The organism is Paraburkholderia caledonica NBRC 102488, assembly GCF_000685095.1.
In the GTDB taxonomy this organism is placed as follows: Bacteria; Pseudomonadota; Gammaproteobacteria; order Burkholderiales; family Burkholderiaceae; genus Paraburkholderia; species Paraburkholderia caledonica.
The window spans coordinates 342,391-803,763 of sequence record NZ_BAYE01000001.1; the positions used below are offsets into that span (position 1 = coordinate 342,391).

Annotated in this window: 388 protein-coding genes, 4 tRNA genes, 1 other RNA gene, 4 pseudogenes and 2 riboswitches (2 of these 399 cut by a window edge); of the genes and pseudogenes, 188 read left to right on the forward strand and 209 right to left on the reverse strand. The window is 62.6% G+C overall.

What is annotated here, in order from left to right; translation table 11 throughout:
* The 8 genes from hscA to BCA01S_RS01665 form a co-directional block, all read right to left on the reverse strand.
* Window positions 1-485: the 5' end (the start) of a Fe-S protein assembly chaperone HscA gene (gene hscA / locus BCA01S_RS01630; RefSeq protein ID WP_027775427.1), read on the reverse strand. 1,387 nt of this gene lie to the left of the window's left edge; 485 of the gene's 1,872 nt are visible here — the first part of the coding sequence; its start codon is at window positions 483-485; the stop codon falls past the left edge of the window.
* A gap of 104 nt (window positions 486-589) precedes the next feature.
* On the reverse strand, window positions 590-1,129 hold the full coding sequence (gene hscB, locus BCA01S_RS01635; RefSeq protein ID WP_027775428.1) for a Fe-S protein assembly co-chaperone HscB: 540 nt from the start codon (window positions 1,127-1,129) through the stop codon (window positions 590-592).
* A 149-nt stretch (window positions 1,130-1,278) separates the two neighbouring features.
* The gene (iscA, locus tag BCA01S_RS01640; RefSeq protein ID WP_020065506.1) at window positions 1,279-1,602 is read right to left on the reverse strand and encodes an iron-sulfur cluster assembly protein IscA; all 324 of its coding nucleotides are present in this window, start codon (window positions 1,600-1,602) and stop codon (window positions 1,279-1,281) included.
* A 130-nt stretch (window positions 1,603-1,732) separates the two neighbouring features.
* A complete protein-coding gene (iscU, locus tag BCA01S_RS01645) occupies window positions 1,733-2,146 on the reverse strand; it encodes a Fe-S cluster assembly scaffold IscU (RefSeq protein WP_027775429.1) in 414 nt (137 codons plus the stop codon).
* Between the two features lie 71 nt (window positions 2,147-2,217).
* Entirely contained in the window at window positions 2,218-3,441 is a 1,224-nt protein-coding gene (locus BCA01S_RS01650) for an IscS subfamily cysteine desulfurase (protein WP_027775430.1), read from the reverse strand.
* 72 nt (window positions 3,442-3,513) lie between these two features.
* Window positions 3,514-4,044, reverse strand: a complete 531-nt coding sequence (gene iscR / locus BCA01S_RS01655) for a Fe-S cluster assembly transcriptional regulator IscR (protein ID WP_006051269.1) — start codon at window positions 4,042-4,044, stop codon at window positions 3,514-3,516.
* Window positions 4,045-4,178: 134 nt separating this feature from the next.
* The gene (locus BCA01S_RS01660) at window positions 4,179-4,676 is read right to left on the reverse strand and encodes a low molecular weight protein-tyrosine-phosphatase (RefSeq protein ID WP_027775431.1); all 498 of its coding nucleotides are present in this window, start codon (window positions 4,674-4,676) and stop codon (window positions 4,179-4,181) included.
* Window positions 4,677-4,872: 196 nt separating this feature from the next.
* Window positions 4,873-5,112 (reverse strand): hypothetical protein, encoded by a 240-nt coding sequence (locus tag BCA01S_RS01665; RefSeq protein WP_027775432.1) that lies wholly within the window; start codon window positions 5,110-5,112, stop codon window positions 4,873-4,875.
* Between the two features lie 267 nt (window positions 5,113-5,379).
* Here BCA01S_RS01665 and BCA01S_RS01670 point away from each other — a divergent pair, with 267 nt between their 5' ends.
* Window positions 5,380-5,895, forward strand: coding sequence for a hypothetical protein (locus tag BCA01S_RS01670; protein ID WP_027775433.1), 516 nt, complete (start codon window positions 5,380-5,382; stop codon window positions 5,893-5,895).
* A 199-nt stretch (window positions 5,896-6,094) separates the two neighbouring features.
* Here BCA01S_RS01670 and BCA01S_RS01675 read toward each other — a convergent pair whose 3' ends face one another.
* Both BCA01S_RS01675 and BCA01S_RS01680 read right to left on the reverse strand, forming a co-directional pair.
* The gene (locus BCA01S_RS01675; protein ID WP_027775434.1) at window positions 6,095-7,510 is read right to left on the reverse strand and encodes a LutB/LldF family L-lactate oxidation iron-sulfur protein; all 1,416 of its coding nucleotides are present in this window, start codon (window positions 7,508-7,510) and stop codon (window positions 6,095-6,097) included.
* A gap of 10 nt (window positions 7,511-7,520) precedes the next feature.
* Entirely contained in the window at window positions 7,521-8,243 is a 723-nt protein-coding gene (locus BCA01S_RS01680) for a (Fe-S)-binding protein (RefSeq protein ID WP_027775435.1), read from the reverse strand.
* Between the two features lie 179 nt (window positions 8,244-8,422).
* Between BCA01S_RS01680 and BCA01S_RS01685 the strand changes: the two genes are divergently transcribed.
* On the forward strand, window positions 8,423-9,235 hold the full coding sequence (locus BCA01S_RS01685; RefSeq protein WP_027775436.1) for an IclR family transcriptional regulator: 813 nt from the start codon (window positions 8,423-8,425) through the stop codon (window positions 9,233-9,235).
* A gap of 96 nt (window positions 9,236-9,331) precedes the next feature.
* On the opposite strand, the gene pbpG is transcribed toward BCA01S_RS01685, so the two are convergent.
* Window positions 9,332-10,513 carry a D-alanyl-D-alanine endopeptidase gene (pbpG, locus tag BCA01S_RS01690; protein WP_027775437.1) on the reverse strand — a complete coding sequence of 394 codons (1,182 nt, stop codon included), beginning with the start codon at window positions 10,511-10,513 and terminating at the stop codon, window positions 9,332-9,334.
* A 772-nt stretch (window positions 10,514-11,285) separates the two neighbouring features.
* On the opposite strand from pbpG, the gene BCA01S_RS01695 reads away from it, so the two are divergent.
* Window positions 11,286-11,858 (forward strand): phasin family protein, encoded by a 573-nt coding sequence (locus BCA01S_RS01695; RefSeq protein WP_020065495.1) that lies wholly within the window; start codon window positions 11,286-11,288, stop codon window positions 11,856-11,858.
* A gap of 339 nt (window positions 11,859-12,197) precedes the next feature.
* On the opposite strand, the gene lpdA is transcribed toward BCA01S_RS01695, so the two are convergent.
* From lpdA to aceE, 3 genes are all read right to left on the reverse strand, one after another.
* Window positions 12,198-13,991 (reverse strand): dihydrolipoyl dehydrogenase, encoded by a 1,794-nt coding sequence (gene lpdA / locus BCA01S_RS01700; protein ID WP_027775438.1) that lies wholly within the window; start codon window positions 13,989-13,991, stop codon window positions 12,198-12,200.
* 210 nt (window positions 13,992-14,201) lie between these two features.
* Complete coding sequence (aceF, locus tag BCA01S_RS01705; RefSeq protein ID WP_027775439.1) at window positions 14,202-15,860, reverse strand: dihydrolipoyllysine-residue acetyltransferase; 1,659 nt, start codon at window positions 15,858-15,860, stop codon at window positions 14,202-14,204.
* 85 nt (window positions 15,861-15,945) lie between these two features.
* Window positions 15,946-18,654, reverse strand: a complete 2,709-nt coding sequence (gene aceE / locus BCA01S_RS01710; RefSeq protein ID WP_027775440.1) for a pyruvate dehydrogenase (acetyl-transferring), homodimeric type — start codon at window positions 18,652-18,654, stop codon at window positions 15,946-15,948.
* A 275-nt stretch (window positions 18,655-18,929) separates the two neighbouring features.
* Between aceE and fixL the strand changes: the two genes are divergently transcribed.
* The 3 genes from fixL to folD all read left to right on the forward strand — a co-directional run bounded on the left by fixL (window position 18,930) and on the right by folD (window position 23,322).
* Window positions 18,930-21,446, forward strand: a complete 2,517-nt coding sequence (fixL, locus tag BCA01S_RS01715; protein ID WP_042317774.1) for an oxygen sensor histidine kinase FixL — start codon at window positions 18,930-18,932, stop codon at window positions 21,444-21,446.
* Window positions 21,443-22,090 (forward strand): oxygen response regulator transcription factor FixJ, encoded by a 648-nt coding sequence (fixJ, locus tag BCA01S_RS01720; protein WP_020065489.1) that lies wholly within the window; start codon window positions 21,443-21,445, stop codon window positions 22,088-22,090. Before fixL ends, fixJ begins: the two co-directional genes overlap by 4 nt.
* Before the next feature lie 371 nt (window positions 22,091-22,461).
* The gene (gene folD / locus BCA01S_RS01725; RefSeq protein WP_027775442.1) at window positions 22,462-23,322 is read left to right on the forward strand and encodes a bifunctional methylenetetrahydrofolate dehydrogenase/methenyltetrahydrofolate cyclohydrolase FolD; all 861 of its coding nucleotides are present in this window, start codon (window positions 22,462-22,464) and stop codon (window positions 23,320-23,322) included.
* Between the two features lie 336 nt (window positions 23,323-23,658).
* Here folD and BCA01S_RS01730 read toward each other — a convergent pair whose 3' ends face one another.
* Window positions 23,659-24,801, reverse strand: coding sequence for an acyltransferase family protein (locus tag BCA01S_RS01730; protein ID WP_027775443.1), 1,143 nt, complete (start codon window positions 24,799-24,801; stop codon window positions 23,659-23,661).
* Between the two features lie 269 nt (window positions 24,802-25,070).
* Here BCA01S_RS01730 and BCA01S_RS01735 point away from each other — a divergent pair, with 269 nt between their 5' ends.
* A complete protein-coding gene (locus tag BCA01S_RS01735) occupies window positions 25,071-27,179 on the forward strand; it encodes a M3 family metallopeptidase (protein ID WP_027775444.1) in 2,109 nt (702 codons plus the stop codon).
* Between the two features lie 114 nt (window positions 27,180-27,293).
* On the opposite strand, the gene BCA01S_RS01740 is transcribed toward BCA01S_RS01735, so the two are convergent.
* Entirely contained in the window at window positions 27,294-28,586 is a 1,293-nt protein-coding gene (locus BCA01S_RS01740; protein WP_027775445.1) for an amidohydrolase family protein, read from the reverse strand.
* A gap of 222 nt (window positions 28,587-28,808) precedes the next feature.
* On the opposite strand from BCA01S_RS01740, the gene BCA01S_RS01745 reads away from it, so the two are divergent.
* Window positions 28,809-29,507: an aspartate/glutamate racemase family protein gene (locus tag BCA01S_RS01745; RefSeq protein WP_027775446.1), complete on the forward strand. Its 699-nt coding sequence runs from the start codon at window positions 28,809-28,811 to the stop codon at window positions 29,505-29,507.
* A gap of 106 nt (window positions 29,508-29,613) precedes the next feature.
* Here BCA01S_RS01745 and BCA01S_RS01750 read toward each other — a convergent pair.
* Together BCA01S_RS01750 and BCA01S_RS01755 are read right to left on the reverse strand one after the other, a co-directional pair.
* Window positions 29,614-29,690, reverse strand: a tRNA-Met gene (locus BCA01S_RS01750).
* Window positions 29,691-29,803: 113 nt separating this feature from the next.
* The gene (locus tag BCA01S_RS01755) at window positions 29,804-30,091 is read right to left on the reverse strand and encodes a hypothetical protein (RefSeq protein WP_020065482.1); all 288 of its coding nucleotides are present in this window, start codon (window positions 30,089-30,091) and stop codon (window positions 29,804-29,806) included.
* Window positions 30,092-30,282: 191 nt separating this feature from the next.
* Here BCA01S_RS01755 and xth point away from each other — a divergent pair, with 191 nt between their 5' ends.
* Window positions 30,283-31,059 carry an exodeoxyribonuclease III gene (xth, locus tag BCA01S_RS01760; protein WP_027775447.1) on the forward strand — a complete coding sequence of 259 codons (777 nt, stop codon included), beginning with the start codon at window positions 30,283-30,285 and terminating at the stop codon, window positions 31,057-31,059.
* Between the two features lie 95 nt (window positions 31,060-31,154).
* Here the strand turns inward: xth and BCA01S_RS01765 are convergent, their stop codons facing one another.
* The 4 genes from BCA01S_RS01765 to glnA form a co-directional block, all read right to left on the reverse strand.
* Window positions 31,155-33,317 carry a prolyl oligopeptidase family serine peptidase gene (locus BCA01S_RS01765; protein ID WP_027775448.1) on the reverse strand — a complete coding sequence of 721 codons (2,163 nt, stop codon included), beginning with the start codon at window positions 33,315-33,317 and terminating at the stop codon, window positions 31,155-31,157.
* Window positions 33,318-33,498: 181 nt separating this feature from the next.
* Window positions 33,499-35,013: a nitrogen regulation protein NR(I) gene (gene ntrC, locus BCA01S_RS01770; protein ID WP_027775449.1), complete on the reverse strand. Its 1,515-nt coding sequence runs from the start codon at window positions 35,011-35,013 to the stop codon at window positions 33,499-33,501.
* Between the two features lie 48 nt (window positions 35,014-35,061).
* Window positions 35,062-36,204 (reverse strand): nitrogen regulation protein NR(II), encoded by a 1,143-nt coding sequence (glnL, locus tag BCA01S_RS01775; RefSeq protein ID WP_020065478.1) that lies wholly within the window; start codon window positions 36,202-36,204, stop codon window positions 35,062-35,064.
* A gap of 143 nt (window positions 36,205-36,347) precedes the next feature.
* The gene (glnA, locus tag BCA01S_RS01780; RefSeq protein WP_027775450.1) at window positions 36,348-37,763 is read right to left on the reverse strand and encodes a type I glutamate--ammonia ligase; all 1,416 of its coding nucleotides are present in this window, start codon (window positions 37,761-37,763) and stop codon (window positions 36,348-36,350) included.
* Window positions 37,764-38,201: 438 nt separating this feature from the next.
* On the opposite strand from glnA, the gene BCA01S_RS01785 reads away from it, so the two are divergent.
* A complete protein-coding gene (locus BCA01S_RS01785; protein ID WP_027775451.1) occupies window positions 38,202-38,666 on the forward strand; it encodes a rhodanese-like domain-containing protein in 465 nt (154 codons plus the stop codon).
* Window positions 38,667-38,754: 88 nt separating this feature from the next.
* Here BCA01S_RS01785 and BCA01S_RS01790 read toward each other — a convergent pair whose 3' ends face one another.
* The 4 genes and pseudogenes from BCA01S_RS01790 to BCA01S_RS01805 all read right to left on the reverse strand — a co-directional run bounded on the left by BCA01S_RS01790 (window position 38,755) and on the right by BCA01S_RS01805 (window position 42,271).
* Complete coding sequence (locus BCA01S_RS01790; protein ID WP_020065475.1) at window positions 38,755-39,585, reverse strand: competence/damage-inducible protein A; 831 nt, start codon at window positions 39,583-39,585, stop codon at window positions 38,755-38,757.
* A 92-nt stretch (window positions 39,586-39,677) separates the two neighbouring features.
* Window positions 39,678-40,043, reverse strand: a pseudogene (locus BCA01S_RS34315) (EI24 domain-containing protein); the annotation flags it as partial.
* A gap of 149 nt (window positions 40,044-40,192) precedes the next feature.
* Entirely contained in the window at window positions 40,193-41,188 is a 996-nt protein-coding gene (locus BCA01S_RS01800; RefSeq protein ID WP_020065473.1) for a sterol desaturase family protein, read from the reverse strand.
* Window positions 41,189-41,251: 63 nt separating this feature from the next.
* Window positions 41,252-42,271 (reverse strand): YVTN family beta-propeller repeat protein, encoded by a 1,020-nt coding sequence (locus BCA01S_RS01805; RefSeq protein WP_027775452.1) that lies wholly within the window; start codon window positions 42,269-42,271, stop codon window positions 41,252-41,254.
* A 574-nt stretch (window positions 42,272-42,845) separates the two neighbouring features.
* On the opposite strand from BCA01S_RS01805, the gene BCA01S_RS01810 reads away from it, so the two are divergent.
* A complete protein-coding gene (locus tag BCA01S_RS01810; RefSeq protein ID WP_027775453.1) occupies window positions 42,846-45,713 on the forward strand; it encodes a YadA-like family protein in 2,868 nt (955 codons plus the stop codon).
* Window positions 45,714-46,115: 402 nt separating this feature from the next.
* Here the strand turns inward: BCA01S_RS01810 and hrpA are convergent, their stop codons facing one another.
* Window positions 46,116-50,510 (reverse strand): ATP-dependent RNA helicase HrpA, encoded by a 4,395-nt coding sequence (gene hrpA, locus BCA01S_RS01820; RefSeq protein WP_027775454.1) that lies wholly within the window; start codon window positions 50,508-50,510, stop codon window positions 46,116-46,118.
* Window positions 50,511-50,533: 23 nt separating this feature from the next.
* On the opposite strand from hrpA, the gene argA reads away from it, so the two are divergent.
* The 3 genes from argA to proP all read left to right on the forward strand — a co-directional run bounded on the left by argA (window position 50,534) and on the right by proP (window position 54,523).
* Window positions 50,534-51,922 carry an amino-acid N-acetyltransferase gene (gene argA, locus BCA01S_RS01825; protein ID WP_020065469.1) on the forward strand — a complete coding sequence of 463 codons (1,389 nt, stop codon included), beginning with the start codon at window positions 50,534-50,536 and terminating at the stop codon, window positions 51,920-51,922.
* A gap of 113 nt (window positions 51,923-52,035) precedes the next feature.
* Window positions 52,036-52,311 (forward strand): oxidative damage protection protein, encoded by a 276-nt coding sequence (locus BCA01S_RS01830; protein ID WP_027775455.1) that lies wholly within the window; start codon window positions 52,036-52,038, stop codon window positions 52,309-52,311.
* Between the two features lie 742 nt (window positions 52,312-53,053).
* Window positions 53,054-54,523, forward strand: coding sequence for a glycine betaine/L-proline transporter ProP (gene proP, locus BCA01S_RS01840; RefSeq protein ID WP_027775456.1), 1,470 nt, complete (start codon window positions 53,054-53,056; stop codon window positions 54,521-54,523).
* Window positions 54,524-54,688: 165 nt separating this feature from the next.
* Here the strand turns inward: proP and BCA01S_RS01845 are convergent, their stop codons facing one another.
* From BCA01S_RS01845 to BCA01S_RS01860, 4 genes are all read right to left on the reverse strand, one after another.
* Window positions 54,689-55,177 (reverse strand): metallophosphoesterase family protein, encoded by a 489-nt coding sequence (locus BCA01S_RS01845; protein WP_027775457.1) that lies wholly within the window; start codon window positions 55,175-55,177, stop codon window positions 54,689-54,691.
* 90 nt (window positions 55,178-55,267) lie between these two features.
* Window positions 55,268-55,843 (reverse strand): TMEM175 family protein, encoded by a 576-nt coding sequence (locus BCA01S_RS01850; RefSeq protein WP_027775458.1) that lies wholly within the window; start codon window positions 55,841-55,843, stop codon window positions 55,268-55,270.
* Between the two features lie 85 nt (window positions 55,844-55,928).
* Window positions 55,929-57,329 carry an FAD-containing oxidoreductase gene (locus BCA01S_RS01855; RefSeq protein ID WP_027775459.1) on the reverse strand — a complete coding sequence of 467 codons (1,401 nt, stop codon included), beginning with the start codon at window positions 57,327-57,329 and terminating at the stop codon, window positions 55,929-55,931.
* Window positions 57,330-57,455: 126 nt separating this feature from the next.
* The gene (locus BCA01S_RS01860; protein WP_027775460.1) at window positions 57,456-59,753 is read right to left on the reverse strand and encodes a putative bifunctional diguanylate cyclase/phosphodiesterase; all 2,298 of its coding nucleotides are present in this window, start codon (window positions 59,751-59,753) and stop codon (window positions 57,456-57,458) included.
* A 250-nt stretch (window positions 59,754-60,003) separates the two neighbouring features.
* Here BCA01S_RS01860 and BCA01S_RS01865 point away from each other — a divergent pair, with 250 nt between their 5' ends.
* Complete coding sequence (locus BCA01S_RS01865; protein ID WP_027775461.1) at window positions 60,004-60,597, forward strand: lysozyme inhibitor LprI family protein; 594 nt, start codon at window positions 60,004-60,006, stop codon at window positions 60,595-60,597.
* Here BCA01S_RS01865 and BCA01S_RS01870 read toward each other — a convergent pair.
* The 4 genes from BCA01S_RS01870 to BCA01S_RS01885 all read right to left on the reverse strand — a co-directional run bounded on the left by BCA01S_RS01870 (window position 60,594) and on the right by BCA01S_RS01885 (window position 64,355).
* Entirely contained in the window at window positions 60,594-61,124 is a 531-nt protein-coding gene (locus BCA01S_RS01870) for a nucleoside deaminase (RefSeq protein WP_156955021.1), read from the reverse strand. The two genes, BCA01S_RS01865 and BCA01S_RS01870, sit on opposite strands and share 4 nt — an antisense overlap.
* A gap of 82 nt (window positions 61,125-61,206) precedes the next feature.
* Window positions 61,207-62,349, reverse strand: a complete 1,143-nt coding sequence (locus tag BCA01S_RS01875; protein ID WP_027775463.1) for a BMP family ABC transporter substrate-binding protein — start codon at window positions 62,347-62,349, stop codon at window positions 61,207-61,209.
* A 157-nt stretch (window positions 62,350-62,506) separates the two neighbouring features.
* The gene (locus tag BCA01S_RS01880; RefSeq protein WP_027775464.1) at window positions 62,507-62,860 is read right to left on the reverse strand and encodes an ArsR family transcriptional regulator; all 354 of its coding nucleotides are present in this window, start codon (window positions 62,858-62,860) and stop codon (window positions 62,507-62,509) included.
* A 61-nt stretch (window positions 62,861-62,921) separates the two neighbouring features.
* Complete coding sequence (locus tag BCA01S_RS01885; RefSeq protein ID WP_027775465.1) at window positions 62,922-64,355, reverse strand: aminotransferase-like domain-containing protein; 1,434 nt, start codon at window positions 64,353-64,355, stop codon at window positions 62,922-62,924.
* A 167-nt stretch (window positions 64,356-64,522) separates the two neighbouring features.
* Between BCA01S_RS01885 and BCA01S_RS01890 the strand changes: the two genes are divergently transcribed.
* Window positions 64,523-66,871, forward strand: a complete 2,349-nt coding sequence (locus BCA01S_RS01890; RefSeq protein WP_027775466.1) for an FdhF/YdeP family oxidoreductase — start codon at window positions 64,523-64,525, stop codon at window positions 66,869-66,871.
* 50 nt (window positions 66,872-66,921) lie between these two features.
* Here BCA01S_RS01890 and BCA01S_RS01895 read toward each other — a convergent pair whose 3' ends face one another.
* The 6 genes from BCA01S_RS01895 to BCA01S_RS01935 all read right to left on the reverse strand — a co-directional run bounded on the left by BCA01S_RS01895 (window position 66,922) and on the right by BCA01S_RS01935 (window position 73,943).
* On the reverse strand, window positions 66,922-67,425 hold the full coding sequence (locus tag BCA01S_RS01895) for a M48 metallopeptidase family protein (protein ID WP_027775467.1): 504 nt from the start codon (window positions 67,423-67,425) through the stop codon (window positions 66,922-66,924).
* 79 nt (window positions 67,426-67,504) lie between these two features.
* Entirely contained in the window at window positions 67,505-68,803 is a 1,299-nt protein-coding gene (locus BCA01S_RS01900) for an L-fuconate dehydratase (RefSeq protein ID WP_027775468.1), read from the reverse strand.
* 42 nt (window positions 68,804-68,845) lie between these two features.
* Window positions 68,846-69,787, reverse strand: coding sequence for an ABC transporter substrate-binding protein (locus BCA01S_RS01905; RefSeq protein WP_027775469.1), 942 nt, complete (start codon window positions 69,785-69,787; stop codon window positions 68,846-68,848).
* 89 nt (window positions 69,788-69,876) lie between these two features.
* Window positions 69,877-70,902 (reverse strand): ABC transporter permease, encoded by a 1,026-nt coding sequence (locus tag BCA01S_RS01910; protein WP_027775470.1) that lies wholly within the window; start codon window positions 70,900-70,902, stop codon window positions 69,877-69,879.
* Window positions 70,903-70,918: 16 nt separating this feature from the next.
* Window positions 70,919-72,430: a sugar ABC transporter ATP-binding protein gene (locus BCA01S_RS01915; protein WP_027775471.1), complete on the reverse strand. Its 1,512-nt coding sequence runs from the start codon at window positions 72,428-72,430 to the stop codon at window positions 70,919-70,921.
* A 1,428-nt stretch (window positions 72,431-73,858) separates the two neighbouring features.
* Window positions 73,859-73,943, reverse strand: a tRNA-Leu gene (locus BCA01S_RS01935).
* A 227-nt stretch (window positions 73,944-74,170) separates the two neighbouring features.
* Between BCA01S_RS01935 and BCA01S_RS01940 the strand changes: the two genes are divergently transcribed.
* Genes BCA01S_RS01940 through BCA01S_RS01965 form a run of 6 tightly spaced genes read left to right on the forward strand, consistent with a single transcriptional unit; the run spans window position 74,171 to window position 80,099 of the window.
* Window positions 74,171-75,238, forward strand: coding sequence for a LacI family DNA-binding transcriptional regulator (locus tag BCA01S_RS01940; protein ID WP_027775472.1), 1,068 nt, complete (start codon window positions 74,171-74,173; stop codon window positions 75,236-75,238).
* Between the two features lie 47 nt (window positions 75,239-75,285).
* The gene (locus tag BCA01S_RS01945) at window positions 75,286-76,365 is read left to right on the forward strand and encodes an ABC transporter substrate-binding protein (RefSeq protein WP_027775473.1); all 1,080 of its coding nucleotides are present in this window, start codon (window positions 75,286-75,288) and stop codon (window positions 76,363-76,365) included.
* On the forward strand, window positions 76,362-77,186 hold the full coding sequence (locus tag BCA01S_RS01950) for an ABC transporter permease (protein WP_027775474.1): 825 nt from the start codon (window positions 76,362-76,364) through the stop codon (window positions 77,184-77,186). The genes BCA01S_RS01945 and BCA01S_RS01950 overlap by 4 nt, the downstream gene beginning before the upstream one ends.
* Window positions 77,187-77,235: 49 nt before the next feature.
* Window positions 77,236-78,141, forward strand: coding sequence for an ABC transporter permease (locus BCA01S_RS01955; protein ID WP_027775475.1), 906 nt, complete (start codon window positions 77,236-77,238; stop codon window positions 78,139-78,141).
* On the forward strand, window positions 78,138-79,226 hold the full coding sequence (locus tag BCA01S_RS01960) for an ABC transporter ATP-binding protein (protein WP_027775476.1): 1,089 nt from the start codon (window positions 78,138-78,140) through the stop codon (window positions 79,224-79,226). The genes BCA01S_RS01955 and BCA01S_RS01960 overlap by 4 nt, the downstream gene beginning before the upstream one ends.
* A 45-nt stretch (window positions 79,227-79,271) precedes the next feature.
* Window positions 79,272-80,099, forward strand: a complete 828-nt coding sequence (locus BCA01S_RS01965; protein WP_027775477.1) for a phosphodiesterase — start codon at window positions 79,272-79,274, stop codon at window positions 80,097-80,099.
* A 22-nt stretch (window positions 80,100-80,121) separates the two neighbouring features.
* On the opposite strand, the gene BCA01S_RS01970 is transcribed toward BCA01S_RS01965, so the two are convergent.
* Window positions 80,122-80,619 carry a DUF2569 domain-containing protein gene (locus BCA01S_RS01970; protein WP_027775478.1) on the reverse strand — a complete coding sequence of 166 codons (498 nt, stop codon included), beginning with the start codon at window positions 80,617-80,619 and terminating at the stop codon, window positions 80,122-80,124.
* A gap of 185 nt (window positions 80,620-80,804) precedes the next feature.
* Here BCA01S_RS01970 and BCA01S_RS01975 point away from each other — a divergent pair, with 185 nt between their 5' ends.
* Window positions 80,805-82,007 (forward strand): MFS transporter, encoded by a 1,203-nt coding sequence (locus BCA01S_RS01975; protein WP_027775479.1) that lies wholly within the window; start codon window positions 80,805-80,807, stop codon window positions 82,005-82,007.
* 13 nt (window positions 82,008-82,020) lie between these two features.
* Here the strand turns inward: BCA01S_RS01975 and BCA01S_RS01980 are convergent, their stop codons facing one another.
* The 5 genes from BCA01S_RS01980 to BCA01S_RS36820 all read right to left on the reverse strand — a co-directional run bounded on the left by BCA01S_RS01980 (window position 82,021) and on the right by BCA01S_RS36820 (window position 84,324).
* Complete coding sequence (locus tag BCA01S_RS01980; protein ID WP_027775480.1) at window positions 82,021-82,449, reverse strand: response regulator; 429 nt, start codon at window positions 82,447-82,449, stop codon at window positions 82,021-82,023.
* Between the two features lie 20 nt (window positions 82,450-82,469).
* On the reverse strand, window positions 82,470-83,102 hold the full coding sequence (locus BCA01S_RS01985; RefSeq protein WP_013338705.1) for a response regulator: 633 nt from the start codon (window positions 83,100-83,102) through the stop codon (window positions 82,470-82,472).
* A 118-nt stretch (window positions 83,103-83,220) separates the two neighbouring features.
* The gene (locus BCA01S_RS01990) at window positions 83,221-83,793 is read right to left on the reverse strand and encodes a ferritin-like domain-containing protein (RefSeq protein WP_027775481.1); all 573 of its coding nucleotides are present in this window, start codon (window positions 83,791-83,793) and stop codon (window positions 83,221-83,223) included.
* Between the two features lie 83 nt (window positions 83,794-83,876).
* The gene (locus BCA01S_RS36815; protein WP_006052455.1) at window positions 83,877-84,038 is read right to left on the reverse strand and encodes a DUF1328 domain-containing protein; all 162 of its coding nucleotides are present in this window, start codon (window positions 84,036-84,038) and stop codon (window positions 83,877-83,879) included.
* 109 nt (window positions 84,039-84,147) lie between these two features.
* Window positions 84,148-84,324 (reverse strand): DUF1328 domain-containing protein, encoded by a 177-nt coding sequence (locus BCA01S_RS36820; RefSeq protein WP_020065435.1) that lies wholly within the window; start codon window positions 84,322-84,324, stop codon window positions 84,148-84,150.
* 240 nt (window positions 84,325-84,564) lie between these two features.
* On the opposite strand from BCA01S_RS36820, the gene BCA01S_RS02005 reads away from it, so the two are divergent.
* Together BCA01S_RS02005 and BCA01S_RS02010 are read left to right on the forward strand one after the other, a co-directional pair.
* Window positions 84,565-86,106 (forward strand): sensor histidine kinase, encoded by a 1,542-nt coding sequence (locus BCA01S_RS02005; RefSeq protein ID WP_027775482.1) that lies wholly within the window; start codon window positions 84,565-84,567, stop codon window positions 86,104-86,106.
* A gap of 228 nt (window positions 86,107-86,334) precedes the next feature.
* Window positions 86,335-86,469, forward strand: a complete 135-nt coding sequence (locus tag BCA01S_RS02010; RefSeq protein ID WP_020065433.1) for an entericidin A/B family lipoprotein — start codon at window positions 86,335-86,337, stop codon at window positions 86,467-86,469.
* A gap of 250 nt (window positions 86,470-86,719) precedes the next feature.
* Here BCA01S_RS02010 and BCA01S_RS02015 read toward each other — a convergent pair whose 3' ends face one another.
* Window positions 86,720-87,514 carry a DUF4397 domain-containing protein gene (locus BCA01S_RS02015; RefSeq protein WP_027775483.1) on the reverse strand — a complete coding sequence of 265 codons (795 nt, stop codon included), beginning with the start codon at window positions 87,512-87,514 and terminating at the stop codon, window positions 86,720-86,722.
* Between the two features lie 360 nt (window positions 87,515-87,874).
* Here BCA01S_RS02015 and BCA01S_RS02020 point away from each other — a divergent pair, with 360 nt between their 5' ends.
* Window positions 87,875-89,908 carry an NADPH-dependent 2,4-dienoyl-CoA reductase gene (locus tag BCA01S_RS02020; protein WP_027775484.1) on the forward strand — a complete coding sequence of 678 codons (2,034 nt, stop codon included), beginning with the start codon at window positions 87,875-87,877 and terminating at the stop codon, window positions 89,906-89,908.
* Between the two features lie 70 nt (window positions 89,909-89,978).
* On the opposite strand, the gene BCA01S_RS02025 is transcribed toward BCA01S_RS02020, so the two are convergent.
* From BCA01S_RS02025 to BCA01S_RS02045, 5 genes are all read right to left on the reverse strand, one after another.
* Entirely contained in the window at window positions 89,979-90,908 is a 930-nt protein-coding gene (locus BCA01S_RS02025) for an EamA family transporter (protein ID WP_027775485.1), read from the reverse strand.
* Window positions 90,909-91,331: 423 nt separating this feature from the next.
* On the reverse strand, window positions 91,332-91,562 hold the full coding sequence (locus tag BCA01S_RS02030; protein ID WP_027775486.1) for a pentapeptide MXKDX repeat protein: 231 nt from the start codon (window positions 91,560-91,562) through the stop codon (window positions 91,332-91,334).
* Window positions 91,563-91,661: 99 nt separating this feature from the next.
* Window positions 91,662-92,453 carry a molybdopterin-dependent oxidoreductase gene (locus BCA01S_RS02035; protein ID WP_042317781.1) on the reverse strand — a complete coding sequence of 264 codons (792 nt, stop codon included), beginning with the start codon at window positions 92,451-92,453 and terminating at the stop codon, window positions 91,662-91,664.
* 32 nt (window positions 92,454-92,485) lie between these two features.
* On the reverse strand, window positions 92,486-93,124 hold the full coding sequence (locus BCA01S_RS02040) for a cytochrome b/b6 domain-containing protein (RefSeq protein WP_027775488.1): 639 nt from the start codon (window positions 93,122-93,124) through the stop codon (window positions 92,486-92,488).
* 26 nt (window positions 93,125-93,150) lie between these two features.
* Complete coding sequence (locus BCA01S_RS02045) at window positions 93,151-94,005, reverse strand: DUF1223 domain-containing protein (RefSeq protein WP_062860189.1); 855 nt, start codon at window positions 94,003-94,005, stop codon at window positions 93,151-93,153.
* 555 nt (window positions 94,006-94,560) lie between these two features.
* Between BCA01S_RS02045 and BCA01S_RS02050 the strand changes: the two genes are divergently transcribed.
* From BCA01S_RS02050 to BCA01S_RS02080, 6 genes are all read left to right on the forward strand, one after another.
* Window positions 94,561-94,980 (forward strand): GreA/GreB family elongation factor, encoded by a 420-nt coding sequence (locus BCA01S_RS02050; RefSeq protein ID WP_020065425.1) that lies wholly within the window; start codon window positions 94,561-94,563, stop codon window positions 94,978-94,980.
* Between the two features lie 239 nt (window positions 94,981-95,219).
* A riboswitch (TPP riboswitch) is annotated at window positions 95,220-95,338 on the forward strand.
* 91 nt (window positions 95,339-95,429) lie between these two features.
* Window positions 95,430-97,361, forward strand: a complete 1,932-nt coding sequence (thiC, locus tag BCA01S_RS02055; protein WP_027775490.1) for a phosphomethylpyrimidine synthase ThiC — start codon at window positions 95,430-95,432, stop codon at window positions 97,359-97,361.
* 265 nt (window positions 97,362-97,626) lie between these two features.
* Entirely contained in the window at window positions 97,627-97,839 is a 213-nt protein-coding gene (locus BCA01S_RS02065; protein WP_020065423.1) for a YMGG-like glycine zipper-containing protein, read from the forward strand.
* Between the two features lie 220 nt (window positions 97,840-98,059).
* Window positions 98,060-98,602, forward strand: coding sequence for a hypothetical protein (locus tag BCA01S_RS02070; protein ID WP_027775491.1), 543 nt, complete (start codon window positions 98,060-98,062; stop codon window positions 98,600-98,602).
* A 252-nt stretch (window positions 98,603-98,854) separates the two neighbouring features.
* Window positions 98,855-100,453 (forward strand): L-lactate permease, encoded by a 1,599-nt coding sequence (locus BCA01S_RS02075; RefSeq protein ID WP_027775492.1) that lies wholly within the window; start codon window positions 98,855-98,857, stop codon window positions 100,451-100,453.
* A gap of 246 nt (window positions 100,454-100,699) precedes the next feature.
* A complete protein-coding gene (locus BCA01S_RS02080; RefSeq protein WP_042317863.1) occupies window positions 100,700-101,626 on the forward strand; it encodes a DMT family transporter in 927 nt (308 codons plus the stop codon).
* Window positions 101,627-101,743: 117 nt separating this feature from the next.
* Here the strand turns inward: BCA01S_RS02080 and bamC are convergent, their stop codons facing one another.
* Window positions 101,744-102,976, reverse strand: coding sequence for an NlpB/DapX family lipoprotein (gene bamC, locus BCA01S_RS02085; RefSeq protein ID WP_027775494.1), 1,233 nt, complete (start codon window positions 102,974-102,976; stop codon window positions 101,744-101,746).
* 343 nt (window positions 102,977-103,319) lie between these two features.
* Between bamC and BCA01S_RS02090 the strand changes: the two genes are divergently transcribed.
* The 3 genes from BCA01S_RS02090 (at window position 103,320) to BCA01S_RS02105 (ending at window position 107,337) form a co-directional block, all read left to right on the forward strand.
* Complete coding sequence (locus BCA01S_RS02090; RefSeq protein WP_027775495.1) at window positions 103,320-103,781, forward strand: DUF2844 domain-containing protein; 462 nt, start codon at window positions 103,320-103,322, stop codon at window positions 103,779-103,781.
* 282 nt (window positions 103,782-104,063) lie between these two features.
* Window positions 104,064-105,326 (forward strand): DUF3443 domain-containing protein, encoded by a 1,263-nt coding sequence (locus BCA01S_RS02100; RefSeq protein ID WP_027775496.1) that lies wholly within the window; start codon window positions 104,064-104,066, stop codon window positions 105,324-105,326.
* Between the two features lie 142 nt (window positions 105,327-105,468).
* Window positions 105,469-107,337, forward strand: a complete 1,869-nt coding sequence (locus tag BCA01S_RS02105; protein ID WP_027775497.1) for a hypothetical protein — start codon at window positions 105,469-105,471, stop codon at window positions 107,335-107,337.
* A gap of 62 nt (window positions 107,338-107,399) precedes the next feature.
* Here BCA01S_RS02105 and BCA01S_RS02110 read toward each other — a convergent pair whose 3' ends face one another.
* Window positions 107,400-107,906, reverse strand: coding sequence for a hypothetical protein (locus tag BCA01S_RS02110; protein WP_027775498.1), 507 nt, complete (start codon window positions 107,904-107,906; stop codon window positions 107,400-107,402).
* A gap of 302 nt (window positions 107,907-108,208) precedes the next feature.
* Between BCA01S_RS02110 and leuA the strand changes: the two genes are divergently transcribed.
* Window positions 108,209-109,927, forward strand: a complete 1,719-nt coding sequence (gene leuA, locus BCA01S_RS02115; RefSeq protein WP_027775499.1) for a 2-isopropylmalate synthase — start codon at window positions 108,209-108,211, stop codon at window positions 109,925-109,927.
* A 126-nt stretch (window positions 109,928-110,053) separates the two neighbouring features.
* Here leuA and BCA01S_RS02120 read toward each other — a convergent pair whose 3' ends face one another.
* From BCA01S_RS02120 to BCA01S_RS02155, 8 genes are all read right to left on the reverse strand, one after another.
* The gene (locus BCA01S_RS02120; RefSeq protein WP_027775500.1) at window positions 110,054-110,821 is read right to left on the reverse strand and encodes an amino acid ABC transporter ATP-binding protein; all 768 of its coding nucleotides are present in this window, start codon (window positions 110,819-110,821) and stop codon (window positions 110,054-110,056) included.
* Window positions 110,821-111,498, reverse strand: coding sequence for an amino acid ABC transporter permease (locus BCA01S_RS02125; protein WP_020065411.1), 678 nt, complete (start codon window positions 111,496-111,498; stop codon window positions 110,821-110,823). The genes BCA01S_RS02120 and BCA01S_RS02125 overlap by 1 nt, the downstream gene beginning before the upstream one ends.
* A 22-nt stretch (window positions 111,499-111,520) precedes the next feature.
* Complete coding sequence (locus tag BCA01S_RS02130; RefSeq protein ID WP_027775501.1) at window positions 111,521-112,303, reverse strand: amino acid ABC transporter substrate-binding protein; 783 nt, start codon at window positions 112,301-112,303, stop codon at window positions 111,521-111,523.
* Window positions 112,304-112,653: 350 nt separating this feature from the next.
* Window positions 112,654-114,105: a dihydropyrimidinase gene (gene hydA / locus BCA01S_RS02135; protein ID WP_027775502.1), complete on the reverse strand. Its 1,452-nt coding sequence runs from the start codon at window positions 114,103-114,105 to the stop codon at window positions 112,654-112,656.
* 52 nt (window positions 114,106-114,157) lie between these two features.
* Entirely contained in the window at window positions 114,158-115,669 is a 1,512-nt protein-coding gene (locus BCA01S_RS02140) for an NCS1 family nucleobase:cation symporter-1 (RefSeq protein ID WP_020065408.1), read from the reverse strand.
* 138 nt (window positions 115,670-115,807) lie between these two features.
* On the reverse strand, window positions 115,808-117,136 hold the full coding sequence (gene preA / locus BCA01S_RS02145) for an NAD-dependent dihydropyrimidine dehydrogenase subunit PreA (protein ID WP_027775503.1): 1,329 nt from the start codon (window positions 117,134-117,136) through the stop codon (window positions 115,808-115,810).
* 60 nt (window positions 117,137-117,196) lie between these two features.
* A complete protein-coding gene (locus BCA01S_RS02150; protein ID WP_027775504.1) occupies window positions 117,197-118,546 on the reverse strand; it encodes an NAD(P)-dependent oxidoreductase in 1,350 nt (449 codons plus the stop codon).
* 166 nt (window positions 118,547-118,712) lie between these two features.
* Window positions 118,713-119,993: a Zn-dependent hydrolase gene (locus BCA01S_RS02155; RefSeq protein ID WP_027775505.1), complete on the reverse strand. Its 1,281-nt coding sequence runs from the start codon at window positions 119,991-119,993 to the stop codon at window positions 118,713-118,715.
* Window positions 119,994-120,295: 302 nt separating this feature from the next.
* Between BCA01S_RS02155 and BCA01S_RS02160 the strand changes: the two genes are divergently transcribed.
* A complete protein-coding gene (locus tag BCA01S_RS02160) occupies window positions 120,296-121,036 on the forward strand; it encodes a TetR/AcrR family transcriptional regulator (RefSeq protein ID WP_084166719.1) in 741 nt (246 codons plus the stop codon).
* A gap of 33 nt (window positions 121,037-121,069) precedes the next feature.
* Here the strand turns inward: BCA01S_RS02160 and boxA are convergent, their stop codons facing one another.
* The 4 genes from boxA to BCA01S_RS02180 form a co-directional block, all read right to left on the reverse strand.
* Entirely contained in the window at window positions 121,070-122,311 is a 1,242-nt protein-coding gene (gene boxA / locus BCA01S_RS02165; RefSeq protein ID WP_027775507.1) for a benzoyl-CoA 2,3-epoxidase subunit BoxA, read from the reverse strand.
* An 87-nt stretch (window positions 122,312-122,398) separates the two neighbouring features.
* Window positions 122,399-123,826, reverse strand: coding sequence for a benzoyl-CoA 2,3-epoxidase subunit BoxB (gene boxB, locus BCA01S_RS02170; RefSeq protein WP_020065402.1), 1,428 nt, complete (start codon window positions 123,824-123,826; stop codon window positions 122,399-122,401).
* 67 nt (window positions 123,827-123,893) lie between these two features.
* Complete coding sequence (boxC, locus tag BCA01S_RS02175; RefSeq protein ID WP_027775508.1) at window positions 123,894-125,564, reverse strand: 2,3-epoxybenzoyl-CoA dihydrolase; 1,671 nt, start codon at window positions 125,562-125,564, stop codon at window positions 123,894-123,896.
* Between the two features lie 113 nt (window positions 125,565-125,677).
* Window positions 125,678-126,673: a helix-turn-helix transcriptional regulator gene (locus BCA01S_RS02180; RefSeq protein ID WP_027775509.1), complete on the reverse strand. Its 996-nt coding sequence runs from the start codon at window positions 126,671-126,673 to the stop codon at window positions 125,678-125,680.
* A 180-nt stretch (window positions 126,674-126,853) separates the two neighbouring features.
* Here BCA01S_RS02180 and BCA01S_RS02185 point away from each other — a divergent pair, with 180 nt between their 5' ends.
* From BCA01S_RS02185 to BCA01S_RS02215, 7 genes are all read left to right on the forward strand, one after another.
* A complete protein-coding gene (locus tag BCA01S_RS02185) occupies window positions 126,854-127,321 on the forward strand; it encodes a DUF4863 family protein (RefSeq protein WP_027775510.1) in 468 nt (155 codons plus the stop codon).
* A gap of 8 nt (window positions 127,322-127,329) precedes the next feature.
* Entirely contained in the window at window positions 127,330-128,925 is a 1,596-nt protein-coding gene (locus BCA01S_RS02190) for a 3,4-dehydroadipyl-CoA semialdehyde dehydrogenase (RefSeq protein ID WP_027775511.1), read from the forward strand.
* A gap of 114 nt (window positions 128,926-129,039) precedes the next feature.
* Entirely contained in the window at window positions 129,040-130,644 is a 1,605-nt protein-coding gene (locus tag BCA01S_RS02195) for a benzoate-CoA ligase family protein (RefSeq protein WP_027775512.1), read from the forward strand.
* A gap of 8 nt (window positions 130,645-130,652) precedes the next feature.
* The gene (locus BCA01S_RS02200; protein WP_027775513.1) at window positions 130,653-131,507 is read left to right on the forward strand and encodes an alpha/beta fold hydrolase; all 855 of its coding nucleotides are present in this window, start codon (window positions 130,653-130,655) and stop codon (window positions 131,505-131,507) included.
* Between the two features lie 178 nt (window positions 131,508-131,685).
* On the forward strand, window positions 131,686-132,009 hold the full coding sequence (locus tag BCA01S_RS02205; protein WP_027775514.1) for a hypothetical protein: 324 nt from the start codon (window positions 131,686-131,688) through the stop codon (window positions 132,007-132,009).
* Between the two features lie 78 nt (window positions 132,010-132,087).
* Window positions 132,088-134,199 (forward strand): phosphocholine-specific phospholipase C, encoded by a 2,112-nt coding sequence (locus BCA01S_RS02210; RefSeq protein ID WP_027775515.1) that lies wholly within the window; start codon window positions 132,088-132,090, stop codon window positions 134,197-134,199.
* 250 nt (window positions 134,200-134,449) lie between these two features.
* Window positions 134,450-136,249: a methyl-accepting chemotaxis protein gene (locus BCA01S_RS02215; protein WP_027775516.1), complete on the forward strand. Its 1,800-nt coding sequence runs from the start codon at window positions 134,450-134,452 to the stop codon at window positions 136,247-136,249.
* A 28-nt stretch (window positions 136,250-136,277) separates the two neighbouring features.
* On the opposite strand, the gene BCA01S_RS02220 is transcribed toward BCA01S_RS02215, so the two are convergent.
* From BCA01S_RS02220 to BCA01S_RS02230, 3 genes are all read right to left on the reverse strand, one after another.
* Window positions 136,278-136,658, reverse strand: coding sequence for a DUF5594 family protein (locus tag BCA01S_RS02220; RefSeq protein WP_027775517.1), 381 nt, complete (start codon window positions 136,656-136,658; stop codon window positions 136,278-136,280).
* Window positions 136,659-136,742: 84 nt separating this feature from the next.
* On the reverse strand, window positions 136,743-136,931 hold the full coding sequence (locus tag BCA01S_RS02225) for a hypothetical protein (RefSeq protein WP_027775518.1): 189 nt from the start codon (window positions 136,929-136,931) through the stop codon (window positions 136,743-136,745).
* A gap of 144 nt (window positions 136,932-137,075) precedes the next feature.
* Complete coding sequence (locus BCA01S_RS02230; RefSeq protein WP_027775519.1) at window positions 137,076-137,984, reverse strand: LysR family transcriptional regulator; 909 nt, start codon at window positions 137,982-137,984, stop codon at window positions 137,076-137,078.
* 146 nt (window positions 137,985-138,130) lie between these two features.
* Between BCA01S_RS02230 and BCA01S_RS02235 the strand changes: the two genes are divergently transcribed.
* The 3 genes from BCA01S_RS02235 to BCA01S_RS02245 are packed head-to-tail and all read left to right on the forward strand — an operon-like array spanning window position 138,131 to window position 142,652.
* The gene (locus BCA01S_RS02235) at window positions 138,131-140,251 is read left to right on the forward strand and encodes a 3-hydroxyacyl-CoA dehydrogenase NAD-binding domain-containing protein (RefSeq protein WP_027775520.1); all 2,121 of its coding nucleotides are present in this window, start codon (window positions 138,131-138,133) and stop codon (window positions 140,249-140,251) included.
* 49 nt (window positions 140,252-140,300) lie between these two features.
* Window positions 140,301-141,509: an acyl-CoA dehydrogenase family protein gene (locus BCA01S_RS02240; protein WP_027775521.1), complete on the forward strand. Its 1,209-nt coding sequence runs from the start codon at window positions 140,301-140,303 to the stop codon at window positions 141,507-141,509.
* Between the two features lie 12 nt (window positions 141,510-141,521).
* Window positions 141,522-142,652, forward strand: coding sequence for an acyl-CoA dehydrogenase family protein (locus BCA01S_RS02245; RefSeq protein ID WP_027775522.1), 1,131 nt, complete (start codon window positions 141,522-141,524; stop codon window positions 142,650-142,652).
* Window positions 142,653-142,938: 286 nt separating this feature from the next.
* Here the strand turns inward: BCA01S_RS02245 and BCA01S_RS02250 are convergent, their stop codons facing one another.
* The 4 genes from BCA01S_RS02250 to BCA01S_RS02265 form a co-directional block, all read right to left on the reverse strand.
* Window positions 142,939-143,877 (reverse strand): aldo/keto reductase, encoded by a 939-nt coding sequence (locus BCA01S_RS02250; RefSeq protein WP_027775523.1) that lies wholly within the window; start codon window positions 143,875-143,877, stop codon window positions 142,939-142,941.
* A gap of 216 nt (window positions 143,878-144,093) precedes the next feature.
* Window positions 144,094-144,393: an ArsR/SmtB family transcription factor gene (locus tag BCA01S_RS02255; protein ID WP_027775524.1), complete on the reverse strand. Its 300-nt coding sequence runs from the start codon at window positions 144,391-144,393 to the stop codon at window positions 144,094-144,096.
* 34 nt (window positions 144,394-144,427) lie between these two features.
* Window positions 144,428-146,293, reverse strand: a complete 1,866-nt coding sequence (gene ilvB / locus BCA01S_RS02260; protein ID WP_027775525.1) for a biosynthetic-type acetolactate synthase large subunit — start codon at window positions 146,291-146,293, stop codon at window positions 144,428-144,430.
* Window positions 146,294-146,515: 222 nt separating this feature from the next.
* Window positions 146,516-147,094, reverse strand: coding sequence for an AraC family transcriptional regulator (locus BCA01S_RS02265; protein ID WP_027775526.1), 579 nt, complete (start codon window positions 147,092-147,094; stop codon window positions 146,516-146,518).
* A 337-nt stretch (window positions 147,095-147,431) separates the two neighbouring features.
* On the opposite strand from BCA01S_RS02265, the gene BCA01S_RS34325 reads away from it, so the two are divergent.
* Both BCA01S_RS34325 and mug read left to right on the forward strand, forming a co-directional pair.
* Window positions 147,432-148,457: a GlxA family transcriptional regulator gene (locus BCA01S_RS34325; protein ID WP_042317786.1), complete on the forward strand. Its 1,026-nt coding sequence runs from the start codon at window positions 147,432-147,434 to the stop codon at window positions 148,455-148,457.
* 35 nt (window positions 148,458-148,492) lie between these two features.
* Entirely contained in the window at window positions 148,493-148,984 is a 492-nt protein-coding gene (gene mug, locus BCA01S_RS02275; RefSeq protein ID WP_084166743.1) for a G/U mismatch-specific DNA glycosylase, read from the forward strand.
* Here the strand turns inward: mug and BCA01S_RS02280 are convergent.
* The gene (locus BCA01S_RS02280; RefSeq protein WP_027775528.1) at window positions 148,957-149,877 is read right to left on the reverse strand and encodes a LysR family transcriptional regulator; all 921 of its coding nucleotides are present in this window, start codon (window positions 149,875-149,877) and stop codon (window positions 148,957-148,959) included. The two genes, mug and BCA01S_RS02280, sit on opposite strands and share 28 nt — an antisense overlap.
* Window positions 149,878-150,249: 372 nt before the next feature.
* Between BCA01S_RS02280 and BCA01S_RS02290 the strand changes: the two genes are divergently transcribed.
* Window positions 150,250-150,924: an antibiotic biosynthesis monooxygenase family protein gene (locus BCA01S_RS02290; RefSeq protein WP_027775529.1), complete on the forward strand. Its 675-nt coding sequence runs from the start codon at window positions 150,250-150,252 to the stop codon at window positions 150,922-150,924.
* 62 nt (window positions 150,925-150,986) lie between these two features.
* Here BCA01S_RS02290 and BCA01S_RS02295 read toward each other — a convergent pair whose 3' ends face one another.
* Window positions 150,987-151,187: a hypothetical protein gene (locus BCA01S_RS02295; RefSeq protein ID WP_027775530.1), complete on the reverse strand. Its 201-nt coding sequence runs from the start codon at window positions 151,185-151,187 to the stop codon at window positions 150,987-150,989.
* Between the two features lie 507 nt (window positions 151,188-151,694).
* Between BCA01S_RS02295 and BCA01S_RS02300 the strand changes: the two genes are divergently transcribed.
* From BCA01S_RS02300 to BCA01S_RS02310, 3 genes are read left to right on the forward strand one after another with little or no spacing between them, the layout of a single operon-like run.
* A complete protein-coding gene (locus BCA01S_RS02300; RefSeq protein ID WP_027775531.1) occupies window positions 151,695-153,323 on the forward strand; it encodes an MFS transporter in 1,629 nt (542 codons plus the stop codon).
* Window positions 153,324-153,334: 11 nt separating this feature from the next.
* On the forward strand, window positions 153,335-154,411 hold the full coding sequence (locus BCA01S_RS02305) for an HlyD family secretion protein (protein WP_027775532.1): 1,077 nt from the start codon (window positions 153,335-153,337) through the stop codon (window positions 154,409-154,411).
* A complete protein-coding gene (locus BCA01S_RS02310; protein WP_027775533.1) occupies window positions 154,408-155,946 on the forward strand; it encodes an efflux transporter outer membrane subunit in 1,539 nt (512 codons plus the stop codon). Before BCA01S_RS02305 ends, BCA01S_RS02310 begins: the two co-directional genes overlap by 4 nt.
* 514 nt (window positions 155,947-156,460) lie before the next feature.
* Here BCA01S_RS02310 and BCA01S_RS02320 read toward each other — a convergent pair.
* Complete coding sequence (locus tag BCA01S_RS02320; RefSeq protein ID WP_027775534.1) at window positions 156,461-157,264, reverse strand: transglutaminase-like domain-containing protein; 804 nt, start codon at window positions 157,262-157,264, stop codon at window positions 156,461-156,463.
* 800 nt (window positions 157,265-158,064) lie between these two features.
* Between BCA01S_RS02320 and BCA01S_RS02325 the strand changes: the two genes are divergently transcribed.
* Window positions 158,065-159,801, forward strand: a complete 1,737-nt coding sequence (locus BCA01S_RS02325; protein WP_027775535.1) for a SulP family inorganic anion transporter — start codon at window positions 158,065-158,067, stop codon at window positions 159,799-159,801.
* 36 nt (window positions 159,802-159,837) lie between these two features.
* Here the strand turns inward: BCA01S_RS02325 and BCA01S_RS38865 are convergent, their stop codons facing one another.
* Window positions 159,838-160,500 (reverse strand): hypothetical protein, encoded by a 663-nt coding sequence (locus BCA01S_RS38865; protein WP_244145921.1) that lies wholly within the window; start codon window positions 160,498-160,500, stop codon window positions 159,838-159,840.
* Window positions 160,501-161,062: 562 nt separating this feature from the next.
* Between BCA01S_RS38865 and BCA01S_RS02335 the strand changes: the two genes are divergently transcribed.
* Window positions 161,063-162,130, forward strand: coding sequence for a transporter (locus tag BCA01S_RS02335; RefSeq protein WP_244145920.1), 1,068 nt, complete (start codon window positions 161,063-161,065; stop codon window positions 162,128-162,130).
* Between the two features lie 238 nt (window positions 162,131-162,368).
* Entirely contained in the window at window positions 162,369-162,722 is a 354-nt protein-coding gene (locus BCA01S_RS02340; RefSeq protein WP_027775538.1) for a BON domain-containing protein, read from the forward strand.
* A 24-nt stretch (window positions 162,723-162,746) separates the two neighbouring features.
* Here BCA01S_RS02340 and BCA01S_RS02345 read toward each other — a convergent pair whose 3' ends face one another.
* The 3 genes from BCA01S_RS02345 to BCA01S_RS34330 form a co-directional block, all read right to left on the reverse strand.
* Window positions 162,747-163,586 carry a class II glutamine amidotransferase gene (locus BCA01S_RS02345; RefSeq protein WP_027775539.1) on the reverse strand — a complete coding sequence of 280 codons (840 nt, stop codon included), beginning with the start codon at window positions 163,584-163,586 and terminating at the stop codon, window positions 162,747-162,749.
* 86 nt (window positions 163,587-163,672) lie between these two features.
* Window positions 163,673-164,137: a DUF4126 family protein gene (locus BCA01S_RS02350; protein ID WP_027775540.1), complete on the reverse strand. Its 465-nt coding sequence runs from the start codon at window positions 164,135-164,137 to the stop codon at window positions 163,673-163,675.
* Window positions 164,138-164,304: 167 nt separating this feature from the next.
* Window positions 164,305-164,523 (reverse strand): DUF2964 family protein, encoded by a 219-nt coding sequence (locus tag BCA01S_RS34330; protein ID WP_042317790.1) that lies wholly within the window; start codon window positions 164,521-164,523, stop codon window positions 164,305-164,307.
* 347 nt (window positions 164,524-164,870) lie between these two features.
* Here BCA01S_RS34330 and BCA01S_RS02360 point away from each other — a divergent pair, with 347 nt between their 5' ends.
* Both BCA01S_RS02360 and BCA01S_RS02365 read left to right on the forward strand, forming a co-directional pair.
* A complete protein-coding gene (locus BCA01S_RS02360) occupies window positions 164,871-166,187 on the forward strand; it encodes a DUF2254 domain-containing protein (RefSeq protein ID WP_027775541.1) in 1,317 nt (438 codons plus the stop codon).
* Between the two features lie 22 nt (window positions 166,188-166,209).
* Window positions 166,210-166,887 (forward strand): carbonic anhydrase, encoded by a 678-nt coding sequence (locus BCA01S_RS02365; protein ID WP_027775542.1) that lies wholly within the window; start codon window positions 166,210-166,212, stop codon window positions 166,885-166,887.
* Between the two features lie 153 nt (window positions 166,888-167,040).
* Here the strand turns inward: BCA01S_RS02365 and BCA01S_RS34335 are convergent.
* Window positions 167,041-167,397, reverse strand: a pseudogene (locus BCA01S_RS34335) (methyl-accepting chemotaxis protein); the annotation flags it as partial.
* Between the two features lie 13 nt (window positions 167,398-167,410).
* On the opposite strand from BCA01S_RS34335, the gene BCA01S_RS34340 reads away from it, so the two are divergent.
* The 3 genes from BCA01S_RS34340 (at window position 167,411) to BCA01S_RS02390 (ending at window position 171,206) form a co-directional block, all read left to right on the forward strand.
* Window positions 167,411-167,704 carry a GAF domain-containing protein gene (locus BCA01S_RS34340; protein WP_027775544.1) on the forward strand — a complete coding sequence of 98 codons (294 nt, stop codon included), beginning with the start codon at window positions 167,411-167,413 and terminating at the stop codon, window positions 167,702-167,704.
* Between the two features lie 435 nt (window positions 167,705-168,139).
* Complete coding sequence (locus BCA01S_RS02385) at window positions 168,140-169,867, forward strand: methanol/ethanol family PQQ-dependent dehydrogenase (RefSeq protein WP_027775545.1); 1,728 nt, start codon at window positions 168,140-168,142, stop codon at window positions 169,865-169,867.
* A gap of 88 nt (window positions 169,868-169,955) precedes the next feature.
* Window positions 169,956-171,206, forward strand: a complete 1,251-nt coding sequence (locus BCA01S_RS02390) for a c-type cytochrome (RefSeq protein ID WP_027775546.1) — start codon at window positions 169,956-169,958, stop codon at window positions 171,204-171,206.
* Between the two features lie 141 nt (window positions 171,207-171,347).
* Here the strand turns inward: BCA01S_RS02390 and pqqD are convergent, their stop codons facing one another.
* From pqqD to BCA01S_RS02425, 6 genes are all read right to left on the reverse strand, one after another.
* Complete coding sequence (gene pqqD, locus BCA01S_RS02395; protein ID WP_027775547.1) at window positions 171,348-171,629, reverse strand: pyrroloquinoline quinone biosynthesis peptide chaperone PqqD; 282 nt, start codon at window positions 171,627-171,629, stop codon at window positions 171,348-171,350.
* Between the two features lie 139 nt (window positions 171,630-171,768).
* Window positions 171,769-171,843, reverse strand: coding sequence for a pyrroloquinoline quinone precursor peptide PqqA (gene pqqA / locus BCA01S_RS34345; protein WP_033379411.1), 75 nt, complete (start codon window positions 171,841-171,843; stop codon window positions 171,769-171,771).
* 279 nt (window positions 171,844-172,122) lie between these two features.
* A complete protein-coding gene (locus BCA01S_RS02410; protein WP_027775549.1) occupies window positions 172,123-174,096 on the reverse strand; it encodes a sigma-54-dependent Fis family transcriptional regulator in 1,974 nt (657 codons plus the stop codon).
* 126 nt (window positions 174,097-174,222) lie between these two features.
* Entirely contained in the window at window positions 174,223-175,917 is a 1,695-nt protein-coding gene (locus tag BCA01S_RS02415; RefSeq protein ID WP_027775550.1) for a putative bifunctional diguanylate cyclase/phosphodiesterase, read from the reverse strand.
* Window positions 175,918-175,966: 49 nt separating this feature from the next.
* Window positions 175,967-176,467 carry a free L-methionine (R)-S-oxide reductase MsrC gene (locus BCA01S_RS02420; protein ID WP_027775551.1) on the reverse strand — a complete coding sequence of 167 codons (501 nt, stop codon included), beginning with the start codon at window positions 176,465-176,467 and terminating at the stop codon, window positions 175,967-175,969.
* 87 nt (window positions 176,468-176,554) lie between these two features.
* Window positions 176,555-176,980, reverse strand: coding sequence for a TOBE domain-containing protein (locus BCA01S_RS02425; protein WP_027775552.1), 426 nt, complete (start codon window positions 176,978-176,980; stop codon window positions 176,555-176,557).
* A gap of 118 nt (window positions 176,981-177,098) precedes the next feature.
* Here BCA01S_RS02425 and BCA01S_RS02430 point away from each other — a divergent pair, with 118 nt between their 5' ends.
* Window positions 177,099-178,814, forward strand: a complete 1,716-nt coding sequence (locus tag BCA01S_RS02430; protein WP_027775553.1) for an SH3 domain-containing C40 family peptidase — start codon at window positions 177,099-177,101, stop codon at window positions 178,812-178,814.
* Window positions 178,815-179,034: 220 nt separating this feature from the next.
* Window positions 179,035-179,499 carry a VOC family protein gene (locus tag BCA01S_RS02435; protein WP_020065348.1) on the forward strand — a complete coding sequence of 155 codons (465 nt, stop codon included), beginning with the start codon at window positions 179,035-179,037 and terminating at the stop codon, window positions 179,497-179,499.
* Window positions 179,500-179,772: 273 nt separating this feature from the next.
* On the opposite strand, the gene BCA01S_RS02440 is transcribed toward BCA01S_RS02435, so the two are convergent.
* The 6 genes from BCA01S_RS02440 to msbA all read right to left on the reverse strand — a co-directional run bounded on the left by BCA01S_RS02440 (window position 179,773) and on the right by msbA (window position 187,917).
* Window positions 179,773-180,696 carry a recombination-associated protein RdgC gene (locus BCA01S_RS02440; protein ID WP_027775554.1) on the reverse strand — a complete coding sequence of 308 codons (924 nt, stop codon included), beginning with the start codon at window positions 180,694-180,696 and terminating at the stop codon, window positions 179,773-179,775.
* A gap of 140 nt (window positions 180,697-180,836) precedes the next feature.
* Window positions 180,837-182,072 (reverse strand): glycosyltransferase, encoded by a 1,236-nt coding sequence (locus tag BCA01S_RS02445; protein ID WP_027775555.1) that lies wholly within the window; start codon window positions 182,070-182,072, stop codon window positions 180,837-180,839.
* On the reverse strand, window positions 182,072-183,427 hold the full coding sequence (locus BCA01S_RS02450; protein WP_027775556.1) for an O-antigen ligase family protein: 1,356 nt from the start codon (window positions 183,425-183,427) through the stop codon (window positions 182,072-182,074). The genes BCA01S_RS02445 and BCA01S_RS02450 overlap by 1 nt, the downstream gene beginning before the upstream one ends.
* Window positions 183,427-184,554, reverse strand: coding sequence for a glycosyltransferase family 9 protein (locus BCA01S_RS02455; RefSeq protein ID WP_027775557.1), 1,128 nt, complete (start codon window positions 184,552-184,554; stop codon window positions 183,427-183,429). Before BCA01S_RS02455 ends, BCA01S_RS02450 begins: the two co-directional genes overlap by 1 nt.
* Before the next feature lie 362 nt (window positions 184,555-184,916).
* Window positions 184,917-185,993, reverse strand: a complete 1,077-nt coding sequence (locus tag BCA01S_RS02460; RefSeq protein WP_027775558.1) for a glycosyltransferase family 4 protein — start codon at window positions 185,991-185,993, stop codon at window positions 184,917-184,919.
* A 130-nt stretch (window positions 185,994-186,123) separates the two neighbouring features.
* The gene (gene msbA / locus BCA01S_RS02465) at window positions 186,124-187,917 is read right to left on the reverse strand and encodes a lipid A export permease/ATP-binding protein MsbA (protein ID WP_027775559.1); all 1,794 of its coding nucleotides are present in this window, start codon (window positions 187,915-187,917) and stop codon (window positions 186,124-186,126) included.
* Window positions 187,918-188,166: 249 nt separating this feature from the next.
* Here msbA and BCA01S_RS02470 point away from each other — a divergent pair, with 249 nt between their 5' ends.
* Entirely contained in the window at window positions 188,167-188,931 is a 765-nt protein-coding gene (locus BCA01S_RS02470; protein WP_027775560.1) for a glycosyltransferase family 2 protein, read from the forward strand.
* A 55-nt stretch (window positions 188,932-188,986) separates the two neighbouring features.
* Here the strand turns inward: BCA01S_RS02470 and dnaE are convergent, their stop codons facing one another.
* Window positions 188,987-192,577, reverse strand: coding sequence for a DNA polymerase III subunit alpha (dnaE, locus tag BCA01S_RS02475; RefSeq protein WP_027775561.1), 3,591 nt, complete (start codon window positions 192,575-192,577; stop codon window positions 188,987-188,989).
* 375 nt (window positions 192,578-192,952) lie between these two features.
* On the opposite strand from dnaE, the gene BCA01S_RS02480 reads away from it, so the two are divergent.
* Window positions 192,953-193,816, forward strand: a complete 864-nt coding sequence (locus BCA01S_RS02480) for a sulfurtransferase (RefSeq protein WP_027775562.1) — start codon at window positions 192,953-192,955, stop codon at window positions 193,814-193,816.
* A 20-nt stretch (window positions 193,817-193,836) separates the two neighbouring features.
* Window positions 193,837-194,733: a tRNA glutamyl-Q(34) synthetase GluQRS gene (gene gluQRS, locus BCA01S_RS02485; protein WP_027775563.1), complete on the forward strand. Its 897-nt coding sequence runs from the start codon at window positions 193,837-193,839 to the stop codon at window positions 194,731-194,733.
* Window positions 194,734-194,863: 130 nt separating this feature from the next.
* On the opposite strand, the gene BCA01S_RS02490 is transcribed toward gluQRS, so the two are convergent.
* The 6 genes from BCA01S_RS02490 to purT all read right to left on the reverse strand — a co-directional run bounded on the left by BCA01S_RS02490 (window position 194,864) and on the right by purT (window position 202,024).
* Window positions 194,864-196,324: a DEAD/DEAH box helicase gene (locus tag BCA01S_RS02490; protein WP_027775564.1), complete on the reverse strand. Its 1,461-nt coding sequence runs from the start codon at window positions 196,322-196,324 to the stop codon at window positions 194,864-194,866.
* Between the two features lie 342 nt (window positions 196,325-196,666).
* Window positions 196,667-198,103 carry an aldehyde dehydrogenase family protein gene (locus tag BCA01S_RS02495; protein WP_027775565.1) on the reverse strand — a complete coding sequence of 479 codons (1,437 nt, stop codon included), beginning with the start codon at window positions 198,101-198,103 and terminating at the stop codon, window positions 196,667-196,669.
* A 60-nt stretch (window positions 198,104-198,163) separates the two neighbouring features.
* A complete protein-coding gene (locus BCA01S_RS02500; RefSeq protein WP_027775566.1) occupies window positions 198,164-199,816 on the reverse strand; it encodes an acetolactate synthase large subunit in 1,653 nt (550 codons plus the stop codon).
* Window positions 199,817-200,086: 270 nt separating this feature from the next.
* Window positions 200,087-200,443 carry an MliC family protein gene (locus tag BCA01S_RS02505; protein WP_027775567.1) on the reverse strand — a complete coding sequence of 119 codons (357 nt, stop codon included), beginning with the start codon at window positions 200,441-200,443 and terminating at the stop codon, window positions 200,087-200,089.
* A gap of 22 nt (window positions 200,444-200,465) precedes the next feature.
* Window positions 200,466-200,693, reverse strand: coding sequence for a DUF6726 family protein (locus tag BCA01S_RS02510; protein WP_042317874.1), 228 nt, complete (start codon window positions 200,691-200,693; stop codon window positions 200,466-200,468).
* Between the two features lie 107 nt (window positions 200,694-200,800).
* Window positions 200,801-202,024, reverse strand: a complete 1,224-nt coding sequence (gene purT / locus BCA01S_RS02515) for a formate-dependent phosphoribosylglycinamide formyltransferase (RefSeq protein ID WP_027775569.1) — start codon at window positions 202,022-202,024, stop codon at window positions 200,801-200,803.
* Between the two features lie 240 nt (window positions 202,025-202,264).
* Here purT and BCA01S_RS02520 point away from each other — a divergent pair, with 240 nt between their 5' ends.
* Window positions 202,265-202,804: an META domain-containing protein gene (locus BCA01S_RS02520; RefSeq protein ID WP_027775570.1), complete on the forward strand. Its 540-nt coding sequence runs from the start codon at window positions 202,265-202,267 to the stop codon at window positions 202,802-202,804.
* 153 nt (window positions 202,805-202,957) lie between these two features.
* Entirely contained in the window at window positions 202,958-206,962 is a 4,005-nt protein-coding gene (locus BCA01S_RS02525) for an FtsK/SpoIIIE family DNA translocase (RefSeq protein ID WP_027775571.1), read from the forward strand.
* Between the two features lie 186 nt (window positions 206,963-207,148).
* On the opposite strand, the gene BCA01S_RS02530 is transcribed toward BCA01S_RS02525, so the two are convergent.
* A complete protein-coding gene (locus BCA01S_RS02530) occupies window positions 207,149-208,453 on the reverse strand; it encodes a lactonase family protein (RefSeq protein ID WP_027775572.1) in 1,305 nt (434 codons plus the stop codon).
* 277 nt (window positions 208,454-208,730) lie between these two features.
* On the opposite strand from BCA01S_RS02530, the gene BCA01S_RS36825 reads away from it, so the two are divergent.
* Complete coding sequence (locus BCA01S_RS36825; protein ID WP_084166727.1) at window positions 208,731-208,883, forward strand: DUF3096 domain-containing protein; 153 nt, start codon at window positions 208,731-208,733, stop codon at window positions 208,881-208,883.
* 257 nt (window positions 208,884-209,140) lie between these two features.
* Here BCA01S_RS36825 and BCA01S_RS02540 read toward each other — a convergent pair whose 3' ends face one another.
* Window positions 209,141-209,386: a hypothetical protein gene (locus tag BCA01S_RS02540; protein ID WP_006048362.1), complete on the reverse strand. Its 246-nt coding sequence runs from the start codon at window positions 209,384-209,386 to the stop codon at window positions 209,141-209,143.
* A gap of 237 nt (window positions 209,387-209,623) precedes the next feature.
* Here BCA01S_RS02540 and BCA01S_RS02545 point away from each other — a divergent pair, with 237 nt between their 5' ends.
* Together BCA01S_RS02545 and BCA01S_RS02550 are read left to right on the forward strand one after the other, a co-directional pair.
* Entirely contained in the window at window positions 209,624-211,504 is a 1,881-nt protein-coding gene (locus tag BCA01S_RS02545; protein ID WP_027775573.1) for a glycoside hydrolase family 15 protein, read from the forward strand.
* A gap of 181 nt (window positions 211,505-211,685) precedes the next feature.
* Window positions 211,686-212,963 (forward strand): polyhydroxyalkanoate depolymerase, encoded by a 1,278-nt coding sequence (locus tag BCA01S_RS02550; RefSeq protein WP_027775574.1) that lies wholly within the window; start codon window positions 211,686-211,688, stop codon window positions 212,961-212,963.
* Between the two features lie 208 nt (window positions 212,964-213,171).
* Here the strand turns inward: BCA01S_RS02550 and BCA01S_RS02555 are convergent, their stop codons facing one another.
* Window positions 213,172-213,804, reverse strand: a complete 633-nt coding sequence (locus tag BCA01S_RS02555; protein WP_020065324.1) for a TetR/AcrR family transcriptional regulator — start codon at window positions 213,802-213,804, stop codon at window positions 213,172-213,174.
* A 234-nt stretch (window positions 213,805-214,038) separates the two neighbouring features.
* Between BCA01S_RS02555 and rsxB the strand changes: the two genes are divergently transcribed.
* From rsxB to BCA01S_RS02570, 3 genes are all read left to right on the forward strand, one after another.
* Window positions 214,039-214,959 (forward strand): electron transport complex subunit RsxB, encoded by a 921-nt coding sequence (gene rsxB / locus BCA01S_RS02560; protein ID WP_042317875.1) that lies wholly within the window; start codon window positions 214,039-214,041, stop codon window positions 214,957-214,959.
* Between the two features lie 19 nt (window positions 214,960-214,978).
* On the forward strand, window positions 214,979-215,623 hold the full coding sequence (gene nth / locus BCA01S_RS02565; RefSeq protein ID WP_027775576.1) for an endonuclease III: 645 nt from the start codon (window positions 214,979-214,981) through the stop codon (window positions 215,621-215,623).
* 193 nt (window positions 215,624-215,816) lie between these two features.
* Window positions 215,817-216,251 carry a DUF1841 family protein gene (locus BCA01S_RS02570; protein WP_027775577.1) on the forward strand — a complete coding sequence of 145 codons (435 nt, stop codon included), beginning with the start codon at window positions 215,817-215,819 and terminating at the stop codon, window positions 216,249-216,251.
* A 176-nt stretch (window positions 216,252-216,427) separates the two neighbouring features.
* Here BCA01S_RS02570 and BCA01S_RS02575 read toward each other — a convergent pair whose 3' ends face one another.
* Window positions 216,428-216,811, reverse strand: a complete 384-nt coding sequence (locus BCA01S_RS02575) for a c-type cytochrome (protein ID WP_027775578.1) — start codon at window positions 216,809-216,811, stop codon at window positions 216,428-216,430.
* A gap of 58 nt (window positions 216,812-216,869) precedes the next feature.
* Window positions 216,870-217,238, reverse strand: coding sequence for a c-type cytochrome (locus tag BCA01S_RS02580; RefSeq protein WP_013338619.1), 369 nt, complete (start codon window positions 217,236-217,238; stop codon window positions 216,870-216,872).
* 265 nt (window positions 217,239-217,503) lie between these two features.
* Here BCA01S_RS02580 and BCA01S_RS02585 point away from each other — a divergent pair, with 265 nt between their 5' ends.
* From BCA01S_RS02585 to BCA01S_RS02610, 5 genes are all read left to right on the forward strand, one after another.
* Window positions 217,504-218,346 carry an AAA family ATPase gene (locus BCA01S_RS02585; protein WP_027775579.1) on the forward strand — a complete coding sequence of 281 codons (843 nt, stop codon included), beginning with the start codon at window positions 217,504-217,506 and terminating at the stop codon, window positions 218,344-218,346.
* 36 nt (window positions 218,347-218,382) lie between these two features.
* Window positions 218,383-219,558, forward strand: a complete 1,176-nt coding sequence (locus tag BCA01S_RS02590) for a vWA domain-containing protein (RefSeq protein WP_027775580.1) — start codon at window positions 218,383-218,385, stop codon at window positions 219,556-219,558.
* Window positions 219,559-219,597: 39 nt separating this feature from the next.
* Complete coding sequence (locus tag BCA01S_RS02595) at window positions 219,598-220,818, forward strand: benzoate/H(+) symporter BenE family transporter (protein WP_027775581.1); 1,221 nt, start codon at window positions 219,598-219,600, stop codon at window positions 220,816-220,818.
* Window positions 220,819-221,112: 294 nt separating this feature from the next.
* Window positions 221,113-222,066, forward strand: coding sequence for a transaldolase (gene tal / locus BCA01S_RS02605; protein WP_027775582.1), 954 nt, complete (start codon window positions 221,113-221,115; stop codon window positions 222,064-222,066).
* Window positions 222,067-222,373: 307 nt separating this feature from the next.
* Window positions 222,374-222,790, forward strand: coding sequence for a VOC family protein (locus BCA01S_RS02610; protein ID WP_027775583.1), 417 nt, complete (start codon window positions 222,374-222,376; stop codon window positions 222,788-222,790).
* A 233-nt stretch (window positions 222,791-223,023) separates the two neighbouring features.
* Here BCA01S_RS02610 and BCA01S_RS02615 read toward each other — a convergent pair whose 3' ends face one another.
* From BCA01S_RS02615 to BCA01S_RS02640, 6 genes are all read right to left on the reverse strand, one after another.
* Window positions 223,024-224,208 carry an FUSC family protein gene (locus tag BCA01S_RS02615; protein WP_027775584.1) on the reverse strand — a complete coding sequence of 395 codons (1,185 nt, stop codon included), beginning with the start codon at window positions 224,206-224,208 and terminating at the stop codon, window positions 223,024-223,026.
* A 161-nt stretch (window positions 224,209-224,369) separates the two neighbouring features.
* Complete coding sequence (gene mctP, locus BCA01S_RS02620) at window positions 224,370-225,920, reverse strand: monocarboxylate uptake permease MctP (protein WP_027775585.1); 1,551 nt, start codon at window positions 225,918-225,920, stop codon at window positions 224,370-224,372.
* Window positions 225,917-226,159 carry a DUF3311 domain-containing protein gene (locus BCA01S_RS02625; RefSeq protein WP_027775586.1) on the reverse strand — a complete coding sequence of 81 codons (243 nt, stop codon included), beginning with the start codon at window positions 226,157-226,159 and terminating at the stop codon, window positions 225,917-225,919. The genes mctP and BCA01S_RS02625 overlap by 4 nt, the downstream gene beginning before the upstream one ends.
* Window positions 226,160-226,591: 432 nt before the next feature.
* Entirely contained in the window at window positions 226,592-227,503 is a 912-nt protein-coding gene (locus tag BCA01S_RS02630) for a class I SAM-dependent methyltransferase (RefSeq protein WP_027775587.1), read from the reverse strand.
* A complete protein-coding gene (locus tag BCA01S_RS02635; RefSeq protein WP_027775588.1) occupies window positions 227,500-227,973 on the reverse strand; it encodes a DNA-deoxyinosine glycosylase in 474 nt (157 codons plus the stop codon). Before BCA01S_RS02635 ends, BCA01S_RS02630 begins: the two co-directional genes overlap by 4 nt.
* Window positions 227,973-228,683 (reverse strand): chorismate--pyruvate lyase family protein, encoded by a 711-nt coding sequence (locus BCA01S_RS02640; RefSeq protein ID WP_027775589.1) that lies wholly within the window; start codon window positions 228,681-228,683, stop codon window positions 227,973-227,975. The genes BCA01S_RS02635 and BCA01S_RS02640 overlap by 1 nt, the downstream gene beginning before the upstream one ends.
* Window positions 228,684-228,921: 238 nt before the next feature.
* Between BCA01S_RS02640 and BCA01S_RS02645 the strand changes: the two genes are divergently transcribed.
* Window positions 228,922-229,428 (forward strand): OmpA family protein, encoded by a 507-nt coding sequence (locus BCA01S_RS02645; protein ID WP_027775590.1) that lies wholly within the window; start codon window positions 228,922-228,924, stop codon window positions 229,426-229,428.
* Between the two features lie 102 nt (window positions 229,429-229,530).
* Here the strand turns inward: BCA01S_RS02645 and BCA01S_RS34355 are convergent, their stop codons facing one another.
* On the reverse strand, window positions 229,531-231,270 hold the full coding sequence (locus BCA01S_RS34355; RefSeq protein ID WP_042317800.1) for a tetratricopeptide repeat protein: 1,740 nt from the start codon (window positions 231,268-231,270) through the stop codon (window positions 229,531-229,533).
* Window positions 231,270-233,162, reverse strand: coding sequence for a tetratricopeptide repeat protein (locus BCA01S_RS02655; RefSeq protein WP_027775591.1), 1,893 nt, complete (start codon window positions 233,160-233,162; stop codon window positions 231,270-231,272). The genes BCA01S_RS34355 and BCA01S_RS02655 overlap by 1 nt, the downstream gene beginning before the upstream one ends.
* Before the next feature lie 276 nt (window positions 233,163-233,438).
* On the opposite strand from BCA01S_RS02655, the gene BCA01S_RS02660 reads away from it, so the two are divergent.
* Window positions 233,439-233,708: a hypothetical protein gene (locus BCA01S_RS02660; protein WP_027775592.1), complete on the forward strand. Its 270-nt coding sequence runs from the start codon at window positions 233,439-233,441 to the stop codon at window positions 233,706-233,708.
* A 138-nt stretch (window positions 233,709-233,846) separates the two neighbouring features.
* Here BCA01S_RS02660 and htpG read toward each other — a convergent pair whose 3' ends face one another.
* Both htpG and BCA01S_RS02670 read right to left on the reverse strand, forming a co-directional pair.
* A complete protein-coding gene (gene htpG, locus BCA01S_RS02665; RefSeq protein WP_027775593.1) occupies window positions 233,847-235,745 on the reverse strand; it encodes a molecular chaperone HtpG in 1,899 nt (632 codons plus the stop codon).
* A 149-nt stretch (window positions 235,746-235,894) separates the two neighbouring features.
* Window positions 235,895-237,346, reverse strand: coding sequence for an aminotransferase-like domain-containing protein (locus BCA01S_RS02670; RefSeq protein WP_027775594.1), 1,452 nt, complete (start codon window positions 237,344-237,346; stop codon window positions 235,895-235,897).
* Window positions 237,347-237,776: 430 nt separating this feature from the next.
* Here BCA01S_RS02670 and BCA01S_RS02675 point away from each other — a divergent pair, with 430 nt between their 5' ends.
* The 6 genes from BCA01S_RS02675 (at window position 237,777) to BCA01S_RS02700 (ending at window position 245,688) form a co-directional block, all read left to right on the forward strand.
* Window positions 237,777-238,481 carry a VOC family protein gene (locus BCA01S_RS02675; protein ID WP_027775595.1) on the forward strand — a complete coding sequence of 235 codons (705 nt, stop codon included), beginning with the start codon at window positions 237,777-237,779 and terminating at the stop codon, window positions 238,479-238,481.
* 75 nt (window positions 238,482-238,556) lie between these two features.
* On the forward strand, window positions 238,557-239,753 hold the full coding sequence (locus BCA01S_RS02680; protein WP_027775596.1) for an aminotransferase-like domain-containing protein: 1,197 nt from the start codon (window positions 238,557-238,559) through the stop codon (window positions 239,751-239,753).
* A gap of 54 nt (window positions 239,754-239,807) precedes the next feature.
* Window positions 239,808-240,272, forward strand: coding sequence for a RidA family protein (locus BCA01S_RS02685; RefSeq protein WP_027775597.1), 465 nt, complete (start codon window positions 239,808-239,810; stop codon window positions 240,270-240,272).
* Window positions 240,273-240,438: 166 nt separating this feature from the next.
* Window positions 240,439-241,341, forward strand: coding sequence for a PhzF family phenazine biosynthesis protein (locus BCA01S_RS02690; protein WP_027775598.1), 903 nt, complete (start codon window positions 240,439-240,441; stop codon window positions 241,339-241,341).
* Between the two features lie 587 nt (window positions 241,342-241,928).
* Complete coding sequence (locus BCA01S_RS02695) at window positions 241,929-244,280, forward strand: bifunctional diguanylate cyclase/phosphodiesterase (RefSeq protein WP_027775599.1); 2,352 nt, start codon at window positions 241,929-241,931, stop codon at window positions 244,278-244,280.
* Between the two features lie 199 nt (window positions 244,281-244,479).
* Window positions 244,480-245,688 carry a chromate transporter gene (locus tag BCA01S_RS02700; RefSeq protein WP_027775600.1) on the forward strand — a complete coding sequence of 403 codons (1,209 nt, stop codon included), beginning with the start codon at window positions 244,480-244,482 and terminating at the stop codon, window positions 245,686-245,688.
* Window positions 245,689-245,772: 84 nt separating this feature from the next.
* Here BCA01S_RS02700 and BCA01S_RS02705 read toward each other — a convergent pair whose 3' ends face one another.
* From BCA01S_RS02705 to BCA01S_RS02730, 5 genes are all read right to left on the reverse strand, one after another.
* Entirely contained in the window at window positions 245,773-246,231 is a 459-nt protein-coding gene (locus BCA01S_RS02705) for a CopD family protein (protein WP_020065296.1), read from the reverse strand.
* Between the two features lie 330 nt (window positions 246,232-246,561).
* A complete protein-coding gene (gene parC, locus BCA01S_RS02715) occupies window positions 246,562-248,886 on the reverse strand; it encodes a DNA topoisomerase IV subunit A (RefSeq protein WP_027775601.1) in 2,325 nt (774 codons plus the stop codon).
* Between the two features lie 69 nt (window positions 248,887-248,955).
* On the reverse strand, window positions 248,956-250,941 hold the full coding sequence (locus BCA01S_RS02720; RefSeq protein WP_020065293.1) for a DNA topoisomerase IV subunit B: 1,986 nt from the start codon (window positions 250,939-250,941) through the stop codon (window positions 248,956-248,958).
* Between the two features lie 407 nt (window positions 250,942-251,348).
* Window positions 251,349-253,298: an ATP-binding cassette domain-containing protein gene (locus tag BCA01S_RS02725; protein ID WP_027775602.1), complete on the reverse strand. Its 1,950-nt coding sequence runs from the start codon at window positions 253,296-253,298 to the stop codon at window positions 251,349-251,351.
* A gap of 139 nt (window positions 253,299-253,437) precedes the next feature.
* Window positions 253,438-253,839, reverse strand: coding sequence for a DUF4399 domain-containing protein (locus BCA01S_RS02730; protein WP_027775603.1), 402 nt, complete (start codon window positions 253,837-253,839; stop codon window positions 253,438-253,440).
* Between the two features lie 216 nt (window positions 253,840-254,055).
* On the opposite strand from BCA01S_RS02730, the gene BCA01S_RS02735 reads away from it, so the two are divergent.
* Both BCA01S_RS02735 and BCA01S_RS02740 read left to right on the forward strand, forming a co-directional pair.
* Window positions 254,056-254,247 carry a rubredoxin gene (locus BCA01S_RS02735; protein ID WP_027775604.1) on the forward strand — a complete coding sequence of 64 codons (192 nt, stop codon included), beginning with the start codon at window positions 254,056-254,058 and terminating at the stop codon, window positions 254,245-254,247.
* Window positions 254,248-254,613: 366 nt separating this feature from the next.
* Window positions 254,614-254,688: transfer RNA gene (locus tag BCA01S_RS02740), tRNA-Arg, on the forward strand.
* Between the two features lie 58 nt (window positions 254,689-254,746).
* Here the strand turns inward: BCA01S_RS02740 and BCA01S_RS34360 are convergent.
* The 4 genes from BCA01S_RS34360 to BCA01S_RS02760 all read right to left on the reverse strand — a co-directional run bounded on the left by BCA01S_RS34360 (window position 254,747) and on the right by BCA01S_RS02760 (window position 257,411).
* Entirely contained in the window at window positions 254,747-255,745 is a 999-nt protein-coding gene (locus BCA01S_RS34360; RefSeq protein WP_084166729.1) for an acyltransferase family protein, read from the reverse strand.
* A 164-nt stretch (window positions 255,746-255,909) separates the two neighbouring features.
* Window positions 255,910-256,614 carry a glutathione binding-like protein gene (locus BCA01S_RS02750; RefSeq protein WP_027775605.1) on the reverse strand — a complete coding sequence of 235 codons (705 nt, stop codon included), beginning with the start codon at window positions 256,612-256,614 and terminating at the stop codon, window positions 255,910-255,912.
* Between the two features lie 159 nt (window positions 256,615-256,773).
* Window positions 256,774-256,995 (reverse strand): hypothetical protein, encoded by a 222-nt coding sequence (locus tag BCA01S_RS02755; RefSeq protein WP_027775606.1) that lies wholly within the window; start codon window positions 256,993-256,995, stop codon window positions 256,774-256,776.
* 224 nt (window positions 256,996-257,219) lie between these two features.
* Window positions 257,220-257,411 carry a CsbD family protein gene (locus BCA01S_RS02760; protein ID WP_020065286.1) on the reverse strand — a complete coding sequence of 64 codons (192 nt, stop codon included), beginning with the start codon at window positions 257,409-257,411 and terminating at the stop codon, window positions 257,220-257,222.
* A 202-nt stretch (window positions 257,412-257,613) separates the two neighbouring features.
* On the opposite strand from BCA01S_RS02760, the gene BCA01S_RS02765 reads away from it, so the two are divergent.
* Both BCA01S_RS02765 and dcm read left to right on the forward strand, forming a co-directional pair.
* Window positions 257,614-257,943 carry a hypothetical protein gene (locus BCA01S_RS02765; protein ID WP_027775607.1) on the forward strand — a complete coding sequence of 110 codons (330 nt, stop codon included), beginning with the start codon at window positions 257,614-257,616 and terminating at the stop codon, window positions 257,941-257,943.
* Window positions 257,944-258,244: 301 nt separating this feature from the next.
* Window positions 258,245-259,552, forward strand: a complete 1,308-nt coding sequence (gene dcm, locus BCA01S_RS34365; protein ID WP_042317804.1) for a DNA (cytosine-5-)-methyltransferase — start codon at window positions 258,245-258,247, stop codon at window positions 259,550-259,552.
* Here dcm and BCA01S_RS34370 read toward each other — a convergent pair.
* Window positions 259,522-260,130, reverse strand: coding sequence for an alpha/beta hydrolase (locus tag BCA01S_RS34370; protein WP_425175846.1), 609 nt, complete (start codon window positions 260,128-260,130; stop codon window positions 259,522-259,524). The genes dcm and BCA01S_RS34370 overlap by 31 nt on opposite strands.
* Between BCA01S_RS34370 and BCA01S_RS37815 the strand changes: the two are divergent.
* The 4 genes and pseudogenes from BCA01S_RS37815 to BCA01S_RS02790 all read left to right on the forward strand — a co-directional run.
* Window positions 260,090-260,230 (forward strand): annotated as a pseudogene (locus BCA01S_RS37815) (IS256 family transposase); the annotation flags it as partial. The gene BCA01S_RS34370 and the pseudogene BCA01S_RS37815 sit on opposite strands and share 41 nt — an antisense overlap.
* Before the next feature lie 327 nt (window positions 260,231-260,557).
* Window positions 260,558-261,004, forward strand: a complete 447-nt coding sequence (locus tag BCA01S_RS02780) for a very short patch repair endonuclease (protein ID WP_027775608.1) — start codon at window positions 260,558-260,560, stop codon at window positions 261,002-261,004.
* A 159-nt stretch (window positions 261,005-261,163) separates the two neighbouring features.
* Complete coding sequence (locus BCA01S_RS02785; protein WP_027775609.1) at window positions 261,164-261,667, forward strand: YbhB/YbcL family Raf kinase inhibitor-like protein; 504 nt, start codon at window positions 261,164-261,166, stop codon at window positions 261,665-261,667.
* 178 nt (window positions 261,668-261,845) lie between these two features.
* Complete coding sequence (locus BCA01S_RS02790; protein ID WP_084166733.1) at window positions 261,846-263,294, forward strand: MFS transporter; 1,449 nt, start codon at window positions 261,846-261,848, stop codon at window positions 263,292-263,294.
* Window positions 263,295-263,435: 141 nt separating this feature from the next.
* Here BCA01S_RS02790 and otsA read toward each other — a convergent pair whose 3' ends face one another.
* The 6 genes from otsA to BCA01S_RS02815 form a co-directional block, all read right to left on the reverse strand.
* On the reverse strand, window positions 263,436-264,863 hold the full coding sequence (otsA, locus tag BCA01S_RS02795; RefSeq protein ID WP_020065274.1) for an alpha,alpha-trehalose-phosphate synthase (UDP-forming): 1,428 nt from the start codon (window positions 264,861-264,863) through the stop codon (window positions 263,436-263,438).
* Window positions 264,864-265,088: 225 nt separating this feature from the next.
* Window positions 265,089-265,364 carry a hypothetical protein gene (locus BCA01S_RS38870; RefSeq protein ID WP_084166735.1) on the reverse strand — a complete coding sequence of 92 codons (276 nt, stop codon included), beginning with the start codon at window positions 265,362-265,364 and terminating at the stop codon, window positions 265,089-265,091.
* 153 nt (window positions 265,365-265,517) lie between these two features.
* On the reverse strand, window positions 265,518-265,745 hold the full coding sequence (locus BCA01S_RS02800; protein ID WP_027775611.1) for a hypothetical protein: 228 nt from the start codon (window positions 265,743-265,745) through the stop codon (window positions 265,518-265,520).
* A gap of 90 nt (window positions 265,746-265,835) precedes the next feature.
* Complete coding sequence (locus tag BCA01S_RS02805) at window positions 265,836-267,236, reverse strand: sigma-54-dependent transcriptional regulator (protein ID WP_027775612.1); 1,401 nt, start codon at window positions 267,234-267,236, stop codon at window positions 265,836-265,838.
* A 297-nt stretch (window positions 267,237-267,533) separates the two neighbouring features.
* Complete coding sequence (locus BCA01S_RS02810; protein ID WP_027775613.1) at window positions 267,534-267,794, reverse strand: hypothetical protein; 261 nt, start codon at window positions 267,792-267,794, stop codon at window positions 267,534-267,536.
* Window positions 267,795-268,029: 235 nt separating this feature from the next.
* Window positions 268,030-268,347, reverse strand: coding sequence for an ElaB/YgaM/YqjD family protein (locus tag BCA01S_RS02815; RefSeq protein WP_020065268.1), 318 nt, complete (start codon window positions 268,345-268,347; stop codon window positions 268,030-268,032).
* Window positions 268,348-268,656: 309 nt separating this feature from the next.
* On the opposite strand from BCA01S_RS02815, the gene BCA01S_RS02820 reads away from it, so the two are divergent.
* From BCA01S_RS02820 to BCA01S_RS02830, 3 genes are all read left to right on the forward strand, one after another.
* Entirely contained in the window at window positions 268,657-269,715 is a 1,059-nt protein-coding gene (locus BCA01S_RS02820) for a sigma-54 interaction domain-containing protein (protein ID WP_027775614.1), read from the forward strand.
* Between the two features lie 239 nt (window positions 269,716-269,954).
* Window positions 269,955-270,557 carry a hypothetical protein gene (locus BCA01S_RS02825; RefSeq protein WP_027775615.1) on the forward strand — a complete coding sequence of 201 codons (603 nt, stop codon included), beginning with the start codon at window positions 269,955-269,957 and terminating at the stop codon, window positions 270,555-270,557.
* A complete protein-coding gene (locus tag BCA01S_RS02830) occupies window positions 270,554-271,096 on the forward strand; it encodes a hypothetical protein (RefSeq protein ID WP_027775616.1) in 543 nt (180 codons plus the stop codon). Before BCA01S_RS02825 ends, BCA01S_RS02830 begins: the two co-directional genes overlap by 4 nt.
* A 104-nt stretch (window positions 271,097-271,200) precedes the next feature.
* Here the strand turns inward: BCA01S_RS02830 and BCA01S_RS02835 are convergent, their stop codons facing one another.
* Window positions 271,201-272,547 carry an ABC transporter ATP-binding protein gene (locus BCA01S_RS02835; protein WP_013338552.1) on the reverse strand — a complete coding sequence of 449 codons (1,347 nt, stop codon included), beginning with the start codon at window positions 272,545-272,547 and terminating at the stop codon, window positions 271,201-271,203.
* 93 nt (window positions 272,548-272,640) lie between these two features.
* Window positions 272,641-274,392 carry an ABC transporter permease gene (locus BCA01S_RS02840; RefSeq protein ID WP_027775617.1) on the reverse strand — a complete coding sequence of 584 codons (1,752 nt, stop codon included), beginning with the start codon at window positions 274,390-274,392 and terminating at the stop codon, window positions 272,641-272,643.
* 753 nt (window positions 274,393-275,145) lie between these two features.
* Between BCA01S_RS02840 and BCA01S_RS02845 the strand changes: the two genes are divergently transcribed.
* Together BCA01S_RS02845 and BCA01S_RS02850 are read left to right on the forward strand one after the other, a co-directional pair.
* Window positions 275,146-276,831, forward strand: a complete 1,686-nt coding sequence (locus BCA01S_RS02845; protein ID WP_027775618.1) for a sensor domain-containing diguanylate cyclase — start codon at window positions 275,146-275,148, stop codon at window positions 276,829-276,831.
* A gap of 113 nt (window positions 276,832-276,944) precedes the next feature.
* Entirely contained in the window at window positions 276,945-277,211 is a 267-nt protein-coding gene (locus BCA01S_RS02850) for a double-stranded DNA-specific endonuclease (RefSeq protein WP_020065259.1), read from the forward strand.
* Between the two features lie 156 nt (window positions 277,212-277,367).
* Here BCA01S_RS02850 and BCA01S_RS02855 read toward each other — a convergent pair whose 3' ends face one another.
* Together BCA01S_RS02855 and BCA01S_RS02860 are read right to left on the reverse strand one after the other, a co-directional pair.
* Window positions 277,368-278,684 carry an ATP-binding protein gene (locus tag BCA01S_RS02855; RefSeq protein WP_027775619.1) on the reverse strand — a complete coding sequence of 439 codons (1,317 nt, stop codon included), beginning with the start codon at window positions 278,682-278,684 and terminating at the stop codon, window positions 277,368-277,370.
* Window positions 278,668-279,393 carry a response regulator gene (locus BCA01S_RS02860; RefSeq protein WP_013338547.1) on the reverse strand — a complete coding sequence of 242 codons (726 nt, stop codon included), beginning with the start codon at window positions 279,391-279,393 and terminating at the stop codon, window positions 278,668-278,670. The genes BCA01S_RS02855 and BCA01S_RS02860 overlap by 17 nt, the downstream gene beginning before the upstream one ends.
* Window positions 279,394-279,613: 220 nt before the next feature.
* Here BCA01S_RS02860 and BCA01S_RS02865 point away from each other — a divergent pair, with 220 nt between their 5' ends.
* Window positions 279,614-280,150 carry a Spy/CpxP family protein refolding chaperone gene (locus tag BCA01S_RS02865; RefSeq protein ID WP_027775620.1) on the forward strand — a complete coding sequence of 179 codons (537 nt, stop codon included), beginning with the start codon at window positions 279,614-279,616 and terminating at the stop codon, window positions 280,148-280,150.
* 222 nt (window positions 280,151-280,372) lie between these two features.
* Here BCA01S_RS02865 and BCA01S_RS02870 read toward each other — a convergent pair whose 3' ends face one another.
* Window positions 280,373-281,083 (reverse strand): pirin family protein, encoded by a 711-nt coding sequence (locus BCA01S_RS02870; RefSeq protein WP_027775621.1) that lies wholly within the window; start codon window positions 281,081-281,083, stop codon window positions 280,373-280,375.
* Window positions 281,084-281,484: 401 nt separating this feature from the next.
* Between BCA01S_RS02870 and BCA01S_RS02875 the strand changes: the two genes are divergently transcribed.
* The 5 genes from BCA01S_RS02875 (at window position 281,485) to BCA01S_RS02900 (ending at window position 286,529) form a co-directional block, all read left to right on the forward strand.
* Window positions 281,485-282,261, forward strand: a complete 777-nt coding sequence (locus BCA01S_RS02875) for an ABC transporter substrate-binding protein (protein WP_027775622.1) — start codon at window positions 281,485-281,487, stop codon at window positions 282,259-282,261.
* Window positions 282,262-282,569: 308 nt separating this feature from the next.
* Window positions 282,570-283,259, forward strand: a complete 690-nt coding sequence (locus BCA01S_RS02885; protein WP_020065253.1) for an ABC transporter permease — start codon at window positions 282,570-282,572, stop codon at window positions 283,257-283,259.
* The gene (locus BCA01S_RS02890) at window positions 283,256-283,969 is read left to right on the forward strand and encodes an ABC transporter permease (RefSeq protein WP_020065252.1); all 714 of its coding nucleotides are present in this window, start codon (window positions 283,256-283,258) and stop codon (window positions 283,967-283,969) included. Before BCA01S_RS02885 ends, BCA01S_RS02890 begins: the two co-directional genes overlap by 4 nt.
* Window positions 283,970-284,011: 42 nt before the next feature.
* Window positions 284,012-284,791: an ABC transporter ATP-binding protein gene (locus tag BCA01S_RS02895; protein ID WP_020065251.1), complete on the forward strand. Its 780-nt coding sequence runs from the start codon at window positions 284,012-284,014 to the stop codon at window positions 284,789-284,791.
* 616 nt (window positions 284,792-285,407) lie between these two features.
* Entirely contained in the window at window positions 285,408-286,529 is a 1,122-nt protein-coding gene (locus BCA01S_RS02900; RefSeq protein ID WP_027775623.1) for a porin, read from the forward strand.
* 210 nt (window positions 286,530-286,739) lie between these two features.
* On the opposite strand, the gene glnK is transcribed toward BCA01S_RS02900, so the two are convergent.
* On the reverse strand, window positions 286,740-287,078 hold the full coding sequence (glnK, locus tag BCA01S_RS02905; RefSeq protein WP_006048444.1) for a P-II family nitrogen regulator: 339 nt from the start codon (window positions 287,076-287,078) through the stop codon (window positions 286,740-286,742).
* A gap of 146 nt (window positions 287,079-287,224) precedes the next feature.
* Window positions 287,225-288,946 carry an NAD+ synthase gene (locus BCA01S_RS02915; protein ID WP_027775624.1) on the reverse strand — a complete coding sequence of 574 codons (1,722 nt, stop codon included), beginning with the start codon at window positions 288,944-288,946 and terminating at the stop codon, window positions 287,225-287,227.
* Window positions 288,947-289,102: 156 nt separating this feature from the next.
* Between BCA01S_RS02915 and BCA01S_RS02920 the strand changes: the two genes are divergently transcribed.
* Together BCA01S_RS02920 and BCA01S_RS02925 are read left to right on the forward strand one after the other, a co-directional pair.
* Window positions 289,103-290,272: a GNAT family N-acetyltransferase gene (locus BCA01S_RS02920; protein WP_027775625.1), complete on the forward strand. Its 1,170-nt coding sequence runs from the start codon at window positions 289,103-289,105 to the stop codon at window positions 290,270-290,272.
* Between the two features lie 9 nt (window positions 290,273-290,281).
* On the forward strand, window positions 290,282-290,608 hold the full coding sequence (locus tag BCA01S_RS02925; protein ID WP_027775626.1) for a GIY-YIG nuclease family protein: 327 nt from the start codon (window positions 290,282-290,284) through the stop codon (window positions 290,606-290,608).
* Window positions 290,609-290,620: 12 nt separating this feature from the next.
* Here the strand turns inward: BCA01S_RS02925 and BCA01S_RS02930 are convergent, their stop codons facing one another.
* Window positions 290,621-292,729, reverse strand: coding sequence for an FUSC family protein (locus BCA01S_RS02930; RefSeq protein WP_027775627.1), 2,109 nt, complete (start codon window positions 292,727-292,729; stop codon window positions 290,621-290,623).
* A gap of 332 nt (window positions 292,730-293,061) precedes the next feature.
* A complete protein-coding gene (ppa, locus tag BCA01S_RS02940) occupies window positions 293,062-293,589 on the reverse strand; it encodes an inorganic diphosphatase (RefSeq protein ID WP_027775628.1) in 528 nt (175 codons plus the stop codon).
* A gap of 277 nt (window positions 293,590-293,866) precedes the next feature.
* Between ppa and BCA01S_RS02945 the strand changes: the two genes are divergently transcribed.
* The 5 genes from BCA01S_RS02945 (at window position 293,867) to BCA01S_RS02965 (ending at window position 301,423) form a co-directional block, all read left to right on the forward strand.
* Window positions 293,867-295,306, forward strand: coding sequence for an aldehyde dehydrogenase family protein (locus BCA01S_RS02945; protein WP_027775629.1), 1,440 nt, complete (start codon window positions 293,867-293,869; stop codon window positions 295,304-295,306).
* 50 nt (window positions 295,307-295,356) lie between these two features.
* On the forward strand, window positions 295,357-296,115 hold the full coding sequence (locus BCA01S_RS02950) for an SDR family oxidoreductase (protein ID WP_027775630.1): 759 nt from the start codon (window positions 295,357-295,359) through the stop codon (window positions 296,113-296,115).
* A gap of 222 nt (window positions 296,116-296,337) precedes the next feature.
* Window positions 296,338-297,657 carry an MFS transporter gene (locus BCA01S_RS02955; protein WP_027775631.1) on the forward strand — a complete coding sequence of 440 codons (1,320 nt, stop codon included), beginning with the start codon at window positions 296,338-296,340 and terminating at the stop codon, window positions 297,655-297,657.
* A gap of 1,016 nt (window positions 297,658-298,673) precedes the next feature.
* Window positions 298,674-299,696 (forward strand): LLM class flavin-dependent oxidoreductase, encoded by a 1,023-nt coding sequence (locus BCA01S_RS02960; RefSeq protein WP_027775632.1) that lies wholly within the window; start codon window positions 298,674-298,676, stop codon window positions 299,694-299,696.
* A gap of 110 nt (window positions 299,697-299,806) precedes the next feature.
* Window positions 299,807-301,423, forward strand: a complete 1,617-nt coding sequence (locus tag BCA01S_RS02965; RefSeq protein ID WP_027775633.1) for an MFS transporter — start codon at window positions 299,807-299,809, stop codon at window positions 301,421-301,423.
* 60 nt (window positions 301,424-301,483) lie between these two features.
* On the opposite strand, the gene BCA01S_RS02970 is transcribed toward BCA01S_RS02965, so the two are convergent.
* The 4 genes from BCA01S_RS02970 to BCA01S_RS02985 all read right to left on the reverse strand — a co-directional run bounded on the left by BCA01S_RS02970 (window position 301,484) and on the right by BCA01S_RS02985 (window position 303,507).
* A complete protein-coding gene (locus tag BCA01S_RS02970; protein ID WP_027775634.1) occupies window positions 301,484-302,200 on the reverse strand; it encodes an O-methyltransferase in 717 nt (238 codons plus the stop codon).
* Window positions 302,201-302,304: 104 nt separating this feature from the next.
* Window positions 302,305-302,601 (reverse strand): 4Fe-4S binding protein, encoded by a 297-nt coding sequence (locus tag BCA01S_RS02975; RefSeq protein ID WP_027775635.1) that lies wholly within the window; start codon window positions 302,599-302,601, stop codon window positions 302,305-302,307.
* A 3-nt stretch (window positions 302,602-302,604) separates the two neighbouring features.
* Window positions 302,605-302,913, reverse strand: a complete 309-nt coding sequence (locus tag BCA01S_RS02980; protein ID WP_027775636.1) for a hypothetical protein — start codon at window positions 302,911-302,913, stop codon at window positions 302,605-302,607.
* 12 nt (window positions 302,914-302,925) lie between these two features.
* On the reverse strand, window positions 302,926-303,507 hold the full coding sequence (locus BCA01S_RS02985) for an RNA polymerase sigma factor (RefSeq protein WP_027775637.1): 582 nt from the start codon (window positions 303,505-303,507) through the stop codon (window positions 302,926-302,928).
* Between the two features lie 218 nt (window positions 303,508-303,725).
* Between BCA01S_RS02985 and BCA01S_RS02995 the strand changes: the two genes are divergently transcribed.
* Window positions 303,726-303,983: a hypothetical protein gene (locus tag BCA01S_RS02995; RefSeq protein WP_027775639.1), complete on the forward strand. Its 258-nt coding sequence runs from the start codon at window positions 303,726-303,728 to the stop codon at window positions 303,981-303,983.
* A 200-nt stretch (window positions 303,984-304,183) separates the two neighbouring features.
* Here the strand turns inward: BCA01S_RS02995 and BCA01S_RS03000 are convergent, their stop codons facing one another.
* Genes BCA01S_RS03000 through hemC form a run of 3 tightly spaced genes read right to left on the reverse strand, consistent with a single transcriptional unit; the run spans window position 304,184 to window position 308,432 of the window.
* Complete coding sequence (locus BCA01S_RS03000) at window positions 304,184-305,374, reverse strand: heme biosynthesis protein HemY (RefSeq protein WP_020065227.1); 1,191 nt, start codon at window positions 305,372-305,374, stop codon at window positions 304,184-304,186.
* Between the two features lie 2 nt (window positions 305,375-305,376).
* Window positions 305,377-307,395 (reverse strand): fused uroporphyrinogen-III synthase HemD/membrane protein HemX, encoded by a 2,019-nt coding sequence (gene hemDX, locus BCA01S_RS03005; protein WP_042317813.1) that lies wholly within the window; start codon window positions 307,393-307,395, stop codon window positions 305,377-305,379.
* Window positions 307,395-308,432 carry a hydroxymethylbilane synthase gene (gene hemC / locus BCA01S_RS03010; protein ID WP_027775641.1) on the reverse strand — a complete coding sequence of 346 codons (1,038 nt, stop codon included), beginning with the start codon at window positions 308,430-308,432 and terminating at the stop codon, window positions 307,395-307,397. Before hemC ends, hemDX begins: the two co-directional genes overlap by 1 nt.
* 422 nt (window positions 308,433-308,854) lie before the next feature.
* Here hemC and ppc point away from each other — a divergent pair, with 422 nt between their 5' ends.
* Complete coding sequence (ppc, locus tag BCA01S_RS03020; protein ID WP_027775642.1) at window positions 308,855-312,076, forward strand: phosphoenolpyruvate carboxylase; 3,222 nt, start codon at window positions 308,855-308,857, stop codon at window positions 312,074-312,076.
* 56 nt (window positions 312,077-312,132) lie between these two features.
* Here the strand turns inward: ppc and BCA01S_RS03025 are convergent, their stop codons facing one another.
* On the reverse strand, window positions 312,133-312,885 hold the full coding sequence (locus tag BCA01S_RS03025) for a class I SAM-dependent methyltransferase (protein ID WP_027775643.1): 753 nt from the start codon (window positions 312,883-312,885) through the stop codon (window positions 312,133-312,135).
* A 173-nt stretch (window positions 312,886-313,058) separates the two neighbouring features.
* Here BCA01S_RS03025 and BCA01S_RS03030 point away from each other — a divergent pair, with 173 nt between their 5' ends.
* The 5 genes from BCA01S_RS03030 to BCA01S_RS03055 all read left to right on the forward strand — a co-directional run bounded on the left by BCA01S_RS03030 (window position 313,059) and on the right by BCA01S_RS03055 (window position 318,308).
* A complete protein-coding gene (locus BCA01S_RS03030) occupies window positions 313,059-313,883 on the forward strand; it encodes a helix-turn-helix transcriptional regulator (protein WP_027775644.1) in 825 nt (274 codons plus the stop codon).
* Between the two features lie 247 nt (window positions 313,884-314,130).
* Window positions 314,131-315,537 (forward strand): argininosuccinate lyase, encoded by a 1,407-nt coding sequence (gene argH, locus BCA01S_RS03035; RefSeq protein WP_027775645.1) that lies wholly within the window; start codon window positions 314,131-314,133, stop codon window positions 315,535-315,537.
* A gap of 187 nt (window positions 315,538-315,724) precedes the next feature.
* Window positions 315,725-316,261, forward strand: a complete 537-nt coding sequence (locus BCA01S_RS03040) for an energy transducer TonB family protein (protein WP_027775646.1) — start codon at window positions 315,725-315,727, stop codon at window positions 316,259-316,261.
* A gap of 408 nt (window positions 316,262-316,669) precedes the next feature.
* Window positions 316,670-317,977, forward strand: coding sequence for an MFS transporter (locus BCA01S_RS03050; RefSeq protein WP_020065218.1), 1,308 nt, complete (start codon window positions 316,670-316,672; stop codon window positions 317,975-317,977).
* Between the two features lie 151 nt (window positions 317,978-318,128).
* Window positions 318,129-318,308, forward strand: coding sequence for a hypothetical protein (locus BCA01S_RS03055; RefSeq protein ID WP_027775648.1), 180 nt, complete (start codon window positions 318,129-318,131; stop codon window positions 318,306-318,308).
* A 44-nt stretch (window positions 318,309-318,352) separates the two neighbouring features.
* On the opposite strand, the gene BCA01S_RS38395 is transcribed toward BCA01S_RS03055, so the two are convergent.
* Window positions 318,353-318,490: a hypothetical protein gene (locus BCA01S_RS38395; protein WP_164701812.1), complete on the reverse strand. Its 138-nt coding sequence runs from the start codon at window positions 318,488-318,490 to the stop codon at window positions 318,353-318,355.
* A gap of 552 nt (window positions 318,491-319,042) precedes the next feature.
* Window positions 319,043-320,044 carry a lipopolysaccharide heptosyltransferase I gene (gene waaC / locus BCA01S_RS03070; RefSeq protein ID WP_027775649.1) on the reverse strand — a complete coding sequence of 334 codons (1,002 nt, stop codon included), beginning with the start codon at window positions 320,042-320,044 and terminating at the stop codon, window positions 319,043-319,045.
* 209 nt (window positions 320,045-320,253) lie between these two features.
* Between waaC (BCA01S_RS03070) and BCA01S_RS03075 the strand changes: the two genes are divergently transcribed.
* A complete protein-coding gene (locus BCA01S_RS03075; RefSeq protein WP_027775650.1) occupies window positions 320,254-321,771 on the forward strand; it encodes a chloride channel protein in 1,518 nt (505 codons plus the stop codon).
* 74 nt (window positions 321,772-321,845) lie between these two features.
* On the opposite strand, the gene minE is transcribed toward BCA01S_RS03075, so the two are convergent.
* The 8 genes from minE to BCA01S_RS03115 form a co-directional block, all read right to left on the reverse strand.
* Window positions 321,846-322,103: a cell division topological specificity factor MinE gene (gene minE, locus BCA01S_RS03080; protein ID WP_020065213.1), complete on the reverse strand. Its 258-nt coding sequence runs from the start codon at window positions 322,101-322,103 to the stop codon at window positions 321,846-321,848.
* 14 nt (window positions 322,104-322,117) lie between these two features.
* A complete protein-coding gene (gene minD, locus BCA01S_RS03085; protein ID WP_007175863.1) occupies window positions 322,118-322,933 on the reverse strand; it encodes a septum site-determining protein MinD in 816 nt (271 codons plus the stop codon).
* Between the two features lie 102 nt (window positions 322,934-323,035).
* On the reverse strand, window positions 323,036-323,872 hold the full coding sequence (gene minC / locus BCA01S_RS03090) for a septum site-determining protein MinC (RefSeq protein ID WP_027775651.1): 837 nt from the start codon (window positions 323,870-323,872) through the stop codon (window positions 323,036-323,038).
* 240 nt (window positions 323,873-324,112) lie between these two features.
* Entirely contained in the window at window positions 324,113-324,646 is a 534-nt protein-coding gene (locus BCA01S_RS03095; protein ID WP_027775652.1) for a GNAT family N-acetyltransferase, read from the reverse strand.
* A gap of 187 nt (window positions 324,647-324,833) precedes the next feature.
* Complete coding sequence (gene map, locus BCA01S_RS03100) at window positions 324,834-325,619, reverse strand: type I methionyl aminopeptidase (RefSeq protein ID WP_027775653.1); 786 nt, start codon at window positions 325,617-325,619, stop codon at window positions 324,834-324,836.
* Window positions 325,620-325,837: 218 nt separating this feature from the next.
* Window positions 325,838-325,927 (reverse strand) — tRNA-Ser (locus tag BCA01S_RS03105).
* 168 nt (window positions 325,928-326,095) lie between these two features.
* Entirely contained in the window at window positions 326,096-327,391 is a 1,296-nt protein-coding gene (serS, locus tag BCA01S_RS03110) for a serine--tRNA ligase (RefSeq protein WP_027775654.1), read from the reverse strand.
* Between the two features lie 63 nt (window positions 327,392-327,454).
* Window positions 327,455-328,768: a replication-associated recombination protein A gene (locus BCA01S_RS03115; protein WP_027775655.1), complete on the reverse strand. Its 1,314-nt coding sequence runs from the start codon at window positions 328,766-328,768 to the stop codon at window positions 327,455-327,457.
* Between the two features lie 246 nt (window positions 328,769-329,014).
* Between BCA01S_RS03115 and cytX the strand changes: the two genes are divergently transcribed.
* Window positions 329,015-330,331 (forward strand): putative hydroxymethylpyrimidine transporter CytX, encoded by a 1,317-nt coding sequence (gene cytX, locus BCA01S_RS03120; RefSeq protein ID WP_027775656.1) that lies wholly within the window; start codon window positions 329,015-329,017, stop codon window positions 330,329-330,331.
* Between the two features lie 92 nt (window positions 330,332-330,423).
* On the opposite strand, the gene speB is transcribed toward cytX, so the two are convergent.
* Window positions 330,424-331,413, reverse strand: coding sequence for an agmatinase (speB, locus tag BCA01S_RS03125; protein ID WP_027775657.1), 990 nt, complete (start codon window positions 331,411-331,413; stop codon window positions 330,424-330,426).
* A 196-nt stretch (window positions 331,414-331,609) separates the two neighbouring features.
* Between speB and BCA01S_RS03130 the strand changes: the two genes are divergently transcribed.
* The gene (locus BCA01S_RS03130) at window positions 331,610-332,521 is read left to right on the forward strand and encodes a LysR family transcriptional regulator (RefSeq protein WP_027775658.1); all 912 of its coding nucleotides are present in this window, start codon (window positions 331,610-331,612) and stop codon (window positions 332,519-332,521) included.
* Between the two features lie 83 nt (window positions 332,522-332,604).
* Here the strand turns inward: BCA01S_RS03130 and lolA are convergent, their stop codons facing one another.
* Both lolA and BCA01S_RS03140 read right to left on the reverse strand, forming a co-directional pair.
* Window positions 332,605-333,333: an outer membrane lipoprotein chaperone LolA gene (gene lolA / locus BCA01S_RS03135; RefSeq protein WP_027775659.1), complete on the reverse strand. Its 729-nt coding sequence runs from the start codon at window positions 333,331-333,333 to the stop codon at window positions 332,605-332,607.
* Window positions 333,334-333,778: 445 nt separating this feature from the next.
* Complete coding sequence (locus BCA01S_RS03140; protein ID WP_027775660.1) at window positions 333,779-336,094, reverse strand: DNA translocase FtsK; 2,316 nt, start codon at window positions 336,092-336,094, stop codon at window positions 333,779-333,781.
* 354 nt (window positions 336,095-336,448) lie between these two features.
* Between BCA01S_RS03140 and trxB the strand changes: the two genes are divergently transcribed.
* From trxB to BCA01S_RS03160, 4 genes are all read left to right on the forward strand, one after another.
* The gene (trxB, locus tag BCA01S_RS03145; RefSeq protein ID WP_020065201.1) at window positions 336,449-337,450 is read left to right on the forward strand and encodes a thioredoxin-disulfide reductase; all 1,002 of its coding nucleotides are present in this window, start codon (window positions 336,449-336,451) and stop codon (window positions 337,448-337,450) included.
* Window positions 337,451-337,632: 182 nt separating this feature from the next.
* Window positions 337,633-338,406, forward strand: a complete 774-nt coding sequence (locus tag BCA01S_RS03150; protein ID WP_027775661.1) for a Smr/MutS family protein — start codon at window positions 337,633-337,635, stop codon at window positions 338,404-338,406.
* Window positions 338,406-339,026 carry a trimeric intracellular cation channel family protein gene (locus BCA01S_RS03155; protein WP_027775662.1) on the forward strand — a complete coding sequence of 207 codons (621 nt, stop codon included), beginning with the start codon at window positions 338,406-338,408 and terminating at the stop codon, window positions 339,024-339,026. The genes BCA01S_RS03150 and BCA01S_RS03155 overlap by 1 nt, the downstream gene beginning before the upstream one ends.
* Before the next feature lie 194 nt (window positions 339,027-339,220).
* Window positions 339,221-340,138 (forward strand): LysR family transcriptional regulator, encoded by a 918-nt coding sequence (locus BCA01S_RS03160; protein ID WP_027775663.1) that lies wholly within the window; start codon window positions 339,221-339,223, stop codon window positions 340,136-340,138.
* A gap of 82 nt (window positions 340,139-340,220) precedes the next feature.
* Here BCA01S_RS03160 and BCA01S_RS03165 read toward each other — a convergent pair whose 3' ends face one another.
* The 4 genes from BCA01S_RS03165 to BCA01S_RS03180 all read right to left on the reverse strand — a co-directional run bounded on the left by BCA01S_RS03165 (window position 340,221) and on the right by BCA01S_RS03180 (window position 344,728).
* Complete coding sequence (locus BCA01S_RS03165; RefSeq protein WP_020065197.1) at window positions 340,221-341,336, reverse strand: ABC transporter ATP-binding protein; 1,116 nt, start codon at window positions 341,334-341,336, stop codon at window positions 340,221-340,223.
* 113 nt (window positions 341,337-341,449) lie between these two features.
* Window positions 341,450-342,307, reverse strand: coding sequence for a carbohydrate ABC transporter permease (locus BCA01S_RS03170; RefSeq protein ID WP_027775664.1), 858 nt, complete (start codon window positions 342,305-342,307; stop codon window positions 341,450-341,452).
* On the reverse strand, window positions 342,297-343,235 hold the full coding sequence (locus BCA01S_RS03175) for a carbohydrate ABC transporter permease (protein WP_027775665.1): 939 nt from the start codon (window positions 343,233-343,235) through the stop codon (window positions 342,297-342,299). The genes BCA01S_RS03170 and BCA01S_RS03175 overlap by 11 nt, the downstream gene beginning before the upstream one ends.
* A gap of 245 nt (window positions 343,236-343,480) precedes the next feature.
* Window positions 343,481-344,728, reverse strand: coding sequence for an ABC transporter substrate-binding protein (locus BCA01S_RS03180; protein WP_020065193.1), 1,248 nt, complete (start codon window positions 344,726-344,728; stop codon window positions 343,481-343,483).
* A gap of 550 nt (window positions 344,729-345,278) precedes the next feature.
* Between BCA01S_RS03180 and zwf the strand changes: the two genes are divergently transcribed.
* From zwf to BCA01S_RS03200, 4 genes are all read left to right on the forward strand, one after another.
* Window positions 345,279-346,742 (forward strand): glucose-6-phosphate dehydrogenase, encoded by a 1,464-nt coding sequence (zwf, locus tag BCA01S_RS03185; RefSeq protein WP_027775666.1) that lies wholly within the window; start codon window positions 345,279-345,281, stop codon window positions 346,740-346,742.
* 49 nt (window positions 346,743-346,791) lie between these two features.
* Entirely contained in the window at window positions 346,792-347,538 is a 747-nt protein-coding gene (gene pgl, locus BCA01S_RS03190; protein WP_027775667.1) for a 6-phosphogluconolactonase, read from the forward strand.
* On the forward strand, window positions 347,516-349,432 hold the full coding sequence (locus BCA01S_RS03195; protein WP_027775668.1) for a bifunctional transcriptional regulator/glucokinase: 1,917 nt from the start codon (window positions 347,516-347,518) through the stop codon (window positions 349,430-349,432). Before pgl ends, BCA01S_RS03195 begins: the two co-directional genes overlap by 23 nt.
* 171 nt (window positions 349,433-349,603) lie before the next feature.
* Window positions 349,604-350,530, forward strand: coding sequence for a bestrophin family protein (locus tag BCA01S_RS03200; protein ID WP_027775669.1), 927 nt, complete (start codon window positions 349,604-349,606; stop codon window positions 350,528-350,530).
* Between the two features lie 36 nt (window positions 350,531-350,566).
* On the opposite strand, the gene BCA01S_RS03205 is transcribed toward BCA01S_RS03200, so the two are convergent.
* The 5 genes from BCA01S_RS03205 to apbC form a co-directional block, all read right to left on the reverse strand.
* On the reverse strand, window positions 350,567-351,247 hold the full coding sequence (locus tag BCA01S_RS03205; protein ID WP_244145918.1) for a lysozyme inhibitor LprI family protein: 681 nt from the start codon (window positions 351,245-351,247) through the stop codon (window positions 350,567-350,569).
* Between the two features lie 92 nt (window positions 351,248-351,339).
* On the reverse strand, window positions 351,340-353,625 hold the full coding sequence (locus tag BCA01S_RS03210) for an arginine/lysine/ornithine decarboxylase (protein ID WP_020065187.1): 2,286 nt from the start codon (window positions 353,623-353,625) through the stop codon (window positions 351,340-351,342).
* Window positions 353,626-353,712: 87 nt separating this feature from the next.
* Window positions 353,713-354,282 carry a dCTP deaminase gene (dcd, locus tag BCA01S_RS03215; RefSeq protein WP_006048517.1) on the reverse strand — a complete coding sequence of 190 codons (570 nt, stop codon included), beginning with the start codon at window positions 354,280-354,282 and terminating at the stop codon, window positions 353,713-353,715.
* Between the two features lie 331 nt (window positions 354,283-354,613).
* Window positions 354,614-355,147, reverse strand: a complete 534-nt coding sequence (locus BCA01S_RS03220; RefSeq protein ID WP_020065186.1) for a superoxide dismutase family protein — start codon at window positions 355,145-355,147, stop codon at window positions 354,614-354,616.
* Window positions 355,148-355,277: 130 nt separating this feature from the next.
* Complete coding sequence (gene apbC, locus BCA01S_RS03225) at window positions 355,278-356,366, reverse strand: iron-sulfur cluster carrier protein ApbC (RefSeq protein ID WP_027775671.1); 1,089 nt, start codon at window positions 356,364-356,366, stop codon at window positions 355,278-355,280.
* A gap of 399 nt (window positions 356,367-356,765) precedes the next feature.
* Here apbC and BCA01S_RS03230 point away from each other — a divergent pair, with 399 nt between their 5' ends.
* Complete coding sequence (locus BCA01S_RS03230) at window positions 356,766-357,419, forward strand: YiaD family glycine zipper/OmpA-like lipoprotein (protein WP_027775672.1); 654 nt, start codon at window positions 356,766-356,768, stop codon at window positions 357,417-357,419.
* A gap of 395 nt (window positions 357,420-357,814) precedes the next feature.
* Window positions 357,815-359,953, forward strand: a complete 2,139-nt coding sequence (gene metG / locus BCA01S_RS03235; protein ID WP_027775673.1) for a methionine--tRNA ligase — start codon at window positions 357,815-357,817, stop codon at window positions 359,951-359,953.
* A gap of 150 nt (window positions 359,954-360,103) precedes the next feature.
* Here the strand turns inward: metG and BCA01S_RS03240 are convergent, their stop codons facing one another.
* On the reverse strand, window positions 360,104-364,441 hold the full coding sequence (locus BCA01S_RS03240; RefSeq protein ID WP_027775674.1) for a translocation/assembly module TamB domain-containing protein: 4,338 nt from the start codon (window positions 364,439-364,441) through the stop codon (window positions 360,104-360,106).
* 28 nt (window positions 364,442-364,469) lie between these two features.
* The gene (locus BCA01S_RS03245) at window positions 364,470-366,317 is read right to left on the reverse strand and encodes an autotransporter assembly complex protein TamA (protein WP_027775675.1); all 1,848 of its coding nucleotides are present in this window, start codon (window positions 366,315-366,317) and stop codon (window positions 364,470-364,472) included.
* 350 nt (window positions 366,318-366,667) lie between these two features.
* On the opposite strand from BCA01S_RS03245, the gene BCA01S_RS03255 reads away from it, so the two are divergent.
* The 4 genes from BCA01S_RS03255 (at window position 366,668) to panD (ending at window position 369,189) form a co-directional block, all read left to right on the forward strand.
* Window positions 366,668-366,853 carry a DUF3460 family protein gene (locus BCA01S_RS03255; protein ID WP_007175923.1) on the forward strand — a complete coding sequence of 62 codons (186 nt, stop codon included), beginning with the start codon at window positions 366,668-366,670 and terminating at the stop codon, window positions 366,851-366,853.
* A gap of 17 nt (window positions 366,854-366,870) precedes the next feature.
* Complete coding sequence (locus BCA01S_RS03260) at window positions 366,871-367,746, forward strand: segregation and condensation protein A (protein ID WP_027775677.1); 876 nt, start codon at window positions 366,871-366,873, stop codon at window positions 367,744-367,746.
* 206 nt (window positions 367,747-367,952) lie between these two features.
* Complete coding sequence (gene panC / locus BCA01S_RS03265) at window positions 367,953-368,786, forward strand: pantoate--beta-alanine ligase (RefSeq protein ID WP_027775678.1); 834 nt, start codon at window positions 367,953-367,955, stop codon at window positions 368,784-368,786.
* Between the two features lie 16 nt (window positions 368,787-368,802).
* Window positions 368,803-369,189 (forward strand): aspartate 1-decarboxylase, encoded by a 387-nt coding sequence (gene panD, locus BCA01S_RS03270; RefSeq protein ID WP_027775679.1) that lies wholly within the window; start codon window positions 368,803-368,805, stop codon window positions 369,187-369,189.
* Between the two features lie 221 nt (window positions 369,190-369,410).
* On the opposite strand, the gene BCA01S_RS03275 is transcribed toward panD, so the two are convergent.
* Complete coding sequence (locus BCA01S_RS03275) at window positions 369,411-370,049, reverse strand: ParA family protein (RefSeq protein ID WP_027775680.1); 639 nt, start codon at window positions 370,047-370,049, stop codon at window positions 369,411-369,413.
* 234 nt (window positions 370,050-370,283) lie between these two features.
* Between BCA01S_RS03275 and BCA01S_RS03280 the strand changes: the two genes are divergently transcribed.
* Window positions 370,284-370,703 carry a PaaI family thioesterase gene (locus BCA01S_RS03280; RefSeq protein WP_027775681.1) on the forward strand — a complete coding sequence of 140 codons (420 nt, stop codon included), beginning with the start codon at window positions 370,284-370,286 and terminating at the stop codon, window positions 370,701-370,703.
* A gap of 96 nt (window positions 370,704-370,799) precedes the next feature.
* On the opposite strand, the gene BCA01S_RS03285 is transcribed toward BCA01S_RS03280, so the two are convergent.
* A complete protein-coding gene (locus BCA01S_RS03285) occupies window positions 370,800-372,260 on the reverse strand; it encodes a cobyric acid synthase (protein WP_174447002.1) in 1,461 nt (486 codons plus the stop codon).
* A 344-nt stretch (window positions 372,261-372,604) separates the two neighbouring features.
* On the opposite strand from BCA01S_RS03285, the gene cobU reads away from it, so the two are divergent.
* The 4 genes from cobU to BCA01S_RS03305 all read left to right on the forward strand — a co-directional run bounded on the left by cobU (window position 372,605) and on the right by BCA01S_RS03305 (window position 376,201).
* Entirely contained in the window at window positions 372,605-373,159 is a 555-nt protein-coding gene (gene cobU / locus BCA01S_RS03290) for a bifunctional adenosylcobinamide kinase/adenosylcobinamide-phosphate guanylyltransferase (RefSeq protein WP_027775683.1), read from the forward strand.
* A complete protein-coding gene (gene cbiB, locus BCA01S_RS03295; protein WP_027775684.1) occupies window positions 373,159-374,094 on the forward strand; it encodes an adenosylcobinamide-phosphate synthase CbiB in 936 nt (311 codons plus the stop codon). The genes cobU and cbiB overlap by 1 nt, the downstream gene beginning before the upstream one ends.
* Window positions 374,087-375,190 (forward strand): threonine-phosphate decarboxylase CobD, encoded by a 1,104-nt coding sequence (gene cobD, locus BCA01S_RS03300; protein WP_027775685.1) that lies wholly within the window; start codon window positions 374,087-374,089, stop codon window positions 375,188-375,190. Before cbiB ends, cobD begins: the two co-directional genes overlap by 8 nt.
* Window positions 375,191-375,280: 90 nt before the next feature.
* Complete coding sequence (locus tag BCA01S_RS03305) at window positions 375,281-376,201, forward strand: cobalamin-binding protein (protein ID WP_027775686.1); 921 nt, start codon at window positions 375,281-375,283, stop codon at window positions 376,199-376,201.
* Between the two features lie 46 nt (window positions 376,202-376,247).
* On the opposite strand, the gene cobC is transcribed toward BCA01S_RS03305, so the two are convergent.
* The 6 genes from cobC to BCA01S_RS03335 are packed head-to-tail and all read right to left on the reverse strand — an operon-like array spanning window position 376,248 to window position 382,607.
* Complete coding sequence (gene cobC / locus BCA01S_RS03310) at window positions 376,248-376,838, reverse strand: alpha-ribazole phosphatase (protein WP_027775687.1); 591 nt, start codon at window positions 376,836-376,838, stop codon at window positions 376,248-376,250.
* The gene (locus tag BCA01S_RS03315) at window positions 376,823-377,608 is read right to left on the reverse strand and encodes an adenosylcobinamide-GDP ribazoletransferase (protein ID WP_027775688.1); all 786 of its coding nucleotides are present in this window, start codon (window positions 377,606-377,608) and stop codon (window positions 376,823-376,825) included. The genes cobC and BCA01S_RS03315 overlap by 16 nt, the downstream gene beginning before the upstream one ends.
* Before the next feature lie 46 nt (window positions 377,609-377,654).
* A complete protein-coding gene (gene cobT / locus BCA01S_RS03320) occupies window positions 377,655-378,716 on the reverse strand; it encodes a nicotinate-nucleotide--dimethylbenzimidazole phosphoribosyltransferase (RefSeq protein WP_027775689.1) in 1,062 nt (353 codons plus the stop codon).
* A 37-nt stretch (window positions 378,717-378,753) separates the two neighbouring features.
* Window positions 378,754-379,593 carry an ABC transporter ATP-binding protein gene (locus BCA01S_RS03325; RefSeq protein ID WP_027775690.1) on the reverse strand — a complete coding sequence of 280 codons (840 nt, stop codon included), beginning with the start codon at window positions 379,591-379,593 and terminating at the stop codon, window positions 378,754-378,756.
* Window positions 379,590-380,648, reverse strand: coding sequence for a FecCD family ABC transporter permease (locus tag BCA01S_RS03330; protein ID WP_027775691.1), 1,059 nt, complete (start codon window positions 380,646-380,648; stop codon window positions 379,590-379,592). The genes BCA01S_RS03325 and BCA01S_RS03330 overlap by 4 nt, the downstream gene beginning before the upstream one ends.
* Before the next feature lie 24 nt (window positions 380,649-380,672).
* The gene (locus BCA01S_RS03335; protein ID WP_027775692.1) at window positions 380,673-382,607 is read right to left on the reverse strand and encodes a TonB-dependent receptor domain-containing protein; all 1,935 of its coding nucleotides are present in this window, start codon (window positions 382,605-382,607) and stop codon (window positions 380,673-380,675) included.
* Between the two features lie 92 nt (window positions 382,608-382,699).
* A riboswitch (cobalamin riboswitch) is annotated at window positions 382,700-382,980 on the reverse strand.
* A gap of 217 nt (window positions 382,981-383,197) precedes the next feature.
* Here BCA01S_RS03335 and BCA01S_RS03340 point away from each other — a divergent pair.
* The 5 genes from BCA01S_RS03340 (at window position 383,198) to BCA01S_RS03355 (ending at window position 385,682) form a co-directional block, all read left to right on the forward strand.
* Window positions 383,198-383,554, forward strand: a complete 357-nt coding sequence (locus tag BCA01S_RS03340) for an ATPase (RefSeq protein ID WP_027775693.1) — start codon at window positions 383,198-383,200, stop codon at window positions 383,552-383,554.
* Complete coding sequence (locus tag BCA01S_RS03345; protein ID WP_020065163.1) at window positions 383,551-383,865, forward strand: cell division protein ZapA; 315 nt, start codon at window positions 383,551-383,553, stop codon at window positions 383,863-383,865. The genes BCA01S_RS03340 and BCA01S_RS03345 overlap by 4 nt, the downstream gene beginning before the upstream one ends.
* Window positions 383,866-384,027: 162 nt before the next feature.
* Window positions 384,028-384,209, forward strand: a non-coding RNA gene (gene ssrS, locus BCA01S_RS36700) — 6S RNA.
* 82 nt (window positions 384,210-384,291) lie between these two features.
* Window positions 384,292-384,750 carry an EVE domain-containing protein gene (locus BCA01S_RS03350; protein WP_027775694.1) on the forward strand — a complete coding sequence of 153 codons (459 nt, stop codon included), beginning with the start codon at window positions 384,292-384,294 and terminating at the stop codon, window positions 384,748-384,750.
* Between the two features lie 203 nt (window positions 384,751-384,953).
* A complete protein-coding gene (locus BCA01S_RS03355) occupies window positions 384,954-385,682 on the forward strand; it encodes an SIMPL domain-containing protein (protein ID WP_027775695.1) in 729 nt (242 codons plus the stop codon).
* A gap of 91 nt (window positions 385,683-385,773) precedes the next feature.
* Here the strand turns inward: BCA01S_RS03355 and lgt are convergent, their stop codons facing one another.
* Complete coding sequence (gene lgt, locus BCA01S_RS03360; protein WP_027775696.1) at window positions 385,774-386,673, reverse strand: prolipoprotein diacylglyceryl transferase; 900 nt, start codon at window positions 386,671-386,673, stop codon at window positions 385,774-385,776.
* Window positions 386,674-386,786: 113 nt separating this feature from the next.
* A complete protein-coding gene (locus tag BCA01S_RS03365) occupies window positions 386,787-387,767 on the reverse strand; it encodes a LysR family transcriptional regulator (protein ID WP_027775697.1) in 981 nt (326 codons plus the stop codon).
* A gap of 131 nt (window positions 387,768-387,898) precedes the next feature.
* Between BCA01S_RS03365 and ilvD the strand changes: the two genes are divergently transcribed.
* Window positions 387,899-389,572, forward strand: coding sequence for a dihydroxy-acid dehydratase (ilvD, locus tag BCA01S_RS03370; RefSeq protein WP_027775698.1), 1,674 nt, complete (start codon window positions 387,899-387,901; stop codon window positions 389,570-389,572).
* Window positions 389,573-389,727: 155 nt separating this feature from the next.
* Window positions 389,728-390,069, forward strand: coding sequence for a c-type cytochrome (locus BCA01S_RS03375; RefSeq protein WP_027775699.1), 342 nt, complete (start codon window positions 389,728-389,730; stop codon window positions 390,067-390,069).
* A gap of 78 nt (window positions 390,070-390,147) precedes the next feature.
* Here BCA01S_RS03375 and BCA01S_RS03380 read toward each other — a convergent pair whose 3' ends face one another.
* The 3 genes from BCA01S_RS03380 to BCA01S_RS03390 all read right to left on the reverse strand — a co-directional run bounded on the left by BCA01S_RS03380 (window position 390,148) and on the right by BCA01S_RS03390 (window position 392,953).
* The gene (locus BCA01S_RS03380) at window positions 390,148-390,849 is read right to left on the reverse strand and encodes a DUF2486 family protein (protein WP_027775700.1); all 702 of its coding nucleotides are present in this window, start codon (window positions 390,847-390,849) and stop codon (window positions 390,148-390,150) included.
* A gap of 90 nt (window positions 390,850-390,939) precedes the next feature.
* Entirely contained in the window at window positions 390,940-391,356 is a 417-nt protein-coding gene (locus BCA01S_RS03385) for a DNA polymerase III subunit chi (protein WP_020065155.1), read from the reverse strand.
* Window positions 391,357-391,426: 70 nt separating this feature from the next.
* Window positions 391,427-392,953 carry a leucyl aminopeptidase gene (locus BCA01S_RS03390; protein WP_027775701.1) on the reverse strand — a complete coding sequence of 509 codons (1,527 nt, stop codon included), beginning with the start codon at window positions 392,951-392,953 and terminating at the stop codon, window positions 391,427-391,429.
* A 137-nt stretch (window positions 392,954-393,090) separates the two neighbouring features.
* Here BCA01S_RS03390 and lptF point away from each other — a divergent pair, with 137 nt between their 5' ends.
* From lptF to BCA01S_RS03405, 3 genes are read left to right on the forward strand one after another with little or no spacing between them, the layout of a single operon-like run.
* Window positions 393,091-394,188, forward strand: a complete 1,098-nt coding sequence (gene lptF, locus BCA01S_RS03395; protein ID WP_027775702.1) for an LPS export ABC transporter permease LptF — start codon at window positions 393,091-393,093, stop codon at window positions 394,186-394,188.
* Between the two features lie 3 nt (window positions 394,189-394,191).
* On the forward strand, window positions 394,192-395,340 hold the full coding sequence (gene lptG, locus BCA01S_RS03400) for an LPS export ABC transporter permease LptG (protein ID WP_027775703.1): 1,149 nt from the start codon (window positions 394,192-394,194) through the stop codon (window positions 395,338-395,340).
* Window positions 395,341-395,351: 11 nt separating this feature from the next.
* A complete protein-coding gene (locus tag BCA01S_RS03405) occupies window positions 395,352-395,732 on the forward strand; it encodes a sirohydrochlorin chelatase (RefSeq protein ID WP_027775704.1) in 381 nt (126 codons plus the stop codon).
* A gap of 89 nt (window positions 395,733-395,821) precedes the next feature.
* Here the strand turns inward: BCA01S_RS03405 and cobA are convergent, their stop codons facing one another.
* The 6 genes from cobA to BCA01S_RS03435 form a co-directional block, all read right to left on the reverse strand.
* Window positions 395,822-396,577, reverse strand: a complete 756-nt coding sequence (gene cobA, locus BCA01S_RS03410) for a uroporphyrinogen-III C-methyltransferase (protein WP_027775705.1) — start codon at window positions 396,575-396,577, stop codon at window positions 395,822-395,824.
* Between the two features lie 52 nt (window positions 396,578-396,629).
* Window positions 396,630-397,946 (reverse strand): sulfate adenylyltransferase subunit 1, encoded by a 1,317-nt coding sequence (locus BCA01S_RS03415; RefSeq protein ID WP_027775706.1) that lies wholly within the window; start codon window positions 397,944-397,946, stop codon window positions 396,630-396,632.
* A 17-nt stretch (window positions 397,947-397,963) separates the two neighbouring features.
* Complete coding sequence (cysD, locus tag BCA01S_RS03420) at window positions 397,964-398,926, reverse strand: sulfate adenylyltransferase subunit CysD (protein WP_027775707.1); 963 nt, start codon at window positions 398,924-398,926, stop codon at window positions 397,964-397,966.
* A gap of 124 nt (window positions 398,927-399,050) precedes the next feature.
* Window positions 399,051-399,803: a phosphoadenylyl-sulfate reductase gene (locus BCA01S_RS03425; protein WP_027775708.1), complete on the reverse strand. Its 753-nt coding sequence runs from the start codon at window positions 399,801-399,803 to the stop codon at window positions 399,051-399,053.
* Window positions 399,800-400,348 carry a DUF934 domain-containing protein gene (locus BCA01S_RS03430; protein WP_027775709.1) on the reverse strand — a complete coding sequence of 183 codons (549 nt, stop codon included), beginning with the start codon at window positions 400,346-400,348 and terminating at the stop codon, window positions 399,800-399,802. The genes BCA01S_RS03425 and BCA01S_RS03430 overlap by 4 nt, the downstream gene beginning before the upstream one ends.
* A 22-nt stretch (window positions 400,349-400,370) precedes the next feature.
* Window positions 400,371-402,050, reverse strand: coding sequence for a nitrite/sulfite reductase (locus BCA01S_RS03435; RefSeq protein ID WP_027775710.1), 1,680 nt, complete (start codon window positions 402,048-402,050; stop codon window positions 400,371-400,373).
* Between the two features lie 228 nt (window positions 402,051-402,278).
* On the opposite strand from BCA01S_RS03435, the gene BCA01S_RS03440 reads away from it, so the two are divergent.
* The 5 genes from BCA01S_RS03440 to BCA01S_RS03460 all read left to right on the forward strand — a co-directional run bounded on the left by BCA01S_RS03440 (window position 402,279) and on the right by BCA01S_RS03460 (window position 409,384).
* Complete coding sequence (locus tag BCA01S_RS03440) at window positions 402,279-403,220, forward strand: CysB family HTH-type transcriptional regulator (protein ID WP_027775711.1); 942 nt, start codon at window positions 402,279-402,281, stop codon at window positions 403,218-403,220.
* A 42-nt stretch (window positions 403,221-403,262) separates the two neighbouring features.
* Complete coding sequence (locus BCA01S_RS03445; protein WP_027775712.1) at window positions 403,263-404,423, forward strand: ABC transporter substrate-binding protein; 1,161 nt, start codon at window positions 403,263-403,265, stop codon at window positions 404,421-404,423.
* A gap of 222 nt (window positions 404,424-404,645) precedes the next feature.
* Window positions 404,646-405,851 (forward strand): efflux RND transporter periplasmic adaptor subunit, encoded by a 1,206-nt coding sequence (locus BCA01S_RS34375; protein ID WP_042317825.1) that lies wholly within the window; start codon window positions 404,646-404,648, stop codon window positions 405,849-405,851.
* A 15-nt stretch (window positions 405,852-405,866) separates the two neighbouring features.
* Window positions 405,867-409,061, forward strand: coding sequence for an efflux RND transporter permease subunit (locus BCA01S_RS34380; RefSeq protein WP_042317827.1), 3,195 nt, complete (start codon window positions 405,867-405,869; stop codon window positions 409,059-409,061).
* Window positions 409,062-409,123: 62 nt separating this feature from the next.
* Window positions 409,124-409,384: a hypothetical protein gene (locus BCA01S_RS03460; protein ID WP_027775713.1), complete on the forward strand. Its 261-nt coding sequence runs from the start codon at window positions 409,124-409,126 to the stop codon at window positions 409,382-409,384.
* A 30-nt stretch (window positions 409,385-409,414) separates the two neighbouring features.
* On the opposite strand, the gene BCA01S_RS03465 is transcribed toward BCA01S_RS03460, so the two are convergent.
* From BCA01S_RS03465 to BCA01S_RS03490, 6 genes are all read right to left on the reverse strand, one after another.
* A complete protein-coding gene (locus BCA01S_RS03465) occupies window positions 409,415-410,566 on the reverse strand; it encodes a Gfo/Idh/MocA family protein (protein ID WP_027775714.1) in 1,152 nt (383 codons plus the stop codon).
* Between the two features lie 50 nt (window positions 410,567-410,616).
* On the reverse strand, window positions 410,617-411,666 hold the full coding sequence (locus tag BCA01S_RS03470; protein WP_027775715.1) for a sugar phosphate isomerase/epimerase family protein: 1,050 nt from the start codon (window positions 411,664-411,666) through the stop codon (window positions 410,617-410,619).
* 68 nt (window positions 411,667-411,734) lie between these two features.
* Window positions 411,735-412,697: a substrate-binding domain-containing protein gene (locus BCA01S_RS03475; protein WP_027775716.1), complete on the reverse strand. Its 963-nt coding sequence runs from the start codon at window positions 412,695-412,697 to the stop codon at window positions 411,735-411,737.
* A 74-nt stretch (window positions 412,698-412,771) separates the two neighbouring features.
* The gene (locus BCA01S_RS03480) at window positions 412,772-413,785 is read right to left on the reverse strand and encodes an ABC transporter permease (protein WP_027775717.1); all 1,014 of its coding nucleotides are present in this window, start codon (window positions 413,783-413,785) and stop codon (window positions 412,772-412,774) included.
* Complete coding sequence (locus BCA01S_RS03485) at window positions 413,766-415,253, reverse strand: sugar ABC transporter ATP-binding protein (RefSeq protein ID WP_027775718.1); 1,488 nt, start codon at window positions 415,251-415,253, stop codon at window positions 413,766-413,768. The genes BCA01S_RS03480 and BCA01S_RS03485 overlap by 20 nt, the downstream gene beginning before the upstream one ends.
* A 3-nt stretch (window positions 415,254-415,256) precedes the next feature.
* Window positions 415,257-416,345 carry a LacI family DNA-binding transcriptional regulator gene (locus tag BCA01S_RS03490; RefSeq protein WP_027775719.1) on the reverse strand — a complete coding sequence of 363 codons (1,089 nt, stop codon included), beginning with the start codon at window positions 416,343-416,345 and terminating at the stop codon, window positions 415,257-415,259.
* 369 nt (window positions 416,346-416,714) lie between these two features.
* Here BCA01S_RS03490 and BCA01S_RS03505 point away from each other — a divergent pair, with 369 nt between their 5' ends.
* The 4 genes from BCA01S_RS03505 (at window position 416,715) to BCA01S_RS03520 (ending at window position 421,538) form a co-directional block, all read left to right on the forward strand.
* On the forward strand, window positions 416,715-417,368 hold the full coding sequence (locus BCA01S_RS03505; protein WP_027775720.1) for a protein-L-isoaspartate O-methyltransferase family protein: 654 nt from the start codon (window positions 416,715-416,717) through the stop codon (window positions 417,366-417,368).
* Window positions 417,369-417,427: 59 nt separating this feature from the next.
* Entirely contained in the window at window positions 417,428-417,751 is a 324-nt protein-coding gene (locus tag BCA01S_RS03510) for a rhodanese-like domain-containing protein (RefSeq protein WP_027775721.1), read from the forward strand.
* Window positions 417,752-417,762: 11 nt separating this feature from the next.
* Window positions 417,763-419,313 (forward strand): TolC family outer membrane protein, encoded by a 1,551-nt coding sequence (locus BCA01S_RS03515; RefSeq protein ID WP_027775722.1) that lies wholly within the window; start codon window positions 417,763-417,765, stop codon window positions 419,311-419,313.
* A gap of 269 nt (window positions 419,314-419,582) precedes the next feature.
* A complete protein-coding gene (locus BCA01S_RS03520) occupies window positions 419,583-421,538 on the forward strand; it encodes an acid phosphatase (RefSeq protein ID WP_027775723.1) in 1,956 nt (651 codons plus the stop codon).
* 73 nt (window positions 421,539-421,611) lie between these two features.
* Here the strand turns inward: BCA01S_RS03520 and BCA01S_RS03525 are convergent, their stop codons facing one another.
* The gene (locus BCA01S_RS03525; protein ID WP_027775724.1) at window positions 421,612-422,448 is read right to left on the reverse strand and encodes an alpha/beta fold hydrolase; all 837 of its coding nucleotides are present in this window, start codon (window positions 422,446-422,448) and stop codon (window positions 421,612-421,614) included.
* Window positions 422,449-422,763: 315 nt separating this feature from the next.
* Between BCA01S_RS03525 and BCA01S_RS03530 the strand changes: the two genes are divergently transcribed.
* From BCA01S_RS03530 to BCA01S_RS03540, 3 genes are all read left to right on the forward strand, one after another.
* Window positions 422,764-423,249: a DUF2844 domain-containing protein gene (locus tag BCA01S_RS03530; protein WP_027775725.1), complete on the forward strand. Its 486-nt coding sequence runs from the start codon at window positions 422,764-422,766 to the stop codon at window positions 423,247-423,249.
* 26 nt (window positions 423,250-423,275) lie between these two features.
* Window positions 423,276-424,592, forward strand: coding sequence for a DUF3443 domain-containing protein (locus BCA01S_RS03535; RefSeq protein ID WP_027775726.1), 1,317 nt, complete (start codon window positions 423,276-423,278; stop codon window positions 424,590-424,592).
* A gap of 141 nt (window positions 424,593-424,733) precedes the next feature.
* Window positions 424,734-425,186 carry a DUF2844 domain-containing protein gene (locus BCA01S_RS03540; protein WP_027775727.1) on the forward strand — a complete coding sequence of 151 codons (453 nt, stop codon included), beginning with the start codon at window positions 424,734-424,736 and terminating at the stop codon, window positions 425,184-425,186.
* A 279-nt stretch (window positions 425,187-425,465) separates the two neighbouring features.
* On the opposite strand, the gene BCA01S_RS38875 is transcribed toward BCA01S_RS03540, so the two are convergent.
* Entirely contained in the window at window positions 425,466-425,624 is a 159-nt protein-coding gene (locus BCA01S_RS38875) for a hypothetical protein (protein WP_174446996.1), read from the reverse strand.
* Window positions 425,625-425,671: 47 nt separating this feature from the next.
* Between BCA01S_RS38875 and BCA01S_RS03550 the strand changes: the two are divergent.
* Window positions 425,672-426,778 (forward strand): annotated as a pseudogene (locus tag BCA01S_RS03550) (DUF3443 domain-containing protein); the annotation flags it as partial.
* 155 nt (window positions 426,779-426,933) lie between these two features.
* Here BCA01S_RS03550 and aptA read toward each other — a convergent pair.
* A complete protein-coding gene (gene aptA / locus BCA01S_RS03555; RefSeq protein ID WP_027775730.1) occupies window positions 426,934-428,265 on the reverse strand; it encodes an omega-aminotransferase AptA in 1,332 nt (443 codons plus the stop codon).
* A 405-nt stretch (window positions 428,266-428,670) separates the two neighbouring features.
* Between aptA and urtA the strand changes: the two genes are divergently transcribed.
* From urtA to ureG, 13 genes are all read left to right on the forward strand, one after another.
* The gene (urtA, locus tag BCA01S_RS03560) at window positions 428,671-429,969 is read left to right on the forward strand and encodes an urea ABC transporter substrate-binding protein (RefSeq protein WP_027775731.1); all 1,299 of its coding nucleotides are present in this window, start codon (window positions 428,671-428,673) and stop codon (window positions 429,967-429,969) included.
* A 337-nt stretch (window positions 429,970-430,306) separates the two neighbouring features.
* A complete protein-coding gene (gene urtB, locus BCA01S_RS03565) occupies window positions 430,307-431,962 on the forward strand; it encodes an urea ABC transporter permease subunit UrtB (RefSeq protein WP_084166744.1) in 1,656 nt (551 codons plus the stop codon).
* Between the two features lies 1 nt (window position 431,963).
* Window positions 431,964-433,169, forward strand: coding sequence for an urea ABC transporter permease subunit UrtC (gene urtC / locus BCA01S_RS03570; RefSeq protein ID WP_027775733.1), 1,206 nt, complete (start codon window positions 431,964-431,966; stop codon window positions 433,167-433,169).
* The gene (urtD, locus tag BCA01S_RS03575) at window positions 433,166-434,029 is read left to right on the forward strand and encodes an urea ABC transporter ATP-binding protein UrtD (RefSeq protein WP_027775734.1); all 864 of its coding nucleotides are present in this window, start codon (window positions 433,166-433,168) and stop codon (window positions 434,027-434,029) included. Before urtC ends, urtD begins: the two co-directional genes overlap by 4 nt.
* A 31-nt stretch (window positions 434,030-434,060) precedes the next feature.
* Window positions 434,061-434,753: an urea ABC transporter ATP-binding subunit UrtE gene (gene urtE / locus BCA01S_RS03580; RefSeq protein WP_027775735.1), complete on the forward strand. Its 693-nt coding sequence runs from the start codon at window positions 434,061-434,063 to the stop codon at window positions 434,751-434,753.
* Window positions 434,754-434,865: 112 nt separating this feature from the next.
* The gene (locus BCA01S_RS03585) at window positions 434,866-435,759 is read left to right on the forward strand and encodes an urease accessory protein UreD (protein WP_027775736.1); all 894 of its coding nucleotides are present in this window, start codon (window positions 434,866-434,868) and stop codon (window positions 435,757-435,759) included.
* A gap of 259 nt (window positions 435,760-436,018) precedes the next feature.
* Window positions 436,019-436,822 (forward strand): transporter substrate-binding domain-containing protein, encoded by an 804-nt coding sequence (locus BCA01S_RS03590; protein WP_027775737.1) that lies wholly within the window; start codon window positions 436,019-436,021, stop codon window positions 436,820-436,822.
* 133 nt (window positions 436,823-436,955) lie between these two features.
* A complete protein-coding gene (locus tag BCA01S_RS03595; protein ID WP_027775738.1) occupies window positions 436,956-437,258 on the forward strand; it encodes an urease subunit gamma in 303 nt (100 codons plus the stop codon).
* Between the two features lie 36 nt (window positions 437,259-437,294).
* Complete coding sequence (locus BCA01S_RS03600) at window positions 437,295-437,600, forward strand: urease subunit beta (RefSeq protein WP_027775739.1); 306 nt, start codon at window positions 437,295-437,297, stop codon at window positions 437,598-437,600.
* A gap of 55 nt (window positions 437,601-437,655) precedes the next feature.
* A complete protein-coding gene (gene ureC / locus BCA01S_RS03605; RefSeq protein WP_027775740.1) occupies window positions 437,656-439,362 on the forward strand; it encodes an urease subunit alpha in 1,707 nt (568 codons plus the stop codon).
* A 2-nt stretch (window positions 439,363-439,364) separates the two neighbouring features.
* Window positions 439,365-440,003 (forward strand): urease accessory protein UreE, encoded by a 639-nt coding sequence (gene ureE / locus BCA01S_RS03610; protein ID WP_027775741.1) that lies wholly within the window; start codon window positions 439,365-439,367, stop codon window positions 440,001-440,003.
* The gene (locus BCA01S_RS03615; RefSeq protein ID WP_027775742.1) at window positions 439,990-440,670 is read left to right on the forward strand and encodes an urease accessory protein UreF; all 681 of its coding nucleotides are present in this window, start codon (window positions 439,990-439,992) and stop codon (window positions 440,668-440,670) included. Before ureE ends, BCA01S_RS03615 begins: the two co-directional genes overlap by 14 nt.
* 11 nt (window positions 440,671-440,681) lie before the next feature.
* On the forward strand, window positions 440,682-441,335 hold the full coding sequence (ureG, locus tag BCA01S_RS03620) for an urease accessory protein UreG (RefSeq protein WP_027775743.1): 654 nt from the start codon (window positions 440,682-440,684) through the stop codon (window positions 441,333-441,335).
* Between the two features lie 32 nt (window positions 441,336-441,367).
* Here the strand turns inward: ureG and waaA are convergent, their stop codons facing one another.
* The 4 genes from waaA to BCA01S_RS03640 all read right to left on the reverse strand — a co-directional run bounded on the left by waaA (window position 441,368) and on the right by BCA01S_RS03640 (window position 446,393).
* Window positions 441,368-442,675: a lipid IV(A) 3-deoxy-D-manno-octulosonic acid transferase gene (gene waaA, locus BCA01S_RS03625; RefSeq protein WP_027775744.1), complete on the reverse strand. Its 1,308-nt coding sequence runs from the start codon at window positions 442,673-442,675 to the stop codon at window positions 441,368-441,370.
* A 139-nt stretch (window positions 442,676-442,814) separates the two neighbouring features.
* Window positions 442,815-443,699 (reverse strand): Kdo hydroxylase KdoO, encoded by an 885-nt coding sequence (gene kdoO / locus BCA01S_RS03630; RefSeq protein WP_020065109.1) that lies wholly within the window; start codon window positions 443,697-443,699, stop codon window positions 442,815-442,817.
* A gap of 49 nt (window positions 443,700-443,748) precedes the next feature.
* Window positions 443,749-444,750, reverse strand: a complete 1,002-nt coding sequence (gene waaC / locus BCA01S_RS03635; protein ID WP_020065108.1) for a lipopolysaccharide heptosyltransferase I — start codon at window positions 444,748-444,750, stop codon at window positions 443,749-443,751.
* A 248-nt stretch (window positions 444,751-444,998) separates the two neighbouring features.
* Entirely contained in the window at window positions 444,999-446,393 is a 1,395-nt protein-coding gene (locus BCA01S_RS03640; RefSeq protein ID WP_027775745.1) for a phosphomannomutase/phosphoglucomutase, read from the reverse strand.
* 260 nt (window positions 446,394-446,653) lie between these two features.
* On the opposite strand from BCA01S_RS03640, the gene BCA01S_RS03645 reads away from it, so the two are divergent.
* From BCA01S_RS03645 to galE, 4 genes are read left to right on the forward strand one after another with little or no spacing between them, the layout of a single operon-like run.
* Window positions 446,654-447,916, forward strand: a complete 1,263-nt coding sequence (locus BCA01S_RS03645) for an oligosaccharide flippase family protein (RefSeq protein WP_027775746.1) — start codon at window positions 446,654-446,656, stop codon at window positions 447,914-447,916.
* Window positions 447,913-448,746 carry a glycosyltransferase gene (locus BCA01S_RS03650; protein ID WP_027775747.1) on the forward strand — a complete coding sequence of 278 codons (834 nt, stop codon included), beginning with the start codon at window positions 447,913-447,915 and terminating at the stop codon, window positions 448,744-448,746. The genes BCA01S_RS03645 and BCA01S_RS03650 overlap by 4 nt, the downstream gene beginning before the upstream one ends.
* A gap of 53 nt (window positions 448,747-448,799) precedes the next feature.
* A complete protein-coding gene (locus tag BCA01S_RS03655; protein ID WP_027775748.1) occupies window positions 448,800-449,948 on the forward strand; it encodes a glycosyltransferase family 4 protein in 1,149 nt (382 codons plus the stop codon).
* A gap of 12 nt (window positions 449,949-449,960) precedes the next feature.
* The gene (galE, locus tag BCA01S_RS03660) at window positions 449,961-450,983 is read left to right on the forward strand and encodes a UDP-glucose 4-epimerase GalE (RefSeq protein ID WP_027775749.1); all 1,023 of its coding nucleotides are present in this window, start codon (window positions 449,961-449,963) and stop codon (window positions 450,981-450,983) included.
* Between the two features lie 369 nt (window positions 450,984-451,352).
* Here the strand turns inward: galE and BCA01S_RS03665 are convergent, their stop codons facing one another.
* The 3 genes from BCA01S_RS03665 to BCA01S_RS03680 all read right to left on the reverse strand — a co-directional run bounded on the left by BCA01S_RS03665 (window position 451,353) and on the right by BCA01S_RS03680 (window position 454,105).
* A complete protein-coding gene (locus BCA01S_RS03665; protein ID WP_027775750.1) occupies window positions 451,353-451,859 on the reverse strand; it encodes an RES family NAD+ phosphorylase in 507 nt (168 codons plus the stop codon).
* Entirely contained in the window at window positions 451,856-452,428 is a 573-nt protein-coding gene (locus BCA01S_RS34385; protein WP_244145917.1) for an Xre family toxin-antitoxin system antitoxin, read from the reverse strand. The genes BCA01S_RS03665 and BCA01S_RS34385 overlap by 4 nt, the downstream gene beginning before the upstream one ends.
* Window positions 452,429-453,202: 774 nt before the next feature.
* Window positions 453,203-454,105, reverse strand: coding sequence for a LysR family transcriptional regulator (locus BCA01S_RS03680; RefSeq protein WP_027775751.1), 903 nt, complete (start codon window positions 454,103-454,105; stop codon window positions 453,203-453,205).
* 114 nt (window positions 454,106-454,219) lie between these two features.
* Between BCA01S_RS03680 and BCA01S_RS03685 the strand changes: the two genes are divergently transcribed.
* From BCA01S_RS03685 to BCA01S_RS03705, 5 genes are all read left to right on the forward strand, one after another.
* Window positions 454,220-455,098 carry an alpha/beta fold hydrolase gene (locus BCA01S_RS03685; protein WP_027775752.1) on the forward strand — a complete coding sequence of 293 codons (879 nt, stop codon included), beginning with the start codon at window positions 454,220-454,222 and terminating at the stop codon, window positions 455,096-455,098.
* A 4-nt stretch (window positions 455,099-455,102) separates the two neighbouring features.
* The gene (gene leuC / locus BCA01S_RS03690) at window positions 455,103-456,521 is read left to right on the forward strand and encodes a 3-isopropylmalate dehydratase large subunit (RefSeq protein ID WP_027775753.1); all 1,419 of its coding nucleotides are present in this window, start codon (window positions 455,103-455,105) and stop codon (window positions 456,519-456,521) included.
* Window positions 456,518-457,132, forward strand: a complete 615-nt coding sequence (gene leuD, locus BCA01S_RS03695; protein ID WP_027775754.1) for a 3-isopropylmalate dehydratase small subunit — start codon at window positions 456,518-456,520, stop codon at window positions 457,130-457,132. Before leuC ends, leuD begins: the two co-directional genes overlap by 4 nt.
* Window positions 457,133-457,241: 109 nt before the next feature.
* Window positions 457,242-458,579: a dicarboxylate/amino acid:cation symporter gene (locus tag BCA01S_RS03700; RefSeq protein ID WP_027775755.1), complete on the forward strand. Its 1,338-nt coding sequence runs from the start codon at window positions 457,242-457,244 to the stop codon at window positions 458,577-458,579.
* A 520-nt stretch (window positions 458,580-459,099) separates the two neighbouring features.
* Window positions 459,100-459,708: a TetR/AcrR family transcriptional regulator gene (locus BCA01S_RS03705; protein ID WP_042317837.1), complete on the forward strand. Its 609-nt coding sequence runs from the start codon at window positions 459,100-459,102 to the stop codon at window positions 459,706-459,708.
* Window positions 459,709-460,128: 420 nt separating this feature from the next.
* On the opposite strand, the gene BCA01S_RS34390 is transcribed toward BCA01S_RS03705, so the two are convergent.
* A complete protein-coding gene (locus BCA01S_RS34390) occupies window positions 460,129-460,938 on the reverse strand; it encodes a LysR family transcriptional regulator (RefSeq protein ID WP_208459213.1) in 810 nt (269 codons plus the stop codon).
* A 390-nt stretch (window positions 460,939-461,328) separates the two neighbouring features.
* Here BCA01S_RS34390 and BCA01S_RS38780 point away from each other — a divergent pair, with 390 nt between their 5' ends.
* Window positions 461,329-461,373: the beginning of an SDR family NAD(P)-dependent oxidoreductase gene (locus tag BCA01S_RS38780; RefSeq protein WP_063831969.1), read on the forward strand. It continues 645 nt past the right edge of the window; 45 of the gene's 690 nt are visible here — the first part of the coding sequence; its start codon is at window positions 461,329-461,331; the stop codon falls past the right edge of the window.

Sequence of the window (461,373 nt, forward strand, 5' to 3'; positions counted from 1 at the left end):
GCTTCGTCGAAGTAAGCGGGTACCGTGATCACTGCGCCGACCAGCTCGTCGCCAAGCGTGTCTTCGGCGCGCTGGCGCAGCGTCGCGAGAATCTCCGCCGATACCTCGACCGGGCTCTTCACACCGTCGACGGTACGGATCTGCACCATGCCGGGCGCGTCGATGAAATCGTAGGGCGCGTTTTCGGCACCCTCCACTTCCGCCTTGCCGCGTCCCATGAAACGCTTGACGGAGACGATCGTGTTCCGCGGATCGGTCGCCGCCTCGGCCTTGGCCGCGCGGCCGATGCGGCGGCCGCCCTTTTCCAGGTAGCGCACGACCGAGGGCAGCAGCACGTGGCCGTCTTCGTCGGGCAGCACGTCGGGCACACCGCTGCGCACGGCGGCGACGAGAGAATTGGTCGTGCCGAGGTCGATACCGACCGCCAGACGCCGCTGATGAGGCGCCGGCGCCATGCCGGGTTCGGAGATTTGCAGTAAGGCCATCTGGATCTTCTCGGAGCCGTCAGACTCCGTCCTGAAATTGCGTTGCTGGATGTAATGCCAATGCCGCTTTGCATCGCTGCGAGGCGACGCTGCAAACGAGCCGCCTAGTCCTCGAGCCGCTCGATCTGCGTGCCGATTTCCGCGGCCACGCGTTCGATAAACATCAACTGCCGCACCGCTTCGCCCGCCGCCTGATTCACGCCGCTGTCGAGCAATGCGCCGAGCTTCTCGAAACGGATGCGCTCTTCGTCGCGCAATTGCGTGAGCAACGCGTCGAGCGCGTCGACGTTCTTTGCGGCGGCGGCGTCTTCAATGCCTTCGCGCCACTCCATCTGCTGCATCAGAAACGCCGGCTCCATGGCGGTGTTGTCGTGCGCGCCGACGTCGATGCCCCGCAGATGCAACAGGTAGGTCGCGCGCTTTAACGGATCGCGAAGCGTTTGATACGCCTCGTTCGTGCGCGTGGCCCATTGCATCGCGATGCGCTTCTGTGCGTCGCCGGCCGCCGCGAAGCGGTCCGGATGCACTTGCGCCTGCACCGTGCGATACGCGTGATCGAGCGCAGCCGGATCGAGCGCGAATTGCGCAGGAAGACCAAACAGGTCGAAGTGGCTATCGTTCAGCGAGACGTTCAGCGAAACCATCGGATCAAAAAATTCCGTCGAGAAAAGTGCATTGGAGCGGAGATCGGGCGCATAGCCGGCTCAACCGGGCTGCCTCACGCGAAATCGCGGAGCAAACTAAAAAGGCGGCCCGCGCCGCCTTTGGTCCGCTGCACGCGGAAGTTTTCGAGTTACACGCGGAACGACTCGCCGCAGCCGCACTCGTCTTTCACATTCGGGTTATTGAACTTGAAGCCTTCGTTCAGCCCTTCGCGCGCAAAATCGAGTTCGGTTCCGTCGATATATGCAAGGCTTTTCGGGTCGACAATGATCTTCACGCCGTTGCACTCGAACACCTCGTCTTCGGGCGCGAGTTCGTCCACATACTCGAGCTTGTAAGCCAAGCCGGAGCAACCGGTGGTGCGCACGCCGAGACGCAGGCCCACGCCTTTACCGCGACGGGTCAAATACTTCTGGACGTGCTGTGCTGCCTTCTGGGTCAACGTAATTGCCATAGCGTTTCTCATTGCGCGGTGCGTGCCGACGCACCGCTACCCTGCCTGCATCAAATGTCGCTCATGCCTGACGGCGCGTGTCGTCGCGCCGCCCGCTTCCTGTTACCCGGTCGTTCCCGAACCAGAAGCATCAAGCGTGTTGCTTGTCGCTTTCTTCGACCGCTGCGCCGTGACGTTGCTTGTAGTCGGCGACCGCAGCCTTGATCGCGTCTTCCGCGAGAATCGAGCAGTGGATCTTTACCGGCGGCAACGCGAGTTCTTCCGCGATCTGCGTGTTCTTGATCGACATAGCCTGATCGAGCGTCTTGCCCTTCACCCATTCGGTGACGAGCGAACTCGATGCGATCGCCGAACCGCAGCCGTACGTCTTGAACTTCGCGTCTTCGATGATGCCGTCCGCGCCCACGCGGATCTGCAGCTTCATCACGTCGCCGCAAGCAGGCGCGCCGACCATGCCGGTGCCGACTGCGTCGTCGTCCTTCGCAAACGAGCCGACGTTGCGCGGGTTTTCGTAGTGATCCAGAACCTTGTCGCTATAAGCCATGATTACACTCCTTAATTCGTTTCAATCTGCCAATCGGATAACAGCGCGATCAATTTCGACCAGCCGGCGCGTCAGTGCGCCGCCCACTGGATGGTCGAAATGTCGATGCCGTCCTGATGCATTTCCCACAGCGGCGACAGATCGCGCAGCTTCGAAATTTTCGTCTTCAGCAGATTGATCACGTAGTCGACGTCCTGCTCGGTCGTGAAGCGGCCCACCGTGAAGCGGATCGAGCTGTGCGCGAGTTCGTCGTTACGGCCGAGCGCGCGCAGCACATACGACGGTTCCAGCGAAGCCGACGTACACGCCGAGCCCGACGACACCGCCACGTCCTTCACCGCCATGATCAGCGATTCGCCTTCGACGAAATTGAAGCTGATGTTCAGGTTGTGCGGCACACGCTTTTCCATGTCGCCGTTCACATACACTTCTTCGATTTCCGACAGGCCGCGCAGCAAGCGGTCGCGCAGCATGCGAATGCGCTCGTTTTCCGTTGCGATTTCTTCCCGCGCGAGTCGGAACGCTTCGCCCATGCCGACGATCTGGTGAGTTGCCAGCGTGCCCGAACGCATGCCGCGCTCGTGACCGCCGCCGTGCATTTGCGCTTCAATACGCACACGCGGTTTGCGGCGCACGTACAACGCGCCGATGCCCTTCGGGCCATAAGTCTTGTGCGCCGAGAACGACATGAGGTCGACCTTCAGCTTTTGCAGATCGATCTCGATCTTGCCGGTGGCTTGCGCCGCGTCCACGTGAAAAATGATGCCTTTTTCACGGGTGATCTCGCCGATTGCCTCGATGTCCTGAATCACGCCGATCTCGTTGTTCACGGACATGATCGACACGAGAATCGTGTCCGGGCGAATCGCCGCCTTGAACTTTTCGAGGTCGATCAGACCGTCGTCCTTCACATCCAGATACGTAACTTCGAAGCCTTCACGCTCAAGTTCGCGGCAGGTGTCGAGCACGGCCTTGTGCTCGGTCTTCACCGTGATGATGTGCTTGCCTTTGCTCTTGTAGAAGTGCGCTGCACCCTTGATCGCGAGGTTGTCCGACTCGGTTGCGCCCGAGGTCCAGATGATTTCGCGCGGGTCTGCGTTGACCAGCGCCGCGACGTTCTCGCGCGCTTCTTCGACTGCGCGCTCCGCCGTCCAGCCATACGAGTGGCTGCGCGATGCGGGGTTACCGAACTGCTCGCGCAGATACGGAATCATCTTGTCCACCACGCGCGGGTCGACCGGGGTCGTGGCGCTGTAGTCCATGTAAATGGGCAGGTGGGGAATGTCGTTGTTCATCTATCGCTCCGGGGACGTCGTGTGCTCTGGCTTCTGAATTCGCTATGGGCTGCGGTGATGTCGTGCCGCGCCTCAGGAACCGGCCATGTTGAAAACGGAATTGGGCCCTTTCGGCGCCACGCGGACCGGCTCGACCGCCGGCGCCTCGCTGCGCCTGTCGCGCAGGACGGCCGGGGCGCCTTCGCGCGAACGCTGCTGATCGACCAGATCTTTCAGGGAGACCGAATCCAGGTACTCGACCATTTTCTGGTTCAGCGTGGACCACAGCTCGTGGGTCATGCAGTGACCGTCGTGCTGTTTCGTGCCCTCGCACGAGCCCTTGCCGCCGCATTGCGTGGCGTCGAGCGGCTCGTCCACCGCGATGATGATGTCGGCCACGGTCACGTCTTCAGCACGGCGGGCAAGGTTATAGCCGCCGCCCGGTCCGCGCACGGACTCGACGATTTCATGACGACGCAGCTTGCCAAAGAGCTGCTCGAGGTATGACAGGGAGATATGCTGGCGCTGGCTGATACCCGCAAGCGTCACCGGGCCCTGCTCCTGGCGCAACGCCAGGTCAATCATCGCCGTGACGGCGAAACGGCCTTTCGTGGTGAGTCTCATATGTATGGGGAACCGCTATTCTCGACAAGTTTTGTCAAGTATAAATACATGAGCGATTTAGTCAAGTATCCCTATCGCAATTTGGGTCATTCGCTTAATTGTCAGCGCGCCTTTAGCCAACCGCCGACCGCGGTCTAACCGATCAATTGGGGACGCAGCGCCGCGATAAGGCCTCGGCATGCTGCCTCGCATTGATCGAGAACCTGCTCGAAGCCTTCTGCTCCGCCGAAATACGGATCGACAACCTCGCGTGAGCCGCCCCAGCGTGCGTCGGTTTCAGGCACGAACTCCATCAGCAGACGAATCTTGTCGCGTTGATCCGGCGGGCAGACCTGGCGCAGCGCGGCCACGTTCTTGTCGTCCATCGCGATCAGCAGATCGAAGCGATCAAAGTCGATCCCGGCGATCTGCCGGCCGCGCAACGCGGCGAGATCGTAGCCCCGGCCACGCGCCGCGTGCTGCGCGCGCTCGTCCGGTGGCTGGCCGATGTGCCAATCGCCTGTTCCCGCCGAGTCGATCAGGAGGCGTTCGCCAAGCTTCGCCTCTTCGACGAGACGGCGCATCACGCCCTCTGCGGTGGGCGAACGACAGATGTTGCCGAGACAGACAAAGCAGATAGACACAGTTTTCATCAGCGGCTTCTTCTGACGCTTCACAGCGCACTAGTAGTACAACTCCGCGGCAACGGCACCGGCCCGCAAAACGTCGTCCACGCGGGCTTAGCAGATGAAACGCGACGCCTACCGCACGGTGCGGCGATTATACAAAGCCCCGCCGAATCTCGCCCGCCGCCTAACGCTCGATCCGGCCGACCGGTCGCTCGCTAGTTCAGGAGGCCTGTGGCCGCGGCAACGCCGTCACGGCGCGCAACGGCTTGGCCGGCAACGAGGATGTGTCGTCGATCATGCCGTACGAGACGGCGCGTGCGAGTTCCGCGGTCAGCCGGTCGGCGGCAAGGGGCGCCTGTGAACCACGCGAAGCCATGTCACCGCAAATTTGCAAATACGCTACCCCCGCCAGCGCGAGGACGATTGCGAGAGGCCAATACACCGCTATTGTCTTTTTCATGATGTCGTTCTTCCGAAGTGGCTCGCGAGTTCAATGCTCACTATGCCCATCACGAATCCTATAGAAAGAGGCAATCGAGAAAAACCCGCCTCTGCGCGATACAGCGTTGCGTGTAATGGAACAGTGCAGCGACGTGACTGCCGGCAGCGCCATGTCTGGTCGTGCCTGGCACGGAACTTAACTCCTTACAAAAGCATACAAAGCGAGCGAGACAGACGGTCATAATTGCGGTCTCATAGACATGAAACCTCTTGGCTCGGACTTGAAATGAAACGCTTTGCACCCCTCGGCGCTGTCGCCGTTGCCGCCCTTCTGGGCGGCTGCGCCGTGTATCCGGACGGCACTCCGATGTACAGCAACGGCTACAGCACCTACGACGGTTACGACGGCTACGGCGCGCCTGTCCCGCCACAGACCAACGTCTACATGGGATACAGCAACTACTACGGCCCGGGTTATTACGACGGCCCCGGGCGCTACTACGGGCCGGGACCGCGATATCGCGGCTATCCGGGACGTCCATACCACGACGGCGACAACGGCAATCACGGCGGCAACGGTGGATGGCACGGGCAGCCTGGCGGCGGATCGCCGCCGCAAGGGGCGGCCGCCGGTCCGCGCGGACCGAGTGGGTCGAATGCGCCGCGGCCCGCCGCCGCGCCCCCGCCGCCAGCACCGACGCAACAGGCAGGAGGCGGAGGTGGAGGCGGCCATGGCAACGGCGGCGGAGCGGTGCCGGGAGGAGTTCCGAGTCACCGGTCGAGCGGGATGACAGAGCACTAAATGGCGTTTGAGCGCCCCCGGCGATGTGCAAGAAGCACGTACAGCGTACTTGTCAGGGGCCTCCGTGCACGGTGATTCGCTGCCGCGCAGTTGACGCAGGCCTGCGGGAACGCGCACCTCGCTGACTCAGTAACTACTGCCACGATGGCTGCGCCCCGTTATCCGCGTTACAGCGGGACGCGAAGCGCGCTCACCGGAATTAGCCGATATGACTGCGCTGCGCGGCGTACAACTCCCTGAACGTGCGGCCCACGGGCGCAGGCATATCACGGGTGTCGGTCCAGCCGGCGCCGGCTAGCGGCAACTTTGCGATCGACCGATTGCTTCCGCCGAGGCGCTCCAGCACGCGCACGGCGAGCTTCGTGACAAGCGCATACATTCCGGGATGCAGCGCCATAAAGCCCCACACGGCCATGCCCGCGCGCTCCTTCCACGGACGCAGGTGCCGCTCCACCTGCTTTTCCCGCAGCTTTCGCAGCAGATCGGACAAAGGAATGCCGACCGGGCACACGCTATTGCACTCGCCACACAGGGTGGCGGCCTGCGGCAGATCCAGTGCCTTGTCGAGACCGACGTAACTCGGCGTCAGGACCGAGCCCATGGGTCCCGGATACACCCAGCCGTACGCGTGTCCGCCCACTTTCTGATACACCGGACAATGGTTCATGCACGCGCCGCAGCGAATGCAGCGAAGCATCTCCTGAAAATCGCCGCCGATCAGCCCCGTGCGCCCGCCGTCGACGAGCACTACATACATGTGCTCCGGCCCGTCCTGATCGCCCTCGCCTCGCGGTCCGGTCAGGAGGGAAAAGTAATTCGACGTGGTCTGACCGGTTGCAGAGCGCGGCAGCAGACGCATGGCCGTGGCGAGGTCTTCGAGTGTGGGCAATACCTTCTCGATGCCGGTTACGGCCACATGCACGCGCGGCATGACGGTGCACATGCCTTCGTTCCCCTCGTTCGTAACGAGCACGACCGAGCCGGTTTCCGCGATCACGAAGTTGCCGCCCGTCACGCCCATGTCCGCGCTCAGGAAGTGCGGACGTAGCACCTGTCGTGCTTCGAGCGTCATGTCGGGAATTTCGGTGAGGCGCGGCCGGCCATGTGTTTTGGCGAAGAGGTCGGCGATCTCGTCTTTATCCTTATGCACGACCGGCGCGATGATGTGGCTCGGTGGCTCATTGCCGTTGATCTGGAGAATGTATTCGCCGAGATCGGTTTCAATGGACTGCACGCCCATTTGTCCGAGCACTTCGTTCAGGCGCATTTCTTCGGTGACCATCGACTTCGTCTTGATCACCTTTTTCACATCGTGCCGGCGTGCAATGTCGCCGACGAGCCTCGCCGCCTCCTGAGTGGTCTCCGCGAAGAGCACCTTGACGCCCCGCCGGGTCGCCTCGCGCTCGAAGGTTTCCAGCCACACGTCGAGGTTTTCGAGCGCGCGATTGCGACGTTCCTTGAGCGCCGCGCGCGTGGCGGCGAAGTCGATTGCCGTCATCGCGACGGCGCGGGCGGAAACGAACTTGGTGGACAACTTGGTCAGGTTCTGCTGCAACCGCTGGTCCGCGAGTTTCTGACCGGCGCGCGCCTTGAACTGCATGGACTGGACTTGCATGGCGATCCCCTTAAACGTCCCCGGCCAGCACTTGCGCGATGTGCAGCACGCGCGTCGCGGTATCGCCGGTGCGCCGCAAACGCCCTTCAATATTGAGCATGCAGCCCAGGTCGCCTAGCACGACCGTGCCCGCACCGCTGTCGCGGATATTCGCGCATTTTTCGTCGACGATTGCCGTGGAAATGTCGCCGTACTTGACCGCAAACGTGCCGCCGAAGCCGCAGCAGTGCTCGCAGCCCTTCATTTCCGTCACCGCCACGCCCGCTTGTGCGAGAAGTTCTCGCGGCTGCGCCTTGACGCCAAGCTCGCGGAGCCCGGAGCACGAGTCGTGATAGGTAACCGGCCCTCCGAACTCGCCCGGTTGCAATTGCACGTGGGCGACATTCACGAGGAAATCGGTGAGTTCGAAGACCTTGGCGCGCACCCGGCCGAAGCGGTTCATCAGCTCGGGATCGTCGGCGAAGAGGTCGCCGTAATGCGTGCGGATCATGCCGCCGCACGAGCCCGAGGGCACCACCACATAATCGAACTGTTCGAACTCCCGCAAGGTCTTTTCGGCGAGATCGCGGGCAATACGGCGCTCGCCCGAGTTGTACGCGGGCTGCCCGCAGCATGTCTGCGCCGGTGGGACTACTACTTCAAAACCGGCGCCCTCGATCAGCTTGATTACCGAAAAACCGATTTCGGGCCGCATCAGGTCGATGAGGCAGGTGACGAACAATCCGACTCGCATGAGCCCTCCTCCCGGAAAACGTCCCTGATTATCCGCTGTTTGGCGGACAATACCAACGCTCGGAAGGTATGGGACGAAGGCCTCGCCGAATTCGAACAGGTCTTCCAAGTGCGTTCGCTTTTTTCACGATACGAGATACAATCAATTTCCGCTGTTTGACGCGTCAACTGATTCTTCTTATGAGCGACACGAACCCGGATCCCAAAACTTCGATCCAGGTGATCGAACGCATGATGCGCCTGCTCGACGCACTCGCCGCGCATAGCGACCCGGTCAGCCTGAAAGAACTCGCCATCCGCACGCAGCTGCATCCGTCCACCGCGCATCGCATCCTGAACGACATGGTGATGTGCCGGCTGGTCGACCGGTCCGATCCTGGCACTTACCGGCTCGGCATGCGCCTGCTCGAACTGGGCAACCTGGTGAAAGCGCGCCTGTCGGTGCGAGACGCGGCGCTCACGCCGATGCGCGAACTGCATCGCGAGACGGGCCAGACGGTTAACCTGTCGGTGCGTCAGGGCGACGAGATCGTCTACATCGAGCGCGCGTATTCGGAGCGTTCCGGTATGCAGGTGGTGCGGGCCATTGGCGGACGCGCGCCACTGCATCTCACCTCGGTGGGCAAACTTTTTCTCGCCGCCGACGAATCCACACGCGTGCGCGCCTACGCGACACGCACGGGCCTGTCCGGTCACACGCAGAACAGCATCACCGATCTCGCCAAGCTGGAGCGCGAACTGTCGCACGTACGCCAGCAGGCTTGCGCGCGCGATAACGAAGAACTCGAACTCGGCGTGCGCTGCATCGCGGCGGGTATCTACGACGATACCGGCAAGCTCGTCGCCGGCTTGTCGTTATCCGCACCGGCCGACCGCCTGCAGGATTCCTGGCTCGGCCAACTCAGCCAGACGGCGCTCGTGATTTCCGAGGCGCTCGGGTATCGGCCACAAGCTTCACAAGGTCATAACCACCATCCGGGCTCCCACGCGTAAGGCGAAAACCGTCCGCCGAATGAGAAAAGCCCCGCAGCAGTGCGGGGCTTTTTAACTTGAGGCGGCTGGCCGGCCAGCCGGCCGTGCGCAAACAGCTCAGGTGCCGGGGCCGCCGGCGTCTGCGCTCGTGATACGCGCCTGGTCGCCGCCGTTGTCGAGCCACGTGCGCAGCCGCGTCGCATCGGCGAAACGCGAATACTTGCCCGACGAATCGAGCAACACCAGTACCATCGGACGGCCATGAATGTTGGCTTGCATCACGAGGCATTCGCCTGCTTCGTTGATGAAACCCGTCTTCTGGAGACCGATGTCCCAGGTCGGGTTACGCACGAGTGCGTTAGTGCTGTTGTAGGCCAGCGTCCGCTTGCCCGTGTAGACCTCATAACTATGATCCGTTGAGAACCTGCGGATCAGCGGATATTGATATGCCGCGTTGACCATCTTCACGAGATCGCGCGCGCTCGACACGTTCTGGCTCGTCAAACCCGTTGGATTCTCGAAGTGCGTGTCGGTCATGCCGAGTTGCCGCGCCTTTGCGTTCATGGCCGCGAGAAACGCCGGGCGGCCGCCTGGGAAGTAGCGCGAAAGCGCTGCAGCCGCGCGGTTTTCCGACGCCATCAGCGCGATGTGCAGCATGTCTTCACGCGACAGCACCGAGCCCACGGACAGGCGCGAGCCAGTGTTCTTCTCGTAATCGCGGTCTTCGTCCGTGACTTCGAGTTGATCGGTCATCGGTTCTTTCGAATCGAGCACGACCATGGCGGTCATCAGCTTGGTGATGGACGCAATCGGCACCACGGCGCGCGAATTCTTGTCGAAGAGCGGCTCGCCCGTGTTCTGATCGACCACGTACGCGACGCTCGAGCGCAGCATCAGCGCGTCCGGCGTTTCGTGCAGCCCGAATGCCTGGCCGACGGTCGGCTGCCGCGGCTCATACGCGACGCGCCGCACTACCGAGCGATGACGTCCGTTCGACGTATAAGTCACACGCTTGCGCTTGACGCTCGCGCGGGGCGCGTCGTCGTCGACGGCTGCGGTCTTCGCCACCGCGTCTTTGCCCGCTTTAGCCGCCTTGCTGGACACCTTGGCGGTGGCGGCCGGCCTGGTCGCGGCTTTTGCGTGTTTCGAGGTTTTTGCAGATGCAGCAGGCGTAGCGGCGAAAGTGCTCACCGGGGCGCCAAGCGCGGCCGCGAGGACCATGGAGGCGGCCACCGACAGCGCGGTGCTGCGCGCCGCGCCGTGGATCACTTTCAGCGACGAAAACATGTCGGTTTTCATGGGTGTTCTATAAGGAGCGGCGAGAGATTTCCGCAAGTGTAGTAAAACAACGAAAATTTAGCAATTTGAAGCACTTATGGGCGCTCCTTAAACCGGCTTGTAAGCTCCGATCGCAAAAATACAAATAAGTGCCGCGCCTCGATCGAAAAAAGCGATCGGGACACCGAGTCCCGCCGTCGCCGTTCCGCTCAAAAAGGGCGTGATCCTCCAAGCATAACGGCAATTTCGAGACAACCTTGATGAGGGGAAACACGAGCGCCGCATAGACAGCGCCGCAACGCCTCGCGCGACGCTTGGATTGCGTGGCGCCTGCGCGCTGTTAAATGCCCGCTGCAAATGGAAAGACGCGCATTCGACCAGCATCAACGATTAACGTTCCGTGACACTTTATGGTTTACATCGATTCGCTTGTGCGGCGATCTTTTGTTAAATGACAACTCTGCGCCCTTCCCGCTTTGCGGCGCACAACCAGCGTGTAGAACCGGGCACTTTCCGGAACTAACTACCGAAAAATCGCCGCACCAGCTCAGTGCAACGGTCAATTCGACCGCGTCACGCGCTTGTCATGCCCAGTGCATAAGCTATTGTTTTCTAAGTGGTTTCTTAAAATTGTGCGATGCACAAAAACCGCTTGACATTCGGTGGCGGCATCTTAAAATAGAACCCATTGCTGCGATGCACAATTCATCGCGGTCCGGGCAGACGAATCTGTGCGTCTCGCCACCACCCAATGCGGTCTGCAAAGATGGGCCGCGATCCAGGAGCGTAAACCATGACTCTGCTGACCCCCGAGCAATTCGCTGCAGCCCAGAAAGCCAATTTCGAAACGCTGTTCGGCCTGACGACCAAGGCATTCGAAGGCGTCGAAAAACTGGTTGAACTGAACCTGCAAGTCGTGAAATCGACGCTCGCGGAAAGCCAGGAAAATGCCCAACGCGCGCTGTCCGTCAAAGACGCGCAAGAACTGCTGGCACTGCAAGCAAGCCTCGCACAGCCGGTCGCTGAAAAGGCGCTGTCGTATGGCCGTCACGTGTACGAAATCGTCTCGGCAACGCAAGGCGAGTTCGCCCGCGTAGCCGAAGCGCAATTCGAAGAGCAGAACCGCAAGGTTCAGTCGCTCGTCGAAAACGTCGCGCGGAATGCACCGGCCGGTTCGGAAACCGCCGTCGCCGTGATCAAGTCGGCCATTACCGCCGCCAACACCACGTACGAAACGGTTCACAAGGCCACCAAACAGGCTGTCGAAATCGCCGAAAGCAACTTCAACGCAGCCGCTACGGCCGCGTCGAAGGCAGCTTCGCAAGCCGCAGCGCAAGCATCGCGCTCGGCCAAGAAGCCGGTCTAACGTTCAGGCCTCGCTCTTCGGGCTTGCCCGGGAGCGTGACTTGAAGGCGTCATTTGCGCCGGCCCAGCTCACCGCTGCGCCGGCGCTTCTGCAAGCAACAGCGTCGTGCCGTTGCCGCTCACACGGTTTCAATTGGCCGAACGCTCCGATACGTTGATTGACGTATCGTTTGCCCGGCGAAGCGCCGGGATTTTTTTGCGCGGCGTCACCACCTCGCTGGGGTGCGATCCGGCAGCAAACCTATCCCGCTCGCTGTCCCAAATGAAAACGGCGCGCCCCGCAAAGGGCGCGCCGTTTTTTGTTGGCACGATCCGCACGAATGCGGATGTACCGTGCGCATTACTTCTTTTTCTGCGGCGGCAAGTCCGTACACACGCCTTCGTAGAGTTCGGCGGCCATGCCAATCGATTCGCCGAGCGTCGGATGCGGGTGAATGGTCTTGCCAATGTCGGTGGCATCCGCGCCCATTTCGATCGCGAGGCACACCTCGCTGATCAGGTCGCCTGCATTCAGACCGACAATTCCGCCGCCGATCACGCGATGCGTTTCCTCGTCGAACAGCAGCTTCGTAAAGCCCTCGTCGCGTCCGTTGGCAATCGCGCGGCCTGAAGCGGCCCACGGGAACACTGCCTTGCCGTACTTGACGCCTTCGGCCTTCAACTGGTCTTCCGTCTTGCCGGCCCACGCGACTTCCGGGTCGGTGTAAGCGACCGAAGGAATCTGCAGCGCGTCGAAATATGCCTTCTCGCCGTGAGCCGCTTCGGCAGCAACGTGGCCTTCGTGCACGGCTTTATGCGCGAGCATCGGCTGGCCGACGATATCGCCGATCGCGAAGATGTGCGGCACGTTCGTGCGCATCTGCTTGTCGACGTCGATGAAACCGCGGTCCGTCACCGCCACGCCCGCCTTGTCCGCGCCGATCTTCTTGCCATTCGGCGAGCGGCCGACTGCCACCAGCACCAGGTCGTAGCGTTGTGCTTCGGCCGGGGCCTTCTCGCCTTCGAACGACACGTAGATGCCGTCGTCTTTGGCCTCTGCGGCGGTGGTCTTGGTCTTCAGCATGACGTTCGCGAAACGCTTGCTGTTGTACTTCTCCCAGACCTTGACGAGATCGCGGTCGGCGCCTGCCATCAGACCGTCGAGCATTTCGACGACGTCGATCTTCGCGCCGAGCGTGGCGTACACCGTCGCCATTTCCAGGCCGATGATGCCGCCGCCGATCACCAGCATCCGCTGCGGAATCTGGCGCAGTTCGAGCGCGCCGGTCGAATCCACCACGCGCGGATCTTCCGGAATAAACGGCAGCTTCACCGCTTCCGAGCCAGCAGCGATGATCGCCTGCTTGAACTTCACGACCTTCTTGCCGCCTTCGGTCTGCACTTCCATGTGATTCGGATCGACGAAAGAGCCGGTCCCGGTGACGACTTCGACCTTGCGCATCTTGGCCATGCCAGCAAGGCCGCCCGTCAACTTTTTGACGACGCCCGACTTGAAGTCGCGCAGCTTGTCCAGATCGATCTGCGGCTTTGCGAACGTGATGCCATGAGCGCCGAGCGCTTCGGCTTCGTCGATCACGAGCGCGGTGTGCAGCAGCGCTTTGGACGGAATACAGCCGACGTTCAGACAGACGCCGCCAAGCGTTGCGTAGCGCTCGACGAGCACCGTCTTCATGCCGAGGTCGGCCGACCGGAACGCGGCGGAATAGCCGCCAGGGCCCGAGCCGAGCACGAGCATGTCGCATTCGATGTCCGCGCTGCCGGAGAAGCTGCCGGCTTGCGGCGCGGGCGCGGCGGCTTGAGGCTTCGCCGCATCGGCCTGAGGTTTCGCTTCAGCCGGCGCTTTCTCGGGTTCCTTGGCCGGAGCCTTAGGCGCATCTTTCGCGGGCGCCGCGTCCGCCGACGTTTCGACGAGCGCGATGATCGTGCCTTGCGAAACTTTGTCGCCGGCCTTGACGCGAACTTCCTTGACGGTGCCGGCTGTATCGCTCGGCACTTCAATGGAAGCCTTGTCGGACTCGAGCGTCATCAGCGCCTGTTCGTTCTCGATGACGTCGCCAGGTTTGATGTTGACTTCGATGACATCGACGTCTTTGAAGTCACCGATATCCGGCACTTTTACTTCGACGAGACTCATAGTGTCCCCTTCTCTTATTGACTGTGATGAACGAGGAACCTGCGCCGTCAGGCCAAAAACGCGCCATTCTTTTGCCGGCTTTTCTCTGGAATACCGGGAAAAGCAGGCGCCGCCCCGCACAGGGGCGACGCTATTGCGCCGACGCGAAAGCAGGTTCTACAGGGGAGACGCGGATCAAAGAAAAAACCAGCGCCCCGCGCAACACCACAATCAAAGAATCACACGCCGGAAATCGGCAAGAAGCGCCCCAAGATACGCATTGAAGCGCGCAGCTTCGGCCCCATCGATCACGCGGTGGTCGTAAGACAGCGACAGCGGCAGCATCAGCTTAGGTACAAACTGCTTGCCGTCCCACACCGGCTTCATCGCGCCACGCGACAAGCCGAGAATCGCAACTTCGGGCGCATTGATGATCGGTGTGAAGTTTGTGCCGCCAATACCGCCCAGCGACGAGATCGAGAAGCACCCGCCTTGCATCTGGTCCGGCTTCAGCTTGCCTTCGCGCGCCGCCTTCGACAGGTCGGTCATTTCCTTCGCAATTTCGACGAGACCCTTCTTGTCCGCGTCGCGAATCACCGGAACCACGAGACCGTTCGGCGTATCGGCGGCAAAACCCACGTGGTAGTACTGCTTGAACACGAGGTTGTCGCCGTCGAGGCTCGCGTTGAACGTCGGGAATTTCTTCAGGGCCGACACGACGGCCTTGATCACGAACGCCAGCATCGTGATCTTCACGCCGGCCTTTTCGTTTTCCTTGTTCAACTGCACGCGCAGCGCTTCCAGTTCGGTGATGTCCGCTTCGTCGTTGTTCGTGACGTGCGGAATCATGACCCAGTTGCGATGCAGGTTCGCACCGGAAATCTTCTTGATGCGCGAGAGCGGCTTCGGGTCGACCGGACCGAACTTCGTGAAGTCGATCTTCGGCCACGGCAACAGATTCAGCTCGCCGCCGCCGGCCGCCGCGGGCGCGGCTGCGCCGGCCGGCGCTGCGCGCTGCCCCGTCATCACGCCCTTGATGAACGCAGTCACGTCAGCTTGCGTAATGCGGCCTTTCGGACCGGTGCCCTGCACCTGCGCCACATCCACACCGAGTTCGCGCGCGAACTTGCGCACCGACGGCGAAGCGTGGCTCGGATGCCGTGCGCCGCCCTCGCCGGCCGGAATCACCGGCGCTTGCGCGAGTGCGGACGGCGAAGCCGGAGCGGGCGAAGGCGTAACCGGCGCGTCCGACGGCTTTTCGGTTTGCTGCTTCGGTGCTGCCGCGGGTGCCGGAGCTGGTGCCGCGGCGGCGCCTTCGGCTTCCACCACGACGATGACCGAGCCTTCGGAGACGGTATCGCCGACCTTGACCTTCACTTCCTTGACGACGCCCGCGGCCGAGCTGGGCACGTCCATCGTCGCCTTGTCGGATTCGAGCGTGACGAGCGACTGCTCTTTCTCGACGCGATCGCCGACCTTCACCGCGACTTCGATCACGGGAATGTCTTTGTAGTCGCCGATATCGGGAACCTTGACATCCTGCAGGCCGCCGCCGGTTGCAGCGGGCGCCGCAGCCGGTGCAGGTGCGGGCGCAGGCGCAGCAGCGGGGGCAGGCGCAGCAGCGGGTGCCGGAGCAGCCGCGCCACCTTCGGCGCCATCCAGCACGACGATCAGCGAACCTTCCGACACGCTGTCGCCGACCTTGACCTTCACTTCCTTGACGACGCCGGCGGCCGAACTCGGCACGTCCATGGTCGCCTTGTCGGACTCCAGCGTGACGAGCGATTGCTCTTTTTCGACGGTATCACCCGCCTTGACCAGCACCTCGATCACAGGAATGTCCTTGTAATCGCCGATGTCCGGCACCTTGACTTCGATCGCTTGACTCATTGTTAGTGTCTCCTGGGCCGCGCACGCGCCTGTCCCTGACGATCAGGAACAGGCGCGCGCGCCGTGGCACACGGGGAATGATGCCTTAGACGGTCATCGGGTTGGGTTTGGCGGGATCAAGGTTGTACTTCTTGAGCGCCTCGGCGACGACCTTGCGTTCGATCGTGCCCTCGTCTGCCAGTGCGTTCAACGCGGCCACCGTGACCCAGTAGCGGTCGACTTCGAAGAAGTGGCGCAGCTTTTCGCGCGTGTCCGAACGGCCGTAACCGTCCGTGCCCAGCACGACGAACCGTTGCGGCACGAATGCGCGAATCTGCTCGGTCAGCGCGCGCACGTAGTCGGTGGAGGCAATCACCGGGCCAGGCGCGTCCTTCAGGAGCTTCTCGACGTGTGAAACTTTCTTCTCTTCGGTCGGATGCAGCAGGTTCCAGCGCTGCACTTCGTGGCCTTCGCGCGCGAGTTCGGTGAAGCTCGGCACGCTCCACAGATCGGCGGCGACGCCCCAGTCGTTCTTCAGCAGGTCGGCGGCGGCGATCACTTCGTTGAAGATCGTCCCCGCGCCCATCAGCTGCACGCGCGGCGCGCTCTTGTCGAACCCGCTGTCCGCTTCGGCCTTGCGGAACGCGTACATGCCCTTGATGATGTCGGCCGCTACGCTCTCGCCCTGCGGGATCGCCGGGTGCTCGTAGTTCTCGTTCATCACCGTGATGTAGTAGTACACGTCTTCCTGATCAGCGACCATGCGGCGCAGGCCGTCCTGCATGATGACCGCGAGCTCGTAACCGAACGTCGGGTCGTAGCTGATGCAGTTCGGCACAGAAGCGGCCCACAGCAGCGAGTGGCCGTCTTCGTGTTGCAGACCTTCGCCGTTCAGCGTCGTGCGGCCCGCGGTTCCGCCCAGCAGGAAGCCGCGCGAGCGCATGTCGCCCGCGGCCCATGCCAGATCGCCGATGCGCTGGAAGCCGAACATCGAATAGAAGATGTAGAACGGGATCATGATCTCGCCGTGCGTCGAGTACGACGTCGCGGCAGCGATCCAGTCCGACATGCCGCCGGCTTCGTTGATGCCTTCCTGCAAGATCTGACCGGTTTCCGACTCGCGGTAGAACATCAGCTGGTCGGAATCTTCCGGAATGTACTTCTGGCCGTCCTGATTCCAGATACCGATCTGACGGAACAGGCCTTCCATACCGAACGTACGCGACTCGTCGGGCACGATCGGCACGATGCGTTTGCCGAGCGCCTTGTCCTTCAGCAGGATGTTGAGAATGCGCACGAACGCCATGGTCGTGGAAATCTCACGGCCTTCGCCCGTGCCCTTCAGCAGCGGCTCGAACGCCGACAGGTCCGGCACCGGCAGCGACTCGGCCTTCTGACGGCGCGCCGGCAGATAACCGCCAAGTTCCTGGCGGCGGGCGCGCATGTACTCGAGTTCCTTCGAACCTTCCTCGAACTTGAGGTACGGAACGTTCACGAGGTCTTCGTCGGCGATCGGCAGACGGAACTGGTCGCGGAATTTCTTCAGCTGCTCCACCTGCATTTTCTTCTGCTGGTGGGTGATGTTCATGGCCTGGCCGGCTTCGCCCATGCCGTAGCCCTTGATCGTCTTCGCAAGAATGACGGTCGGCTGGCCTTTGGTCTGGGTGGCTTCGGAAAACGCCGCGTAAATCTTGTGGGGGTCGTGGCCGCCGCGGTTCAGATTCCACACGTCTTCGTCCGACCAGTCGGCGACCAGCGCCTTCAGTTCCGGCGTATTGAAGAAGTGCTCGCGGACGAACGCGCCCGACTCCGACTTGTACGTTTGATATTCGCCGTCCACGACTTCCATCATGCGACGCATCAGCGCGCCCGACTTGTCGCGCTGGAATAGTGCGTCCCAACGGCTGCCCCACACGACCTTGATGACGTTCCAGCCCGCGCCGCGGAATTCGCTTTCCAGTTCCTGGATGATCTTGCCGTTACCGCGCACCGGACCGTCGAGGCGTTGCAAGTTACAGTTGATCACGAACACGAGGTTGTCGAGCCGTTCGCGGCCGGCCATGCCGATCGCGCCGAGCGATTCCGGTTCGTCCGTTTCGCCGTCGCCGAGGAAAGCCCACACCTTGCGGCCTTCGGTCTTAGCGATGCCGCGCGCCTGCATGTACTTCATGAAGCGCGCCTGGTAGATCGCCATGATCGGGCCAAGGCCCATCGAAACGGTCGGGAATTGCCAGAAGTCCGGCATCAGCCACGGGTGCGGATACGACGAGATACCCTCGCCACCCACTTCCTGGCGGAAGTTGTCGAGCTGTTGTTCGGTCAGACGGCCGAGCAGGAACGCGCGCGAGTACACACCCGGCGACGAGTGGCCCTGCACGAACACGAGATCGCCGCCGTGTTCGGGGGACGGCGCGTGCCAGAAATGGTTGAAGCCGACGTCATACAGCGTGGCCGCCGACGCGAACGACGCGATGTGGCCGCCGACATTGGTGTCCTTGCCGGCGCGCAGCACCATGGCAATGGCGTTCCAGCGCGTGTACGAACGGATGCGGTGTTCGATGTCCTGGTCGCCGGGAATCTTCGCCTGACGCGTGACCGGAATCGTGTTGATGTACGGGGTGTTGGCCGAGAACGGCAGATGTTCGCCATGCACGCGGGCAAACTCGATCTGCTTCTCGATCAGGTAGTGGGCACGGTCGGGCCCAACAGCAGAAATCACGCCATCCAGCGCTTCAAGCCATTCGCCGGTTTCCTGGGGATCGTCGTCTTTCTCAGCGGCGACATATTTCATGACTTCGTCGGGTACAGCGGACATGCTCGTCTCCTGGATATAGAGGAACGCTCTTTGGACAGACGACGCGGACGAAGCACGGCCGCGGCAGCTTCGGCCGATTGTAATAAGGGTCCCGACGTCCACGCAACAAAATTTTCGAATTACGAGATCGGTTCTCATAATGCGAAAAATTGTTGCGGCGCAACCTGATTTGACTGCCTTTTGACGGATACGCGAGCTAGTGTGCGCCGATTAACGGCACTTTCCGTGATTTTTTGCGCCATTTGGGAAGTACGCGCTGCGCTACAATGCCACGCATGTTGACCGAACGGCTTTTCGCTCGCTCGGCGCGCACCTCCGGTTCGCCGGCGGATTCGACGCCGTCCTCCCGCTGGCACCATGGACCATGGTGGTCGAATTCCTATTTGCTGACGCCGCTCCTGTCGATCCTGGTTTTCCTGGTCGTCATGAGCCTGATTCTGTGGAGCCTCAACCGGCGCGAGCAGCAACAACAGGAAGACACGCTTTACCGTAACGTCGCATGGGCCCAGCAGCAGATCCGCCTGTCCATGACCGGCGCGCAAGAACAGATCCAGGCTCTCGCGCGCGACCTCGTGGCGGGCCATGCCGATCCGCAGTCGTTCCAGGTGTCCACCACGGACATCATGCAGGGGCATCCCGAGATCCTCTACATGAACTGGTACACGAGCCAGCAACAACCGCGCTGGCCCAGCACGGCGCTGCCGGTATTCGGCCAGCGGCTCGCGAAGCCGAACGACACCCAGATGGACGAGGCAGTGAAAGCGGCCTTTACCGAGGCGCGCAGCACGCGCCGCCAGGTCTACTCGCCGCTCATCTACGACGACCTCGGCAACGGCTACATCACGTTGCAAACACCGGTCTATCGCGATCGCGAATTTCTCGGCTCGATTGCCGCCGTGTTTTCTGTCGAAGGCATTCTGAAGCACGACATCCCGCCCGAGCTGTCGGCCAAGTACAAGATTTCGATCATCGACGCGAACAACCGCGAGCTGACCACCACGTCCACGCGCCCGCGCCTGCCGCGCGACATGTTCTACGACTTGCCGCTCGACCCGCCGGGCCAGGGTGTCTCGGTGCGCGTCTATGCGTTCCCGCAAATGACCAATTTCACCAACAACACACTCGTGTGGCTGGTGGCGGGTCTGTCGTGTTTCGTGCTGTGGAGTCTGTGGAGCTTGTGGAAACACACGCGGCAGCGTTTCGAGGCGCAACAGGCGCTTTACGCCGAAGCGTTTTTCCGTCGTGCGATGGAAAATTCCGTGCTGATCGGCATGCGGGTGCTCGACATGCATGGCCGCATCACACACGTGAATCCGGCGTTTTGCCGCATGACCGGCTGGGACGAAAGCGACCTGGTGGGCAAGACCGCGCCGTTCGCCTACTGGCCGCGCGACGCTTATCCGGAGATGCAGCGTCAACTCGACATGACGCTGCGCGGCAAGGCGCCCTCGTCGGGCTTCGAATTGCGCGTGCGCCGCAAAGACGGCTCCACGTTCCACGCGCGCCTCTACGTATCGCCGCTCATCGACAGCTCCGGCCGCCAGACCGGCTGGATGTCGTCGATGACCGACATCACCGAACCCAAGCGCGCGCGTGAGGAACTTGCCGCCGCACACGAGCGCTTCACGACCGTGCTGGAGAGCCTCGACGCCGCCGTCTCGGTGCTCGCCGCCGATGAAGCCGAACTGCTGTTCGCGAACCGCTACTACCGGCACCTGTTCGGGATCCGCCCGGACGGCCACCTGGAATTGGCGGGCGGCGGGTTCGATAGCGCACAGGCGTCGTCGGATTCGATCGATATGGTGGATACCTACGCCGGACTGCCCGCCGCCGCGTTGACGGAGAGCACGGCCGACGCGCAGGAAATCTACGTGCAAAGCATCCAGAAATGGTTCGAAGTGCGCCGCCAGTACATTCAATGGGTGGACGGGCACCTTGCGCAGATGCAGATCGCAACCGACATCACCACGCGCAAGCAGGCGCAGGAACTGTCGCGCCAGCAAGACGAAAAACTGCAGTTCACGAGCCGGCTGATGACCATGGGCGAAATGGCCTCGTCGCTCGCGCACGAACTGAATCAGCCGCTCGCCGCGATCAATAACTATTGCTCGGGAACCGTTGCACTGGTTAAATCCGGTCGGACGACGCCGGACAACCTGCTGCCCGTGCTCGAAAAGACTGCCCAGCAGGCGGTGCGCGCCGGCATGATCATCAAGCGGATTCGCGAGTTCGTGAAACGCAGCGAGCCCAAGCGTCAGGCTACGCGCGTGGCGGACATCGTCGCAGACGCGGTGGGCCTCGCGGAGATCGAGGTGCGCAAGCGGCGCATTCGCATCGTCACCGACATGCGCTCGCGGTTGCCCGTCATTTACGTCGACCCCGTGCTGATCGAGCAGGTGCTGGTCAACCTGCTCAAGAACGGCGCCGAGGCGATGGCCGAAGCGCGGCCGAATGCGGTCGATCCGGTGATCCGCGTGGTCGTGCGGCTGGAAAGCGGCTTTGTCTGCATCAGCGTCGTCGACCAGGGTCCGGGCGTCGACGAAGCAACGGCCGAGCGGCTGTTCGAACCGTTTTACAGCACCAAGTCCGACGGTATGGGCATGGGGCTGAACATTTGCCGTTCGATTATCGAATCGCACCGCGGCCGTCTGTGGGTGGTCAACAACGTCGAATCAGACGGCCACATCACGGGCGCCACGTTCCATTGCAGTCTGCCTATTGGAGAGCCCGACGGCCCGAGCAACGGCGGGTCAGAGGCGCCGACACCACAAACCGTTACGGGAGAGCTATGAACAGCCCAGTCACCACACAGGAAACTGTCTTTGTCGTCGACGACGACGAGGCCGTGCGAGATTCGCTGCGCTGGCTGCTGGAGGCAAACGGCTACCGCGTGCAGTGCTTTTCCAGCGCCGAGCAGTTCATCGACGCGTGGCAGCCGCATCAGCATCCGGGCCAGATAGCCTGCCTGATTCTCGATGTGCGGATGTCCGGCATGAGCGGACTGGAACTGCAGGAGCGTCTGATCGCCGACAATGCGTCGCTGCCGATCATCTTCGTGACGGGTCATGGCGATGTGCCGATGGCGGTGTCCACGATGAAAAAAGGCGCGATGGACTTCATCGAAAAGCCGTTCGACGAAGCCGAGTTGCGCAAGCTCGTCGAGCGCATGCTCGACAAGGCGCGCAGCGAAAGCACGAGCGTGCAGCAGCAGCGCGCGGCCGCCGAGCGTCTCGGCAAGCTCACCGCCCGCGAACATCAGGTACTCGAGCGGATCATTGCCGGCCGCCTGAACAAGCAGATCGCCGACGACCTCGGCATCAGCATCAAGACGGTCGAAGCGCACCGCGCGAACATCATGGAAAAGCTCAACGTCAACACGGTCGCCGACCTGTTGCGGCTCGCGTTGTCCAACAAGCCGCAGCAAGCGGCACAATAAGCGCCGGCGGCGTGCTTCAGGCGCGCCTTCTGGCGCGCTTCACGCGAACTGAGAGGCCGTCGCTCCCGTCGGCTCACACGGCCCGCACGGCCCAAGCGGCCCAAGCGGCCCAAGCGGCCCAAGCGGCCGGACTACCCAGTCCGGCCTTTCGCCGGTTCTTCCTCGCCACTTCTTCGTCAAGGCAAGCGCTCGCGTCGATGGGACGTCATCGGCATGACCGCGCACGCCGGTATAATGACGGACTTTGCAGCGGCGCCTAGCTCCGATCGGCGTCACGTGCTTTTCATGCGCCGACCCGTTCCCGCTGAAAAACGCCACGGTGCGCGGCACGCGCGCTGCTCCGCTTTCCATACTGCCCCTCTCGACCGACCATGACTGCCAAACTGATCGACGGCCTCGCCCTTTCCAAGACCCTGCGCGCCGACGTGGCCGCGCGCGCCGCCGCCCTCACCGCTCGCGGCCATCAGCCGGGGCTTGCCGTCGTGCTGGTCGGCGACAATCCGGCAAGCGAAGTCTATGTGCGCAACAAGGTCAAGGCGTGCCACGACAACGGTCTCGGCTCATCGCTCGACCGCTATCCGGCCGATCTGCCGGAAGCCGAACTGCTCGAACGTATCGACGAACTGAACCGCGATCCGCGCATTCACGGCATTCTCGTGCAGCTTCCGCTGCCGCCGCATATCGATAGCCACAAGGTGATCGAGGCGATCGCGCCCGAGAAAGACGTGGACGGTTTCCACGTCGCCAACGCCGGCGCATTGCTGACCGGGCAGCCGCTGTTTCGCCCGTGCACGCCGTACGGCGTGATGAAGATGTTTGCCGCTTACGACATCCCGCTTCAGGGCGCGAACGCGGTGGTGATAGGACGCTCGAACATTGTCGGCAAGCCCATGGCGCTGTTGCTGCTCGAAGCGGGCGCCACGGTCACGATCTGTCACAGCAAAACGCGCGATCTGGCCGCGCATACGCGCAACGCCGACATCGTGGTGGCCGCCACCGGCCTGCGCAACATTCTCACCGCCGACATGGTGAAGCCGGGCGCGGCCGTGATCGACGTCGGCATGAATCGCGACGAAGCCGGCAAGCTGTGCGGCGACGTGGATTTTGCGGGCGTCAAGGAAGTGGCCGGCTACCTCACGCCGGTGCCGGGCGGCGTCGGCCCTATGACAATTACCATGTTACTCGTCAACACAATCGAAGCCGCGGAACGTGAGGCCGCGCTGCACGCTTGAGGTAAAAAAGAAAGCGCTGAGCGTTGCCCTGCCCCGCGCTTTCAACTCGCTTCGTACCCCGCTCGGAGTCTGGCTCTCGCATCACTTCGAGCCGACCTCCTGCCTCGCTTCTTGCCTCGCTTTCAGACTCATTTACTGCCTCAAACTCAAAACCACCCTCGCGTCGCTTCCAGCCGACGTCTCGTCATCTCCTCGCCCTGCTCCCCGCCCCGCTCATCTCGCACGTCTGTCTCACACGCATCGCATCCCACGGCGTTGCCGTCGCAGATGACACAACCCGTCACTCCGAGCGTGGATTGACCGCCCCACACGTTCATCACACATTCACCATACGTTCTAGCGCACAGCCTGCTCGCTCACCGGCACGCTGTCGGGACGCGGCGCCTGCCGGCGCGCGAGGCGCCCACGGCACCACATCAGCACCGGCCGCTCGACGCAGTGCCAGGACAAAGCCGCGCATAGCAGGATAAACGGCGCGGCGACCAGCACCGCCGTCACATGGCTCAACTGCGGAGCGATATTCGCGACGCATTGCTGCACCATGAAGCCATACAGGTAAATGCCGTACGAGTAGTCATGACGCGGCACGAACCGCCGCAACAGCGGCGTCGTCCCGATCCACAGCACGCCGTACACAAAAGCCAGATAGAACAGCGGCTGCGCGCCGGCCGTGTCCCGGAACACGAGGAACACCATGGTGAATGCGAGCGCTGTCAGACCGTCGATACCGATCCGCTCGCGCAAGCCATATAGCAGCATGCCAAGCATGAAGAACGGCTCCGGCCAGAACGAATAGCCGCCGGGCGTCTCGGTGAAGTCGCGCAGACCAATCTGTACGAGCGGCAGCGAATGCGGCGTCAGATGTGGCGGCAAATGCACGCGCAGCACGAAAGCGGCAATGCCGAGCGCCGCCGCGAGCGCGGCGCCGCGCGCGCTCGACAGCAACCCGAGCAAGCCGGTTGCGAGCACGATCAGGTAGCAGCGTACTTCGAGCGGCAGCGTCCACAACGGGCCGCACACATCGACGGGAAAGCGGTTGTGTTCGAACACGCCCGGCAGCGCCCAGCCGGTTTTCATCACGATGGTCGAGAAGTTGTCCAGATTCGCCCACGTCATGCCCGAACTGAAGTACTCACGCAGCGGCAGGGTCGTGAAAAGCGGTCCGACGATGAAGACCGTAACGAGCGATCCAAGCGCGACGGCCGGCCACAGGCGGGCAATCCGCAGCACGGCGAAGCGCGGCACCGAGCGTTGGCGGTCGAAGCTGGCGGTCACCAGCATGCCGCTCAGCAAAAAAAACGCGTACACGCCGAGCGCGCCGAAACCGTCGAAACCCAGCGCGTTTTCGACCCAGTCGGTCGTGCCGTCCGGTAACTGCAGCAGATACGAATGGCCATACACCACGGCCACGGCGGCCAGCAGCCGCACGAGGTCGAAATTGTTGCCTTTGCGCGATAAAGCGTGCGAAAGCGGGGTCATCGGTACCTCTCCTGCTGAAAAGCGTCGCAACGCGATAGACACGTCAGGATGCGGCGCGGCACCATTTAGCACCGTTCGTTTTCGCACAAAAGCGCTACGGGCGGCCACATCTGCTAATTTGTGTGCCGGCGATTGGAATCGGCGCGCCCCGCCCCAATAATGCTGATGTGCGGTGTAATGAGCCGCCATGAGCCGTCGCAGCACGCACGCGGCTCAAGCACCGATTAAAGTACCGATTACCCGTTCACCCGCGTCAGACAGGAAGCCTCATGTCCACTACCGTCTCGAATCACGACAATCCGCTCCTCGATTTCTCCGACCTGCCGCGCTTTGGCGACATCCGCCCCGAACACGTCACGCCCGCACTCGACGTGCTGCTCGCCGATGCGGCCGCCGCCGTCGAGCGCGCCGCCCAGCCGATCACGCCCGCTTCGTGGGCCGATGTCGTCGAGCCCGTCGAGCGCGCGACCGAACCGCTGTCGCGCGCCTGGAGCGTCGTGGGTCATCTGAACGCCGTCGCCGACACGCCCGAGTTGCGCGCCGTGTATGGCGAAAATCTGCCGCGCGTGACCGAGTTCTGGTCGAGCGTCGGTCAGAATCTCGCGCTCTACGAGAAGTACAAGACGCTGAGCGCAAGCGATGAGTTCGCCTCGCTGACGAGCGAACGCAAGAAAATTCTTGGCAACGCGTTGCGCGACTTCCGTTTGTCCGGCGCGGAATTGCCTGAAGACCAGAAGCCGCATTTCGCCGAGTTGCAGGAACGTCAGGCAGCGTTGTCGAAAGCGTTTTCGGACCACGTGCTCGATGCGACCAACGCCTACGCGTATTTCGTCGAAGCCGGCAACGAGGCGGAACTGGCCGGCCTGCCGGAAGACGTGATCGAGGCCGCAAAGGAAGCAGCCGAGCGCGAAGGCAAGACCGGCTACAAGTTCACGCTGCATTTTCCGTCGTACTTCCCGGTCATGCAGTACTCGGAAAACCGTCCGATGCGCGAAGCCATGTACCGCGCGTATGTGACGCGCGCATCCGAACTGGGCCCGCAATACGGCAAGGGCAAGCCCGAATGGGACAACACGTCGGTGCTCGCCGACCAGTTGAAGCTGCGTGCCGAAGAAGCGCATATGCTCGGCTACAAGAATTTCGCCGAGGTATCGCTCGCGCCCAAAATGGCCGAATCGCCGGAACAGGTCATGGCTTTTCTCGAAGACCTCGCCACGCGCGCGCGCCCGCATGCGGAGCAGGACTGGAAGGAGTTGCGCGAATTCGCTTCGAGCGAACTCGGCTTGAGCGATCTGCAACCGTGGGACATGACGTTCGCCGCCGAACGTCTGCGTCAGAAGCGCTATTCGTTCTCGGAGAACGAAGTCAAACAGTATTTCCCTGAAGACGCCGTGTTCAAAGGCCTGTTCAAGGTGACGGAAACGCTCTTCGGCGTGCGCATCCGTCGCGACGAAGCAGCCGTCTGGCATCCGGACGTGCGCTTTTTCCGCGTCGAGAACCAGGACGGCGGCCTCGTCGCGCAGTTCTATCTCGACCTGTATGCGCGCGAAGGCAAACGCGGCGGCGCCTGGATGGACGACGCGCGCGGCCGTCACAAGCATACGCATGGCGGCGTGCAAACGCCGGTTGCTTATCTGACCTGCAACTTCTCGGCGCCGGTTGGCGGCAAGCCGGCCTGCTTCACGCACGACGAAGTCATCACGCTTTTCCACGAGTTTGGGCATGGCCTGCATCACATGCTTACGCGTGTGGACGAACTCGGCGTTTCTGGCATCAACGGCGTGGAATGGGACGCGGTCGAACTGCCGTCGCAATTCATGGAAAACTTCTGCTGGGAGTGGGATGTGCTCTCGGACATGACTTCGCACGTCGAAACCGCGCAGCCGCTGCCGCGTGAACTGTTCGACAAGATGCTGGCCGCGAAGAATTTCCAGAGCGGACTCGGCACGTTGCGCCAGATCGTGTTTTCCATGTTCGACATGCAGTTGCATACCGGCTTCGACGCAGCAGGCACGAAGAACGCGACCGAACTTGCAAGCGAGATCAACGAGCGCTTCCATGTCGTGCCGCAGGCGGCGTTCTCGCGTTGGCCGAACACGTTCAGCCATATTTTTGCCGGCGGTTATGCGGCGGGGTACTACAGCTACAAGTGGGCTGAAGTGCTGTCCGCCGACGCCTACGCGGCATTCGAGGAAGCGGCGCAGGCCGCGAGCGGCAGCGTGCTCGACCAGACAACCGGCATGCGTTACCGCAAGGAGATTCTCGAAGTGGGCGGCAGCCGTCCGGCGATGGAATCGTTCAAGGCGTTCCGCGGACGTGAGCCGAACATCGACGCCTTGTTGCGACACAACGGCATGACGCCCGCCGCGGCGCATTGAAACGCCGCGCGATGCGCGGAGGAAACCCTCGGCGCATCGATCAGTGCCGATGTAAAGAAGCCGGTGTTCCGCGTAAGCGGACGCCGGCTTTTCTTTAGCTGAAACCTGCCGCGCTCAACCGCGATGCAGCTTGAAATCCACCTCTGAGGGACGCCCTTCGAGCGACAGCGCCGCGCGCGCAGCCGGCGCACGGCTCACCAGCTTGCCGCGGCTTATCACCGCCAGTCGCGCCGCGCGCAAACGGATCGCTTCGACGGGATCGCGCGCGTCGAGTAGCACGAGATTGGCCGCGCAGCCGGGCGCGACGCCATAGCCTTCCAGACCGAGAATGCGCGCTGCGTTCACCGTGACCGCGTCGAAACACGCGTGCATGCCTTCGACGCCCGTCATCTGCGCGACGTGCAAGCCCATGTGCGCGACTTCGAGCATGTCGCCCGAGCCCAGGCTGTACCACGGATCCATCACGCAATCGTGGCCGAAGGCGACGTTGATACCCGCCGCCATCATCTCCGGCACGCGCGTCATGCCGCGCCGCTTGGGATACGTGTCGCTGCGTCCCTGTAACGTGATGTTGATGAGCGGATTCGCGATGGCTGCCACGCCCGATTCGCGCATGAGCGGCAAGAGCTTGCTCACATAGTAGTTGTCCATTGAATGCATCGACGTCAGATGCGAGCCGGTGACGCGCCCATGCAAGCCGAGACGCTGCGTCTCGGCCGCGAGCGTTTCGATGTGGCGCGACATGGGGTCGTCCGATTCATCGCAATGCATGTCGACGCGCAGGCCCTGCTCCGCCGCATACTCGCACAGCATGCGCACCGACTGCGCGCCGTCGGCCATGGTGCGTTCGAAATGCGGAATGCCGCCGACCACGTCGACGCCCATTGCGATCGACCTCTTCAGGTTCTCGAAAGCGCCTGGGCTGCGCAGCACGCCGTCTTGAGGAAATGCGACCAGCTGCAGATCGAGATATGGCGCGACGCGACGCTTCACTTCGACGAGCGCCTCGACAGCGAGAAGACGCGGATCGCATACATCGACGTGACTGCGGATTGCGAGCAGCCCGCGCGCGACCGCCCAGTCGCAGTACTGCATCGCGCGTTCGATCAACGCGTCCTGCGTAAGATGCGGCTTGAGTTCGCCCCACAACGCAATGCCTTCGAGAAGCGTGCCCGACGCGTTCACCCGCGGCAAGCCGTACGAGAGCGTCGCGTCCATATGGAAATGCGGATCGACGAACGGCGGCGTGACGAGCGAGCCGGCGGCGTCGATCTCCTCGCGCGCGGCGGCGGCGAGATTCGGTTCCACGGCAACGATGCGCCCCGCTTCAATGCCGATGTCGAGCGGCTGCCCGGCTTGCGGCGCGATGCTTTGCGGCAGCATCGCGTGGCGGATGATCAGATCCATCTCTCCCTCCGTTTATGTGTGTCCGTGCGCTGTGGCTGATGACGATTCTATCGGCGCCAGAAAGTATGCGCAGGTTCTATCCGGCGTCTTGTCTAGCGTTTTGCCTGCCGTTTTATCCACTTGCCGTACCGGCGAGTGCCGCGAAATCCGTACCGGCTGCGTGCATCGCGGCGCACCTATACTCAGCTTAGTCATCAAGACGCAATGATTGGGAGCATGCAGATGAAGACGATAGGTGTGATTGGCGGAATGAGCTGGGAGTCGTCCGCCGAGTATTACAGACTGCTCAACCGTCACGCGAAGGCGCGCCTGGGCGGGCATCACAACGCGCGCAGCCTGATGCTGACCGTGGACTTTGCGCCGATCGAAGCAGATCAGCGCGCGGGCGACTGGAGCGCGCTCGGCGAGCGGATGGCCGAAGCGGCGCGTCAACTGGAACGCGGCGGCGCCGAGCTGGTGATGCTCGCCACCAACACGATGCATCGCGTGTATGAATCGATCGAACGGGCGATCAACGTACCGTTTCTGCATATCGCCGATCCGACCGGGGCCGCGTTGCGCGCAGCGGGCGTCGAGCGCGTCGGCTTGCTCGGCACGCGCTATACGATGGAGCAGACGTTTTACACAGGCCGACTGCACGAGCGCTATGGACTCGAGACTTTGGTGCCCGAAGAAGCAGAACGCGCGGACATACACCGCATCATTTACGACGAACTGTGTCACGGCAACGTGAACAGCGAATCGCGCGCGGTGTATCAGAACGTGATCGAATCGCTAGCTTCGCGCGGTGCGCAAGCGGTGATTCTCGGATGCACCGAAATTACGTTGCTGATCAAGCCGGAAGATTCTGTTCTGCCCGTTTTCGATACCACGGCGTTGCATGCGCAAGCGGCGGTTGAGTGGGCAATTGGCACGCCGTAGTGACGGACGACGCGCGATTGCATTTCATTGCAATCGCAGCGCGACAATTGCGGTGCTACAAGTTAAAAAGCCCGCTGGTTTGCGCCAGCGGGCTCTCAACAATGCTTGGTTGCGGGGACAGGATTTGAACCTGTGACCTTCGGGTTATGAGCCCGACGAGCTGCCAGACTGCTCCACCCCGCGTCAGAGAAAAAGGATTGTATAGAGATGTTCGCTATACGTCAAACGATCCCGCAACAATCGCATGATTCATTAGAGCGAAGCACGAACGAAAGCGTAGAAGGAGCACCTGTAGCTCACAGATCCAGCACAGTCGCGCCCTCGATCTTGCCGTCGATAATATCCGCTCCGTACTGGCTCGCGCTGCGTTTGGCCACGCCGAAATCGGAGAACGTTGCAGGCAGCACGAGACGAAACACGCGACTTGCCTTCGACCCGCTGATCGCACCGGGACGACACACGCGCACCGCGACGTCATAGCCTTCCGCGTGCCGCTTGTGACCGTCGAACTTGTCGAACGCCCGCGAAAAAACCAGCGGATGCACTTCGAAGTCCTTATAAAGATCAGGATAAAGTTGAGCCATGATGCCCTCCGCTGCACGCCAGTGCCTGAGTAAGTCAAACTGTGAGTGTGATCCCCACTATACGCCGCGCGTGTCGCGCATCGGCTTTTTATTTTGGTTCGCTGCGCGTGGTCCGAGCCGCGCGAAAATCGTTTTGCCCCGTATGCGCTGGTAAGCTACGGCTCCTGCGCCATTCAGCTTGAGAATCTCCCGTGAAAATCGCCACCTGGAACGTCAACTCCCTCAAAGTCCGCCAACAGCATGTGATCGACTGGCTGGAAACCAGCGGCACCGACGTGCTGTGCCTTCAGGAACTGAAGCTTCCCGACGAGAAGTTCCCGCGCGCCGAACTCGAAGAGAAAGGCTACCGCAGCTGGTTCGCGGGCCAGAAGACGTACAACGGGGTCGGCATCCTCGTGCGCCAAGGTCTGAACGTGGACGAAAGCAGCATCGTGCGAAATATTCCCGGCTTTGAGGACTTGCAGCAGCGCGTGGTCGCAGCGACCGTCGAGGGCGTGCGTATCATTTCTGCGTACTTCCCGAACGGCCAGGCGCCCGGCACCGACAAATTCGCGTACAAGCTCCGCTGGCTCGCCGCGCTGCACAACTGGATCGCAAGCGAAATGGCGCTGTATCCGAAGCTCGCGCTGCTCGGCGACTACAACATCGCACCGGACGACCGCGACGTGCACGATCCCAAAGCGTGGGAAGGTCAAAACCTCGTGTCGCCGGAAGAACGCGCCGAGTTCGTGCGGCTGATCGAGCTGGGTCTCGTCGACGCATTCCGTCAGTTCGAACAGCCCGAAAAAATCTATTCGTGGTGGGACTACCGGATGATGTCGTTTCGTCGCAACGCGGGCCTGCGCATCGACCATATCCTGCTTTCAAAGCCGCTCTCTGAAGCCTGCACGTCATGCGAAGTGGACAAGGTGCCGCGCAAGTGGGACCAGCCGTCGGACCATGCACCGGTCGTCGCGCAGATCGGCTGACGAACACGGGGCAAGATCCGACCGGGTCTGGCAACGTCAAACCCGGCTGCAAGACAGGCTCTCACGACGGCTCTCCCTAAGCCTCTCACGAAGCCTCAAGCGGAAGCGCTCAGCGTTCGCCATAGAAACTCGAAAACCATCGCATCGTGCTCGGCCTGCTCCAGTTCATCGGAGCCGCCGTGTCCTCCGTCCGTGTTTTCGCGGTACCACACGTTGTCGACGCCGAGCGCCTGCATGCGCGCGGCCATCTTGCGCGCATGACCGGGATGCACGCGATCGTCGGCGGTAGATGTCGTGAACAGGACCGGCGGATACTTCACGCCGGCCGACACGTTGTGATAAGGCGAGTACGCGGCGAGCGCGCGCGCGTCGTCGGGATCGTCGGGATCGCCGTATTCGTCGATCCATGACGCGCCCGCATGCAGCAGGTGATAGCGGCTCATATCGAGCAGCGGCACTTCACAGATCACCGCGCCGAAGAGTTCGGGGCGCTGGACCATGCACGCCGCCACTAGCAGGCCTCCGTTGCTGCCGCCCTGAATGCCGAGTTGCGCGGCGCTCGTCACGCCGCTCGCGACGAGCGCTTGCGCCACCGCAATGAAGTCGTCGAACGCACGCTGCCGCTCCTCGCCTTGCGCCGCCGTGTGCCAGCGAGTACCGAACTCGCCGCCGCCGCGAATGTGCGCGACCACGTACACGCCGCCACGTTCCAGCCAGCCGATGCCCTGCCCCGTCAGATAACTCGGCAGCAATGGAATCGCGAAACCGCCGTAGCCGGTCAGCAGGCAGGCCCGCGAGGATTGCGAGGCTGGCTGCTCTTTTGCCGGGTCGATGCATTGCTGATCCCGCTCGGTCCGCGGTCCGACCACCGTGTACAGTACCCGCGTGCCGTCCGCGGAGACCGCATGCCCGCGCGTCACCATGAAGCGCGTCGCGTCGAACTGCGTCGGCCAGCGCTCGAGCAGTTCCCACTCACTGAGATTGTCGTGGGCAAGATCGGCGAGCCAGTACGCGGGGGGCTGCAGATAGTCATCGGTATCGACGAACACCTCGTCGTTCAGCGTCGACTCCACCGGCGAGACGTCGGCTTGCCCGTCCGGGTGCGATGGAAAGACGCGCCGCTGCCACTGCCATGTCTGATCGGCGGCCTGCGACGTGGTGAACAACAAGGTCTTGTTCTGCACGTCTTCGAGATACGAGACGATGAGCTGGTTGCGCGTATGCGTCCATTCGCACGCGGAGGTCTGCGCAGTCGGCATGAAGAGCGGCGTCACGTCACGCTCGCCGCGCAGGAACGCGGTTTCGCGAATCGCCAGCAACGCCCCGCCCGGATAGACGACGCCACTGCAGTGCCAGTCGAGGCGCGGTTCGAGCAACAGCCAGCCCTGCCAGCCGCTCACTGCCACGTGCGACGGCACATCATAAGGACGCCAGGCGTCGGCGGGAGCGTGAGCGCCATCGACGCCGCTCGCGTCGTCCAGGTAGTACGTGTGCGAATCGAAGAAATCGACGCTACTCACCACCGTGTGCCGCTTTTCCACCGGATCGTAGTGCCCTTCCACGCCGATATCGCTAAACGCACCCTTGAACACGACAGGTGCATCGGCGAGCGCCGTGCCGCGCGTCCAGCGCCGCACTTCGCGCGGATAGCCCGAGCGCGTCAGGCTCTTGCGACCATTGTCCCAACCCACGTAAAGCGTGTTGCGGTCGATCCAGGATGCGGTGTGCTTGCCGGCCTTCGGGATCGCGAATCCGTCGTCGACAAAGCGCCGCGTGTCGATGTCGAACTCGCGAACTACCAGCGCGTCCGAGCCGCCCGGCGACATCGCGATCAGCGCGCGATCGCCGTCGGGATAGAGAATGTCGAACTCCGAGCACACCCACGGCGTTCCTTCTGCTTCGCCGAGCGCATCGAAGTCGATCAGATTCTCCCATTCGGGTTTGCCGCCGCGCCATGCGGCCCAGGTTGTGCGCCGCCAGATGCCTTTGGGATTGCGCTCGTCCTGCCACAGGTCGTACGCCCACTCTTTCCAGCGATCGGGAATCACCGGACGTTCGCGCGGCAAATAGGCATCGGCGAGACGTTGCCTGAGCGTTTCGAATGGCGCGCCACTGCACCATGCGGCGCGCGTGCGGGCATTTTGCCTGTCGACCCACGCGAGCGCTTCAGGGTCATCGAGCGCTTCGAGCCAGAGAAACGGATCGGGAGAAAGCGGCCAGGAAAAGGAACTGGGAGAAACGGAAGAAGCAGAAGGCATCGTGGGCTGTCGAAGGAAAACAGCGTTGATTATGCCTTGCGACCGCGCAGGCCCGCTTCAACGGCTCCTGCGACGCGCGATGCGGGGCTACCGGGCGCAACTTCACGCGACCGGCCAAGGCGGGCGCCGTGCGCGTCACACCCTGAGCCGCCGCGCTCCGGTCAGTGGGAATGAACCAGCGTCAAGGCTCGAGATTGAGTTCCTGAATCTTGCGCGTGATCGTATTGCGCCCGATGCCGAGACGCTCCGCCGCCTCGACCTTGCGTCCGCGCGTAAAGTCGAGCGCCTCGCGGATCACCGCGGCTTCGAAGCGACGCGCGAGTTCGTCCATCACATCGGCGGAGTTCTCGCGCAAGAGGCGTGCGACTTCCGTGCGCAGACCGCCTTCCCACGCGCTGACGGGCGTGGCGACCGGCATGCTGGCAGCCGCCGCGGAATGCGTGACCGGATTCATGCCGTTAATCGGCGCAGTACCTGTAAGGCTTGCGTCCGACGCGCCGAGCGCGGCGCCACCGCCGGCAAGCTCGGTTGCACCGGCCTGCGCGGGACCGAGATCGGGCGGCAAGTCCTTGATCTCGATGGTCTGCGCGGGCGCCATCACCGTCAACCAGTTGGCGAGGTTTTCCAACTGCCGCACGTTGCCGGGAAACGGCAGCGACGCCAGATAGGCGAGCGCCTCTTCAGACACCCGCTTGGACTCGACGCCAAGATCGCGCGCGCTTTTTTGCAGGAAGTGCCGCGTGAGCAAAGGAATGTCTTCGCTGCGCTCGCGCAATGCGGGCAAACGCAAGCGGATCACGTTGAGACGGTGATACAGATCCTCGCGGAACAAGCCCTGACGCACGCGCGATTCCAGATTCTGATGCGTCGCCGCGATCACGCGCACATTGGCGCGCAGCGGGTTGTGTCCGCCGACACGGTAGAACTGTCCATCCGACAGCACACGCAACAGACGCGTCTGCAAATCGAATGGCATGTCGCCGATTTCGTCCAGGAAGAGCGTGCCGTTCTCGGCCTGTTCGAAGCGGCCCTGGCGCATTGCCTGCGCGCCGGTGAACGCGCCTCGCTCGTGGCCGAATAGTTCGGATTCCAACAGATCCTTTGGAATCGCGGCGGTGTTGAGCGCAATGAAGGGACCGTTCGCGCGTGGGCTATGTCGGTGCAGCGCACGCGCGACCAGTTCCTTTCCGGTGCCCGATTCGCCGGTAATGAGCACGGTTGCCGCGGAATGGGACAAACGTCCGATCGCGCGAAACATGTCCTGCATCGCCGGTGCCTGGCCGAGCATTTCCGGTGCATCTGCAACGCGGTCGTCCCACGTCTGTTCGCCGCGCATGCTCTCGTCCACGGCGCGGCGGATCAGCTCGACGGCCTTGTCGACGTCGAACGGCTTCGCGAGATATTCGAACGCGCCGCCCTGGAATGCGGCCACCGCGCTGTCGAGGTCGGAGAACGCCGTCATGATGATGACGGGCAAGCCCGGCACCTTGTCACGCACGGTTTGCAGCAATTCGAGGCCGGAGCCTCCGGGCATCCTGATGTCCGACACCAGCACCTGCGGGCTGTCGTGATCGAGCGCCGCCGACGCCTCGCGCACATTCGCGAAGCTGCGAGTCGCCAAGTTTTCGCGAGCGAGGGCTTTTTCAAGCACCCAGCGAATCGATTGATCGTCGTCTACTATCCAGATCGGCTTCATATAGGTCTGTCAGAAGTCTTGAGATGCCTGCAGTGTGCAGATGCGGTGTTAGCAGTCGAGCGGCAGCAGAATCTGAAACTCGGTGTGGCCAGGCCGGCTTTCCACTTCGATCAAACCGTCGTGTTGTTGCACGAACGTCTGCGCGAGCGTCAGACCGAGACCGCTGCCATCCTCGCGCCCCGATACGAGCGGATAGAAGATGCGGTCACGGATTTCCTCGGGAATGCCGGGGCCGTTGTCGATGATATGCAAGTCCAGTGCCAGCTTACATAAGCGTTTCGACACCGTAATCTTGCGTGCGATGCGCGTGCGCAATTCGATGCGCGCGTCGCCTTGCGAAATGCGTTCGCGCAAAGCTTCGGCCGCGTTACGCACGATGTTCAGCAGCGCCTGGATCAATTGCTCCTTGTCGCCGCGCAGGTCCGGCACGCTCACGTCGTAATCGCGCTCGATCGTGAGCCCGCGCGGGAACTCCGCAAGAATCACCTGACGCACGCGCTCGCACACTTCGTGAATATTCACGTCGCCGACGATATGCGGATGACGGTGCGGCTCAAGCAACCGGTCCACGAGCGTCTGCAAGCGGTCCGATTCCTTGATGATGACCTGCGTGTACTCGCGCAACTCGTCGCGCTGACGCTCGCCGAGTTCGAATTCGAGCAATTGCGCTGCGCCGCGAATGCCGCCGAGCGGATTCTTGATTTCGTGCGCGAGATTGCGGATCAGCTGTTTATTGACCGCCGTCAGGTCGTTGATGCGCTCTTCGCGGTCGGTGCGCAAATGCCGCTCGTTTTCGAACAGTTCGAGCAACACGTAGTCTTGCGCGCTTTCAAGGAAGCCGACGATCGCGTGCACATGCAGCGGCTCGTGACCGGGCCGCTCGAGCACGGCATCCAGATGCGTCGCGTGGAAACGGTTCGCGGCGATCGAGGTGATGGTGGCGACCAGCTCGTCCGCGTTCGAGAAAATGTCCGGCCACGCCATCTGCGTCAACTGCTTGCGCGAAAGCTCGAGCATCGACTCGGCCGACGGATTCGCAAACGCGACGCGCAGCGTGCGCTTCTCGAGTATCAGCACGACGGTGGGCAGTGCCTCGAAGCCCTGCAGCAAACCGGAAGCGACGAGCTGCGCGTCATCCGACAGCGTCTGCTCGTGCCCTTTGCGCGCCTTGATCAGATTTTTCAGAACCATCTTGCAGTCTGGCCGATAGGAGATGGTGGCAAATCACTGCGGCCGGTCCAACGAAAAAGGGACGGCGCCGCCGTCCCTTCGTGACCGATCGCGAGCGTCGGACAAAGCGCTTCGCCGTTCGAAGGGCGAAGCGCCATTGCCGCTTACAGCGAGTAGTACATTTCGAACTCGATCGGGTGCACCGACTGACGATAACGTTGCAGCTCGTTCGTCTTCAGTTCGATGTACGCATCGAGCATCGAATCCGTGAACACGCCACCGCGCGTCAGGAATTCGCGGTCGCCGTCCAGCGCGTCCAGAGCCTGATCGAGGCCGGCGCACACGGTCGGGATCTTTGCATCCTCTTCCGGCGGCAGGTCGTACAGGTTCTTGTCGGCAGCCTCGCCCGGATGAATCTTGTTCTGTACGCCGTCCAGACCCGCCATCATCAGCGCGGAGAAGCACAGGTACGGATTCGCCATCGGATCGGGGAAGCGCGTTTCGATACGGCGGCCCTTCGGGTTCGACACGTGCGGAATACGGATCGACGCCGAACGGTTGCGAGCCGAGTAAGCCAGCTTCACCGGTGCTTCGAAGTGCGGCACGAGACGCTTGTACGAGTTCGTCGACGGGTTCGTGATCGCGTTCAGCGCGCGAGCATGCTTGATGATGCCGCCGATGTAGAACAGCGCGAATTCCGACAGACCTGCGTAGCCGTTGCCCGCGAACAGGTTTTGGCCGTCCTTCCAGATCGACTGGTGAACGTGCATGCCCGAACCGTTATCGCCGACGATCGGCTTCGGCATGAACGTTGCCGTCTTGCCGTACGTGTGCGCGACGTTCTGGATGATGTACTTCATCTGCTGCAGCCAGTCGGCGCGTTGCACGAGCGTCGAGAACTTGGTGCCGATTTCGTTCTGGCCCTGGCCCGCGACTTCGTGATGATGCACTTCGACCGGAATGCCGATCTGTTCGAGCAGCAGACACATTTCCGAACGGATATCCTGGAACGTGTCGACCGGAGCGACCGGGAAGTAGCCGCCCTTCGTGCCCGGACGGTGGCCGGTGTTGCCGCCTTCGAATTCCTTCGACGACGACCACGGTGCTTCTTCCGAGCCGATCTTGACAAAGCAGCCCGACTGATCCGTGTTCCACTGAACCGAGTCGAAAATGAAGAATTCCGGTTCCGGACCGAAGAAGGCCGTGTCGCCCAGGCCCGAGCTCTTCAGATAGGCTTCAGCGCGCTTGGCGAGCGAGCGCGGGTCGCGCTCGTAGCCCTTGCCGTCCGCCGGTTCGACGACGTCGCAGGTCAGCACGAGCGTGGACTCTTCGTAGAACGGGTCGATGAAGGCCGTGTTCGCGTCCGGGATCAGCAACATATCCGATGCTTCGATGCCCTTCCAACCGGCAATCGACGAACCGTCAAACGCATGGCCGCTTTCGAACTTGTCTTCATCGAATGCCGACACCGGCACCGAAACGTGTTGCTCTTTGCCGCGCGTGTCGGTGAAACGGAAGTCGACAAACTTGACGTCTTCGTCTTTGACGAGTTGAACGACGTCGGCCACGGATTTGCTCATAACCTATCTCCTGATTAACGAATTCGGCGGATTTCAGCCGCCGCCCAATCTAGCTGACCCGTCCCGGCACGTCCACCCCTCAATGATGAAGAGTAAAACTCGAAATTCGCCGCGGCAGATCGATCGGGACGGTTAAAGCAGCAACTGTGCCATGTATGCGCCAACAAGGCGCGAACGCACGCAGTGCGCGCGTTTCCGGGGAATTCGCGCACCGCATGACATGCGCGCCTGAGTTCGCGCCTCGGCGTCAAGCACCGTATTGGGGCAATTTTCGCTGAGCGTTATTCGCGCCGGCTTATTTTAGTGCATTGACAGGAGTTTGCACCAAGTATGGGCGCAGAAATCCGCCACATGATGCCGTGACCGACGCAGCGTCTGGACCCCACGCCACGCCTTGGGGCCGCGATAGAATGGTCTTTTGGTCAAGGAGACTGACTCATGAGCACACTAGAACAGCTGTACTCACAAGCGGACAAACGCCGCACCGAAAACCAGTTGCCGTACGCAGGCGCGCTCTCGCCTGCCGAGGCGTTCGAACTGCTCCAGCTCGATCCGCGCACGCGTCTCGTGGATGTGCGCACCCGCGCGGAACTCGACTGGGTCGGCCGGCCGGTGATCGGCGACGGGCAGTATGCGCATGTCGAATGGACGCGTTATCCGGGCGCAGTGCCGAATCAGGAGTTCCTGCATCAGTTGAGCAACGTTGCGTCGCCGGATACGCCAGTGCTTTTTCTGTGCCGCAGCGCCGCGCGTTCGAAGCTCGCTGCGATCGCGGCCGCGCAGGCTGGCTTCACCAAGGCTTATGACCTGCTGGAAGGCTTCGAAGGCGACAAGGACGGCCAGGGGCACCGCAAGACCGTCTCGGGCTGGTGTTTTCGCGGGTTGCCGTGGATCGGCGCTTAAGGCGGACTGCATGAGGGCGATTGCATACCGCCCAATGCGAATCCGCGCGGCAAGCGCGGTCGCAGATCCCGGAGCGCACAGGCGAAGCTCAGGCGCGGGGCTTCGCCGCTGCCGCCTCGTGCTCGACGATGTCACCGCCCAGCAGGTGTACGCCTTCTCGCAGCTTCACGAACGCCGCTGCAACCGCCTCCGGTTCGCCCTTCACGCCAAGGTCGATGTGATGACGCGCATAAACACCCCCGCGCTCGGCGTCGCCGACACTCGGCAGACTGAACACGCGCACGCCAGGAAAATCGTGTTCGATCTTTTCCATTAGCGGCGTTACGCGCGACTCGGGTAGCTCGAACACCAGCAGGGACTTTTCCGCGTGCGGCATGGCGTGATGCAGATGCGCGTAGTGGGTGTCCAGCACCCATTCGATCATCGGCCAGGCCATGACCGGGAAGCCCGGCACGAAATAGTGTTCGCGGATCGAGAAGCCCGGAATCTTGTTGTAGCCGTTCGGAATAATCTCCGCGCCTTGCGGATACGTGCCCATATTCAGACGATGCAGATTCTCGGGCGAGTTCAGGTCGAGCGGCGTCGCTGCTGTGGCCGGGTACATGTCGCGAATGCGCTCCTGAATCAGCTTCTGCGCTTGCGGATGCAATTCCAGCGGCACGCCGAGCGCAGCGGCCGCGCATTGACGCGTATGGTCGTCCGGTGTCGCGCCGATACCGCCCGTGGAAAACACGATATCGCCGGAGTCGAAAGTGCGCCGCAACGTCGCGGTAATGCGTTGCGGGTCGTCGCCGATATACTCCGCCCAGCCAAGCGACAAGCCACGCGCGCCCAGCAGTTCGATGACTTTCGGCAAATGCTTGTCGACGCGCCTGCCCGACAGAATTTCATCGCCGATGATGATGACGCCAAATGCCATTGCCGCCTCTTTGGTTATGTCGTTTGTTGATCAATAAGGAACCGGCGCAGTCTGCCGGAGGCCCCCTGCCTCGTCCGCGCGCATGCGTTGCTCATTTCGAGGCTTGGGAACTGGCGAGTCGACAGGAAGCGGATCACGGCCGGCATCGACAGCGTGGCGATCAGCAGCAATACCGTGACGACGATCAGCGGGATCGTCATGGCAATCACGAGGAACGGCGCGATGGCCGCATGCAGTCCGGAAAAGCCAAGCGAGTCGAACAGATGGTAGAGCGTGACGGTAAACGACCAGCTTTCAAGCCAGCCGCGCGTCGCGCCGATCAGCGTCTGCCACGAGAACCACAGGATCACGCCCCACCCGACTGTTGCCGCGAGAAACGGCAGGAAGGTCAGCCAGAGCATGCGCGGGTGGAGCGCGCTTGCGAGCGCGCGCCCGAACGAGCGCAACAGATCATTCATGCGAGCCAGTGCCGGTGAATGCAACGATGAAATGGAGGAAGCGGCGCGCGGTCACCGAATGCGGACCGTGAGCGCGAACGTGGACAGCATAAACCACGTGACGCGCCGCCGGGGAAACCAGCGGCGTGGGGAGAAACGAACCGTCAGGCTCAGACCGCGGTCGCACCGCCCTGATTGCGCCGCCGCGCCGACAGGCGCCGGCCGATGCGCGCGAAGGCGAGCCAGTGCTGCGCCCAGAAACCTTCGCCGTAGACGCGGCCCTGGAGTTGGTCGCTGATTCCGGTCGGCTCCATCTCGCGGCTCCACGACACGCTCCGGAACAGCATGTCCCACCACGGAAACAGCACGCCGAAGTTGCAGCCGTATTTCAGACCTTCGTGACCGTAGCCAATGGCATGATGGCGTCGATGGAATGTCGGGCTGACCAGCAGACGCTCTCCGAGCCAGCCGAAGTACAGGCGAATGTTGGCGTGCTGGACGCTTTGCGCGAGATTCGTGATGGCGACCAGCACGACGAATTGCGACGGCGGCACGCCGATCACGAGCGCGATCACCGCGAAGAACGACGCCTGCAGCAGGTCGTCGAGCAGATGGTTGCGGTCGTCGGCCCACAGCGACATTTGCTGCTGACTGTGATGCACCGCATGCAACTCCCACCAGACGCCAACGCGGTGCTGCCAGCGGTGATACCAGTAACCCGCGAAATCGAGCACCAGAAGGTACATGACAAAAGTGACGAGCGGCTGCGTAGTCACGCCGGGCCACAAATTGTCGAACTCGATATTCGAGATGTCATGCAGGCGCAACCACGCCTGCACATGGTCGAAAAACGGCTGCAGCGCAAAAAAGAAGAACAGGTTGAGAATGCCCAGCTTGGCGATCCACGTGTAGATCACGTCGACGCGCACCGCCTTGCGATTCTCCCATTGCTCGACCGGACGCAGCGCTTCCAGCGGTCGCAAGATCGCGTACATGGCCAGCACTTCGAGGACGCCCACGATCACCCAATACAGGCTGTCATACGTGTCCTCGTCATAGTCCATCAGATTGAAGTGGAACAGCAGCGGCTGCACCACGTCGACGTACAGCAACGTCTGCAACGCGGAGACGAAGCTGTCGAGAGAAGACGAAATCAGATGGAACATGGCGCTGGTCGGGTTACTTCGATCGTTGCGGCTCGCTCAAAAGCGGCTTGGATAGCAGCATTATCACGCGCCATTCGGCGCCGTGACCGGCGCACGATTAAAGAAATAGATGCCATGCGGCGAACGGCCCACCGCAATGGTCTGAATCAGCTTGCGCGTGTTCAGGTCGATGACGCCGACGTGCTTCGCGAAGCGGAACGTTACCCACAGATACCGTTTGTCGGCGGAAAGTTCCATGTCGTCCGGACCCGGCAACAAACCGGTAATGTCGCCGACATTGGTGAGCGAATCTTCGTCGATGATGCTGATCGTGCTTGCCACCCGGTTGGACACCGCGACGTGCTTGCCGTCGGCGAGCGAGCGGAAGTTGTGCGCGCCGTTGCCCGTGTGAATGGTCTTCACGATCTTCTGCGTGTGCCAGTCGACCACGGCCACGTAGTCGGCGCCGGTCATGCCGACGAGCAGATACTTTTCGCCCGGCGTCATCCAGAGACCGGCCGGGACCTTGCCAACCTTCATTTTCCACTTCACGGTTTGCGTGGCCAGGTCGATCGCGGCGAGTTCGCCGGAGACCTGCAGCGTGACAAACACCGTTTTGCTGTCGTTCGTGAACGCCATGTGGCTCGGCATGACCGCGAGCGGCAGGCGCGACGCGAGCGTCATCTGGTTCTTCTGGCCGTCGTAGTGATAGATATCGAGCCGGTCGAGGCGCAAACCGGTGGTGACCAGCCACTTGCGATCAGGCGAAAAGCCGATCTGGTACGGGTCTTCGATGTTTTCGACCCAGCGTTGCACCTGCCCCGATTTGGGGTCGACGAACATCAGGTTGTTCGACACCGAGTTCGCTACGATCAGCGACGAGTTGTCCGGCGTCGCCATCAGGTGATGGGGTTCCTTGCCGGTCGGTACTGTGCCGACAACCTGGCGAGTCGTCTCGTCGATAAGGCTCAGCGTGGCTTCGGCGGAATTCAGCACGATCACGTTGTTGGCATGGGCCGCCGGAGAAAAAATGCCTGCGGCGGCTACGAGAGCCATGCCCGCGGCGAACGTGGCTGTCACGCCAGAAAGAAAAAATTTACGCATGAAAACTCACTTCGGAGAACGACCGTCATTGTAGAACGTTTGCCCGGGCGTGCGGTTGACGCAGATCGGGTCGTCGCCTACGAAAATGAAGGGCCTGATGGGACGCTTGCTGAACGCTTGGATCTGCTTCCTGATACGCCGACGGTGCGAGAAACGTCAGCCTCGTTTGTGCGCGAAAGCGATAAGACAATCCACACCCCGCATTATTTAAAATCTGAATAATCACGACTATTCTCAATTCCGCCTCGCTTTTTTAACAGATTAATTGATCGATTTAAGACCACTGAATTTGTTTGCTTATTTTCGGATTTCGCTTATTTGCGCCGTTCGCAGCCCGCTCCGACAATCTCGCGTGCTCATCGTCCAACCCTCAATCCCGTGGACGTTTCGAGTGTGACGCAGATAATCCGGGCGTGGGCAACCACACGAAAGCAACAGCCAGATAATGGCAGCAAGCAGGCTTGCGTTAATAGCCGATATTTTCTGCATGCGGCCTGATAAATGGACGATGACGCCCTCTCCGATTATCTCGTCCACTCCGGCCACGACACAACAGCGCGGAGTCTCAAGACAAGTGAACAAAATCCATCAATCAATCTGGTGCGAAGCGACGGCAACATGGGTAGCAACGCCGGAAACGTCAACGGCGAAGACCAAGCGCGGTTCTACGCGCACGAAGCTTGTCGTACTGGCGGTTGTCGCGGCGGCTGCGGCATTGGGCGGGGCGAACGCAATGGCGGCTGGCGCCAATTCCACGGCGGGTCCTGGGGCAATCGCCGCCGGAGACAACTCCGTGGCGTTCGGACTGAACGCGGGCGCATCGGGTACGAGTTCCATTGCGGAAGGTGCGGGTTCCGCCGCAGCGGGAGACAACTCGATCGCAGTGGGCTTGACGGCAACAGCCTCCGGGTTAAATTCAATCGCACAAGGTGCGGGTTCCAATGCTTCAGCCGACGGTTCGACAGCCTTGGGCATGAGTGCGCTTGCACAGGGCTACCGGTCGATCGCAACCGGAACTGGCGCCGTGGCGTCGGGCGCCGATTCGGTCGCAACAGGGACCGGAGCCGTTGCCGCTCGTGCCCGCGCGGTTGCCACGGGAGTGCTGGCAAGTGCAAACGGCATCGATTCGATCGCCGCCGGGTCAGGAGCGCGCGCAGACAAGGATGGCAGCGCCGCCTTCGGCAGCGGCGCAACCGCGACCGGAACGCAGTCGACCGCCCTTGGCTACGGCGCGGCGTCCAGCGCGATCGGCAGTGTCGCACTGGGCTATGCGGCCACGGCGTCGGGCAACAACGCGTTTGCCGGTGGCCCCTCGGCTACTGCCGCAAGCGGGAACTCCACGGCGCTCGGCTATGCGGCCTCCGTTACAGGCTTGAACTCGGTCGCGATCGGTTACGGCGCCGCAGCCTCCACTGACAACAGCGTCGCGCTCGGCGCTCAATCCGCGACGGGAGCGGACCTCAGCAAACCCGGATATATACCCGCTGGGGGCGATCCTACGACGATTGCGGCTACGGTCGCAAAGGGCGAAGTATCAATCGGCTCTCAAGACAACGAGCGCCGCCTGACGCATGTCGCGGCCGGAGCGGACGCAACCGACGCCGTCAACGTCAGCCAGTTGCAAGCCGCTACTGCCAGCGCGTCGCGCTACTTCAAGGCAAACGGCAACGGCTGGAACGACGGGACCGACGACGCATCGGCGACCGGGGCCAATGCGGTCGCCATCGGCAGTTCGGCACTCGCCGCGGGCGATGCAAGCTTGGCCGTCGGCACGAGTTCACAGGCACAGGGCGGCTACAGTACCGCCGTTGGAGGCTTTTCTAGCGCGTCAGGCGACGGTTCGACTGCCCTCGGCTATGAGGCAAGCGCTGTCGCCGCTAACTCCGTAGCGCTCGGTTATCAGGCAAGCGCGGTCGCCGCCAACTCTGTCGCGCTAGGCTATCAGGCAAACGCTGTCGCGGCCGACTCGGTCGCGCTCGGTCAAGGTTCCATTGCCGATCGAGCAGGAACGGTCTCGGTCGGCTCGGCCGGCAACGAACGCCAGATCACCAACGTCGCTGCTGGCACCGAGGCAACCGACGCCGTCAACCTGAGCCAGTTACAGACGGTCAGTGCGAACGCGGCGCGCTACTTCAAGGCGAACGGCCTGAACGACGGCACCGACGACGCATCGGCGACCGGGGCCAATGCGGTCGCCATCGGCAGCTCGGCACTTGCCGCCGGCGATGCAAGCTTTGCCGCCGGCACGAGTGCCCGGGCACAGGGCGTCTACAGCACCGCCGTTGGAGGCTTTGCCAGTGCTTCAGGCGACGGCTCGACTGCCCTCGGCTATCAGGCAAGCGCAGCGGGGCTCAACTCCCTTGCCCTCGGCTATCAGGCAAGCGCGGCGGCTTCCAACTCCGTCGCGCTCGGATATCAGGCAAGCGCCGTCGTCGCGAACTCCGTAGCGCTCGGCCAGGGCTCCGTCGCCGATCGCGCGGGAACGGTCTCGGTCGGCTCGGCCGGCAACCAACGGCAGATCACGAACGTCGCAGCCGGCACAGCCGATACCGACGCCGTCAACGTCGCACAGTTGAAAGCCGTTAGCGACCAGGGCGCCGCCAACGCCGCGAAGCTCGACGGTGCAGTGATGTACGACCGGGACGCCAATGGCAACGTCGACAAAAACAGCGTCACGCTGGGTGGCGATGCAGCCAGCGGCGGCACCGCCATCCATAACGTCGCGGCAGGCGTCGACGCTTCCGATGCCGTCAACGTCGGTCAACTGAACGCAGCGATCACCGGCGCCGTCAACCACGCCGTGGTCAACGCAGCGAATCCGTTCTTCAGCGGCGAAGGCAATCGCGACACCGAAGGTGCCGTGTCGTCGGGCGTGCATTCAGTCGCAGGCGGCGCGAACGCGCAGGCCACCGGCGTGAACGCCAGCGCAATCGGCGCGAATTCCATCGCAAGCGGCAACAACGCGACTGCACTCGGCGCGGCTGCCACTGCTAGCGGCACGAATTCCGTCGCCTTGGGCCAAGGCTCGGTCGCGGATCGCGCAAATACGGTGTCCGTCGGCGCCGCGGGTCAGGAGCGCCAGATCACCAATGTCGCAGCCGGGGTGCAAGGCACAGACGCAGTCAACGTCAATCAGTTGCAGCAGAGCGCGAGCGGCGCGGTCGGCGAGGCGCGCAGCTACACCGACGACCAGATCCGCTCGGCCCGACGCGACTCGTACGGCGGCACCGCATCGGCTTTAGCTATGGTCGGTCTGCCTCAAGCTGTGCTGCCCGGTCACGGCATGGTCGCGATGGCCGGCGGCACCTATGGCGGCCAGTCAGCGCTTGCCATCGGCGTGTCGCAGTTGTCGGAGACGGGCAAGTGGGTCTACAAGCTGCAAGGCAGTACCGACTCGCGCGGCCAGTTTGGCGCATCAGTCGGCGCGGGTATGCACTGGTAAGCGAGTGCTGCCGGACTGGCGCGTTGGCGTCCAGTCCGGCACTGCGCCGTGCATCACGGTGCTAAACGTGGAGTCAGCAGGTCGGCGCTGGTCCGGCGCCGGACTGCACACGTTCGCGCGTGACACCCGTCTTCCATAAGGAACGGGTATCACGCGCCTTTTTTGTTCAGCGCGGTTGAAGGCGTGGAAAGCGCAGGAAGCGCACGAAGCGTTTGGGGCGCTTAAAGCGTTCGTGGCGTTCGTGGCGTTTGAGGCGCACGAAGCGCTTGAGGCGTTCGAACCGTTCGAACCGTTGTAAGCCCAGACCCGCAGCAAAGCACGTCTCGCGACAACCAGGCAAACCGGCATGCTCAGTGGACCCAACGCCCAAGCCACAGCCCACGCATTCGCAACCTGCACGACTCACCGCTGCATCGAATCCCACACCTTGTAAAGCCGCTTGACCGACACAGGCATCGGCGTGCGCAGTTCCTGGGCGAACAGCGAAACGCGCAGCTCTTCGAGCAGCCAGCGGAACTCGGACAGACGCGCATCGGGCACGCCGCCGCGCTGCGCGACCGCTCGCTGATAATTCTGCAGCAGTGGCTGGAATTCCGCGAATTGCCGTGCGTCGCGCGCGGGATCAGCCTTCAATTTGTCGATCCGCAACGCGATACCCTTCAGATAACGCGGAAAATGCGTGAGCTGCGAGTACGGGGTGTCCACCACGAATCGCTTGCCGATCAGAGCGTCGAGCTGATTCTGCATGTCGGCGTGCGCAGCCGTGAACGACTTCGCCTGCACCAGCTTCTTCAGTACCGACGCGTATTCGCCAAGAATCTGTCCAACCAGCCGCGCAATCTCCTGCGCCAGCAACGTCAGGCGGCTACGTCCTTCATCGCGGCGCGTATGGAAACTGACGTCGTCGTCGGGCAGCGAGTCCTGCAGGCAGGCGCGATCGAGCGCAGTGTCGATCAGCTGATCGCGCAACTCCTCCTGTGTACCGCGCGTCATGAACTGCATCGCCATTTCGCGCAAGCCCGGCAGATTTTTCTCCAGGTACTTGATCGGCTCCTTCAACTGCAAAGCGAATAGCCGACGCAGGCCCGCCCGATGAATACGCGCGGCCTCATCCGGCGAATCGAACACCTCGACGTCGCAATGCGTGCCGCGATCCACGAGAGCCGGATAGCCGAATAATGTCTGCCCGCCGCGACGGATTTCCAGCAACTCCGGCAGCTTTCCGAAATTCCACGTGGTGAGGTTTTCGTACAGCGCCGTGCCACCCGCGCCACCTTGCGACGGCGTCTGCGGCGCCGGCGCAGCCGCGCTCTTCCCTCGCTGTGCCGGACCACTGGACGCAGGCGCCGTCCGCGCCGTTCCTGCCCCGTCCGCCCGCGAACCGGCCGCGTCGGCCAACGCCGCGCCTGCCGCGCTCGATGCGATCTTCTGGAAGTGCTGCTGGGCCTGGCCGCCCAGTTCCGCCCGTAGCTGCGACAGATTGCGCCCCATCGCGAGTTGCCGCCCGTGTTCGTCCACGACCTTGAAGTTCATGAACAGATGCGGCGGCAATGTCTCAAGCTTGAAGTCCGACTGTTTCAGCATGAGTTGCTTCTGCTCGCGAATATCGGCGATCAGCGCTTCGAGCAAACCGCCAGCACCAAAACGCGGCGCCCCATGCCGGTCGACGAAACCGGCCGCATATTCCGGCAGCGGCACGCAGTGACGCCGGAGCTTCTGCGGCAGCGACTTGAGCAGCAGTTGCGTCTTCTCCTTCAGCATGCCGGGTACGAGCCATTCGCAGCGCCGCGCGTCGACCTGATTGAGTGCATAGAGCGGCACGGCGAGCGTGACGCCGTCGCGCGGAGAACCCGGCTCGAAGTGATAGGTGAGCGCCATTTCGACGCCCGCCATCGTCATCCGTTTCGGGAACAGATCGGTCGTCACGCCGGCAGCTTCGTGCCGCATCAGGTCGTCGCGCGACAGATACAGCAGGCGCAGCTTGTCCTCGGGCTGACCGCTTTTCTTCAGTTCATCGCGATACCAGCGCTCGAACGACGCGCCGGTGTAGATCCCCTTGGGCAGCGCCTGATCGTAGAACGCAAAAATCAGTTCGTCGTCGACGAGCACATCCTGACGGCGCGACTTGTGTTCCAGTTGCTCGATGTCGGCCAGCAGCTTGCGGTTGTGCGCGAAAAATCCGAGCTTGGTGTCGAACTCACCTTCGACGAGCGCGCCGCGAATGAACAGTTCGCGCGCCCGCGCAGGGTCCTGTTTGCCGAAGCTCACGCGCCGCCGGTGATAGATCGGCAGCCCGTACAGAACCGCGCGCTCGAAGGCCGAAACCTGCGCCGCGCGCTTCTCCCAATGCGGTTCTGACAGCGACTTCTTCAGCAAATGCGAGCCGATTTTTTCGATCCATTCAGGCTCGATCTTCGCAATGCAGCGGGCGTACAAACGGCTCGTCTCGACGAGTTCCGCGGCCATGACCCACTTGCCCGCTTTCTTGACGAGCGCGGAGCCCGGCCACAGATAGAACTTGATGCCGCGTGCGCCGAGGTAGTAGGGCTCATCGTCGGCTTTCAGTCCGATGTTGCCCAGGAGGCCTGTCAGCAGCGCGAGATGGATCTGCTCGAAAGTCGCTTCTGCTTCGTTCAGACGCCAGCCGTGTTCACGCACCACCGTCAGCAGTTGCGAATGCACGTCACGCCATTCGCGCAGACGCAATTGCGACAGGAAATTCTTCCGGCATTCCTCGTGCAACTGCTTGTTCGACTTCTTGTGCGCGATCGCTTCTTCGAACCAGTTCCAGATTTTCAGCCACTGCAGGAATTCCGAGCGTTCGTCGGCAAACCGGCGATGCGCCTGGTCGGCCTGTTCCTGCGCCTCGATCGGCCGGTCACGCGGATCTTGCACCGACAACGCGCTCGCGATGATCAACACTTCCTTCAGCGATTGCTGATCGCGCGCGGCGAGAATCATCCGGCCGACGCGCGGATCGAGCGGCAGACGCGCGAGTTCGCGGCCGAGCGGCGTCAGCTGATTGTCGTCGTCGACGGCGCCGAGTTCGTTCAGCAGCTGATAGCCGTCGGCGATCGCGCGGCCCGGCGGCGGTTCGATGAACGGGAACGTCTCGATCGCCGTCAGATGCAGCGACTTCATGCGCAGAATTACCGACGCGAGCGACGAACGCAGAATCTCCGGATCGGTGAAGCGCACGCGGCTCTGGTAATCGCTCTCGTCATACAGGCGAATGCAGATGCCGTCGGCCACCCGGCCGCAGCGCCCTGCCCGTTGATTCGCGGCGGCCTGCGAGATCGACTCGACCTGCAACTGCTCGACCTTGTTGCGATACGAATAGCGCTTCACGCGCGCAAGTCCCGTATCGACCACGTAGCGAATGCCCGGCACCGTGAGCGACGTCTCCGCCACGTTCGTCGCAAGGACGATGCGCCGTGCGTTGGAGGTGCGGAACACGCGTTCCTGATCGGCGGCCGAGAGCCGCGCGAACAGCGGCAGGATTTCCGTATGCGGCGGATGATGCTTGCGCAGCGCCTCTGCGGCGTCGCGGATTTCACGCTCGCCAGGCAGAAACACCAGCACGTCGCCGGGGCCTTCGCGGCACAGTTCGTCGACGGCATCGACGATCGCTTCCATCAGATCGCGGTCGCGCTCCTTGCCGGTCTCTCGCGGAGTCTTCGCACGTTCACGCGACGCCGAGCCGCCCGATGTGCCTGACGTACCCTGCGCCGCCTTCACGGCGGGGCTGTCCTCCTCTATTGGACGGTAGCGCACCTCGACGGGATAAAGCCGCCCGCTCACTTCGATTACCGGCGCGGGCTTTTCCTCGCTGCCGAAGTGGCGCGCGAACCGGTCGGCGTCGATCGTCGCCGACGTCACGATCACCTTCAGATCGGGACGCTTGACCAGAATTTCCTTCAGGTAGCCGAGCAGAAAGTCGATGTTCAGACTGCGCTCATGCGCTTCGTCGATGATCAGCGTGTCGTACGCTTTGAGCAGCGGATCAGTCTGCGTTTCGGCGAGGAGAATACCGTCCGTCATCAGCTTGACGGATGCACCCGGCGACAGGTTGTCGGTGAAACGCACCTTGTAGCCGACCACTTCGCCAAAGGGCGTACCAAGCTCCTCAGCGATGCGCCGGCCCGTCGCCGAAGCGGCAATGCGGCGCGGCTGTGTGTGGCCGAGCAAGCCCGAGCCGCCCGCGCCGAGGCCGCGCCCTAGCGCAAGGCAGATTTTCGGCAACTGCGTGGTCTTGCCCGAGCCGGTTTCGCCTGACACGATTACCACCTGATTTTCGGCGATCGCCTTGGCGATTTCGTCGCGGCGGCCCGAGACCGGTAGCGCTTCGGGGAAGGTGATCGGCGGAACCGGATTCGGCTGCACCACGCGCGCCTCACGTGGGGCGCGCGGTTCACGGGGCGGTTGCTGGCGCGATGGCTTTCCAGCCTCTGGCTGCCTGCCCTGCCCGCGCTGGTCGCGTTGCCCGCTCTGCCCGCGTTGTTCGCCGCGTTGTTTGCGTTGTTCGCCCCGTTCACGCGATTCAGGTGCGTCGCGCGTCTCGCCCGGCGGCTCCGCGCGCTCGACATCCTTCGACGTGTGCGACGCATTCTGCCGGTTGGAAGACGCCTGCGCGCGTTCGCCGGCGCGATGCGGCTCGCGCGCCTTTCGAGGCGCGTCCGGGTTGCTTTGCTTCGCGTCCTTTTCGGGGCGGCGCTGCGCGTCGCCGGAGTTCGCCTGATCGGCGGCCGGCGCCGCATTCTCGTTCGCCGCGGCGGGACTTTTGGGTACATTCGACATGGGGGCGCATTATAATCCCCGGCATGAATTCCCAAACCGACCTCGTCCCCGCGCCCGCGAGCGTTCCGGCCCCCGCCGGAGCAACGGAAAACCTCGCACAGCACGCGCAATTCGTCGACTGGATGCGCTCAGTCGCCCCTTATATCCACGCGTTCCGGAATAAGACGTTTGTTGTCGGTTTCGGCGGCGAAGTGGTGCATCAGGGGCTCCTGAATGCGCTCGTGTCCGACATAGCGCTGCTGCAGGCCATGGGCATCCAGATCGTTCTCGTGCACGGCTCCCGGCCGCAGGTCGAAGAGCAGATGAGTCTGCACGGCGTCGAGTCCGAGTTTTCGCACGGCATGCGCATTACCGACGCCCGCGCGCTCGAATCCGCGAAAGAAGCCGCCGGCGAAGTGCGTCTGGATATCGAGGCCGCCATCAGCCAGGGCTTGCCGAACACGCCCATGGCGCACGCGCACATCAGCGTGGTCTCGGGCAATTTCGTGACGGCGCGCCCAGTCGGCATTCTGGACGGCGTGGACTTCGCGCACACAGGCGTGGTGCGCAAGATCGACGCGGATTCGATCCGTCATTCGCTTGCAAGCCGCAAGCTGGTGCTGTTGTCGCCGCTCGGCTTTTCGCCCACCGGCGAGGCATTCAACCTCGCAATGGAAGACGTCGCCTCTGCTGCCGCCATCGCCTTGCGCGCCGACAAGATCGTGTTCCTGACCGAAACGCCCGGCCTCATGCAGGCCGGCGAAGACGGCACCGAACTGATCCGCGAACTGTCGCTCGACGACGCGTACAAGCTGCACGAAAGCGGCGAAGTCACCGGCGACGCGGGCTTCTATCTGAAGCATTCGATCCGCGCGTGCCGCGGCGGCGTGGCGCGGGCGCACATCATCCCTTACGCGCTCGACGGCAGTCTGCTGCTCGAACTGTTCCTGCACGACGGCGTGGGCACGATGATCTCGTACGAGAATCTCGAAAGTCTGCGCGAAGCCACGCCGGACGACGTCGGCGGCATTCTCGCGCTGATCGAGCCGCTCGAATCGGACGGCACGCTGGTGCGGCGCGGCCGCCATCAGATCGAGCGCGACATCGACCATTTCTCGGTGATCGAGCACGATGGCGTGCTGTTCGGCTGCGCGGCGTTGTATCCGTACACGCAGGAGCGCATCGGCGAAATGGCTTGCCTCACAGTCGCGCCCGAAGCGCAGGGCACCGGCGACGGCGAGCGCCTGCTCAAGCGCATCGAGCAACGCGCGCGGGCCCGCGGGCTCACGCGCATTTTCGTGCTCACCACACGCACCGAGCACTGGTTCCTCAAGCGCGGCTTCGTCAAGGTCACGGTCGACGACCTGCCCGAAGACCGCCGCCGACTGTACAACTGGCAGCGCAAATCGCTCGTGCTGATGAAACAGCTCTGAGCGGCCCCATATAAAGCGACCGCCCGTCCTCGTATCGATTACGGTAATTATTTTTTATGGGACTGGAGTAAGTGCCGAAGCATTCACTCCGGTCGACACAGGAGAAGCACAGCATGACTCGTATGGTTCAATGCGCGAAGCTCGGCAAGGAAGCCGAAGGCCTCGATTTCCCGCCGCTGCCGGGCGAACTCGGCAAGCGGATCTACGAAAGCATTTCCAAGGAAGCGTGGCAAGCCTGGTTGAAGCAGCAAACCATGCTGATCAACGAAAACCGTCTGAACATGGCCGATCCGCGCGCGCGACAGTATCTGATGAAGCAGACCGAAAAGTTCTTCTTCGGCGAAGGCGCGGATACGGCGCAAGGTTACGTGCCGCCGCCGGCTGAGTAAGCGCGAATCGAGTGCTCCGCACTCGCAGCAGTAGCGACGAGATCCGCGCCACGTGCGCGGATTTTTTTCGCCCCTCGCCTGCCGCGCAAACTCTCCAAACGGTACATTCGGTGCTCTTCCGGACGTCTTTTCGAGACTGTCTCGATCGCCGGAATCTCCCGCCCCGCAAGGGATCGAGCGCCGTCGCCAGACCGCGGGTGCGAAACCGGGTTTGCACGATCCTCTGTCATCGTGCTAACATGTGCGTCGTTCCAACAGCAATTCACCTACATTCGCGTTCTCTGACCTTGCGACCCGCCATGTGCCTGCACTGCGTGAGTCCATCGCGATGGAACAGTTTTTATACAAGAAGGCTTGTCGGTCGTATCGCGGTTTGAAGTCGCCCTTCGGTTATCCAAAGGGCCATTCAGGCGGCGAATAAAGCACCGGCCTTTTTCGTTTCAAGCCTTCCAGTGGCGTAGGTCCGGCCTCCAGCCGTCTGCGTCCTCATGCATCTGCCCCCCCTCCACGGCCACGCAGGTGCAACAGTCAACACAATTTAATCGAGTGTTTTTTCGCGACCTGGCTCGCGAGGCACGGGCGTTTGCTGCTATTGCCGCGCTTTCGCGTTTCTTTTCCGACGCGCGCCCACTCTTTCGCCCTCGCGGCGCAAGAACGCCATCGCCCCGTTTGCGAAACTGCACTTCCCAGCAACCGTGGCGGAACGCATCATGAGTTTCGTCGCAGTCATCGGAGTTTTACCTTGACCGCTTCCAGCAACGGCTTCTGGCGACATCACAAACAAGAACAGCGCCTTTCTCTCGACGACATCACGGTCGTCGATAACTCGCTCCTCAAGCGTGCCGTCGGCGCCATGGCGCTCGGCAACGCAATGGAATGGTTCGACTTCGGCGTGTACAGCTACATCGCTGTCACGCTCGGCAAAGTGTTCTTCCCGTCGTCGAGCCCTTCCGCCCAGTTGATCGCCACGTTCGGCACGTTTGCCGCCGCATTTCTCGTGCGCCCGGTCGGCGGCATGGTGTTCGGGCCGCTCGGCGACCGCATCGGCCGACAGCGCGTACTCGCAATGACCATGATCATGATGGCGATCGGCACGTTCGCGATCGGGCTGATCCCGAGTTATGGCTCGATCGGCATCCTCGCGCCGGCGCTGCTGCTCGTAGCGCGTCTGGTGCAAGGCTTTTCGACCGGCGGCGAATACGGCGGGGCAGCCACCTTCATCGCCGAATTTTCGACGGACAAGCGGCGCGGCTTCATGGGCAGCTTCCTTGAGTTCGGTACGCTGATCGGCTACGTGCTCGGCGCAGGCACGGTTGCGGTGCTGACCGCGACGCTGTCGAACGACGCGCTGCTGTCGTGGGGCTGGCGTGTGCCGTTCCTGATCGCCGGTCCGCTGGGCCTGGTGGGTCTTTATATCCGGATGAAGCTCGAAGAAACGCCCGCGTTCAAGAAGCAGGCCGAGCAACGCGAAGCCGAAGACAAGGCGCTGCCGAAGCAGTCGCTGCGCAATCTGCTCATGCAGCAATGGAAGCCGCTGCTGCTGTGCGTCGGGCTCGTGCTGATCTTCAACGTGACCGACTACATGGCGCTCTCGTACCTGCCGAGCTACCTGTCGGCCACCCTGCACTTCAACGAATCGCACGGTCTTTTCATCGTGCTGCTCGTGATGGTACTGATGATGCCGATGACGCTCGCAGCCGGCCGTCTGTCCGACACGATCGGCCGTAAGCCGGTGATGCTGTTCGGCTGCGTGGGTCTGTTCGCGCTGTCGATCCCTGCGCTGCTGCTGATCCGCATGGGCACGCTGGTGCCCGTGTTCGGCGGCCTGATGATTCTCGGCGTGCTGCTGTCGTGCTTCACGGGCGTGATGCCGTCGGCACTGCCGGCGCTGTTCCCGACTAAGATCCGATACGGCGCGCTGGCCATTGGCTTCAATATTTCGGTGTCGCTGTTCGGCGGTACGACGCCGTTGGTGACCGCATGGCTCGTCGACCGCACCGGCAATCTGATGATGCCTGCGTACTACCTGATGGGCGCGTCGCTAATCGGTATCGTCTCCGTGATGGCGCTCCGCGAAACCGCCCGCAAGCCGCTGCTCGGCTCGGGCCCTTGCGTGGCGACGCGCGCCGAAGCACATGCAGTACTGCGTGGCGAACGTGAAGCCGAAGAGATGGACGAACGCTACGCAGCCACTGCTACGGCGCGTGCGTGATTGCCTGCGGCGCGGTGATACGGCGCGACTGCTTTGGGCGTCGCCGCTAACCGCGTTATCAGGCTTGATTGCGGCAATCGCGCTAGCGAAGCCGACTTACCGCGCGGCATTCCAGTTACATCGAAAGTAGGCGCACGACGGGCCGGCACATTTGCCGGCCCGTTTTCATTTCAGCAGCAGATCGAATCTCGCCTGCGCGCGCGATCCTTCGACCGTCAGAATGCCCGCCGACACCGGCAGCTTGAAGCGTCGCGGCCCCGCACTGCCGGGGTTGATGAACAGCACGCCGTCGCGCTCGGTGATCGACGGCTTATGCGAATGGCCAGTCACCACCACGCCGATACCGTCGTTGCGCGGATCGGCTGGCACGTCGGCGATGTCATGCACGACAAGAATCGCGACCTGCTGCACGTTGAGCGTCGCATGCGTAGGCAGCGACGCGGCCCACTCGCCGGTGTCGTTATTGCCGCGCACGACGGTGAGCGGCGCGATCTGACGGAGCGCCTCGAGCACGGCCTCGCTACAGATGTCGCCCGCGTGGATGATGGCGTCGCAGCCCGCGAGATATTCGAGCGCTTCGGGACGCACGAGATTGTGCGTGTCGGAGATGAGGCCGATGCAGCTCGACGGCGCGCGGCGAGTAGATGAAGTCATGACTACGGTATCCGTGAAGCTCGGGGCTGGTCGCGATTAGCCTCGCTGCGCTCAGGCTCGTTGCGCGAGGGCGGTCGCCCGCCAGCACGCTCAGGCTTCCATCACGTGCTCGATGCGCCGGTCCGGCACGAGCCACCATGCCGCAGCAAGCGCGTAGAGCGCCGCCGAAATCCACGGCGCGACGAAGGCGAGCGCAATGCCCGCCAGATAAATCGCCACCGACACTTTTCCTTTGATGTCGTTGCCCACCGCTTTTGCGAGCGTCGAGTCACGACCGTGCGCACGGATCAGCGTGCGCGTCAGGATGAAATACGCGATGGCCGACATGAACAGCACGACGCCGTACATGGCAGTCGGCCAAGAGGCCAGATGATTTTCGCCGACCCAATGCGTGACGGCGGGAAGGAGCGACAGCCAGAAGAGCAGATGCAGATTGGCCCACAGCACGCCGCCGTTGACCCTTTGCACCGCATGGAACATGTGATGATGGTTGTTCCAGTAAATGCCCACGTAGATGAAGCTCAGCACATAGGCGGCGAATACCGGCACGAGCGGAATCAGTGCGGCGAGATCGAAGCCTTCCGGTACCTTGATTTCCAGCACCATGATCGTGATGATGATGGCGATCACGCCATCGCTGAAGGCTTCGACACGTCCCTTGCCCATCGGCTGTTCCTCGAATGAATGCGGTTGAATGCGGGGCGATTATCCGCGATGGCGCGACGCTTTGTCGATGCGCGCCGCGCTCGGGTTACTTCAGCGGCTTCAGACCGTCGAGCAAAGTCGGCACCAGTTCGCTGATGGTCGGATGAATGTGCATCGCGTATTGCAAGGTGGGATACGGCGCTCCCGCCGTCATGATGTCGATGAAGGTATGAATCGCCTCGTCGCCTTCTATACCGTGGATTGCCGCGCCGAGAATCTGCCGGGTGTGCGGGTCGGCAAGCACCTTCATGAAACCGTCGGTCTCGCCGCGCTCGCGCGCGCGGCCCACGCGCGACATCGGCATGGTCGCGATCAGCGCGTCGCGGCCGCTCTTGCGCACGTCGGCTTCGGAAAGGCCCACGCGCGCGAGCGGCGGGTCGACGAACACCGCGTACGCCATGATCCGTTTGTCGACAGTGCGCGTGCCGCCATCGAGCAGATTGGCTGCGACGATCTGGTAATCGTCGTAGGACGTATGCGTAAACGCGCCTCGTCCGTTGATATCGCCGATCGCCCACACGCCCGGCACGTTGGTGCGCAACTGGCCGTCCACGGGAATCGTGCCATGCCGGTCGGTCTCGATGCCGGCTGCGGCAAGGCCGAGATCGTCGGTATTCGGTTTGCGGCCGGTTGCGAACAGCAGATGCGACGCCTCGAGCGCCGGGACATTCTGCTCGAAGCCGATACACACCTCGTTCTCGCGATGGGGATGCGGCTCGACGCGCGAAGGCTGCACCCCGAAACGGAACTCCACGCCTTCGCGCGCCAGCACGCTCTGCACTGACTCCGCAAAGTCGGCGTCTTCGCGCGTGAGCACACGATCGCCGCGCACCAGCACCGTCACTTCGCTGCCGAAGCGGCGAAACACCTGCGCAAATTCGAGCGCGATATAACTGCCCCCGACAATCACGAGCCGGCTTGGCAACTCCGTGATCTCAAGCAGACTCGAGTTGGTGTAATAGCGGGCTCGCTCGATCCCTTCAAGCGGCGGCACCACGGCGCGCGTGCCCGTATTGAGGAAAATCTCGTCCGCGCTCAGTTCGTGTAGCACAGCTCCGTCTGGCCCGCTGACGGCAAGCGTGTGCGGCCCGGTGAAGCGCGCATGGCCGTTGAACACCGTGACGTTCCGAGCGCCCCGCAGCCAGGCCTCCACTCCGTCGTGCGACTGGCCGACGATCTTGTCCTTGCGCGCCTTGACCGCCGCCATATCCACACCGACCGCGCCGCCGATATGCACGCCGAGCCTCGCCGCATGGCGCGCCACATGCGCCGCGCGGGCGCTGGCAACATACGCCTTGGTCGGCGTGCAGCCGACGTTCACACAGGTCCCGCCGAACGCCGCGCGTTCAATGACCGCCGTGCTGCGGCCGCTTTTGCCAAGACGCACAGCGAGCGGCGCGCCGCCCTGTCCCGTGCCGATCACAACCGCGTCGAAGTGCTGTGCCATCGCAAGTCTCCTGGGGCTCAGATGCAGGTCGTTGCATCTTACGCCCAGTCTTCAGCGCGGTTATGTCACCTAGCCGATCCTCGCGGATTGAGAACCTTCGCGACATACGCCAACGCGACGCGCGGATCACGTCGCCGCATACACATCCGCCAACGCGCGCGCATACGCGCTCGCTCCCACTGGCCGGCTGTACAGATAACCCTGCTGTTTGTCGCAATCGATCGAACGAAGGAATGCGGCCTGCTCGGGCGTCTCCACGCCTTCCGCGGTGACGTTCATGCCGAGCGAATGCGCCATCGCCACCACGGCCTGTGTGATCGCGATCGAATCGCGATGATCCGGCAAGCCCGCCACGAACGACCGGTCTATCTTCAGGTTGTGCAGCGGAAAGCGCTTCAGATACGACAGCGACGAATAGCCAGTGCCGAAGTCGTCGACGGAAATACGCACGCCTGTCGCGCTCAACGCGAGCAGCATGGGCAGCACGGTGTCGCTGTCGCTCATCAGAAGCCGCTCGGTGATTTCCAGTTCGAGCGCCGCCGGCTCGAGCCCCGAATGGTCCAGACAGCGCCTGATCCGCTCCACCAGACCGTCGTTGAACTGGCGCGGCGACAGATTCACAGCGACGATCAGATCCGGCGCGAGCGTGCGCCGCCATTGCGCCGCCTGCTCGCAGGCACGGGCGAGCACCCAGTCGCCGATCTCGACGATCAGTCCCGCGTCTTCCGCAACCGGAATGAATTCGGCCGGCGAGACATTGCCAAGCTCGCTGTTGTACCAGCGCAGCAGTGCTTCGGCGCCGATGGTCCGGCCGGCGTGACTATCGACGATCGGCTGATACACGAGACTGAGCTCGTGGGCGGCAAGTGCGCGGCGCAGCGACTGCTCGATCAGGAACCGGCGTTGCAGTTGCTGATTGAGTTCCGCCGTGAAGAACTGGAAGTTGTTGCGCCCGCGCTGTTTCGCGTGATACATCGCCGAGTCGGCGTTGCGCATCAGCGTAGGAGCGTCCTGGCCGTCTTCGGGAAAGCGGCTGATGCCGATCGACGCGCCCAGGTAGTACTCGTTGTCCGCCACCGCGAACGGCACTGCGATTTCCCCGAGAATGCGACGGGCGAGGCCGACTATCTGCTCGTTGTATTCGCAGGCGCTCACCACGATCACGAACTCGTCGCCGCCCACGCGCGCGAGTGTATCGTCCGGGCCGACGCAGCCGGCAAGGCGCTCGGCGACCCGTTTCAGCAACGCGTCGCCGGCCTCATGACCGGCCGTGTCGTTGACTTTCTTGAATCCGTCGAGATCGACGAAGAGCACGGCAACACTCGTGAGTTCGCCGCTGCAATTCGCGTTGCCGGGCGCGAACAGGCTGTTCATGCGCTCCGTCAGATAGGCCCGGTTGTAGAGCCCGGTGAGGGAATCGCGCGTCGCGAGGAATTTCAGCTGGCGCTGCGCCTCGCGCACCGGGCCGATGTCGGTAAACGAGATCAGTACGGAGTCGGGCTTGCTCTCGCCGGGCTTCAGAATCGGCACGACGTTCTCGGTGATCCAGATCACTTCGCCGTTCACCAGTTCGAGCGCCAGTGTGACGCCGAGCATCGGCTTGCCGCTCGCAAGCACCTGGGCGACAGGCCGCTCATGGTCGGCCACGGGCGAGCCGTCCTCGTGAAAGCCGCGCACCATCACCGTGCGGATGCTGCGCCCGACGATCTGCGGACCGGTGCGCAACATGCGTTGCGCGCTCGGATTGCAGGCCAGCACGACGCCCGCGCGGGACTGCACGACAATGCCCTCGATCAGATGATCGACGACCAGCCGGTGATGCTCCTCGCTGTTCGCAAGCCGCTGCGCCATCGCGTCCTGATGCACGGCGAGCCCGACGCTGCGGCTGATATCGCGCAGCATCGTCTCTTCCTGCGCGGTGGGACGGCGCGGCTCGCGATGATAGACGGCGAATGCGCCCAGCACGGCGCCGGCGTCGTTCTCGAACGGCACCGACCAGCACGCGCGCAAGCCGTGCGGCAACGCAAGCGCGCGGAAGTCCGCCCACAGCGAATCCGTCTCGATGTCCTCTACCACCACCAGCCGCCGCTCGTACATCGCGGTGCCGCAGGAGCCCGCGCTCGGACCGATTGGCACGCCGTCGATCGCCGTGCTGAATTCCGCCGGCAACGACGGCGCGGCGCCCATCTTCACGTGGGCGCCGTCGTCGTCGAGCAGCAGGATCGAGCACGACGCGCCCCCGCCCAGCAGCGCTTCCGCGCGGTGGCAGACTTCTTCCAGCAATTCCGGCAACGGCGTATTGCGCGTGATCAGCCGCAACACGCTACGCTCCGACGCCAACACCTCTTCGGCCAGATCCGGCCGGTAATGGCCGGCATCGGGCGTCGCTCCTACGTCCATGCGTGATGTCGCTTCGCGGTTCATATATGGGCCCCCCAACCCAACATCGGCAAGAAAGCGTAAGCAGCGCATCAGGGTATACCCGCCAAACGTGAAGATGTTCGCCGGGAGTGCTTACGTTTGCCCTGCATTGCGCGATCTGGGGTGTCCGGTGGACTCGCGCGAGGCAATATCTGGTAATCACTCGCGGTAAGTGCCGCGTTTTTCCGGCGTCTCGATCGCGCGATCGGACGATCATCCGTTGCATGAAAAACCATGCATCGCGGGAATCGTCATGAAAATCGTCCGCTCCGCTCTGATCGCCGCGCTGCTGATCGCGCATTCGTCCGTTCAAGCCGCAAGTTTCAACTGCACGAAGGGCCATTCCTTCACCGAGAAGATGATCTGCAACGATACGGCGTTGTCGCGTCTTGACGACACGCTCGGGCAGCTCTACTGGAAAGCGCGCCGAAGAGCGCCGGATCGGCGCGGCTTCATCGCCGACAGCGACAGCAAATGGGCCTGGCGCGAGGCCAATTGCCGGGACGCGGCGTGTCTGGGGACGTGGTACGCAACACGTATCGACGAGCTTCAACAGGTGCTTGCGAGCCTCCCGACGGGCGCGCAGCTTGCGCTCGCCCAACCCCCTGAACCTGCCGATGCGCTCAAGCCCGCGCTCACGCCCGCGCCCCCGGAGCGCTCACGCAAGCCGTCCGTGCCTGCGAGTCCCACCGTCGAAACGGCAATGCGTCAATGCACGGCCGCGAATCCGGGGATCGCGATCGGCGAGCAATGCCCGAGCGTCATCAAGCAGAACGACGGCCGGTGGAAATACCGGCCGCATGGCGGCGACTGGTTCTGCGGCATCGCGATGCTGGAACCGAGCTAGCGGCTATTCCAGAACCTGCGCTGCACGTCCATCACCTCGGACTCGACTTCGGCGACCGGGCCGATCACTTCGACGCGCTTCTGACAGTGATCGAAGACATACCGGCAATCGACGCTCATAGTCGGATTCTCCGCGTGATCGCCGGTCGCCTCCAGCAGGCGCTTCTCCGTCATGCCGAACACCACCCGGCCTATGTTCGCCCAATACATCGTGCCCGCGCACATGCAACATGGCTCGACCGACGTGTACAGCGTGCAACTCCACAAGTAGGCGGGCGTGAAGTTGAGCGCCGCCACGCGAGCGAGCACCGACTCGGCATGGTTCACAGTGTCGACGTTGCCCTGCTCCATCAACACGGTTTCCTGGTCCGGGCCGACCAGCACCGCGCCGAACGGGTGATGCCCGAGCAGCGTCGCCCGCTCGGCAATCCGGCTCGAATGCCGCAGATGCCGCACGATCTGCTCGTGCGTGGGCGTCAAGCCCTGCGGCGGAAAGCCAGTCGCATCGGCGCCGGCGGTTGCGCTCATCTCCGCGCTCGGAACAGTCAGACTCACGGGCGTACTCCTTGTCGGTGCCGTCGGCAGGCTGCGAGGCTCGATGCAGGTCGCGTTACTTCGGCAGCGAGCCGTCGACGCCCTGCACGAACCAGTTCAAACGCAGCAGCTCCGCGTCGCTCAGCGACTTGCCCGCCGCAACCTTCACCGCACCTGACTGATCCACGATCGGCCCGGCGAACGGATTGAACTTGCCCGAGACGATGTCGTCGCGCTTCTGGCTCAACGCCTTCTGCGCAGTCGGCGACACCGCTTCGGTGTTGATATCGGCGAGGTCGATCGCCTTCTCTTTCAGGCCCCACCACACCGGCGCGTTGTTCCATGTGCCCGCCATTACCTGCTGCACCAGATACGTGTAATACACGCCCCAGTTGCTCACGCACGCGCCCAATTGCGCGTTGGGTCCGAACTTCTTCATGTTCGAATCCCAGCCGAACGCGTGCACCTTCTTCTGCTCGGCGGTCTGCATGGTGGCCGTCGAATCCGTGTTCTGAATGAGAACGTCCGCGCCCTGGCCGATCAGCGTTTCGGCGGCCTGCTTCTCGCGGCCCGGATCGAACCAGCTATTGATCCACACGACCTTGACGCGCACCTTCGGGTTCACGGAGCGCGCGCCCATCGTGAACGCGTTGATGTTGCGCACCACTTCCGGCACCGGCACCGAGCCCACGAAGCCAAGCGTGTCCGACTTCGTCGTGTAACCGGCGACGAGCCCGGCGAGATAGGCGCTCTGGTAGGTGCGCACGTCGTACGTCGCGAAGTTGGCCGCTTTCTTGTAGCCGGTCGCGTGTTCGAACACCGTGTCCGGAAAGTCTTTGGCGACTTTCAGCTCGAAGTCCTGGAAGCCGAAGCTCGAACCCACCACGATCTTGTTGCCCTTCGACGCGAGATCGCGGAACACGCGCTCCGAGTCCGCAGACTCGGGCACATTCTCGATGCGCGTCACCTTGATCTTGTCGCCAAACTTTGCCTCGACCTCTTTAACGCCCTGTTCGTGCGCATAGGTCCAACCGGCGTCGCCGGGATTGCCGAGGTAGACAAACGCAATGCCGACGGGCTGCGCGGTGGCCGCCGACGCTGCCGTTGCAGCAAAGCCGAGGCTAAGGCCTATGGTTGCGGTGCATGCCGCGACGAGCGCGGTCCGGGCAGTCTTGATACGCAATGATCGATGCAGCGCTCGCGCCAGCGTTGTTTTCATGAATTCTCCGAAATCGATTAAGGGGTTCGCCTGGCGCCCGTCGGTGCGGGGCAGGCCTCCAGCATAGGGGGCCATATTCCGAGGTCAATTTCAGAGGAAAAATTATTCGCTGTTATCCCGTGTATAACGGAATCGGTATTGCGCACGGCGCGATTAACTAGTGAAGGCTCGGCGGCGACGTGTCGTTGGGGTCGGGCGCCTCGTCATCGCCCGCGGCCCCGACTTCGCCGAACAACTCCGCGCACACTTCCTGGCCGCTGTCGCTCAGACGCGCGGTGCCGGCGCCCTCCTCGTCGAACGTCGTCTCCACCAGACCGCTGTCGACGAGCACCGTCAACTGCCGTCGAAGCGCGCTCATCGGCACGTTGGCCTGCTTGGAGAGCCTCGCTAACGACCACGCGCCGCTACGCATCTCGCGGCGAGGCCTCGCGTCTCCGAGGCTTTCCCGATGTGCGCGCCAAAGCTGCCCCAGCACGGCTATCAGCACCGGATCGATTTCATCGTCATCCATTCGTGTCTCCTTCTTACCGTTTTATCTGCCGAGCTTTGCTGCATCAACTCGTGCAAGCGCTTCACGCCATTTGCGTCACCAGTTCGCCCAGTGTCTTCAACGCCGCCTCCGTTTGCGCAGTCCACGGGTAGCTGTAATTGAGCCGGATGAAATGGCGAAAATCGTTGCGCGCCGAAAACATCATGCCCGGCCCGACCGTAATGCTACGCGCGAGCGCCGCCTGATAAAGCCGCATCGAATCGACACGCTCGGGCAACTCCACCCACAAAACGTAGCCGCCTTGCGGCGTCGAGATACGGGTGCCGGCCGGAAAGAAACGCCGCACCAGCGCGGTCATGATGCTCGCCTGCTGCCGGTAGACCTTGCGAACATGCCGCAAATGCCGGTCGTATGCATCCTGCCGCAGATAATCGGCGACCGCGACCTGCGGCACGGAAGGCGTTGTGAGCGTGTTCAGAAACTTCAGCTTCTCGACCTGCGCACGATAACGCCCCGGCAACGCCCAGCCTATCCGGTACGACGCCGTGAGGCTCTTCGAAAACGACGCGCAATGCAGCACGAGACCTTGCGTGTCGAAGCTTTTCAATGCCGACGGCCGCGTCTCGCCGAAATACAACTCCTGATAAACGTCGTTCTCGATCACCGGAATCTGATGCGCGGCGAGCAATTCGACGAGTTGCCGCTTGCGCGCATCCGGCATCTGGAAACCGAGCGGATTCTGGAAATTCGGCATCACCATGCAGGCGGCGATCTTCTGCCGCTCGATGACCTGCGCGAGTGCGTCGATGTCGATGCCGTCGACCGGATGCGTCGCTACCTCGATAGCGCGCATACCGAGACGCTCGATCGCGTGCAGCATCGCGTAGTAAGTCGGCGATTCGACGGCCACTGTGTCGCCCGGCTTGGCGACCGCCTGCAGGCTCAAGTTGATCGCCTCGGTGGCGCCGAGCGTGATGACGATCTCGTCCGGATCGACCGGCATGCCGTTCTCGGTGTAGCGCCGGGCGATCTGCCGGATCAGCTCCGGGTTGCCGGGCGGCAGATCGTCGATCAGGTTCCAGCTCGCCTGACGGCGCGCAATCGCGTTCGCGTACTGGTTGATGCGCCGCCACGGAAACAGCGATGGATCGGGATACGGCGAGCCAAACGGTATGGCGTCGTGCGCGCGAATGCTGCGAAGCGTCGACAGAACGAGGCGGCTCACGTCGACTTCCGCGGCAACGGGCGCTACCGGCGCGGCAGGCTTGCCGCCCGCCCGCCGGGTCTCAGGCCGAAACGCGTGCAGCGCGGCTTCGCGCACGAAGTATCCGGACTGCGGGCGCGTCTCGACAATGCCGCGGCTCTCCAGCAACGCGTACGCGTGCAGCACCGTCTTGATGCTCACGCCATGCTGCTGGCTCGCCTGCCGCACCGAAGGAATCCGCTCACCGGCGGCGAACACGCCCCGGCGCACGGCTTCGGTGATTTCATCGGCGAGCTTTTCGTACAGTTTCAAGGACGTGGCTCAAGGGACTGGATAGTTCGAGACGCCAGTCTATGACAAAACGCAAGCAACTGTATCCCTTCCCTTTTTGATTTTCTGTATGCTGCACTGCGATTGGAACACAGTAGTCTTGGAACATCGGCCCGAAAAGCCATGACAAGACCACGCGCGGCAACATCATGAAAAAAACCGACACACGCAGCGAATCCGGCAGCGAACCTCGCATCGAGCCATACAAGCATCCGGCAGCCGGCTGGGGCGCGCTCAAATACGTCGCCATCAACCTGATCAAGGAAAAGGTGACGGGCGGCAACTACCGCACGCTGCTCAAACAGAATCAGCCGGACGGCTTCGACTGCCCGGGCTGTGCATGGCCCGACCGTGAGCATGCATCCACGTTCGAGTTCTGCGAGAACGGCGTAAAAGCGGTGGCCGCCGAGGCAACCAGCAAGCGCGTGACGCCCGCGTTCTTCGCGGAGCACACCGTCGCGGAACTGATGACGCAGTCCGACTTCGAGTTGGAGCAGCACGGGCGCCTGACCGACCCGCTCGTCTATGACGCGATGCGCGACCGCTACGTGCCGATCGGCTGGGACGAAGCGTTCGATCTGATCGCGAGCCATCTGAAGCGCCTCGACGATCCGAATGAGGCCGCGTTCTATACGTCGGGCCGCGCGAGCAACGAAGCAGCGTTCCTGTACCAGTTGTTCGTCCGGATGTACGGCACCAACAATTTCCCCGATTGCTCGAACATGTGCCACGAAGCGACGAGCCGCGGCCTGCCTCACACCGTGGGCATCGGCAAGGGCACGGTGACGCTCGACGACTTCGAACATGCCGACACGCTGCTGATCTTCGGCCAGAACCCCGCCACCAACCATCCGCGAATGCTCGGCGAACTGCGCGAGTGCGCAAAGCGCGGCGCGACGATCGTGTCGATCAACCCGCTGAAAGAACGCGGACTCGAGCGTTTTGCGAGCCCGCAGCATCCAGTGGAAATGCTGACGATGGGCAGCACGAAGATCAGCTCCGTGTTCATCCGCCCGAAGGTCGGCGGCGACTTCGCGCTCATCAAGGGCGTCGCCAAGCGCGTGATCGAACTGGATGACGAGGCTCAGGCTTCCGGGCTGGAACGTGTGCTCGACGTCGCGTTCATTGCCGAACATACGGTCGGCTTCGAGGCCTTCGCCGAAGATCTGCGCGCGGAAAGCTGGGAGACCATCGTCGCCGAAGCGGGCGTGCCGTTCGAGGATGTGCTGAAGCTCGCCGACATCTACGTGAAGGGCCGAGCGGTGATCTCGACGTGGGGCATGGGCCTCACGCAGCACAAGAACTCGGTGCCGACGGTACAGTTGCTGTCGAACCTGATGATGATGCGCGGCAATATCGGCCGGCGCGGCGCGGGCCTGTGCCCGGTGCGCGGGCACTCGAACGTGCAGGGCGACCGTACCGTGGGCATCGAAGAGAAGCCGACGCAGGCGTTTCTCGACCGGCTCGGCGAGGCCTACCGTTTCGAGCCGCCGCGCGAGCATGGGCTCGACGTGGTCAATACGATTCAGGCGATGCTCGATGGCAAGGTCAAGGTGTTCATCGGCCTTGGCGGCAACTTTTCGATTGCGACGCCCGACACGCCGCGCACGTGGGAAGCCATGCGGTCATGCGATCTGACCGTGCATATCACGACGAAGCTCAACCGCAGCCATCTCGTGCATGGCCGCGACGCGCTGATTCTGCCGACGCTCGGCCGCACGGAGATCGACTTGCAGCACGGCGTTGCGCAAGGCGTGAGCGTCGAAGACTCGATGAGCATGGTGCACATCTCGTACGGCATGAACAAACCGGCGTCGGAGAACCTGCTGTCGGAAATTGCGATCGTCGCGCGCATGGCGCATGCGACGCTCGGCAGCGACAAGGTCGATTGGCTCGCGCACGCCGCGGATTACTCGCTGATTCGGGACGGCATCGAGAAAGTGATCGACGGCTTTCACGATTACAACGAGCGACTCAAGCGCCCGGGCGGCTTTCACCTGGGCGTCGCATCGCGCGAGCGGATCTGGAAAACGCCCACCGGCAAGGCGCAGTTTCTCGTGCATCCGATTGCGCTCGACACGCCGATTCATCGCGCGCGCGAGCAACACGGCGAGCGCCTGATGACGTTGATGACGACGCGTTCACACGATCAGTACAACACGACGATCTACGGTCTCGACGACCGTTATCGCGGTGTGTATGGACAGCGGCGCGTGCTGTTTGCCAACAAGGACGACATCGCGATGCTCGGGTTTGCCGCCGGACAGCGCGTGGATATTACGAGCGTGTGGGCCGATGGCATCGAACGTCACGCAGATGGCTTTCTGCTAGTCGAATACGACATTCCGCGCGGTTGCCTCGGCGCTTACTACCCGGAGACGAATCCGCTCGTGCCGCTGTCGTCGGTCGCGGACGGTGCGGGCACGCCCACATCAAAGTCCATTCCGGTGTTGCTCAAGGCGTCGGCTGTCGAAATGGCCGAAGCGGTCGCCGCCTGAAAAGACGATGACGTGCCGCGTGCTTTCGTTTGAATAAACCGCGGCACGTATCAAGCCTGACTCCTCGCCGACTCGCGATGGGTCAGGTAAAGCCGCAGGTCGAATTCGATCTGGCGGTATCCCGGCTGCATGAACTCGCAGAGGCGGTAGAACGCCTTGTTGTGCTCGCTCTCTTTCAGATGCGCGAGTTCGTGCACGACGATCATTTTCAGAAACTCCGGCGCCGCCGTTTTGAATAGCGACGCAATGCGGATTTCCTTCTTCGCCTTGAGCTTGCCACCTTGCACGCGCGAGATGCTGGTATGCAGGCCCAGCGCGTGACGCACCACGTCGAGCTTGCTGTCGTAAGTGACTTTGTCGATCTGCTCCGCGCTGCGCAAATGCTCACGCTTCAATTCCGCGCAGTACGTGTAGAGCGCGCGATCCGTCTGGACTTCGTGCGTGTTCGGATAGCGCGCGGCGAGATAGGCGCCGAGCTGGTCGTCGGCAATCAGCTTTTTGACTTTCTCCAGCAATGCGGGCGGATAGCCGCCCAGGTATTTCAGTTGATGCATGGTCGTGGCTTTGCGTGAGCGCCGCTTGAAAATGCGGAACGCTGAACGCCAAGTTTACACGGCCAGGCCAGCAACGCGCTCAAGGGCGCCAAACGGGACCGTGAGGAAAGTCATGCTGGTCGAGCGAGGCCGCGTGCATTTCAATGCTGTAGCCCGCCCGCTGCGGCGGCATATAACGGCCATTGCGGATCACGACAGGATCGACGAAATGCTCATGCAAGTGGTCCACATATTCGAGCACCCGGTTTTCGAGCGACGCCGACACGCAGATGTAGTCGAACAGCGAAATATGCTGCACGTACTCGCATAGGCCAACGCCGCCCGCGTGCGGACACACGGGCACGCCGAACTTCGCCGCCATCAGCAGCACGACGATCACTTCGTTCAAGCCGCCCAACCGGCAACTGTCCACCTGACAGAAATCGATTGCGTGCGCCTGCAGCAACTGCTTGAACATCACGCGATTATGGCAATGCTCGCCCGTCGCTACACCGATCGGCGCAAGCCGCCGGCGGATCGCCGCGTGACCGAGAATGTCGTCGGGGCTCGTGGGCTCTTCGATCCACCAAGGGTCGAACTGCGCGAGACGCCGCATGTTCGCGATGGCTTCGTCCACATCCCACACCTGATTCGCGTCCATCATCAGTTTGCGGTCCTGGCCGATTTCTTCGCGCAGGATGCGAGCGCGGCGCATGTCCTCGTCGAGATTGCCGCCGACCTTCTGCTTGAAATGCGTCCAGCCTTGCGCGACGCCTTCGCGCGCGAGCCGTCGAATCTTGTCGTCGTCATAGCCGAGCCAACCTGCCGACGTCGTGTACGCAGGATAGCCGTGCGCAAGCATTTCGTTCTCGCGTTCGCTTCTAGTAGCCGCGTGACGATGCAGCATCGCGATGGCTTCATGCGGCGTGATCGCGTCCGTCACATAGCGGAAGTCCAGACATCGCACCAGTTCTTCCGGGCTCATGTCGACAAGCAGCTTCCACACCGGCTTGCCTTCTGCTTTTGCCCACAGGTCCCACGCCGCGTTGACGACCGCAGCCGTGGCGAGATGGATCGCGCCCTTGTCCGGGCCGATCCATCGCAACTGGCTGTCCGAGGTCAGCATGCGCCAGAAAGCGCCCATGTCCGAAGCAATCTCTTCGAGCGTTTTACCGACGACGAGCGGAGCGAGCGCCTCCACCGCCCTCACGCAGATCTCGTTACCGCGGCCGATCGTAAATGTGAGCCCGTGACCGGTAAGCGCGTGCGGCGCGTCGGTTTCAAGAGTCACGTAAGTGGCCGAATAATCGGGCGCGGCGTTCATCGCATCGGAGCCGTCGAGCGAGCGCGAAGTCGGAAACCGGATGTCCCTGACGGACAGCGTGGTAATCGTGGTCATGTGAGCACGCTCCTCGACGGCAGTTCGTTAAGCGACGATCAATCAATCGTAGAGCACTGCGGCGATCTTCGGATCGTTCATGTTGCTTTTGTCGTACCAGTAAAAGCCGGTGTCGACTTTCTTCGGCAGCTTCTCGCCCTTGAGCGCTTTCACCGCGGAATCGACGACGCATTTACCGATCCCGATCGGGTTCTGCGTGATTGCGCCGGCCATCAACCCGGAGTTGATGTCGTCTTTCTGCTCCTTGCCGGAGTCGTAGCCGATCAGCACGAGCTTCTTGCCCGACTCCTTGACGCCGATAGCCGCGCCTTCCGCCGAACCCTCATTCGCGCCGAAAATTCCCTTCAGGTTCGGATTCGCCTGGATCATTGCCTTGGCGATTTCGGCGGACTTCAGATGGTCTCCGCCGCCGTACTGCACCGAGACGATCTTGACGTTCGGATGCTTGCTTTTCATTTCGTTGAGGAAACCGTCGCGGCGGTCGATGCCCGTGCGACTCGTCTGATCGTGCACGATGACGCCGACTTCGCCTGCATTGCCGATCGCCTCGGCCATCTTGTCGGCGGCGAGCGCGGCTGCGGCGAGATTGTCGGTCGAGCAGGTCGTGAGCGGAATGTCGCTGTCCACGCCGGAGTCGAACGCAATGACCGGAATCTTCGCAGCCTGCGCTCTTCGCAGCAGCGGAATGGCCGCCTTGCTGTCGAGCGCGGCGATGCCGAGCGCCTGCGGTTTTTTCGCGAGCGCGGCCGACAGCATGTCGATCTGCTTGTCGACCATGGCTTCCGTCTCCGGTCCTTCGAAGGTGATTCTGACCTTGTGTTCCTTCGCGCCCTGTTCGGCGCCTGCCTTGACCGCCTGCCAGAACTGGTGCTGGAAGCCCTTGGAAATCAGCGGGATGTAGACCTCGTCCGCGTGTGCGAGATTCGCGCCGCCGACGAGCGCGCCGACACCTATCACGGCGCCGAATAGTTTGCGATTCAACATTGAATATCTCCTCCTGAGGTGTGGACCCTTCTTCTTCAGCTGTTCAGGAAGCCTTGTGGCGCCTCCCGTTGTTGATACTGTCGCGAGCGTCAACTCTTCCTGCGTCGCAAGATGTCCGCGTAGACGGCAAGAATGATGATGAGGCCAGTCACCACGATCTGCCATTCCTGAGCAACGGACATGATGCGCAAGCCGTTGGTCAGCACGCTCATAATGAATGCGCCGATAATGGTGCCGAGTATCGTGCCCGAGCCGCCCGAAAGCGAGGTCCCGCCGATCACCACGGCCGCAATCGCTTCGAGTTCGTAACCCTGGCCGAGCGCCGGCTGCGCCGAATTCAGGCGCGACGCGATCAGCAAGCCTGCAATGCCGCAAATTGCGCCGCCCAGGCCGTAAATGGCGATCTTCCACCTGTCGACGTTCACGCCCGAAAGCCGCACCGCTTCTTCGTTGCTGCCGAGCGCGAACGTGTAGCGGCCAAGCGCGGTGCGATTGAGCGTGATGGAACTCACGATTGCGAGAAAGAACAGAATCAGCACTGCGTTGGGAATCGGCAGGCTCGGCACCAGATAACCGATCAACGAGTCCTGCGAAATCATGTAGAAGTTTTCGGTGTCGGTGAAATAGATCGGCTTGTCGGCCGACACGACAAGCGAGAGCCCCTTGAGCAGCAGCATCATGCCGAGCGTCGCGATGAACGGCGGTATCTTCATCTTCGCGGTGAGCGTGCCCGAAATGGTGCCGCAGATCGCGCCCGTGCCGATCGCGGCAAGCACGCCGAGCCACATCGGCAAATGCCAGTAGGTGAGAAACACGCCGCAAATGACCGCGGTGAAGGTCATCAACGTGCCGACGGACAGATCGATGCCGCCGGTGATGATGACGAACGTGGAGGCAATCGCGAGGACTCCGTTGACCGCGGTCGCCTGCAGAATGCCGAGGATGTTGTCCATCTGCATGAAAGCGGGCGACGCGAAGCTGAAAAACACCAGCAACAGGATCAGGCTCGCGAAGGCAAGCAGCTTCTGCAGCGCAGTCGGCGAGAAGATGCGGGCTCTGAGGCCGGTTAAGCGCCGCTGGCCGGTCAGCGCGGAAGAATCGGGTTGCATTGTCATAGCGTCCTCTCGCGGCTCACGCCGCTTTCAGTGTTTGGCGCTGCGTGGCCAGATGCATGATGCGCTCCTGGGTCGCCTGCTCCGCCGGGAGTTCGCCGGTAATACGGCCCTCGCACATCACGACGACGCGGTCGCTCATGCGCAATATCTCCGGCAGTTCCGACGAAATCATCACGATCGCCTTGCCCTCGTCCGCGAGCGAGCGCAGCAGCTTGTAGATTTCGCTCTTCGCGCCGACGTCGATGCCGCGCGTCGGTTCGTCGAAGAACAGCACGTCGCAGTCGCGCTCCAGCCACTTCGCAATCACGATCTTCTGCTGGTTGCCGCCTGACAGCAGCCGCACTTCCTGCGCGGCGGACGGCGTGCGAATCGCGAGCAGATTGATGAAGTGGGACGCGCGGCGGCGCATCCGCGCGCGGCGCAGAAAAAAGTTCAGCGACAGGAAATTGCGCAGGTTCGACATGACGATGTTCGATTCCACATCCATGCCGGTGGCGAGCCCAAAGCGCTTACGGTCCTCCGACAGATAGCCGATGCCATGCGCGACGGCGTCGCTCGGCGTTCTGATCGAGGCCTTCGCGCCTTTCACGAAGATCTGGCCGGACTCGACCGGATCGGCGCCGAACACGGCTCGCGCGACCTCCGTGCGCCCGGCGCCCATCAGGCCGGCAAAGCCTAATATCTCGCCCTTGCGCAGCGTGAAACTCACGTCCCGCACGAGCGGGCCGGCGTGGAGGTTTCTGACTTCGAGCGCGATCTCGCCTTGCGACGCAGCGCGCCCCGCGGGCGCGACGTCGCTCAAGGTGCGCCCGACCATCATGCCGATGATCGCCTCGACGCTCGTGTCGGCGGCGGCGACGGTGGCCACGTACTCCCCGTCGCGCAGTACGGTGACGCGATCGGCGATCTGCTTGAGCTCGTCCATCTTGTGCGAGATATAGACGATGCCGACGCCGCGCTGCTTCAGTTCACGGATGATGCGAAAAAGCTCGGCGATTTCGGCGTCGTTGAGCGCCGAGGTAGGCTCGTCCATGATGAGCACGCGCGAGTCGAACGATAAAGCCTTGGCGATTTCGACCATCTGCTGGCTCGCAACCGTGAGGTTGCCGACCGTGGCGCGCGGGTCGATATTCACATGCATGCGCGAGAGGATTTCGCGCGCCTGTGCGTTGAGCTTGTCTTCGTCGAGAAAGAGGCCAAGGCGCCCGCGAGGCTCGCGGCCGATGAAGATGTTCTGGGCGACCGTGAGGTGATTCATCAGTTGGAGTTCCTGATGAATGATGCCGATGCCCGCGGCTTGCGCGTCACGCGGGCTCTGCAACGCCACCGGCTGCCCACCGAGGAGAATCTCGCCGGAATCGCGGGTGTAGACGCCTGCAAGGATTTTCATGAGCGTCGATTTGCCGGCGCCATTTTCGCCCATCAGCGCGTGGACTTCGCCCTCGACCAGGTCGAACTGAACGTCGTGAAGCGCCCGCACGCCGGGAAAGCTCTTGCTGAGCTTTTTGACGGAAATCAGCGGGGTCATGGCGCGAAGCCGATGGCGAGCGAGCGGCAAACGCCCGCATCAACCCGGAAGACGGGTCGCGAAAGCGCCGGGCGGCCCGGTTTTATTCGATTGAAATCGCAACGAGAAGCCAGGCACATTGCTGGACCCCCAAACCGATGTGCGACGATTCTACGACGCGCGGCGGGAGCGGCTCAAGCTCAGGCATTCCCCAGTGTGTGCAGTGCTTACGTGGTGGGGTTTGTGCACAGTTTGGGATTGGGGTGGGCGGCGAACGACGGGTTGACGTGCGATTGACAGAGTTGTCGACGGAACGGGTTCATTCTTACAGCGACAGTGCTCGCACTGCGCCGCGCTCAGGGAAAGTTGAATCCGGAGGACCTCACCTTCGGGTCGCCACAGTGGGATAGCACCGGCGCGGAATTCATGCGCGGCGTATATCGAGCAATGGGCGGTGATCCCGACGAGTTCAGACGCGCCGACCTCTGAGCCAGAAGCGGCGTCTTAGCCGATGAGTTGGGCCAGCCAAGCAGTAACGCACCTAGGCATAGAAACGACATGGTGAGACACAAGATGCCTGCGACTAAGTCGTACGGATATTTCATGCGATCCCCCGATTTCTCAGCCAGCAAGAATACGGTGAGCCGAAAAGGCGCACTGTTAAGGATGGTTAGACATGAAAGATGCGCGCGCGGCGGGCTTGTGGAGACCTGTCAGCACCGGCGTGATCTTGCCCGGCAGGCAAAGTACATCTCGTCTTCTGCGCGCCCACTGTGGACGGAGCCGCGCTCTTATCAGCCAATTTCCTGAGGTATTCAACCACCGGAAAAGACACGCTGCGTTGCTCGACGTCCTTGAGCACTTCCTCTCACTTGCGCATGTGCCTGGAGTTGATCGCATCGCCCAAGTACTTCTTCCCATCCTTTTCCATCGACCATGGATCCGAATGTTCTCGATGACTCCGTTCGACGTAGTCCTCTCCTTGCGAGCTTAGCCGTGTGCGTTCTTCGCGCCGATGTCGGCGGTGCCACTTTGCTTTCCCGGGCGCCTCGGTCTCGGCGGTTGTGTTACCGAGAATCGGATTCTTCCGTTTGCTACGACTCATCGCCGACCTCCTGAAACCAACGGTGCTCCCAGATCGAGAGACGGTCCTTTTGATGGCGCCGCGGATTGCCGCACATCCAGCAGCTGCATGCGGTGGGAGTGTCGATCAGACGGCCGATTTGTACGTCAGTTTTCTTCGGCTTCCCGGCCCACCAGTCCCTCCGTTTATGTTTGAGTCGCGCCCGATCCGCCCGGCGCCGCGCTGTACCTGCCATTTCACACCTCAGTTTCAATAGCTGAATGTGCGAAAGCCCGCTCGCGGCGGGCATGATGTGCGGTGGTTGAATCGGTGAGAGTGGCGTTTGAGTATCGTACCTCACACACTGCCAGGGCGGGGAGACAGCGTGGTGCCGGGGACCGGACTTGAACCGGCAAGCCGTTAGGCGGCGGATTTTAAGTCCGCTATGTTTACCAATTTCATCACCCCGGCGAGGGTGGTCAAAACGCGTGGACGCGCATTCTACCATTGGCCGCATGGCGGGCCAAACCTCCGCAGCGCCGCCGATCGCACCGGCAACGCCAACACACCCGCACCGCACTTCACCGCGCCCGCTCGCCCTCGCAGCAGGCAATCCACCACTAACACCAACGTCATCGCCAAGTCACAAACCTTTCCGATAATCCGCTCCTGAAAACGTTTACAACCGAGCGGAAATCATGACCCCGACAATCAAGGATGTCGCTGCGCACGCGGGCTTTTCCATCGCGACGGTCTCGCGCGCGATCAACGCGCCGCACACCGTCAATCCGGTCACGCTCGACAAGGTGCGCCAGTCCATCGACGCGCTCAACTTCCGCCCCAGCCCGCTCGGCCGTCAACTGCGCGGCGAGCGCACGCGCCTGATCGGCGTGATCGTGCCCACGCTCGCCAACCCTGTGTTCGCGGAGTGCCTTCAAGGCATCGACGAACTCGCAGCCGCGCAAGGCTACCGGCTCATGCTGATGACCACCCAGTACGATGCCGAGCGCGAACGCCGCGCAATCGAAACGCTGCGCGAGCATCGCGTAGAAGGCCTGATCCTGACGGTCGCCGACGCCGACACTCATCCCCTTCTCGACGAGCTCGACCGTGACGGCCTGCTCTATGTGCTGATGCACAACGACACGGTGCGGCGTCCGTCGGTGTCCGTGGACAACCGTCTCGCCGCCTACGAAGGCGTGCGCATGCTGATTGCGCACGGCCATCGCCGCATCCTGATGCTCGCCGGCACGCTCGCTGCATCCGACCGCGCGCGGCAGCGGCATCTCGGCTACACGCAAGCAATGCAGCAAGCCGGCCTCGCGCCCGCACCCGCGCTTGAGGTCGACTTCAACGCGGACCAACTGTCGCCCGCGGTGCTCGCGCATCTGACAAGCGGCCCCAACCGTCCGAGCGCCCTCTTCTGCAGTAACGATCTGCTCGCAATGGTCGTCATGCGTGGCCTGCGCCGCGCGCGTCTGCAAATTCCGCGCGACATGTCGATTCTCGGCTTCGACGGTCTCGCAATGGGCGAACTGCTGTCGCCGCCGCTCGCAAGCGTCTGCGCGCCGAACCGTGAGATCGGCTGTGCCGCGTGGCGCCGTTTGCTGACACGCGTCACCGCAAATTTCGAAGGTCTTGGCGAAACGCCGCTTGCACTGACGCTGCCGCACAGCCTGCGCGAAGGCGCCACGATCGCCGCAATTTCAAACCGCAACGACGCGGGCGCGACGCGTATCAGCCAGCGCCTTCATCTCCAACCTTGAACAATCCACCTGAACCACCCGCTCTCTTCCATTCCAGGAGAACCGCAGTGATCCGCTCTTCCGTACGCCTTGCATCGGCAGTTTCGCCGCTGATGCGCCGCCTCGCCCAATCCACCGCCGTCGCGCTGTGCGCCGGTACGCTCGTGACCGCCGCGCTTGCCACCGTCACCTCGCAAACGGCCCACGCCGATGAAACCGCGATCTGCTACAACTGCCCGCCCGAGTGGGCCGACTGGGCAAGTCAGATCAAGGCGATCCAACAGAAGACCGGCATTCGCGTGCCGTTCGACAACAAGAACTCCGGCCAGTCGATCGCGCAGTTGATGGCGGAACAAAAGAGCCCAGTGGCGGACGTGGTGTATCTGGGCGTTTCATCGGCTTTCCAGGCGAAAGACAAGGGCGTCGTCGAGCCGTATAAGCCCGCGCATTGGGACGACATTCCCGCGAACCTGAAAGACCCGCAAGGCTACTGGTTCACGATCCACTCGGGCACGCTCGGCTTCTTCGTCAACAAGGACGCGCTCGAAGGCAAGCCCGTGCCGCGCTCGTGGGCCGACCTGCTCAAGCCCGAGTACAAAGGCATGGTCGGCTATCTCGATCCGTCGAGCGCATTCGTCGGCTATGCGGGCGCGGTCGCGGTGAATCAGGCGCTCGGCGGCACGCTCGATAACTTCGAACCGGGCCTCGACTGGTTCCGCAAGCTCAAGGCCAACGCGCCGATCGTGCCGAAGCAGACCGCGTATGCGCGCGTCATGTCCGGTGAAATTCCAATTCTGCTCGACTACGATTTCGACGCCTACCGCGCGAAATACAAGGATCACGCGAACGTCGAATTCGTGATTCCGAAGGAAGGCACGATCTCCGTGCCGTACGTGATGAGCCTTGTGAAGGGCGCGCCGCATGAAGCGAACGGCAAGAAGGTGCTCGACTTCGTGCTCTCCGACGAAGGTCAGAAGCTCTGGGCCGATGCGTATCTGCGCCCGGTTCGCGCGAATGCGATGAGCGCGCAGACCGCCGCAAAATTCCTGCCCGCAAGCGAGTACGCACGCGCAAAACCCGTCGACTTCGGCAAGATGGCCGAGAAGCAGTCGAGCTTCGGCGAGCGTTATCTGCAGGTGATGCATTGAATGACATTACGTTCCCACTGCGCTGGCGCATTGCGCTGATCGCGCCGGCGCTGGCGGTCTTCATCGCGTTCTGGCTGTTGCCGATGGGCGCCCTCGCGCAACTGAGCGGCGACGGCCACGCGTTCGCCACCTATCGCGCGATGCTGACGAATCCGCGCTACATGTCGAGCCTCGGCGCGACGATCGTGTTGTCGGCGGCCGTCACGGCGGCTACGTTAGTGCTTTCGGTGATCGCCGGTTTGCTGCTCGCGCGTCGCGAGTTCGCGTTCAAGCGCACGCTGCTCGCGTTGCTGACGTTTCCGCTCGCGTTTCCCGGCGTAGTGGTCGGCTTCATGGTCATCATGCTCGCGGGACGGCAAGGTTTGATCGGTGCGCTGTCGCTCAAGCTCACCGGCGACCGTTGGGTGTTCGCCTACTCGATGAGCGGCCTCTTCCTCGGCTACCTGTACTTCTCGATTCCGCGCGTGATCGTCACGGTGATGGCGTCGGCGACCAAGCTCGATGCATCGCTCGAAGAAGCCGCGCGTTCGCTCGGCGCGTCGCCGTGGCGCATTACGCGCGACATCGTGTTGCCCGCGCTGTCGCCCGGCCTGATCGCGGCGGGCGCGGTGTGCTTCGCGACCGCGATGGGCGCATTCGGCACGGCGTTCACGCTCGCAACGGACATCGACGTATTGCCGATGACCATCTACACCGAGTTCACGCTCAACGCGAACATGATGACGGCGGCCGGACTTTCGATCGTGCTCGGCATCGTCACGTGGGCGGTGCTTGCATTGGCGCGCAGCATGAGCGGCTCAGCCGTGGCGGCGAGCGCATGAGCGGCGTCATTCGATACAGCGCGGACCCAACCGGAAGCAGAACCTCCCGATGAATTCCATTACTTCTTCTTTGCCGACAGACGCAAAGCTCCGGACGCGGCTCAGCCTACCCGATGCAAGAGCGTGGCTCGCGGCGGGCCAATGGCTCGTCACGCTGCTGCTATGCGCGTTCCTGATCGTGCCGGTTGTCATGTCGATCGTCGCCGGCGTGACCGTCAACTACTTCAAGGGTGTGTCGAGCGGATTCACGCTGCGCTGGCTCGCCGAAGTGTGGACGCAGTATCACGGCTCCGTGTTCCTGTCTCTCGAAGTCGCAGCGATCACGTTGCTTATCACGCTGCTGACCGGCGTTCCCGCAGGCTACGTGCTCGCGCGCAGCAAGACGCGGCTTTCGCGCGTCGTCGAAGAATTTCTGGTGCTGCCGATTGCACTGCCCGGTCTTGCATCGGCGCTCGCGCTGCTCGTGGTATACGGCGGCTTCACGATGTTCCGCATGAGCGTGGCGTTTATCGTCGTCGGGCATGTGGTGTTCACGCTGCCGTTCATGGTGCGCGCGGTTGCCGCAGTGTGCGCGAGCAGCGACCTGCGCACGCTCGAAGAAGGCGCGGCGAGTCTCGGCGCGAGTTTCATGCAGCGCTTCGTGACCATCGTTTTGCCGAACGCGAGGCCGGGCATCGTGGCGGGCGCGCTCGCCGTGCTGACGCTTTCCATTGGCGAATTCAATCTGACGTGGATGTTGCACACGCCCGATACGAAAACGCTGCCGGTCGGTCTCGCCGACACATACGCGTCGATGCGCATCGAAATAGGCAGTGCGTACACGATTCTCTTTTTCATCATGACGATGCCGCTCCTCGTCGCAATGCAATGGCTCGGCGTCGATGCGACCGGCCAGCGCAACGCGGCGAAAAAACGCATCGCCGGCTCTGCTTCGAATTCCGTCACGACACCATGAAACTCGCCTCTACCGCTGTGTCCGCTTCTGTTGCCGGCTCGGTTCCCATCACGTTGACGCAATGCGCGAAGACGTTTCGCGGCACACGTGTGCTGGAACCGGTCGATCTTCATATCGAAGCCGGTGAGACGCTCGTGCTGCTCGGTCCGTCCGGCTGCGGCAAGACCACGACGCTGCGCATGATCGCAGGACTCGAAACGCCCGACGCCGGCGGCCGCATCGCGTTCGGCGACGACGACGTCACCGCGCTCCCCATCGAAAAACGTCAGGTGGGCATGGTGTTTCAGAGCTACGCGCTGTTTCCTAACCTGACCGTGCGCGGCAACATCGGTTACGGATTGAAAATCAAACGTATGCCCGCGGCGACAGCGCGGCAGCGCATCGACGAATTGCTCGACATGATGCGCCTCACCGCGCACGCCGATAAACCGATCGACCAGCTCTCCGGCGGACAGCGTCAACGCGTGGCGCTGGCACGCGCGCTTGCCGTGCAGCCGCGCGTGCTGCTGCTCGACGAACCGCTCACGGCGCTCGACGCCCGTTTGCGCGACGCACTGCGCAGCGAGATGAATACGCTGCTGCGCAGACTGGGCATTACAACCGTGTACGTGACGCACGATCAGGCCGAAGCGATGGAACTGGGCGACCGCATCGTCGTGATGAGCGCCGGGCGTATCGAGCAGATCGGCTCCCCGCGCGACATCTACTATCGACCTGCAAATCGCACCGTCGCGCAGTTCGTCGGCACGATCAACCGTGTCGCCGGCGAACGCCGCGGCAACATGTTGACGACCACGGGCGGTGCCGTGCCGCTGCCTTCGACGCACACGCAAATTGCGACACCGGCACGCTCGGCGCACGAGATCTTTTTCCGCCCCGAAGACGCGTTTCTCGCCGATCCGGCACACGCGCAACTGCGAGGCCACGTCGAAACAAGCGCGTTTCTCGGCGAGCGCACGCGCCTGACGATCAGCGGCGCCGCACCGGATGCGTTGCTCGTCGACGTCGCGGGCCGCGTCGAACTGGCGCGCGGCACGCCGGTCGGCATCTCGATCGTGCAGGACGCGCTGATTGCGCTATCGTAATAAGGCGGCGCTGCTTTTCGAGCGCGCTTAAACAAGGACTATTCCATGCTGCTGGCTCAAATTAGCGACCTGCATATCAAGCGGCCCGGCGGGCTCGCCTATCGCCGCGTCGACACCGCCGCGTATCTCGCGCGTTGCGTCGCTGCGCTGAACGCACTCGTTCCCCGTCCTGACGCCGTGATCGTCACCGGCGACCTCGTCGATCAGGGCGATCCGCAACAGTACGAACACCTGAAAACGCTGCTCGCGCCGCTTGAATTGCCCTGCTTCCTGATGGTCGGCAATCACGACGACCGGGCCGCGTTGCGCGCCGCCTTTCCCGACCGTGCGGAACTGCATAGCGGCGGCGAATTCGTCCAGTACGCGTTCGATGCCGGCGCATTGCGCGTGATCGCTCTCGATTCGCTGGTGCCGGGCGAAAGCGGCGGTACGCTATGCGACGCGCGGCTCGCGTGGCTCGAGGCGCAACTCGACGCGGCGAGCGGCAAGCCAACAGTCGTCGCGCTGCATCATCCGCCGTTTGTTTGCGGCATCGGACATATGGACGAGCTGCGGCTCGATCCTGCTGCGGCAGACAAACTGGCTGCGCTGATCGCGCGCTATCCGAACGTGGAGCGCGTGATCTGCGGGCATGTGCATCGTCCGATATTCGTGCGCTTTGGCGGCACGATTGCGTCCGCTGTACCGGGGCCCGCGCATCAGGTCGCGCTCGATCTTCGCGACGACGCGCCGTCGGCGTTCATGATGGAACCGCCTGCGTATGCGCTGCATCGCTACGATCCGGCAACGGGCCTGGTTACGCACCACGCGTATGTCGATGCCGCGGACGGTCCCTATCCGTTCTACGAGCCGGAAGGCGCGCTGATCGACTGAACACGCGTTCGCTTAGTACGGGTCAGCGATTGACGAACGTTCGACGTGCGCGCCGCGATACGCTGAAGTACGGTATTCCGAGCGCGGCCGCGACGATCGCCTGCATCAGGCCGTCGAACGGAATCGCAATGGTGATCCCAATCGCATGCGTCATGTAATCGCTCGCCAGATAGGCGCCGGTGCGCAATACCAGAATCGCACCGAGCCACGCCTGCACGTGCACGTTAAAGCGCGCCGATCTGCGCGCGGCGAGGAGCGTCAACCACCCCGCGCCCGCCACGATGAACGCGCCGGTCATCACATTCGCGCCGACCATGACGATCACCGCGCGATACCAGCCATGTGTTCCGGCGCGCGCGAATACCGCGAGCAGTTCCCATTCGAGCATCATTTCCAGTTGATCGCGCATTGCGATTGCAGTAGCGAGCGCCCACGTCGCGATACAGATCAGCGCGATGAGCAGGCATCCGCCAATGCGTGGCGACTGACGTTGAGTCGAGCGTGTCGTGGGCTCTTTCATGCGATCGTACGGAGTTGGCTGAGATAGCGCGCCGATTCTACGAGTCCGGGCTCGGCGAACTTCGCATTTTTGTCACAAGCGCCAATGCCGCACGCATGGCGGCGAGTCAGCACAATCCGGTTCGCTCCGGTATGATCGGCACGCTTGAGGACCGTGCATGGGCCGGTCCGCCCACCGCTTCTCTCATGTCCACTTCCAACGCGTCCACACCCGCCTCCGCCGACCGGTCGCTGCGCGGCCTGCTGCTTCTGCTCGCGACCATTGCCGGCATCTCGGTCGCCAACATCTATTACAACCAGCCGCTGCTCGACAACTTGAGGCAGTCATTCCCCGCGAGCGCGTCATGGGTCGGCGCGGTGCCGGCCATCACGCAGCTCGGCTACGCGGCCGGCATGTTGTTGCTCGCGCCGCTCGGCGACCGCTTCGACCGGCGGGCGCTGATCCTGCTGCAGACTGCGGGCATGTGCGTCGCGCTTGTCGTCGCGGCCGCCGCGCCTACGCTGTCGGTGCTGATCGTCGCGAGCCTCGCGATCGGTGTGCTCGCTACCATCGCCCAACAGGCGGTGCCGTTCGCCGCCGAACTCGCGCCGCCGTCTGAGCGCGGCCATGCAGTCGGCACGGTGATGAGCGGTCTGCTGCTCGGCATCCTGCTGGCGCGGACAGCTGCAGGCCTCGTTGCGCAATACCTCGGCTGGCGTGCGGTATTCGCCGCTTCCGTGGTCGCATTGCTGGTGCTCGCGGTGGTCATCATCCTGCGTCTGCCGAAAAGCAAGCCGACCTCGACGCTGACCTACGGCAAACTGCTCATGTCGATGTGGCATCTGATCGTCGAGCATCGCGCGTTGCGCGAGGCTTCGCTGACGGGCGCCGCGCTATTCGCCGGTTTCAGTATCTTCTGGTCGGTGCTCGCGCTGTTGCTGGCGGGCGCGCCGTTCCACCTCGGACCACAGGCTGCGGGACTGTTCGGCATCGTCGGCGCGGCGGGCGCGCTCGCTGCGCCTCTTGCCGGCAAGTTCGCGGACCGCCGCGGACCACGCGCGATCATCACGCTGTCCATCGTGCTGGTGGCGATCTCGTTCGTCGTGTTCGGCGCATCCGCGAAGAGCATCGCGGGACTCGTGATCGGCGTGATCGTGCTCGACGTCGGTGTGCAGGCCGCGCAGATTTCGAATCAGTCGCGCATTTACGCGCTCAAGCCCGACGCACGCAGCCGCGTGAATACCGTGTACATGGTTGCGTATTTCATCGGCGGAGCGATCGGCTCAGGCGTCGGCGCAGCGGTGTGGCCGGTTTTCGGATGGGTGGGCGTGAGCGTCGCGGGTCTGTTGTTCGCGGGCCTTGCCGCGTGGAATCATCTGGCGCTGCAGACTCGTACTGCCAAAGGTTGATTGCGGCGAGCGCTCAGCCGTTGCTTCGTGCGAACGCGTACTCGTGCAGCGCATCGATTACGCGATCGAATTCGAAAGACTTGTCGTAGAAGTGGCGCACGCCATATTGTTCGCAGCGCTCGCGATAGGCCGGCAATGCATGATTGGTCAGCACTGCGGCAAACACGGAGTCGATCAAACCTTCGCGCTGCAAATAGGCCAATACGGGTACGCCCGAGCCCTGCTTCAATTGCAGATCGACAATCACCGCGTCGAATGCGTCGTCGCTCAGAAGCGCGATGGCTTCGTCGGCCGAATCGGCATAAGCGGCCACGCGCAATGAACCCGACGCGTCGATCGCCTCCACCAGACTGCGGCGGATCAGCGGCGAATCTTCGATAAGCAGCACGCGCAACGGTGCGCGGCTGGCTGACTCGGCAACGGTGTTCGATTCGCTGTTCATCGGGATTTCTCGATCGTCCATTATTCGATCAAGCCGTTCTTGATCGCGTAATAAGTCAGATCGGCATTGTTCGCCAGCCGCATTTTCTCGAGCACGCGAGCCCTATACGTGCTGACCGTTTTCACGGACAAATGCAGTTCCTCGGCAATCTGCGTGGGAATCTGCCCCGCCGCGAGCTTGCAGAAAATCTGAAACTCGCGCTCGGACAGCGCTTCGTGCGGCCGCGCCGCCGCCGGTTTGTCAAGATTGTCGGCAAGCGTGTCGGCCACCGCCTCGGATAAATAACGATGCCCTCGCGCTACCGCACGAATCGCGCGCACGATCTCGTCGGGTTCGCAGTCCTTGTTCAGATAACCGTTCGCGCCCGCGCGCAGCAGGTTGATCGCGTACTGGCTCTCCGGATAGCCCGAGAGGATCAGCACGCCCTGCTCCGGGCGCACCTGCTTGATGACGCGCAAGGTGTCGATGCCGTTCTTGTCCGGCATCGCAATGTCGAGGAGCACGACGTCGAATGCCTGTTCGCGCACGAGGCTGATGGTTTCGTCGCCGGTGGCCGCTTCCGCCGCGACGCACATGTCCGGCTCGTCGGCGACGAACTGTCTGAAACCCCCTCGGACGATCGCGTGGTCGTCAGCTATCAACACTCGAATCATCGGCTTGGTGTCCGTACGATGGAATCGCTCCAAAGCAGACATTGTAATGACGTCGCGCCGTACTTCGGCGTTATCGCGGCCGGAACCGCCGGCCGCAAGCTCGCCATGCCAGGCGCAATCACTCGCGCCCTTCGAGCAGGTCGGCCATATCGTCCGCATGCTCTTCCTCGACTGCGAGAATCTCTTCGAACAGACGCCGCGTCGTCACGTCCTTCTCGCCGAGATAGCGGATGATCTCGCGATAGGTGTCGATAGCGATGCGCTCGGCAACCAGGTTCTCGCGAATCATGTCCGTCAGGTTCTCGCCTTCCTTGTACTCGGAATGCGCGCGCGTCTTCAGACCGTCCGGCGCGAAGTCCGGCTCGCCGCCAAGCTGCACGATGCGCTCGGCGATACGGTCGGCATGTTCCTGCTCTTCGGTCGCGTGCTCCGCGAATTCGGCGGCCACCGCTTCCGAGTTGATGCCCTTCGCCATGAAGTGATGCCGCTTGTAGCGCAACGTGCAGACGATTTCGGTAGCCAGCGCGTCGTTGAGCAGCTTGAGCACCGTGTCGCGATTCGCGCCGTAAGTTTGCGTGACCGGACCGTCCGACATGTGCTTGCGGGCGTCGTCGCGGATCTTCTGAATGTCCATCACGAACGGATCGCTCGACTGCGATGCCGCGCCTTGGGCGCCAGGTGTGTTCGCCATTGAATTTCTCCTTTATCCGTATTGGGGGATGGCTGCATCACGCAAGGTGCCTGCGCGATGCGCCGATAGAATCATGTTCAGGTCTATGTTCGGAAGACACCGAGCAGCAGCGTGACCACGAACACGACGAGGAAAATATAGAACAGTATCTTCGCGATCTCGGCCGCGCCCGCCGCGATTCCGGTGAAACCGAACACCGCAGCAATGATGGCGATGACGAAGAACACGATGGCATAGTGAAGCATGGCGACTCTCCTTCTTGTTGGTATCCGCGGGCATTTCCGTGCGCTCAGGTTGCGCGTACCGCTTTGCTTAAGCGCCGTGTTTCAGGCGCCTCGACGAGGCAAAGCGGCGCTAATCGACGATTTTTTTCGTCACCACGAAGCCGAGCACGAGGAACACCACGCACAGAATCAGGAACACGACAAACAGGAACTTCGCAATTGCCGCCGCGCCCGCAGCCACGCCGGTGAACCCAAGAAGGCCGGCGATCACCGCGATGACGGCGAAAAACAACGCCCACTTCAGCATGATGGCTTCCTCCAGAACAGTGAATGGGATCAGGGTCCATCGTATCCAGCTGCATCGTCGGGCGCATTCCGACGCACTCCGGTTTTCGTGTGAGAATCCGCTTACATTGGATTACGGCCGCTTTACGCGAAGCGGCCCGGACGCAGATTCGCCACGCACAAATGTGCGCGCCAGCGCGCGGGCGCGCACCCGCGGCGACTGCAGCGGACGCTACACTGATGCGTGTCCAAGGAGTAGAACGTGTCAAACGTGCAGAACGCGGCTGATGTGCATAATGAAGTGCACAATAAAGTGCAGAACGAAGCGCAACAGGAAGCGCGCACCGGATCGCAAACCCCGGCGCCGCAACCCGGCGCCGCGGCCCGCCTGAGCAACTGGATGCGCAACCGCAGCTGGGCGATCGCGATGACCGTGGCGATTGTGATCACCGTCGGCGGACTGGTGATTCTCGAAACCGCGCGCGAGCGCATCGCCGCCGAGTACGAGACAGCGCTCGAAGCCCGCGACGTCACCGTGCAACTCAGCGCGCTCGCGAGCCAGCTATCGCGTCTCAGTGCACAGCAAAGCGATTTTCTTCTGACGAAGCGTGACGCCGCAGCGCACGATTTTTGCGCGACCGCCGCCAGCATTCGCGACAGCGAACAGCTATTGGAGCGTTTTTACCGCAGTCCAAAAGCCGATAGCGCGGAACTCGCGAGCTTCACGCAAACCCGCGCGCTGATCGACGCGCGAATCGGCGCCGGCGCCGCCGCCTTGCAGCGCGCGGCGCCTCGTCCGCTCGATCTGAGCGCATGCGGCAACGCGAGCCAAGCCAACGCGGTAGACGCGGCGCTCGTCGACAGCACACTGAGCCTGCTGCGCGACAACGAAGAACGGCGCGCGCAGCACGCGCTCGCCGCGAGCCGTGCCGATCAGCGCATTTCGACGTTATGCGCGGCTGGCCTGTCGGCGCTCAATATCGTGTTGTTCATTCTGCTCTTCCGCAATCTGGGCATTCAGATCGACCGGCAGGCGCGCGTTCAGCGTCAATTGATCACACAACAAGGCGAACTCGATCAACTCGTGAACGAACGCACGCGTCAACTCGAGGCACTCGGCTGGCATTTGCAGGCCGTCAGCGAAAACGAGAAGACGCAACTCGCGCGCGAGCTGCACGACGAACTCGGCGCGATTCTGACCGCGAGCAAAATGGACGTCGCGTGGGCGAACCGCAAACTGAAAGAGAGCGACCCGGACGTCTCCGAGAAGTTAAAGCGCGCGCTCGCCAATCTGGACCAGGGCATTGCGCTCAAGCGCCGCATCATCGAAGACATGCGGCCTACCGTGCTGGCGAATTTCGGTCTTGTGACCGCTTTGCGCACACTCGCCGACGAAGCCGCGCAACGCAATAACTGGACGCTGAACCTGCAGCTACCGGCCGACGATATCCAGCTCGACGAGCAAACGGAAATCGCGCTCTTTCGCGTCGCGCAGGAATCGTTGACGAACGCGGCGAAGTACGCGCGAGCGTCGCAGGTATCGATCGGCTTGCAGGTCGGCGACGGCCGCGTCACGCTCGATATCGCCGACAACGGCGTAGGCATCATGCCAGCCGATCTGACGCGCACGCATACTCATGGACTGCTCGGCATGCGTCAGCGGGTCGCCGCGCATGGCGGGCAGTTCGACATCAGACGCGGCGTGCCGAGGGGCACCGACATTCATGTCGTGATGCCGAGCGTCAGCACGTCGGCGCAGCCGGGCAGCAACCCGTTGCCGTTCCCCGCACGAACTTCGGTCTAGCCGCGTTGCGCCGCCATTGAATCCACTGCTGCTCATATTTGTAGGAGTGCGCCGACGCCAACACCAGAGCACGCCTACAACAAAATCGCAGCCGAGCCGACAGCGCGGCACGCACCCTTTTTTTACCATGCAATCAGACCGGATCGACTGGCGCAAGCCACGGTCGGCAGCTAGCACCGCCGCTAGCGGGACACGTCTACCGATACCTTCTCGACAAGGAGAACTTTCATGAATCGACTGATCGCTTTGCTTCTCATCGCAGGCACGGCCGCGCTCGCCGGCTGCAACACCATGGCAGGTGCCGGCCAGGACATCTCGAAGGGCGGCGACGCCCTTACCAATTCGGCTGAAAAGGCGAAGTAAGTCGTTCTTCGTCGAGCGGCCAGACGCCATCGCGGCGCATAGCCGCTGCGTTTGAACGAAACCCGCTGCGGGAAACCGCAGCGGGTTTTTTGTTGAACGCGGTCACGTCCGGGTGCAGGTATCGAATGCATGTATCGAATGCTTGCGCACAAAACAAAGCGGCGACCCACATGCGTGGATCGCCGCCCCGTCCTCCCCAGGACCTGCCGCTATCGCGTGCGCTGCAATGCGCGCACGCTCTCTAGCGAACTTATGCGCCCGTCAGCGTGTTCGACAATTCGACGCTCGGCGTGTTCGTGTTGCCGTTCTGCACGACGAGCAGATGGATCTGTCCCACCGCCAGCTGGCTCAGCGCGCCGCCGATCGGCACCGACGTGATCAGCCAGTCAGCGTTGTTCGACAACGTGAACGACTGCGACTGATAGATCGGCGTCTTGCTGCCGGCCGCCGTCGCGATCAGCACATACTGGCCGCCCGACACGTAGATGGAATCCTGGCCGCTTGCCGGCACCGCGTTCTTGAACGACAACCCGGCCATCGTCGGGGCTACGTTGCTGATGTTCGTGTTGGTCGACTGGACCAGATAGAGGTCGAGGTTCGGTGCGTTGCCCGATGCGTTGAAGCCCCGCACGCGTGCGCTGTTCGAAAGCAGACCCTTGTCGAACGGATCGTCGATCAGACCGATGTCCGGTGCCGCCGCGCCCGGCAACGCGAGCACCGTATATTCGTGGCCCTTTGCAACGTTCGGGAAGTTGCCGCTTGCGAGCGCGGTCGTCGTGCCGGTCGCCGCATAACCCACGTTCGTCGAGCCCGTGTTGATGTTCGTGAAGTTCGTCACACCCTTATACGAGACATTCGTCTGTCCCGACGGTGCGGTACCGTTCACGAGAAAATCCACGGCAGGTCCGCTCGGGATCGCATGCACGAAATGGATTTGCGGGTTCGTCAGGCCAAGCTCCTTGCCTACGTCGTCGGAGCCCCCGCCGCACGCGCTGAGGACGGATGCAACGGCAATCACGGCCGCCATGGTTCGGATCAGTTTCATTGTGTTCACCTATATCGATGTCGGGCTCTCCGCCCATTCATATGCGGGCGCACGCTCAAAGACAGTGCCATCTGAAACCGTGTTCGATACGTTGTTCGAGCGGTCCCGGTCCGGCTGTCCTTCGCGAAGCACTCCCTCCTATCCCTGCGCGCATTCGCCTTTTGAGGGCGCCGCGCGGTCCATTTCAATGGACGCACGCAATGAGCAATGGCTGTGCCGCAACCATCGAATTGGCTTATCGAGGCGTGACAATGTCTTACCCGGCAACATCTTGCGAGCATTAGAAGCTTTCCTCGGATGTTGGTCACGAGCGAGCGGTGTATCGTTCGTGCGCACCCCATACTTACAACGGCAGCCTGTATGTCTTACCAACACTTACTCGCGGAGCTCGACCTCGGTTTCACCCGTCTGCGCAATCGCGTTGTGATGGGCTCCATGCATACGGGCATGGAAGACCGCTTCTGGAATTATCCAAAGCTGGCCGCGTACTTTCGTGAGCGAGCGAAAGGCGGCGTTGGTCTGATCGTCACTGGCGGGATCTCGCCGAATCGCGAAGGATGGCTGCTGCCATTCGGCGGCACGCTCAACTCGGTATTCGATCTGCGCAATCATCGGCTGCTCACGCAAGCGGTTCACGAAGAAGGCGGCAAGATCGCGCTGCAGATCCTGCATGCGGGGCGATACGGGTATCAGCCGCTGGTTGTGTCGGCATCCGCTTTGAAGTCGCCGATCTCGAAGTTCAAGCCGCGCGCGCTCAGCATTGCCGGCATTGCCAAGACGGTGCGCGACTACGCGCGCTGCGCGCAGCTCGCTCAACGCGCGGGCTATGACGGCATCGAAATCATGGGCAGCGAGGGCTATCTGCTCAACCAGTTCCTTTGCCCGCGCACCAACCGGCGCACGGACCGCTACGGCGGCGGCATCGAGAACCGCATGCGGATCGCGCGCGAGATCGTCGAGCGGGTTCGCGAGGTTTGCGGGGAGCGCTTTATCGTCGTGTACCGGCTCTCGCTGATCGATCTGGTGGAAGGCGGCAATACGTGGGACGAAACGGTGCAGGTTGCGCAGGCGCTCGAAGCAGCGGGCGTGACGATGTTCAACACCGGCATCGGCTGGCACGAGGCGCGCGTGCCGACCATCGTCACCTCGGTGCCGCGCGCCGCGTTCGCCGCGCTGAGCGCGCGACTGAAGGCCGCGGTGAAGGTGCCGGTGATCGTCTCGAACCGCATCAACACGCCTGAGGTTGCGGAGGCATTGATCGCCGACGGCGCCGGCGATCTGGTCTCGATGGCAAGACCGCTGCTCGCCGATCCGGAGTTCGTGCTGAAAACCGCCGAAGGTCGCACGCACGAAATCAACACCTGTATCGCGTGCAATCAGGCGTGTCTCGATCATACGTTCAGGAATCAGCGCGCAACCTGCCTCGTCAATCCGCGCGCGGGGCGCGAAACCGAGCTGGTGTATCGACCGCTCGCGGGTCCCCAACCCGTGCGGACTGTCGCGGTGGTCGGTGCGGGACCGGCGGGGCTGTCGGCGGCGACAGTGGCGGCGTCGCGCGGACATCGCGTGACCTTGTTCGATGCAGGCGCAACGATCGGCGGCCAGTTCAATCTGGCCATGCGCGTGCCGGGCAAGGAAGAATTCAGCGAGACGATCCGCTATTTCCAAAGCCAGCTGGAGCGGCATTGCGTCGACGTGCGGCTCGGCACTCGCGTCGATCCAGCGCTCCTCGCCGCAGGCGCTTACGACGACATCGTGATCGCGACCGGCATCGTGCCGCGTCGGCCCGCAATTGCGGGCATCGATCTGCCCAATGTTCTGTCGTACGTGGATGTGCTGCGCGGCGCGCCTGTGGGACGCCGCGTCGCCGTAATCGGCGCGGGAGGCATCGGCTTCGACGTCAGCGAGTTCCTGCTGCATCCCACTGGCGAGCCTTTGCCCGTGCCGCGTGATGCGTGGCTAGACGAATGGGGCGTCGATCTTTCCGTGCGCCAACGCGGCGGCCTGAAGCCGCCCGCTGCGGCCCGGCCGTTCCGGCAAATCTGGCTGTTGCAGCGCAAAGCGGGCAAGCTCGGCACGGGGCTCGGCAAGACTTCGGGCTGGTTGCATCGAGCGACACTCGCGCGAAACGGCGTGAAGATGCTAGCCGGGGTGTCTTACCTGGAAATCAGCGAGCGCGGTTTGAGAATCGCGCATGGCGGCGTCGAAGAGTGGCTGGATGTCGACAACATCGTCGTGTGTGCAGGGCAGGAATCGCTGCGCGATCTGCATCCACGGGAGTCTGCGGATGCAGGCGGCCCACGCTATCACGTGATTGGCGGCGCGGCGCTCGCCACCGAGCTCGATGCCAAGCGCGCAATCCGCGAAGGCGCGGAACTGGCCGCACGGCTTTGACGCAGGACATGGGCGGGAATGGGCGGAGTCGCGTGCGCGCCCTGCCCGTACCGGCCGCACGCGTTTCCATTCAGGCGAGCCCTTTCTTCCGATAATCGAGCCAGAAAGACAAGCCCACGCTGACCAGGATCACGACGGTCGCGATCACCGTCGAGTGCGTAACGGGCTCCCCGAGCAGCAACGCGCCGAGCGCCACCGCAACCACCGGATTCACGTACATGCAACTGCTCGCAATGATCGGGCTCGTGTGGCGTATGAGAAAACCGTAGGCGACGTAGGCGGCCATGGTGCCGATCAGCATCAGATAGACGAACGCGAGGACCGGCAGGAAATGCACTTCGAGCATGCGCTCGCCCGAAACCCAGGCGACCATGGTCGACATTGCGCCGCCAAGGCCGATCTGCAGCGACGTGGACAGAAACAGGTCCGACGGCAGCTTGAGACGCCCCGCGAGATGCGCGCCGCCCGCCCAGAAGAGCGCGCCGCACAGAATCGCGAGGCTGCCGCCCGCCGAGCCGGGTGCACTGTCGCCATGGCTCAGGATCGCGATACCGACGAGCCCGAGCCCGACCGCGAACCACTCGCCTTTGCCTATCTTGCGTCCCGCCACGGCCGCGATCACCGTCGCAAAGAGCGGCACGGTCGCGACCATTACCGCGGCTGTCCCCGTGCCGACCGTGCGCATGCCGTATGCCAACATGCCGCTCGACAGCCCCACCAGCATGGTGCCGACGAGCCCGGCGTTGCGGATCTCCGCCGCGCTCGGCCAAACCGGATTTCGGCGCGCCGCGAAAACGAACAGCCCGACGCCCGCGAAAAGATTGCGCAGGCCGGACATCAGCAACGGCGGAAACGAGCCCAGCGCAACGTGAACCGCAAGATAAGTCGAGCCCCACACCACATAAACGACGCCGAGCGCGAGCGCGATCTGACCGTTGCGCGACTGCGGCAGACGGATCGGGAAACCACGAGAAAACCGGCTTGGGAGTTCCAGCGACATCGTTTCAACCCGCCCATGCCGTTCGAGGCGCCCGCTGGGGGGACGGCGGACACCGCATCGGCGATGCGGTCAGGCGGGCGAGGCTGGCAGACATGGTGGTGGAGCGAAGTACGATGGTTGGCTAGCAGAGAAAGCCAGACGGGAAATGCAACGCCGCGCCGGTCGAGCGGTGGCTCGGGTTCATTCGCGGCTGACACGCGCCGAATTCATGGCGCGCATCGCATTATGCAGTAAGCGCCCACCGTGCTATGTGAAAGAATCGTAACTTTTGGTGCGCATGCAACAGAAAGCCGGGGCGTAACCGCACCCCGGCTTTCTGTCTGGATTTGAGCGTCAAAGCACCGCTTCATGCAGCGTGCATCGGAACCAGCCGGGCGGCGCAAGCCGCACCGGGCACGCTGATAAGCGGCTACGGTGGCCCGCCTAGTTGCTCATCGCGCCCGACGCCTCGTGTTGCATGCCCATTGCGTCGCCTTTTTTCGTTTTGTCGTGCTTCATTGTGTCCTTCTTCATGTGGTCCTTCGACATGCCGTCCTTGGACATGGAGTCTTTCGACATCGAATCGTTGGACATCGCGCCGCTTGCCTGCGCGAATGCGGCGCCGCCGCTCATCAGAAAGGTGACGGCCACTGCTGCGATTGCAAATTTCTTCATGGGATAACTCCGTTTGTTGTGGATCAATCGAACCGGCCGCAGCCGGCGTGTTTCCGAAGCTTCTGCCGCCCGGGGTCGCGCATGCGCGACCCGCGCGCGTCAGGAGCCTCCGAACCAGTTGTAGCCCTGGTCGACCCAATAGCCGCCAGGATACGTGTTGGTGACGAACATCTCGACGATGTGCTTCGGGTTCTTGTAGCCGAGCTTGGTCGGCATGCGCAGCTTCATCGGGAAGCCGTATTTCGCGGGCAGGCGCTCGCCGTCGTACGAGAACGTGAGCAGCGTCTGCGGATGCAGCGCGGTGGGCATGTCGATGCTTTCGTAGTAGTCGTCCGCGCATTTGAAGCCGACGTACTTCGCACTCGTGTCCGCGCCGATGCGACGCAGAAAATCGCCGAACGGCGTGCCGCCCCAACGACCTATCGCGCTCCACCCTTCCACGCAGATATGCCGAGTGATCTGCTCCGCGTGCGGCAGCGCGTACAACTCGGGCAAGCTCCAGACGCGCTGGCCGGTCACGAGGCCGCTGATTTTCAGCTTGTAGCCGGAAGCGTCGACCTGCGGCACCTCGTCGATACCGTAGTAAGCATTGAACGGAAACGGCCGCGTGATCTGCGCTTCGGTGTAAGTCGGCGCCAGTTGTCCCGGATCGAACAGCGCGGCTTGCGCGCGATCGTTCAGGCGCGAGACGGCAGTGAGAAACTTGTTGACCGATTCGTCGTCGGTCAGCGAGCAGCCGGTCAGCATCGACAAACCGCCAAGCGACAGTAGCTGCTTGCCGAAGAGACGCCGCGACGGCATCGAAAGCTCGCGCCTGACGTCGATCAGAATCGACTCACGGTCCAGTTTGCCAGCGACATTCGTCGCAGAGTTTTTAATGAGATTGTTCATGATTCGGTATCCGTAACATTCGCGCGAAGCATTTATCGACCGCGCAACATGGCAAGCAGCGAGCGAGGCACGAGGGCGACCATCGCCAGATGAACGACGATGAACGCAGCCATCAGCGCCATCGCGCAGAAGTGGACGATGCGGGCGTTGTCGTAGCCGCCCATCAACTCGCGCAGCAGCGGGAACTGCACCGACTTCCAGATTGCGAGCCCCGACAGCACCAGCACGAGCAGATCGAGAACGACGAACAGGTAGGCGAATTTCTGCACCGCGTTGTAGACCCGCAAGTCCGCGTGCGACAGCTTGCCGGTCAACGCGGCGATGAAATCGTGCAACACCGCGCGCGGCGAGACCGGCAAGAACTTGCGGAAGAAACGTCCGGTCGCAAGATTCAACGCGAGATACGCGAGGCCGTTGAAAACCAGCAGCCACATCGCTGCGAAATGCCATTGCAATGCGCCGCCTAGCCAACCGCCGAGCGTGATTTCCGTCGGGAAACGGAACGCGGGAAAGACCGGTGACGCGTCGTAAATGCGCCAGCCCGACAGCATCATGACGATCGCCGCGAGTGCGTTGAGCCAATGCGTGATGCGCACCCATACCGGATGTATCACGCCGCTGGAGGGCGCGGCAGGCGGTGCGCTGTCGCGAACAACATGAGGCGTTGCCATGAGAATCTCCGTTGATTGACGCGCGCTCAATGGCAGGCGGCCAGTTCGGCCACCTGCAGCACGTCGCCGGTTGCTGCGTTCTGGACAAAAGCGACTACGCCGAATCTGTCGGCCGACGCGTTTGAGTTTTTGTTGGGATCGGCATTGGCATCGGCATCGTCGAAACGAATGTCGCGGGTGATCTGCGCATTGCCGCCGACGAGCGGCACCGGCCCTATCCATTGCCGCACCACTCGTTCGTGATGCAATGTCGCGCCGCGATTCTCGCCGGCGCCGACCTGCGAGCTCAGCGAGTTTTCATACACCGCGACGTAGGCATCGAGCGGCCCGGCGGTATCGGCAGCCTTGCTGTCAAAGCGCGCTGCGACGTTGAATGCGCCGCCCGTCTGCGGCTTCAGTTCGAGGGCGACGTTCGCCCGTGCCGGCTCAGCCACGAGCTTGCCGACGCGACCTTCGAAACTGTCGCGTTGCGACCAGCTTCGCATCTCCCGCCCCGCCACGAAAACTTCAGGCGTGTAGATGGTGTGACCGCCCGCAAGATCGGTGAGCGCCTGCTGACGTTCAGTGAAGCGGTGCTGCGAGAAGCGATCAGTCCAACCGAGGCTGTTCCAGTAGTCGACGTGCAACGCCAGAGGCACGATGCTTTGCGTCGAACCGCCGTGCTTCCATTGGCTGAGCCATTGGTCGGCGGGCGGACAGCTATTGCACCCTTCGCTGCTGTACAACTCGACGAGTGCAACGCGATGCGCTGGACTACGCGCGCTGCACATCGCGCCGGCTGCATTTGCCAGACCGCTCGCGGACAACATGGCTATTGCACTGAAAAGTGCGACGACTCGAACGAACGGTCGGCGCGCGCGGCGCATGACAATTGATTGCATGACCTGCTCCTATCGGGATCTGCACGTTTGTCGATGCGCGCAGCAGGTTATGACAGTCCCCCGCAATTTTTTTTGCCTGACGTTTGCACGCGTGTTCATCGCATCACCGATTGGCGCGGCCCGACTTACAGCAGCGAAATGTTCGCAAAGGGCATTGAAAGACGCCGTGCTAACATGCCCTTAATCACTGCGCCGCTCGCTGTCATCACAGTCATCGTCAGCTACTCGCGGCGCGTCGCCCATCTCCTCGACAACTGCCGGCCCTTCAATGCGTCCTCCGACTTCACGCGCCCACACCCGCTTGCGCCCTCGCCGCGCAAGTGGAGGCGCGCGCGTGCAGTTCGCGCCGCATTCCGCCGACGAGCCGTCGCGAACGCTTCCGCCAGAAACGCTTCCGCTTCTCGCCGCCCGGCGCCCCACCTGACGCAGTTCGCTTCCTTGCCTGAAGCCGCGTCGTCCCCAAGGGGACTTTCGGGGCGCCGGGCCGATCACATCCGCATGATGTTTCCTCACACAGATTGCAGCCATATTGCAGATCGAATTGGAGTAGCCGCCGTGAAAACGACCAGAAGGACCAAGCAGTGTTACCTCACCGAACTCGACGTCGCCCGTCTTGAGAAGCACGCCGCCGCACCCGGCGCGGACGCACGTTTGCACGACATGCTTGACGACGTACTGGAGCGCGCGGTTATCGTCGATTCGCGCGAGATTCCGGCCAACGTGGTCACGATGAACTCGCAGGCGACGCTCGTCGACGAAAGCAGCGGTGAGCACATGACCTGGACCGTCGTCTATCCGCCCGACGCCGACTTCGCCCATGGCCGCCTGAATGTGTTCTCGCCAGTCGGTCTGGCGCTTCTCGGCGCGAAACGCGGCGAGCAGATTCGCTTCGTGCCGCCAAGCGGCGCCGAAAAGGTGCTGAAGCTGGAAAAGATCCTGTACCAGCCCGAAGCCTCGGACGATTTCACGCTGTAAGCAAACAGGCCGCTTGGCGTAAGTGCTGCAGCGCGTCATATGCGGCGCGCCCGTCAATACAAGCATAGTGCGCAAATAGCGGATCGGCGGGCTGTAACGCGATGCGACGTCTTGCGTTTCGCTCCCGCAGATAGCCCCGGCCGACGAGAGCGCTGCGCCTCACGCATGACGCCCATACCGGTCGCACACAGCATTGCAGACGGGTTGCCAAGCGGCGCCCGCCCGGTGTATCGTGTGCGCTGCTAACGCGGGGGTCCTGCGTTGCACGGGAGTTGGAGGTCCGTGCCACGTGGGTGAGAAATACCCTTTGAACCTGATCTGGATAATGCCAGCGCAGGGAAGCGTACGGATTTCGCACTCCAGCCCTTGTGCCTCATCTCTCGCGAATTCCGACTACTTCCGTCTCGTCTCCTGCTTAGCGGCCCACATTGCTTTGACGGAGAACACGCATGAACGCCAACCCGAAGTTTCTTTCCGCCGACGCCCACGTCGACGAAGCCGCCGTCGCGCCGCTGCCGAATTCCCGCAAGGTCTACGTGACCGGCTCGCGCCCCGACATCCGCGTGCCGATGCGCGAAATCACGCAGTCCGACACGCCTGACAGCTTCGGCGGCGAAAAGAATCCGCCCGTCTACGTCTACGATACGTCGGGTCCCTACTCCGATCCCGAAGCGAAGATCGACATCCGCGCCGGCTTGCCCGCGCTGCGTCAGCGCTGGATCGAGGAACGCGGCGACACGGAACCGCTCTCCGGCCTCACGAGCGACTACGGCCGCGAGCGCGCCGCCGATCCCGCGACCGCCGAATTGCGGTTTCAAGGCCTGCACCGCACGCCGCGCCGTGCGATGCCCGGCAAGAACGTGTCGCAGATGCACTACGCGCGCAAAGGCATCATTACGCCGGAAATGGAGTACATCGCAATTCGCGAGAACCAGCGCCGCGCCGAGTATCTCGAGACGCTGAAGACGAGCGGTCCGAACGGCGAAAAGCTCGCCGCGATGATGGGCCGTCAGCATCCGGGCCAGGCGTTCGGTGCAAGCGCTTTTGGTCCGAACGGCCTCACCGAAATCACGCCGGAATTCGTGCGCGACGAAGTTGCGCGCGGCCGCGCGATCATCCCGAACAACATCAATCACCCGGAAAGCGAGCCGATGATCATCGGCCGCAACTTCCTCGTGAAGGTGAATGCGAACATCGGCAACTCGGCGGTGACATCTTCGATCGGCGAGGAAGTCGACAAGATGACGTGGGCGATCCGCTGGGGCGGCGACACGGTGATGGATCTGTCGACCGGCAAACACATTCACGAAACGCGCGAGTGGATCATCCGCAATTCGCCGGTGCCGATCGGCACGGTGCCGATCTACCAGGCGCTCGAAAAGGTCAACGGCAAGGCCGAAGACCTGACGTGGGAAATCTTCCGCGATACGCTGATCGAACAGGCCGAACAAGGCGTCGACTACTTTACGATTCATGCGGGCGTGCGTTTGCAGTATGTGCCGCTCACCGCCAAGCGCATGACCGGTATCGTGTCGCGCGGCGGCTCGATCATGGCGAAGTGGTGCCTCGCGCATCACAAGGAAAGCTTCCTGTACGAGCATTTCGAAGACATCTGCGAAATCATGAAGGCGTATGACGTGGCCTTCTCGCTCGGCGACGGCCTGCGTCCCGGCTCGATTTACGACGCGAACGACGAAGCGCAGCTCGGCGAATTGAAGACGCTCGGCGAGCTTACGCAGATCGCTTGGAAGCACGACGTGCAGACGATGATCGAAGGCCCCGGCCACGTGCCGATGCAGTTGATCAAGGAGAACATGGACCTGCAACTCGAATGGTGCGACGAAGCGCCGTTCTACACGCTCGGGCCGCTCACCACCGACATCGCTCCCGGCTACGATCACATCACGTCGGGCATCGGCGCGGCGATGATCGGCTGGTTCGGCACCGCCATGCTTTGCTACGTGACGCCTAAGGAACACCTGGGCTTGCCGAACAAGGACGACGTGAAGACCGGCATCATCACGTACAAGCTCGCCGCGCACGCCGCCGATCTGGCGAAAGGTCATCCGGGCGCGCAGGTGCGTGACAATGCATTGAGCAAGGCGCGCTTCGAATTCCGTTGGGAAGATCAGTTCAACCTCGGTCTTGATCCGGACAAGGCACGCGAATTCCACGACGAAACGCTGCCGAAGGATTCCGCAAAGGTCGCGCATTTCTGCTCGATGTGCGGCCCGCATTTCTGCTCGATGAAGATCACGCAGGACGTGCGCGAGTTCGCGGCGCAACAGGGCGTCACCGACGACGAAGCGCTGAAAAAAGGCATGGAAGTGAAGTCCATCGAGTTCATGAAGAAAGGTGCCGAGATCTATCAGCGGCAGTAAGGCCACGCGGATCTCGCACCGCTGACAGCCGCGCACGCATTTCGATGCGCGCGCAACGTCCCGCAACAAAAAGCCCGCCGCCAGCGGGCTTTTTTTCGCCCGGCGTTCAGGTACGGCTCCTGCTACGCGTTGGGAAACATTTGATTACGAAACCATCAGTCTGCTGACAACCTCATACATCTGGAAACCGTCCACAGCGATAAGATCAGCTTCAGGAACGCAATACGACAGGCGGCTTCCAATCACAACAAAGGGAGTGAGCATCATGAAATCGATTCGTAAATTGGGTTCGCTCGCGATGATCGTCGCGGTTGTCGCGAGTCTTTCGGCCTGCGAGGGAATGAGTACGCGGCAACGGGATACGGCAATCGGCGCTGGCGTAGGCGGTGCCGCGGGTGCGGTCATTGGAGGCAGTGCACTGTCCACGCTCGGCGGCGCGGCCGTGGGCGGCGTGATTGGTAACCAGGTCGGCAAGTAAGCTCGCTACTGTCCGGCTGTGAAACGCGGGCTTGGGTGCAATGCCCTGTTCGCTTTCCGCTGACAAGACGTGCGCCGGGACAAGCCGTAAAACGAGGCGAAATACGCCGTTACGGTTTTGCAATCCTCTTTGCGCCGCGTGAGCGTAAGCTCGTGCAATGACGTACCGACGAAGGCGTCGGCTGCGTCGCTCGCAAGTTGCTTGCACACCGGAGCACGTCATGAAGTCCCGCCTGATTGACTCTTCTCATCCCGTTCACATGCTGTCGCGGTCGCGCACGCGGCTTGGGGCTGATCGCACTCGCCAGCGCATTCCCACCAGCGGTTACATTGGCCGCGTCCGGCTCGCGCTCTGCGGCGCCGCGGGCGCAGTGGTGCTGTCGGGCTGCTATTACCCTTACGGCTACTATCCGGGCTACTACCCGGCGTATTACGCGACGGTCCCCGCCAGCGCGGCACAACGGGAAGTGCCGGTGGGCGCGGCGGGCGGCGTAGGCACCGATCCGCAGGCCGGGCAGCAAGCAATGCAAGGGCAACAGGGGCAACACGTCGAGCAGCAGCCAGGCTCGTCGTACCCGCCTGCCACCTATGTGGTCGCCCAACCGCCGGTGTACGTCGCGCCGGCTTATCCCGCGTATTATCCGCCGCCGGTTTATCCGCCCTGGTACGGCTACGGCTATCCTGGCTGGTACGGTCCGTCCGTGTCGATCGGCTTCGGCTGGTGGTCGGGCGGACATGGCCATGGGCACGGCTACCATCATTGAACGACTTCAGGTTGAGCGAAGTGATTCTTGCCGGCGCGCGCCGCCGGCATGCGCTTCTGATTGCTCCCGTAGTTTCCCTTCTTGACGTGAGAGCCTCGGGCTCTATGCTTGGTTAAGCCGCACACAGTAACCGTTTAAAAGCGAGCCGACCGGTGCTTTTCTGCGCGGGCGGCGCTCATCCGTCCTGCAGGAGCGACGCGTCCCGTCATTCGCAGTCACGCGTCGATTTCGAACAACAACGAAGGAGACGTGATGTTTCATCAACTGCTCACTCCAGTCGGCAATTCCCTGCTTCCGTCGTTCCTCGTCGCGGCATTGCCCATCATCGTCGTGCTGTTGCTGCTCGGCTGGGCGCGCCGGCCTGCATGGCAGGCGTCGCTCGCGGGGCTGATCGTCGGCCTCGTCGTCGCGATTGCCGTGTGGCGGTTCCCAGTGGGGCTTGCGCTCGACTCCGTCGCCGCTGGCGTCGTGTTCGCGTGCTGGCCAGTCATGTGGATCGTGTTCACCGCGATCCTGCTATACAACATCGCACAACGCTCCGGCCGATTCGCGGCCTTTCGCATGTGGATGATCGACAACCTGCCGAACGACCGGCGCGTCGTGCTGGTCGTAGTGGGCTTTTCGTTCGGCGCGTTGCTGGAGGGAATTTCGGGCTTCGGCACGCCGGTCGCGATCACGAGTTCGCTGCTGATCCTGCTCGGCTTTCCGACGCTCGAGGCGCTCACCTTCACGCTGATTTTCAACACGGCGCCCGTGGCGTTCGGTGCGCTCGGCGTGCCGATCACGGTGCTCGGTGCAGTCACGCATCTGCCCGCCGATTCGCTCGCAAAAATGGTCGGCCGCCAGTTGCCGTTCTTCGCCTTGCTGTTGCCGTTCTACGTGATCGCCGTCTATGCCGGCTTTCGAAACATGGTGCGCGTCTGGCCGGTGCTGCTGGTTTCAGGCGCGAGCTTCGCGCTCACGCAGTTCGTCGCGTCGAACTACGTCAATTACAGCCTGACCGATGTGTTGTCGTCGATGGTGTCGCTCGTCGTCACGATCGCGTTTCTGCGCGTGTGGAAACCGGCCGCCGATCCCGCGTTCGCGGTCAATATCGACCGCGTCGGCGAAGTGCGCGGCAAGATCGGCGGCAGCCAGGGCTGGTATCCGTGGATCATCGTGTCCGTAGTCGTGATCGTCTGGACCGTGGCGAAGATCTTTCTGATCGGCGACGTGAAAGTGCCTTGGCCGGGCCTCGACAAAGCGGTGTTCATCACCTTGTACAACACACCGTACGGCGCGATCTGGGACTTCCAGCCGCTCGCCACCGGCACGGCGATTCTGGTCGCCGCGATCATCACGAGTCTGGTGGTCGGACTCAGCGCGCGTGACTTCGTCGCGGCGATCGCCGACACGTGGGTGCAGACGCGCATCGCGATTCTCACAGTCGCGACCATCGTCGGGCTCGCCTATCTGATGAACTACTCGGGGCTCACGTATACGCTCGGGCTCGGGGTCGCGTCGGTCGGACCGTTCTTTCCGCTGGTCTCGGCGTTCCTCGGCTGGGTCGCGGTGTTCCTGTCCGGCAGCGATACGTCGGGCAATGCGCTGTTCGGCAACCTTCAAGTGGTTGCGGCCAATCAGTTGAACCTGAACCCTGTTCTGATGGCGGCGACGAACTCCTCGGGCGGCGTGATGGGCAAGATGATCTCGCCGCAAAATATCTCGACCGGCGTGGCGACGACGGACCTCAAAGGCAAGGAAGGCGTGGTATTCGCGAAGACGTTCAAGCATTCGATTCTGTTGACCGTGCTCCTCGGCATTCTGGTCTGGCTACAGCAGAACGTCCTCCAGGGGATGATTCCGCACTGAACCAGCGTTGGCGTAGCGGGCGCGCTGCCTCGGCGCGCTCGCGCTGTCTCGCGTCGTGAATCGCAATTTTTCTCACATCAGCGTGAGAATTGCTCGCTTTGCGCGGCTTCCCGCCACGCTTACGATCACGTGTGTCAGACGCCCTCTCCCGAAACTTGCCATTTCATTCCAGGCTGAAACGTTTCGTCCTCTCGCGCTGATACGATGCGCAGGCGTCTCGACTCAACCGCGCGCGACGCCATCACAATGAATGCCAAAAATATCGTCCAGTTGCTGATCCTCGCGGCCCTGTGGGGCGCGTCGTTTCTATTTATCCGCGTCGGCGTGACCGACTTTGGCGTTGCGCCGCTGATGGCGCTGCGCGTCGGCATCGGCGCGGCCTTCCTGATCGCCGTGCTGCTCGCGCGTCGCCCTTTGCAACAATCGGCGACGATCCTGCGCACGCGCGCTTTTCCGCTGCTCGTGGTGGGCATTCTGAATTCGGCGGCGCCCTTTTGTCTCTTCGCCTATGCGGAGTTGACGCTGTCGGCGGGCGTGACGTCGGTGATCAACGCAACGACACCGTTGTGGGGCGGCCTTGTGGCTTTCCTCTGGCTGCGCGACCGGCTGAGCGCGCTGCGCACGCTCGGCCTCGTGATCGGTTTCTTGGGCGTGCTGATGCTGGTCTGGGATCAGATGGCCAGCCCAGGCAGCGCGTCGGCGACCCCGCTGACAACCGCGCTCGCCGCCGGCGCGGCGCTCGGCGCAACGCTGCTGTACGGCATCGCCGCCAATTACACGAAACGTTACCTGACCGGCGTCGATGCGCTCACAGTGGCCGCCGGCACGATGACGGGCGCAACCATCGTTCTGTTGCCGCTCGCGGTGATCTACTGGCCGAGTGCGCCGATCTCGCTGCACGCGTGGGGCGCAGTGCTCGCGCTCGGCGTGGCGTGCACCGGCATCGCCTATATGCTGTTCTTCCACCTGATCGCGGTGGCCGGACCGGCGCGGGCGATCACGGTGACCTTCGTGATCCCGATCTTCGGCATTCTGTGGGGCGCGCTGTTTCTCGGCGAAGGCGTTTCACCCGGCATGCTCGAAGGGTGCGGCGTGATTCTGGTGGGTACGGCGCTGGCAACTGGCGTCATCAAGCGCTTGCCGTGGGTCGGAACCCGTCGCGCGGATACCTGAGGGTTGCGCAACGGGATCGGCAACGTGATCGCATCCGTCGCAACATAAAAAAACCCGCCCGGGAACGGTGTCCCGGACGGGCTTCAGACAGCTTGCCGCCAGTTGCAGCCGCGCGCGTCAGTGCAGCTGATCGGCCATCAGAGTCATGATCTGCGTGGCCTGCGGGCTTTCGTCGACACCACCTTTGTCGTCGACCACGGCCACGCGGGTCTGATCAGGCGTCAGCGCGCGCACGTTCACGCGATACTGCCTGGCCACTTTTTCCTTCTTGCCGTGGAATACCTGGCTCCAGAAGCCCTGCTCGGCCGACGACATGTCCTTCGGATCGACGTAACGCACGAAGTACAGGCCGCGGCTCAGATCGCGGTCGTCTACGGTGAAATTGCTGCGGTCGAGCGCGAGGCCCACGCGCAGCCATGCACGGTCGTACGGCTCGCCGAGCGTCAGTTCGTTCGACGACAACTGCGCCGACGCGTTCGCCGCGTCCGGATCGCGCGCCGGCTGCTGTGCCGACAGGGCGACATTCTGCGCCGCAGTGGCCGCAGCCGCCGACCTGGCGCCCGACGTAGCCGCGTTAGGCGCCGTCTGCGCGCCGGCCGGCGACAATTCTGCTGTCTGCCCGCCGCCCGACTTTGCACGCGAATCGGCAAGCGCGAGCGCCGCCATCAAGCGCTTCAGGTATTCCTGCTCGAGGCCGGGGTCGTTCGCCTTCGGCTCCCACGTGCTCGAGTCGTTGTTCGTGCCGGTCAGCGCCTCGCGCATGCCCTTCTGGCTGATGAACACGTAAGTGCCGCCGTTCGGCGCTGCTTCGAGGCGCGTGCGGTACTTGTTGCGCTCGGAAGTCACGTAGCTGTTGCCCAGCGCCTTAGACAGCGTGCTGCGGATCAGACCGTCGTTGATCTGCGCGTGCGTTTCGTTCCAGTCGGTTTCCATCACGCCCTTGTCGCGCTGGTCGACCACCAGCAGGAAACCCTGCTCCTGCCAGAACCGGCGGATTTGCGGCCACGCGTCTGCCGGCGCCTTGCCGTCGATCACGAGCCAGCTTTCCGTGCCGTCGCGCTGGATATGCATGTTGCTCACGGGCGGCACGACCGCCAGCGTGTTGGCCGCAGGCGCCTGGGCCTGAACCTGACGCAGCGTGGACAGCGAGGTTTCGCCGCCTTGCGGGGGCAGCGAACGCTGATCGGGCGTCTCGTCGATCATGTTCGGCGGGACGGCGAGTGACACCTGTTTCGATTTGGAGTCGCTCTTATAGTCGACTTTGGTCGGCGACGACGTGCCGCAGCCGGCGACCAGCCCGCCCGCCATCAGCATTACTGCAAACCGCTTGGTAAGACGAAGATCAGTCATGTTCGGGGAATCCTTCCGCTACGCCACGGCAAGTTTCCGTGGATCAACCCGACATTTTACCGATCCCGGCGAGCCCTGTGCAAAAACCGGGGTTTGCCCCGCCCGACTGACTCACCGCAAGCGTCATATTTAACATTCGGCAACCATTCCGAATGGTCTGTCAGCTAAGTGCGACGCGCCTGTCAGAACATTGTTTTCAAAGACTCTTTGCAGGCTCGACGCACGTCATTTTTGCGATAACACAGGGCCGGGAAACGGGCACTAGGCTTCGTCAGGAAGCGCGAGTGATATCTTCAAATCGACTTCGCGAGAAGAACAAGCGCGCCACGACACGGAGACTGTCATGCCCCAAGCCCATCTCTTTCCCGTCATTACCGCGTCGGCGATCGCCGTCGCGACGCTGTGCCTCAGTGCCCATGCTTGCGCTCAACTAGGCGGTGTGATGCCACTGCAGCCGACCGACCACGCCGCGGCGCCGCAAAGCCTGCTGAACGGCGCGCTGCGCCTGCGCACATCGACCGATGCGGGCAACACCGCCATCAACGAATACGCGACGAGCACGGGCGAAATCGTCGCTTACACGTGGCAAGGCCCGACGATGCCCGATCTCGCCGCCCTGCTTGGCAACTACGCCGGCTCTTACCGGGCGGGCGCTGCGGCCGCGGTCGACGGCAATCTGCACGCGTCGCGCGTCGCGCGGCCGGATGTGATCGTGGAATCGGGCGGCCCCATGCGCGGCTATGCGGGCCGCGCATGGCTACCCGGCGCGTTGCCGCCGGGCGTCACTGTCGACGACCTCCGCTGACGCTGGTCCAGGCGCTTCCGGATGACCCCAGCGCTTGTATCGGTGCTGCTCCAGTTCGAAAGACCGCCGCGCAACCCGTTCGGCGTCATCAGACAAACAGAGGCGGACAAGCAGCGCTGACCAACGCGTGGTCAGCCGCGCAAATCCTGTTGCTGCGCTCGTGCCGGACTTCAACCGATTGCGGCAAACCGCGTCCAGAAGCGCCTCGACTATTCGCCTGAGCGCGCCCGCACCACTATGCGCCCGGAACAACCAAAACTACTGCCGACCTACGTTGACGCCATGAAGCCCAATCTCTCACTGTTTGTCCTGCTCCTCTTTTGCGCCGCTCTTACGGCATGTGGCGGCGGTAGCGGTGGCGGCCAGGCCGCGACCACCCCGGCGAGCAGTTCAGGGGCGGCGAGCGCGCCTCTCGCGTCGGCCCCGACTGCCGGCTCGAGCCCGAGCGGCACTGCCGTCGCGCAGTCGAACACGCCTAATGTTCAGCCGATCGCCGTAACGGCGGCGCCGCGCCTCACGCGCAACATGCTGACCACGAGCGTCACCATTTGCCAGCCGGGCACGGACAACTGCGCGACGATCGACAACATTCAGGTGGACACCGGCTCGCACGGTCTGCGTATTCTTGCCTCGGCCGTTCCGGCTGGCTTGCCGCTCGCCGCGATCACGTCGGGCGCCGGGATATCGGGCGAATGCGCGGTATTCGGCGGCGGCTACGCGTGGGGCGCGGTGCGCAGCGCGGACGTGCGCATGGCCGGACAACTGGCCCCGTCGATCGCAATTCAACTGATTGCCGACCCTGCGGTGCCGACGGTCCCTGCGGACTGTGCCGGCGCGGGTCCGTCGATGCTCACGCTCGACACGCTGCGAGCCAACGGCATTCTCGGCGTCGGCGCGTTCGCGGCCGACTGCGGCAGCGCCTGCGCGAACGCGGCGCTGCCACGCTGGTACTACGGCTGCGACGCTGCCGGCGCCTGCGTGCCGGCAGCGCAACCTCTCGCACAGCAGGTGGTCAATCCGGTCAGCCGCTTCGCCCTCGACAACAACGGCGTGGTGATCGATCTTCCCGCGGTCCCCGACAGCGGCGCGCTCACCGTTTCCGGGTCGATGATCTTCGGCATCGGCACTCAGGCAAACAACACGCTCGGCAGCGCGCGGGTGTTGAAGGGCAATCCGCAGACCGGTTACGTGACGACCACGCACCGCGCTCAAACGTACACGCAAAGTTATCTCGACACGGGCTCGAACGGCCTCTTCTATCGCGACACGCAACTGCCCCGATGCGGCTACTGGTATTGCCCCAGTTCGACGCAGTCGGCAACGGCGACGATCACCGGCACGGACGGCGCCGCGAACGCGGTCACGTTTTCGGTCGGCAACTCTCGGGTTCTGTTTGCATCGGCGAACAACGCCTTCAACAACATGGCGGGCATCGCAAGCAGCGGCTTCGGCTGGGGTCTGCCGTTCTTCTTCGGGCGCCGCGTGTACACCGCTATTGCATCGCGCGCGACGTCTGCGGGGCCCGGCCCTTACTACGCCTTCTGAATGGGGGGCCGCATTTACTGTGCTGAAAATTCGCAAACTCGTGGATCGGGCAAATTCGATATCGGCTGGCTGCGATAATCGTCGTTCGCGGCTAACGCATCTGGAAAATGGTTAGTCATGCATAACTACCCACGCCCTCCCGATGGAAGAAGCCACTTTTTCGCTCGACGAATTCGAGCAGCTCGTCTACACAAGGCAGCATATCCGGGCGTCGATCCAGCTGCTCTCGGCATTCGCGCTGCTGCAGCACAAACGCGGGCTGCTGGACGAGAGCTTTCTTGCGTCGGGCATGAGCGGCCTTGCGCCCGCCGAGCAACGCACGCGCTTCTGTACGCGGCTCGCTAGCGCGGCCTCCACGCTCTTTGCCGATCCTGAATTCCAGCTGCCCGGTGAATGTTTCAGGCTCTTTCTGACGCTGCATGAATGGGTGGGTTTGCTGTTCTCGGTTACGCCGTTTGGCAATGCGGACCATGTCGCTTGCCATCTGAATCCGCGCGGCGCGCAGGACAGGCAGTTTGTTGCAGGTGACCGTTTCGTCGAAAAGTTTTGCGTGCTGTATTCAACCGGCTCTGAAATGGAGCTGGACTTCGTCGCGCTGTGGGCGTACGACAAGGTGCTTGCGGCCTCCCTGGCACTCGTCCTGCTGGCGCCGGTTTTCAAGGGTTCGCCGAGCGCGCACGTTAAGCGCGAGGCACTGATGGAGTGGCTTCCCGGCAAACTGCAGCAGATCGGCGACCTCGACGACCTGCCCACCGCGTTGCTGCACAACGCCTACATGTTTTGCAGCTACGCAGAAACGCCGCGCCGTCATGAGATCAAGCGCGACATTAATGTGCTCGTGCGCCGCAAGCTCGCGCAACTCGGTTTGACCGACCTGCCGGCGGCACCGCGCAAGGCGAACGCGGCGAACCCCAGGACACCGAAGAACGCGAGGCGCCGCAAAAAGCCGTTGATGATGGTCGTGCTCGAGTGGTTCGGCGGTGCGCATTCCATCTACCGCACGCACTCGCGCACTATCGAGGCAGCGCGCAAGCATTTCGAGGTGGTGGGTTTCGGCTTCGGCTATGCAATCGACGATATCGGGCGAGCGGTCTTCGAGCGTTTTATCGAGCTGGAAGATCCGGAGTACATCGGTGAATGTCTGCGGACCATTCGCGACTTTGCGGAACGCGAAAAGCCCGACGTGCTGTACATGCCGAGCGTCGGCATGTTCGTGATGACGGTATTCATGTCGAATCTGCGCGTCGCGCCGTTACAGATCGCGGGCCTCGGGCACCCGGCCACCACGCACTCGGACAAGATCGACTACGTGAGCGTCGAGGAAGACTATGTCGGCGATCCTGCATGCTTTAGCGAACGCCTGATGAAGCTGCCGAAAGACGGCCAGCCGTATCGACCTTCGGTTGCGTTGCCAGAGATCTCCGCGCGCATTCCGCCTGCGCGCACAACGCTTGAAGTGGTCATTACCGCTAGCGCAATGAAGCTCAACCCCGGTTTTCTCGCAGCCTGCCGCGAGATCGGTGCGCGGGCCGCGACGCCCGTCGAATTCCACTTCATGAGCGGCGTGCCGGCCGGCCTCGCGCTCGACCAGATGCGCGAGGTCATCGGACGTGCGATACCAGGCGCGGTCGTGCACGAGTTTTGTCAGTATGCGGGCTACCTGCAGCGCGTCAATCGCTCCGATCTCTTTCTGAGTCCGTTCCCGTTCGGCAATACGAACGGGATCGTCGACGCGCTCACGCTCGGTTTGCCGGGCGTGTGCAAGCGCGGGCCTGAGGTATTCGAACGGATAGACGGCGCGCTATTCGAGCGCGTGGGCATGCCATCGTGGACAACGGCGGACAACGTCGAGGGTTATATCGCGGCAGCGGTGCGAATGATCGAAGGACACGACGAACGCATGGCATTGCGGCAGCGGCTGATCGACACGCGCGCGGTTGAGCGCTGCTTTGAAGGCCGGCCTGAGGCGTTTGCCGAAAGCGCGCTAGCGTTGATGCTGGAGAGCAGGTAGGCAGCGCGATGTCAGGCGGTGGATTGACAGTCGCCTGGGTAATGAACCGGCCGCCCGGGAGCTTACTCGTCTGCTTCGCTCGCGTCCGGGTCGGACGGCGCCGCCAGCTTTGCCGGCGCTAGCCAGCTAAACGTGTCCAGCGTGGGGCCATGGAACGTGCATTCAGCGGCGGCGGCCAGAATCAGCTTCTTTGGTTTGGTCGGCTTCCGTGCGAGCGCATCAGCCTCCGACGCAGTGACCGACGAAGCCGCCTGCGACACAGCCGGAGCCGCTCCCACACCCGAGGCCGCCACTCTGCGTCCTGCCCGAGCGCCCGAAGCTGCTCGCGCTGACGCGGCCGCTACTTCAGACGCCGTCATTACATGTTCAATGGATCCTTCCACCACGACGCGTGAGCCGTCGATTCCAGCGCCCGTATGGCCGATCTTCAGTGTATCGGACGTTTTTTCTGCCAGCTTGCTTCGCATTAACTGCTCGCACGCGTCCGAGTTCTTGTAGACAGCCGTGCAGGCCGCGAGGAGTGCTGCAGCGGTCGCAGCGCATGCGATAGTGACAATCCGAATCTTCATTGACGTTCCGTTTTTCAAGCCGTCGGGAATTGTAGCCTGGCACCGCGCGCGAGCGCCCCGCTTGACGCCGTCCCAATAATATGTTCCTATTGCGCACTATGTACCGCGCCCAGGCCACCCTATCGCTACTACTAGCCCGCTCTACCGGGCTAGGTCTGCTGCTGCGCGCTTCCATCTGAAACACCCGAAGCACCGCATAATTCCCCAGTAACTGACCCAGCCCCGGTTTCCGACCGGCGGCGCTGCTTTGCGTTCTTGTCGTCCGGTCGACTACCAGCCAGTCGAACCCACGGACGATGAAAATGTTGAAGAACCCTGCTACCAAGTACCGCTCCTTCAAGCCCATCAATTTGACGGACCGCCAGTGGCCGTCGCGCACGATCACGCGCGCGCCGATCTGGATGAGCACCGACCTGCGCGACGGCAACCAGGCTCTTTTCGAGCCGATGAACGCAGAGCGCAAAATGCGCATGTTCAAGACTCTGGTGCAGATCGGTTTCAAGGAGATCGAAGTCGCATTTCCGTCGGCATCGCAGACCGATTTCAACTTCGTGCGAGAGTTGATCGAAGGCGGTCACATTCCCGACGACGTAACGATCGAAGTGTTGACGCAAGCCCGCGACGATCTGATCGAGCGTACGTTCGAATCGTTGCGCGGCGCGCCGCGCGCAATCGTCCATCTGTACAACGCAACTGCGCCGGAATTCCGCAAGATCGTGTTCGGGCTCGACCAGAACGGCGTCAAGGAACTCGCGCAAAAAGCCGCGCGCACGATGAAACGTCTCGCCGATGCCGCGCCGGAAACACATTTCACGCTGCAATACAGCCCTGAAGTGTTCAGCGGCACCGAACTCGAATTCGCGAAGGAAGTTTGCGACGCGGTGTTCGACATCTGGCAACCCACGCCTGAGCACAAGGCCATCGTCAATTTGCCGGCAACGGTCGAAATGGCGACGCCGAACGTCTACGCCGACCAGATCGAATGGATGCACCGCAACCTCGCGCGCCGCGATTCGTTGATCGTGTCGGTGCATCCGCATAACGATCGTGGCACCGCGGTGGCCGCGGCGGAACTCGCGGTGATGGCGGGCGCGGATCGTATCGAAGGGTGTCTGTTCGGCAACGGCGAGCGCACCGGCAACGTGGACCTCGTCACGCTCGCACTGAATTTGTATACGCAGGGAGTCGATCCCGGACTCGACTTCTCGAACATCAACGAAATTGCACGCACGGCCGAGGAATGCACGCAGTTGCCCGTACATCCGCGTCATCCTTATGTGGGCGATCTGGTGTTCACCGCATTCTCCGGCTCGCATCAGGATGCGATCAAAAAAGGCTTCGCTGCGCAGAAACCCGACGCGATCTGGGAAGTGCCGTACATGCCGATCGATCCGAACGATCTGGGCCGCACCTACGATTCCGTGATCCGGGTGAACAGCCAGTCTGGCAAGGGCGGCATCGCGTACCTGCTCGAGCAGAGCTACGGCGTCGTGTTGCCGCGCCGCTTGCAAGTGGATTTCAGTTCGGCCGTGCAGCGCTTTACCGACGACAGCGGACAGGAAGTCACGCCATCGCAGATCTGGGAACTGTTCCAGCAGGAGTACGTGCAGAATACCGCGCCGGTGCACTACATCGGCCACAGCCTGTCCGAGCAGGACGGACGCGAGCGCATCAAGCTGACTGTCGAGATCAATGGCACCCGGCGCGTGTTGAACGGCGAAGGCAACGGTCCACTCGACGCGTTGATGCACGCGATGGGTGTGCCCGTGCGCATCCAGCACTATGAGGAGCGCGCGTTGACGCAAGGCGCCGATGCCCGCGCGGTCGCCGTCGCCGAAATGGCCGGGGCCGACGTGACCGGCAGCGCGTTCGGCGTGGGTATCGACGCCAATCTGGTGACTGCGTCGATTCGAGCAGTGATCAGCGGCGTGAACCGCGCGTACGCTCGCGTCAGTGAAGAGGCCAAGGCACGGTTCTTCGAAACGGCGCTGGACAATGAAGCCGAGCGCGCTGAAGCGTAAGACACCAGTAAAGTGCCTTTAATGGCCTGATATGCAAAAAGGGGCGCAGTTCTGAACTGGCGCCCCTTTCTTCTTGTTGCATACCTCAGCGGCTTTTCTTATCAAAGGTACTCGCTCATGCCCGCTTCACTCGGTCCATGCATCGGGCAAGCTGTGCGTCAACGTCGACACGAAGCGCGCGGTTTCCTCCTGCTGCGGCCGCATGAACACATCGCGCGACGGACCCGACTCCACCACTACGCCGTTGTTGAGGAACACCACGTCGCGTGCAATCGTAGCGGCGAGCCGCAAATCATGCGTCGCCATCAGCATGGTCATGCCTTCATTCGCGAGTTGCTTGAGTACTTCGACCACTTCCGCGGCCAGTCCGGGATCGAGCGCGGATGTGGGCTCGTCGCATAACAATACTTCGGGCGACGGCGCCAATGCTCGCGCGATCGCAACGCGCTGCTGCTGCCCGCCCGACAGGGTGACAGGCCACGCATCGCCCTTGTGCGCGATGCCGACCTTCTCCAGCAATTCGTCAGCGCGGGCTCGCGCCTTTTCCTTGTCCCATTTCAGCACGGTGATGAGGCCTTCCATTACGTTCTGACGCACCGTGAGATGCGGAAACAACTGGAAGTTCTGAAACACCATGCCGGTACGGCGCCGGATAGTCAGGACCGTTTCGCGCGACGGCCGCTCGTCGCGGCTGAACGTGAGCTGCTGATCGCCGATTTCGAGCGAGCCGGCCTCGGGAATTTCCAGCAGATTCACGCAACGCAACAGCGTACTTTTGCCGCTACCCGACGGCCCGATCAACGCAGTCACGTTGCCCTGCGCGAGATGCAGGTCGACCGAGTTGAGCACGCGGAGTCCGGAAAAATACTTGTCGATTTTTTCCAGTCGGATCATTAGTTACCCGCCTGAAAGAGTGCATGACGGCCGAACTTCCGTTCAAGCCTCACTTGAGCCGACGACAGCACCGAACTGAACAGGAGATACACCAGCGCTGCCTCGGTATAAAGAATCAGCGGTTCGTAGGTGACCGAAGCAATTCTCTGCGCTGCCTGAAACACTTCGGGCACAGTCAGCACAGCGGCCAACGACGTGTCCTTCACGAGCGCGATGAACGAGTTGGACAACGGCGGCAACGCGACGCGTGCGGCCTGCGGCAGAATCGCACGACGCAGCGCCTGTTCGCGCGTCATTCCCATTGAATACGCGGCTTCCCACTGTCCTTTCGGGATCGACTCGATTACACCGCGAATCACTTCTGAGTTGTAGGCGCCCACATTCAGCGAGAAGCCGATAATCGCCGCAGTCAAAGGATCGAGCACGATGCCTACGTTCGGCAAGCCGTAGAAGATCACGAATAGTTGCACGAGCAACGGTGAGCCGCGAAACAGCCACACGTAAAAGCGCACCACCGCCACTGCCCATTTCGGCCCAAAGAGCCGCACCAGCGCGACAATGAACGCGAGCGCGAGTCCAATTGCAAACGAAGCCAACGTGAGCGGCACCGTAAACACGAGCCCCGCATATAGCAGGGGCCACAGCGAGTGCGCCATCAGATGCAACCATGCCGGCATGATTCAGACTCGCAAAAGGCGTTTATTTGGAGACGTCTTTGCCGAAGTACTTCTGCGAGATCTTCGCGTAGGTGCCGTCTTTCTTCATATCCGCGAGCGCCTTGTTGATCGCCGCGACGAGTTCCGGGCTGCCCTTGCGGATCAGCACCGCGGACTTGTCACTGCTTTCCGGCGATGTGTCCAGCGTGGCGATCTTCACCTTCGCATCCGGCTTGTGCTTCTTGAAGTCGAGGAACGACAGCGAATCGTTCACGGTTGCATCCACTCGGCCCGCGGTCAGCAGATCGATCGATTCATTGAAGCCCTGCACGGGAATCACTTCCGCGCCGTGCGCGGCGGCGATCTTGCCGAAGTTGCTGGTCAGCGTGTTGGCGGACTTTTTGCCCTTCAGATCGTCGAAAGTCTTGATCGCGTTGTTGTCCGAGCGCACGATCAGTGCGGCATGTGAGGTGATGTACGGATCGGAGAAATCATATTTGAGCTTGCGCGCGTCGGTCACCGCGACTTCGTTGATCACCGCGTCGTAGCGGTTCACGTCAAGACCGGCAATCAGCCCGTCCCATTTGCCTTCGACAAATTGCGGCTTGACGCCCAGACGCTGCGCGATCTGCGTGCCGACTTCCACGTCGAAACCGGTTAGCTTGCCCGACTCGTCGTGATAGGTGAACGGTGCATAAGTGCCTTCCGTACCAATCCTGAACACGCCCGAAGACTTGATCTGCGCGAGTTCATCGGCGGCGAACACGGGGCTCGCGGCTACCGCATGAAACAGCGCGATCAGCACAATGGAACGAATCGACTTCATGAGTGGCTCCCTAAGGTGGTCAGGCCGCATGCCTGGACGCGTGTTGGCAGTCCCACCGGCGCTCGTGCCCGGCGGAGTGGGCGGACTGTAGCAAAGGGCCTGCGTTTTTACAAAGGATCAGGTTTCCAATCCATATGCGCATCCATGCTAAGCCGCAGCCATCGCCTCCACTATCACATGAATTTCAACTCTACAGCAGATGTGAAGACGCGGCATGCATCGCAACATGGAACATGGGCGGGACGCCATCGGGGAAAACGCGAGACAGCGGTGCCGCGGCGAATGCGCGGCGCCGAAAGGAAAGTCGGCGCAAGCTTGCCTGCCCGCGCCGCAGTCTGGACGCTCGAGCGCTACCGCTCGATGGGATGCGGCTCTTTCAGCTTGTTCGACACGCGGATCGCGTCGAAGTAGGCAGCATTCGGCGGGCGCTTCTGATACTGGCCGGCGCCTCTCACGGCTCGCAGATCGCCGTCGGTCCAGGCAAGCGCGCCGCGCGTGAGCGTATGCATGGCCACGCCTTGCACCGTCATGCCTTCGAACACATTGAAGTCGACTTTCTGATGATGCGTCTTCACGGAGATCGTCTTGCTTGCGTTGGGGTCCCATACGACGATATCCGCATCGGCGCCGACACGCACCGCGCCTTTGCGCGGATACAGGTTGAAGATCTGTGCGGCGTTCGTCGAAGTAATGCGCACGAACTCGTTCGGCGTGAGACGCCCGGAGTTCACGCCGTGATGCCACAGCACCGCCATGCGATCTTCGACACCGCCGCAGCCGTTCGGAATCTTCGTAAAGTCTTCGCGGCCCATGGCCTTTTGCGACGCGCAGAATACGCAGTGATCGGTCGCGGTGGTGTGTAATTGGCCGGCCTGCAAACCTCGCCACAACGCCTCGCGATGTTCGGCCGAGCGAAACGGCGGGCTCATCACATGCGCCGCGGCGCGCGTCCAGTCGGGATCGCGATACACGGCTTCGTCGATCACGAGATGCCCCGGCAACACTTCGCCGAATACCCGCAGCCCTTCGCTGCGCGCCCGCGAGATCGCATCGACAGCGTCTTTCGCGGACACGTGCACGATATACACCGGCACTCCCAGCACCTGCGCGATACGAATCGCGCGATTGGCCGCCTCGCCTTCGACTTCGGGCGGCCGTGACAGCGGATGCGCCTCGGGCCCCGTGAAGCCTTTTGCAAGCAGCTGGCGCTGCAACTGAAACACCAGTTCACCGTTTTCCGCATGCACAGTGGGCAGCGCGCCGAGTTCGAGCGATCTCGAGAAGCTGTTCACCAGCACTTCGTCGTCGGCCATGATGGCGTTCTTGTAGGCCATGAAGTGCTTGAAGCTCGACACGCCATGTTCATGCACGAGCGTGCCCATGTCGCGATACACCGAGTCGTCCCACCATGTCACGGCGACATGAAATCCATAATCCGCCGACGCCTTCTCCGCCCAGCCGCGCCACTGCTTGAACGCTTCCATCAGGCTTTGCTTCGGGCTTGGAATCACGAAGTCGATAATGCTCGTGGTGCCGCCCGACAATCCCGCTGCGGTGCCGGTATAGAAGTCGTCGCTCGCGGTGGTGCCCATGAAGGGCAGTTCCATATGCGTGTGCGGATCGATGCCGCCGGGCATCACATACTGCCCGCCCGCATCGACGATCGTCGCACCCGCCGGTGCTTCCAGGTCCGCTCCGATCTGCAGGATGGTGCCGCCGTCTTGCGGGTCGGCACACAACACGTCCGCTCGATACGTGTTCTCCGCGTCGATAATGGTGCCGCCGCGAATCAGGGTCGTCATGTTGCCGCCTCCTTATGAATTTGCTTGTGTCGCTGCTGCACACACGCGTTTCTCATGCACTCGCGACGCGCGCGCTGGGTCCTTTGCTGAGTTTCATCCAGGCGCTGTACACGATTGACGCCAACGCGAGCCCGACAAACCATGCATACGTATAGACCGTATTGAATATCGACGGCACGTTCGCGAACGAAGCAGGAAACGCAGTGTGCAAAAAGCCCGGCAGATTCGGCAGCACACCGATCACGAGCGCGACCACCGCGCCGATATTCCAGCCGCCCGTATAGCTATATTCGCCGCGCTCGTCGAATAGTTCTCGCGTGTCGAGCCGCGTGCCGCGAATCAGGAAATAGTCGACCATCAGAATGCCCGCCACGGGACCGAGCAGCGCCGAGTAACCGACGAGCCACGTGAAGATATAGCCTTGCGTGGTCGCGAGAATCTTCCACGGCATCATGACGATTGCGATGGTCGCGGTAATCATGCCGCCGACGCGATACGAAATGCCCTTCGGCCACAGGCTCGAAAAATCATAAGCGGGTCCGACGAGATTCGCGGCAAGATTGCAGCACATCGTGTCGAGCGTGAGGATGATGAGAGCGAGGCCTACGCCAATGCCGGTCATGCGGCTTGTCAGGTCGATCGGGTCCCAGATCGCCTTGCCATAGATCACCACGGTGGCGGACGTCACCACCACCGAGATTACCGAGAGCAAAGCCATCGGCACCGGCAAACCGATCGACTGCCCGACAATCTGGTCGCGCTGCGTTTTGGCAAAACGCGTGAAGTCGGGAATGTTCAACGCGAGCGTGGCCCAGAAGCCGACCATGGCGGTAAGGCCCGGCCAGAAAGTAGCCCAGAACATGCCCTCCTTCTTGCCGCCCGGCACGAACTGCGAAGGCGCGGCGAGCATCGAGCCGAGCCCGCCCGCTTTGGATGTCGCCCACCAGACAAGTGCAATACACATCACGATCTTGATTGGCGCCGACCAGCTTTCGAGCCAGCGGATCGAGTCCGTACCATGCACGATGAAGTAGATCTGCAAAGCCCAGAACACGAGAAAACATGCGAGCTGTGCAATGGAAATGTCGATGAACGGCAACGCTGCGCCGTGCAGCGCGTTGCCGGTGAGAATGTTCAACAGCGTATAGATCGCGCTGCCGCCAAGCCACGTTTGAATGCCGTACCAGCCGCAGGCCACAATCGCACGCAGCATTGCCGGCAATTTCGCGCCCTGCGTGCCGAACGACGAGCGCACCAGCACCGCATACGGAATGCCGTGCTTGGCGCCCGCGTGGCCGATCAACAGCATCGGCACGAGCACGATCAGGTTGCCTAGCAGCACCGTCAACACCGCTTGCCACGGCGACATACCCTCTTCAGTCAATCCGGCCGCGAGCATGTACGACGCAATGTTCATCACCATGCCCACCCACAGCGCTGCGAAGTGATACCAGCGCCAGGTGCGCTGCGCGGGGCCGGTGGGCGCAAGGTCGTCGTTGTAAAGACTGCTGCCTTGCGCGCCGGCCGCGAATTGCGGATCGACGGGTTGCGCGGTCTGCTTCATCGAAAGATCTCCACTAGATCGTTGAAGCCCGCGCGGCTTCTGTCGGCGCGTCGGGCGTTAGAGAAAACACCGGTTCGGTACAAGCGCTGCGCTTACAACTGCGCTTACAACTGCGCTTACAACGATTCGCCCTGTATTTCAGGCGGCTTTTGCTGCGTGGGCGGGTTCCGCGTTCGCTGACTCTGCCTCTACATCACTAGCCGGAGCATCCACTCGCGCCGGATTGTTCGGATGCGTAGTCCAGTTCGCGTATTCGCCGTTATCCACGCGCTCCATGGTGATGCATTGCTCGACCGGACACACATGCATGCACAGATTGCAGCCCACACATTCGGAGTCCATCACTTCAAAATGCCGGACGCCATCTTTTTCTTTCATGATCGCCTGATGCGCGGTGTCCTCGCATGCGATATGGCAGAGACCGCATTGAATGCACTTGTCCTGGTCGATGCGCGCCTTGATGTCGTACTTGAGGTTCAGGTACTTCCAGTCGGTAACGTTGGGCACGGCGCGGCCGCGAATGTCGTCGAGCGTCGCGTACCCTTTCTCGTCCATCCAGTTGGCAAGACCGTCGGCGAGATCCGTGACAATGCGAAAACCGTAGTGCATGGCCGCCGTGCAGACCTGCACGCTGCCCGCGCCAAGCACCATGAATTCGGCCGCATCGCGCCAGGTCGAAATGCCGCCTATACCCGAAATCGGCAGGTTCGGCGTCTCCACGTCACGCGCGATTTCGGCGACCATGTTCAGTGCAATCGGCTTTACCGCCGGGCCGCAGTAGCCTCCATGCGTGCCCTTGCCGTCGACCATCGGCAACGGTGACATTGCGTCGAGATCCACGGCGACGATCGAGTTGATCGTGTTGATCAACGACACGCCGTCCGCGCCGCCCTTGTATGCCGCGCGCGAGCCGAGCCGGATGTCGGTGATATTCGGCGTGAGCTTGACGAGGCACGGCAGCTTCGTGCCTTCCTTGACCCAGCGCGTGACCATCTCGATGTACTCGGGCACCTGGCCGACCGCCGCGCCCATCCCGCGTTCGCTCATGCCGTGCGGACATCCGAAATTCAGTTCGACTGCGTCGGCGCCCGTGTCTTCCACGAGCGGCAAGATCCATTTCCAGTCGCGCTCATTGCACGGCACCATCAGCGAAACGATCATTGCGCGCTCGGGCCAGTCGCGTTTCACCTGTGCGATTTCGCGCAGATTGACGTCGAGCGGGCGGTCGGTGATCAACTCGATGTTGTTGAGCCCCGCGATGCGTTGACCGTTCCATTGCACCGCGCCGTAGCGCGAGCTCACGTTGACCACGTGCGGGTCGAGGCCGAGTGTCTTCCACACCACGCCGCCCCAGCCGGCTTCGAACGCGCGGTTCACGTTATAGGCTTTGTCGGTCGGCGGCGCAGACGCGAGCCAGAAGGGATTCGGCGATGTGATGCCGGCAATCGTACAGCGCAGATCGGCCATGTTCGGCTCCTTGGGGACGGCTATTTTGTTGTGTCTTCCAGTGCTGTGCAGCGATCCACGCTACGCGGCTTTCACGGCGGTGCGAGCGAATTGCGCATCGATAGCGGCGGCCGCAAGCTTGCCGTCCTGCACGGCTTGCACGGTCAGGTCGATACCGCCCGTGGCCGCACAATCGCCGCCCGCCCAGACGCCGGCAAGCGACGTTTGCCCGGTTGCATCGACAGCGATACGGCTGCCGTCGAGCGTCAGCAGTTCGCGTTCGATCCCTACCGGCACGAGCGTCTGGCCGATCGCCTTGAGCACCATGTCCGCTTCGATCACAAAGCGCTCCTGGTCGCCCCCGCTCACTGTGCGTTCAAACTCGACGCCCGTTACCACGCCGCCCTCGCCGATCAAACGCACGGGTGTTGCATGCGTAATAAGCGTGACGCCGCTGGTTTGTGCGAAGTCGCGTTCGGCCCATGTCGCGCTCATGGATTCGACGCCGCGCCGATACACCATTGCTACCGATGTCGCGCCGAGCTTGCGGCTTTGCACAGCCGCATCCACCGCGGTATTGCCTCCGCCGATAACGACCACGCGGCGGCCCACCGGCACCGTGCCGAGGTCGCGTGCGCTGCGAATCTGTTCAATGAAGTCCACTGCGTTCATCACGCCGCTCAACTCCTCGCCGGCCATGGCGAGTGCGCGCACGCCCGTGAGGCCAATTGCGAGAAACACGGCGTCGTGTCGCTTGCGCAGCGTATCGAGGTCGATGTCGCGCCCTAGCGCAACGCCGTTTTTTATTTCGATGCCTCCCGCGGAGCACAGCCATTCCACTTCACGCTGCGCGAAATCGTCGACTGTTTTATAGGCGGCAATGCCGTATTCGTTGAGGCCGCCGGCTTTGTCGCGAGCGTCGTAGAGGGTGACGTCATGGCCCGCCAGTGCAAGGCGATGCGCGCACGCGAGCCCCGCAGGCCCTGCGCCTATCACTGCGACGTGCCGGCCGGTCGCGGGCGCCCGCTTGAACAATGCTTCGCCGCGAGCCATCGCCCAGTCGGTTGCATGACGTTGCAGTGCGCCGATCGCCACCGGCTTCGCGTCCTGATGGTTGCGCACGCAGGCGCCTTCACACAGAATTTCGGTCGGGCACACGCGCGCGCACATGCCGCCGAGCGGATTGGCCGACAGAATGTCTACCGCCGCCCCCTTCAGGTTGCCGTTACCAATCTTGCGAATGAAGCTGGGAATGTCGATCCCGGTCGGACAAGCGTTGACGCAAGGCGCGTCGTAACAGTAGTGACAGCGGCTCGCCGCCGCGGCGGCGGCGCTTGCGTCGAGCAAAGGTGCAATGTCGGAGAACTCGCAGGAAAGCTGTTCGGGCGACAGGCGTTGCGCTGCGATGTCGCCGGTTTGCTTGATAGCCATACACGTTCCTTCTGTCGATTTGAGGACGCAGCCGCACCTGTCGGCTCTCGCGTGAGCGAAGCCCGGACGGCATGTTTTTCTGGCGCTATGTGAAGCTGTTAAAGCTGGCAATCCGGCTCGCGGTCAGAAGCCGGGACGGCGCTCGCAAGCCGCATTGAGCGGCGCACTATGAAACCGGCTCGCACGCACGCTCCAGCATCGCGTGCAGCAATACGTTCGCGCCGGCTTCGATCCATTCGAAGGAGGCGTCCTCGATTTCGTTGTGGCTGATCCCGTCGACGCACGGCACGAACACCATTGAAGTGGGCGCGACTTGCGCGAGATAACAGGCGTCGTGCCCCGCGCCGGACACCATGTTGCGATGCGAGTAACCAAAGCGCTCGGCCGCTGCGCGCACCGACTTTACGCAAGCTTCGTCGAATGCAACGGGCTCGTAGTAAAAAATCTGTTCGAGCTCGGTCTCGAGGCCGATGCCGCTCGCGATCCGCGCCACGCCTTCGCGCAACGCGGCATCCATCTTCGCCAGCACGGCGTTGTCCGGATGCCGGAAGTCGACGGTAAAGAACACCCGCCCTGGAATCACGTTGCGCGAGTTCGGATAGACCTGCATCATGCCGACCGTCGCGCAGGCGAGCGGCGCGTTATCCAGCCCGATTCGATTGACGAGGTCGACTACTCGCGCGGCGCCGAGCAGTGCATCGCGCCGGCGCGGCATCGGCGTCGGACCCGCGTGCGCCTCCTGTCCCGTGAGCGTGATTTCGTACCAGCGCTGACCCTGCGCATCCGTGACCACGCCAATGGTTTTCTGCTCGGCTTCGAGAATCGGCCCCTGCTCGATATGCAGTTCGAACGCCGCATGCAATCGACGACCGCCGCACGGCACATCGCCCGCATAGCCGATGCGCTGCAGCTCCTCGCCGATCGTCTTGCCATCTACGTCTTTGCGCGACAAACCGTATTCGAGCGAGAACACGCCCGCGAACACGCCCGACGCAACCATGGCGGGCGCAAAACGCGAGCCTTCCTCGTTGGTCCAGATCACGACTTCGACAGGATGCTCGGTCTCGATGCCGTGATCGTTCAAGCTCCGAATCACTTCGAGACCGCCCAAGACGCCGTAGATGCCGTCGAAGCGCCCGCCCGTCGGCTGCGAGTCCGCATGCGAGCCGGTCATCACAGGCAATGCATCGGGATTGCGTCCTGCGCGGCGCATGAACACGTTGCCCATCTGATCGACACTGACCGTGCAGCCGGCTTCCTTCGCCCAGCTAACGATCAGGTCTCGCCCTTCCTTGTCGAGGTCGGTCAGCGCGAGGCGGCATACGCCGCCCTTGGGCGTTGCGCCGATCTTTGCCATCGTCATCAGGCTGTCCCACAGCCGCTTGCCGTCGATCCTGATCGACGTAGCGGGCTCTGCCCGCTTTAGCGCTTCGGATACCGCGTTCATTCGTCTCGCTCCTTCCGGTGAACCGACATGAAACTGGTGCATGGGCGGCGGCTTTTGGGGCGTCTCCGCACGGCTGCGGTGCAGGCTCCATGCTCCCGGTTGCTTCTCATAGCGAGGGCTAACCCTGGTGCATGTCCCGCTTTCTCAATCCTGTCCAGTTGGACAGGTTGTAGACGATTAACACCGTCAAATCAATGCTTTTCGCACGGGCAAACCAAGAGCGAGAAGCGTGCCATTGCATTGCAGCAGGCCGGGAAACGGCTTCCAAAATACGTAGGTCAGCAGCGCGTCGAGCGACTAGAATGAAGCGCGACGCGGCGCCCATGCCGCCGAAGGCGAACATGAGAGACGACGACGTGGCTGGGAGCATCACGGAAAACGACGAAACGCGCGCGCCTTTGCGGCGGCGCAAGGCGCACATTCGCGAGTCGAACGAAGCGCATGTTCTGGCTTGCGCGGAAGCGGTCTTCGCGGAACGCGGACTCGACGGCGCGAGCACCGCGATGATCGCCGAACGCGCAGGCTTACCGAAAGCCAACGTGCATTACTACTTCCCGACCAAGCTTGCGCTTTACCGGCGTGTGCTCGAAGACCTGTTCGAAGACTGGTACCGCGCAGCCGATACATTCGAATGCAGCGACGATCCGGTGGAGGCAATCGGCGGATATGTGCGCGCGAAAATGGAGTTGTCGCGGCGGCGTCCGCTCGGCTCGAAAGTGTGGGCGAGCGAGATCATTCACGGCGCCGGGCATATGGAAGACATTCTCACGGAACGCGTCAAGCCATGGCTCGACAGCCGTGTAAAAGTAATCGACGACTGGATCTCACGAGGCCTGCTCGCGCCTGTCGATGCGCGAACGCTGATGTATATGATCTGGGCGACGACCCAGCACTACGCCGACTTCGACGCACAGATTCGCGCGCTCAAGGGCAAGCGCGCGATGACGCCAAAGTCGTTCGAGGCGACGACCGAAGAAGTCGTGCAACTGGTCATTCGCGCGTGCGGAGCAGTGTCGCCGGCACAACGGGCGCCAGGCCGGTGACGCTTCGCGGTAGCGGTTTCTGGCGCGGCAGCATCAATACGTTTCCAGATGCAGGCGCCCTTCTTTCTTCAGCTTCGCCCACAGCGCTTCCCAATCCAGCTGATGCTGCTCGCCGATCTCTTTCAGCGCTTGCAGCACGCCGTCTTCCATACCCTTCAGCCCGCATACGTAGATATGCGTATTGTCGTCCTTGAGCATCTGCGCAACGTCGACCGCGCGTTCGCGCATCGCGTCCTGCACGTAGCGCTTGGGCTGTCCCGGCGTGCGCGAAAACGCAAGATTGGTGTCGATGAAATCCTTTGGCAGATTAGTTAGCGGCCCGAAGTATGGCAATTCCTCTTTGGTACGCGCACCGAAAAACAGCATCAGCTTGCCGGTTGCTCCCTTCAGGCGACGGCGCCTGCGATATTCGGTCATTGCGCGCATCGGCGCCGAACCGGTGCCCGTGCAGATCATCAGAAGATGCGAATTCGGATGGTTCGGCATCAGAAACGTGCCGCCGAACGGGCCGATCACCGTGACCACGTCGCCCTTTTTCAGATCGCACAGATAGTTCGAGCAGACTCCGTCGATCGAATCGCCATGCCGTTGCGCGACGCGCTTCACCGTCAGCGAAACGTTGTTGTAGCCGGGGCGCTCGCCGTCGCGCGGGCTGGCGATCGAATATTGGCGCGCGTGGTGCACGCGCCCGTCGGCGGTCGCGCCGGGCGGCAGAATGCCGATCGATTGACCTTCGATCACCGGAAACGGCATCGATCCGAAATCGAGCACGATGTGATGTATGTCGCTTTCCGTCGATGCGTCGGTAAGCCGGTAGTTGCCGACCACGGTCGCCGTAGTCGGCGTTTTGTGTGTGTAGAGATTGACGTAAGGCTTTGCGGCGGACCACGGCGGCACGACTGACCCGCGCACGGTGTCCACTTCAATGCCGCTCGCGTTCGCCGCTGCATCGCAGGCAGTGTCCGCCGCGGGCAATTCCTCCACTGCGGGCGCGGCCATTGTGTTCTGCTCCGGCAAGACGTCCCACGTGAATTGCTCTTCGACCGGATACGCGTCGGCCTTCAATACGGTACGCCAGTTGTCGATCGCGCCTGTCGGACAAGGCGGCACGCACGCCATGCAGCCGTTGCAGACATCCGCCTTCACGACGTAGTTGTTTTCGTCGTGCGTGATCGCGTCGATCGGACAGGTCTCTTCGCACGTATTGCAGCGAATGCAGATTTCCGGATCGATCAGATGCTGCCTGAGAACCTCGATCGACACTGGGCCGTTCATGACTTCCTCCACCATATTGTGCCGCGCAAGCTTGCCACGCGCGCTTCATGCAACTTCAGCAACTCCTGCATGGCGCGATACCGGCGTTCAGTTAAAGCGCACGTATTCGAAATCGACCGGCTGACGGTTCACGCCCATCGCGGGCGGCGCAATCCAGTTCGCGAACTTGCCGGGCTCCGTGACGCGACCCATCAGCGACGCAACGAATGCGCGGTCTTCCGGTGTGGCGAGCCACTTCGCTTCGTTTGCGGCCCATTCTGCTTCGCCGATCACGCGGCCATCGGGCGACACGCGTGTGCCCGCGAAGGTGCCGATCTGCCGGTTGAACGCCTTGTGCGGCACCGTCATGCGGAAGTCTATGCCGGCCTTTTCGAGTACCTTGTTCCAGCGGCCTACACCCGCAACCGAGTCCTTGATGTAGTCGTCGCGCAATACTTCGTTCATCGCGTTGAGCATGGGCACTTCTCGCTCCACGAGCTTGCCGTCCTGCACATCCAGCAGCTTGTAGCTCTGCCCGTTCAATTGATGATCGTCGTCGCGCTTGCCCTCTTCATAGCGGCCCTTCAGGCCCGAGCTATAGAACGTGGCCGCATTCGACGAATGGTCCGCGCCGAACAGGTCGATCGTCACCGAGTAATGGAAGTTCAGATAGCGCTGAATGGTCGGCAAGTCGATCACGCCGGCCGCGCGAATCCTGGCGACGTCGTCGGTACCGAGTTCGTTCATCACCTGAGCAGTCCGCTGAATCACGCGCGAAACGCCCGATTCGCCGACGAACATATGGTGCGCCTCTTCCGTCAACATGAACTTCGTGGTGCGCGCGAGCGGGTCGAAGCCCGATTCCGCGAGTGCGGACAACTGGAACTTGCCGTCGCGATCAGTGAAGTACGTGAACATATAGAACGCGAGCCAATCCGGCGTTTTCTCGTTGAACGCACCGAGAATGCGAGGATTGTCGTCGTCGCCGGAACGACGCCCGAGCAATGCTTCGGCTTCCTCACGACCGTCGCGGCCGAAGTAGCGATGCAACAGGTACACCATAGCCCACAGATGGCGGCCTTCTTCCACGTTGACCTGAAACAGGTTGCGCAAGTCGTACATGGAAGGCGCGGTCAAGCCGAGGTGTCGTTGCTGCTCGACGGAAGCGGGCTCCGTATCGCCTTGCGTCACGATGATACGGCGCAGATTGGCGCGGTGCTCGCCGGGCACGTCCTGCCATGCGGCTTCGCCCTTATGCTCGCCGAAGTGAATCTTGCGATCCTGGTCACCCGGCGTCAGAAAGATGCCCCAGCGATAGTCCGGCATCTTCACATGATCGAAATGCGCCCAGCCTCCCGCATCCACGCTCACCGCGGTGCGCAGATACACGTCGTAGCCGTGCGAGCCTTCCGGGCCCATATCGCCCCACCACGACAGAAAGTTCGGCTGCCACTGCTCGAGCGCGCGTTGCAGCGCGCGGTCGTCGGCGAGGTTGACGTTGTTCGGGATCTTTTCGCTGTAGTTGATCGTTGACATGGTCGTTCCTTGCAATGCGGAAGGTGAGAGGCGTGCCGGGAAGCGGGCGTCGTATCGCGCTTGTGCGTCAAACTCGCGATACGTCGAATTGCGCCTTGCTGCCCTTGCCGTACACCTTGAGCGCACCCTTCTCGCCCACTGCGTTCGGCCGGTTGAAGATCCAGTTCTGCCATGCGGTGAGACGGCCAAAAATGCGTGTTTCCATTGTTTCGGGGCCGTTAAAACGCAGGTTCGCTTCGAGTCCGGTCAGCGCATCAGGAGACATTGCCGCGCGCTCCTCGAGTGCGATCCGAATTTCGTCGGCCCAATCGATGTCGTCCGGCGCTGCCGTGACAAGTCCCAAACGCTCGGCCTCGACCGGCTTGACCGCCTGTCCGATCAGCGAACGCACCGCGTCGAGCGGCGCCGCTTCTTCATAGAAGCGGCGTGCAAGCCGTGACTGGTGCGTAACCATCGGATAAAGACCGAAGTTCGCTTCCGACAGCGTGATGGCCGGCTCCTCTTCCTCGTTGCCCGGCAATGCGGCCATATACGAACGATCCGCTGCAAAAGCGAGTTCGGCGAACGTGCCGGCAAAGCATGAGCCCGGTTCGATCAACGCAAATAACGAACGCGACGAAACGTCGATGCGCGCGAGCGTGCGGCGCAACAAGCCAATCGTCTCGCGTACGAACCAGTGGTTCTTGTGCTGCATCAACACGGCGTCGGCGGCGAGCACGTTGCGCGCGTCGCCTTCGGTTCGGAATATCCACGTGCCGACTTCAAGCTCGTTGGTGCGCATCGACAGGATGGCGTCGTCGAGTTCGCGAGCGAATTGCAACGGCCACCAGTTCGCGCCCGCCGCGACAATCGCGTCGATATTCGTGGGCTGTTCCGTTTGCGGCGCTTTTGCGGTGAATGTCGCAATGCGTTTAGCGCGATCGATCGTGACGTCTAGCGTTTTATACGTGAGCCCGTCGTCGCGGTCCGTACGCTCGATGCGCGTGAGCATCACACCTTGCGCGTCGGAACGACGATCGCTCTGGGCGGCGAGTTCGAGCGCGCGGGCCTGAATGGCCTGGTCGAACTGGTTCGGTTTGACGACTTCGTCGACGAGACGCCACGCTTTTGCCCGCTCGCCGCGAATACCTTCGACCACGGTGCAAAAGATGTCGGCGCGGTCATGGCGCACCTTGCGTTTGTCAGTGATTCGCGTGAGTCCGCCCGTGCCGGGCAGCACGCCGAGCAATGGCACTTCCGGCAACGACACCGACGAAGAGCGGTCGTCCACTAGATAGATCTCGTCGCACGCAAGCGCAAGTTCATAACCGCCGCCCGCGCAGGCGCCGTTCACCGCCGCAAGAAATTTGAGGCCTGAATGACGCGACGAATCTTCCAGTCCGTTGCGCGTTTCGTTCGTGAACTTGCAGAAGTTGACCTTCCACGCATGCGACGAAAGACCGAGCATGAAGATGTTGGCACCGGAGCAGAACACGCGGTCCTTGAGGCTCGTCAACACGACGGTTTTGACTTCCGGGTGCTCGAAACGGATTCGCTGAATGGCGTCGTGCAGTTCGATATCCACGCCGAGGTCATACGAATTCAGTTTGAGCTTATAGCCGTCGCGAATGCCGCCGTCTTCCGCGATGTCGATGCCGAGCGTCGCTACCGGTCCGTTGAAGCTCAGCTTCCAATGCTTGTACTGCGAGGGATCGGTACGGTAGTCGACCGGCGCGATCGCGGCTTCTGCTGTGGACATGGGCGTCTCCTGACTGGACGATGCAAGTTGTTTCGAGAACAATAGTGCACCATTCAACCCATGTAAAGCACTTTAATGCATCTTAAGGTGTTTCCCTGATCCCTCAATGCATGTCAGACGGCGCGTGCCTCATCGGGCGCTTCTGCTGCGAGCCGAGCTGCAAGGCGGTCTCGGAGTTGCAGATAGGCGTCCGCCAAGGTCTTCTCGCTCGTGTCGAAGGTCATATCCGCGCGGCCATACAACTCGCTGCGGCCGGCCAGAATGCGCTTCAGGTCGTCCATCGCCTCCTTGTTGCCTGACATGGGCCGCAAATCGCCCTGCGCGACGACCCGGCGCATATGCTCTTCCGGCGCGGCCTGCAGCCAGACAGTGAAGCAATGCGACAGCAGCGCATTGAACGTGCCGGACTCGGACACCAGCCCGCCCGGCGACGCGATCACCGCACGTTCGTGCTCCTGTATCACCGCTTCGAGCGCACGGTGTTCGTACCGTCTGTAAGCGCTCGCGCCATATAGCGAATGGATTTCCGCCGGCGGGCAGCCCGCCAGTTGCTCGATCACCCGCGTCAGCTCGACGAACGGCACCTTGCGCTCCTGCGCGAGCATGCGGCCAAGCGTCGACTTCCCCGCGCCGCGCAGTCCGATCAGCGCGATCCGGTCCTTACGGTGTGGATCGCGCGGCGCCTGCGCGAACATCTCGGCCAGCGCCACGCGCGCGCGCTGTAACGCAGCCTGATCGCGCCCGTGCAGCAGTTCGCGGATCAGCAACCATTCGGCGGACGCAGTCGTTTCGTCGCCGATCACCTCGGCCAGCGGGCAGTTCAACGTGGCCGCGATCTGCCGCAACACCAGCACCGACGCATTGCCGACGCCCGATTCCAGATTCGCGAGATGCCGCTCCGACAAGCCGGTTTCAGCAGCCAGTGTCTTGCGCGTCATGCCACGACGCGCGCGCAGCAGGCGCACGCGCTCGCCCATCGCGGTCAGGAACGGGTCGCGCTCCTCGCGCTCGCCGGTGCGCTCGCCGCGAGTGCTCTCCTCGCCGACGGTTTCGAGCGACGGCGAATCGGATGGCGAGTCGGACGATGAAGCAACGTTATTTCGGTTCATGTTTTCTACCTAGATGCAGCCACACATGTACTATAGTGCTTGACACACACTTAGTGAACGGTTAATTTTCGCCGAACATTGATCTCATACCAAGCTCGCCGCGATTCTTCGAGCGGCATTACGGAGACCGCGCAGCGCGTCACATGCATTAACGTGCGTGCGCACAGTCTGGAGACCCGCATGTCCCCATCCGATTTCCAGCGCCTGATATCCGGCGTGACAGCGCAACTTGCGGGCCGGCCGCTGAACGCCGAGCTCGCAGACTGGCTCAACAGCACTTATCCCGCAGACAGCCAGACCTTTCGCGATCTCGCCGCCGCATGCCGCGCGGGAGTCGCACAAGGCTGGCTGTGCAACCGCGAGGGCGGCGGCATCCGTTACGGCCGCATCTTCAAGGCGCTGCCCGACACCCACGGCTTTTCTGTCGACGTGGTCGACATGAAGGACATTGCCGGCCCGCATCATGTTCATCCGCACGGCGAGATCGATCTCATCATGCCGCTGACCGAAGGCGCGACCTTCGACGGTCATCCTGCGGGCTGGTGCGTCTATCAGGCAGGCTCCGCGCATCGACCCACGGTGGCGAACGGCCAGGCGCTCGTGCTTTATCTTCTGCCGCAAGGCGCAATCGAATTCACCGCTGCATGAGTGCCGTCATGATCGAACTATTGAAGAACCACGTAGGGGGCGAATGGGTCGCGGGAACCGGAGACGGACACACACTGATCGATCCGGTAACGGGAGAAGCGCTCGTGCGCGTATCCAGCGAAGGATTGGATCTCTCACACGCGTTCCGCTTTGCGCGCGATGAAGCCGGCGCGGCACTGCGCGCGCTGACCTATGCCGAGCGCGCCGCGCGTCTCGCCGATGTGGTCAAGCTGCTTCAGGCAAAGCGCGACGACTACTACGCGATCGCTCTCGCGAACTCCGGCACCACGCGCAACGACTCAGCGGTAGATATCGACGGCGGCATTTTCACGCTGTCGTACTACGCCAGGCTTGGAGCATCGCTCGGCAATGTGCATGCGCTGCGCGACGGCAACGCGAGCGCATTGAGCAAGGATCAATCGTTCAGCGTGCAGCACGTGCTCACGCCAACGCGCGGCGTCGCGCTCTTTATCAACGCATTCAACTTTCCGTCGTGGGGCTTGTGGGAAAAAGCGGCCCCTGCCTTGCTTTCCGGCGTGCCCGTCATCGTCAAGCCCGCGACCGCGACGGCGTGGCTCACGCAACGCATGATCGCCGATGTCGTCGACGCGGGCATCCTGCCACGCGGCGCGCTGTCCGTAATTTGCGGTGGCTCTGCGGGGCTGCTCGACCAGGTTCAGGCGTTCGATGTCGTGTCCTTCACGGGCTCCGCTGAAACGGCCGCATCGCTGCGCGCGCACCCGGCTTTCGTCGCACGCGGCGCGCGGCTCAACGTCGAAGCCGATAGTCTGAACAGCGCGATTCTGTGTGCGGATGCCACCCCCGACACGCCCGCATTCGATCTTTTCATCAAGGAAATCGTGCGGGAAATGACGGTCAAATCCGGGCAGAAATGCACGGCGATCCGCCGCGCGTTCGTTCCCGACACGGCGCTCAATGCCGTCGTCGATGCGCTGAAAACGAAGCTCGCGAAGATCACCGTGGGCAATCCGCGCAACGACGCCGTGCGCATGGGATCGCTCGTGAGCCGCGCGCAATACGAGAACGTGCTGGCGGGCATTGGCGCGTTGCGTGAGGAAGCGGTGCTCGCCTACGACGGGTCGGCCGCGCCGCTCATCGACGCCGACGCGGCTGTTGCTGCATGCATCGCGCCGCATGTGTTCGTCGTCAACGATCCTGATAGCGCGACGCTGCTGCACGATGTCGAAGTTTTCGGACCCGTGGCGAGCGTGGCGCCATATCGCGTCGCAAACGGTGCCGGTGAACTGCGCGAAGCGCACGCGGTCAGCCTCGCGCGGCGCGGACAGGGATCGCTCGTCGCATCGATCTATTCAAACGACGACGCGCACCTGGGCAGGCTTGCACTTGAACTCGCCGATTCGCACGGCCGCGTGCATGCGGTTTCGCCTTCCGTCGTGCAGAGTCAGACCGGCCACGGCAACGTGATGCCGATGTCGCTTCACGGCGGACCGGGACGCGCGGGCGGCGGCGAAGAACTTGGCGGTCTGCGCGCGCTTGGTTTCTATCACCGGCGTTCGGCGATTCAGGCGTCGGCAGCGGCAATCGATGCGCTTACGCAGCTAACCCATTCGCCAACGGCATGACGACCTGAAGATGAACACCACATGATGGAGAAGCGCTCGCAGTAGCGCACGCAGACATTCAGCGGATCATGAGCACATAACAGCCGGACCGCCCCCACTCGATGGAGGAGACATATGGAAGTCCTGTTCGAACCGGCTGCGAGCCAGCCCGTCGTCACGGTCGAGCCGCCGCCCGCACGCTTCAATTTCGCGGCTCATCTGTTCGCGTTGAACGCGCCGCGCGCGGCGAAAACCGCTTATATCGACGACAGCGGCCACATGACATACGGCGAACTCGAAGGCCGTGCACGGCGCTTTTCGAGCGCGTTACGCAGTTTGGGCGTGCATCCGGAAGAGCGTGTGCTGCTGGTAATGCTCGACACCGTCTCATTGCCCATCGCTTTTCTTGGCGCGCTCTATGCGGGCGTGGTTCCGGTGGTCGCAAACACGTTGCTCACGCCGGCCGATTACGTGTACATGCTCACGCATAGTCATGCACGCGCGGTCATTGCGTCCAGCGCGCTGATCCCAAATGTCACGCAAGCCATGGAGACGGCCGAGCACGACGGCTGCCAGCTCATCGTGTCAGACCGCGCGGCGCCCGCGCCTGAAGGCGCGCCGCTCGCGGCACCGGTGCTGGAAGACCTGATCGACGCCGCGACGCCCGCCTTGAAAGCTGCCACCACAGGTTGCGACGACATCGCCTTCTGGCTGTACTCATCGGGCTCGACCGGAAAACCGAAGGGCACGGTCCACACGCATGCGAATCTTTACTGGACCGCCGAGTTGTATGCGAAGCCGGTGCTGGGCATTGTCGAAAGCGATGTGGTGTTCTCCGCGGCGAAGCTGTTCTTTGCGTATGGGCTGGGCAACGCGTTGACCTTTCCGCTTTCTGTCGGCGCCACTGCTGTGCTGATGGCCGAGCGCCCCACCGCCGACGCCGTTTTCTCCCGCCTCACGCGCCACCGTCCGACCGTTTTCTATGGCGTGCCGACGCTTTACGCGAGCATGCTCGTCTCGCCGAATCTGCCCGCGCGCGACGATGTCGCGATGCGCGTTTGCGCCTCCGCCGGCGAGGCATTGCCGCGCGAGATCGGCGAACGTTTTACGCGGCACTTCGGCTGCGAAATTCTCGACGGCATCGGCTCGACAGAGATGCTGCATATCTTTCTGTCCAATCGCGCGGGCGAAGTCGAATATGGCACGACGGGGCGCCCTGTGCCCGGTTACGAAGTGGAGTTGCGCGACGACAGCGGTCGCACGGTCGGCGACGGAGAAGTGGGCGATCTCTTTATCAAAGGCCCCAGTGCCGCGCTGATGTACTGGAGCAACCGCGAAAAAACGCGAGCCACTTTTCTCGGCGAGTGGATTCGCAGCGGCGACAAGTACAGCCGTCTGCCGAATGGCTGCTATGTGTATGCGGGCCGCAGCGACGACATGCTGAAAGTCAGTGGCCAGTATGTGTCGCCGGTCGAAGTGGAAATGGTGCTGGTGCAGCATGACGCAGTGCTTGAAGCGGCCGTGGTCGGCGTCGATCACGGCGGCCTTGTGAAAACTCGCGCGTTCGTCGTATTGAAGCGCGAGTTCCCACCGTCTGAGATACTGGTGGACGAATTGAAGGCGTTCGTGAAAGACCGGCTTGCGCCGCACAAGTATCCACGCGATATCGTGTTCGTCGACGACTTGCCGAAGACCGCCACAGGAAAAATTCAACGCTTCAAACTGCGCGAACAGTCATAAGGTAATACATGCAGAATGCCGCTGTCGAGACGCCCACTAGCCATTTCGCCAACTTGCCCGCCACGGCATCGCACGGGCCGCTGCGCATTGAATATCGCTGGTTGAACGGTGCAACCGCCGAAACGACTGGCAACGCAACGAGCCATGCGCCAATAGCCGTCTTCCTTCACGAAGGACTCGGCTCGATCGCCATGTGGCGCGACTGGCCACAATTGTTGTGCGAGCGGCTGGGCATGCGTGGACTCGTGTACTCGCGTCCCGGTTATGGTTTGTCGACACCGCGTCCCCACCACGTCGAATGGCCGGTCGATTTCATGAGCGACCAGGCGCGCGATATTTTGCCCGCGTTGCTGGACGAACTCGGCATCGGCCTGCAGGAACGGCGGCGCATGTGGGTCATTGGACACAGCGACGGCGGCTCGATCGCGCTGCTTTACGCGGCGTTGCATCCCGACGCGCTGGCGGGCGCGGTGGCCATCGCGCCGCACGTATTCGTCGAAGAGTTATCGGTGCAAAGCATCGCGCAGACGAAGCGGCTTTACGAAAGCACCGACCTGCGCGACAAGCTCGCCCGCTATCACGCGGACGTCGATTCCGCTTTCTATGGCTGGAACGATATCTGGCTGGACCCCGCATTCCGCGACTGGTCGATTGCGCAGCAGCTTTCGACGATCAGCAAGCCGTTGCTCGCCATACAAGGCCACGACGATAACTACGGCACGATGGCTCAGATCGACACCATTCCCAAGTACGCGCCGCATGCGGAACTCGTCAAGCTCGACGCTTGCGGACACTCGCCTCACCGCGATGCGCCGGACCGGTTGAACGAGGCACTCGCGGAGTTCGTGTGGCGATACCGGTAGCGCAGGTTGCCGCTTGCCGGCACGCAACGGACGTGGCGACAGCCCGTATCCCCATTTGTCACCAAATCCCCAAATTTCCAAAACTTCACAAAACTTACACAGGTAAGCGGATATTCTCCTCGCACCGCTGACCTGGGCACACCGATGCCCGCGCGTTCCCCGTGCCGGAGACATCGCTATGTCCTATGTGTCGAAGCCGTTCACTGCCTTGCATCGCAAACGTTTGGCCATTGCGCTCCTGGCGCTGGCACTTTCCGCGCTGATCGTCGCCTGCGGCAATGACGACGCCAAGGCGCCGGATACGGGCAACGCCAGCTCCGCGCTGAATGCCACCGATCAGAGCAACACCGCCGTCCTGTCGGCGAATCCTCTTTCTGCATCGCCCTCGCCTGCCGCCGTCACGATTCAAAGCCCAGCACTACCTGCATCAAGCGCCGATCCGGCATTGTCCGCCGCCGCTTCGACGCCCCTCGCCACACCTGTAATCCATACCGTTGACTGAGTCCCGCGCTTCACGCGCCGCTCATGCCTGCTGCGCTGCGTGGATCGTTTTCCCACTGAAGACACGAAAGCACATACCATGACCTCAAAAAATCGTCGTGATTTTCTACGCTCTGCCGCGCACGCGGCCGGTTCCGTCACCGCGCTGAGCATGCTGCCGCAAGGCATTCGCAACGCGCTCGCCATTCCGGCGAACAACAAGACCGGCACGATCCGCGACGTCGAACATATCGTGGTGCTGATGCAGGAAAACCGCTCGTTCGACCACTACTTCGGGACGCTGAAGGGTGTCCGCGGTTTCGGCGACACGCGCGCGGTCAACCTGCCCAATGGCAAGCCGGTGTGGTATCAACCGCTTGCCGCGGATCTCGGCTATGTGTTGCCGTTTCGCCCGAGCGCGCCGAACCTCGGACTCCAGTTCCTGCAAGACCTCGCGCACGACTGGAACAGCACGCACGCCGCGTGGAACGGCGGCCGCTACGATCAGTGGGTGCCCGCCAAAGGCGCGACCACCATGGCCTACCTCACGCGCGAGGACATTCCTTTCCACTATCAACTCGCCGACGCATTCACGATTTGCGACGCCTACCATTGCTCGCTGATGGGCCCGACGGACCCGAACCGCTACTACATGTGGGCAGGTGGCGTAGGCAACGACGGCACCGGCGGCGGTCCTGTGATCGACAATTCCGAGCTGGGCTACGGCTGGTCGACCTATCCGGAAGTGCTGCAAAACGCAGGCATTTCGTGGAAGATCTATCAGGACATTGGCACCGGCCTCGACGCCAAGGGCTCGTGGGGCTGGACTCAGAACGCCTACATCGGCAACTACGGCGACAACTCGCTGCTCTACTTCAACCAGTACCGCAACGCACAGCCGGGCAACCCGCTGTACGAGAACGCGCGCACCGGCACGAATGCACTGAAGGGCGACGGCTACTTCGACATTCTCAAGCGCGATGTGCAGAACAACGCGCTGCCGCAAGTCTCGTGGATCGTCGCACCGGAAGCCTATTCCGAGCACCCGAACTGGCCTGCGAACTACGGCGCGTGGTACATCGACCAGGTCTTGCAGATCCTGACCTCGAATCCCGAGGTGTGGAGCAAGACGGTACTCCTGATCAATTACGACGAGAACGACGGCTTCTTCGACCACATGGTGCCGCCGTGCGCGCCGAGTTCGAGCGCGAACGGCCTTTCCACCGTCGACACCGTCAACGAAATCTATCCGGGCGATGCAAAGAACGTGGCCGCGCCGTATGGCCTCGGCCCGCGCGTGCCGATGCTCGTCGTCTCGCCGTGGTCCAAAGGCGGCTATGTGTGCTCGGAGGTGTTCGACCATACGTCGGTAATCCGCTTCATCGAACAGCGCTTCGGCCAACAGCACAATCTCGGCGAGCCGAACATCTCGCCGTGGCGACGCGCGGTATGCGGCGACCTGACGTCGGCCTTCAATTTCGGCAACCCGAACGACGCCTTCCCGACGTTGCCGAGCACGAGCGGCTATGTGCCGCCCGATCAGAACCGTCATCCGGATTACGTCCCGCTGCCGCCGGCGGTACAGGCAGTCCCGCGCCAGGAACCCGGCGTGCGCCCGGCTCGCGCGCTGCCGTATGAAATGTTCGTGCGAGTACATGGCGAAGGCGCCGAAAAAACGTTGACCATGCGCTTCGTCAATACGGGCAGCGCGGGCGCTGTGTTTCTCGTCTATCGCGCGAACAGCCTCGAGGCGCCGCGCACGTACACGGTCGAGGCCCGCAAGCGCTTGCAGGATCAGTTCCCGCTGAATGCGGACGGCACTTACGATTTCACCGTGCACGGTCCGAACGGATTCTTGCGCCGCTTCACCGGCCGGCCGATAGCGCGCAGCTGGTGGGACGGCTCGGATATCGCGCGCCCCGAAGTGCTCGAAGGCTACGACGTCGTGAATGGCAACCTGCAACTGCGCCTTGAAAACGTAGGCAGCGCGCACTGCAAGTTCACGATCGTCAATGCGTACGACCCGAAGCACACGATCAAACGTGTGGTGCGCGGCGGCGATACGGACGAGCTTTACCTCGATCTTCGCAATGCGCACGGCTGGTACGACCTGGCGATCACCGTCGACACCGACCCGCTGTTTGCCCGCCGCTTTGCAGGCCACGTGGAGACAGGCAAAAGCAGCATGAGCGATCCTGCGCTGGGCGCCTGAGCGAGCGCGAACACCGACGCATGACAACGGCCGCTGCGATAAAACGCAGCGGCCGTTTTTTGCGTAGTAGTGCACGCCGGCCGTATTTGAATACTATCTTCAGACGAAATCGATCAAGCATTCGCGCGATGTACTGCGTGAAAATACTAGCGCACATGCGCTCAAGTCTTTCCGCTAGTGAGCCGTATACCGCGTATGAGGCGCCCGCCTCGATCACTACGGCTCACTGCTCATCCGAAAGACTTCCACCATGTTCACATCCATTCGCGCGCGGATCGTTGCGCTGTGCGTCGCCATCGTCGTGGTGGCACTTGCTGCCAATGCGGTCCTTAATTATGTGGTCGCGAATTCGTATAACGCCGACGCCATCGACAGCAGTTTGACGGCAGTCGAGAGCGGTCATGCAGCCGGTATCAGCGACTGGGTTGCCGCCAACAGCCAGATGATCGACTCGCTGCAAAACGCAGTGCTGCAACCCGACCCGTCGCCGGCGCTCAAGCAGATTGCCACCGCTGGCAAGTTCACCAACGTGTATGTCGGCTACGCCGACAAGACAGCAAAGTTTTCCGACCCGACCGGCATTCCCGCCGACTACGATCCGACAGGGCGCCCCTGGTACAAGCAGGCCGTGGCAGCAGGGAAACCGGTGGCAACGCCGCCTTATGTCGATGTCGGCTCGGGTAAGCTGGTGGTCGCGTTCGCCGCGCCCGTGGTACGCGACGGCACCGTCAAGGGCGTGGTGTCCGGCGACGTCGCAATGGACAGCGTGATTGCCAACGTGAAGTCGATCCACCCGACGCCCGCGAGCTTCGGTATGCTGATCGACGCGAGCGGCAATATCGTCGCGCATCCGGATGCAAAGCTCACGTTGAAACCGGTGTCCGATCTCGCGCCGGGACTCGCGGGCGAGAAACTCGCCGCGCTCTTTAGCGCGCAACGTCCGGTGCAGATGGACGTGAGCGGCAGCACTAAACTGTTGCGCGCGCAATCCATTCCGGGCACCGACTGGTACGTGGTCGTCGCGCTCGACCAAGCGGAGGCGACCGCGGGCATGCGTTCGCTGCTGGCCGCGTCGGTGATCGCGCTGATCGTGATTGCGGGCATTGCGGCGGCTATCGTCGCGGCGGTCACCGCGGTTTCGTTCCAGCGTCTTTCGAAAGTACGCGATGCAATGGACGACATCGGTTCCGGCGAAGGCGATCTGACGCAACGCCTGCCCGCCATCGGCAACGACGAAGTCGCGCAGATCGCCCGTTCGTTCAACACATTCATCGACAAGCTGAGTCACGTGATGCGTCAGATTCGCGATGCGAGCGAGTCGGTGCGCGTGGCGGCCAATGAAATTGCAGCGGGCAACGTCGATCTGTCCGGACGCACTGAATCGGCTGCGGCGAGCCTGCAGGAAACCGCCGCGTCGATGGAAGAGATCACGTCCACGGTCACCCAATCGGCGAGCGCCGCGAAGCAGGCCGACACGACCGCGGTTTCCGCATCGCAGGTCGCTTCGCGCGGCGGCGTGGTGATCTCTGAAGTGATTACGACGATGGGCGAGATCGAACATGCGTCGGTAAAGATCTCCGACATTATCGGCGTGATCGACGGCATTGCTTTCCAGACCAATATTCTTGCGCTGAACGCTGCGGTTGAAGCTGCCCGCGCCGGCGAACAGGGTCGCGGCTTCGCGGTCGTGGCGGGCGAAGTGCGCAGCCTCGCGCAACGCAGCGCGCAAGCCGCCAAGGAAATCAAGGCGCTGATCGAAGCCACGGTCGCGAGTGTGAGTTCAGGCTCGGGCCAGGTGCGCCAGGCGGGCGAAACGATGACGGAAATCGTGAGCAACGTCGCTAACGTGACCACGATCATTTCCGAAATCACGCAAGCGGCGAATGAGCAGACTCGCGGCATTCAGGAAGTGAACCGCGCGGTGAGCCAGCTGGATGAAATGGTTCAGCAGAACGCCGCGCTAGTCGAACAGTCGACGGCAGCTGCCGCCGCATTGCAATCGCAGGCGGTGAGCCTCGCAAGCGCGGTTACGCAGTTCAAGCTCGACTAGACGATACGAAAAAACCGGTGGCGCGGGCTCACGACTCGAAGTCGAGCCCGCCGATCAGTGCCACCGGATCGGACTGCGTGTGCGAAAGAAAATCGAGGTCACGCGCATGACGCCACGCCGCCAGCTTTCGCGGCAGCGCAGCCAGATAGCGAGAGAAACGCGCCTGCCCTTCTTCTTTCATGAGCCTCTCGATCTCGTCGCTGTCCCACGTGAGATATAGATTCAACGGATGCGCGAATTGGGCGATATGCTCGAGCGGCGCCGCATGAATGCGCAGGCGCGTGGGATGGCCAGGGCCTTCATACGGTAGTACTTCCGTGTGCACGGTGGTAGCGAAGCACGCGGCGATGGCCTCGGCAATGCGAGGCGCGAACTCTTCATCGAAACGGGCGGCATTCTCTGGACGCATCTGATTCTCCGACATGCTGCGCAATGAGCGGAGCATCGTAGCATGTAGTACGCGGCCCGCTGCAAGCACTCAGCTCGGCGCCGCCTAGCCCACCCGCCTCGTTTTACGCGCGCGATTGCCGCGCCGGCGGATCACGTAACTCACGAGCGCAGCAAGCGCTGCTGTCGCCGCATAGCCTGCCAGGCGAATAGCCTGCTCGGCGGGCAGGCGCGCGATCAGCATCGCTACGATGATGCTTGCGAGCACGACGAGAAATGCGAGTGTCCACTTCATTCGGGTCTCCGCTGACGTTCACGACGTTCGTAACGTTCTTCAAGTTCGTGGCGTACTGTTGCACGGCGCGTGCACGCTCTTTTTCACAGCATACTCGCCAGAGCTACATGAAGGGACAATTGTGGTCGGCCGAAAACGCGCGGGCTACGAAGCGCCGCCTCTTCCGCTTGCTCGCGCCTGCGCCAGAATGAACTCGATAAAAGTTGCCGCCGCCCGAGTGTGGTGCCGGTTCGGCATGTAAAGCATGTACATGTTCGTGCCGAAGATGCTCAGGCGCCATTCATCGAGCGTGGTTACGGCATCGCCGCGTTTCAGATCATCTTGCACCACATAATCCGGCAAGATGCCGACGCCCAGTCCTGCGAGTACCGCTTGCCGCAAAAACAGAAAGTTCTCGGAGATGATCGTCGGTTCGAGCAGCACCTCGTGCCGTTCGTCACCGAGATAGGCGGCAACCCGCAACTGACGGCCCACGACCGCCGCCGTAATCAACGGCGTGGTGCGCAGATCGTCTAGTTGCATAGGCATGCCGTGGCTTTCGGCGAACACGCGCGATGCACAGGCAACGTACCTGACCGACCCCATGTCGCGCGCCACGAGATTTTGCGGTGGCTCGGACATGACCCGCACGGCAATGTCCACTTCGTCGCGCATCAGGTCTTCCACGCGGTTCTCGAACAACACATCGAGAACGATGCCTGGATAGCGACGCTTGAACTCGATCAGCCACTCCGACATGACGAGTTGACCATAACCGCTCGGCACGCTCAGGCGCACTCGCCCCTGCAAGCTTTGCCCAAGCGTCGTCACCGATTCGCGCGCGGCCAGCAGCGCGTTCTGAATCGCGCGGCCGTGTTCATATAGCTGAAGACCGATCTCCGTGGGTTCGACCCGACGCGTGGTGCGCCGAACGAGTTGCAAGCCCACCGAGCGTTCCAGCTGGTTCAGGTGGTAGCTCACGTTCGCGCGGCTCATTTTCAGGCGCCTCGCCGCCTCGCTCAGATTACCTGCGTCGAGTATCTCCACTAGCAAAGTCAGCGAATGGACGTCCACAACTGGGCCTTTGTCAAAGTTATTTTGACAGTCTGTCAATCCTTCATGTGATTGTCAATGAACCTTGACCACTCCACAATCAGGACGATTCGCGGGCGCGGGATGCCGCCGGCGCGCGCACACAATCAGCCAGGAGACGACACGCCATGACCCTCACCACTTCAACCGACGTCGTGACACGCGAATTGCGTGGCAAGGTGCTGCTCGTCACGATCGATCACGCGCCCGTCAACGCGCTGTCCGCCGACGTGCGGCGCGGACTGCTCGCCGCGATCGAAGCCGCCGACAGCGACCGTTCGGTGCAAGCCGTGCTGATTGTCGGCGCTGGCCGCAACTTCATTGCCGGCGCGGACATTCGCGAGTTCGGCAAGCCGCCGGTGCCGCCGTCGCTGCCGGACGTGTGCAACCGCATTGAAGCCTGTACGAAACCAGTCGTCGCGGCGATTCACGGTGCGGCGCTCGGCGGCGGTCTTGAAGTGGCGCTCGCCGCGCATTACCGGATCGCCGTAGACGGGGCGAAGCTCGGCCTGCCCGAGGTTCAACTCGGATTGCTGCCCGGCGCAGGCGGCACGCAGCGCACGCCGCGCCTGATCGGAGCAAAGGCGGCGCTCGACCTGATGTTGAGCGGTCGCCATGCAAACGCGCACGAAGCACTGGCGTTAGGGCTCGTCGACCGGCTTGGCGGCAGCGACGACATCCTGGCGGAAGGGCTCGCCTACGTTCACGAATTGCTTGAGGGTCATGCGCCAGTGCGCCGTACGCGTGACGCCACTGCGTTGAACGACCGGGCCGCGAGCCTCGCCGTGGTTGCTACGGCTCGCGCCGAGACCGAGAAAAAATCGCGTGGTCTATTTTCACCGCTAAAGATCGTCGATGCAGTCGAAGCGGCGATCACGCTGCCTTTCGAAGACGGCTTGCGCCGCGAACGCCAACTCTTTCTCGAATGCCTCGACAGTCCGCAGCGCGCGGGCCTCGTTCACGCGTTTTTTGCGGAGCGCGAAGTGCTGAAAGCACCCGAGACGCGCGACGCCAGACCGCGTGCGCTGAACGCGATCGGCGTCGTCGGCGGCGGCACGATGGGTGCGGGCATTGCCGTCGCAGTGCTCGACGCGGGCTTGCCCGTGACGATGATCGAGCGCGACGAAGCATCGCTCGGCCGGGGCCGCGCACACATCGAAAAGGTGTATGACGGTCTGATTACCAAGGGCCGCATGAGCGCCGAGAAAAAGGCCCAACTCATGGCGCGCTGGACCGGCAGTACTTCGTACGATGCACTCGCCGACGCAGATCTCGTGATCGAGGCCGTGTTCGAAGATCTGTCGGTCAAGCAGGCCGTGTTTGGCGAACTCGACCGCGTGTGCAAGCCGGGCGCCGTGCTCGCAACCAACACGTCGTATCTCGACATCGACGCGATCGCAGCCAGCATCTCGCGCCCCGCCGATGTGATCGGTCTGCACTTTTTCTCGCCGGCTAACATCATGAAACTGCTTGAGGTAGTCGTGCCGAAAGCCGTCAGCGCCGACGTAGTCGCCACCGCATTCGAGCTTGCAAAGAAGCTGCGCAAGACGCCAGTACGCGCAGGCGTGTGCGACGGCTTCATCGGCAATCGCATTCTCGCCGTGTATCGCAGTGCCGCCGATGCGATGATGGAAGACGGCGCCTCGCCCTATCAGATCGACGCAGCAGTACGCGCGTTCGGCTTCCCGATGGGACCGTTTCAGGTGGTGGATCTCGCCGGCGGCGACATCGGCTGGGCAGCGCGCAAACGGCGCGCAGCGACACGCAATCCGGCGGCGCGCTATGTGCAGATTGCCGACCGTCTGTGCGAGCGAGGCTGGTTCGGTCAAAAAACGGGGCGCGGCTTTTATCTGTATCCCGAAGGATCTCGCAGCGGCCAGCCGGATCCGGAAGTCAAGGCGATCATCGACGCCGAGCGCGTGAGAGCTGGCGTCACCCCGCGCGAATTCTCCGACGACGAGATCATTCGCCGCTACATGGCCGCGATGATCAATGAAGGAGCGAATGTCGTGCATGAACGGATTGCTCTCCGACCGCTCGACGTCGACGTGACCTTTTTATACGGCTACGGCTTCCCGCGTTATCGCGGCGGCCCGATGAAATATGCGGACATGGTCGGCCTGCCGCGCATTCTTGCGGACATCCGCGAATTTGCGAAAGAAGACCCATTGTTCTGGCGAGCTTCGCCCCTGCTGATTGACCTGGTCGAGCGCGGCGCGGATTTTGCGAGCGTCAATCACGCGCCATGAAGCGGCTCGTTTTTTCAGCGCAGCCGTTGAACATCACGAAGGAACAGTCATGGATCTGAACTTCACACCTGAAGAAGAAGCCTTTCGCGCAGAGGTGCTTGCGTTTTTGCGGGACAAACTTCCGCAGCACCTCGCCGACAAGGTGCATGGAGGCCGGCGCCTCACGCGCGACGACATGGCCGGGTGGAATGCGATTCTGAACGAGCGCGGCTGGCTCGCGAATCACTGGCCGGCAGAATACGGCGGACCGGGTTGGACGGCTGTGCAGAAATTCATCTTCGAAAACGAATGTGCGCTGGCCGGAGCGCCGCGCATCGTGCCGTTCGGCGTCAACATGCTCGGACCGGTGTTGATCAGATACGGCAGTGAAGCGCAGAAGCGGCATTGGCTGCCGCGTATTCTCGATGGCTCCGATTGGTGGTGCCAGGGCTACTCCGAACCTGGCGCAGGGTCCGATCTCGCTTCGGTCAAGACCACTGCCGTGCGCGGCGTCGACGCGGACGGCGAGCATTACATCGTGAACGGCCAGAAGACCTGGACCACGCTCGGCCACTTCGCGAACATGATCTTCTGCCTCGTGCGCACCGCAACCGACGTACGCAAGCAGGAAGGCATCAGCTTCCTGCTGATCGATATGAAAACGCCGGGCGTCGAAGTGAGGCCGATCATCACGCTCGATGGCGAGCATGAAGTGAACGAAGTATTTTTCACCGACGTGCGAGTGCCGGCTGTGAACCTGGTCGGCGAGGAAAACAAGGGCTGGACGTACGCCAAATATCTGCTTACGTACGAGCGTACGAATATCGCGGGCGTCGGGTTCTCCGTCGCGGCGTTGAACCGGCTGCGCAAGATTGCGGCGAAAGAGCAGCGCAACGGCCGGCCGCTTTGCGAAGACCCGGCGTTCGCGGCGCGCATGGCACGCGTTGAAATCGATCTGGAGAACATGAAGACGACCAACTTGCGCGTGATTGCGGCAGTAGCAGGCGGCGGCGTGCCGGGTGCCGAGAGTTCGATGCTGAAGATTCGCGGCACGGAGATTCGCCAGGAAATCTCGTCGCTGACGCGCCGCGCGATGGGGCCGTATGCGCAGCCGTTCATCGAAGAGGCATTGCACGACGGTTATCAAGGCGCACGGGTTGGCCCCGAAGAAGCGGCGAGCGCGGCTTCGCTGTATTTCAACAATCGCAAGCTGTCGATTTTCGGCGGCTCAAATGAAATCCAGAAGAACATCATTTCTAAAATGATCCTCGGACTGTAAGAGGCGCACGTCATGAATTTCCAGCACACCGAAGATCGCCGCATGCTTGCGGATACGCTGAACCGCTTCGTCAGCGAGCAGTACGGCTTCGAGACGCGCGACAGAATCGCCCGCTCGCCTGAAGGTTTTAGCCCTGAACTGTGGAATCGTTTCGCAGAGCTGGGCATTATCGGCGCCCTCTTCGATGAAGCTAACGGCGGCTTTGGTGGCGGCGGATTCGATATTGCGGTGGTGTTCGAGAGCCTGGGCCGCGGCCTCGTGGTTGAACCGTTCCTCGATACGCTCATTGTGGGCCAGGCCGTCGCACGAAGCGGCAACGCCACGCAACGCGCCCTGCTGGGTGAATTGATCGACGGCTCGCGTTTCGCCGCACTCGCGCATGGTGAATCCGGCGGCCATTACGAACTCTCGCGTGTCACCACGCGCGCCCAACGCGAGGGCAACGCGTGGCAATTGAACGGCGCTAAAGCGGTGGTGCAGCACGGGGAGCACGCTGCACTCTTCCTCGTGTCCGCGCGGACCATCGGCGACGACGATTCAGAGGAAGGCATAACGCTCTTTCTCGTGCCTCGGGACGCAGCAGGCGTCAGCGTGCGGGGCTATCCGAAGATCGACGGCGGACGCGCAGCCGAAGTCACGTTCGACAATGTCAAACTCGGCGAAGAATCGCTGCTTGGCGCGGAAGGTGCGGGCCTCCCGACGCTCGAGTATGCGATTGCATGTGGCGTGCTCGCGTTGTGTGCAGAGGCCGTCGGCGCGATGGACGTCGCGAAAGACTACACGCTCGACTACCTGCGCACGCGCAAGCAGTTCGGCGTGGCGATAGGCAGCTTCCAGGCGCTGCAGCACAGAATGGCCGACATGCTGCTGGAAATCGAGCAGGCGCGTTCAGCGGTAATCAACGCGGCAGCGGCGCTCGGTGCGCAGCGCAGGGTGCGGGAGCGCGCGGTGTCGGCGGCGAAGTACAGCATCGGCAGGATCGGCGCACTGGTCGCGCAAGAGTGCATTCAACTGCACGGCGGCATAGGCATGACGTGGGAGTTGCCGCTTGCCCATTATGCAAAGCGGCTTGTGATGATCGATCATCAGCTTGGAGATGAGGATCATCACCTGGACCGATTCGTGCGCTTGGGGCGTGAGTGAAGTCATAACCACGTCTGTGATTTAATCTCGCCGCCCCGTTCTCTCATCAATAGCGATGTTAAAGGTCCGACTGCGAAAGGAGGCAACGTTCCTCGCCATCCTGCTCGCGTCGACTTGTGCAAAACCTGATGACTTAAGCCACCAGATCCCTGTGCTCGCCAGGACCAGCAGTCTTTTGACCACTGATGAGAACACAGGTTCTCAGGGTTATGACTGACGCGCTCGCTTCGACGGTTTCGGGACATTCCACGCTCGTTTCTGGCCAGCACTGCGCCAGATCGCAACCTCATTCAATGCGCGGGATAAATCCCGGGTTGCCGGTCTTCACGACCTGGTTGAACCGCTGCCTGGTTTCGATGCGATTGATCTCGTCAAAGGCATCAGCGGGAAGAGCTGAAATGTCGAAATTCTCGCGCGCACGCGCGGCGGTCTTCGGCGTCGTCAGGACGGCGGTACCACGCTGCACCGCCCATGCAAGCAGTACCTGTGCAGGCGTCTTGCCAATCCGCGCGGCAATTCGTGAGACGACCGGATCTTCGAGCGGCCCGGGTCTAATTCCGTGACCTAACGGCGCAAACGCCAGGAACACGATCTCTTTCTTCTTGCAGAACTCCAGGAGTTCGTTTTCTGGAAGATAGGGATGCGCCTCGACCTGAACCACGGCCGGCTTTATTCTTGCCGATTCATAGAGCGGTACCAGTTCATCGAGGCCGATGTCGGACAGACCGATCGCGCGACATCTTCCCCCGCCGACCAGATCTTCCATCGCCCGCCATGTATCGAGCAGGGACACCCCTTCGTCGTAGAGGACGTTTCCATTTGCGTCGCGGGGATCCTGCTCATCTCCCGATTGGAATGCGAACGGCGTATGAATAAGATAAAGATCCAGATAGTCGAGTCGAAGCCTTCCAAGGCTTGCGTCGAAAGCCGGTCTGACACGCTCCGGGCGATGATTCGAATTCCATAGCTTCGTGGTCACGAAGATTTCTTCGCGTGCGATTCCTCCCGCTGCAAGTCCCGCTTGTAACGCGTCGCCCACCTCGCGCTCGTTGCGATAGCGCTCCGCACAATCGAAGTGCCGATAGCCCGCTTCCAGCGCGTCTTTCGTGGCACTTGTCGTGATGGCCGCATCTGCGATCAGCGTGCCAAAGCCGATTGCGGGCATGGAGCCGCCTCCGTGGTTCAGCGCAATTCTTTTGAGCCGGAAATCGCAAGCCTCGATCATGACGATACCTCCGCATTGAGTGGTGCCATACAGGTCCCGCAACCGGGCACTCCGGTCAGGGCAAAGAGTCAGGCCAATGCCACGCATCGAACCTGAGGCGAAGACTGTGCCTTCGCAATTGTCCAACGCTCGTCTCGACTTCCAGCATAGGACGATTTGTGAAGAACACCGGACCATTTCGACGAAGAGAAGAAGAGCTATACGCCTCTGCGGTCGTCACAAATGCAAGCTGACCTGCCTGGCAAACTCGCGGATCACCTCTTCATTGCGCGATAGAAAGACCCACTGGCCTACTCGCGTCGGAACGACAAGCTGTGCCTCTACCAGGCTTGCAACGTGCGCCGAGACCGTGGACTGCGACAGACCGCTGCGCGCGTGAATCGCGTTCGGTGGTACGCCGTGACTGAAATCGATGTGACCCTGTGCAAAAACTTCGTCCGGCGTCTTCAACCACGCGAGAATCTGCCGCCGGAACGGATTCGCTAGGGCCTTATGAATCAGGTCGACGTCAATCATGGCGTTTTGCCGGGAATGAAAATAGAAAGCATGCTCAGAACATGTCCGCGGCCTGAAGGCGCACTGCCCCTTCCTTTCCCGGTTCCGGATCGGACCGCGACGGTATGAACGGCCCTGTGATCATGTTCGAATAGCTTTGACCCGGCCCTACCATTGGAAATACGTCGGCGTTCTGATCGATCATCACTTCCAGAAAGGCGGGTCCCTCGAAGGCCACGAACGCTTTCAGTTTCTCCTCAAGTTCGCTCGCCGTCTCGACGCGACAGGCAAACTCGAAGCCGTCCGCGCGCGCCGCCATCACAAAGTCCTTGCGATGAAGAGCCTTGTCGCTTACGAAAGTCCGGCCTTCGTAAAAGAGACGCTGCCACTGGCGGATCATCCCGTCACCGCGATTGTTGAGCAGCAAAACCTTCACCGGAACGCCATACGTGCTGGCCGTTTCGAGTTCTCCAGCGTTCATGCGGATACTGCCGTCACCGTCGATGTCGATGACGAGCGCATCAGGCCGTGCCAGTTGAGCGCCGATTGCGGCGGGTAGACCAAATCCCATCGTGCCCATGCTGCCCGAGGTAAGAAAGCTTCGAGGCTCGGTGAACTGGTAGAACTGTGCGGTCCACATTTGATGCTGGCCTACACCTGTGCTGATGATTGCGCGCCCACCGGTGATCTCGCTGAGCTTTTCAATGACACGCTGCGGCTGAATCAGCGGGTTGCTGCGGTCATAGTTCATGCCGTGGCGCTGCCTCAGTTCCGTTACCCATCCGATCCATCCGGCGGACGACAAAGCAACGGACTCGTGCTCCATCAATGCGCGCAATGCCTGCCTCGCGTCGCCTATGTGACTCCAATGCGCGCGCTTGACCTTGTTGATCTCCGCCTCGTCGATGTCGATATGTGCGACGTGTCGCGCGCCTGCCGCGAACATGTCAGGGCGGCCGCCAGCGACCCGGTCGTCGAATCGCGCGCCCACCGCAATCAGGAAGTCGCAATCTTCAACCGCGTAATTCGCGCAGGCGGCGCCGTGCATGCCGAGCATGCCGAGGGACAGCGGGTGTTGCGCAGGTATCGCGCCGAGGCCCATCAACGTCGTCACGACCGGGATCTGGTAACGCTCGGCGAACTGGTGCAGTTCGGCCGTTGCGCCTGCCGAGATAACACCGCCGCCCACATACAGGAGCGGTCGCTCGCTTTGTCTAAGGAGATCGAAGAACTGGGCGCCCTTTTGCTCGTCAAGGCGGGAACCGTTAGCCACCAATCGCAACCGGTCGGAGTAGCCGCGAAAGTGCAAGGTGCCTTGCCCGTGATATTGACCGACCCAGTTCTGGATGTCCTTTGGCACATCTACCACGACCGGACCAGGGCGGCCGGTGCGCGCGATTTCGAATGCCGTGCGCAATGTCTGTTCGAGTTTGACGGGATCGGTTACGAGAAACACCTGTTTGGCGCAGGCCGACATGATGTTGAAGACCGGCGCCTCCTGGAAAGCGTCGCTGCCTATTGCCGCGCGCGGCACCTGACCGCATATGAGCACAACGGGAATCGAATCGCCGTTGCAGTCGGCGATTGGCGTGACTGCATTGGTTGCGCCAGGCCCGGACGTCACCATGAACACGCCTACTTTTCCGCTCGCGCGCGCATAACCGGCCGCCATGAAGCCCGCCGCCTGTTCGTTGGCCGGCACGACGAATTTGATCTGGCGTTCAGGGTGTGCGGCGTGTGATTCATTGAAACGGAACACTGCGTCGTAAGTCGGCAGGATCGCGCCGCCGCTATATCCGAATAGCGTATCGACGCCCTGCTCCGCAAGTACGCGCAGAATAATGTCGGCGCCCGACATCGGTTCGCCGGGAAGCGTTGGTGCCGGACAGACTTGTGAAGCAACGTTCAGATTGGTGGTCATGGCTGACTCGTGTGGAGAACCGCCTTGGGATCAACGGCCAGGTATTACCGGCGATGGGCCGGAAGAACCATGAAGTCGATTCTGCCAATGATCGAAACAGCACGCTCAACGATGCAGGCGCTCTACGGGCCAAAAGAGAACACATCCGGGCCACCGGATCGCCACAGCGTTGCGAAAAAGCGAACGCGGTCGTTCCAGCACGTTCGCGGCACACGCCTCGGTTTAAACGCCTGGAGGCAAGAGTGCTTTCGCAACGTCGCCGGCGATGTGCTCGCCCAGATCTTCTCCAACGAGAGCCAACGCAAGATAGATACCGGCACTCACGCCGCCCGACGAATAAAGATTGCCGTCCTTCAAGCAGATCCGTTCCGTTACAACGTGTACCAATGGATAGTCGCTTGCAAGACGCTGTGCGTCGCGCTCACGCGTGGTCAGCCAGCGATCGTTCGCAAGACCCGCACGCGCCACGAGAAAAGCACCGTTCGACACCGACGCGATCTTTCTCGCGCTGCGTCCAGCGTTCCTGAGCCAATCCACCAGTTCGTTATGCTCGCGCTCCGAACCTATCGCCGGAGAACCGGGCACCATGACAATATCGAACGATGTCGGCAAATCGCGCAGAGACGCTGTGGTGCCCACCGCGGTGCCGTTCGAGCATGTAACCGGCCCAGGACGCGGCCCAACGACGTGCTGCTCGTAGAACGCGGCGCCGCATACACGGTTCGCTTCCTGGAACACGTCCATTGGGCAACTCACCTCTAGCAGTTGAAAACCTGAATACACCATCATTCCGACACGCATGCGCCGTTACTCCGCGAGTGCACTCAAATAGATCGATCCTTCAAACCCACTTTAACCAATCGACGTCGCTCCGGAATGCATAGATCCCGCGATACCTGGCCAATCAGCGCGGAATTTGGGCCACGTCGTGCCGCTGGCATCGCCGTGAGTTTTCTGTCTGTTCTTTACACTGACGCAAAAGTCATTTAACGGTTACGGCGGGCGCGGTATGTGGCGGTTGCTGTAAGCTAGGCCATCGCTCGTTGCCGTCGCTCGTTGCGTTGCATGGCGCCCCCATGAAGGAGCGTGGGCCCATGCTGGTAACGGAAGCGCGTTCCTATTTGATGAAGGTCACGGCATGAAAGTCGCCATTGTCGTATTCGATGGTGTGCAGGCACTGGACGTTGCAGGCCCACTCGATGTATTTGCGGAAGCGAATGCAAATCTCTCCGAGCATCAGCGCTATGAGGTGTCGCTTGTCGGAAGCAAAGCCGGCACTGTGACATGCTCCAACGGGATGCAACTTTCCGTGCCGTCGGCTTTTGCGGATTCTCTCGTCCAGTTCGATCTGGTTCTCGTCGCGGGAGGACCAAGCCTGCCCGATTACCGGCCACCGCACGAGTTTCTGAAGTGGTTGCAAACGCAGGCATATGGCGCGGCACGGTTCGGTTCGGTGTGCAACGGAGCGTTTGTACTGGGCCACGCCGGACTGATCGACGGCAAGCAGGTAACGACCCATTGGGCAGAAGCCGCCCGCCTCGCGCGCGACTTCCCTTTGGCCTGTGTGCAGCCCGACCGGATCTTCATTCGTGACGGCCGGCTATTTACATCTGCTGGCGTGACAGCGGGAATCGACCTTTGTCTTTCGCTCGTGGCCGAAGACTGGGGACACCAAATGGCGGTGCGTGTTGCAAAACGCCTCGTTGTATATATCCAGCGAGAAGGCGGTCAATCGCAGTACAGCCCTTACATCGGGGCCGGCAAGGATGACAATCCGATTATCGGCAAAGTGCATCAGTATGTGACCGAGCATATAACCGACACGCTGTCGATCGAACAGCTTGCCACCGCTGTTTCTGTCAGCCGACGTACTTTTTCACGCCTCTTCGCCAAATATGCGAAGGTCACGCCTTCCGCGTTTGTCGAACAGGTCCGCGTAGATACGGCGAGAAAGCTGCTCGAAGACTCGGACGCTCCGCTAAAAACCGTCGCATTCAAGTGCGGTTTTCACAGTGCCACACAGATGCGGACCACCTTCGCCCGTCGGCTCAATGTCACGCCAAAACAATATCGCCAACGGTTCCGCGGCACGGTCGAGTCGCGCCCGCGGACAGATACGGGCACCGGCATGCTGGTGGCGGCTCAAAGCGCGAGCTATTCGTGAGTTGCGCTATCGACGCTCAATCGCTTCCAGATGTTCTGGAGCCAGGTCTGTCGCTGATATTTTGCGGAATAAATCCTGGCATGCGTGCTGCAGCTACAGGTCACCACTTCGAGGGTAGAAACAACCGCTTCTGGCAGACGGTGCACCTCGCGGGCCTTACTCCCGAACAGATTCGTCCTGAAGACGACTGCACTTTGCTCCGCTATGGTTGTGGACTCACCACGGCGGTCTCGCGTCCAACTGCACGAGCGGGCGAGCTTTCGCGACTGGAGATAGAAGCGGCCGCATCCGATTTCCAGCGCAAAATCGAACACCATGCGCCGCGGTATATTGCCTTTCTCGGGAAGATGGCGATCTCGGCCATGTCCGGCAGGCGCGATATCCAATGGGGATTGCAGGCCGACACATTCGGCGGTGCGCGCGCATGGGTGCTGCCCAACCCGAGTGGCCTCAATCGTGCATATAGCCTCGATTTGCTGGTGAGTGCCTACCGCGAACTTTACGTGGCCGTTGCGTCTTCGTCCTGAAGGTGCGGGTTGCTGCGCAGGCTATCCGTGACGAAATCCACAAACGCGCGCACCTTGCCGCTCGCGCCCCGCCGCTCGATATGCAGCAGATTCACTGGCGTAGCCTCGGGCTCGAACGCCCTCAGGATAGGCCGCAGCTTGCCATCGAGCACTTCTGGCGCCGCTTGATACGAGAGCAGTTGAGTGATGCCTACGCCATCGAGTGCCGCCAGCACCGCAGCGGGAGACAGGTCGACAATCATCCGTGGCTGAAGCCGCACCGGCAATCTCGATCCATTCTCATTGAACACCCATTCGAACGGACTGGACACGCCGGTAAACGACACACAGTGGTGATTCATCAGTTCCCTGGGATGGCTGGGCTCACCATGCGCCGCAAGGTACGCAGGCGCCGCGTAGGTCCGGCGTCGCACCGTCCCTAGAGGAACGGCGAATATCGTCGAATCTCCAAGATGGCCGATACGAATTGCAATATCCACGCCTTCTTCCAGTAGCCGAGTCGTGCGATCGGCATAGACGGCATTGACGTTGACCTCGGGGTAGCGCAGCGCGAACGCGTTGATCAAGGGCGCGACGAAGCGCTGCCCGAATAGAACCGGCGCCGATACCGTCAGCGTGCCGACGGGATTCAGGTGGTCCGCTGCGACATTCGCGTCGGCCTCGGTGATAGCGTCCAGCACTTTTCGACAGGCATCGAGGTAGCCAACGCCTGCGTCAGTCGGCCGAACCGTGCGAGTGGTCCGTGCGAGCAGTTGCGTGCCAAGCCGCGCTTCAAGCGAATTCAGTGCCCGTGAGACCGCCGGCGTCGACATTCCGAGCTTCTCCGATGCACCCGTAAAGCTGCCACGATCGACGATGGCTACAAAGACCTCCATCTCGCGCAATTTGTCCATTTCAACTCCCCATCGGTCATCTGCGCACCTCGCGATTGTAGGCATCGCAATGCTTTGTTTCTTCAACCTGGCCCAAAGAAGACCGGGATTGGCCGAGTGCGGGCTATTTAAGGAAGACGCAGATGCAATGCACAAAGTGTTCACTGTGCTAGCTGTGTCGGCATACGCACTATTCGTCTGGCGGAAGAAGACGCTCGTCCCCGCGCGGCGGCTGTCGTGACATCTGCCCAAGGACTGGCAAATTTGCCGAACTTATTGGCCCAATATGGGGCGCGCTTGCGCTTCAGTAAATTCGATGCGTCACGGACAATCAATGCAGCCAATCACCCGACTGCGGGCCAATCGTATCGCTAAGCAAAGGAAGAGTCCGGAATGTTTTCTGCAATGCTCGAAGTACATCCTCTACGTGAACAGTTCGATCTGTATCTCGGCATGGCAAAGATGCTACGCCCAGAACTCGAAAAAATCGTGGGTTTCATCGACAACAACCGCTATGCAAGTTTGACGCGCGACGGGTGGCTACTTTCGCTGTCAACCTGGCGCGATGAGAAGTCGCTCGTGCGCTGGCGCACCACGACGAAGCATCATCAAGTACAACAGGCAGCGCGCGACCGCGTGTTTTCCGACTATCGCCTGCGAATTGGACAAGTCGTCGAGGACACCTGCTTGCCTGAGGGAGAAGTGCTGCTTGAACAACGTCTTGATGTAACCGAGACAGGAGCAGGCACTGCGGTGACGCTCCTCGGTGCGACGTACGATCCGGAGTGGCTCAGCCAGGCAGGAGCAAATGCAGTTGTGACGTCAATGGGACTCGACCTTGCGGCTTCCGGTCTGGTTGCGTGGGACGTATTCGACGCGCTAATGACGCCCGGCGACGTGATCGCGGTGCTGACGTGGCGCGATCTTGAGGCCGCGCAGGCATTCCAGAGAGAAGCCACGCTGCCGGCCAATGTGCACTTGCGACATATTCGTGTGGTGCGCGAGTATGGAATGTTCGATCGCCGTGAAGCACCTCAATACTTCAGCGACCCGCAGCCTGCTGCCTAGCGCGCGGGGCGAACCGGGAGTCGGCCCTACATCGCCTCCCGATTCGCCCGAGTACCGTCAACCTATGCCTCGACAATGCGCACGTCATAGTCTTCGTCGACGAAAGCAACGAGGAACTCCTCCGGCATTAACCACGAATCGACGCTCACGGTTTTTGCATTGACGTTCACGCTAACTTTGGCGTCTGCGTCGACCATCTTCAATGCATGCTCAATGGTCGGAACGTCGCCTGTTTGAATGTCTTTCTTCACCGAAAATTTCATGTCTCACCTCTCCAGTTAAAAGCATCGCGGCTGCACATCACCGGCTTGTCCTAACTATGGGTGTCGTATGTGCCATTGAAAAGCCTGCAACTCTTGCGTTGGCCCAAAAACGATCAGAAATGGCCACTGTACGCTTCGTGGGCGAGTTACACGTCTTCGTACCGTCTCCAGCACAACCAATGTCGATTGGCTCGTCGAATCGAAAGAGAGTATTCCAGAACACGCGCATGCATGAGGGCGCTCGGACTCATTGGCCCGATTCGCAAACGGAATGGCCAAATGCACAAGCTCCATTGTCTTTCACGAAGGTCAGCTGGTCTCCTAGAATTAATCAACCTCGATGTGGTAGTCCCGCGGCACTGAAATACGTTGAACGGACGCGCCGGAACTACAAGGGAAAAGAAGTGAACTGGACGCCGATTCCGCTCGATATTTAACACTACCGAGCGTCGGCAAGCTCGGTGCCCGGCGCAAAAGCCCAACCATTCTGGTAGATCTGCAGACCTCATGAACATCGCAACGCCACGGACAACTGGAACGGCAGAACCGAAGGAAGTCGGCTCGTCGGCACCGGTCGCCTTACGGGAAGCAGACAGTCCAGCCCCAAAGAACGCTGCGACATCGGGGTTATCGCCCCGCCTCGCAATCGGGTTGGTTGGGATGCTTCTCTCCTCATTGCTGGCGATAGTCAATGAGCAGGTGACGGCGGTCTCGCTGACGGACATCCGCGGCGCGCTGTCGATCGGACACGACGACGGAACGTGGCTGACTGCTCTTTTCGAGGCTGCAAACGTGACCACGATGGTATTTGCGCCGTGGTTCGCGATGACGCTCACGCTCAAGCGGTTCACGATCGGCGCGGTAGTGGCCACCATGGTGTTCGGATTTCTTTGCCCGCTGGCACCGAATCTGCCGACGCTGTATTTGCTGCGAGTACTCCAAGGCATAGCCGGCGGATGTCTTCCTCCGATGCTGATCATCGCAGCACTGCGCTATCTTCCGCCGAAGATCAAGCTCTATGGACTTGCTGGATATGCACTGACTGCAACCTTCGGGCCGGCACTCGGAATTCCGCTCACCGCGCTGTGGACTGAATATGTGAACTGGCGGATGACTTTCTGGCAGATCGTGCCGCTAGGCCTGCTGAGCTGTATCGCGATTCAGCAAGGGCTTCCTGTAGAGCCGCTCAAACTCGAACGCTTCAAATCGTTCAACTGGAGTGGATTCGTGACAGGCTGTCCTGCAGTTGCGATGCTGGTCATTGGTTTATTGCAGGGCGACCGACTGGACTGGCTCAATTCCGGCTTTATCCGCGTGATGCTCGGCGGTGGTGCATTGCTCCTGATCGCATTCATCGTGAACGAGTGGTTTCATCCGCTGCCGTTTTTCGGCCTGCGTCTGCTTGGCCGGAGAAACTTCACGCACGGCCTTCTTACACTCGCGGGGGCCGTGATCCTGCTGACCGGCATCGCCGTCATCCCGTCGCAATACCTTGCGAAGGTACATGGTTACCGGCCGCTTCAAACGACGCCGTTGGCGCTGCTCGTCGCACTGCCTTTATTAATTGCGCTGCCTCTGACTGCGGCCGTTCTGAACATCCAGCGGATCGACCGACGGTGGATTCTCGCCGCTGGAATTTCGCTGATGGGCGTCACCTGCTTCATGGGAAGCTTCATGACGTCAGAGTGGGTGCGCGATAACTTCTACTGGCTGCAATCTCTGCAAATTGCAGCACAGCCCATGGTGATTCTCTCGATACTGATGGGCGTAACCGGTGGTCTCGCTCCAACAGATGGCCCGTTTGCATCCGCCATGTTCAACACGGTGAAGGTTTTCGCAGGAGTGGGAGCGACCAGTCTCATCGAGGGTCTAGGTACTGCCCGCCAGCACTTTCATTCGAGCATGCTCGTGGACCGGCTCGGCAATAGCGCACTGATTACAGCACAAAGCGTCGGTGAAGATCACGGGCTCCTCGCCGCACTTGCGCACCGTATTCACGAGCAGTCCGTCGTGCTGACATCCGCGGACCTCTATCGCGTGATGGGCTGCATCGCGATCGCCCTGCTTCTTCTCGTGCCCGTGTTACCGACGCGTATCTATCCGCCCTGGTGCACCACGCCTCCCTCTTCCCGCTGATCAACGAATATATGTCAACTGTCTTCCGACTCCCTTTGAAAACGCTTCGTCTCGCCGCGTATGTGGTGGTTCCCTGCGTCGTTGTACTGGTTTGCATATGGCTGTGGGCGGAGCCCGGCAGCGAGTCGACCAACGACGCATATGTCACCGCCGATTTCACTCTGGTGGCGTCGCGCATCGCAGGCCAGTTGTCTGACGTGCCGGTGGCAGATAACCAGCACGTAAAGGCCGGCCAACTGCTCGCGCGTATCGACGACCGCGACTTCCGGGCGGCGCTCATGAGCGCCGAGGCTGACGTGGCCGCCGCGAAAGCCTCCGTTGCGAACTACGACGCAGAGATTGCGCGGCATCCGTCGCTCGTCGATCAGGGCCGCGCGACGCTTCGGTCGGACGAAGCAGCCATCGAGTTTGCGCAAGCAAATGCATCGCGCTACCGCAATCTGTCCGAAACCGGCGCGGGGACGACGCAGGAACAACAGCGTGCATCGAGCGCGCTGGCCGAGCAACTCGCACAACAGTCGCGCGATCGCGCGGTACTCGTCGCCACCCAGCAAAACCTCGACGTGCTGCGTACCCAGCGCGATAAAGCAGCCGGCGCCGTCGCGCATGCGCAGGCCACTCTGGAGCAGGCGAAGCTGAACCTCTCCTATACGGAGATTCGTGCGCCCATAGACGGAAAGGTCGGAAGACGTTCGGCACGCGTTGGCGCATTCATTACGCCGGGTGCCCCGCTTCTCGCCATCGTGCCGCTTACGGATGCGTATGTCGTCGCGAACTTTCAGGAGAACCAGCTTGCAAGAATGCGCCCGGGAGCTACAGTGCGCATTAAGGTCGACAGTTTTCCGGGCGTCGTTATTCGAGGTCATATCGACAGTCTTGCGCCTGCTACCGGCGTCAGTTTTGCGCCTATCGCGCCCGACAACGCGACCGGCAATTTCACGAAAGTGGTGCAGCGCGTGCCGGTCAAAATCAGCATCGACCCGGGTCAGCAAGCGGCATCTGCATTGAGCGTCGGGCTTTCTGTCGAAACTGAAGTCGCTGTCGGCAAGCCCGCCGATGTGTCGATCAAGGAGGCGGACCTCAAATGAACGCGTGCGAGTTTTCCGTCCGTACACCGGCATTGGCTGTGTTGGTGTGCTTTGCGCTAAGCGGGTGTCTGGTCGGGCCCAACTTCGAGCGCCCAGAGGCCGGTGCACCTGATGTGTTCAATCGAACACAGTCCGCACAAGCAGTGAGCCGCGCGGTCGAATCGGAATTCAACTCCGACTGGTGGAAGCTCCTCAACGATCCCACGCTGAATTCGCTGGAAGAACGTCTGGGCGATGCGAACCTCGATGTAGCGGCGGCGTCCGCTCGCCTGCTGCAAAGCCGGGCGGAGCGACGCATTGTGGGCGCCGACGAATATCCCAGCCTCAATGGCGCCGCCTCGTATAACCGCGAGCGCGGCAGCATGAACGGCATTCTGTCGTTGCTCGGCGTCACTCCCACGGGAGCACAAACCCAGTCTGCTTCCGGTGCTTCGCCGACCGGCGTGGCAGCGTTGCCTGGAGACAAAGGCTCGCCGGCGTACGACCTTTATCAGTTCGGCTTCGACGCGTCGTGGGAACTTGATTTCTGGGGGCGAGTAAGGCGTGGCGTGGAGGCCGCCACCGCGATGAGCGAGGCGTCATATCAGGACCGGAATGCCGTGCTGCTGTCTGCACGCGCAGAACTGGCGCGAGACTATGTTCAGTTGCGCGACACTCAGGCTCTGCTGGAAATAGCAAAGCAGAACCTTGCGATCGCCCGCGATGCCACGAAGCTCACGGAGACGCGGGTACGTGAAGGCGTCACTACGAATCTGGACGTGGCCAACGCTTCCGCGCAGGCAGAGTCTATAGAGAGCCTCATTCCGACTCTCGAGGCGAGCCGCGAAACAACGATCAATGCAATTGGCGTGTTGCTGGGAATGCAACCGGGTGGACTACAGCAAATGCTCAGCGAGGCCGGTGATGTTCCCGCGTTGCCTCGTCAGGTACCTATCGGGTTCCCATCGGAAGTGGTGCAACGCAGGCCGGACATCAGGAGAGCCGAGGCCCAGTTGCACGCCGCGACCGCGACTATCGGTATGGCGAAGGCAGACTTCTATCCGCGCATATCGCTCAATGGCAGCGCGGGATTTCAGAGCCTTCAGCTTTCTACTCTCGCAGACTGGGCGTCCGGCCAATTCGTGATTGGGCCGTCAATAACGCTCCCAATCTTCGAGGGCGGCCGCCTGAAGGGAACACTGCACTTGCGCGAGGCGCAACAGCAGGAAGCCGCTATCGTCTACAAGCGCACGGTGCTGCAGGCCTGGCGCGAGGTGGACGATGCGCTAGTCGTGTACGACGCCGAACAGCGCCGAAACGATCGGCTCAAACAAGTGGTCAGCCTGAATCAAAGCGCGCTTTCGATCGCACGGCAACGTTACAAAGCAGGGGCCGTCGATTTTCTCGACGTGCTCAACGTGCAAAAGCAGTTGCTCGACGCACAGAGTAATCTTGAACACAGCAAAGCGAACGCCGCCACTAATCTCATCACGCTCTGCAAGGTACTCGGCGGTGGTTGGGAGTCGACTTATGGCCAGCAGCAAGCGGAGCATTAGGAGTTCAGCCGCGACGCTGCCCGTTCTAACAATCGACACGCAATAGGCAATTGCGGCACAAAGGGGTCAAAAGAAGGTATGTAGTTCAACCTACACGGTTCGATTCGTGATCCTACCGATCTATACCGGATCGTGCTTCAAACTGAGGTTCAAAATGAAAGTTTCGTTATCTTCAATGCTGGTTGCCACGGTAATCTCCGCTGCGTCGGGTCTCGCGTATTCGCAAACTGGCCAGCCTGTCCAGAACAGCCAGGGATCAGGTACGACCATGTCGCAACCCGCAATGTCGCAACCTACGGCAGCGACGACCGGGTACGACGCTCTCGGGCCGCAACCCGGTGGCTCCACCGCAAGCGGCAGAGGGCGAGACGGTGGCCTTTGTATTGTTGGCTTGTCTTGTGATATTTATCGGGGCAACTAACTCGGCCGGCGACCCATGTCACCGCGAGGCGCCGAGCATGTGTCGAACGTGTGTCGACCGCCTCGCCCCAGACTCGGCCGGAACCGCCTGTAGTCATTCCGCTGCGCAGTGAACGTCGAATTTGATGAGTGTCGTCGGGCCGAACGTGTTGCTAATTGCCACGTCGGCGGCATCGCGGCCACGCGCCATCAGCACACGACCGATACGTGGCACGTTATTGCGCGGATCGAAGGTTTGCCACGAGCCGCCGACATACGCTTCAAACCAGGCCGCAAAATCCATTGCACTCCAGGGCGGCGGCACGCCGACATCGCTGATATAGCCGGTGCAGTAGCGTGCCGGAATATTCATTGCACGGCACAGCGCCACAGCGAGATGGGCGAAATCGCGACAGACGCCCTTGCGTTCCTGCCATGCATCGAACGCAGTTTTGGTCGGGCGCGCGAATTCGTAGCCGAATTCGATATGGCGGTGCACGTAGTCGCAAATCGCCTGAACCCGCGCACCGCCGGGTGGCGTGCCGGAGAATAGTTTCCACGCAATGTCGGAAAGCAGATCCGTTTCGCAATAGCGGCTGCCGAGCAAAAACGCGAGGCACTCGTCCGGGAGCGCTTCGACGGCATGTTGATAGTCAAAGGGACCGCGCGTCTCCGGCTGATCGGAGACGTTGAGTAGCGCGCTCGTCGAAAGCGAGATCGACCCTTGAGGTGCAACAAGGCGACTGCACAGATTGCCGAAGCTATCGCGATACTGCGTAATGGCCACTGGCGGATTTACGACCAGAAGATCGGCGGACAACACGTCCTGAGCGTGCGAAAAATGTGTGTTCAGCATCAACATCATCGGTGTCGGCTGTGCGCACTCATAGACCAGCTCATAGCCCACGCGAAGTTTCATCGGACCATCCTTTCATTGATAAAACACGCGACGGGCTGCGCGCTGGAGATGCCGGTTGCCGGCGGTGACGTGGGTCGCCTGGATGGAGCGACGAATCAGCGATGACAATTCTGCTGATCGTGACTCGCCAAAACAGAAGAAGGTGCACGTGGAATCGCAGCGACGCTGCTTCTAGCTGGCTCTCGTACACCTTGTTGAAATACGCACACACATGGGGCAAAGCGGCTGCCCGTCACGTGCGCGTGTCGTTACTTTTTCTTTGCTACCGCACTCGGTACGGACGCCTTCGAGACAGGCGTCCTGAACAGATCCGTTCCGGGTGATGGTGACTTCTTCGGCTGTTTCGGCTTTTTCGCCTCGCGGTTACTACGCAGTTGACCTTTTGCCATTTTGCTCCCCCGTTTCGGCGGCCACGAAGAGGCCGCTCACCTCCTCATTCTGGGCGCATTTTTGCTTAATGTCGCGATCTATTTAAAAGCGGCGCTCGGAGCTCGGAACCGGTATGAGGTTGCCGGTGCTGCGAAACGTCGGGATGCCGTCAAGTAAATGAGCCGGGTCCACGAGTGCGGCGAGTTTGCAATTCGAGCCGAGCGATGTTGAGTTTTACGGGCGATCACGCGACATCGAGCGTCGAGGTGTCCATCGCGATTATCCGCTCGCGGGCGAGGTGCCGCTGCCTGCCACGAAAAGTATTGGACCATGGTCTCATACACCGTACCCGACTGACTCACCTATCCTTCATGCGGAAATGGCAGTGCGACACTCAATATCGCGACTCTTTCGCCCCAACCATCCGACAAATGCAACCCGACCATCCTGTTCCCGAAGGTGGACAGACTGCGGCGCCCGCGCGGCGATGGTTGCGTTGGCTGCCCGGTCTGACGATGCTTCAGACGTATCGGCTCAACTGGCTACCTAACGATCTGGCAGCGGGACTGGTGCTCACCACGATGCTGGTACCCGTGGGTATCGCGTATGCCGAGGCGTCCGGCGTGCCTGGCGTCTACGGTCTCTACGCGACGATCGTTCCGTTGCTGGCTTATGCCGTCTTCGGCCCCAGCCGGATTCTGGTTCTCGGTCCCGACTCCGCGCTGGCCGCGCCGATTCTTGCCGTCGTCATCGCGACCGCCGGCAGCGATCCGTCGCGCGCGATCGCGACAGCCAGCATGATGGCGATCGTCTCTGGACTCTTTTGTATCGTGATGGGACTCCTCCGCCTCGGCTTCATCACGGAACTGCTCTCCAAGCCGATTCGATACGGCTACATGAACGGCATTGCGCTGACTGTCCTGATCAGCCAGCTACCCAAACTCTTTGCCATTTCCTTCGACGATCGCGGACCCTTGCGCGATCTGCTCTCGCTTGGCGCCGCCATCGCCGACGGCAAAACCAACTGGTACAGCTTCGCGGTCGGTGCGGGAAGCCTCGCACTGATACTGTTGCTAAAACGCTTCGATAAAGTGCCGGGCATTCTTATCGCCGTCGTTGTCGCGACGCTGAGCGTTATCGTTTTCGATCTGGACAGCCGCGGCGTCAAAGTACTCGGCAAGATCCCACAAGGTCTCCCCTCATTCGCGTTGCCATCGATCGGCGACGCCGATCCCATCAAGATCCTGCTCGGCGGCTGTGCGGTCGCCCTGATTTCATTTGCGGATACCAGCGTGCTGTCACGGACCTTCGCTGCGCGATTTCATACACGCGTGGATCCCAACCAGGAGATGGTCGGCTTAGGAGCGGCCAATTTAGCGGCTGGCTTTTTTCAGGGCTTTCCGATCAGCAGCAGTTCTTCGCGAACACCCGTGGCCGAAGCAGCGGGCGCGAGAACACAGGTGACGGGTGTTGTCGGCGCGGTGGCGGTAGCGATTCTTCTGATCGCCGCACCGAATCTGATGCGCTACCTGCCCAATAGCGCGCTCGCCGCCGTTGTCATTGCGGCAGCCCTCGGCCTGTTCGAATTTGCGGACCTCGGCCGCATCTTTCGAATCCAGCAATGGGAGTTCTGGCTTTCTATTGTCTGCTTCGTGGGCGTTGCCGTCTTCGGCGCGATTCCCGGTATCTGCATCGCAATCGTGATCGCAGTCATAGAGTTCCTGTGGGACGGCTGGCGCCCCCACTACGCCATTCTCGGACGTGTGGAACACCTTCGCGGCTACCATGACATCGAGCGCTATCCGCATGCCATGCGGATTCCGGGACTGCTTTTATTCCGCTGGGACGCGCCATTGTTTTTCGCCAATGCCGAGCTTTTTCAGGAATGCCTGCTGGAAGCCGTCGATACGTCTCCAACGCCCGTGCGCACAATCATAGTGGCTGCTGAACCTGTGACCAGCATCGACGTGACTTCGGCAGACATGCTCAGAGAACTGATACGAACGCTGGACGAGCGCGATATTTCGTTGCACTTCGCCGAGATGAAGGACCCTGTGCGAGACAAGCTCAGACGTTTCGAAATGTCCGATGTGCTCGGCGATGCGCAGTTCCATCCGACCGTGGGGAGTGCCGTCGATGACTATGTCGAGCGGCACTCAGCGCAATGACTCATCCGCTATGAATGGGTCACGCGCGTCCCAGACTCAGATCAGCAGCCGCCCCGCCTCTCCAAACATATCCCGTTCAGGGAGAAGATCACTGCGTTTGAAGCGCAGCAATGCGAACGCACGGGTCAGGTCGGCGGACTCAGGCAGTTGCACGATCGTGAACTCGACCTCGTTCGCCTCCCGCCCGCCCGTTCCATCCGTTCCATCCGTTCCGTCGGCCACGATATTCATCGGGTCCAGTCGCAGCTTTTTCTGTTGCACGCATAGGTATGGCTCCGGCGAAGACAGTACTTCGCATATCAGACCCAGTCCACGCTCGATCGTCTCCGTCTTGAGACCGAGCTGCGCCAGTTCCTGTTCGTTCCGGTCAAGTTGCGCCTGGGCACTCGCCATCTCGGCGACGCTCGGCGGCGCTTTGCTTCCCAGCATGGACTGCACGCCAGCGGCTTGCCGCTCCAATAGCACGAGGCGTGCTCTCAACAGTGCGCGCTCTTCTTGAAGGGCATTGCGCCGCGATTCGTCGGCTTCGATTTTTTGCAGGGCTTGCAACATCAACTGGTCGAGCAGCCGCAGCACGATCTGTTGACGAAGGTCTGCATCGGTTGCGCCGCATACGCGCACCTGATGATCGCTGAAACTGACGGTAGTTTGAGCGACATCCGATCGGGTGGCTATGCCGTGCTGTGCAACGCCGAACACCTGCCTCTGATGCATGGCCATTCCCAACACCGCGAATGCCTCGAGCGATTCCGCATGTTCCGCGAAGTAACTCCGTAACTGTTCCGATTGACTCAATGCAGCACATACGTCCTGCGGTGTCGTAAAAAAGGCATGAATGCACGGGTCGCTGGACCATGCGGCAGCAGTCGCCTCGTGCGCAGCGGGAACTTCCGCAGTGAGCCGCTCGATGTAGCGCACGGCTTCAGTCAACGCGGGCAATAGACGCGCCTCATAATTCCGCGCGAGACGTAATGGCGGGCTCATTCCGACGACGCGCTCCAACATTGGCTCCATCTGCTGGTGATCGCTTCGGTCGTCGTGACGGTGGCGGTTCAGCAACCATGACAGCATGCTCATCGCCGGCTCCTGGCGTGCTTTTATCTCTCGCGTCCCCGAAGAATCTGCGCGTTGATCAAGCGTTTTTGCAGTACTTGTTATGGATGCGCGACCGCAATGTTCTGGAGGAGCGCATGAGCAAGCGGCCTCGCGTTAACGGCCAATGCACAGCGTAGTCCACGCTCATCTTGAACGGCGTCTGTTCATGGTCGCACCGCTGGACGACTCCTGTAATCAGACCAAGGTCGTATTACCGGTGGATCTGCCAGCGGTTACGCTGGATTTGCCAACTCCGGTTCATTTTCGGGCGCGGTCGCGCGCTGCGCTCGACCGTCCATTCAGGCCGACGATGACGCGTATCTGGTGCCGTTGGGCGCTTGCGTGTGCAAGTGCATTCGGCACTCTACTGGCCAACGCCCCAGCGTGTTCACAGGAACTGGAACCTCGCTCGTATTCTCCTTCGCCTGTAGGCACCAATTTCCTGGTCGCAACATACTCGCATCTTTCCGGCGATGTACTGACGGACTCGTCTTTACCGATTACGGGTGTGCAGGCCCAATTCAACCTGCTGACGCTCGGCTACGTCAGGACCTTCGATCTGCTCGGTCACACAGCCTCGTTCGGAGTCGGGGTGCCGTTCACGCGCGGCAACGTCAGCGGCAATGTGATCGACGCGCCCACCGAAGTACATCGAAGCGGCATTGGAGACATGCGACTTCGCTTCGCTTACAACGTCTTCGGTAATCCACCGTTGCCGCCCGAGGCCTTCACGAAGCCGGAGTCGACTACGTCACTTGGCACCAGCCTGACGGTCATTGCGCCGTCCGGGCAATATGTGGATTCGAGGCTCGTCAACATTGGCGCGAACCGATGGGCATTCAAGCCGGAAGTGGGCATCTCGCAGCCATTCGGAAACTGGTTCATGGACGGTTCCGCCGGTGCGTGGTTCTTCACGGCTAACAATGACTTCTTCCGTGGAAAGCAGCGCAGCCAGGCGCCGTTGATGATTTTTCAGTTGCACGTGGGCTACGGTTTTCGCCCCGGCCTCTGGATCGCGGGCGATATCGGCTACGCAGCAGGCGGCCGAACCACGACGAACGGTGTCGACGCCGACGATCGATCGGCCAATATGCGGTACGGCATGACGTTCTCCGTGCCCATTGCACGAGGCTGGTCGACCAAGTTGGCCTTCTCGCACGGACTCGTCACAAGGGCTGGCGGAGACTTCACCTCCATTTCGTTGACGCTCCAGTATCGCTGGTTTAGTCGATGAATCATGGCCACGCCCCGCGTTGTTTGACGATCGTCCTCCGTCGTGCCCGGCCATCAAGGTGCGTTATGCCTGAGTGTGTTGTACCCGCTTAGCTAAGCGCTGCCGCTTTCGCTCACTCCTCAATGGCGCGAGAACTTCAAGTCAGGTTTGGCCGCGACCCGTACGGACGGCTTTATTCGGAGTGAAACGTTGGCTATCTTTGATTCAGAGTCAATTAAAACCGCCTGGAGATGCAATCATGAAAACACTTCACGTCATGAGTCGGCTTCTCTTCGCCGGATGTCTGACGCTGGCGTCGAACGTCTACGCGCAAACCAGCAACACCATGCCGACGACGTCAGCTTCAGGTGCAAGCTCAGGCACTACGGCACAGTCCGACAAGAAGCTGGCCCGCGACGTTCGCAAAGCGTTGTCTAAAGCGCCCCACTTCAACGTATCGAACGTATTCGTCAAGGCGCGCGGCGGTGTCGTGACCTTATCGGGCAGCGTGCCCGACGGTGCTCAGATCGAGCAGGCCGCGACAGTGGCGATGAACGTGCCGGGCGTAACCTCGGTGAGTAACCATCTGTCGCTGTATACCAAGGGGTATTAACGCCCGACCATGCAAATCGCGGGCTTAACCGGCGGCGCCGCGAGGCTCGAATGCAAAGCGCTCGATCTCGCCGCCGCGCGCCACTACCGCGGTGCTCTCCGGAATCTCTTGCCACCACCCCGGCAAATCGGCGAGCGGTTCCGAAACAACCAGAAACGCATCCTGCCCGGCCATCGCGATGCGCGTATCGTCGGGATACAACTGGTGCAGGTGGCGGAACGACGTGTTGTGAAACAACGAGCGCGATTGCCTTTCGCTCGAGTAGCGCGCAGCGACGATCTGCTCGCCATCGGTTGCGCAGACGGTCATGTTCAACGGTTCGGCGACACCGTGGCGGCGCCCCGTTTCTTCGACGAACCCAACCATCCTCTCGAGAGCCGTAACGGGTTCCAGTTCCAGACCGAACGTGAGCGCGAGGAAGAACAGCACTTCGGAGTCGGTCGAGCCTTCGATGGAAGGGAACAGTTCGGGCGAAATCGCGATCATCAGGTCGCGACGCACCGCCGGATAATTCCGCACGAGCCCGTTGTGCGCGAACAGCCAGCGGCCATGACGGAACGGATGACAGTTGGTTTCCTGCGACGGCGTGTCGGTCGCCGCCCGGATGTGGGCGACGAATAGCGGCGCGCGGACCGCTCGCGCCGCTTCGCGCAGATTGCGGTCGCTCCATGCGGGCTGAATGCAGCGGTAGCGAAAAGGTATGTCGGTCGGATGTCCGTACCAGCCGATCCCAAAGCCGTCACCATTGGTGGTCGTGTGACCGAGCCGCGAATTCAGGCTCTGATCGATCAGAGAATGCTTGGCGTTGAACATCACCGTTTCAAGCTGAATCGGGTTGCCGGAATAAGCGAGCCAGCGGCACATGAGAGGTCTCCTGTCAGATACGCCGGGGTAAGTGGCGAAAAGTTCCGATATCGTTCGAGCAAGGCACTACGCCGCTCCCGGTCCGGTCACTGCACAGCCATTACGATCAACGCGGCAGCGACCACCGCCACTGCGTCTTCGACCAGCGCCGCCTGCCGGTCGCGGCCAAACGCACGCGCCATGGCCCCCCGTGCTCTCGCGCCGCCCAATGTGCCGATCACTGCGCCAACCAGTCCAGCAATCACGCTGCCGACCCAACCGCCGTGCGCCGCGCCGATTGCCGCGCCGCTCAGTCCGCCCGACGCGAGACGCGCGCCGAACTGTATCGGCACGGTGCGGCTGGCGGTATTGGGCAACTGATCGACGATGAACTCCGCAATGGCCAGCACCGTGAAAATGTAGGGTGTGGCAGCGAAGCCGAGAAATGCGAGCGGTGTCTCCTGCAACTGCAACCAGCCGAGGTACGCCGCCCAACTGACGGCGGTGGGTGCAGTCATCGTGCGAAGCCCTGCCACAACGCCAATCAGCAATGCGAGAACATACATCGACATGCGGACTCCAGGTCGGAACCAATAACGCGTATTAAACACGCTCATTGACTTCCGTGTCATCGGGGTACCGCATCAATTTGCGGTCGCGAGTTGCGATGCGCAGCTACAGGGACCGCCGGCGTTGAGTGTTCTTCAGAACAACAAGAGGGACCTTCCAGGCGTACCCGCTAGCGCGAGATTGGCTTCTTCCTGCTCGACAGGCCTGGAATGGATATCAGGTTAAGCGCAATCACCGCGATTGCGACACCGAAAAAAATCGCGAGTACGCCGTAGCGAAACTCCGCCGGGCGATCGTAGAGCAAGCCGACGATAGTCGTATAAAGACCGCTCAGCCATAAAGCGACGCCGACCAATGCGATCGCAACCCGCCTTTCCGATTTTTTCATCAGGACCTCTGCAGTCTGCAACTGGTTCCTCAAACCATATTAGTGCGCCGTTGCGGCGTTTTCCAGAAGAGCCGTGTTCGCGCCGAGAAATAATCGGACGGAAGAGCCCATCGAGGCGCCATTCTGGAATCTGGATGTCCAGGACCAAGGTCTCATTGACCACTCTGAAGTTCGAGTGTTTTATTGCATCGGGAAGGTTCACGTGTCCGTAACCTGCTTCGCGCCGGGGTTCGACTGATCTGAGCCCCGTGCGCGACCGCTCAGCAAGCCTCCATTGCATGCTGGCTGACGCACCGCGGATACCTTAGGCCACACCGCGATATGAACCGTGTAGAGAGAGAACAGACATGGACTGGAATCGCTGGTACAGCTTGAAGAGCTACCTGAGGTCTTCGCTGTGGACTGTGCCGCTCATTGCGATCGCAATCTATGCCGTGGTGAAGCCTGTGGCTGAAATGATCGGAAGATGGATGACCAGGCAAGGGACCCTTGACGCGAAAACCAGCCTTCTTGGACTGTCCATGACGGGTGCACGGTCGCTGCTCGGCGACATCGTTTCCGCAGACCTGGCGTTCCTGGTATTCACGTTTGGTTCGCTGCTCGTCGCAATCCAGGTCGCCGGGGGGCAGTACACCCCACGAATTATCGCGACGACGTTGCTGCGCGATAATGTCATCCGTAGCATTTCGGGGTTATTTGTTTTCACACTGCTGTTCGCCAATAGAACGGCCGGCTGGATGGGTGAGAATCAGGTACTCCAGATGCAAGTCTTCATTGCAGCGCTATTCGGATTTGCTTCGCTCGTCGCTTTTCTTTTCCTGATTGACTACGCGGCAAAATTTCTGCGCCCCGTCAGCCTCGTGGCTCGCGTGGGAGAGCAAGGAATCGCCGTTATTGAGAGCGTTTACCGCCTTCCGTCTACGGGCGTGGTCGTCGCGCCGGAACTTCATAAAGAGCGAGGCGCACCCGATCGCATTGTTTGTCAGCGCGGAAAGCCTGGCATCGTTCTCGCTGTGAATGTGGAAAGACTGGTGGCCAAGGCACGGCGCGCTGACGTAGTGATTCAATTCGTGCCGCAAGTCGGTGATTTCGTCGCGGTGGACGAACCCTTGTTTCATTTGTATGGAAACTTCGGCGCAATCGACGAAAACAAGCTGCGCACACTCGTCGCTTTCGGGACGGAGCGCACGATGGAGCAGGACCCTATGTTCGCGTTTCGCATCCTGGTCGATATCGCGCTAAAAGCGCTGTCGGCGGCGATTAACGATCCGACCACTGCGGTGCTTGCGATCGATCAGTTGCACCGACTATTACGCGTGGTTGGCAAACGGTCTTTGCGCGTCGAAGAGATTGAGGATCGTTCCGGGCGGGTTCGCGTGATCTTGCGAACGCCAAATTGGGAAAATTTCGTGCATATCAGTTTCCGCGAGATACGCCAGTATGGCGCGAGCAGCATTCAAATCGCACGGCGTCTGCGCGCGGCGATAGAGAATCTCATCCAGTGTCTGCCGGAGCATCGTCATGAAGCATTGCGCGTCGAGCTAATGCTGATCGACCGCGCGATCGAAAGGCATCATCCATTCCCGGAGGACCTGGCGTTGGCCCGCATCCCCGACTCGCAAGGGCTTGGAGGTTCGGCGGTCTCGACGACAAATAACTATTAAGTAGCCCTTCCGGAGGCAAGCCATGCGCAAACTGATAATGGGCATCGTCGAATTTCGCGAGAAGATGCTGCCGCAATATGCGACGCAGTTCAGCAAACTGGCGCTTGCGCAGACACCCGATGCGCTCTTCATTACGTGCTCGGACAGCCGGGTTGTGCCGGACCTGCTCGTCTCGACCCATCCGGGCGATCTGTTTACGATGCGCAATGTCGGCAATCTGATACCACCGGCAACTTTGGAAGGAAACTCTACCGGCGACCTTTCCGAGGCAAGCGCAATCGAGTACGCAGTGCTGGTGCTGAAGGTCGCGAATATCGTTGTATGCGGGCATTCCGAGTGCGGTGCGATGAAAGCCGTATATGCACACAACGCCAAGCTGAAAGCGCCCAATCTCGATAGATGGCTGTTCCACGCCAACAACGCAGCGTTTCGCCTCGAAAACGAAGGTCCGCTCAATGGGACGTTGAAAACGCACGATCAATTGTCGCAACTCAATGTGCTTGTGCAGCTCGAGCATCTGATGACATACCCGATAGTCCATCAGCAGGTCACTTCTGGGGCACTGGTATTAAGCGGCTGGTGGTTCGACATCGCGACCGGCGACATGTACGCCTATGAGCGCGCGAGCCGCTCATTCGAAGTCATCGACCGCGCGATGGCTGACCGGATGATTGCGCGCCTTGCCGCACGTGCGCGGTGAAGGCGCGGGCCGATGTTCGCTCGTGGCAACGTCGTCACTGAGGATCCTGGCGTCGCACGACGAAGGCTGGAAGCACAATACCGAAAGCGCCGACGACCTCGCGTCGGTATTCAACGCGCTTGGCGCCGCTTCGCTGCGAGACCCAAGGCGCGGCTAGAAGGACTGCCAGGCCGGGTTGCTATCGCCGGACACAATGGGTGCGTCGGTCCTGCGCTGGGCGGTCTTCCTGGTCTTCAGCATAGGGCGGCTCGCTGCGACCGTCGTTCGTTCCGGCAGGCTTGCGAGGCCGACGACGTGGGCGAGCAAACGAAACGTCGAAACAAGTTCGCGCAGGGTGCCTGACTGCGCCGCCATCGACTGCGCAGCTGAGGAGGCTTCCTCAACAAGCGCCGCGTTCTGCTGCGTCACCTCGTCCATCTGCATGACGGCCTGGTTCACCTGCTCAATACCGGTATGCTGTTCGACCGAAGCAGAAGCGATTTCCCCCATCAGATCAGTATCACGTTGTACGCAGGACGACGTATTGGTCGTTGAGGACGCGGTGGCCGACCTGCGCTTTGCAGGTAATCCGCTGGTGACGGGCGAGCCCCACATCCATTTCTATGCGGGCGTGAGCATTCGCCACATTCAGGGCTACGCGCTCGGGTCGTTGGCTGTGATCGCCCGCGCGCCGCGCAGACTCCTCCAGTCGCAGCGCGACGCGCTCTCCACGCCCGGGCGCCTTGCGTCGGACCGTATCAACCTGCGCATCAGGGAACGCCAACTCAGATGGGCTGTGACGAGGCTTGCTGACGCCGGTGACCCGCCCGTCGGCTGAGATCGAACGAATGATCCTGGTCCACCAGATGAAGGCTCGCCGCTGTCAGTAAGCTCGACGGCGCCTCGCTCGCGCCACCGAGGCTGCGCTGTCTTTTTTCGCAACACATAGCCGCCTGGTTGCGCCAACGTGCAACAGCTTCATGACCGTCAGCAAGCGCGCTGACGGTTCCACCGTTCCCCGCCTCTCCAGCCTGGCGCGTCTTGCGGCATAGCGCTGCCGAAATGGCATGCGACTTGCCTTGAACGACTCGCAGCCAGACTGCGTTCCCAAAGCGATGACGTCGCCGTCCGGCTTCGCGTCGATAACTCAACAGCAACCATGTGGTGTGGACCGGACCAGCGCGCCGCGCCCGAGTTCTGATCGGCCGCGACCACGTCGCATGAGACCGGAGCAGCGCTTAGGCGCGAACTCCGGTCGACACAGGAGACAAGGATGAAAGCACGTTCAATTTCGGTGCTGCGGCCGCGAGCGCTTGCAATAAGCGTCGCCGCGGTCGTCAGTCTGTCATGCGCAACGGCCGCCGTGGCCGACGACTATCCCGCCGTCACCTACGACCGGCTGAGCGCCGCGCAAAGCGATCCGGGTTGGCTCACGTATTACCGCACCTACAACGGCCAGGCACATTCGCCGCTCAAGCAGATCGATACGTCGAATGTGAAGCAGTTGAAACAGGTGTGGAGCTACAAATTTCCTGCGGATCTGCAACAGGGTTTCGAAGCCACGCCAATCGTCAATGGCCGTTACCTCTTCGTGACCACGCCGAAAGACAACGTCTATGCATTCGATGCGGCAAGCGGCAAGCAGTTGTGGAAGTTCGAACCGAAGCTCGGCGCCGAGTCGTTCAAGACCGCATGCTGCGACGTGATCAATCGCGGCGTCGCGCTTTACGGCAAGAACGTGTATGTCGCGATGCTCAACGGCGAAGTCGTCGCGCTCGACGCGCAAACAGGTTCGCTCGCATGGCGCAAGACGATGTTCGAGCCGGGAGTCGGCTATGCGTTCTCGCTTGCGCCGCTGGCGATCGACGGCGCGCTGGTGGTGGGCAGCGCGGGCGGCGAATATGGCGCACGCGGCTTTATCGCGGCATTGAATCCCGATAACGGCAACGTGCTGTGGAAGCGATTCACGGTGCCGGCGGCCGGAGAAAAAGGCGCCAACACCTGGCCCGACGGCATGCAGGAGCACGGCGGCGCGCCCGCGTGGCTCACGGGAACGTATGACGCGGCATCCAGAACGCTGTACTGGGGCGTGGGCAATCCCGGCCCGTGGCTCGCGGATCTGCGGCCGGGCGATAACCTCTATTCGGATTCGCTGCTCGCGCTCGACCCGAAGACCGGCGACCTCAAATGGCATTACCAGTACACGAAGCACGACACCTGGGACTATGACGGCGTCAACACGCCGGTGCTCGCGAACATCAAGTATCAGGACAAGAACTATGACGCGATCATCCATGCGGACCGCAACGGCTACTTCCACGCGATCGACCGCGGCACCGGCAAGCTGATCTACGCGAAGCCCTTCGTCAAGGCCACCTCAGTGACGGGCTACACGGCGGACGGCGTGCCGGTTCAGGACGCGTCGAAATACCCGAAGACAGGCACGACCATCGAGACGTGCCCGAGCTTCCTCGGCGGCAAGAACTGGTGGTCGGTTTCGTACGACCCCGACAGGCAGGTCGCGATTGTTCCGGCGCTGCATGCGTGCATGTCGCTGTCCGGCAAGTCAGTCACGTACATGGAAGGACTGCCGTACCTCGGCGAAGGTTTCGAGATCAAGCCTGAGCCTGGCAGCAAGGGCTACGGCGAACTGCAAGCTATCGACGTCACCACCGGCAAGAAGATGTGGAGTTACTGGAGCAAGCTGCCCTGGAATGGCGGCGTGGCCACCACCGCGAGCGGACTTGCGTTTAGCGGTTCGCTGGACGGCCATCTCTACGCATTCGATTCGTCGACCGGCAAGGTGCTCTGGAAGAGCCCGAAGCTCGCCAGCGGCATCGTGGCGCAACCGTCGGTGTTCGAGGTCGACGGCAAGGAGTATGTCGCGATTCTCGCCGGCTACGGCGGCGCGAATCCGATCTGGGGCGGGCCGATGGCGAAAGCTGCCGAGAAGATTCCACGCGGCGGCACGCTGTACGTGTTCGCACTCAACCACGGCTGACCTCCACGCGGCCGCCGCGCCGGCCTCGCGTGCCTGTTCGCGCGCGCAGATGGCTTGCGGCGGTCCCGTCTTTCCCGGAAGCAATATCATGAAGACTCGACTCAACTCTTTTGCTCTAGCCGGCGCGTTGCTGGCGAGCGGCATGTCGATGCCTGGCCACGCCAGCGCGGGGGTGCGCGTTTGCACTTTTCCAGGCAGCCCTTCGACGGTACTCGACGAGGCCGTCACACGCGAAGCATTTCGCACCGCGGGCATTGCCCTCACGCTTGCGCCAGGAGGCTTCGCGAGCAACGACGACGACGGCGTCTCGCTCAAGGAACTCGACAAGGCGCTCGCCCGCAAATGCGATGTGATCGCCGGCTTCCCGCGCTCGGCGGTCGCCGACGGTTCCAATAGCAAGCTGACTTTCTCGCGGGCTTATCTGCACTCGGGCTATGTGAGCGTGACGATGCATGAACCCGCGGCGCACACAGGCCAAGCCGAGATCGTTGCGGCCACGTATGCGAGTCCCGCGCAGTTGATCGCCGTGCAGCAACCGAACGTGAAGCTCGATCTTGAGAACACCGCTGAACTCACCGTCGATGCCGTCGCCAACGGACATGCACATCGTGCGATCGTCTGGTATCCGGCTGTCGTTGCTTACACGAAAACGCATCCCGAGCGGCGCTTTCAGATCGCGCAAGCCGCTTCGGCGTATGCAGACTGGCAACTCGTGTTTGCGTTCGGCAAAAACGGCGCGGCGTTGCAGCCGCGTATCGACGCCGCGCTGCGCAAGATGGAGTCCGACGGCAGACTCGCCGCGTTGACGCGCGGCTGGACGCTGCCTCGCACAGCACAGGCGACCATGCCGGACGCAGCGGTGTTTGCGTATCGCGACGGTCCTCGCCGCGCCGACGTCAAAGGAGCAATCATGCGAGCCGGTGGCCGCCAGAATGGCGAAGGCCATTTCATCAAGGTCGATGCGACCATGGCCACCGATGCGCCGGCTTTCGACCGCGCCCAGGTCGCGCATGGCAAGACCTTGTACTCGAGCGCATGCGCGAAGTGCCACGGTCCCGATCTGCAAGGATTGAACGCGCCTGCGTTGCGAGGTCCGTCGTTTGCGCCGACGGCGAATGCGAAGCTGACTATCGGCGGTGTCTACGGGTATATGGCGACCAACATGCCCGCGGACCGTCCCGGCAAGATGAAGCCCCAAGACTACGCGGACATCATGGCGTTTCTGCTGTATTCGAACGGCTACAGCGCCGGAAAGAGCAAGCTGACGGACGAGAGCGCGAGGGCGTCATCGAAACCGCTGAGCGCCGGCAGCTCGCTCAATGCGGGTACTTCGCCCTAGCGGCAAGCGCTGAAAGAATGCAATGCGCGCCGTGCGGCGCGAGTGAAAGCGCGCTGCGATTCCCTGTCGTTCAGGAGAATCGCTGGGCGCTTTTAACGTGTGTGATAAGTACGGTGCGCTGCCCGAACACTCAAAGTGTGATCACTCCACCCAGCCGCGTTGCCGCGCATGCTCGATGAAACGATAGACGTCCGTGGCGAGATCCGACGCGTTGAACATGTGCTCGAGCTCGCCGATGATCTCGTCGAGTTCGCGCGTGCCGTCACAGCGGCTCAGTATTTCGCCTGCTGTCGGATTCAACTTGACGACACCTGCCGCAGACACCAGCACATAGCCGCCTTGCGATACTTCTCGCTGCAAGCGAAAGCGCGGGTGCAAATTCGGGCGCGGACCGATGAAGTCTTCAGTATCCGGAGCATTCATGGCAGTCGCGCGTTTCTGATTCGTTGTGGCAGGGCGCTGCCTGCATCCAACCCCGGAATCCGTGCATGCGCAGGCGATGCTTTGAACGCCGCCGCGCGCGTCGCGCAACATGACGCGCGCGGCGGCGTTTGAACATGGCTTAGCGAGTGGCGATATACATCGTGATTTCAAAACCAAAGCGCAAGTCGGTGTAGGCGGGGGTTGTCCACTGCATGGCTGTCTCCTTGAATAGGACATTCGATAAAAAACCGCGTCGTCGAAGCGGTTCTCTCGTCAACGCAAGGTCCATGCCGAACGTATCGACCTGCGCGTTCATTTCGCCTGAAGTGCAGGCAGAGCGTTGCGTCCGGATCGACGGCTTGTTTGCGGGTCAACGCCTGCCGCGCGTGGCAAGCACGCCGCGCTGCACGCGGGGCCGAAATTCGGACCCGTTCAATTCCGGAACAGTGCTGTTGCACAACGGAGCATTGCAGCGCATTGCTCCGCACGCGAATCACGCTGCGTCTTCGCTGTTGTTCGCGCCGTGCGCCGGCAGCTTCCGATAGATGGTATTGCGAGAGATGCCGAGCGTGCGAGCCGCGGCCGACACGTTGCCGCCATGCTGCGCGACCGCGTTGGCGATCACGCTCGCGGCAACGTCGTGAAGCCGTCCGCTCGGGAGCGACAACACATCCACTCCGTGCGGGGACGATGGGCCGACGACACGCAGGTCGTCGAAGAAATCGTCAGGAAGATGCTCGCGGCGAATTTCTCCGTCTGCATCCACCATCACCGCCGCCGTGCGCAGCAGATTGCCGAGCTGGCGGAAGTTGCCGGGCCATGCGCATTGCCCGAAGAGGGTCATGACGTCGTCTGCGATGCTCAGTGCCTGGCCCCCGCCGTTCTCGGCCGCTGCGCAATCCAGCATTTTTTTGATCACCGCTGACAAATCGGTGCGTTCGCGCAGCGGCGGCAATTTGACGACCAGGCCGTTGAGACGGTAGTACAAATCCTCGCGAAAGCGGCTCTGCGCGATCATTTCACGCAAATCGCGATGGGTCGCGCAAATGATCGCGACATCGACGGGAATGGACTTTGTCGAGCCGAGCGGGTTCACGAGACGCTCCTGCAGCACCCGCAACAAACGCACTTGCAACGGGTACGGCATGTCGCCGATTTCATCGAGAAAAAGTGTGCCGCCGTTGGCCTGCAACAGTTTGCCGACGGCGCCTTTGCGCCGCGCGCCGGTGAATGCGCCCTCCTCGTAGCCAAACAATTCCGATTCGATCAACGTTTCCGGTATCGACGCGCAGTTCACCGCGACGAAAGGGCCGGCGCGGCGAGGCGAATCGTTGTGGATCGCCTGCGCGAGCAGTTCCTTGCCGGTGCCGGTCTCGCCGGTGATCAGAATCGGGATGTTCTTGCCGATGACCTTGCGCACCTTGGCGATGACCGCCGCGATCTGCGGGTCGCCGGTGTCGAGATAACCGAGCTTCGACAGCGGATGCGTGGGCGTCGCAAACGGTTCGCTGCGCGGCGCTGCTGCCGCTTCCGTCGGCGTGCGGGAACGGGCGGGCTCTTCGGCGACTGTGGCGCGGCGAAACCGGACATTCGCGCACACCACGGCGCCGTTGCTCAGGTTCAGCGACAGATGACGATCGCGGTGCGTGCGCAGACGGTCGATCAACTGGGCGCTGGTAAGCCCGAACAGCGACGACAGCGTATGCGCGCGTAACCCCGCAAGCGGCAAGCCGAGCTGGAACTGCGCGCTGCGATTCGCGGACAGAAAGCGGCCGTCGCACGTGAAGGCAGCAATGCCTTCCATCAAGGTACCGAGAAATTCCGGACGGCCATGAAATGCGATCTGCAAGGTTTCGCGGAACGTGTTGGCAAACAGATGATTTTCGATCATCTGCACGGACATTTTTGCGAGCGCCATGGTGTGCTGGTGATAGCTGCGATGGTCGCCCGTGACGTCGAGCACGCCGATGAGATCGCCGTACGGATCGAGAATCGGCACGCTGGAGCAGGTCAGGAAGCGGTTGGCGGCGAGATAGTGCTGCTCGCCGTGCACGACGGTTGCGCTGCGCTCCGCGAGCGCTGTGCCGATTGCATTGGTGCCTTGCCGGTTTTCCGCCCAGTTCGCGCCGGGCCGCAGCGCGACTTTTTCGGCGCGCCGCAGGAAGTCGTCGTCGCCGATCGAATGAAGGATCAGACCTTCGGCGTCCGTCAGCACGATCATGCTCTGAGTGTTCACAATCTGCTCATGGAGGGTTTCCATGACCGGCGTGGCGTGCGCGCAAAGAATGCGGTTCTGCTCGAGCTTTAGCGCGAGTTCACCGGCCGGCAGCACATCGTAATCGGGACGCATGGACTCGCTGAGACCGAAAACTTCCGAGCGTTCATGGGACTTCTGAATCGACGGAGTGAGCCAGCAAGTCTCGTTGGGGGCGAATGGGGTTACGGCGTGATACGTGTTGTCGCGCATTGTCTCCTCCTGGTCAGGCCCGGGTCGTTTTGCCCGGGCCGTGATGGGCGACACAATGCAAATATTGCGCCAACTCGTCAGACACGGCTGCCGACCTGATCGTGAACGGCACGCATGCCACCGACATCACGCGCCCGGCGGACTCAGCAGATTCGCCAACGCCGACGCCGTCACCGGCCGCGAAAACCAGAAGCCTTGCGCCTCGTCACAGCCGAGCGCCTCTAGCTGCGCCGCCTGCTCAGGTGTTTCGACGCCCTCCGCCGTGACGCGCAGCCCGAGCGCGTGCGCCATTGCGACAATCGCGCCGACGAGCGCGTGACATTGCGGATCGCCGGCCATTCTCGTCACGAACGACCGGTCGATCTTCAGGCGATTGAGCGGAAACCGCGTCAAATACGCGAGACTCGAATAGCCTGTGCCGAAGTCGTCGACGGCAATCTCCACGCCGAGCCCGCGCAGCGCGTGGAGCGTTTCTAGCGTCTGCTCGGTGTCGTCCAGCAACACACCTTCGGTGATTTCCACTTCCAGATAGGACGGAGCGAGCGCGGCGCTGTCGAGCGCGCCGCGAATCGTCTGGAAGAGGTCGTGCCGCTGGAACTGCTGCGGCGACACATTGACCGCGACGCGCGGCAGGTTGCCGGTGACGCGAAGCAGTTTGCCCGCGTCGCGACACGCGGTGCGGATCACCCATTCGCCGATCTGCTCGATGAGCCCGGACTCTTCGGCAACCGGCACGAATTCGGCCGGACTGATCATGCCGCGCTCCGGATGATTCCAGCGCAGCAGCGCTTCGACTTGCGCGATGCGGCCAGTGGCGAGCGTCACCTGCGGCTGGTAGACAAGATGCAGCTGCTGGCGCTCCAACGCTTCACGCAACATGGTCTCGATCTGGAAGCGGCGCGCGGCCTGCCCTTCGAGCGCGGTCGAAAAGCGCCGGACCGCGTTGCCGCTGACCGCCGCTGCCGCCGAGAGCGCGACGCCCGCGCGGCGCATCAGCGTCGGCGCATCGCCGCCGTCGTCCGGATAAGCGGCGATGCCGATGCTCGCCGCGATGTTCAGCGCCGTACCGCCGTAGTCGATCGGTTCGGCAATGCGGCTGAGCGCCTCGGCGGCGAACGCATCGGCGGCTGAGCCGGTCTCGTTGATCAGCAATGCGAACTGCGTGCCGCCGATCGAGGCGATCGTGCCGTCGTTCGGAAAGAGGCCGCGCAACCGCTCGCCGACGATCTGCAACACAAGTTCGGCCGCGTGCAAACCGAGTGCGTCGCGGAGTTTGCGCAAATGATCGAGCTCGGCGATCAGCACGGTAAAGCCGCTCGCATGGCGTTCGCAGCGTACGATCGTCAACTGGAGGCGCTCGGTGAAAAGCGTCTCATTGGGCAGGCGCGTCACGCCGTCGTGATGCGAGACATACCAGAGGCGCGCGTCCGATTGCGCATAGCGCGTCATGTCGACGACAACGCCGACGTAACGCGCCTCGCTGGCATGACACCCCGCTTCACCGGAGAGCGGAGACAGCGCGAGCACCACGCGTACCGGCGTGCCGCTGCGTCGCAGATAAGTCCACTCACTCTCGTAGCGGGCGCCTATCGCGGCCAATATCGGCAATTCACCGCGGCGTCTCGCAAGCTCTGCCGGATCGTGCAGCGATTCGAAGCTGCGCCGGCCGACCAGTTCATTGGCGGTCATTCCCGTCAGTTTTTCGAATGCCGCGTTGACGTGCTCGAACGTGCCGCGCGCATTGCAAATGAACATGCCGAACGGCGCCGCTGCGAGAGCGGCGTCGCGTGCATGCACTGTGGGATGAGACGGGTCTTGCATCGCGCGAGCCTTGTATTTTTCTGACGATGGCTGAGACCGCGTGCGGCGACTACGGCGCGCGCGGCAGCGCTGATTCGATAAACACCGCACAGAGCGCTTGCATGCCCTTTGCGTCGTCTTGGTCGAAGCGCGCGACGAGCGGGCTATCTACGTCCCATACGCCGATCAGTGTGCCGTCCGGTGCGACGAGCGGCACGACGATTTCCGATTGCGACGCGGAATCGCAGGCGATATGGCCGGGGAATTCGTGGACGTCGCGCACAACCTGCGTCTCACGCGTTTGCGCAGCCGTGCCGCAGACGCCTTTGCCGAGCGCAATGCGCACGCACGCCGGCTTGCCCTGGAATGGGCCGACCACGAGTTCGCGGCCGTCGAAAAAGTAGAATCCGGCCCAGTTCAGACCGCTCAGCGAATGAAATACGAACGACGAGAAATTCGCGGCGTTGGCGATCCAGTCGGTTTCGTCGGCGAGGAGCGCGCGCGCCTGCGCGACGAGTTCTTCATAATGCGCGGCCTTGGGCAATTGCGAGGCGGAGGAAACTTCGAACATGACGGGTCCGTGATGAAAGCGGAAAATGAGGAAACCAGTCGGCCCAGTGTAAAGCAAGCGGCTTCCTGGTTCACTGGAGTGCGGCCACTACGACTGCACGCCGATGATCACGCTCGATGCCTTGAAGATCGCCGTTGCCGCATTGCCTGCCGCGAGGCCCAGGCGCTCGGCACTTTCGTTGGTCACGACCGCAGCGATCTGCGCGCCGCCCGCGCCAATGATCACTTCCGAATTGACCGCGCCCTTCGTTACTGCCGTCACGGTACCCGCGATGCAGTTGCGCGCCGACACCTGATTCTTCGCTACGTCGACCATCACGATAATCGAAGACGCCTTCACCAGCGCGAAGGCTTTCTTGCCTGCGGCGAGACCAAGCGAAGTTGCACTGCCGTGTGTAATGATCGCGACGATTTCCAGTCCGTCCGCGGTGCGCAGCGTGACTTCGTCGTTGACGGCGCCGTGCGTGACTTTCGTGACTTCGCCGGCAAACTGATTGCGTGCGCTCGTTTGCATATCTTGCTCCTGTGGTTCAACGCACGAGGCGTTGAATGCGTTCGTTTGCGAATCGATCAAGTGTAATGGAACGCACGACACCGTATCATCGTGCCCTTGGACTTACTTCGCCGAACTCATGCCTGTAGCCGTCCCTTTCCGCATCGCTCGCTCCTGGCCGAACGCCGCGCGCGCCGTCGCCCTTTCCGTGGCTTTCGCGTCGCTTGCGGGGCTCGCAGCGTGTAGCAATCCGTCGCAGACACGCGACGCGCACGTTATCGCCGATACGATCACGCTTTTCCCGCTCGGCGCCTACGATCAGAACGTCGATCACTGGCTCGATCCAGCGAGCCCCGGTTACGACCAGGCGTTCCTGAGTGCCGCCGACCAGCAGGCGCACTTCCGGGCGCTTTATGCACGCTACTTCGGCACCGGCACGAATGCGCCGTCGCCGTGGAATTCCGCGTACGTCGCCATGCGCGTCTATCGCCAGCAAGGCGCGGATATTGTCGCGCTGCAGCAGCGCCGCATTGCCAGCTTCGACAATAGCGGCAAGAGTGGCGCGGCTGTCGGTTATGGCGAGAACTTCCGCCCGCACGACAAGGCGTGGATCGACGCCATCGCGCGCAACATGAACGTCGCGCAGTTCACCGAGGCGCCGGTCTACCAGCCCACACGGCGGGCAATCGCGACGACCAACCTCATGGTGCGCGAGTTGCCGACCTCCGACCCGTCGTTCTATAGCCACCGTCTGGCTGGCGAAGGCTATCCCTTCGACAACCTGCAGATCTCCGCGGTGCGGCCGGGCACGCCGCTGTATGTGCTGGGTACGAGCGTCGACGGCGCATGGCGTTATGTGCAAACGCCGGATGTGCAGGGCTGGGTGCGCAGCGACGGTGTGGGCATGGCGAGCGAGCGATTCGTCGATACTTGGCGCGCAGCGACGGCCAAATCGCTCGGCGCCGTGATCTCTGCTTCCGCGCCGGTGCGCGATGGCCGCGGTGTCTTCCGCTTCGACGCGCCTGCCGGCACGCTGTTGCCAATGATCGCGCGCTCATCGGTCAACGCGGGAAGCGGCGTCAAGACGCGTGCGGCGGCTGACGGTGGCGCTAGCGGTGCTGGCGCTGCCAATGACTCGAGCGTGGGCGCGAATGCCGGCATCGCCGCTAGCGAACGTGGCGCGGTCGCCAGGACGCCGGCTCCGCGTGAAGTCCTCGTGCCCGCACGCGACGCAGAAGGCGACGCGCTCGTTCGCACGGCCGAACTTGGCGACGAACAAATTGCACCGATGCCGCTCGCCGCCACGCCGCGCCATCTCGCGACGCTGATGAAAGCGCTGATTGGCCGGCCTTACGGGTGGGGCAACAGCAGCCTCTATAACGACTGCTCTTCGGAATTGCAAAGCATCTTTGCGGCCTTCGGCGTGTGGTTGCCGCGCCATTCGTCCACGCAGATGAGCGCCGGGCGCATGATCGATCTGTCCGGTTCGACGCCTCGACAACGCCTCGACTATCTGACGGAACATGGAGTGCCGTTACGCACGCTGATTTATATCGGCGGGCATGTGATGCTTTACATAGGCAATACGACTCGCAAGGGCGTCGCGGTGCCGGTCGTCTATCAGGACGTGTGGGGGCTGCGCCCCGCTGACAATAGCCGGCGCGCGGTGATTGGCGGCTCCGTCATCCTGCCGCTTTTCGAGCACATTCCCGAAGATTCCACACTGCAGTCGCTTGCGGCTACGCCGACATTTCAGATCAGCATAGTCGGCGCGCCCGACGGGACCGCGGCGCCTTCGCCAGACCCCGCTGCGGCGCCACCGGCGCCTGCGGATGAAGATAATCCGGCGGGCTGAGGGCTGAGGGCTGAGGGCTGAGGGCTGACGGCTAACGGCTAACGGCTGACAAGCGACTTTCAGGCCTTGCAACGTCGGCCGGTTACGCGCACGTTCGTGCTCGAAAATATTTTTTACGGAGTGTCGATCCGGCGGTGACGTACTCGTCGTAACGTTGGGAGCCTGGCTGAAACAGTCGGACTTTCAATCCACGAACCTGTTACTTCAAGGAGTCGCCGTCATGAGCAGCCCTGCTGTCAAACCGATCCCGGAAGGGATGCACTCGCTCACGCCGTACCTGATCTGCGCAAACGCAGCCGAAGCCATCGCGTTCTACACGAAAGCCTTCAACGCCGTCGAACAGTTCCGGCTGCCGGGACCGGGCGGCAAGGTGATGCACGCGTGCCTGAAAATCGGCGATTCGATGCTGATGCTCACCGACGAATGGCCCGAACACCAGGCGTTCGGACCGAACCACCTTCAAGGCACACCGGTGACGATCCACCACTACGTCGAAGACGTGGACGCCAGTTTCCAGCAAGCCGTCGATGCGGGCGCGACCGTCAAGATGGCTGTCGCCGACATGTTCTGGGGCGACCGCTACGGCCAGCTGAAAGACCCGTTCGGACATAGCTGGTCGTTGGCGACTCATAAGCGCGATCTCAGCACCGAAGAGATCCAGCAGGCCATGGCGGCGATGAAGTAATTGTCGGGGCGGAATGCCTGGAGGGGAGCGGCGGGGTGAAGTTACCCACAGATTCTGTTCAGTAGTCTGTGCATAACCACCCCACAACTTCCTCAACTCATTGATACGGTAGTTGTTTTCGCCGTTACGCTGAACCGGGTCACGGCTCCCTGAGCGAGCCTGTGCATCGTAACCGCTGCCCTCCCCCGACTGCGGAATCGAGCGGACTTTCCGTCTCCAGGAACCCAAGCCTGGTGTAAGCGCAAAACAAGCCTCCCCGAACGCACCGCCCTCTCAAGCCGCCGCGGCCTGCAGCACCGCGTCAATCTGCTCTCCGCCCAACGCGTCGAGCAGGTCACGCAGCATGCGATCGAGTTCCGCAGTCATCAGCGTGAAATCCGAGTCGAAGCGTTCGTCGTCGTTCTGCGCGGTCGGATCGCTGGCTTCCTTCAGCACGTCGAGCGGCGCAATGCGCTTGATCGTCAGCGAAGGCGTCAGTACGAACGACACCCGATCGTTCCACGTCATCGCAAGTCGCATGCATTGCTTGCCGGCCTCGATATGACGGCGCATATCGTCGGCGTCCAAAGTATGTCCCACGTAACGCACGGTCGCGTTGCCTTCCGCCGGTGAGCGCAACTCGGTGTCCTGATCGAGCGTGAAACCAGCGGGCCCCTCGCCCGAGAGCAACCAACCCGTCATGGCCGCAACCGGCGATTGTGTAACGCGCACGGTACCAAGCGGCAACTGATCGATCGACTTCACCAGCAACCCGCGCACTTCGTCGGCGACCGCTTGCGACGCGGCGTCGATGACCAGCCAGCCGTTGCGGCAATCGATCCACACGCGCGTATCACGCCGGATGCTGAAAGCGCGCGGCAACAGTTCGTCGGTGATCTGCTCCTTGAGTTCGCGCATCTGTTTGCGGCCTGGTTTGAAGCCCTGCTGGTCTTCGAGTTCAGCGGCGCGCGCCTTCGTGAATTGCGTGACGACCGAAGCCGGCAGCAGTTTCTTTTCGGTGCGAAACGTGAGCAGCAATTGCCCGTTGAGCGCATACACGAGCGAATCGTTGTCGCGAGGAGACGCCCAGCCATGGCTTTGCATTTCGACACTATTGCCGGGCGCGAAAGGATGCGGAGCGAGCCACTTCTGCATCTGTTCGGGAGTAACGGACCACGGCGCGGGAAGGCGGTGAAGCTGAAGGTTTTTGAACCACATGGGCAGAGTCGAGTACGGGCAAAGCGCACCATTCTATCTCTATCTGGCAGGTCGCCCGACATGCTGGTGATCTCGGCGAGCGACGCCGGAGGACCAGCGTTCAGCGATTGATGCAACCGCCACGCGATCGAAGTCCCGCCTCACCGAGGCGTCGCCGCCTTCTCCTTCAACAGCCTCGAGGCCAGTGCGAGCATCCGCTGGTTCGCGCTTGCGGGCGCAAAACTGGCGACCTTTTGTGAAGCTGCCTGCACGAGGCTACGGCGCAGTTCGGTCTCGGTGAGAAGACGTTCCATGGCCAGCGCCATCGCGTCGACATCGCCCGGCGGTACTAGCAGGCCGGCTTTGCCGCCCTCCAGCAGATCGCGCGGGCCGGTCGGGCAATCCGTCGATAGAACCGGCGTGCCGAGCGCCATGGCCTCGCCAAGCACCATGCCGAAGCCCTCATAGCGGCTGCTCAGCACTAGCAGCTCCGCCTGCCTGATATAGGGCGATGGGTTCGCGCAGAAGCCCAGGAAATGCACGGACGGGGCGATCCCCAGTTCGTGCGCGAGTTGCTCCAGCTCGCCTCGGTCCCGGCCCTCGCCGATCAGCACCAGCGCCGCGTTGCAGCGGCCACGCTCGCGTAACTGGGCGTAGGCTCGCAGCAGCGTCTTGTGGTCCTTCTGACCTTCGTCCAGCCGCGCCACCGACACAATGAACGAGTCCGCCGGACGTTCGATCTGCCCGGACGCCGCGCGCCGCAACGCCTCGATGTCGATCACGTTCGGCAACTCGGTAACGTCCACATGACTTGTCGCGAAAAGCTCGCGCGCTTCGCGCAGCATGGCCGGCGTCAGCACGGCTACTGCGGAGTAACGTGAGAAATGCCGGACGCGGCGGGCGACATAACGCTCGCTCTTGTTGCCAAGCCGCGCGGCGAGGCTGAAGTGACTCACGCCAATCCACGGCACGCCGCAACTGCCTGCCAGATGACGCAGCGAAAAATCGAAGTCGCAAACGAGGTCATGCTGGCTCGCGAGGCCTCGCATCCGCCGCGCGGCCAGCGGCCGGATCGCGCCGTAGGTCAGCACCTTGTGCAACAGCTTTGCGCCGAGGCCGAGTTTGCGTTGGCGCGCTTTCTGATGCAGCGCGACCATCCATTCCGATGAAGCGAGCACATGGACATCGACGTCGTCCGGAATTGAATGCGCGCGCCAGAACGCCAGGTCGTCGGTCGGATAGGCCACCGAGAGGCTCGGCGCGAACAGCCGGCGGTCCAGTGTCTTGAGCCACGACAGCAGCGCCGTCTCGGTGCCGCCCTTACCGAAGTCGTTGATGTGGAACAGAATGCGCAGCGGGGCTCGGTCGGTCTCTGCGGCCTTTAATGTCTCGCTCATCACCGGCCTTTTTCATCCGGCTTGACGGTCTGCGATTCGCGTAGCGGTTCGACCCGCGCGGCCTTGGACATGGTGCGCTCAACGCTTTGCGAAGATCCAGCCGAAGCTCTGCCGTGCTCCGCATACCCCAGCAGGAGACCCGCGAATGACCAGAACGCCAGCATGGTCGTCTGCCACATGAAATCATCGGTCATGTTTTTCGCGATCATGCCGGCTACCAACGCCACGCCTGCGGCGCATAACCACGGTTCGACTCGCTGATACCGCCAGAATCGCGCAACCAGGCTCAGCAACAGCGCCGTCTGCAGCACGACGCCAATGAAGCCGGTCTGCAGCCACGTGTTGATGAACAGGTTGTGCGCATGCGTCAGCGCTTGCGGTTCTGCCGCCAGCAACGCAGGCGGCATCGCATTGCGATAGACGATGCCCGGCAATGGCTTGCCGAAACCTATGCCGGCCCAGGCGTGATGCTCGGCCTGGCGGACATAGAACGCCCACAACTTCGGGCGCGTATCGGCCGATACCGTATCGCCGATGGCCGACAGCGAGCCCGGCACGTAGACCTGATGACCGTCGATCACGACGTCGCGCGCCTGTGTAACCTCGGGCGCGGCACCGCTCGTGCGCAAACGGGAACTGAGCTCGAGCGTGCCGACGCCGGCTGCACCCACCACGGCAATGGCCAGCACCGCGAGCATGAGGCGGCGCCGATACAGCGGATAAAGCGCGACGAGAAGCGTTACAGCGGCGGCCGGCCAGAAAAACCGGTTGAGCGTCGCGAGCCCGATAAAGAGGCACAGCACAATGCCGCTCGCGCCGACCACGCGCCAGCGCGGACGCAACAGGAAGCCGGCAAAGAGCGCCATCGAGAACACTGCGAGCGTGCTGGTATGACCGACGCGATTATAAAAATGCAACGGGAAGGTATTGGCCGTAGGCGGTTGCAGATGCCCCCAGTTGAGCGCGCTGATCGTGGCGAGCGCAAGACACGCAAGCCAGTTCACGGCAACCACGGGCTCGGGTCGCCGCAGTTGGCTTCCGAACAACCAGAAGCCCCAGAACGACACCAGCGGATAGAGCACCTCGTCGCACCACGCGTGCAGGCTGACCATTGGGTACGGAGACCACGCCACCGAAGCAAGTCCCCACCCGGCCCACGCGGCGGCGGGCAGCAGCAGCGGCCAACGCACGAGCGGCGGACGATTCGCCGAAAAGGCAGCCGCCGCGACACCGAGCGCAAGCAACGCGAGCGCGTTGAAGACGATCGCCGTCATGTGGCCGAACATCACCACGAACAGCAGGACCGGACAGGCAACCCAGAACAGGCGCTCCACTCGCGCAGCCGTGTGAGTCATTACGCTTTCACCAGGATATTTTGCAAAACATTGAATACCGACTCGACCGTGAGTTGGCCCATGCACTCGGCGTGGTCGCCGCGCCACGCGACGCAGGTCGTCTCGTTGCGATCGCAGCGCCGCACCCATGCTACCTCGCGGCGGAAGAGAAAAGGCTGATCGCGACACGGCATGTCGGCGACGGTGATCGGCACGAACGGCACCTCGCGCCAGTAGCGTCCCGCGCCATGAATCTGCGCGTTGCCCGGACCGAAAAGCGCAAGCGTAGGCACCCCTATCAGGCGCCCAAGATGGGCGACGCCGGTATCGGGACAAACCACGGCCTGCGCGCCGGCAAACAGATGCCACAACTCGCCGAGACCGAGCTGAGCCGCCAGATTCGGATGACGCGCTTGCGGGTCGATCGCGCGGATCAGATCCGCTTCGCCCGGACCGCCGGTCCACACCGGCACGTAACCCAGTGCTTCGACTCGCCGCGCCAGCTCGAGCCAGCGTGCATTCGGCCAGCGCTTGACGCTCGCACTCGCGCCCGGATGAAGCACCACATAACGTTTTGTGAACTGCGCCGGCTCCGGCAACGCGCGATGCGGCGGCGCCGGCCAATCGGAGGGACGGTAAGCGCGCGGAGGCGGCCCTTCTATCAGTTGCGCGGCGAGGTCGGCCCACGCCTCGGGCGCATTGGGATATGGCACGCTCCGGTCGAGCGGCCAGTTCTTCCACGCGGGCTTGTCGCCGGCGTGACCGACGATCCACCGGCAGCCGGCCGCGAGCGCGAGCCAGCTATAGCGGTTATCGCCGAGCACGAGGCCAAGGTCGTAAGGTCCGGAAAGCAAAATGTTTCGCACGGATGCTGGATCGCGCGGATCGAACGGCAACGCGTTCACGCCGAAAGGCCGCCCCGCATATAGCGGCACGATGGCTTTAGGGCAGGCCAGAAAAATGTCCGCTTGCGGATATTGCGCACGCAACTTGGCGAGCAGCGGCGTGAGCAGCAACGTATCGCCAAGCAAAAGATGATGCGCGATCAGGATACGGCGCGTGCTCTGCGGCTCGCGGCGCAAAGGCTTGGCGAGCAGTCGCGGAATAGCCGACCTGAAGGTAAGAAGACGCCCGGCAAGCCGACTCATAGGCTCATCGGCGCGTTTCGTTCCGCCGCGATCTTGCTGTACGCCGATACCCGGCGCGAGGTCGCGTTCGCCATGCACAATCTCCAGCGTATTCTTTTCGACAGATCCAGTGCGGCGGCTGCGGCCCCGTCGTGACGCGTAGGCGCGCTCCGGCGACGGCGCTGCTGGCCCGCCGCCTGTCCTCGCGGGCATTGAAGCCCGGTGAAGTAAAGGGGGTGTTCGGCTCGAATGAGATCAAGCCAAATTCAAGCGTTAATTTCAAGCGTCGATATCGCAAAATTATAACATGTGGCCCTCGCGCGAAACGATGCGAGACCGTGCCTGGCGGCCCGCGCGCGCCGTCCCGCAGAGAGTGGCGAGACTTACGAGGCGGGTGCGATCTGCTTCGCCAGGCTCAGCAACGCATCGACGTGAGCGGCCACGCTCGGGTCATAGCGCACCGCGGCGGCGTCGGTGAGTTCGGGCGGCGCGAGGCGCGCGTGGTCGCGATGTACCGCGGCCGCTCGCGCCAGCGTTGCCCGCAGGTCGGCCACGTCGCCCGGCTTGAAGACAAACTTTGCATGTGAGGCGATAGCGTCGCAGCAACCGATGTTCGACGGGAAAATCACCGGCGTGCCGCACATCACCGATTCGATGCCGACGAGGCCGAAGGGCTCGTACGTCGATGCAAGGATAGTGAAATCGGCGGCCTGATAACACTCCGCGAGTTCCTTGACGTACCCGATGTAGCGCAGCCGCTCCGATGTACGCGCGGGCGGGCGCCCCGCTACGGCCACCACGATGGGCAGTGACGTGTCCTGCAACGCCGCTTCGATGAGCGGCAACCCCTTGCGCTCGTGACTGCTGGACGGAAACAGCAGAACGATCTCGTCATCCGCAAAGCCGTATTTACGCCGCAGGGCGGCGCGAGTGGCGGCATCGGTCGGCTTGAAACGGGTTCCGTCGACGGGCGGATACAACACACGGATTTTTGCTTCGTCGATCCCGTACAGTCGCCGCAATTCGTCATGCATGAGTTGCGAATGGGCGACGACGACTTTGGAGCGCGCGTATTGGCGCCGTTCGAGTTCAACTTGCCAACGGTCCGAGCGCTTCTGCGCGCGCCCCGTCGCCTGAAGAAAACCAAGATGCGTACCGCCGCAGATGGCGATATCGGACGAGTCAACGCGGTTGCAACCAATCAGCAAGTCGACGTGCGCCGCTCGGCGCGCCGAGCGCAAACGCCATGAAAACCAGCGGTCGCGCAGTTTGCCCGGCAGGAACGACACGTTGATGCGGTGCCGTTCGACCATGCCGCTTTCGGGCAGAGACGTATCGAAACGGCGCGCAAAAAATGCAAGCTCGACGCCGCGTGCCGCGAAGCCGCGCACGAGATCCATCGCATAGCGTTCCAGGCCGCCGCTGTGCTGCAATGCGTTGCTGGAAAGTCCAAGTTTCATCATTCAGTCAGCGCGCGCGAGCGCCTCGTCAAACGTTATCGGAGAAGGGGCGCCGTCCGGCCAAACGGACCGCCTGGTGGCGGACCCGAATCGTGGCAGACAAGACCGCTGAGGGCTGACGCCGTGCGCGTCACGCCGCGCTCTGCTGAAACTGGATGCGATGCAGATGTGCATACAGTCCGTTTTGCGCGAGCAACTCGCGGTGGCTGCCGCTTTCGGCGATTCGCCCCGCCTCCATCACAAGAATCCGGTTAGCGCGCTCGATGGTCGACAGACGGTGTGCAATGACGAGCGTCGTGCGGCCTTTCATGAGCGTTTCAAGAGCGGCCTGCACGTGGCGCTCGGACTCGGAATCCAGCGCTGAGGTTGCTTCGTCGAGAATCAGAATGGGCGCGTCCTTGTAGATGGCCCGTGCAATTGCGAGACGTTGCCGCTGGCCGCCGGACAGCATCATGCCGTTGTCGCCCACGAGCGTGTCTATGCCGTTGGGCATAGCCTCGACCGTGTCCCACAAATTGGCCGCCCGGAGCGCCGCGTTGACCTTGTCCCGATCCGCGCTCTGGCCGTAGGCGACGTTGTTGGCCACGGTGTCGTTGAAGAGCACGACGTCCTGGCTAACCATCGCGATCTGGCTGCGCAGCGCGTGAAGGTCATAGTCACCAATCGCAACTCCGTCGACCAGAATCTCGCCGCCGGTCGGATCGAAAAAGCGCGGCAGCAGATTCACCAATGTAGTCTTGCCGCTGCCCGACGGGCCCGCGAGCGCCACCATCTCGCCCGGCGCAACCTTGAATGACACATGGTCGAGCGTGTGGCGGTTATGCGTGGCGTTGGTGCTGTACATGAACGAGACGTTGCGAAACTCGACTTCGCCGCGCGCGCGTTCGAGCGGTCTGCCGCCGCCCGCGGGCTCCGCGGGCTCGTCGATCAGACCGAAGATCAGCTCGGCCGCCGTCATGCCGCGCTGCAGCGGCTGGTTCACGTCCATCAGGTGCTTGAGCGGCGAGATGATCAGCAGCATGGACGTGACGAATGCGACAAAGCCGCCGACCGTGGTCTGATCCGACGACGACTGCACCACCGCGATCGTAATCACGACGGCGAGCGCGATCGACGCGAGGAACTGTGTCAGCGGTTGAGCAAGGCCGCCCGACACGGTCATGCGCATTGCATAGCCGCGCAGGCGCTTGCTCATGGACGTAAAGCGGTCCATTTCATACTTTTCGCCGTTATGAACCTTGACGACCTTGTAGCCGCCCACCGTCTCCTCGACGATATAAGACAGCTCGTTCGTGAGCAGTTGATGCTCGCGGTTCAGACGCCGCAGCCGGCGGTTGATCTTGCCGACCAGCCAGCCGATGCCCGGCAGCAGTACCGCCACGATCAGCGTCAGACGCCAGTTCAGATAGAACAGATAGCCGAGCAGGAAGATCACAGTGAGCGAGTCGCGTACCAACGTCACCATCACGCCCAACAGCACGTTGAGAATCTGATTGACCTCGAAGACGATCGCGTTGATTACCGTGCTCGCGGTTTCGCGCTGAAAAAACGCGACGCTCGTATGAATCATGCGGTCGAACATTCTCAAGCGCAGTTCGAGCAGGATCCTGTTGGATACGTACGCAAGCAGGTAGCCGGACGCATATTGCGATACACCCCGGATCAGCGCGAGGCCGATCACAGCGGCCGGCACGAACCATTTCGCGTTGTCGCTCGCATGCGCGCCAAAGCCTTTGTCGAGCAGCGGCTTGAGCAACGCGGGGATGGCCGCGTCGGTGCCGGCGCTCACCGCCATTGCGACGATCGCCCCGACGATCACCCACAGGAGCGGCTTGATGAACGGCCACAGGCGGCGGAAAACGACGGCGGGGGACGACGCCTCGCCTTCACCGATGGGTTTGCTTAACGTTGGCTTCGCGCTCAAGGAATCCTCTGGGAATGCGGTACGAGATTCGCGCCGGCAACGGGCCGCCCGCCGCGCGAAGATCGAAAAGGAGCATTGTAAACGGTTGAAGTTGACGGCCGGCTGACGTTTTGACGCGACGATCCCGGTTAGCGAAGGATCGGACAGGCTGTGTATACTTCCGCGACCCGTTGCACTGCATCGCGCGCATTTGCGTGATCCGTCCGGCCATTCCGCCTCCAGTCCATTCCGCGATCAGGCAATTCAGGTATGCAAGAAACCACCCTCGGCGTCGCCATCATCACTAGAAACGCGGCGGCGCGGCTGGCCGAATGTCTGCAGTCCGTGGCCTTTGCCGATCAGATCGTCGTGATCGACGGCGGCAGCACGGACGGCACAGCTGAAATCGCGCGGGCACACGGCGCCCAGGTGATCGAACAAACCGACTGGCCAGGGTTCGGCCCGCAAAAGAACCGCGCGGTGGACGCGCTCACCACCACATGGATTTTCTCGCTCGACGCCGACGAAATCGTTTCGCCGGAACTCGCGGCCGCTATCCGTGCAGCGCTCGCAGCACCCACCGCCGACGTTTATGCAGTGGACCGACTGTCGAGTTTTTGCGGGCACTGGATTCGCCACAGCGGCTGGTATCCGGACTGGATTCCACGACTGTTTAAACGCGGCGCCGCGCGTTTTTCCGACGATCTGGTTCACGAACGTCTGGTGTTCGATACACCGGCGCAACGCCTCGCCGGCAAGCTGATGCACTACTCGTACGAAAACTTCGAGGGCGTATTACGCAAGCTCGACGCCTATTCGACCGCCGGCGCGCTGCAGCGTCACGCCGCGGGTCAACGCGGCAGCTTCGGCAAGGCGCTTGGCCGCGGCGCCTGGGCGTTCGTGCGAACCTACCTGTTGCGCCGCGGTTTTCTGGACGGCCGCGCCGGCTTCATGATCGCCGTGTTCAACGCGGAGACGGTGTACTACCGCTTCCTCAAACTCGCGAGGCTTGAAGAAGAGCGGCGCTCGCAGTAGCGCCCGCAGGGTGGCCGCAGCGGCGCCCGCATCAGCGCCAGCGGCGGTGCTCCCATCAATACACAATCTCGATCGCGCTGCCGGCGAACTGGCCGCGCAGGTCGGCAAGCAGTTCGTCGGTGGGCTTCACGCGCCAGGCGTCGCCAAGACGCATTTCGCCCTCTGCGTTCTCGCTACGGTATACCACCTGAACGGCGAGGCCGTTCGGGATCTGGACGGGCTGACGTTGCCGCCCATTGTCGCCGCCGTAGCCGCCACCAAATCCGCCGCCCCCGTTTCGTCCACCGCCATTGCCGCCGCGCGATGAAGCCGCCGGCGCCGGCACTGCCTGCGGCTCATCTTTACCCGCGCTATGTGCCTCGAGCACGCGCCGCAACGCCAATGCGTCAGCGTTGCCGTTCATCTGCACTTTCACGGCCTCGGCATAGCGGCAACGCGCGCGGCCCAGATCCATGACCGTGTCGACCGTGAATCGGATACCGCCTGTGAACGCGTCGTTGCGCGCCTGGCCCTGCACGACCAGCAACTCGTCTTCCTTGAACAGTTGCTTGTTCGCTTCGAAGGTCTCGTTGAAGACCGTCACTTCGCATTGACCGGTGCCGTCATCGAGTAGCGCAATCAGCATCTTGCCGCGCTGGGTCATCTGCGTGCGAAGCGACGCGATGATGCCGGCGACCAGCTTGTCGCGCCCTTCCTTCAACTCGCCGATTTTCTGGCGCACGAAGCGGCGCACTTCGGTCTTGTACGCATCGAACAGATGCCCCGACAGGTAGAAGCCGAGCGCGGCCTTCTCTTCCTGCAACTTTTTCTTTTCGGGCCACTCGGGTTCGTCCACCAGTTCGTGGCCCTGCGACGGCGCGTCGCCCATGTCGAACAGTCCCGCTTGCAGCGCATTCGCGCTCGCCTGCTCGGCGGCTTCCATGGCGAGCGAAACCGACGCGATCAGCTGGGCGCGATTCGGATGCAAGGTGTCGAACGCGCCTGCGCGAATCAGCGCTTCAACTGTGCGGCGATTCACGACACGGCGGTCGATCCGGTTGCAAAAATCGAAGATGTCGATAAACGGACCGTCTTCGCGCGCGCGCAGGATTTCCTCGATCGCATTCTGGCCGCTGCCCTTGATCGCGCCGAGACCATAGCGGATGGTCTTTGAGCGCTTGCCGTCGACTTCCGCGACCGGCTCGAAACGATACGCCGACAGATTGATGTCCGGCGGCAGCACGGTCATCTTGTTGGCGAGACAGTCTTCGAACAGGATCTTGACCTTGTCCGTGTCGTCCATGGCGAGCGACATATTCGCCGCCATGAATTCCGCCGGATGGTGCGCCTTCAGCCACGCGGTGTAATAGGCGAGGAGCGCATACGCAGCCGCGTGCGACTTGTTGAAGCCGTAACCCGCGAACTTCTCCATCAAGTCGAAGATTTCGTCGGCCTTCTCTCCGGTCAGCCCGTTCTTCGCGGCGCCCTGGCGGAACAGCTCGCGATGCTGGGCCATTTCCTCGGCCTTCTTCTTACCCATCGCGCGACGCAGCAAGTCGGCGCCGCCGAGCGAGTAGCCGCCGATGATCTGCGCCATCTGCATCACCTGCTCCTGGTAGACCATGATGCCGTAAGTCTCTTTCAGAACAGGTTCGACGCGCGGGTCAGGATACTCGACCACTTCGCGGCCATGCTTACGCGCGCAGAAGCTCGGGATCAAGTCCATTGGGCCCGGACGGTACAACGCGACGAGCGCGATGATGTCCTCGAAGCGGTCAGGCTGCGCGTCTTTCAGCATGCCCTGCATGCCGCGGCTTTCCAGCTGGAACACGGCAACCGTATTCGCTTTCTTCAGGATCGAGAACGACGCAGGGTCGTCGAGCGGCACTTGCCCGAGCGACCAGTCTTTCTTTGACGGATCGAGACGGCGGATATAACGCTCGGCCCAATCCAGAATGGTCAGTGTGGTGAGACCCAGAAAGTCGAACTTTACGAGGCCGACCGCTTCGACGTCGTCCTTGTCGTACTGGCTCACGACGCCGCTTTCATCACCCTGCGTGTAGAGCGGGCAGAAATCGGTCAGCTTGCCGGGCGCGATCAGCACGCCGCCCGCGTGCATGCCGACGTTGCGCGTGAGGCCTTCCACACGTTGCGCGAGTTCGAGCAGCTGATGTACTTCGTCTTCGTTGTCGAAGCGCTCCTGCAGAAGCGGCTCTTCCTTCATCGCGTCGGCAATCGTGACGTGCTTGCCCGGCTTGAACGGAATAAGCTTTGCGATGCCGTCTGTGAACATGTAGCCGAGATCGAGCACGCGGCCGATATCGCGCACCGCCGCCTTCGCGGCCATCGTGCCGAACGTCGCGATTTGCGACACGGCGTCTGCGCCGTATTTCTCCTTCACGTACTGGATCACGCGGTCGCGGCCGTGCTGGCAGAAGTCGATGTCGAAGTCGGGCATCGACACGCGTTCCGGGTTCAGGAAACGCTCGAACAGCAGGTTATAGCGCAGCGGATCGAGGTCGGTCACGCCGAGCGCATAGGCGACGAGCGAGCCCGCGCCCGAGCCGCGGCCGGGGCCCACGGGCACGCCATTGTTCTTCGCCCAGTTGATGAAGTCCGCGACGATCAGGAAGTAGCCGGGAAAGCCCATCTTGATGATCGTGCCGCACTCGAACTCGAGCCGCTGATAATACGTCTCACGCTGCGCGGCGCGCTCCGCTTCGTCCGGGTACAACTGCTCGAGACGCTTTTCCAGCCCTTCTTTCGACAGATGCACGAGGTAGTCGTCGAGCGACATGCCGTCGGGCGTCGGAAAGAGCGGCAGTTTCGGCTTGCCCAGCTCTAGCGTGAGATTACAGCGCTTGGCGATTTCCACCGTATTGGCAAGCGCCGACGGAATATCCGCGAAGAGCGCGGCCATCTCCTCTTGCGTGCGGAAATACTGCTCGGGCGTGAAGCGCTTCTGGCGCCGCGGATTGGCGAGAATGTCGCCTTCCGAAATGCACACGCGCGCTTCGTGCGCGGTGAAGTCGTCGGGCGTCATGAACTGCATGGGGTGCGTGGCGACTACCGGCAGCTTTAACGAAGCTGCGAGCGCGACCGCCTGCTGGACATACTGCTCGCCGCCCGGCTGACCGCAACGCTGCAACTCGATGTAGAAGCCGCCCGGAAAGACCTTTGCCCAATGCAGCGCGTTGCGCTTTGCCGCTTCCTGATTGCCTGCGGCAAGCGCGAGTCCGACGTCACCCTGCTGCGCCCCCGACAATGCGAGCAAGCCCTCGCCCAGGCCCGATTCGAGCCAGCCAGCCTCGACTTCCGCGCGACCACGATACTGGTTCGTGAGGGAAGCCTTGCTCAGCAACTCGCACAGGTTCAGGTAGCCGCGACGGTCTTTAACCAGCAGCAGCAGGCGCGAAGGCTTGTCGCGGTCGTCCGGATTGGTAATCCAGACGTCGCAACCGGCAATGGGTTTGACCCCTTTGCCGCGCGCTTCCTTATAGAAACGGACGAGACCGAACGCGTTGCCGAGATCGGTAAGGGCGAGCGCGCCCTGACCGTCCTGGGCAGCCGCCTTGACGACGTCGTCAAGACGCACGATGCCGTCGGCAATCGAGAATTCGGAGTGGACGCGGAGATGAACGAAGCGGGGATCTGACATGGGCGACATTGTAACTCCACCCTCCCGGAGATTTCAGCGCAAAACCTCGCGTTAGCCATCCGGCGTAGGACGCTGACTTCACAGCGCCGCGCATTGGCGCTTTCGGGACTTTTGCGAGGTCCCCCTAGTCTTGCACGGACCCGATGCGCGCAAGTTCGCAGGCCATTTGCGCTAACGCAACTGACTGGCCATTCGGCCGAGTCGGGGAAAGCGCCGGCTTGAGGGATAATACGGGTTTCGCCGCGTTCGACGTGGCCGCGGCACCGGGCACCGGGCTTCGGGCTTCGGGCTTCACGCCCCGGGCTCTCCCCGCACGCGCCCATCCGGCAGCAGCCCACCGCGCCCGTCACGCACAACGCCGCCACTTATTACCGCTGGACATTCATGAGTATCGTCAATCTCGCCGCGTACCATTTCGCGACCATCGAAGACACCGCCGCATGGCGCCCGCACGTCACGGAGCGCTGCAACGCGCTCGGCCTGCGCGGCACCATTCTGCTGGCGCCGGAAGGCATCAACCTGTTCGTCGCGGGCACGCGCGAGAACACCGACGCGTTCATCCACTACGTCCGTCACGATCCGCTCTTCGAGGGCAAGTTCGCGACTCTGCAATTCAAGGAAAGCCTGTCGGAGAAGCAGCCGTTCACGCGCATGCTGGTGAAGCTCAAGCGCGAAATCATCACAATGAAAAAGCCGGCCATTCGGCCGGAATTGGGCCGCGCACCGTTCGTCGACGCGCCCACGCTCAAAGCCTGGCTCGACCGCGGCTACGACGACGAGGGCCGCCCGGTCGTCATGCTCGACACGCGCAACGCGTTCGAAGTAGACGTCGGCACGTTCGACAACGCCCTTGACTACCGCATCACGAAATTCAGCGAGTTTCCGCAAGTCATCGAGCAGAACCGCGCCGACCTGGAAGGCAAGACCGTCGTGTCGTTCTGCACGGGCGGGATTCGCTGCGAGAAGGCCGCGATCCACATGAAGGAAGTAGGTATCGAGCACGTTTATCAGCTCGAAGGCGGCATCCTCAAGTATTTCGAAGAAGTGGGCGGCGCGCATTATCACGGCGACTGCTTCGTGTTCGACTACCGCACTGCGCTCAATCCGCAACTCGAGCCCACCGCGACCGCGCAATGCTTCGGCTGCCGCGCGGTGGTTACGCCCGAAGCGCAGAAGTCGCCCATGTACGTGCCTGGCAAGACGTGTCCGGCATGTCATCCGGACAGCAAGGCGGCTCGCGCTGCCTGAACGGCCGCGCTTGCCGACTCATGAACTATCGCGGACGCTTCGCGCCCTCGCCTACCGGCCCGCTGCATTTCGGCTCGCTGGTGAGTGCGCTCGCAAGCTGGCTCGACGCCCGGGCGCATCACGGCGCGTGGCTGGTTCGCATTGAAGATATCGACGGACCGCGCACCGTGCCGGGCGCCGCGCAAGACATTCTCGCCACGCTCGAACGCTTCGGCATGTACGCCGACGAGCCACCCGTCTGGCAAAGCACGCGCATCGCGCGTTATCAGCAGACCTTCGAACAGTTGAAGGCAGCGGGCCTCGTCTATCCGTGCGGCTGCACGCGCAAGGAAATCGCCGACTCGCTGCTGCACGCACATACGCGTAACACCACGCTCGCCTATCCGGGCACTTGTCGCAACGGACTGCACGGCAAGCCGGCGCGCGCGTGGCGGCTGCGCGTGCCGGACGACGACGCGGCCGTGATTACCGTCGAAGATCGCTGGCAGGGCAAGCAGACGCAGAATCTCGCCACCGATGTCGGCGATTTCGTGCTGAGACGGGCGGACGACCAGTGGGCGTATCAACTGGCGGTAGTAGTCGACGACGCCGACGCGGGCATCACGCACATTGTTCGGGGCGCAGATCTGATGGATTCAACGGCGAGGCAGATTTACTTGCAGCGATGCCTCGGCGTGCCAACGCCACGGTACTTGCACGTGCCTGTGGTGACAAACCAGTATGGTGAAAAGCTCAGCAAACAGAATGGAGCGAGCGCGCTCGACTGCGATAAGCCGCTCGAAGCGCTGAACGCTGCCGCGCGGCATCTGGGGTTGGATCTGGATGGTGACGCAGGCGTCAAAGCCAATACAACGCTGGACGGTTTCTACACCGCGGCGACCGCTGCCTGGTCACAGCGCATGTGCTCGGCGATATGAGCTGGCGCTGCGCTGCATGCAAGGCCTGAGGCCGCCATTCGCATGAGCGCTGCAAAGCTATTTCCGCCGATCTACATCAAACGCCCGGCGCCGCAACAGCGCCAAACCTGAAACTGGCAGTGGCGCTCTTTTACGACGACTTGCGCGGCATGCCAAAGCCGCCCAGCAATGCCGCAAGCGGCTGCTTCGAAGACGACTTCTGCGGCGCCGACCCGGCAGCCTCGGCCTCTTCGCCCTTGCGAACCGAAGCAGGCGACGGTTCATAGGGCTTCAGGAAGAAGTCGTCCACAGGCTGCGCGCGATGATGATGCGGCCGGTCGAACGAACCCGACGGCGCGCCCGAGCGCCGGCGACCGCCCCGCTCGTCACGGCCCTCGCTGCGCTCACGCCGCGGTGCGCGCTCTTCGTGATGATGACGCACCGGCGCGTCGACGGTCAGACGCAGAACTTCCAGCGGACGCTTGATCAGTTTCTCGATATCCGCCAGTTGCTTGCGCTCGTTCGGGCTGCACAGCGACAAAGCGTCGCCGGAAGCGCCCGCGCGCCCCGTACGGCCAATGCGGTGCACATAATCTTCGGCATTGAAAGGCAAATCGAAGTTAATCACAGCCGGCAGTTCGGCGATATCCAGACCGCGGGCGGCGACGTCGGTGGCAACCAGCGCCTCGATCTCGCCTCGCTTGAATGCGTCGAGCGCCTGCATCCGTTCGTTTTGCGAGCGATCGCCGTGAATCGCGGTCGCGACCACGCCGTCACGTTCCAGACTGCGCGCAAGACGGCTCGCGCCGATCTTGCTGTTGCAGAACACGATTACCTGCTTCAGGCCGCGCTCGCGGATCAACTGAACCACCGCGCCGGTTTTGTCGCCTTCGGCCACTTCATAGACGATCTGCGTGACATTGGTCGCGGTCGAGTTGCTGCGCGCCACTTCGATAGTCTGCGGATTGCGCAGATACGTGGCGGCCAGCTTCTTGATTTCGCCTGAAAACGTGGCCGAAAACAGCAGCGTCTGACGCTCTTTCGGCAGCAGATTCAGAATGCGCTGCAAGTCCGGCAGGAAGCCCATGTCGAGCATCCGGTCGGCTTCGTCGAGCACGAGGATTTGAACCTGCCCCAAGTTGGCGGTTTTCTGTTGCACGTGGTCGAGCAGGCGGCCCGGCGTCGCGATCAGAATTTCAACGCCGCGGCGCAACTGCTCCGACTGCGGGTTCATATCCACACCGCCGAAAACAACGGCGCTGCGCAGCGCCGTGTGCTTCGCATACGACTGAACGTTCGCCGCAACCTGATCGGCCAGCTCGCGGGTCGGCGTGAGAATCAGCGCGCGTACCGGATGGCGGGCGGGCGAAGCGCTCGTGCTGGCCTGCGGCAACAGGCGCTGGATGATCGGCAGCGAGAAGCTTGCGGTCTTGCCGGTGCCGGTTTGCGCGGCGCCCATGACGTCGCGGCCTGCCAGCACGACAGGAATGGCCTGCTCCTGAATCGGCGTGGGCGTGGTGTAGCCCGATTCTTTGACCGCTTTCAGGATGTCGGGTGCGAGACCGAATTGATCGAAGGTCGCAGTGCTGGGGGTGACGGCTGTGTCGGACATGGTGGCTTTCGCTAAAAATGCGCTTGGCGCGTGCGCGCGGCAGCGGTCGGAACCGCAGAAGGCATCAGGATGAAGGCGGAGCCACGGCGTTCCGCACGGGACCCGTCGTTGCGGGAAAGGATGCGGCCGGCTCCGGCCGGCGGAAACACCCGCCGGAAAGGCCGGTATTGTAGCACTTCAGCAAAAACACTCATGGCGCAGGCGTCGGCTTTCTGCCTATGCGGCGAAAGCCCGGCGGCGCGCGCCGCCGTACGCCTCGCCCGGCGAGCGTAGTGCGTTGAAACGACACTCGCGTGACAGCGCGGAAAAGCGGTTTTGCGCCGCCGCACCGACTCCCGCACCTCACCAGGTCTCGCGCATCACCATTAGACGCAGTTCGGTCATGTCTTCGATCGCATAGCGCACGCCCTCGCGCCCGAGCCCCGAGTCCTTCACGCCGCCGTACGGCATGTTATCGACGCGAAACGACGGCACGTCGTTGATCACCACGCCGCCCACTTCGAGTTCGTCCCACGCGCGATGCGCATGCGCGAGCGAATCGGTAAACACGCCCGCCTGGAGGCCAAAGTCGCTGTCGTTGACGGTCGCGAGCGCGGCGCCGAAATCGTCGAAACGCTCCAGAATGGCGACCGGCCCGAACGCTTCCTTGCGATACAGGTCGGTGTCGCGCTTAACGCCTTCGAGCAGCGTGGCCTCGAACATTGCGCCGTCCACCTTGCCGCCCGCGACGATCGTCGCGCCCGCCTGCACCGCGCTCTCCATCCAGCCGGCGAGCCGCTTCGATTCCGATTCGGAAATCATCGGCCCGACGAAGGTGTTTTCGTCCTTCGGGTCGCCCATCACGAGCGACCTGGTTTTGGCGATCAACTTCTCGCGCAGCGCGTCGTAGATGCTTGCGTGCACGAGAATCCGCTGCACGCCGATACAGCTTTGCCCCGACTGATAGAACGCGCCGAACGCGAGGCGGTCAACGACATAGTCGAGATTGCCGCCCTGATCGCCGTCTACAATCGCTGCCGCGTTGCCGCCCAGCTCCAGAATTACCTTCTTCTTGCCCGCCTTTTTCTTCAGTTCCCAGCCCACCGCCGGTGAGCCCGTGAACGACAGCAGCTTGAAGCGTTCGTCGGTCGTGAAGAGATCGGCGCCGTCGCGATGCGCGGGAAGAATCGAAAAGGCGCCCTTCGGCAAGTCGGTCTCGGCGAGAATCTCGCCCATGATCAGCGCGCCGACCGGCGTGCGGCTCGCCGGCTTCAGCACGAACGGCAGGCCTGCGGCAATTGCGGGCGCGACCTTATGCGCGGTCAGGTTCAGCGGAAAATTGAACGGCGAGATGAACGAACACGGACCGATGGGTACGCGCTTCACATAGCCGTGGTAACCGTTGGCGCGCGGCGAGATCTGCAGATTGACGATCTCGCCGTCGATCCGCACGGCTTCCTCGGCCGCCACTTTGAACGTGTCGATCAGGCGCGTGACTTCGCCCTTCGAGTCGTTGATCGGCTTGCCTGCCTCGATGCACAGCGCGAGCGCCAGCTCGTCGTAACGCTCACGAAAGCGCTTCACGCAATGCTCGAGCACCGCCTGGCGCTTGAACGGGGCAAACGCACGCATTGCGGGCATCGCTTCGACGGCGAAGCCGATTGCCTTGTCGATCGCGGCCGCGTCGGCCATTGCGACACGCGTTGCGACCTCGCCGCTGAATTTGTCGGTGACTTCGAGATCCGTGTTCGCCGCCACGGCCTGGTTCGCGAGGTAGTACGGGTAAGTCTTGTTCAGCATGACGCATTCTCCTTCCGATAGGTCACAGCGACAGCGCGGCGCCGAAGCAGCCCGCACCGCTCACAGTTGCGCGGAAAGCCGCTTGATCTCGCGGTTCAGCACGCGCTCGTTATCCGAATAGTCGATGGGCACGTCGATCACATGCACGCCCGGCGTGGCAAAACATTCGCGCAGCAACGGCGCGAATTCCGCCGCCGCTTCGACCCGGTGCCCCTTCGCTCCATAGCTCTGCGCGTACGCGACGAAGTCCGGATTCGCGAGCGTCATGCCGTAATCGGGGAAGTTCATGTTCTCCTGCTTCCAGCGGATCATGCCGAACGCGTCGTCGCGCAAAATCAGGATCACGAGATCGAGCTTCAGCCGCACGGCTGTTTCCAGTTCCTGCGAATTCATCATGAAGCCGCCGTCACCGCACACGGCCATGACCTTGCGGTCCGGGTGCACGATCTTGGTGGCGATTGCGGACGGCAAGCCGGCGCCCATCGAAGCAAGAGCGTTGTCGAGCAGCAGCGAATTGGGTTCGTGCGCACGGTAGTAGCGCGCGAACCAGATCTTGTACATGCCGTTGTCCAGACACACGATGCCGTCGACCGGCGTGGTCTCGTACACGTCGTTGACGAGCCGCACCGGGTACATCGGAAAGCGGTCGTCGTGCTGGCCTTTCACCAGATGCGCCTCGAAGTGCTCCTTGATCTCCTTGAAGCGCGTGAAGTCCCAGTGTTCCTGGCGCTCCTTCAGGCTCTCCTTCAACTGCCACACCGCATTGGCGATGTCGCCGACCACTTCGATCTGCGGGAAATACACCGTATCGACTTCCGCGCCGAGGAAGTTGACGTGAATCACCGTTTTCTCGCCGGCCTCGCCGCTGCGCATGAAAAACGGCGGCTTCTCGATCACGTCGTGCCCGACATTGATGATGCAGTCGGCGTGATCGATCGCGCGGTGCACGAAGTCGCCGTCGGACAACGTGGCGTTGCCGAGCCACATAGGATGCGATTCGTCGATCACGCCCTTGCCCATCTGCGTGGTGAAGAACGGAATGCCGATCTGGTCGACGAACTCGCGCAGCATCTTCGTCGTGGTCTTGCGGTTGCCTCCCGCGCCGATCATCAGCAACGGATGCTTCGCTTTCGTGATTGCTTCAACGGCTCGCGCGACCGCTTTTTCCTCGGCGACGGGACGCCGGCTGTAGCTCTTCGGAATCGGCTTGCCGTCGCCCTCTTCGTGCGCGACGTCTTCGGGCAACTCGAGATGCGTGGCGCCGGGGCGCTCTTCCTCGGCCTGCCTCACGGCCTCGCGCACCGCCGCCGGAATATTGGCGATCGACACGATCTGGCGCGTGTACTTGGTGAGCGGCTCCATCATCCGCACGACATCGACAATCTGAAAATGGCCCTGCTTGCTCGACTTGATCGGCTTCTGGCCCGTGACCATCAGCATTGGCATGCCGCCCAGCTGCGCGTAGGCCGCCGCCGTCACGAAGTTGGTCGCGCCCGGGCCGAGCGTTGCAAGACACACGCCGGTGCGGCCCGTCAGACGTCCGTAGGTCGCGGCCATGAAGCCCGCTGCCTGTTCATGACGCGTCAGGATCAAGCGGATTTTCGAGCGGCGCAGCGATTCGAGCAGATCGAGATTTTCTTCACCGGGGATGCCGAACACATACTCGACACCTTCGGCTTCCAGTGATTTGACGAACAGGTCGGATGCTTTCATGGAGGGTCTCGCTTGATGGTACGGACGCGGGCGCAAAGCCTGGCCGTGGGTGAGCGGGAACGGACGATCGGAGACTCAGGACGACCGCAGAGACAGCAACGGCGACAACAGTCACGACGACACGCGCAATGCCACGCCGGACAGCTTACTACTCGGGAAGAAATGATGCGCGCACGGAGACACTGCAGCGCGAGAGAAGACAAGGCCGACGGCTTTGGCCGGCCGCTCGATGATATTGAGCCGGGATTCCGGAAAGGATCCGGCCGACGTTCAGCGATTGAGGGTGATGCAGTCGGACAGAACTGGCGGCGCGTCCTCGCCGGCCGTGGCGTCGTAGAGATCGGCGCGCGGACCCTTGGTCCACCATGTATAGCTGCCGGCCTGATATTTCACGCCGGACGCGGCGATCGTATTGACGAACAGCAGTTGTTTGCCCTTCACGGGCACGAGCGCGAAGCTCTGGCCGTTGGCCGCGTTCCAGTAGGTGACGTGCAGAATCCTGCCGGTCGCGCAGGTGTACTTGCGCGTTTGACGATTTTTCGCCTGAACGTCGTCGAGATGCAAGGGCGCGGCGAACGCATAGCCACACAGTGCCGCGAGGCTCACTGCAACCAGCCTTTTCTTCATTGAATGCCCCGCTCGTTGCTGATCAAGGGTCGATGACTTCGGCGCAGGCGTCGGTCGGCGCGGCGGCCACGTGCCCGACCACCGGCACGATCTTCAGACCGGCGGACGCAATGCGGCACGGTGCAGCGGCAAGTCCGCAGCCCGTCAATGTCGCGCAAAGCGCGAACAACACGCCAAGAGCGCCGAGACGAATGGCGTTGCCGCGCCGTGCTGAGCCGCGCGACACTGCGCTGCGGGATTCCTGCGACATACGTACCTCGACTTCAGTAAGCCCGCCGATGAGCCCGCCATCCATTCGTGGGCTCGGAACAATCAGGCCGCGGTAGCGCCGGGCTGGCCGGCACGCTCGCGAGCGCGTCATTGCGCAGACTTTCCCGACACCGGACGCACCGCCGCCGCGGCCTCTTTCGCGCGCGAGCGTGCTTCGTCGATGTTGCCGCCGGTTGCCAGCGCCACGCCCATGCGGCGCTTGACGAAGCTCTCCGGCTTGCCGAAAAGGCGCAGGTCCGCATTCGGCACGGCAAGCGCCGCAGCAACGCCTTCAAAGGCGATGCCCGCCTCATCGAGCCCGCCGTAAATCACCGCCGACGCGCCCGGCGCGCGCAACGACGTATCTACAGGCAAACCCAGGATTGCGCGCGCGTGCAATTCGAATTCCGAAAAGCGTTGCGAGCACAGCGTAACGAGACCCGTGTCGTGCGGACGCGGGCTCACTTCCGAGAACCATACGTCATCGCCGCGGACGAAAAGTTCCACGCCGAAGAGGCCACGCCCGCCGAGCGCGGCCGTCACCTTGTGCGCGACTTCACGCGAACGTTCGAGTGCAAGCGGGCTCATGGGTTGCGGCTGCCACGATTCGACGTAGTCGCCCGCCACCTGCACATGACCGATCGGATCGCAGAAGTACGTGGCGACTTCACCAGTCGACGGATCGACGGCGCGCACGGTCAACTGCGTGATTTCGTAGTCGAAGTCGATAAAGCCTTCGACGATCACGCGGCCGTGATTCACTCGCCCGCCGGCCATTGCATACTGCCAGGCGGGCACGACGTCGGCGTCGCTTTTCAGCACCGACTGCCCCTTGCCCGACGACGACATGACCGGCTTCACCACGCACGGATAACCGACCTTGGCGATGCCCGCGCGCAGTTCATCGAGCGAATCGGCGAACGCGTATGGCGAGGTGGGCAAGCCGAGTTCTTCGGCTGCAAGGCGGCGGATGCCTTCGCGGTTCATTGTGAGCTGCGTGGCGCGCGCGGTCGGAATCACCTCGGCAAGACCGTCGCTTTCAATAGTAGCGAGCGCGTCGGTTGCGATCGCCTCGATTTCGGGGACGATCAGATGCGGGCGCTCCTGCTCGACGAGCGCGCGCAGCGCGGCCCCGTCGGTCATGTCGATCACGTGCGTGCGGTGCGCGACCTGATGGCCCGGCGCGTTCGGATAACGGTCGACGGCAATTACCTCGACGCCCAGCCGCTGCAGCGAGATGATCACTTCCTTGCCGAGTTCGCCGGCGCCGAGCAGCATGACGCGCGTGGCGGATTCAGAAAGCGGCGAGCCGATCCGTTGGCCGATCTGCATGGGGTCTCCAGATAAAAGTCGGATGAGGGTGGGAATGGGTAGAACACGATGTTAACATGCGGGCCCCTCGCCGCGCCTTGCTCGCGGCGGCCGCTTCCTGTCTGCGCGGTGTGCGCGAAGCGCTGCCGCGCGCTGACCTCAAATGCGGCGCAATAAGGGCGCTGCCGCAATCTGCGTGAGCGCTCGACGCACCGAGTGCGTTACCCTTACGCCTTTGCCAGTTTCAAGAGGAACGACGCCATGCATCCAAGCTTCTCCACGCGACGTCATGCGGGCATTGCTCCATTTGCGCGCACGGTCCTCGCCGCGTTGAGCGTCGCGGCGCTGCTCGGCGCCTGCGCGATTCCGAAGCATCCGGATTCGGAAGCCCCCGCGCCAGACCCGTTCAACCCCGCCGCCACGCAATTACTCGACGACACGAGCTGGGTTCTTACCGGATGGAAGCAGCCGGACGGCACGGCCCGCACCATTCCGTTCGCGAATCTCGGCGCGCCGATCACGCTCACGCTTTCGACTGCGACGGGCCAGCGCCACGCGAGCGGCTTTTCCGGCTGCAATCGCTATATGGGCTCGTACTCGCTAAAAGACGGCAAGCTCAGTTTCGGCACGCTGGGCGGCACGCGCATGGCTTGCGCGACGCCGGGCGGGCAAATCGAGAGCACCTACCTGAGCGCGCTGACGCACATCGAACGGACCGGCGTGCAGATGCGCGAGCCGCAGCAAATGCAGCTGGTGCTCGATAACGGCGATACGCTGGTGTTCGAGCGCAGCGCCAGGTAGCAGTAGCGCGGGCGGCGTGCGGATTATTCGGCGCGCCATCCGGTTTGCATGAGGACGCAGGCATACTTGTGTCCGCCTTCGGAGCCTTGGGCTTCGCCGGTTTAAACTCGACGGATTGCGTTTCCCTCAATCCGTCATTTGTTGATGTCGAGTATGCACACGGTAGTTTTCGGCTGGTTCGGCGGGTCGGCCGTCTGGTTCATTCCTCTCATATGGCGGCTCGTCAAGTCGATGCTGCCGGGCGGCGCGGGTCTGCGCGGCCCCGGCACGATCCGGCTTTGGCTCGGCTTCGTCTGCGTGATGCTGGCGAGTTGCACGCTGGAGGCGTCGCTGATCGGCGCGGCCGGCACGAACGCGATCGGCCATGCGCTCGCGGCGGGCTTCGGCCATCTGCTCGGACATATCGGCACGCCGCTGGCGGCGCTGGCGCTGCTGTTGGTCAGCTTGCCCTGGCTAATCGGTTTTCACTGGCGCGAGTTTCTCGCGTGGGCCGACGGCGCGTTCGGCCTCGGCCTCGCCTCGCGCGGTCTTGCAAGGCGTGACGATGAAGCGCGCCGCCATCGCATCGACGACGGCGCGTCGCCGCACATTTCCAGTTCCATGAACACGATGGCGCCCAAAACCAAGGGGCGTTATTCGCGGCCCACCGTTTGGCGACCGCCTGTCAAGGGACGCGCTGCGGGTGGCGCCGGGGCTGCAGGCGTCGGCGCTGCCGGATCTGCAGCTGGCAGGGACGCGCCAACGCGTACGACTGGCGAAAGCTGGCGAGCCGGGCGAGTTGCGCCGCGCAGCCGAAGCTCGCAAGCCGAGCCGGTTCTGGTTACCGGCAGCGCGAATCCGGCGCGGCACGCAACGTCACAGACGCCGATGCATGGGTCGTCTGCCGGCAAGTCGACATGGGCGCCGACGGAACCGGTCGCGCCGGCTGGTTGGCTGCGCGAGACCACGTCGCAGCCGCGTGTGTCCACTGTGAGCACAGCAGCGCAAAACCCGGCCGGCGATAACGGCTCGCCTGGCACAGGTCGCCCAATTCGTGACCCGCGAGGCAGTGGATCGTTGGGAATCGGCGCCGGTGCGGCGGGAGTGGCCGCCGGCATGCAAGGCGCTGATGCGCATGCCACGCGCCTTGCAGCGAGCACAGCCGCGGCTCCGCGCGGGTCTGCCGGTACGACGTCGCCGAGCGGATCCGTCGATGGCCGCGCCGCGCTCAACCCTACTTCGACGCTGCTCAATCGCGCGGCATCGCCGGCGCAAGTGCCGCCATCGGCCCCGCGCACCCAGGATGTCGCTTCGGTTTCGGGCACGCGTCGTCCGTTGCCGGCCGCGCCGAGCTACACGCGGCCCTTGCCTGCAACACAGAAGGTGACGCCGCCAGCCAGCGTCCAGGAGACGCTGCGCAGCATTGCCGAGAACGCCGCCCGCTGGACGGATATCGCCGGCGTCAGCCTCGCGCGAAGCACCGGCGCGGAGGTTACGAAGATCGCGGACCAGAACATGCCGCCGTCGGGTTCGGGCGGCACTGCAAGCGGGGAAATGTCGCACTACGGCAACGTCGAGCCGCCTTCAATCGCGGATCAAGCAGGGTCAGACGATGTCGCAAGACCGGTGGCGAGCAATGCGTCGCAAGCCGATGCGATCCACACCGATGAAACGCCATTCGAGCGGCCCGATGGCATGCAGCCTCCAATGTCGGTGGAACAAACTGCATTAGAAGCGCCGCATGAAGCGCCGGTTGTCGCGCACGCTCACACGCTGCAGACGGAACCCGAGGCGCGGGCTGCGAGCAGTACGGTACCGGTCGTGCAATGGCCGATTGAACCGCCGGTCGTTCAAGCGCCGATAAGCTTGCCGACTGAACTTGCAACGCCGTCAACGCCGGCGATCGTGCCCGCAGCGGGGATGGCATCGACGGTCGTGCCAACACTGTCAGTTGCCGCACCACCGCTCAATCGCACGCCGTTCGGCATCTTTGCAACCCGACTGCAGGAGCCCGACGCGCCGTCGCAGACGCCGCCCTGGGAAGAAGACCTGCCTTCATCGCCGCAACAGCCGGATGACCGTCCCGGCAGCCCGGCTAGCGCGGCCACGCATGCAAGTCAGCACCGCGACGCGCAAGACGAAGACTCCGCTACGCCGCTGGTGGTCCGGACGGTGTCGATCGCTCCGGACATTGCGCCCGATAGCGCTGCACAGCTTCCGCACGCCGCAGGCACAAGTACAAACACAGGTACGAGCGAAACCACCGCAGGGCCGGCATCCCCAGCCACTGCGGAGCTGCAAACGTCCCCCACCCTCGCGGATCAAGCGACCGCCTCGGTCGAATCAAACGCTACACCTGTGGCCGATACAACCGTCGCGCCGGAGCCAGGCGCTGCGACGCCGGCGTCATCTAACGTGGTTCGTTTCCCCACCTTGGCAACCCAGTCGCACACGGCTACGCGCGACCAGGCGGTACCGCAACCGCATGCGCATCCGCATGACGAGGAAAGCCTCGGCGCACCGGCGATCCACGCTCCCGCTCTGGACGCCACCTATTCGGCGCCGCCCTCTCCACCGCCGGCCGCATCGAACGGCGGGCACGAACCGGTGCCCGCAGCCGAACCGCCCGTGCAGCGCGCGCCGCCGCGCGGCCACAGCCCGACTAACGGCTTCGAGTTCCACGCGCCGGCCGCGTCGATGGTCGAATTGCCCACGCTCGATCTGCTTGCGCCCGCCGATACCGACGTCGAGCCCGTCTCCGAGGAAAAGCTCATCGAGACCGGTCTGCTGATCGAACAGCGCCTGCAGGAGTTCAAGGTGCCGGTGACGGTGGTCGGCGCATCGGCAGGTCCCGTCATCACGCGTTTCGAGGTCGAACCGGCGCTCGGGGTGCGCGGCAGTCAGATCGTCGGGTTGATGAAGGACCTGTCGCGCGGTCTTGGACTCACGTCGATCCGCGTCGTCGAAACGATTCCCGGCAAGACGTGCATGGGCCTCGAATTGCCGAACGCGAAGCGCCAGACGATCCGCCTGTCCGAGATTCTCGAAGCGAGCGTCTATCAGAACTCGCATTCGCAATTGACACTGGCGATGGGCAAGGACATTACCGGCCATCCGGTGGTCGCCGATCTCGCGAAAGCGCCGCACATGCTGGTTGCGGGCACGACGGGCTCGGGCAAGTCGGTCGCGATCAACGCGATGATCTGCTCGTTGCTCTACAAGGCGACGCCCGAGGAAGTGCGCCTCATCATGATCGACCCGAAAATGCTGGAGCTGTCGGTCTACGAAGGCATTCCGCATCTGCTCGCGCCTGTCGTCACCGACATGAAGCTCGCGGCCAACGCGCTGAACTGGTGCGTCGGCGAAATGGAAAAACGCTACCGCCTGATGTCCGCGGTCGGCGTACGCAACCTCGCGGGCTTCAATCAGAAAATTCGCGACACAGAAGCGAAGGGCAAGAAGCTCGGAAATCCGTTTTCACTGACGCCGGAGGCGCCCGAGCCGCTCGCGCCTCTGCCGCTGATCGTCGTGGTGATCGACGAGCTCGCCGACCTCATGATGGTGGCCGGCAAGAAGATCGAGGAACTGATCGCGCGGCTCGCGCAAAAAGCGCGCGCCGCCGGCATCCACTTGATTCTCGCGACGCAGCGCCCTTCGGTGGACGTAATCACCGGGCTCATCAAGGCGAACATTCCGACGCGCGTCGCGTTCCAGGTGTCGTCGAAAATCGACTCGCGCACGATTCTCGACCAGATGGGCGCGGAGTCGCTGCTCGGCCAAGGCGACATGCTGTTCCTGCCGCCAGGCACGGGCTATCCGCAGCGCGTGCACGGCGCGTTCGTCGCGGACGAGGAAGTGCACGCGATCGTCGAGTATCTGAAGCAGTTCGGCGAGCCGCAATACGAGGAAGGCATTCTCGACGGCCCCGCAACCGACGGCGGCGCGGCGCAGGACCTGTTCGGCGACTCGCCGGACGCGGAAGCCGATCCACTGTACGACGAAGCCGTTGCGTTTGTCGTCCGCACGCGGCGCGCGTCGATTTCGTCCGTGCAGCGGCAATTGCGCATCGGCTATAACCGTGCGGCGCGTCTTGTCGAACAGATGGAAACCGCTGGGCTGGTGTCGGCCATGGGTATCAACGGCAGCCGTGAAGTGCTGGCGCCCGGGCCTGCGGAATAAGCCTGTCTGACTGGCACTTCGCTTCGACGACGCATCGAATGCGTGTCACGAGGCGAGCCAGGCTTGCTACAAAACAACGGGCCGCTCGAAGCGGCCCGTTTTCATGCAGCATGCGGCGTACAGCGCGCGTGCTCGCACGCATGATTCAGTGGTTCCCTCACCTGCGCATAGATAAAGGCCCCTTCCTCACGACGGCGACACGAGCTTGAAGTCCACCGGCGAGCCGATCTCGATCCGCTTCGGGTTCGCTTTGAGCAAGCCGCTCTGCAGATCGCGCCTGAATACGTAGACCGTGTCGCTGTTCTGATTTCCAACGATCAACCATTTGCCCGTGGGGTCGATAGCGAACTCGCGCGGCGACTTTCCGAGACTCGATTGATGACCGATCTTTTTCAGATGTCCGTTCGTCGGATCGACGGAGAAGATCACGATCTCGTTCGCGTCACCGCGATTAGTCGCGTACAGGAACCGCCCGTCCGGCGACAGATGGATCGCCGCCGCCCCGACCGCGCCCTTGAAGCCGGGCTCCGTTAGCGAGACTGTCTGGACCTGCGTGAGCTTGCCGTCGTCGTAATTGAAGATGCTGACGGTCGCGGCGAGCTCGCTCGTCAGGTACGCATGCTTGCCGTCTGCGCCGAACACCAGATGCCGGGGGCCCGTACCCGGCTTTTCCTGCGTATAGCGCCAGTCGGTGGGACCGAACAGGCCGCGGCTGCCGTCGGGCGTGTAGCGGTACGAATAGAGCTTGTCGGCGCCGAGATCCTGCGCGAACAGATAACGTCCGTCCGGCGAAAAGACAGTGGAGTGCACGTGCGAATTGTCCTGGCGTCCTTTCACCGGGCCGCCGCCTTCATGATGCACCGTCAACACCGACGCGCCGAGCTGGCCGTCCGCCTGCACCGGAAACACCGCGAAGCTGCCGCCCGGATCGGCCGCGACCGAATAGTTTGCGGTCAGCAGATATTTGCCATCCGGTGAGAGACTCAGGTAGCACGGATCGTTGCCGTCGGCGGAAACCTTGTTGAGGAAGCTCAACTGGCCGCTCGCGGCGTCGAAGCGAAATGCGCTGATGCCGCCGCGCTGGCTGGCCGGTCCGTTGTCGCCAGGCAGTTCGTTGACGGCATAGACAAACCGGCGGTCGCGGCTCACCACCAGATACGACGGGTTGACCGTCTGCGCGACCGAGACGCGCGTCGCGTCGCCGGTCTTGGTGTCAAAGCGATACACATACAAGCCCTCGCTCTTGCCGCCGGTATAGGTGCCGACCAGCATGTCATAGACGCCGTCGGCGGGGGCGGGGCCGGCGTCCTGAGCGAACGCGGGCGAAGCGACAATCGAGACCATGAGCGCGAAACCTTTTATGATCGAGCCGGCGGAGAGCATGGGAGCCCATGTGCGCGCGCGCCGTGAAGGGGAGCCCGCATCGGAATACGAAGAAGGCTGAGTAACACCTGAGGCGGCGCGCACTGCGGCCCGGTGACGACGAAGCATATGACCTCCTCTACATCGTTTATTTGCATGAACTGGTTGTAATGGCGTCTCTGGTCTGCCGCGCGACGGTCGAGCGTTGTTCACGTCGAGCAAGTATAAAAGTGTTGCAACGGATGATGCAGCGAAGCGGGCCACGCGAACCTGTCGGCAGCTAGTCAGTCGGGTAGCGGACTGTTTTAGGACTGGAGTGCGGCAACGCCGGCCGCTGCATGGGTAGCAATTGTCCCGCCTGAACGGGATCTTTTTTAATCGCGTCTCACCACACTACGGAGTATTCATGAACGTCACATTCAGCCTGGGTCCGCTGGTTTCGTTGATCGCCGGCATACTGATTCTCGTGATGCCGCGGCTGTTGAACTATATCGTCGCGCTTTATCTGATCATCATCGGGATCATCGGGATTTTTGGCGTGGGGTCTTCGCACTTCTGAGCGCGGCAGCCGGGCGCAAGACGGCCCGGCTTATTCCCATGCGAAGTAGATGGGCGGCCGGTGTGCGAGCGTTGCCGACACTGCCGCCCGGCGACAGTGCTCAACGTGCACGAACTGCACGAACGCATAGGAGCGCGCACGGCCAGATAAGACCGTGCGGTCACTGCCGCAGGCTGGCAAGAATAGACGTCAGTCGTCCAGGCAAGACAAGGTCCGGGCGCCGCCCGATGTCAATCCGCTCGCGGAAAACGCCGGCGTCAGCCGTTCGAAAGCTGCTCCAGACGCCAGCGCCCCTGCAGCGACAGCGCGCCGACGGCATAATGGCCGTCACCTTCCTGATAACGCCGGAAGCAGGCTCGTTCGATCAGAAAGCTCGCGGCGGTCTGCATGCCGTTGCGGCTCAGACCAAGGCGGCTGTGATCGAGAGGCAACATTGAATCGTCCGCAAGCTGGCTCGCGGCGGAGAGAATCGTGATGCAGTCGGATTTTGACGGATTCAGCATGGCTTTCGTCCTCGAAACGGCGTGTGCATGCGCGATGGGCAAGCCGGTTCGCAAAATAGTGAAGATTTTCGCGCCAGCCAGATTACTGATTGTAGGCATAGGCTCGAAATTTACCAACCCGCGTTTTGCCGCATTGCCGACGAAGCCCAAAAACCGCCAGCGAATCCGGAAAGAACAACGAACAGGTGGGGCCAGTTGCGCCGCACCTGCTACTCAAACGCACTGATACGCACTCTCATGCCCGCACCCATCGAAGACTATGCGCTCATCGGCGACGGCCACACCGCCGCGCTCATTTCCCGCGAAGGTTCCGTCGACTGGCTTTGCTGGCCGCGTTTCGACTCCGGAGCATGTTTCGCCGCGCTGCTCGGCACGCCGGACAACGGCCGATGGCTGATTTGTCCCGATACCGACGCGCCCGCGAAAATCACCCGCCGGTATCGTGGCGAAACGCTCATACTCGAAACGGACTTCGAAACGCCCGAAGGCGCGGTGACGCTCGTGGATTTCATGCCACCGGGCAACGGCTGGTCGGAAATGGTGCGTATCGTCGTCGGCAAACGCGGCACTGTGCGCATGAAGATGGAACTCGTGCTGCGCTTCGACTACGGCTTCTCGATTCCGTGGGTCGCCCGTCTGAAGAACGAGAGCGGCATCCGCGCGATCGTCGGCCCGGATAACGCGGTGCTGCGCACGCCCGTTGAACTCGTCGGCGAGAACATGAAAACGGTGGCCGAGTTCACCGTCAAAGAAGGCGAACGTGTGCCCTTCTCGCTCGCCTACGCGGCTTCGCATCTGCGGCTGCCGCCGGCACGCGATCCGCACACGGCGCTCGCGCGCACCGAGAACCATTGGCTCGAATGGTCGGCGCGCGGCACCATCCAGGGGAGATGGGCCGAGCCGATCCGCCGCTCGCTGATCACGCTGCGCGCGCTCGCCTACGAGCCGACCGGCGGAATCGTCGCCGCGCCCACCACGTCGCTACCTGAACAGCTGGGCGGCACGCGCAACTGGGACTACCGCTACTGCTGGCTGCGCGACGCGACCATCACGCTGCTCGCGCTGATGCGCGGCGGCTATTACGACGAAGCGCGTGCATGGCGCAGCTGGCTCGGCCGCGTCACGGCCGGCGCGCCCGACCAGTTGCAGATCATGTATGGGCTCGCCGGCGAACGACGCCTGCCCGAGTTCGAGATCGACTGGCTGCCCGGCTATCAGGGCGCGAAGCCCGTGCGGATCGGCAATAACGCGGTGGGGCAGCTTCAGCTGGACGTGTATGGCGAGGTGATGAATGCACTGCATCTGGCGCGCGTCGGCGGCTTGCAGGCAGACGACACCGCGTGGAACGTGCAATGCGCGCTGCTGGGTCACCTGACGACGATCTGGCAGCAACCCGACGAGGGCATCTGGGAGACGCGCGGCGGACGCCAGCACTTCACTTTCTCGAAGGTCATGGCGTGGGTTGCATTCGACCGCGCGCTTGCATCCGCGGAAATGTTCAAGCTCGAAGGCCCGCTCGACGAATGGCGCGCCACTCGCGCGCAGATTCACGCGGAAGTCTGCGAAAAGGCGTGGAATCCGTCGCGCAACGCGTTTGTGCAGGCGTATGGTAGCGACCAGCTGGACGCAAGCGTGCTGCTCATGCCACTCGTGAGCTTCCTGCCGCCGCACGATCCACGAATAAAAGGTACGGTGGAGGCGATCGAACGCGACCTGATGCACGACGGTTTCGTGATGCGCTACCGCACGACCGAATACGACGACGGCCTCCCGCCTGGGGAAGGCACGTTTCTAGCTTGCTCGTTCTGGATGGTGGACAACCTGGCGCTGCAAGGACGCCTTGACGAAGCGATCGCCATGTACGAACGGCTGCTCGGACTGTGCAACGACGTCGGGCTGCTCGCGGAGGAATACGATCCGGCCGAGAAACGCCTCGTCGGCAACTTTCCGCAGGCGTTTTCGCATGTGTCGCTCGTCAATACCGGCTTGAACCTGATGAAACATGAACAGGCGATGGCGCGGGCCACGGGTCAGCCGTCTCATAACGGCACGCACCAGTCGGAACTTGAGGCTGCTGCAAGCCCGGATAGCGGCACGGCAACATCGCCAGTAGCATGATTCAATGGCACTTTTCATGGATCGACGCCACCAGATTGCTGCGTTGCACAACACCACTTGTTTCTATATCATCGAACCGTCTGTCGGCCCAAAAATAGTGTGCCAACAACCAGAATGGCCTGCCGCAACGCCACACGCGTGTTTGCGAAGCCCCATGCGAACCGCTTAAAACGGAGCACCCATGCTCTACCAATTGCACGAATTCCAGCGGGCTATGCTGAGCCCGCTTACCGCCTGGGCTCAGGCCGCGTCCAAATCGTTCGCGAATCCTGCCAGCCCTCTGGCCTACGTGCCCGGTGCCACGCGCCTTTCCGCCGGCTACGAACTGCTCTACCGGCTTGGTAAAGATTACGAGAAGCCGGAGTTCAATCTCCATCAGATCGTCAAAGACGGTCACAACATTCCGATCATCGAGCAAACGATCATCGAAAAGCCGTTCTGCCGTCTGATGCGCTTCAAGCGTTTCGCGGACGACAGCGACGCTGTGACCCAGCTCAAGGACGAGCCGGTCGTGCTGGTCTGCGCGCCGTTATCGGGCCACCATGCCACGCTGTTGCGTGACACAGTGCGCACGTTGTTGCAGGACCACAAGGTCTATCTGACCGACTGGATCGACGCGCGCATGGTGCCGCTCGAAGACGGCGAGTTTCATCTCGACGACTACGTCGCCTACATTCAGGAATTCATCCGCCACATCGGTGCGAAGAATCTGCATGTGATCTCGGTGTGCCAGCCGACCGTGCCGGTGCTCGCCGCCATTTCGCTGCTGGCGAGCCGCGGCGAAGACACGCCGCGCACCATGACCATGATGGGCGGGCCTATCGACGCGCGCAAGAGCCCCACGTCGGTCAACTCGCTCGCCACGCAACACTCCTACGAGTGGTTCGAAAACAACGTGATCTTCACGGTGCCGCCGAACTATCCGGGCGTGGGCCGCAAGGTGTACCCGGGCTTCCTGCAACACACGGGCTTCGTCGCGATGAACCCGGAACGTCATGCGGCTTCGCATTGGGACTTCTACCAGAGCCTCCTGCGTGGCGACGAAGACGACGCGGAAGCGCATCGCCGCTTCTACGACGAGTACAACGCCGTGCTCGACATGGACGCCGATTACTACCTGGACACGATCCGCGTGGTGTTTCAGGAGTTCTGTCTGGCCGAAGGCACCTGGGACGTGGCCGGCGAACGCGTGCGTCCGCAGGACATCACGAAAACCGCGCTCTTCACGATTGAAGGCGAACTGGACGACATCTCCGGCGACGGTCAGACCTATGCCGCTCACGGGTTGTGCACCGGCATTCCGGAGAAGAACAAGCGTCACTTCACGGCGGAAAAGTGCGGGCACTACGGTATCTTTTCGGGCCGCCGCTGGCGCACGATCATTTATCCGCAGTTGCGCGACTTCATCCTCGAGCACAACAAGGCGCCGAAGGTCGTGAAGGAAAAAGCCGAAGTGTGACGCGTGTCATGCGGACTTCGCGCAAGAGTCATGCAGGCTTTTTCGGCCACTCATGAAGTCACTTACGAAGCCCTCGCGCACATGATAAGAACGGCCTCCTGATTAGGAGGCCGTTTTTTGGCACGTCTCAAACGGCCCGTTCAAAAGCAAGCGAAGTTGAGAAGCCTCTTAGCGCATCTCAACTTTGCAGGCCAACACCGAGGCTGCCCTACTTTCGCAACAGATAAGCGAGCAATAGTTCGGTGTTCATCTGAATCACCTCACTGCGTTCGCTCGCACTGCTGAAATCGCGACCAAGCGTGGCTTCCAGCGTGAAGCGATTGGACACGATGTAATAGCCCATGCCCGACAGCGTGACGTAGAAGCGCAGCGGATCCACGTTCGTGCGAAAGAGCCCTGCGCGTTGACCACGCTCGAGAATGCTGCCAAGCGTGGCGACGATCGGCGAAATCATTTCGCGGATGCGCGTGGACTTCTGCATATAACGCGCCTCGTGCAAATTTTCGTTATTGACGAGGCGCAGCAGTTCAGGATGGTCGCGGTAGTAATCCCAAACAAAATGCGCGAGACGCGTAACTGCCTCGACCGGCGCAATGCCGTTCAGTTCGAGCGTGCGTTCCGCTTCGTTGAGCGCGCTGAACGCGTGCTCGAGTACTGCAGTGAAGAGCTGCTCCTTGCTACCGAAGTAGTAGTAGAGCATGCGTTCATTCGTCTCCGCTCGGCGGGCGATCTGATCGACGCGCGCGCCGAATAGCCCACCATTTGCAAACTCTTCGGCTGCCGCAAGCAGAATGCGGCGCCGGGTGCCTTCAGGATCTCTTTTGATTTTCGGCTGATTCATGGTGGCATGGTCTTCGTGAGCCGCGTTTTCCAGATCGTGCCGCCGGCCTCTCCTCGGGCCTTGCATAGACAGCACTGAACGGGCTGGTTGGGGGAAACCCTTCTGCGGTCTTTCGAAAAAGGCGCTTCGATTATGGCACATGGATTGCCGATGGCAATTGGGGAAATCGGCGATAATGTGCTATTTAGTTCAAGCTGTGCGGCCGCCCCGCCGAGCCCCGCTTGGCCCCACATCGTGACCGTGACACAGATCAAAACACTCGCAGATCGCATTGAAGATCTGCTTCCCCAGACGCAATGCACCAAGTGCGGATATCCGGCGTGCCGTCCGTATGCCGAGGCCGTCGCATGCGGCGAAGCCAATTACAACCAGTGCCCGCCGGGCGGCGAACAAGGCGTCGTGCGCCTCGCCGCCTTGCTCGGCAAACCGGTGATTCCGCTCAATTCCGCCAATGGCGTCGAACGCCCACGCCCTCTGGCGGTTATCGACGAACAGGTGTGCATCGGTTGCACTTTGTGCATGCAAGCGTGCCCCGTCGACGCAATAGTTGGTGCACCGAAACACATGCACACGGTAGTCGCCGAGTTGTGCACGGGCTGCGACCTGTGCGTGCCGCCCTGCCCGGTCGATTGCATTTCGATGCCGCCTGTCACCGGCGAGGCGACCGGCTGGGACGCATGGAGCCAGCCGCTCGCCGACGCCGCGCGCGAGCGACATAACCGGCGCGAAGCGCGTCTCGCACGCGAGCGCGAAGCTGCCGAAGCACGTGTTGCGGCGCGGCGAAGCAGCGCAGCCGCTAGCGGGGCTACTACTGGGGCTACCACTGCGCCGACAGGCAACGTGTCGACGCCGTCGGCACCGCCTGCAAGCACTGCTGAGAATGCCGACGCCGAAGCGAAGAAACGCGCGATTATCCAGGCCGCGCTCGAACGTGCTCGCAAGAAGAAGGAAGAGCTGGCCGCCAAAGGCCATGTGCCGTTGAACACCGATCAGGTGAGCGCCGACGTGCAGGCGCAGATCGACGCGGCCGAAGCGCGCCGCCGCCGTCTCGGGCTCACCGACACAGGCGTCGACCAACTTACAGATAATCCAGCCGACGACCCCGCCGGCAACCCGCCGCCGTCGACGCCGGTCGGCACGCGCAATCCGCGCTAACAGCATCCGCCCGCTCAGCATGAACGCGAACAAACGCCGCGCCATCTACGAAACGCTTCAGAGCATCAATCCCCATCCCACGACCGAACTGGAGTACACCACACCGTTCGAACTGCTGATTGCCGTACTGCTTTCGGCGCAGGCGACTGACGTCTCGGTCAACAAGGCCATGCGCAAGATGTTTCCGGTGGCCAACACGCCGCAAAAAGTGTTGGCGCTCGGAGAAGAAGGCGTCGCCGACTACATCAAGACGATCGGCCTGTACAGGAACAAGGCCAAGAACGTGATCGCGACTTGCCGCATCCTGCTCGATCAATACGGCGGCGAAGTGCCTGAGGACCGCGAGGCGCTGGAAAGTCTGCCGGGCGTCGGGCGCAAGACAGCTAACGTGATTCTGAACACGGCGTTCGGCCATCCGACTATCGCCGTCGACACACACATCTTTCGGGTTGCGAATCGAACCGGGCTGGCTCCCGGCAAAGACGTGCGCGCGGTTGAAACAGCGCTCGAAAAATTCACGCCCGCCGAGTTCAGGAAGGACGCGCATCATTGGCTGATCCTGCATGGCCGTTATGTGTGCAAGGCGCGTCGGCCGGAGTGCTGGCACTGCGCGATCGAGCCGCTTTGCGAATTCCGGCCAAAGACGCCGCCGCCCGATCTTTGAGCGGGCGCGTCCTCAGCAAGCCGCAGCACCGGCGCGTAAAATGCCGCGTTATATATAGAGCGGCGCCGGCCTGAGTTATACGCGGCGGCACCGGCCTGCGTGAGCGGCTCCGCAAGGCGCGTTCTCACAGCAACGCCTTACCGCACGCAGCCGTTGCGTCCTCTCACTTTCCACTCGATAAACCGGTCCCACGATGTTCAATCCAAGCCGCGACGAAGTCCGTCAATTTTTCACCGAGACCTGGCGCAAGCAGCGTCAGGGCGAGATTCTGACGCCGCTCGAAGCGATTGCCGCCGACTGGATCACCGAGCATCCCGAGTATCACGCGGAACTGACCGATACCGAGGCGGCCCAGGCTCAGGACTACTCGCCCGAGCGTGGACAGACCAATCCGTTCCTGCATCTGTCGATGCACCTGGCTATCACAGAACAACTGTCGATCGACCAGCCGCCAGGCATTCGCGCCGCGCATGAGCGTCTCGCCGCCCGCCTTGGGTCGACGCACGACGCGCAGCACGCGATCATGGAATGCCTCGGTGAAACCATTTGGGAAGCGCAGCGCACAGGCATGCCGCCCGATACTGACGCGTATCTGCAGCGAATCGAACGGCGCGCGACGCGCGACTAGCCGCAAGCGTGTCCGCATAGCAACGCGAGCAGGAGCCGTCGAAGGGAACGCGCAAAAGAGCGCGCGAGCCGCGAACTTGGCCACGCACACAAACTCCGGCGTCCAAAAAGCACGACACCCCGTCGAAGCGGGGTGTCGATGAAGTTGCCTGGCAGCGCCGAGGTGGCGCGGCGTGCTTACTTCTTCTGTACGAGATCGCCGTTCAGCGATTCGATGTAAGCCGCGATGTCTTTCATGTCCGATGGCGACAGGCTCTGAACCTGCGCCTGCATGATCGCGTTATTGCGCCCCATGTGCGGGTTGCCGTTACCCATCTGATACTGACGCAGCGCCCAGTAGACGTAATCGGAATGCTGACCCGCGAGCTTCGGATATTCCGGGCTTACGGGGTTGTTCAGCTTCGGGCCGTGACATGCCGCGCAGTTGTGGCTCTCGGACAGCACCTTGCCGTTGCCGGCGTCGGCCGCATGGGCGACGCTCGCTGCAGCCAGACCGATTACTGCCGCCGACGCGCATGCAGCCTTGAACACCGTGTGGAGTGCCTGTTGGGGCTTATTCATGAATTCTCCTATCCCGCGAATTTAATAGCCGTGTGACTGGTTGGATAACCGCAGCCGGTCACTTGTCGGGATTGCTCTTCGATGAGGAATTTTGCGCCGCGTAGTAAGCAGCGATGTCGGCGATGTCCTGATCCGATAGCGACGCGGTGATCGCGTGCATCGTTTCGAAGTGGCGATCGCCCTTCTTGTAGCCGCGCAGGGCGTTTTCGAGGTACGCCTGATTCTGGCCGCCGAGCATGGGCACGCGGTAGACCTCAGGATAAGCCGTGCGATATTCAGGGATGCCGTGGCAGCCAATACACATCGCGACCTTGCCTTGGCCCGCTTTCGCGTTGCCGACGACATCCGCTGCCTGCGCACTGGCCGCATAGCCCGCGAGCACCGACAGCGCTGCGATCACGACGTGTTTGCCGACGAATTTATTCATAGCATGTAACCTGGCTTGAGGGGAAACGGGCGCCCAAAAAGGCAACGGCCCGCGCCGTTATTCTTATAGGGAGCCACGCAGGCCAAAAAAATCGGGCTAATTGTACCGCGACGCCGCGCCGAACGTCCACCGCGCGGGGCGCGCCGGCCGGCGCGCCTGCATTGCGGCCGGGCCGCGCCGCGGCTGAAACCATACGCGAGCCCGTTTCAGGCCAACAGGGCTTCTGACTTATACTGGGTTTTTTCCGCCCAAAGAGCATCTTGCCATGCGTTTCGAAGGCTCATCGCAGTACGTCGCCACCGACGACCTCAAGCTCGCGGTCAACGCCGCGATGACGCTCAAGCGCCCGCTGCTGATCAAGGGCGAGCCCGGCACCGGCAAGACCATGCTGGCCGAAGAAGTCGCCGCCGCGCTCGGCATGCCGCTGCTGCAGTGGCATATCAAGTCCACCACCAAGGCCCAGCAAGGCCTCTACGAATACGACGCGGTGTCGCGCCTGCGCGATTCGCAACTCGGCGACGAGCGGGTGAAGGACATCCGCAACTACATCGTCAAGGGCGTGCTGTGGCAGGCGTTCGAATCGGACGAACAAACGGTGCTGCTGATCGACGAGATCGACAAGGCCGACATCGAATTTCCGAACGATCTGCTGCGCGAACTCGACCGCATGGAGTTCTACGTGTACGAGACGCACGAGTTGATCCGCGCGAAACAGCGTCCGCTCGTCATCATCACGTCGAACAATGAGAAGGAGCTGCCCGACGCGTTCCTGCGCCGCTGCTTTTTCCATTACATCAAGTTTCCGGACCCGGCCACGATGCAGCAGATCGTGGAGGTGCATTATCCGGGCATCAAGAAGGATCTGCTGGCCGCGGCCATGCAAAGCTTTTTCGAGCTGCGCAACGTGGCCGGGCTGAAGAAAAAGCCGTCCACGTCCGAACTGCTCGACTGGCTCAAGCTGCTGCTCGCCGAAGACATCCCACCCGAAGCGCTGCGCTCGTCGGATCAGAAGCAGATCATCCCGCCGCTGCACGGCGCGCTTTTGAAGAACGAACAGGACGTAAGCCTGTTCGAGCGGCTCATTTTCATGAACCGCAATAATCGTTGAATTTCTAGTGAGTGCCCGCGCCGCGGAGAACCCAGCATGCTGATCGACTTCTTCAACTCGCTGCGCGCCGCGAAACTGCCCGTGTCGGTGAAGGAATACCTGACGCTGCTCGAGGCGCTCAAAGCCAACGTGATCGCGCCGTCGCTCGACGAGTTTTATTACCTCGCGCGCATGACTCTCGTGAAGGACGAACAGTATTTCGACAAGTTCGACCAGGCGTTCGGCGCGTATTTCAACGGCGTCGCGCAGACCTCCGAACTTGCCTTCGACGTCCCGCTCGACTGGCTGAAGAAGAAGCTGCAACGCGATCTGTCGCCGGAAGAAAAGGCGCAGATCGAGGCGATGGGCGGCATCGACAAACTGATGGAACGCCTGAAGCAGCTGTTCGACGAACAGAAAGAACGCCACGAAGGCGGCAGCAAGTGGATCGGCACGGGCGGCACGTCGCCGTTCGGCAACGGCGGCTACAACCCGGAAGGCGTGCGCATCGGTGGCGACGCGGCAGGCAATCGCACTGCCGTGAAAGTCTGGGAAGCGCGCGCCTATCGCGACTACGACGACCAGGTCGAAATCGGCACGCGCAACATCAAGGTGGCGTTACGCCGCTTGCGCCGCTTCGCGCGCGAAGGCGCGGCCGAAGAACTCGACCTGCCCGACACGATCCGCAGCACGGCCGCGAACGCCGGCTGGCTCGATCTCAAGATGGTGCCCGAGCGGCACAACAAGGTGAAAGTGCTGATGCTGCTCGATGTCGGCGGCTCCATGGACGATCACATCAAGCGCACGGAAGAACTGTTCTCCGCCGCGAAGGCCGAATTCAAGCACCTCGAGTTCTACTACTTCCACAACTGCGTGTACGACTTCCTGTGGAAAAACAACCGTCGCCGTCACACCGAGCGCATGCCGACGTGGGACGTGCTGCACAAATTCACGCCCGATTACAAGCTGATCTTCGTCGGCGACGCAACCATGAGCCCCTACGAAGTGCTGCAGCCGGGCGGCTCGGTCGAATACAACAACGCCGAAGCCGGCGCCGTGTGGTTGCGACGCCTCGCCGACCACTTCCCGCATTACGCGTGGCTCAATCCGGAACCTGAAGGCCTGTGGGCGTACCGCCAGTCCGTCAGCGCGATCCGCGAAGTGCTCGGCCAGCGCATGTATCCGCTCACGCTCGCCGGGCTCGAGTCCGCCATGCGGATGCTGAGCAAATAGAACCGCCCGCTCAACCCTCAACGACAAGAAAGTTTTTGCATGAGTCGCTCGTCATCGCCTGATCTCGCGCCTGCCGGCATTCCGCCCGGACGCTTCAACCCATTGGCCGACACCTCGCTGTCGGCGATCGTCGCGGGCTTCGTCGCGATGATGACGGGCTACACGAGTTCGCTCGTGCTCATGTTTCAGGCCGGTCAAGCCGCACATCTGACGAATGCGCAGATTTCGTCGTGGATCTGGGCGTTGTCGATCGGCATGGCGCTCTGCACGATCGGACTGTCGTTGCGGTTCCGCGCACCGATTGTGATTGCGTGGTCGACGCCCGGCGCGGCGCTTCTGGTGTCGTCGCTGCCGCATGTGCCTTACGGGCAGGCGATCGGCGCCTTTATCGTCTGCGCGCTGCTGCTGACCATTGTCGGGCTGACGGGCTGGTTCGACACGCTCATGAAGAAAATCCCCGCTGGCATCGCGGCCGCACTGCTGGCGGGCATCCTGTTCGAGATCGGCATCGAGATTTTTCGCGCCGCGCAGTTTCAGACGGCGCTCGTGCTGACGATGTTTCTGACCTACCTGGTCGTCAAACGCATCGCGCCGCGTTACGCGATTCCAATGACGTTGATTGCCGGCACGATTGCTGCGGGCGCCCTCGGCCTGCTCGACTTCAGTCACTTTCAGGTGGCGCTCGCGCATCCCGTCTTCACGACACCGGCGTTTTCACTCGCCGCAAGCGTCAGCATTGGGATTCCGCTTTTCGTCGTCGCCATGGCGTCACAGAACGTGCCCGGCATCGCGGTGCTGCGCGCGGACGGCTACACCACGCCGTCGGCGCCGCTGATTTCGGCGACCGGAATCGCGTCGCTGCTGCTCGCGCCGTTCGGCTCGCACGGCGTCAACCTTGCCGCGATCACGGCGGCGATCTGTACCGGCCCCGAAGCGCACGAAAACCACGGCAAGCGTTACATGGCCGCGGTGTGGTGCGGTATCTTCTATCTGATCGCCGGCGTGTTCGGCGCGACCATTGCGGCGCTGTTCGCGGCGTTTCCGCGCGAACTCGTCGTGTCGGTCGCGGCGCTGGCGCTGTTCGGCTCGATCATGAGCGGACTCACCAACGCAATGCAGGACGTCAGGCAGCGCGAAGCGGCACTCGTGACCTTCATGGTGACGGCGTCGGGGCTGACCTTGTTGTCTATCGGGTCGGCGTTCTGGGGGCTGGTGGCCGGCGTGCTCACGCAGGTCGTGCTGAATGCGCGGCGCTCATGAGTACGTGCGATGGCCGGCGCCTCGCGGGTGTTCCTGTATGCGGCGCATAGCGGCGCCTTACCTCGCCCGCAAGCGCGGTGGAATGGCAGTGAAATAGCTGTGAACGGATCGCCGCTGGCAACTGTCAACACTACATCCGACGATCCGCCATAAAATAGAAGCATCCGGCAGCGTTTCCCAGCAACATCGGGCAAATGCTGCAGCGTGACTCGCGGCCGCCGGGCCCGGTCTTTCATTCCGGCGGCGACCTCGTTCTCCTGAACCACGGCGCATGCGCCCTCTGAAGGCACGAATATGACAACCGCACTCGATCAACTCAAGCAGTACACCACGGTCGTGGCCGATACCGGCGACTTCCAGCAACTCGCGCAGTACAAGCCGCAGGACGCGACCACCAATCCGTCGCTGATTCTGAAGGCCGTCCAGAAAGACGACTACCGGCCGCTGCTCGAAAAAACCGTGAAAGACCATGCATCGAAGCCGATGGGCGCGATCATCGACCAGCTGCTGATCGCTTTCGGCACCGAGATCCTGAAAATCATCCCAGGGCGCGTGTCGACCGAAGTGGATGCGCGTCTGTCGTTCGACGTCCAAGGCTCGATCGCCAAGGGCCGCGAAATCATTGCGCTCTACAAGGATCACGGCATCGACCGGGAACGCGTGCTGGTCAAACTGGCTTCCACGTGGGAAGGCGTGCGCGCGGCCGAAGTACTGCAGAAAGAAGGCATCAACTGCAATATGACGCTGCTGTTCTCGCTTGCCCAGGCCGCCGCCTGTGCCGACGCCGGGGCGAAGCTGATCTCGCCGTTCGTCGGCCGCATTTACGACTGGTACAAGAAAAACGCCGGCAGTGCGTGGGACGAAGCGAAGGACGGCGGCGCGAACGACCCGGGCGTGCAGTCCGTGCGCCGCATTTACGCGTACTACAAGAAATTCGGTTACAAGACCGAGGTCATGGGCGCGAGCTTCCGAACCACGGGCCAGATTCTGGAACTGGCGGGCTGCGATTTGCTGACCATCAGCCCGGATCTGCTGCAAAAGCTGCACGAAAGCACCGACAAGGTCGAGCGCAAGCTCTCGCCGGACAGCGCGAAAGACGCGGACATTGAACGCGTGGCAGTCGACGAAGCGTCGTTCCGCTTCCTCGTCAACGACGAGGCCATGGCAACCGAAAAGCTCGCCGAAGGCATCCGCGCTTTTGCGGCCGACGCAGTCAAGCTGGAAAAACTGATCGAAGCGCTGCGTTAAGCGCCTGCGTCAGTCGCAGCGGTCGTCGTACGTCCGCAAAAGCCGGCGACCACAACACGCGCGGCACCAGCAGCGCTACAACACGCGGCCCCGAAGCTCATGGTTCGGGGCCGCGTTCCGTTTACCGGGAATCCGGGTATCCGCTCATCCGCTGACGCGGCCTTCGGCCGTTTCCGGCGAGCCGTCTTTTCCTCACGACACAAAGTCACAATCGCCCGAAAACCGTTGCCTAAAATGGTCTGCACGCCTGCTCCTTTGCCCGCCTTACGGCGCCAAGGCGTTCATATCCACATTTCGGGAGACGATGATGGAAGTTCAACCCTACGTTTTTTTCAACGGACGCTGCGAAGAAGCGCTCGATTATTATCGCCAGCACCTCGGTGCCGAAGTCACGTTCATGATGCGCTTCAAGGACGCCCCGCCCGACCCGCAGAACCAGCCGCGTGCCGGCGTCGAAGACAAAGTCATGCACGCGAACGTTCAGATGGGCTCGACACAGTGGATGGCGTCGGACGGCAATTGCGACCAGGACGCGAAGCCCATGAGCGGCTTCAGCCTGTCGCTGACGGCGGACGACACGGCATCGGCGCAAAAATACTTCAACGCGCTCGCCGACGGCGGCCAGATCGTGATGCCATGGGGCGAGACCTTCTGGAGCAAAGGCTTCGGCATGACGGTGGATCGCTTCGGCTTGATGTGGATGGTGACGTTGCCGCAAGAGTGATCGGCGGGTAGCGCGGTGGAGAAAGGATGGTGACCGGTGGTTCAGGCTGCCGGGCGCGCGGTCATTCGATCGCGTGATGGCGATGACGTCGGTGTAGTCGCCCGCTGCCGCGACGACTGTCGCTGGCGCTGCTTAGTGCCGCTATCGCGGCGGCAACGAGAGAGCCCGCCTCACCGCCGCGGCCCGAGCCACTGCCAGAAACCATGAGCGGACATCACCGGCATCTTCTCTAACTAAGCCTTCTGCAGAACCCGCGAGCGCCGCTCGATGTTCCAGTTCACCTCTGTCTCGAGTAACGCTACGCGCAGTCGGTCCACCTGTTCCGCGAGCCGCTGCCCGAGCCAATACGGCCCTTGCAGCTCGGGCGGCAGTTTAGACGCGACGTTGCCCACGGTTCGCGCAAGCGGCGACGCGGCCGGATTGCCGGCCACCGGATTGCCGGCCACCGGACCGCCGGCCACCTGACCGCCGCCCCCCGGAATCCCAAAATGCGTCGCGCGGCCAAAGCGCAGGCCGCGCGCAATCGCCAGCAGAACGGCGCGCACCGCCCGCACCTCCGCGCCGCACTGTTCGGCATACGCGCTGCGCGCGGCGGCGCCGGCCTGCATCAATGGACCGGTGGCAAGCAGTTCGAGCGAACTCAGCACCGAGCGATGCAGCCGCTGAATCTCCTCGAGCTTCGCCTGCGGCACGTCGATTTCCTTTGCCACCGAAGGCATCAGCGAACGCAATTGCACGAGCCGCCGGTTGATCTCGAGAAACCGCTTCACCTGCTCTTCCTCGCCAATCGTCTCGCCCTCCAGCAAACGCGTATAGATTTGCGCGCACTCGCGCAGATTGGCCGCAATACCGTAGCGCCACGAATAAGTGGCGTGCAGCGGCAGCGCGAATGAAAAAGCCAACGCAATCACAATGCCGATCAGCACGTTCAGCGTGCGCCACAGACCGACGTCGATCAGATTGTCGCCATGCCCCGCGACGATGCACATCGTGATGGCCGTCAACAGCCCGATGTAGCCGGACGAGCCGATCGCGAACCACGCGCAGATCGCGGCGAAGATCGACATCAACACATAGGTGAGCGGCAGCGAGCCAAGCAGATTCTGCTGCACGATCAGCAGCAGCCCGATCGACGCCCCGAGCAAGGTACCCGCGGCCCGCTCCGCCGCTTTCTTGCGGATATTGCCGTGGTGCTGCAAACCGCCGATCACCACGAGCAGCGTCACCGACGACCAGATGCCGTGCGGAATGTCGATACCGGTTGTCGCCAGAATCGAGAACAGCATTGCCAGTCCTACGCGCAGGCTGTGCAGGACCTTCGCGTGTCGATAGCGGTAATACGGCGACGTGATCGCGCGAACCATCCGGCTCACCGCCGAACGGCGCGGAATCACGGTGCGGGAATCGGCAGGAGCCATGGCGGAGTTAGCGACGCTTGTGAGAGACGGTCCCGCTATCGTGCCCTGGAGTGCGCCGCAAACACAAACGCCCGCAGACTTCCGTCTGCGGGCGCTGCGTTTGAGTTGCATCGTTTCGCTTGCCGGCCGGCATGCCCGGCCGCCCAACGAGCTTGCGACGCTTAGCTTTCGACTACGTCCAGATAATCTTCCGGACGCGTGCGGTCTTCGGCGCGCTGCATGCCGAACGCGCGCACCAGCAGGCTCACCACCACCGCCACTACCAGGTTCACGATCAGCGACCAGACAGCCGCGTAGCCCGGGATCGCCATGCCGAACAGGTGGATCGTAAAGATCGAACTGGCGAGCTTTAGCGAAACGGCCATCCACGTACCGGTCGCGATGCCGACTGCCCAGCCGAGCAGCAAGCCGCGATAGTCGAGCACTCGCGTGTACAGACCGAGCACGATCGCGGGCAGCGTCTGGATGATCCAGATGCCGCCGAGCAGTTGCAACTGGATCGCATAGGTGAGCGGCAGGCCGAGAATGAACGCCACTGCGCCGACCTTGACGATCAACGACACCAGCTTCGCGACGTTGGTCTCCTGTTCGTGCGTCATGTTGCGATTCACGAACTCCTTGTGGATGTTGCGCGTGTACAGGTTCGCTGCCGCAATCGACATGATCGCGGCCGGCACCAGCGCGCCGATGCCGATCGCAGCGAACGCCACGCCGACGAACCACGACGGGAAGAAGTGCAGGAACAGCGCCGGCACCGCGAAGTTCGGACCGAACGCCTTGAAGTACGGCGCGAATTCCGGCATGTCCTTCACGCCCGAGGCAAGCGCCATGAAACCGAGCAGCGCGAGCAGACCGAGCACTAGCGAGTAAGCCGGCAGCATCGCCATATTGCGGCGGATCGTATTGCCCGATTTCGACGACAACACCGCCGTGATCGAGTGCGGATACAGGAACAGCGCGAGGGCCGAACCCACCGCGAGCGTCGCATACGCGCTATAGCCGTTCAGACTCGACACGTCCGGCGCCTTAAGCAGCAACTTGGCCGGCGGCACCGATGCGAAGATGTGGCCGAAGCCGCCCAGTTGCGGCGGAATCACGATGATCGCAGCGAAGATCGTGATGTAGATCAGGACGTCCTTGACCACGGCGATCATGGCCGGCGCGCGCAAGCCCGACGTGTACGTGTACGCGGCCAGGATCGCGAACGCAATGATGAGCGGCAGATCGCCGACGAAGCCCTTCGTGTCGAAGCCGAGCGCGCCGATCACCACTTCGATCCCGACCAGTTGCAACGCGATGTACGGCATGGTCGCGACGATACCCGTCACCGCGATTGCGAGAGCGAGCATACGGCTGCCGTAGCGTGCCGATACGAAGTCTGCCGACGTCACGTAGCCCTGACGTTTCGCGATACTCCACAATTTCGGGAAGACGACGAACGCGAATGGGTAGATCAGAATGGTGTACGGCAGCGCGAAGAAACCGGTTGCGCCCGCACCGAATACCAGCGCCGGCACCGCGATGAAGGTGTACGCGGTGTAAAGGTCGCCGCCCAGCAGAAACCAGGTGACGATGGTGCCGAAGCGCCGGCCGCCGAGACCCCACTCTTCCAGATGCGCAAGATCGCCGCGCCGCCAGTGCGCCGCGATAAAACCGAGAATCGTGACGCCGATAAAAAATAAAACGAAGACGAAAGTCGCGATGGCGTTCATTGTTGTGCGTCCCCCTGAGGACGGCCCGACGAGCGCGCCTTGGTCTTCATATAGACGAGCGCCGTAATGACTGCGCTGATCAGCACCCAGAGGAGCTGATACCAGTAGAAAAACGGAAAGTCGAACAGTACCGGTTCGACCTTGTTGTACGACGGCACCCAGACCATGGCGATCCAGGGCAACAGCAGCAGCCAGAGCCAGTGCTTGCTGGCTTTATTCGCGTCGGCGTCGTGAGCCATGACGTCTCCTCTTCCCTATTATTGAAATGTTGGCCCGTGTTCGACGGGTGCTGGACCGCCACGCGGAAAACCGCCTCGCGGCAGCAAGCCCGCGGAGGATCGCCCCGCGTGTGACACGAGTGCCCCGAAAGCCTCGAAAGAGTATAGGAGCCGCGAACATGCGGTCAAGCAGGGACGACCCGAGGCATTGACACTGCTGTCAGAGCCGGCAGGACGGTGTTTCAGCGGATGTCGGGCGGCAGAAGTGACCTGGCCAGGACCCATGCGCAGCGCGGGCTTTGCGGCCTCGGCGCGTTCGCGTGCGGAGGAGAAAACAGCGGATTTGCGGCGCAATGCCGGATAGATAGCAGATCTGAATTCCGTCGCGCGGATGCGACGCTCGTCAGGGTGAGGCCGGCCCTTTATGGCCCGGCCCCTTGCGGCTCTATGCGATCAGATGACGAACGACGCGCCCGCCTGTCCGGTCGACTCCTGCAGACCCTTGATCCATTTGCGGGCGGGCAAGCCGAGTTCCGCTTCGATCAGCTTTGCGCGTGTTTGCAGCGCCGTGAACGGCACGTCGAGCGCCGGGCCGGAAAACGCAATCGCGATGCGGTTGCCGTCGTGCACTTCCGGCAGCGCGACGACGCGACCGTCGAACGCTTCTTTCAGACGCTTCATGTTGCGCACGAAGCTCGGGTGATCGCCGAACAGATTCACCGTTGCGACGCCCGCATCGGTCAGACACGCGCGAGCTGCACGGTAGAAGCCGACGCTGTCGAGCACCGGCCCCCGCGCCGTTGCATCGTAAATGTCGATTTGCAATGCGCCGATCGTGCCGTGGTTCGCGCGGTCGTTGACGAAGTCCCACGCGTCCGTCTCATGCACGGTGAGGCGCGCGTCGTCCGGCGGCAATTCGAACATTGCGCGAGCGGCAATCACCACCGCCGGGTTCACTTCGACCGCCTCGACCTTGGCGCGCTTCAGGAAGCGATGTGCGAACTTGGTGAGCGCAGCCGCGCCGAGGCCGAGCTGGACGATGCGCCTGGGCGTTTCGATGAACAGCAGCCACGCCATCATTTGCTGAGCGTATTCGAGTTCGATGTGGTCCGGCTTGCGCAGACGCATCGCGCCTTGCACCCATTCCGTGCCGAAATGCAGATAGCGCACGCCGCCTTCTTCCGAAAACGTGACGGGCGCAAAACGCGGCTTGCGCGGCGTTTCGATTTGCGGCGCGTCGTGCAGATCGTCGTCGTGCGACGACTTTTTCTTGTTGCGCGCCACCTCGCGCTTGCCCGCACCGTCGGCATTGCGGTTGCGGAATGCACGCGCTTCAGCCGAAGCGCGCTTGATGAGTTTCGTCATGTCAGGATGTCGCGCCACAGGCGCAATTTTTGATCGAACGAGAGCATAGCATTGGCCGGACTGGACGAAGGCAATACGAGGGTCGTGTAGCCCGCCGCGCCGATCACCGGCGCGAAGCGGCCCGCCGTCTTGCCGTTGAAGCAGACCTTGCGCAGCTTCGGCGCGTGTTCGCGCAGCGAGGCAAAGTCGTTCGGCTGTGCGTTGCGAATGGCCGCATCGAGACTGCCTTCGCGATGGCACGCGGCGAGCACGTCCCACACGCCGATCCCGTGAGAAAGCACACGCCGCAGCCGCTCTTCGTAGGCGAGTTCCGCGAGCGGGTCGTCGAGCACGGCGCCAAGCAGACGCCAGAACTGGTTGCGCGGATGCGCGTAGTACTGGGTCGCGGCGAGCGACGCCTCGCCGGGAAAGCTGCCGAGAATCAGCGTATGTGTGTCGGCGGCGACAACCGGAGGAAAGCCGATCAGCATTATCGGCTCCGCTCGCTGGCGGCACGCGTCGCAGGATGCGCGCGCGATGCCGTGTGCTCGATCGGCCGGCCATGTTCGCGGATGCGTGGGTGACCTGCGGGCGCGGCATCGACGGAGAGCGCGATTGAGCGGCGAGCGCCGCCGGCATTCGCTAATGACGCGAGATGCGTCCACAGTGCCGGCAAGAAACATTCGGTGACCATCAGCGGCTCGCCATGCCGCTCGAACACCGAGCGGCGCGCAGACAGTGCGTGCGGCGGCATCCCGCCGACTTCACGCGCCGCCAGCCGGTACAGCGGATGCCGCGCGGTCACGCGGCGGCTGACCAGCGCCGATCGGGCGACGCTGCTATCGCTGTACAGCAGCTCGGCAAGCGGCCGCGTGCGCAAGCATCGCGTGGCTTGCCATACGCCGACGCTCGCGGCCAGAGGCGCAACACTGTGCGCGGCGACAAAGGGCACGGCATCGACCGACAAGACGACCTCGCGCACCCACACTGGCGCGCGCGCGGGCAGACCCAACGCGGCATGCTCGTCGGCCCAGGCCAACGCCACACCTTCACGCGTGACACGCACCGCGACTGCGCCGAGCGCGCGCAGATGCGCGGTCAGCGAACCGCCACGGGTCAACCAGTCTTTCTGCGCGGCGCCGAGGCCAGGCGAGGGAGCGACGCGCCAGTGCGCGTCGGCGGCAGCGAAACGGATAGGCATGGGTTCGGATTATAACGGTGCGACTGTCGGACGATTGCCCGGCCCGCACGCGTCTTTTCCGACGATCCAGCTCCATCGCCGCATCGGTACCCAAACGCTCAATCAGGTCGCCGATTTCGGAAAGGTCCGATTCTCCAACGCCGCGACCCACGATAAAACCTCCGTGCTTTACGAACCGGCGATTCGCCCGCTATCGACGGGCGCGCCATCCGATCTGCAAACGAACGAGAGAGCAAACATGAAGAAAATTCTGAGCATGAGCGCCTGCGCAATGTCGGTGCTGCTGGTGGCTGGCTGCGCCGCGCCGTTGAACCGCGATACTGAGACGTCGTTGAACAAGGCCGTGGGCATCGAGGTCGCACCGGTCCCGGATGGCGTCGCCGTAAAACTGCCCGAGAAAGCGCTGTTCGATTTCAACAAATCGGAAGTGCGCGGCGATGCGAGCGCCGTGGTCGACCGTTCCGCGGTGCTGCTCAAGCGCAGCAAGAAGCCGATCATTGTCGAAGGCTACACGGACAATATCGGCACGCTCGACTACAACCAGCAACTCTCGGAAGCGCGCGCGACCGCCGTGGGTTACGCGCTCGTGGCGCGCGGCGTGACGATGGAGCGCATCCGCACCAAGGGCAACGCGTACAACAATCCGGTTGCAAGCAACGACACGCCCGAAGGGCGCGCGCTCAATCGCCGCACTGAGATCGTCGTGCGCGGCGAAACCATGGAAACGTTAATGGGCAAGAAGTAGGCACCAGCCGCTTCAGGCGGACTACGCTAATCACACCCAGGGCCGGCTGCGCCGCGCGCGCCCGGCTCATCTGCCCACTCACCTGCAGATTCACCTACCGACTCACCCGCCGACGTACTCCTGCAGCGCCTGCGCGACCTCAGCGAGCACCACTTCCCACTGATTCAACTCACGCTGTCTGAAAAGACGCATTGACGGATACCACGGACTATCGGCGCGTTCGGCCATCCAGCGCCAGTCTGTAAAGGTGGGCACCAGTACCCACACCGGCGTGCCGCAGGCGCCGGCAAGATGCGCGACCGCAGTGTCTACGGTAACGACCAGATCGAGCGACTGAATGATCGCCAGCGTATCCATGAAGTCGTGAATCTCCGGTCCGAGATCATGCATGTCGATCCCCTCGGACAAAGCCGCCGCGTCGTGCTGCGCCTCTCCTTTTTGCAGCGAGAACCAACGCACGCCCGGCTGCTCCAGAAACGGCCGCCATTGCTGAAGCTCAATGGACCGATAGCGGTCGAGCGCATACGCGGGATTGCCCGCCCAAACGATACCGACGCGCTTTGTGACCGACCCTTGCGCCGTGACAGGACCAAGTGCGTCCAGGCGGTCACGCCAGCGCTGCACCGCTGCGGGCTTTGCCTGCAGATAAGCCGTGGCAAGCGGCAACATCGGCAATTCGAGTTTCATATGCGCAGGCATGCTCAACATGCGGCACCAGTAGTCGTACGGGCCGGGCGGCGCCGTGGTCCAGGCCGCATGCACGCCCGCCGCATGGCGCGCCACATCGCCAAGCGGCTCTTCGACCCAGACGTCCACCTGGGCGCCACGCCGATGCAGCCAGTCGGCCATACGCAGAAACTGGATCTGATCGCCAAGCCCTTGTTCGCCGATCAGCAGGAAACGGCAGCCGAGCACGCGCTCGCCTTGCCACTCCGGGAAATCAGGGCGAACCAGATCGTGATTTTCCGGTAGCGCGTCATGCCACCGGTATTGCTTCCAGCCTCGTTCGAAATCGCCCGCGCGAAGCTGTGATGCCGCAAGGTTGAACTGCATCGACGGGTTATCCGGCATGAGCCGGGCGGCCTCGGCGGTATGCATCTGCATTTGCTCGAAGTCGCCGAGCATATTGAGCGCGAACGACGCGTTGTGATGCAGCCAGGCGTTGTTCGGTTCAACGCTGATTCCCTGCCTCGCGACGCTGACCGCGTCGGCAAAACGATGCACGCTGTTCAGAGCGAATGCGAGCTGCTGGAGAGCTGCTGCGTCGGCGCTGCAGCGTGCGCGCAGGGCCGGCAACAGTTCAACGATCTCGACATCGCGCTGCGCTTTCGACAAAGCCGCGATCAGCATGAACGCATCTGCAATGTTTGCGGAGTCGAGTGCCCATGCGCGCGCCCAATAGTTCGCTGCATCGGCGTGCTGCTCCTGTTCCGTGCAGATCTGCGCGAGCGCGCGAACCGCATGATGCAGAGTGGGCTCGAAGCGGATCGCGGCTTGATAGTGTTGGCGCGCCTCGGCGAATCGCGCGGAGAGCTTCAGGCAATCAGCAAGATTCCGATGAACGCTGGCACTCCCACCACTTAAGTTCAGCGCGCGATGGTAGAACGCCTCGGCCGCGATCCGATTGTCGCCCAGCACGGCAAGCAGCCCACGATGCTCCCAGATATCCGCACGATCGGGCGCGAGGTTCAGTGCGCGATCCAGCTGCTCACAGGCACGCTCGAGTGCGCCCTCGCGAAAGTATGCAAGCCCGAGTTGATGCAGTGCGTCTGCGTCTGCGTTTAAGTCGGCTAGCAGGGACTCGCTGCGTACTAAATCTGAATCGCGCGTGTCAGTTGCCATCAACCGTTTACTGCCGGTTGCGCTGCGTGGCTCGAGTTCGTGCCGCTCGCGCCGGCCGCCAACAGCGCTTGCAGGCGCGCCGTCACACGCTCGATGACGGGGGCCCAGTGCCCCGGCTGCGGCTGCCTGAACAGCTCCACCGAGTCGTACCAGGGTTGCGCCTCCTCGTTGCCCCACGCCCAGTGCGACACGTGGTCGAGCATCGCCAACACTGGCCGCCCTAACGCGCCGCCAGGATGCAACGGTGCACTGTCGATCGTGACTAGCGCGTCGAGCGCACCGAGATGGGCGGCAACGTCGTCGAAGCCGGCGTGGTATTGCGCCGTCATGTCGCACACGCTGTAACCCTGCGCAGTCAGCACCGCGACATCGGCCGCACGTCCTGGCGTAAGCGAATAGAACATGACATCGGCAAGCGACAGCAACGGTTCAAGCGTTGCCCGCGCAATCGAACGCTTCTCGTCGCGACGATGCGTAGGACTTCCCGCCCACACGAGCCCGACATGCAGTCTAGCCCGCGGTGTCTGTCTGCGTAGCTGCTCACGCCACGCGCTCACCTTGTCCGGATCTGCGTGAAGATACGCATCGCCTCGGACCTGCTGCGGCTGCAGGTCCAGCACAAGCGGCAAGCTCATGATGGGCAGGCTGTAATCCGGCGCGCCGAGCGGGCCGTCTTCGATGGACACGCAGTCCGGGTAAAAACGCGTGAGCAGCGCGTGCAACGACCTGCGCACGCAGAGCACGAGCCTGCCGCCTTCCTGACGCACGCGGGCGGCAAGTTGCGGGACATAGCGCACCATGTGAATGTCGTCGCCGTTGCCCAGTTCGCTGTGCACGACAAGCGTCTTGCCGGCGAGCGCCTCCCCTTGCCAGCGCGGACACAGGCGAGCCATAACCGAAACGATATTGTTCGGCTCGCGGTCGTCGCGTGCGAGGCGTGCCTCGAAACGCTTCCAGCCGCTTGTCCATGCGCCGTGCCGCAAATCCAGGTCTGCAAGATCGACTGCCGGCGTCACCGCGTGCGGATTGACCGCCAGTGCTTCGCGCAGCATCGCGGCACTGTCCTCGTAGCGTCCCTGTTCGCATAGATAGAAGCCAATCGCGGCGAGCACGTCGGCATTGCCTGGCGATGCAGCATTCGCGGCGCGCATGGTCGCCTCGGCCGCCGCGGCGTGGTTGCACTGCCATTGCGCGTGACTGAGCTGCCACGCCATCTCCGCGTCTGCGGGATTGCGCGCCAGCGCCTCGCGGCACACGTGCTCGACCGCAGTCCAGTCGCGCACCTCGCGCAATGCCAGCACGAACTGCAACGGCAACGCCGGATCGACGGCCGGATCGAGCGCATATGCGCTCGCGAGCGCGGCATGCCGCTCCTCGCGCACGCCCGGACCACCGGCCCCACCCGCCGCACCCAGCGCACCGAGCGAAATAGCCAGCCACCACGGCGCGCGCGCGTCGTGCGGCGCTCGCTGCCGATAGGCGCGCAACATATGCGCCGCCGCCGAATGGGCGCCACACCCGTTGATGAGCCAGACGATCCATTCAAGCGTGGTGGCAAGTGGCTGCGCAGCGACCGCGATCTCGCTGTGATGCCGCGCCACCTCGGCGCGGGCGAGCGCGTCGGCGAACAGCGCAAGGCGAGCATGGCGTGCGCCGCCGGTTTCAGCTTGTGCCTGCGATGCGCTGTGATACGCCTCTTCGAAACGCCCCGCGCTCGCGTGCAGGTCGGCATGCAACTGCCATGTCACACCAGCGGCGGCGAGTTCGGCCGCGCGCAGCACTGCCGCGTGGTGGCCCTCCTCGCGCAGAACCGACCACAGAAGATGAACCGTCTCGAGAGGCGTTGTGACATCGATCAGTGCCGCCGGAGCGGCCAAAGCGGAATCGGACATGAAAACTCAGAAAGTGTTGCAACGCGCAGGCGCTTCAATCGCAAAAGAGATTCCACGCACGGCTTGTACAGAAAGTGGCTCGAAGAACGTGCCCGATCTTCGAGCCGCCCAGTTTCGAAGCGCGAACAAGATAATGCCGTGCCCTGCGTCTCATAAACCAATCTCAATTTATGGTCGTTGATTAGTTTTAGTTAGTTAACCATAATTAATTTTTGCACGACGTCGAAATAAACCCAAGGCGTCGAGCAAATCTACAACCAGCAGCAGGGAGTCAGGTTGAATACTACAAACGTAAAGGAAACTTCTGACCGCATCGCGCATCTTGCGTCGGTCGTATTGGCTCGTCAGGGCGCCACCCATATCGAGAAAGAGCTAGCCGGCTCCGCGCTCGCGCAACACCACACCGCTAAACAGACCAGCGCGGCAATCGGCAGCCTCGCGGCGCAGGTGCTCGGCGATCATCATTCCAGTTTCGAGGCAAAGGAGTTGGCCGGGAGCGTGCTTGCGCAAGTGCGTCACCTGCACGGGCTGACACTCGATCATTAATGCACGCGCAGTGACCGATGCGAATTTCTTTCGGTCGGCTCTTAACATCACAAAGCGCCTGGCAAAAAAAATGCGCTGCCGAAGCAGCGCATTTTTCTTCACTACGTTGAAGGTCGGTTCGACGCTACGCGATCAGGCTCAATTCGCGCGCGCAAGCAACAACGCGTTCGTACGCTTCACGAAGCTCGCCGGATCTTCAAGCGCGCCGCCCTCGGCCAGCAACGCCTGGTCGAACAGCAGGTGGCACCAGTCGTCGAAGTTCGCATTATCGGCATGCAAGCCCTTGACCAGTGCGTGCTCCGGATTCACTTCCAGAATCGGATGGAACGAAGGCGCCTGCTGCCCTGCAGCCTTCAGCATGCGCTGCAGGTAACCGCTCATTTCGCCGTCGTCGGCAACGAGGCACGAGGGCGAATCGGTCAGGCGGAACGTGAGGCGCACGTCTTTTGCCTTGTCCTTCAGCGCTTCCTTCATCTTGTCGACGAGCGGCTTGAGCTCCTCGCTCACCTTTTCCTGCGCCTCTTTCTCCTCGTCGTTCAGCGCGCCCAGATCCAGATCGCCGCGCGCCACGCTTTGCAGCGGCTTCCCGTCGAATTCGTTGAGGAACGACAGCATCCATTCGTCCACGCGGTCGGTCAGCAGCAGCACTTCCACGCCCTTCTTGCGGAACACTTCGAGATGCGGGCTGTGCGTCGCGGCCTGCCAGGTGTCGGCCGTCACGTAGTAAATCTTGCTTTGCTCCGGCTTCATGCGCGCGACGTAATCGGCGAGCGACACGTTCTGCTCCGGCGCTTCCGTATGCGTGGACGCAAAGCGCACGAGCTTGGCAATGCGCTCGCGATTCGCAAAGTCTTCGCCGATGCCTTCCTTCAGCACCTGGCCGAACTCCTTCCAGAAGCCGGCGTACTTCTCCTTGTCGGCGTCGTTATCCGAGTTGGCCAGATCTTCCAGCATCGACAGCGCGCGCTTGGTCACGCCCTCGCGGATCGCCTTGACGTCGCGGCTTTCCTGCAGGATCTCACGCGAGACATTAAGCGGCAGATCGCTCGAATCGACCACACCCTTGACGAAGCGCAGGTACGCGGGCAACAGTTGCTCGGCGTCGTCCATGATGAACACGCGCTTCACATACAGCTTCAGCCCGCCGCGATGATCGCGGTTCCACAGATCGAACGGCGCGTGGCTCGGCACGTACAGCAACTGCGTGTATTCGCTTCGGCCCTCGACGCGGTTATGCGTCCAGGTGAGCGGATCCTGATGATCGTGCGACAGATGCTGATAAAACTGCTTGTACTGCTCTTCGGTGATGTCGTTCTTCGCACGGGTCCACAGCGCGCTGGCCTGATTGACGGTCTCGTCCTCGTCTTTCGTGACCATCGCGCTCTTTTCCGCGTCCCACTCTTCCTTCTTCATCAGAATGGGCAGCGCGACGTGATCGGAATACCGCTGAATGATCGACTTAAGCCGATGCGACGACAGGAGTTCGTCTTCGTCTGCACGCAGATGCAGCGTGATGGTCGTGCCGCGCGCGGCGCGCTCGATCTGCTCGACGGCGAAATCCCCCTCGCCGGCGCTTTCCCAACGCACGCCTTCCGACGCCGGCAATCCGGCGCGGCGCGTTTCGACCGTGATCTTGTCCGCGACGATGAAGCCCGAGTAGAAGCCCACGCCGAACTGCCCGATCAGCGCAGCGTCTTTCTGCTGATCGCCCGACAGCTTGCCGAAGAATTCCTTGGTGCCCGAGCGCGCGATCGTGCCGAGGTTGCCGATCGCTTCGTCACGGCTCATGCCAATGCCGTTATCGTCGATCGTAATAGTGCGCGCGTCCTTGTCATACGACACGCGAATGCGCAGATTCGGGTCGTTCTCGTACAACCCGCTGTTTTCAATCGCTTCGAAACGCAGCTTGTCGGCCGCGTCGGACGCATTGGAAATCAGCTCGCGCAAAAAGATTTCCTTGTTGCTGTACAGCGAATGGATCATCAGTTGCAGAAGCTGTTTCACTTCTGCCTGAAAGCTCATGGTTTCTTGTGCCATGGTCGGACTTCCTCTCTGTTGCGAATCGGTTTTTGCGAATCGGGTATTGCAGATGCGCTTCGGGTCAGGCGTGGCACGGGGCCGGATTGCCGACGTGCGGTGCCGTGCCGCCGGATCGTCCGCCTAAATAAGGGCGATGCGGCGCCGTTTCAAGAGGCGCGGCGCGCAACGCCGTCCAGATAACGGCAGAGAAACGTCGCCAGCTCCGGATCCCCGCAATTGGCGACGTTGAAGCGCATCCACGTGGTGGGCGACTGCTGCGGCGAAAAAAGGCTGCCGGGCGTCAGCAGAAAACCGGCTTCGTGGCCGGCGGCGGCTAGGCCGTCGGCGTCGACTCCGGTGTCGGCCCACACGAACATTCCGGCCGTGGGCGTCAGGAACAGCTTCAGGCCGGTCTTTTCCAGCATCCGCACGGATTTTTCGCGCACCCCGTCGAGCCGAGCGCGCAACCGCTCGACGTGGCGTCGGTAATGACCCTCGGTGAGAATTTTGTACAGCACCCGCTCGTTCAATTCCGGGCTCGTCATGCCGACCAGCATTTTCTGGTCGCTGACCGCCTTCGCGACTTCCGGCGCGCACGCGATGAAACCAACGCGCAGATTGGGCGCGAGCGTCTTCGAAAAACTGCCCAGATAGATCACGCGCTTTAGCTGATCGAGGCTTGCGAGCCGCGTGCCGGCATAGCTCGGCGGGCAGAGATCGCCGTAAATGTCATCTTCGACCACGATGAAGTCGTACGCCTCGGCAAGCCGCAAGATGCGGAACGCCTGCGCGGCCGTGAGCGACGTGCCGGTCGGATTCTGCAGCACGGAATTGATCACCAGCATCTTGGGCCGCCACGTCTGCACCAGCGATTCGAGCGCGTCGAGGTCCGGGCCGTCCGGCGTATATGGCATGCCGAGAAGCCGTGCGCCTTGCGACGCGAAGCGCCCGAACATCTGGAACCACGCAGGATCGCCGACGATCACCGAATCGCCCGCCTTGACATAGATGCGCGAAATCAGGTCGATCGCCTGCGTGATGCCCGACACCATCACGATCTGCTCGGGCGACGCGCCGATCTCCAGTTCCTCGAGCCGCGTCTGCAATTGCTGGCGCAGCGGCAGAAAACCGAGCGGCGTGCCGATCCCCAGCAACTGCGCGCCGCTTTGCCGGCCCAGCGTGCGCAGCGCGTTGGTGATCAACTCGCCGTCGAGCCAGCGCGCCGGCAGATAGCCGAGACCGGGGCTGCGCTCCGGGCGCGCGCCGGTATGCAGCATGTTGCGCAGCAGCCAGACCACGTCGATGGTGGCCGGCGCGGGCGACTGCGTGACCGGACGAATTTCCGAAACCGCCGCGCCCGCCAGACGCTCGCGCACGAAGAAACCCGAGCCGCGCCGCGACTCAAGATAGCCCTGTGCGACTAGCCGCTCGTACGCCTCGACCACCGTGAAACGCGACACGCCTTTGTCGAGCGCAAGCTTGCGGATCGACGGCATACGCATGCCGGGACGAAACACGCGCTCTTCGATGCGGCGGCGAGCCCATTGGACGAGTTGCTCGACCAGCGTCAGCGATGCCGTATCGTGCGGGGCGGGAATTTGTGTAAGCGGGACGGACATAGACGCACTCCAACTGTACCGAACGGTATCGAATCGATTGTACCGTTACTGTGCAGGTCGTCGCCGCTACATTTGAGACAGAAGAAGCGCGCCTGCCCGATTCGCGGCGTCGTCGAAGTACCGAGCCTGGCGGCGATCCCGCCGAGTAGGCTGTCGGATGCGCGAGCGCTGTTTGCGGCGGCGAGCGAACCGATAGGGCAAGCGGGCAAGCTAACCGGCAAGCGGCCCCCAGACAGACACACGGCCAGTCGCCGGCAACCAGCCGCAAAGACCGCGCACCGCCCGTTGATCGCACATTAATCGCCCGTTAAGCGCACGTTCGCGGGTCGTCGTCGCCCCGCGAACGGTTATGCTTACGTGCCCGGGCACCCGCATACGCTGCGCGTGGTGCGGGTCCGGCCTGATGTGAAACCCGTTTTCCCGATCCGCAATGACCGCACATTTGCTTCGTCTCGATCACCTCGTTGTTTCCGCCCGCACGCTCGACGAGGGTACACAGTACGTCGCCGACGTTCTCGGCGTGGCACCGGCCGGGGGCGGCGCGCACCCCCTGATGCGGACCCACAACCGCCTGCTGAACCTGTGGGGCGGCGCGTATCTGGAAGTAATCGCAATCGATCCGCATGCCGACGCCGCGCAGGAACCGGCCGCCGCCGCGCCGCGCCCGCGCCTTTTTGCGCTCGACGACCCCGCCACGCACGCGCGCCTCGAGAACGGGCCGTATCTGTCGCATTGGGTCGTCCGCGTCGACCGCCCGAAGCATCTGCCGGCGTGGCAGGCCCAGTACCCGCAGCGCATCCCGCCGATCGTGCCTCTCACGCGCGGCGAGTTCAGCTGGGGGCTGTCCATTGCGGACGACGGCGCGTTTCCCTCCTGGCAAGGCGCCGGCGACGGCGTGCTGCCCTCGCTCATCCAGTGGGACACGGCGCGGCATCCGTCGGAGTCATTGCCGGAAACCGGCATCGCACTAAAAGCGCTGAACGGCCAGCATCCGCGAGCCGAGACGGTGGCCGCGCAATTGCAGTGGCTAGGCGCCGCGCATCTGATAAAGCTGCATCCGACGGACGACGCAGCGGCGCCGGCCGCGCTGACCGCCGAGTTCGAAACACCCAACGGTCTACGGACCCTTAAATAGCCAGCGCGCGCGGGTCGCCGACTCGCGCGATAATCGAGGTTTTGACAGGTTCCAGACATACCAGCAGAGGAGACCATGGACCAAAGCGACTTGAAAGCCCCCACGTGGCAATTGTCCGAACGCGCACGCAAGCTCACCAGCTCGGCGATCCGCGAGATCCTGAAGGTCACGGAACGGCCCGAAGTCATTTCGTTCGCGGGCGGCCTGCCCTCGCCGGCCACCTTCCCGGCCGAACGCATGCGCGAAGCGTCCGACCGCATTTTGCGCGACTCGCCCGCCGCGGCGCTCCAGTACAGCGCAACGGAAGGTTATGCGCCGCTGCGCGAGTGGGTCGCGAAGCGCTACTCGGTGAACGGCGCGCAGATCCGCCCGAGTCAGGTACTCATCACCACCGGCTCCCAGCAGGCGCTCGATCTGCTCGGCAAGGTGCTGGTCTGTCCGCAAAGCCCCGTACTCGTCGAAACGCCGACATACCTCGGCGCGCTGCAATCGTTCTCCATGTACGAGCCGCGCTACATCCAGGTGCCGACTGACGAACAAGGGCTGATTCCCGAAGGACTCACGCCCGAACTCACCGCCGGCGCCCGCCTGTTGTACGCACAACCGAATTTCCAGAATCCGACTGGCCGCCGCCTGCCGGTCGAGCGTCGCCGCGCGCTCGCCGAATTCGCGAAAACCGCGCCGTTCCCGGTAATCGAAGACGACCCCTACGGCGCGCTGGATTATGCGGGCGAACCGCTGCCGACCATGCTGTCGATGGCGCCCGACCATATCGTCCACCTGGGTTCTTTCTCCAAGGTGCTCGCGCCGGGTCTGCGGGTCGGCTACATCATCGCGCCCGAAGAGTTGATCTTCAAACTCGTGCAGGCCAAGCAGGCCACCGACCTGCATACGCCGAGCTTTACCCAGCGCATCGTCCATGAAGTGATCAAGGACGGCTTTCTCGACACGCATGTGCCGACCATTCGCGAGCTTTACCGCGACCAGTGCGCGGCAATGCTCGCCGCGCTCGAGCGTTACATGCCCGAAGGCGTGCAGTGGAACCGTCCGGAAGGCGGCATGTTCATCTGGGTGAGCCTGCCTGCGCAAATCGACAGCATGAAGCTGCTCGAGGAAGCGGTCGCACAAAATGTCGCGTTCGTGCCGGGCGGTCCGTTCTTCGCGAACGAAGCGCAGCACAACACATTGCGCCTGTCGTTCGTCACGGTGCCGCCGGCGAAGATCGACGAAGGCGTGTCGCGTCTCGCGACGCTGATCCGCGCCAGGCTCTGAAACTAGCCGGCCCGTTCGCCGCAACCACCTCTCATTACCGACCGAGGACACAACATGGCTCAAACTAACGTTTATGACAAGCTGAAGGAACTGGGCATCGAATTGCCGAACGCCGGCGCGCCGGCGGCCGCCTATGTGATGAGCGCGCAAAGCGGCAATACGGTGTACCTGTCCGGCCACATCGCGAAGAAGGACGGCAAGGTGTGGGCGGGCAAGCTCGGCGCCGAGCTCAGCACCGAAGACGGCAAGGCCGCGGCGCGATCCATCGCCATCGACCTGCTTGCCACACTGCACGCGCATTTGGGCGACCTCAACCGCGTCACGCGCATCGTCAAGTTGATGAGTCTCGTCAATTCCACGCACGAATTCACCGAGCAGCACCTGGTTACGAACGGTGCTTCGGAACTCGTCGCCGACGTGTTCGGCGAGCGCGGCAAGCACGCACGCTCGGCATTCGGCGTCGCGCAGATTCCGCTCGGCGCATGCGTCGAAATTGAAATGATCGCGGAAGTCGAGTAACGCATCGCGATTTAAGGCCGGCTCGTCCGGCCTGTCGCAATCAACGCGTCGCCAGGTGTCGATCACCCGCGGCGCGTTTTGCATTTGTGGCGAGGTAGCCCGTTCCCGCAGCAGCAGATAGAATCCGCGAACCCTATCAACCGCAGGAATCGCCGGACCGCCCCCGATGCCCGCTAACACAGTTCGTTTCAAACAGGTCGACGTGTTCACGTCGGTGCCGTTCAAAGGCAATCCGCTTGCTGTCATATTCGACGCCGACACGCTCAGCGCCGAACAGATGCAGGCGATCGCGCACTGGACCAATCTGTCCGAAACTACCTTCCTGTTGAAGCCGACGGACCCGGCCGCCGACTATCGCGTGCGCATTTTCACGACTCAGGGCGAATTGCCCTTCGCCGGTCATCCGACGCTCGGCACCGCGCATGCGCTGCTCGAAAGCGGCTATCAGCCGAAGCAGCCGGGCAAGCTCGTTCAGCAGTGCGGCGTGGGCCTCGTCGAATTGCAGTCCCTTCATGATGACTCCGGCGACATGCACGGCGCGTGGGCCTTCGCCGCACCGCCCGCACGAATTGCGCCGCTGCCGGAACACCAATACGCCGCACTTTCTACGGCTTTGCGTAGCGACGCGATAGACTTCGGCGCCACGCCGAGCGCCGTCGACAATGGCGCGCCGTGGCTCGTCGTGCGCGTGAATTCGGCGCGCGATTGTCTCGCGCTCGAACCCGACGCCGCAGCGCTCGCGCGCATCGTGCAATCGGTCGGCACGCACGGTCTCGCCGTTTATGGTCCGCACGAGGCCGGCGGTCCTGCCACGTTCGAAGTGCGCTGCCTGATGACGGGCGGCGCGTTCGGCGTCGGCGAAGACCCTGTTACCGGCAGCGCGAATGCGGCGCTTGCCGGTTTGTTGAGTGCGCAAAACCTACGACCGGGCGCGAGCTACACCGCGCGCCAGGGCACCGCCCTCGGACGCGCTGGCCAGGTCTTCGTGCGCTACGACGACAGGAACAGCAAGACGTGGATCGGCGGCTCGTCGGTGACCGTCGTCGACGGTACGTTCCGGATGCCGTGACCGGCCGATCGTTTGCTTACATCTCGCCGCATTGAATGGAGCAATAGAAAGTCTCCTGCAAGGCAGTGTAGAAGCAGACGCGCGCAACTTGCCTCATTCGCCACGCTTAACCACGATTAGCCACAAAACCCCGCTCGCTGTGCTGAGCCGATGCAATTTGCATAAAGACCGCCCGAAAAGACCTCGCACGTGACAGCCGCCATGCCGGAACGCCGAACCTCGATGCAGCATCCGAATACCAGTTCCACCGCCGTTCGATCCCGCTCATGCTCCGAGTCGCAGACCGGTGGACTATGGAGCACGCCACGGAACCAGGCGGAAAACCGCAACCCGGGCGGACCGCAAAACAGCCTCGAGACAGCCGCGGACTGCGCCCGCGTATACCCGATGCCGGGACCCTTCCTTAATCCAGTGGCATTAAGTAATATCGAAACGTACCCGACAAAGTGCGAACGATCAGGCGCCAGGCCACGCCCCTTCTTGCGCAGTAGTTCTGGCAACTTGGTCACCATGCAGCCATCCATGAAAACAGCGCCGACGACCCTCGCGCATTCGCAACCGGCACCCAGTCGGGTACGGGCCGCCTGATGAGCAAAACCCGCTTCTCCGATCAGCGCGAAGCCAAAAGCCGCCGCGATCCCGCTGCGTCCAGACGGCGTGCGCTGTTCGCGATTCCCGCGCTCGGCGTACTGGTGCTGGTGCTTCTTTGGACCGTGATCTTCGCGCGTCTTTCGGTCGAAAAAGAAGCCACTTACCGCGAGGCCATGGCGTCTGCCGCGATTCTCTCGGCAGCGCTCGAACAGCATACGATCAAGGCGATTCACCAGGTCGATCAGATCACGCGGTTCGTCAAATACGAGTTCGAGAAGACACCGGGACGTTTCGATCTTGCCAGCACAGTTGAAAGAGGCGTCGTGCAAAGCGAGACGCTCGTGCAGGTATCGCTGATCGATGAACGCGGGCAGCTGATCGCCAATACGGCCGAGCTCAATCCCAAGCGCATCGATCTATCGGACCGCGAACACTTCAAAGTCCACGAACACGAAAACGACGACCAGTTGTATATCAGCAAGCCGGTGCTCGGCCGCGTGTCGGGCCACTGGACCTTGCAGATGACGCGGCGCCTGAATCATCCGGACGGCACGTTTGCGGGTGTCGTAGTGGTATCCGAAGACCCGAGCTATTTCACGAGCGACTTCTACAACAACGCGGCGATCGGCCGCGAAGGCGTGATCGCGGTCATCTCCGACAACGGCAGGGTGCTAGCGCGCCGCACCGGCAGCGCCGTGAATGCGAACGGCTCGTTCTCGGCCAGCGGCTCCTATCCGACGTCAGAACACGTCTCGGGCACCTATGTCGATTCGATCGACAACGTCACGCGCATCGTGTCGTACCGGCATATCGACGGTTATCCGCTCGGCGTGCTGGTCGGTCTGTCGCAAGCCGAGGAATTCGCCGACTACAACCATACGCGCAACGTCTATCTGCTGATGGCGGGGTTCATCTCGCTCGCCATGCTGAGCTTCTTCGCCGTGGCAACCGGCCTGATCGGCAAGCTGCTCGGCCGCGAGCGCGAAATGACGCATCTGGTCGAATACGACCTGCTCACCGGCTTGCGCAATCGCTATGCAACCTTGCGGACGCTGCGCCACGAAGTCGCGCAACCGGCCAACCTGGGCCGCCTCGCGATTCTGTTCATCGACCTCGATAACTTCAAGACGGTCAACGACACGCTCGGTCACAACGCCGGCGACATCGTGTTGCAAATGACGGCCTCGCGGCTGTCCACCGCGGTTGCGGACGACGGCACGTTGAGCCGTATCGGCGGCGACGAGTTCGTCGTCGTCATCAAGGGCGAGGACGTCGAGAAGCGCGCGGTCGCGCTCGCCGAAGCGGCGGCGGAAGCCTTTGCGAAACCGTTCGAAGTGCGCGGCAGCTCGTTCGTGCTGCATGCGAGCATCGGCATCGCGCTTTATTCGGTTGCCAACGAAAGCGAGATCGACCTGCTGAAAAAAGCCGACCTCGCGATGTACAGCGCGAAAGATGCGGGCAAGAACTGCTACCAGTTCTATTCGCCGCAGCTGTCGCATCGCGCCGACCATCTGATGAAGTGGGAACAGCAGTTGCGTGTCGCGCTTGCCGAAGGGCAACTGTTTCTCGCCTACCAGCCGAAGATCGACCTCACGCGCCGCTGCATCACCGGCTTCGAGGCGCTGGTGCGCTGGAACCATCCGCAGCACGGGCTGATTCCGGCCAACGAATTCATTCCGGTCGCGGAGTCCACCGGCCTTATCGTGCCGATCGGCGACTTCGTGATCGAGACGGCGTGCCGGCAACTGGCCGTGTGGCAGCAGCAAGGCTACGACACGCTGTCGCTCGCCGTGAACATTTCGGCCGTGCAGTTCTGGCGCGGCGATCTGTACGAAACGGTGTCGCACGCGATCGAGGAAAGCGGCATTTCCGCACGCCGCCTGGAACTGGAAATCACGGAAACGGCGATGATGGAATATCCGGAACTCGTCTCCGAAAAAATCTTTGCGCTCAAGCGCCTCGGTGTGCGAATTGCACTCGACGACTTCGGCACTGGCTATTCGTCGCTGTCGTATCTGAACCGTTTTTCCGTGGATACGCTGAAGGTAGACCGGTCGTTCGTTCAGGCCATTCCGGGCGATCGCAGCGTTTGCGTGATGGTCACCGCGATCGTCAATCTGGCGCGCTCGCTCGGGCTGACGGTGGTTGTCGAAGGAACGGAAACGGAAGAGCAGATTGCGTGGCTCGCCGCGCTCGGTCATATCGAGGCGCAGGGTTTTCTGTTTTCGCGCCCGGTTCCTGTCGACGCGATTCCGGCACTGCTCGAACGGTTCGGCGTGTGCGGCATGACGGGCCGGCACCCCGTTCAGGAAACGAACATGAACGCCAGCACCAGCACGAACGGCTAGGCAGTCGCGCCCAAGGCGTCGCTTGCAAGGCTTTGACTTCGATGCTGCAATCGAGGAAGCCCGCCCATACCGCAGTCACACAAAACGGGCTACATTCTCGCTGTATTGCAATCTCGCGCGTGCCGCCGGACCAGTCGGCCCCGCGCAACACTCAGACGATCCACAGGACGGACGCCCGCTCAGCGGGCGCCGTGGCGCCATGCAGACCATAACAAGCCACGATGCGGCAAGACGAGGGGAACGGGAACCGCTATGGACGCTGTTTCGGGTCGTGTTCGGCCTGTCGGCATTGTCATGGGGCGGCCTCGCGCTGATGGCTCAGCTCGAGAATCACTACGTCGAACGTGAAGGACGGCTCTCGCGGGTCGCGTTCTCCGATCTGATCGCGCTTGCGTGGATGGTGCCGGGCCCGGTGGGCTGCAATGTCGCCGTGCAACTCGGACACGCGCTGCGCGGACGCGCCGGCGCATGGGTCGCGGGCATTGCCAGCGTGCTGCCCTTTTTCATGTTGATGACGCTCTTCGCGATCTTCTATCGCACGCCGATCGTGCGCGCCGCCGCGTCGCAGACCCTGCTCAATCACTTCAGCGTCGTACTCGCTACGTTGATCGGCATCACCTGGTACAAACAGACACGCGCGCTCGTGCGCGGCAAGCTCGAATGGACCGCGGCGGTCGTCGGCTGTATCGCGCTTTTCTATGCGCACAGCCCTGCAGCTTATGTGCTGATGCTAAGCGCGGCGTTCGGTGCGGGCTGGGTGGTCAGCCCCGTGCGCGACACGCGGTTTGCCGTGTCCTTCGCGCGCGTCGACTGGCAGATCCTCACGATGCTGTGCGTGTTCGTGCTGCTGTTCGCGGTACCGTTGCCGCATCGCTACGATCTCGCGCTGCTATGGCCGCGGCTCGCGGGCGCGGGCATGACGCTGTTCGGCGGTGGGTTCTCCGCATTGCCGGTGCTCAAGACATTGTTTGTCACGCCGTCGATCGGCATATCGGACAACGACTTCACGCTGGCGTTTTCACTGTCGCCGCTATCGCCGGGGCCGCTTCTGAACGTCGTGCCGTTCTTCGGCTATCTCGTCGACGGGTGGGCTGGCGCGTTGATCGCCACGTTCGCGTTGTTCGTGCCGTCCGGATGCCTCGTGGTGCTGGCGCAGCAGCACCTGCATCAATTGAAGATGAACCAGCAATTCGAGCACGGCATGCGGATTCTGCGCGCGGTCACCACGGCCTTCCTTGCGGTGGCCGTGCTGCGTATCGCCGGACGCGTGCCGTGGCAACCGGTCTATCTGATTACCGCGCTATTCTCGGCGATGTGTTTCGCGAAGCTGAAGGTGCCCGTGTACGTGGTGTACGGCACCGTCGCGGTCGTATGCGGACTCTGGCTCGCTTACGGCGCATTGCTTTAGCGGAGCGCTCAGAGATTCTCCGGCGCTCTGTAGCGACCGTGCAGCGACCGTGCAGCGACCATTCAACGAGCCGGCAAGCGTCTGTCAAAACCCGCGCGACAGCACGGCGAACCCGACGGTCACCACGCCAAGCACGATATTGATCAGCACCAGACGCCGGATCGTGCCGACCGCCTGTGCGCCGTCAGGCCACTTCTGCGCCTGCACCGCGCGGCGAATGCGCGGAAACACCGCGAAGCGGATATGTCCGAAGATCAGCATCATGACGATGCCAAGGCCGGCCATTGCATGCAACGGCCACGTGGCGTGGCCACCGCCGAATTGCATTAGCAGGAAGCCGCCCGTCAGCAAAATGACCAGCACCGAAGCAGCAACCCAATTGAAGAAGCGGCCAAACACCGACTCCCACAACGGCAAACGCAATTGCGGCGAAAGATCGGCAATTGCCGGGCGTAAGCAGAAATGCGCGAAGACCATCCCGCCGATCCATATCGCGACTGCGAGCAGGTGTAGAAACAGCGCGAGTTCGATAGCCTTGTTCATGTTGTATTCCTCTCCGACGACGCCACACCGCTTATGACGAATGATATGAGCAGCGGCTATTGAGCGCATTCGACCGCACGCCATGCGTGCAGTTCCAGCAGGCCCAAGGCTTTCTCGTCGTTTTTCTTGTTGTTATTGCAGCGCGCCTGTATCTCGACGGAGTACCGCACTTCGACACCGTAACGCCGCCCCCGAATTTTCTGCAACGTGCCCCGCAGTTACGGCATGGTAACTGCGTGGTTACCGCGAGCCACTGCGGCACACTTCACTGCGCACGGCCAGCGCCTCGCATGCTAGCAGACGCCGGCCGTATTGGAACGTCAATCTTCGTCAAGCAGCCAGCACAGGGCGCATACCTTCGAGCTTCAGCTTGGTTTCGGGCGTGCGCCCTTTACGCGCCCGCTTGCCGACATGCGACGCCAAAGCGGCGCCGCTCAGCTTTTCTTCGTCCAGACGTCCGCCGCGACGCGCGCCGATCAGCATCACCCCCGCCGCGTTGATCGCGAGCGCCTGAACCAGCGTTTCCTTGTCGTCGAGCGCCATTAGCGTGACGCCGCGACCGCCGCCGGAGAGCGTCTTCATTTCGTCGAGACCGAATACCAGCAGGCGCCCGCTCGACGACAGACACGCGACCTGCGTCGCGTCCGGCAGCATCGGCATGGGCGCGAGCGGCACAGCGCCGGCGTCGATCGTCATGAACGACTTGCCTGCCTTCAGGCGGCTCACCATGTCGCCGACCTTGGCGATGAAGCCAAAGCCGTTGCTCGACGCGAGCAACAATGCCTGGTCAGCCGAAGCCGCGTAGTAATGCATCAGGTGGCTACCCGATTCGAGTTCGATCAGCGACGTCACCGGCACGCCGTCGCCACGGCCGCCCGGCAGCGACGCCACCGCGACCGAATAGACGCGACCGTTGCTGCCCCACGCGACGAGCGTATCGGGCGTGCGGCACTGGAACGCGGCGTAGAGACCGTCGCCGGCCTTGAACGTGAAGCCTGCCGTGTCCAGCCCGTGCCCCTTCAGCGCACGCACCCAGCCCTTTTGCGAGACCACGACCGTGACAGGTTCATCGACCACGCGCGCTTCGTACGTCGCGCGCTTTTCCTGCTGGATCAGCGTGCGGCGCTCGTCGCCGTACTGCTTCGCGTCGCCTTCAATTTCCTTGATGAGCAGGCGCTTCATCGCCGATTCGCTGCCGAGCAATTCTTCGAGCTTCGCTTTCTCGTCGCGCAGTTCGGCAAGCTCTTTCTCGATCTTGATCTTCTCAAGACGAGCCAACTGACGCAGCCGGATTTCCAGGATGTCCTCGGCCTGGCGATCGGACAGGCCGAACGCGGCCATCAACGCGACCTTCGGTTCGTCGGATTCGCGAATGATGCGGATGACTTCGTCGATATTCAAAAAGACGATCATCCGGCCTTCGAGGATGTGGATCCGGTCGTCTACCTTCGTCAAACGGTGACGCGTGCGGCGCGTGACCGTCGCGAAGCGGAACGCGATCCACTCGTGCAGGATTTCGCTCAAGCCCTTCTGACGCGGCCGGCCGTCGCCGCCGACCATCACGAGATTCAGCGACGCATTCGATTCGAGACTCGTATGCGCGAGCAGCGTGGTGACGAACTCCGTCTGATCGATGCGGCTCGACTTTGGCTCGAACACGAGGCGCACGGGTGCGTCCTTACCGGACTCGTCGCGCACCGCGTCGAGTAAGGCCAGCATGGTCTGCTTGCCTTGCAACTGTTCGGGCGTTAGCGCCTTCTTGCCAAGCTTGATCTTCGGATTGGTCTGTTCCTCGATTTCTTCGAGGACCTTTTGCGCGGCCGTGTTCGGCGGCAATTCGGTGATGACCAGTTGCCACTGGCCGCGTGCGAGTTCTTCGATCTTCCAGCGTGCTCGAACCTTCAGGCTGCCGCGGCCGGTCTCGTAGGCCGCCGAAATTTCCGCTTCGCTCGAAATGATCTGGCCGCCGCCGGGGAAATCAGGGCCCGGAATGTGCTGCATCAATTCGGCATGCGCAATCTTCGGGTTGCGGATCATTGCGACCGCGGCGCCCGCGACTTCTCGCAGGTTGTGCGACGGGATTTCGGTGGCGAGGCCCACGGCGATGCCCGAGGCGCCATTGAGCAGGACGAACGGCAGACGCGCGGGCAAGAGCCTCGGCTCGTCGAACTCACCGTCGTAGTTCTTCATGAAGTCGACCGTGCCCTGATCGATTTCATCGAGCAGCAGCTTGGCAATCGGCGTCAGACGCGCTTCGGTGTAGCGCATGGCCGCCGCGCCGTCACCATCGCGAGAACCAAAGTTGCCCTGGCCGTCGATCAGCGGATAGCGCATCGAAAAGTCTTGCGCGAGACGCACCAGCGCGTCATAGGCCGACTGGTCGCCGTGCGGATGGTATTTACCGAGCACGTCGCCAACCACGCGCGCCGACTTGACCGGCTTCGCGTTGTCGGACAGACCCATGTCGTTCATTGCGAACAGAATGCGGCGTTGCACTGGCTTCTGGCCGTCGCACACATCCGGCAGCGCGCGGCCCTTGACCACGCTGACCGCGTAGTCGAGGTACGCACGTTCCGCGTAATTGCCGAGCGTCAGAAAATCGCCTTCCGGCGGCGGTGGCTCGGTGAACAGGTCGAGAGTGTTATCGTCGTCCATCTAGATTCCGTATCGTGTTTGGCGTGAAGTTTCGTGCTTCCGTGTGACATGCGAGCGCTGTAAAACCGCTCAGATATCCGCTTCCACTTCATTGCCCTTTTCTTCCAGCCAGCTGCGCCGCGATGCCGCTTCGCCCTTGCCCATCAGCATGGTCATGCGCGCGACCGTGGCGTCGTAGTCGAGCTCGCCGAGCGCGACCGGCGTGAGTCGCCGTGTGTCCGGGTTCATCGTCGTGTCCCACAGTTGCTCGGCGCTCATTTCGCCAAGGCCTTTGAAGCGGCTGATCGACCATTGCGTGTCGCGCACGCCGTCTTTACGCAGCTTGTCGAGAATCGCTTCGAGTTCGCCTTCGTCGAGCGCATAGAGCTTTTGCGCCGGTTTTTTGCCGCGGGCGGGCGCGTCCACTCGAAAAAGCGGCGGGCGCGCGACGCACACATGACCGCGTTCGATCAACTGCGGGAAATGTTTGAAGAACAGCGTGAGCAGCAACACCTGAATGTGCGAGCCGTCCACGTCCGCGTCCGACAGAATGCAGATCTTTCCGTAGCGCAGGTTCGACAGATCGACTTTGTCGTCCGGACTATGGGGATCGACGCCGATCGCCACCGAAATGTCGTGCACTTCGTTATTCGCAAAGAGACGGTCGCGCTCGGTTTCCCAGGTGTTCAGCACCTTGCCGCGCAGCGGCAGGATCGCCTGATATTCCTTATCGCGGCCCATTTTCGCGGAGCCGCCGGCCGAATCGCCCTCGACGAGAAACAACTCATTGCGGCCGATTTCCGTCGACTCGCAGTCGGTCAGCTTGCCTGGCAGCACAGCCACGCCGGAGCTCTTGCGCTTCTCGACCTTCTGCCCTGCTCGCGTGCGCGCCTGCGCCTGCTTGATCACGAGGTCCGCAAGCTTCTTGCCGTGCTCCACATGCTGGTTCAGCCACAATTCGAGCGCCGGGCGCGCAAACGATGACACGAGCTTCACCGCGTCGCGGCTATTCAGACGCTCCTTGATCTGCCCTTGGAATTGCGGATCGAGCACCTTTGCCGACAGCACGAACGACACGCGCGCAAATACGTCTTCAGCAAGAAGCTTCACGCCCTTCGGCTGCAGGTTGTGCAACTCGACAAAACTCTTCACCGCCTGATACAAGCCGTCGCGCAAGCCCGATTCGTGCGTGCCGCCGGCGGGCGTCGGGATGAGGTTGACGTACGACTCGCGCGTGAGCGACCCTTCCTCGCTCCATGCGACGACCCACGCGGCACCCTCGCCTTCGGCGAACGTTTCTTCGCTCGATCGCGAGTTTTCGGCGTAACGCTCGCCTTCGAACAGCGGAATGAGCAGGTCACTGCCGTTCATGCCTTCGAGCAGATAGCCGCGCAAACCGTCTTCGTATTTCCAGCTTTGCTGTTCGCCGGTTTTCTCGTTGATAAGCGTGACTTCGACGCCCGGCAACAACACTGCCTTCGAGCGCAGCAGCCGTTGCAATTCGCCGAGCGGCAGATTGGGCGAGTCGAAGTACTTCGGGTCCGCCCACGCGGTAACGCGCGTGCCGGACTTCTTTTCGCCCTTCGCTGCGGCGCGCACTTCGAGCGGCTTCGCCACGTCGCCGTGCGCAAAGCTCAACGCGGCGACCTTGCCGTCGCGCCACACGGTGACGTCTAGACGCGTGGACAGCGCGTTGGTGACCGACACGCCGACGCCGTGCAAGCCGCCCGAAAACGTGTAGGCGCCGCCGGCGGCTTTATCGAACTTGCCGCCCGCGTGCAGTCGCGTGAACACGATTTCCACGACCGGCACGCCTTCCTCCGGATGCAGTCCGAACGGAATGCCGCGGCCGTCGTCTTCGACAGACACCGAATGGTCCGCGTGCAACGTGACCGTGATTTGCCGGCCGTGGCCGCCGAGGGCTTCGTCCGACGCGTTGTCTATAACTTCCTGAATGATGTGCAGCGGATTCTCGGTGCGGGTATACATGCCGGGCCGTTGCTTGACCGGCTCGAGACCCTTCAACACCTTGATCGACGCTTCGCTATACGCGGCGTTTGGCTTTTTCGTGGACATGGTTGACTCGGGTGCGTCGGTTCATCGTTGTCCACAGGTCCTGTGGACAGGTCCGTGGACAATGCGTTGAGTTTTCAAAAAAAGCGAAACGAAACAACGTGGTTAGGTGGGGTGCCCGCAGCGCGGGCAAACTGTTTTGCCGCATGGCTTCCGCGCACATTCCACGTGACGGCCACGCGGTTTTGTGCGCGGGATCTTATCGACACGCAGCATAACGGCCCGACGCACGGCACTATTGCCGCGCATCGTTGCCGCCAGTGCGAACGCCGGGGAAGCCTGTTCGCGGGGTATTTTACTGATTTCAAACCTGGCGGCAATTCACGGCTCAAGCGATCGGCCTTCCGGACAAGGCGTGGCCCATGCACAAGCAAAAGCGCCGACGACGCGGCACGTCAGCGCTCGCCGCTTTATTTGCGACGCTTTTCCAGTTCGTCCCAGCGCTCGAGCGCTAGCAGCAGTTCTTCGTCGATCGCGGCGTAGCGTTCGGAAAGGCGCTTGCCCTCCTGCGCGTCTTTCGCAAATATCGCGCCGTCTTCAAGCTGAGCACCGATGGCTTTCTGCTCCGCTTCGAGAGCGGCGATTTTCTCCGGCAACCCCTCCAGCTCGCGCTGTTCCTTGAACGACAACTTGGCCGCGCGTTGGGCGTTGCGGCCAGCGGGACTGTCCTTGGAAGCCGCGCTGTCTTTCGCGCTGTCTTTGGCCGCTTCCTTGCTCGCCTCTTTCTGCGCCTCCTGCGCCATCTGCTGCGAGCGCTGGCTCTGGATCTGCCAGTCCGTGAAGCCGCCCACGTATTCGCGCCACTTGCCCCCGCCTTCCGACGCGATCACCGACGTCGCGACGTTATCGAGAAACGCGCGATCGTGGCTGACGAGCAGCACCGTGCCGTCGTAGTCGGTGAGCAGCTCTTCCAGCAGTTCGAGCGTGGGAATGTCGAGGTCGTTGGTGGGTTCGTCGAGCACCAGCACGTTGGCCGGCCGCGCGAAAAGCCGCGCCAGCAGCAAACGGTTACGCTCGCCGCCCGACAACGACTTGACCGGCGAACGGGCGCGCTCCGGTGCGAACAGGAAGTCGCCCAGGTAGCTCATGACGTGCTTTTTCTGGCCGTTGACTTCCACCCACTCGCTGCCGGGGCTGATCGTATCAGCAAGACTTTTGTCCAGATCCAGCTGCGCGCGCATCTGGTCGAAATAAGCTACTTGCAGATTAGTGCCGACGCGCACCGTGCCTTCGTCCGGCTGCAATTCGCCGAGGATGATCTTCAGCAGCGTGGTCTTGCCCGCGCCGTTCGGACCGACGAAGCCGATCTTGTCGCCGCGCATGACGGTCGCCGTGAAACTGTCGATCACGGTGCGCGAGCCGTAGCGCTTCGTGACGTCCGTCAGTTCGGCGACGATCTTGCCCGACTTCTCGCCCTGGCCCACGTCGAGCTTGACGTTGCCTTGCACGTTGCGGCGTTCGGCGCGCTGGTTTCGCATCTCGACAAGCCGTGCAATCCGGCCGACGCTGCGCGTGCGGCGCGCCTCGACACCCTTGCGAATCCACACCTCTTCCTGCGCGAGGAGCTTGTCGGCCTTCTGGTTTTCAACGCGTTCGATTTCCAGTTGCTGCGCCTTGCGCGTTTGATAAGCCGAGAAATTGCCCGGATACGAGAGCAGACGCCCGCGATCCAGTTCGACGATGCGCGTGGCGACGCGGTCGAGAAACGCCCGGTCGTGCGTGATGAAGAGGAGCGCCGCCCGCTGCGACACGAGCAGATCTTCGAGCCAGCGGATGCCGTCGAAATCCAGGTGGTTGGTCGGCTCGTCGAGCAGCAGTACGTCAGGCTGCACGACAAGCGCACGGGCGAGCGCCACGCGCTTTTGCATGCCGCCCGACAGCGAACCGACGCGCGCCTCGCCATTCAGGCCGATCTGCTGCAGCGTGGTGGCGACGCGCGTGCTCCAGTTCCAAGCGTCCGCCGCGTCCAGCGACGATTGCAGCGTGTTCATGCGTGCCATCAGCGCGTCGTGCTGCGCGCCTTCCGGTTCATCCGCAAGCTGGTTGGCGACCGCGTCGTATTCGTCGAGCAGCGCGCGGGCGTGCGTGAGGCCGGCGGCGACGGCGTCGAACACCGTGTCGTCCGTATCGAACTCCGGCTCCTGAGGCACGTACACCGTGGTCAGATTCTGCTGGCGCGTGACGAGACCGTCGTCGGGCTTGGCGAGTTCGGCGACGATTTTCAGCAGCGACGACTTGCCCGCGCCATTGCGGCCGATCAGCCCGACGCGCTCGCCCGATTCGAGAGAGAAGTCCGCGTGATCGAGCAACGCGACGTGACCGAATGCCAGTTGGGCTCCGGTAATGGTGTAAAGCGACATGGAGAATTGGAGAAGACAGCGATGAGTCGGAACTGCTCATTGTACCGGGCGCGCGGGCTGGTGCCTGTAAGCCTGAAGACATAGGACGAATCACCGGGCCGCGGATGCCCGCCATTGCCCCTTCGCAGGGGCGCACCCATCACTTCACATGCACCGTGATCGTCTTGCTGAGTTCGGGGCCATACGAACGATGCGCGCCGTCGCCGAATTGCAGCGTTAGCGTGTGATCGCCCGGCGGCAGTGTCAGATCCGTTTCGGTCTGCCCTTTGCCGAAGTGCAGCGATTTGTCGTTGGCAGGAATCACCTCGCCTTTTGGAAGCGGCTTGCCGTCCACCAGCAGATGATGATGGCCCGTGCCGTCCGTCATTGTGCCGGCCGGCGCGATCTTCATGCCCTCGACGCGGAACACCACGTGGACCGGATTGCTGACGCTCGCGCCGTCCGTCGGCTGCACGAACGACACGCTTGCAGCCTGCGCTGCACCCGACGCCGCCAGCAACGCGGCCAGTGCCGCGCCGCTCAACCATTTGCTTCTGAACATGGCTTCTCTCCTGGTTGGAAACATAAACCGCGTGGAAACGCCGAGCCGCTGCGAGTCCGAGGATACACGCTATACGTGACACGCCCTCGCGCCAGCCCGCGCGGAACGTCGGCAACTCGGGCATCGGACGAATTCCGGTAATATTGCGGGTCGCCGCCGTGCCCAAAAAAGGGGCAGACTGGGCGGATCATTGCATTGAAGAGGGATGAGTGCGTCGTGAGCGAAGTAACGGAAGTGACAGAATATAAAAGCTGGGTGTGTCTGATTTGCGGCTGGATCTACAACGAGGAAGAAGGTCTGCCCGAAGAAGGCATCGCCGCGGGCACCCGCTTCGCCGCGATCCCGGAGGACTGGCGTTGCCCGCTGTGCGACGTCGGCAAAGCGGAATTCGCGGTGGTCGAGTTTTAAGGCTGAGCGGCTTGGCGGTATCGAGCCAGCCTTAACCGGCCGGACGTTGAGATGAGGCGTCGGTAGTTCGCGCGGCCCAGCAGGTCTTGCCTGCTGGGCCGCTTGGTTTCTTGGGGCGGGCTCGTGGCGCGAGTCGGGCCTGATACTGTTCTTCGCCTGTGCGGTTGTCACGCGAAACGTCGGCGATAGCGACGCGTCGGCGAGGCGCGGACCGTGTATCGGCGGGCTCTGAAGGCGGCATTCGTTTCCAACGTTTTTGCTATACTCTTGCCCTCGCTTGCAAAGCTAGACATGTGAGCGGCTGCCGCCGAATGTGAGCGCAGCGAGAAAAGATCAGGGGCCCGGTCCGCCCCGTAAAGTTATCCGCTCCCTGTAGTTCAATGGATAGAACAAGTGCCTCCTAAGCGCTAGATGCAGGTTCGATTCCTGCCAGGGGGACCAACCCGCCTCACAGCCTCTCGCGGCGTTTCACATCCCTCGCGCCGCCCAACGCCACGCCTCAGTTGCGCACAGGCTCTGCCGTCGCACGAGTCCTCATAGTCAGGCGCTTGCCCATTCTGTTCATTGGTCCTTCGAGCCATTGGTACGAAGCGAGCCCGACGGTGACCGACGCAAGCACCACGACTACACAGACCAAATCTCCGGGCATACGGTGCTGCCGGTCGAATATCTGCAGCAGCTTGACGCAGACCGGCACCGAAAAAACGTGCGTCAAATACAGCGAATAAGAAGAGTCGCCAACGAGTTCCAGCAACGCGTTCCAGCGCACCTTGTTCTCCATCGACAACCCGGCCACAACTACGGCGAACGCCGGCAATCCAAAGACCAGAAAGCGGTTCGAGTCGGTAAGGGCCGGCGCGAACACTTTGGCGGCGGCGAAGATCGACACGACGATCGCTGCCGCCACTGCTATCGGCACCCCGCATCCCGTCGCATAAACCCAGCCGACGAGAGTGCCAAATACAAACTCCATCACGATCGGGTTTGTATAAAACGAAAATGCGACTCCGCCTGCATGGACGAAATGCAGCGCGGACATAACCGCCAGGAACGCCGCGACAGCCAGTAGCCGATAACGCGTTAAACACATCGCAACGGCGAACACGCCGTAAAACCACATCTCATAGTTGAGCGTCCACCCGAGGCCGACTACCGGCGCCGTCACGTGGATCCAGTTCAGCCACGGAAAAAACAGATAGGAGGCCACCGCATGCCCGACATTGAGCGACGCATTTCCGAACGCGCTTGGCACGAAGAGAAGCAAGACAATGAAAAGCGACGTGAGCGCCCAATAAAGAGGAACAACGCGGGTAATGCGGGCAACGATGAATGCCTTTGCGGATGTCACGCCGGGCGGCTTTCCATGAGTGACCAGCACCATGACGAAGCCGGAAATGGCGAAAAAGACATCGACGCCGATTTCACCAAAACGCGAAATCTGGTGAAAGGTGAAAGAAATGCGTCGCCCAGCCGTATGTGGCGACGTTCCCTTCTGCATGAAATGCGACCACGCCCAACGCGGCCAACGCGCGCAATGCCTGAATGGACCTGAACTGCCGTATGCCGCCCATACGGTCTGCCATGCGTTCTGCCATTCGTTCCGCTATACGTTATCAAAACGACGCGCGGTCCGGCGCGGACCGCCGTCGCACCAACGAACGCCTACGCCCGCTTCGGACTATCCAGTCCCCGAACGACCGCCGGACGCGCGACAAACGCGGCCAGGACGCGCCTCACATTCGGAAAATCATCGATGCCGACGAGCTCGCCCGCTTCATAAAAACCGATCAGATTGCGCACCCACGGGAACGTCGCGATGTCCGCGATCGAATACTGATCGCCGAGAATCCACTCGCGCCCTTCGAGACGCTGCTCCAGCACGCCGAGGAGCCTTTTCGATTCGGCGACGTAGCGATCGCGCGGACGCTTGTCTTCGTATTCCTTGCCTGCGAATTTATGGAAGAAGCCAAGCTGGCCGAACATCGGGCCGATGCCGCCCATCTGAAACATGACCCACTGGATCGCCTCGTAGCGGCCGGCGGCGTCCTTTGGAATCAGCTGGCCGGTTTTGTCCGCGAGATAAATCAGGATCGCGCCGGACTCGAAGAGCGGCAGCGGTTTGCCGTCGGGTCCGTTGGGATCGATGATCGCGGGAATCTTGTTGTTGGGATTGAGCGACAGAAATTCCGGCGTCATCTGATCGTTCGTGTCGAAGCGCACCAGATGCGGCTCGTAAGGCAAGCCGGTTTCTTCAAGCATGATCGACACTTTGACGCCGTTCGGCGTAGGCAACGAATAAAGCTGAAGGCGATCCGGATGCTCAGCAGGCCATTTCTTCGTGATCGGGAAAGCGGACAGATCTGTCATGTGATGGTGTAAACCCTGTGCGGAATGGCGGAAAATGGCATTGGGCGGCAGAGACCGACTCGGCGACCGGCCTCGGCTGTGCCAATGCGGAGCGCCAAATATAAACCGAGTCGGCGCAACGGGTGCGGGACGCCGGCATGTCCGCGATTCAGGTTGCGCTCACCACAAGTCCTTCGTCGCGCCGCCTGCGCTCAGGTCATAGCCTTCGCGCCACAGCGCGGCACCCACCGTCAATAGCAAAGCCCTGCGTTCGACGTCGAGTTGCTCCCACATCGACGCGAGCCAGGCTGCAAAGCTGGCGCAAGTCTCGTCCAGATCGACGGGCGCTTTGCCCTCCAGATACTGCCGTTCAAACATCGAAAGCACTTTTTCCGGTGTCATTGTCGCGGCCCCCATGTTGGATGCAGCCAGTCTAAAGGCCCGACAGCCCGCAGCGCACGTTCGGAGCGCCAAAGCCGGGTTACTCCCAGGCCCGGCCGCCGATGCAGCCGAAACCGGACAAGCTGACGGGAACCAGACGCGCCTCCTGCCAGAGACTTCAAATGACGCCGCCAATGAGAAAAAGGCGCCGAAGCGCCTTTTCCTTGCGACTACATCAAGCCAGATTACGGGGTGTTGCGCTTCGCTTGGTCCTTCGCGTCTTCCTTTGCGTCGCCGTAGCTCTTCTGCACCTTGCCCGCGCCCTGCTGGAGATCGCCCTTCAGTTCCTTGGCGGGATTATCCGTCGCCTTACCCACGGCTTCGTTGATCTTTCCCTTAACCTGTTCGCCCACACCTTTTACCTGGTCCTTGTTCATGTTCGGCTCCACTCATTTGAATGCCGACGCGAGATTGCGCCAGTAACCTGATCGAGCAACGGCCATGCCTGAGGGCCGTCGCTGAACGCTTCGGCAAGACCGGCGCCGCGGGGCGGGCTTGTATCAAGCCCGCCCGGAAATATTTTCATCAAAAGGCTAAAGTTTCTCTCCAGCGTGCCGTAATAGGTGCCATGGAGGAGCCATGGACCGCAAACCCATCACCCTGTCGGCATCGTCGAAAACCGGTTTGATCGACGGCGACATTACTCATATCGCCCGCGCGATGCGGTTGTCGTTGCAAGGCGACCTGGCTGGCCCTATTCTGCCCCCGACCTACTGGCGCGAGCGTCTTTACAAGTTGCTCGACACGGGCAGCCTGACGCACCCGCAGCTGTGCGCGGTGGAGTGTCTTCTGTTGCAGCTCGACCAGTTCGAGGCTGAGCCGCCGCCTCCGGCATGGGACGAACTCGCGCCCGCCACCGCTGCGCTATTTCCACCTACGCACGAAACCGGCGCCGGACATCTCGCCTAGCGCGGCGGTCGCCCGCTTTTGTTGCTTCCTAGTTCCGCTGGTGCGGAGCGAAGCGGAGCGAAGCGGAGAGCAGGCGCGACGTATTGGTCTCGATATAAAAAAAGGCCGCGAACTATGCCGCGGCCTTAACACGTCGCAACGCAGGGACCTCGCGTCACGCTGCAAGCGTACACATCCAACTGTGACAAGCACATTTCGCCGCTCAAGGCTCCGGCGTGGCATATCGCGCCCCAAAATTCCTGGACAGGCGGTGATCGAACGGTCAAAATGTCCGCCAAAATTCCCAGCGAGAACAAGCGACATGACAATGGCCACGAGGCACGACCTGCTCCTACAAGCGTTGCAGGTCTACAGTCAGGCTGAAATCGCGGCACGCTGCGGAAAAGACGTCAGAACCATTCGCCGCTGGAAAACGGACCAAAGCTGTCCCCGCATCGCCGAAGCGGCTCTGCGTGAAATGCTGCATACGAGCGCGCGCAGGACGCACCCGGAAAGCTGGGCGGATTTCCAGTTCATCGATCTTTTTGCAGGAATCGGCGGAATTCGTCGCGGCTTCGAGGCGCACGGCGGTCAGTGCGTGTTCACGAGCGAATGGAACGAGTTCTCCAAGAAGACCTACCAGCAGAACCATCAGGACGCCAGCCACGCACACCAGTTCGTCGGCGACATCGTGTCCTACGCGGAAGATTCGGTCCCGTCGCATGACCTGCTACTGGCCGGCTTTCCTTGCCAACCTTTCAGCATCGCGGGCGTTAGCAAGAAGAATTCGCTCGGCCGTCCGCACGGTTTCGAGTGCACGACGCAAGGCACGCTGTTCTACGATGTCGCGCGCATTATCGATGCTAAACGCCCGGCCGCGTTCGTGCTGGAAAACGTCAAGAACCTGCTCTCGCACGATAAAGGCAACACGTTCAGAACGATTCTCGACGTATTGCGCGACGAGCTGAAATATGACGTCCACTACAAAGTCATAGACGGGCAACACTTCACGCCGCAGCATCGCGAGCGGATCGTCATCGTAGGTTTTCGCGAGCCAACCGGGTTTTCTTTCGACGATCTGCGCGTGCCGGCAACGGGGCCGCGTCTCGCGTCGATTCTGCACAAGACGGACGGCACCGAGCCGGTGTTGCCGCACGACGGAGAGCGTTTCTTCGACCACGTCCGCCGCAAGGTGCAGCCGAAGTACACGCTGACACCGAATCTGTGGGCCTACCTGCAGGCTTACGCGGAGAAACATCGCGCGGCCGGAAATGGCTTCGGCTTCGGCCTCGTCACGCCGGGCAGCGTCACACGCACGCTGTCCGCGCGTTATCACAAGGACGGCTCGGAGATTCTTCTCGCCCAAGGCAACGGGGAACGGCCCCGCCGTTTGACGCCGCGCGAATGCGCACGTTTGATGGGCTTTCCCGACGACTTCGTGATTCCCGTGAGCGATACGCAGGCATATCGCCAGTTCGGCAATAGCGTCGTAGTTCCGGTCATGCAGGAAGTGGCGCGCATCATGAGCCCGCATTTGAAAGAACTTCTCGCGCATGAACGCGAACGTTCGCTGGAAACGCTGACTGCGCGACGCTGCCATCACCTCGCCAGTTCGGTGGCCGCCTCATGAATCAATGCGGCGACCCCCACCGGTCGCGAAGCAAGCGACGCATGACTTGCGGGTAGCGTGACCACCTTTCTTGCATTCATCCGGGTGGACATCATCCTCTGGTTGTCGGGGTGGATCATTCTGTCTTCACTCGAGATCTGGTACCAGGAGGGTTTGTTGGCCCACGCAGGCCAACTAATTCGGTCTCCGAACGTTCCGCCGAGCGGTGCTTTTTGCGTCACGGCCATTACAAGCCCCTCGTCGGAAGTAAGGTCCTGGCAAAAGCTCTCATGGAACTTCCCAGCTTTAAGCCATAGATAGCCATCGCTGTCAGGTTCGAGATGCGGCGCAGCCTCGGGAACGTGCTGCTGCGTAATGCCACCGGGGCTCTCTCCCTCGTCCGGCGCAAACGCCGCGATATACGCAAGGCCAACGACGTCCGGGTGATTTCCTGCCTGTGTGATGACGGCGCCTCCATACGAATGTCCCACCAGCAAGACCGGCCCGTTCTGTTGCCCGATCATCTTGCGGGTACGCTCGACGCGAACTGAGCTGTCAGAGCTGATCGAGGAAGCTGAGAAAACCTGGCGCCGTATCAACGGCCCGGAAAAGATCAAGCTGTTGCTCGAGGGCGTTGCCTTCAAGAACGGCGAACCGGTGCAAGATGATCGACCGGCTCAGCAGAAACTCGCCGCTTGAGATCGATCGTCACGATGCCGCCGCAGAAGGCCGCTTAGCCATATGCTCGAAGGTTACGACTCCGAGTTGCGCCGGATACAAAATCTCTGCATGCTGGTGCGCAGATCGTGACGACAGTCGTTTCTGCGTAAACTGGCAAATGCCGGCATCCGCCGGCTTGCTTGCGCGCATCGAATTAAACTGCCGGCGACGCCCGATGTGGCGCGCATCGTGCTCCCGCGTAGGCAATCGCTGCTTGCCGAGGAGCCATCGAATGAGTCGACAGAAGTCCCGTCTTCACACGCCGACGCACTGCGGCCGCGCGCGGTGCCGCATTGAAAGCTAGCAATGGTCGATATCGTCGACAGCGCGACTCGCAGCCGCATGATGTCCGGCATTCGCGGGCGCAACACCAAGCCCGAAGTTCTGATCCGCAGCCTGCTGCATCGGCAGGGCTTTCGCTTTCGTCTGGATGCGCGCGACCTGCCGGGACGCCCGGATATCGTGCTGCCCCGCTACCGCGCCGTCGTGCTCGTGCACGGCTGCTTCTGGCATGGCCACGACTGCCATCTTTTCAAATGGCCGCAGACGCGCCCCGAGTTCTGGCGCGAGAAGATTGGCCGTAATCGCAGCAACGACGACAAGGTGCGCGCCGCGTTGCTCGCCGGCGGCTGGCGCGTCGCGGTCGTATGGGAATGCGCTTTGCGTGGCGCTAATCGCGATATAGAAGGCGTGCTGACGCGGCTCGTCGAATGGCTGAGAAGCGATACGCCGAGCTTCGAGGAGCGCGCGTAGCACCTTAGGCCGGGCGCTGCGGCGAGCGAACCGAAAGCACGCGGTGATACACTCAATCGGCTTACCCGAAGCGACGCTCGGCCGCCCGCCATGACGTCGGCGCGGCGCTGAAACCGTTCGCTTCGGCCATCGAAAACCCGTCAAGAAGGGAGGCACATAATGGCTGATTTCCGTCTCTGGTCCGACGATTTCTCCAACAACGGCTTCATGCCGAAGGCACACGAGTACAACGACAAGGCCTTTGGCGTCGATGGAGAAAACATCGCGCCCGCGCTGCAGTGGGAAGGCGCGCCGGCTGACACGCAGAGCTTCGCGCTCACCGTGCACGATCCCGACGCGCCGACTGGCAGCGGATTCTGGCACTGGGTCGTGGTGAACATTCCCGCCGACGTGCGTTCGCTGCCGCGCAACGCTGGCAAGGCCGACGGCTCGCTGCTGCCGCAGGGCGCGCTGCAGGTGCGCAACGACTACGGCACGGTCGGCTTCGGCGGTGCCGCGCCTCCGCGCGGCGACAAGACACATCGCTACATCTTCCGCCTGCATGCGCTGAGCGTGCCGCATCTGCCGATCAATGCCGAAACCACCAATGCGGTCGCGCGTTTCATGACGCATATGAACGAGATCGACTCGACGACCCACACCGGCCTCTACGAACTCAAGTAACGGCAAGCTGGCGATGCCGCGCCGCCCGAGCGCGGCGCGCATTTGACATGGGCGATGCCGGCGCGCTCATTCGTTGCGCGCCGGCATCGCCGCGTCCCGCGAACCGTTTTGCAATGGCGCGCGATACCCACGGCTCGCTGTCCGACCGGCGGTTTGTCCAAGGCACATCCAACAACCGATGCACGCACAACCATCGCGCAATGGCGGCGCAGTACCGCCCGACGCAGAGCAGACAGGCGCGGCCGACAGCGCCGCTGCGTCCAACCCCGAACACGGCCTGCCGACGCCGCAACGCTATTGGGCGATGCTGGTCATTGCGCTCGCCCTCACGCTGGCAGTACTCGACAGCGCCATTGCCAATGTCGCGTTGCCCACTATCGCGCGAAACCTCCGGGCGAGTGCGGCCGGCTCCATCTGGGTCGTCAACGCGTATCAGCTTGCCATCACCATTTCACTGCTGCCGCTCGCGTCGCTTGGCGACCGCATCGGCTATCGGCGCATTTATCTCGGCGGCCTGATTCTGTTCACGGTCGCGTCTTTCGGCTGCGCGCTCTCCACGTCGCTGTCGACGCTCGCGATTGCTCGCGTCGTGCAGGGCTTCGGCGCGGCGGGTGTCATGAGCGTGAACACGGCGCTTGTCCGCATGATCTATCCGCCGACGCAACTCGGGCGCGGCGTCGCAATCAATGCGATGGTGGTCGCCGTGTCCTCGGCTGTAGGACCCACGGTGGCCTCGGGGGTGCTCGCCGTGGCCTCGTGGCCGTGGCTCTTCGCGATCAATGTGCCGATCGGCATCGCGGCGATTGTGGGCGGCTTCAAAGCTCTTCCCATGAACCGCGGCCACGATTCGCCATACGACCTGTTGAGCGCGGTCATGAACGCGTTCGTTTTCGGCCTGCTGATTTTCGCAGTCGACGGTCTCGGGCACGGAGAACGGCTCGGCTATGTCGCCGTGGAATTCATCGGCGCGGTGGTGATCGGCTACTTCTTCGTGCGTCGTCAATTGAGCCGGCCGGCGCCGCTGCTGCCGATCGATTTGCTGAGGATTCCGATCTTCGCGCTGTCGATCGGCACCTCGGTCTGTTCGTTTTGCGCGCAGATGCTCGCTTTCGTGTCGCTGCCTTTCATGCTGCAGGACACGCTGGGTTTCTCGCAGGTCGATACCGGCCTCCTGATGACGCCATGGCCCGCGGTCATCATCATCGCTGCGCCGATTGCCGGCGTGCTGTCGGACAAGGTGTCGTCAGGCTGGCTGGGCGGCGTCGGACTGGCCACCATGACCGTCGGACTGCTGCTGCTCGCCACGCTCGGAGCGCATCCCGATCCGGTGCAGATCGCATGGCGCATGGCGTTGTGCGGCGCCGGTTTCGGTATCTTCCAGTCGCCTAACAACCGCACGATGCTGTCATCCGCGCCTCGTGAGCGCAGCGGGGGCGCGAGCGGCATGCTGGGCACCGCACGCCTGACCGGGCAGACGCTCGGCGCGGCGCTTGTCGCGTTGATTTTCGGAGTGGCGCCGCACAACGGGCCAGTCCTCGCGCTGTATGTGGCCGCAGGTTTTTCCGCGGTGGCAGCGGTGGTCAGCACCCTGCGCGTAACGCAGCGGGCAAAGGCGCGGCCGGCCTGATTACATTTTTGCGAACTCAACGACAAAAGGGCGCGGATCGCTGCAAACGATCCGCGCCCTTCCCTTTCTTTTTCTTCGACAACCTCGCTCTGACGTGACGAGCCCGCGCGGCTCCGCGAGAGCCGCGCTGCCGCAAAATTCCTATGACGACGCCGTCACGTCAGCGAGCTTTACCGCTTTGGCCGTCACGGAAGACGCCGTAGCGACGTTGCGCAAATCGCCGAGGAAGGTATCGCGCCAGACAGACAGGTTGTTCTCGCGCATCGGCGCCATCATGTCCGCATGGCGAGCCTGGCGCTCGGCGAGCGGCATCGAGAGCGCACGTTCCAGCGCTTCGGCCATTTGCGAGAGATCGAACGGATTGACGACCAGTGCACCCGGCAGTTGCTCGGCCGCGCCGGCGAATTGCGAGAGCACCAGCACGCCCGGATCGGCCGGATCTTGCGACGCGACATATTCCTTTGCGACGAGGTTCATGCCGTCGCGCAGCGGCGTCACGTAGCCGACCTGCGATTGACGGAAAAGCGCCATCAGCAGATTGCGTTCGTACTTGCGGTTCAGGTACTGGATCGGCGTCCAGTCGAGTTGCGCAAAGCGGCCATTGATACGCCCCGCCTCGCCTTCCAACGTCTGACGAATTCGCTGATAGGTCTGAACGTCCGCGCGCGTCGGCGGTGCGATCTGCACGAGCGACACACGCCCGTGCCATCCCGGCGCATTCAGCAGCAGGCGCTCGAACGCCTGAAAGCGTTCGACCAGACCCTTCGAATAATCGAGGCGATCGACACTCATGATCAGCTTGCGGCCGCGCATGCCGTCGCGCAGGCTGCGCACCGGCTTGCGGTCGGTGAACTGCTCGGCGGCCTTGGCGATCGCGTCCGGATAGATACCGATCGGATACGCACCCACCTTGAGGAAACGGTTGTAGGCGTGAACCATGCCGTCTTCACTCGACGTGCCATGATGGCCACGCTCGATGAAATCGACGAACGACTGGCGATCCGCCTCCGTCTGAAAGCCGATCACGTCGTAGCTGCACATTGCCTTCACGAGTTCTTCATGCGGCGGGATCGTGCGTAACACCTCGGGGACCGGAAACGGAATGTGCAGGAAGAAGCCAATCGGGTTCTTCACACCGAGATCGCGCAGGCAGCGCGCAAACGGCAACAAGTGGTAGTCGTGAACCCAGATAATGTCGTCAGGCCTCAGAAGCTCCTTGAGCTGCTTGGCGAGCGTCGCATTGACGCGCTGATAGCCCGCATATTCCTGGCGGTCGTAACGCGACAGGTCATTGCGATAGTGAAACGTCGGCCACAGCGTCGCATTCGAAAAGCCGCGGTAATACTGGTCGTAGTCACGCTTGGTCAGGCCAACGGTCGCATAGGTCACGTTGCCTTGCTTCTCGATTAGCGGCGGGGACGGCTCGCTCACCGTCTCACCGCTCCAGCCGAACCAGACTCCGCCGGTTTCCTTCAACGCATCCAGCACGCCGATCGCCAGGCCGCCCGCTGCGGGCCGCCCTTCCTGGGTCGGCGCAACACGATTCGATACCACGATCAGTCTGCTCATTGGTGCTCCACCTAGTTCAGTTGTTTCGTTGCATACGGACATGTGCCAAAAAGGTGCATGCAAGTCGCGTGCCGTTTTTGCGAAAGCGGAGGACAAAAAATGTATGCAAATGTGACGGGCGAGCAAAAACCCGCAGCACAGGAACGCCGCGAAGAACTTCCTTCCGTTTCCTACGACGAACTGGCGAACGCCTTTCTCGCGCGATCATTTCCTGGGCAGAGAGCCTCACGCGTCCTGCTCGGAGCCTAAGTCGCGCTGGTAGTCGAGGCCTTCCGGGCGGACGCCGCCCTGGTTGTACTCCCCGTCAGGTGGTGCGTGCGGCGCGACGCGATTCTGTGCGGACGGATCGTGGTGGGTCGTCTGAGGGGCGGGTGCGGCCAATGGATCGGGCGCTGGTGCGGGGGACGACTCAGTAGAAAGCGGCGGACCATTCTTCGTCGCCGGGGGACGGCCATCGCGCTTGGAATGGCGCGCCGAACGCCGCAGTGCTGGATGTCTCATGATCGATGCCTCCGGGCAAAGCCGCGCCGCCCAAGCAGTGGCGGCATCTACAAGTTTCGAAACGACGCCGTAACCGCCGGTAAAACGTGCGCCGCATTTGTAACATGTACACAAGTTTGCGGCGCGTGGCTAGGGCTCAACCTGCAGGCCATGTCAGAGTTGCAGAGAGATTGGCGGGCACCGACTGGCTTGCGGAGTTTGCGTGGGCTGCGGCGGCGGGTCGCCGATCGGCGGCTCTACCGGTTCGATCGGCTGAGGACTCGGGTCGGGCACAGTGTCGGGCTCGCCCGGCGTGGGCGGCGCCGAAGGCGGCTCGATCGGCTCCGGACGATGTGCATGCTTTTGAAGCGGCGACGCGGGAGCGGCAACGTGTTCCGGCATGTCAGTGATCCTCGTTATGCGTTCTACCGAAACGCAGCAAGGGCTGTGCCGTTACCGAAGCGCTCCCGGACAAAGCGGGGCGATTGAACGCTAGGCGTCCGCGCCGCCGAGCGCGCGCGATTCGTCGGCGGAATCGCCTTCTTCACGTGCGTCGTTGCCGTATTCCACGAGGCGGTTATACAGCGTCTTCAGGCTGATACCGAGAATCTCCGCAGCGCGCGTCTTCACGCCGCCGCACTGCTCGAGCGTGGCCAGAATCAGTTGACGATCCGCTTCTGCGAGCGACGTGCCGAACGGGATGGTGATCGCCGTACCGGCCGCCGGCTTCGACAGCGTGATCTGCAGCGGCACGGTGGCCGTGCTGTCCGAATCCGAGCCCGACATGATGTGCGCGCGCTGCACGTAGTTCTTCAGTTCGCGCACATTGCCCGGCCACGGGTACGACAACAACATTTCCTTCACTGCGGGCGGAAAATGTTTGCGCGTGCCGTGACGCTCGTTGAGCTCGTCGAGAAACGCCTGGGCCAGCAACTCCACGTCTTTGCCCCGGTCGCGCAGCGGCGGCAAACTGATCGGAAACACGTTCAGCCGATGGTAAAGGTCGAGCCGCAGCTTGCCTTCCAGCACCGCCTGCTCCGGATCGCGGTTGGTCGCGGCGATCAGGCGCACGTCCGTTTCGATTTCCTTTGTCGTGCCCACACGCATGAACATGCCCGTTTCGAGCACGCGCAAGAGCTTGACCTGCAGCTCGATCGGCATCTCCGTGATTTCGTCGAGGAACAGCGTGCCGCCGTTCGCGCGCTCGAAATAGCCTTTGTGCTGACGGTCGGCGCCGGTGAACGAGCCGCGCTCGTGACCGAACATTTCCGATTCGATCAGATTCGGCGAGATCGCGCCGCAGTTCACGGCGAGAAACGCATGCTTGCGACGCAAGCTCAGTTCGTGCAGCGTCTGTGCGGCCACTTCCTTGCCGGTGCCCGATTCGCCGACCAGCATGACCGAAGCCGCCGTGGGCGCGACGCGGCCGATCTGGTCGTAGACCTCCTGCATTGCCGGCGAATTGCCGAGCATCAAACCAAAGCGGCCCATGCGACGCAGTTCGCCGCGCAAAGTGCCGATTTCCGCCTTCAGGTCGCCGGCACGCGGCAGCCGCGAAAGAATCGCCTTCACGCGCTGCATGTTGATCGGCTTGACCAGGTAGTCGGTGGCGCCCATTTTCAGCGCGTTCACCGCCGACTCCACCGTGGCGTGGCCCGTGATCACGATCACTTCCACGCCGGAGCGCGGATCGAGATCTTCGAACAAGTCGACCCCGCTGCCGTCCGGCAGCTTCAGGTCGGTAAAGACAACGTCCGGCATTTGCCGGACGAGTTGAATGCGCGCTTCGCGCAAATCGCCCGCGGTGGCGGTGGTCAATCCGTCTTCCCCGATGATGGCGGAAAGCGCCTCGCGGGTACCTGCGTCGTCATCGACAATCAGTACATGTGGCATCGCGTCTCGAAAGCCTGCAAGCGTGGGAGAAGAGCATGCGGCGGGGCATGCTAAAAAGGGCGACGACCCTCGCGCGGGCGGCGGCTAATGTGTCTCGATGTGAGCGCACGCCAACCTGCATCAAGCACGAGACCGCCGATTCCATTCAATATTGCAACAATACACGCAGAAAGCAGGACGTGATCGGCACTATTGTTCTGTATTTACCTATTATAAGGCTTTACTGAGACAAATTAACAGTACCGCCAGGGCGTCGCATCCCAGGGATTGCATGCGGCGCCCTGGCGAAAAGCAAGCTTAGCTGCTGTGCGGGAACGGCCACGCGTCGGGATGTGCGGAGCCGTTTGCTCCATGAGCGCCCGGGCTCGTGCTCGCCGCCAGAGCCGCGCCAGGCGCGGACGACGACGGCGCGGTAACGGCGCCACCCTCGCCTTCCCAGCGGTGCAACTCACGTCCAGTCGCTCCCTGCGCAGCACGGTTTCGCTGGACATAGCGGACCGCGAGGAAGCCGCCGAGCGCCATCAGCGCGCCGAAGATACCAATTTTGGGTCGAGCCATCGTGAACTCCTTGTGGTCGTTGAATGGAGAAAGGTGGCGGCGGCTCATCGTGCCGCCGGTCACTGTCGATAAATCGCCAGGCGGTAGCCGGAATGTGAAAGCGCGGCAGTTTCGCCCTGCGCCGGTCCCAGCGAGCGCTCCGCGGCCAGGATCGGCCGTGTTGAGCTGAAAGTCAGCCAAGAATCAGCTGATAATCGGCCGTCATTCAGCCGATGCCTCGCCAATGAGCCGGCCGTTAGCGCGCAGTCAGGACGCCGAGTACAAAGCCCACGCCCGCTGCAATGGCGACCGAACTCCACGGGTTTTGCCGCACGTAACGTTCCGTGTTGACGGTCGCTGAGCGATAGCGTCGCTGAGCGTTATCCTGCGCATCGCCAAGTGCGGATTGCAGCGTTTCCACGTGGGTACCCAGTTTCTGACGCAATGCGCCTACGCCCTCACCCGGCACATTGGCGGCGAGTCGCAGCATTTCTTCCGAGTCCTTGAGCAGCACCCGCAGATCCTCGACGATCTTCTGGCCGCCGAGTGCAAGCTGTTGCGTCGTGTCAGTCATCGTTCTCACTCCTCGTCTAGGGTCAGCGTTCGCGCGCCGCGGTGTTAGCGGCGAAAGCGCACGCGTGTCGGGAGGAAGGCGCAAACCCTGTGCCCGGTAACTTTAGCGAACACGCCAACACGCAGCATTCAACCCTGGCACTTTCGACCGACTTGCGGCCACAGCTCGTCGATAGCTGACACATAGATTGCAGGAAGCGCCGTCGAAGTGGTTAAATCGACTTTTGTGAGATACGACTTTAAGAGCTGTCTCGTTCCTAGGCCTGCGCGCCGCAACAACGAACCTCATTTGCACAGGACTTCCCCGTTTATGGCGTCAATCGATGTGGACTCGCCCACTGTGTCCGCCGGCGGCAGCGCTTCCGCTCAGGCGAAGCAGCGCGTCACGGACGGCATCGCGGGACTGAAATCGTACGGCCTGCTTTACGGCTCGTCGCCGGTGATGCTCGACTTGTACGAGCAGATCGAGCGCGTCGCGAGCACGGACGCAACCGCGCTGATCATCGGCGAATCGGGCACCGGCAAGGAGCTGATCGCCCGCACGATTCACGATCAAAGCAGCCGCAAGGACGCGCCCTTCGTCGCCGTCAACTGCGGTGCGATTCCCGACGAACTGATCGAGGCCGAACTTTTCGGCCATGAAAAAGGCAGCTTCACCGGCGCGGTTCAAGGGCGCATCGGCTACTTTGAGCATGCGAACGGCGGCACGCTGTTCCTCGACGAAGTCACCGAAATGGCGCCTGTGCGTCAGGTGAAACTTTTGCGCGCGCTCGAGACGGGCACGTTCTATCGCGTGGGCGGCAACGAGCTGATCAGCGGCAACGTGCGCGTGATCGCCGCTACCAACCGCGACCCCGCCGTGGCCGTCAAGGAAAACGGCCTGCGCGAAGACCTGATGTACCGGCTGGCGGTTTTCCCATTGCGCGCGCCGCCGCTGCGCGAACGCGAAAACGACCGCGAACTGCTCGCCCAGCACTTCCTCGCGCAACTCAATCAGCAGGAAGGCACCAGCAAGAGCTTCAGCAAACGCTCAATCGAAACGCTGCGCACATGGTCGTGGCCGGGCAACGTGCGCGAGTTGAAGAACGCGGTGTACCGCGCGTTTATCCTCGCTGAGAAAACGGTCGAGTTGCCGCATCCGCATCTTGCGTCGAAGGTAAAGCGGCCAGTCACGCAAGGCGACGCGATGAGCGTATGGATCGGCACGCCGCTCGCCGATGCTCAGAAGCAGATCATTCTCGGCACGCTGAAGTACTGCGGCGGCGACAAGCGGCGCGCGGCAAAAGCGCTCGGCGTCAGCCTGAAGACGCTTTATAACCGCTTGAGCGCGTACGGCGACGAAGGCTCGGAAGAAGATACCGAGCACTAGCCGCGTCTGCGGAGAACTCCCTCCCGCGATCAGTTCGCACCACCAATCGAACCGGCCTGTCATTGAACAGAATCCGGTTTGAGCCGCACCATCTTTTGCAATTTCTTGCACTTTTCTGCTGCCATTTACAAAACGCATCCTGCAAAATGCAGCAGCCCATTTTTCGTCGATGGGAAGAGGCGCTGCTTGTTCGGGGGCGGCCTCTGCACGCGAACATGCAAGAAAAGTAGAGACAGGGAATGCGAAAGAAAATGGTGTGGGCCGAGTGGTTGAAGCCGCGCTTGAAAACCCGCCTGGAACGATCGACAGCGCGCCGACGGCCTGATGCCGCCGTGCTGGCCGTATTGGCGGTGGCGGTCTCGTCGGCGCTGAGCGGCTGCAGTTCGCTCTATACCGAAGGTGCCACGGCCGGCGCGGGTATCGCCGGCGCCGCGATTGCGGCGCAGGTTACCAATAACGCCGCCGTTGCCACCGGCATAGGTCTAGGCGCAGTGGCCGCCGCGAGAGCCGGCGTGCAGTACTCGGAGCGGGTGGTCCACCGAAACACCCAGGACGGCATCGCGAAGATCGCCGGGCCGCTCGAAGTCGGCGCCGTCGCACCATGGAGCGTCACGCACTCCGTTCCGATCGAAGACGACGAGCACGGCCGCGTCACCGTCAGCCGCACGATTAGCGCGGGCACGCTCGACTGCAAGGAAATCGTCTTTTCGGTCGATCACATCGCCACTAAGAACGTGCCTGCAAGCAGCGCGTTTTACGTCGCGTCCATCTGCCGCGACGGCGAAAACTGGAAATGGGCTTCGGCCGAGCCCGCCACCGAACGCTGGGATGCACTGCAATGACGGCGCATGCGCCTGCGACTGGAAAGCCGCTGCGTCGCCTGAGCCTGACGGCGGTTGCAGCCGCGCTATGTGTCAGCGCGACTCTGCTCACGAGCGGTTGCTCGTCGATCGGCGCGGCAAGCGGCGCCGCCGCCGGTGTCGCGTCGGGTCTCGTCACGTCGAATCCGGCGGTCGGCATCGGTGTGGGTATCGCCGTGCAAGCCGCAACGGACGAGGCCGTGGGCCGCTACATGCGCGGCATGCACACCGACCAGCAGAATCTGATCGCGGCATTGGCAGGTGCAATGCCCGTCGGCGAAACGCGGCCCTGGTCGGTCAAGCACACGCTGCCCATCGAAAACGGTCACGGCGAGGTGCGCGTCACGCGCGCGTTCGGGTCAGCGCTCGCGCTTTGCAAGGAATTCGTGTTCTCGGTGCGGGACGGCGACGGTCCGGGCGCACACGAAGACTGGTACACCGCCAGCGCGTGCCAGCAGGACAAGGGCTGGAAATGGGCTTCTGCAGAACCAGCCGTCGAACGTTGGGGCAATTTGCAGTAGACCGGACGCGTCAGCAAACATTGCGCTGTTCACACGGCAGAACGAAAAACGGCAGGGTCTCCCCTGCCGTTTTCAATGAGCGACGCGCAGAAGCGCCGTCGCGCTCACGACTCCACGTCTTCCAGACTGAAGATTTCGGTCTGGTCGTTGTACGAGAAAATCTCGCCGTAACGGCCCCAGTTGATGACCGCGTCGAGCGTTTCCTCGGCGGCGCTGTCGGACAGAAAATCCTCGAGTTCCTGCTCGAAGCGCACGCGTGGGGCGCGGTGCCCCGGCCGTTCGTTCAACACCTTCTTGATTCGCGCGGCGAGCGGCACATGCCGCAACAGATGCTCGGCGAACATCATCTTGCGTTCCTGCGTGCCGAACTCCGCGAACACGCGTGCGGGCGGCGTCAGGAAAATATCGCCTTCGCGCACGTCGGCGAAACCGAGGTGTTGAAGCACTTCGGCCACCGGGAACAGATCGTCCACCTCCAGATGCAGCGAGCGTGCGATTTCCGGCATGTCCGCGCGGCCGTGATAGGGCGCCGCGGCCAGCGTCTCGATCAGACCAGCCATCAGGTTGGTCGACACGTGCGGCAACCAGCTGTGCAACTCCAGCCCCTTCCGGGTTTTTTCGTCCGTCTGACGCGCGGTCATCTTGGCGTAGATTTCGTCGACCAGACGGCGGAACGCCGGGTCGAGACGATTGCGCGGATGCTTGAACGGCACCTTGATCTCGGCAATCACCCGGCCCGGATTCGACGACAACACCAGAATCCGGTCACACATGAACACGGCTTCCTCGATGTTGTGAGTAACGATCAACACTGCCTTGATCGGCATGCGGCCCTGCGTCCACAAATCGAGCAGGTCGGTACGCAGCGTTTCGGCGGTCAGCACGTCGAGCGCGGAGAACGGTTCGTCCATCAGCAGCAGCGTGGGATCGACCACCAGCGCCCGCGCGAAGCCGACGCGCTGGCGCATGCCGCCCGACAACTCGCGTGGATACGCGTTCTCGAAACCGTCGAGGCCGATCAGGTCGATCGCCGCGAGCGCGCGTTCGCGCCGCTCGCGCGCGGCCACGCCTTGCGCCTCCAGCCCGGCTTCCACGTTTTGCAACACGGTCAGCCACGGGAACAGCGCGAATGTCTGAAATACCATGGCGACGCCCTTCGCGGGACCGTCGAGCGGCTTGCCCATATAGGTGACTTCGCCGTCGGTCGGCTCGATCAGACCGGCGATGATGCGCAGCAACGTCGACTTGCCCGAGCCCGAACGCCCGAGAAGACCCACGATCTCGCCTTCACGCAGCGACAGGTTCGCGTCGTCGAGAACGAGTAGTTCGCCCTGCGACTTGTTGAAACCGCGGCACACGTCCTTGACACGCAGGATCTCTTCGCCGAGGCGCGGCGGCTTCGGCGGCGTCTGGATCGGCGCGGCGGTCATAGCAGCTTTAGGATTTTGCATCGCGATATGCCTTCAATTCTCAAGAAACGCCGGGCCGCCCGAGCTTTGCACGGCCCCGTTGTGGGCCCGGCGCGAGCGGCAAAGTGGGCGCGCTTAGTCCAGCCGAAGCTTGGCTTCGGCGTACGCGTACATCGGACGCCACAGCAGGCGGTTGAAGAGCGTCACGAACAGGGACATCACCGCAATACCCACGATGATCTTCGGATAGTCGCCCGCAGCCGTGGACTGCGCGATATAGGCGCCGAGCCCGTGCGCCGCAACCTTCGTGTCGCCCCACTGCACGAATTCCGCGACGATGCTCGCGTTCCACGCGCCGCCCGACGCGGTGATCGCGCCCGTCACGTAGTACGGGAAAATGCCCGGCAACATGGCCTGACGCCACCATTGCCAGCCACGAATGTGGAAATTCTTCGCCGCTTCCCGATAGTCGTTCGGATACGAGGTCGCGCCGGCAATCACGTTGAACAGGATATACCACTGGGTGCCGAGCACGATCAGCGGCGACAGCCAGATGTCCGGGTTCAGGTTGAAGCGAACGATTACGATCACGAAAACCGGAAACAGCAGATTGGCCGGAAACGCGGCAAGAAACTGCGCGAGCGGCTGAATCTTCTCGGCGAGCGCCGGCCGCAAGCCGATCAGCACGCCGACCGGCACCCAGATCACCGACGCGATGGCGATCAGCAGCACCACCCGCAACAGTGTGATGAGGCCGAGCATGAAAACGTGGCCGACTTCGTCGAGCGAAACGCCCGTGCGCACGTAAATGAAGACGCGATACACGACATAGACAGTGCCGATCAGGACCAGCGCCGCCCACACGATGTCGCCAAGGCGCGAGCTCTTCTGCATCTGCGGGATCTGGAAGCGCGGCCTTTGCAAAGCGGGCAGCCGGAACGGCACGCGCGCGGCCTTGGCGAACATCCAGCCGAGCGGCACGAGCAAGCGGTGAATCAGGCGTGTGCGGCGGATCAGATCGAGCAGCCACGATTCCGGGGCGTCGCCCGAACTCGTGGTCTCCATACGGAATTTGTCCGCCCATGCGACGAGCGGTCGGAACAGCAACTGGTCATACGCGAGAATCACGACGGTCATCGCGAGAATCACCCAGCCGATCGCGTGCAGATTCTTGACGACGATCGCCTGCGCGAGATAGGCGCCGATGCCTGGCAGCGTGATCGTGTTGTTGCCGACGGTGATGGCCTCGGAGGCGACCACGAAGAACCAGCCGCCGGACATCGACATCATCATGTTCCAGATGAGACCGGGCATCGAGAACGGCACTTCGAGCTTCCAGAAACGCTGCCATGAAGTGAGGTGAAAGCCCCGCGAGACTTCGTCGAGATCGCGCGGCACCGTGCGAAGCGACTGATAGAAGCTGAACGTCATGTTCCACGCCTGGCTCGTGAAGATCGCGAAGATCGCCGCGAGTTCGGCGCCCAGCACGCGGCCCGGAAACAGCGCGAGAAAGAACGTGACCGTAAACGATATGTAGCCGAGGACCGGCACCGACTGCAGGATGTCGAGAATCGGCACCAGCACGAGACCCGCCCGGCGGCTCTTCGCGGCAAGCGTGCCGTAGACCAGCGTGAATACCAGCGACGCGACCATCGCCGCGAGCATGCGCAATGTCGTGCGCATTGCATACTCGGGCAGGTTCGCGGGGTCGAGCGAGATCGCCTGGGTCTTCAGCGTGGACATCGGCGCGAGCGTCTCGTGAAAGCCGATCGCCGCCATTGCGATGATGCAGATGATCAGCGGAAAGGCCACGAAGTCCCAGCGATTGGGCAGCACCCGCCATGCCGACGCATTGGCGGTGCGCTTCAGGTTGAAGCTGAAATCCATCAGACCCACTCCTCACTCATACAGGCGAACAAACGCGCGAACGAGGCCGCGACTTCGGCGCGGCGGTCTGACGATCGGTCCGGAAAGCGGAAATCAGGCATGGCAAAACGCGTGTGCGCGGTAAATCGTTAGCGTTGGTGACACGTGGACCAGCGACGGAAGTGCTCACGGGTAAGCCGCCCCGCAACCCCCAACCGTCAAGCCAGAATCCTGTCGCCGCAGGCGCCGCCCGTAGGCTGGCGAGCTTTCCTTTGTTTTGGACGGCACGACACTACACCATCCTATGTTTCAGGCACAACCTTTGAAGGCAAATCGCGACAACTTATAGCGGCCGTCTGACAACAGCCCGGCAATGACCTGACAGCGGCCTTCCGCCGAGAGCAAGCAGCCGTGCCGTGAGCCTCTTTTATGAGCAACCTCACGACCATTGATCGAAAGGCCGGTCAAGCTCATTGATGCCGAAATTGCGGAATTACGCTTCGCACTGTCGCGCGGGGCATCAAGAAACCGGCCGGACTGCCGTTAAGAACCTGATGGGTGAAGCCCATGCGATCTCATGCCTCAATAACGGTGGCGTCTGGCCCCATCACGGTTAGAATCCACAAAGATGCACTGCGTTGGTGGTTTATCCCGAACACCAGCGACGGCGCACAAACGGCCGTTCCCACAATCGCGAAACGCGGGGCGAAACAGCGCCGCGGCGCTGCCACGAATAGCAAGTTGCATGTCTAAGCCAGACGGATCAGAGGGTCGATGAACAGGACAACCTTGCGCCAGGCAACCGGCCCGATCGTCTTCGTGCTGATCTTACTGGCTTGCTGGTTCGCGGCCGGCATGGTCGCGGACCGGATGGTACAGCAAGAACTTGCCGCGACCTTGCACGCCCAGCGCCAGATGTCGGCCTCCATCGTCGACAACATGGCGGAGGTGATAGCAAGCGACCTCGCGATGTCGCGGGCCATTCCTGCAACCATGGCCGAAATGGACGTGGTTCAGAACGCATTGGTGCAATCCCGGAATTATGCCGCGAACGGCGAGACGACGGAACCCGGCCTGCGCGCCGCGTTGCTAAAAGACCCGCGGATGACCGCCGTGAGCACCTTCCTGCACCGCGCGCAGGGCTTCTCCGGGCTCGATCAGGTGTGGCTCGTGAATGCCAATGGCATTTGCGTGGCCGCGAGCGATGTCCTCACCGATACGCCGCGCAGGTCCTTCGTCGGCGTCGACATGCGCGTCCGGGCTTACCTTAGGAGCGCCCTGCTCGGCGCGTTCTCGGAAGCGTATGGCGTGGGCCGCACGAGTGGCGAGCCCGGCATCTTCATCGCCGTGCCGGTCTATGCGGACGGAGAACTCACAGGTGCAGTCGTCGCCAAGGTGGGGATCGCGCGGCTGCGCCACTGGGTCGCCCATGCCGGGACCTTCGTCGCCGACGGTAACGGCGTCATCATCATGGCGCACGACAGCAAGCTCGAAGGCCACACACTGCCGGACTCCCCAGTGACGAAGATGCGCACAGCGGACCGCAAGCTGACCTATCGCCGCGACACATTCCCGGATATCCAGATACACGTGGACACGCAGGTGCGCGAGGCAGCGCCGTGGGTGTCGGCCGCTGTAGCGGAACAGCTGTTCGCTTCGGCCGGGCAGCCGGGACCGTCGCTGTATCAGACTCGCGGCGGTCTGAACTCGGGGCTGTCGGCGCATCTCGTCGAGCCGCTACCCGCCTGGCCCGAACTGCTGCGCAACCATAAGCGCGATCATCTGCTGGTATTCCTGACGCTGGCCGGCACCGTGGCGCTTGCGTGGGTAATTACCGTCTCGTACGTGCGCGAGCGGCGTCACCATCGGGCCACGCGCGATCTTGCCGAACAGTTGCAATCGGCCAATACACTGCTGTCGGCCGAGGCGCGTCATGACGCATTGACCGGCGCGCTGTCGCGCCGCTATTTCCTCGACTTGCTGCGCCATGAAATCGACCGTGCGCATCTGGGCAATCAGCCACTGTGCATGGCTATTGCGGACCTCGATCACTTCAAGCAGATCAACGACCGCTTCGGCCATGCTGCCGGCGATCGCGCGCTCGAACATTTTGTCGACACGTGCCGGGCGGAACTGCGCGGCGCCGATGCGATCGGCCGGCTCGGCGGGGAGGAGTTCGGGTTGCTGCTGCCGGCCACCGATCTTGCCGGCGGCCGCGAAGTGGTCGAACGCTTGCGCCTGCGGCTGAAGGCCGTACCGTCGGCGAAGCTGCCCGCCTCGGTCACGCTCAGCGTAAGCATCGGCATCACCGAACTTTCCGTTGACGACCTCCCAGAACGGATCATGAGCCGCGCCGACACAGCGCTCTACGCCGCGAAGACCGGCGGCCGCGACCGCACCGAAGCACTGCCGCCCGACGACACCGCGCCGTCCGCGCGCACGGTGGCCAACATCTGGTAACCGTGCCTCCGCTGTCTGACGCAACGCACGCCGAAGCACCGGGCTTCCCGCAAGCAAGCAGGTATGATCGACACTGACCTTGGTTGTCGCTACCGCTTTAACGGGAGATTCGCATGAAGGGAAATCTGGTCATCGTTTGCCGCGATCAGGATGCTGACGCGTTCGACCATCTGCTGGCCGAATACGGCGCGTTTCAGACGCGCCTGTCGTCCACCGCCTGGTATCTGAAGCTGGATGTCGCGCCGGAGGTCATTCAGGAAGAAATCCTCGCGCGCCTCGGCAAGTACACGACGCACTATATTTTCGAAGCCGAAACCGTGACCTGGAATACGGTGGATAGCGAAGCGGCGAATGCGCTGAACACGCTCTTCTCCGACTAGCGCGGCGCTTTGCACAACTCGATGCCGCGTTCCGGTTCCGCACCCACGTTCCTCGCGACGGCTTGAAAAGTGGCCCGAGCAGCGGGCATCGTGCCAAGGGCGCGGGCAACAGAACAGCAGCGAAAGACAGGGCGCACGGCCGCGCCTCTGATCACATCACCAGACGCTTTCCGAGGCCGTCTTCACCTGAGGCACCGCGGAAAACGGGAAGCTCATCAAGACCCGCAAGCCACGGCCGCCGTGGTTGCCTATCTCCCACTCTCCGCCCGCGCGCCGAACCAGCCGCTCGACGATGGCGAGCCCCAAACCACTGTGGCCGTTGCCGCCGCGCGCCGGATCGAGCCGCACGAAAGGCCGGCTTGCATTGACGAGATCCTGCGCGGCAATGCCTTTGCCGTTGTCGCTCACCGACAGCGTGAAACCTTCCGCGGTGCGTGCAGTGGCAACCACGACCGGCGGCGCGCCATAGGCGTGGGCGTTGTCGAGCAGGTTGGACAGAATTCTGTCGAGCGTCGCGGCGGGAAGGCGGAAACCAGGACCCGCCCGCAGGTCGGTTTCCACGGTCGGCGCGCCCGAGGCCACTGCGCGATAACTGCGCACGACCCGTTCGCATTGCGCGTCGACTTCGACCGGCTCGCTGCGGTCGGCGCCGTCGTGCGCGAACACCAGGAACTGCTCGACGATGTGCGTCATGGAATCGACATCGCGCACGACGCCGTCGCGCATCTTGGCTTCGTCCATCATTTCAGCACGCAGCCGCAAGCGCGCGAGCGGCGTCTTCAGATCGTGAGCGACACCCGCGAGCATCACCGCGCGGTCGTTCTCGGTACGCGCGACTTCCTGAACCATCTGATTGAAGCCGTGCGTCAATTGCCTCAACTCGCGCGGTCCGCGCTCGGGCACGGGCGGCACCGGCAGGCCACGGCCGAACCGCGCGACCGCCTGGGCGAGCGAGCGCAGAGGCTGCTGCAGCGCCCATGCGGCGAAGAGTGCCGCCATGACCGCGAACGAGAAGATCATGACGAGCCACAACACGGTGCGGTCGAGCGAACGCGGCGGTCGCAGCGGCTGAACCGGCACGACGATCCAGCTGCGGTCGGCGGTTCCGCGCACCCACAGGGTGGGCGGGCCGCCCGGCAAGCCGGCGCGCACCTGCGTGCCGGACGGCATGCGGTCGCGCACGTCTTCGATAAAACGTTCCAGCGGCGGCGGCATGTTCGGGGATTCCGGCGGCACCTCGGGGCTCGCCGGATCGACCAGTTTCACCCGCGAGGGCAACGGCTGGTCGGGGTTGCGGACCACGTGCTGACGCACCGCGTCGACGAGGAAAGTGGCTTCTTCGACGGCGTAACGCGCTTGCAGCTGGTTGCGCTCAAGGCGCATGAGGGCGTACCACGCGAAATGCGACAGCAGCAACACCGCGACGACCAGCAATGCCAGCCGCCCGAACAGCGAATCAATGGGCCGGCGCATGCTGTTCGCCGTCCGGCACGAACACGTAGCCCCGCCCGCGCACTGTCTGGATGAAGCGCGGCGTGGACGGGTCCGTTTCGAGGATGCGCCGCAGACGCCACACCTGCACGTCGATGCCGCGGTCGGTGCCGTCGTACTCGGGACCGTGCAGCAACTCCAGCAGACGCTCGCGCGTCAGCGTGCGCATGGGGTGGTTCACGAAGATTTTCAGTAACGCGAACTCGCTGCCGGACAGCGTAAGCGGCTTGTCCTCCAGATGCAGTGTGCGCGACTGGAAGTCCAGCGTGAAACGGCCAAAGCTGAACGGCTCGCGCTGCTCGGGCGCAGCCGCCGACGGCAGCGTGCGGCGACGGCGCAAGACTGCCTGCACGCGCGCAAGCAGTTCGCGCGGATTGAACGGCTTGCCGAGGTAGTCGTCAGCACCGAGTTCCAACCCGACGATCCGGTCGACGTCGTCAGCGCGCGCGGTCAGCATGATGACGGGAATGTCGTCGCCCGACGCGCGCAGCTTGCGCAACGCCGTGAGCCCGTCGACACCCGGCATCATCAGGTCGAGCACGATCAGATCGGGACGCTCGCGCTCGAGCCTGCGTTCGAGCGAGCCCGCGTCGTGCAGCACCGACACTTCGATACCCTGGCGGGCCAGATAGTCGCGCAGAAGATCGCGCAATTCGACGTCGTCGTCGACAACAAGTATTTGAGTAGCCATGGAATGAAGTTTAACGCGCGACAGGAACGGTTTTCGATTTCAAGCAGGCCTCAAGGGTTACCGGGTGTTACCGTGAAAGCTGCACGTAATGGCCCGTAACAGCGGCACCAGGGCGCGTAACACAGCGGCCGATGCAGTTCTCTACGCTGTGTCTTACCGAATGCAGGCCGTCAAACGTGATCGGATGCATCGTCGGCTATTCCATTACAAGGAGCATGACATGTCCACCAGAAAAATCTCGCGCGCCCTCGCCGTTGCCGCCACCGCTCTCGCCATCGGCGCGGGCGCAGCCTATGCGGCTCAACCCGCTCACGAGGCCCACGGCGGTCCCGGCGGATGGCATGGGCACTTCATGAAGGAACTCACGCAACTTCATGACCAGTTGAAGCTGAACGCGGATCAGGAAAAGCAGTGGCAAGCCGCGCTCGACACCATGAAGCAGAGCCACGAGGCGATGCGTGCGAACCACGAGCAGATGAAGGATCAGTTCAAGTCCGCGCAGCAGCAGCCGATTCTCGACCTGAACGCAATGGCCACCGCTCATCAGCAGATCGAGCAGAAAGACGCACAGTTGCGCCAGCAAACCACCGACGCCTGGCTCAAGTTCTACAACGGCTTGAATGACCAGCAGAAGACCACCGTCAGCACCGCGCTGAAGCAGCGCTTTGCGAAGATGGAATCGCGTCACGAAAAGATGCGCGAGCGCTGGCAGCATCATCAGCAGGGTGCGGCATCGGCGCCTGCTGCAAATCAGTAAGCCACGCCAGTAAGCCACGCGCGACCGCGCAGCCAATGCGCGGCTCGATAAACGAAGGCCACTCGCGTGGTCGCCTTCAAAAAAAAACGCCACGGAGCTTCTCCGTGGCGTTCTTTCCGTGTCTTCTCGGCTTCTATTAGCGTGATCCCGGCGAGCGCTCGCGCTTGCGAGGTCGTTGCGCGCTCAACCAGTTGCGCCAGGACCGCCTGCAGCCAACGCTCTTTAGCCTTGGAGCCGGCCGAGGTCGAACAGCAGCACTTCGGCGTTATGCCCTTTTTCCAGCTTCACCGTATCTATTTGGCTGAGCTTGGCCGCGTCGCCCGCTTGAAGCGCCTCGCCGTTCACCGTCAACGAGCCGCGTGCCACGTGCACATAGGCAAGCCGTCCTTCGGGCAGCGTCAACGTGGCCTGCTCGGTGCCGTCGATCAGCGCGGCGTAGATCGACGCGTCCGCGTGGATCGTCACCGAGCCGTCGCGGCCGTCGGGCGAGGCGACAACACGGAGCCGGCCACGCTTGTCGGCGGCCTCGAAGTGCTTCTCTTCGTAACCCGGCTGATCGCCCGCGCGCCGCGGAATCACCCAGATCTGCAGCAGATGCGCCTCTTCGTCCTGCGATGCGTTGAACTCGCTGTGCATGACGCCGGTGCCGGCGCTCATGCGCTGCACGTCGCCCGGACGGATCGTGGAGCCGTTGCCCATGCTGTCGCGATGCGCAAGCGCCCCTTCGAGCACGTAGGTCACGATCTCCATATCGCGGTGTCCGTGTGTGCCAAAGCCCTGGCCACCCGCTATGCGGTCTTCGTTGATCACGCGCAGCGGGCCGAAATGGACATGCTGCGGGTCGCGATAGTCGGCAAACGAGAAGCTGTGATACGAGTCGAGCCAGCCGTGGTTGGCGTGGCCGCGTTCGTCGGAGCGGCGAATTTCGATCATGAGGTACTCCCTGTCAAATCTGGCGATGGCCAGAATGTATGGGCTGTGCGCCCGCCGCACAATCGGCGCGAATGCACCGGATCGTTTCGCAAATCCGCGTAATCGCGCGAGGCCGAGGCTGATCTCGCCTAGCTGAACCCGCCTACGCGTCGCGCATACACAACGCGTCCGCCGCCGCGCCCGTCCGACCGGCATTGCGCACTGGCGCCGCGCCCCTGTTCGGGTAAAATACCGCGCTTTTCATCGTACATGGTGGCCGCAAAGGCGCCTGAACGCCGAGACGCCGCGCCGGGGACTCATAGCGGCGCGACAATTTTGGCCGCCTAGAATAGCGCGGCCGGCCACAAGCCGGCGTTCGTCGGGATCGGACACCACGACGATCAGTTTGACCCAGGAGAAACATGAAGAAGCTCGCACTGTGCGTAGCGCTCGCAGTTATGGCCACCGGCGCCATGGCAAAAGAATGGAAAACCGTACGCATCGGGGTCGACGCCAGCTATCCGCCGTTCGAATCGAAGGCGGCCAGCGGCCAGGTCGTCGGATTCGACGTCGATCTGACCAAAGCGCTGTGCGCAAGAATGAACGCGAAGTGCGTATGGGTCGAGCAGGATTTCGACGGCATCATCCCGGCACTGAAGGGCAAGAAGTTCGACGCGATCGTGTCGTCGCTGACCGTCACCGACAAGCGCCGCGAGCAGATTGATTTCTCCGACAAGGTGTTCGACGCGCCCGCTCGCATGATCGCCAAAACCGGCTCGCCGCTCCTGCCCACCGCTGAATCGCTGAAGGGCAAGCGCATCGGCGTCGAACAGGGCACGACCCAGGAAGCCTACGCCAAGGCCTATTGGGAGCCGAAAGGCGTGACCGTCGTGCCGTATCAGAATCAGGATCAGGTCTACGCCGATCTCACCTCCGGCCGGCTCGACGCCGCGCTGCAGGACGAGATCCAGGCCGACGCCGGTTTCCTGAAGACGCCGCGCGGTAAAGGCTTCGCGTGGGCCGGTCCGGAAGTGAAGGATCCGAAAACCATCGGCGAAGGCACGGCCATCGGTCTGCGCAAGGAAGACGCCGATCTGCGGACCATGTTCAATCGGGCCCTCGCACAGGTTCATCAGGACGGCACGTTCACGAAGCTCGAAAAGCAGTACTTCGACTTCGAGATCTATCCTGGACATTGATCGGACACTGGGCACGGTTCACAGCCGGGCCATCGCTTCAGGCACTTCGCCTGCTCGCGCGAGACGCGGGCACCATGGAACTCGGGGCTCGCCCGCATGGGCTTCCCCCGGGCTTCGTAATACAGTCGGTCTAGTTTCAAAGAGAGTCGAAAAGCGCGCTGCAAGATCGCCAACGGTCATGCAGTCATGATTTGCACAGCGGTACGCTGTGCGCCGCGGATCACAGCGAGCGAAGCTCGCGGTACATGCGGTGCAGAGCCGGCCGCGTCTTTCGCGGTGTGTCGCAAACGCATCGTCAAGGACCCGATATGTTCCTTCAAGGCTACGGCCCGCTGCTTCTCAACGGCACCTGGCAGACCGTCAAACTGGCGGTGTTGTCCCTGGCGCTCGCTTTCTTGCTGGGCCTCGTCGGCGCGGCGGCGAAACTGTCGAAGAACCGCTTCTCGCACGGTGCCGGCACGGTTTACACCACGCTCGTGCGCGGCGTGCCCGACCTCGTGCTGATGCTGCTGCTCTTCTACAGCATCCAGATCTGGCTAAACAATCTGACCGACCTGCTCGGCTGGGATCAGATCGACATCGACCCGTTCGTGGCCGGCGTCGCGGTTCTCGGCTTCATCTACGGCGCGTACTTCACCGAGACGTTCCGCGGTGCGTTCCTCGCCGTGCCGCGCGGCCAGCTCGAAGCGGGTGCGGCTTACGGCATGACGAGCTGGCAGGTGTTCTCGCGCATCATGTTCCCGCAAATGATGCGCTTCGCGCTGCCCGGCATCGGCAACAACTGGCAGGTGATGGTCAAAGCCACCGCGCTCGTGTCGATCATCGGCCTCGCGGATGTGGTCAAGGCTTCGCAGGACGCGGGCAAAGGCACCTTGCGGTTTTTCTTCTTCACCCTGTTCGCGGGGGCGATCTATCTCGTCATCACCACAGTGTCCAACTTCGTACTGATGTACCTCGAAAAGCGTTACTCAACCGGCGTGCGAAAGGCGGATCTATGATCGAGATCATTCAGGAATACTGGCGCAACTATCTTTATACCGACGGCTACCGCTTCACCGGCCTCGCGATCACGCTGTGGCTGCTCGTGGTGTCGATCGGCCTCGGTTTCTGCCTGTCGATTCCGCTCGCCGTGGCGCGCGTGTCGAAGAAGAAATGGCTCTCCACTCTCGTGTGGCTCTACACGTACATCTTTCGCGGCACGCCGCTCTACGTGCAGCTACTGCTTTGCTACACGGGCTTGTATAGCCTCGAGATCGTCCGCAATCACGAGCTGACCAACGCGTTTTTCCGCGAAGGCATGAACTGCACGCTGCTCGCGTTCACGCTGAATACTTGCGCCTACACCACCGAGATTTTCGCCGGCGCCATCAAGGCTACGCCGTATGGCGAAATCGAAGCGGCACGCGCTTACGGCATGTCGTCGTTCACTCTGTACCGGCGCGTGATTCTGCCGTCGGCGCTGCGCCGCGCGCTGCCGTATTACAGCAACGAAGTCATCCTGATGCTGCACGCTACGACCGTCGCATTCACCGCGACCGTGCCGGACATTCTCAAGATCGCGCGTGACGTCAACTCTGCGACGTATCAGTCGTTCAATGCGTTCGGTATTGCCGCCCTGCTCTATTTGTGCATTTCTTTCGCGCTGGTGTGGCTGTTCCGCCGCGCCGAGCGCCGCTGGCTCGCCTACCTGCGGCCGCAAGGCAAGTAACCGGCGCATTGCGCCAGCACGTAAGCACGCCCAAGGATTCTGATGAACACAACGAAGCAAAAGCTCTTTGTCGACGAGCTTCACAAACAGTACGGCGATAACGAAGTTCTCAAGGGCGTCACGCTGAAGGCCAATGCCGGCGACGTGATCAGCGTGATTGGCTCGTCCGGTTCGGGCAAGAGCACGATGCTCCGCTGCATCAACTTTCTCGAACAGCCGAACGCCGGTCGCATTTTTGTGGACGGCGAAGAAGTCCGCACGCAGATCGCCAAAAACGGTGCGTTGCGCGTGTCCGACCCGAAGCAGTTGCAGCGCGTGCGCACCAAGCTGTCCATGGTGTTCCAGCACTTCAACCTCTGGTCGCACATGAACGTGCTCGAAAACATTGTCGAAGCGCCCGTGAACGTGCTGGGCCTCAAGCGCAAGGAAGCCGAAGATCGCGCTCGCGAGTACCTGGAGAAGGTCGGTCTGGCGCCGCGCCTGGAGAAGCAGTATCCGTCGCATCTGTCCGGCGGCCAGCAGCAGCGCGTCGCGATCGCGCGCGCTCTGGCGATGCATCCCGACGTGATGCTGTTCGACGAACCGACCTCCGCGCTCGATCCCGAACTGGTCGGCGAAGTCCTCAAGGTCATGCAGACGCTCGCCGAGGAAGGCCGCACGATGATCGTTGTCACGCATGAGATGGCATTTGCGCGCAATGTGTCGAACCACGTGATGTTCCTGCACCAAGGCCGCGTAGAAGAAGAAGGCCATCCCGACGAAGTGTTCCGCAACACTCGTAGCGAGCGCCTCAAGCAGTTTCTTTCTGGAAGTCTCAAATAGCGGACATATCGGAGAACCTGGTATTTGAGACAAACTGATGTGTCTCATTTACCGCTTGTAGTGAAAGTAGTTTTACAAGGCGCTTACGAGCGCCTTTTTTGTTTCGGTCAACTGCGTAATCCATGCATTTCGACCGCGAAACCCCCGCCGCCACGCCTTCCAGCCCCTTGCTTTCGCACTACCTTGCCGTTTTGGCAGCGTCAATAGTGGCAATCCTTAATCTTGCTCCCGCCGATCCGTGATTCCCTTGTCACGCAAGGGAATGAGCTATTTTTCAAGGCGCTTGAAAGCGCCTTTGCGCACATCCGTATTGCAATTTGGAGACACAGGTCAACGCCGGTACTAATTTCTTCTCCCACACAAGTGTATTTTTGATAAATTAGTAACCAAAGTAGCAAAACAAAGTTCATTAAAAGTAGTTTTACTTCAAAGCACAGAGGAGAACCGGTCGGCGAGGGATCGGCGTGACGACGAGACAGTCCCAAGGCTGCACGTCAGGACAGGAGACCTAATCCGCCCGCTAATCTCCCTGGTACCGATTTCTGTTCGGAGCGCTTGCGTCCGAACACCATTCGCAGTACTGGGTTTCACTTTTTGACAGGGTATGGAGGAGAAGATGAAGAAAGCTTTGCTCGCCGCTGCGCTGATGTCGGCCGGCGTTGTTGCGCATGCCCAAAGCAGCGTGACACTGTATGGTCGCCTGGACGCGGGTATCGAATACATAAGCGGTCTGCCGAACGCCAACTACACCGGCTCCACGTCGCGCTGGCGCGCGGAAAGCGGTGACTGGGGCACGAGCCTCTGGGGCATGAAGGGCGTCGAAGACATCGGCGGCGGCAACAAGGTTCTGTTCCAGTTGGAAGGCTCGTTCAACACCATGACGGGCGCAGGTCCTGGCGGCGGCGGTCTCTTCAATCGTTGGGCAACAGTCGGTCTGTCGAACAATACGTACGGTACGTTCACGATGGGTCGCATGCTCTTCATCTCGAACGGCGTGTGGGACTTCGACCCGTTCGGTCAGTCGAACTGGTCGTCGGCATCGCTGGTGCGTGGCCGCAACTGGCCGCAATCGAGCAACAACCTTGCTTACCAGTCGCCGAAGTTCTACGGCTTTGACATGTATGGTCAGTACGCACTGTCGAACGCAACGAACTGGAACGGTAACGGCACGACGCCGCAGGGCCGTGAAGCAGGTCTGCAGCTGACGTACACGTCGTCGCTGTTCCAGGTTCGCGGTATCTATGACGAAATCCGCAACGCCGCAAACGGTAACTTCACCGACCCGTTCACCGCATCGCGCGAATACACGGCAGCCTTCAACGTGTTCCTCGGTCAGTTCAAGATCCAGGGCGCATACCAGGCAGTCCGTACGTCCGCCGCTGCTAGCGCTGCAGGCACGTCGCCGACGTCGCTCGATCACGAATGGGGTGGTGTGACGTGGCAAGCCACGCCGGCCGCAGCACTGATCGCGGCGGTGTATCACGTCAACGCCAACAAGAACGGCGGCAACGCAACGATCTACACGATCGGCGGTTCGTACAACCTGTCCAAGCGCACGCTGCTGGACATCCAGGTTGCGACCGCGCGTAACAGCAAGACCGCTAACTTCGGTCTTGACGCGAACGCGGCAGGCCCTGGCGGCAACATCACTTCGGGCGGCACGACTACGTACAACGAGAACCCGCTGCCTGGCCACAGCCAGACCGGTGTGTACGCAGGTATTCAGCACTCGTTCTAATCGAACGGTGTTCCCCGAAGGCACTGCCTTCGGGGCTTAGAAGTTCTTCAAGAGAATCTTTTTCACGCTGCTGCGAGAGGCGCGTATCGGTGCGATGTCCGATAGGGTATCGCACCGTTTTTTATTGGCGCACGGCGTTTTGCGATGTTGCGCGGAGCTTGCGTGGTGCTTGTTCAAGCGCCGGCGCACCGCTTCGGTGCGCGAGCGGCTTCAGACTGCCGCTTCGTTTTCTTCGCCGGTACGAATTCGGATCACGCGCTCGACGTCCGCGACGAAAATCTTGCCGTCGCCAATCTTGCCGGTGCGGGCTGCGCCGATGATCGCGTCGATCACCTGATCGCACTGATTGTCGGCCACGACCACCTCGATCTTCACTTTCGGCAGGAAGTCGACCACATACTCTGCACCACGATAGAGCTCGGTATGGCCTTTCTGCCGGCCGAATCCTTTGACCTCGGTAACGGTCAGGCCCGTGAGGCCGACTTCAGCGAGCGCCTCGCGCACTTCGTCGAGTTTGAACGGTTTGATGACTGCGGTGATGCGCTTCATGGCGAACCTCGTCTCGTGACTGGAAGAGTGAAACGGAAATGGATGATTTTTATTCTACGCCGCGCCGGATGCGTTGCGGCAGTCCAGCGACGCGCGCCGCCGCGACTCGCCGCCTTTGAGGCAATCCGGCGCAAGCGCCGCGCCTCTCACTCCACCGGTTCGGTGTAGCGCGACGTGATCGGATAACGCCAGTCGCGACCGAACGCGCGATGCGTAACGCGAATGCCGATCGGCGCCTGTCGGCGTTTATATTCATTGATCTTGATGAGCCGCGTGACGCGCTTCACGTCTTCCGCCGCATAACCCGCGGCGATGATTTCCGCGAGCGCGCGGTCCTCTTCCATATACATGCGCATGATCGCGTCGAGCACGTCATAGGGCGGCAGGCTGTCCTGATCGGTCTGGTTCTCGCGCAATTCCGCGGACGGCGCGCGCGTCAGAATCCGCTCGGGTATCACATTCTGCTTGCCGAACGTCGTGGCTTCATTGCGGTAATGGCACAGGCGATAAACGAGGGTCTTCGCGATGTCCTTGATCACCGCGAAGCCCCCGGCCATGTCGCCGTAAAGCGTGCAGTAACCCACTGCCATTTCGCTCTTGTTGCCGGTCGTCAGCACGATCGAGCCGAACTTGTTCGACAGCGCCATCAACAGGGTGCCGCGAATACGCGCCTGAATGTTTTCCTCGGTGGCATCTTCCGGCCGGCCCTCGAATTCTTGCGCGAGCGAGCTGCGGAACGCGTCGAACATCGGCGCGATCGCAATTTCGTCGTAGCGCACGCCGACGCGGCGTGCCATTTCCGCGGCGTCAGTGGTCGAAATGTCAGCCGTGTAGCGCGACGGCATCATCACTGCGCGCACGCGCTCGGCGCCGAGTGCGTCGCACGCGACCGCCAGCACCAGCGCTGAATCGACACCGCCCGACAGACCGATGAGCGCGCCCGGAAAGCCGTTCTTGTTGACGTAATCGCGCACACCCATCACGAGCGCCGCATAAACCTGCGCTTCGAGCGAAAGCTCCGGCGCGATGCCGCTGTTGCCGCCGTTGGTTTCGCCGCGCACCGGGCGAGCCGCTTCGAATTCGACGATTGCGGTCGCCTCCTCGAACTGCGGCATCTTCGCAACCAGCTCGCCCTGCGCGTCGAGCACGAACGAGCCGCCGTCGAATACGAGTTCGTCCTGCGCGCCGACCATGTTGACGTAGACCATCGGCAGCCCCGTCTCGCGAATCCGCGCCCGCAGAATGTCGAAACGCACCGCCTCCTTATTCAGGTGGAACGGCGAGCCGTTCGGAATCAGCAGCACCTGCGCGCCCGCCGCCTTCGCCATTTGCGCGGCCGACGCATGCCACGCGTCTTCACAGATCACCACGCCGTACTTGACGCCGTCGAGCTCGAACACGAACGGCTCTGCGTCTGATGCGAAATAGCGCTTCTCGTCGAATACCTCGGTGTTGGGCAGATCCTGCTTGCGATAGGTGCCCGCCACCTTGCCGTCGACAAGCAGCGAAGCCGCGTTGAACGTATCGACCGGCGGCACGCCGCGCTGGATCGGCGCGTTTGCATTACCATGACCTTGGGCCGCGCTGTTGCCCGCCTCGCGTAACGGATGGCCGACAATCACATGCAGGCCGGCGAACGGCTTCAGTTGCGCGGCGAGATCCGCCAATGCGGCAGCGCTCGCGGTATAGAACGCGGGGCGCAGCAGCAGATCTTCGGGCGGATAGCCGGATAACGCGAGTTCCGGCGCGACCAGCAGCTTCGCACCGGCGTTGTGCGCGTCACGCGCGGCAGCGACGATTTTCGCGACGTTGCCGGCGAAATCGCCGACGGTGACATTGATTTGAGCGAGAGCGATTCGTGTCTTCATGGCAGGATCGACGGGCAAGCGAAGGGCTTGCGGAGGGCTTGCAAATAAAGCGGCTTGTTTTCGGCTCGACGGAACGGCCAACTCGGATAAACGAACGACGCAGTGCTTGACGTTGTATAACGCGCGCCGCGTCGCTCATTGGGACAGTCACACAAGTTGAATCAGGAACGCTTTGATTATCGCACGGGCATTCTGGCGTCGCCCTCCGAGGTGGACGCGGCCGAATGGAACGCGCTTCTCGCCCAGCAGCCACAGCCCACGCCTTTTCTGCGGCATGAGTTTCTAAGCGCGCTGCATGCAACCCGTTGCGCGGTTGCGGACACGGGCTGGGCGCCGCAATTCGTCACGCTGACCGACCCGCTGACCGGCAAGCTCGCGGCGGCCGCGCCGGTTTATCTGAAGGGTCACTCGTATGGCGAGTACGTGTTCGACTGGGCCTGGGCCGACGCCTACAAGCGCAACGGCTTGCCCTACTACCCAAAGCTCCTGTGCGCCGTGCCGTTCACGCCCGTGCAAGGCAATCGGCTGCTGTCCGCCGACGCGCACGCACTGCGGCATCTCGCGGCCACACTAATGGCGTTCGCCGAGCAGGCCGATGTGTCCTCGTTGCACGTGCTGTTTCCGACCGAAGCCGAAGCGGGCGCGCTCGCCGACATGGGCATGATGCAACGCGAAGGCGTGCAGTTTCACTGGCTCAACGACGGCTACCGCGACTTCGACGATTTCCTCTCGACGCTCGAACAGAAGAAGCGCAAGAACATCCGCGCGGAACGCCGCAAAGTACACGAGGCAGGCGTCACGATGCGCAGGATTCGCGGCGAGGACATTCAGGACGCTGACTGGCGCTTCTTCAGCAAGTGCTATCGGCAAACTTACCGCGAGCACTTTTCGACTCCGTATCTGAACCTCGACTTTTTCCGCATGATCGGCGCGTCGATGCCGGAGAATCTGCTGCTCGTGATCGCCGAATATGAAGGCAAGCCGATCGCGAGCTCGCTCGTCGTTTATCAGCGCGACGCGAAAACCGGCGGCACGCTGTACGGCCGTTACTGGGGCGCGCTCGAACACGTGCCGTGCCTGCACTTCGAAACCGCGTACTATCAGCCGCTCGAATTTTGCATCGAAGAAAAGCTCGGCGCATTCGAAGGCGGCGCCCAGGGCGAACACAAGATGGCCCGAGGCTTTTTGCCAACGGTCACGCGCTCGGCGCACTGGCTCGCGCATCCCGCTTTCGCCGATGCCGTCGGCCACTTCCTCGACAATGAAAAGAACAGCATCCACGCGTATGTGGACGAGCTGCGCGAACACAATCCGTTCAAAGGCTGAAGCGCGTCCATGGCGTGGTTTCTTTATCTGCTCGAATGCTCGGACGGCAGCGTCTACACCGGCATCGCAACCGACGTGCAAGCGCGCTTCGACAAACACGTGAGCGGCGCGGGCGCGCGCTACACCCGTTCGCGCAAGCCGGTGCGCGTGCTGGCATCGTTCGAACTGGCGGACCGGTCCAGTGCCTCGCGTGCCGAGTATTGGGTGAAGCGTCTTGCGCCCTCAGAAAAGCGCGTGCTCGCAGCGGGCGGACGCACGCTCGAGTCGGTGGTGCCGGTCGCGCAAGCCGATTCAACCAGTGCCGAAGAGGCGACCGAGGAAAACGGCGCTGCCTGACGGCGCGGTTGCTTAGCCCCGCGCCTCGCGCATGCGTTCGGTGAGTAAGCGCTGCATCAGTGCAAGCTCACCTACCGCATCGGCTTCGAGCGACGTCAGCCGCTCGCGTGCCGGAAGGTCGTGCCGCAGCGGCAAAATCGTTCGATTCAGCGCGGCCTCGATATCGGCGTTCACAGCCGCGAGCCACACGCGAAGCTCGTCGTGGCTATCCTGCATCTCGCGCCGGTTCGCACTCAGCCGAAGCTGCGTAGCCGTGCCCGCCATCTTGCGCAGCAGACTCAACACCGTCAGCGTTACCGTATCGACTAGCGAGTCTTCCAGCTTTTCGAGGCGAATCCGTGCGATGGCTTCCTCGGCGTTGTTGCTGCCGAGGCCGGCCGCGCGGCGCAAACGCTCCATGTCCTTTTCGCTTCGACGCGGCGATTCGAGCGCCGCGATCAGATACGCGAGATTCGCGCGGACCGCGTCCCCGAGATACGTGCGGTAGTCGCTCTTCTCCCGCGTCGGCCACAAATAAAACGTCGCGAAAAGCGCCAGCACGCAGCCGAGCACATTGTTGCCGAGCCGCGTGAGCGCGTATGCGAATTCACTTGCACCCGGTGTTGCGAAGTCGGCCACGAGCACGAAGGTCGGCGTGAGGAACAGCACGAACAGGCTGTAGCTGACGGGGCGCAATGCCATGGTCGCCATGACGAGCGGAAAGACTGCGAGCGAAATGCCGAGCGGCGAATGAATCGCATAGCCGATGCCCGCGGCCAGCACGCCGCCGACGATGCTGCCCGCCGCGCGCTCGATACTGCGCGGCCAGGTCGCCGCGATCGAAGGCTGCAAGATCAGCAGCGTCGCCATCGTCGCCCAATAGCCGAACGGCAAGCCAAGCGCGCGGATCACGAGAAAGCCCGCGGTCGTCGTCACGCCCACGCGCGCCGCGTGACGCAAACCGACGGACTCGAGCGACAGGTTCGCCTTCAGCGTCGCCCAGACACGCGCAAGCGTTGCAGCGACGCTGTCCGCGAAGCGCGGCGGCGGCGCTTGCACCGGCGTGAAATCGACGAGTTCAAAGTCTGATTTGAGTTTCACCGGCTCCATCAGCGCGTTTTCAAGGCGCCCCGCCAGCCGCCGAATACGAAGTTGCAACTCCGCGAGAAGCGCCCAGCGCCCTTCGTTCGTCTGTGCGCCGATGCTGCGCAACGTCTCGCCCATGCCCGTGAGGAGACGCGCCGCGCGCGTCGCGCGCCGTTCATCGCCGGGCATTTTTTCGCACGCACCCGAGACGGCGATCAGATAGGCGAACAACGCCTCGCCTTCGGTCAGCAACGCGAGCAGCGTGTCGTAGGCCTCACGTGCGCCGGTTCGCGTCGCCGGCACGCTGGCCAGCGCCTTGCGCGAGCGTTCGAGCGCCGCGCGCGCATCCGCGCGGAATTTTGCGGCGTGCGTCGCCCACTCGCGCGGGGTGCTGTGCTGCTGAAGCAGACGCGCGCTGTCGAACGCGATGTCCGCGAGCCGCACATACACCGTCCGCAGTGAAGCACGGCTCGCTCCGAATGGATGGATGCGCCAGACGGTCAGGCTCAACGCGACCGCGAACAGACAGCCGATCAGATAGACGCCGAGGAATGCAAGACCTTCGCGCACATCGCGCATGGGCCGATCGACCATCACGACGCAAGCGGTCGCGGCGAGAATCGTCACTTGCGACGTCGCAGCGCCCCAGATGCGTCCGAACGCGCCGAGGCTCGTGAAAATAAGCAACGCGAGCGCGGCGAACGCCGTTCCTTCGGTCGACGCAAAAGCGGTCAGTCCGCCGCATAGCGTGGAGAGAAGCGCGAAGCCCATCATCGAGGCCAAGCGGGCGCGGTTCGAACCGGCGGCGTCTGCGAGACACGTCCAGAACGCGCCGATCGCGGCCCAGGCGAAGATCGGATCGTGCAGCAGATTGCCGAGCGCGAGCATCGCCGTAGACGCGCATGCGGCGCGCAAGCCTTCGGAGAGACTCGCCTCGCTGGCGGAAAACGACACCATCCATACCGGCCGCTTGCGATAGATCGCCGTCGCGATCGCATACAGCCGATTCGACCATCGGGGCGAAGAAGATGCCAGGTTGGACTTGCGGTTCATCATCCGGACGGTGTGCTCCCAAAGCGGGCTTGTTGCTGGTTTGTCACGTGCTTGTTGCTTGCTTGCTGCGGGCTCGCTTCCGCGCTTTCGCAAACGTCCCGGCAGTGAGCCGAATGCATCGCGGGCCACAAATAATAAGGGTTTACACGGAGATATAAAAATGGCTTCGGTTCATCTTCGGGATGCACTGCGGCTATACCGGCATCTCGACGCTCGACGTCACAATCCTCACATCGAATAAAAAACCGCGCGGCCCCTTCGGGCTCGCGCGGTTTTTTGCATGAGTCGACTGGATCGGCGAAGCAGTGAGTCTTCCGATCAGCGCGTCGAGCCGCTTACTTCTTGTGGTTCGCCACGCCTTCGCTGATTTCCTTGTGCGCGGCTTCGATACCCGCCCAGCCTTCGACCTTCACCCACTTGCCCTTCTCGAGCGCCTTGTATTGCTCGAAGAAGTGCTTGATCTGGTCTTTCAGGTACGCCGGGACGTCGTCGATCGACTTCAGGTCGGCTGTCATCGGGCAGATCTTGTCGTGCGGGACAGCGATCAGCTTTGCGTCCACGCCGGATTCGTCGGTCATTTGCAGCATGCCGAGCGCGCGTGCGCGAACCACCGAGCCTGCCAGCAGCGGGAACGGCGTGATCACCAGCACGTCGACCGGGTCGCCGTCGCCCGACAGCGTTTGCGGAATGAAACCGTAGTTGGCGGGATAGCGCATGCCGGTGCCGATGAAACGGTCGACGACGAGAAGGCCCAGATCCTTGTCGGCTTCGTATTTCACCGGATCGCTCTGCGCCGGGATTTCGATGATGACGTTGAAATCGTGCGGAAGATCTTTGCCTGCGGGGACGTGATTGAAGCTCATGAGCGCTCTCTGGTCAGGATGGAATTCGGAGCACGGCATGCGGCGCGTGGGCTCGAGGGCATGCATCGTAAAACTTGCCTCGAACAGGAGCGCAGCGGCCGGACAGTGCGGAATGCGCCATTATAGCCAATCGGCCGATGGCATCCGCCGCCGGATCGGCGCGATAATCGTCTGGCGTCCCTCGATTGTGCCTCTGGTTTGTGAACACCGCGTAACGGCATCCGCTTCGGCGTCTGGCTGAACGTACGCCGGCTGCGCGACATCTCAAGGAGTCTGCATGGAAGAAGCCCGACACTTCATTGGCGGCGAATGGTCCGCTGCTTCAGGCGGCGAGACGATCGCCGTGCTCGATCCTTCGGACGGCCAGCCGTTCACGCAACTTGCGCGGGGCACCGCGGCGGATATCGACGCCGCCGTCCACGCCGCGCGCCGCGCGTTCGAAGGCGCCTGGGGCGCGGCAAGCGCGGCGGAACGCGGACGTGTGCTGTATCGGCTGTCGATGCTCGTCGCCGCCCGCCAGGAAGAACTGGCGCAACTCGAAGCCCGCGACACCGGCAAGCCGCTCAAACAGGCGCGCGCCGATTCGGCCGCGCTCGTGCGCTACTTCGAGTTTTATGCCGGGGCGGCCGACAAACTGCATGGCGAAACACTGCCCTATCAGGCCGGCTACACGGTGATGACGATCCGCGAGCCGCACGGCGTGACCGGCCACATCGTGCCGTGGAACTATCCAATGCAGATTTTCGGCCGCAGCGTGGGCGCGGCACTTGCCGTGGGCAACGCATGCGTCGTCAAGCCGGCTGAAGACGCCTGTCTCTCGGTGCTGCGCGTTGCCGAACTGGCGGCCGAAGCGGGCCTGCCCGCAGGCGCGCTGAATATCGTCACCGGTTACGGACACGAAGCGGGAGCGGCGCTCGCACGTCATTCGGGCATCGATCACATTTCGTTCACGGGCTCGCCCGAGACCGGCAAGCTCGTCACACAAATGGCTGCCGAAAACCACGTGCCGGTCACGCTCGAACTCGGCGGCAAGTCCCCGCAACTCGTCTTTGCCGATGCGGACCTCGACGCCGCGTTGCCCGTACTCGTGTCGGCGATCGTGCAGAACGCCGGGCAGACATGTTCGGCGGGTAGCCGCGTGCTGATCGACCGCGCAATTTACGAGCCCTTGCTCGACCGACTGAGCGGCGCGTTCAACTCGCTGCGCGTGGGCCCCTCGCACGCCGACCTCGACTGCGGGCCGCTTATTAACGCGAAGCAGCAACGGCGCGTGTGGGACTTTCTCTCCGACGCGCAACACGACGGCATCGCGATGGCCGCGCATGGCGAGGTGATTCCCGAAGCGCCGGAAAGCGGCTTCTATCAGGCGCCCACGCTGTTGCGCGATGTGCCCGCGAGCCACCGTCTCGCACGCGACGAGGTGTTCGGACCCGTGCTCGCCGCGATGTCCTTTAGCGACGAAGACGAAGCGCTCGCGCTCGCGAACGGCACGCAATACGGGCTGGTCGCGGGCATCTGGACGCGCGACGGCGCTCGGCAAATGCGCCTCGCGCGGCGTCTGCGCTCGGGCCAGGTGTTCATCAACAACTACGGCGCGGGCGGCGGCGTCGAACTGCCGTTCGGCGGCGTCAAGCATTCGGGCCACGGGCGCGAAAAGGGTTTCGAGGCGCTGTATGGCTTCACGGCGCTAAAGACAATTGCGATCCGGCACGGCTAGTTCGCAGCTGGGCTTATCCATCACCACTCACAACAAACAGCGGAGACATTATGCGGTTGACAGGTAAAACGGCCATCGTCACGGGTGGCGGCTCGGGTTTCGGCGAAGGCATCGCAAAGACCTACGCGCGCGAAGGCGCGAACGTCGTGGTCAACGATCTGAACGGCCCTGCTGCCGAGCGCGTCGCGAGTGAGATTGCGCTGGCCGGTGGCAAGGCCATCGCCGTCGCGGGCAACGTCGCGCAACGCGAGGACTGGCAAAAGCTGCGTGAAGCGGCACTCGAAGACTTCGGCAGCGTGCAGATAGTCGTCAACAATGCGGGCACCACGCACCGCAACAAGCCTGTGCTCGAAGTCACCGAAGCCGAGTTCGACCGCGTGTACGCGGTGAACGTCAAAAGCATCTACTGGAGCGTGCAGGAGTTCGTGCCGTATTTCCGCGAGCAAGGCGGCGGCAGCTTTATCAACATTGCGTCGACGGCGGGCGTGCGGCCGCGCCCCGGACTCGTCTGGTACAACGGCAGCAAGGGCGCGGTGATTATTGCGAGCAAGTCGCTTGCCGTGGAGTTGGGCCCGGACAGAATCCGCGTGAACTGCGTGAATCCGGTGATCGGCGAAACGGCGCTGCTGTCGGAGTTCATGGGCGTTGAAGACACACCTGAGAACCGTCAGCGCTTTCTCGCCGGTATTCCGCTCGGGCGCTTCTCGACGCCGCAAGATATTGCCAACGCCGCGCTCTATCTGGCATCGGACGAAGCGGAGTTCATCACCGGCGTGTGTCTTGAAGTGGATGGTGGACGCTGCGTGTAGCGCCTGCGTTCTACGTTGATGTTGGCGCCGCGTTCGGCTTCGGCTTTGTCGTCGCAGCGCCGCTCATGGCGCTCATAGTCACGCTCTGAGCAAGCCGCGTTCACGCGCGGCGCTTGACGGGCTTAGTGTTTTCCCCCGGTATCTAAATGCCGTGCGAGCCGCGCCGCACGGCTAGAATCAATCGACGCGGCAATTCAATTCGACAAGAAAAGAGGAGACACCATGGCTAGTCCCGCAAATCCGCTCCACCATCCCGGCGCGGGCGCGCCGCCTTCCACTTTCGAAGAGGCGACCTATCGCAAGGTCAACTGGCGGCTCGCGCCGCTCCTGATGCTCTGCTACGTCGTCGCGTATCTGGACCGCGTGAACGTCGGCTTTGCGAAGCTGCAAATGACGAGCGACCTCGGCTTGAGCGATGCGGTTTATGGCTTTGGCGCGGGCATTTTCTTCGTCGGCTATTTTTTCTTCGAGATCCCGAGCAATGTAATTCTGCACAAGGTGGGCGCGCGAGTGTGGATCGCGCGGATCATGGTCTCCTGGGGCGTGATCTCCATGCTGACCATGTTCGTCACCACGCCGACCATGTTCTATGTGATGCGCTTTCTGCTCGGCGTCGCGGAAGCCGGCTTCTTTCCCGGCATCATTCTGTATCTCACCTACTGGTATCCGTCGCACCGGCGCGGCCGGATGACGACGTGGTTCATGACGGCTATCGCGCTGTCGGGTGTGATCGGCGGCCCGGTGTCGGGCTATATCCTCAAGACATTCAATGGCATGAACGGCTGGCACGGCTGGCAATGGCTTTTCCTGCTAGAAGGGATACCGTCGGTACTCGTCGGCATACTGGTGTTCGTTGCGCTCGACGACCGCATTGCGAAAGCAAAGTGGCTCACGAAAGAGGAGAAGGAACTGCTCGAGCGCCACGTTTCCGCCGAGGAAGCCACCAAGCACGACATGCCGATCCGTCAGGTGCTGACGAGCGGCCGCGTGCTGATGCTGAGCTTCACGTACTTCTCGTTCGTGATGGGTCTCTACGGCGTGAGCTTCTGGCTGCCGACTATCATCAAGGCGACCGGTGTAACCGATGCGTTCGCGATCGGTCTGCTGTCGGCGGTTCCTTTCGCGGCGGCGGTCGTCGCGATGGTGTTCGTTGCGCGCAGCGCGGACCGTACGCGCGAACGGCGCTGGCATATCGCGTTGCCCGCTTTTGCCGGGGCGATTGGACTGGTGCTGTCGGTTGTGTGGGCGCAGAACACGCTGCTTGCGATGGCTTCTCTCACGCTCGCGACTATGGGCATTCTCACTACGTTGCCTTTGTTCTGGAGTTTGCCGACGGCGATTCTCGCCGGAACGGGTGCGGCTGCCGGCATCGCAATGATTAATTCGATTGGGAATCTTGCGGGGTTTCTGAGTCCGTATGCTGTCGGCTGGTTGAAGCAGGCGACTGCCGCTAATGATTCGGGGATGTATATGCTTGCGGCGTTTATGGTCGTTGGCGGGTTGCTGGCGATCAGTGTGCCGGCGAAGATGGTTAATCGGTGAGTTGAAGCGTTGTTTCTAGTGGGGCCCTGGTGGCTTGTGTGCTGCTGGGGCTTTTTGTTTTTGGGGGATTGTGGGGGCGAACCTCACCCACCAGCCACAAAGTGACCGGCCTTCTCTACTTCTGCGGTCGCGAAAAGCCGGCCTCAGGTAGCCAATGCCTGCCAGTGCGAAAACCCAATTCCCCACCTACACTTGAATTGCACGCTCGGCGACATGCTTCCTGCGCGACGCAGGCCGTCGCCAGCGATCGCTCACCCGGCGGCCCGTCTTCGCGGAGCAAGAGTGACGTCTGGAGGCAATCATGATCCGAGCAATCTGCACGCTTCTTTCGCTTGCTGGTCTTTTCGGAGCGAGCGTGAACACGTTCGCTGATACCATCCGAATCGAATCGGGCACCTATGGCGCCAACTGTGGCGCTCATCATGGCAATTCGACTCGTGCGTTGGCTCTACACTGTAACGCTGTCGATACCTGCCGCTACCCGGTTTTCTCGCCGGCGACCTCTCGTACTCAAAGTGCCTGTAAAGCCGATTTCGTTGCCGAATGGTCTTGCGGGTCGGGAGAATCTCATCAGGCAACAGTCACCTCTGCAGCGAATAACGGAGGAATTCTCGTGCTGACTTGCGTTCCTTCCACCGGTGCAGGCAAATAGGCGATTCGACAAGGGCAAGCGTGTGACTCGCTGTTAATCGGCATTACCTTCGCCGTGTTTTCGCCCGCGCGAAGATCGCGGCGCGACCGCTGCATGAATGGAAAAGTCATTCCATTCATGCCCGTCTAATCAACAGTCCGTATCAGACCGGCACTCCGCTCCAGCCTGGCGACCCTGCGAAACTCGCAGCAGCACTCGTCGCGCCTGTGGAAAGATCTATCGGCGTCCACCGACTTTGCGGCTCGATAAGCAACCCAATGCCCGAGCGCGCAATCGTCGGCATAGGGCTCGCGCAGCGAGCGACATCCGCGCGACTCGGGCAAGATGCCGTTATCGCTCACCTACGCATGCTGGCAGGACTGTTATGAAAAAGATCGGCTTTCTCTCGTTTGGCCATTGGAGTCCATCGCGACATTCACTCGCACGATCGGCCTCCGATGCCCTGCTGCAATCCATCGAACTCGCTGTCGCTGCCGAAGAGCTCGGGGCCGACGGCGCGTTTTTTCGCGTGCATCATTTCGCGCGCCAGCTAGCGTCGCCGTTTCCGCTTCTCGCTGCGGTCGGCGCAAAAACGAGCCGCATCGAGATCGGCACCGCTGTCATCGACATGCGTTACGAAAACCCGCTCTACATGGCGGAGGACGCCGGGGCGGCCGATCTCATCGCGGGTGGGCGCCTGCAGCTTGGCATCAGCCGAGGCTCCGGCGAACAGGTGATCGACGGGTGGCGTTACTTCGGCTATGCGCCCGGCGAGGGCGAGACGCATGCCGATCTCGCGCGGCGCCACACCGAGGTGTTTTTTGAGGTGCTGCGCGGCGAGAGCTTTGCTGAACCGAATCCGCGACCGATGTTTGCAAACCCGCCGGGACTGCTTCGGGTCGAGCCTCACTCCGAGGGGCTGCGCGACCGGATCTGCTGGGGTTCGGGCTCAGATGCGACGGCGGTCTGGGCGGCCGGGATGGGGATGAACCTCCAGTGCTCGACGCTAAAGAACGATGAGTCGGGCCGCCCTCTTCACGTCCAGCAAGCCGAGCAGATCCGGGCGTATCGGCAGGCCTGGAAAGAAGCAGGACACACGCGAAAACCGCGCGTGTCGGTCAGCCGCAGCATTTTCGCGCTGATGAACGATCGCGACCGGATGTATTTCGGACGCGATGCGAATAGCGACGACACGGTCGGTCTGCTCGACGACAACATCCGAACGATTTTCGGGCGCAGCTACGCGGCACCGCCTGAAACGCTCGTGAAGCAACTTGCAGCGGACGAGGCGATCGCAGAAGCCGACACGCTACTGCTAACCGTCCCGAACCAGCTGGGCGTGGAGTACTGCGCACACGTAATAGAATCGATCCTGACGCATGTTGCCCCGGCGCTTGGCTGGCGTTAGTACGGCGGACTGGCGCTCGCCGGCGAGAACGTCTTGACGGCGGTCTGCGTTTTAACGCAACTTCGCTCCAGTTGTTATGCTAGTCACCATCGACCAGCACTGGAGCGAGCATGGCCGACCCGCAAGTCCTTGATAACGACCCACACCCCTCGCACGGCGTCGCTGCTCAAGCGAGCCCGTGCGACGAGCTCATCATCCGCGCGCAGCCCACTGCACTCGACAGTCCGTGCCGGCGCAAACGTCTGGCGCTCGCCGCGACGATCCTCGGCTCGAGCATGGCGTTTATCGACGGCTCCGTCGTCAACGTCGCGTTACCCGCCATTCAGAGCGAGTTGCGCGCGAGCGTCGCGTCGATGCAGTGGATCGTCAATGCCTACCTTCTTTTTTTGGGGTCGCTCGTACTGGTGGGCGGCTCGATGGGCGACAAGCTCGGCCGCCGCACGGTGTTCATCGCGGGCGTCGCGGTCTTCACGCTGGCGTCGGCCGCTTGCGGGCTCGCGCCGAACGCCGGCTCACTGATCGCCGGGCGTGCGGTGCAAGGTATTGGCGCTGCGCTCTTCGTGCCCAGCAGCCTCGCGATCATTGGCGCCGTGTTCGACGGCGAAGAGCGCGGACGGGCAATCGGTACGTGGGCGGGTGTCGGCGCGATCACCTCCGCGCTGGGTCCAGTGGCCGGCGGCTTGCTCGTCGACGCGTTGTCGTGGCGCGCGATCTTCTTTCTCAACGTCCCGCTCGCAGCGGCGACGATTGCGCTCGCTGTTTTGTCGGTGCCGAACAGCCACAAGCCCGATGCGCCTCAACAGTTGGACTGGCCCGGCGCGCTGAGCGCCGCAGCGGGGCTCGCCGCACTCACCTATGGTCTGACCGAGGCGTCGGCGCGTGGCTTCGCGCATCCCATCGTACTATGCGCAATCGGTGTTGGCGTGCTCGTGCTGGCCGCATTCGTGATGATCGAAGCCAAGAGCCGTGACCCGATGATGCCGCTCGAAGTGTTCCGCTCGCGCGATTTCACCGGCGCGAACCTCGTCACGCTACTGCTTTACTTCGGTCTGGGCGGCGCATTTTTCTTCCTGCCGTTTACGCTGATCCGCGCACACGGCTACACCGCCACCGAAGCGGGCGCAGCGTTGCTGCCGGTGCCCGTGATCATCGGCTCGTTGTCGCGCTTGACTGGCGGTCTGACGACTCGCTTCGGTTCGCAGGCCTTGTTGAGCGCTGGCCCGTGCATCGCCGGAATCGGTTTTGCGATGCTTGCGCTGCCGTTCGTGCGCGGCAGCTTCTGGACCGGATTCTTCCCCGCGCTCGTCGTGCTCGGGCTCGGCATGACCATCACGGTCGCGCCACTCACGACGACCGTGATGGCCTCAGTGCCGGGCCACCGCGCAGGCGTCGCCTCCGGCATCAACAACGCGGTCGCACGCGTGGCGAGCCTGCTGGCGGTTGCGGTACTCGGCATTGTGTTCGTGTGGTCGCATAACGCAGCGCTGTCGGCGCGCCTGGACGAACTGCACGTTCCTCACGATGCACGCCAGACCGCGTTACTGCAGTTGGACGCGCAAGCCCATGCCGTAGCCACCGATGCGCCTCCTACGCATTCGCAGACACTCGCGGCGCAGGCGGAAGCCGACGCCATTATTGACGCGCTGCGCGCCGTCGCGCTGGTGTCCGCCGCATGCGCGTTCGCAGGAGCGGCGCTGGCCTTCGCAACCATCGAGCCGCGCAAGTAACGTGCTTCGCTCACCGAACATGTCTGCTCGCGACATCCCGGAAGCCCGCTCCTTGCGAGTTCAAGAAACGACGACTGTAAATTCGAGCCCCGATTCGAAGTCCAGCGTCGTTGTCGAAAAACGCGGATCGTCGTCAAGGTAGCGCTTGTACGGCTGAACGGTGTCCTCGGCCGTGTACATGTTGTCGGCGAGAACGATAGAGCCCGGTCGCAACAGGCGCTCAATTTGCTTGAAGAGATTCAGATAGGTGTTGGCCCACACGTCGATAAACACCAGATCGAAAGTGCCTTCCAGTTGGGCAACGGTCTGAAAGGCGTCGCCCTCCCACAGGTCAACATAAGCATCTACGCCCGCCGCTTTGACGTTCGCCCGAAGTTGCGCGCACTTAAGCGCGTCGGCTTCGGTCGCTGTCACCATTCCACTGCCCAACGTGCGAAGGGCTTCGGCGAGATACAGCGTGGACACGCCGCAGGAACTGCCGAGTTCAAGGATTCGAGCCGGTTTATGCGAAAGCACCATGTTGTGCAGAAACCTTCCCGTTTTCGCTGACACGGCTAACGATAAAGAAGTGCCTTGCGGCGATTCAAAATCTTCGCTAGATAGTCCGAGCGTTTCGAGAAACCGGCCGCGCAGTCGAGGTGCGAGCGTGTCGTATTCCTCGGCGAGAGTCAGGAATTCCTCGCTCGATCCATCGAACTGCGCCTGTGCGCGGGCTATCACTTCTGTCTGACTCTGTTCGTGAAGCCGCCGCAAAAGAACTGCGCTTGACGACGTCATGTGCGCTCCTTGACGAGATCGATAGTGTTGATGATGCGCCCGGCGCTGCCCGGTTCGTCGGGCAGCGGGCGATGTCGTTACGCCATCAGCAACGACGTTGGACGTTATGCCGTTCTGGCGAGCTTGATCGCGCGTTCAGGACATGCGCTCACGCAAAGACCGCACGACCGGCAGGCGTCCGCGTTCGGCGTGTAGGCGACTTTCATTCCATGCACACGCAGCTTGAAACGATGCATGAAACCGAGGCTCAGATAATCGACGTCGTCGATGCGCAGGATCTCAAACACATTCTCGGGGCAGACATCCAGACAATCGCCCTTGCCTTCGCAACGTTTCAGGTCGACGACTGGCGCAATCACGCCCGGCTTCTGCTTGCAGTCCGCCGTTGATTTCTCGCGCATGTTTCATTCTTCCTGGCGACGGGCGCGGCCTGATCGCCATGCAGTCTGGAAATGCGCCCGTTCCTCCGGCGTCATGGCTTCCCATTTGCGCCAATGACGCCGTTCGCGCCAGCCTCCGTGTCCGCGGAACCCGCCAAACAGGATGCGGCTCAAGACCAGCAAGCCCAGCGCATGCGCGAAGTCGATCGTGCGGGCGCCGACGAATAACGCCGGAATCACCCAGTTCCATAGACTCATGACCAGCCACCCGAGCACGCCTACGGCGACCACCGCAAGCAGTACCTTACCCACACATCTGATTCGAAATTTCATCCGTTGACTCCTCTAAATACCCAGTTCGTCATAAATGGCTTGCAGCCGGGCGCGCAGATGCAAGACCGCGTAGCGTTTGCGCGCGAGCAGCGTATTCAGCGTGACGCCGCTTTCCGCCACCATGTCTTTAAAGGACTTTCCTTCCAGCTCGTGGCCGATAAACACCTCGCGCTGGTTCGGCGGCAACTCGTCAATCGCGTCCTGCAATGCTTTGAGCAATAGCGCGCGAGCGTAGAGCGCTTCGGGACCCGCGTCGGGCGACGGCAGCGCGAGGTCGAGGCGATACTCACTGTCGGTGTCGTCGTCGCCCTCGGACAGGTCTGTCAAAGGCTGCTCTCTTTTCTTACGAAAGCGATCGATGATGCGGTTGCGCGCGGCCCGGAAAAGCCACGCGCTCGCCTGTTCGATCGGCGCGGGCAGCCGGTACGCCTGCACGAATTCATGGAACACGTCCTGCAATATGTCCTCGGCATCGTCGGGATCGCGTATTCGTCGCCGGATAAAATTGACGAGCCTCGTGCGCTCACGCACCACGGTCGCGGTGATGTCGTTGTCGCGTTCGGTCATCGTGTGCGAGGTGGGTGGCGGTTCCATGCGTCTGAAGACGTTTCAGGCGCGCGAATATTGTGACGAGTGCGAAAATTCTTTTCCGTTCGCAACCGTGAATTGGGCGGGTTCAGCGCTCCTGTTCCGGGAATTGCTCGCGCAGATCCAAGCTACAGTTGATGCACTTGTAGCGAGGCAGATCAACAATGAGCAGATATCAGACGGTCCTTCTGGAAATTTTGGCTAGTGAGGGATTCGAGGATTGCATGTCCCCGGGAGCGCCAGTCTCGTCCGCGAGCATTGCAGACGAAGTGACGCAACTTTGCGCTGACATGCTAGGGCAACTGACGAGGCTCGCACAGTTCCGCGATTATCCCGACTTGATGCTGACGGCGGTGGACGAACTGATGATCAACGCCGATGTTCTGCGCGTGCTGGCCGCGGCTCGGCTGAAACTGGAACTGGCGGCGGCAGAGGACGGTTCCAGTCCGCTCGCCGCACCGGAAGGAGCGGTACTCCACTAGCCTCGCAGAGAGACTGGCGAGCTAAACAGAGCGCCGCGCGAACTTGCATTCGTTGCACGGCGCTCAAGTCCCGAAACTTTGGGATGCACGGCAATGCGGTGCGAAAGTTGGGGAGTTGGAGACTTTCCGTAGAGCAACACGCGACGAGCGACGACATCGTCAAACGCTCGTCGCATTGCTCCAGCGCGCAAAGAGCGATCTCACACGATGTTCATCGCCAACGCACTCTCGCGATAGTGCTGGCTCGCCTTCTCCGTGTCCCCCAACTGCTCGTGAAGCCGCGCCAACGCACGGTGCGAGCGAATCTTCAGCGTCTCATTGTCAGCAAGCTTCAGCGCACGTTCGAGGAACGACTGCGCCTTCCCCCACAACTGCTGATGCAGACACAACCGGCCCAACGCGAACAGCAAGTCCGCGTCGTCCGGACGATCCTTTTGCCACGCTTCGGCCTTCTGGATGAGCGGCAGCGCATCGCCGCCCGCAGTATCCGGGTAACGACGCAGCAAGCGCGCGTCCCAATTCTGCGCGAGCGCTTCTTCAACGATCTTGCGCGCCTCCTGCGGACGATTCAGCGCCACCAGCAGTTCCGCGGCAAGATCGGCGAGACGCGGCGAATGACGCTCCGTCGGCGTCAGCGAATTCCATAGTTCGAGTAACGCATCGGCGTTATGCCGACGATCTCGCAGCAAATTCTCCGCCGCCAGTTGCCGCAAGCGCACCGCCACCGCGGGGTGAATCGCCTCGCGCTTTTCCAGCGTCTTGACGAGCTTGAGCACCTCGCCCCAGTTCTTCAATTGCTGCTGCGCGCGCAACATGATCTGCTGAGCGTGAATGCGCCGCGCGCCCTGCGACTGCATTTCGGTGAGCGCGGTCAGCGCGCCGTCCGCGTCGCGGCCATCGGCGCGCATGTCGGCGGTGGCCATCAGGCGGGCGTCCTGCCAGTCGGTTTCGTCGATCTGAGCGAGCCATTCGTCGCGCCGCGCATATTCATGCATGCGATGCGCCGCGGTGGCCGCGATCAGGCCGGCCGCGCCCTTGTTGTCGCCGTTCGCGAGCGCGTCTTTCGCGGCCTTTTCCGCGCGCGAAAAGCGCCCGGCGTACAGGTTGCCGATCGCGTCACGCAGCGCGGCGTGCGCCTTCGCGACCCGCGAGCGCGCACGGTACGCGGCCACACGCTGCGGCATGCGCCAGATATTGCGCACGATGCGCAGCAGCGCATACAGCAGAATAAACAGCACCACGAGCCCGACCACGAACAGATTGAGCGACATGTCGACGCGGTACGGCGGATACACCAGCATCACCTGGCCCATGTCGAAGCGTCCGACCACCGCGAGCGCGACCGCGACGGTGAAGAGCAGCGCGAGCCATAGAAGTCCCCGGATCGCCATGATTAACCTCGGCCCCGGTATTGATTGACGGCTTGCAGGCTCGTATTCAGATTCGGCAATTCGACCGCGGCCGATCCGGCCTCGACCTGCTTGACGAGATCGACAACGTTCTGTGTTTTCTTCGACGACATGTCGAAGTAACGCGTCAGTGCCGTCTGCGCGCCCTGCAGGTCGGACTTCAGCGTGGTCTGGTTACGCGAGAGCAGAGCAAGACGCGCCGACAGCAAACGCAGCTTCACGTTCTCACGCACGAAGTAGCCTTGGTCTGGTGCGACCATCATCGCGTCTGCGTTGTCGATGCGGCGCACCTGCACGAGGCTCGTCAACTGCTGGCCGATGCCGCTCGTCAACTGGTTCCACCACACTTTCCAGCGCGGCTCGCCGGTGGCCGCGGACACCTTGGCCGTATCTGCCCACGTGGCCGCACGCGGCGTGGCATGGGCAATCGGCGCTTCGCCGGAGAGCGGCAAGCTGTCGATCTGATCGACCGCATTGTCGAGCTTGATCGCAAGACCCGTGAGGTCGGTGGAAGGCGCGGCCTTCAGCTTGTCGATGTCTTGCGCAATGGCCTTGCGGACCGCAACCGCCTGCGTGCTATCCGACGCCGCGAGCCGCGTGTCGGCGCTTTGCAGCGCGAAGAGCGCAAGCTGCGTGTTGCCGGTCAACTGTAATTGCTGGCTTGCGGCAGACAGCATCTGACCGACTTCCGCGAGCGTCCAGTCGTCGCGATTGCGCGCGAGATCCGCGTACTGTTGCTGCAGCGCCTGCTGTGCGGCCTGCGCATCGGCGAGCTTGCCTTCCAGCTGCGCGACCTGCGAGTCGGACTGACGCACTGTAGCGAGCGCCTGCTCGGTTTTGATGCGCAGTTCGTTGGTTTGCGTGTCGTTCGCCTGCTGACGTTGCGCGATGTTCTGCTCGGTGCGCTCCACCTTGCGATTGAGCGCATAGCCGCCCACGCCCGCGGCGCAAGCAAGAACCACGACGACAAACCACAGCAGCGGTCCGCTCGCGCTGCGACGCTTTTGCGCTTCGTAGGGCGTGAAGGGTTGATTCGGCGGCAACGCGGCGGTCGTGGCCGGCTGGGGTGAAGCGTTCGTGGATGCGTTCGTTTCAGTCATGCGTGATTTAGCCGGTGAATGAGCCGGATTGGACGGTACCGGTTGAGCTACGGTCGGCAGATCGGCGAGCAAGGCGCGGGCAATGCGCTCGTCGCCCGCGCCTGACACCGTAATCCTATCAAAACCCAATGCCCGCGCGGTCTCGGCAATACGAGGATGAGGCGCGACGAGCGCGGCGTGCTTGAGCTGCGCGAGTTCGTCGGCGGTGAGATGCTCTTGCGCGAGTTCGTGCAGATTGCGCACGCCTTCGGAGCTGGTGAGAAGCCAGGCATGCGGTTCGCCCGCAAGCAGTCGGTGCACACGAGCCCACGCGCCGATCGACGGTTCCGGCACGAGCCGCCGGTACGCGGCGACCGCCTCCACCTCGGCGCCGGCCTCGCGCAGACGATCGGCCAGCCACTCGCGGCCACCGTCGCCGCGCACGATCAGAACACGCTTGCCTTCGAGATTCGCCTCGCCGAGCGCCGATTCGATTGCGGCGAAGAGGCATTCGGAGTCGAAGCGCCCGTTATCGTCATCGGCGCCGGATGCGGGACTGATGACCCGGTGAGCCGGCGCGCTGACGCCGTGACGCGCGAGCGCCTGCACGCTGCCCGGCCCGACCACGCCGACCGGCAATGCGTGCGGCCAGATCGCGTCGCTCTTCGCGAACGCATGATCGATCGCGTTCGGCGACACGAATATGACGAGCGCATAGCGTTCGAGAGAGGCGAGCGCGGCGCGCAACGGCGCGTCGTCGGCGACGGGCGCAATGTCGATCAGCGGGAACTCGAGCGTCGCCATGCCTGCGACGGAGAGGCGTTCTATCAGTTCGGTCGACTGACCGGACGGTCGCGTAATCACGACTGTGAACGCCGCCTTGCCGGCGGATGACGATGCGTTGCCGGGAATGTCGGCCGCCATCAGTCGCCGGACACCGGGGTGCCTGCCGCGCCGGAGTCCGCAGCGGACTTTGCACCGTCTCCCGGCGCCGCAGGACCGCTCGCCGTGCTGAGCGCGCGGACGATGTCCATTGCGCCCTGTTGTTCTAGCGCGCTCGCCACTTCGCTGCCCAGCGCGATCGCGCGTTCGACGGTCGGCGCGGGCGCCGACGCCCGCGCGCTCAGCACGCGCTGGCCATCGGGCGTCGCCACGATGCCGCGCAAATGCAGCGCGCCGTCATGCCATGTTGCATACGCGGCGAGCGGCACTTCGCAACTGCCGCCGAGCGAACGCGACACCATGCGCTCCGCTTCGACCGCTGCCGCCGTATGTTCGTGATGCAGCGGCGCGAGCCATGCCGCGAGGTCGGCGCGATCGGCGCGAATCTCGATGCCGAGCGCGCCCTGCCCCGCAGCAGGCAAGCTGTCGTCCGGATCGAGCAGCGCACGGATACGCTCAGCCAGACCGAGGCGCTTGAGGCCTGCCGCAGCGAGGATGATCGCCGCGTAATCGCCGCGATCGAGCTTGGCGAGGCGCGTATCCAGATTGCCGCGCAGCGGCCGCACCTGGAGATGCGGATAGCGCATGCGCAGCATCGCTTCGCGGCGCAGGCTCGATGTGCCCACCACCGCGCCGGCCGGCAGCGCGGCAAGCGAGTCGTAATCGTTCGACACGAGTGCGTCGCGTGGATCTTCGCGCTCCATGATCGTGGAGAGCGCGAAGCCTGCGGGCAATTCCATCGGCACGTCTTTCAGCGAATGCACCGCGAGATCGGCGCGGCCATCGGCGAGCGCCGCTTCGAGTTCTTTGACGAACAGCCCCTTACCACCCACCTTCGACAAAGTGCGATCGAGAATTTGATCGCCGCGTGTCGTCATTCCGAGGATTTTTACGTCACAAGATGGATATAATTTGTGCAGCGCACATCGCACATGCTCCGCCTGCCACATGGCGAGGCGGCTTTCTCGCGACGCAATCACAAGCGTGTGGGGTGGCGCGGCAAACGTCTCGGTGTTCATTAGCTTGTCGATTGAATGACGGGATGGAATAACAAACAATGTTAGCACGCGCCCTCGCGCTCACCCCCCGGTTCGCCCGCCTGTGGCCCTTACGGATCAAGGCTCGAATCGAGGCGCGCAGGGGCGCCGTGCCAACGCGGTATCGCTGGAGGAGACGGGCTTCGCGCCATGCGCCGCTGTCCTGTTGCGGCCCGTTCACGCACGCTCGTTCGCGCACCGCGCCGCCGTATGCGCGATGATCCAATGCGGCGCAACATGCGCCGCGTGCAGAGCTTGTGCGGTCGCGCGGCCTTCCTCCCCGGCGTATTGCCATCGGTGCATACCGCTTCAATGCAGTTCACGTTGCAGTTCCAGTGCAGTTTTGAGTTCCGCAGTAGCAGTTCATCACTTAACAGACCCTGGCTTCCCTGAGGAAACCCATCGTGACGTCTTCCGGATCGGCGCGCCCTGCCCGCCGCAACACTGCATCGCCCAACGCTTCCACTGTCGACGCCGACGCGTCCATGGCCTCCGCATCGTCTAGCGCTGGCGCCGCCCAGCCCGGCAAAGTCAAACGGGCGTCCTCCAGCGCGAAGGCTGCGAACGCCGCGAAAGCCATCAAGGCCGATAAGACCACCGCGCCGGCCAAGCCGGAAATAGCCGTCAAGGCTTCGAAAGCGGACAAGCCGGCCAAAACCGCGTCCGCCACGAACAAGGCCGAGGTGAAGACGAACTCGAAAGCGCAAGCCAAGAACAAAGCGGAAGACAAGGTGGAAGACAAGGCTGAAAACAAGGCGCCGAACCTGCAAGCCGTCTCCGGGGACACCGTCGTCGCCGCGCCGAAAACCAACGGCCGCACGCGCGCCGACAAGGACCATCCGCTCTTCCAGGACATCCGCTATCTGGGGCGGCTGCTCGGCGACGTGCTGCGTGAACAGGAAGGCGACGCGGTGTTCGACGTCGTTGAAACAATCCGCCAGACGGCCGTGCGTTTTCGCCGTGAAGACGACAACGCCGCCGTGCAGACGCTCGACAAAAAACTGCGCTCGCTGAGTCCCGAACAGACGGTCAGCGTGGTGCGCGCGTTCAGCTACTTCTCGCATCTCGCGAATATCGCCGAAGACCGCCACCGCAATCGCCGTCACCGGATTCACGCGCTGGCGGGCTCCGCCGCGCAGCCGGGCACCATTGCCTATGCGCTGGAGCGGCTCGTCGAAGCGGGCACCGCCGCCACGCCAGTGCTGCAGCAATTTTTCAACGACGCGCTGATCGTGCCCGTGCTGACGGCGCACCCAACGGAAGTGCAGCGCAAGAGCATTCTGGACGCAGAGCACGACGTCGCACGCCTGCTCGCCGAACGCGATCAGCAGTTGACCGACCGCGAACGTGCGCATAACGAAGCAATGCTGCGCGCGCGCGTCACGTCGCTGTGGCAAACGCGGATGCTGCGCGACTCGCGGCTCACGGTCGCCGATGAAATCGAAAACGCGCTGTCGTACTACCGCGCTACCTTCCTCGAAGAAATCCCTGCGCTATATGCCGACATCGAAGAGGCGCTCAAGGAACACGGCCTCGAAGCGCGTCTGCCTCCGTTCTTCCAGATGGGCAGCTGGATCGGCGGCGACCGCGACGGCAATCCGAATGTCACGGCCGAAACGCTCGAACATGCGATCGCGCGCCAGGCGGAGGTGATCTTTGAACACTATCTCGAGCAGGTGCACAAGCTCGGCGCGGAATTGTCCGTGTCGAATCTGCTCGCCGGCGCGAGCGACGAGCTCAAAGCGCTTGCAGAGGTTTCGCCTGACCGTTCGCCGCACCGTACCGACGAACCTTATCGCCGTGCGCTGATCGGCATGTACACGCGGCTCGCGGCAAGTGCGCGCGTGCGTCTCGGCGAAGGCAGCGTGCCGCTGCGCAGTGCGGGCCGCGGCGCAGCGCCGATTCGCGCGACGCCGTACGACGACGCGTCCGAATTCGTGCGCGATCTGCACGTGCTGATCGATTCGCTCGCCGCGCATCATGGCGCGCCGCTCGCGGCGCCGCGTTTGGCACCGCTCGCGCGCGCGGCCGAAGTATTCGGCTTTCATCTCGCGAGCATCGACTTGCGCCAGAGTTCGGACATCCACGAAGCGGTGATCGCCGAACTGCTGAAGCGCGCGGGCGTTCATGACGACTACGCCGCGCTCGCCGAAAGCGAGAAGCTCGAAGTGCTGCTCGCAGAGCTTACGCAGCCGCGCCCGTTGCGCCTGCCGTATGCAGAGTACTCGGATCTCGTGAAGAGCGAACTCGGCGTGCTGGAGCAAGCGCGTGTCACGCGTGAAAAATTTGGCGCGCGCGCGGTTCGCAACTACATCATTTCGCACACCGAGACAGTCAGCGATCTGGTCGAAGTCATGCTGCTGCAAAAAGAGACCGGCCTGCTACAAGGCCGGCTCGGCGACGCGAATGATCCGGCGAGAGCCGCGCTGATGGTCATCCCGCTCTTCGAGACGATCCCTGACTTGCGCAACGCGCCGCACATCATGCGCGATCTCCTTGCGCTGCCGGGCGTCGACTCGATAATCGAACATCAGGGCAACGAGCAGGAAGTGATGCTCGGCTACTCGGACAGCAACAAGGATGGCGGCTTTCTCACGTCGAACTGGGAGTTGTATCGCGCGGAACTCGCGCTCGTGTCGCTCTTCAACGAACGCAGCATCACGCTGCGCCTTTTCCACGGACGAGGCGGCACCGTCGGCCGCGGCGGCGGCCCGACTTATCAGGCGATTCTGTCGCAGCCGCCCGGCACGGTCGACGGTCAGATTCGCTTGACGGAACAAGGCGAAGTGATCGCGAGCAAGTTCGGCAATCCGGAAATCGGCCGGCGCAATCTTGAAACGGTGGTGGCCGCGACGCTCGAAGCATCGTTGCTGCCGCATGGCACGGCGCCCGCGGAACTGCCGGTTTTCGAATCCACGATGCAGCAATTGTCCGACGCGGCCATGGCCTCGTATCGCGCGCTCGTGTATGAAACGCCCGGCTTCAAGGAGTATTTCTTCGAGTCCACGCCGATCTCGGAGATCGCCGAACTGAACATCGGCAGCCGTCCCGCGTCACGCAAGTTGCAGGATCCGAAGCAACGCAAGATCGAAGATCTGCGCGCGATCCCGTGGGGTTTCTCGTGGGGCCAATGCCGGCTGTTGCTGACCGGCTGGTATGGTTTCGGCACTGCGGTGGCCGCGTATCTCGACGACGCACCGAGCGATGCCGAGCGCGGACGCCGTCTCGCGCAACTCAAGAAGATGCACAAGACCTGGCCGTTCTTCTCGACGCTGCTCTCGAACATGGACATGGTGCTGGCGAAGACCGACCTTGCGGTGGCCTCGCGCTACGCGGCGCTCGTCACCGACAAGAAGCTGCGCAAGCATGTGTTCGAGCGGATCGTCGCGGAATGGGAGCGTACGTCCAAAGTGTTGTCGGAGATCACCGGCAAGAGCGAACGGCTCGCCGAAAATCCGCTGCTCGCGCGTTCGATCAAGAACCGCTTTCCGTATCTCGATCCGCTTAATCACCTGCAGGTCGAATTGCTCAAGCGTTACCGCGCGGGCGACACCAACGCGCGCGTGCGGCGCGGGATTCATCTGAGCATCAACGGTATCGCGGCGGGGTTGCGCAATACGGGCTGACGGTTCGGGATGGCAGTGGCGTTTGCAGGCGCCGCTGCCCATGTCCGCATGCCTTCTCAACCCGCTTCGACCATCAACGCGTCCAGCTTGAAAGAGCCGTCTTCCTTCACGTCGAAATAGTGCCGCACTTCATCCGGCGAATTGCGCCACAGCGACTGGATCGCCGCCACGCGCTCCTCAGGCGTGCGCATGCGCGCCACCCACGAACTGAACTCGATGTCGATGCGCCAGCGCTCGCGAATCGAGGCCTTGAACTGTGCGGTTTCGAAGAGCGCGATCCATTCGTCAGCGCGGTAATCGCGAATATGTGAGCCGTCGCGCAGGAGTTCTATTGCCTGGATATGCGTGTCCAGCAACGGATGGTCTATACCGGCGATGTCGACGAACAGCACCCGGCCGCCCGGCTTCAGTACGCGCCGCACTTCGGCGAGCGCCAGCGCCACGTCGTGCCAGTGATGCGCGCTCATCCGACTGATGACCCAATCGAACGTGTGATCGGCGAACGGCAATTTCTCGGCCGCGCCCTGCTGCGTGCGAATGTTGGCGAGGCCGCGATCCTTCGCGGCGCCTTCCACCGTGGCCAGCATCGGCGCAGCGATGTCGTAGGCGATCACTTCTTTCGCATGCGGCGCGACCGCGAAACTCGCGTGGCCCGCGCCGCAGCCCATGTCGAGCACCGTCGCATCCGGCGTCGCCGCGATCGACTCGGCAAGCGTCCGCAGATCCGCGCCGGTTGCGTGGGTCGGACTCGTCAAATAGGCGGCGGCGGTCGACCCGAAGGCGTCGGCGACCTGATCGTGATGCTTCATGAATAGCTCCGGTTGTCTGCGTGGGACTGTGTTGTAGGTCCGCGTTTCTGGTGCTGGCAGCGCGGCCTGCCGTTCGAGCCGCTACGCCGCTACAATAGAGCCCGCCGTGTACCAGTACAAGTTAAGCAATTATTCTGGTATCTATACCACCCTCCTCACGCCGCACCAAACGAATGACCACGCGAACGAGCACGCCAGCTTCCGCCGACAACCCGCCGCCGCTCGATGCCACGCCCGCCCGCGCGCTGGGCGACTTCATCCGCGCGCACCGCGAGCGGCTGTCGCCGCAAGCGGTCGGCCTGCCGCCGGGCCCGCGCCGCCGCACGCCCGGCTTGCGGCGCGAGGAAGTCGCGCAGCTGTGCGGCGTGAGTCCGACGTGGTACACATGGATCGAGCAGGGGCGTCCGGTTTCTGCTTCCGCGGACGCGCTCGCACGTATCGCCGTCGCGCTGCAACTGTCGCGGGCCGAGCGGGCGTATCTGTTCGAACTGGCCGCCCAGCGCGATCCGGCCGAGCCCGACCCGGCCGCCGCCGACGCGCCCGCGACACTGCTCGAAACCGTGCAACTCGTAGACGCGCCCGCTTATGTGCTCGACCGTCAATGGAATGCGCTCGCCTGGAACGAACGCGCGGCCGATCTTTTCGTCGGCTGGCTCGACGGTTCGCATGATCGCAATCTGCTGCGCTACACGTTCACGGAACCGGCGGCGCGCGAGCTGATCGTCGACTGGGACACGCGCGCGCGACGTCTAGCCGCCGAGTTTCGCGCGGATTCGATTCGTCATCTGAACGACGCGCCAACGCGTGCGCTGATCGATTCGCTCACCGCGGCGAGCGACGCGTTTGCGCGCTTCTGGGCCTCGCAAGACGTCGGAGGCCGCGAAGGCGGACGGCGCGAATTCAATCATCCGCGCGACGGCCGGCTCGTCTACGATCAGATTACGTTCAAGCCCGCGCATCGCGAAGATCTCAAGCTGGTAGTGCTGGTGCGCGAATAGGCCGTGACACGGGCCGCCAATGCAGGCCGCAGGCCAGCGCGTCGTATGAGCAGGCGTGCGAGCCGCGGTGAGCCGACAGGCGCGGGTTCGTCGTCGGCGCGGCGTTGCGCCAGTGTTAAAATCCCTGTCTTTTCATGCTTCGGCGGTGCGCTTGCAGTCATGCCAGGCGCATCCGCGTCGTCAGCTTCATACCGCTCGCCCGATCGCCTTTAACTGCTGGATAACTGCCGCTTAACTGCCCAAAACCATGACGTCCCAACTGCACAAAAAAGGCGAAGCCTGGTCGGCTCGCTTCTCGGAGCCGATGTCGGAGCTCGTCAAACGCTACACGTCGTCGGTTTTCTTCGACAAGCGTCTCGCGCTCGTCGACATTGAAGGGTCGCTTGCGCACGCCTCGATGCTGGGTGCGCAGAAGATCATCGCCGCCGAAGACCTCGCCGCGATCCAACGCGGCATGGCGCAGATCAAGGGCGAAATCGAGCGAGGCGAGTTCGAGTGGCAACTCGACCTGGAAGACGTTCACCTGAACATCGAAGCACGCCTGACCGCGCTGATCGGCGACGCCGGCAAGCGTCTGCACACGGGCCGCTCGCGTAACGACCAGGTCGCGACCGACATCCGCCTGTGGCTCCGCGGCGAGATCGACCGCATCGGCGCGTTGCTGAAGGAACTGCGCACGGCGCTGCTCGACATGGCGGAGAAGAACGCGTCGACCATCATGCCCGGCTTCACGCACTTGCAGGTCGCGCAGCCGGTCACGTTCGGCCATCACCTGCTCGCCTACGTCGAAATGTTTTCTCGCGATGCCGAGCGGATGCTCGATTGCCGCAAGCGCGTGAACCGTCTGCCGCTGGGCGCAGCGGCGCTCGCCGGCACGAGCTATCCGATCGACCGTCACGCGGTGGCAAAGACGCTCGGCTTCGACGGCATCTGCGCAAACTCGCTCGACGCCGTGTCCGACCGCGATTTCGCAATCGAATTCACGGCGGCGTCGGCGCTCGTCATGACGCACATCTCGCGCTTCTCCGAAGAACTCGTGCTGTGGATGAGCCCGCGCGTCGGCTTCATCGACCTGGCCGACCGCTTCTGCACGGGTTCGTCGATCATGCCGCAGAAAAAGAATCCCGACGTGCCCGAACTCGCGCGCGGCAAGACCGGCCGTGTGAACGGTCATCTGATGGCGCTGCTCACGCTGATGAAAGGCCAGCCGCTCGCGTACAACAAGGACAATCAGGAAGACAAGGAACCGCTGTTCGACACGGTGGACACCGTTGCCGATACGCTGCGCATCTTCGCTGAAATGGTCGCGGGCATTTCGGTGAAACCGCAAGCCATGCGCGACGCCGCATTGCAAGGATTCTCGACGGCAACCGATCTCGCCGACTACCTGGTCAAGCGCGGCCTGGCGTTTCGCGACGCGCACGAAGCCGTTGCGCTGGCCGTGCGCATCTGCGCGGATCGCGGCTGCGATCTCGCGGACCTCACGCTCGATGAAATGCGCGCGGAATTGCCGAACGTCGCGCATCTGATCGGCGACGACGTGTTCTCGTACCTGACGCTCGAAGGCTCGGTTGCAAGCCGCAATCATCCTGGCGGCACCGCGCCCGAGCAGGTGCTGGCCGCAGTCAAAGCGGCACGGCAAGCGTTGAACTGACACGCGTCGAGTTGCGAACGCGCCTGCATGGGCGCGTTCATGCACGGCGAATTGCGAAGGCGAACTCGTTGGCGAGTTCGCCTTTTTTTCTGGCGCCTAAGTCGACATACCGGGGGCGAACGCGGATTGAAACCCTGCGGTTTTTGACTACGATCTAAGCAGGTTCTGCCCTTTTTAGTGGTTCATCATGCTTACCCGCACGCGCCTGCTTCGCCCCATGACTGAATGCCGCGCTCGCCGCGGCTGCGCATGGTCACTACCTCTACGCGGCACGGCATACGTTGCGTTGCTGGCACTCGCCGTCACCGGCTGCACGTTCACGCCGCCGCCAAGCGCGGTCGTCGCAACGCCGCCCACCGCAGTCAACAGCGTGACGCTCGATCAGTATCGGGAGGCGGTCGCGCAACGCATCGTCGAGCGCAATCCTTCGTATGTACTGCGCGGCAAGCCGCAAGCGATGCTGCGCTCGCTCGTCGTGGTGTCGTTCACCGTCGATCGCAACGGGCACGTGGTGGCATCGTCGGTGTATCGCACGAACGGCGACGACGAAGCGGAAAGCACCGCGCTCGCCACGTTGCGACGTGCATCACCGCTGCCGTTGCCGCCGGGCAAATTGCTGAACGGCCGCGGCCAGCTCGAACTGTTCGAAGATTGGCTCTTCAACGACGACGGCAAGTTCCAGCTGCGCGAACTGGCCTCGCCGCAAGCGCTGACCATCGACTGAGCGCGGCCTGGCCGATCGGCCAGCCGCCTTGCTGCGCGCGCGCCTCGCTCGCTATAATTTTCCGATTCCCTCGCCGGAGCCTCCGGCACGGTGCAGGCCGCCCGCTCATCCGCCGGCGCGGCTTGCAGCCACCTGTCGCGGCGCCGCGTCATCCACGCGCGCCACGCAAACGCCTTTGCTGCGTGGCGGCGTGATCGCCATGCACGCGCATAAGGCCCCATTCGCGCGCGAGTCCAACGGACGACGCTGTATGCTGCGGGTTCGTCGCCCGCCAGCGTGATTGCCGACGCGAGTCCGACTCAAGCGCACGAACCTGAACAAAGATGCCGATCGACCGCGCCGCTGCGCAGCCACACTGCGCCCCTATCGAGCGAGGCGACGCGGCATCACGATACATGGAGACCCTGCATGTCCACATCGCCGATTTCCGCGGCCGAGCCTAATGCGGCCGGACACACCAACAGCGCGCGGATCATCTTCGCTAGCTTCATCGGCACCGCGATCGAGTTCTACGATTTCTATGTCTACGCGACCGCCGCGGCGCTCGTTATCGGCCCGGTGTTTTTTCCGCATGGCTCGGCAACGGCTCAGGCCCTGTCGGCCTTCGTCACGTTCGGCATTGCGTTCGTCGCGCGGCCGATCGGCTCGTTCCTGTTCGGCCATTTCGGCGACCGCATCGGCCGTAAATCGACCCTCGTCGCGTCTTTGCTCGTGATGGGCGTCTCGACCACGCTGATCGGCTTCGTGCCGGGCTACGACTCGATCGGCAGTCTTGCACCGATCCTTCTGTGCATCTTGCGTTTCGGCCAGGGCATTGGCCTCGGCGGTGAATGGGGCGGCGCGGCGCTGCTCGCCACCGAAAACGCGCCTGCCGGCAAGCGCGGCTGGTTCGGCATGTTCCCGCAACTCGGACCGTCGATCGGCTTTCTCGCGTCGAACGGCCTCTTCTTCGCCCTTGCGATGTCGTTGAGCGACGCGCAGTTCCGTAGCTGGGGCTGGCGCGTGCCGTTCCTCGTAAGCGCGGTGCTGGTCGCGCTCGGGCTTTACGTGCGGCTGAAGATCGCGGAGACGCCGGCCTTCCAGGCCGCCATCGAGCGTCAGGAGCGCGTTAAGGTGCCCATCGCGACGCTGCTGTCGCGGCATTGGGTGCCCACGCTGCTGGGCGCGCTGGCAATGGTGGTCTGCTACACGCTGTTCTATAACGCGACTACGTTCTCGCTGTCGTATGGCGTGTCGGTGCTGCACATTCCGCGGCAGACCTTCCTCGGGCTGCTGTGCATTGCCGTGGTGTTCATGGCACTTGCCACGCCGCTGTCCGCCTGGGCAAGCGACCGCTATGGCCGCAAGCCGGTGCTGATCGTGGGCATCGTCGCAGCGGTCCTGTCGGGCTTCACCATGGCGCCGCTCCTCGGCAGCGGGCAAACGCCGCTCGTGCTGCTGTTCCTCGTCATCGAACTATTCCTGATGGGCGTGACCTTCGCGCCGATGGGCGCGCTGCTGCCCGAACTGTTTCCCACCAACGTCCGCTATACCGGCGCGGGTGTGTCATACAACCTCGGCGGGATTCTCGGCGCATCGGTTGCGCCGTACATTGCGCAAATGCTGGCCGCGCGCGGCGGGCTGCCGTGGGTGGGCGCGTATGTGTCGATCGCCGCGGCCGTCAGCATGATCGGCGTGCTGTGCATGCGCGAGACGCGCGACTCGCGCCTGATGTGACGCGGCGATAGACAGGTAGGGAACCTCGGCGGGTTGATCGCTGAAGTCCCCGCCTGGCGGAGGTTTCGCTGAGTGAATCCCCTGCCTTGCGCGCCTTTTTGACTTGCCTATACTCGACCTGAATGACCCTATGGCAAGCAGGGAGGCCCGGATGAACCTTCACTTACATAATGCCGACGTCGTGACGATCATCGCGCTCGCGTTGTTGTGTTCGCTGCTGCTGGCGCTGCGCTTTCGCCCCGCCACCTGGAAAGGCATTGTCGTCGAGGCGCTGGCGGCGAACGCGGCAGCCATTACCGCTGTGATCGCGTTCGAGATGTTGGCGGCCTGACGCCAGGACCGGCCGTTGCGGGCCAGCTTTGGCCAGCCGCCAGCTTAACGGTAGTAATAGCCGTGATGGTGGTAGTAGCCTCCACCGCCGTAGTAGTAGCCCGGCGCCGGCGCGACAACGCAGCCGCCAAGCAGGGTTGCGAGTACGGTGCCGGCGATCAGAGTCAGGAGCAGGCGTTTCATGTTGTTCTCCATCGAGTCAGGTTCGTTCGAGAAATCTCGAATGACTCGATTGAACACGACGTGCGGCTGCCAGAACGTTGCCAGTTGTAAGGGAAGATCACGCGCGTGTTACAGGTTCGCCGATCCGCGCGCCCCGTCTGGACACATGGCAATGCACGCTCACATCCGATGAAAACAGCGCCTATACTGACTTGAAGGTCGGTCGGGAACGGGCCTTGAAGGTGTCGCCTTGTGGCTTCCTAAAGACGGTAAGGGCGTCTGCCAGGCACGGCTTGCGAGCGCCGTTCAGCCCGCATTCGTCAACTACAAGGAAGCGCGCAACGAAAGCGCACAGTAGGCGAGCACTCCACCGACCAACGAAAAGCGACAGATTTAACAACCGTGTAATGAGCGCTTTGCGAGTCGCATGGTTACGCAGCAAGCCGAATCCTTTTCGCCCGGCGTTCCCCGACGCGGGCGTTTATAGGGGCGTCACGTCATAGTGCCGGTGGCAAGGCACTCTGCGCGCGGCGCCCTTTTCTTTTGAGCAAACGATTGCGGTCGAGGCTGCGCTCAAGCCGCAGCAGAACCCTGCCCGGCGACGGCGGGCGGCTTGCTGTGCACGTAGTCGATGGCATCGAGCACGGCGCTGATGGGCGGCACCGAAAGGCCGTCGCCGACCGAGATCGAGCGGAATGGTGCTTCTACGCCGCAATGTTCAGGCGACGTCGATACGAAAACCATAACCGTGCGCTTCAGCAGCGCATGTGCGAGGTGGACAAAACCTGTGTCTGCGCCGACCACCAACGAGCACGCGTCGATCATTTGCGCGATTTCCGTCACGGTCATCTTTGGCAGAACCTTGGAGCCTGGCACTTGCGCGGCGATCTGCTCGGCCTCGATGCGCTCGCCTTCCGAACCCCACGGCAAGACTACGCGGAAGCCGCGTCGAGAAAGCTCGTTGCCGACCACCGCCCAATGCGAGATCGGCCACTTCTTGTCGTCTTTCGACGTCGCATGAAAAAGCGCGGCGACTGGCGCGCGCTCGCCTTCGAACGGGGGTCTCACCGGCTCCGGCAACTTCAGGTCGTAGACGGGCGGGCCTTCTACTTCGTAGCCGAGAGCCTCGCCCGCGCTGATACGCATGCCATGCCACGCATTGCATTGCGGACGCGGACCAAAGCGCCCCGTGTACGCGAACGCAGCGCCCCGCTCGCCCAGATCCTGCGACTGGTAGCCGATGCAACGCGACGAGCGGGCCAGAAACGCGATGATCGCGCTTTTGTACACGCCGTGAATGTCGATGATGTAATCGTAGCGATGCGCACGCAGTTCCGCGATGGACGCCGCGATCGCCTTGAAGTCGGCCCAACGGCGCGCTTTCTTGAAACGCCGCAGCGGCGCGAACAGTACGCGGTCGATACCCTTGCACCATTGCGCCACTTCGGCGAATGCTTCGTCTGCGGCCCAATCCACCTCAACGCCAGGAAATGCGCGTTTGATGTCCGCTACGACGGGCAGCGCTTGCACGATATCGCCGAGGGAGGTGACCTTGACGATAAGGACTCGCTTCATTGAGGGCCTTCGGTTGTTCAACGTCAAAATATTTTAGCCGACGAATGGAATAGTCTTTGCTGAAACGGGCAATGCGGCCGCCGGAAAACAATACGGCGTCTTACATCGCGCGCCTTACAGCTTACCTTTTTACTTTATTTCACAACGCTTTCATACGGTTTTACGTTTTCCGCAAGCTTTATACTTCATCCTTTGCACATCCAGATCTCATGTCGCGAGCGCAACCTCTTCTTTCTTCCGGGATCGTGCGTCGCGCGAGACGCCTTTGGCGCCAGTACGGCATTTTCTGGCTCGGGGCGATCGCGGTCGGCCTCGTGGCGGTGCTCTACGCGCGGCTGATCGACTGGGGCTACGAGGAATTCCGCACCGTGCAACGCGAGCACGTGTGGGCGCCGCTCATCATCACACCCGCGGTGGCCGCGCTCGCCGTATGGCTCACGCGCAAGTTCTTTCGCGGCGCCGAGGGCAGCGGCATTCCTCAGGTAATCGCCACGCTTCATTCGAAACCCGGCGAATATGGCGCGCGACTGCTGTCGTTTCGCATTCTGTTCGGCAAGATCGTGGTGTCGTTTCTGGCGATTCTCGGCGGATTTACGATCGGCCGAGAAGGTCCGACCGTGCAAGTGGGCGCGGCCCTCATGTTCAATCTGCGCAGACTATATCCGCGTTCGAATGCGCTGATCGAGCGGCAACTGGTGCTGGCCGGCGCGGCTGCGGGTCTGTCGGCGGCGTTCAATACTCCGCTCGCGGGTATCGTGTTCGCCATCGAGGAACTGACTCGCAGTTTCGAAGCCCGCGCGAGCGGCGTGCTGATTACCGCCATCATCATTGCCGGTGTGATCGCGCTGGGACTGAATGGCAACTATACGTACTTCGGCACCATTCAGATCGGGGCGCACTTTCCCAACCTGCTCGCGCTCGCGGTGCTGCTCACGGCCATCATTACGGGCATTGCGGGCGGCGTGTTCTGCTGGCTGCTGTTGAACACCGCGCGCTGGATTCCTGCGCCGCTGCGTCAACTGCACGGCGAGCGGCCCGTCGCGTTCGCCGCGCTGTGCGGCTTCGTGATCGCCGGAGTCGGCCTGATTTCGGGCGGCACCACGTTCGGCAGCGGCTACGCGGAAGCGCGCGGTTTGCTCGACGGGCACGAACAGCTGTCGGTGTTCTATCCGTTCCTCAAAATGATTTCGATGGTCGGCTCGTACCTGCCCGGCATTCCAGGCGGCATCTTCGCGCCATCGCTGTCGATCGGCGCGGGCTTCGGCAATCTGCTGCACATGGTGTTCGGCTCCATGCAACTGCCGATGCTGATCGCCCTCGCCATGGTCGGCTATCTGGCCGCCGTCACGCAATCGCCGATCACGTCTTTTGTGATCGTGATGGAGATGATCAATGGTCACGCGCTCGTGATTTCGCTGATGGCCACCGCGCTGATTGCGAGCCGCGTGTCGCGCCTTTTCGCACCGCCGCTATACGAGGCGCTGTCCGAGCGCTACATGGCGCCGCTGCCGCGCCCGGCGCCCGCTCCGGTGCCGGAAGTGCCCGCGGTGGATGCGCCAGAAGTCGACGCATCGGAGCCGGTGGCGGAAGCGATCGCCGCAGATAGCTCCAACGAGAGGTCCGCTGACAGTTCTGCTCATCCCTCCGCTCGCACTTCCGCCGACAACCCAACCGATCGACCCGCTGACAGGCCAGCTGAAGGCGGCTCGCCCGCACCTCGTCCGTGAGCCGCGCTCGCCCACGCTCGCCGACATTCACGCTCGGCGCGCGCATCGACACGCGCCAACCGCGAGCAGCAGACTTATAAGGTCTGCGGAATCTCTATCTTGACCTCGAGCACCTCGAGGTCGTCCTGGCGCTCGAGACTCACGCGGATGTCGTCGTCGGAAATCCGCACATACTTGGAAATCACGGCGACCAGTTCGCGTTGCAACGCAGGCAGATAATCGGCGGGAGCATGACCGCCGGCGCGCTCGTGCGCGATGATCAACTGCAGGCGTTCCTTCGCTACCGACGCGGATTTCTTCTTCTCGCCCAGCAAAAACGAAAGAATCGACATAACGTGCGCTCCCCTTACTTGGTGCCGAAGAGGCGCTGCAGCAGCCCGGGCTTCTGGTAATCGGTAAAGCGAAGCGATTTCTGCTCGCCGAGAAAACGCGATACGACGTCTTTATAAGCTTCGGCCACGTCGGTGCCGTCGAGATGCACTGCAGGCAGACCCTGATTCGACGCGTGCAGCACCGCTTCGGATTCCGGGATCACGCCGATCAGGTCGATGCGCAGGATTTCCTGGATGTCGGTCAGCGACAGCATCTCGCCTTCGCTCACGCGCTTCGGGTTGTAGCGCGTGATCAGCAGGTGCTCCTTGATCGGCTCCTTGCCTTCTATCGCGCGCTTGGTTTTCGACGACAGGATGCCGAGAATGCGGTCCGAGTCGCGCACCGACGACACTTCCGGGTTCGTCACGATCAGCGCTTCGTCGGCAAAGTGCATGGCGAGGAGCGCGCCGGATTCGATACCGGCCGGCGAGTCGCACACGATGTATTCGAAGTCCATCGCGATCAGGTCGTTGATGACCTTCTCGACGCCTTCCATGGTCAGCGCGTCTTTGTCACGCGTTTGCGAGGCCGGCAGAATGAAGAGGTTCTCGCACTTCTTGTCCTTGATCAGCGCCTGGTTCAGATTGGCTTCGCCCTGAATGACGTTGATCAGGTCGTACACGACGCGGCGCTCACAGCCCATGATGAGATCGAGATTGCGCAGACCGACGTCGAAGTCGATCACGGCGGTCTTGCTGCCACGCAACGCGAGGGCCGATGCAAAACTCGCGCTCGTGGTCGTCTTGCCCACGCCACCTTTGCCCGATGTCACCACAATGATTTTTGCCATTACCCTTACCTTGTGTTCGTCAAATTCGTCAATTATGTGCGGCCATATTTCGCCCCCGACGCCGCGCGCCGTCAACGTTCGGCGCAGCGGACCCGACAGCGCTTACGTGAGCCGCAATGGTTCGATCATCAACTTTTCGTCTTCGAGCCAGATCTGCACCGGCTTGCCGAGCACGTCGGCCGGCAGCGGGTTCTCGGTCGTCCGATAGATGCCCGCGATCGAGATGAGTTCCGGTTCGAGACACGTGCAGAAGATGCGCGCGTCGTGATTGCCTTGCACGCCGGCGAGCGCACGGCCGCGCAACGGCGCATAGATATGGATGTTGCCTTCAGCGATAACTTCCGCGCCGTAGCTCACGAGCCCGAGCACGACGAGATCGCCCTTTGCGTAGATGCGCTGCCCCGAACGCAGCGGCTTCTCCACCACCATGGTTTGCGAAGACGTGGCAAGACGCACGGGCTCGGCGGCCGGCGCAGGCGCGGGCTCGACCGCCGCGGCTGCGGCCGTCTGATTCGCAGGCGCTGCGCTTGTGCCTGAGTTCGCGCCTGAGTTTGCTGCGTCGGCCATGTCCGCCGCCGATGCGCCTGCGGTTTCTTCGTCAGCCGATTTTGCGGACGCGCCGCGGCGGTCGCGCGCTTCGAGCAACGGCAGCGCCGACTCCGCTGCCCACGACTGCTGCGTGTCGGCGACCACGCCGACCGGACGCATGCGCACGCTCTCAAGCAGCTGTGCAATCTCGGCGAGCGGCACGCGTTCGTTGCCGGCGAGCCGGCGCACGTCTATCGCGACGACGTCGTTAGCGAAAAATTCGGGGGTCGCCTCGAAGCGCCGGTTCAGCTCGGCACGCATGGCATCGAGGTCGGTTGTCTTGACCACAAACAGGAGCGTGTCGACGGAACCGCTGCGGAGTTCGAAAAAGGGCGATTTCTTGGGCGACATAACGTTCGGCAAAAATTTTGCGTATTTTACAGGCGTCCGCGCGCGCGGCGAGATTTTTTGCCGGGCAACGAGCGGCTGAATGTTCACACGTGCTCGCGCGGAAACGATCGACCCGCGCGGCACATGAACGGGCGAGGCGGGAACGCTGCTGGAATGCGGACGGAGATGCGGATGGAGATGCGGACAGAGACGCGGACGGGAATTCGAAACAGGCGGCGGACGGTTGCGCTACTCGATAGCTCACTGGTCGACTGCTGTCGACGTGGGCGGCACGTGGCGAACCAGCAGACTTTCGACCTGCTCGGGCGCACGCGCGACGCGCCGATGTTCGCCGGTCGGCCCGAAACCTAGCGCTTCGTAAAAACGCATCGCGCTGCGATTCGAGTCGGCGACCCATGCGTAGATTTCCGCCGCGCCCTCGTTGGCAAGCCAGCCGCTAGCCGTATCGACCAGCAACTCTCCGCCGCGCAGATGCCGGACCGCAGGCGCCACCCACAACTCGCACACGAACGCGCGGCGCTCATCGGCTTCTTCGAAGTGCGCTTCAACCAGGCCGGCCGGATGACCCTCGGTGTAGAGAATGAAAGTGCCGATGGCGGCAGAAACCGCGTGTTCTGCGGCGACGGCGTCAAAGCTCGCGGCATCCGCGGACAATGCGTCTTCTAGCGTTGCGCCGAACGCATAGGGCGCCTCACGCAGGGACGCTGTACGAAGTTCGCGAAAAACGGCGCCCTGATCAGCGGCGATACGGCGAACGGTCAGTGACGGACTCATGCAGACGAAAACCCCTTGAAACCTTAAGCCGTAGCTTTAACCGAACCGGCGCGAGAGTCAATTCATTCTTTGACGGGCGATCTTATCGCGCAAGCCGGTTCACGCAAAGCGCGCAGGCAACTTTGAGCATTTCGCGCGCCTGGCGCCCGGCGCCGTGCCCGTCGACGTCATGCGCAGCGCGTTTGCCTCACGGTGCTGCGTAGCTGCCGGTGCCGTCCGGCCAGGGCGTGAGGAGTTCGTAGCCGTCGTCGGTGACCGCGATCATGTGTTCCCACTGCGCTGACAGCGAGCGGTCTTTCGTGACCACCGTCCAGCCGTCGCGCAATACCGTGGTACCGGCGCGGCCCGCGTTGATCATCGGCTCGATCGTAAAGACCATGCCGGGCTTCAGACGCACGCCTTGGCCCGGCTGGCCGTAATGCAAAACCTGCGGGTCTTCGTGATAAACCTTGCCGATGCCGTGGCCACAGTAGTCGCGCACGATCGAAAAACCATCGCGCTGCGCGACCTTCTGGATCGCGTGGCCGACATCGCCAAGCGTCGCCCCCGGCTTCACTTCGCGAATGCCCGCGAGCATCGCCTCATACGTCGTGTCGACCAGTTGACGAGCCACCGTGCTCGGCTGGCCGACGCAGTACATGCGGCTCGTGTCGCCGAAGTAGCCGTCTTTGATGATCGCCACGTCGATATTGATGATGTCGCCGTCTTTCAGCACTTCGCTGCGGTTCGGAATGCCGTGGCAAACCACCTGATTGACCGATGTGCACACCGTCTTTGGAAAACCCAGATAACCGACGTTGGCCGGAATCGACTTTTGCGTGTTGACGATGTAGTCATTGCACAGTGCGTCCAGCTCGTCGGTGGAGACACCGGCCTTCACGTGCTCGCCGATCATGGCCAGCACGTCGGCCGCAAGGCGGCCAGAGATACGCAGCTTGGCAATGTCGTCGGGAGTCTTGTAGGTAATGGCCATGTATTCGGTCGATGGGTTCGCAGGTAGGTCGATATTCAATCGAACGGCCAATTGTACAGAGGATCGGCGCGGGGGCCGGGCAAAGCGGGGAAGAGGTCGATGCGTCAGCGATAAGTTAGCATCGCTTATGAATGCCAGACTTATATGCGACGTCAGAACGACAGGTCATTTGACAAGCGGAAACGAAAACAGGCCCCGAAGGGCCTGTTTTCTGAATTTGGCGGAAAGGGTGAGATTCGAACTCACGGTACCCCTAAAGGTACACCGGATTTCGAGTCCGGCGCATTCGACCACTCTGCCACCTTTCCGTGTTTTCCGACTTGCCACAACGAGGCGGTTTTGTCAGATCCAAGCGGGTCGCTGCTTGGGAGAGAAAGATTATAGAACAGCTGATCTGGATTTCCAAGTACCTCGCCGAAAAAATTTCGACGAATCCCGGCGATCCAAACCACGCGGTTGCGTCCACGCGACGCGAATCAGGCCGCCGGCACTTCCAGCCGCTCGACGCCGCCAAGGTATGGTCGCAGTGCCGCCGGCACCGTCACGGAGCCATCGGCGTTCTGGAAGTTCTCGAGCACCGCCACGAGGGTGCGACCCACCGCAAGACCCGAACCGTTCAGCGTATGGACGAGTTCCGGCTTGCCTTGCGCGTTCCGGTAGCGCGCCTGCATCCGGCGAGCCTGGAACGACTCCGTGTTCGAACAGCTGGAAATTTCGCGATAGGTGTTCTGCGCCGGCAACCAGACTTCGAGGTCGTAAGTCTTGGTCGCCGAGAAACCCATGTCGCCCGTGCACAGCGTGATCACGCGGTACGGCAATTCCAGCTTCTGCAAAATCGTCTCAGCGTGGCCGACCATCTGCTCCAATGCGTCATACGACGTTTCCGGCGCCACGATCTGCACCATTTCAACCTTGTCGAACTGATGCTGACGGATCATGCCGCGCGTGTCGCGCCCATACGAGCCCGCTTCCGAACGGAAGCACGGCGAATGTGCGGTCAGTTTGATCGGCAACGCACCCGCTTCGACGATGCTGTCGCGCACCGTGTTCGTCAGCGAAATTTCCGACGTGGAGATCAGATACTGCGTCACGGTGTTTTCGCCGCCGCCCTTCTCGACGCGGAACATGTCGTCGGCGAACTTCGGCAGCTGGCCGGTACCGTACAGGATTTCCGGATTCACGATATACGGCGTGTAAATCTCCGTATAGCCATGCTGCTGCGTGTGCGTGTCGATCATGAACTGCGCGAGCGCACGATGCAGCCGCGCAATCTGCCCGCGCAGCATCGTGAAGCGCGCGCCCGACAGCTTGGCGCCGGTCTCGAAATCGAGGCCGAGCGGCGCGCCGACATCCACGTGATCCTTGACTTCGAAATCGAACTGACGCGGCGTGCCCCAACGGCGCACCTCGACGTTGTCCGCTTCGTCGCGTCCTGTCGGCACGCTCTCATGCGGAAGATTCGGCACGCCGAGCAGAAGATCCGACAGACGTTTTTGAATGTCGTCGAGCTTCGCTGCCGACGCCTTCATCTCGTCGCCGATGCCGCCGACTTCCGCCATCACGGCCGAAGTGTCCTCGCCCCGCCCTTTCATCGCGCCGATCTGCTTCGACAGGCTGTTGCGGCGCGCCTGCATTTCTTCGGTGCGAGTCTGGGTGTCGCGGCGTTCCGCTTCGAGCGCGGTAAACGCCGCCACGTCGAGGGTATAGCCGCGGTCGGCGAGGCGTTTCGCGACGCCGTCGAGGTCTTTGCGCAGCAGCTGGATGTCGAGCATGGGATGGGGCGGTGTTCGTTGTATGAAGATGGGATTTTAGCGCACCGGCGGCACCGGACAGGCTCAACTCTTCTTGGGCTTGTTCTCGTTGCGCCACTGCGCGTCGAGTTCGGCAAGACGCGCCATCTTGTCGCCTATCTTGCCTTCGAGGCCGCGCGGCGTCGGCGTGTACCAATGCGGATCGCGCATGTTCTCGGGCAAATACGTCTCGCCGGCCGCGTATGCATCCGGTTCGTCGTGTGCGTAGCGATACTCGTGGCCGTAGCCGAGCTCCTTCATGAGCTTGGTCGGCGCGTTTCGCAGGTGCACCGGCACGCCGCGCGACTTGTCCTTGCCCACGAAGCGGCGCGCCTCGTTGTACGCGTTGTAGCCGGCATTGGACTTCGGCGCGACGGCCAGGTAGATGATCGCCTGCGCGAGCGCCAGTTCGCCCTCGGGCGTGCCGAGTCGCTCGTAGGTCTCGGCGGCGTCGAGCGCGATGCGCGCCGCACGCGGGTCGGCAAGCCCGATGTCCTCCCACGCCATCCGGACGATGCGGCGCGCCAGATAGCGCGGGTCCGCGCCGCCGTCGAGCATGCGGCAGAACCAGTAGAGCGCGCCGTCCGGGCTGCTGCCGCGCACCGACTTATGCAGCGCGCTGATCTGGTCGTAGAAAGCGTCGCCGCCCTTGTCGAAGCGGCGCAGATTCTCGGCGAGCGCGCTGCCGAGCAACGCGCCGTCGATCTCCGTGGTCTTCTGCTGCGAAGCCGCGCGCGCGACGATCTCAAGGTTGTTCAGCAGCTTGCGGCCGTCGCCGTCGGCGGAACCGATCAGCGCATCGCGCGCTTCGTCGGTAAACGTCAAGCCGCCGAGTTCCTGTTGCGCGCGCTCGAGCAGTTCGCCCAACTCTTCCTCGGTGAGACTTTTGAGCACGTAGACGGCGGCGCGCGACAGCAACGCGCTGTTCACTTCGAACGACGGATTCTCCGTAGTCGCGCCGATGAACACGAAGAGCCCCGACTCGACATGCGGCAAGAACGCGTCTTGCTGACTCTTGTTGAAGCGATGCACTTCGTCGACGAACACTAGCGTCTGATGCCCGTTCGCGCGATGAATCTGCGCGGTCTCCACCGCCTCGCGAATATCCTTCACGCCGGACAGCACCGCCGACAACGCGATGAATTCCGCGTGAAACGCGTCGGCCATGAGCCGCGCGAGCGTGGTCTTGCCGACGCCGGGCGGCCCCCAGAGGATCATCGAATGCGCTTCACCGGATTCGAAGGCGACCCGCAGCGGCTTGTTCGGGCCGAGCAGATGCTTCTGACCGATTACTTCGTCGATATTGCGGGGCCGCAGGCGTTCGGCGAGCGGAACATTGGCACGGGTTTCTTCGAACATGACGTTTTGGGGATAATCTCGGCTTTTCCGGACGCGGCCCGCACGATGGTCCGTGTGATGATCGGCCTGAAGGCGGCATGCTGCCGGACGAGAGCGCAAAACCCGCACGCGCGAGGCGTGGGAAACGTCCTGCATTATGACAGTGACCGCGCCAGGACGAACGGCGCGCATCCTGAACATGCACGCTGACTCGCAAACAAGAGCACCCGGAACAGCAACTGCAACACGACTCAGGGACAAGACCCAATGGCACAAGATCCACTCGCCGGCGACGCCGGTTCCACCTACGCGCCGCTCACGCCGGTACCCGACGCGCGCCGCGCCTTCCGTACCGGCGACGCGTTCGCGCTCTGGTTCTCGCTCGGCATCGGCCTGCTGGTCGCGCAAGCCGGCGCGCTGCTAGTGCCGGGACTGTCGCTGCCGCACGCGCTGCTGGCCAGCGTGATCGGCAGCGCGATCGGCGTGGTTCTGCTCGCGCTCGCGGGCGTGATCGGCACGGACACCGGGCTCGCGGCGATGTCCTCGCTGCGTCCGACGCTCGGCGTGCGCGGCGCGTCGGTGCCGGCTGTGCTGAACGCCGTGCAACTGGTCGGCTGGGGTTCGTTCGAAATCATCGTCATGCGCGATTCCGCCGACGCTCTTGCCAAGCAGGCGTTCGGTCTTTCCATGCCGCTCGTCTGGACCATCATCTTCGGCTTGCTGGCGACGCTGCTCGCGATCAGCGGCCCGCTCTCGTTCGTGCGGCGCTTTCTGCGCACGTGGGGCATCTGGCTACTGCTCGCGGGCGCGGCATGGCTCACATGGAGCCTGCTCGCGCAGCATGACCTGAGCGCGATGATGCGCCGCCCGGGCACCGGCGAGATGTCGTTCGGCGGCGCTATCGACCTCGTGGTGGCGATGCCGCTTTCCTGGCTACCGTTGATCGCGGATTACACGCGCTTCGGCCGCCGCGCCGGCGACACGTTCCGCGGCACGCTGCTCGGCTATGGCATTGCGAACATCTGGTTCTATGCATTGGGCGCGATCTACGGTCTGGCCGCCGGTGGCGGCGACGCGCTGCTGACAAGCGCGCTTGCGCAAGCCGGCGGCGGGCTCGCATTGCTGCTTATTCTGATCGACGAAGTGGACAACGCATTCGCCGACATTCATTCAGCGGCGGTGTCGACGGGCACCTTCTGGGCGCGCGGCAGTGTGCCGATGCTGTCGGCGGCGTTCGGCGCGCTGTGCACATTGATCGCGCTGCTTATACCGATGGCGAAGTATCAGAATTTCCTTCTGTTGATCGGCTCGGTGTTCGCGCCGCTTTTCGGCGTGGTGCTGGTCGATCACTTCATCGTGCGCAAGCGCCGTATAGAAGCCGCCATGCTCGCCGACGTACGCGGTCGTTACGGCTTCTCGGGCGGCTGGCATCTGAGCGCGTTCATTGCGTGGGCGATCGGCATTGCCGCTTATCAGGCGATCAACCAATGGTTGCCGAATCTCGGCGCGACGCTGCCCGCGCTGGTGATCGGCGCGGTGTGTTACCTCGCGTTCGTGTCGACGCGTAAAGCCGCGTACGCGTGAGCGGCTCAGTACGCCGTAATTAAAGAAAAGGGCTGCATTTGCAGGCCTTTTTCGTTGCATCCGCCGCGCATCGCAGCGGATGGCGACCAAGCTCAGCGAGCAGCAGTCCGGTACTCGACGCCCGGCAGCACGCACAACAACTCGAACGCCAGGTTCGCGGCGAGCAGCGCCGTCGTGCCAAACGGATCGTACGGCGGCGCCACCTCCACCAGATCGCATCCGACGATATTCAAGGCGCGGGCACCGCGAATGATTTCGAGCGCCTGCGGCACGGTCAGCCCGGCGATTTCCGGCGTGCCGGTGCCGGGTGCAAAGGCCGGGTCGATACCGTCGATGTCGAACGTGATATAGACCGGGCCGTCGCCCATGCGCTCGCGCACGCGTGCCATTAGCGGCGCAAGCGACTGGTTCCAGCATGCCTCGGCCTGCACGACTTCGAAGCCCTGATCGCGGCACCAGTCGAAATCTTCTGCCGCGTAGCCCGTGCCGCGCAGACCGATTTGCACGACGCGCTCGCAATCGAGCAATCCCTCTTCGACCGCGCGACGAAACGGCGTGCCGTGGGCAATTTTCTCGCCCATCATTGTGTCGTTGACGTCGGCGTGGGCGTCGACGTGAATCAGGCCGACCTTCCCGTGCTTGCGATGAATCGCCCGCAAAATAGGCAACGCGATGGTGTGATCGCCGCCAAGCGTGACCGGCTTGCAATCGTGCTCAAGTATCTCGTCGTAAGCGGTTTCGATCCGGGCGATCGAATCGTGCAGGTTGTACGGATTGATCGCGACGTCGCCCAGATCGGCCACGCGCAGAGAATCGAATGGCGCCGCGCGCGTTGCCATGTTGTAAGGGCGCAGCAGCACCGATTCGCTGCGAATCTGGCGCGGCCCGAAGCGCGCGCCAGTGCGGTTGGACGTGCCCAGGTCGAACGGCACGCCGACGAAACATGCGTCGAATCCCTCCGCCGAGCCCACGTTCGGGAGGCGCATCATCGTGGCAATGCCGCCGCAGCGCGGCATTGCATTGCCGGACAGCGGCTGCGGCCGTTCACCGGCTTCAGGAGAAATGAAAGAAGAAGTATTCATCGTGGCTCGGCAATGAAAAGAAGACGCAGCAGTTGGGAATCTGCAAACCGGCTACCTGTTACGTGCGCTCATGCCTTCCGGAGGCACTCGGGAACGCATGCAAGCCGGGTGAACCTCCATTCTTGAGCACTTCACGTCAACTTAAAATAGCCGCGCAGTAACCTTTACATCGATTTACAGCGATGTATCCTGACGCATGTTCTCCCAACTCACCGACCTCGATTTACGACTCATCCGCGTGTTCCTTGCGATCGTCGACGCGGGCGGCGTCTCGTCGGCCCAGGCCACGCTCAACGTCGGCCAGTCGACCATCAGCGCGCAACTCGCCACGCTCGAAACGCGCCTCGGGTATCGGCTATGCGAACGCGGCCGCGGCGGCTTTCGCCTGAGCGCGCGCGGCGAACAGTTCGCCGATGCCGCTCGCGCGCTGCTCGGTGCCGTCGACAGCTTCGGCATGCAGGCGCGCAATGTCGGCCGCAAGCTCGTGGGCACACTCGACATCGGCATGATCGGGCACACGCCCGTATCGGCAAGTGCGCGCATTAGCAGCGCAATCGGCCGGTTTCGCTCGCGCGACCAGTCAGTGCGATTTTCGATTCTGGTGCGCTCGCCCGGCGAGCTCGAAGAGTTACTGCTCAATGGCCGGATTCAGGTGGGCATCGGGTATTTCTGGCATCGCGTGCCGTCGCTCGAATATACCGAGGTGTTTGCCGAAGACCAGTTCGCATATTGCGCGAAAGGACATCCGCTGTTTGCTTCAGCCGGCGGCGTGTCGCCCGAGCAAGCTGCAACGCACGAATGGGCGTGGCGCACCTATCCGTTGCCCGAAGCGGAAAGTTCGACAACGCCGCGTAACGTCACCGCGGTCGCGGACAACATGGAAGCGGTCGCGATGCTCGTGCTATCCGGGCATCACCTTGGCTATCTGCCCGGACACTTCGCGGCGCCGTTCGTCGAGCAAGGACTGCTCGCCGCGTTGAACCCGGAGCTAATGCGTTATCGCGTCGCGTTTCATATGGTCACGCGGACGCGGCAGCATCGAACGGATATTGTCGAAGCGTTCATCGACGATATGAAGGCAGCCCATGCCGTCGAAGCGAAAGCGTAGCGCGCTCGCCGCGTTGTACCGGCAATAAAAAAGCCGCGCGTTCGGCGCGGCTTCTCTCGCAAACATCAATGCACGGCGAAGGCTTAGCCGTTGATCACGTCAGCGCCTTTCGGCACGGTAAATTTGAACGCATCCGCGGGCAGCGGCGGATTCTTCTGGATGTTCGAGAAGGTCAGCAACGTCACGTTGCCGAATACGTCGTGCAATTCCATTGCTTGCAGATTGCCGTCCTTGAAGCCAATGCCCACGCGCTGAAATTGCGTGTCTTTCGCTTTCGGCGTGAGTTCGAGCCAGTCGATGCCAGCCTTGACACCTGCATCGCGCAACGTGAAGTTCTTGTCCAGATCGTTGCTGCCGAACAGAATTGCCGCCGGGCTCGCACCGAGCGCGCCGCCGAGGCTTCGCACCGTCACCTGGTTCAGATCCTTGTCGTAGACGTAAAGCTTGTCGCCGTCCGCCTGCAGCAACTGCGCGTAGGGTTTTTCATATTGCCAGATGAACTTGCCGGGACGCGCGAACGTGAACGTTCCGCTCGACGTACCGTTCTTGCCGTTGCCCGTGGTGGACAGCACGCCGCTTGCGCCGCTCGCTGCTTGCGCCTTGCTGGGCGCGCGCACTTCCTGCTGCACGAAGGTGCCGCGCGCCGAGTGAACTTGCGCGACGAACGCTTTCAGCTGCTCGGTGCCGCTCGCGAACGCCTGCGAAGCGACGAGCATCGTCGCGCCGATCGCTGCTGTACCGACGCCGCGTGCGATTGCGCGGGCAAACCGGCCGACGCTGCTGGATGCATGCTGCTGCACAAATAGCTGCATATGATTTCTCTCCCTTGATTTGAATTCGTTGAGCGACTGCTTTGTCTGGCTTTGATTGGCTCTGATTGCGGCGCATCGACATGAGCAGTGTTTGCCGGTGGCCGCGAGCACAGCGTGACGCTTGCTGTGCGAGGCTCGGGGCGAACACATGAGACTTTGATCCCTGCGGTCTGTCGCGCTGAGCCCACAACCGAGCTTAGACAGGCAGGCTTAAACGAGCCTTAGAAGTCGGCGTCGAAGTGGACCTTGAACCTGGATCTTCGCAGCGGACCTTTGAAGCGGACTTTTGATGCCCACCTTGAAAGCGGACGTTCAAAAGTCGACATTCAAAGCCCACCATGAAGCAAGGCCGTTGGAGCCGTCGGGACCACGCCTCAGAAGACCATCCGCGAACCAGGCCCCGAAAGCGGGAAAAACACTGGCCATTCGCCTCCCGCCATAACGCCTACTCCGCCTCTCGCGCCGGTGCCAGAATTTCGCGATTGCCGTTCGACGACATCGCCGACACCACGCCTGAATTTTCCATTTGCTCAAGCAGGCGCGCCGCGCGGTTGTAGCCGATGCGCAAATGCCGCTGCACCAGCGAAATCGACGCGCGTTTGTTTTTCAGCACCACGTCCACTGCCTGATCGTAAAGCGGATCCGATTCGCCGTCGCCTGATCCGCCCGCTCCGGCGCCCGCCGAGCCCTCGTCGCCCTCGCCGGTTACGCCGCCTTCGAGAATGCCTTCGATATAGTTCGGCTCGCCCTGCTCCTTGAGCTTGTCTACGACGCGGTGCACTTCTTCGTCCGACACGAACGCGCCGTGCACTCGGACCGGCAAGCCGCTGCCCGGCGGCAGGTAGAGCATGTCGCCCATACCGAGCAGCGATTCCGCGCCCTGCTGATCGAGAATCGTGCGCGAGTCGATTTTGGACGACACCTGGAACGCCATCCGCGTCGGCACGTTAGCCTTGATGAGCCCGGTAATCACGTCGACCGACGGACGCTGCGTGGCGAGAATCAAGTGAATGCCGGCGGCGCGCGCCTTCTGCGCAATTCGCGCGATCAGTTCCTCGACCTTTTTGCCGACCACCATCATCAGGTCTGCAAGTTCGTCGATCACGACGACGATGTTGGGCAGGCGCGTAAGCGGCTCCGGCTCGTCCGGCGTGAGGCTGAAAGGGTTTGGCAGCTTTTCTTCGCGCTTGGCGGCTTCGTCGATCTTGTTGTTGTAGCCGGCGAGGTTACGCACGCCGAGCTTGCTCATCAGCTTGTAGCGCCGCTCCATTTCGGCGACTGCCCAGTTCAGCGCGTGACCCGCCTGGCGCATGTCGGTCACCACCGGACAGAGCAGATGCGGGATGCCTTCGTAGACGCTCATTTCGAGCATCTTCGGATCGATCAGGATCATGCGGACCTGGTCGGCGCTCGCCTTGTAGAGCAGCGACAGGATCATTGCGTTGATACCAACCGACTTGCCCGAACCGGTCGTGCCCGCGACGAGCAGGTGGGGCATCTTCGCGAGGTCCGCGCATACGGGCTTGCCGCCGATATCCTTGCCGAGCCCCATGGTGAGCGGCGATGCGGCGTCTGCATACACCGCCGAGCCGAGAATTTCGGACAGGCTCACGGTCTGGCGGCGCTGATTCGGCAGTTCCAGCGCCATGAAATTTTTGCCCGGAATCGTTTCGACGACGCGGATCGATACGAGCGACAACGAACGCGCGAGGTCCTTTGCGAGATTCACGATCTGGCTGCCCTTCACGCCGGTGGCGGGTTCGATCTCGTAGCGCGTGACGACCGGACCCGGATACGCGGCGACGACGCTCACCTCGACGCCAAAGTCCTTGAGCTTTTTCTCAATTAGACGCGAGGTGAATTCGAGCGTATCCGCCGAAATGGTTTCCTGCGCGGCGGGCGCCGGATCGAGCAGCGAGATAGGCGGCAGCGTGGAATCGCCGGGCAGATCGGTGAAAAGCGGCACTTGCCGTTCTTTCTCGACCCGCTCCGACTTGGCCGGGGTGACGACCGGCGGCACGATCACGACGGGCTCGTGCTCCTCGATACGCACGCGGCCTTTCTCGACCTTGCCTTCGCGCTTTACCGCCGCCGCTTCGCCCAGTTTGCGGTCGCGGCCCGCCTCGCGGCGCAGCTTCGCGAAGGTCACAGCCGAAATGATCGACTCCCCGAGCTTCTCCGACACCGACAGCCACGAAAACCGGAAATACAACGACAAGCCAATGCCGAGCACGATCAGCAGCGCGAGGGTGCCGCCCGTGAAACCGAGCGCATGCGACACGCCGCGCGCGACCGCTTCGCCGATCACGCCACCAGGCGCCCGCGGCAATTGCACCTTGAGCGACCACATGCGCAACGCCTCGATGCCGTCGCAGGCAAGCAGCACCAGCATGAACGCAAAGGCGTCCGCGAGCCAGCTGGCATCGCGCGGCGCGTCTTCCTGCAAGTCTTCGTGACGGGTGATGCGCTTGTAGTTCGCGGAGATATGGCGGCCGAGCAGCACGATCCACCAGTAAGCGGAGAGGCCGAACAACAGCAGCAGAATGTCCGAGGTCCACGCGCCCACGCGGCCTGCCCAGTTGGCGATGTGATCCACCTGCGCGGCGTGCGTCCAGCTCGGATCGCGCCGGCTGTAGCTGACGAGCGCCATCAGCAGGAAAACGCCGAGCGCGACCTGCAGAATCCAGCGGATTTCGGTGAAGAGACGCGACATGCGGTGCGGCAATGCCTGCGCGCTCGCGGTATAAGGAGCTTTTGCCATTGATCCTGTTGCTTATGTGGCCGATCCGGTGTGCCGGGGCGCAGCTGAGCCGCGCTGGGCGCGGCTGCGGGCACGACACCGGCGACCCGAAACTTCGATCCGGCCTATTGTAAACGCAGTGCCCCGCGCGAGGCTGTAAATGACGGTAACCTGGCCGATTGGCCACACGCAGGCGTCAAATCAACGCGCGGCCAGCTCGAAAGCACGCGCCATGGGCTATCGCCGCGATCGGAAAGCTTCATGGAGCAGCCCGCCGCCCCGCCCTTTATAATGCCGGACTGATACCCATCTACAGTTTCAGCCAAGTCGCGCAGCCTCGCATGGGCGAGCAGCGCGCCGTAAAAGGATTCGATCATGCCCGCAACTTCCACGAAACACGCCAAGGTTCTGATTCTCGGTTCCGGTCCCGCCGGCTACACGGCAGCGGTCTATGCGGCGCGCGCGAACCTCGCGCCGGTGCTCGTCACGGGTCTCGCGCAAGGCGGCCAGCTGATGACCACGACCGACGTGGAGAACTGGCCCGCCGACGCCAACGGCGTGCAAGGCCCGGAACTGATGGCGCGCTTTCTGGAGCACGCTGAGCGCTTCAACACCGAAATCATCTTCGACCACATTCACACGGCCAAGCTGAACGAAAAGCCGATCCGCCTGATCGGCGATTCGGGCGAATACACGTGCGACTCGCTGATCATCTCGACGGGCGCGTCGGCGCAATATCTCGGCCTGCCGTCAGAAGAAGCGTTCATGGGCAAGGGCGTGTCGGCCTGCGCCACCTGCGACGGCTTCTTCTACAAGCAGCAACATGTGGCCGTGATCGGCGGCGGCAATACCGCCGTTGAAGAAGCGCTGTACCTGTCGGGCATCGCGAAGAAGGTCACGGTGATTCACCGTCGCGACAAGTTCCGCGCCGAGCCGATCCTGATCGACCGCCTGCTCGCCAAAGAGAAGGAAGGCGTCGTCGAGATCAAGTGGAACCATACGCTCGACGAAGTCACGGGCGACCAGTCCGGCGTAACCGGCTTGCGCATCAAGCACACGCAGACCGGCGAGACGACCGACATCGCGTTGCAGGGCCTGTTCGTCGCGATCGGCCACAAGCCGAACACGGACATCTTCGAAGGCCAACTGGAGATGAAGAACGGTTACATCATCACGAAGGGCGGCCTGAACGGCTTCGCAACCGCTACCAGCGTGCCGGGCGTGTTTGCCGCCGGCGACGTGCAGGACCACGTGTATCGTCAGGCGATCACGAGCGCAGGCACCGGCTGTATGGCAGCGCTCGACGCGCAGCGCTATCTGGAAACCATCAACGAGATGGCCGGCGAGCACGCGATGAGCCAGGAAGCGGAGCGTTGATCGGCTGCGTCTCCTCGCGAACGCAACGGTAAAATGGCGGCTGGGCCTTGCCCCGCCGCTCGCTCGAACATAGGCCGCGGCTCGCCAGCCCGCGGCCTTTTGCATTCAGAGCCGCGCCACGGCCACGCAAGGCGCCGCTTGATCTACTTTCGATCGACTCATTTTCCGCGTGTATTGCCGCCATGCCCAAGAACCAGCCTCACCCGAACGAGCCCAAGCGTGCCAGCGCCGCCGCGCGACCCGCACCGGAACCGGCTGCCCCCGCCGCCAGGCCGGCAATCGAGCGGGCTGCGGGTCTGGCGGGCCTGGGCGCGCTGCGCGATGCGTTGAAGGTCGACGGCGAGCGGCGCGAGCGTGAACGCGCAGCCGCGGCGGCCGCACAGCGCGAAGCGGCTGCAGACGCCAATCTGTTTCGCCGCGAGATTGGCGAAGTCGCGCCGCTCGCGGTGCCGCCTCGCGCATCGTTGCCGCGCAATCCTCCGCCGCCGCTGCCGGTGCAAACGCGGCTCGACGAAGAAGCCGTGCTGCACGAAGCGATTTCCGACGAGTTCGACCCCGAGGTATTGCTCGACACCGACGAAACGCTCTCCTATTGCCGCCCAGGCGTGAGCCTGGAAGTCGTGCGAAAACTGCGGCGCGGCGACTGGATCGTGCAGGCGCAGATCGACCTGCACGGTATGCGGCGCGAGGAAGCGCGCGAGGCTCTGGCTGAGTTCATCCGCGAGTCGGTAAAGCGCGGCTTGCGCTGCCTGCGCGTGATCCACGGCAAGGGTTTGGGCTCGATCGGCAAGGAACCCGTGCTCAAGGGCAAAGTGCGCGCGTGGCTCGTGCAGAAGAGCGAAGTGATCGCGTTTTGCCAGGCGCGTCCGCATGACGGCGGCGCAGGCGCTGTGGTCGTGCTGCTGCAGCCGGGCGCTGTGCCGGCTCACGCAAGAGCTTCGGCGGAGCCACGGTGATCCATCCCAGGCTGACGCTCGCGCTGACCTTCATGGAGGCGCTGGCGATTTTCGCGTACGCCATTTCCGGTTTTATCGAGGCCAAAACCCGTCGGCTCGACGCCGTGGGCGCCTTTCTCGTCGCAATCGCCACCGCCTTTGGAGGCGGCACACTGCGCGACGTCCTGCTCGAGCGCCGTCCGTTCTACTGGGTCGAACATCAGGAATATCTGATCGCGATCTTCGCGATGTCGCTGTTCGCCCCCACACTGCTGAAAGCCACCTCGCGCCTGCTGTCCGAGCGCGTGCTGCTGGTGGCCGACGCGATCGGCCTCGGGCTTTTCAGCATTGCGGGGACCTCGATCGCGCACGACGCCCAGATGCCGTGGTTCACGTCCGTGCTGATGGGCGTGGCGACGGGCGTGTTCGGCGGCGTGATCCGCGACGTGCTGTGCAACGAAGTGCCGTTGATCCTGCGCGACTCGCGGCCGTACGCGACATGCGCTTTCGTCGGCTGCTGGCTGTATGTGCTGCTGGATTATGTGAATTTCGACACCGTGTACAGCGTGCTGATCGCCACTGCGTTCATTCTGCTGTCGCGGCTCGCAACCTTCCGGTTCAACGTGCGATTGCCGCATTAGCCGCAGTAGCCGGATCAGGCCGAACTAGCCGCACGGCCGCCTCAGCCGTATTCGGCGCCGTGCCGGCTGTTCCGGGGCAGCGCGTCCTACGAAGACTCTAGCTGCCGCCCGCCACACCCGATGCGGACAATATTAATTCGAGCCTATACACTTCACGTCGAACCTATTTCCGCCAATCACTCACAAGGCCAAACATGGACCGTTTCGAAGCGATGGAGATATTTACGCGTGTGGTGGAAGCGAACAGCTTCACCAAAGTATCCGAATCGCTCGACCTGCCGCGCGCCAAAGTCAGCCGGACGATTCAGGCGCTGGAAGAACACGTCGGCGTACGGCTGTTGAACCGCTCGACGCGCCAGGTGAGCGTTACCGAAGACGGCGCGCTCTTCTACGACCGTTGCGTGCGCATTCTGGCCGAAGTCGCCGACGCGGAGTCGTCGCTGTCGAACAAGCGCGAGAATCCGGTGGGCACGATTCGCGTCGATACGTCCGGCACGCTCGCCCGTGCGCTGCTTTTGCCCGCGCTCGACGATTTCTACCAGCGCTACCCCGAAATCGACGTGCGGCTCGGTCTGGCCGACCGCAACATCGACCTGATACAGGACGCCGTAGATTGCGTCATTCGCATGGGCACGCCGGAAGAGTCCAGTCTCGTCGCGCGGCGTATCGGCCAGGCGCGCATCGTCACGTGCGCGTCGCCCGCGTATCTGGACAAACACGGCACGCCGACCACGCTCGATGAGTTGAGTGGACACCACGCAGTCAACTATGTGTCGGCCCGAACCGGCAAGACGTTTCCGTTCGAATACGAAGTGAACGGTGAGATCGTCAAGGTCGCGATGAAAAGCGTGCTCGCGGTGAACGACGGCTCGGTCTACATTCGCGCGGGTGCGCTCGGCCACGGCATTATCCAGCCGTCGCGCTTCATGGTCGCGCATCTCATCGAGCGTGGCGTGCTGAAGGAAATCCTCACGAACTACACGAGCCCCAGCACACCGCTGTCGATCCTTTACGCGCATCGCCGCAATCTGAGTTCGCGGCTGCGCGCATTTACCGAATGGGTGACGGAGCTCGTGCGCAACAACCCGGATCTGCGCATACCGGACGCTTGACGCCCTTCAGCGAAAAGCCCCTTGCGTCTGGCGACACAAGGGGCTTTTTTCATGCAGACCAACAGCAGCGGTCAGATCCGGCTCAGGCGATCCGCTCTTCATTCGACGGATCGAACAACACCGCCTTCGACGTATCGAACAGCAGCGTCGTGTTCGTCAACGGCTGCGGGTTCGAAGCCGGGTGCACGCGGCTCACCACGCGCTTGCCGTTGACCTGCGCGAAGACGAGCGTGTCCGGACCGGTCGGCTCGATCACATCGACCTTCACTTCGATCTGTTGCAGCCGGGCGTGGTCGCCGTGCGCACCGCGCGCATCGGTGATGCGCTCCGGGCGCAGGCCGAGAATCACTTCACGTCCGACGTGCGACTTGACCTTCGCCGAATCGAACGGCAGGTTCAGCGCCGTGCGAGTGACGCCCGTATCCAGTTCGATGCCGACGCCCGCGCCCTGCTCGACGAGCTTGCCCTGGATGAAGTTCATCGGCGGCGCGCCGATAAAGCCCGCCACGAACAGGTTCGACGGCGAGTCGTAGATTTCCTGCGGGGCACCGAACTGCTGCACGATGCCGTCCTTCATCACCGCGATGCGATCGCCGAGCGTCATTGCTTCGATCTGATCGTGGGTCACGTAGACGATCGTCGTGCCGAGACGCTGATGCAGCAGCTTGATCTCCGAGCGCATCTCGATACGCAACTTGGCGTCGAGGTTCGACAGCGGTTCGTCGAACAGGAACATCACAGGGTCACGCGCGAGAGCACGGCCCATTGCCACGCGCTGACGCTGGCCGCCGGACAGCTGGCCGGGCTTGCGATCCAGCAGGTGCGTGATCTGCAGCGTGTTCGACACACGATCGACGATCTGCGCCTGCTCCTGCTTCGGCACCTTGCGAATGTTCAGGCCGAACGAGATGTTCTCGCGCACCGTCATGGACGGATACAGCGCGTACGACTGGAACACCATCGCGATGTCGCGATCTTTCGGCGACAGGTTGTTCACGGTCTTGCCGTCGATCTGAATCTCGCCCTTGGTCACGGTTTCGAGACCGGCGATCATGTTGAGCAGCGTCGACTTACCGCAGCCCGAGCCGCCGACGAGAATCAGGAACTGGCCGTCTTCGATGTCGATGTTGACACCCTTCAGAACCGGCACCCCGTTCGGGTAAGTCTTGTACACGTCACGGATGGAAAGGCTTGCCATGCTGTGAATCCTCTTGTCTCTGGTACTGCTTGAAAACGTCTTGTCGGTGACGGCGGTGCTGGGTGCCTTTCATGCACGAAGCGGCCGCCGCGCTCGGATGGTCTAGCCTGGGTTCAACCCTTCACCGCGCCTGCCGTCAGGCCGCGCACGAAATAGCGCCCGGCGACGATGTAGACCAGCAAGGTCGGCAACGCGGCAATGATCGCGCCGGCCATGTCCACGTTGTATTCCTTCACGCCGGTCGAGGTGTTCACGAGGTTGTTCAGCGCCACCGTGATCGGCATGGAATCGACGCCGGAGAACACAATCCCGAACAGGAAGTCATTCCAGATCTGCGTGAATTGCCAGATCAGGCACACCATGAAAATCGGCAGCGAGACCGGCAGCAGGATCTTCGTGAAGATCGTGAAGAAACCCGCGCCGTCGATGCGCGCCGCCTTCACGAGTTCAGCCGGAATGCTGACGTAGAAGTTGCGGAAGAACATGGTAGTGAACGCGATGCCGTAGATCACGTGCACGACCACCAGACCGGTCGTGGTGTTAGAAAGGCCGAGAAAGCCTTCGAAACGCGCCATCGGCAAAAGGATCGCCTGAAACGGAATGAAGCAGCCGACCAGCAGCATCGTGAAGATCGGATCGGCGCCGCGAAAACGCCAGTGCGTGAGCACATAACCGTTGAACGCGCCGATGATCGACGAGATCAGCACGGCCGGAATCACCATGCGCACCGAGTTCATGAAGAACGGCTGCATGCCGTCGCAACGCACGCCGGTACACGCACCGCTCCATGCCTTGATCCAGGGATCCACGGTCCAGTGCGAAGGCGGCGTAAGCAGGTTGCCGGTGCGCAACTGGTCGATGTCCTTGAACGACGTCGACAGCATCACGTACAGCGGAAACAGGAAGTACAGGGCAAACAGGACCAGAGCCGCGTAAATGACGGCACGGCTGATCGTCATCTTAGGCTGCATTGCGGGTGCTCCTCGATTCCAGATACATGAGCGGCACGAGCACGGCCACGACGGTTGCGAGCATCATCATCGACGATGCCGCGCCGACGCCGAGCTGCCCGCGATTGAACGAAAACGTGTACATGAAAATGGCCGGCAGCGACGACGACGTGCCAGGACCGCCCGCCGTCAAAGCGACGACCAGGTCGAACGTCTTGATCGTGATATGGCAGAGAATCAGCAGCACCGAAAAGAACACCGGACGCATGCTCGGAATCACAATCTTGCGGTAGATGGTGGGCAGATTCGCGCCGTCCATCTGCGCGGCCTTGAAGATTTCACCGTCGACACCGCGCAAGCCGGCAAGGAACAGCGCCATCACGAAGCCGGTGGACTGCCACACCGCCGCGATAACGACGCAGAAAATCGCCTTGTCGGGGTCGCCGAGCCAACTGAAGGAAAAGCTTGTCCAGCCCCAGTCGTGGAAAACCTTTTCGAGGCCGATGCTCGGCGTCATGATCCATTGCCACGCCGTGCCGGTCACGATGAACGACAACGCCATCGGATAAAGAAACACAGCGCGCAGCGCGCCTTCATTGCGGATCTGCTGATCGAGCAGGATCGCGAGGAAGAGACCGAGGCCGATACAGATGCCGATGAACGGAATGCCGAACCAGCCGAGATTGGCTGCAGACGTCCAGAAGACGTCGTTATCGAACAGTTCGCGATAGCGGTCGAGACCGACAAATTCATAACGAGGCATCAGCCGCGAATTGGACAGCGACAGATAGCCTGTGATGGCGATGAAACCATAGACGAATACCAGACTGATCACGACGCTGGGTGCGAGCACCAGCTTCGGGATCCAGCGATCGGCAAGGGCCGCCATGGGCGACACGCGGCGGGCGGCGCTGGCCGTTTTCCCGTTTCCGCTGATAGAAGCAGTCACTACTCGACTCCTGCTGAAACTGTACCGTCTGGCCACTCACGTCGACACACACGGCCAACCGGCAACGTGAGAACGTGACAAACGCGAAGCCGCAACGGCATAGGTGTGACTCTATGAAACCCAGGGTGAAGCCGCTTGCATCGGGGCCTGCATCGGGCAAAGCGCACATCGCGCGACGCGAACCGGCACCATCAGCGGCGCGAAGCGGCGCGTCCGATCCCGGACGCGCCGCTTCGCTACTTCACTTACTTGGTCTTCGCTGCCTTCGCGAGCGCCGCAACTGCGCTCTTCGAATCCTGCTGCGAGTTCATGAACTTCGTAACAACGTCGGAGATCGCGCCGGCTGCTGCATCGGGTTGAGCCATGCCGTGTGCGAGCGACGGCACATAGCCGCCCGACTTGATCGCGACCTGTTCATCCGCGTACGACTTCTTCGCGCAGTCGTCGAACTTCGCCATCGACACGCCCAGACGAACCGGAATCGAACCCTTGTTCAGGCTGAACTGTTCCTGGAACTCCGGCGACATGATGGTCTTCGCGAGCGCCAGTTGGCCCGGCGTTGCTGCCTTCTGGCCTTTCTGCTGGAAGAACACGAACGAGTCGACGTTGAACGTGTAAGCCTTTTCCGTGCCCGGCACTGCCGCGCACACGTAGTCCGAGCCCGACTTCTTGCCGGCGTTGGCGAATTCGCCCTTCGCCCAGTCGCCCATGAACTGCATGCCGGCCTTGCCGTTGATGACCATTGCCGTAGCCAGGTTCCAGTCACGGCCCGTGCGGCCCGCGTCGAAGTAACCCTGGATCTTGCGGACCGTGTCGAACACGCCGACCATCTTGTCCGAAGTCAGCGTCTTTTCGTCGAGGTCGACCAGCGCCTTCTTGTAGAAGTCCGCGCCTTGCGACAGAACCACGTCTTCCCACAGCGTCAAGTCTTGCCACGGCTGGCCGCCCATCGCGATCGGCTGGATGCCAGCGGCCTTCATCTTGTCGGCCACCGCGAAGAACTCAGGCCACGTGGTCGGCACCTTGCCGCCGGCCTTGTCGAGCGCTGCCTTGTTGATGTACAGCCAGTTCACGCGATGCACCGAGAACGGCGCAGCGACGTAGTGACCGTCCGCGTGCATGATCTTGTCGATTTCCGGCGGCAGATTCTTCTTCCAGTCGCCGGCGACGGAGTCGATCGGCACCAGCACGCCTTGCGAAGCCCAATCCTGAATCAGCGGGCCCTTGATCTGCGCAGCGCTCGGTGCATTGCCCGAGATCACCTGCGTCTTGAGTGCCGTCATGGCAGCCGCGCCCGCGCCACCTGCAACCGCAAAGTCCTTCCACGTGTAACCCTGCTTCGTCATGTCGTCCTTGAGGACGCCGACGGCTTTCGATTCACCGCCCGAAGTCCACCAGTGCAACACTTCGACCGACTCGGCAGCTTGCACGGCCGAGACGCCACACATCAGACCTGCGGCGCACAAAGCGCCCATGATCGCGCGAAATTTCATTGCTTATCTCCTCCAGACACCTGAACAAAAAACAAATGGCCCCTGATGTCGCCAGGGTGCTGTGGTTGGTTCAAACAGGCAAAACACTGGGCGATCGAGCACGGTCGGGCGCATGCGCGAGGCATGTGCCGGCGGACCGATGTCCGGCCGCTGGAAGCTCAAGAGATGAGTGGTTCGGGATGCAACTGACTGTCTCCTCTTTTGATTTTTGCCTGCCCGCTTCGCGCGGCAGACTCGAGGTGCCTTGCACGTCAACCGAGGAATCTGCTTGCCGGCCCTGCACTGCCCGGCTTTCCGTAACGGCTGCCGGGACAGGCTGGCCTATGCCGGCACGCAATGTCCGTTAACATGCAGGGGACGCCTGCCGATTCGCGAAAACGTGCAACTGACCTGACAGCGCACGCTTTTTTCATCGAATTAGCGCTACCTCTTGATTTGGATTGTAGTTAAACTACAATTCAGTGTCAAAAAATATTTTATCGGACTACGGTCGCCCTTTTCACGGCAGTGAACGGTCAGCGCGGCGGCCCCAGGACATCGACGGAGACTCATGCAAACCGATTCAAGCTTCACCTTCGTTCTCTTCGGCGGAACCGGCGATCTGTCGATGCGCAAGATTCTCCCCGCACTGTTTGAAGCGCACCGTGCGGGTGGCATGCTGGCCGACAGCGGCAAGATCGTCGCGGTCGCGCGCCATGCTGCGGATCGCGGCGAGTACATCCAGTGGGTCAACGAGCACGTCAAGCCGCATGTGTCGAAGAACGGTGTCGACGAAACGGCATGGTCCAGCTTTCTCGGACGCATCGAGTTCGTGAAGATCGACCTGGGCAATCCGGAAGACTTCGCGCTGCTGCGCGATGCGGTGAAAGACCTGCCTGGCATTCGCGTGTTTTATCTGGCTACCGGTCCGTCGCTGTTCGTGCCGATCTGCCGCGCGCTCGCGTCGGTGGGCCTTAACGAAAACGCGCGCATCGTGCTGGAAAAGCCGCTCGGCTACGACCTCAAGTCGTCGAATGCAATTAACGATGCGGTCGGCGAAATCTTCGCTGAAGAACAGATCTACCGTATCGACCACTACCTCGGCAAAGAACCCGTGCAGAACCTGCTGGCGCTGCGCTTCGGCAATGCGCTGTTCGAGCCGCTGTGGCGCCGCGAGTGGGTGGAAAGCATTCAGATCACAATCGCAGAAGAACTCGGTGTCGAGGCGCGAGGCGATTTCTACGACAATACCGGCGCACTGCGCGACATGGTGCAAAACCATTTGCTGCAATTGCTGTCGATCGTCGCAATGGAACCGCCGCATTCGATGGACTCCGACTCGGTGCGCGACGAAAAGCTGCGCGTGCTGCGCGCGTTGAAGCCAATCGATCCGCTGAACATCGGCAAGGTCGCGGTGCGCGGTCAGTATCATGCCGGCGGAATTCGCGGTAACGCGGTCCCCGCCTATGCGACGGAACCTGGCGTGAAGCCGAACAGCACGACCGAAACCTTCGTCGCGTTGAAGGTCGAGATAGAAAACTGGCGTTGGGCCGGCGTGCCCTTTTTCCTGCGCACGGGCAAAAGGCTTGCGGACCGCGTCGCGGAAATCGTCGTAAATTTCCGCGCGGTGCCGCATTCGGCGTTGGGTGCTTCGGCGTTGCGCGCAGGCGCCAATCGTCTGGTGATCCGCTTGCAGCCGAACGAATCGATTCGTCTGTACTGCCTTGCGAAGCAGCCCGGCGAAGGCATGAATCTCGCAAGCGTCCACCTGGATCTCGCGTTCGACCAGTTCTTTCGCGAAGGGCAGATGGAAGCGTACCAACGCCTCTTGCTCGACGTGATCAACGGCCGTCTCGCACTCTTCGTGCGGCGCGACGAACAGGAAGCCGCGTGGCGCTGGGTCGAACCGATTCTGAACGAATGGAAGGCTTCGAACAAACCGCCGAAGCCTTATGCTGCGGGCACATGGGGTCCTGCCGCCGCGAGCGCGATGCTTGCGCAGCACGGTACCTGCTGGCTCGAAGAAGAGAACTGATTCGCGGCGGATTTTCGCAGCTCTAACAAAAAAGCAGCACGGAGGAGAAGTGATCGAGCTTCACGCTTTCGACGATCAACGCGCCCAATCCGACGCGTTGGCGAAGGCCGTAGGCGACGCGTTGCATGCATCGCTGGCCGCACAGACGGCGACGTCAGACGCCGGTATATCCGGCGCGTCCACAGCCGGTACGTCCACAGCCGGCGTGCGCCCGGCCCTGCTCGCCGTGTCTGGCGGCAGCAGTCCGCGCCCTTTCCTGCAGACGTTATCCACTCAAAGCTTCGACTGGCCGCACATTGCGGTGACACTGGTCGACGATCGCTGGGTGCCCGAGACGGACAGCGCGAGCAACTCGCAACTGGTGCACGCCACGTTGCTGCAGAACGCCGCGAGGAACGCGACGTTCTGGCCGCTCGTCGACACCTCGCAGGATCTGCACGCGCATGTCGCCGCGCTGAACGCCGACGCGCGTTTCGCCAGCGTGCCCGACGTCGCGATCCTCGGCATGGGCGAAGACGGCCACACCGCGTCGATCTTCGCCGATGCGCCTGAATGGGATCACGCCATCAGCACGACTGAGCGCTTCGTCGCCGTGCATCCCGGCAGCGCGCCGCATGCACGCGTGAGCTGGTCGCTCTCCGCGCTCAAGGAAGTGAAGCATCTGTTTTTGCTGATTGCCGGACCGCGCAAGATGGACGTGCTGAACGCCGCCGCATCTTCGCTACAAAAAAATGCCATCTCGCAGTTGGCGAACGACAAGGGAGTGAGACTCGATGTCTACTGGTGTGCAAACTAAGGCTGTTCCGGGCGCGGGCCAGCACGCCGATGGACCGAGGCTGCTGGCCGACATCGGCGGCACGAATGCGCGCTTTGCGCTGGAAACCGGACCGGGCGAGATCGGCTCGGTGCACGTCTACCCGTGCGCGGATTACCCCGGCGTCGCTGAAGTTATCAAGAAGTACCTGAAGGACACGAAGATCGGCCGCGTGAATCACGCGGCGATCGCGATTGCGAACCCGGTCGACGGCGATCAGGTCAGCATGACGAATCACGACTGGAGCTTTTCGATCGAAGCCACGCGCCGTGCCCTCGGTTTCGACACGCTGCTCGTCGTGAACGACTTCACCGCGCTCGCCATGGCCCTGCCCGGCCTGACGGATGCGCAACGCGTGCAGGTCGGCGGCGGCACGCGCCGTCCGAACAGCGTGATCGGCCTGCTCGGTCCGGGCACCGGCATGGGCGTGTCGGGCCTGATTCCTGCCGACGACCGCTGGATCGCGCTCGGCAGCGAAGGCGGTCACGCCACATTCGCGCCGGCCGACGAGCGCGAAGACATCGTGCTGCAGTACGCGCGCAAGAAATGGTCGCATGTGTCGTTCGAACGCGTGGCCGCGGGGCCCGGCATCGAAGTCATTTACCGTGCGCTGGCGGGCCGCGACAAGAAGCGCGTAGCGGCAAACGTCGACACCGTCGAGATCGTCAAACGCGCGTTGGAAGGCGAGCCGCTTGCGGCTGAATCCATCGACGTGTTCTGCGGCATACTCGGCACGTTTGCGGGCAATATCGCGGTGACGCTCGGCGCGCTCGGCGGCATCTATATCGGCGGCGGGGTCGTCCCGCGGCTCGGAGAGTTCTTCGCGCGCTCGTCGTTTCGCAAACGCTTCGAGGCGAAAGGCCGCTTCGAGGCGTATTTGAAAAACGTGCCGACTTACGTGATCACCGCGGAATATCCGGCGTTTCTCGGCGTGTCCGCGATCCTCGCCGAGCAGTTGTCGAATCGCGCGGGCGGCAGTTCGTCGGCGGTATTCGAACGGATCCGGCAGATGCGCGACGCGCTGACGCCGGCCGAGCGCCGCGTCGCCGATCTCGCGCTGAACCATCCGCGCTCGATCATCAACGACCCGATTGTCGACATTGCCCGCAAGGCCGACGTCAGTCAGCCGACCGTGATCCGCTTCTGCCGCTCGCTTGGTTGTCAGGGCTTGTCGGACTTCAAGCTGAAGCTTGCGACGGGCTTGACCGGCACCATTCCGGTGAGCCACAGCCAGGTGCATCTCGGCGATACGGCAACGGACTTCGGCGCGAAGGTCCTCGACAACACCGTGTCGGCCATTCTGCAATTGCGCGAGCATCTGAACTTCGACCAGGTCGAACGCGCGATCGATCTGTTGAACGGCGCGCGGCGCATCGAGTTCTATGGACTCGGCAATTCGAACATCGTCGCGCAGGACGCGCACTACAAGTTCTTCCGCTTCGGCATTCCGACCATTGCATACGGCGATCTGTATATGCAGGCCGCTTCTGCTGCGTTGCTCGGCAAGGGCGACGTGATCGTCGCCGTGTCGAAGTCGGGCCGCGCGCCCGAGCTGCTGCGCGTGCTCGACGTCGCAATGCAGGCAGGCGCGAAGGTGATCGCGATTACGTCGAGCAACACGCCGCTTGCCAAGCGCGCGACGGTCGCGCTCGAAACCGATCACATTGAAATTCGCGAGTCGCAACTCTCGATGATTTCGCGAATTCTGCATCTGGTGATGATCGACATTCTCGCGGTCGGCGTGGCAATTCGCCGCGCAGTGCCGAGCGCAGACGTTGCGGAGACGGTGGCGAAAGCACGTCAAGGCGCCGACGACGACGCCACCGCAGTGCTCGACTGGCTCAGTCACGGCGCGGCTTCATCGGCGCGGGATTGATGCCGGATTGATGTCCGATTGATGTCCGTCTGAAGGTCACGGTATGCCGTGGCCTTCGCCCGACTTCTGGAATGCGGACTGAAGCATTGCCTGTGCGAGTACGCGCTTCAATGGCGCGACTCGAACAACAAGCGATAATAGAAACTCCATCGCTCACGGCAAAGCACACCGATGATCATCCGTCCGCATCTCCATTGGTTCCGCATGCTGCTCGCCTGGCGCGGCTCGGTGCTTCCGCAGTTGCTTCCCCGGCTCTTCCTGATTTTCGCGATCTCGGTCGTTGCGGTCGCAGCGCACGATCATCTGCTGCCCATCACGCTGAACCTCAACACGACTGCGCCGTTTTCGCTCGTCGGCATCGCTCTCGCGGTGTTTCTCGGCTTTCGAAACAACGCCAGCTATGACCGCTGGTGGGAAGCGCGCAAGCTTTGGGGCCAATTGTTGAACGACGCGCGTTCACTTACTCGCCAGGCGCTCACCTTGCGAACGACGCAGTTGCCGGAAGAAAACCTGGCCGAGTTTTGCGCCGCGTTGGGCGCGTTGCCGCATGCACTGCGCCATCAGCTTCGCAGGAGCGATCCGCGCGAGGACCTCGCCGCACGCCTGCCGCCTGCGCTGTTCGAACGCGTTATGACATCGCGCTACAAACCGGCAACGTTGATGCTGGTTCTTGGCGAATGGGTGCAGCGCGAGGCGCAAAAGGGCTCAATTGATCCGATGGCCGTACTAGCGTTCGACCGGAATCTGAATGGCTTGTCGGATGTGATCGGCGGGTGCGAGCGCATCGCGTCGACGCCGTTGCCGTTTGCCTATTCGGTGATGATTCACCGCACGGTGTACTTTTTCTGCGCGTCGTTGCCGTTTGGACTCGTCGACAGCATTGGCATTTTCACGCCGGTGTTCGCGGTGTTCGTCGCGTACACGTTCATGGCGCACGAAGCGATCGCGTCGCAAATCGAGGAGCCGTTCGGCACCGACGACAACGACCTTGCGCTGAGTACCATGTCTTTCATCATTGAAGACGCACTGCGCGATATGCGCGGCGAACCCGCGGTCGCGCTGCCCGACCCGCAAGCCGAAAGCTACGTGCTAACCTGAGCGTCCCGATGAAGCAGCGCCTGTCTGCTCGCAGGTCTAGTCGTTGCCGACTGTTTCCGACAAACGCTTGAGCGTCGCCACACGCGCACCAATGACGTCGATGCGGCCGCGCTCGTCGACGACCGGCGTCGTCGCATTCAGGTACGCGGTCCACGCCTTTTGTGCGCGCGTCAGCGTGGGACGCGAGCGCGCCGGCATCTTTGCCTGCAGACGGCGATAGTAGCGATTCAGGTCGAACATCGCGTGTTCGCAGCGCGCGTCCGCACGACAAGCGCGCAGACGGCCCGGAGGATCGCCGCCACCCGCACTCGCCTTCGCTACCGCGCTGCGCAGCGCGAGGGCCCGGTCACGCACCGGCTGCAATTGCATATCGGCTTCGGCAAGCACGTACATCGTGCCGCGCGTGGTGGCGAATACCGCCGCGAGCAGTTGCGTTTCGGCATCGCGCGAAGCCTGCCAGCTTGCCTGACTCTTTTGCCACTGCTTGCGCCGCGCCGGCGGCAACTCCGGCTGCAACTGCTGCCATGCGTTGTCCATAGCGGTCTTCCAGCCGATGCGCGCAGTTTCCATGCACTGCACCTGCCCCATCGTTGACGACATATCGCTGCGCGCCAGACACGTGCGCATCGCCGCATCGATCGGATCGGCTGCGGCGACTTCCGCACGCGCGGCGAGCGGCGCGACGCCGAGCAGCAGCGCGCATGTCAACGTGCGCATCAGCGCGCCCTGTGCAGCTAGCACCCAAGCCGGCGCACGCGACTCGCGTCGCCGGCCTCGGTTGCTTCCGAGGAACGTCATGAAGCGCATTGTCAGACGCGCACGCAATCGACGAAATATTCGATGCGTCCGTTGATCATCTCGCCGACGAGTCCGTGAATGTCCGTGTGGAAACCCGGGAAACGCTCGTTGAATTCCCGCGCGAATCGCAGATAGTTGACGATGGTCTTGTTAAAGCGCTCGCCCGGAATCAGCAGCGGAATGCCCGGCGGGTACGGCGTCAACAGAATCGACGTGACGCGGCCTTCAAGTTCGTCGATGGGTACGCGGTCGATCTCACGGTGCGCGAGTTTCGCGAACGCGTCGGACGGCTTCATCGCCGGCTCCATGCTCGACAGGTACATCTCGGTCGTGAGACGCGCAATGTCGTTCGCGCGGTAGACGCTGTGGATCTGCTGGCACAGGTCGCGCAAACCGACACGCTCATAAGTCGGATGCAGCGCGACGAAGTCCGGCAACACGCGCCATAGCGGCTGGTTGTTGTCGTAGTCGTCCTTGAACTGCTGGAGCTCGGTCACCATCGAATTCCAGCGGCCCTTCGTGATGCCGATCGTGAACATGATGAAGAACGAATACAGCCCGGTCTTCTCGACGATGATGCCGTGCTCGGCGAGGTACTTCGTCACGATCGCGGCCGGAATGCCCGTCTCACCGAAACCGCCGTCCATGTCCAGACCCGGCGTGACGATGGTCGCCTTGATCGGATCGAGCATGTTGAAGCCTTCGGCAAGCGGTCCGAAACCGTGCCACGAATCGTTCGGGCGAAGCATCCAGTCTTCGCGCGAACCGATGCCTTCGTCGGCGAACTGGTCCGGGCCCCAGACCTTGAAGAACCAGTCGTCGCCGTATTCCGTATCGACCTTGGTCATCGCGCGGCGGAAGTCCAGCGCTTCCGCAATCGACTCTTCGACGAGAGCGGTGCCGCCGGGCGCTTCCATCATGGCCGCCGCCACGTCGCACGACGCGATGATCGCGTATTGCGGGCTCGTCGACGTATGCATCAGATACGCCTCGTTGAAGCGGTGCTTGTCGAAGCGGCTGTTCTTCGAATCCTGCACGACGATCTGCGACGCCTGCGAAATGCCGGCCAGCAGCTTGTGCGTGGAGTGCGTGGCAAAGACCATTGCGCCGATGCGCGGGCGGCCCGCGCCGATCGCATGCATGTCCTGATAGAACTCGTGGAATTCGGCATGCGGCAGCCACGCTTCGTCGAAGTGAAGCGTGTCCAGCCACTCGCCCAACATTTCCTTGATCATCTCGACGTTGTAAATCACGCCGTCATACGTGCTTTGCGTGATCGTCAGAATGCGCGGCTTCAGGTCGGGATTTTTCGCCAGCGCTTCGCGTGCGAACGGATTCGCCTCGATCTTTCTGCGGATGTTTTCCGGCTCGAATTCCGACCGCGGAATCGGGCCGATGATGCCGAAGTTGTTGCGCGTCGGCGTGAGGAACACCGGAATCGCGCCGGTCATCGTGATCGCGTGAAGGATCGACTTGTGGCAGTTGCGGTCGACCAGCACGATATCGCCCGGCGCGACCGTGCCGTGCCAGACGATCTTGTTCGAGGTCGACGTGCCGTTGGTCACGAAGAACACATGGTCTGCGCTGAAGATGCGCGCCGCGTTGCGCTCCGAAGCCGCAACGGGGCCGGTGTGATCGAGCAGTTGCCCGAGTTCGTCCACGGCGTTGCAGACGTCCGCGCGCAGCATGTTTTCGCCGAAGAACTGATGGAACATCTGGCCGAGCGGGCTCTTCAGAAACGCAACGCCCCCGGAGTGGCCGGGACAGTGCCACGAGTACGAGCCTTCGTCCGCGTACTGCACCAGCTCCTTGAAGAACGGCGGCGCGAGCGAGTCCAGATAAACCTTGGTCTCGCGGATGATATGGCGCGCGACGAACTCCGGCGTGTCCTCGAACATATGGATGAAGCCGTGCAGTTCGCGCAGGATGTCGTTCGGCAAGTGGCGAGACGTACGCGTTTCGCCGTACAGGAAGATCGGAATGTCCGCGTTGCGGCGGCGCACTTCCGTCACGAACGCGCGCAGCGCGACGATGGCCGCCGCGAGTTCCGGCGTTTCTCCTTCAACCACGACGTTTTCGACGTAGGGCAGCAGCTCGTCGTCGTCGATCGAAAGGATGAAGCACGACGCGCGGCTCGACTGCTGCGCGAACGAAGTCAGATCGCCGTAGCTCGTCAACCCGAGCACTTCCGCGCCTTCTTTCTCGATTGCTTCGGCCAAAGCCCGGATGCCGGAACCCGAGATGTTCTCGGAGCGGAAATCTTCGTCGATGATGACGACGGGAAAACGGAACTTCATGGGCGATTCTCCAAAAAGAACGACCGCTGCACTGGATAGATTGCAGCGGTCACCCTGTGTACCTGGTGGGTCAATGCGCCGCCGACGTCACGTCTTCGGCAACGTGACCCCGTGCTGACCTTGATATTTGCCGCCGCGATCCGCGTACGACGTTTCACAAATCTCGTCGCTTTCGAAAAACAGCACCTGGGCGACGCCTTCGTTCGCATAGATTTTCGCAGGCAAAGGTGTCGTATTCGAGAATTCGAGCGTGACGTGACCTTCCCATTCCGGCTCGAACGGCGTGACGTTCACGATGATGCCGCAGCGCGCGTAAGTGGATTTGCCGAGACACACGGTCAGTACCGAGCGCGGAATGCGGAAGTACTCGACGGTGCGGGCGAGCGCGAACGAATTAGGCGGGATGATGCAGACGTCGCCTTTGAAGTCCACGAACGATTTCTCATCGAAATTTTTTGGATCGACAATGGTCGAGTTGATGTTCGTGAAGATCTTGAATTCGTCGGCGCAGCGAATGTCGTAGCCGTAGCTCGATGTGCCGTAACTGACGATCTTCCGGCCGTCTTCGGAGACGCGAACCTGATCGGGCACGAACGGCTCGATCATTTTGTGCGACTCGGCCATGCGCCGGATCCACTTGTCGGATTTGATGGTCATAGGTGAACGCTGCTCGACGTGAATAACAGGTGTGTGACGGATAACAACCCGGCGCGTGCCGGGCACGTTGCGGCCGGTTGTCCCACTTTCAGGGCCGGGTTTCGCCGGTGCGCTCCGCAAGAAGCTGCCCCGGGGCCGTATTGGCGATGACGCCGGCCGCCGCGGCGAAAGGCGCTTATTTTACGCGATCAGGAGGATGCTGCCGCACATGCGCGCCACTGATGAGCGGCAGCGAGCCGCCGGGGTCTGCTTTGGGCCGCTTTCGTCCACATTTCAGCAGCTTCAGGCCGGGCCACAGGCAGGGGCAACAGGGCAACCAGGCGGTGATCCGTCATTGGCGGATCAAACCGCAAGCGAGTGCGGGACCCGCGCCATGCTGCGGATACGCGTAGGGATCGGTTGCGTCGTGATGCAGCAGCACCGCGCGTTGCAGAACCGAACGGATACCGTCGAGCGAGACGTCCGGGGCGACGATGAAGCCGGTTGCCACGCCGTTCGCGTCCGCATGAATGTTGCCGAGATCGCCTTCGACGCGCGCACCCGCCTTCAGACGCTCGGCAGCCGGCGAGAACACCTGGCCGGCACTGGAACCGTCGGTTGCGTTGCAGTCGCCGCGCTCGTGAACCTGAAGCGCGTGATCGCTGTTAGGCGGCAAGCCCGCGAGATTGTAGGTAACCTGCACGCCGTCCGAGCGCTCGATGAACGTAACGAGGCCGCGCGCCTGATTGCCCACGGTGGGCAGCAACTGCGCGTCGGCGCGCTTCTCCTGTGGTCTCAGGAAAGCGCTGCACCCGCATAACAGCATACTGCTGGCAGTCAGGACGATGAAAGCATGCACCGCCTGCCAGTCGATTCGTTTTCCCATGCGATCCTCGTGCCGGCTGGCGGCCGCCCCTGCGGTTGCCGAGCCGAACCTGTGAAGTCGACATGATACCGCGAGACCAGGCGCGAATAGACGCCCCCGGCCCCCTTTCGCCCGTCGTTTGAAGGGCTCGTCAGGTGTTCTGCACGACGATGTTGGGAAACCTGGAGGTCATGTCGCGGGCGCGCTCGGCGATGTGAACCGCGACCTTGCGCGCGATCGTGCGGTAAATCTCCGCAATGCGCCCTTGCGGATCGGCCACTACAGTAGGCCGGCCGGAGTCGGCCTGCTCGCGGATCGCAATGTCGAGCGGCAGGCTGCCGAGCACGTCGACGCCATATTCCTTGCCCATGCGCTCGCCGCCTCCCGAGCCGAAGATATGCTCTTCATGGCCACAATTCGAGCAGATATGCATGGCCATATTCTCGACGATGCCGAGAATCGGGATGCCGACTTTCTCGAACATTTTCAGGCCCTTGCGGGCGTCGAGCAGAGCAATGTCCTGCGGCGTGGTGACGATCACCGCGCCGGTCACGGGCACGCGCTGCGAGAGCGTCAACTGGATGTCCCCGGTGCCCGGCGGCATATCGACGATCAGGTAATCGAGATCGCGCCAGTTGGTCTGCCGCAGCAGCTGTTCGAGCGCCGACGTGGCCATCGGGCCGCGCCACACCATCGGGTTGTCCTGCTCGATCAGAAAGCCGATGGAGTTGGCCTGCAGACCGTGGCCCGTCATCGGGTTCATGGTCTTTTCGTCCGGCGATTCGGGGCGCCCTTCGATGCCCAGCATCAGCGGCAGCGAGGGTCCGTAGATATCGGCGTCGAGTATGCCGACCGACGCGCCCTCGCTAGCCAGCGCCAGCGCGAGGTTAACGGCGGTCGTGCTCTTGCCGACGCCACCCTTGCCCGACGCCACGGCCACGATATTTTTAACATTCGGCAAGAGTTTCACGCCGCGCTGCACCGTATGCGCCGCGATTTCCTGCGACAACTGAATGTGCGTCTGTGCCACGCCCGGCACGGCCTGCAACGCGTCGGCGAACTGCTTGCGGATGGCCTCGAACTGGCGCATGGCCGGATAGCCGAGTACCACCGCGACGTTAACCGTGTCACCCTCCACGGCTACGTTCTTAATGTTCCTGGCTGCGGCATACGGCCGGCCGGTGTTGGGGTCAGTGACGGCTGCGAGGGCAGCGTCGACCAAAGCCCGATCGATACTCATTGACACTCCAAGGGAACACCTGCGGCGCGGCGCAATCGAAGCTTCGGCCACGCGCCGGAATTGCAAGAAATTGTTAGACAGCATTGCGAAAACCAGGCGTGCCGGGCACCCTTTGGGCCGGCGGACGCCGTGGGGCCGCATCGCTGCGTGCCAGGCTTTATTGTAGTGGCTCACGTCGAGCGCTGCCGGAAGACCCTTCTTCATTGTCGGACCGGGACTGAAGAACGCGCGGGGTTTTCCGCCTGGCTTGCGTGTCCCTTTGGGTTGTTCGCACTGTCGAGCAATCTGTTCTGGTGCCGTGACGTTCGCCACGCAGGCTCTAGCGCCACGGACGCTTCACCCGCGCGCGTTACTCGCGCGCTTTATCGCGTCATTCGCTTTACTCGAAAGGAATCAAAAATGAATGCAAAAATCACGACTCGCCTGGCCATTCTCGCCGTTTCGGGCTCCCTGCTCGCAGGTTGCGCCAGCCAGCAGGGCACTAACACGGCGGTGGGTACGGGCGTAGGCGCCGGCACCGGCGCGGCGCTGGGCGCAATTTTCGGCGGCGGCAAGGGCGCGGCGATTGGCGCCGGCGTCGGCGCAGCGGTGGGCGGCATCACCGGCTACAACTGGCAATCCATTCACAACAAGCTGTCGGGCGCCACCAAGGGCACGGGCACGCAGATCACCGAGCAGCCGGACGGCTCGCTCAAGCTGAACATTCCGAGCTCCGTCACGTTCGACACGAACAGCTATGCGATCAAGCCGTCGTTCGCGCCGGTGCTGGATCAGCTGACTCAAACGCTGCAGCAGAACCCGGAAGTGATCGCCCAAGTGGTCGGCCACACGGACAGCACGGGTCAGCCGGCTTATAACCAGACGCTGTCGGTCAACCGCGCGCAAAGCGTAACCGGCTTTCTGGCGCAACGCGGCGTCGCGCCGCAGCGTTTGTCGGCACAAGGCATGGGCCAGAACCAACCGATCGCCGACAACAACACCGAAGCCGGCCGTGCAGCAAACCGTCGCGTGGAAATCTATCTGCGCGCCACGGCTCAGCACACCACGCAATAACAGCAATGCACGATTGAGCAGGGGAATTGGGGCCGGAGATTCGCAGCACCGGGCTGATCTGCGTCTCCGATTCGGTTATCCGGAGGCCGGCAGCCTGATGCTGAGCAGGCTGTAAAAAGTCAGCAAGGAAAATCTCTCGCGAGGACGAAAAAAATTCGAACTCTCCTGAAATTCCGCTGTCTGTCTTTACGGTACGTGGCTGGCGAAGCCGCCGCGTCACCATTCTCCTCTTGTCGTTGTTGCTCCGGGGTTAATCGCCCCGGTTTTTTTTGGGCGCTCGCTTTTCGCAATGCCCGAGGCAGCGCGGCATACTGCGCGCCCGCGCGGCCCATGCCCGCGGGCGCTTGCCCTGCTAGAATCGACCTTTCGTCCCACCGCAGGCTCCCACCATCCTTATGTCAGCACCCGCAACCGATCTCACTGCAGGCGCGCCGTCGGCCCGCCGCCAGGTTCTCGTCACGTCGGCCCTTCCTTATGCGAACGGGCAAATCCATATTGGCCATCTGGTTGAATATATCCAGACGGACATCTGGGTCCGCACGCTGCGAATGCACGGGCACGAGGTCTATTACGTGGGCGCCGACGACACACACGGCACGCCGGTCATGCTGCGCGCGGAACTGGAAGGTTTGACGCCGAAGCAGCTGATCGACCGCGTCTGGCAGGAGCACAAGCGCGACTTCGACAGCTTCGGCATCTCGTTCGACAACTATTATTCGACCGATTCCGAAGAGAACCGCGTCCTGAGTGAGAACGTCTATCTCGCGCTGAAGGAAGCGGGTCTGATCGACGCCCGCGATATCGAACAGGCGTATGACCCGGTCAAGGAAATGTTCCTGCCGGACCGCTTCATCAAGGGTGAATGCCCGAAGTGCGGCGCGAAAGATCAGTACGGCGACAGCTGCGAAGTGTGCGGCTCGACCTATCAGCCTACCGAGCTCGTCAAACCGTACTCGGTAGTGTCGGGCGCCACACCGATTCGCAAGACATCGACGCATTACTTCTTCCGCCTGTCCGATTCGCGCTGCGAGAATTTCCTGCGCGCGTGGGTGGGCGGCCTCGCCCAGCCGGAAGCGACCAACAAGATGCGCGAGTGGCTGGGCGACGCCGGCGAAGCGAAGCTCGCCGACTGGGATATTTCGCGCGACGCGCCGTATTTCGGCTTCGAAATTCCGGGCGCGCCGGGCAAATACTTCTACGTGTGGCTGGATGCGCCGGTCGGCTACTACGCGAGCTTCAAGAACCTCGCCCAGAAGCGCGGACTGGACTTCGACGCGTGGGTTCGCCCGGGCTCGAAGGCCGAGCAGTATCACTTTATCGGCAAAGACATTCTGTATTTCCACACGTTGTTCTGGCCGGCCATGCTCGAATTTTCGGGCCACCGCACGCCGACCAACGTGTTCGCGCACGGCTTCCTGACGGTAGACGGCGCGAAAATGTCGAAGTCGCGCGGCACTTTCATCACCGCGCAAAGCGTGATCGACACCGGCCTGAACCCGGAATGGCTGCGCTACTACTTCGCGGCCAAGCTGAACAGCACGATGGAAGACCTCGACCTCAATCTCGACGACTTCCAGGCGCGCGTGAACAGCGATCTGGTCGGCAAGTACGTGAACATTGCGAGCCGCGCCGCCGGCTTCCTGATCAAGCGCTTCGACGGCCGCGTGCAGGACAGCGCGATGCAGCACCCGCTGCTCGCGTCGCTGCGCGCCGCCGTACCGCAGATCGCCGCGAACTACGAAGCTCGCGAGTACAACCGCGCGCTGCGTCAGACCATGGAACTGGCCGATGCGGTGAACGCCTACGTCGACACGGCCAAACCTTGGGATCAGGCGAAAGACCCGGCCAATGCCGTCGCGCTGCACGAAACCTGCAGCGTGAGCATCGAGGCGTTCCGTCTGCTGTCGCTTGCGCTCAAGCCCGTGCTGCCGAAGCTCGCGGAAGCGGTTGAAGCGTTCCTCGGTATCGAGCCGCTCGTGTGGGCCGACGCGAATGTACCGCTCAGTTCGGCGCGTCCGATCAACGCGTACAAGCATTTGATGACGCGCGTCGACCCCAAGCAGATCGAAGCCTTGCTGGCAGCCAATCGCGACTCGCTGCAAGCCACGCCGGAAGCGGGTGCGCCGGCCGCGGACGCGAAGGCGAAGTCGAAGGCCGCAAAGACTGCCGCCGCGGACAAGGACGACACGCCCGAAGTCATCTCCATCGACGACTTCGCGAAGATCGATCTGCGTGTCGCAAAGATCGTCGACTGCAAGGCGGTCGAAGGTTCGGACAAGCTGTTGCAACTCACGCTGGACGTCGGCGAGGAGAAAACGCGCAACGTATTTTCCGGCATCAAGTCCGCGTATCAGCCGGAGCAGCTAATCGGCAAGCTAACGGTGATGGTCGCGAACCTCGCGCCGCGCAAGATGAAGTTCGGCCTGTCGGAAGGCATGGTGCTGGCGGCGTCGGCGACCGACGAGAAAGCCGAACCTGGCCTCTACGTGCTCGAGCCGCACAGCGGCGCCAAGCCGGGCATGCGTGTGAAGTAACGCGCAAGCGCACACGTACGCACACACCCGCAACACGGGTAGCTGCAACAGGCAAAACGGCACGCTGTAAAAGGCGTGCCGTTATTTTGCCTGCATTTTCATGTGCGGCGCATTGCGCTCCTCAAGACAGCAAGAGTGGCCAAAAGCAGATCACCACTTGATGCGGTCATAGCGCCGCGTGTATAGCAGCTCGATCCCGTCGAATGTGCCGCCATAGGCCGCGACGGACCAGTAGCGCGTCAGGTTGACGGTCGCCTTGACCGCGTTGCTCGCCGACTGCAAGCCCTGCTCATAGCCGATCACGAGCCATTCGTTGATCGCCTTCGACACCATCACGACTTGCGGGTCGGTCAATCCGACTTCGCTGCGGCCAATCGAAAACTCGTCGAGACCGAAAGTCTGCGCGATCCGCTTGCCGCTCGCGCTGCCGAGCAACGCCAGCGCGGTCGTCATCGTGCTCTGCTGGCCGAGGTTGTTGCCCTGATCGGTGCCATGGCCAAAGAGCAGCCACGAGAGCTTTTCGTTATCCGGCACGTTCGGCTCTGACACGAGCTTCGCGACCGGAAAGTTCACGGTGCCCGTAACCGAGACGCCCGCCTCCACCTGCTGATTGCGACGCATCGCCAGAATATTGATGCCGGGGTTGGCGACCGGTCCGTTGAACGTGAAGAAGCCGTTTTCAATGTTGAGCTTGCGGCCGAACGCGGTGTACGTGGAGCCCTGCGTCACGCGCACGTTGCCGACCGCGCGCAGCGGCAGGTTCGGCGCGCTCATCGCCGTGATGGTGCCGGTCAGGCCGAGGTCGGCCCCTTGTCCGCGAAAACGGAAGTTGTTGCCCAGGTTGATGTCGATATTCGCACGCGGTGCAAACGGACCGATCGGCTTGTTGCTGCCCGGCACCGGTCGCGGCCGCTCTCCCGCCACCGTGCCGTCCGGGCGTACAACCACCACGTCGTCGCCGAGCTTGGGCGCGGATTGCTCCGGCATGTCGAACAGCGCGTGGTCGACGGTAAACTTGCCGTTGATCGCCATGCCGCCCTGCGCGCCCGCGTTGGCGACGCTCGCGCTGCCCGTCAGCGACAGATTACGATCCGGCGCCGCAAAAAGTTCGAGTTTGTCCGCGACGATGCTTGCAGTCAGGTCCGGTTCCGCGCCGTCCAGACGCACCCGGCCGGTCGCGCGCAACGTCCCGCTCGCGCCGTGAAATTCGACCTGTTGGAAGTCGACGAGATTGTGCGACAGCGCGACCCGTACTACGCCGTCCTTCAACTGCACGCCCTGGTCGACCAGCGTGGCGGAAAGCCCGTCGCCGAGCAGCGAACCCGTCAGGTTAGGCTTGGCGACGGTGCCGCCAAGCGCGAGCTTCAATGCCAGGTGGCCGTCGAGCAGATAGCTCGGCCCGAACAACCCGCCGGTCGTTTTCAGCGACGGCACATTGGCGTCGACATTGCCGGTAAGCGCGCCCTCTTCGTTGACGCTCAGAAAGCCGTCGCGCTCAACCAGCGTGGTGTGCGCGTCGGCGTCGATCACGCCGATGCGGCTCGCCTGCGCACGCACCGTCGCGTTCAGACGATTGCCACCGCTGAACTCGGCGCGCGCGGCGATATCCGAAATACCGAGCGACGCCAGCCCGCGGCCGATCTCGACCGTGACGTCGCCGCTGCGGCGCCGCAACTGGATATGGCCGCTTGCCGTGGTGCCGAGCGCGAAGTCCCAGTCGCCGTCGAATATCAGATCGGTCTTGACGGCCGGCGGCGTGCCGGTGATCTCGCGCCGCAAGTCCTGCAGCCGCGCCACCGAAATGCCAGTCAGGCTGCCCGCCGACTGAACCTTGCCGTGGTCGAAAGAGAACGACTTCAGGCTCAACACCGCGCCTTCGAGTGTGAGCCGTGTCGCGCCGAGCGTCAGGCGGCGCGGCCCGGCGCTCACGGCAAGCGGCGACTCGAGATTCAACGCGGGCGTGCCGCGGTTTTGCACACGCGTCACCGTGCCGTCCCAGCGCGTGCCGTCGCGCGCCTCGGTGAGCTTGCCGTTGGCCGCCAGCGTCAGATCCAGGGGGCGATCCTGCAGCTTGCCGGTAGCCGCGGCTTCGAGCGAGTGACTGGCGCGCGTGCCGGTCAGACGCGCGGTGAGCGTGGCGAGATCGACGCCGCCAGCGCTTACGTTGCGCGCGTCTGTCGTGAAGACGAGCGCGCCGTTCGCACCGTCGCGCAGTTCGGCATGACCTTCTGCATGGCCGATGCGGTTGCTGCTCAACACAACGCTGTCGGCCTTGTAGTTCAGCACCACGTTCGGATGCTCGAACGAGCCGGTGAGGTCGCCGTCGGCGGCGACGAGCCCGGCGAGGCCGAAGCCGAGGCGCTCGAGCGCCGGTGCGTCGATATGAAAGCGCAAGCGGTCGCCGCGTGCGCCGAAGCTGCCTTGCAGATCGACCTGGTTGCCAGCCACCGAAAGGTTCGCGTGGCTCGGCAAAATCCGCGAGCCCGCAAGTTGCACCGTGCCGCCGCCGGTCAGCGGCAGGCCGTCGTAGACGCTGGGACCCAGCTTGAACTCGGCTTTGGTCGTGAAAACGGGCGCCAGCATGCCGGTCGCGGACAGCGTGCCGTTGACCTTCGCCTCGATCTTGCGCGCTGGCGGCGCAGCGCGCTTCGGCGCGGGCGTCTTGCGCTCGATCACCTCTTTCTTGACGACGGCCTTGCCGGTGTTCTTCACGGCCGCCGCAGCCTTGTCGGCCGGAGCTGCGCTTTTGGCGCCGGCCGTGCTGCCGGCTTGCGCCGCGGCCTGCGCGGACAGCCGGCTCTTCGCCTCGCTCTGCGGCACGGCAGGTCCATTGACTGGCGCGCGGGACGGCATTTGCGAGGCCAGCGTCAACGGATCGAAATCGGTGAGTTGCGCCTTCAGGTTGTAGCTGGAATTCGCGTCGTGCTTGAGGGCGCCGGACAGATCGATGCGGCCTTTGCCCGACGTGATACGCACGTCGTTGAAGCTGAGCCGCGCGGGGTCCATGGTCAGTTTGCCCTGCGCGCGCAGCGCCGCTTTGGGATCGGCCAGATCGAGCGTGACGGTTTGGATGTCGTCGTTGAGCCGGATAGCGATCGGGCCGGACAACTGCGTGGGCCGCACCGTCGCCTGAAGCGCGTTCAGGTCGAGACTGGCGACCTGCAGGTCGAACTGGCCGCGCTTGCCGCTCAGCGCGCCGCTGCCGGTCAGCGTGGCGCTCTTCACGAGGCGCACGGCGAGATTCGAAATACGCTGCGCGCTGGCGTCGAGGCGCACGTCGGCATTGGCGTCGATGAGCGGCAGCAGGTGTTGATCGATCGCGCCGGGACGCGCATTGACAATGGAGACATGGCCCGCGACTGTCAAACCGGCGGCGCTCTTGCCGGCCGTGCGCGCCTCGCTGGCGCTTGCGGGATGTCCTGCGGTCGGACGTTGCGCGGAGTTCAGCGAAGTCGTCACGCTGGCCCCACTGGCCCCACCGGCCGCGGCCGCCCCAACCTCGCCCGCCTCCTGCCCCACCGGCTGCAGTTCCGCCCTCACGGCGAGATCGGCGAGCGGCGCGCCCGGCGCAAACGCCTGCGGATTGACGTGGTCGAACGTCAACGTGGCGCGTTTGAGCGGCACCTCGCCGAACGGCGTCGCCTCGACTTGCGCGTGGCCGGCGAGCTTCATGCCGCTCGCGTCGAGTTCGGCGACGAGATTGGCCAGCGTGCCGCTCAGATGCCCGCCTATCTGCACGGCTTCGTCGTTGACCTTGCCCGAATAACCCACGTCGCCGGTCAGTGGAAACGGCCGCACGCCGTCGAGCTTTGCAGACGCCGTCACCGCGCCGAACGGCGTATCGAGCCGCTCGACTGCGGCCTCGTGGTGACGCCCGTCGCTGCGTCCATGGAAAGCGAAGTGGGAAAACTCGGTTGTCGACGTGCCCTGGTGCAGTAACAGCTTGTCCACTTGCACATCGCGGATTTCCAGCTGCATCGGCAAGCGCAGATCTTGCGGGAGCTTCAGCGGCTCGCTGCTGCTCGACGACGAGGCGCCGATGCGCGCGTCCACGGTGCCCACGTGCAGATAGTCGATGGTGAAACGCCACGGCTCGCGCATGAGCGCCCAACGGCCCGACACACGGTCGATCTGGATGTCGGTGCCGCTGCCGTCCAGCGCGCGCCAGCGCACTTCGCGCAGCCGGACGCCGTTCGCGAGCGCTCCGCTTTCCAGCGTGCCGCTCAGCTTGCCGCCCAGCAGCTTGACCGCCGCCTGCCATGCATAGGCGGTGCCGCGTTCGGTGGTGAGCGCGCCGTACAGCAGGCCAAGCGCCAACGCGACAACCAACACCAGCACCACGACCAACGCGGCGAGCGTTTTCAACAGCAGGCGGCCAGCGCGGCGACGCTTCGCCGGCGGCGGTTCCGGCGTGCCGGGCGGTTCAGCGCCCGACGGCGGGTTGCCGGGCGGCTGCACGGGAGGTTGGGCGGAAACGTCCGTCGTCATGCGTGGTTCGAGTACAAGGAGGTTCGCATCAGAAGGCGATACCGAGCGTCAGATAGGGCCGCACACTTCTGTTGCGGATGCCATATGCCACGTCGACATTGACCGGGCCCACCGGGCTGCGCCAGCGCGCGCCGACGCCCACGCCCGGAAAAAAAGTTTTCTCGCCCCAGGTGTCAGTGGCCGTGCCGACGTCGAAGAAGGCCGCCGCGCCCCAGTCGTGCGTGAACCAGTGCTGGTATTCCGCCGATGCCGTCACCAGATATTTCGTCGGCAATACCGAACCCTGAACGTTGTTACCAATGCTCTGGTAAGAATATCCGCGCACCGAGTTCGAGCCGCCCGCACGAAACAGAAGCGAAGCCGGAATGCCGCTCGAACTGCCGCTCGTGAATACGCCGCCGAGCTCCGCGCGAAACACCATGAGGTCTTCCTTGCCGATCGGCAGGTACTGCTGGCCACGCGCGTAGCCGCGGATGAACGTCTGATCGGTGAGCACACCCTTTACCGCGAAACCGGCTTCGACGTGGATCAGGTTGCCCTTGCGCGGGAACAGCGGGTCGTCGGTATTGCGCCGGGTCCACGACCACGACGGCACCAGCGCGCGGCTCGTGGTCGGCTCGCCCACGTTCTGGTCGAGCCGGTCCTGATAGAACAGGATCGCATATGTGTAGTCGATGAACTGCGACGTGCGAGTACGCTGCACACCACCGCGAATGCTGTAGATACGTGTGTCGGAAACGTCTGTGGTCGTGTAGGACGCCAGCACACTATTGGTCCACCCCCGACGTCCCGGCGGCATGGCAAGCTGAACCTGGCCGTACTGTTGAACCTGATCGACCCGGCCGTCAATGGTGAACGGCCACGCCTTGCCGAACGTATTCAGATACGAGTACGCGCCCTGCACCAGCGCGCCGTTGTCGGTCGAATAGCCGACGCCGCCGCGAATGCTGTTGTACGGATATTCCGACACCTTCACATGCAGCGGCGTTTCGACCGGCTTCGCCGGCTCGCTGTCCACGTCGATCGCGACGCTCGCGTAATACGGCGTGTTTTGCAACTGCCGCTGCAATTCGGTAATGCGCTGCACGTCGTAGACGTCGCCCACCGAAATCGGATTCACATTCTCGACGATCTGTTCCGGATAGCGCCGTGTGCCCGACACGTCCAGCTTGCCCATTGTGAAGGTGGGCCCACTTTCATACGCGACCGACAGCTTGGCCTCGTGCGTACGGGGATCGATGCGCGCCTCGGCGTGATAGATCTTCGCGCCCAGATAGCGGCGCGCCTGCAACGCCTTCAGCGACGCGTTCTTCGCGTCGTCCCAGCCCTCCTGCGAAAACGGGTCGCCTTCGTGCAGCGAAAATGCAAAGCGCGCGGCGTTTTCCTGCGCCGGGTCCTCGGTCAGCACCGGGCCGCGAAACGACAGGGAAATGGACGTAATGACGGTTTGCGGGCCAGGATCGACGCTCACGGTCACATGCTTGGTGTTCTCGACAGTACGCACGTCCGTGCGCACGATCGGGGTGAAGTAGCCTTGCGTGGCGGCCAGATCGCGCACCTGCTGGGGCGTGGCCGTGATCAGAAATTCGAACTGGTCGTCGCTGATGTCGGGACTCTTCGCGAACCGCGCAACGTCCAGGTGTTTTTCGAGCACCTTGCGCAGCGAGCGCGGCGATGCTTCGACATCGACCTTGTAGCTCGCCGCCGCGCGCGCCGCGTATGCGGGACCGCCAGCCAGCGTCAGCATCAGGATGCCGAGGGCGAGCCAGGCTCGCAGCCAGCGCCGCATTGGCGTACGCATTGGCGTAGTAACGCCGCGGCCCCCGCCGGCTTTGCTGCGCCGCCCGCGCGGTTGTTGGATCGCACACCCCGCCAAACAGGACCTCCGGCCATGGTTGATGAATTTTGTCATTCGGGCGCAGTGCCGCCGAAGCTCGCTATTTGACCACATCGGCGCGGCCGCGCTATCTCTAAACGCGCCCGCGAACGCCCGCGTGGCGCATGGCACGAGGCCCACGCGCCCGCCTTTGACGCGCGGTGCGACGCGCGGGTTCCGGCGATCCGCGCTGGGCGCAATTTCGCAGACGATGCATCAGCCGCCCCCCGGCTTTTTCGACCGCGCGCGGCGCATGCGCTAAAATTACGGAATAGCAGCGGCAGCCGCGCGAAGACCGCCACGGCGAAGCCGCCATTTGCCCAACCACGCCCAACCACGGACGTCGAGCCATGTATCAATCGGACATCACCCAGTTCCTGAACCAGCTCAAGCAGCAGAAGCCCAACCTGGAAGCCGAGCAACGTCGCGGCCGGGCCTTGCTGTGGGACAAGCAGCCGATCGACCTGGAAGAGCGCGCCGAGCAGAAAGCTTCGCGCGTCGAACAGACGCCTTACTCGTACTACCAGAACTTCTGAGCGGCTCCCCGCAACCGATGAATCCCGCCGACGAGGCACACGGCGCGCCGCCGGCTGCGTCCGACGCCGCGCTTGCCAAGCCCGCCACCGATTCGACGCCCGACACCGTCGACGGCATTGCTTTTGCACGCCTGTACGGCGAGCCGCTCTTCAAGCTGCCGACCGACCTGTATATCCCGCCGGACGCGCTCGAAGTGTTCCTCGAAACGTTCGAGGGCCCGCTGGATCTGTTGCTGTACCTGATCCGCAAGCAGAATTTCAACGTACTCGACATTCCCATGGCGGATGTCACGGTGCAATACCTCGGCTATGTCGACCAGTTGCGCCAGACCAATCTCGAACTCGCGTCCGAATATCTGCTGATGGCCGCCATGCTGATCGAGATCAAGTCGCGCATGCTGCTGCCCGTCAAGAAGGCCGACAGCGGCGAGGAAGCCGAAGACCCGCGCGCGGAACTGGTGCGGCGCCTGCTCGAATACGAGCAGATGAAGCTCGCCGCGCAGCGCATCGACCAGTTGCCGCAACTCGGGCGCGACTTCCTGCGCGCCGAGGTTTATATCGAGCAAAGCATCACGCCGCGCTTTCCCGACGTGAACAGCGAGGACCTGCGCGCCGCCTGGGCCGACGTGATCAAGCGTGCGAAGCTTGTCCAGCATCACAAGATTTCGCGTGAAGAACTGTCTGTGCGCGAGCATATGAGTTCGATCCTGCGGCAACTGCAGAATGCGCGCTTCGTCGAATTTTCCGACCTGTTCGATACCAGCAAAGGTGTGCCGGTCGTGGTGGTCAACTTCATCGCAATGCTCGAGTTGTGCCGCGAATCCCTCGTCGAAATCACTCAGGCCGAGCCGTTCGCACCTATCTACGTGCGCCTCGCCTATTTGCCGGCCTGAAGCGAAAACCGGTTGCGGCGCAGCGGGCCGGGCTTCATGCTCCAAAAAACGGCCGATCAGGCCTCGTTTCGGTGCGTCCGGCGGCCAAATCCACTACAATCCCGCGCTCCGAACCTGTCATTACCAGTGAGGCGGCGGGCCGCGCAATCGCCTGAGGCCTTTGCGTCAACCCAGTCTCGCGCCGCGCGAGGAATCCCTGTCCGATCATGAAAGTCATCAGCTCGATCCATGAATTGCGCGACCAGTTGCGCGGCCAGAATCGCACTGCCTTTGTGCCGACCATGGGCAATCTGCACGAGGGCCATCTGTCGCTGATGCGCCTCGCGCGCCAGCACGGCGATCCGGTGGTGGCGAGCATCTTCGTCAATCGTCTGCAGTTCGGGCCGAACGAGGATTTCGACAAATATCCGCGCACGATGGAAGCGGACATCGAAAAGCTGCAGAAAGAAAACGTCTACGTGCTTTTCGCGCCGACAGAGCGCGACCTCTATCCCGAGCCGCAGGAATACCGCGTACACCCGCCGCACGATCTGGGCGACATTCTCGAAGGCGAATTCCGGCCAGGCTTTTTCCAGGGCGTGTGCACCGTCGTGATGAAACTGATGTCGTGCGTGCAGCCGCGCGTGGCGGTGTTCGGCAAGAAGGACTACCAGCAGTTGATGATCGTGCGCCGCATGTGCCAGCAATTCGCGGTGCCGACCGACATCATCGCCGCTGAGACCGTGCGCGATACCGACGGTCTTGCGCTCAGCTCGCGCAACCGCTATTTGCAGCCTGACGAGCGCACCGAGGCGCCGATGCTGGCCGCCGAACTCAATCGCGTGCGCGACGCGGTGCTCGCAGGCGAGCGCGACTTCGCGGCGCTGGAGCGCGCGGCGATGGCGTCGCTGACCGCGCGCGGCTGGCAGCCCGACTACATCGCGGTGCGCAAGCGCTCGAATCTGCTGCCGCCGGGTCCGCAAGACGCGAACGCGGAACTCGTCGTGCTGGCCGCCGCCAAGCTCGGTGCGACCCGTCTTATCGACAACCTCGAAATCTGAAGCCGTCTGGAACACCATGCAACGCAACATGCTGAAGTCGAAGATTCACCGCGTCGCGGTCACGCACTGCGAACTGCACTACGAAGGCTCGTGCGCGATCGACGAAGACCTGCTCGAAGCGGCGAACATCGTCGAAAACGAACGGATCGACGTCTGGAACATCAACAATGGCGAGCGCTTCTCGACCTATGCGATCAAGGGCGAGCGCGGCAGCGGCATGATTTCGTTGAACGGCTCGGCCGCGCGGCGCGCGCAACTGGGCGACCTGGTGATCATCGCGGCCTTCGCGGTGGTCGACGAAGCGGAGTTGAAGGCGGGCTGGAAGCCCAACCTCGTGTTCGTCGATGAGAACAACAAGATCAAGGGCAGCCGCGATCACGTGCCAACGCAGAACTGGAATTGAGCGACGCGCTCGCCTGAGTTTTTTGTAACGGGGCTCAGGTTGGCTGGGGTTGCCCCCCGGCTCGGCGCCACGCCCGATCGAGGCGGCCATGCTGCCTCGCGGTGGTGGCGCTGATGGCTTGAAATTCTTCCTGATAGCCACGGCTGGCTCCCGTCCGTCGGGGCGGCTCACGTCAGCTCTAACGTTTCAAAGCCGGTGCAAGCCTCACCAACACCCCGCCCTCACCCCTTCTTACCGGCGCCGTTCGTCCACTCGATGATCGGCTGCCACTGCTCCAGATCCTTCTCCACGCGGCTTTTGGCGACGTCCCACAAAGTGAGGCCGTGCGCCGCCAGCTGCACATAGTTCTGCGTGTCGCGCAGATAGCCGAGCACCGGCAGCTTCAGCCCCTCGACGAAACGGTGCAACTGCTCGGCCGAACGCGTGCGCGAATCGACGCGCATACCCACCACGCCAATCTCGATTGCACCTTTCCTGACCGCTTTTTCCTTCGCGAGCCGCTCCAGAAATTCCTGCGTAGCCAGAATATCGAACATCGACGGCTGCAGCGGCACGATCACCTTGTCGGCCAGATCCAGCGCGATATTCATGCGAGTGCCGTGCAAACCCGCCGGGGTGTCGATGATCGCGTGCTCCAGGCCCTTTGGCGGTCTGGCGGGCGTCTCGGGGTTGACTTCCCACGTTTCGATGGCCGGCAGCGTGTCCGGCCGCAACGACAGCCACGCATGCGCTGACTGCTGCTTGTCGAGATCGGCGAGCGCCACCCACTCGCCGTTTGCGGCGAAATAGCCGGCCAGATTGGTCGACAGCGTGCTTTTGCCCACGCCGCCCTTCGGATTCGCCACCACGATTACCGTCATGAATACTCCCGAAATGAAGCCAGGACGACGCCGGCCGGTCCGCCGCATTCTGCCCTGAACCTTCTGCTTTTGGCTTGTACCTGTTGTCATGTCGGCGCCCGAACTTGCACAGATTCGAGTCCGTGCGCCGATCCAGCCGTTGATAATATCGACAAATGCAGCGAGGCCGAAGCCCCCGAACGGCTAATCGGTCGCCTTGCATCACAGATTTAACCTTTCCAGGAAGCCAATCCAATGAGCAAACTCCGGCCGGAATACACCGTGGAACGACTGCACGAACGCCAGAAGGGCAAGCTGCCAGGCTTGCTGGGCGTGCATGTGCTGTCGCTGGACGAAGGCGCGCTGACTGCGGAATTGACCGTGCGGGAAGAACTGCTCGCGCCGAACGGCTTTCTTCACGCGGCCACGGTAATCGGTCTCGCAGACACCGCTTGCGGCTATGCGTGTCTCGCCCACCTGCCGGAAACGGCGCGTAATTTCACGACTGTCGAGCTAAAAAGCAACTTTCTCGGCACGGCGACCGAAGGCACGATCCGCGCGGTGGCGAAGGGCGTGCACCTTGGCCGCACCACGCAGGTTTGGGACGCGACCGTCACCGGTCCCGACGGCAAGACGATCGCCCTGTTCCGCTGCACGCAGATCGTGCTGTATTGACAGAAGCGCGGGACATCGCAGGGAGCGCGGCGCGAAGTCGGCTCCGCCTCGACAGTTCTTCGCAGAACGCGATCGCGACGCGGGCGAGTCCGGCCGTCAAGCCACCGCAGCCATCAAGCTCGCCAGATCCAGGTGTTCAGCCAGCGTGTCGGCGAGCCGGTCCAGCGACGCTTCGCGCAACGCGGGGTAGTCGATTGCGTCTGCGTCGCTCAGTCCCGCCCAGGCCAACAGCGCCGCGCACGCAGCCGGTGTGTCGAAGAGGCCGTGCACGTATGTCGTGAGGATCTGGCCATCCGCGGAAATTGCACCGTCGGGACGCGCTTCACCCGGCGCCCCAAGACGCAGCGCCGGCGATTCCAGCGCCGGTCCTTGCGTCTCGCCCATATGAATCTCGTAACCGCCCACCTCCGGCGAGCCTGGCAACGCGAGGCGGCCGGTCACGTTCTTCAGCGTCTTCTCGCGCGTCAGCACTGTCGAGTAGTCGAGCCAGCCAAGACCCGCCGACGTTCCCGGCGCGCCCTCCACGCCGTGCGGATCGGCGACCTCGCGCCCGAGCATCTGCATCCCGCCGCATATGCCGATCACCCGCCCGCCATAGCGCAAATGCCTTTGCAGCACCGTGTCCCAGCCCTGCGCACGCAGAAACGCCAGATCGCCGCGCACGTTCTTCGAGCCCGGCAGGATGACGAGGTCCGCGGGCGGCGGTGGCGTGCCGCTTCGCACGTAATGAAAATCGACCTGTGGATGCGCGCGCAGCGCGTCGAAATCCGTGTGGTTGCTGATGTGCGGCAGCACCGGCACGACCACACGCAACGTGCGCGCGGCGTCGCCGCGCTGCGCCGCGCGCAGTTCGGGCGGCAACATGTCCTCGGCGTCGAGCGTGAGGCCATGCAAATACGGGACGACACCCAGCACCGGCTTACCGGTCTTTGCCTCGAGCCAGTCGAGACCCGGCTTCAGCAGTCCGATATCGCCTCGGAAGCGGTTGATGATAAAACCCCGCACACGCGCCTGCTCGCTCGCCGACAGGCACGCAAGCGTTCCTGTCAGATGCGCGAAAACCCCGCCCCGGTCGATGTCCGCCACCAGCACGACCGGACAGTCGACGGCTTCGGCAAAACCCATGTTGGCGATATCCCGCTCGCGCAGATTGATCTCAGCTGGGCTGCCCGCGCCTTCCACGAAAATCGTGTCATACGCCGCTTGCAGCCGCGCGTAGGACGCAAGTACCGCTTCGAAAGCAACGGGTTTGTACTCGTGATACGCGCGGGCGTCGAGATTCATGCGCGCCTTGCCGTGGATGATCACCTGCGCGCCGCGATCGCTCGTGGGCTTGAGCAGCACGGGGTTCAGATCGGTGTGCGCGGCGATGCCGGCGGCCACGGCCTGCAACGCCTGAGCGCGCCCGATCTCGCCGCCGTCGACGGTCACTGCGCTGTTGAGCGCCATGTTCTGCGGCTTGAACGGCGCGACCCGGACACCGGCGCGCCGCGCGAGCCGGCATAAACCGGCGACCAGCGTACTCTTGCCCGCATCGGACGTGGTGCCCTGGATCATGAGGGTGCCGCGCGGCACGGATACGGCGTCATGCGAGATCGAATGGATGGTCACTGAAATGTCGGACTCGGCGAAGGAAAGGACGATTAAAGCGGCAGGCGAACACAAGAGGCAAACCACAGACAGCGCGCCCGCGCCGTGGTGAGCACGAGTCGAACGCCAATAACGCAGGAACGCCCGCGGCAACCGGAACACCAGGTTATGGTCACGAATCGCAGCCAGGAATCACGTCCGCCATTAGCGGTAACCGCCGCTGCCTGGCACTGGTATCCATCAACCATGCTTGCCAACCGCGGCATTATCCCATCGCGCCGGCCCGCGCTGCACGCCGGTACAATCACGCGATGATTTCCCGCGACCTCACCTTCGTTCTCGGCGGCGCGCGCTCAGGCAAGAGCGTGCACGCCGAGCAGCTTGCCGCCCAAAGCGCGCTGCCCGTGACCTACATCGCCACGGCACGCGTGACCGCCGACGCCGAATTTACCGCGCGCATCGCGCATCATCGTGCGCGGCGCCCCGCACAGTGGCATTTGCTGGAAGCAGACGTCGATCTCGCCGCCGCCATCGCGCAAGCCGACGCGCCGGGGCATTGCACGCTGATCGACTGCTTGACGCTATGGCTCGCCAACCTGCTGTGTCCCGCCGATGGCGAAGGCCTGCCGCCCGATCAATATCGAGCCCGCATTGAAGAACTGGAAACCGCGCTTGCCAACGCTCGCGGCAAGGTCATTGCGGTCAGCAACGAAATCGGCCTCGGCGTGGTACCGCTCGGCGCGGCAACGCGTCTTTACGTCGACGAACTCGGGCGGCTGAATCGGCGCGTCGCGGCGATGTCCACACGGGCCACCATGATGGTCGCGGGCCTGCCGCTCGCGCTCAAAACTGCGGGCGGCGCGTGATGCTCACGCTTCCTCTTGTCGTGACACTCGCAACTGCGGGCGTGGCCGTCGACCGCTGGTTCGGCGAGCCGAGCGGCGCGCATCCGCTGGTAGCTTTCGGCAAATGGGCGGCGCGTCTCGAAGCGCATTACAACCGCGGACGGCGCTTGCGGCTCAAGGGGCTGCTCGCATGGTCGCTTGCCGTGTTGCCGCCGGTGCTGGTGGCCTGGTGGCTCGTCGCCGTGCTGCCGTTTTTCGCGGCCTGCGCGGTGCACGTTGCCTTGCTGTGGTTCGCGCTCGGGGCCCGCAGCCTGCACGACCATATCGAGCCCATCGCGCGGGCGCTCGCGCATCGCGATCTCGCTGAAGCGCGCCTGCTGACGGCGCGGATCGTCTCGCGCGAAACGGCCAATGCCGATGAAGCCGCACTTTCCCGCGCCGCCGTCGAATCGGCACTCGAAAACGGCAATGACGCGATCTTCGGCGCGCTCTTCTGGTTCGCGATCGCGGGCGGTCCGGGCGCGCTCGGATTTCGCCTCGCCAACACCCTCGATGCGATGTGGGGTTACCGCACCCCGCGTTATCTGCGCTTCGGCTGGGCCGCCGCGCGACTGGACGACGTGCTCAACTGGATTCCCGCGCGCCTCACCGCCGCGAGCTACGCGCTGCTCGGCGACACGCGCACCGCGTGGCGTTGCTGGCGCGAACAGGCGCCGCGCTGGGACAGTCCGAACGCAGGGCCGGTCATGGCCTCGGGCGCCGGCAGTCTGAACGTGCTGATCGGCGGTCCTGCGGTCTATAACGGCGCGCTCGAACATCGGCCCACGCTCGGCTTCGGGCATCCCGCCAAGGCCACTCACATTACGGCCGCGCTCATGCTGGTCGAGCGTACGGTGATTTTGTGGCTCGCGGTGCTGATCGTGCTGGCCTTGCTGAGCGTGCCCTTGCATGTCTGAACGAATGGACGAGCGGCGCTCACTTCAACATATCGAGCCGGGGCACGCTGGTGAAGCGCGGGCTGCATGCGCGTCGTCCGGTGCAACGATCGTGCACGGCGGCAATCTGCACGAAGCGGCTGAGCGCTATCGCATTCCGTACGCGCAGTGGCTCGATCTGTCGACGGGAATCAATCCGCACGGCTATCCGGTGCCGCCCGTTCCCGCCGATGCCTGGCGCCGCCTGCCCGATGAAGGCGACGACCTCGCCGAGTGCGCCGCGCGCTACTACGGCGCGCCGGACGCGGCGCATGTGTTGCCGGTAGCGGGCAGCCAGGCGGCGATTCGCGCGTTGCCGGCGTTGCTGCCGCGCGCGGTAGCCGGCGTCGCGCCGCTCACCTACAGCGAATATGCGCCTGCGTTCGAGCGGGCCGGGCATCGCGTCGTGCCGCTCGATGTTTCGTGGAATGTACTGCCCGATTCGCTCACGCATGTGGCGGTCGTGAATCCGAATAATCCCACCGCCGGGCATCTGGGCGCTTCGAAGCTGCTCGCCTGGCACGCGCAATTGAGCGCGCGCGGCGGCACCCTGCTCGTCGACGAAGCCTTCGCTGATACGATGCCCGCTGCTTCGCTCGCAGCCTGCACGGATCGCGCCGGTCTGATCGTGTTGCGTTCGCCGGGGAAGTTCTTTGGACTTGCGGGCGTGCGCGCCGGTTTCGTGCTTGCCGCGCCCGCGCTGCTCGACAGCTTGCGCCGCGTGCTCGGCGCGTGGACCGTCAGCGGTCCCGCGCGTCATGCCGTGAGGGCGGCGCTGTTGGATCGCGACTGGCAACAGCAGATGCGCACACGGCTCGAAGCGGACAGTGCGCGCCTCGTCGATCTGCTGCAAGTTCATGGCATTCGTACCCGCAGCACGCCGCTCTTCGCATGGACCGACGATCCACGTGCCGCAGCCCTGCACGAAGCATTGGCCACGCGCGGCGTGTGGACGCGACTTTTCGCATCGTCAGGCAGCGTGCGGTTCGGTTTGCCCGCGAGCGAAGACGAATGGGCGCGTCTCGCCCACACCTTGCGCGCGGCAGTCGAGACGATCGACGCAACGCGGCCGGCCTGAACCGTTGACGCGCGCAAACCCTGCCCACATCGCATTGCAACGAAGGGCAGCGCATCGATCCACCCAACGCAAAACTCGACGTTCGACCCAATGAATTCGTCCGCACGATCGCTCCGCCCCGCTCTCGCCGTCATGCTGCTCGCCATCGCGTTGCGCGCGCAAGCGGGCATCGCCGTGACCGACGACACGGGCGCCGTGCTCACGCTGCCTGCACCCGCGCAACGCGTAATCAGCCTCGCGCCGCATGTCACCGAACTGCTCTACGCGGCTGGCGGCGGCGCGAAGATAGTAGGTGCCGTGTCGTACAGCGACTTTCCGCCGGAGGCGCGACAACTGCCGCGCGTGGGTGACAACAAGTCGCTCGATCTCGAACGCATCGTCGCGTTGAAGCCCGACCTTATTGTGGTGTGGCGGCACGGTAACGCACAGCGCCAGCTGGATCGTCTGCGCGAATTGCACATACCGCTGTTCTTCAGCGAGCCGCATCATCTCGACGATGTCGCCGTCTCGTTGACGAAGCTCGGCGAATTGCTCGGCACCTCGTCTACCGCGGATGCAGCCGCCGCCGCATATCGTCGGGACATTGCGCGCCTGCGCGCGCAGTACGCTGAGCGGCCAGCCGTCAGCGTGTTCTATCAGGTATGGGATCAACCGTTGATGACGCTCAACGGCGAGCATATGGTCAGCGACGTAATCGAGCTATGCGGCGGACGAAACGTGTTCGCGAAACTGCAACCGCTCGTGCCCACCGTTTCGACCGAAGCCGTGCTCGCGGCGAATCCGCAGGCAATCGTCACGGCAGCGCCCGGTGCGACGAAACCGGACACGACCTTGCCTCAGCTCGGCGCGTGGCGCGCGTGGCCGCGTCTGTCGGCGGTGGCGAATAACAATCTGTTCTCGATCGACGGCGATCTCATCAACCGCCCAGCGCCGCGCATCGCGCTGGGCGCGAAGCAGATGTGCGAGGATCTGGATCTCGCTCGCTCGCGCCTCAGGCAAAACGCGCAATAACGCGCGTAGCGTGCATTGGCGCACGCAGCCTGATGCGCCTTCAGGCTCACGCGTTCCACTTCACGAGCGACCACTGTTGGCCCTCGTCGTCGCGGCGCAGCCAGACGATGTTGGCGGTCTCCAGCGACCATCGCAAGCAACGTTCGAGCGGCACGTCGAGCGCTAACGACGCAATCGCGCGCATCACGCCCGCATGCGTGACCACATACGCCGGCGACAGCTCGCGCGTCTGCGCGTACGCGTCGAACCATGCGCGCACCCGCACGACGAACTGCGCAACGCTCTCGCCGCCATGCGCGCGTGCATGTTCGAAGTTGGACGCCCAGTCGTCGAGCAGTTCGCGATCGATCGCGTCCCAGCGCCGCTCTTCCCAATCGCCGAAATCCATTTCCTTCAGGCGATCGTCATGGCTGAGCACGCAGCCGAAGTCGTTCGCCAGTTCGACGGCGAGCGCCGAGCAACGCGTCAGCGGGCTCGACATCACGACGCGCGGCGCTGGCACCTGCAAGCTTGCGAGCCTCAAAGCGAGCGCCGCGGACGACACGTCCGCCGCCTCGGCGAGCGCCACATCGCTGTGGCCATAGCAAACGCCCGCGTCGAGTGCGACGGCGGGATGGCGAATCATGACGATATCCATGCGAGCCCAAAGAGATAGATGCCCAGTTCAAAGATCTGTTGCGCAAAGCCGAGACAATCGCCGGTGTAGCCACCAATGCGCTTCACGAAATAGCGGCCCATTGTGAACCGCAACGCGAGCAGCAACGCGAGCGCCGAGCCCGCGAACCGCCAGTCGGCCGCGAACCACCCGCGAGGTCCGTCCGGCCACAACAGCCACGGCAATCCGAACGCCGCGGCGCATAACAGTGCTGTGCCGCTCAGGCGCTGCGCGACCGGCTTCGCTTTGCCCTCGGCGCGCACATAGTCGAGCGTGAACAGATAACTGATCGCGCAGGCACGGCTTGCCGCATGGGCCGCAACCATCAGACTTGCGGCGCGCAGCGGGGGCAACGAAGCGAGCGTCTGCCACTTGAGAACAAGCGCGACGACAAGCGCAATCGCACCAAAAGCGCCGATGCGCGAATCGTGCATGATGCGTAATGCATCGTCTCGCGTATAGGCGCCACCGAACGCATCGACGCAATCGGCGAGGCCGTCCTCGTGGAACGCGCCTGTTATCAATAGCGACGACGCCATCGACAACAACACCGCAACCCCCGCCGGAAAGACACGCAATGCCGCGAGATAGACGAGCGCGCTGATGCCGCCGACCAACACGCCGACGAGCGGAAAATAGCGCGCCGCCGCATTCAGATAATGCGGTTCATAGCCGACCCAGCGCGGCACAGGTACGCGTGTGAAGTAACCCAGCGCCGTGAAAAAGTAGCGCAATTCGGCCAGCGGTTTCATATATGGCTTGCGTGCTCGTTGACTGAAAAGCGAAGTACGGCGCGGTTCACGCTTCGCGGTTCGCTACACCTGCCGATTCGAAGCTCGCCATCTCGTTGATGAACGCGCAGGCCGCGCGCAGCAGCGGCACCGCGAGCGCCGCACCGGTGCCTTCGCCGAGCCGCATGTCGAGCGACAACAGCGGCTGTGCGCCGAAATAGTCGAGCATGCGCCGATGTCCTGCCTCGTTCGACGCATGCGCGAACACGCAATATTCACGCACGTCAGGCGCAATCGCGTCGGCGATCAACAGTGCTGAACTGGCGATGAAGCCGTCGACCAGAATCGTCATTCGCGCTTGCGCCGCGGCGAGATAGGCGCCGGCCATCATCGCGATTTCGAAGCCGCCGAAGGTTGCGAGCACATCGAGAGGAGCCGTGGATGCGTCGTGATGCGCGAGCGCCGCCGCAAGCACGCTGCGCTTCTTTGCGAGCCCGGCGTCGTCCAGACCGGTGCCGCGGCCCACGCATTCGCCGATCGGCACGCCGCAGATGCGGCTCATCAGGCACGCCGCCGCCGATGTGTTGGCGATGCCCATTTCGCCGAAGCCGATCACGTTGCTGCCGAGCGCAGCGTGATGCCGCACGCGCGCCGCGCCGGCTTGCATCGCGGCGAGCGCCTGCTCGTGCGTCATCGCGGGTTCGTGTGCGAAGTTGCGCGTGCCCGGGCCGACCGGAATGTCGATGAGGCCATCGGTGCGCAGCAACGGCGTCGCAATCCCTGCATTGACCACTTCGAGTTCGATGCCCGCGACGCGGCTCAATGCATTGACTGCCGCACCGCCCGCGAGAAAATTCGCGACCATTTGCACGGTCACCGCTTGCGGATAAGGGCTGACGCCTTCGGCCGCAATGCCGTGGTCGCCGGCGAACACAATTAGCGCGGGGCGCTGGACAGCCGGATGCGTAGTGCGCTGAATCAGGCCCATCTGACGCGCGAGCGTTTCGAGCCGGCCGAGACTGCCGGGCGGCTTCGTCTTCGTGTCGATGACGTGCTGAAGCTCGCTGCCTAACGTCTGTTCGAGCGGTTCTACAAGGGGCAATCCGGACAAGCTTGGCGAGGAGGTCATGAGGTTCGTGAAGATAAAAGATGTTCAGTTCTGAGCGTCAGCTTGACGACGTATCATGACTCGAAGCGGATTCATGACGCGAGCGCGGTGCGGGAATAAGCGCCTCGTGCTCGCCGTCGCGAATCAGGATCAACGGATAGCCGAACACGCGGCTCGTCAACGCAGGCGTCAGTACCTCGTGCACACGCCCCGCGTAGGCCGCGCCCGCACCGTCGAGCAGCAGCGCGTGCGTCGCGAACCGGCGCGCGAGGTTCAGATCGTGACAGGAAAACAGCAGGGTCCGCGCCGGCTCACGCGCCCATTCGGTGAGCGCTTCCAGGCACTCGATCTGATGATGCAGATCCAGATGCGACAGAGGTTCGTCCAGCAGAAGAAGCGGCGCTTGCTGACACAGCACCGCCGCGAGCGCCACGCGCTGACGTTCGCCGCCCGAAAGCGACAGCACGTCTCGTGCGGCTAATGCGGTGAGCCCCAGCAAGTCCAGCGCGGCACGCGCGGCCGCGCGGTCGCCCTCGCCTTCCCAACCCCAGCCGCTCAAATGCGGAAAGCGGTTCAGCATCACGATGTCGAGCACGCTCGCGCTGAATGCATCGGGCGCGCTTTGCGGCATCAACGCGCGGCGCTGCGCGAGTTGCCGCGTTTTCCAGGCGGTCATACGCACACCGTCGAGTTCCACGTGCCCAGCCGAGGGTTCACGCAAACCCGCGAGCGTGGATAAGAGTGTCGTCTTGCCGGCACCGTTCGGACCCGCCACGCACCAGATCTCGCCCGGATAAAACGTATGCGTGAACGCGTCGAGCAACGTGCGCGCGCCCGCACGCAAGCTCACGCGTTGTGCGCTGAGCGTGGGCTGCGCGAGGTTGTTAGTGGGCATCATCGGCGGGCGCGCAGCAGCATCCAGAGAAACACCGGCACGCCGATGATCGACGTGATCACGCCGACCGGCAGTTGCGCCGGCGCGATCACAAGGCGCGCGATCAGATCGGCGCCCATTACCGCCACCCCGCCGCCGAGAGCCGCGGCGGGCAGCAGCATACGTTGGTCGTTGCCGAACGCGAGCCGCAACATATGCGGCACCACGAGTCCGACAAAGCCGATGGTGCCCGCCGTCGTCACAGCCGCTGCGGCGGCGAGCGAGGCCGCAAGATACACGCGCAGCCGCAACGGCATGACCGCAACGCCCAACGCCTGCGCGGCGGCGTCGCCTCGCAACAGCACATTCAGACGCGGCGCAACGGGCACGATGGCAATCAGCACGACGACCAGCGCGACGAGTGCGGTCCACGGCAGCGCATTGCCATTGAGGTCGCCGGTCAGCCAGAACAACATGCCGCGCAAACGATTGTCCGGCGCAAGATTGAGCAGCAAGGTAATGAGCGCGCCCCAGCCTGCCGCGATGACGGCGCCAGTCAGAAGCAGGCGCGGCGACGTGTCCTGCGGTTCGCCGCGCCACAACTCGCGACGCGCAAGGCCGAGCACGAGGAGAATGGACACGAATGCGCCCGCGAATGCCGACGCATCGACGAGCCACCACGCGCAACCGGCGATCATTGCGACGAGCGCGAAAGTTGCGGCGCCTCCCGATACGCCTAATACATAGGGCTCAGCAAGCGGATTGCGCAACAACACCTGCAGCAGCGCGCCAGCCAATGCGAGCAATGCGCCGCAAGCAAAACCGGCCAGCGCGCGAGGCAAACGCAGCGTACGCACGATCTCGCCGGCGAGATCGGCAGAGTTTGTGTCAGACGCGCCCGCATGCAGCGGCGAAAGCGCCTCGATCACGCGCGCGGGCGCGAGCGCCACACTGCCCAACGCGAGCGACGCCATCAATACTGCAAGCGCGGCGACAGCAAGCACGAGCCAGATCGCGGCGGCGCGCTTCGCAGTCATCGCGTGAAGCGTGGCGGGCATCGAACCGGGATGTCGGCTCATCGGCGCGTTCCCAGCACGTCGCAGTCACTGCTGCTGCCAGCCGACCGTGACATATGCACCGCGCCGCGGGGAGTTATACGAGTAGACCGTTTCATAGTCCTTGTTGAACACATTCTGGATTTGCGCGGCCACGTACCATGCCTTCGTGACGTTGTAGCGCGCAGCCAGGTTGACGACACCGTAGCCGCCGAGCTTGCCGCTGCTGTCTTCGCGCGGACCGCTCACGATCCACTCACCGCCCACGCGCCATCCTGCAATACTGCGATTCACCGTCAGCGACGCGAAACGCCGCGCTCGCCGCACGAGGTCAGTATCGTTGTCGAGGTCGACCGGATTTTGCAGCGTCACCGACGCGCGCACGTCGGTCTTACCTACATGTCCGCTCCACGATCCCTCGAGTCCTTGCACTTTTGCATGACCCACGTTTTCGGCCAGATAGATCCCCGGCGTCACCTGCTCATAGTCGATCAGATTCGAATAACGCGTCTGGAAAGCACTCAAACGCATCACACCGAGCGCATTGGATGCGTACTGCAACGCTGCTTCGATCGAATGACTGCGCTCCGGCTGGATGGACGGATTACCGCTCAGCGGATAGTACAGATCGTCGAAGCTCGGCGCGCGAAACGAACTGGAATAGCTTGCGCTTAGCTTCCAGCGCGACGTGATGTCGAAGCCATAGCCGAGATAGTAACTGTTCGCTCCGCCGAAATCGGAGTACTGGTCGCGCCGCAGGTTAGCCTGGACCTGGTTGCGCCCGAAGCGTGCCGTATAACCGGCGAAGCCCGAGTCGACATGACGAGTGGGCGCGGCGAACGTATCGGAGTCGAGACTCTGGTCCAGATGCTCGTAGCCGACCTGCAGTTTCTGCTGCGCGGCCAGCGCGAAATCGTTTTGCCAGGTGTACTGGCGATTGTCGGTGTCGAAGCGGCCGTTATACAGACCGTTGGTGTTCGACACGCTGCGGTCGTCGCCTTGCGCAACGATGAAGTGCGTGGTCCACCAGTCGGTTAGCTTGCCGTTAGCGAAGGCGGACAACTGACGCACTTTCGTGTACAGATTGTTCAGATCGGTCGGCTCACCGTATGCATTGTCGTAGCTGTTGTTGCCGTTCGACTGGAGATAGCGGACGCCCGCGTCCCACTTGTCGGTGAACTTATGGCGTAGCGAAGCGGAAATGCTCTCGTTCAGATAGCCGTTCGCATTGGGGTTCGCATTCGGCGCCTCACGAGGATTGAGCGCGGAAAAACCGTCGTCTTTCGAACGCGCGAGCGAGATATTGAAGGTCGTGCGGCCGTCCCTATCCAACGCGCCGTTCGCGCCTACCTGTTGCGTCTGCGTGTGGTAGCTGCCGTAGCCCACGGAAAAATTGAAACGCGGCGGATGATCGCCGCCGTCTTTCGTGAACACCTGGACGACGCCTCCGATCGCGCCCGAGCCATACAAGGCCGACACGTTGCCGTTCACTACCTCGACGTGGTCGACCTGATCGAGCGGAATCTGCGCGATTTGCGCTGTGCCGAGACTCACGGAATCGACGCGCACACCGTCGATGAGAATCAGCGATTGCGTCGACGACGCGCCGCGCAAATACAGGCTCGCTGTCGAACCGGGCCCACCCGTGCGCGAGATTTGCGCGCCGGGCGCGAGTTGCAGCAGACCCGGCAGATCAGTTGCGGTGGTGTCGGCAATGTCCTGCTGATCGAATAGCGACGTTTGCGGGATCGTGTCGGCGAGCGCTTGAGGTCCGCGCTCGGCGGTGACGACAACCGGCGACAAAACAGCAGGCGAAGAATCGGCGATTGCGATAGATGCAGCGCTTGCAGCGACAGGCGGGAGCGGTGCGACCGGTGCGACTGCAACCGACGGCGCAGGCGAACTGTCGGCGGCTTGCGCATGCGCGAGCTGCGGCAGCCCTGCAAATGCGAGCAGCGCCGCGCGGGCGATAGGGGACAGCATGAGTGAAGTTTCCCGTGGATGGCGTGCGCGGCCCGCTTCCCCGCAGGCCGTCGCGTAACGAGGCGCGAGCGCTTTTGACATCATTTCGCGGGCGCGCGCCTCTCCCTCTGGCCGGTATCCGGGCTGACGACGCTCGATCCCGCCTTCCCACGCGTGACGCGCAGTGGCACACTCGCATGTTGAACCGGAACACGCGATGGGGATCGAACTGCAAACGCGAACTGCAAAGCACGAAGTGCAAAGCGAATGCGGTCGCTTACCGTTGCGGGGGCAGCGCAGGTTCGCGCGTTCAGGTGAACGGCGCGCCCTGCTTCCCGTTTAACTGCACGCGCAATGAATTGCGCGCGCGGGCACCAGAGTGCGGCCAGTGTATGAGCGGCCTCGGGGCCAGTCAAGAATGCGGGTCACGACAGCGATGATTCGGACAGGAGCAGAGTATTGTCCGACGCGATCTGTGACACACGAGTACTTTTTCATCTTCAGTCGAAAAAAGCCTGCATAAAGCGGTGTTGTTACGTCTCGAAACGAGACAAATGTCGGAACGTGCGGCATTCCGCGCTAAAATGCGAGGTCTTTAGAGGACGCAGCACATGCTCACCGAACTCGAAACACTCTCACAGAACATCGGCAAGCTGATAGCGATCAGCCAGCGCCACAACGAAGCGCGCGTTGCGCTTGAAGAGCAGCTCGCCCAGTCCCGCGCCGAGGCGGAAGCCACGCGCACGGAACTTGCCATGGTGCGCGAGGAACGCGATGCACTGCAAGCGGAGCGCGACGCGCTGTCGGCCAAGATCGACGACGCTCAAGTGCGGCTCAATGCGATCCTCGAAAAATTGCCGCGCGCTCGCGGGCACAACGAGCCGGACAACCAGCTCGATCTGCTCGAGCCCGCTCAGCATGAAGTCGAAGCGGAGAGCGACGCCACTCGCCACGGAGAAAATGCATGACCACCAAGCAGATCGAAGTATCGATTCTCGGCGTGCCCTATCGTCTCGCCTGCTCGCCGGAAACGGAAGGCGCGCTGCTTGAAGCAGTCGCACGAGTCGACGCCGAAATGTCGAAGATCCGCAATAACAGTAACGTGCGCGGCACGGATCGTATTGCTGTCATGGCCGCGCTGTCGCTGGCATCGGAACTGCTTAAGCTGCAATCGAGCGTGCGTCACGGAGAAGCATTTCCCGCTGAAGAAATCCGGCGTACAATGCATCAAATGAACGAACAACTGGGTACTGTGATCGAGCAGTACACCATGCAGTAAGCAGCAGGTTTGCAACGTTTCTGGAAGTAGAAGTGGCCGGTCTTCGGGTCGGCTGCAGATTCAACCAGGTAGCACACGTAGTAGCTGAGCAAAGCGCGTGAGAGCATGCACGAGCACACTCGGCAAACGTTTCACCTGAATGGTTTTAGCTTCATCGGTTTAGCTTCCCTGCCTGGTTCGCCAAGGTCATATATTCCTTGAACCAATGCCATGTGCACGGTTGCGGAAATTTGTAGCACGGGCGTGCGCGTCACTCTGTCTGATGTACCCGAAGTGCTGCTAACTGCGACCAATTCTGAACCCCCGGTTCAGGATGCCGGCCTAGCGGCCAAGGCGGGGACCTTATTTGGAACGGCATCGGACTACTGTCCGGTGCCGTTTTTGTTTGGGCTCCGGCTTTTGCAACCTTAACGTTCCCTTCGATTCATGCGCTACTGGCTAATGAAGTCCGAACCGGACGAAGCAAGCATCGACCATCTTGCCAACGCACCGCACCGTACGTTGCCGTGGACCGGTGTGCGTAACTATCAGGCGCGCAACTTCATGCGCGACGCGATGCAGGTCGGCGACGGCGTGCTGTTCTATCACTCGAGTTGTCCCGAGCCTGGCATCGCCGGGATCGCCGAGGTAGCGTCTACCGCTTACCCGGACCCGACTCAGTTCGACAAGAAGAGTCCTTACTACGATCCCAAGTCGTCGCAGGAAACGCCGCGCTGGCTGCTCGTCGACGTCGTCTTCAAGAAGAAGATTCCGTTGATTCCGCTCGCCGCATTGCGCGAGCACGAAGAGCTGAAAGACATGCGTGTGCTGGCGAGAGGCAACCGCCTGTCCATCACGCCGGTCACCGAAGCCGAATGGCGCTTCATCACGAAGCGACTCGCTTGAATCTGCCTATGCCCGCTGCAACGGCGCGACGAACGATATGGCCCACCGATGCTCATCGCACCGTTAAATTGGGGAACCAAGCTCAGGTTACAAGCGCCTAACGCAGTTGCAAACGGACTACCAACGGCGCACACAGCGCCATGCCGTTGCATCGCGCCTGCCGGATCGTGCGCAATCCTGTTCAAGCAAGGAGTTCCACACAGATGAAAAACACCGCACGTGCACTCGCTTTCGCGCTCGTCTGCGCCGCGCCTGCAGCCCTCGTGCTCACGCCCGCCATGGCACGCGCGCAGAGCGTCGCGCCCTATCAACCGGCCGGCGTGCTGTCGCTGAACGCGCAGGCCAGCGCAGAAGTGCCTCAAGACGTCGTCGAAATCACGCTCTTTTACGAGCAGGAAGCGAGCGATCCGTCGGCTCTTACTTCAACGCTAAACCAGCGCGCCGATTCGGCGTTGCAAAAAGCCAAAGGCGTGAGCGGCGTGACCGCACGCACCGGTTCGTTCTCGATTTATCCGTCGACCGATCGCGATGGCCGCATCTCCGCATGGCGCGGCCGCACAGAAGTCGTGCTCGAATCGCATGACTTTGCTGCGGCGTCGAAGCTCGCCGGGCAAATGGCGCCCATCATGCAGGTCGGCAATGTGCAGTTCTCGCTGTCGCCTGCGGCGCAGCGCGCCGCTGAACAAAAGCTGACTGGCGATGCAATCAAATCGTTCCGTGAGCAAGCGGCTTCGTCCGCGCAGGCGTTCGGCTACAGCGGTTATTCGATTCGCGAGGTCAATGTCGGACATAACGGCGCCATGCCGCGGCCCGTCATGATGATGAGCGCGCGCGCCATGGGCGCCGACGCCAAGATGTCGGCCCCTGTGCCGATTGAAGGCGGCACGTCGACGGTAACGGTGAATGTATCGGGCTCGGTGCAGATGAAGTAACGCGCGGTCCACCTGCTGCCCCATGCGGCGGCAAAAGAAAAACGCCACGGCATGCCGTGGCGTTTTTTTATCCGAAACACAACATGAAGCGCTACGGCAGCGCGTGCGCCGGTTCGCCGGGGCTGCGACGATACGACCACACGAGCATCGCAATGCCAACGAGAATCATCGGCAACGAAAGCCATTGGCCCATGGAAAGACCCATGGCGAGCAGGCCCAGGAAGTCGTCGGGCTCACGGGCGAATTCGACTGTGAAGCGCGCGAGGCCATAACCGATCAGGAACATCGCCGAAATAGCGCCGAGCGGCCTTGGCTTACGCGAGAAGAAGAACAGCACGAAGAAAAGCGCGACGCCCTCGAGCGCGATCTCATACAGCTCTGACGGGTGACGCGGCAGCATGTGATATTGCGCGAACACCTCGTTCAGCTTCCATTGCGCGGCCAGTTGCGGATGCGCGGCGAGCCACGCCGCGTCGTCGGGCGCGGCGCCTGGAAAGAGCATCGCCCACGGCGCCGAGGGATCGGTCACGCGCCCCCACAACTCGCCGTTGATGAAATTGCCGAGACGCCCTGCCGCCAGTCCTGTCGGCACCATCGGCGCGACGAAGTCGGTGACTTGCAGCCACGAGCGTTTGCGCTGGTAGGCGAACAGCACCATGGCGAGCGTCACGCCGAGGAAGCCGCCGTGAAACGACATGCCGCCTTCCCACACCTTGAAGATGTCGAGCGGATGCGCGAAATAAAAGCTCGCTTTATAGAACAGCACGTAGCCGAGCCGTCCGCCGAGAATCGTGCCGAGCACGCCGTAAAACAGCATGTCGTCGATATCTTTGGGTGTCCAGCCTTGCGCCGCGACGAACGGCAAACGCAGCCGCAGCCGGCCGACGACGATCGCCGCGATGAACGCGACGAGGTACATCAGTCCATACCAGCGCACGGCGAGCGGCCCCAGATGAATGGCAACGGGGTCGAAATTCGGGTGAATGAGCATCGTGTTGTTATGGGCAGTTCGGGTTCAGAAACTAGTTTGTATCGATAGGGCGCGGCTTGCGCCGTCTGCGTTGGACGGCTGCGCATGCAATGCGTTCGCCGCAGTCGCGTTAATTACGGTACGCGGGCAGCTTGCGCATCGACACTCGCCGCATGCGCCCGCACGATTTCGATGAAGCCCGCCAGCACCGGACTCACTTTCGCGGTTCGCCACACGAGCCCGGTTTCGATAGCGGGCACCGACTCGGACAACGGCCGGTACACGACGCCGGTCCGGCGCAGGTTACGCAACGATTGCGGCACGAGTGCGACACCCATGCCGGCCGACACGAGGCTCACAATGGTCTGCATCTGGATCGCCTCCTGCCCGACCCGCGGCTGAAGCCCCGCCACGCCGTAGCAATCCATAATGATGTCATAAAAGCCTGGCGCCAAACGTCTTGGGAAGATGACGAGCGGCGTATCGGAAAGCTCACGCAGGCTGACCGGCGTGTCGAGCCATTCCGCACGCGGGTCGCCGCCACCGCCGCCACTGGCCGCCACGCGCGCCGCCGTATCGGTCGACATGGCGATCACGAGCGGCTCGCGTGCGATCGGCAGCCACGATAGCTGCGCGGCATGGCGCGACGGCACGGGGGCAATCACAAGGCCCGCGTCGATGCGCCCGGCGACGAGTTCGTCCACCTGCACGTCGCTGGTTGCTTCGGTGAGTTCAAGCCGCACGCGCGGATAACGCGCGCCGAAGTCGCGCAGCAAAAGCGGCAACAAGCCGTAGTCCGCCGTCGAAACGAATGCGAGCGACAGCGCGCCCGCCTCGCCGCGCGCAAGGCTCTGTGCAAGCGGCCGCAAGCCCTCCGCACCCGCCAGCAGACGCTGCACTTCCGGCAGCAGATCCGCGCCCACAGGCGTCAATTCAACGGACCGCTTGGTACGCGCGAATAGTTCCACCCCGAGCGTTTCCTCCAGCGCGCGGATTGCCTGCGACAGAGGCGGCTGGGTCATTGAAAGGCGCGCGGCCGCGCGGCCGAAGTGCTTCTCTTCGGCGACGGTCACGAAATAGCGCAACTGACGCAGGTCGGGGACGGCGGGCAGCATGATTAATACATTTTACGACCTATTCGTCCGTCAATAATATATTGGACACGCACATCGCAAAATTGCATTCTTGCCTGACGGGTCCGAACTACACTGGACCGACCAGCAAAACAAACAGACCGGAGATCCTCATGCCCTACAACCGTCGTTCGAAGAACATCACGCAAGGCGTGGCCCGTTCGCCGAACCGCTCGATGTACTACGCACTCGGCTATCAGAAAGAAGATTTCGACAAGCCGATGATCGGCATCGCCAACGGCCATTCGACCATCACGCCGTGCAACGCCGGGCTTCAGCGACTTGCCGACGCTGCCGTGACTGCCGTCAAGGGCGCGGACGCGAATCCGCAGATCTTCGGCACGCCGACTATTTCTGACGGCATGTCCATGGGCACCGAGGGCATGAAGTACTCGCTCGTGTCGCGCGAAGTCATCGCGGACTGTATCGAGACGTGCGTGCAGGGCCAATGGATGGACGGCGTGGTCGTGATCGGCGGCTGCGACAAGAACATGCCGGGCGGCATGATCGGCCTCGCGCGCATGAACGTGCCGGGCATTTACGTGTATGGCGGCACGATCCGTCCGGGCAACTGGAAGGGCACGGATCTGACGATCGTGTCGTCGTTCGAAGCCGTCGGCGAATTCACGGCGGGACGGATGTCGCAGGAAGACTTCGAAGGCATCGAACGCAATGCGTGCCCGTCGACGGGATCGTGCGGCGGCATGTACACCGCCAACACGATGAGCTCGTCGTTCGAGGCGCTCGGCATGTCGCTGCTCTATTCGTCGACAATGGCCAATCCCGATCAGGAAAAGGTCGACTCGGCCGCTGAATCGGCGCGCGTACTTGTTGAAGCCGTCAAGAAAGATCTGAAGCCGCGCGACATCATCACGAAGAAGTCGATTGAAAACGCCGTGGCGGTGATCATGGCGACCGGCGGCTCGACCAATGCCGTGCTGCACTTTCTGGCAATCGCGCACGCGGCGGAAGTGGAGTGGACCATCGAGGATTTCGAGCGCATGCGCAAGAAGGTGCCGGTGATCTGCAACCTGAAGCCCTCGGGCCAGTACGTCGCAACCGACCTGCACAAAGCCGGCGGCATTCCGCAAGTCATGAAGATTCTGCTCGACGCGGGTCTCCTGCATGGCGACTGCATCACCATCACCGGCAAGACGCTCGCTGAAGAACTGAAGGACGTGCCGGCCAAGCCGCGCGCGGATCAGAAGGTGATCTTTCCGATCGATCAGGCGTTGTACAAGGAAGGCCACCTCGCGATCCTGAAGGGCAACTTGGCCGAAGACGGCGCGGTCGCGAAGATCACGGGCCTGAAGAACCCGGTGATCACGGGTCCGGCCCGCGTATTCGACGACGAGCAAAGCGCGCTTGAAGCGATTCTCGCCGACAAGATCGTTGCCGGCGACGTCGTCGTGTTGCGCTACCTCGGCCCCAAGGGCGGACCAGGCATGCCGGAAATGCTCGCGCCGACTTCGGCGATCATCGGCAAGGGTCTCGGCGAAAGCGTCGGCCTCATCACCGACGGACGTTTTTCGGGCGGCACGTGGGGCATGGTAGTCGGTCACGTCGCACCCGAAGCATTCGTTGGCGGCACCATCGGCCTCGTGCAGGAAGGCGACTCGATCACGATCGACGCGCACAAGCTGCTCTTGCAACTGAATGTCGACGACGCCGAACTTCAGCGCCGCCGCGCCGCATGGCGACAGCCGCAACCGCGTTATACGCGGGGCGTGCTGGCGAAGTACTCGGCCCTTGCACTGCCGGCCAACAAGGGTGCCATAACCGGCTGAAGCAACGAGCCAGGACCGCACTCGCGGTGACCAGCAAGCCTGAAGTGAGGTCAAGACCTACGTAAAAGTGAAAGGGGCGCACGAAAAACCGTGCGCCCCTTTCCTTTTATAATGTTCTGACCACAAGCCGGGCAACCGCACCGGCGGAGACCAGAATGAAATCAATGTCGTGTACGGCGCTCGCAACGGCTGCTGCATTCTTGACCACGTCGATCGGCATCAGCCCGGCCGCGCATGCCGAGGTGCCCATGGGACTCGCGCTTGCCCAACAGCAGAACTGCATGAGCTGCCACTCGGTCTCGCGTCCGTTCATGGGGCCGGCGCTGCACGATGTCGCCGCGAAATATGCCGGCCGCGAAGACGCCGCTATCTACCTGAAGCACAAGATTCTGGACGGCAGCACTGGCGTATGGGGCCCGGTTCCCATGCCCGCGAATACGCAACTTACGCCCGAGCAGGCGGCTGCGCTGGCGGGCTGGGTGCTCACGCTCAAATGATTGCGGTTGATTGATTGGCCGGGGCGTGAGCGTGGCTCGATGCGTCGCGCCACGCTCGCGACGCCGTTGCGTCGACTGTCACGCGCCGCCCGATCGCCGGGCAATCTCCGCTTCAACCGCTTCGCGTACCCAAGCGGTCATTTGGTTTTCAAGAGTCGATACGACTTCGCGCGTGATCTGATCGACGAGCCGCGTCGCGTGCTCTTCGACAGCGCTGCGACAGCGTGCTTCGATGACGCCGCGCCCCTCGCCCGCAAGGAATCCCGCGACCCGCTCACGCAGCCGCTCGGCGATGCGTTCGGCATCGATATCGGACTGTCCGTGCGCGTCCACTTCCTGAGCGATATCCGGCGGCACCGTCGCGGCTGCTTCAAACGGCGGCGGCGGTTCCGTCCGATCAAACGTGGCCGCGGACGCCGCCAGCGCGTCGTCATGCGTGTGGCCGGCTTCGGCCGAAACATGCGGCCGCGGTTTGTTCGTGGCATGAGCATGATCGGCCGTCGAACGCGCCTTATCGGTTACGGCAGCGTTAGCCCCAGTCCCCAAAGGCTGCGGCGCAAGCACCGGCTCCGGCGCACGCGTTTCTTCCGGTGTGAGGACCGGCTGCGGCGCGAGTTCGGGCTCCGTTGTGACGTCCGGCTGACGAAGCGCTTCCGCTTCGCGCAGCGGCGTTTCGGCCGGCGCGGCGGCGCCGGCCTGCGGCTCGCGACGTTGCGCCACATGGCCCGGCACCAGCACCTCGCTCAGAACCGGGATGGAGTTATCGTTGGGATCGGACACCTGCGCCCTCCGTGTTTGAGTCGTAGCGAAAGCAGGCCGCGTATGCGCCGAATCGCCTCGACAGGGCACAACGCGACGCGGAGCGGAAACCTAACCGCCCTGCTTGTAGTTGTTCAAAGCATAGCCGCGATCGCGATAGAAGCGGTAGCGTTCGCGGCCCGCAGCGAGCTCGTCGTGTGCGTTACCGACCACTTCCAGCAATCTTTCGAAGCGCGCGAATTGCGCGGGCACGCTCGCACCCAGATTGAGCAGCACCTGATGATGAGGGACGTCGTCGAGATTCGTGGCCAGCACGATCGGCGTTTGCGCGGCGAGCGGGGTGCCGGCCATGCAGTGCGGCACGAAGTCGAGCGCGGAAAAGGTCCACAGCTGTTCGTCGAAAGCGCGCAGGCGCTCCGGCTCGGCCACGACGATGGTGGGCTGTCCCGCCTGATACGCCTTGCGCACCAGGCGGCATGCATACAGCAGCGAGTCGCCGACGTTCGAGTGAAAGTCGATTCTCGTCATCGGCAACTCCTTCTGACGCCGGGTGCGATCCCTCGCACACGTGCCACGCGTGCAACGTTACTGCGATGCGTCATTGCGCGGCGCGACCGTCCGCGGCCCGGTCGATCAGGAACTGCGCGAGAAGCGGCACCGGACGGCCCGTCGCTCCCTTCGCCGCCCCGCTCTTCCATGCGGTGCCGGCGATGTCGAGATGCGCCCACGGATACGCGTCGGTGAAGCGCGACAGAAAGCACGCCGCCGTGACGCTGCCCGCCGGACGCCCGCCGATGTTGGCAAGATCGGCGAAATTCGACTTCAGCTGTTCCTGATACTCGTCGTCGAGCGGCAGGCGCCAGGCCGGATCGGATGCCTCACGCGATGCGTCGAGCAACTCGCCCGCGAGCGCGTCGTCTTTCGAAAAGAGGCCGCTGTTGTGATGGCCGAGCGCGATGATGCAAGCGCCCGTGAGCGTGGCGATGTCGATCACCGCGGCCGGCTTGAAGCGCTCCGCATAAGTGAGCGCGTCGCACAAAATCAGGCGCCCTTCGGCGTCGGTGTTCAGCACTTCGATCGTCAAACCCTTCATGCTGGTGACGATGTCGCCCGGCTTGGTGGCCGTGCCCGAGGGCATGTTTTCGACTGCCGGAATGATGCCGACCACGTTGATGTTCAGGCCCAGCTCGGCGACGGCGCGCAACGTGCCCAGCACCGACCCGGCGCCGCACATGTCGTACTTCATCTCGTCCATGCCTTCGCCTGGCTTGAGCGAAATGCCGCCCGTGTCGAACGTCACGCCCTTGCCGACCAGCACCACCGGCGCGGCCTTGGCGGCGCCGCCCTGGTACTGCAGCACGATGAACTGCGCAGGTTCGACCGAGCCGGCCGTGACCGACAGGAACGAGCCCATCTTCAGCGCTTCGCACTGTTTTTCGCCGAGCACTTCGACCTTCAGCTTCCAGTCTTTGGCAAGCTTCTTCGCCGTGTTCGCGAGATAGGTCGGCGTGCAGACGTTACTCGGCAGATTGCCGAGGTCGCGCGTGAGATCCATGCCGTTGGCAAGCGCCGCGCCCTGCTTCGCCGCGAGCTTGGCGGCTTTCTCGTCGCCCGTATTCACGCTGAAGACAATGCGCTTCAGTGCGCGCGCAGAGTTGTCCGGCTTGCTCTTCATTTGCGTGAACTTATAGGTCAGTTCGCGCAGCGCGAGGATCGCGGCGCGCACGCCCCAGTCGGCCGAACGCTCGAGGATAGGCAGTTGGGCCAGCGTGAAGGTGACCTGCACGACCTTCGTGGCGAGCAGCGCGCGCCACGCCGCGCGCACGGCTTCGCCATAGGCTTTCTGACCGAAAGCGTCCTGTTTGCCGAGGCCCACGAGCAGCACGCGCGACGCGCCGATACCCGAGACTTCATGCAGGAACAGCGTGGTGCCCGCTTTGCCGTCCATGTCGCCCGCCTTGATGATGCGGGTCAGGAGGCCCTTGGTGGCTACGTCGATTTCGAGTGCCGCGCCCGAGAGCGTTTGCGACTCGAACACGCCGATTACGATGCAATCGGATTTCCCGGTGAGGAAACCGTTTGACGAGCCTTTGGTCCAATCACAGGCTTTTATGCTAAAGTCCATCGCGCTTGTCCTCGGATAAAATCTGGGCTTAGGATGAAAGCCGCAATTATCCGCTATTTTTCCCGCGGCGGCTGCACCGGAGGCGTGACGGGAAGCAACCCGCGCGTCGCTGAGAGCGCCCCCTCTCGTCATCAATAATGATCTTCGAACGCTCCCTCCAGCGCGAACTCGCGTATACGGCTGGTGCCGTGTTCATGGTTCTCCTCACGCTCGTGCTGACCACGATGATGATCCGCATCGTCGGCTTCGCGGCGCAGGGCGAAATCGACCCGCGCGACGTGCTGGTCCTGATCGGGCTGACCGTGATCGGTTATCTGGCCATCATGCTCGTCGCCACGCTGTTCGTGTCGATCCTGTTCGTGCTGACACGTTGGTACAAAGACTCCGAGATGGTCGTGTGGCTGTCTTCGGGCGTGAGTCTCACGCGGTTCATCAAGCCGATCGGCATCTTCGCCACGCCGATCATCATTCTCATCATGTTCTTCGTGTTCGTCGGCTGGCCGTGGTCCAATCAGCAGAGCAAACTGATCCGCGCGCGTTTTCAACAGCGCGACGAAGTTTCGCTACTTGCGCCCGGCCAGTTCCGCGAATCGGCGAGCACTCACCGCGTGTTCTTCATCGAAAAGATGTCGCCCGACCAGGGCCATGTCGAGAACGTGTTCGTGACGAGCACGGAAAACGGCAAGGTTAACGTGGTCGTGTCCAAGAACGGCCACACCGAAACGCATAAGAACGGCGACCGCTTTGTGGTTCTGGAAAACGGCCGCCGCTATGAGGGCGAACCGGGACACCCGGATTTCCGCATCATGGAGTTCGAGCGTTACGGCGTCAAAATCGAGAGCCAGCCGGTCGTCAATACGACGAGCACCACCGGCACGCCCACGCTCACGCTGCTGCGCAATCCGACGAGAGAAAATCTCGCGGAGTTCGCCTGGCGCGCCGGCCTGCCGCTCATCGCGATCAACCTGATGCTGCTCGCCATCCCGCTTGCGCATCAGAACCCGCGGCGCAGCCGCACGATCAATCTTGTCATGGCCGTGCTGATCTATCTGACCTATTCGAATCTGTTGAACGTCGTCCAGTCGTGGATCGAGCAAGGCAAGATGTCGTTCGGGGTTGGACTCGTGAGTCTGCATGTGATCGTGGCTGCGGTTGTCGCATTCATCTTCTGGCTGCGCGTGCGCAACCGGCCGCTGTTCACGCGAGCCATGTTCACCCGTTCGCAGGGAGCGTGACCGATGCGCATCTATGAAAGGTACTTCGCGCGTCAGATCTATCTCACGTTCATCTTCATTCTGTTCGCGTTTTCGGGCTTGTTCTTCTTCTTCGACCTGATTAACGAACTGAACTCGGTCGGCCACGGCAACTATAAATTCCAGTACGCGGTACTGCGCGTGGCGCTGCAAACGCCGTCGCGCTTCTACGAAATCATTCCCGTTGCCGCGTTGATCAGCGCGATCTACGTGTTCGCGCAAATGGCGGCGAACTCCGAGTACACGATTTTCCGCGTGTCCGGGCTCGCCACCAATCAGGCATTGCGCTCTCTGCTGAAGATCGGCATTCCGCTCGTGTTTCTCACGTATCTGATCGGCGAAGTGGTCGGTCCGTACACCGATCAGTTGTCGGAACGTGTGCGGCTGGAGGCGCTGGGGTCGTCGGTATCGAGCAACTTCCAGTCGGGCGTGTGGGTGAAAGATACGCTCACGGCGCGCGCGGACGGCGAGCAGGTCACGCGCTTCGTGAACGTCGGCGAACTGAAGCCGGACGCGACAATCAGTAACGTGCGGATTTACGAGTTCGATTCGAAGTTCCGGCTCTCGAATGTGCGCATTGCGAAGACCGGCGTATATCAGCCGCCGGGGCATTGGCAATTGACCGGCGTGACCGATACACAGTTAATCGACGTGCCGCCGCCCCCGGGCACGCCGGCCGACGCGCTCAACCCTGTGTATCGTGCAAAGCAGGTTGCGCTGCCTGAATATTCGTTGCGCTCGGAGCTTACACCGCAGATTCTTTCGGTGCTGCTCGTGTCGCCGGACCGCATGTCGATGTTCAATCTGTTCCGCTATATCCAGCATCTGACCGAGAATCATCAGGACACTCAGCGTTACGAGATCGCGCTGTGGCGCAAGGTGCTGTATCCGTTCGCCGTGTTCGTCATGCTGGTGCTGTCGCTGCCCTTCGCGTATCTGCATACGCGGGCCGGCGTGGTCGGCATGAAGGTGTTCGGCGGGATCATGCTCGGCATGAGCTTCCAGTTGTTCAACACGCTGTTCTCGCATATCGGCACGCTCAACACCTGGCCCGCGCCGCTAACGGCGGCAACCCCAGGGCTGGTGTATCTGGTGCTGGGTCTCGTCGGGTTGAAATGGGTTGACCGGCACTAGGAGCCTTTGTCATGGCTACGCATGGATTGGTGTTGTTCGGGCATGGCGCGAGAGATGCGCGCTGGCGCGAGCCGTTCGAGAGGCTGGCGCAGAAGTTGACAGCCGCACGAGCGCACGACGTAGAGACGCAGGCGGTGAGCCTGGCCTTTCTGGAATTGATGGAACCGGACTTGCCCACGGCTATCGGACAGCTTGCTACGCAAGGTTGCGCGCTCGTCACCGTGGTGCCCGTGTTCTTCGGGCAAGGCGGACATATCAGGAAGGACCTGCCCGAGTTAATCGAGCGGTGCCGGGGGCTGTACCCGGCTGTCGAAATTCGCTGTGCGGTGGCGGTCGGTGAAGACGAAGCGGTTCTGGACGCAGTCGCAGCGTATTGTTTGCGGCAGATCTGAGAACGTTGTTTTGCTTCGCCGATTGGCGACGCGTTCCGCCCGGGGCCGAGCGACGCGCGACGCCTCGAGTCCAAAACGCAGTCGAAAACTTAAGCCGCCACCAACGTCCCACTCGCAGACCGAAACGCGCTGATCTGCCGCTCAGCAAACGCCTCCCCAATCATCACCAAACTCGGCTGCGAAACATCGACCCATCTTTGCGCTTCGCCAGCAGCAAGCTTGTCGAGCGTCAGCGTCAACATCCGCTCACGCTCGGTACTGCAGGCCTCGACAATCGCGACAGGCGTGGAAACCGGCTTGCCTGCATCGATCAATTGCTGCGCAATCTCAACGCCGCTATCGCGGCCCATGTAAAACACGAGCGAATCGGCGTTCACCTGCTCGCGGATTTCGTCGGAGCCCGGCGCGCGGCTGAACGTCGCCAGCGCGACGCTGCGCGATACGCCGCGCAACGTCAGCGAGCGCTTCAGCGAGGCCGCGCTAGCCAGCGCCGCCGTAATGCCGGGCACCACCTCATACTCGATGCCGGCCGCCTCGAGAGCGCGCATCTCCTCATCGGCGCGACCGAACAGCATCGGATCGCCGCCCTTCAGGCGGACCACCACCTCGTGCTCCAACGCGGCATCCACGATCTGCTTGTTGATGAACTGCTGCGCCGTCGATAGTTGTCCGCAGCGCTTGCCCACCGCAATCCGGCGCGCGCACGACGGCGCGTAATCGAGCATCGCGGGCTCCACCAGCGCGTCGTGCAGGACCACATCGGCGGTCGCGAGAAGCCGGGCGCCGCGCACCGTAATCAGGTCCGCAGCGCCCGGTCCAGCACCGATCAGATAAACCTTACCCATTTGCCTCAGCCTGTTCGTCAGGAGCGTTCGCGGTGCGCGGCTGCGCCAATCATTACGCGGAAAACGCCCGGATCATGCCGGCCGCGACCGTGTGATGCGTCGCTTCGTCGATCAGCACGAAGGCGCCCGTGCCCTGATGCGAGTCATACACGTCGCACACCAACGGCTTTTGCAACGTCAACGCTACGCGGCCAATATCGTTCATCGCCAGTTCGCGGCGATCGGTCGACTGCGACAGCGTATGCACGTCGAGCACTTCCTTGATCGCGCCGATGCGCGCGAACACCGTATTGGTGGTCTGCTTCAGCAGATACTTGCGTTGCGTGGAAAGCGGCGTGTCGTCGAACCAGCACAGGTCGGCTTCGAGTTTCTTCGCCGGCTCCGGAGCCGCTTCGCGCAAGACGAACGTATCGCCGCGCGACACGTCCACGTCTTCCGCGAGACGGATCGTCACCGTTTGACCGGCGAACGCGCGATCCACCTGCGCCGTGCCGCCGACCACCGGCGCGATGATCTCCGCAACCGTCGCTTCGCGGTTGGCCGGCAACACGACGATCGTGTCGCCCACCTTGACCTCACCCGCTTCCACACGGCCCATGTAGCCGCGGAAATCGTCGGCCTGGCTGCCGTCCTGACGCGCCACCCATTGCACCGGGAAACGCAGCGCCTGGCCCGTCGGCACTTCGACCGGCAACGCTTCGAGCAGATCGAGCAGCGGCTCGCCCGCATACCACGGCATGCTTTCGCTCGCCGTCACGATGTTGTCGCCCTTCAGCGCCGACACCGGCACAAAACGCACATTCGTCAAGCCGAGCTGGCGCGCGAGATCGACATACGCGTCGCGAATCTCGTTGAACCGCGCTTCGCTGTATTCGACCAGATCCATCTTGTTGATCGCAACGATCACGTGCTGCAAGCCGAGCAGCTTGACGATCGCGCTATGACGCTTGGTTTGCGGCAGCAATTGCGCGACGCCGTCGACGAACGTCACCCGCGTTGCGTCGACCAGAATGATCGCCGCGTGCGCGGTCGACGCGCCCGTCACCATGTTGCGCGTGTACTGCTCGTGGCCCGGCGTATCGGCAATGATGAACTTGCGCTTCGCGGTCGCGAAGTAACGATATGCGACGTCGATCGTAATGCCCTGCTCGCGTTCGGCTTCGAGGCCGTCGGTCAGCAGCGACAGATCGATTTCGTCGCCTACGGTGCGCTTATTCTTGGCGCGCGACAGTGCGGAAAGCTGATCGCTCAGAACGGCTTTGCTGTCGTACAGCAGGCGGCCGATCAACGTGCTCTTGCCGTCGTCCACGCTGCCAGCGGTAATGAAGCGAAGCACGCCGAGGTCTTCCGGTTGATGAATATTCATGATTGCATTGCCTCGTGTGCTTAGAAATAACCCTGCTTCTTACGCTGTTCCATCGCGGCTTCGGAGACCTGATCGTCCATGCGCGTCGCGCCGCGTTCCGTGATTTCTGTCACGGCCGTTTCGGCGATGATCTTCTCCAGATCGTCCGCATCGCTCTCGACCGGGCACGTGCAGCTAATGTCGCCCACGGTGCGAAAGCGCACTTGTGCCGTTTCGCTGACTTCACCTTCGCGCATCGGCGTGAGCGGCGTGACCGGCACGAGCAGGCCATTGCGTCGCACGATCTCGCGTTGATGCGCGTAGTAGATCGACGGCAGTTCGAGCTTTTCGCGAGCGATGTATTGCCATACGTCGAGTTCCGTCCAGTTCGAGATCGGGAACACACGCAGATGCTCGCCGTTGTGCAGACGGGCGTTATACAGGCTCCACAGTTCCGGGCGCTGCGCTTTCGGATCCCACTGGCCGAACTCGTCGCGGAACGAGAAAATGCGCTCTTTCGCACGGGCTTTCTCTTCGTCGCGGCGCGCGCCGCCGATCAGCGCGGTATAGCCGTGCTGTTCGATGGTTTCGAGCAGCGTCACGGCTTGCGCCGCGTTGCGCGAATCCGTTTCGCGGCGCAAACGCACCGTGCCGCGCTTGATCGAATCTTCAACGTGACCGACCACCAGTTCCGCGCCGATCTCTTTCGCGCGACGGTCGCGGAAGTCGATCACTTCGTCGTAGTTATGACCGGTGTCGATATGCACGAGCGGGAACGGCAACACGGTCTTGCGATTTGCGCCGATGCCGAAGGCCTTAAGCGCGAGCGCGAGCACGACGACCGAGTCCTTGCCGCCCGAAAACAGCAGCGCGGGCTTGCTGCATTCGGCAACCAGTTCGCGCAGGATATGAATCGACTCGGCTTCGAGCCAATCGAGGTGATCCATCCGGTTCGCCGTGTTGGCAAGCGGAGCGTTGACAGTGGAATCGAGCGTGGTGCTCATGTTTGGGTCCTTCGTTGATTCGCTTGTCGAGCGGTTGCCCGTGAAAGCGCTGATATTCATTTCGGTATGTGCGGCGTGAATTGGCAAAGCCAAGTCTTCGACGCAACACAAGTGAGGCAATGCGTCAGGCCGGAGCGTTCTCGCCGCGGTCCACTGCAATCGGCGTAATCGTCGTGATGTGGAGCCCGCATTCCTTCGTATCGCGCGACTCCCACCACCAGCGACCTGCCCGGCTATCTTCGCCCGGACGCACCGCACGCGTGCAAGGCTCACAGCCAATGCTCGGATAACCGCGCGCATGCAGCGGATTCACCGGCACGTCGAACGCTTTCAGATAGTCCCAGACCTCAGCCTCGGTCCAGTCGGTCAGCGGATTGAACTTCGCGATGTTGCGCGCGGCGTCGTGTTCTTCCTCGTGCAATTCGGCACGCGTCACCGACTGCTCCCGACGCTGGCCCGTCACCCACGCGCTGACATCCGACAGCGCACGGTTCAACGGCTCGACCTTGCGGATTTCGCAGCAGCGCTTGCGCAGATCGACGCTCTCATAGAAAGCATTCAGCCCATGCGACGCGACGTATTCGTCAATCGCGGCAGCCTGCGGATGAAACTGCTCGATGTCGTAGTCATAGCGCTCTTTCACACGATCGATCATGCCGAGCGTCTCGGCATGCAAGCGGCCCGTATTCAACGAAAAGATGCCGATCTTCACGCCGCGCGACAAGATCGCATGCGTGAGCAACATGTCCTCGGCGGCGAGACTGCTTGCGAGCTTCACGTTCGAGTGACGAGCGGCAATCGAATCGAGCAGCGCGTCAAGGCGCTCGACCTTCGCCGCAAGTTCCGGTGTGAGCGATTGCAACGAGGTGGCGCTCATGCCGAAACCTTTTGCGAAGCAGAAGACGAAGCTGCGCGGCGGCGGAACAGCGGCGACGGCTCGTCGAACGCGCCCTGGTATTGCACGGTGAAGTCGTCGAATGCTTTCAGCGCGTCGCCGATGTCCTTGTCCGCGCGCACTGCAAAAGCGTCGAAGCCGCAACGGAACATCAAACGCACCTGGTCGCGCAGCACGTCGCCGATCGCGCGCAGTTCGCCCTTGTAGCCATAACGCTCACGCAGCAGGCGGCCGATGCTATAGCCGCGGCCGTCACGGAACACCGGGAAGTCCACGGCGATCACGGCAAGCTTGTCGAAGTCACCGGCAATGTCCGCCGGCTCGCTGTCCGGCGCGAGCCACACGCCCAGCTCCGCGGCACTGCGCGAAGCGCTCAATGCATCGCGCTCTGCCTGCCACAACGCGAGCGGCACCAGCACGCGGCCAGCCGGCAGTTCGTTCACCGCGGGCAGCGAGCCGTCTTCCGCCGGGCGCACGAGCGTCCAGTCATCGTTGACGATCGCGCGGTTCTTGATGATAGAAGCCATCTGTTCTGTATCCTTTGCGCGGTTACGCGTGAGCCGGTTGACGCGACGCGTACACGCGTTCCTTGAACGGAGCCATGCCGATGCGGGTGTACGTGTCGATGAAACGCTCGCCTTCATGGCGGTTTTCAACGAACGTGTCGATCACCTTCGTCATCACGTCCGGCATTTCTTCCGCCGAGAACGACGGGCCGATCACGCGGCCCAGCTGAGCGCCGCTTGCGCCTGTACCCTGTTCGCCGCCGAGCGTCACCTGATACCACTCCGAGCCGTCCTTATCGACGCCCAGAATGCCGATATTGCCGACGTGGTGATGACCGCAAGCGTTGATGCAACCCGAGATGTTCAGCGATACGTCGCCCACGTCGTACACATAGTCGAGGTCGTTGAAACGCTCCTGAATGGCGAGCGCAATCGGAATCGACTTCGCATTCGCGAGCGAGCAGAAATCGCCGCCGGGGCACGCGATGATGTCGGTCAGCAAGCCGATGTTCGGCGTTGCGAAACCTTGTGCCTTGGCCTTTTCCCACAACGCGAACAGGTCGCGCTTTTTGACGTTCGCGAGAATCAGGTTCTGTTCGTGCGACACGCGGATCTCGCCCAGCGAGTACTCGTCGGCCCAATCGGCGACCGCTTCCATTTGCGCGTCGGTCGCGTCGCCCGGCGCGACTACGCCGTTCTTCAGCGACAGCGTGACCGCTGCATAGCCCGAAATCTTATGCGGACGCACATTGCGCTCGACCCAGCGGGCGAACGCGCGGTTTTCCAGCAGATGCTTTTCGAACGAAGCGTCCGTGTCGGCGAGCTTCTCGTACACCGGCGGCTGGAAGTATTGCGACACGCGATCCAACTCGGCCTGCGTGAGCGTCGAAGGGCCGTCCTTCAGGTGCTGCCATTCTTCCTCGACCTGCGCGGCGAACTTCTCCGGGGAGAGCGCCTTCACGAGAATCTTGATGCGCGCCTTGTACATGTTGTCGCGGCGGCCGTAGCGGTTGTACACGCGCAGCACGGCTTCGCTGTACGTCAGCAGGTGTTGCCATGGCAGGTCTTTGCGGATCACCGCGCCGACGATCGGCGTGCGGCCCAGACCGCCGCCCGCCAGAATGTCGACCACGAGTTCGCCCTGAGCATTGCGTTTCACGTACACGCCCATGTCATGAATCTGCACGGCGGCACGGTCTTCGTGCGAACCGGACACGGCGATCTTGAACTTGCGCGGCAGCCACGCGAATTCGGGGTGGAACGTCGACCATTGACGCAGAATTTCCGCCCAGGGACGCGGATCGACGAATTCGTCCGGCGCCACGCCCGCGAACTGATCGGCGGTGATGTTGCGGATGCAATTGCCCGAGGTCTGAATGCCGTGCATCTGCACCGACGCGAGCTTGCGCAAAATCTCCGGCGTTTCCTCGAGCTTGATCCAGTTGTACTGGATGTTCGAACGCGTGGAGAAGTGGCCGTAGCCCCGGTCATGCTCGCGCGCGATCTGCGCGAGCATGCGAAGCTGGTCGCTGCGCAGATTGCCGTACGGAATCGCGATGCGGTGCATGTACGCGTGGCGCTGGTAGTACAGGCCATTCTGCAGGCGCAGCGGACGGAACTCCTCTTCGCTCAATTCGCCCGACAAACGGCGGCGAACCTGATCGGCGTACTGCGCGACCCGTTCATCGACGATGGTCTGGTCGTACTGATCGTATTGGTACATTCGGGGACCCCAATTTTTTTGCGTTACCGCGTGACACGAGGCGATCCGGTTTCGCCGCGCTCTGAACATCCGTGTTTGTCAGCTGGATCGAGTCAGGGTTTAGACCTATCTCTCATTTGCTTATAACAAATACAGATATCCATATTGAAAAAGATGGACAGATCGTAATAAACTCGCCTTATATTTCAAACGACTAAAAAATTCTTTTGATATGCGGAGAGGTTATATATGAACCTGCATCAGTTCCGCTTCGTCCGCGAGGCTGTGCGGCAGAACTTCAACCTGACCGAAGCAGCCAAGGCGCTGTATACCAGCCAGCCAGGCGTTTCGAAGGCCATCATCGAGCTCGAGGACGAACTGGGCGTCGAAATCTTCACCCGTCACGGCAAGCGCGTTCGCTCGCTCACCGAGCCGGGCCGGATCATTCTTCAGTCGGTTGAGCGGATCTTGCAGGAAGTGGAGAGCCTGAAGCGCGTCGGCAAGGACTACGCGGCGCAGGACCAGGGCAACCTCGTGATCGCCGCCACGCATACCCAGGCGCGCTACTCGCTGCCCGCCGCCATCGCCGAATTCAAGAAACGCTTTCCCAAGGTTCACCTTTCGATACTGCAAGGAAGCCCGACGCAGGTCGCCGAGATGGTGCTGCACGACCAGGCGGACCTCGCCATTGCGACGGAAGCGATCGCTAACTATAAGGAACTGGTCTCGCTGCCGTGTTTTCAGTGGCACCACGTGGCGGTGATGCAACCGGACCATCCTCTGCTCGATCGCAAACTTTTGTCGCTGGACGATCTGACCCAGTATCCGCTGATTACCTACGACAACGCGTTCGCCGGGCGCACCAAGATCAACGAGGCGTTCCGGCTGCGCGGGCTGAATCCCGACATCGTGCTGGAGGCCATTGACGCCGACGTGATCAAAACCTACGTGGAACTCGGTCTCGGCGTCGGCATCATGGCGGACATTGCTTTTAACGCCGAGCGCGACCGCCATTTGCGGGCAATGCCGGTCGGCCACCTGTTCGGCAGCAATGTGACGCGAGTCGCGCTCAAACAGGGCGCGTATCTGCGCAGTTATGTGTACACGCTCGTTGAACTGCTGTCGCCGAGCATGAACCGCAAGCTGATCGAACAGGCGCTCAAGGGCGAACACGAAACCTACGAACTTTGAAGTCACAACCGCTTCCTGCCATCCCGCTACGGAGACCCATCGATGACGTCGCATAACAACAAACTTCGCGGCCTCGCCGCTCTCGGCGCTCTTTTGTTCGCCACCGCCGCACACGCCGACATCAAGGTCGGCATCGATCTGTCGAGCACCGGCCCCGCCGCGGTGATCGGCATTACGAGCAAGAACGCCATGCTGATGTGGCCGGCCACCATCGCCGGCCAGAAAGCCGATTACATTTTCCTCGACGACGCCTCCGACCCCGGCGCCGCCGTGCGCAATATCCGTAAGCTGATCAACGAAGATCACGTCGACGTGATCGTCGGCCCGAACATCACGCCGGCGGCAATGGCCGCGCTCGATCCGGTTGCCGAAAGCCAGACGCCGATGATCACCCTGATCGGCTCGGCGAGCGTCGTCGAGCCGCAGGAAGGCAAGAAGGTGTGGGCTTACAAGATGGCGCAGACCGACAGCGCGATGGCCGACGTGATGACGCGCTACATGTCGAACCACAACGTAAAGACAGTCGGTTTCATTGGTTTCGCGGACGGCTACGGCGAGAGCTGGCTCAACGAGTTCAGCAAATTCGCGGCGCTGCGCCACATTCAACTGGTCGCGACCGAGCGCTATAACCGCACCGACGCTAGCGTGACCGGCCAGATTCTCAAGCTGATGGCCGCGAAACCCGACGCGATCCTGATCGCAGGCGCAGGCACGCCGACCGTGTTGCCGCAGCGCACGCTGATCGAGCGCGGTTTCAAAGGGCCGATCTACCAGACGCATGGCATCGCGACGCCGGAATTCATCAAGCTCGGCGGCAAGGACGTGGAAGGCACGCTGTTCCCGACGCAGCCGGTCGTGGTCGCGCGCACGTTGCCGGCCGATCATCCGGCGAAAAAGGCGGCGCTCGCGTTCGCGAACGAGTACGAGGCGAAGTACGGGCCGGGCAGCGTCACGCAATTCGCGGGCGATGCAGCGGGCGTTTATCCGCGTTTGCAGGACGCGGTGACGCGCGCGCTCAAGGCCGCGCAGCCGGGAACGGAGGCCTTCCGCGTCGCGTTGCGCAACGAACTGGAACACGCGCATGAACTGGTGGTGCCGAACGGCGTCGTCAATACGAGCGCGAAGGACCACGTGGGACTGGATCAGCGCGCGAGCGTGATGGGCATCATCAGGAACGGCAAGTTCGTTTATCTGAGTCAGTAAGCCTTTCTGCGCGTGCGCAAGCTCGAGCGGCGCCGCGGGCTCGGCCTCGCGCCCCGCAACCTCCGTGTAGCATGCTGATGGCCAGCTTGCGGTGAGCGCGGGCTCAGGCTAACTTGCCGATTGCGCGATGAGCGCGCGGCGCGCCCGCCTCTCGGGCCGCCGCCTCTCAGGCCACCGCCGATCCGCGTGTATCGCCAATCCGTGAAGTCCGTCAGACCGCGCATGCTAAAGACCAAAAAACGCATCATCATCGCCGCCGTGGTTGCCGTCGTGATTCTCGCCATCGCGATAGGTCAGGCAATCAGAAAACGCGAGACGCCCGCCGCCGCGGCGGACACGGCATCTTCCGTGATCGAATTTTCTCCCGACGATCTCACCACGGTCAGCCGCCGCTCGCTCGTCCAGACGCTGCCTCTCACCGGCTCGCTGCGCGCCGTCACGCAAGCCGCCGTCAAATCGAAAGTCGCCGGTTCGGTACTCGAAGTCGCCGTGCGCGAAGGCGACGCTGTGCAGAGCGGCCAGATTCTCGCGAAGATCGATGCGCGCGACTACGTGGCGCGCGCCGAGCAAAGCCGCGGTCAGATGGCCGCGATGGTGGGGCAACTGGACATTGCTAGGCAAACGCTCGAAAACAATCGCGTGCTGGTGGAGAAAGGCTTCATCTCGAAGAACGCGTTCGACACTGCGCAAAGCCAGTACGAGATCGCGCGCGCGAATCTCGATGCGGCGCGCGCGGCGCTCGCGTCGTCGAATCTGTCGCTCGCCGACACCGTGGTGCGCTCGCCGCTCAACGGGCAGATTGCGTCGCGTTCGGTTGAGCCAGGCGAAAAGGTCGCCGTGGATACCAAGCTCTTCGATGTGGTGGATCTGCGCACACTCGAACTCGAAGCGCCGGTGCCGGTCGGCGAGATTGGCCGCGTACGGATCGGGCAGCCAGTGCAGATCATGTTCGACGGCATCGACGGGCCGGTACAAGGCGCCATCACTCGCATCAATCCCGCCGCGCAGCCCGGTTCGCGCTCGATCATGGTGTATGTCAGGGTGGCGAATCCTTCGGGCACATTGCGTGTGGGTATGTTCGGCACCGGCACTATCTCGGTCGGCAGCAGGGAAAACGTGCTGGCAGTGCCCGCCACCGCCGTGCGTACCGACGCCGCGCGCCATAGTGTCTATGCGCTCGTCGGCGGCAAGCTCGTGGAACAACAGGTGCAGACCGGAATCACCGGCGACGCCGACGGCGGCACGTGGACCGAGATCGTCAGCGGCCCGTTGGCCCCCGGCCAGCAGATCGTGAAGAACAATCTCGGCTCGTTGCGCATCGGCAGCACCGTGCATATGGTGCCCGCGGCGGGAGCCACGGCGCCTGCATCCAGGCCAGTTCCAGTCCCAGCGCCGGCCACCGGCGCGTCCGGCTCCGGCCAGCGCTGAGCGGAGCCCTCGCCCATGTGGTTCACCCGCATCAGTATCGGCAACCCGGTGCTCGCCACGATGATGATGATGGCCTTCCTCGTGATAGGTCTCTTCTCGTATCAGCGGCTCAAGGTCGATCAGTTCCCCGACATCACGTTCCCGATCGTCGTCGTGCAGACGGCGTATCCGGGCGCATCGCCCGAATCGGTCGAGTCGGACGTTACGCGCAAGATCGAGGAAGCCGTCAACACGATCAGCGGCATCGATCAGATCACGTCGCGTTCGTACGACGCGCAATCGGTCGTGATCGTGCAGTTCGATCTCGCGGTGGACGCGGTGCAGGCCGCGCAGGACGTGCGCGACAAGATTGCACTAATCCGCCCCGACCTGCGCGACGGCGTCAAGGAGCCGCGCGTATTGCGCTACGACCCGGCTGATATGCCGATCGTGACGGTTGCGGTCTCGAATGCGCCGGGCGCGTCGCTGTCCACGCGCGATCTCACCACCGTCGCCGATCAGATCGTGCGCAAGCGGCTGGAGACCGTGCGCGGTGTCGGCTCGGTGTCGCTTGTCGGCGGCGTGAAGCGGCAAGTGCAAATCGACGTGAACCCGCAGAAACTGCAGGCGCTTTCGGTCGGCGTGGATCAGGTGATCCGCGCGGTGCAGAACGAGAACCAGGAGATTCCAGCCGGGCCGCTCACGTCGAACAGCGTCGAGCAGACGGTGCAGGTAAAGGGCCGCTTCGAAACGCCGGCCGACTTCAAGCGGATCATCGTCGCCCGGCGCGGCGCGCAGTCGGCGATCCCTACGGCTTCGTCCACCTCGCAGCCGGTGACGCTAGATCAGGTTGCCGACGTGATCGACGGTCAGCAGGAAGCGGACAGCATGGCGCTGCTCAACGGCCGGCGCGCGTTGTTTCTGTCGATCATCAAGGCGCAAGGCGAGAACACGGTCGACGTCGCACATGGCGTGCGCGCGGAAGTCGCGCGCTTGCAGCCGCAGTTGCCGCCAGGCGTGAAGCTCGACATCACCGACGACTCGTCGATCAACATCGAAGAGAGCGTAAATGAAGTGAAGCGCACGTTGTTCGAGGGCGCTTTGCTGACGGTGTTCATCGTGTTCCTGTTTCTGGGCTCGTGGCGCAGCACGGTTATCACAGGCCTTACGCTGCCGATCGCGCTCATCGGCACGTTCGCGGTGATGTACGCGTGCGGCTTCACGATCAATGTCATTACGCTGATGGCGCTGTCGCTATGCGTGGGCCTTCTGATCGACGACGCAATCGTGGTGCGCGAAAACATCGTGCGGCACGTTCAACTCGGCGCCGACCATCGCACGGCAGCGCTCGACGGCACGAAAGAAATTGCACTGGCGGTGCTCGCGACGACCTTCTCGATTGTCGCGGTGTTTTTGCCGGTCGGCTTCATGGGCGGCATCATCGGCCGCTTCTTCCATCAGTTCGGCATCACGGTTGCCGCCGCCGTGCTGATTTCGATGTTCGTCTCGTTCACGCTCGATCCGATGCTCTCGTCGATCTGGCCGGACCCCGATCTTCACGACGCGGACACAGGCCGCAAAGGCTATCGTTACGGCCGTTTCGTCGAACGCTCGCTACACCTGTTCGACAAGCAGATTGCGCAGCTGAGCGCGCTCTATCAACGCCTGCTCGGCTGGTCGCTCGAACATCGGGCGATCACGCTCGTAGTGGCCGCGGCGACTTTTTTCGGCAGCCTGCTTCTCGTGCCTTTTGTCGGCACCGAGTTCGTGCCGAACGCGGATTTCTCGATCACGAAGATCGGCTTGAACACGCCGGTGGGCACGTCGCTCGAAGCCACGTCGAAGAAGGTCCAGCAGGTCGAGGCGATTCTCGCCACTTACCCGGAAGTGCGCTACACCTATGCAACGGTCAACTCGGGCAACACGCAAGGCAAGAACAACGCGCTCATTACCGTGCGGCTGAAAGACCGGCGCGACCGCACACGCGGCGTGGCCGAACTGAATCAGATGTTCCGCGCGCGGCTCGCATCGGTGGCGGGCGTGACCGTGACCGAAATCGGCATGCCGGACGGCGCGGGAAGTACGAAGGCGATCCAGCTCAGCTTGCAGGGCGACAACATGGACGAACTGCGCCGGCTCTCCGAGGAGGCGCAGGCTCGCATGCGCAAGATCCCCGGCCTCGTGGATCTCGATTCAAGCCTGAAGGCCGACAAGCCAATCGTCGCGATCAATGTGAGGCGCGAACTCGCATCCGACCTGGGCGTGGGCGTGGCGGACATCGGCACTGCATTGCGGCCACTGCTTTCGGGCGACGCGATCAGCACATGGCGGGCGCCCGACGATCAGGACTACGACGTCAGCGTGCGCTTGCCGCGCGAGCAACGCGAAAACATCGACGATCTCTCACGGTTGATGATCGCCACCAATCGCACCGACTCGAACGGTGCGCCGGTGCTCGTGCCCCTGCGGCAGATCGCGGACATCGTGAAAACGACCGGCCCGGACGTGCTGAATCGCCGCGACCTGCAGCGCGAGGTCATGCTGACCACGAACGTGAACGGCCGTTCATCCGGCGAAGTCGCGTCGGACATTGCGAAGACGCTCGACGCGATGCATCTGCCCGCCGGTTACCGCTACCGCTTCGAAGGTTCGACCAAGAACATGAACGAGTCGCTGGTGTTTGCAGTCGAAGCGCTCGCGCTCGCAGTGATTTTTATCTACATGATTCTCGCCTCGCAGTTCGCGAGCTTCGCGCAGCCACTCGCGATCATGGCGTCGCTACCGCTTACGCTGATCGGTGTGCTGGTCGCACTGCTGCTGTTCGGCAGCACGCTCAACATGTTTTCGATCATCGGCTTCGTGATGCTGATGGGGCTCGTCACCAAGAACGCGATCCTGCTTGTCGACTTCGCCAACCAGGCGCGGCGCGGCACGCTGCTCGACGCCTCGGGCAAAGGCCGCGTGATGGAGCGGCGCGAGGCTTTGCTCGAAGCGGCACGGGTGCGCCTGCGACCAATTCTAATGACCACGCTCGCGATGATCTTCGGCATGCTGCCGCTCGCCGCCGCGCTCGGCGAAGGCGGCGAGCAACGCGGGCCGCTCGGGCAGACAGTGATCGGCGGGGTGATTACGTCGTCGATATTGACGCTCGTCGTCGTGCCTGTCGTGTACACAGTGCTGGAAGATTGGGCGGACTGGTTGCGCCGGAAGTTGCGGCGCCGCGCGGGCTGAGCCGCGGGGCGTCGGCGAAATTGTTAAAGTAATAGTCTTTCCCTGATCAGCGGTCCCATACCATGCGCACCACGCGAGCCATCCACGCTGTCGAGCGCTTGAAAACGCGCAGCGGCAATCCGCAGTTCGCCGCGATCAGCCTTTCCGGCGGCCTCTTCTATCTCGTCGACAAATCGGGCGGCACCGACAAGAAAGTCTCCGATCCGCTCGCGCTCGACGACTTCGTCAAGTTTGTCGATGCATACGGTCCGCAAAAACCGCGCAAGGCGAGCAAGCTCGACATTGCGTTCGAAGCCCAGATCAAGAAGAGCAAAGGCGGATGAAGCGTGGAGCCATGCAGCGACCGCGTGGCTTTACGACTTCTCGATCTCGCGCCATTGTCCGTCTGCAGCGCTGCTCGCGAGCACTGCATCGATAAAGCGCAGACCCGCCACGCCGTCCTCCACCGTCGTGAGCAGCAGGCTTTCGGCCGGCAACGCGCGGCCCTCGTCCAACGCTTGGATCTGCAACGCGGCGTCCTTATACAACTGCGCGAATGCTTCGAGATAACCTTCAGGATGACCCGGCGGCACGCGCGTTGCGTGGATCGCACTCCCGCCGCTTACGCGTCCACGCGTCAGGCGTTCCGCTGCCCCGCCGAGCGGTGTCAACCACAATTCGTTGGGATGCTCCTGGTCGAACGAAATGCCCGCTTTGGTCCCATAAACGCGCAGACGCAAAGCGTTTTCCGCGCCGCTCGCGACCTGGCTTGCCCATAGCATGCCGCGCGCGCCGTTCGCATAACGCAGCATCGCCTGCACATGATCGTCGATGCGGCGCCCCGGCACGAACGTGTGCAACTCGGCGGAAAGCGCGGCGGGCGTCATACCCGTAACGAAAGCGGCAAGGTGATACGCATGCGTGCCGATATCGCCGAGACAGCCCGCCGGGCCCGCTAACGCCGGATCCGTGCGCCAGCCGGCCTGCTTGTTCAACCCGCCCGTTTCGATCGGTTCGGCCAGCCAGTCTTGCGCGTATTCGACCTGTACGACGCGTATCTGCCCCAGTTCGCCTGCTTCGACCAACTCGCGCGCATGACGCACCAGCGGATAGCCGGAATAAGTATGCGTCAGCGCGAAAAGCTTGTTCTTCTGATGCGCGAGTTTGGCGAGCGCTTCGCCTTCGGCAAGTGAAATAGCAAGCGGCTTATCGCACACCACATGAATGCCGGCTTGGAGAAACGCGGTGGCAACCGGCGCATGCAGATGGTTCGGCGTCACTATCGCGACGGCGTCGATACCGTCGTCGAGCGCTGCTTCCGCTCGCGCCATTTCCTCCCAGTCAGCGTAGCTACGCGCAATGCCCGCCTCGGCGGCGCTCGCTCGCGCACGCTCGGGATCGGACGACAACGCGCCGGCAACGAGTTCGAAACGATCGTCGAGGCGCGCCGCGATCCGATGCACCGCGCCGATGAACGCGCCCTGTCCACCGCCGACCATACCCAATCTGAGTCTTCTGGATGGCATCTTGTCCGCTCCTTTTGCTTACCGCTGGCTCACTGTTGCAATCAGCGCCCTCAGATGCCGAGCACGCGCTTTAACTGCGCTGCATCGACGCCGCTGCCCGCGAAATCGTCGAATGCATGCTCGGCCACGCGAATGATGTGCTCGCGGATAAACTCCGCGCCTTCGCGCGCGCCGTCATGTGGATGCTTAAGCGCGCATTCCCATTCGAGCACCGCCCAGCCGGGGAAATCGTATTGCGCCATTTTGGAAAAGATCGCGCGAAAATCGATCTGGCCGTCGCCGAGCGAGCGGAAGCGCCCCGCGCGCTCCACCCAGCCGCTATAACCGCCGTACACGCCTTGCCTGCCATTCGGCCGGAACTCCGCGTCCTTCACATGAAACGCCTTGATGCGCTCGTGATAGATGTCGATGAACGCGAGGTAGTCGAGTTGCTGCAGAACGAAATGGCTCGGGTCGTAGAGGATATTCGCGCGCGGATGCCGGTTCACTCCATTCAGGAAGCGCTCGAAGGTCACGCCGTCGTGCAGGTCCTCGCCGGGATGCAGTTCGTAGCACACGTCCACACCCGCTGCTTCGAAGGCATCCAGAATCGGCGTCCAGCGGCGCGCGAGTTCGTCGAACGCGGCCTCGATCAAACCGGTTGGACGCTGCGGCCACGGGTACACATACGGCCACGCCAGCGCGCCGGAGAACGACACGTGCGTGGTCAGCCCCAGGCGCTGCGACGCCTTCGCCGCCAGCTTCAATTGCTCGATGGCCCATTGCGTGCGAGCTGCCGGGTCGCCACGCACATGCGGCGCGGCGAAGCCGTCGAACAATGCATCGTAAGCGGGGTGCACGGCCACGAGCTGCCCTTGCAGATGCGTCGACAACTCGGTAATCGTGACGCCCGCGTTATCCACCGTCTCGCGCAGTTCGTCGCAGTACGCCTGACTCGACGCCGCCTGTTCGAGATCGATCAGGCGCGCATCGCACGGCACCTGAATGCCCTTGAAACCGAGCCCCGCAGCCCAGCTAGCCAGATGCGCGAGGTTGTCGAACGGCACTTCGTCGCCCATGAACTGAGCGAGAAAAATCGCCGGACCTTTGATGGTTCTCATCGTATGGTTCCTTTAGCGGGGTGCGCTGTCTGCCTACGCGCCCCGCTGCCAATAGACGGTGCAAAGGCTCAGAACGGCGAGTCCGGGAAATAGAACTGCTGCGCGTTCTCCTTCGTGATCAGCACCGACGGAATGATCGTGGTGGCCGGCAGCTTCTCGCCCTTCAGGCGTGCTTCAGCGGTGAGCTTGATTGCGTCGTAGATGAATTTCGGCGAATACGACACGTCCGCCTGAATGCGCGGTGCGCCGTCCATCACATTCTTCACCATGCCTTTCGAACCCGCGCCGCCGAAAACGATCTTGACGTCGCTGCGCTTCGCCTGGTCGATCGCCTTGAGCACGCCGACCGCCATGTCGTCGTCGGCGGCCCAGACTGCGTCGATGTGCTTGAAGCGCGTCAGATAGTCCTGCATGACCTTGAACGCGTCGTCGCGATTCCAGTTCGCGTATTTCGCGTCGAGAATCTTGATGTTCGGATAGCCCTTCAGCACGCCGGTAAACGCGGTCCATCGTTCATTGTCGAGCGTCGTCGGAATGCCGCGCAGCGCGACAATGTCGCCTTTGCCGTCGAGCGCTTTCGCCAGATATTCGGCGGGAATCCTGCCGAACGCGGTGTTGTCACCGGCCACGTAGGCATCCTGCGCGCTGGTGTCCGTCAAGCCGCGATCCACCACCGTCACATACACGCCCTTCTTCTTCACCTGCGCGACCGGCTGCGTGAGCGAAGCCGATTCGAACGGGAAAATCACAAGCGCATTGATCTTGTTCACGGTGACCAGATCCTGCAACTGGTTTGCCTGTTCAGGCGCTCCGGCCGCTGTCTTCACGATGACTTTCAGATTCGGATGTTCTTTCTCGAGATCGGCCTTCGCCTTGTTCGCCCACCAGACGATGCCGCCCGTGAAGCCGTGGTCGGCTGTCGGAATCGCGACGCCCAGCGTGACCTTGTCATCGGCTCGTGCAGCGCCTGCGGTGCCCATTATCCCCAACGCCAGCATGCCGGCGCCGATCGCTCGAATGACCTGCTTCATGGTTGTGTCTCCAATTTGTGCTGTTGTGAGGCGTTCGTGCGCCCCTGCCATTGTGTCGCTTTGCAGCGCTACACCTACCGCCGTCCACGTTGAACGAACGCGACGAAGATAATCACCACGCCCTGCACCGCCGCGTTCAGATACACGCTGATGATGCTGGTCAAATTCAGAATATTGGCAATGACCGACAGCAGAATTGCGCCGATGACCGTGCCGATCACGCGTCCTTCTCCGCCCTTGAGCGCGGTGCCGCCCACCACCACCGAAGCAATCGCTTCGAGTTCCCATAGCAAACCGGTGGTCGGCGTCGCCGAGCCGAGGCGCGGCACATACAGCACGGTGGCCACACCAACGCAAATGCCGAGCAGCACATACGTGACGATCTTGACGGTATCGACACGTATGGCCGCATATCGCGCGACCTGTTCATTCGATCCGATCGCCTGCACATGACGTCCGAACGCAGTGCGATTCAGAATCAGCGCGCCGCCCGCCGCCGTCACGAGAAATACCCAGATCGGCACGGGCACGCCGAACAGACTTGCGTAATAAACGGGACCGTAAAGATCGGATAACGAATTATCCAGCGTCAGCGCGCCGCCGTCGGCGAGCCATGTCAGCACCGCGCGAAAAATGCCCAGCGTGCCGAGCGTGACGATGAACGGCTCGATGCGCCCCTTGGTAATCAGCAGCCCGTGCGCGCAGCCGAACAGTCCGCCCAGCACGAACGCGAATGCGATGCCAAGCGTCACGATGACGAGCGGCGCAAAAGTGTGGCCGCCTACGCCCGCCGCAAGCCCGTTCATCAGCCAGATCATGCTGCCCGCGATCAGCGCCGCCATCGAGCCGACCGACAGATCGATGCCGCCCGAGATGATCACGAACGTCATGCCCACCGCGATGATGCCGATGAACGACGTGCGCGTCAGCACGTTCATCATGTTGTCGAGCGTGGCGAAATCGCGATTCAGCAGCGTGCCGACGATACACAGCGCGACCAGACCGACGAGCGGTCCAAGCGCATACAGCCGATGCGCGAAGCGCAACGCGCGGCCGGATTGCACGGCTTCAGTGGGTGCCGGTCGCATGGGCGATCAACTCCTCTTCGGTCAGATGTTCGAGCGTCAGCGTGGCTTGCAGGCGTCCCGCTCGCATGACGGCGACGCGATGGCACAAGCCGATCAGCTCGATCAGTTCGGATGAAATGACGATCACCGCGCGGCCCTGCGCGGCGAGACGATGAATCAGAAAATAGATGTCGCGTTTTGCGCCGACGTCAACGCCGCGCGTCGGCTCGTCGAGCACGATGACGTCCGGCTCCGGCTGTAGAAACTTGGCGAGCGCAAGCTTCTGCTGGTTGCCGCCGGAGAGCATGCGCGCGCGGCTCGACAGGTCGCCCGTGCGTATGCCGAATTCGCTCACCGCGCTTTTCAATGCATCGCGGCCCGCCTTCATGTCGAGCAGCGGATGCGCGTAGCGTTCCAGTGTCATGAGCGTCACGTTGTCCTGCAGGCTCAGGTTCACGTGCAGGCCCTTGCCTTTGCGGTCTTCGCTGAGATACGTGAGGCCGTGGCGCATTGCCTCGCGCGGACTTTTCAGATCGACGCGACGTCCCGCGATTTCGATGCGTCCAGCCGTGCGCTTGCGCAAACCAATGATCGCTTCGAATGCTTCCGTGCGTCCCGCGCCGACGAGTCCAGCGAAGCCCAGCACTTCGCCGGCACGCACGTCGAAGCTCAGATCGTCGACCCATTCCGGCACGGCGAGCCCTTGCACTTTCAGCGCGACCGGCGCGGTGGCGGATACCGTGATCTTCTCGGGGAACATGTCGGACACGTCGCGGCCAACCATCAGGTTGGCCATCTGCTGCCGCGCGAGCGCCGCCGTTTCATTGCGCGCGACGAAGCGGCCGTCGCGCATCACGATGACTTCGTCGGTAATGCGCTCGACTTCATCGAGCTTGTGCGAGATGTAGACGATGGTCACGCCATCGGCCTTCAACTTTGCCATCAGCGTGAAGAGACGCTCGGTTTCGGACGGCGTGAGCGTTGCCGTCGGCTCGTCCATGATGAGCAGGCGGGCGCGGCGCGACAGCGCTTTGGCGATTTCCACCATCTGCTTTTCCGCGACGATCAGCTCGCGCACCTTCGTGTCCGGCGCCTTGTCCAGTCCGACCTGTGCGAGGTAACGCGCGGCGTCGGCGCGCATCGCAGCATCGTCGACAAACCAGCCGCGCCGCTTCTCGTGGCCGAGGTACATGTTTTGCGCAATCGTCAGATGCTCGGCCAGATTGAATTCCTGATGAATCAGCACGATGCCTTGCGCTTCGGCGTCGCGCGAACCGGCAAAGTGTTGCGCATGACCGTCCACTAGCAACGTGCCCGACGTCGCGGTTTCATAGCCGGCGAGGATTTTCATCAGCGTGGACTTGCCCGCGCCGTTCTCCCCGAGCAACCCGTAGATGCGCCCCGGCGCGAGATCGAAGCTCACGCCGTGCAGCACGCGCACCGGGCCGAAGTCTTTGCGGATGTCGTCGAAGCGGATAGCGAGGCTCATGAGTCACGTGCTCCCGCGAATCACGAGCCGGTGCGGCAGCAGCACGCCCGGCACGTTGGCGAGCGGATTGGCGAGCCGCTGCAGCAGGAGACGCGCGGCGGTCTCGCCCAGTTCGCGCATGGGCTGCGCGATCGTGGTGAGCGGCGGATCGATTTGCGCGGCAATAGAGATGTCGTCGAATCCGACCACGGCGACATCGTCGGGTACGCGTTTGCCGACGCTGCGCAAGCCGTGAAGCACGCCCGTCGCGAGCGTGTCGGACACGGCGAAGATTGCAGTAGGTGCGTCGGGCGGCAGCATCAGCGTGGCCGCCGCCGAAGCGCCCGCCTCGTAGTCGAGGCTGTTCAGGTTCATGCGCCAGCCGTCCAGCGGCGTGATGCCCGCGTCGGTCAACGCATCCAGATAGCCTTGCTGACGTTGCCGCGCGTACAGATAGTCGACGTCGGAATTGATGAGGCCGATGCGCCGATGCCCGCGAGACAGAAGGTGCCGCACGGCGTCGCCCGCGGCCTGATAGTTGTCGATGCCTACATACGGCACGCCCACCGCCGGATCGAACTCACAGCATGCTACCCACGGCAGCGCGCCGGATGCATCGCTTTGTGCCTGCTGGATCGTCGCCGGGTCGAGACAGATCGCGCCGTCGGCGCGGCGGCGGCGCAGCAGGTCGAAGTAGCCGCGCTCGCGGCCGGCGTCCGCGCCCGTATCGCAGAGCAGCATGAAGTAACCGTGCTGGCGCGCAACGCTGTCGATGCCGCGGACAATCTCGGCGTAGAACGGATTGCCGAAGTCGGGGACCATCGTGAGCAACAGGCGGCTTTCGGCGGTGCGCAGATTGCGCGCTAGTTCGTTGACGCGGTAGCCGCTTGCATCGACGGCGGCGAGCACCTTGTCGCGAGTCGCGGGCCGCACGTTTTCGTGCGCATTCAGCACGCGCGATACGGTCGCCACCGAAACGCCCGCCTGCCTCGCCACGCCCGCGATAGAGAGCCCTTCCGCCGAGCGCGACGCCCGCGAAAGCGGTGGCGGCCGCGGCTCGTCGCCGGTTGCGGACACCGCTGCGGGCTTCGCTTTTGATGTCGATCTGGACAAGGCAGCGGCTTCCGAAAATGTAATCGATTACATTTTTTAGCGAACGAGTGTGGAAGTGCAAGGCCGGATTGCTAGGGATTTACACGGGGGCATCGGCGAAAAGCGCGCGGCGCTGAGCACACGAACCCCGCGACGAATGCGCGGACTCGAGCGACGCCGGCGAAAGCCCGCTCGGCGCGATGGCCGCCTCGGCCCGGACTGCCGGCACCATTTGGTACAATCCCGCAGTTACCCTGCCGCGACTTGCGCATCGAGTGTTAGTGCGAACGTCAGCGTGAGTATCAGCGCGACACGAGCGGACTCTCCGCCGAAGCCGCCGCGCAGTGGGAAAATCGCAAAACTCGCCAAACCAGAACCGCCAAACCCACCATGAACATCGAGCAAGCGCGTTTCAACATGATCGAACAGCAGATCCGCCCCTGGGAAGTGCTCGACCAGGACGTGCTGAATCTGCTGTCGATCGTCAAGCGTGAAAACTTCGTCCCCGCCGCATACCGCGATCTGGCTTTCGCCGACTTCGAAGTGCCGCTGCCGGCCGGTCAGCACATGCTGGCGCCGCGCGTCGAGGCGCGCACGCTGCAGGAACTGGCGGTGAAGAAACATGAAAGCGTGCTGGAAATCGGCGCCGGTTCCGGTTTCATGGCGGCGCTGCTCGCGCACCGCGCGCAACACGTGCTGACAGTCGATATCGAACCGGAACTCGCGGAACTGGCAAAGAACAACCTGATCGCGAATGGCGTGCTGAATGCCGAAGTCGCGACCGGCGACGCGGCGCGCGGCTGGGCCGCCGCTGCTCCGTACGACGTGATCTGCGTGTCGGGCGGCCTGCCCGTGCTGCCGCAGGAAATTCTCGAACACCTGAAGATCGGCGGCCGTCTGGCGGCGTTTGTCGGCACCGCGCCGGTCATGAAGGCGCAGATCATCACGCGTATCGACGAAAAGCAGTATCGCGTTGCCGACGTGTTCGAAACCTACGTCGAACCGCTCGTCAACGCCGTGCAGCCGCCGCGCTTCAAGTTCTGATTCGCGTGTTTTTCACGGACGGCCGGCGCGCCGCCGTCCTCTGAACGGAAGTCTCGCTGATGCAAAACCTGACCGCTCCCGCACTCGCCGAATGGCTCGCCGACACGTCGCGCCCCGCACCCGTGCTGCTCGACGTGCGCGAGGCATGGGAAATCCAGACGGCGTCGATGGCCGGCATCGTGTCGATTCCCATGCGTGAAATTCCCGCGCGCAGCGAAGAACTCGACGACGACGCGCAGATCGTCTGCATCTGCCACCACGGCGCACGCAGCGCGCAGGTCGCGATGTTCCTCGAATCGCGCGGCCACGCGAACGTCTTCAATCTGCAAGGCGGGATCGACGCATGGTCGCGCCAGGTCGACCCGTCGGTTCCCACTTACTGAGCCCACGGGCAATGAAGCGTCAGCACGCGCCGCTCCTGGCGTCTGCTCTGGCGCTTGCTTGCGCGCTTGCCTGCGTGTTGCACACGCCGCTCGCGCAAGCCGTCGACCTCTCCCAACTCTACGACGAAGCGCTTTCCAACGACGCGCCGCTGCAAAGCGCGCGCGCCGCGCTCGCCGCCAATAGCGAGGAACTGCCGCTCGCACGCGCGAAGCTGCTGCCGCAAGTCTCGGCGTCGCTCAATGGCAGCCGTCAGAGCACAGACTTTGGCGGCGGCTTTCCGGCGTCGTATGGCAACACCTACGGCTATGTGGTCTCGCTTACGCAGCCACTCATTCATGTGGACAGCTGGTACGGCTATGCGCAAGGCAAACTCGCGGTCGAGTCTGCGCAGGCCTCCTTCGCGCAGGCGCGCCAGGATCTGATCGTGCGCCTTGGCGAGGCGTACTTCGACGCGCTTGCCGCGCAAGACAGCGTTGCCATCGCGCGGTCGCAGAAGGCGTCGATCGCGCAGCAACTCGAATCGGCAAAGCGTTCATTCGAAGTCGGCAACACGACGATCACCGACACGAACGAAGCGCAAGCCAAATACGATCAGGCGGTCTCGCAGGAAATTGCCGCGCAGAACGATCTCGCCGTAAAGCTGGCGGCGCTGCAGCAGATCGTCGGGCATCCGGTCGAGCATATCGACGGTCTCGCGGCCGGTGCTCCGCTGCCGCCGCCCGTGCCCGCCGACATCAACCAATGGGTCGATGCGGCGAGCGACGCGAACTATCAGGTCGTACTCAGACAGATCGCGCTCGATAACGCGCAGCGCGAAACGTCGAAGGCGAAAGCCGGCCATCTGCCGACTGTCGATCTGGTCGCGAGCCGCTCGCATAGCAGCCTGGGCGCGGCTGGAGCCGGCAACTTCGGCGGGAATTTCGGCGGCGGCTTCGGCAGCGGCGCGAATACGCCGTCGCCCGGCACGCCCGCGCTGGCAGCGGAACTGGGCAACCTGGGCTCCTCGTACACGAACAGCACGATCGGCGTGCAGGTCACGATTCCGCTTTTCGCAGGCGGCGCCACGCAAAGCCGCGTTCGCCAGACGCTCGCGCTAGAAGACCAGGCCGCCGCCGATCTCGACACTGCCCGGCGCAACGCGGCGCTCTCCGCGCGCCAGGCGTTTCTCGGTGTGGTCAGCGGGCTCGCGCAAGTGCGTGCGTTGCAGACTGCCGAGCGGTCCGCGCGCACGTCGCTCGAATCGAATCTGATTGGCTATCAGGTCGGCGTGCGTATCAACATCGACGTGCTCAACGCGCAAGACCAACTCTTCTCCGCACGGCGCGACCTGGCAAAGGCGCGTTACGACACGTTGATCAATAGTCTCAAGTTGAAGGCCGCCACCGCGAACCTCACCGATCAGGACGTCTTGCAGCTGAGCTCACTGCTATCTCCCGTGGACGATGGCGCATTGACCGCGCTGCCACAAGCGCCCACGGTGCCGCATCCAGGCGCCGCGGCGAAGGGCGCGGCGGGCAAGCTCGGGCGGCGGGGGTTGCCAGGTTCGGCCACAACGCAGTAGCCGCTGCCGCCGTTCAAAGCCGGACCGTACCGCGGACTGATCCGCGGACTGTACCGTTCACCCAGCTTATAAATCGCTCGCGCCTTAACGGCGAATTTCCACGCATCTTCTGCAGAACGGGACCCAACTGTGCGGCCCGACTCTCGCACCTATCCGCGCGTGCGGCCGCTTTGAATCCTCTCCCATCTTTCTGAATGTCATCGGGGCTTAACTTGAGTTACTCAAGATCCGTTCCCATTCGATCTTTTACAACCGACATCAGGAAGCCTATGTTGTTCCAACCACCCACACGCCGCCCGTTATCGACTTTCGTTGCCCTGTGCAGCCTGCTCGCGCTAGGCGCGTGCGGCAGCAGTGACGAGCTCCAGAGCAGTGCGGCCGTCGCGCCCGCCCCGCCGGCGGATCCTGGATTTGTGGACAGTGCGTCCATTCCTCCCGTGCCGGCATTCGTCGACAATGCCGCTTCCAATCAAAGAAACGACGCGCACTTTGCGACCCTCGATACGAATGCCGGTGTACGTGTGGTCGCGCGCTTCCTCGACCTGTGGCAGCCGTCGACGATGATTGTCGATGCGGGAGCGTCCGCGCCAGCGGTCGACGGTTTCCCCGCCGTGATTGCCTCCACATGTTCGGGTCTCATCAACCCAGGCACAGCGTGCGGCACGATCCTCAATGCGGCCGTGTTGAATCAGAACACGCAGTTCGTCGTCAACGAGACGGTCTCGCGCACCCAGGCGCAAGCGGATGCAGCGTATTTCGACGACCGTCGCAACAAGGGATACAGCGTGACAGACGGTATGGGACCGTTGACCGGCGCATGGCTCGGCCTCACGCAGCAAACCACCACCATCACCTCGATTCCGGCGAACGCGACCACCACGCTGTACAACGACGCGGGCAACAACACGGGCGTTGGCCGTCCGGCCAATGCGGCGTTCGGCACCGTGGTCGACTTTGTCAACGCAATGAGCACGAACGGTTCGACGGAACCGGCGAAGCGCTTCTACAAATACGCGAGGCCGTACCGCTGGAGCAGTTCGGTGGTGGTCGTGCCGACACTCGTGCCGGCCGAAAGCACCACGCCCGCCACCGATGGCGGCTTCATCAGCGGCCATACGGCGGAGGCAATGCGCGACTCAATGGCCATGGCTTACGTGGTCCCGCAGCGCTTTCAGGAAATGATGAGTCGTGCGATGGAACTCGGCGAAAACCGGATCGTCGCAGGCATGCATTCGCCGCTCGACGTGACAGGTGGACGGATGCAGGGCCTGGCGGTTGTGGCTGCCAATCTGTATAACCCGACCAACGCGTCTTTGAAGGCCGCCGCCTACGCGCAGGCCCAAAGCGCTTTGATGGCGCAAACCAGTACGACGAGCAGCACGTTCAACACGTTCGCGCATTCCGGCACGACCGCGACGGACCGTTTTGCCGACTACACGGCCAACCGGGCGAACTACTTGCGCCGGATGACATTCGGCTTCCCGCAAATCGAAGCGACCGATGCAGCGCCGGTGGTTCCGAAGGGTGCAGAACTGCTGCTGGAAACCCGCTTTCCATACCTCAGCGCGGATCAGCGCCGCGTCGTGCTGAAGACGACAGAACTTCCGTCCGGGTATCCCGTCATGGACGATGCCGAAGGCTGGGGCCGCCTGAACATGTTCGCAGCCGCGGACGGCTACGGCGCGTTCAACGGCAATGTGATCGTTTCGATGGGCGCGACACAAGGCGGCTTCAACGCGCTCGACACCTGGCGCAACCCGATCTCAGGCACGGGCAAGCTCACCTTGCAGGGGACCGGCACGCTGCGACTGGCCGGAGCCAACACATTCTCGGGTGGCTCGCAGATTGCAGGCGGCACGCTCGAAGCCGATTCCGGGTCCGCGCTCGGAACGGGTGACGTGTATCTAGGTGCGGGCTCGCTGGTCGTCAATGCGCCCGGTGTGGTTTCCGTCGTCGGCAAATTCACGCAACTCGCGAATACGACGCTGGAGCTCAATCTCGGCGCCAACGGACAAGGCTCGATGAAGGTCGGCGCTCAGACCACGGTTCTCGGCGGAACACTGCATGTGAAGTTCGTCGACGGCTTCAAACCCAAGGCGGGCGATACGATTACTGTGATCAGCGGCAATGGTTCGAACGTGAAGTTCTCCGCCGTTTCCGTTGACGGCTTCAAAGCCACGCCGGTCTACTCATCAACCGGCGTTCAGGTCCATCTCGATTCGTAACTGAGGCGGCAAGGCTCCCCGCCTTCGCTACATCGGCTGCGAGTCCGCTCCGCGCGGACTCGCAGCCTCGCTCTTAGCCCTGAATGAACGCCAGCAGATCAGCGTTGAGCACGTCTGCGTTCAACGTCAACATGCCGTGCGCGAAGCCCGGATACGTCTTCAATGTTCCGTTCTTCAACAGCTTGATCGACTTCAGCGCAGCATCGGCAAACGGCACGATCTGGTCGTCTTCGCCGTGCAGCACGAGAGTCGGCACGCTGATCGCGCGAAGGTCTTCGGTCTGGTCCGTTTCCGAGAAGGCCTTGATGCCTTCGTAGTGCGCCTTGGCGCTGCCCATCATGCCCTGACGCCACCAGTTCTGGATCACGCCTTGATGGACCGTTGCGCCGGGACGATTGAAGCCGTAGAACGGCCCCGCCGGAACGTCGACGAAGAACTGCGCGCGGTTGTCGGCAAGCGCCTTGCGAAAGCCGTCGAAAACTTGGAGCGGCAGACCTTCCGGGTTCGCCTCGGTCTTGAGCATCAGCGGCGGCACGGCGCTCACCAGCACCGCCTTCGCGACGCGGCCAGCCGGTTCGCCGTGCTTCGCCACATAGCGAGCCACCTCGCCGCCGCCGGTCGAATGGCCGATATGCACGGCGTTGCGCAGATCGAGCGCTTCGACCACCGCGAACGCGTCGGCGGCGTAGTGGTCCATGTCGTGTCCGTCGGAGACTTGCGACGAGCGGCCGTGGCCGCGCCGGTCGTGAGCGATCACGCGGAAGCCCTTCTGAACGAAGAACAGCATCTGCGTATCCCAGTCGTCGGAAGATAACGGCCAGCCGTGGTGGAACACGATCGGCTGCGCGTCCTTCGGGCCCCAGTCCTTGTAGAAAATTTCGACATTGTCCTTCGTTGTCACGTACGGCATGGTCGTTTCTCCTGTTTCACGTTTTGAGCGATAGCCGACTGGATGATCCGGCGCGAGTGTTACGAAAGCCACCATGGTGGCAACAAACTGTAGAACGAATCTGGCAACGCGCTGAAAGGAGAATACTTACACGCGCGGCGTTATGGAAGCGCGATGAAAAGAACTGATCGTTGCGCCGCTGCCATCAATCGCCTCTGGGCACGCTTACTCGCGTCGCAATTTATTGCGCCGCTTCGCCCACCCGATTGAGAAATTTCGCAGAGTTTCCCGAATACCAGACAGGCACCATGCTCGGTCCATTTCGGGAGCCGTGTGATGAGACTCATGAAGATAGCGACGCTGGCCGCAACCGTGTTGCCGTTGGCGTCGTATGCCGCGCTGGGCGGCCCGCCGGTCACGGGAGCGTCCATGCCGCTCATGCTGCGCGCCGCCACGCCGCAGTCCGGCCCGGCGTCCGCAAGCAGCCAGCCGGCCAGCGGGCCCATTAGCGCGGCGCCCTACTCGGTGCGCCAGTCGGTCGACGCGAACGGCGTCACGATCCGCGAATACGTGCTGAGCGCCAACGTCGTGTTCGCCGTCACCTGGGACGGCCCGGTGCGCCCGAATATGCGCGCGCTGCTCGGCAGCTACTTCGCGAATTACGTTGCATCCGGGCAAGGCGGCGTCCGCGGCTCCGGTCCTTTGATAGAAGGCAACGACGATTTCCGCATCGAATCCGCAGGCCGCCTCGGGCGCTTCTTCGGCATGGCCTGGGTGCCGCGTCTGATGCCCGCAGGTGTGCGTCCGGGCGATCTCGAATAACAGCCATTCGCTTCCCGGGAAAACACATGAATACATTGAAAAAAACGCTTTCGCTCGCGGCGGCCATCGGTGTTCTGGCGCTTGCCGCTTGCGGCGGGGGTGGCGGGGGTGGCGGCAACGGCACACAGGGCAATAATTCGGCCGGCTGGAACGCCACACCGCAATGGACACCGCACGGGCCCGGCGCCTCCGGCGGTTCGGGGAACTCATCGCCGCCCGCTACAGGCGACAACACCGTCACGATCCGCGTCGACAATACGATGGGCGGCGTCAACCTGCTCAAGGCGTCGATCAGGGTATGCGTGCCGGGCACCCAGAGTGCGCCGCAATGCGTAACCGTCGACAACATGCTGGTCGACACCGGCTCCACCGGCGTGCGGATCGCGGCGCGCGCCATTCCCACGCTGGCCCCGCTGCTGCTGACGCAAGTCGGCGCAGTCGACGACACGAGCGGCTCCGCCCCCATCGTCGAATGCATGCCGTTCGCCTCAGGCTATACGTGGGGCTCGGTCAAACGCGCCGACATTACGATCGGCAGCAAGACGGCAAGCAACCTTCCGATCCAGGTGTACGCCGACGGCGCATTCGCCGCCCCCGACGACTGCACGAACTACGGTGCCGACCTGGGCGGCGGCGCCTTCGCCGGCATAAACGGTATTCTCGGCATCGACAGTTTCGCTACGGACTCAGCCGACGCGGTCATTACCGCGATTCCTGGCAATTACTACTACTGCCCGTCGCAGAACTCGTGCATTAGCACACGCATGCAAGCCGGCAAGGAAGTGAAGAACCCCGTGGCCGAATTCGCCACGGACAACAACGGCACGATCATCCGCCTGCCCGCCGTGCCGGCCGGCGGCCAGACGAGCGTCACGGGGCAACTGGTGTTCGGCATCGGTACGCAGCAGAACAACGCGTTGCCGTCTAGCGCGACCGTGCTTGCCGTCGACAAATACGGCGCTTTCACGACGCAGTATCACGGCAAGGTCTTCACCCGCAGCGCGATAGACAGTGGCACCAATGCGTATGCTTTCCCCGACGACACCATCGCGACGAGCGCGGACAGCTGGTACACGCCTGCTGCGCCGCTGTATCTGAGCGCAACGGTGGAGGCCACGAACGGCACGGGCAAGCCGCTCGATATGCCGTTCTCCATTGCCGATACGAGCAACCTGCGGTTATCCGGCTACTACGCTCTCAGCAACGCCGGCGCGAACTTCGCGTATGGCGGGAAAAACAGCATGTTCCTGTGGGGGCTGCCGTTTTTCTATGGCCGGGACGTCTACACGGTAATGGGGAAAGCGAAGGTAGGTAACCAGACCGGACCGTTCGTCGCGTTCTGACAATCAACTGCGGTCGTACCGAGGCGCGGCGTTATCGCAGCGCCTCCTTAAGCCGTTTCCTACCACCCGTTCGGCCTCATCTGCACATTCCGATATAGCCGCGCTGGCAACATGCTCCGACCTGTTTCGTGGAGCGATCCGATGATTCTTTCTAAGGCCGCACTGGCCGTTGCGGCCATGTTGCCGCTGGCTTCTTTTGCGGCATTGGGCGGCGCGCCGAGCCTCGGTACAACGTCGCACTCGTTGCTCCGGTCGGCAGCGGCCGTTGCCACGCCCGCCGCGACGGCGCCGTACACGGTGCGCGAATCAAGAGATACCGACGGCGTCCGGATTCGCGAATATGTATCGCCTGGCAACGTCGTGTTCGCCGTCGCATGGCAAGGCCCGGTGCGTCCCGACATGAACGCGCTGCTCGGCAACTACTTTCAACGCGCCGCGTCGGCGGGTGCAGGCCATCCGCGCGGCACAGGCCCATTGATCGACCGTAGCGGCGACTTTCAGATCGAGTCGGTCGGCCGGCCCGGCAACTTCTTCGGCAAGGCCCTGTTGCCGCGCCTGCTGCCGGCGCATGTACGCGCCGAAGACATCCAGTAACGCCGTGCGCAGACTCACCGAACAAGAAAACGATGAACACTTTCAGCAAGACTCTTTGCTTCGCGTTGCTAACGACCAGCGTCGGGCTGTCCGCCTGTGGCGGTGGCGGCGGTAGCGACGACGGGGGCTCGAAGCCGGCGCAGAGTAACGATAAGGCGGGTTCGTCGGAACCAGCTTCGGGCGTCGCTGGGGGGCAAGGACCGGCGCCTAAGTCTACGTCTGCACCGAGTCCAACTCCCAGTCCGGCGCCGGCGCCGCCTCCGGCACCACGTCCTACGCCTACGCCGTTGCCGTCACCGAGCCCGAAGCCGACACCAGCACCGTCGCCAACGCCAAGCCCGAAGCCCGCGCCGACGCCCACACCGGCACCGGCACCAGCACCAGCACCAGCACCTGCACCTGCACCGACACCGGCGCCAACACCAACACCAACACCAACACCCACGCCAACACCAGCACCAACACCGACACCCGCCACGAACACCGCTCCCATCATCGTTGAACGATGGACAGGCGGCTATGCCAACACGCCCTACGTCACCGTCACGTTCTGCATCCCGGGCGTGCAAGGCGCCAATCAGTGCGCGACGATAGATCACAAGCTGCTCGACACGGGCTCGGCAGGCGTGCGTGTGTTGGCAAGTGCGCTGGGGCCGGCGCTGGCAGGCAGCTTGCCCGCGCAGACCGGCGCGACCGACGATCCCACGCGCGGCGCGGCCATCTCCCAATGCGCGATCTTCGCGTCGGGCTACACGTGGGGCTCGGTGAAACGCGCGGACGTGACCATTGGCGCAAAGCTGGCGGGCAATCTGCCAGTCCAGGTTATCGGCGATGGCGCGAACGCGACGCCAGCGGATTGCGCGTCGCGCGGCGTCTCGGACATCGGCAGTGTTGCGCAGCTCGGAGCGAACGGCGTGGTCGGCATCGGCTCGGCGGTACGCGACTTTCCGCTCGCCGCGCAATATGTGTTGCCGGCGACGTACTACTATTGCCCGTCCACTGGGTCGTGCACGAGCACGCGCGTGCCGCTCGACACACAGATCATGAATCCGGTTGCCGAGTTCACTACCGACAACAACGGCACGATCATCCGCCTGCCCGCGTTGCAGCCCGGCGGTCAGGCGAGCGCGACCGGTGAGCTCGTGTTCGGCATCGGGACGCAGCAGAACAATGGGTTGCCGTCGAGCGCGAATATCATCCCGCTCGACAGCAACGGCTTTTTCGCGACCGCGTATAAGGGAAGCACCTTCGGCAACGGCGTCATCGACAGCGGCTCGAACACGACCATCTTCCGCGATACGGCCATTCCGTTCGACGCATGGGGTCGCTACACGCCCTCCACCACGCTAAGCCTATCCGCTGTGCTGAAGCCAACGGGCAGCGCGGCCACGTCCGCAACCGTGCCGTTCCAGGTAGCCAACACGGCGAGCCTGCTCTCCGGCACCTATGCGGCGCTCGATAACATTGCGTCGTACACGTCCGTCTCCAGTTACTTCATCTGGGGCTTGCCGTTCTTCTTTGGCCGCAGTCTGTACACCGCGCTGAATGGATCGCAAGCCGGATCGCAAAGTGGACCGTTCGTCGCGTTCTAGCGCGCCGACGCAAAACCCGCGCAATGCCTGATGCAGCCGCTTGATGCAAACGCCTCATGCAAACGCCTTGAGGCAGACTCATAAAGCCAGCGCATAAAGCAAACGCCTAAAGCGAACACGCAAAGCCAACGCCTCCAGCCAACCACTCCAAACGTTCAATCCGTCTCCCTCAACACCTCGGCCACCGTCGCAAAAATCTCGTCGATCTGCTCCTCTTCGATAATGAGCGGCGGCGAGAACGCGAGAATGTCGCCGGTATAGCGTGTCAATACGCCCTTCTGGAAACATCGCACGAACACGTCGTAAGCGCGTGCGCCAGGCGCCCCGTCGCGCGGCGCAAGCTCGACGCCGCCCACGAGCCCGAGATTGCGAACGTCGATCACATGCCGTTCACCGCGCAGCTTGTGAATCGCGCGCTCGAAAAGCGGCGCCATCCGCGCGGCCCGATCGAACAACTGCTCGCGCTCGTAGAGGTCGATTGTCGCGCATGCCGCGGCGGCGGCAATCGGATGTCCCGAGTATGTATAGCCATGAAAGAGTTCGATGCCGCCCGGCGCGCCGTTCACGATCGAGTCGTGAATCTGGCCGCTTGCGGCCACCGCGCCCATCGGAGCGGCCGCGTTGTTGGTGCCCTTCGCCATCGTCAGCAGGTCGGGCGTGACGCCGAAGTACTGCGCGGCGAACGGTGCGCCGAGGCGACCCCAACCGGTGATGACTTCGTCGAAGATCAGCAGAATGCCGTGCTTGTCGCAAATCTCGCGCAGCCGTTGAAGATAACCTTGCGGCGGAATCAGCACGCCGGTCGATCCGGCCACCGGCTCGACGATCACCGCGGCAACCGTCGACGCATCGTGCAGCGCGACGATCCGCTCGAGTTCGTCGGCGAGATGCGCGCCCCACGCCGGTTGGCCTTTCGAATAAGCGGCCTCTTTGATGTTCAACGTATGCGGCAAATGATCGATCGACGGCAGCAGCGCGCCCGAAAACGCCTTGCGGTTGGGCGCGATGCCGCCCACGGAAATACCGCCGAAGCCGACGCCGTGATAGCCGCGTTCGCGCCCAATGAAGCGGGTGCGTTGTCCCTCGCCGCGCGAGCGGTGATAGGCAAGCGCGATCTTCAGCGCAGTGTCGACTGCTTCCGAGCCTGAGTTCACGAAGAAGATGTGCTTCAGATCACCCGGCGTGTGTCGCGCGATCTTCGTCGCGGCCTCGAATGCTTTCGGGTGGCCCATCTGAAACGTGGGCGCGAAATCCATCTCAGCGGCCTGAGCCTGCACGGCGGCCACGATTTCATCGCGGCAGTGCCCTGCGTTCACGCACCACAGGCCCGCGGTGCCGTCGAGAATGCGCCGCCCATCATGCGATGTGTAGTACATGCCTTTGGCGCTCGAGAGCAGACGCGGCGCGCTCTTGAACTGGCGATTGGCGGTGAAGGGCATCCAGAACGCGGACATATCGGGCTGATTGGCGCCGGCGGATTCAGTCATCTCGTATCTCCATGCAGAACTGTCGACGAGACTAAGCGCTTCAGCGCTTGGTCCCGTCCCATGCAAAGGCCAGTAGGCGGTCTTTCAGTGTAGGCACAACACAGCGCATGCACAAAGCAGCGGCGCATGTGCACCGCCAAAGCCCGCCGGCCGATCGTCACGCTTCGTCGCGGCGCGGCGCGCACCTGAACGAGGCGCATCGAAGCCATGTGCACCAGATTCGTACGCCAAGCCGCATAAGCCCGCTCGCGTGGAGGCGCGCCGCAGCGCGCGAAGCCGCAGAGCGCCCGGCAGCCCTCACATGGCATGTGCCTTGCAGTACACGAGCGGCAAGTCATGCGGGGCAAGCCCCGTGGCTGAAATCGACGCCCATAAACATTCATCATCAATGGCAAGGGGATATACATGAAACGTCGCAGTCTGTTGAAGTTCGGCTCCATGTCCGGCGCGCTCGCGCTTGCAGGTCGCGCGCCGTTCGCTCGCGCACAGTCCGCGAGCGGCCCGATCAAGGTGGGCATCCTGCATTCCCTGTCCGGCACGATGGCGATCTCCGAGACATCGCTGAAAGACACCGCGCTGATGACCATCGCTGACATCAACAAGAACGGCGGCGTGATGGGCCGTCAGCTTCAGCCAGTGGTGGTCGACCCCGCTTCGAACTGGCCGCTCTTCGCCGAAAAAGCGCGTCAGTTGATCACGCAGGAAAAGTGCGCGGTGGTGTTCGGCTGCTGGACGTCGGTGTCGCGCAAGTCGGTGCTGCCGGTGTTCGAAGAACTCAACGGGTTGCTCTTCTACCCGGTCCAGTACGAAGGCGAAGAGATGTCGCGCAACGTGTTTTACACGGGCGCCGCGCCGAACCAGCAGGCGATCCCTGCGACCGAATATCTGATGAGCGCGGAAGGCGGCGGCGCGAAGCGCTTCTTCCTGCTCGGCACCGACTACGTGTATCCGCGCACGACCAACAAGATCCTGCGCGCTTTCCTGAAGTCGAAGGGCGTGCAGGAGGCCGACATCCAGGAGGTCTATACGCCGTTCGGCCACAGCGACTACCAGACCATCGTCGCGAACATCAAGACCTTCTCGCAAGGCGGCAAGACGGCCGTGATCTCGACGGTGAACGGCGACTCCAACGTACCGTTCTATAAGGAACTCGGCAACCAGGGGCTGAAGGCTTCCGATGTGCCGGTCGTCGCGTTCTCGGTCGGCGAGGAAGAACTGCGCGGCATCGACACGAAGCCGCTGGTGGGCAACCTCGCGGCATGGAACTACTTCATGTCCGTGCGTAACCCGGCCAACGAGAAGTTCAAGAAACAATGGGCCGCGTGGGTCAAGGAGAACAACCTGCCTGGCGGCACCAAGCGTGTGACGAACGACCCGATGGAAGCGACTTTCGTCGGCATCCACATGTGGAAGCAGGCTGTCGAGAAGGCGAAGAGCACCGAAGTCGACAAGGTACGCGTGGCGATGATCGGCCAGCAGTTCGCAGCGCCGTCGGGCTTCACGCTCGAGATGGACGGCAACCACCATCTGCACAAGCCGGTGATGATCGGCGAAGTGCGCGCGGACGGTCAGTTCAACGTGGTGTGGCGCACCAAGACCGCGGTTCGCGCGCAGCCGTGGAGCCCGTTCATCGCAGGCAATGCAGGCAAGCCGGATGTAGTCAGCTCGATTCCGGCGTTTCTGAAGCGCTCGCGGGTCGCTTAACGGCACCGCGCACGACGGCGGCTCGACTGGCCGCCGTCATGTGTCGAGGCGAATTCCAGGCGAATTCAAGGCGAACTTCCGGCGACCGTCACGGTGTTCCGGCACGCGCAGTGAGTTCGGCGCGAAACCGGCATGCGCAGCAATCGCAATCGAAACTCGCGTGTGCCCGCCGAGCGATCACGGCCGTAATGCTTGCGACCCGTTCCGCTCGACACTGCCCGATGCGATTCGGCGGCTGAACGTAGCCGTACAGCGTGCGGCACAACACCGGCCCGCATTCAACCGGCGCGATGCGAGCTTTGCAAAGCGCGTCGCCGGTCATTCTTCAAAGGCCATCATGGCGTTTTCATTCCTCACTTTTGCACAGCGGTTCGCGCGACGCAGCGTCAGCAGCACGGCTTTTGCGTTGGTTGCGTTGGTTGCATTCGGCGCGCTGACGCCGCATGCCGCGTTCGCGTTGACCGCGGCCGATGTGGCTCCGCTTGCCGCCGACGACTTCGACGCGAAGTCCGCAGCCATCGACAAACTCATCGCCAATCACGACAAGGAGTCGGTCGCGGTGCTGAAGGCGTTGTCCGAAGACGGCGTGCTCGCCACCGACTCAGGCGCCGTCCTGCTGCAGGACGGCGACGCGACGCGCGATGCCGTCACCGGCAAGACCGTCGCTGCAAGCGACGCACAACCCGTCACGTTGAATAATCTGCTGCGCTCGAAAGTGGCGGGCGCGCTCTCGGGCTTACAGCTCGACTCGCCCGATAAAGCGACGCGCGAGCAAGCCATCAACGCGCTGCTGAAAAACCCTGACCCGTCGATCAAGCCGCTCGTCGACACGGCCCGCGCAAAAGAAACCGACCCGGCACTGAAGAAGCGCCTCGACACGCTGTGGGCAATGACCGCGCTGCATGACGCCGACGCGGCTAAACGTCTCGAAGCGGTTAAGCTCGTCGCCGCGCGGCACGATCTCGACATGAACGAACTGCTGCGACCGCTCGTCGCGAAAAAGCCCGACGGCACATTTGCGGAAGCCGACGCTCGCGTTCGCGCCGCGGCGCAAAGCGGTATCGACGAACTCGACGCAATCCAGCGCCGCGGTGAAATCGCCGGCACGCTGTTCGCGGGTCTGTCGCTCGGCAGCGTGCTGCTGCTCGCGGCACTCGGGCTCGCCATCACGTATGGCCTGATCGGCGTCATCAACATGGCGCATGGCGAATTTCTCATGATCGGCGCCTACGCCACGTATGTCGTGCAGAACCTCTTTCAGCGCTTCGCGCCGGGCGGCTTCGACTGGTATCCGCTCGTCGCTGTGCCCGCGTCGTTCGTTGCGGCGGCGCTCGTCGGCATTGTGATCGAGCGGCTCGTGCTCAAGCATCTGTATGGCCGTCCGCTCGAAACGCTGCTGACCACCTTCGGCATCAGCCTGATCCTGATTCAGGCGACGCGCATGCTGTTCGGCGCGCAGAACGTGCAGGTCGTCAATCCTTCGTGGATGAGCGGCGGCGTGACCGTGATGGCGAACCTCATCTTGCCGTACAACCGGCTCGCGATTCTCGCGTTTTCGCTGATCGTCGTCGGCATTGCATGGGCGGTGTTGACGAAGACCCGCCTCGGACTCTTCGTGCGCGCCGTCACGCAAAACCGCCGCATGGCTGCATGCGTCGGCGTGAAGACCGCGCGGGTCGACTCGTATGCGTTCGCGTTCGGCGCGGGCATCGCGGGACTCGGCGGCTGCGCGTTATCGCAGATCGGCAATGTCGGGCCCGACCTCGGGCAAAGCTACATCATCGATTCGTTCATGGCGGTCGTGCTCGGTGGCGTGGGTCAACTGGCGGGCACGGTGATCGGCGGCTTCGGGCTCGGACTCGTGAGCAAGGCGATCGAGCCGTTCTGGGGCGCCGTGCTCGCGAAGATCGCGGTGCTCGTGCTGATCGTGCTGTTCATCCAGAAGCGTCCGCAGGGCATGTTCGCCCTCAAGGGCCGTAGCGCGGAGGCATGAGATGACATCTGCAACTTCTTCTTCGACCGCGTCCGGTCATGTCGGTACAGCGGATGGCAACTCGGCCGGCAACTCGTCCGGCCGCGTCGCGCAGTCGGGCTTTGCCCTCGGCTTGCCGCCGCGTCCCGCGCTGCTGTCGCGCCGTGCATGGCTTGCGCTGATCGCGCTGATCGTCGTGTTCGGCCTCGGCGTGCCGTTCGCTACGCTGGTGGTGCCGGAAGCGAGTCCGCTGCATCTGTCCGCTTACGCGACGACCATCACCGGCAAGTTCATGTGCTACGCGATCGCGGCGCTCGCACTCGATCTGGTGTGGGGTTACTGCGGCATTCTGAGCCTCGGACACGCGCTCTTCTTCGCACTGGGCGGCTACGCGATCGGCATGTACCTGATGCGCGCGATCGGCCACGACGGCAAGTACGGCAGCGATCTGCCCGACTTCATGGTGTTCCTCGACTGGCATCAACTGCCGTGGTATTGGCAAGGCACGCAGCATCTGGGCTATGCGCTGCTGCTCGTGGTGCTGGTGCCGGCAGTGGTGGCATGGGTATTCGGCTTCTTCACGTTCCGCTCGCGAGTGAAAGGCGTATATCTGTCGATCATTACGCAGGCGATGACGTTCGCTGCCATGCTGCTCTTCTACCGCAATGAGACGGGCTTTGGCGGCAATAACGGCTTCACCGATTTCAAGCGCATCGGCGGCTTTCCAATCACGCATGCCGGTACGCGCACTGCTCTGCTGCTGATCACGTTTGCGGTGCTGATCGTCGCGTTCCTCGGCGCGCGGGCCATTGTCACCTCGAAGCTCGGCCGCGTCGTGACCGCCGTGCGCGACGGCGAAACGCGCCTGATGTTCCTGGGCTACAGCCCGCTCGCGTACAAACTCTTCGTGTGGACCGTGTCCGCCGTGTTGTGCGGCATTGCCGGCGCGTTGTACGTGCCACAGGTCGGCATCATCAATCCGGGTGAGATGTCGCCTGGCAATTCGATCGAAATGGCCATCTGGGTGGCCGTGGGCGGACGCGGCACGCTGATTGGGCCGATTGTCGGCGCGTTTGCGGTGAACGGCGCGAAGAGCTTCTTCACGGCAAACTTCCCTGAATACTGGCTGTTCTTTCTCGGTCTGATCTTCGTGCTGGTCCCGCTGTTTCTGCCGAACGGCATCATGGGACTGGTCGAACTCGTGACGCGCAAGAGGAACCGCTCATGAACGAAAACCCGATGGTTCCCGATCTGGCTTTGCCCGCGCATCCTTCTGAACACGCGTTGAGCGGCGTCGCGAGCATGGGGCACGTCGTCGTTCCCGGCGAGATTGACGTGTCCCACGGCACGATCCTGTATCTCGAAGACGTGACCGTGAGCTTCGACGGCTTTCGTGCGTTGAACGCGCTGACACTTTCTATCGACGCCGGCGAATTGCGCTGCATCATCGGACCGAACGGCGCCGGCAAGACGACGATGATGGATGTGATCACTGGCAAGACCTCGCCTGATTCGGGCAAGGTGTTTCTCGGCCAGTCGATCGACCTCACGCGAATGAACGAGCCGTCCATTGCACGTGCCGGCATTGGACGCAAGTTCCAGAAGCCGACGGTGTTCGAGCAGCATCCCGTTTGGGAAAACCTCGAGCTCGCAATGAAGACCGACAAGGGATGGCTTGCGTCGTTGCGCGCGCGGCTCGATCGCGAAGCGCAAGCACGCATCGAAGAAACGCTCGTCCTGATCGGTCTGGAATCCGAGGCGCGGCGTCTTGCCGGCGAACTCTCGCACGGACAGAAGCAGCGGCTGGAAATCGGCATGTTGCTCATGCAGCAACCTGCGCTGCTGCTGCTCGACGAACCCGCCGCGGGCATGACCGACGATGAGACGATGCAGCTGGCAGACCTGCTCAATCATCTGCGCGGCACGTGTTCGATGATGGTCGTCGAACACGACATGGAGTTCGTGAAGGCTCTATCGGGCGATACCGGCAAGGTCACGGTGATGGCCGAAGGGCGCGTGCTCGCGCACGGCACGCTCGACGAAGTGAAACGCGACGAGACGGTGATCGAGTCGTATCTTGGCCGCTGAGCGGACAGGCCAGTCAAAGGGTCGAACGGACATGCTAGAAGTAGAAAACCTGAACCAGTACTACGGCGGCAGCCACATTCTTCGCGACGTGAAGCTCACCGTGCCCGATGGCAAACTCACCGTGCTGCTCGGCCGCAATGGCGTGGGCAAGACGACGTTGCTGCGCTGCCTGATGGGCGTCGTACCGACGAAGAGCGGCTCGATCGCCTGGCGCGGCACGCCGATCACGAAGCTGCCCACCTATTCTCGCGTCGAGAAAGGGCTTGCCTACGTGCCGCAGGGACGCGATATCTTTCCGCGGCTCACCGTCGAAGAAAATCTGCTGGTGGGCGCCGCCAGCAAGAAGGCACCGAAGAAGATTCCCGAGCGCATCTATGAGTTGTTTCCCGTGCTCAAGGATATGCGCAGCCGTCGCGGCGGCGATCTGTCGGGCGGTCAGCAACAGCAGCTCGCGATCGGCCGGGCATTGATGAGCGATCCGCAACTGCTGATTCTCGACGAACCGACGGAAGGCATTCAGCCGTCGATCATTCAGGACATTGGGCGCACGCTGCGTCAGCTGGTCGAAGAGATGGGCATGACGGTGTTGCTCGTCGAGCAATACTACGACTTCGCGAAGGACATTGCCGACCGCTATTGGGTGATGAGCCGCGGCGAGATCGTCGCGGGCGGCGAAGGCGCGAACATGGATGCGGATGGCGTGCGCGCGCTGATCGCGGTGTGACGCTCTCGCGTCGGTGAGCGTGCTATGCTCGGCGCGTCTCGGGCCGGGTTCGCACGCCTTGGCCTTGCGGCTTCTCTTCCTGTACCAATACGTCGATCGCACGTTCATTCGCATGTCGTTTCACGAAAATCACGCCACGCTCGCTACAGTGCAACCGCAGGCGCAAGCCGAGACGCATGCGCGTTGGCGCGCGCGGCTCGAACTTGGCTTCGTCAGGCATGGCGAGCGCACTGTCCTGCAGCATCGGCTGCACGATGGCCCGCTGCGTGTCCAACGGCCGTTGTATCCGGAAGGTCAGGCTGTTTGTCACGCAGTGATCGTGCATCCGCCGGGCGGGGTCGCGGGCGGCGATCAACTCGATATAGAAGTGAATGTGGGTGCTCATGCCCATGCCGTCATCACGACGCCCGGCGCGACCAAGTGGTACAAATCCAATGGACGCTCCGCGCGGCAGCATATCGCTGTACGCGTCGGCGAAGGCGCGAAGCTCGACTGGCTGCCGCAGAACAATATCGTTTTCGATCACGCAAAAGCACAGCTCGACTTCTCGCTGACACTCGAGGAAGGCGCAACGGCGATCGGCTGGGACGCGACGCAACTCGGTCGGCAGGCGGCCGGCGAGCGGTGGTCCGATGGAAGCCTGCGGGCGGTGTCGCGTATCGCGCGGGCTCACGGCGAGTTGTTGTGGCTGGAGCGGGCGAGTCTCGTCGCCGGTGACCCGCTGCGCGACGCGGCTCAGGGGCTTGGCGGCTTTCCTGCTTATGGAACGCTGTGGGCCGTTGGACCGCGTTGCGACGATGCGCTGGCCGAAGCGCTGACCGCGCAGCTTCCCTTCGACGACTCCGTGCGCGCAGCGGCTTCCTGCGTGACGAGCGGCGTATTGCTCGTGCGCGCCGTGTCGCGATCGATGGAGACATTGCAGCGCGCGTTGACGCAATGCTGGTTGCAGTTGAGGCCTGTTGTGCACGGAGTCGAGGCGGTGCCTTTGAGGATCTGGACGACGTAGGCTACCTGCGCAAAACCACCACGCCTTCGCCGCACGCGGCAGCGCCGCAGTCTCTTCGGCGAACACACCCGCTTTCACCGCGTAAGACAAGTCCGCACCAACTCGACGCAATCACGAGCCCTCATCTGGTGCGTCGCCTCGCAAACCTCCCCACTAGCCCCTGCCGCACCACGATGGCACACACCTTGCGTTGCTAGGGGCCGATGCTGCCGCTCCCTCGCCGCCAGCCGCCTGCCCGCCACCACCACAGCTACTACAAATGAATCGACCAACGCTCCGTTCCGCCCGTCGCACCCTCCTCGCCGCACTGCTCGTTTCGCCCGCCCTCGCAATCACCGCCCCTGCGGCGCACGCCGATACGCTCGATAACATCGCCAAGGCAGGCGTGCTCAAGGTCGCCGTGCCGGAAGACTATCCGCCGTTCGGTTCGGTCGGCCCCGACATGAAGCCGCAAGGCTATGACATCGACACCGCCGCGCTGCTCGCGAAGTCGATGAACGTGAAGCTCGAACTGGTGCCGGTGAACAGCGCGAATCGCATTCCCTACCTGCAAACGAACAAGGTCGATCTGGTGATCTCGTCGCTCGGCAAGACGCCCGATCGCGAGAAAGTGATCGACTTCTCCAACGCCTACGCGCCGTACTATCAAGGCGTGTTCGGCCCGGCCGACATCAAGGTCAGCGGCCCCGCCGATCTGACCGGCAAGACGGTCGGCGCGACCCGCGGCGCGCTCGAGGAACTCGGTCTCACGCAAATGGCGCCGAACGCCACGATCAAACGCTTCGAGGACAACAACGCGACCATCGCCGCGTTCCTGTCGGGCCAGGTTCAATTGGTCGCTGCGGGCAACATCGTCGCCGCCGCGATTCTCGCGAAAAATCCGCCGCGCCGTCCAGAGCCTAAGTTCGTCATCAAGAACTCGCCGTGTTTCGTCGGCATGAACAGAAACGAACCGCGTCTGCAGCAGAAGGTGAACGCCGCCATTGCGCAAGCCAAGCAGGACGGCACGCTCAACACAATGTCGAAGAAGTGGTTCGGCGCAGCGCTGCCCGCGGATCTGTAAGCGCGTCGTTAGCCGGGCTTGATAGCGTGGCTGTTTTGTCCGGCATTGCATGGGTCGCATCGGCGACCCGCAACGCATATCATTGTCGCAGCCCGATTCTTTCGGATCGGGCGCAACCCACCGCACTCATTCGATGAAGCTGACACCTCGCGAGAAGGACAAGCTGCTGATCTTCACCGCCGCGCTGCTTGCCGAACGGCGCCGCGCACGCGGCCTCAAACTGAATTATCCGGAAGCGGTCGCGTTCATCACCGCCGCGCTGATGGAAGCGGCGCGCGACGGCAAGACCGTCGCCGAGGTCATGCACTTCGGCACGACGCTGCTCACCCGCGACGACGTCATGGAAGGCGTGCCCGAGATGATCCCCGACATCCAGGTCGAAGCCACGTTTCCCGACGGCACGAAGCTCGTCACCGTTCATCATCCGATTCCCTGATCCGCTGAATCCCGCTAAAACTATCAAGGCACGCCCATGATTCCCGGCGAACTCATCACCGACGACGGCGAACACGAACTCAACGCGGGCCGCGCCACCGTCACGGTGGTCGTGTCGAATACCGGCGACCGGCCGGTCCAGATCGGCTCGCACTACCACTTCTATGAAGTGAACGACGCACTCGCTTTCGACCGCGAAGCCGCACGCGGCTTCCGGCTGAACATCGCCGCGGGCACCGCGGTGCGTTTCGAGCCCGGCCAGGAGCGCACCGTCGAACTCGTCGAACTGGCGGGTGAGCGCATCGTCTATGGCTTCAACGGCAAGGTGATGGGCAAGCTGTGACGCGCCGCGCGCGCTCATCCGCTTGCACCGCCCTGCTCAATTCCGGACTGACATCATGACCTTACGCATTGGCCGCCGCGCATACGCGGAAATGTTCGGCCCCACCACCGGCGACCGCGTGCGTCTCGCCGACACCGAGTTGCTGATAGAAGTGGAGCGCGACTTCACCACGTACGGCGAAGAAGTGAAGTTCGGCGGCGGCAAGGTGATTCGCGACGGCATGGGCCAGTCGCAGCGCGTGCATGCCGATGTCGTCGATACCGTTGTGACCAACGCGGTGATTCTCGACCATTGGGGCATCGTGAAGGCCGACATCGGCATCAAGAACGGCCGCATCGCGGCTATCGGCAAGGCGGGCAATCCCGACATTCAGCCGAACGTGACGATCGCGATCGGCGCATCCACGGAGGTGATCGCCGGTGAAGGGCTGATCGTGACGGCGGGCGGCATCGACACGCATATTCACTTCATCAGTCCGCAGCAGATCGAAGAAGCGCTCGCCAGCGGCGTGACGACGATGCTCGGCGGCGGCACAGGGCCGGCAACGGGCACCAATGCGACCACCTGCACGCCGGGTCCGTGGCATCTCGAACGCATGTTGCAAGCAGCGGACGGCTATCCGATGAACCTCGGCTTCCTCGGCAAGGGCAACGTGAGCCAGCCGGAGCCCGCGCTCGAACAGATCGCGGCGGGCGCGATCGGCCTGAAGCTGCACGAAGACTGGGGCACGACGCCGGCCGCAATCGACAACTGTCTGTCCGTCGCCGACGACACCGACACGCAGGTCGCCATTCACACGGATACGCTGAACGAAGCGGGTTTCGTCGAAGCGACCGTGGCGGCATTCAAAGGCCGCACGATTCATACGTATCACACGGAAGGCGCAGGCGGCGGCCACGCGCCCGACATCATCAAGGTATGTGGCGAAGCGAACGTGCTGCCTTCGTCGACCAATCCGACGCGGCCCTACACCGTCAACACGCTCGAAGAACATCTCGACATGCTGATGGTTTGCCACCACCTGGACCCGTCGATTGCAGAAGACATTGCGTTCGCCGAATCGCGCATTCGCCGCGAGACCATCGCCGCCGAAGACATCCTGCACGATCTCGGCGCGCTTTCCATGCTGTCGTCGGATTCGCAGGCGATGGGCCGCGTGGGCGAGGTGATCATCCGCACGTGGCAGACCGCGCACAAGATGAAAGTGCAACGCGGCGCGCTGCCCGAGGACACCGCACGGCACGACAATTTCCGCACGAAGCGCTATGTCGCCAAGTACACAATCAACCCGGCAATCACGCACGGCATTGCGCATGAAGTCGGTTCTATCGAGCCCGGCAAGTGGGCCGATCTCGTGTTTTGGGAGCCCGCGTTTTTCGGCATCAAACCGTCGTTGATCCTCAAAGGCGGCATGATCGCAATGGCGCAGATGGGCGATCCGAACGCGTCGATTCCCACGCCGCAGCCAGTGCATTATCGCGAGATGTTCGCTACACGCGGCGGTGCACTCGGACGCACGTCGCTGACTTTCGTTTCGCAACTCGCCGCCGACGCAGGCGTCGCGGAGCGCTATGGCCTGAACAAGCGTATCGTTGCTGTGAAGAACTGCCGCAACATCACGAAGGCGGACATGATTCACAACGCGTGGCGCCCGTCGATCAGCGTCGATCCGGAAACCTATCAGGTGATCGCCGACGGTCAACTGCTGACCTGCGAACCGGCGACTGTCCTGCCGATGGCGCAACGCTATTTTCTGTTCTGACCATGCGCACACTCGACAAACTGGTTGCACCGCATCTCAAACTCGCGCCGGTGCTGGTCAAGCGCGCGCCGACGCTAACGCTTGCTTTCGACGAGCGTCGCAAGAGCCGCCTTGCGGCCACGCTCGACACCGGCGAAGAAGTGGCCGTGCTGCTGCCGCGCGGCACGGTGCTGCGCAACGGCGATGTGCTGGTCGCGGACGATGGCGGTCTCGTGCGGATAGTCGCCGCGCCGGAAGCGGTGCTGGTGGTCCGTGCTAAAGACGCGTTGACGCTCACGCGCGCGGCGTACCACCTGGGAAATCGTCATACGCCGGTGGAAATCGGCGCGGACTATCTGAAGCTCGAATACGATCCGGTGCTGGCCGATATGCTGAAGCGTATCGGCGCGACGGTCGATCAGGTTTCGATGCCGTTCCAGCCAGAGTCCGGCGCTTACGGCGGCGGCCATAAGCACGGCCACGACGAGACGTTCGCCGAAGACTATGCATTGGCGCAGCAGGTGTTCGGCGAGCATCATGGGCATGAGCATTCTCATGATCACGAACACGGGCATGGCCACGCGCACGATCACGGGCACGAAGGCCACGTCCACGACGAATCTTGCGGCCACGCGCATCACCATCACCATGCGCATCGCTGAACTTACCGCGCTACTGCACCTCGCCTCGCCGGCGCTGCCTATCGGCGCCTTCAGCTACTCGCAGGGTCTGGAAGCAGCGATCGAAGCGCAACTGATCACCGACGCCGATTCGGCGCGCGCCTGGATCGCGAGCGGCCTCACCGATGTGCTCGCGCATGGCGAACTGCCGTTTCTCGCGCACCAGATGGAGCGCTGGCGCACACACGACGCGGACGGCCTCGCGCAGGCGAATGGCGAATTCCTCGCGAGCCGCGAGTCGGCCGAGTTGCGGCGTGAGACCGAACAGATGGGCTGGTCGCTGCGGCAATTGTGCGCGTCGCTCGAATGGGGCGATGCGGCGCGCCGCGCGACGCTCGCCTCGATGGCGCCGCTCGCGCAACCCACGGCGTTCGCTTTTGCAGCCTATGCACACGATGCCGCCGTCGACGCCGCTCTTGCCGCATACGCGTTCAGCTGGGTCGAGAACCAGGCCGCCGCAGCATTGAAAGCCGTGCCGCTGGGACAACTGGCGGGGCAACGCATCATCGTCGCGTTGCGCGAGCCGATCAATGCGGCGGTCGAGCGCGCTTTAGCCACGTCGCCCGAAAACATCAATACTTTCGCGCCGCAACTCGGCATTCTGTCGGCACGTCACGAGTCGCAGTATTCGCGGCTTTTTCGCTCATAAAACGATCCATCATGAACGCACCTCATCATCCCGCTCACTCGTCCGTCCGCACGAAGAAACTGCCGCCGCTGCGTGTGGGCGTCGGCGGCCCGGTCGGCTCGGGCAAGACCACGTTGCTCGAAATGCTCTGCAAGGCGATGCGCGAACAGTACGACCTGGTCGCGATCACGAACGACATTTATACGAAAGAAGATCAGCGCCTGTTGACAGTGGCGGGCGCGTTGCCGACCGAGCGGATCATGGGTGTGGAGACGGGCGGCTGTCCGCATACCGCGATTCGCGAGGACGCGTCGATCAACCTCGAAGCCGTCGATCGCATGCTCACGCGTTTTCCGGATGCGGACATTGTCTTTATCGAATCAGGCGGCGATAACCTCGCGGCGACCTTCAGCCCGGAACTGTCGGACCTGACGATTTACGTAATCGACGTGGCAGGCGGTGAGAAGATTCCGCGCAAGGGCGGCCCGGGCATTACGAAGTCTGATCTGCTCGTGATCAACAAGACGGACCTCGCGCCGATGGTTGGCGCCAACCTCGACGTCATGGCGTCCGACGCGAAGAAAATGCGCGGCGAGCGGCCTTTCGTGATGAGTAATCTGAAGGCGCTCGACGGGTTGGACGACGTGGTGCGGTTTATCGAGCGAAAGGGGTTGTTGAAAGTTTGAGGGCAAACGCTGAGTCTCTTCAGCACTTGCCCTCACTCCGGCAACACCGCCATCAACACATCCACGGTACGCGCAGTCGCCCCGCGATGACGCGCGGCAAACGCCGAGGCCGCGCCGCCCATCATGAGCCGTCGCGCCTTGTCGTTGAAGAGTTCGCGCAGCGCTCGCGCCAGATCGGCCGGATCCTGCACCTGCACCGCTGCGCCTGCGGCGACTGCATCGGCCGTGGCCTGCGTGAAGTTGAACACATGCGGCCCGATCAGCACGGGCACGCCCACCGCGCAGGCTTCGATCAGATTCTGTCCGCCGAGCGGCAACAGACTGCCGCCGATAAACGCGAGGTCCGAGGCCGCGTAATAAGCGCCCAGTTCGCCCATGGAATCCCCGAGCAGCACATTCACGTCCGCCGGCAAAGCGGGCACACCGCCGCTCGCAGCCGCTGACGCAACCTTCGCATCGGGCGCCCACGTCGAGCGTCGCGCGAGTCGCAGCCCGGCTTTCTCGACGAGCGCTGCAACTTCGTTAAAACGCTGTGGATGGCGCGGCACGAGAATCAACAGCGCATTCTCAACAGCGAGGGCCGCGAACGCCTGCAACACGAGTTCCTCTTCGCCTTCGCGTGTACTTGCCGCTACCCACACCGGTCGGGCGCCGATTGCCGCGCGCCACGCATGACCACGCGCCGCCAGTTCCGGCGGCGTGCTCATGTCGAATTTAAGATTGCCGAGTACCGCGACGTTGCGCGCGCCAAGCGCCGTCAACCGTTCCGCGTCCGATGGGCTCTGCGCCAGCACACGCGCAAAGCCGCCGAACACGTCTTTCGTCGCGCCGCCGAATCTGGCCGCCCGCTTATATGAGCGCGCCGACATCCGCGCGTTGGTCAACACCAGTGGAACGTCGGCGCGCCGGCATTCGTCGATCAGCGTAGGCCACACTTCGGTTTCCATTACCAGACCGAGCGACGGCCGCCACGCGCGCAAAAAGCGCCGCACCGCGTGCGGCATGTCGTACGGCAGATAGCTGCGCAACACGCGGTCGCCGAAGATCTGCTCGCCGGTCGCGCGACCGCTGGGCGTCATATGAGTCAACAGAATGCGTGCGTCCGGACGCGCTTTGATGAGCGCGTCGATTAGGGGTTGCGCGGCGCGCGTCTCACCGACCGACACCGCGTGCACCCAGATCAACGGCGCGTCGTCTTCGGGCAGACGTCCGCGAACATAGCCGAAGCGCTCCCCGATATGTTGCCGATAGCCACGCTCCTTGCGCGAACGGATCAGCAGACGCAGCACGGCAACCGGCGCGATGATCCACCAGAGCGCGTTATAGATTGCCCTTAGCATCGGCGCTCCGCATGATGCAACCGCACCGCGTGCAGCTTGCGAATACCGTGCCGATGCAATGGACCTGGCGTCGCCGCATGGTCAGCCGCCGGCGCGCGACAGTGCACAAAGTCTGGCGAGCCCGAATGAACCGCGGCGCTCAAACCAGCGCCCTGCCCTTCAGGCGTTCAAGTATGCCGAGCGGCGCACATTCGGGTTGCACCATTGCCTTGACCGGCAGGAAGAACGTCTGCTCGAGCATGAACTGACCGGACATCACCGCATGCGAAGTCTGATCTGAGAAGCACACCCACACGCTGCCCGGCGGAAACGGCATGGTCTCCTGCGGACTCGTCTTCTGATATTCCATGTCGGCCTTCATGCCGTCGTGCAGATGGAGCATCAGATGGTCGTACTCGCTGCGCGGCGATTTCGTTACGTGCAACAGATTCAGCAGCCAAGCTGCGCCCGGCATTTGCGGCTTGATGCGCGGCAGAAAGCGTTTGGCCATGTCCTCGAACGGTTCGCCGACTCGCCATACGCGCGGCACGCCATTCGGATTGACGTTGGTGAACACACGCAGAATGCGTTCGCCGTAATTGGGCCGCGACGGAAAAGCGTCCACATGCAAGCGGCTATCGTCCTTGCGCCATGACGTTTGCCGTGTTTCCACCTGATGCAGCCGCAAACTCGTGGGCGCGACGCGCAGCTTGCCGTTGTATTCGGGAAAGAGCCCGTCGACGAGCGTGCGCGCATTCGTTTGATAACGCGCGATCAACGCGCGCACCGCGGACTGCGTGACCGCGTTGCCGGCCACGCCATGCAATGCGCCGCCGTTCGGTTCAAGGCTGATGTTCTTGCGGTTCGGATCGGCCAGCGCGGGGTCGAGCAGCGCCTGCTCGCCGCCTTCAATCGCGAAACGCAGGTTCGGGAAATACAGCACCTTGCCGCGTTCGACTCCGGCGAGCAGCGTCTCACGCGGCACGGACAGGTTGCGCGCGTGCCAGTCGGCATTCGCTACTTCGATGATCTGGGTTTCGTTCATGATCGCCCTTGGAAACGGATGACGCGTGAGGCGAAGCGCACCGGACGAATCACAACAGTCCGAAGCCGGCAAGCGCGGACTTCACCTGTTGCAGCGTGGGCGGTTGCCCGGCCGTGCCGAGATTGACGACATTCGGCGACCAGTAGCCGCCGGTGCGCCACGCGGTCGCGAAATTGTACAACTCGACCGTGGGCCGCTTAAGCGCCGCCGCGATGTGAACCAGACCTGTGTCAACACCGACCGTCGCGGCCGCGCCTTCAATCAGACCGACCACCGCCGGCAACGACAGCCTGGGCGGCACGATGGCCGCCGCGCCGAACTCTTTCGCGAGACGCTCGCTCGTCTCGCGCTCGGCCTCGCTACCCCAGGGCAAGACGATCGACGCGCCGCGCCGCACGAGCGACTGCCCCAACTCGATCCACGCGGTATCGGGCCATTGCTTGTCGGCACGCGAGGTTGCATGCACGAACACCACGTAAGGCACCGGAAGATTGAGATTTGCCGCCGACAACGCCAACGCGGCGCGCCGCGTGTCGATGCCAAAATCAATTTCGTCGGTAGGTTGCGGCTTCGGGTCGTTCAGCGCAGCCGCCACCAGTTGCCGCGTGCGCTCGACCACATGCGTGCGCGGCTCGATCGGCACGCGCTTGTCGTAAAAGAACCGCACCGGCCATTCAAAGCCCGCGCCGTCAGTGCGATTTGCAAGGCCGACGAGCGGTCCGCGCGCCATCTTCGCGACCCACGCGGTCTTGATGAGCCCCTGGCAGTCGATCACCAGATCGTAGTTCTCGGCGGCGAGCGCACGTCGGAATGCGCTTATCTCGCGCCAGTTGCCGATCGACAGGATGCGCTTGCGCCAACGGCGCAGCGACACGGGAATCGCGCGCCGCACGCCGGTCACGAGTTCGACGAGCCCCACGAAGCTTTCCTCGACGAGCCAGTCGATCTGCGCCTCGGGATGACGGCGCCGGATGTCGGCGATCACCGGCATGTTGTGAACGACGTCGCCCAACGACGACACCCTCACGATCAATATCTTTTGCACGCTCAAGAGTGGGAAAACCGGCTATCCGGCCCGAAGATGCATTGAAAGAAGTCCAGCGAAACCTAGCGCTTCGCGTGAGACTTCCAGCGAGAGACGACAGAACGTAGACGTTATGTCACCAGGACGGCAATTCTAGCGCGACCCGGCAGACTGGCATGAAAAAACGCGGCGCGGTAAGTGAAACCCGCGCCGCGTTCTGGCCGATGGCCACGGCTCGCCAGCAACGCCAGCGAGCCGGGCCGCCGTTCGAACGTTTAGAACGGCAGCTTTGCGTCGGCCTTCTCCGCGAGAATCACTCGGCGGAAGTCTTCCTGAATGCGCTTGAGTGCCGCGTCGTTATCGGCTTCAAAACGCATGACCACGACCGGCGTGGTGTTCGACGAACGCGCGAGGCCGAAGCCGTCGGGGTACTCGACGCGCAGGCCGTCGATCTTCACGACGTCGTCGGCGCCGGTGAATTTCGCGTTCTGCTGCAAGCGTGCGATGAGTTCGAAGTTCTCGCCTTCCTCGAGTTTCAGTTGCAGTTCGGGCGTGGAGTTCGAGTTGGGCAGCGAGTTGAGCAGCTTGCTCGGGTCTTCCACGCGCGTGAGGATTTCCAGCAGACGCGCGCCCGTGTACAGGCCGTCGTCGAAACCGTACCAGCGGTCCTTGAAGAACACGTGGCCGCTCATTTCGCCTGCGAGCGGCGCGCCGGTTTCGCGCAGCTTCGCCTTCACGAGCGAGTGGCCGGTCTTCCACATGAGCGGCTCGCCGCCCTTGTCCTTCACCCACTTCGCGAGATTGCGGGTGCACTTCACGTCGTAAATGATCTGCGCGCCCTTGTTGCGCGACAGCACTTCTTCGGCGAACAGCATCAGCTGGCGGTCCGGATAAATGATCTGGCCGTCTTTGGTGACGACGCCGAGGCGGTCGCCGTCGCCGTCGAAGGCAAAGCCGATTTCCGCGTCCGTTTCCTTCAGTGCGCGAATCACGTCCTGAAGGTTTTCCGGATGCGCTGGATCCGGGTGATGGTTCGGGAAGTTGCCGTCGATTTCCGTGAAGAGTTCGACGAGTTCGCAACCGAGCTTCTTGAAGAGCTTCGGCGCGAGGCCGCCGGCGACGCCGTTGCCGGTGTCCACGACGATCTTGATCGGGCGCGTGAGCTTGACGTCGCTCGCAATGCGCTCGAGATACGCATCGGCAATGTCGTACTCGGCGTAGGTGCCGCTGCCTTCGGAGAAGTTTTCGTCGACGATGCGTTGATGCAGCGCGAGAATCTGTTCGCCGTAAATCGCGGAGCCGCGCAGCACCATCTTGAAGCCGTTGTAGTCCGGCGGATTATGACTACCGGTCACGACGATGCACGAATCGATACGCCGTTCGCCGCCTTCGAGTTGCAACGGCACGCTCGCCGCAAAGTAGCCGACCGGAGTGGGCACCATGCCGACATTGACCACGTCGACGCCGGCCGCACGCAGCCCGTCCGACAATGCCTGGATCAATTCCGGGCCCGACAGGCGACCGTCACGCGCGACCACCACGGCGTCGCCGCCTTGTGCACGCACTTCGCTGCCGAACGCACGACCGATCGAACGCGCTGCATCGGCATCGAGCGTCTTGCCGATTACGCCGCGAATGTCATATGCCTTGAAAATAGATTTGGAGATCATGTTGGCTCACTTGCGTGCAATGGAAAATTTTGACCGGCGCAGTCATGCTTAATCGGTAAATCATAGCGATCGGACATGATGCTGCGCCCTTGCCGGAAGCAATCCGGTTCCAACTTATAATTGCGCTTTTCGGACCAGCCTGGTAATGCCATTCTAATGCTTAGACGCCCTCCATTTGTAAAGTTGCCAAGGCCGCCCGTGCCTCGACGGCCAGCCAGGTGGGCAGACTCGCGCCGAACGCATTGGCGGGCACTTACCGGATGCTGACGCTCAAGCGCTTTGCCAATCCCGACGTCACGCGCGCGTTCACGAATATTGTCTGGCTTGGCCTCGAACGGCTCACGCAGATCGGCGTGGCCATTGCGATCAGCGGCATGCTCGCGCGTTACTTCGGGCCGGACACGTTCGGCAAATGGCAATACGCCAATACGCTGCTGCTGGTGCTCTCGCCTATCACCTGGGTATGCGGCGCGGAGATTCTCGTGCCCACCATTGTCGAGCGGCCTCCCGCGCAGCTCGGCACCGTGCTCGGCAGCGCGTTCGCGCTGCGCTTTTCGGTGTCGGTCGCAGCATTGCTGCTGACGTGGCTCGGCATTGCACTCAATCTGTTCGATCCGCTCGTCGGAGCGATGCTTGCGGCGCTCGCCGTCACGATGCTGTTTCGCGAACCGTTCGTCGGCGTGATCAATGCGTGGCTGCAGAGCATGACGTACAGCAAGCCGCAATTGCTCACCAGCATGAGCACGGCGGTTATCAAGGCGGGCTTCGTCTATCTGCTCGTGCGCGCCGCTGCGCAACCCGCGCGCTTCGGCTGGCTGTGGGCGCTCGAGTCTGCGGCCATTGGCAGTGTACTGGTGGTCTATTACATTCGTCGGCATGGCGGCAAGCTGCGGTTACATTTCGACCGCTCTCTCTTCAAGCACTTCGCGAGCGCGGGCACGGTGTTCTGGCTCGGCCTGATCTGTATGTATCTGTTCCTGAAACTGGATCGGCTCATGTTGGAGCGGGCCATCTCATTTGCCGATCTCGGCCGCTATTCCGCCGCGCAGCAGTTGAACGAGAACTGGATCACGCTCGCGCTGATGCTCGCGCAGACCATCGCGCCGGCGTTCGTCTACCGTGTGCAGCAGGCCGCACAGTTGCGCCGCAACGTCTGGCGCCTTACCGCAATGACCGCCGCGTTGATGGTCGCGGGCGCCGCGGTGCTCGATCTGCTCGCCGGCTTCATCATTCGCCGCGTGTTCGGGCCGGGCTTCGAAGGCGCGATCGAAATTTTCCGCTGGGCGGTTTGGCTCTCCGTGCCCGCCGGCATCGAGGCAATCGGCAATCTGGTCGTTCTCAAATATCAGGCGAAGTTCGTGTTGCTGTTCAAATGGCTGCTCGCGCTCGCCGTTGCATTCGTCGTCAATCTGCTGGCGATTCCGCGGCTCGGCGCTTATGGCGCGCTCGTGGGCCTTGCATGCGGTTATCTCGCTGCGGCGTCGGTTAATCTTTATTACATCCGTTTCAAATTGCGCCCATGACGCTTACCGCCGTCGACACGCCGCCGCACTGCCTCGATGACGTCGCGGTGCTGATGCCCGCCTTCAACGGCCAGGCCGACGTCGATCTTACGCTCGCGTCGTTCAATGAAAGTGCGCTGGTGCACGTTCTGATCGTCGATGACGGCAGCACGCCGCCCATCGTCGCGCCAACGCTTGCGAACCTGCAAATCGAAGTGTTGCGCATGCCGCAGAACGGCGGCATCGAGCGTGCGCTGCAAACCGGTATCGACGCGCTTGCGCAGCGCGGCTTTCGCTATGCCGCTCGTATAGACGCGGGCGACCGCAGCGTGCCGCAACGGCTTGCGAAGCAGCGCGCATACATGGAAGCACACCCCCAAGTGGCCGGGCTTGGCATGTGGACGCAGGTGGTCACGCGTGCGGGCGCACCGCTTTTCATGCTGACGCCGCCCGCCGAAGCCGCGGCGATTCGCCGACTGCGGTTCTTCCGCTCATGCCTCGCGCATCCTTCCATGATGCTGCGCATCGACGCCGTGCGCGCCGTCGGCAATTACCGTGCGGCCTATCCGTCGGCGGAAGACCTCGATCTGTTCGTGCGTCTGATGGAACGTTACGACTGCGCGAACCTGCCGGAGCTGGGCCTTTACTACGAACTGAACGAAGGCGGCATCAGCGCGTCGAGGCGCCGCCGCCAGGTGCTCTCGACACTGCGGCTGCAACTGCGCTACTTCAACGTCGCGAATCCCTACGACTGGTTCGGTCTCGCCAAGAATCTGCTGCATCTCGTGACACCGTACCGCGCGTTGCAGCGGGTCAAACGCAGCCTTCTCGCGCCGCGCGCGACTCATTGATCCGCATAGTCACGTCCGTTCGTCCTTTCATTCACCGCCGAGCACGTTCCCGCATGAAGCCAGCCTTGAAGTCGACGCCCACGTTGCGCATTACACTCGTGTGTAACACCGCCTGGGCAATCTACACGTATCGGCAAGGGCTGATTCGCATGCTGGTGGGACGCGGCGTCGACGTGACGGTGCTCGCGCCGCGCGACCGCACGTTCGAGTTGCTCACGGCCATGGGCTGCCGCTGCATCGAATTGCCGGTCGCCTCGAAAGGCACCAATCCGCGCGACGACCTGCGCACGTTGTACACGCTGTACCGGCGCTATCGCGCGATCCGCCCGCACGTGGTGTTTCATTACACGATCAAGCCGAATATCTACGGCTCGATAGCCGCGAAACTGGCGGGCGTGCAGTCGGTTGCGGTGACGACGGGGCTCGGTTATGTGTTCATCCAGCGAAGCCGAGCCGCGCTGGTGGCCAAAAAGCTGTATCGTTTCGCGTTCCGTTTTCCGCGCGAAATCTGGTTTTTGAATCGCGACGATCAGACAGCGTTTGTCGAACAGAATTTGTTAGTGCATCCTGAACGCGCCCGGCTGTTGCACGGTGAAGGCGTCGATCTCGAACAGTTCGGCTTTACGCCTCTGCCCGAGCGCGCGGAATTCAAGTTCGTCCTGATTGGCCGTTTGCTGTGGGACAAAGGCGTCGGCGAATACGTGGAAGCCGCACGGCAGCTTCGCCAACGTTATCCGCAAGCGCGTTTTCAGCTGCTCGGTCCAGTCGGCGTCGACAACCCGAGCGCGATCACACGCGACGAAGTGGCGGCCTGGGAACGGGAAGGCATCGTCGACTATCTCGGCGAGGCACACGACGTACGGCCTTTTATCGCCGATGCGGATTGCGTCGTCTTGCCGTCATATCGCGAAGGCGTGCCGCGCACGTTGATGGAAGCGTCGGCGATGGGCCGGCCGATTGTCACGACCGACGTGCCGGGCTGCCGCGAGGTGGTAACGCAAGGGGTCAATGGACTGCTTTGCGAAGCGCGCAGCGCGGAAAGCCTCGCCGCGGCGCTCGCCGGAATGCTCGATATGAGCGGCGCCGAGCGCCGCGCCATGGCAGAACGCGGCCGGCAGAAAGTCGCGCAGGAGTTCGACGAACGCGTCGTCGTCGAAACGTATAAGGACCTGGTGCAAAAAATGACAGGCGTTTTACTTTAACGGAGCAACAGCATGACCACGAAGGGCACGATTCTGGTAACGGGCGGCGCGGGCTTCATCGGTTCGCACACCTGCGTTGAACTGCTGAACGGTGGCTACGACGTCGTGGTAATCGACAATCTCGTGAACAGCAACCGCGAGTCGCTGCGGCGCGTGGAGCGAATCGCAGGCCGCGCCGTCGAGTTCTACGAAGCGGACGCGCGCGACGAGGCAGCGCTCAACCGTGTTTTCGACGCGCACCCGATTACCGGCGCCATCCACTTTGCCGCGTTGAAAGCGGTGGGCGAGTCGGTTGCGAAGCCGATCGAGTACTACAGCAACAACGTGGGCAGCCTGCTCGCGCTGCTCGGCGTGATGCGCGATCGCAACGTCAAGCAGTTCGTGTTCAGTTCTTCGGCGACGGTGTACGGCGTGCCGAAAAGCTCGCCCATCGACGAATCGTTTCCGCTGTCGGCCACGAACCCGTATGGTCAGTCGAAGCTGATTGCCGAACAGGTGTTGCGCGATCTCGAAGTGGCCGATCCCTCGTGGCGCATTGCCACGCTGCGCTATTTCAATCCGGTCGGCGCGCATGAAAGTGGGCTGATCGGCGAAGATCCGGCGGGCGTTCCGAACAACCTGATGCCGTATGTCGCGCAGGTCGCGGTCGGCAAGCTCGACAAGCTGCGCGTGTTCGGCGGCGACTATGAAACGCCCGACGGCACCGGCGTGCGTGACTATATTCACGTGGTGGATCTCGCGCGCGGGCATCTGGCCGCGCTCGATGCGCTCGTCAAACGCGACGCGAGCTTCGTCGTCAATCTCGGGACGGGCCAGGGTTACAGCGTGATCGACGTCGTGAAGGCGTTCGAGAAGGCGTCGGGGCGGCCGGTGCCGTATGAGATCGTGGCGCGCCGTCCGGGCGATGTGGCGTCATGCTTTGCCGATCCGCGCGCCGCATTGGAACTGCTCGGCTGGCGCGCGGAGTTCGGTATCGAAAGAATGTGTGCGGATCACTGGCGGTGGCAGTCCGCAAATCCGGACGGCTTTCGCTGATCCCTGTCGCGGCGAGGTTGCGCGGATGCCACTAAACGCGGCATCCGTGCATTTCTGCCCGCTGTCTCCCGCCCCCTGCTTCCGCCTGACTCCCTTTTCTGGTACCGCCACGACGTTTTGCTGAGTATGCAGCCCGATGTCTGATTCGCGACAGGGATACGAGCGCTTTACTTCACCCAGGCTGCAAAGCCCGACACGCTGCCAGCGCTGCCGCAGACGGATGGTGCTGCCACACCTTTGCGCAGCGTTGAGGCCGCCCCCCGGTTCGCCGCATCCCATGCTAGTGTGTCACTGGTGCCTTCAGACATGTGCGACGTGACACGATAGTCCACTTGTCTTTCTTTCCCAATCAAGCCAGTTCGCCCCGCCTCAAGGATGCACGCCGGGTAGAAGACGCGTATCCAGCGCAAACCGCTCGTCGTTTCGAAGCCTGAAAGTTCCGGTTGCCGTCGCAGTGTCGATCAGAAGATTCCACGAATGGCCGCTGACAACACTGGGGATCAAGACCAGAGGATGCTCGGACAACAGTGCGTCACCAAACGCCTGCTGATTGGGACTGATGGTGCCGGACTGAAGCCAGTTGGGATTGGGAATGGCCGATTTCTGGAGGACATAGACAGGTGCCGCATCAATTTCGACTTCCAGCAGTCGATGCGGGACTGTGTCCAGCACATTGAAACCCTTGTGCACGGCCACTTCAAGGATGGTGGTGGCCGGGTCGAGCGACGTGTAGATCACACGTCGCCCCTTTGAGGACCAACGACCTCCAACCTGAAAGGCGCCTTCTGCTGTGTCCCACGTGGGCACGTACTTTTCGCGCTCCAGTCGCCAGGCGACGAAACCGCTGCTGCCCAAAGCAGCCGGCAGCGGCGTCAAGCGTAAACCCCGTAGTCCATTCTGGTGAGCAACGCCTTGACGAGTTCCGTTCCTTCAGAGCTTTGCAGCAGGTCGATCGGCCGTCGCTGATCCAGCGCCAGGGCTGGTTTCAGGAGCCAGCGTTCGGCCTCCTCCTGGGAACCAAGCACGTCGATCGCGTGCTCCGTTATAGCGGCGAGCCGAAGCAGTCGGTCACTGGCGTTGCTGTCGAGCCGCCGGTCCGCGTCCTTCCCCCGCTGAAGCGTTCTCTCACTTACGCCGATGGCCTGCAGAACAGCATCCTTCTGGACTAGTTCATAGGAATCCATCATGGTCCTCGCGAGCAGAACCGGCAGACCTCGGGTGACCATATCGTGCACCATGAGCGGCTCCATGTCGGCGAACCGTTCGAGCCCTTTTGCGCTCAGGCGGTCCATGTGCGAATCCGCCGGTTTCGCACGCTCCCGGTCATCATGCTGTGACTCGCCCCGCGAATGAATCAACAGCCCAATTTCATGCAGTAACTTCCCGAAGCGCGCCGCTCCGATGGAAGGAGGCGCTTCTACGGGCTTTTCGACTGTGGCAACCATACCGGACTCCTTTCCGTCATGTGTCGGTCAATTATACGACACGTGTCGCACGCATTCAACGTGGATGCGTCACGGATGCGCGACCGCTCTCGACGCGTGTCCGGGCGGCTGACGCCGAGCGTTGGGTGGGCCGCGCAAGCGGGACGACGTCGGCCCGGCAATCCATGCCGCAGGAGGACAGGGGAAACGGGCAGGCCGTCGGGGCCACCGCCGGCGCCGCGACGCAGGACGCATGTCGACCGCCACGACCGGGTCCCGGCCGCCCTCTTCCTCGATATCCAGGAACGAAGGGTATGAAAGCCACAACTATCTAGCCCCTTCGTTTTCGGAATTCCGCAGCGGCGCGCGCGAAGGCAATTCTCGGCGCAATATTAAAAAATTAGGTCGCATCTCGATGCGAACTGTCACCGATCTTGAAATCTGATTTTCAGGTGATAAATAGGCGTTCTGTCGACAGCATGGCCGGATCGCTGGCCGTTCACGTTCACGCCGCTCGGACGTTCAAGCGTCGGCGCCGCACCCGCGACCCGCCATTCGCCATCCGCCATCCGCCATCCGCCATCCGCCATCCGCCGTCCGCCGTCCGATCGTAAGGGCCACCGTCATGCGCTATGAAGCCCGCAGACCTATTGAATCGCGACATGAAAATAGCGGATGTCGGAGTTCCGGATCTCCACCCGAAAATCAGGCGCATTCGGGTCGAATCATCGTCTCCGGTTGCAAGGTAGCTGCCCTGGGGGCCTCGGAACATATCGGAAAGGGCAAGGCCGCGTGTTACCCGATTGTCCAGGGCCTACGGAGATACTCGCCGAGAAAGTCGACAAAGGTCCTCAGCTTGACCGAAAGCTGGTTGCGCTCCAGATAGATCGCGTGGATGTCGGCATCCGGCAGCGACCAGTCCGCGAGCAATGGCACGAGTTGGCCGCGGGCGAGATGTCCCTCGATTTCCCACTGCGATCGCACGACGAGTCCGCGACCTTCGAGCGCCCAATGAAGCACGACGCTGCCGTCGTTGCTGGCCAACGCCCCATCGACCTTGACCGTCTCCGTGCGCTTGCCACGAGAGAAATGCCATGTGCCGTAAGCCGACTCGTTCTCGCGGAGAACAATGCACGCATGCCGTGTCAGATCGTGTGGCACCGAAGGCTTGCCGTGCCGCGCCACGTAGTCGGGCGACGCGCACACGATTCGCCTGTTCTCGAGCAGGAGCCGCGCGTTGATGCGCGCATCGGGAACCTCGCCGAAGCGAATGCCGAGATCGAAACCCTCGTCCTGAAGACTCATCGGCCGGTCCGTGAGTTGCAGCAGGATTTTCATTGCCGGATAGCGCTCGACGAACTCCGACACCGCCGGCGCGATACGCGCGCGCCCGAACCCAAACGACGCATTCACCCTCAGCAAGCCGGTCGGTTCGCCACGGCTTTGCGTGACGCGATGCTCCAGTTCCGACAACTCGTCCAGAATGCGCGAGCCGCTCGATAAGTAGAGCTCGCCCTCCGGTGTGAGGCTCAGACGTCGCGTCGTGCGGTTCATCAAGCGCACGCCGAGGCGCCGTTCCAGTCGCGCCAGCCGCTTGCTGATCGCCGGCGGCGTCACGCCTAGCTCGCGCGCGGCCGCCGCCAGATTGCGGTGCCGCGCCACGAGTGCGAACAGGCTCAGGTCCGAGAAACCATCCATCTGCGTGCTCCAAGATCCGCCGATTCATTCCTTTAAGTTACGGCCGGAATGCTTTCAAGGAAACCAAATCGTTTGATTCATCAATTAGACTCGAATCACGATCAGGAGACAACCATGTTTGAAGGTTTCAGCAGCGTGTCGGCGACCGTCGACGACGTACGCATTCACGCAATTCGGGGCGGGCGCGGCCCCGCCCTGCTGCTCTTGCACGGGCATCCCCAAACGCATGTGATCTGGCACAAGGTGGCGCCGACGCTGGCGAAGCATTTCACAGTGATCGCTGCCGATTTGCGCGGCTACGGCGACAGCGGCAAGCCGCCGGGCACGGCCGATCATGTGAACTACGCGAAGCGCCGCCTGGCGCTCGATCAGATCGGACTCATGCGCTCGCTTGGACATGAATCCTTCGCGGTGATCGGCCACGATCGGGGCGGGCGCGTCGCGGCTCGCATGGCGCTCGATCACCAGGATGTCGTGACGCGCCTCGTGACGCTCGATGTTGCGCCGACGCTCGCGATGTATGAGCAGACCTCGTTCGACTTCGCGCGCGCGTATTGGCACTGGTTCATGCTGGTGCGTCCCGCTCCGTTCCCCGAGACGCTCATCCGTGCGGACCCCGATCTATATCTCAGGCAAACCATCGGTGCGCGTAGTGCCGGTCTCGCGCCGTTCACGGCGGCGGCTTATGCGGAATATCTCCGTTGTCTGTCCGACCCCGATACAGCTCACGGCATCTGTGAGGACTATCGCGCGAGCGTGACGATCGACCTCGAACACGACCGCGCGACGCTCGCATCGCCGCAGCGGATCGGTTGTCCGTTCATGGCGCTGTGGGGTGCTGAAGGCGTGATCGAACAATGCTTCGATCCGCTCGCCGAATGGCGGGCGTATGCGCCGAACGTGCAGGGCGAGGCGCTGCCTTGCGGCCACTACATCCCCGAGGAAGCGCCCGGCCAGCTTCTCGAACGCGTGCTGCCATTTCTAACCGAGTAATCCCATGTCCGAACGAACCCTTTACCAGAAGCTCGTCGATTCGCACACCGTGTCGCGTATCGACGAACTCAACGTGCTGCTGTACGCCGATCTGCATCTGATGAACGAGTACACCAGCCCGCAAGCATTCAGCGCGCTCAATGCACGAGGCCGCGCGGTGCGCCGTCCGCGACAGCAGCTCGCCGTCGTGAGCCACATCATTCCAACGCACGCCGAGTCGCCGCGCGTGATTCGCGATGCAGCGTCACTGTTGCAGGCGCAGAACCTGGCGAGCAACTGCGAACGCGCTGGCATCCGGCTTTTTGGGGAGAACGACCCGCTGCAAGGCATCGAGCACATCGTCGCGCCCGAACTCGGGCTGGTTCGCCCCGGCATGGTCGTGCTGTGCGGTGACAGTCATACGACTACGTACGGCGCGCTCGGCGCACTGGGCTTCGGCATCGGCACGTCTGAAGTCGAGCACGTGCTCGCGACGCAAACGCTCGTGTACCGGGTCGCGCGGACCATGCGCATCACGATCGATGGCGCCCTTCCGTATGGCACGTCGTCGAAGGATGTCGTCATCTGGATGACCAGCAGGATCGGCGCGCAAGGCGCGCGTGGTTATGCCGTGGAATTCGCCGGTTCGACGATCGCATCGCTTTCGGCCGAGGCGCGCATGACTTTGTGCAACATGACGGTCGAAGTCGGCGCGCGCGCCGCGCTGATCGCGCCTGATGCGATTACCTACGAATACGTGCGCGCCCACACGCCGTCACTCGACGATACGGCGTGGAAAGCCGCAATCGAGGACTGGCGAGGCCTGCATTCCGACGTCGGCGCGCACTTCGACGCCGAGCACCGCTTCGACGCGCGGAACATCGCCCCGTTTGTCACTTGGGGCACCAGTCCTGACCAGGCTATCGCCATCGATCAACCGATCCCCGACGAAGCCGCGCAAACGACGCCCAGCGCCGCCGCATCGCTGCGCCGCGCGCTCGACTACATGGGACTCACGGCCAATCGGTTGCTTGCGGGCACGCGGATCGACCGCGTGTTCGTCGGCTCGTGCACCAACGGACGCATCGAAGACTTGCGCACCGTGGCCGCCATCGTGCGCGGCAGGCACATCGCGGCAGGCGTGCGCGCGATGGTTGTGCCTGGCTCGGGCAGCGTGCGCCGGGCGGCCCAGGAGGAAGGCATCGCGAAGACGCTAATCGACGCGGGCTTCGAATGGCGCGAGCCAGGCTGCTCGATGTGTCTCGCGATGAACGACGACGTGCTCGGCGCCGGAGAACGCTGCGCGTCCACCACCAACCGCAATTTCGAAGGCCGCCAGGGACGCGGCGGCCGCACGCATCTAATGAGTCCGGCGATGGCGGCGGCCGCCGCGCTGACCGGCTGCATCACCGATGTCCGCACGCTGGAGGTACCTGCATCATGACCCGACTCACGATCATTCAGGGCAGCGCCGCGCCGTTGCCGATCGACAATCTAGACACCGATCAGATCATGCCGAAGCAGTTCCTGCGCATCATCGACAAAGCGGGGCTCGCCGACGGTCTGTTGTACGACCTGCGCTTCGACGAGCAGGGTGCGCCTCGGGCGGACTGCGTTCTCAACCGGAGCGCTTACGCGAACGCGAGCATCCTGATCGGCGGCGCGAACTTCGGCTGCGGGTCGAGCCGCGAACACGCTGTGTGGGGATTGCAGCAATACGGCTTCCAGGCCGTCATCGCGCCGAGCTTTGCGGAAATCTTCTACTTCAACGCAATGAATAACCGTCTGTTGCTCGTGCAACTGGAGCCCGACGCCATCGATGCGCTGACACACCAGGCGATCGAAACGCCCGGCATATCGATGTCGATCGATCTCGAAGAGCAGATGGTGAGGTCCGCGTCGGGTGAGCGGTATGCGTATCCGATTGGCGCTCGCCACAAGCGCATGGTGATCGAAGGCATGGATACCGTCGACCTGACGCTCGACTCCCTTGCCGAGATCGAAGCGTTCGAGCGGTTGCATTTCGCCCGGCATCCCTGGGCGCAAGTGATGTAACCGCACTTCCCGCCGCGCGGCGCAGCGGCGTCCCTGTTTTCGCCAGGCCGATTCCCCTCCGATCGAAGAAGGGAAGGGCTTCCCTTTGCCTCAATCAACGAGGAGACACATGAAACGCAAACCGTTCTACACGATTCTCTATGTCCAGGTGCTGGCTGCCATTATTGCCGGCGTGCTACTCGGCCACTTCGCACCGCAAGCCGCGGTTGCGTTGAAGCCGCTCGGCGATCTGTTCATCAAGCTCGTGCGGATGATCATCGGGCCGGTGATTTTCTGCACGGTCGTGACGGGCATCGCCGGCATGCAGGACATGAAGAAGGTCGGCCGTGTCGGCGGCAAGGCGCTGCTCTATTTCGAAGCGGCATCCACGCTTGCCCTGGCGATCGGTTTGCTCGCCGCGCATGTGCTCGCGCCTGGCAAGGGCTTCAATGTCGATCCGGCGACGCTCGACGCGCGCGCCGTGTCGGGCTATGCGGCGCAGGCGGCGCATGGCGACGGCATCGCCGGATTCATCGCGCATGTGATACCCGAAACGTTTGTTGGTGCGCTGGTTCAGGGCGATATCCTTCCCGTGCTGCTGATCGCGATGCTATTCGGCACCGCGCTGGCGCTGATGGGCGAGCCCGCCGCGCCGGTCACGCACCTGGTCGAGACCCTCTCGAAGGCGTTTTTCCGCATTGTTCGCATGGTCACCAGTCTCGCGCCGATCGGCGCCTTCGGCGCGATGGCCTTCACGATCGGCCGATACGGCATCGTCTCGCTGCTGCCGATGCTCAAGCTCATCGGCGCCTTCTATCTGACCGCATTTCTGTTCGTGGCGATCGGGCTCGGCATCGTCGCGCGTCTGTGCAGGTTCAGTCTCTGGCGTTTCCTGTTCTATATCCGCGACGAGCTGCTGATCGTGCTCGGTACGTCGACGTCCGAAGCGGCGTTGCCGCAACTAATGGACAAGCTCGAACGTATGGGCTGCCCGCGCGGTATCGTGGGGCTAGTCGTGCCGACCGGTTACTCGTTCAATCTGGATGGCACCAACATCTACATGACGCTCGCGGTGCTGTTTCTCGCGCAGGCGACCAATACGCAGCTGTCCTTCGCGCAGGAAATCACGCTGTTGCTCGTCACGATGCTGACCTCGAAAGGATCGACGGGCGTGACGGGCGCGGGCTTCATCACGCTTGCTGCAAGCCTGTCCGTCGTGCCGACCGTTCCTGTCAGTGCGATGGTGCTAATTCTCGGCATCGATCGCTTCATGTCCGAATGCAGAGCGTTGACCAACATCGTGGGCAATGGCGTGGCGACGATCGTGGTATCGGCGTGGGAAGGCGGGCTTGATCGAACGAAACTCGCAATGGCGTTGGGCGATGCCGGGCAGGTCGAAGGCTGTTTGCATTCACCGGGCCCATGCGAACCGACCGCTAATGATCGCGAGACGGTCCCTTACAAATGATCAAGTCGGGTGACCCATCAGGATCGCGCATGGAGATCATGGCGCATGCCGATGCGCTTGCCCAAAACAAAGCCGTTGAGCATAACCTGTAGCATTCAACACCGGTTAGTTTCGAGCCGAAGCAGATCTGCTTCTTCGCATCGTTCGCATTGGGATGAATTGAACTCTGTAATTGTGCCGCAACGAGCAACATTGTTGCGGAACGAATGCAGATGCTGGTGCGCTCTCCACAGACAATCGACCGATGCGAACGCCCGGGCTAGCGGGCTCCCCATCTCCAGGAGGCGTTTTTTCCGAGGGGGCCGACGCGAAACGTCATGCCTGAGGACCGGGCGGCGGGATTTGCTCGCCTTGCTCGTTCAGTGCCGGAACCTTCTAATCTACCACCACCCCGTGGAGCCTAGACCGACTGGTCTGCCGCCGGCGTCTTCCCCCGATCTCCTTCGCGCCGGTATTGTGTATCATAGGCGGTCAGAAACTACTTCCCTTAGCTAAGCGACCGGTCTACGCGGAGAAAATTATGCAGCCAGCAGCGCACGAACATCAGACCCGGTCAGAAATACTAGCGGCCGGTCAGCGACGTATGAGTCGCAAGGGCTTCACCGCTGTCGGACTTACCGAGATATTGAAAGAGGCGGGCGTGCCAAAAGGCTCCTTCTATCATTTCTTCGCATCAAAAGATGCATTTGGCGAAGCTTTGCTCTCAGACTATTTTGAGGCTTACCATCGCAACATGGATGAGATGTTTTCGAAGCATGGTCTGACGGCAGCCGAAGGGCTTATGCTTTACTGGGCAGGATGGCGGGAGCACCAGTTGGCGTTCGACTATCAGGGCCGCTGTTTGGCCGTCAAACTCGGCGCTGAAGTGGCTGACTTATCTGAAGCGATGCGCCTGGTCCTCAAAGAGGGTACAGCAGGAATCATTTCGCGGTTAACCCGCGCAATCGAAGCCGGGGTCGCGGACGGCTCTGTGGCGGTCTCCCAACCAGCTCTGGACGTTGCTTCGGCGCTGTATTCCCTGTGGCTTGGTGCCAGTGTCATGGCAAAAATTGAGCGCAACGATGATCAGTTCGAGCGGGCTCTGAAGGCGACCCGGCGCATGCTTGGGATAACAGGCGCCAGACGTTAATGGCGGCGGCCCGTTGTTGTTGTTTAAACCGCATGGCGCAGAATCTTTCGATCGTCTAGTGCACCACCGGAAAATCCGGAACCGGGGCGAGTCTCTATGGAGAACCGCAAATGTCAGTGCTGACTCTTTGCCAAGAGCCGCCGGTGTCAGTGATCCCTGGTTGGCTTCAAACCGCAAGCTCGGCGCCCGCGATCGCCGCGTCAGTGGCGCGGGCGCACACATCAGGCTCTTGAAGCTAAGGCGCCCGCGGCCAATAAGGTCTTGCGTAGCTAAACCCACGTTGACATCCGCGAAAGCCGGGACTTCTTTCGCTGCGGCTGCCTCTGTTCCCCCTTAACGAATTCGATGAATGCTTTAAACGGAGCGGAGTTCAATCTGCTCGAGGAATACAGTTGAGGTCCTTCGAATTGATGCCACCACTCATGCAAGACGGGATGTAGCTCGGCTTTCTAAAAAGGGGGTTAACCAGTTTTCGAAGGTGCCGATGACGCCCCGTCCTTCGCGCGCAAATCGGATTGCTGCCGAAACACCATCCACACCGACGATGCGGCGGCCAGGCGGATCGAGTCGGACCGTTTGCGGGCCACGCTCAAATAACCACTCGACAAGGGCGCCGCTCGGAAAACGCAACTGGATGCATTCGTGGTTCAGCAAGTCGCTCGGGTGTTCGGGAACACCGCGAGCGGCCAGGTAGCCGGGAGCAGCCGCCCACGCCATCCGCTGGTGAGCGGGCCCAATTGGCAAGGCCATGGTGTCTAGTGCAAGATGCTCGCCGAATCGGATGCCAGCGTCGCAACCCGCTGCCACAATATCGACAAGCTGGTCATCCACCATGATTTCAACCCGAACCTGCGGATGCGCTTCCATGAAGCAATCGATGATCGGCGGCAGGATATCAACCATCACTGCGCCCGTCACGTTGAGTTTCAAAAGCCCACGCACCAGGTTTTGGGAACTAGCGGCATCACACAACGCGGCACGCGTTTCAGCCATCAGTGGCGCGACACGGGTAGCAAGCGTGCGTCCGGTTTCCGTTGGCATGACGCTGCGTGTCGTGCGGATCAGCAAAGGCACGCCCAACTGCGCTTCAAGGTGCGCGATCCGCTCGCTCACGGTGGAGGGGGACAGCCGCAACCGTTTGCCGGCAGCCCGAAAACCTCCAGCATCTACGACAGCGAGGAAGACCGGGAGCAGATCAAGAATCGATTCGTCACGGTGATTGTTCGGCATGGCGATCAGTCTGTCCGAGTTCTACAGGATTAAAAAGGGCCGTTCAGATTACAGTGGCCGCAGGCTCATTCTGGAGGACAGAACATGAACGCCGCTCGAACCGTCCTGATCACCGGCGCTAACAAAAGCATCGGATGAAACTGCTCGACAACTCGGTCGACTGGGATACCAGATTTAGCTTGGTTGCCGCGACGTGGCGCGCGGAGAGGCAGCCCTGAAGTCTTTGGTAGCGGAGGGCCATGACGTCCGGCTCCTGACTATTGACGTGACCCGAGACGAAAGCGTACGTGCCGCTGCGGCGCGAGTACGGGATGAGGACGGCCGACTCGATGTGCTATTAATAACGCCGGCATTCCAAGCGACCCTCACGCGGCGCCCAGCCAGCAACCGATGGAAAACATCCGTGCTGTGTATGAGACGAACGTCTTCGGCCCG

Excerpts from the sequence above, each read along its gene's own strand:
- hscB (WP_027775428.1), bottom strand. The coding sequence starts at position 1,129 with ATGGTTTCGCTGAACGTCTCGCTGAACGATAGCCACTTCGACCTGTTT.
- iscA (WP_020065506.1), bottom strand. The coding sequence starts at position 1,602 with ATGGCAATTACGTTGACCCAGAAGGCAGCACAGCACGTCCAGAAGTAT.
- iscU (WP_027775429.1), bottom strand. The coding sequence starts at position 2,146 with ATGGCTTATAGCGACAAGGTTCTGGATCACTACGAAAACCCGCGCAAC.
- BCA01S_RS01650 (WP_027775430.1), bottom strand. The coding sequence starts at position 3,441 with ATGAACAACGACATTCCCCACCTGCCCATTTACATGGACTACAGCGCC.
- iscR (WP_006051269.1), bottom strand. The coding sequence starts at position 4,044 with ATGAGACTCACCACGAAAGGCCGTTTCGCCGTCACGGCGATGATTGAC.
- BCA01S_RS01660 (WP_027775431.1), bottom strand. The coding sequence starts at position 4,676 with ATGAAAACTGTGTCTATCTGCTTTGTCTGTCTCGGCAACATCTGTCGT.
- BCA01S_RS01665 (WP_027775432.1), bottom strand. The coding sequence starts at position 5,112 with ATGAAAAAGACAATAGCGGTGTATTGGCCTCTCGCAATCGTCCTCGCG.
- BCA01S_RS01670 (WP_027775433.1), top strand. The coding sequence starts at position 5,380 with ATGAAACGCTTTGCACCCCTCGGCGCTGTCGCCGTTGCCGCCCTTCTG.
- BCA01S_RS01675 (WP_027775434.1), bottom strand. The coding sequence starts at position 7,510 with ATGCAAGTCCAGTCCATGCAGTTCAAGGCGCGCGCCGGTCAGAAACTC.
- BCA01S_RS01680 (WP_027775435.1), bottom strand. The coding sequence starts at position 8,243 with ATGCGAGTCGGATTGTTCGTCACCTGCCTCATCGACCTGATGCGGCCC.
- BCA01S_RS01685 (WP_027775436.1), top strand. The coding sequence starts at position 8,423 with ATGAGCGACACGAACCCGGATCCCAAAACTTCGATCCAGGTGATCGAA.
- pbpG (WP_027775437.1), bottom strand. The coding sequence starts at position 10,513 with ATGAAAACCGACATGTTTTCGTCGCTGAAAGTGATCCACGGCGCGGCG.
- BCA01S_RS01695 (WP_020065495.1), top strand. The coding sequence starts at position 11,286 with ATGACTCTGCTGACCCCCGAGCAATTCGCTGCAGCCCAGAAAGCCAAT.
- lpdA (WP_027775438.1), bottom strand. The coding sequence starts at position 13,991 with ATGAGTCTCGTCGAAGTAAAAGTGCCGGATATCGGTGACTTCAAAGAC.
- aceF (WP_027775439.1), bottom strand. The coding sequence starts at position 15,860 with ATGAGTCAAGCGATCGAAGTCAAGGTGCCGGACATCGGCGATTACAAG.
- aceE (WP_027775440.1), bottom strand. The coding sequence starts at position 18,654 with ATGTCCGCTGTACCCGACGAAGTCATGAAATATGTCGCCGCTGAGAAA.
- fixL (WP_042317774.1), top strand. The coding sequence starts at position 18,930 with ATGTTGACCGAACGGCTTTTCGCTCGCTCGGCGCGCACCTCCGGTTCG.
- fixJ (WP_020065489.1), top strand. The coding sequence starts at position 21,443 with ATGAACAGCCCAGTCACCACACAGGAAACTGTCTTTGTCGTCGACGAC.
- folD (WP_027775442.1), top strand. The coding sequence starts at position 22,462 with ATGACTGCCAAACTGATCGACGGCCTCGCCCTTTCCAAGACCCTGCGC.
- BCA01S_RS01730 (WP_027775443.1), bottom strand. The coding sequence starts at position 24,801 with ATGACCCCGCTTTCGCACGCTTTATCGCGCAAAGGCAACAATTTCGAC.
- BCA01S_RS01735 (WP_027775444.1), top strand. The coding sequence starts at position 25,071 with ATGTCCACTACCGTCTCGAATCACGACAATCCGCTCCTCGATTTCTCC.
- BCA01S_RS01740 (WP_027775445.1), bottom strand. The coding sequence starts at position 28,586 with ATGGATCTGATCATCCGCCACGCGATGCTGCCGCAAAGCATCGCGCCG.
- BCA01S_RS01745 (WP_027775446.1), top strand. The coding sequence starts at position 28,809 with ATGAAGACGATAGGTGTGATTGGCGGAATGAGCTGGGAGTCGTCCGCC.
- BCA01S_RS01755 (WP_020065482.1), bottom strand. The coding sequence starts at position 30,091 with ATGGCTCAACTTTATCCTGATCTTTATAAGGACTTCGAAGTGCATCCG.
- BCA01S_RS01765 (WP_027775448.1), bottom strand. The coding sequence starts at position 33,317 with ATGCCTTCTGCTTCTTCCGTTTCTCCCAGTTCCTTTTCCTGGCCGCTT.
- ntrC (WP_027775449.1), bottom strand. The coding sequence starts at position 35,013 with ATGAAGCCGATCTGGATAGTAGACGACGATCAATCGATTCGCTGGGTG.
- glnL (WP_020065478.1), bottom strand. The coding sequence starts at position 36,204 with ATGGTTCTGAAAAATCTGATCAAGGCGCGCAAAGGGCACGAGCAGACG.
- glnA (WP_027775450.1), bottom strand. The coding sequence starts at position 37,763 with ATGAGCAAATCCGTGGCCGACGTCGTTCAACTCGTCAAAGACGAAGAC.
- BCA01S_RS01785 (WP_027775451.1), top strand. The coding sequence starts at position 38,202 with ATGAGCACACTAGAACAGCTGTACTCACAAGCGGACAAACGCCGCACC.
- BCA01S_RS01790 (WP_020065475.1), bottom strand. The coding sequence starts at position 39,585 with ATGGCATTTGGCGTCATCATCATCGGCGATGAAATTCTGTCGGGCAGG.
- BCA01S_RS01800 (WP_020065473.1), bottom strand. The coding sequence starts at position 41,188 with ATGTTCCATCTGATTTCGTCTTCTCTCGACAGCTTCGTCTCCGCGTTG.
- BCA01S_RS01805 (WP_027775452.1), bottom strand. The coding sequence starts at position 42,271 with ATGCGTAAATTTTTTCTTTCTGGCGTGACAGCCACGTTCGCCGCGGGC.
- hrpA (WP_027775454.1), bottom strand. The coding sequence starts at position 50,510 with ATGTCGAATGTACCCAAAAGTCCCGCCGCGGCGAACGAGAATGCGGCG.
- argA (WP_020065469.1), top strand. The coding sequence starts at position 50,534 with ATGAATTCCCAAACCGACCTCGTCCCCGCGCCCGCGAGCGTTCCGGCC.
- BCA01S_RS01830 (WP_027775455.1), top strand. The coding sequence starts at position 52,036 with ATGACTCGTATGGTTCAATGCGCGAAGCTCGGCAAGGAAGCCGAAGGC.
- BCA01S_RS01845 (WP_027775457.1), bottom strand. The coding sequence starts at position 55,177 with ATGACTTCATCTACTCGCCGCGCGCCGTCGAGCTGCATCGGCCTCATC.
- BCA01S_RS01850 (WP_027775458.1), bottom strand. The coding sequence starts at position 55,843 with ATGGGCAAGGGACGTGTCGAAGCCTTCAGCGATGGCGTGATCGCCATC.
- BCA01S_RS01855 (WP_027775459.1), bottom strand. The coding sequence starts at position 57,329 with ATGGCACAGCACTTCGACGCGGTTGTGATCGGCACGGGACAGGGCGGC.
- BCA01S_RS01860 (WP_027775460.1), bottom strand. The coding sequence starts at position 59,753 with ATGAACCGCGAAGCGACATCACGCATGGACGTAGGAGCGACGCCCGAT.
- BCA01S_RS01865 (WP_027775461.1), top strand. The coding sequence starts at position 60,004 with ATGAAAATCGTCCGCTCCGCTCTGATCGCCGCGCTGCTGATCGCGCAT.
- BCA01S_RS01870 (WP_156955021.1), bottom strand. The coding sequence starts at position 61,124 with ATGAGCGCAACCGCCGGCGCCGATGCGACTGGCTTTCCGCCGCAGGGC.
- BCA01S_RS01875 (WP_027775463.1), bottom strand. The coding sequence starts at position 62,349 with ATGAAAACAACGCTGGCGCGAGCGCTGCATCGATCATTGCGTATCAAG.
- BCA01S_RS01880 (WP_027775464.1), bottom strand. The coding sequence starts at position 62,860 with ATGGATGACGATGAAATCGATCCGGTGCTGATAGCCGTGCTGGGGCAG.
- BCA01S_RS01890 (WP_027775466.1), top strand. The coding sequence starts at position 64,523 with ATGAAAAAAACCGACACACGCAGCGAATCCGGCAGCGAACCTCGCATC.
- BCA01S_RS01895 (WP_027775467.1), bottom strand. The coding sequence starts at position 67,425 with ATGCATCAACTGAAATACCTGGGCGGCTATCCGCCCGCATTGCTGGAG.
- BCA01S_RS01900 (WP_027775468.1), bottom strand. The coding sequence starts at position 68,803 with ATGACCACGATTACCACGCTGTCCGTCAGGGACATCCGGTTTCCGACT.
- BCA01S_RS01905 (WP_027775469.1), bottom strand. The coding sequence starts at position 69,787 with ATGTTGAATCGCAAACTATTCGGCGCCGTGATAGGTGTCGGCGCGCTC.
- BCA01S_RS01910 (WP_027775470.1), bottom strand. The coding sequence starts at position 70,902 with ATGACAATGCAACCCGATTCTTCCGCGCTGACCGGCCAGCGGCGCTTA.
- BCA01S_RS01915 (WP_027775471.1), bottom strand. The coding sequence starts at position 72,430 with ATGACCCCGCTGATTTCCGTCAAAAAGCTCAGCAAGAGCTTTCCCGGC.
- BCA01S_RS01940 (WP_027775472.1), top strand. The coding sequence starts at position 74,171 with ATGACCCCGACAATCAAGGATGTCGCTGCGCACGCGGGCTTTTCCATC.
- BCA01S_RS01955 (WP_027775475.1), top strand. The coding sequence starts at position 77,236 with ATGAATTCCATTACTTCTTCTTTGCCGACAGACGCAAAGCTCCGGACG.
- BCA01S_RS01960 (WP_027775476.1), top strand. The coding sequence starts at position 78,138 with ATGAAACTCGCCTCTACCGCTGTGTCCGCTTCTGTTGCCGGCTCGGTT.
- BCA01S_RS01965 (WP_027775477.1), top strand. The coding sequence starts at position 79,272 with ATGCTGCTGGCTCAAATTAGCGACCTGCATATCAAGCGGCCCGGCGGG.
- BCA01S_RS01970 (WP_027775478.1), bottom strand. The coding sequence starts at position 80,619 with ATGAAAGAGCCCACGACACGCTCGACTCAACGTCAGTCGCCACGCATT.
- BCA01S_RS01975 (WP_027775479.1), top strand. The coding sequence starts at position 80,805 with ATGTCCACTTCCAACGCGTCCACACCCGCCTCCGCCGACCGGTCGCTG.
- BCA01S_RS01980 (WP_027775480.1), bottom strand. The coding sequence starts at position 82,449 with ATGAACAGCGAATCGAACACCGTTGCCGAGTCAGCCAGCCGCGCACCG.
- BCA01S_RS01985 (WP_013338705.1), bottom strand. The coding sequence starts at position 83,102 with ATGATTCGAGTGTTGATAGCTGACGACCACGCGATCGTCCGAGGGGGT.
- BCA01S_RS01990 (WP_027775481.1), bottom strand. The coding sequence starts at position 83,793 with ATGGCGAACACACCTGGCGCCCAAGGCGCGGCATCGCAGTCGAGCGAT.
- BCA01S_RS36815 (WP_006052455.1), bottom strand. The coding sequence starts at position 84,038 with ATGCTTCACTATGCCATCGTGTTCTTCGTCATCGCCATCATTGCTGCG.
- BCA01S_RS36820 (WP_020065435.1), bottom strand. The coding sequence starts at position 84,324 with ATGCTGAAGTGGGCGTTGTTTTTCGCCGTCATCGCGGTGATCGCCGGC.
- BCA01S_RS02010 (WP_020065433.1), top strand. The coding sequence starts at position 86,335 with ATGAATCGACTGATCGCTTTGCTTCTCATCGCAGGCACGGCCGCGCTC.
- BCA01S_RS02015 (WP_027775483.1), bottom strand. The coding sequence starts at position 87,514 with ATGAAACTGATCCGAACCATGGCGGCCGTGATTGCCGTTGCATCCGTC.
- BCA01S_RS02020 (WP_027775484.1), top strand. The coding sequence starts at position 87,875 with ATGTCTTACCAACACTTACTCGCGGAGCTCGACCTCGGTTTCACCCGT.
- BCA01S_RS02025 (WP_027775485.1), bottom strand. The coding sequence starts at position 90,908 with ATGTCGCTGGAACTCCCAAGCCGGTTTTCTCGTGGTTTCCCGATCCGT.
- BCA01S_RS02030 (WP_027775486.1), bottom strand. The coding sequence starts at position 91,562 with ATGAAGAAATTTGCAATCGCAGCAGTGGCCGTCACCTTTCTGATGAGC.
- BCA01S_RS02035 (WP_042317781.1), bottom strand. The coding sequence starts at position 92,453 with ATGAACAATCTCATTAAAAACTCTGCGACGAATGTCGCTGGCAAACTG.
- BCA01S_RS02040 (WP_027775488.1), bottom strand. The coding sequence starts at position 93,124 with ATGGCAACGCCTCATGTTGTTCGCGACAGCGCACCGCCTGCCGCGCCC.
- BCA01S_RS02045 (WP_062860189.1), bottom strand. The coding sequence starts at position 94,005 with ATGCAATCAATTGTCATGCGCCGCGCGCGCCGACCGTTCGTTCGAGTC.
- thiC (WP_027775490.1), top strand. The coding sequence starts at position 95,430 with ATGAACGCCAACCCGAAGTTTCTTTCCGCCGACGCCCACGTCGACGAA.
- BCA01S_RS02065 (WP_020065423.1), top strand. The coding sequence starts at position 97,627 with ATGAAATCGATTCGTAAATTGGGTTCGCTCGCGATGATCGTCGCGGTT.
- BCA01S_RS02070 (WP_027775491.1), top strand. The coding sequence starts at position 98,060 with ATGAAGTCCCGCCTGATTGACTCTTCTCATCCCGTTCACATGCTGTCG.
- BCA01S_RS02075 (WP_027775492.1), top strand. The coding sequence starts at position 98,855 with ATGTTTCATCAACTGCTCACTCCAGTCGGCAATTCCCTGCTTCCGTCG.
- BCA01S_RS02080 (WP_042317863.1), top strand. The coding sequence starts at position 100,700 with ATGAATGCCAAAAATATCGTCCAGTTGCTGATCCTCGCGGCCCTGTGG.
- bamC (WP_027775494.1), bottom strand. The coding sequence starts at position 102,976 with ATGACTGATCTTCGTCTTACCAAGCGGTTTGCAGTAATGCTGATGGCG.
- BCA01S_RS02090 (WP_027775495.1), top strand. The coding sequence starts at position 103,320 with ATGCCCCAAGCCCATCTCTTTCCCGTCATTACCGCGTCGGCGATCGCC.
- BCA01S_RS02100 (WP_027775496.1), top strand. The coding sequence starts at position 104,064 with ATGAAGCCCAATCTCTCACTGTTTGTCCTGCTCCTCTTTTGCGCCGCT.
- BCA01S_RS02105 (WP_027775497.1), top strand. The coding sequence starts at position 105,469 with ATGGAAGAAGCCACTTTTTCGCTCGACGAATTCGAGCAGCTCGTCTAC.
- BCA01S_RS02110 (WP_027775498.1), bottom strand. The coding sequence starts at position 107,906 with ATGAAGATTCGGATTGTCACTATCGCATGCGCTGCGACCGCTGCAGCA.
- leuA (WP_027775499.1), top strand. The coding sequence starts at position 108,209 with ATGTTGAAGAACCCTGCTACCAAGTACCGCTCCTTCAAGCCCATCAAT.
- BCA01S_RS02120 (WP_027775500.1), bottom strand. The coding sequence starts at position 110,821 with ATGATCCGACTGGAAAAAATCGACAAGTATTTTTCCGGACTCCGCGTG.
- BCA01S_RS02125 (WP_020065411.1), bottom strand. The coding sequence starts at position 111,498 with ATGCCGGCATGGTTGCATCTGATGGCGCACTCGCTGTGGCCCCTGCTA.
- BCA01S_RS02130 (WP_027775501.1), bottom strand. The coding sequence starts at position 112,303 with ATGAAGTCGATTCGTTCCATTGTGCTGATCGCGCTGTTTCATGCGGTA.
- hydA (WP_027775502.1), bottom strand. The coding sequence starts at position 114,105 with ATGACGACCCTGATTCGCGGCGGCACCATTATCGACGCGGAGAACACG.
- BCA01S_RS02140 (WP_020065408.1), bottom strand. The coding sequence starts at position 115,669 with ATGAAGCAGACCGCGCAACCCGTCGATCCGCAATTCGCGGCCGGCGCG.
- preA (WP_027775503.1), bottom strand. The coding sequence starts at position 117,136 with ATGGCCGATCTGCGCTGTACGATTGCCGGCATCACATCGCCGAATCCC.
- BCA01S_RS02150 (WP_027775504.1), bottom strand. The coding sequence starts at position 118,546 with ATGGCTATCAAGCAAACCGGCGACATCGCAGCGCAACGCCTGTCGCCC.
- BCA01S_RS02155 (WP_027775505.1), bottom strand. The coding sequence starts at position 119,993 with ATGAACGCGGTATCCGAAGCGCTAAAGCGGGCAGAGCCCGCTACGTCG.
- BCA01S_RS02160 (WP_084166719.1), top strand. The coding sequence starts at position 120,296 with ATGAAGCGCGACGCGGCGCCCATGCCGCCGAAGGCGAACATGAGAGAC.
- boxA (WP_027775507.1), bottom strand. The coding sequence starts at position 122,311 with ATGAACGGCCCAGTGTCGATCGAGGTTCTCAGGCAGCATCTGATCGAT.
- boxB (WP_020065402.1), bottom strand. The coding sequence starts at position 123,826 with ATGTCAACGATCAACTACAGCGAAAAGATCCCGAACAACGTCAACCTC.
- boxC (WP_027775508.1), bottom strand. The coding sequence starts at position 125,564 with ATGTCCACAGCAGAAGCCGCGATCGCGCCGGTCGACTACCGTACCGAT.
- BCA01S_RS02180 (WP_027775509.1), bottom strand. The coding sequence starts at position 126,673 with ATGAACCGAAATAACGTTGCTTCATCGTCCGACTCGCCATCCGATTCG.
- BCA01S_RS02185 (WP_027775510.1), top strand. The coding sequence starts at position 126,854 with ATGTCCCCATCCGATTTCCAGCGCCTGATATCCGGCGTGACAGCGCAA.
- BCA01S_RS02190 (WP_027775511.1), top strand. The coding sequence starts at position 127,330 with ATGATCGAACTATTGAAGAACCACGTAGGGGGCGAATGGGTCGCGGGA.
- BCA01S_RS02195 (WP_027775512.1), top strand. The coding sequence starts at position 129,040 with ATGGAAGTCCTGTTCGAACCGGCTGCGAGCCAGCCCGTCGTCACGGTC.
- BCA01S_RS02200 (WP_027775513.1), top strand. The coding sequence starts at position 130,653 with ATGCAGAATGCCGCTGTCGAGACGCCCACTAGCCATTTCGCCAACTTG.
- BCA01S_RS02205 (WP_027775514.1), top strand. The coding sequence starts at position 131,686 with ATGTCCTATGTGTCGAAGCCGTTCACTGCCTTGCATCGCAAACGTTTG.
- BCA01S_RS02210 (WP_027775515.1), top strand. The coding sequence starts at position 132,088 with ATGACCTCAAAAAATCGTCGTGATTTTCTACGCTCTGCCGCGCACGCG.
- BCA01S_RS02215 (WP_027775516.1), top strand. The coding sequence starts at position 134,450 with ATGTTCACATCCATTCGCGCGCGGATCGTTGCGCTGTGCGTCGCCATC.
- BCA01S_RS02220 (WP_027775517.1), bottom strand. The coding sequence starts at position 136,658 with ATGCGTCCAGAGAATGCCGCCCGTTTCGATGAAGAGTTCGCGCCTCGC.
- BCA01S_RS02225 (WP_027775518.1), bottom strand. The coding sequence starts at position 136,931 with ATGAAGTGGACACTCGCATTTCTCGTCGTGCTCGCAAGCATCATCGTA.
- BCA01S_RS02235 (WP_027775520.1), top strand. The coding sequence starts at position 138,131 with ATGACCCTCACCACTTCAACCGACGTCGTGACACGCGAATTGCGTGGC.
- BCA01S_RS02240 (WP_027775521.1), top strand. The coding sequence starts at position 140,301 with ATGGATCTGAACTTCACACCTGAAGAAGAAGCCTTTCGCGCAGAGGTG.
- BCA01S_RS02245 (WP_027775522.1), top strand. The coding sequence starts at position 141,522 with ATGAATTTCCAGCACACCGAAGATCGCCGCATGCTTGCGGATACGCTG.
- BCA01S_RS02250 (WP_027775523.1), bottom strand. The coding sequence starts at position 143,877 with ATGATCGAGGCTTGCGATTTCCGGCTCAAAAGAATTGCGCTGAACCAC.
- BCA01S_RS02255 (WP_027775524.1), bottom strand. The coding sequence starts at position 144,393 with ATGATTGACGTCGACCTGATTCATAAGGCCCTAGCGAATCCGTTCCGG.
- ilvB (WP_027775525.1), bottom strand. The coding sequence starts at position 146,293 with ATGACCACCAATCTGAACGTTGCTTCACAAGTCTGTCCGGCACCAACG.
- BCA01S_RS02265 (WP_027775526.1), bottom strand. The coding sequence starts at position 147,094 with ATGCGTGTCGGAATGATGGTGTATTCAGGTTTTCAACTGCTAGAGGTG.
- BCA01S_RS34325 (WP_042317786.1), top strand. The coding sequence starts at position 147,432 with ATGAAAGTCGCCATTGTCGTATTCGATGGTGTGCAGGCACTGGACGTT.
- BCA01S_RS02280 (WP_027775528.1), bottom strand. The coding sequence starts at position 149,877 with ATGGACAAATTGCGCGAGATGGAGGTCTTTGTAGCCATCGTCGATCGT.
- BCA01S_RS02290 (WP_027775529.1), top strand. The coding sequence starts at position 150,250 with ATGTTTTCTGCAATGCTCGAAGTACATCCTCTACGTGAACAGTTCGAT.
- BCA01S_RS02295 (WP_027775530.1), bottom strand. The coding sequence starts at position 151,187 with ATGAAATTTTCGGTGAAGAAAGACATTCAAACAGGCGACGTTCCGACC.
- BCA01S_RS02300 (WP_027775531.1), top strand. The coding sequence starts at position 151,695 with ATGAACATCGCAACGCCACGGACAACTGGAACGGCAGAACCGAAGGAA.
- BCA01S_RS02305 (WP_027775532.1), top strand. The coding sequence starts at position 153,335 with ATGTCAACTGTCTTCCGACTCCCTTTGAAAACGCTTCGTCTCGCCGCG.
- BCA01S_RS02310 (WP_027775533.1), top strand. The coding sequence starts at position 154,408 with ATGAACGCGTGCGAGTTTTCCGTCCGTACACCGGCATTGGCTGTGTTG.
- BCA01S_RS02320 (WP_027775534.1), bottom strand. The coding sequence starts at position 157,264 with ATGAAACTTCGCGTGGGCTATGAGCTGGTCTATGAGTGCGCACAGCCG.
- BCA01S_RS02325 (WP_027775535.1), top strand. The coding sequence starts at position 158,065 with ATGCAACCCGACCATCCTGTTCCCGAAGGTGGACAGACTGCGGCGCCC.
- BCA01S_RS02335 (WP_244145920.1), top strand. The coding sequence starts at position 161,063 with ATGGTCGCACCGCTGGACGACTCCTGTAATCAGACCAAGGTCGTATTA.
- BCA01S_RS02340 (WP_027775538.1), top strand. The coding sequence starts at position 162,369 with ATGAAAACACTTCACGTCATGAGTCGGCTTCTCTTCGCCGGATGTCTG.
- BCA01S_RS02345 (WP_027775539.1), bottom strand. The coding sequence starts at position 163,586 with ATGTGCCGCTGGCTCGCTTATTCCGGCAACCCGATTCAGCTTGAAACG.
- BCA01S_RS02350 (WP_027775540.1), bottom strand. The coding sequence starts at position 164,137 with ATGTCGATGTATGTTCTCGCATTGCTGATTGGCGTTGTGGCAGGGCTT.
- BCA01S_RS34330 (WP_042317790.1), bottom strand. The coding sequence starts at position 164,523 with ATGAAAAAATCGGAAAGGCGGGTTGCGATCGCATTGGTCGGCGTCGCT.
- BCA01S_RS02360 (WP_027775541.1), top strand. The coding sequence starts at position 164,871 with ATGGACTGGAATCGCTGGTACAGCTTGAAGAGCTACCTGAGGTCTTCG.
- BCA01S_RS02365 (WP_027775542.1), top strand. The coding sequence starts at position 166,210 with ATGCGCAAACTGATAATGGGCATCGTCGAATTTCGCGAGAAGATGCTG.
- BCA01S_RS02385 (WP_027775545.1), top strand. The coding sequence starts at position 168,140 with ATGAAAGCACGTTCAATTTCGGTGCTGCGGCCGCGAGCGCTTGCAATA.
- BCA01S_RS02390 (WP_027775546.1), top strand. The coding sequence starts at position 169,956 with ATGAAGACTCGACTCAACTCTTTTGCTCTAGCCGGCGCGTTGCTGGCG.
- pqqD (WP_027775547.1), bottom strand. The coding sequence starts at position 171,629 with ATGAATGCTCCGGATACTGAAGACTTCATCGGTCCGCGCCCGAATTTG.
- BCA01S_RS02410 (WP_027775549.1), bottom strand. The coding sequence starts at position 174,096 with ATGCGCGACAACACGTATCACGCCGTAACCCCATTCGCCCCCAACGAG.
- BCA01S_RS02415 (WP_027775550.1), bottom strand. The coding sequence starts at position 175,917 with ATGCAAGACCCGTCTCATCCCACAGTGCATGCACGCGACGCCGCTCTC.
- BCA01S_RS02420 (WP_027775551.1), bottom strand. The coding sequence starts at position 176,467 with ATGTTCGAAGTTTCCTCCGCCTCGCAATTGCCCAAGGCCGCGCATTAT.
- BCA01S_RS02425 (WP_027775552.1), bottom strand. The coding sequence starts at position 176,980 with ATGCAAACGAGCGCACGCAATCAGTTTGCCGGCGAAGTCACGAAAGTC.
- BCA01S_RS02430 (WP_027775553.1), top strand. The coding sequence starts at position 177,099 with ATGCCTGTAGCCGTCCCTTTCCGCATCGCTCGCTCCTGGCCGAACGCC.
- BCA01S_RS02435 (WP_020065348.1), top strand. The coding sequence starts at position 179,035 with ATGAGCAGCCCTGCTGTCAAACCGATCCCGGAAGGGATGCACTCGCTC.
- BCA01S_RS02440 (WP_027775554.1), bottom strand. The coding sequence starts at position 180,696 with ATGTGGTTCAAAAACCTTCAGCTTCACCGCCTTCCCGCGCCGTGGTCC.
- BCA01S_RS02445 (WP_027775555.1), bottom strand. The coding sequence starts at position 182,072 with ATGAGCGAGACATTAAAGGCCGCAGAGACCGACCGAGCCCCGCTGCGC.
- BCA01S_RS02450 (WP_027775556.1), bottom strand. The coding sequence starts at position 183,427 with ATGACTCACACGGCTGCGCGAGTGGAGCGCCTGTTCTGGGTTGCCTGT.
- BCA01S_RS02455 (WP_027775557.1), bottom strand. The coding sequence starts at position 184,554 with ATGAGTCGGCTTGCCGGGCGTCTTCTTACCTTCAGGTCGGCTATTCCG.
- BCA01S_RS02460 (WP_027775558.1), bottom strand. The coding sequence starts at position 185,993 with ATGAAACTTGGACTTTCCAGCAACGCATTGCAGCACAGCGGCGGCCTG.
- BCA01S_RS02470 (WP_027775560.1), top strand. The coding sequence starts at position 188,167 with ATGCAAGAAACCACCCTCGGCGTCGCCATCATCACTAGAAACGCGGCG.
- dnaE (WP_027775561.1), bottom strand. The coding sequence starts at position 192,577 with ATGTCGCCCATGTCAGATCCCCGCTTCGTTCATCTCCGCGTCCACTCC.
- BCA01S_RS02480 (WP_027775562.1), top strand. The coding sequence starts at position 192,953 with ATGAGTATCGTCAATCTCGCCGCGTACCATTTCGCGACCATCGAAGAC.
- gluQRS (WP_027775563.1), top strand. The coding sequence starts at position 193,837 with ATGAACTATCGCGGACGCTTCGCGCCCTCGCCTACCGGCCCGCTGCAT.
- BCA01S_RS02490 (WP_027775564.1), bottom strand. The coding sequence starts at position 196,324 with ATGTCCGACACAGCCGTCACCCCCAGCACTGCGACCTTCGATCAATTC.
- BCA01S_RS02495 (WP_027775565.1), bottom strand. The coding sequence starts at position 198,103 with ATGCTGAACAAGACTTACCCGTACTACCTCGCGAACCAGGCCGTGGCG.
- BCA01S_RS02500 (WP_027775566.1), bottom strand. The coding sequence starts at position 199,816 with ATGAAAGCATCCGACCTGTTCGTCAAATCACTGGAAGCCGAAGGTGTC.
- BCA01S_RS02505 (WP_027775567.1), bottom strand. The coding sequence starts at position 200,443 with ATGAAGAAAAGGCTGGTTGCAGTGAGCCTCGCGGCACTGTGTGGCTAT.
- BCA01S_RS02510 (WP_042317874.1), bottom strand. The coding sequence starts at position 200,693 with ATGTCGCAGGAATCCCGCAGCGCAGTGTCGCGCGGCTCAGCACGGCGC.
- purT (WP_027775569.1), bottom strand. The coding sequence starts at position 202,024 with ATGCAGATCGGCCAACGGATCGGCTCGCCGCTTTCTGAATCCGCCACG.
- BCA01S_RS02520 (WP_027775570.1), top strand. The coding sequence starts at position 202,265 with ATGCATCCAAGCTTCTCCACGCGACGTCATGCGGGCATTGCTCCATTT.
- BCA01S_RS02525 (WP_027775571.1), top strand. The coding sequence starts at position 202,958 with ATGCACACGGTAGTTTTCGGCTGGTTCGGCGGGTCGGCCGTCTGGTTC.
- BCA01S_RS02530 (WP_027775572.1), bottom strand. The coding sequence starts at position 208,453 with ATGCTTCGTCGTCACCGGGCCGCAGTGCGCGCCGCCTCAGGTGTTACT.
- BCA01S_RS36825 (WP_084166727.1), top strand. The coding sequence starts at position 208,731 with ATGAACGTCACATTCAGCCTGGGTCCGCTGGTTTCGTTGATCGCCGGC.
- BCA01S_RS02540 (WP_006048362.1), bottom strand. The coding sequence starts at position 209,386 with ATGCTGAATCCGTCAAAATCCGACTGCATCACGATTCTCTCCGCCGCG.
- BCA01S_RS02545 (WP_027775573.1), top strand. The coding sequence starts at position 209,624 with ATGCCCGCACCCATCGAAGACTATGCGCTCATCGGCGACGGCCACACC.
- BCA01S_RS02550 (WP_027775574.1), top strand. The coding sequence starts at position 211,686 with ATGCTCTACCAATTGCACGAATTCCAGCGGGCTATGCTGAGCCCGCTT.
- BCA01S_RS02555 (WP_020065324.1), bottom strand. The coding sequence starts at position 213,804 with ATGAATCAGCCGAAAATCAAAAGAGATCCTGAAGGCACCCGGCGCCGC.
- nth (WP_027775576.1), top strand. The coding sequence starts at position 214,979 with ATGAACGCGAACAAACGCCGCGCCATCTACGAAACGCTTCAGAGCATC.
- BCA01S_RS02570 (WP_027775577.1), top strand. The coding sequence starts at position 215,817 with ATGTTCAATCCAAGCCGCGACGAAGTCCGTCAATTTTTCACCGAGACC.
- BCA01S_RS02575 (WP_027775578.1), bottom strand. The coding sequence starts at position 216,811 with ATGAATAAGCCCCAACAGGCACTCCACACGGTGTTCAAGGCTGCATGC.
- BCA01S_RS02580 (WP_013338619.1), bottom strand. The coding sequence starts at position 217,238 with ATGAATAAATTCGTCGGCAAACACGTCGTGATCGCAGCGCTGTCGGTG.
- BCA01S_RS02585 (WP_027775579.1), top strand. The coding sequence starts at position 217,504 with ATGCGTTTCGAAGGCTCATCGCAGTACGTCGCCACCGACGACCTCAAG.
- BCA01S_RS02590 (WP_027775580.1), top strand. The coding sequence starts at position 218,383 with ATGCTGATCGACTTCTTCAACTCGCTGCGCGCCGCGAAACTGCCCGTG.
- BCA01S_RS02595 (WP_027775581.1), top strand. The coding sequence starts at position 219,598 with ATGAGTCGCTCGTCATCGCCTGATCTCGCGCCTGCCGGCATTCCGCCC.
- tal (WP_027775582.1), top strand. The coding sequence starts at position 221,113 with ATGACAACCGCACTCGATCAACTCAAGCAGTACACCACGGTCGTGGCC.
- BCA01S_RS02610 (WP_027775583.1), top strand. The coding sequence starts at position 222,374 with ATGGAAGTTCAACCCTACGTTTTTTTCAACGGACGCTGCGAAGAAGCG.
- BCA01S_RS02615 (WP_027775584.1), bottom strand. The coding sequence starts at position 224,208 with ATGGCTCCTGCCGATTCCCGCACCGTGATTCCGCGCCGTTCGGCGGTG.
- mctP (WP_027775585.1), bottom strand. The coding sequence starts at position 225,920 with ATGAACGCCATCGCGACTTTCGTCTTCGTTTTATTTTTTATCGGCGTC.
- BCA01S_RS02625 (WP_027775586.1), bottom strand. The coding sequence starts at position 226,159 with ATGGCTCACGACGCCGACGCGAATAAAGCCAGCAAGCACTGGCTCTGG.
- BCA01S_RS02630 (WP_027775587.1), bottom strand. The coding sequence starts at position 227,503 with ATGACGAAACTCATCAAGCGCGCTTCGGCTGAAGCGCGTGCATTCCGC.
- BCA01S_RS02635 (WP_027775588.1), bottom strand. The coding sequence starts at position 227,973 with ATGCTGATCGGCTTTCCTCCGGTTGTCGCCGCCGACACACATACGCTG.
- BCA01S_RS02640 (WP_027775589.1), bottom strand. The coding sequence starts at position 228,683 with ATGCCTATCCGTTTCGCTGCCGCCGACGCGCACTGGCGCGTCGCTCCC.
- BCA01S_RS02645 (WP_027775590.1), top strand. The coding sequence starts at position 228,922 with ATGAAGAAAATTCTGAGCATGAGCGCCTGCGCAATGTCGGTGCTGCTG.
- BCA01S_RS34355 (WP_042317800.1), bottom strand. The coding sequence starts at position 231,270 with ATGGCAACTGACACGCGCGATTCAGATTTAGTACGCAGCGAGTCCCTG.
- BCA01S_RS02655 (WP_027775591.1), bottom strand. The coding sequence starts at position 233,162 with ATGTCCGATTCCGCTTTGGCCGCTCCGGCGGCACTGATCGATGTCACA.
- htpG (WP_027775593.1), bottom strand. The coding sequence starts at position 235,745 with ATGGCACAAGAAACCATGAGCTTTCAGGCAGAAGTGAAACAGCTTCTG.
- BCA01S_RS02670 (WP_027775594.1), bottom strand. The coding sequence starts at position 237,346 with ATGTCCGTCCCGCTTACACAAATTCCCGCCCCGCACGATACGGCATCG.
- BCA01S_RS02675 (WP_027775595.1), top strand. The coding sequence starts at position 237,777 with ATGACCGCACATTTGCTTCGTCTCGATCACCTCGTTGTTTCCGCCCGC.
- BCA01S_RS02680 (WP_027775596.1), top strand. The coding sequence starts at position 238,557 with ATGGACCAAAGCGACTTGAAAGCCCCCACGTGGCAATTGTCCGAACGC.
- BCA01S_RS02685 (WP_027775597.1), top strand. The coding sequence starts at position 239,808 with ATGGCTCAAACTAACGTTTATGACAAGCTGAAGGAACTGGGCATCGAA.
- BCA01S_RS02690 (WP_027775598.1), top strand. The coding sequence starts at position 240,439 with ATGCCCGCTAACACAGTTCGTTTCAAACAGGTCGACGTGTTCACGTCG.
- BCA01S_RS02695 (WP_027775599.1), top strand. The coding sequence starts at position 241,929 with ATGAGCAAAACCCGCTTCTCCGATCAGCGCGAAGCCAAAAGCCGCCGC.
- BCA01S_RS02700 (WP_027775600.1), top strand. The coding sequence starts at position 244,480 with ATGCAGACCATAACAAGCCACGATGCGGCAAGACGAGGGGAACGGGAA.
- BCA01S_RS02705 (WP_020065296.1), bottom strand. The coding sequence starts at position 246,231 with ATGAACAAGGCTATCGAACTCGCGCTGTTTCTACACCTGCTCGCAGTC.
- parC (WP_027775601.1), bottom strand. The coding sequence starts at position 248,886 with ATGGACGACGATAACACTCTCGACCTGTTCACCGAGCCACCGCCGCCG.
- BCA01S_RS02720 (WP_020065293.1), bottom strand. The coding sequence starts at position 250,941 with ATGTCCACGAAAAAGCCAAACGCCGCGTATAGCGAAGCGTCGATCAAG.
- BCA01S_RS02725 (WP_027775602.1), bottom strand. The coding sequence starts at position 253,298 with ATGTCGCTTTACACCATTACCGGAGCCCAACTGGCATTCGGTCACGTC.
- BCA01S_RS02730 (WP_027775603.1), bottom strand. The coding sequence starts at position 253,839 with ATGTTCAGAAGCAAATGGTTGAGCGGCGCGGCACTGGCCGCGTTGCTG.
- BCA01S_RS34360 (WP_084166729.1), bottom strand. The coding sequence starts at position 255,745 with ATGCAGAAGGGAACGTCGCCACATACGGCTGGGCGACGCATTTCTTTC.
- BCA01S_RS02750 (WP_027775605.1), bottom strand. The coding sequence starts at position 256,614 with ATGACAGATCTGTCCGCTTTCCCGATCACGAAGAAATGGCCTGCTGAG.
- BCA01S_RS02755 (WP_027775606.1), bottom strand. The coding sequence starts at position 256,995 with ATGACACCGGAAAAAGTGCTTTCGATGTTTGAACGGCAGTATCTGGAG.
- BCA01S_RS02760 (WP_020065286.1), bottom strand. The coding sequence starts at position 257,411 with ATGAACAAGGACCAGGTAAAAGGTGTGGGCGAACAGGTTAAGGGAAAG.
- BCA01S_RS02765 (WP_027775607.1), top strand. The coding sequence starts at position 257,614 with ATGGACCGCAAACCCATCACCCTGTCGGCATCGTCGAAAACCGGTTTG.
- dcm (WP_042317804.1), top strand. The coding sequence starts at position 258,245 with ATGACAATGGCCACGAGGCACGACCTGCTCCTACAAGCGTTGCAGGTC.
- BCA01S_RS02780 (WP_027775608.1), top strand. The coding sequence starts at position 260,558 with ATGGTCGATATCGTCGACAGCGCGACTCGCAGCCGCATGATGTCCGGC.
- BCA01S_RS02785 (WP_027775609.1), top strand. The coding sequence starts at position 261,164 with ATGGCTGATTTCCGTCTCTGGTCCGACGATTTCTCCAACAACGGCTTC.
- BCA01S_RS02790 (WP_084166733.1), top strand. The coding sequence starts at position 261,846 with ATGCACGCACAACCATCGCGCAATGGCGGCGCAGTACCGCCCGACGCA.
- otsA (WP_020065274.1), bottom strand. The coding sequence starts at position 264,863 with ATGAGCAGACTGATCGTGGTATCGAATCGTGTTGCGCCGACCCAGGAA.
- BCA01S_RS38870 (WP_084166735.1), bottom strand. The coding sequence starts at position 265,364 with ATGAGACATCCAGCACTGCGGCGTTCGGCGCGCCATTCCAAGCGCGAT.
- BCA01S_RS02800 (WP_027775611.1), bottom strand. The coding sequence starts at position 265,745 with ATGCCGGAACACGTTGCCGCTCCCGCGTCGCCGCTTCAAAAGCATGCA.
- BCA01S_RS02805 (WP_027775612.1), bottom strand. The coding sequence starts at position 267,236 with ATGCCACATGTACTGATTGTCGATGACGACGCAGGTACCCGCGAGGCG.
- BCA01S_RS02810 (WP_027775613.1), bottom strand. The coding sequence starts at position 267,794 with ATGGCTCGACCCAAAATTGGTATCTTCGGCGCGCTGATGGCGCTCGGC.
- BCA01S_RS02815 (WP_020065268.1), bottom strand. The coding sequence starts at position 268,347 with ATGACTGACACGACGCAACAGCTTGCACTCGGCGGCCAGAAGATCGTC.
- BCA01S_RS02820 (WP_027775614.1), top strand. The coding sequence starts at position 268,657 with ATGGCGTCAATCGATGTGGACTCGCCCACTGTGTCCGCCGGCGGCAGC.
- BCA01S_RS02825 (WP_027775615.1), top strand. The coding sequence starts at position 269,955 with ATGCGAAAGAAAATGGTGTGGGCCGAGTGGTTGAAGCCGCGCTTGAAA.
- BCA01S_RS02830 (WP_027775616.1), top strand. The coding sequence starts at position 270,554 with ATGACGGCGCATGCGCCTGCGACTGGAAAGCCGCTGCGTCGCCTGAGC.
- BCA01S_RS02835 (WP_013338552.1), bottom strand. The coding sequence starts at position 272,547 with ATGCAAAATCCTAAAGCTGCTATGACCGCCGCGCCGATCCAGACGCCG.
- BCA01S_RS02840 (WP_027775617.1), bottom strand. The coding sequence starts at position 274,392 with ATGGATTTCAGCTTCAACCTGAAGCGCACCGCCAATGCGTCGGCATGG.
- BCA01S_RS02845 (WP_027775618.1), top strand. The coding sequence starts at position 275,146 with ATGAACAGGACAACCTTGCGCCAGGCAACCGGCCCGATCGTCTTCGTG.
- BCA01S_RS02850 (WP_020065259.1), top strand. The coding sequence starts at position 276,945 with ATGAAGGGAAATCTGGTCATCGTTTGCCGCGATCAGGATGCTGACGCG.
- BCA01S_RS02855 (WP_027775619.1), bottom strand. The coding sequence starts at position 278,684 with ATGCGCCGGCCCATTGATTCGCTGTTCGGGCGGCTGGCATTGCTGGTC.
- BCA01S_RS02860 (WP_013338547.1), bottom strand. The coding sequence starts at position 279,393 with ATGGCTACTCAAATACTTGTTGTCGACGACGACGTCGAATTGCGCGAT.
- BCA01S_RS02865 (WP_027775620.1), top strand. The coding sequence starts at position 279,614 with ATGTCCACCAGAAAAATCTCGCGCGCCCTCGCCGTTGCCGCCACCGCT.
- BCA01S_RS02870 (WP_027775621.1), bottom strand. The coding sequence starts at position 281,083 with ATGATCGAAATTCGCCGCTCCGACGAACGCGGCCACGCCAACCACGGC.
- BCA01S_RS02875 (WP_027775622.1), top strand. The coding sequence starts at position 281,485 with ATGAAGAAGCTCGCACTGTGCGTAGCGCTCGCAGTTATGGCCACCGGC.
- BCA01S_RS02885 (WP_020065253.1), top strand. The coding sequence starts at position 282,570 with ATGTTCCTTCAAGGCTACGGCCCGCTGCTTCTCAACGGCACCTGGCAG.
- BCA01S_RS02890 (WP_020065252.1), top strand. The coding sequence starts at position 283,256 with ATGATCGAGATCATTCAGGAATACTGGCGCAACTATCTTTATACCGAC.
- BCA01S_RS02895 (WP_020065251.1), top strand. The coding sequence starts at position 284,012 with ATGAACACAACGAAGCAAAAGCTCTTTGTCGACGAGCTTCACAAACAG.
- BCA01S_RS02900 (WP_027775623.1), top strand. The coding sequence starts at position 285,408 with ATGAAGAAAGCTTTGCTCGCCGCTGCGCTGATGTCGGCCGGCGTTGTT.
- glnK (WP_006048444.1), bottom strand. The coding sequence starts at position 287,078 with ATGAAGCGCATCACCGCAGTCATCAAACCGTTCAAACTCGACGAAGTG.
- BCA01S_RS02915 (WP_027775624.1), bottom strand. The coding sequence starts at position 288,946 with ATGAAGACACGAATCGCTCTCGCTCAAATCAATGTCACCGTCGGCGAT.
- BCA01S_RS02925 (WP_027775626.1), top strand. The coding sequence starts at position 290,282 with ATGGCGTGGTTTCTTTATCTGCTCGAATGCTCGGACGGCAGCGTCTAC.
- BCA01S_RS02930 (WP_027775627.1), bottom strand. The coding sequence starts at position 292,729 with ATGATGAACCGCAAGTCCAACCTGGCATCTTCTTCGCCCCGATGGTCG.
- ppa (WP_027775628.1), bottom strand. The coding sequence starts at position 293,589 with ATGAGCTTCAATCACGTCCCCGCAGGCAAAGATCTTCCGCACGATTTC.
- BCA01S_RS02945 (WP_027775629.1), top strand. The coding sequence starts at position 293,867 with ATGGAAGAAGCCCGACACTTCATTGGCGGCGAATGGTCCGCTGCTTCA.
- BCA01S_RS02950 (WP_027775630.1), top strand. The coding sequence starts at position 295,357 with ATGCGGTTGACAGGTAAAACGGCCATCGTCACGGGTGGCGGCTCGGGT.
- BCA01S_RS02955 (WP_027775631.1), top strand. The coding sequence starts at position 296,338 with ATGGCTAGTCCCGCAAATCCGCTCCACCATCCCGGCGCGGGCGCGCCG.
- BCA01S_RS02960 (WP_027775632.1), top strand. The coding sequence starts at position 298,674 with ATGAAAAAGATCGGCTTTCTCTCGTTTGGCCATTGGAGTCCATCGCGA.
- BCA01S_RS02965 (WP_027775633.1), top strand. The coding sequence starts at position 299,807 with ATGGCCGACCCGCAAGTCCTTGATAACGACCCACACCCCTCGCACGGC.
- BCA01S_RS02970 (WP_027775634.1), bottom strand. The coding sequence starts at position 302,200 with ATGACGTCGTCAAGCGCAGTTCTTTTGCGGCGGCTTCACGAACAGAGT.
- BCA01S_RS02975 (WP_027775635.1), bottom strand. The coding sequence starts at position 302,601 with ATGCGCGAGAAATCAACGGCGGACTGCAAGCAGAAGCCGGGCGTGATT.
- BCA01S_RS02980 (WP_027775636.1), bottom strand. The coding sequence starts at position 302,913 with ATGAAATTTCGAATCAGATGTGTGGGTAAGGTACTGCTTGCGGTGGTC.
- BCA01S_RS02985 (WP_027775637.1), bottom strand. The coding sequence starts at position 303,507 with ATGGAACCGCCACCCACCTCGCACACGATGACCGAACGCGACAACGAC.
- BCA01S_RS02995 (WP_027775639.1), top strand. The coding sequence starts at position 303,726 with ATGTCCCCGGGAGCGCCAGTCTCGTCCGCGAGCATTGCAGACGAAGTG.
- BCA01S_RS03000 (WP_020065227.1), bottom strand. The coding sequence starts at position 305,374 with ATGGCGATCCGGGGACTTCTATGGCTCGCGCTGCTCTTCACCGTCGCG.
- hemDX (WP_042317813.1), bottom strand. The coding sequence starts at position 307,395 with ATGGCGGCCGACATTCCCGGCAACGCATCGTCATCCGCCGGCAAGGCG.
- hemC (WP_027775641.1), bottom strand. The coding sequence starts at position 308,432 with ATGAACACCGAGACGTTTGCCGCGCCACCCCACACGCTTGTGATTGCG.
- BCA01S_RS03025 (WP_027775643.1), bottom strand. The coding sequence starts at position 312,885 with ATGAAGCATCACGATCAGGTCGCCGACGCCTTCGGGTCGACCGCCGCC.
- BCA01S_RS03030 (WP_027775644.1), top strand. The coding sequence starts at position 313,059 with ATGACCACGCGAACGAGCACGCCAGCTTCCGCCGACAACCCGCCGCCG.
- argH (WP_027775645.1), top strand. The coding sequence starts at position 314,131 with ATGACGTCCCAACTGCACAAAAAAGGCGAAGCCTGGTCGGCTCGCTTC.
- BCA01S_RS03040 (WP_027775646.1), top strand. The coding sequence starts at position 315,725 with ATGCTTACCCGCACGCGCCTGCTTCGCCCCATGACTGAATGCCGCGCT.
- BCA01S_RS03050 (WP_020065218.1), top strand. The coding sequence starts at position 316,670 with ATGTCCACATCGCCGATTTCCGCGGCCGAGCCTAATGCGGCCGGACAC.
- BCA01S_RS03055 (WP_027775648.1), top strand. The coding sequence starts at position 318,129 with ATGAACCTTCACTTACATAATGCCGACGTCGTGACGATCATCGCGCTC.
- BCA01S_RS38395 (WP_164701812.1), bottom strand. The coding sequence starts at position 318,490 with ATGAAACGCCTGCTCCTGACTCTGATCGCCGGCACCGTACTCGCAACC.
- waaC (WP_027775649.1), bottom strand. The coding sequence starts at position 320,044 with ATGAAGCGAGTCCTTATCGTCAAGGTCACCTCCCTCGGCGATATCGTG.
- BCA01S_RS03075 (WP_027775650.1), top strand. The coding sequence starts at position 320,254 with ATGTCGCGAGCGCAACCTCTTCTTTCTTCCGGGATCGTGCGTCGCGCG.
- minE (WP_020065213.1), bottom strand. The coding sequence starts at position 322,103 with ATGTCGATTCTTTCGTTTTTGCTGGGCGAGAAGAAGAAATCCGCGTCG.
- minD (WP_007175863.1), bottom strand. The coding sequence starts at position 322,933 with ATGGCAAAAATCATTGTGGTGACATCGGGCAAAGGTGGCGTGGGCAAG.
- minC (WP_027775651.1), bottom strand. The coding sequence starts at position 323,872 with ATGTCGCCCAAGAAATCGCCCTTTTTCGAACTCCGCAGCGGTTCCGTC.
- BCA01S_RS03095 (WP_027775652.1), bottom strand. The coding sequence starts at position 324,646 with ATGAGTCCGTCACTGACCGTTCGCCGTATCGCCGCTGATCAGGGCGCC.
- map (WP_027775653.1), bottom strand. The coding sequence starts at position 325,619 with ATGGCCATTACCTACAAGACTCCCGACGACATTGCCAAGCTGCGTATC.
- serS (WP_027775654.1), bottom strand. The coding sequence starts at position 327,391 with ATGCTCGACATCCAGCTGCTGCGCAAAGACCTCGACGGCGTCGCGAAA.
- BCA01S_RS03115 (WP_027775655.1), bottom strand. The coding sequence starts at position 328,768 with ATGTTCGAAGAAACCCGTGCCAATGTTCCGCTCGCCGAACGCCTGCGG.
- cytX (WP_027775656.1), top strand. The coding sequence starts at position 329,015 with ATGGCACAAGATCCACTCGCCGGCGACGCCGGTTCCACCTACGCGCCG.
- speB (WP_027775657.1), bottom strand. The coding sequence starts at position 331,413 with ATGAATACTTCTTCTTTCATTTCTCCTGAAGCCGGTGAACGGCCGCAG.
- BCA01S_RS03130 (WP_027775658.1), top strand. The coding sequence starts at position 331,610 with ATGTTCTCCCAACTCACCGACCTCGATTTACGACTCATCCGCGTGTTC.
- lolA (WP_027775659.1), bottom strand. The coding sequence starts at position 333,333 with ATGCAGCTATTTGTGCAGCAGCATGCATCCAGCAGCGTCGGCCGGTTT.
- BCA01S_RS03140 (WP_027775660.1), bottom strand. The coding sequence starts at position 336,094 with ATGGCAAAAGCTCCTTATACCGCGAGCGCGCAGGCATTGCCGCACCGC.
- trxB (WP_020065201.1), top strand. The coding sequence starts at position 336,449 with ATGCCCGCAACTTCCACGAAACACGCCAAGGTTCTGATTCTCGGTTCC.
- BCA01S_RS03150 (WP_027775661.1), top strand. The coding sequence starts at position 337,633 with ATGCCCAAGAACCAGCCTCACCCGAACGAGCCCAAGCGTGCCAGCGCC.
- BCA01S_RS03160 (WP_027775663.1), top strand. The coding sequence starts at position 339,221 with ATGGACCGTTTCGAAGCGATGGAGATATTTACGCGTGTGGTGGAAGCG.
- BCA01S_RS03165 (WP_020065197.1), bottom strand. The coding sequence starts at position 341,336 with ATGGCAAGCCTTTCCATCCGTGACGTGTACAAGACTTACCCGAACGGG.
- BCA01S_RS03170 (WP_027775664.1), bottom strand. The coding sequence starts at position 342,307 with ATGCAGCCTAAGATGACGATCAGCCGTGCCGTCATTTACGCGGCTCTG.
- BCA01S_RS03180 (WP_020065193.1), bottom strand. The coding sequence starts at position 344,728 with ATGAAATTTCGCGCGATCATGGGCGCTTTGTGCGCCGCAGGTCTGATG.
- zwf (WP_027775666.1), top strand. The coding sequence starts at position 345,279 with ATGCAAACCGATTCAAGCTTCACCTTCGTTCTCTTCGGCGGAACCGGC.
- BCA01S_RS03195 (WP_027775668.1), top strand. The coding sequence starts at position 347,516 with ATGTCTACTGGTGTGCAAACTAAGGCTGTTCCGGGCGCGGGCCAGCAC.
- BCA01S_RS03200 (WP_027775669.1), top strand. The coding sequence starts at position 349,604 with ATGATCATCCGTCCGCATCTCCATTGGTTCCGCATGCTGCTCGCCTGG.
- BCA01S_RS03205 (WP_244145918.1), bottom strand. The coding sequence starts at position 351,247 with ATGCGCACGTTGACATGCGCGCTGCTGCTCGGCGTCGCGCCGCTCGCC.
- BCA01S_RS03210 (WP_020065187.1), bottom strand. The coding sequence starts at position 353,625 with ATGAAGTTCCGTTTTCCCGTCGTCATCATCGACGAAGATTTCCGCTCC.
- dcd (WP_006048517.1), bottom strand. The coding sequence starts at position 354,282 with ATGACCATCAAATCCGACAAGTGGATCCGGCGCATGGCCGAGTCGCAC.
- BCA01S_RS03220 (WP_020065186.1), bottom strand. The coding sequence starts at position 355,147 with ATGGGAAAACGAATCGACTGGCAGGCGGTGCATGCTTTCATCGTCCTG.
- apbC (WP_027775671.1), bottom strand. The coding sequence starts at position 356,366 with ATGAGTATCGATCGGGCTTTGGTCGACGCTGCCCTCGCAGCCGTCACT.
- BCA01S_RS03230 (WP_027775672.1), top strand. The coding sequence starts at position 356,766 with ATGAATGCAAAAATCACGACTCGCCTGGCCATTCTCGCCGTTTCGGGC.
- metG (WP_027775673.1), top strand. The coding sequence starts at position 357,815 with ATGTCAGCACCCGCAACCGATCTCACTGCAGGCGCGCCGTCGGCCCGC.
- BCA01S_RS03240 (WP_027775674.1), bottom strand. The coding sequence starts at position 364,441 with ATGACGACGGACGTTTCCGCCCAACCTCCCGTGCAGCCGCCCGGCAAC.
- BCA01S_RS03255 (WP_007175923.1), top strand. The coding sequence starts at position 366,668 with ATGTATCAATCGGACATCACCCAGTTCCTGAACCAGCTCAAGCAGCAG.
- BCA01S_RS03260 (WP_027775677.1), top strand. The coding sequence starts at position 366,871 with ATGAATCCCGCCGACGAGGCACACGGCGCGCCGCCGGCTGCGTCCGAC.
- panC (WP_027775678.1), top strand. The coding sequence starts at position 367,953 with ATGAAAGTCATCAGCTCGATCCATGAATTGCGCGACCAGTTGCGCGGC.
- panD (WP_027775679.1), top strand. The coding sequence starts at position 368,803 with ATGCAACGCAACATGCTGAAGTCGAAGATTCACCGCGTCGCGGTCACG.
- BCA01S_RS03275 (WP_027775680.1), bottom strand. The coding sequence starts at position 370,049 with ATGACGGTAATCGTGGTGGCGAATCCGAAGGGCGGCGTGGGCAAAAGC.
- BCA01S_RS03280 (WP_027775681.1), top strand. The coding sequence starts at position 370,284 with ATGAGCAAACTCCGGCCGGAATACACCGTGGAACGACTGCACGAACGC.
- BCA01S_RS03285 (WP_174447002.1), bottom strand. The coding sequence starts at position 372,260 with ATGATCCAGGGCACCACGTCCGATGCGGGCAAGAGTACGCTGGTCGCC.
- cobU (WP_027775683.1), top strand. The coding sequence starts at position 372,605 with ATGATTTCCCGCGACCTCACCTTCGTTCTCGGCGGCGCGCGCTCAGGC.
- cbiB (WP_027775684.1), top strand. The coding sequence starts at position 373,159 with ATGCTCACGCTTCCTCTTGTCGTGACACTCGCAACTGCGGGCGTGGCC.
- cobD (WP_027775685.1), top strand. The coding sequence starts at position 374,087 with ATGTCTGAACGAATGGACGAGCGGCGCTCACTTCAACATATCGAGCCG.
- BCA01S_RS03305 (WP_027775686.1), top strand. The coding sequence starts at position 375,281 with ATGAATTCGTCCGCACGATCGCTCCGCCCCGCTCTCGCCGTCATGCTG.
- cobC (WP_027775687.1), bottom strand. The coding sequence starts at position 376,838 with ATGGATATCGTCATGATTCGCCATCCCGCCGTCGCACTCGACGCGGGC.
- BCA01S_RS03315 (WP_027775688.1), bottom strand. The coding sequence starts at position 377,608 with ATGAAACCGCTGGCCGAATTGCGCTACTTTTTCACGGCGCTGGGTTAC.
- cobT (WP_027775689.1), bottom strand. The coding sequence starts at position 378,716 with ATGACCTCCTCGCCAAGCTTGTCCGGATTGCCCCTTGTAGAACCGCTC.
- BCA01S_RS03325 (WP_027775690.1), bottom strand. The coding sequence starts at position 379,593 with ATGATGCCCACTAACAACCTCGCGCAGCCCACGCTCAGCGCACAACGC.
- BCA01S_RS03330 (WP_027775691.1), bottom strand. The coding sequence starts at position 380,648 with ATGAGCCGACATCCCGGTTCGATGCCCGCCACGCTTCACGCGATGACT.
- BCA01S_RS03335 (WP_027775692.1), bottom strand. The coding sequence starts at position 382,607 with ATGCTGTCCCCTATCGCCCGCGCGGCGCTGCTCGCATTTGCAGGGCTG.
- BCA01S_RS03340 (WP_027775693.1), top strand. The coding sequence starts at position 383,198 with ATGCTCACCGAACTCGAAACACTCTCACAGAACATCGGCAAGCTGATA.
- BCA01S_RS03345 (WP_020065163.1), top strand. The coding sequence starts at position 383,551 with ATGACCACCAAGCAGATCGAAGTATCGATTCTCGGCGTGCCCTATCGT.
- BCA01S_RS03350 (WP_027775694.1), top strand. The coding sequence starts at position 384,292 with ATGCGCTACTGGCTAATGAAGTCCGAACCGGACGAAGCAAGCATCGAC.
- BCA01S_RS03355 (WP_027775695.1), top strand. The coding sequence starts at position 384,954 with ATGAAAAACACCGCACGTGCACTCGCTTTCGCGCTCGTCTGCGCCGCG.
- lgt (WP_027775696.1), bottom strand. The coding sequence starts at position 386,673 with ATGCTCATTCACCCGAATTTCGACCCCGTTGCCATTCATCTGGGGCCG.
- BCA01S_RS03365 (WP_027775697.1), bottom strand. The coding sequence starts at position 387,767 with ATGCTGCCCGCCGTCCCCGACCTGCGTCAGTTGCGCTATTTCGTGACC.
- ilvD (WP_027775698.1), top strand. The coding sequence starts at position 387,899 with ATGCCCTACAACCGTCGTTCGAAGAACATCACGCAAGGCGTGGCCCGT.
- BCA01S_RS03375 (WP_027775699.1), top strand. The coding sequence starts at position 389,728 with ATGAAATCAATGTCGTGTACGGCGCTCGCAACGGCTGCTGCATTCTTG.
- BCA01S_RS03385 (WP_020065155.1), bottom strand. The coding sequence starts at position 391,356 with ATGACGAGAATCGACTTTCACTCGAACGTCGGCGACTCGCTGCTGTAT.
- BCA01S_RS03390 (WP_027775701.1), bottom strand. The coding sequence starts at position 392,953 with ATGGACTTTAGCATAAAAGCCTGTGATTGGACCAAAGGCTCGTCAAAC.
- lptF (WP_027775702.1), top strand. The coding sequence starts at position 393,091 with ATGATCTTCGAACGCTCCCTCCAGCGCGAACTCGCGTATACGGCTGGT.
- lptG (WP_027775703.1), top strand. The coding sequence starts at position 394,192 with ATGCGCATCTATGAAAGGTACTTCGCGCGTCAGATCTATCTCACGTTC.
- BCA01S_RS03405 (WP_027775704.1), top strand. The coding sequence starts at position 395,352 with ATGGCTACGCATGGATTGGTGTTGTTCGGGCATGGCGCGAGAGATGCG.
- cobA (WP_027775705.1), bottom strand. The coding sequence starts at position 396,577 with ATGGGTAAGGTTTATCTGATCGGTGCTGGACCGGGCGCTGCGGACCTG.
- cysD (WP_027775707.1), bottom strand. The coding sequence starts at position 398,926 with ATGAGCACCACGCTCGATTCCACTGTCAACGCTCCGCTTGCCAACACG.
- BCA01S_RS03425 (WP_027775708.1), bottom strand. The coding sequence starts at position 399,803 with ATGAGCGCCACCTCGTTGCAATCGCTCACACCGGAACTTGCGGCGAAG.
- BCA01S_RS03430 (WP_027775709.1), bottom strand. The coding sequence starts at position 400,348 with ATGGCTTCTATCATCAAGAACCGCGCGATCGTCAACGATGACTGGACG.
- BCA01S_RS03435 (WP_027775710.1), bottom strand. The coding sequence starts at position 402,050 with ATGTACCAATACGATCAGTACGACCAGACCATCGTCGATGAACGGGTC.
- BCA01S_RS03440 (WP_027775711.1), top strand. The coding sequence starts at position 402,279 with ATGAACCTGCATCAGTTCCGCTTCGTCCGCGAGGCTGTGCGGCAGAAC.
- BCA01S_RS03445 (WP_027775712.1), top strand. The coding sequence starts at position 403,263 with ATGACGTCGCATAACAACAAACTTCGCGGCCTCGCCGCTCTCGGCGCT.
- BCA01S_RS34375 (WP_042317825.1), top strand. The coding sequence starts at position 404,646 with ATGCTAAAGACCAAAAAACGCATCATCATCGCCGCCGTGGTTGCCGTC.
- BCA01S_RS34380 (WP_042317827.1), top strand. The coding sequence starts at position 405,867 with ATGTGGTTCACCCGCATCAGTATCGGCAACCCGGTGCTCGCCACGATG.
- BCA01S_RS03460 (WP_027775713.1), top strand. The coding sequence starts at position 409,124 with ATGCGCACCACGCGAGCCATCCACGCTGTCGAGCGCTTGAAAACGCGC.
- BCA01S_RS03465 (WP_027775714.1), bottom strand. The coding sequence starts at position 410,566 with ATGCCATCCAGAAGACTCAGATTGGGTATGGTCGGCGGTGGACAGGGC.
- BCA01S_RS03470 (WP_027775715.1), bottom strand. The coding sequence starts at position 411,666 with ATGAGAACCATCAAAGGTCCGGCGATTTTTCTCGCTCAGTTCATGGGC.
- BCA01S_RS03475 (WP_027775716.1), bottom strand. The coding sequence starts at position 412,697 with ATGAAGCAGGTCATTCGAGCGATCGGCGCCGGCATGCTGGCGTTGGGG.
- BCA01S_RS03480 (WP_027775717.1), bottom strand. The coding sequence starts at position 413,785 with ATGCGACCGGCACCCACTGAAGCCGTGCAATCCGGCCGCGCGTTGCGC.
- BCA01S_RS03485 (WP_027775718.1), bottom strand. The coding sequence starts at position 415,253 with ATGAGCCTCGCTATCCGCTTCGACGACATCCGCAAAGACTTCGGCCCG.
- BCA01S_RS03505 (WP_027775720.1), top strand. The coding sequence starts at position 416,715 with ATGAACATCGAGCAAGCGCGTTTCAACATGATCGAACAGCAGATCCGC.
- BCA01S_RS03510 (WP_027775721.1), top strand. The coding sequence starts at position 417,428 with ATGCAAAACCTGACCGCTCCCGCACTCGCCGAATGGCTCGCCGACACG.
- BCA01S_RS03515 (WP_027775722.1), top strand. The coding sequence starts at position 417,763 with ATGAAGCGTCAGCACGCGCCGCTCCTGGCGTCTGCTCTGGCGCTTGCT.
- BCA01S_RS03520 (WP_027775723.1), top strand. The coding sequence starts at position 419,583 with ATGTTGTTCCAACCACCCACACGCCGCCCGTTATCGACTTTCGTTGCC.
- BCA01S_RS03525 (WP_027775724.1), bottom strand. The coding sequence starts at position 422,448 with ATGCCGTACGTGACAACGAAGGACAATGTCGAAATTTTCTACAAGGAC.
- BCA01S_RS03530 (WP_027775725.1), top strand. The coding sequence starts at position 422,764 with ATGAGACTCATGAAGATAGCGACGCTGGCCGCAACCGTGTTGCCGTTG.
- BCA01S_RS03535 (WP_027775726.1), top strand. The coding sequence starts at position 423,276 with ATGAATACATTGAAAAAAACGCTTTCGCTCGCGGCGGCCATCGGTGTT.
- BCA01S_RS03540 (WP_027775727.1), top strand. The coding sequence starts at position 424,734 with ATGATTCTTTCTAAGGCCGCACTGGCCGTTGCGGCCATGTTGCCGCTG.
- aptA (WP_027775730.1), bottom strand. The coding sequence starts at position 428,265 with ATGACTGAATCCGCCGGCGCCAATCAGCCCGATATGTCCGCGTTCTGG.
- urtA (WP_027775731.1), top strand. The coding sequence starts at position 428,671 with ATGAAACGTCGCAGTCTGTTGAAGTTCGGCTCCATGTCCGGCGCGCTC.
- urtB (WP_084166744.1), top strand. The coding sequence starts at position 430,307 with ATGGCGTTTTCATTCCTCACTTTTGCACAGCGGTTCGCGCGACGCAGC.
- urtC (WP_027775733.1), top strand. The coding sequence starts at position 431,964 with ATGACATCTGCAACTTCTTCTTCGACCGCGTCCGGTCATGTCGGTACA.
- urtD (WP_027775734.1), top strand. The coding sequence starts at position 433,166 with ATGAACGAAAACCCGATGGTTCCCGATCTGGCTTTGCCCGCGCATCCT.
- urtE (WP_027775735.1), top strand. The coding sequence starts at position 434,061 with ATGCTAGAAGTAGAAAACCTGAACCAGTACTACGGCGGCAGCCACATT.
- BCA01S_RS03585 (WP_027775736.1), top strand. The coding sequence starts at position 434,866 with ATGTCGTTTCACGAAAATCACGCCACGCTCGCTACAGTGCAACCGCAG.
- BCA01S_RS03590 (WP_027775737.1), top strand. The coding sequence starts at position 436,019 with ATGAATCGACCAACGCTCCGTTCCGCCCGTCGCACCCTCCTCGCCGCA.
- BCA01S_RS03595 (WP_027775738.1), top strand. The coding sequence starts at position 436,956 with ATGAAGCTGACACCTCGCGAGAAGGACAAGCTGCTGATCTTCACCGCC.
- BCA01S_RS03600 (WP_027775739.1), top strand. The coding sequence starts at position 437,295 with ATGATTCCCGGCGAACTCATCACCGACGACGGCGAACACGAACTCAAC.
- ureC (WP_027775740.1), top strand. The coding sequence starts at position 437,656 with ATGACCTTACGCATTGGCCGCCGCGCATACGCGGAAATGTTCGGCCCC.
- ureE (WP_027775741.1), top strand. The coding sequence starts at position 439,365 with ATGCGCACACTCGACAAACTGGTTGCACCGCATCTCAAACTCGCGCCG.
- BCA01S_RS03615 (WP_027775742.1), top strand. The coding sequence starts at position 439,990 with ATGCGCATCGCTGAACTTACCGCGCTACTGCACCTCGCCTCGCCGGCG.
- ureG (WP_027775743.1), top strand. The coding sequence starts at position 440,682 with ATGAACGCACCTCATCATCCCGCTCACTCGTCCGTCCGCACGAAGAAA.
- waaA (WP_027775744.1), bottom strand. The coding sequence starts at position 442,675 with ATGCTAAGGGCAATCTATAACGCGCTCTGGTGGATCATCGCGCCGGTT.
- kdoO (WP_020065109.1), bottom strand. The coding sequence starts at position 443,699 with ATGAACGAAACCCAGATCATCGAAGTAGCGAATGCCGACTGGCACGCG.
- BCA01S_RS03640 (WP_027775745.1), bottom strand. The coding sequence starts at position 446,393 with ATGATCTCCAAATCTATTTTCAAGGCATATGACATTCGCGGCGTAATC.
- BCA01S_RS03645 (WP_027775746.1), top strand. The coding sequence starts at position 446,654 with ATGCTGACGCTCAAGCGCTTTGCCAATCCCGACGTCACGCGCGCGTTC.
- BCA01S_RS03650 (WP_027775747.1), top strand. The coding sequence starts at position 447,913 with ATGACGCTTACCGCCGTCGACACGCCGCCGCACTGCCTCGATGACGTC.
- BCA01S_RS03655 (WP_027775748.1), top strand. The coding sequence starts at position 448,800 with ATGAAGCCAGCCTTGAAGTCGACGCCCACGTTGCGCATTACACTCGTG.
- galE (WP_027775749.1), top strand. The coding sequence starts at position 449,961 with ATGACCACGAAGGGCACGATTCTGGTAACGGGCGGCGCGGGCTTCATC.
- BCA01S_RS34385 (WP_244145917.1), bottom strand. The coding sequence starts at position 452,428 with ATGGTTGCCACAGTCGAAAAGCCCGTAGAAGCGCCTCCTTCCATCGGA.
- BCA01S_RS03680 (WP_027775751.1), bottom strand. The coding sequence starts at position 454,105 with ATGGATGGTTTCTCGGACCTGAGCCTGTTCGCACTCGTGGCGCGGCAC.
- BCA01S_RS03685 (WP_027775752.1), top strand. The coding sequence starts at position 454,220 with ATGTTTGAAGGTTTCAGCAGCGTGTCGGCGACCGTCGACGACGTACGC.
- leuC (WP_027775753.1), top strand. The coding sequence starts at position 455,103 with ATGTCCGAACGAACCCTTTACCAGAAGCTCGTCGATTCGCACACCGTG.
- leuD (WP_027775754.1), top strand. The coding sequence starts at position 456,518 with ATGACCCGACTCACGATCATTCAGGGCAGCGCCGCGCCGTTGCCGATC.
- BCA01S_RS03700 (WP_027775755.1), top strand. The coding sequence starts at position 457,242 with ATGAAACGCAAACCGTTCTACACGATTCTCTATGTCCAGGTGCTGGCT.
- BCA01S_RS03705 (WP_042317837.1), top strand. The coding sequence starts at position 459,100 with ATGCAGCCAGCAGCGCACGAACATCAGACCCGGTCAGAAATACTAGCG.
- BCA01S_RS34390 (WP_208459213.1), bottom strand. The coding sequence starts at position 460,938 with ATGCCGAACAATCACCGTGACGAATCGATTCTTGATCTGCTCCCGGTC.